This window comes from Agrobacterium sp. LMR679 (assembly GCF_027157905.1).
Taxonomy (GTDB): domain Bacteria; phylum Pseudomonadota; class Alphaproteobacteria; order Rhizobiales; family Rhizobiaceae; genus Agrobacterium; species Agrobacterium leguminum.
The window spans coordinates 1-461373 of sequence record NZ_JAPVOJ010000001.1; the positions used below are offsets into that span (position 1 = coordinate 1).

403 protein-coding genes and 17 pseudogenes (1 of these 420 only partly in view) are annotated in these 461373 nt (G+C 60.6%); 175 read left to right on the top strand and 245 right to left on the bottom strand.

What is annotated here, in order from left to right; translation table 11 throughout:
* Positions 1-1329: 1329 nt before the first annotated feature.
* The 4 genes from O3W47_RS00005 to O3W47_RS00020 all read right to left on the bottom strand — a co-directional run bounded on the left by O3W47_RS00005 (position 1330) and on the right by O3W47_RS00020 (position 4301).
* Positions 1330-1905, bottom strand: coding sequence for a hypothetical protein (locus O3W47_RS00005; RefSeq protein ID WP_269312621.1), 576 nt, complete (start codon positions 1903-1905; stop codon positions 1330-1332).
* 2 nt (positions 1906-1907) lie between these two features.
* Positions 1908-3566: a putative dsRNA-binding protein gene (locus O3W47_RS00010; RefSeq protein ID WP_269312622.1), complete on the bottom strand. Its 1659-nt coding sequence runs from the start codon at positions 3564-3566 to the stop codon at positions 1908-1910.
* A 124-nt stretch (positions 3567-3690) separates the two neighbouring features.
* Positions 3691-4047, bottom strand: coding sequence for a type II toxin-antitoxin system RelE/ParE family toxin (locus O3W47_RS00015; protein ID WP_269312623.1), 357 nt, complete (start codon positions 4045-4047; stop codon positions 3691-3693).
* 2 nt (positions 4048-4049) lie between these two features.
* Positions 4050-4301 carry a ribbon-helix-helix domain-containing protein gene (locus O3W47_RS00020; protein ID WP_059756511.1) on the bottom strand — a complete coding sequence of 84 codons (252 nt, stop codon included), beginning with the start codon at positions 4299-4301 and terminating at the stop codon, positions 4050-4052.
* A gap of 192 nt (positions 4302-4493) precedes the next feature.
* Between O3W47_RS00020 and O3W47_RS00025 the strand changes: the two genes are divergently transcribed.
* Positions 4494-4856, top strand: a complete 363-nt coding sequence (locus O3W47_RS00025) for a hypothetical protein (RefSeq protein WP_269312624.1) — start codon at positions 4494-4496, stop codon at positions 4854-4856.
* 62 nt (positions 4857-4918) lie between these two features.
* On the opposite strand, the gene O3W47_RS00030 is transcribed toward O3W47_RS00025, so the two are convergent.
* Together O3W47_RS00030 and O3W47_RS00035 are read right to left on the bottom strand one after the other, a co-directional pair.
* A complete protein-coding gene (locus O3W47_RS00030; protein WP_269312625.1) occupies positions 4919-5842 on the bottom strand; it encodes an SRPBCC family protein in 924 nt (307 codons plus the stop codon).
* Entirely contained in the window at positions 5839-6180 is a 342-nt protein-coding gene (locus O3W47_RS00035; protein ID WP_003521598.1) for an ArsR/SmtB family transcription factor, read from the bottom strand. The genes O3W47_RS00030 and O3W47_RS00035 overlap by 4 nt, the downstream gene beginning before the upstream one ends.
* A gap of 284 nt (positions 6181-6464) precedes the next feature.
* Between O3W47_RS00035 and O3W47_RS00040 the strand changes: the two genes are divergently transcribed.
* From O3W47_RS00040 to O3W47_RS00060, 5 genes and pseudogenes are all read left to right on the top strand, one after another.
* The gene (locus tag O3W47_RS00040) at positions 6465-6683 is read left to right on the top strand and encodes a hypothetical protein (RefSeq protein ID WP_137005970.1); all 219 of its coding nucleotides are present in this window, start codon (positions 6465-6467) and stop codon (positions 6681-6683) included.
* Positions 6684-6729: 46 nt separating this feature from the next.
* Entirely contained in the window at positions 6730-7134 is a 405-nt protein-coding gene (locus O3W47_RS00045) for a hypothetical protein (protein WP_137005800.1), read from the top strand.
* Between the two features lie 256 nt (positions 7135-7390).
* Positions 7391-8284: a DMT family transporter gene (locus O3W47_RS00050; protein WP_269312626.1), complete on the top strand. Its 894-nt coding sequence runs from the start codon at positions 7391-7393 to the stop codon at positions 8282-8284.
* Positions 8285-8432: 148 nt separating this feature from the next.
* Entirely contained in the window at positions 8433-10448 is a 2016-nt protein-coding gene (locus tag O3W47_RS00055) for a hypothetical protein (protein ID WP_269312627.1), read from the top strand.
* A gap of 138 nt (positions 10449-10586) precedes the next feature.
* A pseudogene (locus O3W47_RS00060) lies at positions 10587-11074 on the top strand (cupin).
* Between the two features lie 34 nt (positions 11075-11108).
* Here the strand turns inward: O3W47_RS00060 and O3W47_RS00065 are convergent.
* The 5 genes from O3W47_RS00065 to O3W47_RS00085 all read right to left on the bottom strand — a co-directional run bounded on the left by O3W47_RS00065 (position 11109) and on the right by O3W47_RS00085 (position 15249).
* A complete protein-coding gene (locus tag O3W47_RS00065; RefSeq protein WP_174023418.1) occupies positions 11109-11921 on the bottom strand; it encodes a nickel-binding protein in 813 nt (270 codons plus the stop codon).
* Positions 11922-12114: 193 nt separating this feature from the next.
* Complete coding sequence (locus O3W47_RS00070; RefSeq protein WP_269312628.1) at positions 12115-14058, bottom strand: ABC transporter ATP-binding protein/permease; 1944 nt, start codon at positions 14056-14058, stop codon at positions 12115-12117.
* A 72-nt stretch (positions 14059-14130) separates the two neighbouring features.
* Positions 14131-14367, bottom strand: coding sequence for a hypothetical protein (locus O3W47_RS00075; RefSeq protein ID WP_269312629.1), 237 nt, complete (start codon positions 14365-14367; stop codon positions 14131-14133).
* Positions 14368-14425: 58 nt separating this feature from the next.
* The gene (locus O3W47_RS00080) at positions 14426-14752 is read right to left on the bottom strand and encodes a hypothetical protein (RefSeq protein ID WP_269312630.1); all 327 of its coding nucleotides are present in this window, start codon (positions 14750-14752) and stop codon (positions 14426-14428) included.
* Complete coding sequence (locus tag O3W47_RS00085; protein ID WP_269312631.1) at positions 14749-15249, bottom strand: hypothetical protein; 501 nt, start codon at positions 15247-15249, stop codon at positions 14749-14751. The genes O3W47_RS00080 and O3W47_RS00085 overlap by 4 nt, the downstream gene beginning before the upstream one ends.
* Positions 15250-15419: 170 nt before the next feature.
* Here O3W47_RS00085 and O3W47_RS00090 point away from each other — a divergent pair, with 170 nt between their 5' ends.
* The 5 genes from O3W47_RS00090 (at position 15420) to O3W47_RS25300 (ending at position 20231) form a co-directional block, all read left to right on the top strand.
* The gene (locus O3W47_RS00090) at positions 15420-16286 is read left to right on the top strand and encodes an alpha/beta fold hydrolase (RefSeq protein ID WP_269312632.1); all 867 of its coding nucleotides are present in this window, start codon (positions 15420-15422) and stop codon (positions 16284-16286) included.
* A 195-nt stretch (positions 16287-16481) separates the two neighbouring features.
* Positions 16482-17690 carry an MFS transporter gene (locus O3W47_RS00095; RefSeq protein ID WP_174023408.1) on the top strand — a complete coding sequence of 403 codons (1209 nt, stop codon included), beginning with the start codon at positions 16482-16484 and terminating at the stop codon, positions 17688-17690.
* A gap of 176 nt (positions 17691-17866) precedes the next feature.
* Positions 17867-18676 (top strand): cyclase family protein, encoded by an 810-nt coding sequence (locus tag O3W47_RS00100; protein WP_269312633.1) that lies wholly within the window; start codon positions 17867-17869, stop codon positions 18674-18676.
* Positions 18677-18738: 62 nt separating this feature from the next.
* Positions 18739-19962, top strand: a complete 1224-nt coding sequence (locus O3W47_RS00105; protein WP_269312634.1) for an alpha/beta hydrolase — start codon at positions 18739-18741, stop codon at positions 19960-19962.
* Positions 19963-19982: 20 nt separating this feature from the next.
* The gene (locus O3W47_RS25300) at positions 19983-20231 is read left to right on the top strand and encodes a hypothetical protein (RefSeq protein WP_442864593.1); all 249 of its coding nucleotides are present in this window, start codon (positions 19983-19985) and stop codon (positions 20229-20231) included.
* 129 nt (positions 20232-20360) lie between these two features.
* Here O3W47_RS25300 and O3W47_RS00110 read toward each other — a convergent pair whose 3' ends face one another.
* The 9 genes from O3W47_RS00110 to O3W47_RS00150 all read right to left on the bottom strand — a co-directional run bounded on the left by O3W47_RS00110 (position 20361) and on the right by O3W47_RS00150 (position 32520).
* Complete coding sequence (locus tag O3W47_RS00110) at positions 20361-20606, bottom strand: DUF378 domain-containing protein (protein WP_269312635.1); 246 nt, start codon at positions 20604-20606, stop codon at positions 20361-20363.
* 10 nt (positions 20607-20616) lie between these two features.
* Entirely contained in the window at positions 20617-21654 is a 1038-nt protein-coding gene (locus O3W47_RS00115; protein ID WP_269312636.1) for an AI-2E family transporter, read from the bottom strand.
* 105 nt (positions 21655-21759) lie between these two features.
* Positions 21760-23196: a metal-dependent hydrolase family protein gene (locus tag O3W47_RS00120; protein WP_269312637.1), complete on the bottom strand. Its 1437-nt coding sequence runs from the start codon at positions 23194-23196 to the stop codon at positions 21760-21762.
* A 105-nt stretch (positions 23197-23301) separates the two neighbouring features.
* Entirely contained in the window at positions 23302-24546 is a 1245-nt protein-coding gene (locus tag O3W47_RS00125; protein WP_269312638.1) for an arginine deiminase, read from the bottom strand.
* 17 nt (positions 24547-24563) lie between these two features.
* Positions 24564-25994 carry a basic amino acid/polyamine antiporter gene (locus O3W47_RS00130; protein WP_174023437.1) on the bottom strand — a complete coding sequence of 477 codons (1431 nt, stop codon included), beginning with the start codon at positions 25992-25994 and terminating at the stop codon, positions 24564-24566.
* 81 nt (positions 25995-26075) lie between these two features.
* Entirely contained in the window at positions 26076-27506 is a 1431-nt protein-coding gene (locus tag O3W47_RS00135) for a basic amino acid/polyamine antiporter (RefSeq protein ID WP_269312639.1), read from the bottom strand.
* Between the two features lie 3 nt (positions 27507-27509).
* Complete coding sequence (locus O3W47_RS00140; protein ID WP_442864594.1) at positions 27510-30620, bottom strand: efflux RND transporter permease subunit; 3111 nt, start codon at positions 30618-30620, stop codon at positions 27510-27512.
* A gap of 38 nt (positions 30621-30658) precedes the next feature.
* Positions 30659-31801: an efflux RND transporter periplasmic adaptor subunit gene (locus O3W47_RS00145; RefSeq protein ID WP_269312641.1), complete on the bottom strand. Its 1143-nt coding sequence runs from the start codon at positions 31799-31801 to the stop codon at positions 30659-30661.
* 197 nt (positions 31802-31998) lie between these two features.
* A complete protein-coding gene (locus O3W47_RS00150; protein ID WP_174023446.1) occupies positions 31999-32520 on the bottom strand; it encodes a YqhA family protein in 522 nt (173 codons plus the stop codon).
* 223 nt (positions 32521-32743) lie between these two features.
* On the opposite strand from O3W47_RS00150, the gene O3W47_RS00155 reads away from it, so the two are divergent.
* Positions 32744-33445, top strand: a complete 702-nt coding sequence (locus O3W47_RS00155) for an MgtC/SapB family protein (protein WP_269312642.1) — start codon at positions 32744-32746, stop codon at positions 33443-33445.
* Positions 33446-33581: 136 nt separating this feature from the next.
* Here O3W47_RS00155 and ampC read toward each other — a convergent pair whose 3' ends face one another.
* A complete protein-coding gene (gene ampC, locus O3W47_RS00160) occupies positions 33582-34739 on the bottom strand; it encodes a class C beta-lactamase (protein WP_269312643.1) in 1158 nt (385 codons plus the stop codon).
* 133 nt (positions 34740-34872) lie between these two features.
* Between ampC and gcvA the strand changes: the two genes are divergently transcribed.
* Entirely contained in the window at positions 34873-35754 is an 882-nt protein-coding gene (gcvA, locus tag O3W47_RS00165) for a transcriptional regulator GcvA (RefSeq protein WP_269312644.1), read from the top strand.
* 3 nt (positions 35755-35757) lie between these two features.
* Here gcvA and chrA read toward each other — a convergent pair whose 3' ends face one another.
* The 5 genes from chrA to O3W47_RS00190 form a co-directional block, all read right to left on the bottom strand.
* Entirely contained in the window at positions 35758-36966 is a 1209-nt protein-coding gene (chrA, locus tag O3W47_RS00170) for a chromate efflux transporter (protein WP_269313691.1), read from the bottom strand.
* 186 nt (positions 36967-37152) lie between these two features.
* Entirely contained in the window at positions 37153-37635 is a 483-nt protein-coding gene (locus tag O3W47_RS00175; protein ID WP_080820861.1) for a hypothetical protein, read from the bottom strand.
* Between the two features lie 132 nt (positions 37636-37767).
* The gene (locus tag O3W47_RS00180) at positions 37768-38310 is read right to left on the bottom strand and encodes a hypothetical protein (protein ID WP_080820860.1); all 543 of its coding nucleotides are present in this window, start codon (positions 38308-38310) and stop codon (positions 37768-37770) included.
* Between the two features lie 220 nt (positions 38311-38530).
* The gene (locus O3W47_RS00185) at positions 38531-40399 is read right to left on the bottom strand and encodes a tyrosyl-tRNA deacylase (RefSeq protein WP_269312645.1); all 1869 of its coding nucleotides are present in this window, start codon (positions 40397-40399) and stop codon (positions 38531-38533) included.
* Between the two features lie 51 nt (positions 40400-40450).
* Positions 40451-41353 carry a hypothetical protein gene (locus O3W47_RS00190; RefSeq protein WP_269312646.1) on the bottom strand — a complete coding sequence of 301 codons (903 nt, stop codon included), beginning with the start codon at positions 41351-41353 and terminating at the stop codon, positions 40451-40453.
* Positions 41354-41926: 573 nt separating this feature from the next.
* Between O3W47_RS00190 and O3W47_RS00195 the strand changes: the two genes are divergently transcribed.
* Positions 41927-42820 (top strand): hypothetical protein, encoded by an 894-nt coding sequence (locus O3W47_RS00195; protein WP_269312647.1) that lies wholly within the window; start codon positions 41927-41929, stop codon positions 42818-42820.
* Here the strand turns inward: O3W47_RS00195 and O3W47_RS00200 are convergent.
* The 6 genes from O3W47_RS00200 to O3W47_RS00225 form a co-directional block, all read right to left on the bottom strand.
* The gene (locus O3W47_RS00200; protein WP_269312648.1) at positions 42712-43515 is read right to left on the bottom strand and encodes an aspartate/glutamate racemase family protein; all 804 of its coding nucleotides are present in this window, start codon (positions 43513-43515) and stop codon (positions 42712-42714) included. The genes O3W47_RS00195 and O3W47_RS00200 overlap by 109 nt on opposite strands.
* Before the next feature lie 11 nt (positions 43516-43526).
* Positions 43527-44345, bottom strand: coding sequence for an ABC transporter permease (locus O3W47_RS00205; RefSeq protein WP_004432890.1), 819 nt, complete (start codon positions 44343-44345; stop codon positions 43527-43529).
* A gap of 4 nt (positions 44346-44349) precedes the next feature.
* On the bottom strand, positions 44350-45261 hold the full coding sequence (locus O3W47_RS00210) for an ABC transporter permease (protein WP_137454954.1): 912 nt from the start codon (positions 45259-45261) through the stop codon (positions 44350-44352).
* A gap of 69 nt (positions 45262-45330) precedes the next feature.
* On the bottom strand, positions 45331-46620 hold the full coding sequence (locus tag O3W47_RS00215) for an ABC transporter substrate-binding protein (RefSeq protein WP_269312649.1): 1290 nt from the start codon (positions 46618-46620) through the stop codon (positions 45331-45333).
* 30 nt (positions 46621-46650) lie between these two features.
* Positions 46651-47736 (bottom strand): ABC transporter ATP-binding protein, encoded by a 1086-nt coding sequence (locus tag O3W47_RS00220; RefSeq protein ID WP_269312650.1) that lies wholly within the window; start codon positions 47734-47736, stop codon positions 46651-46653.
* A 182-nt stretch (positions 47737-47918) separates the two neighbouring features.
* The gene (locus O3W47_RS00225) at positions 47919-48899 is read right to left on the bottom strand and encodes a 3'-5' exonuclease (RefSeq protein WP_269312651.1); all 981 of its coding nucleotides are present in this window, start codon (positions 48897-48899) and stop codon (positions 47919-47921) included.
* A 191-nt stretch (positions 48900-49090) separates the two neighbouring features.
* Here O3W47_RS00225 and O3W47_RS00230 point away from each other — a divergent pair, with 191 nt between their 5' ends.
* On the top strand, positions 49091-49993 hold the full coding sequence (locus O3W47_RS00230; RefSeq protein ID WP_080820853.1) for a hypothetical protein: 903 nt from the start codon (positions 49091-49093) through the stop codon (positions 49991-49993).
* Between the two features lie 36 nt (positions 49994-50029).
* Here O3W47_RS00230 and O3W47_RS00235 read toward each other — a convergent pair whose 3' ends face one another.
* The 3 genes from O3W47_RS00235 to O3W47_RS00245 all read right to left on the bottom strand — a co-directional run bounded on the left by O3W47_RS00235 (position 50030) and on the right by O3W47_RS00245 (position 53620).
* Positions 50030-50443: a hypothetical protein gene (locus O3W47_RS00235; RefSeq protein ID WP_269312652.1), complete on the bottom strand. Its 414-nt coding sequence runs from the start codon at positions 50441-50443 to the stop codon at positions 50030-50032.
* A gap of 173 nt (positions 50444-50616) precedes the next feature.
* Positions 50617-51510, bottom strand: a complete 894-nt coding sequence (locus tag O3W47_RS00240; RefSeq protein ID WP_269312653.1) for a lytic transglycosylase domain-containing protein — start codon at positions 51508-51510, stop codon at positions 50617-50619.
* A gap of 325 nt (positions 51511-51835) precedes the next feature.
* Positions 51836-53620, bottom strand: a complete 1785-nt coding sequence (locus O3W47_RS00245; protein ID WP_269312654.1) for a methyl-accepting chemotaxis protein — start codon at positions 53618-53620, stop codon at positions 51836-51838.
* Between the two features lie 273 nt (positions 53621-53893).
* On the opposite strand from O3W47_RS00245, the gene O3W47_RS00250 reads away from it, so the two are divergent.
* From O3W47_RS00250 to O3W47_RS00290, 9 genes are all read left to right on the top strand, one after another.
* The gene (locus O3W47_RS00250; protein WP_080820850.1) at positions 53894-54367 is read left to right on the top strand and encodes a VOC family protein; all 474 of its coding nucleotides are present in this window, start codon (positions 53894-53896) and stop codon (positions 54365-54367) included.
* 260 nt (positions 54368-54627) lie between these two features.
* Positions 54628-55971 carry an extracellular solute-binding protein gene (locus tag O3W47_RS00255; protein WP_080820849.1) on the top strand — a complete coding sequence of 448 codons (1344 nt, stop codon included), beginning with the start codon at positions 54628-54630 and terminating at the stop codon, positions 55969-55971.
* An 82-nt stretch (positions 55972-56053) separates the two neighbouring features.
* Positions 56054-56944 carry a carbohydrate ABC transporter permease gene (locus tag O3W47_RS00260; RefSeq protein ID WP_004432873.1) on the top strand — a complete coding sequence of 297 codons (891 nt, stop codon included), beginning with the start codon at positions 56054-56056 and terminating at the stop codon, positions 56942-56944.
* Positions 56945-56951: 7 nt separating this feature from the next.
* Positions 56952-57836 (top strand): ABC transporter permease subunit, encoded by an 885-nt coding sequence (locus O3W47_RS00265; protein WP_080820847.1) that lies wholly within the window; start codon positions 56952-56954, stop codon positions 57834-57836.
* A 32-nt stretch (positions 57837-57868) separates the two neighbouring features.
* Complete coding sequence (locus O3W47_RS00270) at positions 57869-58990, top strand: sn-glycerol-3-phosphate import ATP-binding protein UgpC (RefSeq protein ID WP_269312655.1); 1122 nt, start codon at positions 57869-57871, stop codon at positions 58988-58990.
* A 417-nt stretch (positions 58991-59407) separates the two neighbouring features.
* Positions 59408-60733 carry an LLM class flavin-dependent oxidoreductase gene (locus O3W47_RS00275; protein WP_269312656.1) on the top strand — a complete coding sequence of 442 codons (1326 nt, stop codon included), beginning with the start codon at positions 59408-59410 and terminating at the stop codon, positions 60731-60733.
* Positions 60734-60886: 153 nt separating this feature from the next.
* Complete coding sequence (locus tag O3W47_RS00280; RefSeq protein ID WP_174023471.1) at positions 60887-61882, top strand: aliphatic sulfonate ABC transporter substrate-binding protein; 996 nt, start codon at positions 60887-60889, stop codon at positions 61880-61882.
* A complete protein-coding gene (locus O3W47_RS00285) occupies positions 61879-62748 on the top strand; it encodes an ABC transporter permease (RefSeq protein WP_127757520.1) in 870 nt (289 codons plus the stop codon). Before O3W47_RS00280 ends, O3W47_RS00285 begins: the two co-directional genes overlap by 4 nt.
* Entirely contained in the window at positions 62745-63476 is a 732-nt protein-coding gene (locus O3W47_RS00290; RefSeq protein ID WP_127757519.1) for an ABC transporter ATP-binding protein, read from the top strand. Before O3W47_RS00285 ends, O3W47_RS00290 begins: the two co-directional genes overlap by 4 nt.
* Before the next feature lies 1 nt (position 63477).
* On the opposite strand, the gene O3W47_RS00295 is transcribed toward O3W47_RS00290, so the two are convergent.
* From O3W47_RS00295 to O3W47_RS00325, 7 genes and pseudogenes are all read right to left on the bottom strand, one after another.
* Positions 63478-64305 (bottom strand): carbohydrate ABC transporter permease, encoded by an 828-nt coding sequence (locus O3W47_RS00295; RefSeq protein ID WP_174057625.1) that lies wholly within the window; start codon positions 64303-64305, stop codon positions 63478-63480.
* Positions 64302-65186 carry a carbohydrate ABC transporter permease gene (locus O3W47_RS00300; RefSeq protein ID WP_162936938.1) on the bottom strand — a complete coding sequence of 295 codons (885 nt, stop codon included), beginning with the start codon at positions 65184-65186 and terminating at the stop codon, positions 64302-64304. The genes O3W47_RS00295 and O3W47_RS00300 overlap by 4 nt, the downstream gene beginning before the upstream one ends.
* A gap of 68 nt (positions 65187-65254) precedes the next feature.
* Complete coding sequence (locus tag O3W47_RS00305) at positions 65255-66529, bottom strand: extracellular solute-binding protein (protein WP_127757517.1); 1275 nt, start codon at positions 66527-66529, stop codon at positions 65255-65257.
* Positions 66530-66602: 73 nt separating this feature from the next.
* The gene (locus tag O3W47_RS00310; protein ID WP_269312657.1) at positions 66603-67676 is read right to left on the bottom strand and encodes an ABC transporter ATP-binding protein; all 1074 of its coding nucleotides are present in this window, start codon (positions 67674-67676) and stop codon (positions 66603-66605) included.
* Positions 67677-67683: 7 nt separating this feature from the next.
* Positions 67684-69195: an arabinosylfuranosidase ArfA gene (arfA, locus tag O3W47_RS00315; RefSeq protein WP_269312658.1), complete on the bottom strand. Its 1512-nt coding sequence runs from the start codon at positions 69193-69195 to the stop codon at positions 67684-67686.
* Between the two features lie 123 nt (positions 69196-69318).
* A complete protein-coding gene (locus O3W47_RS00320) occupies positions 69319-70248 on the bottom strand; it encodes an ArsR/SmtB family transcription factor (protein ID WP_065656073.1) in 930 nt (309 codons plus the stop codon).
* Between the two features lie 183 nt (positions 70249-70431).
* Positions 70432-71738: pseudogene (locus tag O3W47_RS00325) on the bottom strand (ABC transporter substrate-binding protein).
* A gap of 112 nt (positions 71739-71850) precedes the next feature.
* Here O3W47_RS00325 and O3W47_RS00330 point away from each other — a divergent pair.
* From O3W47_RS00330 to O3W47_RS00345, 4 genes are read left to right on the top strand one after another with little or no spacing between them, the layout of a single operon-like run.
* Positions 71851-72915, top strand: a complete 1065-nt coding sequence (locus O3W47_RS00330) for a LacI family DNA-binding transcriptional regulator (protein ID WP_065656075.1) — start codon at positions 71851-71853, stop codon at positions 72913-72915.
* Complete coding sequence (locus O3W47_RS00335) at positions 72908-74785, top strand: DUF2264 domain-containing protein (protein ID WP_269312660.1); 1878 nt, start codon at positions 72908-72910, stop codon at positions 74783-74785. Before O3W47_RS00330 ends, O3W47_RS00335 begins: the two co-directional genes overlap by 8 nt.
* A complete protein-coding gene (locus O3W47_RS00340; protein WP_269312661.1) occupies positions 74782-75798 on the top strand; it encodes a hydroxyacid dehydrogenase in 1017 nt (338 codons plus the stop codon). Before O3W47_RS00335 ends, O3W47_RS00340 begins: the two co-directional genes overlap by 4 nt.
* Complete coding sequence (locus tag O3W47_RS00345) at positions 75795-76583, top strand: sugar phosphate isomerase/epimerase family protein (protein WP_269312662.1); 789 nt, start codon at positions 75795-75797, stop codon at positions 76581-76583. The genes O3W47_RS00340 and O3W47_RS00345 overlap by 4 nt, the downstream gene beginning before the upstream one ends.
* Before the next feature lie 172 nt (positions 76584-76755).
* Here O3W47_RS00345 and O3W47_RS00350 read toward each other — a convergent pair whose 3' ends face one another.
* The 4 genes from O3W47_RS00350 to O3W47_RS00365 form a co-directional block, all read right to left on the bottom strand.
* Positions 76756-77832 carry an ABC transporter ATP-binding protein gene (locus tag O3W47_RS00350; RefSeq protein WP_269312663.1) on the bottom strand — a complete coding sequence of 359 codons (1077 nt, stop codon included), beginning with the start codon at positions 77830-77832 and terminating at the stop codon, positions 76756-76758.
* An 86-nt stretch (positions 77833-77918) separates the two neighbouring features.
* Positions 77919-78794 carry a carbohydrate ABC transporter permease gene (locus O3W47_RS00355; RefSeq protein ID WP_020809242.1) on the bottom strand — a complete coding sequence of 292 codons (876 nt, stop codon included), beginning with the start codon at positions 78792-78794 and terminating at the stop codon, positions 77919-77921.
* Positions 78787-79740 (bottom strand): carbohydrate ABC transporter permease, encoded by a 954-nt coding sequence (locus O3W47_RS00360; RefSeq protein WP_003520181.1) that lies wholly within the window; start codon positions 79738-79740, stop codon positions 78787-78789. Before O3W47_RS00360 ends, O3W47_RS00355 begins: the two co-directional genes overlap by 8 nt.
* Positions 79741-79746: 6 nt before the next feature.
* Entirely contained in the window at positions 79747-81036 is a 1290-nt protein-coding gene (locus O3W47_RS00365; RefSeq protein WP_059757133.1) for an ABC transporter substrate-binding protein, read from the bottom strand.
* Positions 81037-81153: 117 nt separating this feature from the next.
* Here O3W47_RS00365 and O3W47_RS00370 point away from each other — a divergent pair, with 117 nt between their 5' ends.
* The 10 genes and pseudogenes from O3W47_RS00370 (at position 81154) to O3W47_RS00420 (ending at position 89053) form a co-directional block, all read left to right on the top strand.
* Positions 81154-81864: a TetR/AcrR family transcriptional regulator gene (locus O3W47_RS00370; RefSeq protein ID WP_269312664.1), complete on the top strand. Its 711-nt coding sequence runs from the start codon at positions 81154-81156 to the stop codon at positions 81862-81864.
* A 245-nt stretch (positions 81865-82109) separates the two neighbouring features.
* The gene (locus O3W47_RS00375) at positions 82110-83252 is read left to right on the top strand and encodes a Gfo/Idh/MocA family protein (protein WP_269312665.1); all 1143 of its coding nucleotides are present in this window, start codon (positions 82110-82112) and stop codon (positions 83250-83252) included.
* A 10-nt stretch (positions 83253-83262) separates the two neighbouring features.
* A pseudogene (locus O3W47_RS00380) lies at positions 83263-84425 on the top strand (dihydrodipicolinate synthase family protein).
* Positions 84426-84452: 27 nt separating this feature from the next.
* Positions 84453-85274 carry a sugar phosphate isomerase/epimerase family protein gene (locus O3W47_RS00385; RefSeq protein ID WP_269312666.1) on the top strand — a complete coding sequence of 274 codons (822 nt, stop codon included), beginning with the start codon at positions 84453-84455 and terminating at the stop codon, positions 85272-85274.
* An 18-nt stretch (positions 85275-85292) separates the two neighbouring features.
* Entirely contained in the window at positions 85293-86528 is a 1236-nt protein-coding gene (locus O3W47_RS00390; RefSeq protein ID WP_174023497.1) for a Gfo/Idh/MocA family protein, read from the top strand.
* Between the two features lie 335 nt (positions 86529-86863).
* On the top strand, positions 86864-87034 hold the full coding sequence (locus O3W47_RS00395) for a hypothetical protein (protein ID WP_175422106.1): 171 nt from the start codon (positions 86864-86866) through the stop codon (positions 87032-87034).
* 281 nt (positions 87035-87315) lie between these two features.
* On the top strand, positions 87316-87525 hold the full coding sequence (locus O3W47_RS00400; RefSeq protein WP_003520191.1) for a cold-shock protein: 210 nt from the start codon (positions 87316-87318) through the stop codon (positions 87523-87525).
* Positions 87526-87775: 250 nt separating this feature from the next.
* Positions 87776-87991 (top strand): hypothetical protein, encoded by a 216-nt coding sequence (locus O3W47_RS00410; protein WP_080821088.1) that lies wholly within the window; start codon positions 87776-87778, stop codon positions 87989-87991.
* Positions 87992-88087: 96 nt separating this feature from the next.
* A complete protein-coding gene (locus O3W47_RS00415; protein WP_167857128.1) occupies positions 88088-88225 on the top strand; it encodes a hypothetical protein in 138 nt (45 codons plus the stop codon).
* A gap of 540 nt (positions 88226-88765) precedes the next feature.
* Positions 88766-89053 (top strand): hypothetical protein, encoded by a 288-nt coding sequence (locus O3W47_RS00420; RefSeq protein WP_269312667.1) that lies wholly within the window; start codon positions 88766-88768, stop codon positions 89051-89053.
* A gap of 369 nt (positions 89054-89422) precedes the next feature.
* Here the strand turns inward: O3W47_RS00420 and O3W47_RS00425 are convergent, their stop codons facing one another.
* Positions 89423-90520: an acyltransferase family protein gene (locus O3W47_RS00425; RefSeq protein ID WP_269312668.1), complete on the bottom strand. Its 1098-nt coding sequence runs from the start codon at positions 90518-90520 to the stop codon at positions 89423-89425.
* Between the two features lie 311 nt (positions 90521-90831).
* Between O3W47_RS00425 and O3W47_RS00430 the strand changes: the two genes are divergently transcribed.
* A complete protein-coding gene (locus O3W47_RS00430) occupies positions 90832-91068 on the top strand; it encodes an acyl carrier protein (RefSeq protein WP_003520197.1) in 237 nt (78 codons plus the stop codon).
* 13 nt (positions 91069-91081) lie between these two features.
* Here O3W47_RS00430 and O3W47_RS00435 read toward each other — a convergent pair whose 3' ends face one another.
* The 4 genes from O3W47_RS00435 to O3W47_RS00450 form a co-directional block, all read right to left on the bottom strand.
* The gene (locus O3W47_RS00435; protein ID WP_269312669.1) at positions 91082-93040 is read right to left on the bottom strand and encodes a MacB family efflux pump subunit; all 1959 of its coding nucleotides are present in this window, start codon (positions 93038-93040) and stop codon (positions 91082-91084) included.
* A 3-nt stretch (positions 93041-93043) separates the two neighbouring features.
* The gene (locus O3W47_RS00440; RefSeq protein WP_127757502.1) at positions 93044-94267 is read right to left on the bottom strand and encodes an efflux RND transporter periplasmic adaptor subunit; all 1224 of its coding nucleotides are present in this window, start codon (positions 94265-94267) and stop codon (positions 93044-93046) included.
* 22 nt (positions 94268-94289) lie between these two features.
* Entirely contained in the window at positions 94290-94586 is a 297-nt protein-coding gene (locus O3W47_RS00445; protein WP_269312670.1) for a hypothetical protein, read from the bottom strand.
* A gap of 127 nt (positions 94587-94713) precedes the next feature.
* On the bottom strand, positions 94714-95352 hold the full coding sequence (locus O3W47_RS00450) for a hypothetical protein (RefSeq protein WP_269312671.1): 639 nt from the start codon (positions 95350-95352) through the stop codon (positions 94714-94716).
* Positions 95353-95524: 172 nt separating this feature from the next.
* On the opposite strand from O3W47_RS00450, the pseudogene O3W47_RS00455 reads away from it, so the two are divergent.
* Positions 95525-96285 (top strand): annotated as a pseudogene (locus O3W47_RS00455) (response regulator).
* On the top strand, positions 96282-97544 hold the full coding sequence (locus O3W47_RS00460) for an ATP-binding protein (protein ID WP_269312672.1): 1263 nt from the start codon (positions 96282-96284) through the stop codon (positions 97542-97544). The pseudogene O3W47_RS00455 and the gene O3W47_RS00460 overlap by 4 nt, the downstream one beginning before the upstream one ends.
* Positions 97545-97546: 2 nt before the next feature.
* On the opposite strand, the gene O3W47_RS00465 is transcribed toward O3W47_RS00460, so the two are convergent.
* From O3W47_RS00465 to O3W47_RS00490, 6 genes are all read right to left on the bottom strand, one after another.
* Positions 97547-98671, bottom strand: coding sequence for a glycoside hydrolase family 88/105 protein (locus O3W47_RS00465; RefSeq protein WP_269312673.1), 1125 nt, complete (start codon positions 98669-98671; stop codon positions 97547-97549).
* 8 nt (positions 98672-98679) lie between these two features.
* Entirely contained in the window at positions 98680-100233 is a 1554-nt protein-coding gene (gene pglA / locus O3W47_RS00470; protein ID WP_269312674.1) for a polygalacturonase PglA, read from the bottom strand.
* 115 nt (positions 100234-100348) lie between these two features.
* Positions 100349-101617, bottom strand: a complete 1269-nt coding sequence (locus O3W47_RS00475; protein WP_065656160.1) for an ABC transporter substrate-binding protein — start codon at positions 101615-101617, stop codon at positions 100349-100351.
* Positions 101618-101660: 43 nt separating this feature from the next.
* Positions 101661-102761, bottom strand: coding sequence for an ABC transporter ATP-binding protein (locus O3W47_RS00480; RefSeq protein WP_269312675.1), 1101 nt, complete (start codon positions 102759-102761; stop codon positions 101661-101663).
* 2 nt (positions 102762-102763) lie between these two features.
* Entirely contained in the window at positions 102764-103648 is an 885-nt protein-coding gene (locus O3W47_RS00485; RefSeq protein ID WP_059757080.1) for a carbohydrate ABC transporter permease, read from the bottom strand.
* Between the two features lie 4 nt (positions 103649-103652).
* Entirely contained in the window at positions 103653-104534 is an 882-nt protein-coding gene (locus O3W47_RS00490) for a carbohydrate ABC transporter permease (protein WP_020812253.1), read from the bottom strand.
* A 212-nt stretch (positions 104535-104746) separates the two neighbouring features.
* On the opposite strand from O3W47_RS00490, the gene O3W47_RS00495 reads away from it, so the two are divergent.
* Entirely contained in the window at positions 104747-105673 is a 927-nt protein-coding gene (locus tag O3W47_RS00495; protein WP_269312676.1) for an AraC family transcriptional regulator, read from the top strand.
* Positions 105674-105702: 29 nt separating this feature from the next.
* Here the strand turns inward: O3W47_RS00495 and O3W47_RS00500 are convergent, their stop codons facing one another.
* The 8 genes from O3W47_RS00500 to kduI all read right to left on the bottom strand — a co-directional run bounded on the left by O3W47_RS00500 (position 105703) and on the right by kduI (position 113334).
* The gene (locus O3W47_RS00500) at positions 105703-106983 is read right to left on the bottom strand and encodes a TRAP transporter large permease (RefSeq protein ID WP_269312677.1); all 1281 of its coding nucleotides are present in this window, start codon (positions 106981-106983) and stop codon (positions 105703-105705) included.
* Complete coding sequence (locus O3W47_RS00505; RefSeq protein ID WP_003522682.1) at positions 106984-107505, bottom strand: TRAP transporter small permease; 522 nt, start codon at positions 107503-107505, stop codon at positions 106984-106986.
* 69 nt (positions 107506-107574) lie between these two features.
* Positions 107575-108552 carry a TRAP transporter substrate-binding protein gene (locus tag O3W47_RS00510; protein WP_127757493.1) on the bottom strand — a complete coding sequence of 326 codons (978 nt, stop codon included), beginning with the start codon at positions 108550-108552 and terminating at the stop codon, positions 107575-107577.
* 143 nt (positions 108553-108695) lie between these two features.
* Entirely contained in the window at positions 108696-109574 is an 879-nt protein-coding gene (locus tag O3W47_RS00515) for an amidohydrolase family protein (protein WP_269312678.1), read from the bottom strand.
* Positions 109571-110707: a D-galactarolactone cycloisomerase gene (locus O3W47_RS00520; RefSeq protein ID WP_269312679.1), complete on the bottom strand. Its 1137-nt coding sequence runs from the start codon at positions 110705-110707 to the stop codon at positions 109571-109573. The genes O3W47_RS00515 and O3W47_RS00520 overlap by 4 nt, the downstream gene beginning before the upstream one ends.
* A gap of 36 nt (positions 110708-110743) precedes the next feature.
* Positions 110744-111655, bottom strand: a complete 912-nt coding sequence (gene kdgD / locus O3W47_RS00525; protein ID WP_080820781.1) for a 5-dehydro-4-deoxyglucarate dehydratase — start codon at positions 111653-111655, stop codon at positions 110744-110746.
* 114 nt (positions 111656-111769) lie between these two features.
* A complete protein-coding gene (gene kduD / locus O3W47_RS00530) occupies positions 111770-112513 on the bottom strand; it encodes a 2-dehydro-3-deoxy-D-gluconate 5-dehydrogenase KduD (RefSeq protein ID WP_269312680.1) in 744 nt (247 codons plus the stop codon).
* On the bottom strand, positions 112510-113334 hold the full coding sequence (kduI, locus tag O3W47_RS00535) for a 5-dehydro-4-deoxy-D-glucuronate isomerase (protein WP_269312681.1): 825 nt from the start codon (positions 113332-113334) through the stop codon (positions 112510-112512). Before kduI ends, kduD begins: the two co-directional genes overlap by 4 nt.
* A gap of 138 nt (positions 113335-113472) precedes the next feature.
* Here kduI and O3W47_RS00540 point away from each other — a divergent pair, with 138 nt between their 5' ends.
* The 3 genes from O3W47_RS00540 (at position 113473) to O3W47_RS00550 (ending at position 115477) form a co-directional block, all read left to right on the top strand.
* Complete coding sequence (locus O3W47_RS00540) at positions 113473-114270, top strand: NAD-dependent epimerase/dehydratase family protein (protein WP_269312682.1); 798 nt, start codon at positions 113473-113475, stop codon at positions 114268-114270.
* A 109-nt stretch (positions 114271-114379) separates the two neighbouring features.
* Positions 114380-115117 carry a FadR/GntR family transcriptional regulator gene (locus tag O3W47_RS00545; RefSeq protein ID WP_127757487.1) on the top strand — a complete coding sequence of 246 codons (738 nt, stop codon included), beginning with the start codon at positions 114380-114382 and terminating at the stop codon, positions 115115-115117.
* A gap of 42 nt (positions 115118-115159) precedes the next feature.
* Positions 115160-115477, top strand: a complete 318-nt coding sequence (locus O3W47_RS00550) for a cupin domain-containing protein (RefSeq protein ID WP_003499912.1) — start codon at positions 115160-115162, stop codon at positions 115475-115477.
* A 25-nt stretch (positions 115478-115502) separates the two neighbouring features.
* Here O3W47_RS00550 and O3W47_RS00555 read toward each other — a convergent pair whose 3' ends face one another.
* From O3W47_RS00555 to O3W47_RS00580, 6 genes are all read right to left on the bottom strand, one after another.
* Positions 115503-116732, bottom strand: coding sequence for a M24 family metallopeptidase (locus tag O3W47_RS00555; RefSeq protein WP_269312683.1), 1230 nt, complete (start codon positions 116730-116732; stop codon positions 115503-115505).
* A gap of 217 nt (positions 116733-116949) precedes the next feature.
* The gene (locus tag O3W47_RS00560; protein ID WP_269312684.1) at positions 116950-118953 is read right to left on the bottom strand and encodes an aldo/keto reductase; all 2004 of its coding nucleotides are present in this window, start codon (positions 118951-118953) and stop codon (positions 116950-116952) included.
* 45 nt (positions 118954-118998) lie between these two features.
* Entirely contained in the window at positions 118999-120084 is a 1086-nt protein-coding gene (locus O3W47_RS00565) for an ABC transporter ATP-binding protein (RefSeq protein WP_269312685.1), read from the bottom strand.
* A gap of 9 nt (positions 120085-120093) precedes the next feature.
* Positions 120094-120930 (bottom strand): carbohydrate ABC transporter permease, encoded by an 837-nt coding sequence (locus O3W47_RS00570; protein WP_046800394.1) that lies wholly within the window; start codon positions 120928-120930, stop codon positions 120094-120096.
* Positions 120927-121787 (bottom strand): carbohydrate ABC transporter permease, encoded by an 861-nt coding sequence (locus O3W47_RS00575; RefSeq protein ID WP_269312686.1) that lies wholly within the window; start codon positions 121785-121787, stop codon positions 120927-120929. Before O3W47_RS00575 ends, O3W47_RS00570 begins: the two co-directional genes overlap by 4 nt.
* Before the next feature lie 256 nt (positions 121788-122043).
* Complete coding sequence (locus tag O3W47_RS00580; protein ID WP_269312687.1) at positions 122044-123315, bottom strand: ABC transporter substrate-binding protein; 1272 nt, start codon at positions 123313-123315, stop codon at positions 122044-122046.
* Between the two features lie 86 nt (positions 123316-123401).
* Here O3W47_RS00580 and O3W47_RS00585 point away from each other — a divergent pair, with 86 nt between their 5' ends.
* The gene (locus O3W47_RS00585; protein WP_183232606.1) at positions 123402-124298 is read left to right on the top strand and encodes a helix-turn-helix domain-containing protein; all 897 of its coding nucleotides are present in this window, start codon (positions 123402-123404) and stop codon (positions 124296-124298) included.
* Positions 124299-124488: 190 nt separating this feature from the next.
* Here O3W47_RS00585 and O3W47_RS00590 read toward each other — a convergent pair.
* Positions 124489-125344, bottom strand: a pseudogene (locus tag O3W47_RS00590) (AraC family transcriptional regulator).
* 9 nt (positions 125345-125353) lie between these two features.
* Positions 125354-125572: a hypothetical protein gene (locus tag O3W47_RS25305; RefSeq protein WP_269312688.1), complete on the bottom strand. Its 219-nt coding sequence runs from the start codon at positions 125570-125572 to the stop codon at positions 125354-125356.
* Between O3W47_RS25305 and O3W47_RS00600 the strand changes: the two genes are divergently transcribed.
* Both O3W47_RS00600 and O3W47_RS00605 read left to right on the top strand, forming a co-directional pair.
* Positions 125556-126674: an MFS transporter gene (locus tag O3W47_RS00600; RefSeq protein ID WP_269312689.1), complete on the top strand. Its 1119-nt coding sequence runs from the start codon at positions 125556-125558 to the stop codon at positions 126672-126674. The two genes, O3W47_RS25305 and O3W47_RS00600, sit on opposite strands and share 17 nt — an antisense overlap.
* Positions 126675-126759: 85 nt before the next feature.
* A complete protein-coding gene (locus O3W47_RS00605; RefSeq protein WP_065116543.1) occupies positions 126760-127656 on the top strand; it encodes a LysR substrate-binding domain-containing protein in 897 nt (298 codons plus the stop codon).
* 24 nt (positions 127657-127680) lie between these two features.
* On the opposite strand, the gene O3W47_RS00610 is transcribed toward O3W47_RS00605, so the two are convergent.
* The 10 genes and pseudogenes from O3W47_RS00610 to O3W47_RS00655 form a co-directional block, all read right to left on the bottom strand.
* Entirely contained in the window at positions 127681-128961 is a 1281-nt protein-coding gene (locus O3W47_RS00610) for a TRAP transporter large permease (protein ID WP_269312690.1), read from the bottom strand.
* 3 nt (positions 128962-128964) lie between these two features.
* Positions 128965-129516 (bottom strand): TRAP transporter small permease, encoded by a 552-nt coding sequence (locus tag O3W47_RS00615; protein ID WP_174023537.1) that lies wholly within the window; start codon positions 129514-129516, stop codon positions 128965-128967.
* Positions 129517-129657: 141 nt separating this feature from the next.
* Positions 129658-130653, bottom strand: coding sequence for a DctP family TRAP transporter solute-binding subunit (locus O3W47_RS00620; protein ID WP_080820762.1), 996 nt, complete (start codon positions 130651-130653; stop codon positions 129658-129660).
* A gap of 21 nt (positions 130654-130674) precedes the next feature.
* Positions 130675-131576, bottom strand: a pseudogene (locus tag O3W47_RS00625) (NAD(P)-dependent oxidoreductase).
* 12 nt (positions 131577-131588) lie between these two features.
* Positions 131589-131891, bottom strand: coding sequence for a putative quinol monooxygenase (locus O3W47_RS00630; protein ID WP_269312691.1), 303 nt, complete (start codon positions 131889-131891; stop codon positions 131589-131591).
* A 17-nt stretch (positions 131892-131908) separates the two neighbouring features.
* Positions 131909-133267: an NAD(P)H-dependent oxidoreductase gene (locus O3W47_RS00635; protein WP_065116564.1), complete on the bottom strand. Its 1359-nt coding sequence runs from the start codon at positions 133265-133267 to the stop codon at positions 131909-131911.
* A gap of 262 nt (positions 133268-133529) precedes the next feature.
* Positions 133530-134543: a LacI family DNA-binding transcriptional regulator gene (locus O3W47_RS00640; RefSeq protein ID WP_269313692.1), complete on the bottom strand. Its 1014-nt coding sequence runs from the start codon at positions 134541-134543 to the stop codon at positions 133530-133532.
* Positions 134544-134657: 114 nt separating this feature from the next.
* Positions 134658-135668 carry a D-altritol 5-dehydrogenase gene (locus O3W47_RS00645; RefSeq protein WP_269312692.1) on the bottom strand — a complete coding sequence of 337 codons (1011 nt, stop codon included), beginning with the start codon at positions 135666-135668 and terminating at the stop codon, positions 134658-134660.
* A 16-nt stretch (positions 135669-135684) separates the two neighbouring features.
* Positions 135685-136453 (bottom strand): annotated as a pseudogene (locus O3W47_RS00650) (galactitol 2-dehydrogenase).
* A gap of 263 nt (positions 136454-136716) precedes the next feature.
* Entirely contained in the window at positions 136717-138030 is a 1314-nt protein-coding gene (locus O3W47_RS00655; protein WP_170986022.1) for an ABC transporter substrate-binding protein, read from the bottom strand.
* Between the two features lie 311 nt (positions 138031-138341).
* Between O3W47_RS00655 and O3W47_RS00660 the strand changes: the two genes are divergently transcribed.
* From O3W47_RS00660 to O3W47_RS00680, 5 genes are all read left to right on the top strand, one after another.
* On the top strand, positions 138342-139349 hold the full coding sequence (locus O3W47_RS00660) for a tagatose kinase (RefSeq protein ID WP_269312693.1): 1008 nt from the start codon (positions 138342-138344) through the stop codon (positions 139347-139349).
* Positions 139346-140623, top strand: coding sequence for a D-tagatose-bisphosphate aldolase, class II, non-catalytic subunit (locus O3W47_RS00665; protein WP_269312694.1), 1278 nt, complete (start codon positions 139346-139348; stop codon positions 140621-140623). Before O3W47_RS00660 ends, O3W47_RS00665 begins: the two co-directional genes overlap by 4 nt.
* A gap of 123 nt (positions 140624-140746) precedes the next feature.
* The gene (locus tag O3W47_RS00670; protein ID WP_269312695.1) at positions 140747-141619 is read left to right on the top strand and encodes a carbohydrate ABC transporter permease; all 873 of its coding nucleotides are present in this window, start codon (positions 140747-140749) and stop codon (positions 141617-141619) included.
* 12 nt (positions 141620-141631) lie between these two features.
* Complete coding sequence (locus O3W47_RS00675; RefSeq protein WP_065116739.1) at positions 141632-142456, top strand: carbohydrate ABC transporter permease; 825 nt, start codon at positions 141632-141634, stop codon at positions 142454-142456.
* A 12-nt stretch (positions 142457-142468) separates the two neighbouring features.
* Entirely contained in the window at positions 142469-143467 is a 999-nt protein-coding gene (locus O3W47_RS00680; protein WP_269312696.1) for an ABC transporter ATP-binding protein, read from the top strand.
* 274 nt (positions 143468-143741) lie between these two features.
* Here O3W47_RS00680 and O3W47_RS00685 read toward each other — a convergent pair whose 3' ends face one another.
* The 10 genes and pseudogenes from O3W47_RS00685 to aztA form a co-directional block, all read right to left on the bottom strand.
* A complete protein-coding gene (locus O3W47_RS00685; RefSeq protein WP_269312697.1) occupies positions 143742-144818 on the bottom strand; it encodes an ABC transporter ATP-binding protein in 1077 nt (358 codons plus the stop codon).
* Positions 144819-144822: 4 nt separating this feature from the next.
* A complete protein-coding gene (locus tag O3W47_RS00690) occupies positions 144823-145653 on the bottom strand; it encodes a carbohydrate ABC transporter permease (RefSeq protein WP_035228147.1) in 831 nt (276 codons plus the stop codon).
* A 3-nt stretch (positions 145654-145656) separates the two neighbouring features.
* Positions 145657-146601 (bottom strand): carbohydrate ABC transporter permease, encoded by a 945-nt coding sequence (locus O3W47_RS00695; protein WP_003525091.1) that lies wholly within the window; start codon positions 146599-146601, stop codon positions 145657-145659.
* A 151-nt stretch (positions 146602-146752) separates the two neighbouring features.
* Entirely contained in the window at positions 146753-148012 is a 1260-nt protein-coding gene (locus tag O3W47_RS00700) for an ABC transporter substrate-binding protein (protein ID WP_127758036.1), read from the bottom strand.
* A gap of 38 nt (positions 148013-148050) precedes the next feature.
* Positions 148051-149223 carry a PLP-dependent transferase gene (locus O3W47_RS00705; RefSeq protein ID WP_065117691.1) on the bottom strand — a complete coding sequence of 391 codons (1173 nt, stop codon included), beginning with the start codon at positions 149221-149223 and terminating at the stop codon, positions 148051-148053.
* Positions 149220-149912, bottom strand: a complete 693-nt coding sequence (locus tag O3W47_RS00710; protein ID WP_048902873.1) for a FadR/GntR family transcriptional regulator — start codon at positions 149910-149912, stop codon at positions 149220-149222. The genes O3W47_RS00705 and O3W47_RS00710 overlap by 4 nt, the downstream gene beginning before the upstream one ends.
* Before the next feature lie 223 nt (positions 149913-150135).
* The gene (locus tag O3W47_RS00715; RefSeq protein ID WP_269312698.1) at positions 150136-150609 is read right to left on the bottom strand and encodes a ribonuclease H family protein; all 474 of its coding nucleotides are present in this window, start codon (positions 150607-150609) and stop codon (positions 150136-150138) included.
* 125 nt (positions 150610-150734) lie between these two features.
* Positions 150735-151760: a zinc ABC transporter substrate-binding protein AztC gene (aztC, locus tag O3W47_RS00720; RefSeq protein ID WP_269312699.1), complete on the bottom strand. Its 1026-nt coding sequence runs from the start codon at positions 151758-151760 to the stop codon at positions 150735-150737.
* Positions 151761-151788: 28 nt separating this feature from the next.
* Positions 151789-152655 carry a zinc ABC transporter permease AztB gene (gene aztB / locus O3W47_RS00725; protein WP_135399193.1) on the bottom strand — a complete coding sequence of 289 codons (867 nt, stop codon included), beginning with the start codon at positions 152653-152655 and terminating at the stop codon, positions 151789-151791.
* Positions 152648-153479: pseudogene (gene aztA, locus O3W47_RS00730) on the bottom strand (zinc ABC transporter ATP-binding protein AztA). The gene aztB and the pseudogene aztA overlap by 8 nt, the downstream one beginning before the upstream one ends.
* A gap of 298 nt (positions 153480-153777) precedes the next feature.
* On the opposite strand from aztA, the gene zigA reads away from it, so the two are divergent.
* Positions 153778-154983, top strand: coding sequence for a zinc metallochaperone GTPase ZigA (zigA, locus tag O3W47_RS00735; RefSeq protein ID WP_080820728.1), 1206 nt, complete (start codon positions 153778-153780; stop codon positions 154981-154983).
* A gap of 156 nt (positions 154984-155139) precedes the next feature.
* Here the strand turns inward: zigA and O3W47_RS00740 are convergent, their stop codons facing one another.
* The 3 genes from O3W47_RS00740 to O3W47_RS00750 form a co-directional block, all read right to left on the bottom strand.
* Positions 155140-155577, bottom strand: coding sequence for a YqaA family protein (locus O3W47_RS00740; protein ID WP_080820726.1), 438 nt, complete (start codon positions 155575-155577; stop codon positions 155140-155142).
* 90 nt (positions 155578-155667) lie between these two features.
* Entirely contained in the window at positions 155668-155946 is a 279-nt protein-coding gene (locus O3W47_RS00745) for a hypothetical protein (RefSeq protein ID WP_269312700.1), read from the bottom strand.
* Positions 155943-157049 (bottom strand): CobW family GTP-binding protein, encoded by a 1107-nt coding sequence (locus O3W47_RS00750; protein WP_269312701.1) that lies wholly within the window; start codon positions 157047-157049, stop codon positions 155943-155945. Before O3W47_RS00750 ends, O3W47_RS00745 begins: the two co-directional genes overlap by 4 nt.
* 337 nt (positions 157050-157386) lie before the next feature.
* On the opposite strand from O3W47_RS00750, the gene ugpB reads away from it, so the two are divergent.
* The 4 genes from ugpB (at position 157387) to O3W47_RS00770 (ending at position 161568) form a co-directional block, all read left to right on the top strand.
* Complete coding sequence (ugpB, locus tag O3W47_RS00755; protein ID WP_269312702.1) at positions 157387-158697, top strand: sn-glycerol-3-phosphate ABC transporter substrate-binding protein UgpB; 1311 nt, start codon at positions 157387-157389, stop codon at positions 158695-158697.
* Positions 158698-158766: 69 nt separating this feature from the next.
* Positions 158767-159648 (top strand): sn-glycerol-3-phosphate ABC transporter permease UgpA, encoded by an 882-nt coding sequence (gene ugpA, locus O3W47_RS00760; protein WP_003523346.1) that lies wholly within the window; start codon positions 158767-158769, stop codon positions 159646-159648.
* A gap of 10 nt (positions 159649-159658) precedes the next feature.
* Entirely contained in the window at positions 159659-160507 is an 849-nt protein-coding gene (gene ugpE / locus O3W47_RS00765; protein WP_127758044.1) for a sn-glycerol-3-phosphate ABC transporter permease UgpE, read from the top strand.
* Positions 160507-161568, top strand: coding sequence for a sn-glycerol-3-phosphate import ATP-binding protein UgpC (locus tag O3W47_RS00770; protein WP_269312703.1), 1062 nt, complete (start codon positions 160507-160509; stop codon positions 161566-161568). Before ugpE ends, O3W47_RS00770 begins: the two co-directional genes overlap by 1 nt.
* Positions 161569-161640: 72 nt before the next feature.
* On the opposite strand, the gene O3W47_RS00775 is transcribed toward O3W47_RS00770, so the two are convergent.
* The 6 genes from O3W47_RS00775 to odc2 form a co-directional block, all read right to left on the bottom strand.
* Positions 161641-162084 (bottom strand): glyoxalase superfamily protein, encoded by a 444-nt coding sequence (locus tag O3W47_RS00775; protein WP_077984241.1) that lies wholly within the window; start codon positions 162082-162084, stop codon positions 161641-161643.
* A 208-nt stretch (positions 162085-162292) separates the two neighbouring features.
* Positions 162293-162991, bottom strand: a complete 699-nt coding sequence (locus tag O3W47_RS00780; protein ID WP_080820718.1) for an OmpW/AlkL family protein — start codon at positions 162989-162991, stop codon at positions 162293-162295.
* A gap of 309 nt (positions 162992-163300) precedes the next feature.
* Positions 163301-164596 (bottom strand): MFS transporter, encoded by a 1296-nt coding sequence (locus O3W47_RS00785; RefSeq protein WP_269312704.1) that lies wholly within the window; start codon positions 164594-164596, stop codon positions 163301-163303.
* 89 nt (positions 164597-164685) lie between these two features.
* A complete protein-coding gene (locus O3W47_RS00790) occupies positions 164686-165087 on the bottom strand; it encodes a MarR family winged helix-turn-helix transcriptional regulator (RefSeq protein ID WP_080820716.1) in 402 nt (133 codons plus the stop codon).
* A 147-nt stretch (positions 165088-165234) separates the two neighbouring features.
* Positions 165235-165804, bottom strand: coding sequence for a GNAT family N-acetyltransferase (locus O3W47_RS00795; protein ID WP_080854677.1), 570 nt, complete (start codon positions 165802-165804; stop codon positions 165235-165237).
* Positions 165805-165997: 193 nt separating this feature from the next.
* Positions 165998-167131: an ornithine/lysine decarboxylase gene (gene odc2 / locus O3W47_RS00800; RefSeq protein WP_003523360.1), complete on the bottom strand. Its 1134-nt coding sequence runs from the start codon at positions 167129-167131 to the stop codon at positions 165998-166000.
* A gap of 537 nt (positions 167132-167668) precedes the next feature.
* On the opposite strand from odc2, the gene O3W47_RS00805 reads away from it, so the two are divergent.
* Positions 167669-168562 carry a LysR family transcriptional regulator gene (locus O3W47_RS00805; RefSeq protein ID WP_065117027.1) on the top strand — a complete coding sequence of 298 codons (894 nt, stop codon included), beginning with the start codon at positions 167669-167671 and terminating at the stop codon, positions 168560-168562.
* A 244-nt stretch (positions 168563-168806) separates the two neighbouring features.
* Here the strand turns inward: O3W47_RS00805 and O3W47_RS00810 are convergent, their stop codons facing one another.
* The 9 genes from O3W47_RS00810 to O3W47_RS00850 all read right to left on the bottom strand — a co-directional run bounded on the left by O3W47_RS00810 (position 168807) and on the right by O3W47_RS00850 (position 181763).
* The gene (locus tag O3W47_RS00810; protein ID WP_020810860.1) at positions 168807-169760 is read right to left on the bottom strand and encodes a substrate-binding domain-containing protein; all 954 of its coding nucleotides are present in this window, start codon (positions 169758-169760) and stop codon (positions 168807-168809) included.
* 72 nt (positions 169761-169832) lie between these two features.
* Positions 169833-170834, bottom strand: coding sequence for an ABC transporter permease (locus tag O3W47_RS00815; RefSeq protein ID WP_135399213.1), 1002 nt, complete (start codon positions 170832-170834; stop codon positions 169833-169835).
* 50 nt (positions 170835-170884) lie between these two features.
* Positions 170885-172408, bottom strand: coding sequence for a sugar ABC transporter ATP-binding protein (locus tag O3W47_RS00820; RefSeq protein WP_174022856.1), 1524 nt, complete (start codon positions 172406-172408; stop codon positions 170885-170887).
* A 197-nt stretch (positions 172409-172605) separates the two neighbouring features.
* Entirely contained in the window at positions 172606-173229 is a 624-nt protein-coding gene (locus O3W47_RS00825) for a TetR family transcriptional regulator (RefSeq protein WP_269312705.1), read from the bottom strand.
* A 118-nt stretch (positions 173230-173347) separates the two neighbouring features.
* On the bottom strand, positions 173348-176482 hold the full coding sequence (locus O3W47_RS00830; RefSeq protein WP_269312706.1) for an efflux RND transporter permease subunit: 3135 nt from the start codon (positions 176480-176482) through the stop codon (positions 173348-173350).
* 11 nt (positions 176483-176493) lie between these two features.
* Entirely contained in the window at positions 176494-177708 is a 1215-nt protein-coding gene (locus O3W47_RS00835) for an efflux RND transporter periplasmic adaptor subunit (RefSeq protein ID WP_269312707.1), read from the bottom strand.
* A gap of 419 nt (positions 177709-178127) precedes the next feature.
* Positions 178128-179633, bottom strand: coding sequence for a sensor domain-containing diguanylate cyclase (locus O3W47_RS00840; protein WP_269312708.1), 1506 nt, complete (start codon positions 179631-179633; stop codon positions 178128-178130).
* Between the two features lie 166 nt (positions 179634-179799).
* Positions 179800-180624 (bottom strand): bifunctional allantoicase/(S)-ureidoglycine aminohydrolase, encoded by an 825-nt coding sequence (locus tag O3W47_RS00845; protein WP_269312709.1) that lies wholly within the window; start codon positions 180622-180624, stop codon positions 179800-179802.
* Positions 180625-180716: 92 nt separating this feature from the next.
* Positions 180717-181763 carry a class I SAM-dependent methyltransferase gene (locus O3W47_RS00850; protein WP_269312710.1) on the bottom strand — a complete coding sequence of 349 codons (1047 nt, stop codon included), beginning with the start codon at positions 181761-181763 and terminating at the stop codon, positions 180717-180719.
* Between the two features lie 316 nt (positions 181764-182079).
* On the opposite strand from O3W47_RS00850, the gene O3W47_RS00855 reads away from it, so the two are divergent.
* Entirely contained in the window at positions 182080-184074 is a 1995-nt protein-coding gene (locus O3W47_RS00855) for a putative bifunctional diguanylate cyclase/phosphodiesterase (RefSeq protein WP_174022862.1), read from the top strand.
* A gap of 43 nt (positions 184075-184117) precedes the next feature.
* Here O3W47_RS00855 and O3W47_RS00860 read toward each other — a convergent pair whose 3' ends face one another.
* Together O3W47_RS00860 and O3W47_RS00865 are read right to left on the bottom strand one after the other, a co-directional pair.
* Positions 184118-185194, bottom strand: a complete 1077-nt coding sequence (locus O3W47_RS00860) for an Ldh family oxidoreductase (RefSeq protein ID WP_170985970.1) — start codon at positions 185192-185194, stop codon at positions 184118-184120.
* A gap of 92 nt (positions 185195-185286) precedes the next feature.
* Positions 185287-187980 carry a DNA translocase FtsK gene (locus O3W47_RS00865; protein WP_269312711.1) on the bottom strand — a complete coding sequence of 898 codons (2694 nt, stop codon included), beginning with the start codon at positions 187978-187980 and terminating at the stop codon, positions 185287-185289.
* Between the two features lie 374 nt (positions 187981-188354).
* Here O3W47_RS00865 and O3W47_RS00870 point away from each other — a divergent pair, with 374 nt between their 5' ends.
* The 10 genes from O3W47_RS00870 to O3W47_RS00915 all read left to right on the top strand — a co-directional run bounded on the left by O3W47_RS00870 (position 188355) and on the right by O3W47_RS00915 (position 196086).
* Positions 188355-189965 carry an ABC transporter substrate-binding protein gene (locus O3W47_RS00870; RefSeq protein ID WP_269312712.1) on the top strand — a complete coding sequence of 537 codons (1611 nt, stop codon included), beginning with the start codon at positions 188355-188357 and terminating at the stop codon, positions 189963-189965.
* Between the two features lie 9 nt (positions 189966-189974).
* Positions 189975-190964 (top strand): ABC transporter permease, encoded by a 990-nt coding sequence (locus O3W47_RS00875; protein ID WP_269312713.1) that lies wholly within the window; start codon positions 189975-189977, stop codon positions 190962-190964.
* Entirely contained in the window at positions 190961-191791 is an 831-nt protein-coding gene (locus tag O3W47_RS00880) for an ABC transporter permease (protein WP_269312714.1), read from the top strand. The genes O3W47_RS00875 and O3W47_RS00880 overlap by 4 nt, the downstream gene beginning before the upstream one ends.
* On the top strand, positions 191788-192591 hold the full coding sequence (locus O3W47_RS00885) for an ABC transporter ATP-binding protein (protein ID WP_269312715.1): 804 nt from the start codon (positions 191788-191790) through the stop codon (positions 192589-192591). Before O3W47_RS00880 ends, O3W47_RS00885 begins: the two co-directional genes overlap by 4 nt.
* Entirely contained in the window at positions 192588-193367 is a 780-nt protein-coding gene (locus tag O3W47_RS00890; RefSeq protein WP_269312716.1) for an ABC transporter ATP-binding protein, read from the top strand. The genes O3W47_RS00885 and O3W47_RS00890 overlap by 4 nt, the downstream gene beginning before the upstream one ends.
* A gap of 9 nt (positions 193368-193376) precedes the next feature.
* Positions 193377-194495 (top strand): pyridoxal-phosphate-dependent aminotransferase family protein, encoded by a 1119-nt coding sequence (locus O3W47_RS00895; RefSeq protein WP_269312717.1) that lies wholly within the window; start codon positions 193377-193379, stop codon positions 194493-194495.
* Between the two features lie 158 nt (positions 194496-194653).
* A complete protein-coding gene (locus tag O3W47_RS00900) occupies positions 194654-194848 on the top strand; it encodes a hypothetical protein (RefSeq protein WP_269312718.1) in 195 nt (64 codons plus the stop codon).
* 106 nt (positions 194849-194954) lie between these two features.
* Positions 194955-195401: a helix-turn-helix domain-containing protein gene (locus O3W47_RS00905; RefSeq protein WP_269312719.1), complete on the top strand. Its 447-nt coding sequence runs from the start codon at positions 194955-194957 to the stop codon at positions 195399-195401.
* Between the two features lie 14 nt (positions 195402-195415).
* Positions 195416-195820, top strand: a complete 405-nt coding sequence (locus O3W47_RS00910) for a VOC family protein (protein WP_269312720.1) — start codon at positions 195416-195418, stop codon at positions 195818-195820.
* A 56-nt stretch (positions 195821-195876) separates the two neighbouring features.
* On the top strand, positions 195877-196086 hold the full coding sequence (locus O3W47_RS00915; protein ID WP_442864609.1) for a hypothetical protein: 210 nt from the start codon (positions 195877-195879) through the stop codon (positions 196084-196086).
* Between the two features lie 164 nt (positions 196087-196250).
* On the opposite strand, the gene O3W47_RS00920 is transcribed toward O3W47_RS00915, so the two are convergent.
* A complete protein-coding gene (locus O3W47_RS00920; RefSeq protein WP_137004630.1) occupies positions 196251-198071 on the bottom strand; it encodes an IlvD/Edd family dehydratase in 1821 nt (606 codons plus the stop codon).
* 522 nt (positions 198072-198593) lie between these two features.
* Here O3W47_RS00920 and ytfQ point away from each other — a divergent pair.
* The 5 genes from ytfQ to O3W47_RS00945 all read left to right on the top strand — a co-directional run bounded on the left by ytfQ (position 198594) and on the right by O3W47_RS00945 (position 203925).
* Complete coding sequence (gene ytfQ, locus O3W47_RS00925; protein WP_020809449.1) at positions 198594-199553, top strand: galactofuranose ABC transporter, galactofuranose-binding protein YtfQ; 960 nt, start codon at positions 198594-198596, stop codon at positions 199551-199553.
* 75 nt (positions 199554-199628) lie between these two features.
* Entirely contained in the window at positions 199629-201152 is a 1524-nt protein-coding gene (locus tag O3W47_RS00930; RefSeq protein WP_269312722.1) for a sugar ABC transporter ATP-binding protein, read from the top strand.
* On the top strand, positions 201152-202195 hold the full coding sequence (locus O3W47_RS00935; RefSeq protein WP_161991441.1) for an ABC transporter permease: 1044 nt from the start codon (positions 201152-201154) through the stop codon (positions 202193-202195). Before O3W47_RS00930 ends, O3W47_RS00935 begins: the two co-directional genes overlap by 1 nt.
* On the top strand, positions 202192-203172 hold the full coding sequence (gene yjfF, locus O3W47_RS00940; protein WP_127758064.1) for a galactofuranose ABC transporter, permease protein YjfF: 981 nt from the start codon (positions 202192-202194) through the stop codon (positions 203170-203172). The genes O3W47_RS00935 and yjfF overlap by 4 nt, the downstream gene beginning before the upstream one ends.
* A gap of 18 nt (positions 203173-203190) precedes the next feature.
* Entirely contained in the window at positions 203191-203925 is a 735-nt protein-coding gene (locus tag O3W47_RS00945) for a FadR/GntR family transcriptional regulator (RefSeq protein ID WP_003523755.1), read from the top strand.
* 46 nt (positions 203926-203971) lie between these two features.
* Here O3W47_RS00945 and O3W47_RS00950 read toward each other — a convergent pair whose 3' ends face one another.
* Positions 203972-205189 (bottom strand): MFS transporter, encoded by a 1218-nt coding sequence (locus tag O3W47_RS00950; protein WP_269312723.1) that lies wholly within the window; start codon positions 205187-205189, stop codon positions 203972-203974.
* Between the two features lie 182 nt (positions 205190-205371).
* Between O3W47_RS00950 and O3W47_RS00955 the strand changes: the two genes are divergently transcribed.
* Positions 205372-206310, top strand: a complete 939-nt coding sequence (locus tag O3W47_RS00955; RefSeq protein ID WP_080820666.1) for an AraC family transcriptional regulator — start codon at positions 205372-205374, stop codon at positions 206308-206310.
* 9 nt (positions 206311-206319) lie between these two features.
* On the opposite strand, the gene O3W47_RS25310 is transcribed toward O3W47_RS00955, so the two are convergent.
* The 5 genes and pseudogenes from O3W47_RS25310 to O3W47_RS00970 all read right to left on the bottom strand — a co-directional run bounded on the left by O3W47_RS25310 (position 206320) and on the right by O3W47_RS00970 (position 211789).
* Positions 206320-206919, bottom strand: a complete 600-nt coding sequence (locus O3W47_RS25310; protein ID WP_442864595.1) for an OB-fold nucleic acid binding domain-containing protein — start codon at positions 206917-206919, stop codon at positions 206320-206322.
* A complete protein-coding gene (locus O3W47_RS25315; protein WP_442864610.1) occupies positions 206877-207578 on the bottom strand; it encodes a helix-hairpin-helix domain-containing protein in 702 nt (233 codons plus the stop codon). The genes O3W47_RS25310 and O3W47_RS25315 overlap by 43 nt, the downstream gene beginning before the upstream one ends.
* Positions 207564-209596 (bottom strand): annotated as a pseudogene (locus O3W47_RS25320) (PHP domain-containing protein); the annotation flags it as partial. The pseudogene O3W47_RS25320 and the gene O3W47_RS25315, both read right to left, overlap by 15 nt.
* Positions 209593-211110, bottom strand: coding sequence for a Y-family DNA polymerase (locus tag O3W47_RS00965; RefSeq protein WP_269312724.1), 1518 nt, complete (start codon positions 211108-211110; stop codon positions 209593-209595). The pseudogene O3W47_RS25320 and the gene O3W47_RS00965, both read right to left, overlap by 4 nt.
* On the bottom strand, positions 211025-211789 hold the full coding sequence (locus tag O3W47_RS00970; RefSeq protein ID WP_142842802.1) for an ImuA family protein: 765 nt from the start codon (positions 211787-211789) through the stop codon (positions 211025-211027). Before O3W47_RS00970 ends, O3W47_RS00965 begins: the two co-directional genes overlap by 86 nt.
* 230 nt (positions 211790-212019) lie before the next feature.
* On the opposite strand from O3W47_RS00970, the gene O3W47_RS00975 reads away from it, so the two are divergent.
* From O3W47_RS00975 to O3W47_RS00985, 3 genes and pseudogenes are all read left to right on the top strand, one after another.
* On the top strand, positions 212020-212376 hold the full coding sequence (locus O3W47_RS00975) for a DUF1304 domain-containing protein (protein WP_080820661.1): 357 nt from the start codon (positions 212020-212022) through the stop codon (positions 212374-212376).
* A gap of 4 nt (positions 212377-212380) precedes the next feature.
* A pseudogene (locus tag O3W47_RS00980) lies at positions 212381-213665 on the top strand (glycerate kinase type-2 family protein).
* A gap of 118 nt (positions 213666-213783) precedes the next feature.
* Positions 213784-214032 carry a hypothetical protein gene (locus O3W47_RS00985; protein ID WP_137454211.1) on the top strand — a complete coding sequence of 83 codons (249 nt, stop codon included), beginning with the start codon at positions 213784-213786 and terminating at the stop codon, positions 214030-214032.
* A gap of 273 nt (positions 214033-214305) precedes the next feature.
* Here the strand turns inward: O3W47_RS00985 and O3W47_RS00990 are convergent, their stop codons facing one another.
* From O3W47_RS00990 to O3W47_RS01015, 6 genes are all read right to left on the bottom strand, one after another.
* Positions 214306-215493 carry a Gfo/Idh/MocA family protein gene (locus O3W47_RS00990; protein WP_127758071.1) on the bottom strand — a complete coding sequence of 396 codons (1188 nt, stop codon included), beginning with the start codon at positions 215491-215493 and terminating at the stop codon, positions 214306-214308.
* Between the two features lie 21 nt (positions 215494-215514).
* A complete protein-coding gene (locus tag O3W47_RS00995) occupies positions 215515-216567 on the bottom strand; it encodes a sugar phosphate isomerase/epimerase family protein (protein ID WP_059757362.1) in 1053 nt (350 codons plus the stop codon).
* Between the two features lie 144 nt (positions 216568-216711).
* Positions 216712-217785 (bottom strand): ABC transporter ATP-binding protein, encoded by a 1074-nt coding sequence (locus O3W47_RS01000; protein WP_269312725.1) that lies wholly within the window; start codon positions 217783-217785, stop codon positions 216712-216714.
* Positions 217786-217802: 17 nt separating this feature from the next.
* Positions 217803-218651 carry a carbohydrate ABC transporter permease gene (locus tag O3W47_RS01005; RefSeq protein WP_078052712.1) on the bottom strand — a complete coding sequence of 283 codons (849 nt, stop codon included), beginning with the start codon at positions 218649-218651 and terminating at the stop codon, positions 217803-217805.
* Positions 218644-219582, bottom strand: coding sequence for a carbohydrate ABC transporter permease (locus O3W47_RS01010; protein WP_020809466.1), 939 nt, complete (start codon positions 219580-219582; stop codon positions 218644-218646). Before O3W47_RS01010 ends, O3W47_RS01005 begins: the two co-directional genes overlap by 8 nt.
* Before the next feature lie 68 nt (positions 219583-219650).
* On the bottom strand, positions 219651-220952 hold the full coding sequence (locus O3W47_RS01015) for an ABC transporter substrate-binding protein (RefSeq protein ID WP_080820650.1): 1302 nt from the start codon (positions 220950-220952) through the stop codon (positions 219651-219653).
* A 195-nt stretch (positions 220953-221147) separates the two neighbouring features.
* Between O3W47_RS01015 and O3W47_RS01020 the strand changes: the two genes are divergently transcribed.
* The 3 genes from O3W47_RS01020 to O3W47_RS01030 are packed head-to-tail and all read left to right on the top strand — an operon-like array spanning position 221148 to position 224159.
* Positions 221148-222347, top strand: coding sequence for an ROK family transcriptional regulator (locus tag O3W47_RS01020; RefSeq protein WP_020809468.1), 1200 nt, complete (start codon positions 221148-221150; stop codon positions 222345-222347).
* A 52-nt stretch (positions 222348-222399) separates the two neighbouring features.
* On the top strand, positions 222400-223500 hold the full coding sequence (locus O3W47_RS01025) for a Gfo/Idh/MocA family protein (RefSeq protein ID WP_269312726.1): 1101 nt from the start codon (positions 222400-222402) through the stop codon (positions 223498-223500).
* A 17-nt stretch (positions 223501-223517) separates the two neighbouring features.
* Positions 223518-224159: a ThuA domain-containing protein gene (locus O3W47_RS01030; protein ID WP_003523774.1), complete on the top strand. Its 642-nt coding sequence runs from the start codon at positions 223518-223520 to the stop codon at positions 224157-224159.
* Between the two features lie 91 nt (positions 224160-224250).
* Here O3W47_RS01030 and O3W47_RS01035 read toward each other — a convergent pair whose 3' ends face one another.
* The 6 genes from O3W47_RS01035 to O3W47_RS01060 form a co-directional block, all read right to left on the bottom strand.
* Positions 224251-225630 carry a GH1 family beta-glucosidase gene (locus tag O3W47_RS01035; protein ID WP_127758076.1) on the bottom strand — a complete coding sequence of 460 codons (1380 nt, stop codon included), beginning with the start codon at positions 225628-225630 and terminating at the stop codon, positions 224251-224253.
* 722 nt (positions 225631-226352) lie between these two features.
* Positions 226353-227663: a xylose isomerase gene (xylA, locus tag O3W47_RS01040; RefSeq protein ID WP_080820641.1), complete on the bottom strand. Its 1311-nt coding sequence runs from the start codon at positions 227661-227663 to the stop codon at positions 226353-226355.
* Positions 227664-227896: 233 nt separating this feature from the next.
* Positions 227897-229351, bottom strand: a complete 1455-nt coding sequence (xylB, locus tag O3W47_RS01045) for a xylulokinase (protein ID WP_269312727.1) — start codon at positions 229349-229351, stop codon at positions 227897-227899.
* A gap of 105 nt (positions 229352-229456) precedes the next feature.
* On the bottom strand, positions 229457-230479 hold the full coding sequence (locus tag O3W47_RS01050; protein ID WP_003520998.1) for a LacI family DNA-binding transcriptional regulator: 1023 nt from the start codon (positions 230477-230479) through the stop codon (positions 229457-229459).
* 340 nt (positions 230480-230819) lie between these two features.
* On the bottom strand, positions 230820-232403 hold the full coding sequence (locus O3W47_RS01055; protein WP_003520997.1) for a DHA2 family efflux MFS transporter permease subunit: 1584 nt from the start codon (positions 232401-232403) through the stop codon (positions 230820-230822).
* A 34-nt stretch (positions 232404-232437) separates the two neighbouring features.
* A complete protein-coding gene (locus tag O3W47_RS01060; protein WP_080820635.1) occupies positions 232438-233652 on the bottom strand; it encodes an HlyD family secretion protein in 1215 nt (404 codons plus the stop codon).
* A 160-nt stretch (positions 233653-233812) separates the two neighbouring features.
* Between O3W47_RS01060 and O3W47_RS01065 the strand changes: the two genes are divergently transcribed.
* The 7 genes from O3W47_RS01065 (at position 233813) to O3W47_RS01095 (ending at position 243466) form a co-directional block, all read left to right on the top strand.
* Positions 233813-234499, top strand: a complete 687-nt coding sequence (locus O3W47_RS01065) for a TetR/AcrR family transcriptional regulator (RefSeq protein ID WP_080820634.1) — start codon at positions 233813-233815, stop codon at positions 234497-234499.
* 265 nt (positions 234500-234764) lie between these two features.
* The gene (locus O3W47_RS01070) at positions 234765-235523 is read left to right on the top strand and encodes a TerC family protein (RefSeq protein WP_127758079.1); all 759 of its coding nucleotides are present in this window, start codon (positions 234765-234767) and stop codon (positions 235521-235523) included.
* A gap of 154 nt (positions 235524-235677) precedes the next feature.
* Positions 235678-235989 carry a GIY-YIG nuclease family protein gene (locus O3W47_RS01075; RefSeq protein ID WP_080857900.1) on the top strand — a complete coding sequence of 104 codons (312 nt, stop codon included), beginning with the start codon at positions 235678-235680 and terminating at the stop codon, positions 235987-235989.
* A gap of 239 nt (positions 235990-236228) precedes the next feature.
* On the top strand, positions 236229-238001 hold the full coding sequence (locus tag O3W47_RS01080; RefSeq protein ID WP_269312728.1) for an SLC13 family permease: 1773 nt from the start codon (positions 236229-236231) through the stop codon (positions 237999-238001).
* A 212-nt stretch (positions 238002-238213) separates the two neighbouring features.
* A complete protein-coding gene (gene gltX, locus O3W47_RS01085) occupies positions 238214-239671 on the top strand; it encodes a glutamate--tRNA ligase (protein WP_269312729.1) in 1458 nt (485 codons plus the stop codon).
* A gap of 247 nt (positions 239672-239918) precedes the next feature.
* A complete protein-coding gene (gene lysS, locus O3W47_RS01090; protein WP_269312730.1) occupies positions 239919-241418 on the top strand; it encodes a lysine--tRNA ligase in 1500 nt (499 codons plus the stop codon).
* Between the two features lie 308 nt (positions 241419-241726).
* Entirely contained in the window at positions 241727-243466 is a 1740-nt protein-coding gene (locus O3W47_RS01095) for a patatin-like phospholipase family protein (protein WP_269312731.1), read from the top strand.
* Between the two features lie 53 nt (positions 243467-243519).
* Here O3W47_RS01095 and O3W47_RS01100 read toward each other — a convergent pair whose 3' ends face one another.
* Complete coding sequence (locus O3W47_RS01100; RefSeq protein WP_269313693.1) at positions 243520-244422, bottom strand: hypothetical protein; 903 nt, start codon at positions 244420-244422, stop codon at positions 243520-243522.
* Between the two features lie 314 nt (positions 244423-244736).
* On the opposite strand from O3W47_RS01100, the gene O3W47_RS01105 reads away from it, so the two are divergent.
* The 5 genes from O3W47_RS01105 to O3W47_RS01125 all read left to right on the top strand — a co-directional run bounded on the left by O3W47_RS01105 (position 244737) and on the right by O3W47_RS01125 (position 248606).
* On the top strand, positions 244737-245627 hold the full coding sequence (locus O3W47_RS01105; RefSeq protein WP_442864596.1) for a metal ABC transporter substrate-binding protein: 891 nt from the start codon (positions 244737-244739) through the stop codon (positions 245625-245627).
* Positions 245624-246532 (top strand): manganese/iron ABC transporter ATP-binding protein, encoded by a 909-nt coding sequence (locus tag O3W47_RS01110; protein ID WP_162934228.1) that lies wholly within the window; start codon positions 245624-245626, stop codon positions 246530-246532. The genes O3W47_RS01105 and O3W47_RS01110 overlap by 4 nt, the downstream gene beginning before the upstream one ends.
* Positions 246513-247373, top strand: coding sequence for a metal ABC transporter permease (locus O3W47_RS01115; RefSeq protein ID WP_065656348.1), 861 nt, complete (start codon positions 246513-246515; stop codon positions 247371-247373). Before O3W47_RS01110 ends, O3W47_RS01115 begins: the two co-directional genes overlap by 20 nt.
* Positions 247370-248224, top strand: a complete 855-nt coding sequence (locus tag O3W47_RS01120; RefSeq protein WP_269312732.1) for a metal ABC transporter permease — start codon at positions 247370-247372, stop codon at positions 248222-248224. Before O3W47_RS01115 ends, O3W47_RS01120 begins: the two co-directional genes overlap by 4 nt.
* Positions 248225-248432: 208 nt before the next feature.
* Positions 248433-248606 carry a DUF1328 domain-containing protein gene (locus tag O3W47_RS01125; protein ID WP_003499086.1) on the top strand — a complete coding sequence of 58 codons (174 nt, stop codon included), beginning with the start codon at positions 248433-248435 and terminating at the stop codon, positions 248604-248606.
* A gap of 58 nt (positions 248607-248664) precedes the next feature.
* On the opposite strand, the gene O3W47_RS01130 is transcribed toward O3W47_RS01125, so the two are convergent.
* Complete coding sequence (locus tag O3W47_RS01130) at positions 248665-249396, bottom strand: SDR family oxidoreductase (protein ID WP_065656346.1); 732 nt, start codon at positions 249394-249396, stop codon at positions 248665-248667.
* Between the two features lie 199 nt (positions 249397-249595).
* Here O3W47_RS01130 and O3W47_RS01135 point away from each other — a divergent pair, with 199 nt between their 5' ends.
* A complete protein-coding gene (locus O3W47_RS01135; protein WP_135399288.1) occupies positions 249596-250369 on the top strand; it encodes an IclR family transcriptional regulator in 774 nt (257 codons plus the stop codon).
* Positions 250370-250630: 261 nt separating this feature from the next.
* On the opposite strand, the gene tal is transcribed toward O3W47_RS01135, so the two are convergent.
* Positions 250631-251596 (bottom strand): transaldolase, encoded by a 966-nt coding sequence (tal, locus tag O3W47_RS01140; protein ID WP_262532489.1) that lies wholly within the window; start codon positions 251594-251596, stop codon positions 250631-250633.
* A gap of 202 nt (positions 251597-251798) precedes the next feature.
* Here tal and O3W47_RS01145 point away from each other — a divergent pair, with 202 nt between their 5' ends.
* Complete coding sequence (locus O3W47_RS01145; protein ID WP_035228277.1) at positions 251799-252785, top strand: sugar-binding transcriptional regulator; 987 nt, start codon at positions 251799-251801, stop codon at positions 252783-252785.
* 149 nt (positions 252786-252934) lie between these two features.
* Here O3W47_RS01145 and O3W47_RS01150 read toward each other — a convergent pair whose 3' ends face one another.
* The 3 genes from O3W47_RS01150 to O3W47_RS01160 form a co-directional block, all read right to left on the bottom strand.
* Entirely contained in the window at positions 252935-253120 is a 186-nt protein-coding gene (locus O3W47_RS01150; protein WP_442864597.1) for a CopG family ribbon-helix-helix protein, read from the bottom strand.
* A gap of 2 nt (positions 253121-253122) precedes the next feature.
* Positions 253123-253995, bottom strand: coding sequence for a bifunctional helix-turn-helix domain-containing protein/methylated-DNA--[protein]-cysteine S-methyltransferase (locus tag O3W47_RS01155; RefSeq protein WP_269312734.1), 873 nt, complete (start codon positions 253993-253995; stop codon positions 253123-253125).
* Positions 253996-254212: 217 nt separating this feature from the next.
* Positions 254213-254695 carry a DUF2244 domain-containing protein gene (locus O3W47_RS01160; RefSeq protein WP_003523126.1) on the bottom strand — a complete coding sequence of 161 codons (483 nt, stop codon included), beginning with the start codon at positions 254693-254695 and terminating at the stop codon, positions 254213-254215.
* A gap of 37 nt (positions 254696-254732) precedes the next feature.
* Here O3W47_RS01160 and nth point away from each other — a divergent pair, with 37 nt between their 5' ends.
* Positions 254733-255515 (top strand): endonuclease III, encoded by a 783-nt coding sequence (nth, locus tag O3W47_RS01165; RefSeq protein ID WP_269312735.1) that lies wholly within the window; start codon positions 254733-254735, stop codon positions 255513-255515.
* Here nth and O3W47_RS01170 read toward each other — a convergent pair.
* The gene (locus tag O3W47_RS01170; RefSeq protein WP_269312736.1) at positions 255477-256214 is read right to left on the bottom strand and encodes a sulfate transporter family protein; all 738 of its coding nucleotides are present in this window, start codon (positions 256212-256214) and stop codon (positions 255477-255479) included. The genes nth and O3W47_RS01170 overlap by 39 nt on opposite strands.
* Before the next feature lie 298 nt (positions 256215-256512).
* Between O3W47_RS01170 and O3W47_RS01175 the strand changes: the two genes are divergently transcribed.
* Entirely contained in the window at positions 256513-257346 is an 834-nt protein-coding gene (locus tag O3W47_RS01175; RefSeq protein ID WP_269312737.1) for a MurR/RpiR family transcriptional regulator, read from the top strand.
* Between the two features lie 205 nt (positions 257347-257551).
* Here O3W47_RS01175 and O3W47_RS01180 read toward each other — a convergent pair whose 3' ends face one another.
* The 11 genes from O3W47_RS01180 to O3W47_RS01230 form a co-directional block, all read right to left on the bottom strand.
* Positions 257552-259126, bottom strand: coding sequence for an FGGY-family carbohydrate kinase (locus O3W47_RS01180; protein ID WP_269313695.1), 1575 nt, complete (start codon positions 259124-259126; stop codon positions 257552-257554).
* A gap of 60 nt (positions 259127-259186) precedes the next feature.
* Positions 259187-259906: an HAD family hydrolase gene (locus O3W47_RS01185; protein ID WP_269312738.1), complete on the bottom strand. Its 720-nt coding sequence runs from the start codon at positions 259904-259906 to the stop codon at positions 259187-259189.
* A 7-nt stretch (positions 259907-259913) separates the two neighbouring features.
* Positions 259914-261398 (bottom strand): mannitol dehydrogenase family protein, encoded by a 1485-nt coding sequence (locus O3W47_RS01190; protein ID WP_269312739.1) that lies wholly within the window; start codon positions 261396-261398, stop codon positions 259914-259916.
* A gap of 61 nt (positions 261399-261459) precedes the next feature.
* On the bottom strand, positions 261460-262236 hold the full coding sequence (locus O3W47_RS01195; RefSeq protein WP_020811195.1) for an L-iditol 2-dehydrogenase: 777 nt from the start codon (positions 262234-262236) through the stop codon (positions 261460-261462).
* Positions 262233-263231, bottom strand: coding sequence for an ABC transporter ATP-binding protein (locus O3W47_RS01200; protein ID WP_269312740.1), 999 nt, complete (start codon positions 263229-263231; stop codon positions 262233-262235). The genes O3W47_RS01195 and O3W47_RS01200 overlap by 4 nt, the downstream gene beginning before the upstream one ends.
* A 12-nt stretch (positions 263232-263243) precedes the next feature.
* Entirely contained in the window at positions 263244-264068 is an 825-nt protein-coding gene (locus O3W47_RS01205; protein ID WP_003525171.1) for a carbohydrate ABC transporter permease, read from the bottom strand.
* Positions 264069-264331: 263 nt separating this feature from the next.
* Positions 264332-265204: a carbohydrate ABC transporter permease gene (locus O3W47_RS01210; RefSeq protein ID WP_104679882.1), complete on the bottom strand. Its 873-nt coding sequence runs from the start codon at positions 265202-265204 to the stop codon at positions 264332-264334.
* 174 nt (positions 265205-265378) lie between these two features.
* Entirely contained in the window at positions 265379-266692 is a 1314-nt protein-coding gene (locus O3W47_RS01215; RefSeq protein WP_137454235.1) for an ABC transporter substrate-binding protein, read from the bottom strand.
* A gap of 144 nt (positions 266693-266836) precedes the next feature.
* Positions 266837-267790 carry a sugar-binding transcriptional regulator gene (locus O3W47_RS01220; protein ID WP_080821073.1) on the bottom strand — a complete coding sequence of 318 codons (954 nt, stop codon included), beginning with the start codon at positions 267788-267790 and terminating at the stop codon, positions 266837-266839.
* 292 nt (positions 267791-268082) lie between these two features.
* On the bottom strand, positions 268083-269933 hold the full coding sequence (locus O3W47_RS01225; protein ID WP_269312741.1) for an ABC transporter ATP-binding protein: 1851 nt from the start codon (positions 269931-269933) through the stop codon (positions 268083-268085).
* Positions 269934-269981: 48 nt separating this feature from the next.
* Positions 269982-271145 carry a M20 aminoacylase family protein gene (locus O3W47_RS01230; protein WP_104679881.1) on the bottom strand — a complete coding sequence of 388 codons (1164 nt, stop codon included), beginning with the start codon at positions 271143-271145 and terminating at the stop codon, positions 269982-269984.
* 305 nt (positions 271146-271450) lie between these two features.
* Here O3W47_RS01230 and O3W47_RS01235 point away from each other — a divergent pair, with 305 nt between their 5' ends.
* The 3 genes from O3W47_RS01235 (at position 271451) to O3W47_RS01245 (ending at position 275227) form a co-directional block, all read left to right on the top strand.
* Positions 271451-273160 carry a peptide ABC transporter substrate-binding protein gene (locus O3W47_RS01235; protein ID WP_269312742.1) on the top strand — a complete coding sequence of 570 codons (1710 nt, stop codon included), beginning with the start codon at positions 271451-271453 and terminating at the stop codon, positions 273158-273160.
* Between the two features lie 143 nt (positions 273161-273303).
* Complete coding sequence (locus O3W47_RS01240; protein ID WP_127758461.1) at positions 273304-274314, top strand: ABC transporter permease; 1011 nt, start codon at positions 273304-273306, stop codon at positions 274312-274314.
* Positions 274307-275227, top strand: coding sequence for an ABC transporter permease (locus O3W47_RS01245; protein ID WP_003523158.1), 921 nt, complete (start codon positions 274307-274309; stop codon positions 275225-275227). The genes O3W47_RS01240 and O3W47_RS01245 overlap by 8 nt, the downstream gene beginning before the upstream one ends.
* A 164-nt stretch (positions 275228-275391) precedes the next feature.
* On the opposite strand, the gene O3W47_RS01250 is transcribed toward O3W47_RS01245, so the two are convergent.
* The 14 genes from O3W47_RS01250 to O3W47_RS01315 all read right to left on the bottom strand — a co-directional run bounded on the left by O3W47_RS01250 (position 275392) and on the right by O3W47_RS01315 (position 289961).
* Entirely contained in the window at positions 275392-275742 is a 351-nt protein-coding gene (locus O3W47_RS01250) for a ribbon-helix-helix domain-containing protein (protein ID WP_135399606.1), read from the bottom strand.
* Between the two features lie 70 nt (positions 275743-275812).
* Positions 275813-276379: a DJ-1/PfpI family protein gene (locus O3W47_RS01255; RefSeq protein WP_167857164.1), complete on the bottom strand. Its 567-nt coding sequence runs from the start codon at positions 276377-276379 to the stop codon at positions 275813-275815.
* A 97-nt stretch (positions 276380-276476) separates the two neighbouring features.
* Complete coding sequence (locus tag O3W47_RS01260; protein ID WP_269312743.1) at positions 276477-277874, bottom strand: amidase; 1398 nt, start codon at positions 277872-277874, stop codon at positions 276477-276479.
* 53 nt (positions 277875-277927) lie between these two features.
* Positions 277928-278749 carry an ABC transporter permease gene (locus O3W47_RS01265; protein WP_269312744.1) on the bottom strand — a complete coding sequence of 274 codons (822 nt, stop codon included), beginning with the start codon at positions 278747-278749 and terminating at the stop codon, positions 277928-277930.
* The gene (locus tag O3W47_RS01270; protein ID WP_269312745.1) at positions 278746-279696 is read right to left on the bottom strand and encodes an ABC transporter permease; all 951 of its coding nucleotides are present in this window, start codon (positions 279694-279696) and stop codon (positions 278746-278748) included. Before O3W47_RS01270 ends, O3W47_RS01265 begins: the two co-directional genes overlap by 4 nt.
* A gap of 212 nt (positions 279697-279908) precedes the next feature.
* Positions 279909-281444: an ABC transporter substrate-binding protein gene (locus O3W47_RS01275; RefSeq protein WP_269312746.1), complete on the bottom strand. Its 1536-nt coding sequence runs from the start codon at positions 281442-281444 to the stop codon at positions 279909-279911.
* A 182-nt stretch (positions 281445-281626) separates the two neighbouring features.
* A complete protein-coding gene (locus O3W47_RS01280; RefSeq protein ID WP_269312747.1) occupies positions 281627-282529 on the bottom strand; it encodes a LysR substrate-binding domain-containing protein in 903 nt (300 codons plus the stop codon).
* 177 nt (positions 282530-282706) lie between these two features.
* Positions 282707-283456: an ABC transporter ATP-binding protein gene (locus O3W47_RS01285; protein WP_269312748.1), complete on the bottom strand. Its 750-nt coding sequence runs from the start codon at positions 283454-283456 to the stop codon at positions 282707-282709.
* The gene (locus O3W47_RS01290; RefSeq protein WP_262532411.1) at positions 283453-284289 is read right to left on the bottom strand and encodes an ABC transporter ATP-binding protein; all 837 of its coding nucleotides are present in this window, start codon (positions 284287-284289) and stop codon (positions 283453-283455) included. Before O3W47_RS01290 ends, O3W47_RS01285 begins: the two co-directional genes overlap by 4 nt.
* Entirely contained in the window at positions 284286-285218 is a 933-nt protein-coding gene (locus tag O3W47_RS01295) for an ABC transporter permease (protein WP_065655287.1), read from the bottom strand. Before O3W47_RS01295 ends, O3W47_RS01290 begins: the two co-directional genes overlap by 4 nt.
* On the bottom strand, positions 285215-286282 hold the full coding sequence (locus O3W47_RS01300) for an ABC transporter permease (RefSeq protein WP_080820577.1): 1068 nt from the start codon (positions 286280-286282) through the stop codon (positions 285215-285217). The genes O3W47_RS01295 and O3W47_RS01300 overlap by 4 nt, the downstream gene beginning before the upstream one ends.
* 18 nt (positions 286283-286300) lie before the next feature.
* Positions 286301-287941 (bottom strand): ABC transporter substrate-binding protein, encoded by a 1641-nt coding sequence (locus O3W47_RS01305; RefSeq protein WP_135399613.1) that lies wholly within the window; start codon positions 287939-287941, stop codon positions 286301-286303.
* Positions 287942-287990: 49 nt separating this feature from the next.
* Positions 287991-289046, bottom strand: a complete 1056-nt coding sequence (locus O3W47_RS01310) for a dipeptidase (RefSeq protein WP_080820571.1) — start codon at positions 289044-289046, stop codon at positions 287991-287993.
* Positions 289047-289253: 207 nt separating this feature from the next.
* A complete protein-coding gene (locus O3W47_RS01315) occupies positions 289254-289961 on the bottom strand; it encodes a phosphoribosyltransferase (RefSeq protein WP_137005549.1) in 708 nt (235 codons plus the stop codon).
* Positions 289962-290172: 211 nt separating this feature from the next.
* Between O3W47_RS01315 and O3W47_RS01320 the strand changes: the two genes are divergently transcribed.
* A complete protein-coding gene (locus O3W47_RS01320; protein ID WP_269312749.1) occupies positions 290173-291345 on the top strand; it encodes a M20 aminoacylase family protein in 1173 nt (390 codons plus the stop codon).
* A gap of 24 nt (positions 291346-291369) precedes the next feature.
* Here O3W47_RS01320 and O3W47_RS01325 read toward each other — a convergent pair whose 3' ends face one another.
* Positions 291370-292617, bottom strand: coding sequence for an MFS transporter (locus O3W47_RS01325; RefSeq protein ID WP_269312750.1), 1248 nt, complete (start codon positions 292615-292617; stop codon positions 291370-291372).
* Positions 292618-292709: 92 nt separating this feature from the next.
* Here O3W47_RS01325 and O3W47_RS25325 point away from each other — a divergent pair, with 92 nt between their 5' ends.
* Both O3W47_RS25325 and O3W47_RS01335 read left to right on the top strand, forming a co-directional pair.
* Positions 292710-292877 (top strand): LysR family transcriptional regulator, encoded by a 168-nt coding sequence (locus O3W47_RS25325; protein WP_269312751.1) that lies wholly within the window; start codon positions 292710-292712, stop codon positions 292875-292877.
* A gap of 33 nt (positions 292878-292910) precedes the next feature.
* Positions 292911-293633, top strand: a complete 723-nt coding sequence (locus O3W47_RS01335) for a LysR substrate-binding domain-containing protein (RefSeq protein ID WP_269312752.1) — start codon at positions 292911-292913, stop codon at positions 293631-293633.
* 27 nt (positions 293634-293660) lie between these two features.
* Here O3W47_RS01335 and O3W47_RS01340 read toward each other — a convergent pair whose 3' ends face one another.
* From O3W47_RS01340 to O3W47_RS01375, 8 genes are all read right to left on the bottom strand, one after another.
* The gene (locus O3W47_RS01340) at positions 293661-295454 is read right to left on the bottom strand and encodes an adenine deaminase (protein WP_269312753.1); all 1794 of its coding nucleotides are present in this window, start codon (positions 295452-295454) and stop codon (positions 293661-293663) included.
* Positions 295451-296371: a nucleoside hydrolase gene (locus O3W47_RS01345; RefSeq protein WP_269312754.1), complete on the bottom strand. Its 921-nt coding sequence runs from the start codon at positions 296369-296371 to the stop codon at positions 295451-295453. The genes O3W47_RS01340 and O3W47_RS01345 overlap by 4 nt, the downstream gene beginning before the upstream one ends.
* Positions 296372-296373: 2 nt before the next feature.
* Positions 296374-297399, bottom strand: a complete 1026-nt coding sequence (locus O3W47_RS01350) for an ABC transporter ATP-binding protein (protein WP_262532395.1) — start codon at positions 297397-297399, stop codon at positions 296374-296376.
* Positions 297392-298171: an ABC transporter permease gene (locus tag O3W47_RS01355; protein ID WP_125146475.1), complete on the bottom strand. Its 780-nt coding sequence runs from the start codon at positions 298169-298171 to the stop codon at positions 297392-297394. The genes O3W47_RS01350 and O3W47_RS01355 overlap by 8 nt, the downstream gene beginning before the upstream one ends.
* Positions 298168-298995, bottom strand: a complete 828-nt coding sequence (locus tag O3W47_RS01360) for an ABC transporter permease (RefSeq protein ID WP_078053248.1) — start codon at positions 298993-298995, stop codon at positions 298168-298170. Before O3W47_RS01360 ends, O3W47_RS01355 begins: the two co-directional genes overlap by 4 nt.
* Before the next feature lie 164 nt (positions 298996-299159).
* Positions 299160-300182: an ABC transporter substrate-binding protein gene (locus O3W47_RS01365; protein WP_135399621.1), complete on the bottom strand. Its 1023-nt coding sequence runs from the start codon at positions 300180-300182 to the stop codon at positions 299160-299162.
* Entirely contained in the window at positions 300179-301240 is a 1062-nt protein-coding gene (locus O3W47_RS01370) for a LacI family DNA-binding transcriptional regulator (RefSeq protein WP_269312755.1), read from the bottom strand. The genes O3W47_RS01365 and O3W47_RS01370 overlap by 4 nt, the downstream gene beginning before the upstream one ends.
* A gap of 133 nt (positions 301241-301373) precedes the next feature.
* The gene (locus O3W47_RS01375) at positions 301374-302294 is read right to left on the bottom strand and encodes a LysR family transcriptional regulator (protein WP_269312756.1); all 921 of its coding nucleotides are present in this window, start codon (positions 302292-302294) and stop codon (positions 301374-301376) included.
* Between the two features lie 96 nt (positions 302295-302390).
* Here O3W47_RS01375 and O3W47_RS01380 point away from each other — a divergent pair, with 96 nt between their 5' ends.
* The gene (locus O3W47_RS01380) at positions 302391-303578 is read left to right on the top strand and encodes an acyl-CoA dehydrogenase (RefSeq protein WP_135399624.1); all 1188 of its coding nucleotides are present in this window, start codon (positions 302391-302393) and stop codon (positions 303576-303578) included.
* Between the two features lie 80 nt (positions 303579-303658).
* Here O3W47_RS01380 and O3W47_RS01385 read toward each other — a convergent pair whose 3' ends face one another.
* Positions 303659-305725, bottom strand: coding sequence for a TonB-dependent receptor (locus O3W47_RS01385; RefSeq protein WP_269312757.1), 2067 nt, complete (start codon positions 305723-305725; stop codon positions 303659-303661).
* Between the two features lie 298 nt (positions 305726-306023).
* Here O3W47_RS01385 and O3W47_RS01390 point away from each other — a divergent pair, with 298 nt between their 5' ends.
* Positions 306024-306800, top strand: coding sequence for an IclR family transcriptional regulator (locus O3W47_RS01390; protein WP_269313696.1), 777 nt, complete (start codon positions 306024-306026; stop codon positions 306798-306800).
* Positions 306801-306802: 2 nt separating this feature from the next.
* On the opposite strand, the gene O3W47_RS01395 is transcribed toward O3W47_RS01390, so the two are convergent.
* The gene (locus tag O3W47_RS01395) at positions 306803-308104 is read right to left on the bottom strand and encodes an NtaA/DmoA family FMN-dependent monooxygenase (RefSeq protein ID WP_269312758.1); all 1302 of its coding nucleotides are present in this window, start codon (positions 308102-308104) and stop codon (positions 306803-306805) included.
* Between the two features lie 214 nt (positions 308105-308318).
* Here O3W47_RS01395 and O3W47_RS01400 point away from each other — a divergent pair, with 214 nt between their 5' ends.
* From O3W47_RS01400 to O3W47_RS01430, 7 genes are all read left to right on the top strand, one after another.
* Positions 308319-309119 (top strand): ABC transporter ATP-binding protein, encoded by an 801-nt coding sequence (locus tag O3W47_RS01400; protein WP_135399628.1) that lies wholly within the window; start codon positions 308319-308321, stop codon positions 309117-309119.
* Positions 309116-310129, top strand: a complete 1014-nt coding sequence (locus O3W47_RS01405) for a FecCD family ABC transporter permease (protein ID WP_269312759.1) — start codon at positions 309116-309118, stop codon at positions 310127-310129. Before O3W47_RS01400 ends, O3W47_RS01405 begins: the two co-directional genes overlap by 4 nt.
* A gap of 11 nt (positions 310130-310140) precedes the next feature.
* Positions 310141-311205, top strand: coding sequence for a FecCD family ABC transporter permease (locus O3W47_RS01410; RefSeq protein WP_269312760.1), 1065 nt, complete (start codon positions 310141-310143; stop codon positions 311203-311205).
* Positions 311206-311228: 23 nt separating this feature from the next.
* Positions 311229-312182 (top strand): ABC transporter substrate-binding protein, encoded by a 954-nt coding sequence (locus O3W47_RS01415; RefSeq protein WP_269312761.1) that lies wholly within the window; start codon positions 311229-311231, stop codon positions 312180-312182.
* Between the two features lie 234 nt (positions 312183-312416).
* Positions 312417-313256, top strand: a complete 840-nt coding sequence (locus O3W47_RS01420; RefSeq protein ID WP_269312762.1) for a siderophore-interacting protein — start codon at positions 312417-312419, stop codon at positions 313254-313256.
* A complete protein-coding gene (locus O3W47_RS01425) occupies positions 313249-313527 on the top strand; it encodes a phosphopantetheine-binding protein (protein WP_174022290.1) in 279 nt (92 codons plus the stop codon). Before O3W47_RS01420 ends, O3W47_RS01425 begins: the two co-directional genes overlap by 8 nt.
* A 62-nt stretch (positions 313528-313589) precedes the next feature.
* On the top strand, positions 313590-316415 hold the full coding sequence (locus O3W47_RS01430; protein WP_269312763.1) for a condensation domain-containing protein: 2826 nt from the start codon (positions 313590-313592) through the stop codon (positions 316413-316415).
* Positions 316416-316617: 202 nt separating this feature from the next.
* Here the strand turns inward: O3W47_RS01430 and O3W47_RS01435 are convergent, their stop codons facing one another.
* Together O3W47_RS01435 and O3W47_RS01440 are read right to left on the bottom strand one after the other, a co-directional pair.
* The gene (locus tag O3W47_RS01435; RefSeq protein WP_269312764.1) at positions 316618-317964 is read right to left on the bottom strand and encodes a condensation domain-containing protein; all 1347 of its coding nucleotides are present in this window, start codon (positions 317962-317964) and stop codon (positions 316618-316620) included.
* 60 nt (positions 317965-318024) lie between these two features.
* Entirely contained in the window at positions 318025-322473 is a 4449-nt protein-coding gene (locus O3W47_RS01440; RefSeq protein WP_269312765.1) for an amino acid adenylation domain-containing protein, read from the bottom strand.
* An 81-nt stretch (positions 322474-322554) separates the two neighbouring features.
* Here O3W47_RS01440 and O3W47_RS01445 point away from each other — a divergent pair, with 81 nt between their 5' ends.
* The 6 genes from O3W47_RS01445 to O3W47_RS01470 all read left to right on the top strand — a co-directional run bounded on the left by O3W47_RS01445 (position 322555) and on the right by O3W47_RS01470 (position 329927).
* A complete protein-coding gene (locus O3W47_RS01445) occupies positions 322555-323730 on the top strand; it encodes an isochorismate synthase (RefSeq protein ID WP_135398476.1) in 1176 nt (391 codons plus the stop codon).
* 18 nt (positions 323731-323748) lie between these two features.
* Positions 323749-325374: a (2,3-dihydroxybenzoyl)adenylate synthase gene (locus O3W47_RS01450; RefSeq protein ID WP_269312766.1), complete on the top strand. Its 1626-nt coding sequence runs from the start codon at positions 323749-323751 to the stop codon at positions 325372-325374.
* Positions 325375-325470: 96 nt separating this feature from the next.
* Positions 325471-326340 carry an isochorismatase gene (locus O3W47_RS01455; protein WP_269312767.1) on the top strand — a complete coding sequence of 290 codons (870 nt, stop codon included), beginning with the start codon at positions 325471-325473 and terminating at the stop codon, positions 326338-326340.
* 13 nt (positions 326341-326353) lie between these two features.
* Positions 326354-327109 (top strand): 2,3-dihydro-2,3-dihydroxybenzoate dehydrogenase, encoded by a 756-nt coding sequence (gene dhbA / locus O3W47_RS01460; protein ID WP_269312768.1) that lies wholly within the window; start codon positions 326354-326356, stop codon positions 327107-327109.
* A gap of 63 nt (positions 327110-327172) precedes the next feature.
* Positions 327173-327886 (top strand): 4'-phosphopantetheinyl transferase family protein, encoded by a 714-nt coding sequence (locus tag O3W47_RS01465; RefSeq protein ID WP_269312769.1) that lies wholly within the window; start codon positions 327173-327175, stop codon positions 327884-327886.
* Positions 327887-328013: 127 nt separating this feature from the next.
* The gene (locus tag O3W47_RS01470) at positions 328014-329927 is read left to right on the top strand and encodes a PhoX family protein (protein ID WP_080820533.1); all 1914 of its coding nucleotides are present in this window, start codon (positions 328014-328016) and stop codon (positions 329925-329927) included.
* A gap of 391 nt (positions 329928-330318) precedes the next feature.
* Here O3W47_RS01470 and O3W47_RS01475 read toward each other — a convergent pair whose 3' ends face one another.
* The 5 genes from O3W47_RS01475 to O3W47_RS01495 all read right to left on the bottom strand — a co-directional run bounded on the left by O3W47_RS01475 (position 330319) and on the right by O3W47_RS01495 (position 337900).
* Positions 330319-331623 carry an HlyD family type I secretion periplasmic adaptor subunit gene (locus O3W47_RS01475; protein ID WP_269313697.1) on the bottom strand — a complete coding sequence of 435 codons (1305 nt, stop codon included), beginning with the start codon at positions 331621-331623 and terminating at the stop codon, positions 330319-330321.
* A 2-nt stretch (positions 331624-331625) separates the two neighbouring features.
* Entirely contained in the window at positions 331626-333377 is a 1752-nt protein-coding gene (locus O3W47_RS01480; RefSeq protein ID WP_269312770.1) for a type I secretion system permease/ATPase, read from the bottom strand.
* Positions 333378-333756: 379 nt separating this feature from the next.
* Complete coding sequence (locus O3W47_RS01485; RefSeq protein ID WP_269313698.1) at positions 333757-335187, bottom strand: NAD-dependent succinate-semialdehyde dehydrogenase; 1431 nt, start codon at positions 335185-335187, stop codon at positions 333757-333759.
* 310 nt (positions 335188-335497) lie between these two features.
* A complete protein-coding gene (locus O3W47_RS01490) occupies positions 335498-336961 on the bottom strand; it encodes an ROK family protein (protein ID WP_269312771.1) in 1464 nt (487 codons plus the stop codon).
* 21 nt (positions 336962-336982) lie between these two features.
* Positions 336983-337900 carry a tagatose-bisphosphate aldolase gene (locus tag O3W47_RS01495; protein ID WP_262532344.1) on the bottom strand — a complete coding sequence of 306 codons (918 nt, stop codon included), beginning with the start codon at positions 337898-337900 and terminating at the stop codon, positions 336983-336985.
* Positions 337901-338162: 262 nt separating this feature from the next.
* Here O3W47_RS01495 and O3W47_RS01500 point away from each other — a divergent pair, with 262 nt between their 5' ends.
* The 5 genes from O3W47_RS01500 to O3W47_RS01520 all read left to right on the top strand — a co-directional run bounded on the left by O3W47_RS01500 (position 338163) and on the right by O3W47_RS01520 (position 343078).
* Positions 338163-339080 (top strand): sugar-binding transcriptional regulator, encoded by a 918-nt coding sequence (locus O3W47_RS01500; protein WP_269313699.1) that lies wholly within the window; start codon positions 338163-338165, stop codon positions 339078-339080.
* A 159-nt stretch (positions 339081-339239) separates the two neighbouring features.
* Entirely contained in the window at positions 339240-340229 is a 990-nt protein-coding gene (locus tag O3W47_RS01505) for an ABC transporter substrate-binding protein (RefSeq protein WP_135398461.1), read from the top strand.
* Positions 340230-340354: 125 nt separating this feature from the next.
* Complete coding sequence (locus O3W47_RS01510) at positions 340355-341401, top strand: ABC transporter permease subunit (protein ID WP_233284797.1); 1047 nt, start codon at positions 340355-340357, stop codon at positions 341399-341401.
* Positions 341394-342137 (top strand): ATP-binding cassette domain-containing protein, encoded by a 744-nt coding sequence (locus tag O3W47_RS01515; RefSeq protein WP_080820521.1) that lies wholly within the window; start codon positions 341394-341396, stop codon positions 342135-342137. Before O3W47_RS01510 ends, O3W47_RS01515 begins: the two co-directional genes overlap by 8 nt.
* Positions 342138-342262: 125 nt before the next feature.
* Positions 342263-343078 carry a DeoR/GlpR family DNA-binding transcription regulator gene (locus O3W47_RS01520; protein WP_269312772.1) on the top strand — a complete coding sequence of 272 codons (816 nt, stop codon included), beginning with the start codon at positions 342263-342265 and terminating at the stop codon, positions 343076-343078.
* An 84-nt stretch (positions 343079-343162) separates the two neighbouring features.
* On the opposite strand, the gene O3W47_RS01525 is transcribed toward O3W47_RS01520, so the two are convergent.
* The 8 genes and pseudogenes from O3W47_RS01525 to O3W47_RS01555 all read right to left on the bottom strand — a co-directional run bounded on the left by O3W47_RS01525 (position 343163) and on the right by O3W47_RS01555 (position 354510).
* Positions 343163-343864 (bottom strand): ribulose-phosphate 3-epimerase, encoded by a 702-nt coding sequence (locus O3W47_RS01525; protein WP_269312773.1) that lies wholly within the window; start codon positions 343862-343864, stop codon positions 343163-343165.
* Positions 343861-344688 (bottom strand): alpha/beta fold hydrolase, encoded by an 828-nt coding sequence (locus O3W47_RS01530; protein WP_174022305.1) that lies wholly within the window; start codon positions 344686-344688, stop codon positions 343861-343863. The genes O3W47_RS01525 and O3W47_RS01530 overlap by 4 nt, the downstream gene beginning before the upstream one ends.
* Positions 344685-345506: a sugar phosphate isomerase/epimerase family protein gene (locus O3W47_RS01535; protein ID WP_174022306.1), complete on the bottom strand. Its 822-nt coding sequence runs from the start codon at positions 345504-345506 to the stop codon at positions 344685-344687. Before O3W47_RS01535 ends, O3W47_RS01530 begins: the two co-directional genes overlap by 4 nt.
* Positions 345506-346579, bottom strand: a complete 1074-nt coding sequence (locus O3W47_RS01540; RefSeq protein ID WP_262532325.1) for a Gfo/Idh/MocA family protein — start codon at positions 346577-346579, stop codon at positions 345506-345508. The genes O3W47_RS01535 and O3W47_RS01540 overlap by 1 nt, the downstream gene beginning before the upstream one ends.
* A gap of 124 nt (positions 346580-346703) precedes the next feature.
* Positions 346704-347476: pseudogene (locus O3W47_RS01545) on the bottom strand (SDR family NAD(P)-dependent oxidoreductase).
* Complete coding sequence (locus tag O3W47_RS01550; RefSeq protein ID WP_269312774.1) at positions 347463-347852, bottom strand: FCD domain-containing protein; 390 nt, start codon at positions 347850-347852, stop codon at positions 347463-347465. The pseudogene O3W47_RS01545 and the gene O3W47_RS01550 overlap by 14 nt, the downstream one beginning before the upstream one ends.
* A complete protein-coding gene (locus O3W47_RS25330) occupies positions 347761-348228 on the bottom strand; it encodes a FadR/GntR family transcriptional regulator (protein WP_442864598.1) in 468 nt (155 codons plus the stop codon). Before O3W47_RS25330 ends, O3W47_RS01550 begins: the two co-directional genes overlap by 92 nt.
* Before the next feature lie 426 nt (positions 348229-348654).
* Positions 348655-354510 (bottom strand): Ig-like domain-containing protein, encoded by a 5856-nt coding sequence (locus tag O3W47_RS01555; protein ID WP_269312775.1) that lies wholly within the window; start codon positions 354508-354510, stop codon positions 348655-348657.
* Between the two features lie 253 nt (positions 354511-354763).
* Between O3W47_RS01555 and O3W47_RS01560 the strand changes: the two genes are divergently transcribed.
* Positions 354764-354928, top strand: a complete 165-nt coding sequence (locus tag O3W47_RS01560) for a helix-turn-helix domain-containing protein (RefSeq protein ID WP_269312776.1) — start codon at positions 354764-354766, stop codon at positions 354926-354928.
* Entirely contained in the window at positions 354925-355623 is a 699-nt protein-coding gene (locus O3W47_RS01565) for a LysR substrate-binding domain-containing protein (RefSeq protein ID WP_269312777.1), read from the top strand. The genes O3W47_RS01560 and O3W47_RS01565 overlap by 4 nt, the downstream gene beginning before the upstream one ends.
* A gap of 35 nt (positions 355624-355658) precedes the next feature.
* Here the strand turns inward: O3W47_RS01565 and O3W47_RS01570 are convergent, their stop codons facing one another.
* The 14 genes from O3W47_RS01570 to ubiT form a co-directional block, all read right to left on the bottom strand.
* Entirely contained in the window at positions 355659-356354 is a 696-nt protein-coding gene (locus tag O3W47_RS01570; protein WP_269313700.1) for a cytochrome c3 family protein, read from the bottom strand.
* A 2-nt stretch (positions 356355-356356) separates the two neighbouring features.
* Positions 356357-356848, bottom strand: coding sequence for a nitrate reductase cytochrome c-type subunit (locus O3W47_RS01575; RefSeq protein WP_080820507.1), 492 nt, complete (start codon positions 356846-356848; stop codon positions 356357-356359).
* Entirely contained in the window at positions 356818-359322 is a 2505-nt protein-coding gene (gene napA / locus O3W47_RS01580; protein ID WP_269312778.1) for a periplasmic nitrate reductase subunit alpha, read from the bottom strand. The genes O3W47_RS01575 and napA overlap by 31 nt, the downstream gene beginning before the upstream one ends.
* Positions 359297-359584, bottom strand: a complete 288-nt coding sequence (locus O3W47_RS01585) for a chaperone NapD (RefSeq protein WP_003504694.1) — start codon at positions 359582-359584, stop codon at positions 359297-359299. The genes napA and O3W47_RS01585 overlap by 26 nt, the downstream gene beginning before the upstream one ends.
* Complete coding sequence (locus O3W47_RS01590) at positions 359577-360077, bottom strand: ferredoxin-type protein NapF (protein WP_137005516.1); 501 nt, start codon at positions 360075-360077, stop codon at positions 359577-359579. Before O3W47_RS01590 ends, O3W47_RS01585 begins: the two co-directional genes overlap by 8 nt.
* Positions 360078-360084: 7 nt before the next feature.
* Entirely contained in the window at positions 360085-360270 is a 186-nt protein-coding gene (gene napE / locus O3W47_RS01595; RefSeq protein ID WP_022557563.1) for a periplasmic nitrate reductase, NapE protein, read from the bottom strand.
* A gap of 201 nt (positions 360271-360471) precedes the next feature.
* Positions 360472-361659 (bottom strand): NnrS family protein, encoded by a 1188-nt coding sequence (locus O3W47_RS01600; RefSeq protein WP_269312779.1) that lies wholly within the window; start codon positions 361657-361659, stop codon positions 360472-360474.
* Positions 361656-362408 (bottom strand): ATP-binding cassette domain-containing protein, encoded by a 753-nt coding sequence (locus tag O3W47_RS01605; protein WP_269312780.1) that lies wholly within the window; start codon positions 362406-362408, stop codon positions 361656-361658. Before O3W47_RS01605 ends, O3W47_RS01600 begins: the two co-directional genes overlap by 4 nt.
* Positions 362405-363214, bottom strand: coding sequence for an ABC transporter permease (locus tag O3W47_RS01610; protein WP_269312781.1), 810 nt, complete (start codon positions 363212-363214; stop codon positions 362405-362407). Before O3W47_RS01610 ends, O3W47_RS01605 begins: the two co-directional genes overlap by 4 nt.
* A 5-nt stretch (positions 363215-363219) precedes the next feature.
* Entirely contained in the window at positions 363220-364203 is a 984-nt protein-coding gene (locus tag O3W47_RS01615; protein ID WP_269312782.1) for an ABC transporter substrate-binding protein, read from the bottom strand.
* 148 nt (positions 364204-364351) lie between these two features.
* Complete coding sequence (locus O3W47_RS01620) at positions 364352-364735, bottom strand: hypothetical protein (protein ID WP_137005512.1); 384 nt, start codon at positions 364733-364735, stop codon at positions 364352-364354.
* Positions 364732-365670: a ubiquinone anaerobic biosynthesis protein UbiV gene (ubiV, locus tag O3W47_RS01625; protein ID WP_269312783.1), complete on the bottom strand. Its 939-nt coding sequence runs from the start codon at positions 365668-365670 to the stop codon at positions 364732-364734. The genes O3W47_RS01620 and ubiV overlap by 4 nt, the downstream gene beginning before the upstream one ends.
* Before the next feature lie 5 nt (positions 365671-365675).
* The gene (ubiU, locus tag O3W47_RS01630; RefSeq protein WP_269312784.1) at positions 365676-366653 is read right to left on the bottom strand and encodes a ubiquinone anaerobic biosynthesis protein UbiU; all 978 of its coding nucleotides are present in this window, start codon (positions 366651-366653) and stop codon (positions 365676-365678) included.
* Complete coding sequence (gene ubiT, locus O3W47_RS01635; protein ID WP_269312785.1) at positions 366644-367159, bottom strand: ubiquinone anaerobic biosynthesis accessory factor UbiT; 516 nt, start codon at positions 367157-367159, stop codon at positions 366644-366646. Before ubiT ends, ubiU begins: the two co-directional genes overlap by 10 nt.
* 149 nt (positions 367160-367308) lie before the next feature.
* Between ubiT and O3W47_RS01640 the strand changes: the two genes are divergently transcribed.
* Genes O3W47_RS01640 through O3W47_RS01650 form a run of 3 tightly spaced genes read left to right on the top strand, consistent with a single transcriptional unit; the run spans position 367309 to position 369817 of the window.
* Positions 367309-367659 (top strand): DUF488 domain-containing protein, encoded by a 351-nt coding sequence (locus O3W47_RS01640; protein ID WP_137454290.1) that lies wholly within the window; start codon positions 367309-367311, stop codon positions 367657-367659.
* 56 nt (positions 367660-367715) lie between these two features.
* Complete coding sequence (locus O3W47_RS01645) at positions 367716-369230, top strand: UbiD family decarboxylase (RefSeq protein WP_269312786.1); 1515 nt, start codon at positions 367716-367718, stop codon at positions 369228-369230.
* Entirely contained in the window at positions 369227-369817 is a 591-nt protein-coding gene (locus O3W47_RS01650; protein WP_269312787.1) for a UbiX family flavin prenyltransferase, read from the top strand. The genes O3W47_RS01645 and O3W47_RS01650 overlap by 4 nt, the downstream gene beginning before the upstream one ends.
* A gap of 4 nt (positions 369818-369821) precedes the next feature.
* Here the strand turns inward: O3W47_RS01650 and O3W47_RS01655 are convergent, their stop codons facing one another.
* Entirely contained in the window at positions 369822-370499 is a 678-nt protein-coding gene (locus tag O3W47_RS01655; protein WP_269312788.1) for an NnrU family protein, read from the bottom strand.
* 12 nt (positions 370500-370511) lie between these two features.
* Positions 370512-370667 (bottom strand): hypothetical protein, encoded by a 156-nt coding sequence (locus O3W47_RS01660; RefSeq protein ID WP_269312789.1) that lies wholly within the window; start codon positions 370665-370667, stop codon positions 370512-370514.
* Positions 370668-370805: 138 nt separating this feature from the next.
* Between O3W47_RS01660 and O3W47_RS01665 the strand changes: the two genes are divergently transcribed.
* From O3W47_RS01665 to O3W47_RS01700, 8 genes are all read left to right on the top strand, one after another.
* Complete coding sequence (locus O3W47_RS01665; RefSeq protein ID WP_269312790.1) at positions 370806-371339, top strand: cytochrome c oxidase subunit 3; 534 nt, start codon at positions 370806-370808, stop codon at positions 371337-371339.
* Positions 371340-371344: 5 nt separating this feature from the next.
* Positions 371345-371635, top strand: a complete 291-nt coding sequence (locus tag O3W47_RS01670) for a hypothetical protein (RefSeq protein ID WP_065117942.1) — start codon at positions 371345-371347, stop codon at positions 371633-371635.
* A 178-nt stretch (positions 371636-371813) separates the two neighbouring features.
* Entirely contained in the window at positions 371814-372266 is a 453-nt protein-coding gene (locus O3W47_RS01675) for a c-type cytochrome (RefSeq protein WP_046800955.1), read from the top strand.
* A 24-nt stretch (positions 372267-372290) separates the two neighbouring features.
* Positions 372291-373637: a nitric-oxide reductase large subunit gene (locus tag O3W47_RS01680; protein ID WP_110758675.1), complete on the top strand. Its 1347-nt coding sequence runs from the start codon at positions 372291-372293 to the stop codon at positions 373635-373637.
* A gap of 64 nt (positions 373638-373701) precedes the next feature.
* Positions 373702-374514, top strand: a complete 813-nt coding sequence (locus O3W47_RS01685; protein ID WP_080821062.1) for a CbbQ/NirQ/NorQ/GpvN family protein — start codon at positions 373702-373704, stop codon at positions 374512-374514.
* Positions 374515-374581: 67 nt separating this feature from the next.
* Positions 374582-376480, top strand: coding sequence for a nitric oxide reductase activation protein NorD (locus tag O3W47_RS01690; RefSeq protein WP_269312791.1), 1899 nt, complete (start codon positions 374582-374584; stop codon positions 376478-376480).
* A gap of 143 nt (positions 376481-376623) precedes the next feature.
* Positions 376624-376929, top strand: a complete 306-nt coding sequence (locus O3W47_RS01695; RefSeq protein WP_269312792.1) for a DUF2249 domain-containing protein — start codon at positions 376624-376626, stop codon at positions 376927-376929.
* A gap of 78 nt (positions 376930-377007) precedes the next feature.
* Positions 377008-377541, top strand: a complete 534-nt coding sequence (locus O3W47_RS01700; RefSeq protein ID WP_080820475.1) for a DUF2249 domain-containing protein — start codon at positions 377008-377010, stop codon at positions 377539-377541.
* Positions 377542-377622: 81 nt separating this feature from the next.
* On the opposite strand, the pseudogene O3W47_RS01705 reads toward O3W47_RS01700, so the two are convergent.
* Positions 377623-378853: pseudogene (locus O3W47_RS01705) on the bottom strand (NnrS family protein).
* Between the two features lie 236 nt (positions 378854-379089).
* On the opposite strand from O3W47_RS01705, the gene nirK reads away from it, so the two are divergent.
* The 3 genes from nirK to O3W47_RS01720 all read left to right on the top strand — a co-directional run bounded on the left by nirK (position 379090) and on the right by O3W47_RS01720 (position 382108).
* Positions 379090-380232 carry a copper-containing nitrite reductase gene (gene nirK / locus O3W47_RS01710; RefSeq protein WP_135398404.1) on the top strand — a complete coding sequence of 381 codons (1143 nt, stop codon included), beginning with the start codon at positions 379090-379092 and terminating at the stop codon, positions 380230-380232.
* A gap of 110 nt (positions 380233-380342) precedes the next feature.
* Complete coding sequence (locus tag O3W47_RS01715) at positions 380343-381257, top strand: formylglycine-generating enzyme family protein (RefSeq protein WP_269312793.1); 915 nt, start codon at positions 380343-380345, stop codon at positions 381255-381257.
* Between the two features lie 149 nt (positions 381258-381406).
* Positions 381407-382108 (top strand): Crp/Fnr family transcriptional regulator, encoded by a 702-nt coding sequence (locus O3W47_RS01720; protein ID WP_080820468.1) that lies wholly within the window; start codon positions 381407-381409, stop codon positions 382106-382108.
* A gap of 33 nt (positions 382109-382141) precedes the next feature.
* On the opposite strand, the pseudogene O3W47_RS01725 reads toward O3W47_RS01720, so the two are convergent.
* From O3W47_RS01725 to O3W47_RS01775, 11 genes and pseudogenes are all read right to left on the bottom strand, one after another.
* Positions 382142-382536: pseudogene (locus O3W47_RS01725) on the bottom strand (c-type cytochrome).
* 69 nt (positions 382537-382605) lie between these two features.
* Entirely contained in the window at positions 382606-383166 is a 561-nt protein-coding gene (locus O3W47_RS01730) for a gluconate 2-dehydrogenase subunit 3 family protein (protein WP_269312794.1), read from the bottom strand.
* Complete coding sequence (locus tag O3W47_RS01735) at positions 383166-384851, bottom strand: GMC oxidoreductase (RefSeq protein ID WP_135398396.1); 1686 nt, start codon at positions 384849-384851, stop codon at positions 383166-383168. The genes O3W47_RS01730 and O3W47_RS01735 overlap by 1 nt, the downstream gene beginning before the upstream one ends.
* 150 nt (positions 384852-385001) lie before the next feature.
* A complete protein-coding gene (locus O3W47_RS01740; RefSeq protein ID WP_316965193.1) occupies positions 385002-385856 on the bottom strand; it encodes a sugar phosphate isomerase/epimerase family protein in 855 nt (284 codons plus the stop codon).
* A 129-nt stretch (positions 385857-385985) separates the two neighbouring features.
* Positions 385986-387155 carry a Gfo/Idh/MocA family protein gene (locus O3W47_RS01745; RefSeq protein WP_269312795.1) on the bottom strand — a complete coding sequence of 390 codons (1170 nt, stop codon included), beginning with the start codon at positions 387153-387155 and terminating at the stop codon, positions 385986-385988.
* An 11-nt stretch (positions 387156-387166) separates the two neighbouring features.
* A complete protein-coding gene (locus O3W47_RS01750; RefSeq protein WP_269312796.1) occupies positions 387167-388216 on the bottom strand; it encodes a sugar phosphate isomerase/epimerase family protein in 1050 nt (349 codons plus the stop codon).
* Positions 388217-388249: 33 nt separating this feature from the next.
* On the bottom strand, positions 388250-389272 hold the full coding sequence (locus O3W47_RS01755) for a LacI family DNA-binding transcriptional regulator (protein WP_269312797.1): 1023 nt from the start codon (positions 389270-389272) through the stop codon (positions 388250-388252).
* Positions 389273-389275: 3 nt separating this feature from the next.
* Positions 389276-390244, bottom strand: coding sequence for an ABC transporter permease (locus O3W47_RS01760; protein WP_269312798.1), 969 nt, complete (start codon positions 390242-390244; stop codon positions 389276-389278).
* 1 nt (position 390245) lies between these two features.
* Complete coding sequence (locus O3W47_RS01765; protein WP_269312799.1) at positions 390246-391190, bottom strand: ABC transporter permease; 945 nt, start codon at positions 391188-391190, stop codon at positions 390246-390248.
* On the bottom strand, positions 391187-392680 hold the full coding sequence (locus O3W47_RS01770; RefSeq protein WP_269312800.1) for a sugar ABC transporter ATP-binding protein: 1494 nt from the start codon (positions 392678-392680) through the stop codon (positions 391187-391189). The genes O3W47_RS01765 and O3W47_RS01770 overlap by 4 nt, the downstream gene beginning before the upstream one ends.
* Positions 392681-392783: 103 nt before the next feature.
* A complete protein-coding gene (locus tag O3W47_RS01775; protein WP_135398383.1) occupies positions 392784-393806 on the bottom strand; it encodes a substrate-binding domain-containing protein in 1023 nt (340 codons plus the stop codon).
* A gap of 304 nt (positions 393807-394110) precedes the next feature.
* Here O3W47_RS01775 and O3W47_RS01780 point away from each other — a divergent pair, with 304 nt between their 5' ends.
* A complete protein-coding gene (locus O3W47_RS01780; RefSeq protein WP_080820451.1) occupies positions 394111-394506 on the top strand; it encodes a (R)-mandelonitrile lyase in 396 nt (131 codons plus the stop codon).
* Positions 394507-394610: 104 nt separating this feature from the next.
* Here the strand turns inward: O3W47_RS01780 and O3W47_RS01785 are convergent, their stop codons facing one another.
* Positions 394611-395510, bottom strand: coding sequence for a LysR family transcriptional regulator (locus O3W47_RS01785; protein WP_269312801.1), 900 nt, complete (start codon positions 395508-395510; stop codon positions 394611-394613).
* Between the two features lie 136 nt (positions 395511-395646).
* On the opposite strand from O3W47_RS01785, the gene O3W47_RS01790 reads away from it, so the two are divergent.
* Positions 395647-396420, top strand: a complete 774-nt coding sequence (locus tag O3W47_RS01790) for an SDR family oxidoreductase (RefSeq protein WP_269312802.1) — start codon at positions 395647-395649, stop codon at positions 396418-396420.
* Positions 396421-396571: 151 nt separating this feature from the next.
* Positions 396572-397449: pseudogene (locus O3W47_RS01795) on the top strand (hypothetical protein).
* A gap of 15 nt (positions 397450-397464) precedes the next feature.
* Here the strand turns inward: O3W47_RS01795 and O3W47_RS01800 are convergent.
* Positions 397465-398493 (bottom strand): LacI family DNA-binding transcriptional regulator, encoded by a 1029-nt coding sequence (locus O3W47_RS01800; RefSeq protein WP_031234048.1) that lies wholly within the window; start codon positions 398491-398493, stop codon positions 397465-397467.
* A 139-nt stretch (positions 398494-398632) separates the two neighbouring features.
* On the opposite strand from O3W47_RS01800, the gene O3W47_RS01805 reads away from it, so the two are divergent.
* From O3W47_RS01805 to O3W47_RS01840, 8 genes are all read left to right on the top strand, one after another.
* Positions 398633-399667, top strand: a complete 1035-nt coding sequence (locus O3W47_RS01805) for a Gfo/Idh/MocA family protein (protein WP_135398373.1) — start codon at positions 398633-398635, stop codon at positions 399665-399667.
* A 12-nt stretch (positions 399668-399679) separates the two neighbouring features.
* Positions 399680-400582 carry a sugar phosphate isomerase/epimerase family protein gene (locus O3W47_RS01810; RefSeq protein ID WP_127756854.1) on the top strand — a complete coding sequence of 301 codons (903 nt, stop codon included), beginning with the start codon at positions 399680-399682 and terminating at the stop codon, positions 400580-400582.
* A 62-nt stretch (positions 400583-400644) separates the two neighbouring features.
* Complete coding sequence (locus tag O3W47_RS01815; protein WP_078053305.1) at positions 400645-401877, top strand: ABC transporter substrate-binding protein; 1233 nt, start codon at positions 400645-400647, stop codon at positions 401875-401877.
* Between the two features lie 111 nt (positions 401878-401988).
* Positions 401989-402891 (top strand): carbohydrate ABC transporter permease, encoded by a 903-nt coding sequence (locus O3W47_RS01820; RefSeq protein WP_003504594.1) that lies wholly within the window; start codon positions 401989-401991, stop codon positions 402889-402891.
* Positions 402888-403715 carry a carbohydrate ABC transporter permease gene (locus tag O3W47_RS01825; RefSeq protein ID WP_065655228.1) on the top strand — a complete coding sequence of 276 codons (828 nt, stop codon included), beginning with the start codon at positions 402888-402890 and terminating at the stop codon, positions 403713-403715. Before O3W47_RS01820 ends, O3W47_RS01825 begins: the two co-directional genes overlap by 4 nt.
* On the top strand, positions 403712-404797 hold the full coding sequence (locus O3W47_RS01830; RefSeq protein WP_269312803.1) for an ABC transporter ATP-binding protein: 1086 nt from the start codon (positions 403712-403714) through the stop codon (positions 404795-404797). The genes O3W47_RS01825 and O3W47_RS01830 overlap by 4 nt, the downstream gene beginning before the upstream one ends.
* Before the next feature lie 54 nt (positions 404798-404851).
* The gene (locus tag O3W47_RS01835) at positions 404852-405073 is read left to right on the top strand and encodes a hypothetical protein (protein ID WP_269312804.1); all 222 of its coding nucleotides are present in this window, start codon (positions 404852-404854) and stop codon (positions 405071-405073) included.
* 92 nt (positions 405074-405165) lie between these two features.
* The gene (locus O3W47_RS01840; protein ID WP_269312805.1) at positions 405166-406152 is read left to right on the top strand and encodes a LacI family DNA-binding transcriptional regulator; all 987 of its coding nucleotides are present in this window, start codon (positions 405166-405168) and stop codon (positions 406150-406152) included.
* Positions 406153-406184: 32 nt separating this feature from the next.
* Here O3W47_RS01840 and O3W47_RS01845 read toward each other — a convergent pair whose 3' ends face one another.
* The 3 genes from O3W47_RS01845 to O3W47_RS01855 are packed head-to-tail and all read right to left on the bottom strand — an operon-like array spanning position 406185 to position 409372.
* Positions 406185-407870 carry a metallophosphoesterase family protein gene (locus O3W47_RS01845; protein WP_269312806.1) on the bottom strand — a complete coding sequence of 562 codons (1686 nt, stop codon included), beginning with the start codon at positions 407868-407870 and terminating at the stop codon, positions 406185-406187.
* Complete coding sequence (locus tag O3W47_RS01850) at positions 407864-408472, bottom strand: dual specificity protein phosphatase family protein (protein ID WP_269312807.1); 609 nt, start codon at positions 408470-408472, stop codon at positions 407864-407866. Before O3W47_RS01850 ends, O3W47_RS01845 begins: the two co-directional genes overlap by 7 nt.
* A 60-nt stretch (positions 408473-408532) precedes the next feature.
* On the bottom strand, positions 408533-409372 hold the full coding sequence (locus O3W47_RS01855) for an inositol monophosphatase family protein (protein WP_269312808.1): 840 nt from the start codon (positions 409370-409372) through the stop codon (positions 408533-408535).
* A gap of 341 nt (positions 409373-409713) precedes the next feature.
* Here O3W47_RS01855 and O3W47_RS01860 point away from each other — a divergent pair, with 341 nt between their 5' ends.
* Positions 409714-411687 carry a putative bifunctional diguanylate cyclase/phosphodiesterase gene (locus tag O3W47_RS01860; protein WP_269312809.1) on the top strand — a complete coding sequence of 658 codons (1974 nt, stop codon included), beginning with the start codon at positions 409714-409716 and terminating at the stop codon, positions 411685-411687.
* 48 nt (positions 411688-411735) lie between these two features.
* On the opposite strand, the gene O3W47_RS01865 is transcribed toward O3W47_RS01860, so the two are convergent.
* The 11 genes and pseudogenes from O3W47_RS01865 to tssH all read right to left on the bottom strand — a co-directional run bounded on the left by O3W47_RS01865 (position 411736) and on the right by tssH (position 421978).
* The gene (locus tag O3W47_RS01865; RefSeq protein WP_442864599.1) at positions 411736-412071 is read right to left on the bottom strand and encodes a PAAR domain-containing protein; all 336 of its coding nucleotides are present in this window, start codon (positions 412069-412071) and stop codon (positions 411736-411738) included.
* Positions 412061-412849, bottom strand: coding sequence for a hypothetical protein (locus tag O3W47_RS01870; RefSeq protein ID WP_137454322.1), 789 nt, complete (start codon positions 412847-412849; stop codon positions 412061-412063). Before O3W47_RS01870 ends, O3W47_RS01865 begins: the two co-directional genes overlap by 11 nt.
* 12 nt (positions 412850-412861) lie before the next feature.
* Positions 412862-413380 (bottom strand): SMI1/KNR4 family protein, encoded by a 519-nt coding sequence (locus O3W47_RS01875; protein WP_269312810.1) that lies wholly within the window; start codon positions 413378-413380, stop codon positions 412862-412864.
* Between the two features lie 15 nt (positions 413381-413395).
* Positions 413396-414325 carry an HNH endonuclease gene (locus O3W47_RS01880; RefSeq protein WP_137454324.1) on the bottom strand — a complete coding sequence of 310 codons (930 nt, stop codon included), beginning with the start codon at positions 414323-414325 and terminating at the stop codon, positions 413396-413398.
* Entirely contained in the window at positions 414322-414801 is a 480-nt protein-coding gene (locus O3W47_RS01885; protein WP_174022351.1) for a hypothetical protein, read from the bottom strand. The genes O3W47_RS01880 and O3W47_RS01885 overlap by 4 nt, the downstream gene beginning before the upstream one ends.
* Positions 414798-415394 carry a DUF4123 domain-containing protein gene (locus O3W47_RS01890; protein ID WP_269312811.1) on the bottom strand — a complete coding sequence of 199 codons (597 nt, stop codon included), beginning with the start codon at positions 415392-415394 and terminating at the stop codon, positions 414798-414800. Before O3W47_RS01890 ends, O3W47_RS01885 begins: the two co-directional genes overlap by 4 nt.
* Before the next feature lie 8 nt (positions 415395-415402).
* A pseudogene (gene tssI / locus O3W47_RS01895) lies at positions 415403-417765 on the bottom strand (type VI secretion system tip protein TssI/VgrG).
* Positions 417766-417778: 13 nt separating this feature from the next.
* Positions 417779-418279, bottom strand: coding sequence for a type VI secretion system amidase effector protein Tae4 (locus tag O3W47_RS01900; RefSeq protein ID WP_262532213.1), 501 nt, complete (start codon positions 418277-418279; stop codon positions 417779-417781).
* 11 nt (positions 418280-418290) lie between these two features.
* On the bottom strand, positions 418291-418680 hold the full coding sequence (locus tag O3W47_RS01905) for a Rap1a/Tai family immunity protein (protein ID WP_059761069.1): 390 nt from the start codon (positions 418678-418680) through the stop codon (positions 418291-418293).
* A gap of 109 nt (positions 418681-418789) precedes the next feature.
* Positions 418790-419266 (bottom strand): Hcp family type VI secretion system effector, encoded by a 477-nt coding sequence (locus O3W47_RS01910; RefSeq protein ID WP_003504561.1) that lies wholly within the window; start codon positions 419264-419266, stop codon positions 418790-418792.
* A 57-nt stretch (positions 419267-419323) separates the two neighbouring features.
* The gene (gene tssH, locus O3W47_RS01915; protein ID WP_269312812.1) at positions 419324-421978 is read right to left on the bottom strand and encodes a type VI secretion system ATPase TssH; all 2655 of its coding nucleotides are present in this window, start codon (positions 421976-421978) and stop codon (positions 419324-419326) included.
* Positions 421979-422198: 220 nt separating this feature from the next.
* On the opposite strand from tssH, the gene tssA reads away from it, so the two are divergent.
* The 14 genes and pseudogenes from tssA to O3W47_RS01990 all read left to right on the top strand — a co-directional run bounded on the left by tssA (position 422199) and on the right by O3W47_RS01990 (position 440867).
* Positions 422199-423254, top strand: coding sequence for a type VI secretion system protein TssA (tssA, locus tag O3W47_RS01920; RefSeq protein WP_269312813.1), 1056 nt, complete (start codon positions 422199-422201; stop codon positions 423252-423254).
* A gap of 67 nt (positions 423255-423321) precedes the next feature.
* Positions 423322-423831, top strand: coding sequence for a type VI secretion system contractile sheath small subunit (gene tssB / locus O3W47_RS01925; protein WP_035263819.1), 510 nt, complete (start codon positions 423322-423324; stop codon positions 423829-423831).
* A gap of 98 nt (positions 423832-423929) precedes the next feature.
* Positions 423930-425410 (top strand): annotated as a pseudogene (gene tssC, locus O3W47_RS25265) (type VI secretion system contractile sheath large subunit).
* A 55-nt stretch (positions 425411-425465) separates the two neighbouring features.
* Positions 425466-426860, top strand: a complete 1395-nt coding sequence (gene tssC / locus O3W47_RS01940) for a type VI secretion system contractile sheath large subunit (RefSeq protein WP_137454331.1) — start codon at positions 425466-425468, stop codon at positions 426858-426860.
* Positions 426857-427681 (top strand): type VI secretion system accessory protein TagJ, encoded by an 825-nt coding sequence (locus O3W47_RS01945; protein WP_137454332.1) that lies wholly within the window; start codon positions 426857-426859, stop codon positions 427679-427681. The genes tssC (O3W47_RS01940) and O3W47_RS01945 overlap by 4 nt, the downstream gene beginning before the upstream one ends.
* Positions 427674-428183 (top strand): type VI secretion system baseplate subunit TssE, encoded by a 510-nt coding sequence (gene tssE, locus O3W47_RS01950; protein ID WP_080821059.1) that lies wholly within the window; start codon positions 427674-427676, stop codon positions 428181-428183. Before O3W47_RS01945 ends, tssE begins: the two co-directional genes overlap by 8 nt.
* On the top strand, positions 428176-429957 hold the full coding sequence (gene tssF, locus O3W47_RS01955) for a type VI secretion system baseplate subunit TssF (protein WP_135398341.1): 1782 nt from the start codon (positions 428176-428178) through the stop codon (positions 429955-429957). The genes tssE and tssF overlap by 8 nt, the downstream gene beginning before the upstream one ends.
* Positions 429958-429966: 9 nt before the next feature.
* Positions 429967-430971: a type VI secretion system baseplate subunit TssG gene (gene tssG, locus O3W47_RS01960; protein ID WP_269312816.1), complete on the top strand. Its 1005-nt coding sequence runs from the start codon at positions 429967-429969 to the stop codon at positions 430969-430971.
* A 4-nt stretch (positions 430972-430975) separates the two neighbouring features.
* Positions 430976-432181, top strand: coding sequence for a type VI secretion system-associated FHA domain protein (locus O3W47_RS01965; RefSeq protein WP_331283541.1), 1206 nt, complete (start codon positions 430976-430978; stop codon positions 432179-432181).
* Complete coding sequence (gene tssK / locus O3W47_RS01970; protein ID WP_269312818.1) at positions 432171-433511, top strand: type VI secretion system baseplate subunit TssK; 1341 nt, start codon at positions 432171-432173, stop codon at positions 433509-433511. Before O3W47_RS01965 ends, tssK begins: the two co-directional genes overlap by 11 nt.
* Positions 433508-435010 carry a type VI secretion system protein TssL, long form gene (gene tssL, locus O3W47_RS01975; protein ID WP_269312819.1) on the top strand — a complete coding sequence of 501 codons (1503 nt, stop codon included), beginning with the start codon at positions 433508-433510 and terminating at the stop codon, positions 435008-435010. The genes tssK and tssL overlap by 4 nt, the downstream gene beginning before the upstream one ends.
* Positions 435007-438486 carry a type VI secretion system membrane subunit TssM gene (tssM, locus tag O3W47_RS01980; RefSeq protein WP_269312820.1) on the top strand — a complete coding sequence of 1160 codons (3480 nt, stop codon included), beginning with the start codon at positions 435007-435009 and terminating at the stop codon, positions 438484-438486. Before tssL ends, tssM begins: the two co-directional genes overlap by 4 nt.
* Before the next feature lie 82 nt (positions 438487-438568).
* The gene (gene tagF / locus O3W47_RS01985; RefSeq protein ID WP_269312821.1) at positions 438569-439975 is read left to right on the top strand and encodes a type VI secretion system-associated protein TagF; all 1407 of its coding nucleotides are present in this window, start codon (positions 438569-438571) and stop codon (positions 439973-439975) included.
* Complete coding sequence (locus O3W47_RS01990) at positions 439962-440867, top strand: protein kinase domain-containing protein (protein WP_269312822.1); 906 nt, start codon at positions 439962-439964, stop codon at positions 440865-440867. The genes tagF and O3W47_RS01990 overlap by 14 nt, the downstream gene beginning before the upstream one ends.
* Before the next feature lie 11 nt (positions 440868-440878).
* On the opposite strand, the gene O3W47_RS01995 is transcribed toward O3W47_RS01990, so the two are convergent.
* A complete protein-coding gene (locus tag O3W47_RS01995) occupies positions 440879-442015 on the bottom strand; it encodes a polysaccharide biosynthesis/export family protein (protein WP_080820383.1) in 1137 nt (378 codons plus the stop codon).
* 274 nt (positions 442016-442289) lie between these two features.
* Here O3W47_RS01995 and O3W47_RS02000 point away from each other — a divergent pair, with 274 nt between their 5' ends.
* A complete protein-coding gene (locus O3W47_RS02000; RefSeq protein ID WP_269312823.1) occupies positions 442290-442586 on the top strand; it encodes a PRC-barrel domain-containing protein in 297 nt (98 codons plus the stop codon).
* Between the two features lie 96 nt (positions 442587-442682).
* On the opposite strand, the gene O3W47_RS02005 is transcribed toward O3W47_RS02000, so the two are convergent.
* The 10 genes from O3W47_RS02005 to O3W47_RS02050 form a co-directional block, all read right to left on the bottom strand.
* Entirely contained in the window at positions 442683-443408 is a 726-nt protein-coding gene (locus tag O3W47_RS02005) for an SDR family oxidoreductase (protein WP_269312824.1), read from the bottom strand.
* 57 nt (positions 443409-443465) lie between these two features.
* Positions 443466-445076: an FGGY-family carbohydrate kinase gene (locus tag O3W47_RS02010; RefSeq protein ID WP_269312825.1), complete on the bottom strand. Its 1611-nt coding sequence runs from the start codon at positions 445074-445076 to the stop codon at positions 443466-443468.
* Positions 445077-445166: 90 nt separating this feature from the next.
* A complete protein-coding gene (locus O3W47_RS02015; protein WP_080820370.1) occupies positions 445167-445898 on the bottom strand; it encodes an SDR family oxidoreductase in 732 nt (243 codons plus the stop codon).
* Positions 445899-445937: 39 nt separating this feature from the next.
* Positions 445938-446915, bottom strand: a complete 978-nt coding sequence (locus O3W47_RS02020; protein WP_137454343.1) for an ABC transporter permease — start codon at positions 446913-446915, stop codon at positions 445938-445940.
* Positions 446905-448407 (bottom strand): sugar ABC transporter ATP-binding protein, encoded by a 1503-nt coding sequence (locus O3W47_RS02025; RefSeq protein ID WP_269312826.1) that lies wholly within the window; start codon positions 448405-448407, stop codon positions 446905-446907. The genes O3W47_RS02020 and O3W47_RS02025 overlap by 11 nt, the downstream gene beginning before the upstream one ends.
* Positions 448408-448478: 71 nt before the next feature.
* Entirely contained in the window at positions 448479-449390 is a 912-nt protein-coding gene (locus O3W47_RS02030) for an ABC transporter substrate-binding protein (RefSeq protein ID WP_331283542.1), read from the bottom strand.
* Positions 449391-449487: 97 nt separating this feature from the next.
* Positions 449488-450372: an AraC family transcriptional regulator gene (locus O3W47_RS02035; protein WP_080821057.1), complete on the bottom strand. Its 885-nt coding sequence runs from the start codon at positions 450370-450372 to the stop codon at positions 449488-449490.
* Positions 450373-450758: 386 nt separating this feature from the next.
* Positions 450759-451811 (bottom strand): NAD(P)-dependent alcohol dehydrogenase, encoded by a 1053-nt coding sequence (locus O3W47_RS02040; protein WP_269312828.1) that lies wholly within the window; start codon positions 451809-451811, stop codon positions 450759-450761.
* Between the two features lie 260 nt (positions 451812-452071).
* Positions 452072-452521 carry a DUF1801 domain-containing protein gene (locus tag O3W47_RS02045; protein WP_269312829.1) on the bottom strand — a complete coding sequence of 150 codons (450 nt, stop codon included), beginning with the start codon at positions 452519-452521 and terminating at the stop codon, positions 452072-452074.
* Between the two features lie 129 nt (positions 452522-452650).
* Entirely contained in the window at positions 452651-453244 is a 594-nt protein-coding gene (locus O3W47_RS02050; protein ID WP_269312830.1) for a TetR/AcrR family transcriptional regulator, read from the bottom strand.
* 121 nt (positions 453245-453365) lie between these two features.
* Here O3W47_RS02050 and O3W47_RS02055 point away from each other — a divergent pair, with 121 nt between their 5' ends.
* From O3W47_RS02055 to O3W47_RS02090, 8 genes and pseudogenes are all read left to right on the top strand, one after another.
* On the top strand, positions 453366-454592 hold the full coding sequence (locus tag O3W47_RS02055; protein ID WP_269312831.1) for an MFS transporter: 1227 nt from the start codon (positions 453366-453368) through the stop codon (positions 454590-454592).
* 303 nt (positions 454593-454895) lie between these two features.
* Entirely contained in the window at positions 454896-455399 is a 504-nt protein-coding gene (locus tag O3W47_RS02060) for an RNA polymerase sigma factor (RefSeq protein ID WP_135398312.1), read from the top strand.
* A gap of 151 nt (positions 455400-455550) precedes the next feature.
* Positions 455551-456507, top strand: coding sequence for a FecR family protein (locus O3W47_RS02065; RefSeq protein ID WP_269312832.1), 957 nt, complete (start codon positions 455551-455553; stop codon positions 456505-456507).
* Positions 456508-456623: 116 nt separating this feature from the next.
* Positions 456624-457853 (top strand): TonB-dependent siderophore receptor, encoded by a 1230-nt coding sequence (locus tag O3W47_RS02070; protein WP_269312833.1) that lies wholly within the window; start codon positions 456624-456626, stop codon positions 457851-457853.
* The gene (locus tag O3W47_RS02075) at positions 457796-458935 is read left to right on the top strand and encodes a TonB-dependent receptor (RefSeq protein ID WP_331283543.1); all 1140 of its coding nucleotides are present in this window, start codon (positions 457796-457798) and stop codon (positions 458933-458935) included. Before O3W47_RS02070 ends, O3W47_RS02075 begins: the two co-directional genes overlap by 58 nt.
* Positions 458936-459148: 213 nt before the next feature.
* Positions 459149-459931, top strand: a complete 783-nt coding sequence (locus tag O3W47_RS02080) for an ABC transporter substrate-binding protein (RefSeq protein ID WP_269312834.1) — start codon at positions 459149-459151, stop codon at positions 459929-459931.
* A 134-nt stretch (positions 459932-460065) separates the two neighbouring features.
* Positions 460066-460794 (top strand): annotated as a pseudogene (locus O3W47_RS02085) (iron chelate uptake ABC transporter family permease subunit).
* Positions 460740-461373, top strand: the 5' portion of a protein-coding gene (locus O3W47_RS02090; RefSeq protein ID WP_269312835.1) for an iron ABC transporter permease. The gene runs 524 nt beyond the window's last position; only the first 634 of its 1158 coding nucleotides appear in the window; the start codon lies at positions 460740-460742; the stop codon falls past the right edge of the window. The pseudogene O3W47_RS02085 and the gene O3W47_RS02090 overlap by 55 nt, the downstream one beginning before the upstream one ends.

The following is a 461373-nucleotide window of genomic DNA, read 5'->3' on the forward strand; positions in this document are numbered from 1 at the left end:
GAAACATATAAAATATATGCCGCATTGAATTGTATAGGATATTTGAAGGCGGATGAAAATCCGTGGCCAGAATCTTGCTTTTACGGCCTGCAATTTGCGGATTGCGGACGATAACGTGTAAATATATGATTTTTATGTTGAAATTGCCGATCTTGCTGGGGAATGATTATGCGTGGAAACTATATGAGTGATATGGAATTGACTGGAGCGGAGATTAGATTTGAGCGGCGATCGATCATAATAACAATATCATGATATTGTTATTATGATCGATCGCCGCTCAAATCTAATCTCCGCTCCAGTCAATTCCATATCACTCATATAGTTTCCACGCATAATCATTCCCCAGCAAGATCGGCAATTTCAACATAAAAATCATATATTTACACGTTATCGTCCCGCAATCCGCAAATTGCAGGCCGTAAAAGCAAGATTCTGGCCACGGATTTTCATCCGCCTTCAAATATCCCTATACAATTCAATGCAGCATATATTTTATATGTTTCCGTATATATATCTATATAAATATATGTTTATGGAATCCTCCCAGGTCGAAGGTGTGCTCCCTCTTCATCTCGGTCTCTAAATCCGAATTCCTCTTCTGGTTGTGTAAATATTGCTTCTTGCGCCGACGATTCATAATCTTCGCCACCCTTCGCCTCATCAGGGCTGTATCTGCACGAGCTGCAAGAACGTACATTTCATAGAGACCCATTTGAACACACCTTTCCTATCACGCGACGCAGTTGCAACCGTGTTATGAACTTCATCTCTTTTCCCATCCGCCTTTCAGCTCGATGGGCATTGCAACGGGGCACTGAAAATTGCCACCTGGGAAAATAAAGACACTTATCAGTGCCCCGCTTCAGCGATTTATGCCTGCAAAGCCAGCCCTTCAGCCAATGATCTTCAGAGAAATAGAAGGCCCACCACAAACCCAGTCCATCTCTCCTTCGTTCACTGCTAAAGATTTTCTCAGTCAGATTCCGAAATATGAGAGCGACGTCTTCTCCCACAACCGGCGCTGGTTCAGCGCAAAACCGGAGCCCTTACCGGTTCATCGCAGAACAGGAGTAGTATAAAGTCAGGTAAACAGAGGGGGATAAACATATAAGGGAAAAAAGCCCCTCCCAACAGGCTAGAGACAAGGGCAAAAGGGATAAAAGCTCGAACCCACTGGGAAATGGGGTCTTTACGCCGAAATGCGTAGATCGAAACCACAAGAGCAAAACAAAACAAATTTTTACTTCGGCATCATTCATGCCCACTTCTGGCTCGATGCGGAAGTAAAATAGCTGCGAACGAGCAGGGGCCGCGTTTATAAGTGTCCTAGCTTTCGGCCTCAATCACGTCGAAATGACATCTAACAGCCTCGATGACCAGTTTGCCACAGGCGTTTACCGATTGTACTATGACGTCACGAACGTGTGTTTCAATATTCTCGTCGGCGGCAATATCTAGTTTCAAAACGCCAAGCCAGTTCGGATGAACGGCTTCACAAAGCACGTCGTATGTTGCTTGAAGACTTTCGTCCTTCTTGTAGATGATCCGAAGGCAGTCGTTTATATGAACGCTCTGGCCAGCACCAAACATTTTCGTCGAGAAGAGATATTTTTCAGCTCTCTTAAGCGTATTTACATCCGGTTTGCTCGGATTCACATCTTCCGAGAAGGCGACGAACAGTGCGCAGGCCTCTATATTCGCGCGAGCGAAAAGGCTCGACTGTAGCCAGTGACGATCAGTGGCTGCGGAGATTGCGCCAGTTCCGCAAATCAAGATACGATTCCTCAGAGAATTAATGAATGACGTCAATACCTTACCGCCTCCAGTGAAAGTCCGCAGCTCAAGCGGCGGCTCCAAGCGGACGTTAGAAAGATAATGGTAGGCAGAGCTATAGTCTGACATCGCTAACAGGCCCCGGCTAGCGTCTTCAGCATCTCATAGGATGCTTTGTTGCGCGCCTTGATTTTCGTGCCTGCAACTCCCTTGGTAATGTGACCAGCATACTCAATCGAACACTCGAAAATCGGGGCATGACTTTGACGCTTGTCAGTCAGTAGGCGGTATGAAACGTGAGATTCGAGGTCGGGTCGCTTATGCATGCTCTCCAGCAGCATGGTCGTGAACGACAGGCCTGGATCGAACTCAAGAAAAGTCGCGTCAATCTGAACGTGTGTCGAGCGCCGCTCGAAAAATTTTTCAAATAGCAAAGCCGCTTTTTCAAGGCCGCATTCGCGATACTCAGAATAGATAACGCTCTGCACGATATCCCGCCTCTGTGCATCGCTCAACGGATTCCGTGAATTCCCGACCTGTGCGTGAAACCGCTCGATGACCGGAACCACAGCTTCTTTAACGATTGTTCGCTGTGTGAACCGATCAGTATGAGGACGCACTGTGATAAACGCTTCAAGCTGAGACCCGAAGAACGAATCTCGTTCGTTGTCTCTGAAACTTTCGCCTGGCACGAGATCGCTCCTCAACGTGAAGGATGCCACTAGGCCCTCGACACTTTGACCGAAGCGAAGCGACTCCCTGAGCTTCTCCGCACTAGCGACTATCGATGGAGACAATCTCACGAGATTCTGCCCGTACTTCCTTCTCCTAAAGTACTTATCTCGGATCAACTGCTGGAGACGTGGCCTATGGCTTCTCGACGTGGCTACCTTCTCAAGGAGATCTGCTGCTGCGCGCGCGGATACCTCGAGTTTCGACCCACCTTCCACGGCAGAAGATTCTAGACCATCGGTGGACGCAATACAGCTCATTATGGCAGCGTGGTCTGGTCCCCCAACCCGTTCGATCCGATAGTGAGGCACTCTCAATCCAGCAGAATGGCAGAACTCTTGGAGCATCATCTTTGAGTCACCACAGACGATGTCGATGACGTCCTTGCTGGCGATATCAACAGTCGGAATATATTTTTTCAAAATAAACGCTATTGCATCATTCTCTGACTTGTTCGTGCCAAGATAGGTAACGAGCTTGTGGAAGGCGTCTACGATCACTTGTTTCGATACAACGGTGGACTTCTGGTCTATCGGCGGACCGAAACCAAGAGTGATCCAAACTCGCTCGACAGTCTCACCCTTGGTGTAGTGATGAAGCACCGGGCTTAACAGCCGCGGCGCGAAATTTGCATAAGCCACTGATTTCGCGAGATGGTTCGATATCACGAACTTGAAGAGGAGATTCCCGTATATCGGAAGAAGTTCCTCATGACCAAAGGTCCGTCTTACGAGGCCAGTTTTGTCAGGAATTGCTCGTATCGCTTCTATGTCGGGTTGCCGCATCAGCACAGAAGCGAACTCAGGTCCTAAGTTTCCCAATACAGCACGAAACTTCTTCCAGTAGCGCTCGTAGTATTCGATGCAGGCTTTCTGCAACGACTCTGCGTTTTCGATACGTCGGACGAACTGTTGGGCCTCAGTCGAAAACGATAGAAGCTCACTCTCGTATATCGCAGATAGCTCGTCTTTAGGGACCTGCTTTGAAAACTGTGGGTCGTTCTCTTCCAGTATGGAAGCAACCAGTTCCCGGATGTCAGATGAGGTATCTTCAGTCATTTTTAGACTTTAATGTTTCCGCACGCCGCTTGCTGGCGACAATATCACCTTGCAGTTGCCAAATCTGCAAGAGCTTTCACTTCATGAGCGTTAATTTCAGCTCCAGCTTCCGTTGGATAAGCCGTTAAAGCCGATAACCCCTAGCGTCGAGCGCCGTGAGATCTTCTCGCAAGCGCACGGCTATATCCATCCGCTCATGCAGGATACTCATCACGCCAAGGTCGCCGTTATCAAGCTTTCGGAAAAACAGGTAATGGTGCTCATAACGGGTAAAATAAGCCTCACGCTCGATGTCACCGGGAACGGCAAGTCTTTGGGGCAGACGCCGCCAAAGCAGATGGTTGTCGCAAAGGCGCTGCAAATGCGCGTGCAGGCCACGTATATAGGTCTCAGCCTGCGCTTCACCCCAAGTACCCACGGTGTCACGCCAGATTTTATCCTGTGCGGCGTCGGCAGGCGCATAAAAGCGATAAGCTGCCATAACTAGCGACGCTTGTTTCGGCCGATTACATCATCAGCAGAGACAGCTACAAACTCGCTGTCATCCGCGCGCATTGCAGGAGACAGTTCCTTTTGCAAGGCATCCCATGCCTCGTCGCGGGTTTGCAGGTCACGCCGAATAAGCGCTCGAATATATTCGCTCGCATTCTCATAAAGACCGTCATCACCAATCTGCTGCTGGATATGGTCTTGCAATGCTCCGCTGACTTTGACGTGAATGCTTCCTGACGCCATGGCGTTTTCCTTTCGGTCTCCTCGATTATGAAAAGCGTAGCATATATTGTCAATATTCATCACAGCGTTACGACTGCTCCTGCTCCCTAGCCAATCATGAGCGCCACGTGAATTAAATCGCCATATCGTTTACTTTGCCAACGGGGCGAAATATTTCTAGTTTAACGAGAAAACACGAATGAGGATCAAGACTTGAAATTCATCACAGGAAGCGGATTTGCCGCTGCTGCCCTGCTTTTTTCAGGCTCTATTGCTTTTGCCGCACCAACATATCTCAGCTGTGAATTCGCAGGTTCCAAAGGAACTCCTCAGGTGTTCAATTTCGCTCTCGACGAAGCCGCCGGGGCATTTGGAGTTTATGTCCCGGCTTCTGGAAGTCAGAGAATGGAGAAAGGCACCTTTGCCGGCGGTAAAGCGAGCCTGAATGAAGGCTCGGTGGCATGGGAGATCGATATCGCCAAGGGTTCAGTCATTCGTGATAAGCGCATGGTTGGCGAGAAAGACAGCGGAACCTGCAAGACGATCTCGCACGCGCAGAGCGGCTTTGAAGATTAATGCCGGTCTGGACAGGAGCCAGTATCGAGACCTCCGCACATGGAGCTGACGGCACAGCGCATCTATAGCGCCTTGGCGAAGCGTTCCAGTTTCCCCAGCGTTTGCTGACCCAGCTCCACGGCGCCGAAACCCTTCGCTTGCTGGAACTCGGCTTCCGTGCTGAACACCATGCCCAGCACAACTTTCGTCGCGCCATCCTGATCCTCGAAGGAGGCCCAGGCATCGGCATGTTTCGGCCCGTTTTCGCCCCATAGCAGCGTATAGGCGATCCGCTCTTCGGGCCGGACCTCGACATAACGATGATGGTTCGGGAAGACTGTGCCGTCAGGGCCGATCATGTCAAAAACCCATTCCCCGCCGGTCCGCAGATCAATCCTCTTCGTGCGGCAGGAAAAGCCTTCAGGGCCCCACCATTGCGGCAGCGTCTTTTCGTTCATCCAGGCTTTCCAGACAATGTTTCGCGGCACCTTTATCGTTCGCTCCAGCACCATGGTTCGCCCGGCCACGCTGGCCAGATTGTTGAGACCGGCGCTGAAACCTTGTTGATAGCCATCGCGCATATCCTCGGCCAGTGAGGAAAGCTGCACCGTTACGGTCAAGCGGCTACGCTCTTCCGCGGCCTGAAAATCGGCAGTGACCAGCGCTGCCGACTGGGTTACGCCGCCGGATGAGACCACCTCGTAATTCACGCTGCGGCGGGTTGGCTGCAGCTCCAGCCAGCCGCATTCACAGCGAATATCCGGCTGGCCGGCGACCTTGCAGAGCGACACTTCGCGACCGCCCAGCCTGCTGTCCGCCTCCAGGAATTCCACGGTGACCGAGGGCGAGGGAGAGGCCCACACCGCCCGAGCGGCGGGTGACAGCCAGACCTGCCAGAGAGCCGATAACGGAACGGCAATTTCCCGTTCGAAGCTGAGCGTTGCAAAACGGTCTTGCGGTTGATGCGGTTCAGCGTGTGCGCTTTTTTGATCCGGTTTCGTTGTCATTCTGAATCCTCCTTCATGGCCTGCATTGCAAATGCCTCCAGCCGGTCAAGCCGGCTCTCCCACACGGCCCGCTGCTCATCGAGCCATGTGCTTACCGGCTCCAGCGCTTCCGGCACGATGGCGCAGGTGCGCACCCGCCCATCCTTGGACGTGACGATCAGCCCCGCCTCCTCCAGCACGGAAAGATGCCGCATGACCGTGGGCAGACGCAGCCCCGTGGGCGCGGACAATTCCATGACCGGCGCCGGCCCGCCGCCGAGGCGCGCCAGAATCGCCCGTCGCGTCGGATCGGCCAGAGCCTGGAAGATCAATGAAAGGTCCTGATGATGCTTAGTCATGTTGCTAACTATCATGTTTCATCGCGATAGGGCAAGGAGAAACTTAGCAGATAGACTAAGTTTTCTCGGCGGGCATGATCCCCTTGATAAAATGCGGATGCATCGACCAGCCATTTCGTTTGGACAGCCGAGCCTTCCCCTTCCCGCAGATGGCGTTCGGCAACGGGCGGCGGATGCAACTGTCGGGCCAGAAACAAGCTATCCAAAGTTGCAAAAAAGATTGACTCTCGCAGCCACCTGAGTGAGCTTCGCCAAGAAAATGACGGGGAAAACATCAAATCATCATGTCACCAGAACGCTTTAATCAATGCCTGCGGGTGATCCGCTGGACGCCGATCAATATTGCGTCCGCCCTGCAATGCGAACTTTCATGGATTGAGGCGCTGGAAGCGGGCAACGAGGAGGTTCCCGCTGGCCTGGCGACATGGCTTGAGACGCTGGCGCAAGCCCATGAAGCGCTTCCACCTCCAGCCACCTACAGAGGAAAACGGTCGACATTCTAATGCAACCGGCAGCTTTCAGCCTTCACCAACGATTGGATTATTCGAAATGAAATATGTCATAGCAGCTCTTGGCATGATCGCCTTTTCAAGCCCCGTCCTCGCGGCATCCTGCGAGAAGAACTTCACGGTCTCAGGCGTACCGATGGTGACGGCCGTCTCTTATAAATCCTGGCAGGAACTGCCCAAGGCGAAAGCGCCTGCCGTGCTTCAAAAGCTGGCTCAGGCCGTGGCGGCGGAAGGTTTTTCCGGCATCCAGATCAACAAGGCGCTGTCTTCCATCGATGCGCACCAGGAGACCAGCGGCAGCGGCAGAATTCAGACGCTGCGGGTCGTGGCCCGGCAGAAAGGCGCCGCTGTGCGGATCGATGCTGTCTTCAACATTCAGGCAGGACAGATCGCGGACAAGAACGTCATCCGCGAGGGTATCTGCAATATCATCAATGGCGCGTGACGCGCGGTGAATGAACTGCCCGTTCGCAGACTTGATGCCGGTGTATGCTGACATCGGGGATGGGCAACTGAACGGGTGCGGCGCATTTGTTGCGAGCGGATGCGGCGGCTTGCCCGGCACGGGCGGTGGGCCATATGCCGGTTCGTGCCGTTGATGGCGATGCTTATGGTATGGCGGGCAAACCCGGAATCTGCGATGGGTGCAGGCAGGGATAGTGTCCGCGGCCGGAAGCAGGCGGCGAATCGACGGGGAAAACATGCCGATCTATGAACTGGCTGCCGTGGGCGCCGCGACCTGCTGGGCGATGACCGGGCTTCTTTCGGCCGGCCCGGCGGGGCGGCTTGGAGCGCTGGCCTTCAACAGGACGCGGCAGCTTTTTGTCGCCGCTCTGCTGGGGGTCTATGTGTTCGCCTCGGGCAGCTGGCGGGAGCTTCAGCCGGAGGCGCTGTCTTCGCTTCTCCTTTCCGGTTTCATCGGTATTTTCGTTGGCGACACGCTTCTCTTCACCTGCCTCAACCGGCTGGGGCCGCGTCGCTCTGGAATCCTGTTTGCGCTGAATGCTCCGATCGCCGCGCTGCTGGGATGGGCGGTGCTTGGCGAGCAGCTTCCCGCCAGCGCCATTGCCGGCATAGGCCTGACGCTGGGCGGCGTGCTGCTGGCGATCCTCTTCGGCAAACGCAAGGCGCAGCTGCACGAATGGGAAAGCGTGAAGGGGCCGCTCTGGCTCGGCGTGCTTTTCGGCCTTCTTGCCGCGCTCAGCCAGGCGGTCGGCTCGCTGATTGCAAGGCCCGTGATGGCGACCGGGGTCGATCCTCTTGCCGCCTCCATGCTGCGCGTCGGGGTGGCCGCTCTTTGTCTGACGGCGCTGACGATGCTGCCCACCGAGGCTGTCAAGCCAAGAGGCAGGCTGACCGGAAGCCTGTTCCTGCAGACGGCTCTCACGGGCATCATCGCCCTGGCTTTCGGCATGACGCTGCTTCTCTTTGCCCTTTCCGGCGGCAAGGTCGGCATTGTCTCGACACTCTCGGCAACGACGCCTGTCATCATCCTGCCGCTGCTGTGGCTGAGGACACGGGAGCTGCCGGCGCCCGGCGCATGGGCGGGTGCTGCACTTGTCGTGGCCGGCATGGCGCTGATGTTCTGGCGGTAGCTTCAGCCGGACGGCGAACGACTGCTGCAACACCGCCTCCGCCCCGCGATTTTTCACGCCTTGATTAAGCCGGCAACGACCACTTGCTAAGCAACTTTTGCGTGCTTAAAAGGCGGTCAATATCAGTTCGTTAGAGAGGACCAACTTCGTGGAACAGGAAAACATCCAGACCGGCAAGGGTCGGCGCAGGGCGCTTTGGGCGGCGGTTGCGATTATTGCCGTCGCCGCTGCGGGCGTCGTTGGCGGCAAGACCTTCTACGAAGCGAAGGTGAAGGAGCTGGTTGCCCGTAGCGGTGCGACGGCCACGTCCATCGAGGTCGATTTTCTCGGGAAAATTCATGTTCGCGATCTGACGCTGGCGCTTGAAGACGGCAGGAATATCAAGATCGCGGCTATCGACGGACGTCCGAAACTTCCGTTTCTGGACGGCGCGATTGACATGAACACCATCGACATCGATGTGCCGACCGGAAAGATTTCGATGGCGCAGGCGCGCATCGAGAACGCCGCCTTTGAAAAACCCGGACAGGCGGAAGGAAACGGCGGCTCCCTCGCCCGCCGCATCGAGCGCTTCGCGGCCGCGCGCATCTCCACGCCGGAGGTGACGTTTACCCAGTCGGTCGCGACCACCGAGCAGAAGACCGTTTACAGGAATCTGGCCCTCTCCGAGATCGCCGGCGGCCGCGTTGCCAGCTATTCGATCGACAATGGCAGCTACGACATCAAGATGCAGCTTCCCGACAGCGACGGCGCGATGAAGGACAAGCATATGGTCGTATCGACCGGCGCGATCGCCGGCCAGGACATCGACGTCGCTTATCTCGCCCGGCTCTATACGGAGAAGGCCGGCCCGCAAGACAAGGAAGCGAAACCGCTCTACGGCCCGCTCTCCGTCAAGGCGGTTTCCTTCTCTGACGGAGACGGTCATTTCAGCTACGATGAAATCCGCAGCGACGGCTTTACCGCCCGCATGCCGTCCGAGCCGCTGCTGGAAACCCTCAAAACGCTGACGACCACCCAAGATCCCGACGAGCTTTCACCGGAGGCGCGCCAGGCGCTTTTCGCAAAGGTCGTGTCCATTCTCGACATGATCGGCAAGAGCAACATGCAGCTCATCGGCTTCAAGGTCGATGCGCCGGATGAAAAGGAAGGGGCGGCCGGCAAAAGGGTCAAGGCCACCATCGACCGCATCGACATGCAGATGGACAGCCGCAAGCTGGACTTCGGCATGAATGGCATGTCTATCGGCGATGGCGACGGCACGATCGAAGTCGCGGAAGCAAGCCTCAAGGGCTTTGACTGGAGTTCGACGCTCAAGGGAATCTCCGAGATCATCGCGCTCGACGAGACGCAGATGGAGACCTTTCAGTTCAATCGCCTGATACCGGAACTTGGCCGGGTGCGCGTCGGCGGCATCAACGTCGATATGGCCGCGCCGGAAAAGCCGGAGGAGGAGACGGAAGAAGAAGCGGCCGGAACGCCGGAACGTATCAAATTCTCACTCAAGAATTTCGAGATGGGGTTGACCAAGCCCTTCAACGGCATTCCGACCGATATCGAGATCAGGCAGGACGAGCTGACGCTTCCGATCCCGGCGGACTCGACGGAGGAGGTTTTCGTTGAAGCCCGCAAACTGGGTCTCGAAACGCTGGCCTTCTCTTATGGCCTTGCCGCCGGCTGGGACGAACCGAACAGCAACCTCGTGATCCGTGATATCTCGCTTAGCAGCAAGGATTTCGGCAGCGTCAATTTTGCCGGTCTGGTAAGCGGCTTTACCGAAGAGTTCTTCTCTTTTGACGTCAATCGCGCGCAGGCGGCGCTCTTCGGGCTTGCCGGCCGCGAAGTGAAGCTCACGATCAAGGACGAAGGTTTGATGGCCAAGGCGATCAAGCTTTATGCCCTGCAGAACGACATGACGGAAGATCAGGTACGCGCCACCCTCACACTGGTGGCGAGCATGATGCTGCCGCAGCTGGCGGCTGAACAGCCGAAGCTGCAGAACGCCGTGGAAGCGCTCGTCCAGTTCATCAGCAAACCCGGGACCCTGACGGTAACGGTCAAATCCACGGGCGCAAACGGCCTCGGCATTTTTGATCTGGTTGCCGCCTCCGACAATCCGATGGGGCTTCTCGACAAGGTCGATATTCAGGCGACGGCCGAATAAACCGGCCACTCCTCCGGCAAAGGTCTCAAGCCCGGTTTTTCGAGCTTGAGACCGCCGGAACTGGTATTCTCATGAGATTATGACCTGAATGTCCGAGAAGTCCGCCTCCCCTGCGGGCAGAACATGAGGAGCATCAACATGAAAACCGAGCAACTCACTTTCGGCCCCGGCGGGCAGGTTCCCAACAATCAGACCTTTGCCGTCATCATTTATCGAAACGTTGGCCCGGACTCGGACTCCCCGGATTTCGAGGCAATGTTTTCCCGCAACAAATGGAGCGGCATCTGGCGCAATGGCGTGTTCGACTACCACCATTACCACAGCGGCGCGCATGAGGTTCTGGGCGTGGGACGTGGCGAGGCGACTTTGCAGATCGGCGGGCCCGAGGGAAAAATTCTGGAGGTCACACAGGGCGATTGCCTGATCCTGCCCGCCGGAACCGGCCATATGAAGCTGAGTGCTTCTGCGGATTTTCAAGTGGTGGGTGCTTATCCGCCGGGGCAAAAGGCCGATATTCAGACTTCCGCGCCCAGCGATGAAATGCTCGAGCGGATTAGATCCCTGCCAAAACCTGCGACAGACCCTGTGCACGGAGCCTCCGGGGCCTGACCGAGATATGGCGCTAAGGGGCGATCCATTCGGTCGCGACACAGGCCGTAGCTAATGCAGCCACTCGCAACTATAGGCGAGGACCGGTTCGGCAAAGCCTTTCAGCCTGTAACGATCGCCATGCACGAGGACATCGGCGCCGCCATATTCCTGGAAGGTCTTGTCCGAAATCAGGATCTGATCGCTCCCGGCGGCTGCACAAAGTCTTGCGGCCAATTGCACGGTCGTGCCGAAGAAATCATTGCTGTCTTCGATTGGTTCCCCGCAATCCAGACCGATGCGGATGTGGATGGGCTCGCCCCTGTCGCTGTTGTAACGATGGAACTCGCGCTGGATATCGATGGCGCAATCCACGGCAAACGGCGTGGAGGAGAACACCGCCATTATGCCATCGCCGGTGTGCTTGACTTCCCGTCCCGAGCGCCGCCCCAGACAACCGCGCACGAGAGCATCATGCGCCCGGATGAGTTCCGCCGCCATACGATCGCCGAGGCGGGCCGTCATTTCGGTTGAACCGACAATGTCCGTGAAAAGGATCGCACGGTGGCCGGCGTCCATATTTTTCGAGGCCGCCACAGGCGCCACCGGATCCTGTATTCGCCCGAGAAACGCTTCCACCGCCGACAGGGCGACTTCCACCACTTCGCTGGCGACGAATCCGTGCGCTTCGCGATGCACGCACTGCGCGGTTTCCGCGTCCGGGGCATCCATAAGGCAAAACGCCGTGCCGCGCCTTTCATCGAACCAGTAGGTCAAAAACCTGACGCCGTACCGATCCTGAATGTTGAGATCTTTAAGATGGGCTGCGGCGATATCCGCCGCTGAAACGCCGGCAAGCTCGTGCCGGTCCATGAAGATAGGCATTGTTTCCTCCCCAAGAGTATATCGTTGCCTCCTCTGCCCGCCATTTTATGACTTCACCGAATTGTCGTCCATCGTTCTTACGGGTGACGCCGGACAAAACCCAAACACCGGAAAGGGCGATATTCGTTAGCGTTAGAATTTCGGGGCTGTGTAGACCGAGCACTCACGACGGCTGGAGCGACTGACGGACCTCTCACCTGCGTTTGACCATGCGCCGTAGCAGGAAGCCGGGTCGGGCCTTACGGGGAATGAGGTGGATATCGCTGACCAGCTTTGCTCCGCCTTCCCGGCGTTCCAAGGTGATCTTTCGGCTGTGGAAGGCCTCCAGCTCGGCACGATGCGCCACGCTGACGATGGTGGCGTCGGGCAATTCGTCGATCACCGTCTGCATCATCATGTCCTGGCTTTTTTCGTCGAGAGCCGCGGTCGCCTCGTCCATGACGATGATATCCGGGTGGTTCAGCAACAGGCGGGCAAAGGTCAGCCGCTGTTTTTCACCGCCAGACAGCGTCTGGTCCCACGGCGCTTCCTCTTCCACCTTGTCTTTGAGATGGCCGAGACCAACCTTGTCGAGGGCCTCCCCTATCTCTTCGAAGGTCCAGCTCTCGGCCGCCTGCGGATAGCAGACCGCCCGGCGAAGGGTGCCGGAGGGAACATATGGCCGCTGCGGCAACATGAAAAGCCGGCTGCCGGCGCGAAAACTGACGCTGCCCCCGCCCCATGGCCACAGGCCCGCAATTGCCCGAACGAGCGTGCTTTTGCCGGATCCGGATTCGCCTGCGACGAGCACTCTTTCTCCCCGCCCGATCTCGACATCGGTCTCCTTGACGACGGCGGTGCCGTCGCCGAGCGACACCGAGACATCCTTGAGGCTGAGCATCGTTTCGCCTTCGGTTTCACCGCGCACGATCCGGCCGAGCTTGTCGCTCTGTTCGGCCCGCTCCAGCCCGTCAAGCGACATCATCAGGGAGGCAACGCGGCGTGCACAGGCATTCCAGTCCGCCAGCCGGGGATAGTTGTCGACCAGCCAGCCGAAAGCGGATTGAACGATGGTGAAAGCGGATGCCGCCTGCATGACCTGGCCGAGGGACATGCTTCCATCGAGAAATTTGGGCGCGCAGAGAAGAAGCGGAACAACGGGCGCAATCAACATCGATCCATGCGACACGACGGTGGTGCGCATATATTGCTGCGCCATCTGCTTCCACTGCTGCCGGACATTGCGGAACCTCCTGTCGAGGTCGCTTCGCTCCTCCTCTTCGCCGCCAAGCAGGGCGATGCTCTCCCCGTTTTCCCTAACGCGAGTCAGCGTATAACGGAATTCCGCCTCCAGCTGGTTCTTGACCTCGGAGACCCTGACGAAGTTCCGGCCGATCAACGCGATGGAACTCGATGTGATGAGCGCATAGATCACCGCCGCAATCACCAGAAAACCGGGTATCGTGACCGATACCCCGCCGATGGGCAGCGTCAGCGCACCGCCAATCGTCCATAGAACGACGATAAAGGTGGACGCTGACACGAAGGCGGCAATGACGCCCGCTACGAAATCCACCGGCGCTTCGGTGGCGATCCGCATATCTTCCGACAGCCTCGCCTCGGGGTTTTGATGGTCGCCGTCGATCAGGTTGAGCTGGTAATAGCGGCCATTTGCAATCCATCGCGAGACAAGCACCTTGGTGAGCCACGACCGCCAGCGCCGCTGAATGCGCATTCTGACGTAAACCTGCGAGGTCACAATGAAAACGCTTCCGAGAACCAGCGGCGGAAATATGGAAGCAAGGAAGTAGACCGTCGATGCATCCCGTTTTTCAATCGCATCGAAAATTCCGCGATTCCAGACGTTGATGCCATATTGGAAACCGACATTTACGCCGATCATAGCGAGAAGCCCGATGGAGAACGGCCAGGCCAGCCCATCCCCACGTCGGCTCCAGAAACCCCGGGCGCTGATCCAGAAGCGCTTCAGGAGATATCTCTTGCGCGCCTCTTCGGCCTGCTGCGGGGTCAACCCCGAAGCAGGTTCCATTTCTTCCGGCGGGAGGGGATCATCAGGGGCGTGGTTGGCATGAACATTCTCTGCACCGTTGTGGCCGGTGCCATCGACTGGTTTGGGTTTTGCGTCAGCATCGGTCATGGATGCATAAACGGATGACGGTTTGAAAGGTTGCCGTTCCGGAACGGTTTGCGGTCGGCCGAAGACGCCGGGCTATCGACCTCGGTTTTTTCTCCACTTCAGCAGATAGCCAAATCCCGGTCCGAGCAGAGCGCCGGCGATGATCCATTCCATCAGGCCCAGCGGGGTTTCATCGGGATCATGCCCGGTGAGATAGAGAAAGAGAAAAAAGCCACAAGGCCACCGACAATGAGTGCGGCGGCGATAATCAGGTCCCGGGAAGAATTCGACATGGCAATCCTCTCCAAAATGGCTGCGTCTGCGGTTCATGTAGCACATTCAGGCCGCGTTGCTTCACGCCTTTGGTTTTGCGATGAATGTTTTCGCCTCACTCGGCAGCACCGTCACCTTCAATATCGGGCTCATAGCGCTCGAGAATCGTCATGACAGCCTTGTTCCCGCTATACTGCCGTTTGAGGCGGGCCAAATCGGCATCGCTTCCGCGGCACAGCCGGCTCAGTGCTTCTTCTATTTGGGCACGGCGATCACGATCAGTGGCTTCCTCGCCACGGAAATGATCACAGCCGTCGCGGCGGCTGACGAAAGCGCTGACGTCGTCTGGAAGTGACGGTTGCTGCGCAAATGACGGCGCAGCAAACCCTATCAGCGCCAATGCGATGCCGGCACGCTTCGCCCTATGACGGCCCATCATCATTCGACCTGATCCTCCAGTTGCTTTGCAACGGCTTCGTAATGCCGCGCCGAGGCCGCATTGCCATCCCGGGCATAACGCCCGGCCACTTCCCGCGCAGCTTCGGCCGCGAGGCGAAAGGCGTCCAGCCCGACCTGCGGTTGCTGTTGCGCGTCGCTGCCGATGTCGCCCTTGCTGAACGCGCCAACGCGATAACCTTCATCATCGATAACGCCGATCACCGGCACGCCCGCCTGCATTCGGCCATAAAAAGCGGGACCGGTCTTGTCACCATCGCGACGGCGAAGCATGCCGAGGCCGGACGCCTTGTTCCCCGGGCATGCGCCGGTCCAATATGTAGGACCCACCGTTAGCGACACTGGTGAAACGAATTCGCAACGGCTGGCGGGATCCCTGGTCCAGGTCAATCCACTCGCCGGTTCCTGCGCATGGGCGCCGGATGCGCAGACCATCCACGCCACAATTGCGGCCTTCAGCAGTTTCGAGTGCTGCAACGCCATTTCTTGTCTCCAGCCCGATACACGTCCGTTTCTTTAAAGGTTTTAGCCGAGCCGTGTGACGAACAACAGTCGCATTTTTCTGAGATTGAGGACCGAAGACGTTCGGCCCATGCACGGATAAGGGAACCATTCGTCCCGCTCTGCACTCTTATCCCTGAGGGAGCAGTTCAATGGACACGCGCGTCACACATCGCAAAATCTCCGTTGCCGGAATAGAGACTTTCTACAGGGAGGCTGGCTCGCAGGATGCGCCGGTCATTCTGCTGCCGCACGGCTACCCCTGCTCATCCTTCGAGTTCCGAAACCTCATGCCCAGATTGGCCGACAGATGGCGACTGATCGCACCGGATTTTCCGGGATTCGGCTATAGCGGCAATCCCGAAACCTTTTCCTATAGCTTTGACGGTTATGCCGCCTGGCTAAATGCCTTTGTTGAAGCCCTGGGTCTCGACCGTTTTGTTCTCTACCTGCACGACTTTGGCTCTCCCATCGGCGCAAGGCTTGCCATCATGAAGCCGGACCGCATCGTGGGACAGATCATCCAGAATGGCGATATTCCCTATGAAGACGCGCTGGGGCCGAAATATGCCGATATCGAAAAGTTCTGGTCGCTGCCTGCAGACCGGATGCGCGCCGCATTTCGCGATGCCGTCACCGAAGAGAATTTTCGTGACGAGTTTCTGAATAATGTCCGGCCAGAGCTTACCGCACTCATTCCTCCCGACCTCTGGCAATTGCACTGGAGCCTTGTGACCGAAAGGAGGAAGGACATCGCCACAGAACTGCTGTCCGACCTGAAGGCAAATCGCGACTGGTTTCCGATCCACCGCCGCTACCTGCAAACCTGTCGGCCGCCGACCGTCATCATCTGGGGACCGCAGGATCACTACATGCCCGAGCGCTCCGCCCGCGCCTATCTCCGCGATCTGCCGGATGCCGAGCTTCATCTGCTGGACGGAGGACACTGGCTCCTCGAGACAAATCTGGCGGAAGTCATTCCCCTGATCAGGAGCTTCCTAGATCGCATCCACCACTGACGGGACCATGTTTTCATCGTGCCAGCATTCAGGCACGTCTCCGCCGTGCGCAATGGCATCCGCTTCATGCCAATGGCGTGACCGAATGTTGTGCGATGCACAAATTTCGGAGGAATAGGCATGAAATTCGGATTTTTAGATACATATCATCCGGGAAAAACCGTCTAAAACTCTCTCAACTCAAGGAGAGACGTCATGACGGACACAACATCGCAGTTTGATGGGGTAGCTATCCCCCTGGAAACCACCGAACAACCCGCATGGACGGCCGCGACCTGGTTCGCTGTTCTTTCCATGGCGGCGACCAGCTTTGCGCTGGTATCGGCCGAGTTCCTGCCGGCGGGCCTGTTGACGCCCATGGCGCGCGATCTTGGCATCACCGAAGGCACAGCCGGGCAGGTCGTCACCGCCACCGCCTCCGTGGGCGCAGTGACAGCCCTGTTGAGCAATGTTCTGATCGGCAAGCTGAACCGCAAGACCGTGCTTGTCGGTCTTAGCGCGCTGGCTATCGCCTCCAATGTTCTGGCATCGGTTGCCGCCGATTTCTGGCTGTTGCTGTTGGGCCGGGCGGGGCTGGGTATTGCGCTCAGCGGTTTCTGGGCGCTGTCGGTTGCCGTTGTGGCGCGACTTGTCGGCGCAAATTCAACCGGGCGCGGCATGGCTATCGTCACCCTCGGCGTTTCGCTCGCCACCATCGCCGCTCCTTCGATGGGCGCCCTGATCAGCGACTGGCTGGGATGGCGCATCGCCATGTCGATGACGGCGGGACTTGCCGTCATTGCCATGTTGTTGCAGGTGCTCAGCCTGCCGTCGCTGCCGGCAAGTACAAGCAACAGTCTTTCCGATGTTCTGCGGCTGACGCGGCGGCGTAGCATTCAACTGGGGATGCTTGCAATCCTGCTGCTCATGACGGGCCATTTCGCCGGCTCGGTCTATGTCCGGCCGTTCCTCGAACAGGTGACGCAGCTTGGGACGAAGCCGATTGCACTCGCCCTGCTCGGGTTTGGCGTCGCCTCCGTGATCGGCAATGTCGCGGGCGGCCGAATGGCCGACACCAGTATCCGCCTCGCACTCGTCGTCACCGCCGCGCTGATGGCATTTGCGACAATCGCCCTCGTTGTCTGGGGTGTTCATACCGGCGCCGCATTTGCTCTCGTCGCCCTCTGGGGCCTTGCCTTCGGCATGGCCCCCGTGGTGCTGCCGACCAATCTTTCCCGCGGTGCTCCCGATGCTCTGGAGGCGGCAGGCAGCCTGATGGTCGTTTCCTTTCAGGTGGCCATCAGCATCGGTGCGGTTTTCGGCGGCTACATCGTCGACTCCTACGGCGCCACCGCTCCCTTGGCCCTGACCGCAATCCTGGCTGCATCCACGGTCGCTCTCGCCTTGCTGCAGCGTCCCGATTGATCCCTGCCTATTCCGAGGCCGCAGGTGAGACAATTGCCTGCGGCAATCGGGTGGGCGGCGGCTTGCCGAAACCTGCAACCGAACACGGGTCAAAAATCAGGGATTGTCCTGCCTTGCGTCACTCCACCTTTGCGCTACGCTTGAGAACAGGGATTTCTCAATGGAGGGACTGAGGCATGTGCAACAACTGCGTGATCGAGAACGTAAAACGGAACATGCTGTCACGACGCCTGCTGTTCAAGGGCGCCGCGGCCGGTTTAACGGCCATGACGGCGGGCAGCCTGGCGGCCCCTGTGCTGGCGCAATCGCCCCGGCAGGTCATTGATCTCACCCACACCTATGATTCCTCATTTCCCACATTCGATGGCAAACCGGGCATAGAATATGAGTGGGCGGCGGAGATCGCCAGGGACGGCTATCAGCTCCACAAACTCACCATCTACGAACATACCGGCACCCATATCGATGCGCCTTTCCACTTCAGCGCGGATGGCGCGAGCGTCGACCAGCTGGAGCCGCAGAAACTTGTCGCGCCGCTTGTCATCGTCGACATCACCGACCGCGCCAAAGAGGATGCCAACTCCACCGTTGAAGCCGAGGATATCGAACGCTGGATATCTGCGAATGGCGACATCCCGGCAGGTGCAATCGTGGCTCTGCGCTCCGGCTGGGCAACCAAAGTGAAGAGCCCCTCTTTCCGCAATGACGACGCCGGAAAATTCGCCTTCCCCGGGTTCGGCAAATCGGCGACCGATCTTCTGCTCAAGCTCGACACCGTCGCCATTGGCGTCGACACGCTTTCGCTGGATCCGGGCGACTCCGCAGATTTTGCGGTTCACAATTCCTGGCTGCCGGCAGGACGCTACGGCATCGAAGGGCTGAACAACCTCGAGGCGCTGCCGGTCAAGGGAGCAACCATAATCGTCGGCGCACCGGCACACCGCGGCGGAACGGGCGGCCCGGCCCGAATTCTGGCCCTGGCCTGAAGCGGACACCGCGGCAATGGCGCCGGGAGTCTCCTGCAGCAAGCGCTCCAAGGATTCGGCCGATGATGATCGCCTGCAGCGTGATATTATCCCTATTTACCAATATCCTCGGGGTATGTTTTAATCTCGCCATGTTGGAGAAACCAAGGGTACCCACCCTTAAGGCGTTGTGCCTTTTGCTGAGTGTTTCTGCCTGTCTTCTCCAGGCCTCTTGTGCGCGGCCAGGCCAGGCGAGTTTGCAGGTGGTGCAGCCGGCAGGAGGCGCGACGCAGCAGACAATTCTGGTCGTAACGACGCGTGAACCGGATAAATTGGGCAATAACGGCTTCTCCAGCGAGAGAGCGCAATATCCGACCTATCTCCGCATGGTCGTTTCGGTTCCACCGGGACACAGACCGGGAACGATCGAATGGCCACGCGGGACGCCTGATGCCGCGTCCTCCTTTGCGGTGATCGAAAGCAACGTTATCTCTCATGAGAAATTCGTCGATATGGCTGCTGCCGGGCGTTCTGCCTTGGTCTTCGTTCACGGCTACAACAACAATTTCCAGGAAAGCCTGTTCCGGCTCGTCCAGATATCGGCCGACGCCGACGCCAAAAGCACACCAATATTGTTTGCGTGGCCATCCCGGGGAAGTTTCTCGAGCTATCTCGCTGACAGGGATTCAAGCAATTTCTCGCGTGACGAGCTCGTGCAAACCCTGGACGATCTCGGCACCAGAAAAGTCGAGACGAAAATTCTGGCACACAGCATGGGCAGTTGGTTGACCGTCGAGACATTGCGGCAACTGCGGCTTCAGTCAAAAAGGCTTTCCCTTGGCCAGATCGACCAGGTGATACTTGCCGCGCCTGATATCGACATCGATATCTTCCGCAAGCAGCTGAAAGTCGTCGGCAACCTGAAAAAACCAATCATCGTATTGTCCACAAGGGACGACCTCGCTCTCGCGACATCACGATGGCTTTCAGGTGCATCAGCCAAAGCCGGGGCGCTCGATATCGATGATCCCCGCACCGTCGCCCTGGCTGAAGAACGCAATCTCCAGATCATCGATATTAGCGATGTGAGGGCGCCGACGAGGATCAGACACGACAGATTCGTTACACTGGCGACCATGCTGCCCCGGATCCCCTTGAAGGCCCTGACGGCGGGAACGGTGGGAACGGGCACGCTTTCCGTCGCGCCCGCCAACTCCGAGGATGAACGTATTCTCAGGGAGGCCGCCGAACTTCTGGGAGAAGACAACCATCCGGCATTGCCAGGTCGATCCGCCGGTCCAATGTAATAACGCGAGAGGTGAGTGAAATGGAAAGACATCGGAGATTGTTTCTTCAGCTCATTGGAGCCTTGATACTGGCGCCGGGGGCAGCATCCTCGGAAACGGTGGGGCCTCGTACTCCCGTGGGCAGGCGCCCGCCGCCACCGCCGAAACGGGAAGAACCCACTCCTCCTCCACGAAAGGGCTATCGATGGATTGAGGGAAGATGGGTATGGAATGTCCGGCGGAGCAGATATGTCTGGGTGGCCGGACGGTTTCAACGCCGTCGGTCATAGGACGAAATCAGGCTATAGCCGCTGATGATCCTGGTCGTCCTGCGCCCAGACTTTCACAACGACATTCTGTGCCGCCGGAAAATCCATTTCATGGTGTGGAAGATGCTGCCCCTAGGCAGGTTGCATCATCTATGGCCGGTGGACATTGCTGCGCTTTATCCTGGCTTCGGCGTCGCGGCGAGTCACCGCACCGAAGAGCGGAAGGAGTTGCCAGAGCGCGGAAACTCCGATCAACGCGTAGACGATACGCGCAAGGATGGCGCCGGGGCCTCCCAACAGAAGCCCTATGGGATCGAACTGGAACAGGCCGATGAGAAGCCAGTCAAGCCCGCCAATAACGATAAGAAGCAATGTAATCGTGTTCAGTGTACGCATCTTGCCGCTCCTACCCATCTGAGCTTGCAGTTTCGCTGTCTGAAAGGATGGTGGCGATCCACGTGGTGGAGGCGACCATCGAACAGAAAACGATGAATGTGATCAATATCGGAACCCCGATGAAGGCTCCGGCCAGCCCCCACATGAAACTCCAGAAGAATACCGAAAAGATGACCGCAAAAGGCGATATGGCCAGTGATGCCCCCGCCAGCCTCGGTTCGAGGTAACTGCCGATGACGAACTGTATGAGGTTGAGGCTCGCAAATATAAGCAATGCAGGCTGCCAGCTATCGAACTGGGCAATGGCGAAGAGGGTCGGCAGGGTCGTCGCCACCAACGGCCCCAGAAACGGAATGTAGTTAAAGGCAAACGCGATGACGCCCCAGGCCGCAGCCAGTTCCAATCCCGCGCCGATGGACAGCAGCCATACCAGCAATCCCGTGAGAATGCTGGCGAAGGTGCGCACAAGCATGAAACGGCGAAATTTCATTGCAATGATGCGGCTCGCCGCAAGGATGATCTGGCCGTGAGGCTGCGCAGCCGGCAACCCCAAGCGACCGGCGAAATCCTCGACCTCCAGAAGCCCCAGCATGACGAAGATCAGCACCAGCAGCGTAAACCCGCCGAAGCTGTTCAGGCGCCCCGCCGTGCTCTGCAGAACCGACAGCAGTCTGGTGACATCGAACCAATCGCCAATCGGCCCGGCTATGGCTATGCCATGCTGTTCCAGCCAATCCACGACCGCCGAATAAGCGGCTTGCAGGCGGTCGGCGTTCATGAACAGCCACTGGCCGAGCCTGCCTAACCCCCAGGCTAGCGACGAGCCGAGTGCGACGATGAAGCCGATCGTGATGACCAACGTAATCAGCAGCGCCAGAAGACGCGGAAGCCTTGTCTGCAAGGCAACCTGACAGGGCCACACGATGGCGATGATGAAGAGAGCGAAGAATAAGGGCGCAAAAACCGCTTGCGCTGAGAACAGGAGAGCCAAAACGAGAATCCCGGAAACGAGCATACCTGTCATCGGTCTGCGAGGTGCTTCCGGCATTTTCCGCTCCTGACAGCTGCCAAATCGGGCGTGCTCGCTTGTCTCGTGGCCCAAAGCGCTAAAGCTGGCCTTCGGCGGCCGCCGTAGAGCCCGGATGGATTGACTTCAAAGAATGTTTTTATGGATACGGCCATCCTTCATGATGACGGAAAGATTTTTCTGAGGATTTTCCATGAGGCTGATGTCATCGATCGGATTCCCGTCAACGACAATAATATCCGCCAGTGCATCGGCTTCGATCACACCGAGCTTGCCGGGATAGGGATTGCGGAAACTGGAAAGTGCCAGCAATTCCGCATTACCTGATGTCGCCATCTGCAGGGTTTCTGCATTCGTGTACCAGTGACGCAGATGCGTCAGCATGAAATTCTGGCGCGGACCGAGCTGTGGCGAAAACAGGACATCCGACCCCCAGGCCGTCTTGATCCCGTACTTCTTAGCAAACTCATAGATTCTGGGCGTGCCGGCGAAGAGTTGCTGGATACGCTCCAGACCCGGCCCGCTCTGCGATGCCGCGTCCTCCATCGTCAGGAAGGGCTGCATGCTGAGCCACGCCCCCTTGTCGGCGATCATTCCCGCCGTTTCCTCATCGATCAGATGGGCGTGTTCGATACACGTGACACCCGCTGCCAGCGCCCGTTGCACCGCGCGAGGTGTATAGGCATGGGTTGCGACATAGGTGTTCCAGTCCCGCGCCACCTCGACGGCTGCCCGCAGCTCTTCCTCACTGAATGTCGTCATGTCGAGCGGACTTCGCGGAGACGACACGCCCCCGCTTCCGACGATCTTGATCTGCGATGCTCCCTGAAGCAATTGCTCCCGAACACGCAATCTCATCTCGCCTATGCTATCGACAATTGCTGCTGCCCCCATCAGCTCGCTTGAGCTCAACCGCCCTCCATCTCTCGGAATTTCCGTCGGCAAACGTAAATCGCCGTGACCACCTGACGTCGTTATCATCGCCCCGCAAGGGAATATGCGTGGCCCGGGTATCATCCCTCCGTCCACGGCCTGCTTGAATGAAAATACAGGTCCTCCAAGATCGCGCACCGTTGTGAAGCCGCGCATGAGCGTCCGCTCGGCTTCGGCAGTCGAGGCAGCAAAAATGATACCGGGGTCTCCCGCCAAGAGAATATTAAGGGGAACGGCCGCAAAAATCGTATGCCAGTGAGCATCGATCAAACCCGGCAGCAGAACACCATTGCGGCAGTTTATGACGGTCGCGTCTGCGGGTACCGGATTATTGGCCGGGTCAACAGCGGTGATTTTCCCGTGTTCTACAAGAACCTGCACACCCGTTTGCACCGTGCCTGATTTACCGTCGAAAAGACGCACCTCGCGGAATACGGTTTTCGACTGGGCTTCCTGGGCAGCGGAGAGCTTCGGCATTCCGGTCGAAAGCGCGGCGGCTCCAAGACCCGCCAGGAATCCCCGTCTCGACAGGGATTCCAGCCGACGCGAAACGGCCTGCAGCGAAGGATTGAAGCAGCCGCAGCTCGAATTATGGACCAGATGGCTATATTTCCGTCCGAAACTTTGCATGAGGCGTGATCTCCTCAACAGGGGGCTGCCTGTAGCGGCATCCCGTTACGGCAAGACAGGGAGCGCGCGTGTCAGGTGCGCGCTCCCTTCGGTTTCGTGAATACTTCAATAGTCAACGGCATCGCGGACAATCGGGCACGTCATGCAATGGCCGCCGCCGCGGCCGCGCCCAAGCTCCGCGCCCGTGATCGTAATGACCTCGATGCCCTCCTTGCGAAGCAGGGTATTGGTATAGGTGTTTCGGTCATAGGCATAAACAACGCCGGGTGAGGCACAGACGAGGTTCGCGCCGCTGTCCCATTGGGTTCGCTCGCGCATATAGTCGTTGCCGCCGGTCTCCACGACGCGCATCTTTTTCAGGCCGAGGGAATCCCTGACGGTCTCAACAAAACTACCCTTGTCCTTGTGCAGCTCGACCCCTCCATTGCCGTTCGGGCGGAAAGAAAATGCCTCGATGCCGTTGACGATATCCGGATAGAGCAGGACGCAGTCACGGTCGGCGAAGGTGAAGACCGTATCGAGATGCATGGCTGCGCGCAGCTTGGGCATGGCCGCGACAATCACCCGTTCCGCCGCTCCCTTCTCGAACAAGGCGGCCGCGACCTGGCTGATGGCCTGGCGGGACGTTCGTTCGCTCATGCCGATCAGGACATTGCCTTTGCCGATCGGCATCACGTCACCGCCTTCCAGCGTCGCAAGGCCCCAGTCCCTGGTCGGGTCGCCCCACCAGACGTTGACCTTGCCCGCAAAGTCCGGATGAAACTTGTAGATGGCCGTGGTGAGGATCGTCTCCTCATGACGCGCCGGCCAATACAGCGAGTTGAGGGTCACGCCGCCATAAATCCAGCATGTCGTGTCCCGCGTGTAGAGCGTATTCGGCAAAGGTGGCAGGAGATATTCATTGACCCCCGCTGCGTCGCGGATCAGAGCGAGTTGCTCTCCCCCGATACTGTCCGGAAACTCAAAGGTCGACAAGCCGCCGATCAGCGTTTCGGCGAGTTCCCGATCTCCCAATCCTTCGAGATAGGACCTGACCTCATTGAGAAGACCCAGCCCGATCTGGTTGGGCACGACCTGTTGATCGAGAATCCAGGTCCTGGCTTCCGGTATGGCTACTGTTTGCGCCAGAAGATTGTGCATCTCCAGGACCTCGATTCCGCGATCCCGCATTTTCGTCATGAAGTCGAAATGATCGCGCTTGGCGTTATCCACCCACAGGACATCGTCAAAGAGAAGCGCGTCACAATTGCTTGGTGTCAGTCGCTGGTGCGCTCGCCCGGGCGCGCAGACCATGACCTTGCGCAGTTGCCCAACTTCGGAATGAACGCCAAAAGGTGTTGTTTGTGTCATGACCTTCGCCTCTCAGTTTAGGGTGTGATGAGACCTGTAAGCAATCCGTAGGCCCCAACCAGACCTCCGATAATCGTCACTGCGAACACGATGAGTTCGGCCGGTGTGAACAATGTGAGTTTCTGTTCGCGCCGTGCCCAGAAGTAGAGAATGGTGCCCGGCACGAACAGCACTGCGACAAGCAGGACATATTTCAAACCGGCTGCGGCAAACATGAAGAGCGTGTAGACGACCGCAACCCAGGCGAAGAACTGATCGCGCCCCCTTTGTTCCGGTGTGGTCTCATAACCCTCACCCCGGCGCGCCACCAGCACGCCGTAACCGGCAACGAGAAGATAGGGCAAGAGCGCCGTCACACTTGTCATGTCCAGCATGAAGTTGAATGCGTCTCGCGACCAGTAGGTTGAAATGACGAAAAGCGAGACAACGATATTGGTCAACCAGAGCGCATTTGCGGGCACCCTGTTGCCATTCTGCGCTGCAAACAATTTCGGCATGTCCTGCGACTTGGCTGCGGCAAAAAGCACTTCAGCACAAATGAGAGACCACGCCAGATACGCGCCGAGAACCGAAATCAGGACACCGATGGATATGAACACGGCACCCCAATGCCCAACGACCGCTTCGAGAACACTGGCTATGGATGGCTGTTGAACCGCCGCAATGGCGGATTGGGGCAAAACCGCATAGGGCAGCAATGTTACGGCGACCATGAGGCCCGTAACGCCAACGAAACCGAGTATCGTGGCAGAGCCGACGTCAGATCGTTTCTGGGCGAAGCGGGAATAGACGCTTGCCCCTTCGATGCCGAGGAACACGAAAACGGTGATGAGCATCGTATCCCGCACCTGTGAGACAAGCGACTTTGCGGGCATGTCGGCGCCACCGAAAAAGTTTTCGGAAAACTGCGTGTAGTTGAAGAATATGATCAACGCCACAATGAAGACCAGGATCGGAACGATCTTGGCAATGGTGACGATCGTATTGACGAAAGCCGCCTGCTCCACGCCGCGCAAAATCATGAAATGAAACGCCCATATGCCGACGAGCGATACGATGATTGCCGTCGCGCTGCTTCCGTCCCCGAAGACTGACGGAAAAAAGCGACCGAGAGTCGAGCCGATCAGAACCCAGTAAAAAACGTTGCCAAGGCAACTGCCGAGCCAATAACCGAAGGCGGAAAGGAAACCCATGTAGTTTCCAAAACCTTCCTTGGCATAGGCGAAAACACCTGAATCTATATCCGGCTTCTTCTCCGCGAGAGCCTGGAAGACGCGCGCGAGCATATACATGCCTGTCCCCGCGATAACCCAGGCGATTATCGCGCCAAAGGGTCCCGTGGCAGATCCGAAGCGGCCCGGAAGGTTGAAAATACCCGCCCCTACCATGGAGCCGACAACCATTGCCGTCAGCGAAAATAACGTGAGTTTCTGTTGCGACGTTGCCATAAACATACCTCTCCCATTAAAGTATAAATTCCGCTCCAAGCTCACAAAAGCGAGCAACAACCTCGATGCCAATCGCAAAAACTAAATAACCAGATAACCGCTCATAATACTGAAAACGACCACACAAAACCCGACGCCCAGAATTGTAAAGATAATCCACTCCAGACGGTTAAATATATTAATACTTTGCTCAGTCCTCGCCATGAAGAAAAGCAAAGTACCGGGAGCATAGATCAAGGTTGTCAGGAGGAGATATTTCACTCCGGCCGCATAGATAAGTCCGGCGGTGTAGATCAGTGCGACGAGTGACTGTATCGTTTCAGTCCGATTGAGCTTGCCTTCGATCAGCGCGCCATTGCGCTGCAAGTTCGTTTTCACGCCGAATGCCGCGACAAGCAGGTACGGCACAAGGATCATGGAGCTCGTCATCGCGACGGCGAGCATGAACGCATAGTTCGAAAACATCGAGACGATCAGAAACACCTGGACAATGATGTTCGTCAGCCAGAGCGCATTGGCCGGAACGCCAGACCTGTTTTCCCTGGCGAGAAACTTCGGCATGGTCTTGTTTGTCGCTGCGGAATAGAGGATTTCCGCCGCCAGAAGCACCCAGGCGATATAAGCGCCAGCGACGGATATGACGAGACCGATACTGACGAAGACCGCTCCCCACGGTCCCGTGGCCGCTGCCAGCACCCCAGCCATTGACGGATTGCGCAACCGCGCAAGCTCTTCCTTGGGCATGATCCCATATGAGAGCAGCGTGACGGCCAGCATCAGAGCAAGAACAAACAGAAAGCCGGTGACCGTGGCCGTTCCAACATCGGCGCGCTTTCGAGCGTATCTCGAATAAACGCTGGCACCCTCTATCCCGACAAATACGAAAACCGTGACCAGCATCGTATTTCTGACCTGACTCGCAAGTGGCCCCAGTCCGGCCTCGCTGGCGCCCCAGAAATTCTCCCGAAAGGTCTCCCAATCAAACGCCATCAGGACCAGCAGGAGAAACGCGAAGATTGGCAGGAGCTTGGCAATTGTCACCACGGTATTGAGCGCCGCCGCCTGCCGGATACCTCTCAGGATCAGGCTGTGAAACACCCACAGCAATACGGACGATGTCGCAACCGCAATCAACGTGTTGCCATCCCCAAAGGCTGGAAAAAACAGACCGAGCGTCGATTTCACCAGAATGAAATAGGTCACGTTTCCGAGAAGAGCCGCTGCCCAGTAGCCAAGCGCCGAGAGAAAGCCGAGATAATCTCCAAAGCCTTCCTTCGCATACATGAAGATGCCCGCATCCAGGTCGGGGCGCCGCTGTGCCAGGGCTTGGAAAACGAACGCCACCATGAGCATGCCAATTCCGGCGATGGTCCAGGCGATAATCGCGCCAAACGGTCCGGTCGCCTTGCCGAATGCCTGCGGCAGCGAAAATATCCCGGCGCCGACCATGGAGCCGACGACCATGCCCGTCAACGTTACCACCGACAGCTTTGCGTCATCTTTTCCGGACATGGTTCATTCCCCCTCGCCTGCCATCGGTTGCCGGGGTTGCGCGTGCCTGCCAGACCAGGACGACTTGATCCTTTCCCGCGTGGTCTGAACGAGGACGTATAGAAGTGGAATGATCAGAATTCCGACCAAAGTGCCGACCAGCAGACCACCAAAGATGGAGACCCCGATCGCCTGCCGGCTTGCCGCACCTGCCCCCGTTGCAAAAACCAGTGGAAGCACGCCGAGCACGGACGCCATCGCCGTCATGAAAACGGGGCGGAAACGCTGGAATGTCGCCAGCCGGGCAGCCTCGGTAATCTCAAGGCCCGCCTCCCGCCGGTCCTTGGCAAATTCGACAATCAGAATTGCATTTTTGGCGGCAAGCCCTATCAGGAGAACCAGTCCGATCTGGGCATAGACATTCAGATCCACACCCGTAATCAGGAGACTGCACAGCGCGCCGGCGGCAGCAGCAACTACGGAAAATATGACGGCTAACGGCACCGACCAGCTCTCATATTGGGCAACGAGGAACAGGTAGGTGAAAACAACGCCCATGATGAGGAGGACAGCGGTTTGCGCGCCGGCCTGCCGTTCCTGCAACGCCAGCCCGGTCCATTCGAAACCAAATCCCACAGGAAGCGCCTCAGCGGCGACATTCTCCATCGCGACCAGCGCTTCTCCCGTGCTTACGCCCGGACCCGGCTGGCCGTTGATCGCGGCCGCGGGAAAAAGATTGTACCGGTTGATCGAGCTGGGGCCGTATATCGTGGAAACAGACGCTACGGCCTGTATCGGAACGAGCGCACCGTTTGAAGACCGCACTCTGAGACGCTGGATGTCCTCGACACGGGAGCGGAATTGAGTGTCGTTTTGCAACCGCACCTGAAAGACACGGGAGGAAAGATTGAAATCATCGATATAGGCGGAGCCGAGTTGCGCCTGCGCGGCACTGAAAATGGCCGCCGGCGATACGCCATAGAGTTCCGCCCGGTTTCGGTCGATATCCATGAACAATTGCGGCGAATCCGCCGAGAATGTGCTGAACACACCAGCAAGATCGGGGCTCTGATTTGCCTTGCCGATAAGGCCGCGCATGACCTGGCCAAGTTCGGCTGGCTGCTGCCCGTTGCGCGCCTGGAGCCGGAAATCGAACCCGCCGGTGGTGCCCAGCCCGGGTATGGCGGGCGGATTGAAAGCGACGACGGAGGCGTTGGAAAATACCGTGAAGTCGCCTCTGAGTTTCCGCAGGATGGCGTCGGCGCTTTCGTCCGGGCCACGCTCGCTCCACGGCTTCAGCGCAGCGATCACCATCCCGGCGTTCGATCCACCTCCTCCAATGAGGCTCATGCCTGAAATGCCGATGACGTTTTCAACGCCGGGCGTGTTGCGCAGAATTGTCTGAACCTGCGCCACGGTCTGTTCCGTGCGCCCGATCGCCGCGGCATTCGGGAGCTGGACATTTGTGAAAAGATAGCCCTGATCCTCCGAAGGGATGAAGCCCGTCGGCAGCACACGCGCCAGTGCATAGGTCCCGGCGAAAATTCCAAGGATGACCAGGATCGACACGACAAAACGCGTCGACAGCGCAAGGAGCATCCGAATGTAGAAATCCCTGATCCAGCCCAATGAAGAATTGAATTTTTCAAAGACTTTCGCCCGCTTCGCCGGCGGCGGCTTCAGCAGCATGGCACACAGCGCGGGGCTGAGAGTGAGGGCGTTGATCGTCGAAAAGCTGATCGTCACCAGTATCGTGACGGCAAACTGCCGATAGAGCTGTCCGGTTATTCCCGGCAGAAAGGACACGGGAACAAACAATGCAGCAAGCACAAGCGTCGTTGCGATGATCGGACCCGTAACCTGTTCCATTGTCCTGAGTGTCGCGTCGGTAATCGACAGTCCTTCTTCCTGCATGACGCGCTGCGCATTTTCCGCAACGATGATCGCGTCATCCACGACAAGGCTGATCGCCAGAACCATTGCGAACAACGTGATCGTGTTTGCAGAGTAGCCAATGAAATAGAGAACGGTAAAAGCGCCGATCAACGAAACCGGGATCGTGAGCGTCGGGAGGATTGTGGCCCGCCAATCCTGCAGGAAAACATAGACAACCGCGACCACCAGAACGAATGTTATGGCAAGGGTTATGATGATTTCCTGGATCGTCGCGTTGAGAAAGCTCGTTGTGTCGAAGACAACGGTATAAGCGATGTCTTCAGGGAACTGCTGCTGCAAGCGCTCCAGTTCGGCTCTCGCGGCCTGAGAGACCGACAGGGCATTGGCATCGGCCGATTGATAAAGAACAATCGTCGCGCTCGGCCTTCCATTGAAAGTCGATACGGTGTCATAGGACTGAGCACCAAGCTCGACCCTCGCCACGTCACGCAATCTCACGATCGCACCGTCGCTGTTGGTGCGGACAACGATGTTGCCGAATTCCGAGGGGTCGCTCAGCCTGCCCTTTGCAAGTATGGTGAGCTGCAACTGTTGTCCGTCCGAGATTGGCGGCGAGCCAATCTGGCCAGCGGATGCCTGGGCGTTCTGGGCTTGAATTACAGCGCCGAGATCAGCCGCGGTAACACCCAGCGCCTCCATGCGGTCGGGGTTCATCCAGATACGCATGCTGTAGGCGGGGCCAAAGACGCCGGCATCGCCAACACCCGAAATGCGGGCCAACGCATCCCTGATGTTGATAGAGGCATAATTGCTGACAAAGAGCGCATCCTTGGTGCCTTTCGGCGAATAAACCGCGACCCCCATCAACATGCTTGAGGATCGGCTTCTGACCGTGACGCCGGTTTGCGAAACGACCGCCGGCAAACGCGGCGTCGCCGTCGCCACCCTGTTTTGCACGTTGATCTGCGCAATTTCGGGATCCGTCCCGACGGCGAATGTAACGGTGAGCGAATAGGTGCCGTTGTTGGTGCTGGATGAAGACATGTAGAGCATGCCTTCAACGCCGTTCACCTGCTCCTCGATCAGCGCGCCCACGCTCTCCGCCATGACATTGGCGTTGGCGCCAGGATAGCTTGCAGAAACCTGTATCTCAGGAGGTGTGATCGGCGGAAATTGCGTAACCGGAATCTGCGTCATCGCCAGGGCGCCGGCAATCACCATGACGATCGCGATCACCATCGCAAAGCGGGGAAGCCGGATGAAGCTTCCGGGGCCGATCATGGTTTTGTTCCCGTGCCGCCGGTGTCGCCGGGCATCACTTTAAGCTGCATGCCCTCGGCAACACTCTGGATGTTGCCCGTAATAAGCCGCTCGCCGCCGACGAGACCTTCCTCCACGATCCAGTTGCCGGATATTTCGCTGTCAGCCTTGATGCGGTGCAATTCCGCGCGATCCCCTGCACCGGCAACGAGCACATATTTTCCCTCTTGATCCTGCTGTACGACTTCCTGCGGAACCACCGGTTTCATCACGGGCGCTCCCTCGGTCACAACAACAGTCACGAACTGGTTGGGTACGAGCAAAGCATCCGGATTGGCAAACAACGCCCGTACGGCAAGCGTGCCGGTCTGCATATCAACCTGATTGTCGAGGAACTCGATCTCGCCCGTCTGAATGTAAATCTGGCCATTGGACAAACGCAGGCTGGTCTTGAAGTGCCTGGCAAGTTCTTCCTTGGAAACTCCGCCGGCGGCGGCGCGCAGGTCGAGGATGGAGCGATCACTTATCGAAAAAACCACCCGAATTGGGTCCATCTGGACCACGCGGGCAAGCACGGTCGTGGCGTTGGCCACGAAGCTGCCAACGGAAACGTGCGAAACACCTATTCTCCCCTGGATCGGAGAGGAGATTTTTGTGTAGCTGAGGTTCAGCCTGGCTTGGCTGACCTTCACATCGGCAGAACGACGGCTGGCGGCTGCGGAATCGCGTGCGGCCTGACTTTGCTCGAGAACCGCCTGGGAAACGCTGCCTCTGGCGAGTGAAAGGTTCCGGCTAAGGCTTTGTTCGGCGTTCACGAGGCTGGATTGCGCGGCGTCCCGCGTAGCCTGCGCATCGTCCAGCGCCAGTTGATAGCCGTCCTGCTCGATCACATACAAGGGCTGGCCAACAGTGACCATCTGCCCTTCCTGAAACGTTCGTTGCTGGATAAATCCCGGCACCCGCGCGAGGATGTCCACCGAATTCGCCGCTTCTACCCGGCCAACGAATTCATACTTTGGAGAGACATTCATCAATAGTACTGGAACAACCTTTACGCTCTGAAGTGGCTGCGCGTTGAGATCGAAAGAAATCGCCGAGAATAACAGGGCTGCACACAGCCATCTCAATCTTGGTATATTGATGAAGTTACGCTGGCGCATTCAACTCACACTCCATCTTTAGCTGACAGGAAACTGCCGACTATCGATCTTGGCTATAGAGTTATTGCGGTAAGCCGCAGATGCACGTTTAAAACTAAAGAATGCAGGTACTTAGAACTGCATCCACTCACAATTTCATCTACCGGATACTAGCTGTAACGCAAAAAAAATATGACACAACTACAAGAAGTAGTGAGTTAGTCGTCTCCCGCAGGAGAACGGTTGAGGTCGCTGGTCTCCGCTACATGGCGCGAAGAGCCGTGTGTGGTCGCGATGATCTTCATGGCAGCCGCGAGGAGAAGGATGGAAACCGGCAACACCAGTGCATTCCAATCGGGCATCTCCTCCAGTTCCGCGACCAGCGTCACGAAATGCACCACGAGATAGAGAATGATCATCTGAAAAAAGAGATTCTTGAGTTCGGCGACACCTTCTATCATCATCCAGCGAGGGAGTTGCGCTCTCCAGTTCGCGGTTGCACTGACAACGAAACCGACCGTAATTGCACAGCCGAAAATGACGAGAACAACCGCGAAGAGCAATTTGTCGACGCCCTGCAATACCGCTGCGACAATGACCTGATCAGGGTTCGTCCGAACCTGGATGAAGGCCTTGCCGATGGCCGACAAACCTTCCCAAAACATAAGCAAAGAGGCTGCAATCACGCCGACAGACGCAAGGGCCATGACGTATCGAAGGCTTAGCAGAAGTGTCAACATGCCCCATCCCTCCGCAAGTGCGCCGGACTTCCAACTTCCTGCATGCTTTTCAGACACTGTGCCTCAACACTGATCGGTACTGCAAGAATGCTGCAGCACCCAATGTAATTCATGAAATCTTGGGGTCGACTTCTTCAATTTCATAAGTGTTTCTATGCTGGACGCATTCGGAAGATCTGGAGTTTAGACTTGTAACGTGTAAAAAAATCAGCGGGTGGCGCAGTTGATCAATGACCTCATCCCTTGGCTCCATGACACGTTGTCCATTTCGGTTCGCCTGATTGCAGCCGTTGTGTTCGGAACGATAATCGGTCTCGAGCGACAATGGCGACAAGGCATGACCGGGCTGACGACACATGCACTTGTCGCCTTTGGCGCCGCAGCCTATTGCGCGTTGCCTGCAATACTCAACGTCAACGAAGACATCAGAATGGGTGGCCAGGTCGTCACGGGAATAGGTTTTCTCGGTGCCGGCTTGATCATGCGCGACGGGCATAACATCCGCGGACTCAGCACCTCGGCAACCGTCTGGGCAACCGGAGCGATCGGTGTTTTAGCCGGCTACGGAGAGTTGTTCGAGGCGGCCGAAGCTACGCTCCTGATCTTGCTGATCAATATTACGTCTCCCAAATTGGTGCGGCTGGTTGCAAGGGTCGTCCCGCATGGTCCGGTCGCAGCACAACAGCATACGATCGAGGTTCGCACGGCTACCGAAAACGAGGCCGAGGTCCGGGCGCGCCTGATGGCGCAAATCGGAGATCACCAGCTATCGGTTAAATCGCTTGCACGGCGCATCAACTCGCTTGATCAGACGATTACCATTGAGATCGTTATTTCAGGCGACGTGATAGATACCGAAGTCGTCAGCGCGCTCGTTCAATCACTCAGCCTTTCCCCAACAGTACTTTACTGCGCCCACAGATAACGCATTCAATCCACGTATAGAGAACGTACAGCAGTTTCGGCGTCTGCGGTATCGACGCAGACGCCGGTGGCCGATGCAAACGGCGCGGGGACAGTGACTTCCCGCGCCGGAAGGAGGAGCACCGAAATGCTGCTTCCTATTCCACCTTTTCGAGCGCCGTCAGAATCTCATATGCCGCGGAAACCCGCTCCTCATTGGGATAGTTTTTATTGGCCAGAATGACGATGCCCAATTTCTGCTTTGGTATAAACGCCACGTAAGCGCCAAAACCATTGGTGGAGCCGGTCTTGTTGATGAAGACATCCTGACGCGGTTTCATGGGCGGTGAAATTTCAGAGACCGGGACGGTCTTGAGCAGGGCGCCGGAATTCAGCTCTCGCAATGTCTTCAGCGGTGCAGGATGGGCATATTGCTCCCAGACCATGTCCTGCGTCATGGCGCCGACGCTGAAATATCCCGTATGGGTATTGGTGAGCGCCTGCTGGATTTTTCCGTCCAGCTTTTCCAGTCCCATATTCGCATTGACGAAGCGTATCATGTCCTCCGCTGTCGATCTGACGCCGTAGGCTTCCGAGGAGAGAACGGCCGGTGTCACGCGGGCGGGCTCGCCGGTTCGTTTATAGCCCTGCGCGTAATCGGCCATCTTTGCCTCGGGCACCACGGTGAAGGTGTTCTTCAAGCCCAGCGCGGGGAACAGTGTATCTTTCATGGCGTCATCGAAGCTTTGCCCCATGGCCTTTGCGGTGATGTATCCGAGCATTCCGATACTGGGATTGGCGTAGGTTCTGTGTGTTCCGGGCTTGTATGAGGGTTTCCAGGCCTTGAGATAGGTCAGCAACTGCTGTTCCGTCTTGACGTTATCCGGCACCTGCAACGGAAAACCGCCGGCGGTGTGGGTGCCGAGTTGCATCAGCGTGACATCGCCGAAGGGCTTGCCCTTCATGGAGGGAAGATAATCTTCCGCCTTGCCGGAGAGCGAAAGCTGGCCATTCATCTCGGCATAGGTGCTGAGGGTGACCGTGAAAGTCTTGGAGATGGAGCCGAGTTCGAAAAGCGTCTGCGCCGTCACCGGCTGGCCCGAGCTTTTGGACATGACGCCATAGGTGAAGATGTGGGTTTCACCATCGACACTGATACCAACGGCAAGGCCCGGAATGCCGTTTTTCTCCATGACCGGTTTGATCGCGGCATCCGTTATCGCCTTCAGCTTCGCATCATCTGCGGCGAAGGTCTGCGTGAACAGGCTCGTCGAGAGCAATGCGGCCAGTGCGACGTGTCTGCGATTAAGTTTCATCTTTCGCGTTCTCCAAAACCTTGGGTGGATTTTCAGCCCGTGGGCCGTCCCCAGCGAAAGACGTTTAACCGGGCTACATTGCACGAACAAATCATGATATCTCGGAGGAGACACAAGAAAATCTAGGTCTTGAATGGTTCGGCAATTTCTTCCCCTGAACGGCTTGCGGGCTTTTGAGGCATCGGCGCGGCACCTGAGTTTCACCCGCGCGGCAATCGAATTGTGTGTGACGCAGGCGGCTGTGAGCCAGCAGGTGAAAGGGCTGGAAAAGCGGCTTGGCGTTTCGCTTTTTCAGCGGCTTCCGCGGGGGCTGAAGATTACCGCCGAAGGCGAGGCCCTGCTGCCGACGGTGACCAGTTCCTTCGACCAGATGGCGACGACGCTCGACCGGATCGAGGCCGGGCAGGTGCGCGAATTGCTGTTTCTGGGTGTCGTGGGAACCTTTGCGGTGGGCTGGCTGCTGCCCCGCCTGAATGCCTTTCAGAAGCAGCACCCCTTCATCGATGTCAGGGTTTCCACCAATAATAACCGGGTGGATATGGCCGCTGAAGGGCTGGATTTCGCCATTCGTTTCGGCCAGGGGTCCTGGCATGGCACGGATGCCTTTCGTTTATTCGAGGCGCCTCTCTCCCCACTCTGCACGCCGAAACTGGCGGAGACGCTGAAAACGCCCACTGATCTGATGGAAGCGACGCTGCTGCGCAGCTACCGGGCCGATGAATGGAGCAACTGGTTTGCAGCGGCCGGCGTGACGCCCGCGGCGCAGGTGAATGCCGGCATTGTTTTCGATACGTCTCTGGGCATGATGGAGGCCGCCGTGCAGGGGTTGGGGGTGGCGCTGGCGCCGCCATCGATGTTTTCGCGACATCTGGCCTCCGGCGCAATCATCCAGCCCTTTCCAGTCACCATTTCGCTCGGGAGCTATTGGCTGACCCGGCTGCAATCGAAACCGCCGACACCCGCCATGCAGGCCTTTTCCGACTGGATGTTCGACAGCATCGGCGCTGCGGGATAAGGCTTATGCCAGGGCGAGCAGAACGCCGCCGGCCGCGCAGAGGACCACCACGGCCCATGGCGGGGTTTTCCAGATCGTCAACAGGATGAAGCCAGTGAGCGCCAGGGTGAAATCCTTCGGGGTGAAGATGGCACTTGTCCAGACCGGATCATAAAGTGCCGCGCCCAGAATGCCGACGACGGCGGCATTTGCACCGCGCATGGCGGCCTGCGCCACAAGGTGTTTGCGGAACCCTTCCCAGAAGGGCAGCGCGCCGACGAGCAGCAACATGCCGGGCAGGAAGATCGCGACAAGGGCGATCGCCGCACCTGCAACGCCGTTGGGCTGCGGCCCCACCACCGCACCGAGATAGGCGGCGAAAGTGAAGAGCGGACCGGGCACGGCCTGCGTTGCGCCATAACCGGCGATGAAGGCATCCTCCGTGACCCACCCGGTGGCGACGACTTCCGATTGCAGCAGCGGCAGCACCACATGGCCGCCGCCAAAAACGAGCGCGCCGGCGCGATAAAAGGCATCGAACAAGGAGAGGCCCTGTGACGCCGCGACCGCTGCAAGCAGCGGCAGGAGGCCAAGAAGCAGGGCAAAGGTGGCGAGCGCAATGTATCCGGCGCTTTTCGGCACCCGGAAGGCGAGATGGGTGGCCTGCCGCGCGGCATCGGCGCGGCAGAAGACAAGCCCGGCGAGCGCGCCAACGGCAAGCGCCAGGATCTGCCCGAAGGCGCCGGCGACAAACACGACGCAGACGATGCCGGCAAGCGCGATGCTGGCCCGCTCACGATCCGGCGCAAGGCTTTTCGCCATGCCCCAGACCGCCTGCGCCACGACGGCGACGGCGACGATTTTCAGCCCATGCAGGAGGCCGGTGCCGACTGGCCCTTCGATGGAGGCGGCGACCATGGCGAAGAAAAAGAGGAGAATGGCGGATGGCAGGGTAAACGCCGTCCAGGCCGCCAGCGCGCCGAGCGGCCCTGCCCGCAGCAGCCCGAGCGCAAACCCCACCTGACTGGAGGCCGGGCCGGGAAGAAACTGGCAGAGCGCCACGAGATCGGCATAACCGGCCTCGTCGATCCATTTGCGCCGCACGACCAGTTCATCTCGAAAATAACCGAGATGGGCGATGGGGCCGCCGAAGGAGGTGACGCCAAGCTTCAGGAAGGCCGCGAAAACCTCACCGGGCGTGCCGTGTCTCTGGCCGTGCACTTCGGTCTCCATGCTTCGCGTTGACGATTTCACCAAAGAACTCCCTGCGTGCAACGGCTAGTCGTCAACACATATCAGCCTCAAGACGGTTTCGGTATCAGATACCATTATGACAGGCATATGAAGGGACTGACGGCGTTGACGCCGGAACGTTGCGATAACGTTCCGGCGTCGTTTGGCGATTATCCGGCGAAGGGCCTATCGCTCGGTCGGCAACAGGTCGGCGAAGTGCGAAATCCAGCCATTTTCATCCGTGCCGCCGGAAAAGCCCGTTGCCTCCCAGATGATGTGATGCCTGTTACTGCCGTTGTGAATAGTCACCGCGGCGGCAATGGGGGTCGGGGATCGCCACGAAAAGTTGCGGTTCGCCCCGGGCTCGAGATGGCTGAGGGATTCGAGCTGAACATCGTCGAGGAAAAGCACCGTGCTCATCTGGGTCTCATACAGGTACTCCCATCGGGCCTGCGCCAGCGCATTCGCTGCCGCAACGAGAAGATTGCTCTCACCGACGGGATCGGCCAGGGCCGCCAGGCGCCATGCGGCGAAGATATTGGCGATATCCCCCGTGCTGAGCCCGAGGCTCGAGAGGAATTCGATGGTCTGCGCATTGCCGAAAGCATCATAGCCCGCTTCACCAAAGGGCCGGATATGCTTGACCACGAAATTGCTGAGAATTGGCATGTGTGTCTCCTTTTTTGGACATGAGCCACCTGGTCCCGGACGTAGACGTGCGGGATCGCATGGTGGGATCTGTGGGTTGATTGGGTGCCGGATATCTCCGGCAATCGAGGGGAATATGGTCGGCTTGCCGGCTTAACCGAAGGCGATGGCGACGCGGGCCGGCATGCCCAGAAATTCCTGCAGGCCGATGCGGGTTCTGGCTCCACCCCGCCCGGCCGGCCATGGATCGAGGATATGAAGTTCGAGATCCTTGCCGTTCACGGTGTAGCCGTAGACGAGGTAATAGTGGTACTCCGTTCCGATCACGAAGACGCGGTTGTTATCGATCTCGTGTCTGACGATATCGGCCGTCAGGCCATTGACGAAGTGGCCGCCCGTCGTGGTGTGATCGAAGGCGTTCCACTGGCTGGAAACCAGCTTGACGACGTTGCTGTTCGCATTAGCGCCGCCCTGTTCATTGATGCCGGCGGATTGATCCAGAACCTGCGCCAGCTCCCAGCGTTCCTGAACCTGCGGATCGACGGTCGCAAGCGCTTCGGTGTTGCGCCTTGCAATCTCGTATTGGGTGGCCGCGGGAAGCCCGTAATAGGCCCGCACCATCTGCTCGACGGCGGCAAAGCACCAGGCGGGGGTGTCCTGAGGCACCAAAATGGGAGGGTTGTTGACTGTCGGCATGGTCTTCTCCTTTCTGAAAACGACGTGGCATGGGGCGCTTCGATGGCGGCCGGATGCCTGTCGTTGATTTGGTGAATGTCGAAGTTTCGGCGGCCGTCCTGCCGGCATCTGCGCCCGGCAGGACATTGCCCATGATCCCATGCCCGAGGGGACGTGTTCGGCCGGGACCATGGAAACGCTTCCTGCCGGGCCGGGACAGGAGCGGCAGGCTCCCACGGGATCAGGCGGTCTTGCCCAGATCCTGACGATAGGCCTGCAACGACGCGATTTTTGCGTCCGCAGCGGCCTCGCGTTCGGCGACGATGGCGGTGAGCTTTTCCGCGACACCCGCCAGATAGGCCGGCAGATTGGCACTGTCGATATATCCGCCCTGCAACTTGTTCAGCTTCGACCATCCTTCGGCAAAGCTGCGGTTGAAACGGTCGGAGACGATCAGCACCGCGTGCCACTGGGCCGTTTGCCTGACGAAGAACTCGTCGGCGGAGCGGATGAGCTGCGCGAAGCGGTTCTTTCGCAGCGTCTCCTGCCCGGCGACATTTTCGATGCCGGTGATCTGATGCTGGGCATCATCTGCAACCGCCTGCATGAAATCGGCGAAGCCCTTGAAGAAGAAGGCGATTTCTTCAACGATTTCCTTCATGCGTTTCAGCGCCGAAATGCTGACATTGAGCGATTGCACCGCAAGCTTGATCTTGTCATCCTCGGCCTGCTTTCCCTTCAGGAGGGCGTTGATCCTGATGAGTTCGGCCGCCTGGGTACGGCGTTCCTTCTCATAGGCCTCCGCCTTGTCGATCATCTGCATCTGGATTTCGCGCAGGCTCGACGCCTGCTGCTGCTGCTCTTCGGTGAGCTTGCCCAGCCCCTGGGTTAAGGCATCGAGCGAGGCCTGCAGGCTGGAAATCAGGGTTTGCTGCGTGGCGACCTTTTCCTCCTGCGCTTTCAGCTCCGCTGCGCGGGCGGTCAGACGTTTGTCGAGTTCGGCAAGCTCGACGGCCTTGCTCGATTTGGGATCCGCGCTCTCCGCGTCCTCCGCAAGCTTCGCCTTGGCGTCCTCAAGCGACTTGACGTCCCCCTTCAAAGCGTCGCGTTTTTCCTCGCTCTTGCGAAGCTCGGCTTTCTTTTCGGAAAGCTCGCTCTGCTTGGCGGCCGCATCGGCCTTGCTTCCGCCGCCGGACGGGGTGCGGGAGCCGCCGCCCTGCCCCTGCCCGTCGGCATCCTGCCCGGCCTTGGACTGTCCCGAAAGCGCGCCGCCAACCGACGAGGCCAGCATGGAGGCGGGACCGCCCGCCACCATGGCGATGGCGGGAATTGCGCTTGAAATCATCTGCGCGCCGACACGGACGATCGACATGACAAAAGCACGCTGCTCGGCCGTATTGGCCCGCTGCTCATATTCCCGGGCCTTCTTTTCGAATGCCGCAACCTGTTCCTTGAGATCGTTGACGAGCGATTCAAGCTGTTCCCGCCGCGCGTCCGCCTCCCGGATTTCCCGTTCCATCACCGCTTTATCGGCGAGGCGTTTGCTCAAGGCCGTTTCGCTCATATCCGTGGTTTGCGCCGTGTCCCTGATGATCGCGTCATAGGTCGCAGCAAGGGCAAGAAGCTCGTCTCGAACGCCGAGCGCCCTATCCCGGATACTCGTTGCGAGCTTTATCAGATCGTTGGAGACGAATGCCTTGATTTCGGTCTGATCGTTTTCTTCCCTGACGTCGAGCCAGTCCGGGAAAAGATCGGCGATGGACAGGCCGATGCGGGTGGCCGCCGCCATCGCGTTCTTCATGACTATTTCGCTTTTCTGCTGCGACGTGATCAGCCTGTTCATGATCGCGCTGATGCGGACGCGAATATCGCCGTTTTCCTGCGGCGTCGTGTTATAGGCGATGTAAAGCAGGTCGATCGCATTGTCGGTGTCGCGCTTGGCGCGCTCGACATCATAGGTTCCCTGGATCTTATCGACATAGGACCGGACAAGCGCCGTATCAGACTTGGGAAGACTGAAATTCGGCTGCGAAACGATCGCATCGACGCCGGCGTCGATTGCGCTGTTGATCTGGGCGGTCCGGCTTTCGAAAGTCACGACATTGTTCATTTTCATGCTCCTGTTGATGGGTGGTTACGGAGAGTCATTGGGGGTGATCGTTCACGATCCGCATTGTTTCTTCGCGTCATCCGGCAGTCCGGCCTCGGTGGAGGAAATGAACTGCGGCACGTCTTTGGTCAGGCCGTCGATCTCGGTGGACAGCCGCGTAACCTGACGTATTTTCGCGTCGTCAGGATTGACCTCGCTCGCTTCCTTCAGAGCGCTGGTGAAGTTGCCGACCTGAATGTTGAAGTCCTGAACCTTGACGTTGATGGTGGAGATCGCCGCTTTGAGCCTGGTGATCTGCTCCTCCAGAGTTTTCACCGCCTTCTGGTTTTCCGCGTGGCTCTGCTGTGCCGCCGCAAGCTGGCGGCGATTGTTTTCGAGCTGGTTGCGAACGCCTTCGAGAGCCGCCCGGGCATTTTCCAGACGTGGCTGCGCGGTGCGGTATTCCCGCTCCGCATCGTTCATCCAGCCGAACGCCTTGACCGCAGCGTCACCGGCCTGGCAAATTCCCGGCAGGAAGAAGAGGACGCCGCTGCATATTTTTACTCTCTTGGCCTGCTCATCCATTTCCCTCCGGGCTTTTTCGAAGGTGGCCTGACGCGCCCTGACGTTCTCGCTCTCGGACTGAACCAGTTCCTCGTAGCCCTTCACGCTGGTTTCGGACTGCACCACCTGCCGCTCCAGCTCGATCTGCAGGTACATGGCCTGCCCCAGCGCCTTCTCGCGGTCGGCGCTGAGCTGCTGTTGCGCCGTCAGATGCTCCATCAGGCACACGGATCGCCGGCCGAGCAGCTCGCGGCTCGCTTCCGCCTGTTCCAGTTTCGACTGGAAGGCCGCCGTCTGCTCGGCGGTGAGGGTTGCCGCGTTCGCAAGGGCGGGCTGGCCCATGGACGGGATATCGAATTGCATTGCGAAGGCCGCAAGGCCGGCAAAAACAACGTGTTTAAGTTGTATCATTTCAACCTCCTCTGGAGAATTGGGGATGAATAAAAGGCATGACGGGCTCCATGCGCCGCCCGGCATCGCTGCCGACCGTGCCAGAGACATGGCAGTAACATTCGGATATCGGGTGGTTTCGGACGCATCGTCTGCGACGTCGTCAAGACCTAAAAAACAACCATCAAAGATTGCATTCAGGGCAAATGAACGGAAGATTTCGCATCCGACACTTTATTAAATTATGCAATAAAAACAGGACATAACGCCATTGTCAGCGTTACTCTCGCAAACCGTCTCAAAAGGGAACACATTTTTACGCGCCCCTTAACATTCAATTTATGAGAGTATTTTTTAATACCGCTCAACAGAGCTTCGGGGGAGTGCAACAAAATGCACGCATCTTCCGGAGCGGAACTTTTTGGCCGTCACGACTGCCCTGCACGGCCGTCGTCAGCCAACAGAACTCACGTTTTCGAATTCGCCATAAAGTAGCGATGAGCAAAAAACCAAGGGAGAAAGGTATCCGGAAAAGCAGGCGCCCCAGCTTCAAAGACGCACCCGAACAGGGACTTCGTCCGGCCTCGGCCGGACATGCTTCGAGAGAGGCTGGGCTTACTTGCGAACCGAATCCTGAACGACGATGCCTTTGATGATGCTCTCGCCTATCTTTGCACCCACATATCGACCGCCTTCAAACAGGAGCAGCGCCTCGTTCGCGCGCTCGGAGACTTCGGCGCATTCGCCACCGTCATGTGCGCCGCAGGCATCGCATCGGTCAATGGCGGGCAATTTACGCTGGCGGCGGTTCAGGCAGTCGTCGTTCCACCCGGCTGGGCATCCAGCCGCAGGACACGCGCATTGATCGACTGGCTGGAACTGGAAAATACCGCGCAGCGTCACCCGCCCGGCGGCGATAACCGCGAGCGGCCGTGGTCGCTAAACGGCTGGATTATTTCGGCAATCGAGACGCTTGCCAGCACCTATCGCGTCGCGGCCTCGCCGTGGAAAGCCCTCCCGGCAATGGAGGCGCCTGCGGAGGGAGCAATCGGAACGGACGCCCTTATCGACGGTGTGAGCTGGTTTCTGCGGCACGCGCAGGATTTGCCTTTTCTCTCAGAGGAAATGCGGATGTTCCTTGGGCATGCGCCGGGTTTCCCCATCCTGCTGGACCTGCTATCAGCCGCGAAGACAGATGCGTGCGATGCGACGGGTTGCGTCTTCTCCCGCAAGGCGACGGCGCGCGCCTATGGGATCAGCCGCGCTCATGTCACGGCCATACTCGCCAGGGCCGAGCGGTTGAACATCTTGCAAAGAAACGGATCCAGAATAGTTCTGAGCGATCCGGCATTGCAGAACGTCCGGCGCGATCTGGCCTATCAGCTCGCCTTCGTCGTTTTATGGGCGGAAGCGGTGAGAACGTCTCCGCCGTCTGCCGATGCCCCGGAGAGCCTGTCCGGCCGGAATGGCTCCAGCAATCCGCGATAGGGCTTGGCGAGCGGCGTGGCATAAGCGCCGCGCTTGGCGGTGGACAACCCCATGGACACCAGCGATTCCGCCTGCTTGACGGCCGCCGCGACGCCATCGACGACCGGGACGCCGAACTCATCGCGCAGTTCGGCGGCAAGGTCCGCCATGCCGGCGCAACCGAGCACGATCGCCTCCGCCCTGTCCTCTTTCAGGGCCAGCGAGATTTCCGCGCGCAGCCTTTCGCGGGCGTTCGAGCTGGGGTCTTCCAGCGACAGGACCGGAATATCGGCGGCGCGCACATTGCAGCGGGCGGACATGCCATAACGATGGACGAGATGTTCCAGCGGCAGCCGCGAGCGTTCCATCGTCGTAACGATGGTGAATTTCTGGGCGATGAAGGCGGTGGCGGAGACCGCTGCCTCGCAGATACCGATAACCGGAATATCGGCGAGAGCCCGGGCCGCATCGAGCCCGGTATCGTCGAAACAGGCGATGACCGCCGCGTCGGCTCCAAGCGCCGGCGCCTTTGCCAGCTCCAGCAGCAGGCCGGGCACGGCGAAAACCTCGTCGTAATAACCTTCGATGGAGACAGGCCCCATGGAAGAGGTTACGGCCAGTATGTCCGTATCGCGGCCGGCTATCCGCGTCGCGGCGTCGGCAATGGTCGCGGTCATGGATTGCGTGGTGTTGGGATTGATGACGAGAATGCGCATTTTACGTTTCTTTATCCGCGCGAATGGCGGCGATTGAGCGTGACGATCAGGCCGAGCGTGGCCGCGATCACCAGGAAGGAAAACAGGGTTGTAACAGCACCGAGCGCATAAAGCACCGGCGTCGTAACATTGGTGGTCATGCCGTAGATTTCCAGCGGCAGCGTGTTGTAGGTGCCTGACGTCATCAATGTACGGGCGAACTCGTCATAAGAAAGCGTGAAGCCGAAGAGGCCGACGCCGATCAGGCTCGGCGCGATCATCGGCAGCACCACATGGGCGAAGGTCTGCCAGGAGGATGCACCGAGATCGCGGGCCGCTTCCTCATAGGACGGCGAAAAGCGGTTGAAGACGGCCAGCATGATGAGCACGCCGAAGGGCAGCGTCCAGGTGAGATGCGCGCCGAAGGCGGAGGTATACCATGACGGCTCCAGCCCGAGCTGCTGGAACAGAACGCCGATGCCGAGCGAAATGATGATTGACGGCACCACGAGGCTTGCGACCGACAGATAGAACAACGGCGTCGCACCGATGAATTTGCGCCGGAAGGCAAGGCCCGCCAGCAGCGAGACCAGCACGGTAACGGCCATGACCATCAGGCCAAGCGCGAAGGAGCGGCGGAAGGAGCCGCCGAAATCGCCGACGGCCTGCTGTTCGAAGAGATTGCCGAACCAGTGCAGCGAAACGCCGTTCAGCGGAAAAGTCAGGCCGCCATTCGGCCCCTGAAAGGCGAGGATGAGGATGGCCGACAGCGGACCGTAAAGAAACAGCACGAAGAGGGCGAAAAAGAAGGCGAGGATATAGAATTCGCGGCCGCGTTTTTCCTGATGCATGGGATCAAAGCTCCTTGCGGATATCGACGATGCGCAGGATGCCCGCGACCATCAGAAGAACGAGGATGAGCAGGATGACGGCGTTCGCAGCGGCGGCCGGATATTGCAGCAGCGACATCTGGTTCTTCATCATCAGCGCCACCGAGGCGCTCTGACCGCCGGACATGACCTGAACGGTGGAGAAATCGGCCATGACCAGCGTGACGACGAAGATGCTGCCGATGGCCATGCCGGGCTTGGCAAGCGGAATGATGACGTTGCCGAGCGTCTGCCAGCCCGTCGCGCCGGCGTCACGCGCCGCCTCGATCAGCGATTTATCGATGCGCATCAGCGTGTTGAAGATCGGCGTGACCATGAACAGCGTATAAAGATGCACCATGGCGAGCACCACGGCGAAATCCGAATAAAGCAGCCATTCGATCGGCTCGGGAATGATGCCGGTGCCGACCAGGGCGCTGTTGACGAGGCCGTTTCGCCCAAGCACCGGAATCCAGGAAATCATGCGGATGATGTTCGACGTCAGGAAGGGCACGGTGCAGACGAGGAAGAGCACCATCTGCATGGTGGTGGTGCGGATGTGGAAGGCGAGGAAATAGGCGACCCAGAAACCGCAGAACAGCGTGATGGCCCAAACCATGGCGGCATACTTCAGGGTATTGAGATAGGTCTGCCAGGTGACCCAGGAGCCGAGCGTTTCCAGATAGTTGAACGTCACGAAATCCGGATACATCTGGGCGAAATCGTAATCCCAGAAGCTGACGACGGCGATCATGAGGATTGGCAGAGCCAGGAAAAAGCCGAGGATCAGCAAAAGCGGTGCGGCCTGAACATAGGACACGAGCTTTTTCGGCAGCGCGAAGCTGCGGGGCGGCCTGTCCTTTTTGTCGCTGACGCCGATGAGTCTGACCGTCACCATCATGAAGCCTTTCGCTGTTTATGGGCAGGCACCGGCGGCATTGACCGCCGGCGCCGTCTTTTCAGGACATCAGGCCGCGATGAATTCGTTCCAGCGGCGGACCATGTAGCGGTCTTCGTCCATGACGGAGTTCCAGCACGCGACCTTGCCCATGCGTTCCTCGAAGGAGCCGCCGTCGCGCACCGCGCCGGCCTTTTCCATGACCTTGCCGTCGGGCGCGATGATGTCGCCCTGCGCCGGCTTGCCTTCGACCCAGTAACCCCACTCGTCGGCGCTCATGTGCTCCTTCGCCGTTTCCATGGCGGCGGAATAATAGCCCTGACGGTTGAGGTAAGCGCCGACCCAGCCCGAGGTGTACCAGTTGATATATTCATAGGCAGCATCGAGCTTCGCGCCCGAGAGGTGCTTGGCAAGCCCGAGACCGCCGCCCCAGGAGCGATAACCTTCCTTCAGCGGCTGGTATTTGCAGGCGATGCCCTTGGAACGGACAGCCGCAACGGCGGGCGACCACATGGACTGGATGATGACTTCGCCCGAGGCCATGAGGTTGACGCTTTCGTCGAAGCTCTTCCAGAAGGCGCGGAACTGGCCGTCCTTCTTGGCCTTGATGAGGAAGTCGATGGTCTTGTCGATCTCCTCCTTGGTCATGTTGCCCTTGTCGGCATATTTGATGTTGCCCATGGCTTCCATGATCATCGCCGCATCCATGATGCCGATGGAGGGGATGTTCAGAATGGAGGTCTTGCCCTTGAACTTCGGGTCCATGATATCGGCCCAGCTGGTGATATCGCGGCCGACGAGATCGGGGCGGATGCCGAGCGTATCGGCATTGTAGATGGTCGGGACCATGGTGAAATAATCGGTCTCGCCCTTGGCGAACTTCTTGTCGCCGGGCTTTTCGACGAAACCGACCGTGTGCGGGGCCGTGCCCTGCGCCACGACGCTGTCCGGCTTCAGCTTGCCGGTTTTGAACAGCGGCACGATCTTGTCGTAATATTTGAGCTTCTTGATTTCCATCGGCTGGATGACGCCGGCCGGATAGACCTTCTTCAGGATCCAGTATTCGATATCGGCGATATCGTAGGAATTCGGTTGGGTGACGGCGCGCTGGGCGGCGGCATCCGAATCCGTCGCCGTCATTTCGAGCGTGATGCCGAGATCGGCCTTGCACTTTTCGGCAATGGCGTTGAGGTTCGACACACCCGTGCCGAACTGGCGGATGGTGATCGGGTTCTGCGCCCAGATGGTCGGGAAGCCGGTGATGAGGCCGGAGCCGATCGCCGCACCCGTGGCGGCAGCGCCCGCCTTCAGGAGGCCGCGGCGGGACAGGCCCTTTTTGCTGTTGGTGGTATCGGTCATTTCAAAGTTCTCCTCTGGTTATTTTTGGGGTCACTTCTCTACCCGGCCGAGCACGATGGCATCGGCCGCATTCCATGAAAGCGGTATGGCGTCTCCGGTCCTGACCGGGTTTTCGAAGAAGGCGGCATCGCTGAGGATGACGTTGAAATCCTCGATGCCCGCGCCGGTCACGGCGATCTTCACGCTTGCGCCGCGATATTCGACATTCGAGACGATGCCGGTGAAACCGAGGCCCGGCTGGTCTGCTTCACCGACGCGCACCCGGTCGGTGCGCACGGCGATATCGACCGCGCCGTCATCCGAGGCGACGCCGCTTGCCGTAAAAATGCCGCCGCCCGCCACTTCGAGCGTGACGAGATCGTCCGTTTTTTCCCGTAAACGCCCGGAAATGACATTGTGGTCGCCCATGAAGCGGGCAACGAAGGCGGTGGCGGGACGCTCGAACACCTCACGCGGGGTGGCTGCCTGTTCGATGCGGCCGTCATTCATGACGACGATGATATCGGCCAGCGCCATGGCCTCTTCCTGGCTGTGGGTGACGTGAACGAAGGTGATGCCAAGTGAGGTCTGCAGCTTCTTCAATTCTGCGCGCATGCGGATCTTGAGAAACGGATCGAGCGCCGAAAGCGGCTCGTCCAGCAGCAGCGCCTCGGGATCGGTAATCAGCGCACGCGCCAGCGCCACGCGCTGCTGCTGGCCGCCGGATAGCTGGGCCGGCCGGCGGCTGGCATAGGGTTCGAGCTGCATCAGCCGCAGCATTTCGAGCGCCTTCGCCCGGCGGCTTTCCCTGTCCACGCCCTTCATCTTGAGGCTGAAGGCGACATTGTCGACGAGATCGAGGTGCGGAAACAGCGCATAGGACTGGAACATCATCGCCGTGCCGCGCCGGGCGGGCGGCAGATCGGTGACAACCGTATTGCCCAGCCGGACATCGCCGCTGGAGATGCTTTCGTGGCCGGCAATCATCCGCAATGTCGAGGTCTTGCCGCAGCCCGACGGGCCAAGCAGGCAGCAATAGCTCCCGGCCGGAATCTTGAGGCTTATCGCATGCACGGCGGTGGTGTTGCCGTAAATCTTGGATACGGACGCGATGTCGATTGCTGCGGCTTTGCTCATAAACACTCTCCTGCGACGTCTTTGTCATGCAGGAGGCGTGCCAATCGGCTTAGCCATTGATGTAAAATGATATTTTTTTGCGCTTTGGAGACCCGTGCGCGGACCTGCCCAATTTTACAGCGATTGTTTTCGATTCATTGCAGAAATTGTATGCAATCTGAAAGCCCAAAATGCCCCGCGCTTCACCCGGCCCTGAACCGGTCGAAAGCGGTGAGATATTTGACCGTCGGATCGGCGTCCCAGCGGTAGATTTCGGTCCGCAGGAAATGCAGTTCCTCTTCGAGCTTTTCCTCCGGCAGTTCCACCCACCAGGATTTCGGCCGGCCATCGGAACCGTCCGACCAGCGATAGCCCCGCTTTTTCAGGTGATCCTTCATGTCGAACGGGCTGTTTTCCGCATAGAGGCGCACCCGTGAGCGCCGGCTCGCCTCATGGAGTTCGGCAAAGGGCGTGCTGCTCTGGCCGGGGCGCGTCTGCTCCAGCACTTCCAGCAGGGCGAAACAATCGTCCACCGCGCGATGGCCATCGTGGAAATAGCCGGATTGCCCGATCAGATAACCGAGCTTGTTGCCCTCGAAACCACGCGCGCGCCAGTCTATTTCCGAAACGGAGCAGGCCCACGCCTTGTCCCTGAAGATCGGCGAGAAGGCCTCACAAAAGGGACGGTCGAAACCGGCATTGTGGGCGATAATCAGATCGGCATGGACGATAAGGGAGGTCAGCCGATCCATGTCTATCGACTGTCCCGCGACCATCTCGTCGGTGATCCCGGTCAGGCGGGTGATTTCTTCGGGAATGGCGATACCCGGCTGCCGCAACCCGCCATAGATGCCGGTGACATCGCCGATTGTGCCGTTATCGTCGAATGTGAAGGTGATGACGCCGATTTCGATGATCTCGTTCGTGCGATGGTCGAGACCCGTCGTTTCCGTATCGAGGATCACACCCTGGCGGGAAAATTCCGGCCTTGGCCGATCAACGACCGCGCGTGGCTGCAGGCGGCGCAGGACACGATAATTGCCGGTGGATTGAAGATAGGCGGCAAGGGCCTCATCGTCCGTACCGGTCTTTTGGGCCGTTTCGCGACCACCCGCTTTTCGCCCTCTTTCAGCCTGCGGAAGCCGCGCTGCCGCGGGTGCGAAAAAATCCAACTGGGAGGTCATTATGCGCCTGTCCGCCGTGCCCGGAAATCAAGATTGAGTATTCCAACATATGCGCACAGGCTCACAGTAACAACAGCGGTCGCTCTCATCCACAGAAACGGCATAACTCACGGGGTACAGTTAAGGGTTGCGGCTTCAATTTACGATGGTAAAAAAAGCGCACCGTTCCCGTGTTTCAGGAGAGAAGAAGAATGCCGCTTCCATCGCCTTCCAACCCGAAAACGCTCGCTGACCAGAGCCGGCTGAAGCTGTTTCCGCTGCAAAGCGGGCCGCATTTCGCCAATGCAGGCCTTACCAACGGGGCGAGCGGCATTGTCTTTACCGGCTATACGCGCGATGCGAGCCTCGACAACGAAGCCTTTTCCTGCTGCGGCAGTTACACCCTGCGCAATTCCGTCCACGCCGCGATTGCCGGCACGACAAGCGACAATTGCACGGTCTTTGCCCTGAAGAGCATCATCAACCAGCGCCCGTGCCTGGCGGTCGGGAAGTTCGACCCGGATGGCAAGCCGCTGCCATTGTCGAAGTCGGAATTCGAAGAGGTCACCAAACCCCTGTTCCAGTTCGCGGACAAGGTTTCGCCGATCCTCGGCAGCGAGCCGGCGCCGGGCATCCAGATCCGCAGCGGCGACGCCTCCTATAATTATCAGGTGGATGCACGCAGCGGCCGCTTCCGCTTCACCTATAAGGACGCCATGAATGGCGGTCGTTTCGGACCTTCGGCCGACGGCAATTTTTCCCTGGAACATGACGGCCATCGCCTCGCCAGAATAAGCGCCGGCGGCAGCTATAGCAGCTCGGACAATTCGATTGCCGCCTCGGCCTATCGCGATATCGAATCCCGCGGCTTCGAAACGACGGTGCGCAGCGGCCAGGCTTCCGCCATGTTCGGAAGAACCTACACTGAAAACGCCATTACCCGCAAAATCGGCGTCGGTTACGGCGACACCTCGTTCCGGCGCGAGGATACGCCGGGAGGAACGATCAAGGAAACCCTTGGGCACAAGCTGGACAAGGTCACGCTTGAAGTCTCCCGCACGCGTGACCGGGCGAAGGGCACCGAATATATGCTGACCATCAAGATGGAGCTTTGAGGCTTCGGCAAGAGGAGCGGCCGCGACAGCAGTTCCTCAGGAAGCCTGCCGGTCGAGAAGGTTTTCGCAATTGGCCGGATTGCCGATGATCTCGCTCGTCCTGATGATGGAGGCGGCATCCGCCGTTATCTTGACGATGCAGTCGCGGCGATGTTCCTTGATCTTCATGCCCTCGGTTTCCGAGACCTGCGCCTGCCCGTCGACGGTCTTGACTTCGCGCCTGTTGCTGAGGCCGGCATAAATCTCCCTGTCTACTTTCAGCCAGTAGGATTCGGTTTCGCCGTTTTCGATGATGACCTTGTTCGGGCGGCCGAGTCGGGCGATTGCGGCCTCACGCGGTTGCCCCACGAAACCTGCGACAGTGCGGGAAATCTCCGTCTCGCCGGCACTGGTGCACGCCGCAACGACGACCAGCACGGCCGCCAGACATCCTCTTTCAAGCCATCTCATTTCCAGATCATTCCCTACAAAACCTCGCCGGCCCCGGTTCTCGGCCGGCATCCGGGGGCAAATCTAGGCACGATCATTTTGCACGGAAAGATGGAACGGCCGCAAAGCCGATCAACTTGTTATGATCAGCCCTGTCGCGGGAAGACGATTTACCGGTCCGGCGCTTGCTGTTTTTACCTGTTGCGGAACACGGTACATGGAACGCCCGCCCGCCGGATATCGCCACAAAGCGCATTGGCTTCGGCTCTGGTTTCCCGGCCGATGCGGGCTGCATAACGCGGCCGCGAACCGAAATTCCCGCCCCGCTGCCGCACGATCAAAGCCCGCTCGGCATTCAGCGGCTCCGAAAGCTGCAGGATCGCCCGGGTGAAAAGCCGGTTCGCCACGGCCGGATTATAATGCGCCGCAAGCTGCACGCCCCAGGGCGCCCAGTCGGCCGATGCAATGAGAACGGGATCGTTCATGGTGCGGGTGTCGGCGAGACGCACGCAGGCATCGAGGAAGGAACGGTTGTCATCCAGCGCCGGCGCGGCCTTTTCCGGCGGATTGTCCTTCCATGTCTCCACCGGATAACCGGTGATCGCGAACACATAATCGCGGGTTTCGGTCGGCAGGCGACCGTTGGCGATGAAGTTCCGCAGGCCCGCCTCCCCCGCATTGTAAGCTGCGGCGGCAAGGCCGAAATTGCCGAACTGCACGTTCAATTCGGAGAGATAACGGGAAGACGCCTCAAGCGCGGCGATGATGTTGAAACTGTCTTCGAGACCGCGCAACCGCGCCGTTCCCGGCATGAACTGGGCAATGCCCTCCGCCCCCTTCGGACTGACCGCATTGGGCCGGAACAGGCTTTCCCGCCAGATCAGCCGGGCGAAATAATCCGGCGGAACGGCATGGCGGGCGGCAAGCACCTCGATGGCATGGCAAAGATCGTTATTGTAACTGCCGGCATTGATGCACAGGTCCGGCGCGACATCGTGGGTATAAGCGCAGGCGGTTTTCTCACCGGCGGGTTCTTCGGCTTGCGCCGCGCCGAAGGCTGCGGTCAGCAGACACAGGGCAAGAGCCATGCGGCTTGTCGATATCCCTGCCAAGCGAAAATCCCCGAAAATTCCAGACGCGACGTGCCGATTATCGGCCAATCCGGAAGATATGCCTAGCTTTCCGGCTTGTCATCACGTATCGAAAACCGAAGGGACTGGCGTGATCGGATGGGGCGCGGACGGCGGGCAGCCCCTTTCAAGTCAGTAATGGAGGATCAACATTCTGTCGACGTCATCCTCGGCCCTGTGCCTGGGATCTAATCACGTCGAATAAAATCAATACGTTGCAGATCCTCGGGACAAGCCCGAGGATGACGTTGGCGTGATTGGCTCGGCTTGCTGAGGCCTCCCTCTAAAAGTCCTGCCATTCCTCATGCTTGACGGCAACCGCAGCGGAACCGCGCGCCGCAAGCGGGCGGGATGCGCTGCGATGCGAGCTCACCGGCGCGGATTGTTGCTCGAAGCCGCTGCGCGCAGAGGCGGAGGAGCGCGGAGCGTCCTCGAACCGGAATTGCCCCAGAAGTTCGAACAGGGCCGCCGCTTCCCGCGCAAGGCTGTGGCTTGCGGCGGTCTGCTCCTCGACCATGGCGGCGTTCTGCTGGGTGCCCTGATCGACGGTGTTGACCGCCTGATTGATTTCCGCGAGCGCCGTGGACTGTTCGCGCGCCGCATCGACAATCGCAACGACATTGGTGTTGATATCCCGCACCTGCTCGGCGATTTCCTGCAGGGCCGAACCCGCCCTGGTGACGAGGCCGACGCCGTTTTCCACCTGCGCGCCGGAGGCATTGATCAGGCTCTTGATTTCCTTGGCGGCCGTTGCGGAACGCTGCGCGAGTTCGCGAACCTCCTGCGCAACCACGGCAAAACCCTTGCCCGCTTCACCCGCGCGGGCGGCTTCCACGCCTGCATTCAATGCCAGAAGATTGGTCTGGAAGGCGATTTCGTCGATCACGCCGATAATGTTGGAAATCTCGCGTGATGATTTTTCGATCTGGTCCATGGCGCCGATCGCATCGCGCACCACCTGGCCCGAATGTTCCGCATGGTCGCGGGCACGGGCGACGATCTTGCCGGCCTCTTCGGCGCGGCGGCTCGAATCGTTGACGGCGGTGGTGATTTCTTCGAGCGCGGCTGCCGTTTCCTCGATGGAGGCGGCCTGCTGCTCCGTGCGTCTGGCGAGATCGTCGGCAGCGGACCTGATCTCGTTGGAACCGGATGAAATGGCGCCGGCATTTTCAGACACCAGCGTCATGGCCCTTTTCAGCTTTTCCGAAGCCGCGTTGAAATCCGTGCGCAATCTTTCAAGCGAGGGGATGAAGGGTTTGTCGATGCTCTGGGCAAGATCGCCCTCGGCCAGATCGGTGAGGCATTGCGCCAGCTTTTCGACGTTTTCGACGCGGCCGGTCACGTCGGTCGCGAATTTGACGACCTTGAACACCTTGCCGTTGAGATCGAAGATCGGGTTATAGGACGCCTGAATGAAGACCTTGCGGCCGCCCTTGCCAAGCCGCATGAACTCGTCCGCCACGAGATCGCCGCCGGCCAGCCTTTCCCAGAACTGCTTATATTGCGGCGACTGCGTATAGCCCGGTTCGCAGAACATGGAATGATGCCTGCCCTGCACTTCCGCCAGCGAATAGCCGAGCGCCGCCAGAAAATTCTCGTTTGCCGTCAAAACCTCGCCGCTCGGGGAGAATTCGATGATGGCCTGCGCCCGCGAGAGCGCATCGATCTTGCCCGCATCTTCCGCTGCCTTAAGCTTGCGGTCGGTAATATCGGTGGCGATCTTGACCACCTTCACCGGCTTGCCGCGACGAAACACCGGATTGTAGGACGCCTCGATCCAGACTTCCCGGCCGCCCTTGCCGATACGCTTATATTGCCGCTGATCGAACTGGCCGACCGAAAGCTTGGACCAGAAGGCCTTGTAATCCTGCGAGGACACGACCGCAGGTTCCACGAACATGCTGTGGTGCCTGCCGACGATTTCCGAAAGCTCATAACCGAGCGCCCGACAGAAATTCTCATTGGCGGTGAGAATCTTGCCCGAAAGGTCGAATTCAATGATAGCCTGGGATTTGGAAAGCGCGGCGAGAACCGCGAAAGCATTGGCACCACGATCAAGAATACTCACGCGCGTTTCTCCGATGAAAAGGGATGATTTCTATTCAAAATCATTCGTGAATATTATGATTACATTATTAAATAATATTTAAGGATAAAGTTGATGTTCGTCATCTGAAGTTGCAGATAGCGTGGCAATGTGTTGCCTGCCGGTGTTCCCTCGCTGCCCTTTTTTGGGAACGTTCGGCGCATGGTCGCATTCTATACCGAATGGGGAACCGGCAATGGCCGGCGATTTTCCGCGTCGGCACGACGACGATTTCAATTTGGGAGGAACACACAGATGAAAAAGAACACGATCTGTATCTGGTACGACAAGGATGCCGAGGCTGCGGCCAGATTTTATGCCGAAACCTTTCCAGATAGCGCGGTAACCGGCGTTCACCATGCGCCGAGCGACTATCCTTCCGGCAAGAAGGGAGATGTGCTGACGGTGCAGTTCACCGTGGCAGGCGTTTCCTGCATCGGCCTCAATGGCGGGCCGGTCTTCAAGCAGAGCGAGGCATTCTCGTTCCAGATATCGACCGAAGACCAGGAAGAAACCGACCGTTACTGGAACGCCATCGTCGGCAATGGCGGCGAGGAAAGCGCCTGCGGCTGGTGCAAGGACAAATGGGGCGTCTCCTGGCAGATCACGCCGCGCGTGCTGATGGAAGCCATGGCCGCCGGCGGCGCGGAGGCCAAACGCGCCTTCGACGCGATGATGGACATGAAGAAAATCGACGTCGCCGCCATCGAGGCTGCACGTCGCGGTTGACTGGCGAAAGCTGTTCAGCAGCAAGTAGCGACGCAAGCCGGAAACAGGAAGCACTTGATAAACAATGTTAAATTCCGATTTTCCGCATTTGTCGCTCTTTTTTCGCCGCGCAGAATGGGCTGCGCGGCCAGTCATCATAAAACGTTCAACAAACTGTAAGCCATCCGTCAAAGACGGCTGTTAGCAGAGCCCGTGGCTACGTGCCGGGGACATGAGGTCCTTGCCGAGCAGGCCATCATTCCATCAACGGGGCTCAACTCATGAAATCTTCCGCTCTGACTTCCTTCGTGGCCGGCGTCGCCATCGCCGCCGCCTTCGGCGCCACGGCTGCCCAGGCAGAAAAGACCAAGTTCGAATTCTGGTACGGTCTTTCCGGCGATCTCGGCGACCGCGTGCAGGAAACCTGCAAGAAGTTCAACGACTCCCAGGCCGAATTCGAGATCGTCTGCACCTCGCAGAACGATTACGAATCCACCCTGCAGAACACCATTGCCGCCTATCGCGCCAAGAAGCAGCCCGCCATCACCCAGATTTATGACGCCGGCACGCTGGACATGATGCTGTCCAAGGCTTTCGTTCCCGCCAAGAAGCTGATGGCCGACAATGGTTACAAGATCGACTGGAACAATTATTTCCCCGGCATCGCCAATTATTACGCCACGGCTTCGGGCGAGCTGAACTCCTTCCCCTATAATTCTTCGACCGCGATGTTCTATTACAATGTCGACGCTTTCGAAAAAGCCGGCATTACCTTCAAGCCCGACACCTGGGAACAGGTCGAAGAAGCTTCGAAGAAGCTGAAAGCCGCCGGCTTCGAATGCCCGCTCGCCTTCAACTTCGACACATGGATGCTGATGGAGCAGTTCTCCGCCATCCACAACCAGCCGATCGCCACCAAGGCCAACGGTTATCAGGGTCTCGACGCGGAACTTGCGATCAACAAGACCAAGTTCGTCGACCAGGTGAAATTCTTCAAGAAGATGCAGGACGAGAAGCTGTTCGTCGTCAAGACCAAGCAGCTCGGCATGGATATCCTGCCGGCCTTCACCTCGCAGACCTGCCAGATGTTCATGACCTCCATCGCCAACCACGGCACCGTCGGCAAGTCCATGCCGGAAGGTGTGAAGTGGGACGTCGCCATGCTGCCGATCTGGAAGGGCACCGAGCGTCACAACTCGCTGGTGGGCGGCGCTTCGCTGTGGGTTCTCGCCGGTCGTCCGGAAGCTGAATACAAGGGCGCTGCCGCATTCCTGAACTTCATCGCCCAGCCTGACATGGTTGAGTGGTGGTCGACCGTCACCGGCTACATCCCGGTCACCAAGACCGGCTTCGACGCCATGAAGGCCAATGGTTTTTACGACAAGGCCCCCTATAAGGGCCGCGAAAAGGCCATCGAGAGCCTGACGTTTACGCCGCCTTCCGAATATACCCGCGGCATTCGCCTCGGCGGTTTCACGCAGATCCGCAAGGAAGTCGCCACCTCGCTCGAAGCCATCTTCATGCAGAACGCCGATATTCAGGCCGAACTCGACAAGGCCGTCGAGCGCGCCAACACCGGCCTGCGCCGCTTCGAAAAGACCTATGAAGGCGCCAAGCTGAACTAAGCGCGCTTCCATCGCCGTCAAAGGCCTGTCCGGACAGCCGTTCGGACAGGCCCGCCGAAATCTCGAACCCTGCCGGACTCCAATGGAAAAGCGTACCGTTTTCAAAAGCACATGGCTGCCTGTGCTCTTCGCCCTGCCGCAGTTCCTGCTTATCCTTCTGTTCTTCTATTGGCCGGTTGCGGCGGTGCTGAACTGGGCATTCACGCTGGAGCCGCCCTTCGGCGGCCAGGCGGAATTCGTCGGTTTAGCCAATTTCATCGAAACCTTCGGCGATCCGCTTTATTGGCAGTCGATCCTCACCAGCCTGATCTTTGCGATCGCCGGGCCGTTTTTCGCGATCCTCATCGGCCTTGTGCTCGCCCTTGCGGTCGATCGCCAGCTTCCGGGCTCGGGCTTTTTCCGGGTGCTTTATATCCTGCCCTATGCGATTGCCGGTCCTGCCGCCGGCATGGCCTTCCGCTTCATCCTGTCGCCGGAACGCGGCATCGCCGCATCGCTGAATTCCTGGTGGCCCGATATATGGAACCCGGCCAAATACGGCGAGCACGCGCTCATCCTCGTCATCGTCATCTTCATCTGGAAATGGGCGGGCTACACCTTCATCTTCCTGTTCGCCGGCCTGCAATCCGTGCCGCGTTCGCTGACGGAGGCGGCCGCCATGGACGGTTCCGGGCCCATTCGCCGCGCCATCGACATTCAGGTGCCGCTGCTGGCGCCGACCCTGTTCTTCCTGACCGTCATCATGATGACCGAGGGTTTCGTAGGCGCCGACACGTTCGGCATCGTCGCTTCCACCACGGAGGGCGGCCCCAACCACGCCACCGAAGTGATGGTCTACCGCATCGTCAGCGAGGCCTTCGAGGGGCTGAACTATTCCGGCGCCTCGGCGCAGAGCCTCGTCCTCATCGGCCTCATCATGGTCTTCACCTTCATCCAGTTCCGCTTCGTTGAGCGGCAAGTCCATTACAAGTGAGGCGGCGATGATCCAGCGCACACCCTATGCCGACGCCCTGACCTATGCGATCATGGTGGCCGGCTTCTTCCTGCTCATCGGTCCCTTCATCGTCGTCATTTCCGGCGCCAGCCAGTCGGTCCAGCAGGTCAACAGCGTCCCCTTCAACTTCATGCCGCAGGGCGAATTCTTCACCAATGCGCAGGCCGCCTGGCAACGCGCCAATCTCGGCAACGCCCTCCTCAACAGCGTGATCATGGCGACGCTGGTGACCATCGGCAAGGTGGCGCTTTCGGCTTTCACCGCCTTCGCCATCGTGTTCTTCCGCTCGCCGCTCAGACACCTGTTCTTCTGGACGGTGTTCATCACCCTGATGCTGCCGCTCGAAGTGCGCGTGGTGCCGACCTATTCGGTCGCAGCCGATCTTTTCCAGCCGTTCCGCTCCATCCTCGGCCTGTTCGGCATTGAGGTCACGCTGGAATGGAACCTGCTGAACTCCTACGCCGGCCTCACCTTGCCGCTGATCGCCACCGCCACCGGCACCTTTCTCTACCGGCAGTTCTTCATGACGATCCCGGACGAACTGGCGGAAGCCGCGCGCATGGACGGTTCGGGCGCGGCGCGTTTCTTCGTGGACATGCTGCTGCCGCTGTCGCGCACCAACATGCTGGCGCTCACCACCATCATGTTCGTTTATGCCTGGAACCAGTATCTGTGGCCGCTGCTGATGGTCACCGACCCGTCCTACAAGACGGTGATGATGTCGCTGCGCGCGCTTTTGCCCGCCGATGACGGCACGCCGGACTGGAACGTCACGCTGGCCGGTTCCCTCATCATCATCCTGCCGCCGCTTCTCGTCGTGGCCTTCCTGCAACGCTGGTTCGTCCGCGGCCTCGTCTCGTCCGACAAGTAACAGCGCGGCTTTCAACAACAAGGTTTCCCATCATGGCTCAGATCGATATCCGTCAGGTCCGCAAATCCTATGGCAAGACGCCCACCCTGCACGGCGTGGACCTCACTTTCGACTCAGGCGAATTCGTCGTCATCCTCGGCCCGTCGGGCTGCGGCAAATCCACGCTTCTGCGCATGATCGCCGGTCTGGAAGACATCACCTCCGGCGAGATCGCCATTGGCGGGCGGGTGGTCAACACGCTGGAACCGCGCGAGCGCGGCTGCGCGATGGTGTTCCAGAACTACGCGCTTTATCCGCATATGTCGGTCGCCGGCAATATCGGCTATGCGCTGAAGGTCGCCGGCGTTCCGAAGGTTGAACGCCAGCGCCGCATCGAGGAGACCGCAAAGATCGTCGGCCTTTCCGATTATCTGGAGCGCAAGCCCGCGGCCCTTTCCGGCGGCCAGCGCCAGCGCGTCGCCATGGCCCGCGCCATCATCCGCGAACCTGCGGTGTTTCTTTTCGACGAACCGCTCTCCAACCTCGACGCCAAGCTGCGCGTGACCATGCGCGCGGAAATCCGCAAGCTGCACCAGCGCCTCTCCGCCACCTCCATCTTCGTCACCCACGATCAGGTGGAGGCCATGACGCTGGCCGACCGGCTGGTGGTTATGAACAGGGGCAATGTCGAGCAGGTCGGCCACCCGCTGGATATTTATCATCGTCCGGCCAGCACCTTCGTGGCCTCCTTCATCGGCTCGCCCGCCATGAACCTGTTCACGACAAGGGTGGAGGTAGAGTCACCTGCCGTTATGCTTGCCGGAACCCCGGTGAAACTCTTCCCCGAAACCGCGTTGGAACTGCGCGGCCGCGATGTGACGGTCGGCATCCGCCCGGAACAGTGCGTGGTCAGCACGGATGGCGCCGGCGTGCCCGCAGTCGTGGATTTCGTCGAGGAACTCGGATCGGGCCGCATCGTCCATGCCGATATCGCCGGCGAGACCTTCTCCGCCGCCATCGGTGAAGACCTTTCGGTAAAACCCGGCCAGCGCATCCACCTCGATCTCCCCGCCGCCCACCTTCATTTCTTCGATCCGGCCACCGGCAAGCGGATCGAAACCGAGGGTGCCGTCGAAACCACCCGTATCGGCAACGAGAAACTGCTGGCGGTTTAGGCCCGCGTAGGATGCCTCCGGTGCGGTTTCGGATATAGTCCACCCGCACCGGCTCCGGAAGCGATGGTGCCGGATAATTGATTAAGTCTGACAAATCACATCAGAAAACATAGATAATATATTGAATTTTTTATATTTTATCACCGATATTTGACAGCGAAGCATCCGCCGTCAGCTGCCTCGCCGCGACCACTCCGCCGTTGCACTTCAAAGATGACCGAGCGGCTACCGCCACGGGATCATCGCCGGATGCAGAATTTCAGCAAAAATCTTTCGGTTCGGAAATCATAATCGGAATAGTCTTTGCCGCGCCAATCCCCCGGCGGAGATATCGTCGCGACGAACAAAGGCCTGCCTGTGGCTGGAGCCCTCCGCAACGCGCCGCGCAAGCCAAAACATCGACGAAAGTGAAGCCCAATGGCAAATGATCGCAAACTGCATCTCGGCGCCTTCATGCGGCCCGTCAGTCTCCATACGGGTGCATGGCGTTATCCGGGCGCCTTCCCGGATGCGAATTTCAATTTCGCCCATCTGGCGCGCTTCGCACAGCAGCTCGAGGCCGCGAAGTTCGACGCATTCTTCATGGCCGATCATCTGGCGGTGCTGAACATGCCCACGGAGGCGCTGCGCCGCAGCCACACCGTCACTTCATTCGAGCCCTTCACTTTGCTTTCGGCGCTCGCCGCCGTCACCTCCCGCATCGGGCTGGTCGCCACCGCCTCCACCACCTTCGATGAGCCCTATCACGTCGCCCGGCGTTTCGCCTCGCTCGATCACCTCAGCAGCGGTCGCGCCGGCTGGAACATCGTCACCACGTCAAATCCAGACGCAGCCCGGAACTTTGGCCGCGAGGAACAGCCGGATCATGCCGAGCGCTATGGTCGCGCACGGGAATTTTACGATGTCGTCACCGGCCTCTGGGATTCCTTTTCAGACGACGCCTTTATCCGGGATGTCGATAGCGGGCTGTTCTTCGATCCCGAAAAGATGCATGTGCTGGACCACAAGGGACCTGAATTTTCCGTGCGCGGACCGCTCAATATCGCGCGCCCGGTGCAGGGTTGGCCCGTCATCGTGCAGGCCGGAGCTTCCGAGCCGGGACGCCAGCTTGCCGCCGAGACGGCAGAGGTGGTTTTTGCCGCAACACCCACGCTTGCGGCGGGCAAGGCTTTTTATAAGGACGTCAAGGACAGGACTGTCGCCGCTGGCCGTTCGCGCGACGGAATTGTCATCCTGCCGGGCGCTTTCGTTCTCGTCGGCGACAGCGTGGAAGAGGCGAAGGCCAAACGCGCCAAACTCGACAGCCTTGTCCATTATGACAGCGCAATCGCCTCGCTTTCGATTGCGCTCGGCCACGATGTTTCCGGCTTCGATCCCGATGGTCCCCTGCCTGATATTCCGGAAACGAACGCCAGCAAATCCAGCCGTGAAAGGGTGATCGAGCTTGCCCGAAGCGAGGGCCTGACGGTGCGCCAGCTTGCCCAGCGGCTGGGCGGTTATGCGGGTCTTGCCTTTGTCGGCACGCCAAAGACCATCGCCGACGAGATGGAGCAATGGCTCCATGAGGAGGGTTCGGATGGTTTCAACGTCACCTTCCCTTTCCTGCCGGCCGGCCTCGACGACTTCACGACGCAGGTGGTGCCGGAACTGCAAAGGCGCGGGCTGTTCCGCAAGGACTATGAGGGGCCGACATTGCGCGACCATCTCGGCCTGCAACGACCGGCCAATCGTTTTTTCACCTGAATAAAGCGCCGTCGCGCCGATTGCGCTCCCGGTAGGGAGATTTTCCACGCGGCTCGCAAAGTTTGGCATGAGGTTCCAGAAGGGCGGATTGACCTCAAAAACACCCGCCCATACCCTTTAAATACACAAAATACATAAATTAGGTGAATTAATATGAAGGCTGAACATTCCCGCCGCCAGATCATCAAATTCGGCATTGCCGGCGCTCTTGCCGCACCGCTTGCCACGGGCAAGGCGCTGGCCCAGAGTTCCCCGGAGTTTCCTGCCGAGCTGAAGCTGGACTGGGGATTTTACTCCTCCCATACGCTGCTGATAAAGAACAAGGGCTGGCTTGAGGAGGCTTTCAAGGATGTCGGCACGAAGATCACCTGGGTGCAATCCCGCGGCAGCAACAATTCGCTCGAATTCCTGAAGGTCGGCTCGACGGATTTTGCCGGCTCGGCCGCGCTCTCTGCCTTTCTCGCCCGCGCCAATGGCGTGCCGCTGAAGGTGATCTATGTGGCGAGCTGGGGCGGTTCGTCCATCATTCAGGTGCGCCCGGATTCGCCCATCAAAACCGTCGCCGATCTCAAGGGCAAGACCATTGCGGTCACCAAGGGCACCGCGCCCTATTTCACCCTCGTCCGCGCGCTTGACCAGAACAAGCTGTCCATCGACGACCTCAAGGTCGTGAACCTGCAGCATCCGGAAGGGTTCAACGCGCTTCAGCAGGGTCAGGTGGATGCCTGGGTCGGCATCGATCCGCACACGTCCCAGGCCGAGCTTGCAGGCGACCGGGCGATTTTCGACGAGCGCAGCTGGCGCGACGGCAGCGTCTTCAGCGTCTCCGAGGAGTTTCTGGCGAAGTACCCGAAAGCGGTCGACAGACTTCTCGGCGTCTGGGTGCAGACGCAGAAGTGGATTCGTGAAAACAAGGGCGAATTCATCGATTTCGTCACGCAGGTCACCGGCAACGATCCCAAGATCACCCGGCTGACAATCGAGAAGCGCGACTGGAATAATCCCGTTCCGGGTGAGGAACTGCTGAACTCGATCCGCATCGTCACGCCGCTTCTGGGTGACGACGTCCTGCGCCCCGGCGTCAATGTCGACAATGTCCTGTCCTCGCTGAGCGACCCGGCACCGGCGAAAAAGGCGCTTGGCGCATGAATTCCCATCCGCGCGAATTCCAGCGCGTGAAACAGACTGCGGGACAATTCCCTTCCCGATTGCCGCTTGTGCAGAGGGTGGGGAATTTCCTTGGCCGTTTCGACCTGCGCGGCGCAATCGTGCCCGTCGGGTCGCTGCTGCTACTTGAGCTTTTCGTCCGCCTCGGCTGGGTCAGCCCCTATGTGCTGCCGCCGCCCTCCGAACTTTACGATACGTTCCTGCGGCTTGCGGAAGGTCCCCTGTGGACGAATGTTGCGGCCAGTACCGCGCGCGTCTTCGTCGGCTTCGTCATCGGCTCCCTGCTCGCCATCGTCGTCGGTTCGCTCGTCGGTCTGGTGATTGCCGCCGAACGTTATCTCGAGCCGACGTTTCAGGCGCTGCGGGCGGTCCCGAGCCTTGCATGGGTGCCGCTGCTGATGATCTGGTTCGGCATCGGCGAAACCTCGAAAATCGTGCTGATCGCCAAAAGCGCGTTTTTCCCGGTCTATCTCAACCTCTTTTCCGGCATCCGAAATGTCGACCGCAAGCTGGTGGAGGTGGGCGAGATGTATCGCCAGCCGCTGCCCGTGCTGGTGTGGCGGATTTTCATTCCCGCCTCGTTGCCGCATCTCTTCACGGGCCTGCGTTACGGGCTGTCGCTCGCCTGGTTGAGCGTCGTTGCCGCCGAGCTTCTCGCCGCCTCGGAAGGTATCGGCTACATGCTCTCCGACGGGCGGGAGCTTTCCCGGCCCGATCTCGTCATGATCGCCATCATCTGTCTTGCGGTACTGGGCAAGATTTCCGACAGCCTCTTCAAGATCGTCGAAGACCGCTGCCTGCGCTGGCGCGACACCTATCCGCTTCAGCAGGAAGGACGCCTGCGATGAGTTTGCTCAATGTCGATGTGCGCGAAAAGGCTTTCGGCGACACGGTGATCCTTCAGGATATCCAGCTCACGCTGGGCGATGGCGAAGCGGCGGTTCTTCTCGGCCCCAGCGGCTGCGGCAAGAGCACGTTGCTGCGCATCGCCGCCGGCCTCGACCGACGTTTTTCAGGCGCGGTCAGGGTTCAGCAGGACGAGGAGCAGACATCCAACTCACCGCCCATCGCCTTCGTCTTTCAGGAACCCCGCCTTATGCCCTGGCTGACGGTTGCCGAAAACATCGGTTATGCGGCCGGGAGGAAATATGATGTCGGGCGCGTGGAGAAGCTGATCGACGATGTCGGTTTGAGCGGCCATGGCGGGGCGCTGCCGAAAGCCCTTTCGGGCGGCATGGCGCAACGTGTGGCAATCGCAAGGGCGCTCTACACCGAGCCGCGCATTCTGCTTCTCGATGAACCCTTCAGCGCGGTCGATGCTTTTACGCGGATGAAGTTGCAGGACCTGGTGCTGAAGCTCGTCGAACAGCGCGGCATCTCCTTCCTGCTCGTCACCCACGATATCGACGAAGCGCTCTATCTCGGCGACCGGATTTACATGATGGGCGCCCATGACGGCCGTATCCAGCAGCGGATAGAGGTGGACGTGCCGCGCCCGCGCGACCGGAGGGCGCCACAGCTCGCAAACCTCAAGAACGAGGTACTGACCGCCCTGCACAATGCCCACGTCATCTGACTCAGCCCTTCACACCCGACGAAATCATGATCGCCTCCGTCACGCGTCGCTGGAAGATGACATAGGCGACGATGACCGGCAGGGCCGCCAGCATGGCCACGGCCATCAGCCGCGCATAGGCGACGCCGAAAGCGTCGTTGACCTGGGTGATGCCGACCGGGATCGTCATCATGTTTTCGGAGGTGACCACGAGGAAGGGCCAGAAGAAGGCATTCCATACCGTAATGAAGGTCACGATCGCCATGGCCGTCGTGATGCCCCAGTTGAGCGGCAGATAGACCCGGAACAGGATCGTGTATTCGCCGCCGCCGTCCAGCACCACCGCTTCGCGCATCTCCTTCGGCACGCTGTCGAAAAACTGCTTGTAGACGATGATGACGATGGGCGTGATCAACTGCGGCAGGATGATGCCCGCCCAGGTGTTGATGAGGTTAAGGTTCTTCATCAGGATGAACTGGGTGACGACCAGCGTCTGCGCCGGCACCATGAAGCTTGCCAGCACGATGCCATAAAGCAGCCGCCTGCCGGGAAAGCGTATCTGCGACAGCGCATAGGCGCAGAGCATGGAAATGAACAGCACCGAGATGGTGACGATGACGGCTGTGCCGATGGAGTTCACATACCAGGTCATCAGCCGGGTATTGAATATCGCATTGAAATAAGCGCCGAGGCGAAACTCGTCCGGCAAAAGCGACATGTTGCCGGCAACGTTCTCATCGGCGCGAAGCGAGGTGACGAAGCTCCAGTAGAGCGGAAAAATCCAGACGAGGGCCGCCGAAAAAGTCAGCAGCGTCAGAACCAGGTTCTCGAGTTTTCTCATCGGGCTCATGAATTCCTCCGGATGCGCAGCAGCTGGAACTGGAAAACGGAAACGATGACGATCAGCAGGAAAAGCACCGTCGCCACGGCAGATGCATAACCGCCATTGTTCATCTGAAAGGCCTCGCGATAGACCTTGAGGAGCAGCACGAAGCTGGAATTGAACGGCCCGCCGCCGCTTAAGAGATAGATCTGGTCGAATATCTTCAGTTGCAGGATCAGTTGCAGCGTCAGCACCAGCGCAGTGACCGGCCACAGAAGCGGCCAGGTGACACGGCGGAAGCGCTGCCAGGTCGTCGCGCCATCCAGAGCCGCCGCCTCATAAAGCTCGGCTGGTATGTTCCGCAATCCGGCAATGAAGAGCAGCACGTTGAAGCCGTTCGTCCACCAGATGGTGACGACGGCAACCATCGGCATGACCCAATAGGGGTTCTTGAAAACGGCGACGGGTTTGCCCGCCAGCAGCGATATGACCGGCTGGAGAATGCCGAACTGCAGATCGAGCATCCACGCCCAGATTTCGGTAACGACCGAAACCGGCAGCACATAGGGCAGGAAAAACAGGCTCATGGCAATCGTCTGCTTCACACCCGAGAGGCGGCTGACGGCCAGCGCGATCATCAGGGCGATGACGGTTGTCGGTATGACGGTCAAAAGCACGAAATAGCCGTTGTTCTTGAGCGAGGTGACGAACAGGCGGTCGCCCAGCAGTTTCGCGTAATTCTCCAGGCCGACCCAGTTTCCCTCACCGATCAGCGGCGCATCGGTGAAGCTGATGCGCACCATCTCTATCAGCGGATAAAGAAAGAAGGTGGTGAAGACCAGAACGAACGGCGTCACCATCGACAGCGCGATCAGCGATTTCTTGCGCCGGTTTTCAATCATAGCCATGGAATGTCTCCGGGAGCTTGCGCATTGCACTCTGCCCTCCGGCCTCAAACCGGAGGGCAGGCTGCCGATTACCTGAGCTTGCCCTGCAGCTCATCCTTGATCTGTTCCACGGCGTCGGTGCTGCTCATGAAGCCCTGAATGGCAGGGGCGATGACGTTGAGAGCGGCATCATAGGCGGGCGAAGCGACCCCGGTTATGGTGGTCTTCGGATCGAACACCGCCGCTTCCGCCAGCGAGGCATAGGTGGCATTCGGCTGCATCGCCTTGTATTCGCTGCTTTCGGTGATGGACTTGTAAGCCGGAATATGCCCGGCATCGGCCCAGCTGATGGCGTGTTTTTCCATCCAGCCGATCACCTTCATCACCGCAGCGCGTTTTTCGCCGGAGACCGTTTTGTCGCCTTCATTCGGAATGGCGAAGGCATGGGAATCCGCCCAGGTGGCGCGCTTGCCCATCAGGGGCGGCACTTCCACCGCACTCCATTTGAAGCCGAGCTTGCCGTTCTTTTCCAGATCCTTGTAGGTCGGAACTTCCCAGACGCCGTTCAGCTGGAACGCGGATTTGCCGGCGGAAAACAGCGCCACCGAGGCCTCATATTCCGCCTGTTCGGGTGCCCAGCCGTTTTCCCGCCATCTGGACATGGTCTCGATGGCCTTTGCCGCCTTTTCGGCATTGTCGCCGGCGAGAACCTCCTTTTCGGTGACGAGTTCGCCGCCCTGTTGCGACAGCAGCGTATAAAAGACGCGCCACACCCCGCCTTCGCCACCCGATTGATAGGTGATCGGCGTCTCAACGCCATTGTCCTTCGCCCAGGCCAGCGCCTTCTCGAAATCCTCGATCGTCTTGATGCCGGTCAGCTTGCCCTCGGCATCGAGATAGGGCGAGCCTTTGAGAAGATCGGCATTGTAATAAAGGACAAGCGCATGGATATCGAACGGCACGGCGTAGAGTTTGCCGTTCTGGGTGGCCGCTTCCACGGGTGCGCTGAAGAAGTCTCCGGTCTTCAGCCCCGCATCCTCGAGATCCTTTTCGGTGATTTCGCTCAGCACTTTTTCTTCAAGGCCGAGCGGCGCGCGTGACAGGTGATAGGTCATGACATCCGGCCCCTCACCCACCGCGGAAGCCGTACGCACCTTGGTATAAAAGGGCACGCCCCATTCGAGCGTCGTTCCCTTGATCTGGATGTCCGGGTGTTCCTTGTTGAAGGCATCGATCAACGCCTTCATGCGCACGCCGTCACCGCCGGACAGAAAGTCCCACCAGATGATATCCTGCTTCGCGAGAGCCGGCAGGGCGCTGAGACCCAGAGCCGCACCAACAAGCAATGTCTTGATCAGTCGCATCGTTCACTCCTCCCGTTTGATCGAACATCCCGTCGAGGGATGGTTTGCTGTTTCGAAAGACGCCTCCTCGCGCCTATCGCAACCGTCTGCCGTCATCGTCGAAGACAAGGACATGGTCGGGCGAGGCGGTGAGCGATACCGACCGGCCATCCAGCCTTTCCCGCGTGCCCTGCCGCTGCACGATGATTTCTTTCCCGGCTCCGGTGCGGGTATAGAGGTAGGAAAGATCGCCAAGCTCTTCCGCGACCTCGACGACGACCGGCAGCGCGCCCTCTTCCGCAATCGTCAGATGCTCCGGCCGAATTCCGATTTCGACCCGCTGGCCGGGGGAAACGGACTGGGCAAGCCCGGCCCTGAGATGCCCCGCCCCGCCCTCGGGCGCGAGCGTCACGATGCCATCCGCCTGGGAGACGATATCGGCCCGCAGGAAATTCATCGCGGGCGATCCGATAAAACCGGCCACGAAGCGGTTGTCCGGATCGTCGTAAAGGGTAAGCGGCGCCCCCGCCTGCTGCACGATGCCGCCCTTCAGCACGAAAATCCTGTCCGCAAGCGTCATGGCCTCTACCTGGTCATGCGTGACATAGATCATCGTCGCGCCCAGCTTGCGGTGAAGCCGGGTCAGTTCCAGCCGCATCTGCACGCGCAGTTCGGCATCCAGATTGGACAGCGGCTCATCGAACAGGAATACCTTCGGCTGCCGCACAATGGCGCGGCCGATGGCCACGCGCTGCCTCTGGCCGCCGGAAAGCTGCGAGGGCCGTTTGTGAAGATGCTCCTCAAGCTGGAGGATGCGCGCGGCCTCGCCCACCCTCTCCGTCACCTCCGCCTTCGGCCGGCGGGCAAGACGCAGGCTGAACGCCATGTTCTCGAACACCGTCAGATGCGGATAGAGCGCATAGTTCTGGAACACCATCGCAACGCCGCGATCTGCCGGTTCGACCGCGGTGACATCACGCTCATCGATGGCGATACGCCCGCCGCTGGTTTCCTCAAGGCCGGCGATCATGCGCAACAGGGTGGATTTTCCGCAGCCGGAAGGCCCCACGAAGACCGCGAAGCTGCCGGCTGGGATTTCCATCGAAACATCCCGGATCGCCGCGAAGGATCCGAAGGACTTGGCGACATTGTTGAGACGGACACCCATGGCCGCCTCACTGAACCTTCAGCCGCAGCACATGGTATGACAGCGGCGACACCGAACCCTTCAGCGCCCCGTCCTCCACGGCGACGCCGCTGCCCGGCACCGGCACAACGCGATCCGGCTGATCCGGGCCGTTGCCGAGACGCAGATCATATCCCGCCATGGCAAGATGAAGGCTGAGAGTGGCGGATGAATAGCCGGTGAGGCTGACATCGATCTCCGCCGCCTCTGTCAGATGGCGGTTGAGCACGAACAGCGTCACGACGCCTTCCGCTTCGTCATAAACACCGGCAACATCGAGATATTTGACGTCGTCGGCCGCGTTGCAATCGTAAGTCGGGCAATCGACGGCGACGTTCAGCGCGACGCCACGGCCATAAAGCGAGGCGAACTGATAGGGATAATAGATCGTCTGCCGCCAGGCCGGTCCGTTCTTTTCCGCCCGGATGGGGGCGATGACATTGACGAGCTGGGCGATGCAGGCAATGCGCACGCGGTCCGAACGGCGGATGAACTCGTTGAGAAGGCCGGCGACGAAAAGCGCGTCCTCGAAATTATAGGTCTCTTCCAGAAGTGCCGGCGCTTCCGGCCAGTCCCAGCTCTTGATGCGTTTGCCGTCTTCTTCGCGGATGTGATACCAGACGTTCCATTCGTCGAAGCAGATGGAGACCTCGTTTTTGGCGCGCTTCTTGGCCTTCACGTAATCGATGACCCCGGCGATGGTCTGGATATAGCGCCCGGTTTCCTCGATCTTGCCGAAATAATTCAGCGTGTCGCGGCTGTTATTGCCGAAATATTTGTGCAGCGAGATGTGGTCGACATTCTCATAGCATTCCTCCAGCACCTCGCGCTCCCATTCGGGATAGGTCGGCATGCCGTCATTGGAACTGCCGCAGACAATCGCTTCAATCGTCGGATCGAAACCCTTGAAGGCCTTGGCGGTTTCATTGGCCAGACGGCCATATTCCACCGCCGTCTTGTGACCGATCTGCCAGGGACCGTCCATCTCGTTGCCGAGGCACCACATTTTCACACCATGGGGCTTTTCCGCGCCGTGGCTGCGGCGCAGATCGCTGAGCGTGGTGCCGCCCGGAAAATTCACATATTCGAGGAAATTACGGGCATCATCCAGACCACGGGAACCGAGATTGACGGCGAGCATCATCTCGATGCCGGCCATCTGCGCCCAGTCGGCGAATTCGTTGATGCCGATCTGGTTGGTTTCCCTAGAGCGCCATGCGAGATCGAGACGAATGGGGCGCTGGTCGCGCGGCCCGATGCCGTCTTCCCAGCGATAGGCGGAAACGAAGTTGCCGCCGGGATAACGGATGGCCGGAATTTTCAGGTCCTGCACGAATTTCAGAACGTCCCTGCGGAAGCCGTTTTCGTCCGCCTGCGGATGGCCGGGCTCATAGATGCCGCCATAGATGGCACGCCCCATATGTTCGATGAAGGCGGAATAAAGACGATCGTCGATACGCCCAATCCGGAAGTCCCGGTGGACTGAAACCCGCGCTTTCATAAGGCTCTCCTCCCCTGCGCATTTATATCTCAAAATATGATATAAACCATATTTGATAATATAGTTGCCGAGGGAATCCGCGCCTGTCAACCGCGAAAATCATACTTTTGAAAATTGGCTGGATCAGCCTGCGGTACGCAGGCGCAGAACGATGTCCTGATCGTAATTTCCGAAGCCGCGGCCAAAGATATTCAGCCCGCCCGGATGTTTTGCATCGGCCTTGACCTCGATGCGCAAGCGGATGGAACGGTGGCTGGTCAGATCGATATCCGCCAGCGTCACATCCGAAATCCGGGTTCCGTCGACATAGGTTCCCTGCGCGGTGATGCGCCAGGTCTTGAGCATGCCATATTGGGAACCGGAGAGCTTCCACCAGTCCGGCGTAAACGCGCCGCGCTTGTCGCCGAAGTCGCCGGGCGAGGTCCAGACCCCGATTTCCCGGCCGTTGACGGATAGCGTAATATCGGACGGCCAGTTGCTGTGCGTTCCCGGCACTTCGGAGCTGACCTCCATCGAAAACTCGATTTCCTCGACTTCCCGCCCTTGGATCTTGGCATTATTGGGAAATTGATATTCCACGAAGCCGGAGGTCAACCACAACAGCGCCGCCTTCATGCGGTCCGGATCCATGAATGTATCGGGCACATCGAGCAGGCCGATGATGCCCTCCGGCGAGCAGATTCCGCAGGGCGCGGTTACCGAACTTTGGGTGTAAAGACCGAGCGGCATGGCGACCGCGATGTAATTCGATGCGGCCGGCGCCTCGGGTTTCCGGAAAGAAACAATGAGTTCGTCGCAGGTGGCAAAACAGATTTTCTGGTTGCCCTTGCGCGCCTTGCGCGTTTCGGTTCGCAGCAACCCCGCTTCCTCGAGAACGGCCACACCGGCGGAAACGGTGGACTGGGGGAGTTCCAGTCTCTGCGCAATTTCGTTGACGTTGAGGCCGCTCGCCTCATGCAGCAGCTTCAATATCTGCACGCGGATCAGCGACGCCGCCGCTTTCAGGACATCGAATTCTTTTTCAGCATCAACGAGGAGGAAATTGGGCGCCATATTCTAATCTTCAGATTTATCGATCCAGATCAGAATTTCTGGCTTAAATGCCATGCACTTGTCCAGTGCTGTTTGTCACGCAGGCGCTTTTGAAAGGCGTGAAGCGCCATCCACCCCAGTCACTTCACAAAAAAGAGCACCGCCACACGGTCTCGATACCGTGCGGCGGTGCCCGTTTCGTCGTCAGCCGCGCTTGCGCAGGGTCCGCGTGCCGGTGTCGACGAGGTTTTGCGCCGCTTCATCCACGCTGGCGCGGCCGAAGGCGAGCGAATCGGCAATGGGGCGCATCACGCCACGGTCGAACTCATTGGCCCCGATCGGTGCGGGTTCCGGATAGGAATCGAGCTTGCCCGACAGGCTTTCGATATAATCCACCGTCTTGCGCTCGGTCTCGTTGAGGCTCGGCAGCAATGCTTCCCGCACGACCTTGGCCGGCGGCACGCCACGCTCGACGCCAAGCACCTTGCCGGCTTCCAGATCGTTGACGAAGAAGTTGATGAATTTCGCCGCCGCTTCCGCATTGGTCGAGGTGGACGAAATGGACCAGATGAGGCCCGGCCGGTAATAATGCCCGGTCGGCTTGCCCGGCCCCTCACCCGGCAGCATGCCGATGGACAGCGTTTGTTTATTGAGCTTCTGATAACCGACAAGCTGGTTGGAATAGGCGAAACCGATGGCAGAATTGCCGAGCGTCAGGGCGTTGGATTCGATGGTATTGTCGTCACGCGTCTGGATATCGGCGGAAACGCAGAGCTTGTTCTCGCGCAGGTCTTCCCAATAGGCGAACCATTCCTTCGCATCTTCCTTGTTGAAGCCGATGGTGCCGTCCTGAAACAGCAGCTTGCCGCGCTGGCGCAGCCAGACATCGAAAACATAATGATAACGCGCGCCATAGGGCACCGCCCAATAGTTCCGTTTTGCCGGACCGTTCTTCTTGAAATCGCGCGCCAGTTCCGAGAGCGCCTTCCAGGTGATCTGCTCCTGCGGCACGGAAACGCCGGCTTCCTTCAGCGTATCGGCATCGTACATCATGCAGAAGGAATTCAGCCCGAGGCCGACGCCGTAAAGCTTGCCATCGATGCGGCAGAGATCGACCTCGCTTTTGCCGAAGGTGGAAAGATCGAGCGACTTGCCGACGAACTGGTCCAGCTCCATGCAGGCGCCACGGCCGGAATAATCGGCAATGGTGGAAGGTTCGAGCTGGAAGATGTCGGCGACGTTGCGCCCCGCCATCGATGTCGCAAGCTTGGTCCAGTAATCGGAACCGGCGATCATTTCGCCGCTGATCTCCGTCTGCGGGTTAGCCTTCTGGTAAAGGGCGATCACGTCGTTGGTGCGCTTGCTGCGGTCGGCCGATCCCCACCATACGCAGCGAAGCCGGGTCTCAGCCGCGGCCGCGCGAAAACCGCCCCCACTGCACCAAGACCAACCACGCCGAGACCGGCCAGCGCCGCCGTCACCAAAAATCCACGTCTGTCGATAGTTTGCATCTGCTCCTCCCGCGTTTTGCAAATTTTTCACTGACTACTTAAATTCTTGCAAATTTTCTTTGTTTGCAGTATTTGCATCATATTAGATTTTTTTGCAAGCGCAGGAGACGATATGAACGATACGCCCGACATCAGCCGCCCGCGCCAGTCGGATATCGCCCAGCGCGCCGGCGTTTCCATCAGCACCGTCTCGCGCGTTCTTGCGGGAGAGAAAGGTATCAGCGCGTCGATCCAGACCAAGGTTCTGGGGGTGGCGGCGGAGCTTGGCTATCCGTTGCGACCGGTCGCGAACCAGACCGGCGGCGTGCCGCTGGAGGGCAAGAAAATCCTCGCACTCATGTCGGCCGAAAGGGCAACCGGCGATATCGGCGCTTTTTATCACGATATTTTCGACATGCTGCGCAGCCTTGCCCAGACCGATGGTTTCGAACTCGACATCCGGCTTTTGCACCAGAAACAGGTGGATGACGCGCTGACCCAGCGGGTCTGCGAGGTGGACGGCCTTCTCGCAATAGGCCTCGACCCCGAGGATGAAATCATCCACCGCATCACGCAGGGGGTGCTGCAACCGGTTCTGGTCAACAGCGCCGATCCTTCGATGATGCTGGATTGCGTCTCGCCTTCCAATTTTTACGGCGGCGCGCTGGCGGCGCGGCGGCTGCTGGAACTGGGTCACCGCAAGGTCGCCTATATCGGCCCGCATCATCGCCACACCATAAGGGAGCGTATGCGCGGCTTCCGCCACACGATCCTTGAGGAAGAGGGAACGACCTATGAGGAGTTTCTGCTTTCGACGGCGGATAGCGGCTTCGGACAGGCGGGCGACGCGGTTCGCCAGCTATTGGCCAAAAACCCTGAACTCACCGGCATTTTCTGCATGAATGACGCGATTGCGCTCGGGGCGCTGGGGGCGGCGCAGGAGCTTGGCCTCGCCGTGCCGGACGATCTTTCCATTATCGGCTTCGATGACCTGCCCTTTGCCGAGCTCTCCACGCCCCGTCTCAGCACCATCCGCGTCGACCGTCGAGAAATCGCCCGCGAGGCGGTGGAGCTGATGCGCCGACGGCTGACGGAACCTTCCGCCAATGCCCGCCAGGTGCAGCTCGGCGTGCAGCTGGTGGAAGGACAGACGGCCGGTAAGGCGAAAAAGACGGGAAAGGCGGCACGCGATGCATGACACCATGAATAAGCTCACCATGGCCAGATTCAATCCGCTGCACGGCAATCCGCTCAAAAGCCGCGCCGATGTCCGGCGGGCGCTGGATGACAGTTTTGCGCCGCTTCTTGCCCATTTTTCACCGGGCGGCGCAAGAGTGACGCTGAGCGGCACCGCCGCGCATTTCGACCGGGCGGCGGCCGATCTGGAAGGTTTTGCCCGGCCGCTCTGGGGCATCGCGCCGCTTGCGCTGAGCGGCGATCATTTCGACCATTGGCCGCTTCTGGCACGGGGAATAGCCAACGGCACCGACCCTTCCCATCCCGAATATTGGGGCGACGTACGCCAGAAGGATCAGCGGCTGGTGGAACTGGCCGCCCTCGGTTTTGCGCTGCGGCTTGCGCCGCAGCACCTGTGGGAACCGCTATCCGACGCGCAGAAAGACAATGTGCGCCGCTATCTGCTGACGGCGCGCGAGCGCAATTACGCCGATAATAACTGGAAGTTCTTCCGGGTGATGGTCGATATGGCGCTGGATCATCTCGGCATCGATTTCGACCGCAGCCTGACCCAGACATTCCAGAAGGAACTGGACGAATTCTATATCGCCGACGGCTGGTATCGCGATGGCAATTACCGCCGCATCGACCATTACATCGCCTTCGCCATGCATTTTTACGGCCTGATCTACGCGAAACTCAGCAAGCCTGACGATGCCTACGCCGCACGCTACCGGGAGCGTGCGCGCCTCTTCGCCAGCGATTTCGCCAGCTGGTTCGATGAGGATGGCGGCACGCTCGCCTTCGGCCGCTCCATGACCTACCGCTTCGCCTGCGGCGGCTTCTGGGCGGGTCTTGCCTTTGCCGATGAGGAGGCGTTGCCCTGGGGCGAGATCAAGGGGCTTTATCTGCAACATCTGCGCTGGTGGGCGAAAAAGCCGATTGCCGACCGCGACGGCGTGCTTTCCATCGGCTACGCCTATCCGCAGCTCACCATGTCGGAAAGCTATAATTCGGCGGGCTCGCCCTATTGGGCCTTCAAGGCCTTCCTGCCGCTCGCCCTGCCGGAAAGCCACCCCTTCTGGCAGGCGGAGGAAAGGCTGCCCGAAACATCGGTAAAACCAAAGGCGCTCATTCATCCCGGCATGGTGATGATGCGGACCAGTGGCAATGTCACGGCGCTTTCCAGCGGCCAGGAAAACCTGTCCATGCGCGGCGGGCCGGAGAAATATGCCAAATTCGCTTATTCCTCCCGTTACGGTTTCGGCGTCGAAGTGGATGAGCGCGGTTTCAGGACCAACGGTTTCGACAACATGCTGGCCTTCTCCGAAGACGGCTTGCATTACCGCGTGCGCGAGACCAACGAAAAGGTTCTGCTGGCCGGGGAAAGCCTGCGGGCGACGTGGAAGCCGTTCCCGGATGTGGCGGTTGAAACGACGCTGGTTGCGGCTGGCGGCTGGCATATCAGGCTGCACCGGATCACCTCCGCCCGCCCCCTTTCGGTGACCGAAGGCGGCTTCGCGATCAATCGCAACGACGGCGACCGCGATGCCGTGCGCGAAGAGACCGGCCGGGCGACCGCCGATTGCGGCACAGACATATCCGCCATCATCGATCTCGGTTCGAGCGTTACCCGCCACGGCGCGGCACTGAAGGCTCTGCCCAACACCAATCTCGTCAACGCCAAGACCACGGTGCCGCAACTGCGGGGCGAGATTCCGGCGGGCGAAACCCTGCTTGCCTGCGCGGTCTTTGCCGGGGTGACCGGGCCAGAAAGCGAAACAGCGTTGGCGACAGCTCCGGCACTTCCGGATATGGAGGCGCTCGACCGCCTGTTTACGGAACGGGGCGTTCCGGTCAGCAGCATGGCGGCAACGGGAGAGCCGCAATGACGAGCCCGCTTCCGCGTCTCAGCCTTGCCATGGATCCGGAGCGAACCCAGCATGTGCTGACACCGCAGGCGCTCGAAAGGCTGTCGCAGAGCGCCGATATTCTCGACACGAGGCGGATCTGCGATTTCCACGATCCCGCCGTGAAGGAGCAGCTGGCGCGGACGGACATTCTTCTGACCGGCTGGGGCTGTCCGGATATCGGCGCGCGGGAACTGGCGCTGATGCCGCGCCTCAGGCTGATTTCCCATGCCGCCGGCACGGTCAAATATTTCCTGTCGCAAGCGGTGTTCGATCATGGCGTTACCGTGTGCAGCGCTGCGGAGGCGAATGCGCAGCCGGTCGCCGAATTCTCGCTGGCGATGATCCTGCTGGCCGGCAAGCGCACCTTCGGCTTCCGACGCCTTTATCTGGAGCATCGCGACCGCGCCCCTGTCGAGCGATTGCAGGCGCAGGCCATCGGCAATCTCGGCCTGACGGTCGGCATCGTCGGCGCATCGCGTATCGGACGTCGCGTCATCAATCTGTTGCAGCCCTTCGATCTCAACCTCATCCTTTTCGATCCGCTTCTAAGCGCTGCGGAGGCGGAAAAGCTCGGCGTGCAGCTTGTGTCGCTCGAGGAGCTGATGGCGGTGAGCGATGTCATTTCGCTACATGCACCCTCCCTGCCGCAGACGCAGCATATGATCGGCGCGGCAGCGCTTGCCCGCATGAAGGACGGCGCGACGCTGATCAATACGGCGCGCGGCGCGCTGGTGGATGAAAACGCGCTTCTGGCCGAACTGAAAACCGGACGCATCGAAGCCGTCATCGACGTGACCGACCCGGAAGTGCCACCGCCGGATTCACCCTTTTACAGCCTGCCGAACGTGTTCCTGACGCCGCATATCGCCGGCGCCACCGGGCTTGAACGCGCAAGGCTCGGCGACATGGCGATTGCCGAAATCGAACGCTTCTGCCGCGCGGCACCCCTGCAACAGCAGGTGCGGCCGGAACATCTGGAACTGATCGCATGAGATTTTTCGAGCCGGGCCTCTGCTCCGTCACCTTCCGCTCCCTGTCGCCACAGGCAGTCATCGAGCTTGCCGCCGCAAACGGCATTAGGTCCATCGAATGGGGTGCGGATATCCATGTACCGCCCGGCAACCTTGCCAATGCAAGGGATGTGGCGGCGCGGACGGCGGAAGCCGGCCTCTCCGTCTCGTCCTACGGCTCCTATATCTTTGCACCGGATTTTGCGCCGGAAGATGTGACCGCCGTACTCGAAACCGCAAAGGCGCTCGACACCGGCCATATCCGCATCTGGCCCGGCAGCCGCAAACGCCCATCTGCCGATTACTCCCCCGGCGAACGCCGCGCGGCAACGGAAGCGCTGGCGACAATCGCCCGCCGGGCGCACGACTATGGCATGACAATCGGCCTCGAATATCACCCCAACTCACTGACGGACACCCTGCCCTCTGCCCTGCAACTCATGCAGGATTTGCCGATGCCCAATCTCTTTTTCTACTGGCAACCCACCCCCGGCCTGCCGCTGGAGGACGCACTCGCGGAAATATCCGCGCTCGGTTCGCGCATCTGCCATCTCCACGTCTTCGCCTGGCTCGCCGACGCCAGCCGCCTGCCGCTTCACGAACGCGCGGATTATTGGCGGGCGTGCGTGGATGCCTTGCCGGAAGGCGACTGGACGAAGACGGCTTGTGCGATGCTGGAATTCGTCAGGGGTGATGACATCGGCCAGTTTGGGGAAGATGCGGTGACGCTAAGCAAGATACTCGCTGGCCACAGAGCGGCCGATTAGTGCACGATCGAAACCTCCCACGCGACGTCATCCTCGGGCCTGTGCCGAGGATCTAATCACGTTGAACAAAATCAACACGTTGCAGATCCTCGGGACAAGCCCGAGGATGACGAACGCAAGCTTTGTGGACTTCGTTAGCAGCCCTATGGTGAGACACCTCACCCACTCGTTCTCATATCCGCCGCCCATCCGCCCCGAACAGATGCGTCTTCGAAAGATCGAACGCAAAGGGAATGGTCTCGCCGATGCGGATTTGGCGCTGGCCGTCCAGCAGCACGGTGGCGGGCTGGCCGTCGGGGGTCGCAGTGTAGACCACCGTTGAGCCGCCGAGATGTTCGACGAGCTGGATGGAGGCCTCACCCAGCGAGGCCGATTGCGCCTGCGGGTTCACATGTTCCGGGCGCACGCCGAAGGTGAGCGGTTCGCCCTGTTGCGCGGCGACCGGTTTTTCCAGCACGATGCGCTGACCGGCGACCTCGATGGTGCGGTTGGAACTGTCGCCTGAAGCCACCTTGGCGGAGAGGAAATTCATCTTCGGCGAGCCGATGAAACCGGCGACGAACTGGTTGGCCGGGTTGTTGTAGAGATCGAGCGGGCGGCCGACCTGCATGATGCGGCCGTCGCGCAGCACGACGATCTTGTCGGCCATGGTCATGGCTTCCACCTGGTCGTGCGTCACATAGATCATGGTGCTGCCGAGCGTCTGGTGCAGCTTGGCGATTTCGACGCGCATCTGCACGCGCAGTTCCGCATCGAGGTTGGACAAAGGCTCGTCGAACAGGAAGATTTTTGGCTCGCGCACGATGGCGCGGCCAATGGCGACGCGCTGGCGCTGGCCGCCCGAAAGCGCCTTCGGCTTGCGCTGCAAAAGCGGGCCGATCTGCAGGATATCGGCGGCCTTCTGCACCCGCGCCTGGACTTCCGGTTTCTTGTAGCCTGCCGTCTCCAGACCGAAAGCGAGGTTCTTGTAGACGCTCATATGCGGATAAAGCGCATAGGACTGGAAGACCATGGCGATGCCGCGCTTGGAGGCGGCGGTTTCATTGACCCTTTCGCCATCGATACGCAGATCGCCTTCGGAGATTTCCTCAAGCCCTGCAATCATGCGCAGAAGCGTGGATTTTCCGCAGCCCGAGGGGCCGACGAAAACGGTGAACTCGCCCGGCTCGATCTTGAGATCGATGCCGTGAACGACCGGAAAGGCGCCGAACCGCTTGACGATTTTTTCGAGCGTAATGCTGCTTGCCATGCTGTTTCTCCCGACTGTCGCGCCGCATGCAGGGCGGCAGCGACAGTATTGATTGTCTTAAAATGCGTTCCCGATCCGGGTTCCGTTCAACGTTTCATTCCGGTGGTGGCGATGCCTTCGATCAGCAGCCGCTGGAAGAACAGGAAGAACAGGAAGACCGGCACCAGCGACAGGTTGGACATGGCGAAAAGCGAGGTCCAGTCCGAGCTGCCGGTGGAATCCACGAAGGATCTGAGACCAAGCTGCACGGTGTAGGTGTTGATGTCGTTCAGATAGATCAGCGGCCCGAAGAAATCGTCCCAGGTCCAGATGAAGGAAAAGATCGCGGCCGTCGCCAGAACCGGCAGCGACAAAGGCAGCATGATCTTCCAGTAGATGCGGAAGGGCGAGCAGCCATCCATCACAGCCGCCTCATCCAGCTCGCGCGGAATGCCGCGGAAGAACTGCACCATCAGGAAGATGAAGAAGGCATCCGTCGCCAGATATTTCGGCACGATCAGCGGCAGCGAGGTGTTCACCCAGCCCATTTCCAGAAACAGGATATATTGTGGGATCAGCACGACGTGATAGGGCAGCATGAGCGTGCCGAGCATCAGCGCGAACCAGAAATTGCGTCCTCCGAAGCGAAGCCGGGCAAAAGCGAAGGCGGCGAGCGAGCAACCGACCACGTTGCCTATGGTGGCCAGCACCGAGATGAAGAAGGAGTTCCAGAAGAACTGTCCGAAGCTCACCTGCAGCCCGGTCCAGCCGCGAATATATCCGCCGACATCCACCGCCGAGGGAATGAGCGAGGAAGAGCCGAACAGCTCGTCCTGCGGCCGGAAGGAGCCCGATATCATCCACAGGATCGGATAGAGCATCGCGAAGGACGCGATGATCAGCGCCGTGTGGAGCATCACCGATTTCAGCGGCGAACGTTGCGGGCCCTGGCCCGGCCGGGGGGCGGTAACAGCGTCAGTCATCGTAGTGCACCCAGTATTTCGCGCTGAGGAACGAGAAGGCCGTGAACAGCGAGATGATGATCACCAAAATCCAGGCAAGCGCCGAGGCATAACCCATGCGGAAGAAACCGAAGGCCTCCTGGTAGAGATAAAGCGTGTAGAACAGCGTCGAGTTGATCGGCCCGCCGGTGCCTTCGGAAATGATGAAGGCCGGTGTGAAGGCCTTGAAAGCATCGATCGTCTGGATCACGGCGTTGAAGAAGATCACCGGCGTCAGGAGCGGCAGGGTAATGCGGAAGAACTGCCGCACCTTGCTTGCGCCGTCGATTTCGGCGGCTTCATACATATCCTGCGGGATTTGTCTGAGACCCGCGAGGAAGATGATCATCGGCGAGCCGAACTGCCAGACGGACAGGATGACCAGCGTGTAGATCGAATAATCCGGATTGGAAATCCAGCTCGGCCCTTCGTAACCGAAGGCCTGCCACAGGATCATGTTGACGAGACCATCGGAGGCGAAAAGCTGGCGCCAGAGCACGGCAATCGCGACGCTCGAACCCAACAGCGACGGCAGATAGAAGATCGCCCGATAGAGCGTCAGGCCCTTGATGCCGCGGTTGAAGGCGAGCGCGACCAGCAGCGCAAAGATCAGCTTCAGCGGCACCGACAGCAGCACATAGGTGAAGGTGACCTGCATGGCCGCGGCGAATTTCGGATCGGCCGTGGCGATGCGCACATAGTTTGCCGCCCCCACCCAGTCCGGCGACTGCAACAGGTCGTAATTGGTGAAAGACAGGTAAAGCGACGCAAGCGCGGGACCGAGGGTGAGGCCGAAAAAGCCAATCAGCCAGGGCAGCAGAAACAGGTAGGCGTGAATGTTGCGGTCGAAAATCCGCTTCACGCCGCCCCGCTTCGGGAGAGCCGCGCCACGGCTCTCCCCCACAAGAGTTTCAGATCGAAAGGCCATAAACCATCACTTCCGTTTGATAACGGTTTCGGATTCCTTGACGAGGCGGTCACCGCCCTCTTCCGGCGTGATCTTGCCGAAGCCGATTTCCTCCGCCGTGCGTTTGAGGACGAAGGCGAATTCGCCCGCGCCCGGAGGCGGCGCCGGCGGCAGATCGCCGACGCCGGGGGTAATCTCGGCAATATAGTCCACCATCGTCTTGCTGACCTCGTCGAGCTTGCTGCTCAACTGGCTACGCATGGATTCCGAGGCCGGAACGCCGCGCTCGACGCCGAGAATATCGATGCCCTGCGGTTCAGCCACAAGGAAGTTGATGAAACCGACGGCCTGCTCGATGCCGGCGCTGCCATTGGCGACGCTGATGAGCATGGAGGGTTTCAGATAATGGCCGGAAGGGCCATCCTTCGTGCTCTTCGGATAGGAGCTTATGGCAAGCTTGGACTTGTTGAGCTTCTGATAACCGACGAACTGGTTGGAATGGGCGAATGCCGTTGCCGCCTTGCCCGTCGTCAAAGGGTTGGTTTCGATGTTGAGCTGGTCGAGCGCCTGCACATCGGCCGGCACACAGGCGCCGCTCTTGCGCAGATCCGCCCACAAAGTGAACCACTTGGTCGCATCGGCAGGATCGAAGCCGATGCCGCCATCCTGCGTGTAAAGCGACTTGCCGTTCTGGCGCAGCCAGTTTTCGAAGCTCGGCTCCACGCCGCTGGCATCGGCCGTGGCGTAATAGCCGGGCTTCGGCTTGTTCTTGCTGAGCTTGGCGGCGTTTTCGGCAAACTCCTCCCAGGTCTGGCCGATCGCCGGCGGCGTCGCACCGGATTTTTCCCAGGCCGCCTTGTCGAAGAAGACGGCGCTTGAATTGACGCCGAGATTGATGCCGTAAAGCTTGCCATCGACCCGGCCGGAATCGATGTTCATCTTGCCGAAGTCCTCGATCTTCAGGCTCTTGCCGATATAATCGTCCAGCGGCGCGAGCGCGCCGCGGCGGCCATATTCGAAGATATAGCGATAATCCATCTGGATCAGGTCGGGCGCATTGCGGCCCGCAACCTGCGTGGCAAGGCGCGGCCAATAATCGCTCCATCCTGCGAATTCGCCGGCAATATCGAGATCCGGCTTGACCTGCTTATAGGCTGCTATCGCCTTGTTGGTGCGGTCGGCACGCTCCTGCGAACCCCACCACAACATGCGAAGGCGCGCGGCCTGGGCCTGCGCTGAACCACCTCCCAGTGTTGCAAGCGACAGGGCCGCAAGCCCCGCTGAAAGCACACCTCTCCTCTGAAGCATCACGGGCATTGGCAACTCCTCCCTATTGACTGCCAATTGATGATGAACGTAAACGACACTTGCCGTTTTATAACTAATTGGTTACATGGGAACACTGATCGCAAACATTGTCAAGCGGGTGCTGAAATGGAAGAAACGACAAAAAACCAGCCGTCCGATCCGACCCCCGATGCGGCCATGGAGAAAACGCCGTCACCCAAGCGCAAGCGCGCCACCGCACAGGTGCGAAACCCGGAAAGAACGCGCGCCGCCATTCTCGAAGCCGCCCGCCGCGAGGTGGCCGCCAAGGGGCTGGCGGGGGCTCGAATCGATGTCGTCGCCCGCCGCGCCGGCACCAACAAGCGGATGATCTACCATTATTTCGGCGACAAGGATGCGCTTTATCTCGCCGTTCTGGAAGACGCCTATCGCCATATCCGCCACACCGAAAGGCGGCTCGACCTGGCCCGCAAGGCCCCTTCGGAGGGCTTGCGGGAGCTTGCGCTTTTCACCTGGCACTACTTCCTCGACCATCCCGAATTCCTGAGCATTCTCGCCACGGAAAACCTCAATAAAGCCCGCTATCTCAGGCAATCCCCGACGATTACGGCGATGCATTCGAACTTCATTTCGGAGCTTGAGGACGTTCTGCGGCGCGGCAGCGACGCCGGCGAATTCCGTGACGGCCTCGATCCGATCGACGTCTATCTGACCATCGCTTCGCTCGGCGCCTTTTATCTTTCGAACCGGTTCACGCTGTCGACGATCTTCCAGCGCGACCTGACCGACCCCGCCGAGCTGGAGCGCTGGGGTCAGCATATCGTCGACACCCTGCTTGCTGCAGTGCGGCCGGTCTGAGCCGGCCAAAGCGAATTCCTCTTTAACAACAGCGACGACGCGCCATTCGCATCCGCGAAGCGCGTCGTTTTCTTTTGCGGCGCGGTGGAAACACAAAAACACAACGGTCGTCAGACCATGAATTTTTCCTGTCAAAAACACCTTGACAGATCGCATCCTTCACGACCACAAATAACCAAATGGTTACAAATTGCCATGTTTGACGGAAGCGGCTTTCGGGAAGAGGCCGCCTTGGGAGGAAATTCATGAAACGTATCGGCGTCATCATGCACGGCATCACCGGCCGCATGGGTTACAACCAGCATCTCGTGCGCTCCGTTCTCGCCATTCGCGATCAGGGCGGCGTGGTTTTGAAGAACGGGGAAAGGGTCATGCTCGACCCCATTCTGGTCGGCCGCAACGGCGCGAAGATCGAGGAAATCGCGAAAAAGCATAATGTCGCCCGCTGGACGACTGATATCGATGCGGCGCTTGCAAACCCTGACGATACGCTGTTCTTCGATGCCGGCACGACGCAGATGCGCGGCAGCCTGCTGGAGAAAGCCATCAAGGCCGGCAAGAACGTTTATTGCGAAAAGCCGATTTCCGACACCATGGAAGAGGCGCTGGCGATTGCCCGGCTCGCCGAAAGCGCCGGCATCAAGCACGGCGTGGTGCAGGACAAGCTGTTCCTGCCCGGCCTGCGCAAGCTCGCCATGCTGCGCGACAGCGGATTTTTCGGCAAAATCCTCTCGGTGCGGGGCGAGTTCGGGTACTGGGTATTCGAGGGCGACTGGCAGCCGGCGCAGCGCCCGTCATGGAACTACCGCCTGAAGGATGGCGGCGGCATCATTCTCGATATGCTGTGCCACTGGCGTTATGTGCTCGACAATCTGTTCGGCCCGGTGAAATCGGTGAGCTGCCTCGGCGCCACCCATATTCCGGAACGTTTTGATGAGCAGGGCAAAGCCTATAAGGCGGATGCGGACGACGCGGCCTATGCCACTTTCGAGCTGGAAGGCGGCGCAATTGCCCACATCAATTCCTCATGGGCGGTGCGGGTGCGCCGCGACGATCTCGTCACCTTCCAGGTGGATGGCACACATGGTTCGGCGGTGGCGGGCCTGACCAAATGCTTTACCCAGCACCGCACCAATACGCCGAAGCCGGTTTGGAACCCCGACCAGCCGCAGACCATCGATTTCTACAAAACCTGGCAGGAAGTGCCTGACAATGTCACCTATGACAACGGCTTCAAGGCGCAGTGGGAAATGTTCGTGCGCCATCTGGTGGACAATGACCCATGGCCCTACGGGCTGATGGAAGGCGTGAAGGGCGTGCAGCTTGCTGAACTGGGGCTGAGATCGTGGAAGGAACGCCGCTGGCTCGACGTTCCCGCAATCTCTTGAGGAGGCTGACGTGAGCGAACTCAAGCTACCGAAGGACGACCGTAGTATCGAGGTCTACAAATTGTCCGGCACGCCCGTCGCGGTTGAAAAACGAAGTGCTGCGGATTTCAACCGCGTCGCTTTCGCCGCCGCCCATGTGGTGGCCGATCCGTTTGCCGATAACGACCCGTGGCTGACGCCCGCCATTGACTGGGACGCGACACTGCGCTTCCGTCACCGCCTGTGGGACCTTGGCCTAGGTGTCGCCGAGGCCATGGATACGGCGCAGCGCGGCATGGGGCTCGCTTGGCCGCAGGCCCAGGAACTCATCTCCCGTTCGCTGAAGGAAGCAGCCAGCCGCAAGGATGCGCTGATTGCCTGCGGTGTGGGCACAGACCATCTTGATAGTGGCGGTTATGATCTAAACCAGATTGTCGACTCTTATCTGGAACAGCTTGATTTTGTTCAGGGAGAAGGCGGGCGCGTTATCCTGATGGCGAGCCGTGCATTGGCTGCGGCCGCTCGTTCCCCGGATGATTATCTCAAGGCTTATGCCAGAGTGCTTTCCCGCGCCGAGCAGAAAGTGGTGATCCACTGGCTGGGTGAGATGTTTGACCCGGCGCTTGAGGGTTACTGGGGCTCCGGTGACCACATGCAGGCCATGGAAACCTGCCTTGCCATGATCGAGGACAATGCCGGCAAGATCGACGGCATCAAGATTTCGCTTCTTTCCAAGGAAAGGAAATCGTCATGCGCCGCCGCCTGCCGGCAGGCGTGCGCATGTATACCGGCGACGACTTCAACTATGCCGAATTGATCGCCGGTGACGAACAGGGGCACTCGGACGCCCTGCTCGGCATTTTTGACGCCATTGCGCCGGCTGCCTCCAAAGCTCTCGCCAGCCTGAAGCGCGGCGCGGACAATGAATTCTTCGATATTCTGGAGCCGACGGTGGCGCTGTCGCGCCATATCTTCAAGGCCCCGACCCGCTTCTACAAGACCGGCGTGGTGTTCCTCGCCTATCTCAACGGGTTGCAGGACCATTTCACCATGGTCGGCGGGCAGGAAAGCACCCGCTCCACGCAGCATTTCGCCGAGCTTTTCCGGCTGGCGGACAAGGCCAATGTGCTTGCCGAACCGGATCTCGCAACGCACCGCATGAAGGCGTTTCTTTCTGTCCGGGGCATTGGCTGAGGCAGCAGAACTAGGGGAGATATCGATATGAGCCTTGAAGGCCTTTCCATCAATTTCGCCACCGTGCGGCAGGGCGGCGATTTCGGCGCAATCGTCGATGCCTGCCTTGCCCACGGCATCACCGCCATCTCGCCCTGGCGCGAGCAGGTGCATGGCGTTGGCCTTGCTGAAGCCACCCGCATAGTGGAACGGAACGGGCTGCGCCTCAGCGGCCATTGCCGGGGCGGCTTCTTCCCCGCGCCCAATGCGGAAAGTCGCCGCCTCGCCATCGAGGACAATAAACGCGCCGTCGATGAGGCCGCCGCCATGAAGGCCGATTGCCTCGTGCTTGTCGTGGGCGGCCTGCCCGCCGGCTCACGCGACCTGAAAGGCGCGCGGCAGATGGTGGAGGATGGCATGGCCGAGCTTCTTCCCTATGCCCGCGCCGCCGGCGTGCCGCTCGCCATCGAGCCGCTGCATCCCTTCTATGCCGCCGACCGCGCGTGCTTCAACACGCTGAAACAGTCGCTTGATCTCTGCGACCGGCTGGGTGCCGGCACCGGCGTCGCCATCGACGTCTACCATGTCTGGTGGGACCCGGAACTGGAGGAACAGGTGGCGCGCGCCGGCAGAAACGGGCAAATCCTTGCCCACCACATCTGCGACTGGCTGGTGCCGACCACCGATCCGCTCAATGATCGCGGCATGATGGGCGACGGCGTGATTGACCTCAAGGCATTTCGCGCCATGATCGAGGCCGCCGGCTTCCACGGCCCGCAGGAAGTGGAAATCTTTTCGCATCGCTGGCAGGCACGGCCAATGGACGAGGTTCTGTCCACCGTGGTCGAGCGTTTCAAGACTGTTTGTTGAATATCCGGGAGAGAGACAATGCCTGAAAGGGTGAAACGCAAACGCTATGCGCTGGTCGGCACCGGCAATCGCGGCACCACCATGTGGGGCCGCGAACTTCTGGCCGGTTGGAGCGATTATGTCGAGCTGGTCGGCATTTGCGACCTGAACCTGATGCGCGCCGAACGCGCCCGCGCCATGATGGGTTCGAACGCACCGCTTTATGACGATTTCGACCGGATGATGGAGGAGCAGCGACCCGAACTGGTGATCGTCTGCACACCTGACGACACCCATGACGACATCATCATCCGCGCGCTGGAAGGCGGGGCCGATGTCATCAGCGAAAAGCCCATGACCACCACCCCGGAAAAGATCGACCGCATCCGTGCGGCGGAGGCCAAAAGCGGCCGCCGGGTCGATGTGTCCTTCAATTACCGTTTCTCTCCCACCGCCGCCCGCATCAAGGAACTGATCGACGACGGCGCAATCGGCACCGTCACGTCAGTCGATTTCCACTGGTATCTCGACAACCAGCACGGCGCGGACTACTTCCGCCGCTGGCACGCCTTTACCGAACATTCCGGCAGCCTGTTCGTGCACAAGGCCACGCACCATTTCGATCTCTTGAACTGGTATCTCGATTCCGATCCCGTGGAAGTGAAGGGCTTCGGGCAATTGCTGCATTATGGCAAGAACGGCCCGTTCCGCGGAACGCGCTGTCGCACCTGTCCGCACAAGAACGAGTGCGATTATTTCATGGATCTCGGCGCCGATCCTTTCCTCGATGCGCTTTATGAGGACCCTTCGACGGTGGATGGTTATGTGCGCGATGCCTGCGTCTTCCGCGAGGAGATCGACATTCCCGACACGATGAGCGCCTCGATCCGTTATGCCAGCGGCGTGCAGGTCTCCTATTCGCTCAACACCTATATGCCGATCGAGGGCCACCACATCGCCTTCAACGGCCATAAGGGTCGCATCGAGATGCGCCAGTATGAAAAGCAACCCTGGACGGAGCCGCCGGCCGATGAAATCCTGCTGGTGAAAAGCTTCGGCGGCGGTGTCGAACGCATATGGGTTCCGCATGAGCCCGGCGGCCATTATGGCGGCGACAACCGCATGCGCGACATGATCTTCAAGCCCGGCTCCAACGACCGGCTACGGCAGCGGGCGGGTTCGCGCGCCGGCGCCATGTCCGTTCTGACAGGCGTGGCTGCGCTGAAAAGCGCCCGTGAAGGCGGCACGGCGGCGGTGAAATCGCTGCCGGTTTAACCGCCTTCGTCTGCGGCCCATCGGCAGCTGGGCCGCAGACGGCAATGGCCAAAAAAGAACGGACGATATTCCGCAGATTACGCGCTTCTTCCATGCCGGTAAAATGACCGCCGGGGGAAGAAAGAGTGAGTCATGTCCAGTTTTGAATCCTTCGTTCCGCTCATCATCATCGGCGTCAGCCTCGTCGTATTTTTCAAATGGGTCGGGCGAGATATGAACAGGGAAGAGAAAAAGCCGCGTTCCCGTCGCTGACGGCGGAAAAGCGCGCCCGTGCGGCGTGGAAACGGAACCCGCGCCTTTTCCCAAGCGTTTTCCCACCAAAAGGAGGACGCGACATGACGAAGAAAACGAAGCCGAAAACGCTCGACAAAGGGTCTTCCAGCCCGAACGAGATTCCTCCCGCCGGCCCGCACGCCAAACCGTCCCTCACCGACTATGACAAGACGCCGGGCGCAGGCAGCCTGCCGGATGACGGTGCGAAAGACGTGTCTCCCGGCGGAGGCTAATGCGCGCAAGACCAAAGGCCGCGCCGAACCGGGTGTATGTTTGGGCCATCGGGAAATAGTGCAGTGAACCAGATACTTAGCCGATGAGCCGTCGCTCGCCGGTGCTTTTTCCTCCAAGGCCCATTGCAAAATCAAAAATTGCGCCTATATTTTCTTCATCGACCATTGCTTGTGACGTCGTTCTGGAACGCTGTGTTCCCCGTCGGATTTCCTCTCAAATAATCGATCTAATCCCGCAAGGTATCGCGGGAACCACAACGATTCTACGAAAGGAAATCGTTATGAACACTGGTACTGTAAAGTGGTTCAACGCCACCAAGGGCTTCGGCTTCATTCAGCCTGACAATGGCGGCGCGGACGTTTTCGTTCACATTTCCGCTGTTGAGCGCGCTGGCATGCGTTCGCTGAACGACGGCCAGAAGATCAGCTACGAGATCGTCCAGGACCGTCGGTCCGGCAAAAGCTCGGCTGATAACCTTCAGGCAGCTTGATATTCGTCATTTGACCCCGCAGACCACGGATGTACTGGCTGCAGGTTAGAATGATCGTGAGAGGTCGGGTCAAAGCCCGGCCTTTTGTTTTGGGCCAGAAAAAGCGCGTCCGCGAAGAAGCGGAAGCCATGCGCCACCGCCGCAAGAGGGCAAAGAAGAAAATTCAGCGCGAAGGGCTGCTGCCCGCCCCCAAAGAGGTTACGCGCCCCCGATAGCCGTCCGATACCGCTCTTCCATAAAGGAGAATGCCATGGCCGCGTCAAAGGAAGCTTTTTTCAAACCCGGCAAACTATCCGCACAGGACAGGGCGTCATTGACGGATAACGCCGCAAAGCAGATCATAAACGCGGAGGCTGACCAGCGCGCCCGCAAAACGGAACGCCTTCGCCAGCTTCGCGAAGCGCAGGAAGCGACGATTATCCCCGACGCGCCGGTTTCCGCAAAAAAACGATCCGGCAAGAACTGACTGGCCGGATTTCCAGCATCGCCCGGTCGAACGGGCCTTGAACGGATTGTCTCATTGCCGCTCGAGGCCGCATCAATCCAACAGGAGGAGGACACCATGGCCAAGGGTCAATTGCGCAGCAACAAGGAAATCCGCAAACCGAAGAAGGACAAGACGAAAGCACCTGCTTCGCCGCCCGCCGGTTCACAGGTCAAATTCGCAAACGCCACGACAGCGGATAGCAAAAAGAAATAGGCGCCAAGCGGGCCGGCAAGTCACGGCGAATAAAAGCATCGCCATCTATGCCGGACTTGTTTTGGCCACATTGCCCATTTATACAGCTCTCATGGCAACTGCTGGTGAGCGCGAATTAAATCGACGTTCGCAGTTGTTTTAGTCGCTTCAGACTTTTGACCACGGATGTACTGGCACTGGTGTTGAGAGCGATATGAGGAAGGTCGGTGCAATATTGCCCCGGCCTTTTTGTTGCCTGCGGCAGCGCCTGCTGCGTTGTCCCCGTTAGCGGAATTAGCTTGCCTATTCCCCTAAACGGCGCAAGCTTCTCCATCGGTAATTAAAGGGCGTTGCCGCCGTCAGGCCTGTTGCACTCCTAGCCCTGTCCCGCCTGTTGCCCGGCGGGCACGATCCTTATTCACGCGACATGCAGGACGGACGGGCCGGGAACGGTTTCCCCGACGTCGCCCGCGTTTCAAGGCGTTGAAGCGTCCCCGCACCATCTCCGGATTGAGGCGCGACGCTCCGGCTTTTGTGAACCCCACAAGAAAGGAGGACGTCATGTCTTCCGCACATGAAAATTGCATCATCACATCGCAGGACCTGAAAATGCTCCAGTCGGTGCTGGAAGGTCTCGGTTACGATCGTCACACCATGGATGACGAAGTCATTCTCTACAACAATGCCGCCCGCAAGGTGATCGAGCTCTTTCAGGATGGCTTGACCGACCCTGCCGATATCTCCGAGGAAATGCTGTTCCTGTTCGGCGTTCACAAACATGAACGCGTCAAACCGTGGAAACCGCTGCCGCGTTACGCCATTCAGGGCCTGCCGCCTCTTTACCGGTAATGGACTTGCCGCCCTTTCCGTGGCGGCCTTCAAAATCACCGATGAAAATAACGGCTTGGCAAAAGCCGTATATCAGGCAACACTGAAATTGAGCGTCCCGCGCGCGATCAGGCGTGTCCCGGGAAGCTTGGGTATGGAATGTGCACCCTGTGCGTAGCGGGACCGTAACCGGTCTTCGCGAGGCTGGCGTTGTTTCCCATGCCGGTAAGTTTTGCGTCTGCGTGGAGGTGAGTATGACGTATGACTGGAGCGGCCGCAAAATGCGCCGCATGCGAGCGGCGAAACTGACGATCATCAGCCTCGTCGCAGCTTTCGTGCTGACTGCCCCGATTTTCGCCCATTATTGAGGTTTGCAGCCGCAAGGCAGGGTCATACCGGCTGGCGGATTTCACTCCGCTTTCTCAACCGGTTCTTCAGCCATTTCTGAACGGGCTGATCGTAATGGACCGTCAGCCACCATGACAGGCACGTCGTGGCGATGAGGAAAACAATTCCGGCCGGCAAAGCCAGGTTTTCCCGGTGCACCGCCGGGATCAGAAGCTCCGTCCAGGCCAGAAGCGGGATATGCAGCACATAGACCGCATAGGACGCCGTGCCGAGAAACACCGACACCATTCCCACCCTACGCCCCGGAACCGTCTTGCTGGCGACGAACAGCAGCAGCGGCCAGACGACGAGGACAACCGCAAGATCGAAGAACGGCCGAAGCTCGCGCGACATCGGCACGGCCAGAATGAAACAGACCAGCAGAAGGCAAAGCGCCGCCTGAAAGGGTTTCAACTGCGGTACGCGATTGCGGAAACGGTAAATCAGCACGCCGGCAAAAAACGAGAAGAACACCCGCCCCATGCCGGCATACATTTCATGCCAGCGAAAACCGGCATGTAGACGGCCGAACTCGGCGGCGGCCACCATCAGCACAAGGGCGCTGACCGTGAGCACCGCGGCGGTCTGTTTCGTCGTGGCCCGGACACCGAAGCGGGCGTAAAACGCATTCACCACCAGCTCATTGAAAAGCGACCATGCCGGGCTGACGAGAAACAGCGCACCGTTCAGGGTGAGCGTGAAGGGTGCCGGCAAAAAGAGCAGCCCCGTTACCAGGGCGAAAGCAAGCTCGCCGGGATCGATGCGGCGATGCAGATCGTCGATCGGCGTCGGCAGGCCCAGCACGTAGAGACAGATGAAATAGGCCGCCATCAGAGCCAGCGCCAGCCCATAAAGAGGGTAAAGACGTGCGAAGCGCGCCTTCATGAAAAAGCCTGGCGTAATCGCCCCTTCGGCCAGTTTCCGACTATAGGCATGCGCGAGCACGAAACCGCTGAGCGCAAAGAACAGATCCACGGCGAGATAGCTCGAAGCCGTGCTTTTCCCGAACAGATCCTCGGCATGGCGGTGGACGATGAAAAGGGCGGCCACGCCCCTTATGCCGTCGAGCAATATGAAGCGTTCCGGGGACGACTGGACCATGGCATGAGGCTCGGTTTGGCTGACGGATTTAAGGTTCACAGGCAACGAGCTTTACCGCGTCGCGGTTCACCGCTGCCAGTCACAAACTGTTTAACGTGGCGAACGTCCCATATTATTATGGAATACTAACGGGTGATCGACACCCTTTCGCGGCTGCGAAAGGCGTGCTACGTCCGGATGTCATCGATCTTCCGAGCCTTTGACTCTGCGCCCTGTCCTTTCGAAACTCAGCTTGATTTCGCTTGGATATCTTCGGCGCAAATTCAGATGGAGCGGAATTAGACGGCAGGCAACTTTCGCGGAGTCTCACCATGTCCACCATTGCAGAACGTATCAGAAAAATCATCGTGGACCAGCTTGGCGCAGACCCTGCCACCATCGTGGACGAGGCCAGTTTTGCTGACGATCTCGGTGCGGATTCGCTCGAGACCGTTCAGATCGTCATGGAAATCGAAGAGGAATTCGGGGTGGAAATTCCAGATTCCGCCGCAAGCACGATCCTGACCGTTGGCGACGCCATCCGCTTCGTCGAAAAAAACAAGGCGTGACCGGCGAGGGGATTTACCCCGCAGATAGCGCCGCGACGGGATCGAGTTTCGACGCGTTGCGCGCCGGCAGATAACCGAAAACAACGCCGATCAGTGTCGAGCAGACGAAGGCGGCGACGATCGACGTCGTGGAATAGACCATGGCGAAATTGCTGCTGAAGGCGGAGAAAAGCGCGCCGAAGCCGAGGCTGCCCAGCACGCCCAGCGTACCGCCGATGATGCAGACGAGCACCGCCTCGATGAGGAACTGCCGCAGAATATCGGTGCGCCGTGCGCCGACCGCCATGCGCACGCCGATTTCCGATACGCGTTCAGACACGGAAACGAGCATGATGTTCATCACCCCGATGCCGCCGACCAGCAGCGAAATCACCGCAATGGCGGCGATCAGAAGGGTCAGCGTCTGCGTGGTGCTGGTGATGGTCTGGCGAATGTCGTCGGTATTGAGAATGTAGAAGTCCCGTGTGCCATGCCGCTGGGTCAGAAGCGTCGTCACCGCCTGCTCGGCGATTGAGGCATCGACATCGTCACTCACCTGCACCGTGATGCTGCGCAGCGACAGGCTGCCGAGAAAGCGCGACTGGACGGCGGTATAGGGCAGGTAAAGCGACAGATTCTGGCTTGAGCCGAAACCGCCCTGCTGCGCCTGCGTGACGCCGACGATGCGGGCCGGCACCTTGCCGATGAGAATGACCTGGCCGACAGGGCTGCCATCGAAATCCGCAAACAGCGATTTGCGGGTATTTTCGTCGATCACCACTTCCTGCGCCTTCTGCGCGACGCTTCCGCCATCGAAAAAGCGGCCCTGCGACAGCTTGGTGCCCTTGGCGACGAAATAGCGCTCGCTGACGCCGTTCACCAGCGCATTCGCCTCCTTCGCGCCGAAACGCACCGTGCTGGAGGTCGAGACCGTCGGCGTCACCGCCGCGACATAGGATTGCTTGGCAAGCGCTTCGGCATCGGAAACGACGAGCGTGGTGATCTTGCCCGACCTTATGTCGCCGAAATCCTTGCCCGCGAAGATTTCCAGCGTGTTGGTGCCAAGGCTCGATATGTTCTGCAGCACCCGCTGCTGCGACCCCTGCCCCAGCGCCACGACGCTGATGACCGAGGCGATGCCGATGATGATGCCGAGCATGGTGAGAAAGGTGCGCAGCTTGTGCGCCCGCATCGACAGAAGCGCCATGCGCAAGGCTTCGCGCAGAGACGAAACGAGACCCGCGAGACCGGAAGACCCGCCGGAAACGGCGGCGGGTTTGGCATCGTCCTGCGGTACGGGCGTTGCATCCGTCCTGCGGTCGGAAATGATCGTGCCGTCGCTGATTTCGATGATCCGCCCGGCGCGTCTGGCAATCGACATGTCATGGGTAACGATGATGACGGTGCGGCCTTCGGCATGCAGCTCGCCGAGGATGCGCAGCACCTCGTCGCCGCTGGTGCTGTCGAGCGCGCCGGTCGGCTCGTCGGCAAGAATGATCTCGGCGTCGTTCATCAGGGCGCGGGCGATGGAAACGCGCTGCTGCTGGCCGCCGGAAAGCTGGCCGGGACGGTGATCGAGGCGTTCCGCCATGCCGAGGCGGCCGAGCAGCCTTGCGGCATTGTGCCTGCGGTCGCCCTGCGTCTTGCCGGCATAGATCGCCGGAATTTCGACATTGCCGAGCGCCGTCAACTCGGCGAGCAGATGGTAGCGCTGGAAGATGAAGCCGAGATTTTCACGCCTGAGCGCCGAAAGCGCGTCGGCATCGAGATTGCCCGTTTCCCGGCCCCTGATGCTGTAGCTACCCGATGTCGGGCGGTCGAGGCAGCCGAGAATATTCATCAGCGTCGACTTGCCCGACCCGGACGCGCCGACGATCGCCACCATCTCACCGGCCTCGATGGTGAGGTCGATGTGCTTCAGCACGCTGATCGTGCCTTCGCCGGAGGGATAATCCCGCCGCACGGATTTAAGCGAAATCAGAGGTTCAGCCATGGTTCAAAGCCCCATTGGCGGGCCGCCCGGCCCCGGCATGGCGTTTGCGGTGGTGTCAGTGGAACGTTCGCCGGTCACCACCCGCTCGTTTTCGACAAGGCCCGAACGCACTTCCGCCGTCACCTTGTTGTTGAGCCCGATTTCGACCTTGCGCTCGGAAACCCTGCCATCGGCGCCTGCCACGCGCACGGCATAGCTGCCGTCGCTGTCCATGCTGCCAAGGGCTGCCGAAGGGACGGTCAGCACATCCTTCGCTTCACCGAGAACAATATGGACCTCCGCCGTCATATAGGTACGCAGCTTGCCTTCCGGGTTCGGCACTTCGAACACGCCATTGTAATAGATCGCCTCGGATGACGACGTGCTGGAAGAGGATGAGCTGGAGGATGAAGAGGTCGAGGAACTGAAGCTGGAATCGCTGCGCACCGATTCCGGCGCCGGCTCTATCGAGGCGAGCGTCGCGTCATACCGCTGCTGCGGCTCGCCGAGCACCGTGAAATAGACCGGCAGGTCCGGTTTGACCCGCGTTACATCCGCCTCGGAAATTTCCGTGCGCACCGTCATCCGGTCGAGCTGGCCGAGGATGACGATGGTTGGCGCGGATTGCGTGGCGTTGACGGTCTGCCCTTCCTGGCTGACGATCGACAGAACCGTGCCTTCGATGGGGGCTGTGATCTTGGTATAGCCAAGATTGGCCTCGGCCGTTTCCACCGCCACCTGCGCTTCCTCGATCTGGGCGTCGATGGCTTCGATCTGCGCCTCGGTGACGGCAAGGGCTGCGGTGGCGCTTTCGAAATCGGCGCGGGAGGCGGCGTTTTTTGACACCATCTCCTGCTGACGGGCAAGGCTCTGGCGGTTGAGAATAAGCGTCGCCTGCTTCTCCACCCGCTGCGCCTTCACGTTGGCCAGGGCCGCCTGCGCCGTGCGCAGACTGTTCGTCTGGGTAACGGAATCGATTTCGGCGATCAGATCGCCCGCCTTGACCGTATCGCCGAGCGCCACCCTGACGGCGGTGATGCGGCCGGAGGCCTGCGCGCCGACGGCGACAAGGCGAACGGGTTTCAACGTTCCCGTCGCCAGCACCGTCTGCTCGATATCGCCGCGCGTCACCGGTGCGGTGATATAGCCGGGTGTGGCCGCCCGCGTATATTGCGAGGACAGCCAGTAGCCGCCCACAGCGAGAGCGACAACCGCCAGCAATGCGCCTGCCTTGCGTGCCGTTTTCATCTTGATGTCCTGTCCAGCCGGTTCACTCGAAGGCAGAAACCGGCGTCATGTCGTGTTTCACGAGGATGAAACCCCTGTCCGCTTCGATCCATTCATAGGCAGAAGCGGATTTCCGCGCCGCCGCCTTGCGGCAGGTGCTGCGAAAACGTCTGGAATCCGTCTTTTCGCGCTTGTCCTTCGCACAGGCGGGCTGACGCCGCTGTTCTTCCTGGCGGGATTTAGCCCCCGGCTGTTGCACGGGCTTGTCCTTCGCCACGGCCACCGACCAGGCAAAGCTCAAACCAAAAGCCGTTGCCAGCACCAGATAAAAATATCTCATCATCGTCTTCCTGCTTGAAAATCACGCGGGGGATCGCAGGCGTGCGATCCCCCGGCTCCAGCCGTTGCCGGCTGATTTCCTCCTTTACTGGGGGGCAGATTAAAGGAGGAAACTTCGAAAACTTGCCTCAGCCCCGTTCCGCCTCGGGAACCGGCGGCCTCATGTCGCCACGCGGGGGAGCAAAGCCGCCGCGCTCCGCGGGGCCATGACGCGGGCCGGGAGGCGGAGGCGGCATCAAGGCACGCTCAAGCTCGGCAAGCTTCGTCACCTGCTGCGGCGAAAGCTTCGGTTTCAGCGCCGCAATGGCGTCCTGCAGGGCTTTGGCCTTTTCCGCCTTCTGCGCGATGATGCCTGCCAGCTCCTCTCCCGCAAGACGCGGCTCGGGCTTGGCCTTGCCTTCACCCGGCACTGGCGGCGGCGGATTGCGCTCCGGACCGGGAGAAACGAGATCGATCAGCGCCGTGGTATAGGCGCGCCAGGGACCGAGCTGCTCCGGCGTGACGCCGAGATAGATTTCGGCCGCAGAAAGCTTCGTCGCCAGCCCGAGAACATCCGGGCCGGGCATTCCGCGCATATGCGGCGGCAGCGGCCTTTCATCCGGACCGCGATCCGGGCCAATGTCCGGGCCGAGATCGGGATTGGCGGGCGGCGGCGCAGCCTGTTCGGTCGTCCGGGGTGCGGGCGTATTCTCTTCCGCTGCCTGCGCGGCGGCGGAAACGCCCATGGTTGCTGTCGCGATGGCGGCGGCCAGTAGCGAGTTTCTCATCTTACCTTCCTTCCGTTTTCCAACATGAAAGGACGATAGGAGCATCGCGTTTCCGGCTTTGGTCCGAATGTTTCCGGGCTGCTTCCGCAAACCGCCTATTTGTAACCGAATGTTGCCAGAACGGCCCCGGAAAGCTTTCGTTGCAAAAATCCGCCGTTTCTTTTCAGCGCTTATGTATAGTGGCATCAAAAGGTTGGACGATATGACGACAGTTTCGGTAACACATATATTGATCGTCGATGACGATCCGGAAATACGCACATTGCTCGCGAAATATCTCAGCTCGCAGGGGTTCCGCGTGTCGATGGCCGCCGACAGGCGTGAGTTCGAGGAAAAGATCGCCAGTTCCGATCCCGACCTCATCGTGCTCGACGTGATGCTGCCCGATGGCTCCGGCCTCGATATCTGCCGCGATCTGCAGGGCCGCCGGCCGCGCACGCCGGTCATTCTCCTGACTGCGCTGAAGGAAGATGTCGACCGGATCGTCGGGCTGGAAATCGGCGCCGACGACTATCTCGGCAAACCCTTCAATCCGCGCGAACTGACAGCGCGCATCAAGGCCGTGCTGCGCCGCGCCACACCGCAGGAAGCCCCCGCCCCTCCGCCGCCGCCTATGGTTTTGCGGATTTCACCGCCGATCCCGAGCAGCGTTCCGTCGTCCGCGCCAGCGGTGAAAAGATAGATTTGACGGGAGCTGAATTCGATCTTCTGAAAGTCTTTCTCGACAGGCCCGGCCGGCTGCTTTCCCGCGATCAGCTTCTCGATCTCACGCAGGGCAAGGATCGCGGACCGTTCGACCGCTCCATCGACGTGCTGATGAGCCGCTTGCGCAAGAAGCTGGACGCCGACACCCAAACGCCGATCTTCAAGACCGTGCGCAATGGCGGTTACCAGATGACGGTTCAGGTCAAAACCCTGCCGGTGCAGCGATGAGTTCGCTTAGAAACCGCATCACGGCGCTGATGATCGTCTCCATCATCGCCGTCATTGCACTTGCGACTTTTGTGGCCGACCGTACATTGCAGCCGCCGCCACCCGACGCCACCATCGAGCCGCTGGCCCGCAGCCTCGCCTTTGCCGTGACCATGGCCGAGCGTGATCCCTCCCTGCAGCAGCCCGGTTATTTCCAGATCGAACAGAAACCGCCGGAAGGCGATCTCGACGGCATGCTTTCGGAATTTCTGGAAAAGGCGCTCGCCCGCGTCGGAGAGCCGCGCACCGCCATGGTCATCCGCTCGCCGGGAAACCCTGCCCCCGTGGCGGCTATCGCGCTGGAAAGAGGCGGCTGGCTGGTGGCGGAAATCCCGCATATGGGTCCGCCGCCGGGCGGCTGGAAAATTTTCGGCATGTGGATCGGGCTGATCATTCTCGGTAGCGCCGCCGTTTCGATCTTTGCCGCGAGCAAGATCACCCGCCCGCTCGACATGCTGGAAAATGCCGCCGCCAGCATCGGGCCCGATGGTTCGCTGCCGCACCTGCCGGAAACCGGACCGGGCGAAATCCGCGCCACCGCGCGGGCGCTGAACGAACTCGCCACCCGCCTGAAGGCGGCAATGGAAAGCCGCATGCGCCTCGTCGCCGCCGCCGGCCACGATCTCAGAACCCCGATGACCCGTATGCGGCTGAGGGCGGAATTCATCGAGAACGACGAGGAGCGGGCCAAATGGCTGGCGGACCTTGAGGAGCTGGACGCCATCGCCGACAGCGCCATTCTTCTGGTGCGGGAAGAAGTCAGCCAGGACAGCGTCAAGACGATCGACATCGGCACGCTTCTCAGCGAAATCGTCAGCGATGTTTCCGATCTCGGCCATGCGGGTGCGCTCGACTTCATCGAGCCGGAAGCCACGATGACCATCAGGGCGGCCCCGCTGGCGCTCAAGAGAGCCCTGCGCAACCTGATCCTGAACGCCGTTACCCATGGCAAGAAGGCGCATATCGATCTGACCGGAGACGACAGCGAAATCGTCGTGACGATCAGGGATGAAGGCCCCGGCATTCCGCAGGAATTGATCGGGCGGGTTTTCGAACCCTTCTTCCGGGTGGACCTCGCGCGGCGCAAATCAATCCCCGGCGTGGGGCTGGGTCTTGCCATCGCCAAGGAAATCATTGAGCGCTTCGGCGGCACGATCACCATTGCCAACCACAAAAAACAGGGCCTTATCCAGACCGTGATCTTCGCAAGGGCGGCGTGACGTCACGCCGCTGAAACAGCCTGCGTCTGCGGTTTGGCCAGAAGCAGGCTTTCGGCATAGGCCATCATCAGCGGCCCGACGCCCTTGGCATCGTCGGACACCACCGGCTCGGTCAGATAATATTTCGGCGTTCCATCGCGATAATTGCCCTCAAAGCCGCCAAGGCCCGCGACATGCACGATGCCGGTGAGGCGGATCACGCCCTCTTCATCGGCTTTCAGCCGGGTTTCCAGAAGCGCCTCAAGCGCGCGGCGACCCGCCGAAAGGGCGACATTCGCCTCTTCGCCCTGCACGAGCTTCAACCGCACTGCGTGCAGCAAGGCATAGGCAAACATGGCCGAGGCGGATGTTTCCTCGTAATTGCCCGCAAGGCCCGGATTGTCGAGAACCTGCATCCAGAGCCCCGTCTCGGTCTGCCGTGCGATGATGCCGGCCAGAAGCAACCGCGTCTTGTTGCGAAGCGCCGCCGTCGCGCCGTCCTCCGGCAGGATGGTGAGCGCATCCACCAGCGCCATGGCGAGCCAGCCCACCGCGCGCGCCCATATGGCGGGAGACTTGCCGTTTTGCGGATCGGCCCAGCGCTGGCTGCGGCTGTCGTCGTAACCATGGGCATAGAGCCCGCCGCTATCCTCCGTCGCCGCAAGCGCCGCTGAAAACTGCCGCAGCGCATCGTCGATCAGTTCCGCCCGGCCCGTCGCCTGCGCATATTCGATCTGGAAAGGAAGCCCCATGTAAAGCCCGTCCAGCCAGACCTGATGCGGATAACGCTTCTTGTGCCAGTAATTTCCCGATGCGATGCGCGGATGGCTGCGCAGTTGCCCCGCGAGATGCTCCGCCGCAGCGAGGTAACGCGGATCGCCCGTTTCCGCAGCAAGGGGAAAGAGGACACGGCCGGCGAGGATATGGTCGATATTATATTCCTGCGGATCGTAACCGGCGAGCGTGCCGTCTGGCGCTATCTGTGCATCGGCGAGACGATGCAGATGATCGTTCCACCGCGCCTCGCCGGTCGCCTCGAACAGCTGCTGCAGGCCGCGATAAACGCATCCATCCTCGTAACACCAGCTTCCGCCCTTGTAATGTTTATAGCGACTGGAGAATTGATCAAAATATTCAGTGGCTTTCATCGGTTTTCTCAATCGGAATCTGACACAATGGAAACGGAAGCATCGCTCAGCAGGGCGGGATTATCGCAGACTATATGCGCCTGCTCGAAAACAATCGCCTCATGGCGCATGGGACGCACCCGGTCGGCCATGATCGGCGGCGTCGCGATGGCCGACGGATCGCGCGAGACGATGGTGAGATTGCGGATGGCGACGTTGCGGATGGGCGCTTCGGGAAGGCCTAAAAAAGCGCCGGCCGCATGGGAGAGATTGCGGATTTCGACGTCATCCACCGTAATGCCGTCGATAAAGGGCGTGCCGCCATCGACCGGCGCCGGGTTTCGCGACTGCACCCAGTCGTCATGTCCATCGGCATCGCAATGGTAATGGGCATTGGCGGAAAGCGCGGTCTGCACGCCATCCAGCAGCACCCGGCGCATGGCGATGTTGCTGACTGTTCCGCCCCGCCCGCGCCTTGTCTTGAGGCGCAGGCCGCGATCCGTGCCGACCATGTCGCAATCCTCAACCGCCACGTCATGCACACCGCCGGACATTTCCGAACCGATCACCAGCCCGCCATGGCCGCGCTGCATCAGGCAATGGCGCACCCGAACGCCGCGCGTTTCCGCGAGATGATCGCCCTCGCCATCGTGGCCGCGCTTTCCCGCCTTCACCGCGATGCAATCGTCGCCGACGGAAAAGCGCACGCCTGATATCGTGACGTTACGGCAGCTTTCCGGGTTGAAACCATCGGTATTCGGGCTGTCATGCGGTGCGACGATGCTGAGGCCGGCGGCGATCAAGTCTTCGCAGCCCTGCGGGTGGATCGTCCAGGAGGCGGCGTTTCGGATGGTGAAACCGAGCAGGTTTGTCTTCCGGCAGGAAACGAGATGCAGGCCGCGTGGCCGGCGCGCGCCGTCGCGGGTTTCTTTCGGCCAGCTCCACCAATCGCCGCTGTCGCCCGAACCATCGAGAACGCCCCTGCCCTCGATGACGAGATTATCTGCCGCGATGGCGTGAACCGGTGCGGCAAAACAGGCATCCGGCAAGCCTTCCCAGCTTCCGAGCATGCGTCCAGCCTCATCGCGGGCAGGCAGGATCGGCCAGCCCCTGCGGGTGGAGGGCGCACGCAGCACGGCTCCTTCGGCAAGGTGGAAGGTCATGTTGCTTTTGAGGCGTACGGGAAAGGCCGTCCAGAGACCGGCTCCGAGACGCAACGTGCCGCCCTGCGGCACCGCAGCCACGGCCCTTTCCAGCGCCTGCGCATTGGCGCGCGCACCCTCTTCATCATCGAGCGTAACATCCGGCATCAGGGAAAATTCCGCGGCCTCGACAAGCCCGGCACAGGGGGCGGTTCTGAACGCCAGCTGTCCGAACCCTTCCGCTTCGAAGACATAGCGCGTATCCGGGAAGAGATCATGAAGCAGCGTCACGACGGTCGCGGTTTCGCCGCGCCGCTCGTCGCCATCCGCCGACGTCAGACGCCATGCCGTTTTGGACGGAAGGAAATAGCGAGCGCCGGGAGCGGCAAGGCAAAGCGCTGCCGTTCGCGCCGAAGACGCGATGATAAGGGGTTCGTTCATGCTCTTTTCTCGTCTTTGGTGCCCGTCCGGCCAAACCCTTGGCGGACACGCCTCACATCATTCGGCAGCCGGATAGGGAGCCTGCCGCCATGCAGGCGGCGGCAGGCCATTGTCGTCAATCGAATTTGGCGAGAACATCGTTGGTCGTATCGATGATCTGCTCGGCCGCCTCTTCCGCCGTCAGCTGGCCATAGGCATATTCCTCAAGCGTGTCGATGAAGCCCGAGCGGATTTCAGGATGTTCGTTGAAGGGCGATACCACCGGTCCCGATGCCGCCATGACGATGGCGTTGGCGGCCCGCACTTCCGGCTCGCCCTTGTCGCCCAGACGCGCCGCCGCAGCCTTCGAGGCGGGCAGACCGCGTGAGGTGCCGAGCGCATCGATGCCTTCCGGTTCGTTCAGCAGGCAGTTCAGAATTTGCGCTGCCGCTTCCGGGTTCTTCGAGTTTTTCGAGATCGAAAACACCATGGAAGGCTTGCGATAGACGCCTTCGGTCACAGCATCGGCAAGCTTCAGCATCGGGAACGGTTTCAGAACCTGCCCTTCCTTGAGCGGATCGGCATATTTCGAATAGGTCGAATCCCATTCATAGGAGCCGGCAATCCGGCCTTCCGACCAGGACGGCTTCTCATAGAGATTGACGTTACCGTCGGCCGCTTCCTCTTTCTGGGAGCGGATGGAGCCGGTTTCGACCAGCTTGCCGACGAAAGAGATACCCTCGGCCAGCTCCTCCGGCGTCCAGGCCACACGGTTGGTCTTGGGGTCGACCAGATCCTTGCCGGTCTTCTGCACGACAGCCAGTGTCACCAGAAGCTGAGCAGTCTCCTTCACGGCATTGAAGGTGTAATAGTCCTTGCCGAGCTTTTCCTTGATGGTCTTGGTTGCCGCGAAAAACTCGTCCCAGGTCTTCGGAATTTCAACGCCGGCTTTTTCGAAGGTGGTGGCGTTGAAGAAGAAGACGCGGCCGGTGGTGGAAACGGAAAGCCCCTGCAGCACGCCGTTCATCGAACCGGCGTCCAGATCGCTCTCGGCCCATTGCGAAAGATCGAGCGGCTTCAGCTGGCGCAGATCGGCAAAACCTTCGCCGTTCTTGGAAAACAGCGGCAGCCACGGCCAGTTGACCTGAACGATATCGGCCTCCGTCTTGCCGGCCATCTGCGTTGTGAGCTTTTCCAGATAGCCGTCGAAGCCGGTGAATTCGCCCTTCACCGTGTGGCCGTATTTCTCGCCGCAGGCGGCAATTGCCTTCTGGGTGGCGACATGACGGCTTTCGCCGCCCCACCACGACATGCGCAGTTCCGCAGCACCTGCCGCCGGAGCGGTTGCCATCGCCACATAAGCGGCACCGGCGAGCATCGCCATCATTCTTGTCATCGTCTTCATTGTTCTTCTCCTCCTCGAAAAATCAGGCACGCCCGTCCCCTCCTCATAGCGAGACGTTGCGACCATCGGCCTTGTCGAAAATATGTAACTTCTCCGGGTCCGGCTTCAGCCGCAGGATGCCGTCGCGCCCAAGCGCCTCGAATTCGGCCGCGCCAACGACGCTGACGACCTTCTGGCCGCCGAGATCGGCGTGCAGATAGACCTCGTGGCCCATGAATTCCGCATTGGTGAGTTTCGCCTGTAGAGCCGGGCCATCGGCTTCTCCCGCCAGCGAAAGATGCTGCGGGCGGATACCGATGACGGCGTCTGCCGGTCTCGCCGATAGCCGTTGCTCCAGATGCGCACCGATGGGCAGGCGCTGGCCGGCGATGACGAACTCAGCGCCGTCGATTGCCACATCCACCAGGTTCATTTCCGGCGTGCCGATAAAGCCGGCGACGAAGAGATTGGCGGGATGGTTGTAAAGCTCCTTCGGCGTCGCGACCTGCATGATGCGGCCCGCCTGCATGACGCAGATACGGTCACCCATGGTCATGGCCTCCGTCTGGTCATGGGTAACGTAAATGACCGTCGAGGACAGGCCTTCCGCCTTCAGCTGACGGTGCAGATCGGTGATGCGCACCCGCATGGAGGCGCGCAGCTTGGCGTCGAGATTGGACAGCGGCTCATCGAACAGGAACACGCCGGGCTTCTTGATGAGCGCGCGGCCAAGCGCCACGCGCTGCGCCTGCCCGCCGGAGAGCTGCTTCGGCAGACGGTCGAGCAGCGGCTCGATTTCGAGAATGCGCGCGACATTGTCGATTGCCTTTTCGATCTCTGGCCTGGCGACACCGGCGATCTTCAGGCCGAAGGCGAGATTGCCGCGCACCTTCATATGCGGATAAAGCGCATAATTCTGGAACACCATGGCGATGGAGCGCTTGCCGGGTGGGAGGTCGTTGACGCGCTGGTCGCCGATCAGGATTTCACCGCCGGTGATTTCCTCCAGCCCCGCCACCATGCGCAGCGTCGTGGATTTGGCGCAGCCGGAAGGGCCGACGAACACCATGAACTCACCATCCTCGACATCGAGATTGATGCCGTGCACGGCCTTGAAGCTGCCGCCATAGATTTTTTCGAGATTTTTAAGTTGAACGCTTGCCATTTTCAGCCCTTGACCCCGCCAGACGAGATCCCTTCAATGAAATACCGTTGCGCCGCAAAGAACACGATCAGCGCAGGTGCGATCGTCAGCACCGACATCGCCAGGATGCGGTTCCATTCGAAGGCTTCGGTGGTGTCGATGGAGAGTTTGAGCGCGAGGCTCACCGGATATTTGTCGACCGAGGACAGGTAGATCAGCGGCCCGAGGAAATCGTTCATCGTCCACATGAACTGGAACAGGCAAACCGAGATCAGTGCCGGCGCCAGCATCGGCACGACGATGTAAATCAGCGTCTGCAGGCTGTTGGCGCCATCCACACGGGCGGCCTCTTCCATGTCCGATGGCAGCGAGCGCAGGAACTGCACCAGCATGAAAACGAAGAAGGCATCGCCGGCGAGCGCGGACGGCACCCAGAGCGGCAGGAAACTGTCCAGCCAGCCGAGATCGCGAAACAGGATATATTGCGGAATGCGGGTAACGACATTGGGCAGCAGCAGGATGGCGATGACCGAGCCGAACAGGATTTTCTTCAGCGGAAAATCGAAGCGTGCGAAGGCATAGGCCGCCATGGTGCAGGAAATCGCCGTACCGATGACTTTCGGCAGGATGATCAGGAACGAATTCCAGAAGAACCGGCCGAACGTATAGGGCGTCGAGGTTTCCCAGCCGCGAATATAGCCGTCCAGCGTCGGGTTTTCAGGAATGAAGCCGGCGCCGGAGAAGATTTCCGAATTGGTCTTGAAGCTTGCGCCCACCAGCCAGATCAGCGGGTAGAGCATGATGAGGCCGACCGCGAAGAGAAGCACGTAGCGGACCGAAGTGGAGACGAGCCTGAGCCGCGCCCGGCGGGCCGCCTGCATGTCGTTCAGGGTTGCGATATCGGTCATGGCATCAGTTCCGCTTGTCGCCGGCGTAATAGACCCACTTCTTCGACGACCAGAAGGCCACGAGGGTCAGCACGGTGATGATGGTGAAGAGCACCCAGGCGATGGCGGAGGCATAGCCCATGTTGAACTTCTTGAAGGCCTCGTCATAGATATAAAGAGGCAAGAGATAAGTGGACTTCAACGGCCCGCCCTGGGTGATGATGTAAGGCCCGTTGAACTCCTGGAATGCCTGAACCATCTGCATGATGAGGTTGAAGAAGATCACCGGCGTCAGCAACGGCAGCGTGATGAAGAAGAATGTTCTCACCTTGCCCGCGCCATCGATGGCCGCCGCCTCGTAAAGCGACTTGTCGATGGATTGCAGGGCCGCGAGAAAGATCACCATGGCCGAACCGAACTGCCAGCAGCGCAGCAGCGTGATGGTGAAAAGCGCATTGCCGGGATCGCCGAACCAGTCCACCGGCGACAGGCCGATGGCGGCCAGCGCCATATTGGCAAGCCCCTCGCTTGCAAAGATATAACGCCACAGCACCGCAATCGCGATGGAGCCGCCGAGAATGGACGGCACGTAAAAGGCGGTGCGGAAGAAGTTGATGAATTGCAGCTTGTAATTGAGTATGGCCGCAATGAACAATGCGAAGGCAAGCTTCAGCGGCACCGTCAAGAACACGTAGAACAGGGTAACGTTCAGCGATTTCATGAAGGTGCGGTCGCGGGTGAACAGCCGCTCGTAATTGGCCAGCCCCGCCCAGCTGGGATCGCTCATCAGGTCGTAACGGGTGAAGCTGAGATAGAGCGAGCCGAGAAACGGGATGGCCGTGAAGACCAAAAGCCCGACGATATAAGGCGTCAGATATCCCAGCCCGAGGAAGCGCTGAGATTTCATAATGCTCCTCCCCGCGTCCCGGTGGAACGCGAATGACAGAATACAATTTCGTACAAGTGATTCTCCCGGAACGGCCGGCGGTGGGCGCGTGATGGCGCAATTTCTCGCCGCGACCGATCTCCTCCCTCATTGATACGGCGCGTAAAAGCAATTTATGCGGTGACAAAACCAAATTTCCGCGCCAAGGTGAATTAACAAAGACGAGGAAAAAGATGGACGAAATCGAAGGTGGCATTCTGTCGTCCGTTCCGCCTGCGGCGCTCAACCTCAACCTGACGCGCGCAACGATCAAGATGGAGCATTCGCGCACCTGGCAGATCGACAAATCCAACCAGGTGGACGATCTCATCATCTGCCTGGAAGGGCGCGGGCATTATCTCGTCGATGGCGAGGCGCGGGTGCTGGAACCGGGTGACGCCATGCTGATTTTCCGGGGGCAGCGCTTTGTCGGCTGGAACGAGCAGGCCGTCACCTATCGCGGGGTGGCGCAGCATTTCACGCTGGATATTTACGGCCGCCACAACCTGATCGCGCAGATGGACCTGAAGCCGAAAGTGAAGCTGAGCCGCTGGCCGCTCTTGGAACCGCTGGTGCGCCACTACCGGCAGAGCGCCCCGCCCTCCTCCGTCACACTTGGCCAGCATCATCTTTTCATGGTGCTTCTGATCGCCTTCATCGACGATGCCTTCATCGGATGGGTGGACCGACCGAGTTTCCAGCCGGAGGGCACGGAAGGCCTCGACCTCGCGGTAATGAAGGCGATCACCATGATTTCGGCCAATCCGCTCGACCCCGACATTGCCGGCCGGGCGACCGAAGCGGCTCCCTATAATCGCGATTATTTTCTGCGCGAATTCCAGAAACGCGTCGGACGGACGCCGCGTAAATATCAGGAGTTCAAACGCATGGAGCGCGCCATGCATTTTCTCGAGGCGGGGCTTTCGGTTACGGCAGCGGCCGCCGAAGTGGGCTATGGCGACCCCTATTATTTCTCACGCATGTTCAAACGGACATTGGGGTTGAGCCCGCGCGACCATATGAACCGCATACGCCGCAGCCGGCACGGCAATCTCATGGCCTTTGACGAACACGAACAGCAGAGGCTGCTTGCCACTGAAACGGAAAAGGCCCCGGCATAACGGGGCCTTCTCGTTTGAGAGCGCTGGAATTACCGGAACAGTGACGGCAACCACAGGGACAGCGACGGAATATAGGTGACGGCAAGCAGCACCGCGATGCTGGCTCCGAAGAACGGCCAGATCGTCCCCATCGCTTCCCGTATCGATATGCCGCCGACCGCGCAGCCGACGAAAAGCACCGTTCCGACCGGCGGCGTGTTGAGCCCGATACCGGCGTTCAGGATCATCACGACGCCGAAATGCACGGGGTCGATGCCGAAGGCCTTCACCACGGGCAGAAGCACCGGCGTGGAGATGATGACCATCGGCGCCATATCCATGAAGGTGCCGAGCAGCAGCAGGATGACATTGATGACGAGCAGCACGATGATCGGATTGTCCGAAATCGCGCTGATTGCGGCAATCATCAGCGTCTGCACCTGCAGGAAGGCCATCAGCCAGCCGAAGGACGCCGCCGTGCCGATGACCAGCAGAACCATGGCCGTCGTGCGCACCGCACCCATCACCGCCTCCACGAAACCACTCCAGTCCAGCTCGCGATAGACCAGCATCGCAACGAGGAAGGCATAGAGAACCGCGATGCAGGAACTTTCCGTCGCGGTGAAGATGCCCGAACGCACACCGCCGAAGATGATGCCGATCAACAGGATCCCGGGGAACGAGGCCAGGAGATAATACATCAGCTTCGAGAAGCCCGGGAACGGCTCGGAAGGATAACCCTTGCGCCGGGCGACGATATAGGCCGTCACCATCAGCGCCGCTGCAAGCAGGAAACCCGGAACGATGCCAGCGGTGAAGAGATCGGCCACCGAAACATTGCCGCCCGCCGCAATCGAATAAAGGATCATGTTATGCGACGGCGGTATCATCAGCGCGATGATGGCCGCATTGACCGTGACATTGACCGCATAGTCCCTGTCATAACCGCGCTTGGCCATTTGCGGTATCATCAGCCCGCCGACGGCCGAGGCATCGGCCACGGCCGAGCCGGAAATGCCGCCGAACAGCGTCGAGGCCACGATGTTGACCTGGCCGAGACCGCCGCGCAGGTGTCCCACGAGACCCGCCGCGAAGCGGATCAGGCGATGGGCGATGCCGCCGCGCACCATCAGGTCGCCGGCGAAGATGAAAAACGGTATCGCCATCATCGCAAACACGTTCATGCCGGAATTCATCTGCTGAAACACGACAATGGGCGGCAGGCCGAGATAAAGAACCGTGGCGAAAGAGGCGATGCCGAGGCAAAATGCTATCGGCGTGCCGATCAGCATCAGCAGGGTGAAGACCCCGAAGAGAATGGTATAAGCCATCTACGCTGCCTCCTGCACGATCACATCGGCCGCAATCTCCTCGCCAATGGCGAGATCGACGAAACGTTCAGCCGCAAACAGCGCGATGAGGAAACCGCCGCCGATCAGCGGGAAGAAATCCGTGCCGCCCGGCCAGCCGAGAACCGGGATCGTCGCCGTCCATGTGCCCATGGAAAGCGATGTGCCATACCAGGCCATGCCGGCGCCGAAGAAAAAGATCAGGGCAAGGCTGGTAAGGTCCATTCCCTTCTGCACGCGTGGTGGCATCATGTAGCGCAGGATATCCAGCCCCAGATGCACGCTTTCGCGCACGCCAACGGCCGCCCCCAGCATGATGAACCATGACATGAGATGCAGCGACAGCGGCTCCGACCAGCTGGGTGAATCGTTCAGAATATACCGCGCAAAGACCTGCCAGCCGACGATAAGCGTCATGGCGATCATGCCGATACCGGCAATATAAAGCGACGCGTGGCTGAGCGCGCCGAGAAAGGGGCGAATGGCCCGCATGAAATTTCGCATTGTCTGTTCCTCCGCGTCAACGGCGACAAAAGAAAACCGGCCCTGTTCCCAGGGCCGGTTTTCCGCGCATTACTTGACCGCTTTCACCCGCTCCAGAAGGTCTTTCATCTTCGGATCGGTGACGAACTTGTCGTAGACGGGACCCATCGCGGCAGCGAATTCCTCCTTGTCGACCTTGATGACGTTGACGCCGCCGGCGCGGACCTTTTCTTCCGATGCCTTTTCGCGGGCGCTCCAGAGTTCACGCATCTTGCCGACGGAATCCTTGGCCGCCTGACGCAACAGCTTCTGATCTTCCGGAGAGAGCTTGTCGTAAGAGACCTTGGAAATGACGAGGATTTCCGGGTTGAGCGAATGTTCCGTGAGCGAATAGTTCTTCGCAACCTCGTAGTGACGGGCGGATTCGTAAGAGGGCCAGTTGTTTTCCGCACCGTCGACGACACCGGTTTCAAGCGAGGAATAGACCTCGCCCATCGGCATCGGCGTCGGGTTGGCGCCAAAGGCCTGCATCATCGAAATCCACAGATCCGACTGCTGCACGCGGATTTTCAGGCCCTTCAGGTCCGCGAGTTTTTCGATGGGCTTTTTGGTGGTGTAAAAAGACCGCGCGCCGGAATCGTAAAAGGCGAGACCGATGAGGCCGTGCGGTTCGAAGGCCGCCAGAACCTCATCGCCGATCGGGCCGTCGACCGTGTTGTGCATGTGTTCCGTCGAGCGGAACAGGAAAGGCAGGCCGAGGACGGTGGTTTCCTTGACCAGATTGTTGAAGGGCGCGGCATTGACGCGGTTCATGTCGATGACGCCGAAGCGGGTCTGCTCGATGGTATCCTTCTCGCCGCCGAGAACGGAATTGTTCATGACCTGTATCTTGATGCGGCCCTTGCTGCGCTCGGCCAGAAGCTCGCCCATATATTTCACCGCTTCGACCGTCGGATAACCGTCGGGATGAATATCGGCCGAACGCAGGGTGATTTCCTGCGCCTTGGCGGAAACACCGGCGAGCGCGATCCCCATCGCGACGCACATCATGCTTGCAATCTTTTTCATGCTTTCCTCCTCCATTGTTGAAACGATCCAGCCCCTCCAAGGCTATCGGACCGATTTTTCACGCCCATCCGGGCCGGCATGCAAAGACCTTTCACTTTAAAAGGATGATGGGGACCTCCCTTCCCCAGCCATCCCGGATTGACCTATGCCGCCGTGACTGGCGGCAGCTTGAACAGCGCTTCCGGGTTTTCCACCAGCGCGCGGTGGCGCGCCGCTTCATCCGGCAGCCAGCCGAGTATGAGTTCCGCAAGGCGGGCATCGTCGGGATAGGCCGCAGTCTCGCGGATGGAATTATGCGGCCAGTTGGTGCCCCAGACGATGCGCTCCGGCGCATGGGCGGCAATCACCCGCGAAAAGGCGGCGACGTCCTCATAGGGCCAGATCTCGCGCGAACTTTCGTAGACGCCGGCGAATTTGAACCAGAGATTGCCGCAGTCGATGAGCTTCAGAAGCGCCGCCATTTCCGGGCCATCGGTTCTGATGCCCTTGAAGAACTTGCCGTGGTGATCGAACACCCAGCGCGAGCGGATGTTCTGAAGGCGCGGCAGGTGATCGAGCAGCGTATTGCCGTCGAATTGCACCGCCACCATCCAGTCGGCCGCATGCGCGCGCTCGTCCACGGCTTCCAGCTCGGACAGGTTTACCGCGCCGCCCGGCAAATCCATGATACGCGCACCGACGGCGCCTGCGGCGGCAAGCTTTTCCATGTCCTTTTCGGTCGTTGCGGCATCGATGATGACCACCGCCCGGGCCGCCTCGCCCATTTCCGCGACACAGGCGAGCGTGTTGCCGTTATCGCGCTGATGGGCGTTGCCCTGGGTGATGATGACCCGGTCGATGCCGAGCCATCGCATGAGGCTTCGATAATCCTCCGGTCCGGGCAGAGCGCCCGGCGGCAGGCCCGGTCCACCCGGCAGGGCGGGATAGTGGCGCAGATAGAGATGCATCTGCGTATCGACGGCGCCTTTCGGGAAAGCGGGCCGGGGCGCTGTGCCGCTCAGTTTTCTGACAAGTTCGCTCACGGGTCTGGCATCCTGAATTCAAGCAATGCGTCGCGGTTGATCTCTATTCCGAGGCCGGGGCCGTTCGGGATCGTGACGACGCCGTTTACCGCCTCTATCGGCTCGCTCAGCACGGCCTGCCGGAACGGATTATAGGTGCGGTCGAATTCCATGATCGGCTCGACGGGATTGACCCGCACCGGATCGGGCGTCATCGCCGCCATGAATTGCAGGGCTGCTGCAATCTGTACGCCGGTGCCCCAGACATGCGGCACGATGCGCACGCCGTGCAGCGTGGCGAGCGCCGCGATCTTCTGCGTTTCGGAAAAACCGCCGCAGCCGCAGAGATCGGGCTGGAGAATATCCACGGCGCCGGCGGAAAGCGCCTGCCACATGCCATAACGCCCGTGCCAGGTCTCGCCGCCCGCAACCGGTATCGGCTGGCCGGCCCGAACCCGGGCATAGGCATCGAGCTGTTCGGGAACCACCGGCTCCTCGAACCAGTCGATACCATAGTCGGCGGCGCGGTTGCCGAGCGCGATGGCTTCGGTGACGGTGTAGCCGTGATTGGCGTCGATCATCAGCCGCATATCCGGCCCAATCGCCTCGCGCACGGCGGCGATGACGCGGAGGTCTTCCTCAATGCCGAAGCCGATCTTGATCTTGCAGGCATGAAAGCCCTCCGCCCGGCGCTCCGCCATCTCGGACGCATTGTCCGACACGCGGTCGACGCCATCGCGCTTGAAGCTGCCAGTGGCATAGGCCCTCACGCTTTCGCGCCAGCGCCCGCCGAGCAGCATGGAGATGGAAGCGCCATAATGCTTGCCCTTGATGTCCCACAGCGCGATATCGATGCCGGACAAGGCGGTGAGGCTGAGGCCGCGCTGGCCCTGATCGCGCAGGGCGTTATAAAGCACGGCCCAGATCTTTTCGGTCTGGCGCGGGTCCTGGCCGATAAGCCAGCCTGAGTAAGCCTGAACCACGGCGGCGTTGGGCCGCGCCGGGCCGAGGCATTCGCCCCAGCCGACGGTTCCGTCGTCGCATTCGATTTCCACCAGAATATGGGCGCGGCGATCAAAACGCATGGATGCGCTTTCGAACGGCGTGTCCAGCCGGTGTTCGAGCAGATGCGTGCGCACCGCTGTGATCTTCATGGCTCCCCTCCCGCTTGTCTCGATCAGGCCTCCCAATCAGGCTTTGCGCTTGTGCGTACCGATCAGGGCGTCGAGCATGCCGATTTCCTCATTGGTCAGGTCCTTCAGCGGCGCGCGCACCGGACCGGCATTGAAGCCCTGCAGGCGAACGCCGGCCTTGACGGCGGAGACGGCATAACCCTTGGCGCGGTTACGGATCGCCATGAACGGATAGAAGAATTCCGTCAGGATACGTTCGCAGGTGGCGCGTTCGCCGGCGCGCAGGGCGGCGTAGAACTCATTGGCAAGGCCCGGCACGAAGTTGAAGACCGCCGAGGAATAGGTGGTGAAACCGGCGCCGAGATAGGCTTCGGCAAACAGTTCCGCCGTCGGCATGCCGCCGAGATACATCAGGCGGTCGCCCATCTTGGCGGTGATCTGGCGCACGAGGCCGATATCGCCGGTGCCGTCCTTGAAGCCGACGAGGTTCGGGCATTCGTCGCAGAGACGCGCCAGCGTATCGGCCTGCAGCACGGAATTGTCGCGGTTATAAACCATGACGCCGATGCCAACCGACTGACACACCTTCTTGATATGGGCGTAAAGGCCTTCCTGCGGCGCATCGATGAGATAATGCGGCAGAAGCAGGATGCCGTCCGCGCCGACCTTTTCGACCGAGCGGGCGATATCGACGGCGATCTCGGTGCCGTAACCGCAGCCGGAAACAATGGCGGTTTCGCCGGCCACTTCCTTGGCGGCGGAAACGATGGTGGGGATTTCATCCGGCTTCAGCGAGAAGAACTCGCCAGTACCGCCGGCGGCAAACAGCACCGGCGCTTTGTAACCGGCGAGCCATTCGACATGCGCCCTGTAGCTATCGGCCGCAAAACGACCCTCGGCATCGAAATGGGTGACCGGGAAAGACAAGAGGCCGGAGCCGAGCGCCGCCTTGATTTGTTCAGGGTTCATGTTTGGTATTCCTTTGCAAATTCATTGACTGGAAGCCACCTAACCCGGTTGCCGCATGCTTGTCAACAATTCATCATACATGTTGTATGATGAATTGTTGAAATCTGTAACAGATCAGCGCGCCAGCCAGCCGCCATCGACATTGAGAATGGCGCCATGCACATAATCCGCCGCCGGCGAGGCAAGGAAAACCGCCGCCCCGGCTATGTCGTCTGAATGGCCCCAGCGGCCGGCCGGAATACGCTCGAGAATGGCCTTGTTGCGGGCGGCATCCGCGCGTAGCGCCTCGGTATTGTTGGTTTCGATGTAACCGGGCGCAATCGCATTCACATTGATGCCCTTTGCCGCCCACTCATTCGCCAGAAGCTTGGTGAGGCCGGCGACGCCATGTTTCGCCGCCGTATAGGACGGCACGCGAATGCCGCCCTGAAAGGAGAGGAGCGAAGCGATATTGACCACCTTGCCGGACTTGCCTTTGGCCAGCAGCTCTTTCGCAAAAGCCTGGGTGGTGAAAAACAGCGCTTTGAGATTGACGTCCATCACCTCATCCCAGTCGAGTTCGGAAAACTCGACGGAATCGGCGCGGCGGATGATGCCCGCATTGTTGACGAGGATATCGAAACCGGCGTCGGCAAAACTGTCCTTCGCCGCCAGCGGATCGGCAAAATCGATAGACAATGCGCTGGCCTTGCCGCCGTCCCTGGCGATCATCTCCAGCGTTTCATCCGGTGCGCGGCGGGCGGCGCAGACCACCTCCGCGCCGGCAGCGGCGAGCCCCACCGCAATCGCCTGGCCAAGCCCCGTATTCGCGCCGGTGACGAGCGCCTTACGCCCCTGAAGCGAAAAGGGATTCTTCATTTCAGGTCTCCCGGCTGGATGAAGTCCATGTCGGTGTAATCGACATTGTCTCCCGCCATGGCCCAGATAAAGGTGTAAGAACCGATGCCGGCGCCGGAATGGATGGACCAGGGCGGGGAAATCGCACCCTCTTCATTCGAAATGAACAGATGGCGGGTCTCCTGCGGCTCACCCATCAGATGCAGCACGCGCGACTTCTCATCCATGCCGAAATAGAGATAGGCCTCCATGCGGCGGTCATGAATATGCGAGGGAATCGTGTTCCAGACCGAACCATCCTCCAGCGTCGTATAGCCCAGCACCAGCTGGCAGCTTTCCATGACCAGCGGGTGGATGAACTGGTTGATGGTGCGCTTGTTGGAGGTTTCGGTCGCGCCGAGCTTGACCTCCTTGCTGTTGGCCAGTGTCACGAGCTTTGCCGGCAGGCTGCGATGCGCCGGGCAGGAGGTGATGTAGAATCGCCCTGCCCCGTCAAAGGTCACCGCGCCGCTGCCTGCCCCGAGATAAAGCACATCGCCGCGATTGAGGGTATAGGTCTCGCCGCCGGCGCTGACCGTGCCGCTCTCGCCGATATTGACGATGCCCATTTCGCGACGATCGAGGAAGGACGGCGTCTTGGTTTCTTCCACCTTGTCCAGCGTCAGCGGCGCACCATCGGGCACCGCGCCACCCATGACGAACCGGTCGTAATGGGTATAAATCAGCCTGATTTCGCCAGAACGAAACATGTCGTTGGCGAGGAAATGCCGGCGGAGCCCTTCGGTATCCAGCGTTTTTGCATATTCCGGGTTCACGGCCTGCCTTGTTTCGACGGTCAACATCAAACTCATCCTTCATGATTGTTGCGTATGGCACATAATATATGTTATCCGCTTTTTGTACGATCTGTATGACAAGGTCAAGAGGCATAGGCATATCTCGACCACGCCAGGGACGTGCAACGCTGAGGGAGAATGGCAATGAAACGGCTTCTTGTTACCGGTGCTGCGGGCCAGCTTGGCCGCGTCATGCGCAAACGCCTTGCATCGATGGCCGAGACCATTCGCCTTGCCGATCTCGCCCCGCTCGATCCGGCCGGCCCGAACGAGGAATGCATGCAATGCGATCTGGCCGATGCGGCAGCCGTCGATGCGATGGTGGCCGGTTGCGACGGTATCGTGCATCTGGGCGGCATATCCGTGGAAAAGCCCTTCGAACAAATCCTTCAGGGCAACATCATCGGGCTTTACAATCTCTATGAGGCCGCCCGCGCCCACGGCCAGCCGCGCATCATCTTCGCCAGCTCGAACCACACGATCGGTTATTACGCGCAGACGGAGAGGCTCGGTCCGGATGTTCCCTTCCGCCCTGACGGGCTTTACGGCGTATCCAAATGTTTCGGCGAAAGCCTTGCCCGCATGTATTTCGAGAAATTCGGACAGGAGACGGCGCTTGTCCGCATCGGCTCCTGCACGCCGGAACCCAACAATTACCGCATGCTGTCCACCTGGTTTTCGCATGACGATTTCGTCTCGCTGATCAAGGCGGCATTCCGCGCACCCGTTCTCGGCTGCCCGGTCGTCTGGGGCGCGTCGGCCAATGATGCAGGCTGGTGGGACAATTCGCATCTCGGCTTTCTTGGGTGGAAACCGAAGGACAATGCCGAGACCTTCCGGGAGCACATTGCGCGGACCGCCCCCAAACCGGACCCGAACGACGCGGTAGTCCGCTTTCAGGGTGGCGTGTTTGTCGACAACCCGATCTTCAAGGAGACGTGAAATGTCGCACGGACCCTTCCCGCTAAAAAGGCGGGATTGCATGCCAGGCCGCGAATGACGTATCGAGGAACGGTGCACGCAACCGACATTTTTTAGAACGGCGACCAAGATGACAAAAGCGACAAGCTCCGAACCGGCAGCTCCACAAGGCAGAACGCTTGTGGTGAAGGTTTCGGAGGAACTCCGCAGCCAGATCGCCAAGGGTCGTTACAAGACGGGCGAACGCCTGCCTTCCGAAGCGCAGATGACGCAGGAATTCGGGGTCAGCCGTACCGTGGTGCGGGAGGCGATTGCTTCGCTGCGCTCCGACGGTCTGGTCGAGCCACGTCAGGGCGCGGGCGTTTTCGTACTGGAACCCGCACCCACTGAGCGGCGTCCCTTCCACAATGTCGATCTTGCGCGCGTATCCTCGCTGATCGAAATGCTGGAATTGCGCACCGCCGTGGAAGGTGACGCCGCCGGTCTTGCAGCCATTCGCCGCTCGCCGGCGCAGGAGGAAAAGATCATCGAGGCCTTCGATGCCTTCCGCGCCAGCGCCACCAGGGGCGTGCCGACAGCGGAGGCCGATTTCGCCTTCCATCTCGCCATTGCCGAAGCCACCAATAATCCCCGCTTCAGCGAGTTTCTGCAGGTGCTCGGCCCTACCCTCATTCCGCGCCGCGCCGTGGCCGAAAACGGCACGGAAACCGTGCTTTCGCCCGCCGATCTCGCCCGGCTCGTCGGTGAACACGAAGCGATCCTGATCGCGATACAGGACGGCGACGAGGAGGCGGCGCGCAGCGCCATGCGCAGCCACCTGAAAAGCAGCCAGACGCGTTATCGCTCCATGCTGCGCGCGCCGCGCTGAAATTGCCCGTTTAAACCGTATTGCATGACTGAGGAGAACGATATGCAGCAGCTTCCGACCTTCCCCACCGTTTCCCCCGACGATGGCGTGGAGCGCACCGTGCTTTCCGAAGCGCCGGAACTGATGGTGGTCTCCTTCCGCTTCAAGACCGGGGCCGAAGGCAAGCTGCACAGCCATCCGCATGTGCAGTCCACCTATGTCGCCAGCGGCAGCTTCCGCTTTTACCGCGATGGTGAAGCCTATGACCTGCAGAAAGGCGACAGCCTCGTCGTTCCCGGCCATATCGAGCATGGCTGCCTGTGTCTGGAAGAGGGTGAGCTGATCGACTGCTTCACCCCGCGTCGCGACGACTTTCTCTAAAGGCAGGAACGGCGGCAGGCCGTCACTACCGTGATAGATCCCTGAGAGTGCGTGGCAGGCTGTTCATGCACTCCGCACCTGACGATGTGACGAGGAACTGATCCTCGATCATCAGCGCGCCCAGCCCTTCGCCATAGAAGGGCGCTTCGAGTGCGACCACCATGCCGGGAAGGATGATTTCCGGATTGTCATGGGAAAAGAACGGCCATTCCTCGATACCCACGCCGCCGCCGACGGAATGGCCGAAATGACCGCGATAATATTCGCCGAAACCTTGCCTGCGCATCGAGGCCAGCATGGCCGCGTGCACCGCGCCAAAGCTGTTGCCGGGGCGGATCGCTTCCAGCCCGCAGGCGAAGGCAACCTCCAGCGCCCTGAAAATATCGCCAGCGAGAGCCGAGACCGGCCCCCACGAAAAAGTCCGCGCACCGTCAGAGGAATAACCGTCGACCAGCGTGCCGACATCGGCCTTGATCAGCGCGCCCGGTGTGACCGCCGCCGTCATATCCGACAGGGCCGGACCGACGGAAATATAGTCCCAATGCCCGCTCAGCGAAAAACCGGATGTCGCGGCATATGCCTGCGCACCGGATTTCCAGGCGGCGGAGAGCTGACCAAGGGCTGCTCCCGGTCGGACGGCGGCCGCCATCTCGACCAACCCTGCCTCGGCGGCTGCTGCCGCCTGCCTGAGAAGTTTGATCTCGCGTTCTGACTTCACCGCCCTCAGGCGTTTCAGCACCGTCGAACCATCAACCCAGTTCACCTCGGGCAGCGCCTGCCGCAGCGCTGAAAAATCGGCAGCGGGCATGAATTCAAGATCGGCACCAATGCGCGCCGCAGCCAGTCCGCGCTCCCGCAAAAGATCGGAGAGTAAGCCGAAACAGGCGGTGCGATCGAATGTCTCCGGCCGCGGCCCACCGGAATTGTTGCGGCGATAGGCGTCGTCCACCTGCGCGACGGTTTCCACACCCGAAAGATCGACCAAATCGATCCAGATGCGATGGCAGCGCAGATCGACATCCGGCGCGGCCTTCCTGACGAGCGGGGCGGCATGATCGCTGACGGCGGCGGCGAGCCCTGCCCCGGCATCTGCCGGCACCAGCGCAATCGCGGAACCCGCTTTGCCCCACATCGTCGCCACGCCTGCAGGGGCACCGAGCGCATAACGGAAGGCTTCGGGCTGGAACAGCACCAGCGCATCAATCTCCGCCTCCCGCATCAGCTGCTGCGCACGGCTTCGGTCGATATCGCTCATGGGAACCCCGGTGATTGTTTGGCGGCAGGTTTGTGAACCTACGCTTTAGCAGTCGCCGGGAGAGGAAAGAAGGTGGAAGATGATGTCTCCACCCTGAGAATCGTCAGTGGGAGCGAGCGGATGCCCCTTGTTTCTTCTCCCCGTCGGGGAGAAGAAATATGCCGCAACGCGTTGCCCTATCGAACGAGCGGCGGATAAATCCGCCGCTCGTTGTCTTTCACGCCTCCAGCCACTTCACCTGCTCGGGCGTCAGCGCAATGTCCAACGCCGAAAGACTGTCTTCCAGCTCCGCAATCGTGCGCGGCCCGATCAACGGAATGACCGGGAAAGGCTGGGCGATGACATAAGCGAGCGCGATATGGATTGGGTGGCGGCCGAGTTTTTGCGCAAGCTCGATCGCCCGGTCGCGGCGTACGAAGTTGCGGTCGGAATACCAGACGCGGACGATTTCCTCATCGTCATGCTTGTCGCGCCCTGCCCGGTCGGTGAAGAAACCGCGCCCCTGGCTGGACCAGGCGAAATTGGGGATCTGGCGCGATTGCAGCCATGCCTTCCACTCGTCGTCTGATGCCGCAACGCAGCCTGCCCAGATGGGATCGAGCATTTCGGCAAGCGAGAAATTGTTGGAAAGCGCGCCGGGCGCCTGCTTGCCGTTCTTCTGCGCATAAGCCGCGGCCTCATCCATGCGCTCGCGCGTCCAGTTCGAGCCGCCGAAAATGCCGCGAATGCGCCCACGCCGGACTTCGGCATCCATGGCATCGACAAATTCGCCGACCGGCACGTCGGGATTATCGCGATGCATGAAATAGGCATCGACATAATCCGTCTTCAGCCGCTCCAGCGACTGATCGAGCTGTTTGGTAATCATATCGGGATAGCAGAGCGGTGAATGTGCGCCCTTGCCGATCAGCACGATCTCCTCACGCGGCACATTGCGGCTGGTGTGCCAGTCGCCGAAAATCGCTTCGGTCCTGCCTGCGCCATAAACATAGGCCGTATCGAAGAGATTGCCGCCCGCCTCGTAAAAGGCATCGAGCGTCAGGGATGCGGAGGCGAAATTGGGGAAGAATTCGAAACCGAGCGCGACCACGGAAGCGGGCTTGGCAAGGCCCGGTATCTGCCGCTTCGGAACGGAATTTCCTGCAACGACCTTGCCACCGGCGATATTTCCGATGCGCGATGTCGCCTTTTCGATGCTGTATTCCAGCCCGACGGAAGCCCGCCATTGGTCCATGACACGCAGATTGCCGAGGCTGTCGGCCCAGGCCATGCCGGGTGCCGCAAATTCGTGTCTGCCCTGGCGAATTGCCTCGCCGGCCGCATCCACCTCGAAGGAATAAAGCCAGCGATCCTCCGGCAACTCGATGGTTTCCACCTTGTCGCCCCTGATGATATCGATCCGCCCGGTGCCGCCCTTGTGGCCGGCGGCGAACCAGAAATCCTTGACCTCGATACGGCCTTCCGAGCCGATGATGCGCAGCACATTGTCTTGCGCCGCCATGATCGAGCACGAGACTTCCGCGACAATGCCGTTTGCGAATTTCAGCACGGCCGAGGCCCATTCATCAACGCCCGACTGGCCGAGATGCGCCGCACCCGCCACCTTTTCCGGTTCGGCGAAGGGTTTTCCATCCACGGCGCCGGCGATCATCCGCACCATGGAAACCGGATAACCGCCGACATCGAGAATGCCGCCGCCGGCCGTTTCATTGGCGAACAGCCGGTGATCGGCCCGGAACGAGCCCATGTTGAAACCGAAGCTGGAGCGGATGATGCGGATATCGCCGACGGCGCGGGCTTTCACCAGCTCCAGCAGTTTCGCCGTCTGCGGATGCAGGCGATACATATAGGCCTCGCCCGCGAAGACGCCCGCCTTTTTCGCCTCGTGGAAAATGGCGTCGGCATCATAGGCGGAAAGCGCGATGGGTTTTTCCACCAGCACGTTTTTACCCGCCCGGATCGCCTTGATCGCCCATTCGGCATGGCCAGTATGGGGTGTGGCGATATAGACCGCATCGATAGCGGGATCGGCAAGCAGGGCATCGTAACCCTTGATAATGCGCGCGCCGGCAAAGGCTTCGGCAAGGCCGGGCTTGTCCGGATTGCGGGTGGCGATGGCCTCTAACCTGCCGGTGCGGGAATGGGCAATACCGTCAGCAAAGGTTCTGGCGATGGTGCCCGGGCCGATGATGCCCCAGCGGATCGGTTGTACGGTCGTCATGAAATCCTCGTCTTTCATATCAGTCTTGAGTGCTTGGGAAAGGGTTCAGCGCAGGCGTTCGCCCTTGCTGTCGAAAAGGAAAGCCCGGCGGGCGGAAAGGCCGACCGTCAGCCGGTCGCGATTGCCGACATCGCGCGATTCCGGCCGTTCGATGATCAGCTGCTCGCCGCCTTCGGTTCGGGCATAGACATAGCTGGTATTGCCGAGATGTTCGGCGACATCGACATGCACGGTGAGATCGGCATCGCCCCCGCCCGCATCGGCAAAATGCTCCGGCCGGATGCCAAGCGAGACCTTGGCCCCCTCGTTGACGCGTTCCTTTATCGGCAAAGTCAGCCGCACCGCAGGATCGTTGTCGAGAGCGAGCGTGACGCTGTCGGCGCCGCTGCCGATGATGGTGGCGTCGAGAAAATTCATCTTCGGCGAACCGACGAAACCGGCAACGAAGCGGTTGGCGGGATCGTCATAGAGATCGAGCGGCGCGCCGACCTGCTCGATATTGCCCGCCCGCAGCACAACGATCTTGTCGGCCAGCGTCATCGCCTCGGTCTGGTCATGCGTCACATAGATCATCGTGGTGCCGAGCTGCTTGTGCAGGCGCGAGATTTCCACGCGCATCTGCACCCGCAATTCCGCATCGAGGTTCGATAGCGGCTCGTCGAACAGGAAGACCTGCGGTTCGCGCACGATGGCGCGGCCGATGGCGACGCGCTGGCGCTGGCCGCCGGAAAGCTGTTTCGGCCGGCGCTGCATCAACTCGTTGATCTGCAGAATTTCGGCCGCGCGGTTGACCCGCTTTTGCGTATCGGCCTTGGGGTTACCGTTCATCCGGAGGCCAAAAGAGAGGTTTTCGGCCACCGTCATATGCGGATAAAGCGCATAGGACTGGAACACCATGGCAATGCCGCGATCTGCCGGGTCGGCATCACTGACCGTCCTGCCGCCGATCACGATATCGCCACCGGAAATATCCTCCAGCCCGGCGATCATTCTGAGAAGCGTGGACTTGCCGCAGCCGGACGGGCCGACAAAAACGACGAACTCCCCGTCCTTTACCTCCAGATTTGCGCCATGGATCACTTCCAGCGCGCCGTAACGCTTGACCACGTTGTTGAGCGAAAGTTCCGCCATGCGGCCCCCTTACTTGACTGCCCCGGCGGAAATGCCGGCGATGAAGTGACGCTGCAAAGCCACGAAAACCACGAGGATGGGTGCGGTGAGCAGCACCGCGCCGGCCATGATGCCGCCCCATGACACTTTGGTGAGCCCGATGAGGGTGCCAAGCGCCACGGGTGCGGTCATCATTCCTGGGCGGGAATTGATGAGAAGCGGCCAGAGGTAATTGTTCCACGAGGCCAGGAAGAGAATGATCGACAGCGCCGCCATGGTGGGTCGCGCCAATGGCAGGGCGATGCGCAGGAATATCTGCCATTCCTTGACGCCTTCCACCCGTGCCGCGTCGAAAAGCTCGGTCGGCATCATCGAGAAGGATTGCCGCATGAACAGCACGCCGAGCGAGTTGAACAGCGGCGGCACGATCAGCGCCACCCAGGTGTTGGCAAGCTTGAATTCCCGCGCCACCATGATGAATTGCGGAATGACGACAACGGCGAAAGGCAAAGTGATGGTGCCGAGAATGATGGCGATCACCACCCCGCGTCCGGCAAAACGATAACGCGCCAGCGCCCAGCCGGCCATCGACGTCAGGAACACCGAAAGCACGGTGTAAATGACGGCGACGGTGATCGAGATGAACATGGCCCTGAGGAAATTGGTGTCCGCCTGCAGATTGTTGAAATTCTCGACGAAGTTGGTGGACGGCACCAGAACAATGTCCGGGCTGAAAATGCCGTAATCCGGCATGGTCGAGAACACGAACATCATCCACAGCGGAAACAGCCAGATGATGGCAAGCGGTGTCAGCGCCGCGTGCAGCGCGATCTTCTGCCAGAAAAGCGATCTCGATTTCGATCTCATTTCGGCTCCCTCCCGACCCAGAGATTAAGCAGCGAAATGGCGATGGCGAGCGCCGCCATGGTATAGGCAATGGCCGAGGCATAACCGAAATTGAGCGAGGTAAAGCCCTGGCGATAAAGGAACAGCCCCAGCGTCTCCGTGCCGCCGCCCGGTCCGCCCCTGTTGGTGATGAGGAAGGGTTCGGCAAACAGCTGCATGGTGCCGATCACCGAGAGCACGACACAGAACAGGATGATGGGTTTAAGCAACGGCAGGGTGATATAAAAGAACTGCTGGCGCTTGCTGACCTTGTCCAGCGTCGCCGCTTCATAGACATCGCCGGGGATGGATTGTAGCCCGGCGAGGAGGATGATGGCGTTATAACCCGCCCAGCGCCAGGTGACGGCGATGATGACGAGCGCCATGGCCGCATTGGCATTGTCGAACCACGAGATGGGCGAAAGGCCGACGGACGTGATGAGCTTGTTGATGATGCCGAAATCGGCGCTGAACATCAGCCGGAAGACAGCCGCATAGGCCACCTCGCCAACGACGACAGGCGCAAAAAAGGCAAAACGATAAAGCGGCCGCGCCTTCAGGAGCGGCGAATTCAACAGCACCGCCATGACGGTGGCGAGCGCGATCATCACGGGCACCTGAATGACCAGAATGATCAGCGTATTATAAAGCGCATTATAAAAGGCCGGATCGGAAACCAGCCGCCCCCAGTTCATGGAAGGCGCAAACCGCCACGGATTAATCCGCGTGTTCTGGAACGACAGCATGAACGAACTGATGATCGGCCAGACCCAGAAGGTGGCGAAAATCAGGAGATAGGGCGCAAGGAACGCATAAGCGATCCTGTTCCTGGACGGCATGACGACCTCCATATGCCGGACGATGGGCCGGATAAATGGAAAAGCTTCAGAAAGAGCGCGCCCCTATGTGGGGAATGCCTTTGCAAAACGGTGCGGCCTATTTCTTCTCCCCGAGGGGGAGAAGGTGGCCCAAAGGGTCGGATGAGGGGGCTGGCTCTCGATTTATCACTACCGTCGCCCCCTCATCCCGCTGCCGCGGACTTCTCCCCCTCGGGGAGAAGAAACTTGTGGCACCCGCTCGGTCCTAACCGCCGGCTTACTGCGCGACGGGCAGCCCCGTCGCCGTTTCGATCTGCTTGGCTGCATCATCAAGCGCTGCTTTCGCATCGGGATAACCGCCGGCGAAATATTTCGTCTGCGTCGCCTTGTAGATCGCATCCGCATCCGACTGGAACGCCGTGCCGCGGCTCGGCACGATCTTCGGCAGGGTGGCCAGAATATCGGTCCACACCGCCTGCCCACCCCAATAGGCCTGCTTTTCCTTGACGAAAGGATCGTCGATGGCGGACAGCAGTGAGGGAACGAGGCCGAAGGATTTCAGCATCGTCACCTGGCCTTCATTGGTGGTCAGCGCGTAGTCGATATATTTCCACGCCGCCTCCTTGTGCTCGGATGTCGAGCTGATCGCCAGCGACGAGCCGCCGAGATTGGCCGCATGCGGACCATCCGCCGTCAGGCTCGGCATCAGATAGACGCCCCATTTGCCGGAAAGATCAGGAGAGCCGGAACGAACCGTACCTTCATACCAGGCGCCATACATCTGGCTGGCGGCCTTGCCGGCGGTATTGGCCTGGATTTTCTCATCCCAGATCGCCGCCGTGATGATGCCGGCGTCTTTCATTTCCTTGACCTTTTCAAGGGTCGCGACACAGGCGGGCTGGTTGATGGTAATGTTCTGGCCATCAGTCGAAAAGTAACCGCATCCCTGCTCATTGGCGATCATGCGAAACCATTCGCTGTCGCCGTTGAAATCGGCCTGCGCCATCACGGTGCCGGGATTGGCGGCCATGACCTTCTTGCCGGCGGCGATGAAATCATCCCAGCTTTTGATGGTGGCCGGATCGACGCCTGCCTTCTCATAGAAATCGTGGCGATAAAATACCGCCACCGGACCGGAATCCCACGGAACCGCATAGGCGACGCCGTCAACCTCCAGTTCCGTGCGCTTGAAATCAGGGAAAAGCGCCTGTTTCTCAGGCGTGTAGCCAAGCTCGGTCAGATTGGCGAAACAATCGGGAAAACGACTCCAGAACAGTTCCGCCTCGAAATTTTCAATGGTGACGATATCAGGAAGACCATCGCCCCCGGCTGCGCAGGCAGCCAGCGTCTTGTCAAAAACCTGATTGTTTCCAAGGTCTTCAACGACGATCTTGATATCCGGATTCTGCTTGTTGAAGCCCTCTACCGTGGATTTCAGTGCGGAAGCCGCGACGTTCCAGCTCCAGATGGTGACGGTTTCTGTTTGCGCCAAAGCCGGGGCTGCGAGAAGCAGCATGGCCGTAGACGCGCCAAGAAATTTCAAGCACATTGAAAACCTCCCTTTTTCAATTGCCGTTCTTCAGCGAACATGGGCACATTAGCGGCGGCAGGAAATCTGTCTCGTAAAAAGGGAACATCGATTTGGCGGAAAGTAAGATTGCTGAAAGAGCCTTCTACCAGCCGGGTGCAAGCAGCATCGAAGGCATGCCGACAACGCTGCAGCTTTTTCACAATCATCCGCCCATCATGCTCAGGCCCCACTGGCACGCGCAGGTGGAAGTGAATTACGTGATGTCGGGATCGGTGCATTATCGCATGGGCGATCACGAGCTCTCGCTCGATGCCGGCCAGATGTGCATCTTCTGGGGTGGCCAGCCGCACCAGATGGACCACTCCTCCGACGATTCCTTTTACGCCGGCGCGCATCTGCCGCTGGTGCACTTCTTCCGCATGCGGCTGCCCGCCACCGTCTCCAGCCTGCTGATGGGTGGTGCTACGATGGTGAGCGCTGAGACCGACCGGGCAGATGCGGAGAATTTCGGTCGCTGGTTCCGTTACGTCACTTCGGGCGAACAGGCGAAAGCCCAGCACGCGGTGGAGGAATTGCTGCTCAGGGTCGAGCGGATGTTCCTTGAACCCTACTCCGTCATATCATCCGCCGCCAATGGCAAACGCAGGGAGGATGACGAGGGCATGGCACCCTCCATCGGCGTGGTGCGCATGTGCGACTTCATCGCCGCCAATTTTCTCGACGATATCGACGCGACGGAGATTGCCCGTGCCGCATCGCTGCATCCGAAATATGCGATGAACCTGTTCCGCAAATCCACCGGCATGACGCTGATCAAATATCTGACCCTGCTGCGGCTTTCGCGCGCGCAGGCGATGCTGATGACCGGCAAGGACAATATCCTGCAGATCGCCATGGAAAGCGGCTTCGGCTCCGTCAGCGCCTTCAACAAGGCGTTCCGCCAAATCGCCGGCATGTCGCCTTCCGATTTCCGCCGCGACATGCGGGCGACGGCGGCTTAGGGTATTTCCAATGGAGTCGTACCGTAAGCAACCTACATGGTGCCGACGCGTCCCATCTCCACCCCTCATTCCTGTGCTTGTCACAGGAATCCAGCCGACGCGCGTCTGCGCGGCGAAAAGAGTCCTTCCAGCCCAAGTCCTTGGGCTGGCTGGATCCCTGTGACAAGCACAGGGATGAGGAGCGTTAAGCCTAGTCCCCTATATCTTCCGTGTCGGAAAAAGCAGCGCTGCGCTGCCGCGCCGCCTGCCGATAGGCCCTTGGTGAACTGCCCAGCATTCGCCGGAACATGGTGGTGAAAGCCGGGATGTTTTCATAACCGGCATCCAGCGCCACATTCGTCACCGCTTCGCCGGGCCGCCAGTCTCGGCAGGGAGGCGAAGATACAGGCCTGCTGGCGCCAGGTGACGAAACTTAACCCCAGTTCCTTGCGGAACAGCCGCGTAAACGAGCGGCGGCTGATGCCCATGGCCGCCGCCCAGTCATCGATCTCCACCCGCGCCACGGGCTTTTTCAGGAAATCGCGGCACAGCGCCGCCAGACGCTGATTATCTGGAAAAGGCAGTCCGAGCGGCCTTTCCGGCAGGCGGTTGACCTCGTCCAGCAACAGCGCCCGCACAAGGCCCTGCCGGTGAAAAGCCGTCGGCTGGTGTTCCTCACCCAGCAATTCCGAAATCAGGCTGGAGGCGAGATCGGTTATTTCCACCACGCGCGGTGCGCCCGCATGAAACAGGTCCGGATGGACGTAGATCGAATGCATCTCCACCGTCGAGATGGTTTCCGCCTCATGTTGCAGCCCGGCGGGAATGAGCAATCCATGACCGGGCGGTATCATCCAGCGACCATCCGCAGTGCTGACAAGCACGACGCCCTGACGGGCGCACCAGATCTGCACGCGGCTATGGCTGTGGGGCGGCGTCCGGTGCCCGGTGGGGTAAACGCGGCAAAGCGCCAGCACCGGCTCATTGGTGCCGTCGATCAATTTCAGACTGCGTTCATGCTCGTCATGCGTCAGTCCTGAAGGCTGCCGCGATTTGATTTTTGCCATTTGGCCCACTCACAAAGAAAATCGTCCAGAACACAAATGCAGGCCAGAAACAATATGAATAAAAGCGGGAAGAAATAAAGACATGTTTCCCGTCTTCCGCCGGGAACCCGAGAGGACTTCATCATGGCCACTGTTACCAGCGCCGGCAACAGCACCGTTCAATCCGCAACGCACGGCGTTTTCGATCATCGCAGCCGCCAGCTTCTGCCACATGCTGAACGACATCATGCAATCGCTGCTGACGTCGCTTTATCCGCTGCTGAAGGCGAATTACGCGCTCGATTTCATGCAGATCGGCCTGCTTACCTTCGCTTTTCAGGTCACCGCCTCGCTGCTGCAGCCGGTTGTCGGCATGGTGACGGACCGCTGGCCCATGCCGTTCTCCCTGCCCGTCGCCATGCTGTCCACCTGCGCCGGCCTCATCACGCTTGCTTTTGCCCATAGTTTCGAGGTTCTGGTGATCGGCGCCTGCCTCATCGGCATCGGTTCGGCGATCTTCCATCCGGAAGCCTCGCGTGTGGCGCGTCTGGCATCCGGCGGCCGTCATGGTCTGGCGCAATCCTTCTTCCAGGTGGGCGGCAATACCGGCACGGCCATCGGCCCGCTGCTCGCCGCCTTCATCGTCATCCCGCTCGGTCAGACGAGCCTCAGCTGGTTCTCGCTGATCGCACTCGTCGGTTTTGGCGTGCTTTCCTGGGTTGGTGTCTGGTACACCCGCCACCGCCGCGCAACGGTCGGCAAGGCGCCGGCCAGCCGCACGCTTCCCCTTGCGCGTGGCACTGTCATGATGACGCTTCTGGTACTGGTGGTTCTGACCGCCACCAAGAATGCCTATCTCGCCAGCCTGTCCAGCTACTTCACCTTCTACACCATCGACAAGTTCGGTCTTGGTGTTCAGGACGCGCAGGTTCTGCTGTTCCTCTTCCTCGGCGCTTCGGCACTGGGCGTGTTCTTCGGCGGCCCGATCGGCGACCGTTTCGGCTCACGCGTCGTCATCTGGTTCTCGATCCTCGGCGTCATTCCCTTCGCGCTGCTGCTGCCCTATGCGAACCTGTTCTGGACAGCCATTCTCGTCGTCGTCATCGGCTTCGTGTTCTCCTCCGCCTTCTCGGCCATCGTCGTGTTCGCGCAGGAACTGGTGCCGGGCCGCGTCGGCCTCATCGCCGGCATGTTCTTCGGTTTCGCCTTCGGTTTCGGCGGCATCGGCGCTGCGGTTCTGGGTGTTTATGCGGATAAGGAAGGCATCGAATTCGTCTACCGCATCTGCTCCTACATGCCGCTGCTCGGCCTGCTCACGGTGTTCCTGCCAAAACTGCCGAGCCACCGCTAAAAGCCTCGCGTTCAACGCTTTTCAACACGGCGGTCACCTGTGATACTCAGGTGACCGCCGTATTCCGTTGAGCAAAGCCCTACCCATGCAAATCCCGATAAAATCGATCCTCGTTTTCCACGCCGCGGCAAGGGCGGGCAGCATTTCCCGGGCGGCGGAGGAACTGAGCGTCACACCATCGGCCGTTTCCCAGCAGATCCAATTGCTGGAAGGCCAGCTCGGCACGACCCTGATGGCACGAACCGGCCGCAAGGTGACGTTGACCGAAGCGGGCGAGCGCTATTTCTCGATGATCACCGCCCAGATCGAACAGATATCAGACGCCACCGACAGTATTCGCGGCTTCCGCTCGGTCACCACGCTGACGATCCGGGCGACGCCGACCATCTCCAACAAATGGCTGCTGCCGCGTCTCGGCTCGTTTCTGGAGGAACACCCCGAACTGGAAGTGCGCCTCGACGGCACCAACGAGCCGACCGATTTTTCGCAGGAGCTTGTCGATATAGAGCTACGCCATGGCGATGGCCGCTGGCCGGGCCTCTTCGTGGAAGGGCTGGTGGAGGAGGAATTCCTGCCGGTCTGTTCGCCGAATTATCAGGGTGCGGGTAAATTCCTGCCCGAGGAATTGCAGAACCAGCGGCTGATCCATTCGGTGAAGGCGCAGGCGCAATGGAACCACTGGTTCCCTCTGGCCGGCGTGACAGCCGAAAAGCGCTGGCGGCGGGTCCTGTTCGACCGCAGCCACATGGCCATCGATGCCGCCGTTCTCGGCATTGGCGTGGCGCTGGAAAGCACCTTGATGATGGAGCGGGAACTGCAGGACAAGATGCTGGTGCCGGCCGTGACGGACGCGCCGCGCATCAAGCTCGTCACCCAATGGATCGTCTGCCCGCATTCCCATCTGCGGCAGAGAAAAGTCATGCTGTTTCTGGAGTGGATGCGAAAACAACGCGACGAGTGGCAAGCCCGCCGCGTTGTCTGATGGTTCAGGCAATCCGTTTGCGCGTCAATAAAGCCCCATCAGCCGGATTGGCCCGAGCGTCAGCACCGGGAACAATACCAGCGCGAAGATGGCAAGCGTCAGCACCGTCATCGGCGCCAGCGAACCGCGAATGACATCCTCGATCTTCATGTTCGCCACCTGTGCTGCCGCAAACAGGCAGACCCCCACCGGCGGCGTCACCAGCCCGAGCGTCAGCGTCATGACAGTCACGATCAGGAAATGGATCGGATCGATGCCCAGTGCCTCCACCGGCGGCATCAGCACGGGGATGAGGATGAACATCGCCGGGATCGCTTCCATGAAGATGCCGATGATCAGCAGGAAGACGAAGATGACGAGCATGCCGGTCATGGGGCCGAGGTTCATGGCCTTCAAAAGCTCGGCCACCTGTTCGGGCAGCCCATCGAAGGTGAAGACCCAGGCGGCAAGCTGCGAGGTGGCGGCGATGAACAGGATGGTGCCGGAAATGCGCGCCGTCGAGATCAATATTTCCGGCAGTTCCCGCACCGGCAGCGTGCGATAGACGATGACGCCAAGCACCGCGACATAAACCACCGCGATGGCAGCTGCTTCCGTTGGCGTGAACAGGCCGCTGGCAATGCCGATGATCAGGATCAGCGGTGTCAGCATTGGCAGGACGGCGCGCAGACCCGTGACGACCACCAGACGGAAATTGAACGGTGTCGGCGGATTGTAACCGTAATGCACCGAATAGAAGTGGTTGAAGACCAGAAAGGCGAAGGCGATGAAGAGGCCGGGCACCAGACCGGCGATCAGCAGCGTGCCGATCGACACGTTGGCGATGGAACCGGCAATCACGATCAGGATCGACGGCGGAATGATCGAGGAGAGTGTGGAGGTGCAGAGCGTCATGCCGACGGCATAACCCTTTGGAAAACCGTGCCGCTCCATGGCCTTGATCTCGATGGCGCCGACCGAGGCGATATCGGCGACGGAGGAGCCGGAGACGCCGGAAAAAATCACCGAGGAGATGACGTTGACGTGGCCAAGCCCGCCGGGAAGCCAGCCGACCATGGCCTCGGCGAAATCAAAGATGCGCTCCGCCACCCGCCCCCGCTCCATGACCGTGCCGACCAGAATGAAAAGCGGCACGGCGACAAGAAGGAAGGAGTTCATCGACGAGAACATCGTCTGCGACAGCAGGTCCATGGGCATGGAGGTGAAGAGCCACAGCGTGCCGACACTGGCGAGCGCCAGCGCGATGGCAAGCGGCACGCCGAGCATGCTGAGACCGAAAAAGGCGATGAGAAGAAAGACCGACATGGCTCAATGTCCTGCTGAAATGGAGATATCGGCATGGGCGATCTCGTCCGCCGGCAGGCCAAGCTCGGGAAGCGCGATGAGCTCCCGGCGGCTGCGCAGCGATTCGATGATGGCGAGCACGGCGATGATGGCGGAAACGGGCAAAACCATGCCGATGGCCCACATCGGGATCGGCAGGGTGGCGGCGGTCTCGTTCATCATGATCTGCTGGCGCACCAGGGTGAAACCCGTCCAGCCCATCATGCCGAAGAAGAACACCGATGAACCGACATAGATCGGCACCGCCAGCCGCCGGAAGAAGCGGTGGAACAGCACCAGAAACACCACGACACGGGCGCTTTCCACGGTGCGGAAACCGGCGGCAAGGCCAAGGAAGACCATCCAGATGAAGAGAAAGCGGGTCGCCTCCTCGGTCCAGGGAAACGGACTGCCGATGAGGCGGCCGATGACCTGAAGAAGCACGACGATGAGAATGCCGGCACAGGCTGCCCCCGCGGCTATATCGGCGATGAGTTTTACGATGGTGCCGAGCACCGAAGGTTTCGTATCGCGCATGACAATACCCTTCCACTGCTGAAACCGGATATCCGGTAAACGAATGCCACCCTGCCGTTCTGGCAAAGCAACGCCTGCTGACGTTTGCGGAGGCCGGGCCTGCCAATCCATTCAGGCCCGGCCGTCCAAGTGCGGGAAACGTCAGTTCGTCTTCAAGAAAGCCTGCGTCTTGTCGAAGAACGCCTGATCTTTCACCAGCGCCGAGAACTTCGCCGAGAGACCGGCCGCAACCTCTACGAAGGCCTTGCGCTCATCGTCGGTCAGCGTGTTGACCTCCATGCCGTTCTTCTTCAGCGTCTCAAGCGACTTGTCGATATCGGCAGCGTCGTTCTGCGCTTTCCAAAGCTCGGTTTCAGTCGCCGCTTCCTTCAGCGCCGTCTTGAAGCCCTCGTCGAGACCTTCGAAGCGGGCCGGGTTCATGCCCAGCACCCAGGCGTCAGCAATGTGGTTGCTGATCGTCAGATATTTCTGCACTTCGTAAAGCTTGGCGCTAACAGGCACGTTGACCGGATTTTCCTGCCCGTCGACGACTTTGAGCTGGAGCGCATTGTAAACTTCAGCAAAAGCCATCGGTGTCGGGGCAGCCCCCATGGCGCCGAAGAACTCGACCCAGAGCGGATTGTTCGGCACCCGCAGCTTCATGCCCTTGAGATCAGCCGGCGATTTGATCGGCGCCTTGGAATTGGTGATCTGGCGCAGCGGCCGCGACCAGAGATCGAGCCCGAGAATACCGATCTTGCTGAGATCAGTGGAAAGCTCCTTGCCGAGATCGCTGTCGAGATAGACCCGGAGCTGGTCGATATCGCGGAACTGGTAGGGAATGGCGATGGCGGTGAACTTGGGATTGAAGGTCGCGTAAAGCGAGGTCGAATTCAAAAGCATGTCCAGCGAACCGCCGGCCAGCTGCTTGACGCCCGCCGAAGGGTCGCCGCCATAAAGTGTGCCGTTCGGGAATACCTTGATCTTGAGTTTGCCGTCGGTCTTTTTCGAAACGATCTCGGCAAACTTGTTGGCGGCGAGCGTGATTTCGGAATTGTCGGCATCCGGCGTCGAAAGCGTCAGTGTTTCGGCCTGCGCGATGGATGCGACCAGCATGGTGGCGGCGAGAGCCAGCCCGTAAAGTTTTGAAATTTTCATATGTTCCTCCCTTTGTTATCTCTAGACAGTTTCGAGCGTTCCTCCGAACGCATTCATGCGTTTAATCTCAAGGATCACACCGCTGTGATCAAGCTCGCCCGCGCCATGCTCGACCATGGAACGGAACAGCCGGTCAACCTCCTCGCCGACCGGTAATTTCAGGCCACGGCTTTCGGCGAAAGCCAGCGCCGTGGACGTATCCTTCACCTGGTATTTCGCCGGGCCGCCGGGGCGGAAATCGCCCTCCACCATGCGTTTTCCGTGCTGGCGGAAGACGGTGGATTCGGCAAAACCGCCCAGCAAAGCCTGGCGTACCTGCGCCGGGTCGGCTCCCCCGCTTCAACCAGCGTCAAAGCCTCGGCAACAGCGCAGATTGTCGAGGCGACGATCAGCTGGTTGGCAAGCTTGGCCAGTGAGCCGCAGCCCACCGGCCCGACATGGGTGACGCGGCCAAGGCAATTGAGGAGTGGCCGCAATGCATCCACATCCCGCTGTTCACCGCCGGCCATGATGGCGAGCGTTCCCTCTATCGCCCCTTTTTCACCGCCGGAAACCGGTGCGTCGACATAAGCGACGCCATAAACCTTTGCCGCCTCCGCCTGTTCCCGTGCGCTGTCGACGGGGATGGAACTCATCACCAGCAGAATAGCACCGGGCTTCATGGTGGAAACGACACCCGAGGCACCGAGCAGAACCTCGTCGCAGACCGGCCCGGAACTCAGCATGCAGATGACGACATCGGCTTCGGCCGCAGCTTCGGCAGTCGTGGCCGCCGGCTGCACGCCCTTTGCCGCCAGAGCCGCAGCTTTTTCAGCGCTGCGGTTCCAGGCCTTGACGGAAAACCCGGCCTCCGCCAGACGCTCCGCCATGGGGGCGCCCATGATACCCGTTCCGATAACGGCGATCTGTCGAATGTCAGCCATCGTTTCCATCTTTCAGTGCCACTGCCGGTTCAGGAAACGCACCGGCAGTTCTTCTTCGATGAGGGCGGGAAATGCTTCCCGAAACCGGTCGAGATGTGGTGTTTTCAGATGGTCGTCGAAAGCCTGCCTGTCGTCATAGACCTCGTAGAACACCACATTGTTTCCGGTTTCCGGCCGCACCACATCGAATTGCCGGCAGCCCGGTTCATCCTGAACCGAGTGCCTGGCGTCATCGCGCGCCGCATCGAGAAAGGCGTCCATCGCGTCGGGCTTCACCCGGAATTCCGCGATCACCACGAAAGCTCCCTTCGACATGTCCTCTCTCCCGTCCATTACGCCGCGGCGTCCTTTTGCGGACGGAACTGGTTTTCCATGTCCTGGCGCAGCTTCACCACATCGAGATCATTGACCAGTTCCACATCGTCGAAGCTGACGATCTGGTCTTTCTTGATGGCGCGCTTCAGCTTGACATTATGGGCAAGGCCGATCGGCAGCGCCTTGATGTCAAGGCTGCGGGTGGCCGGAATGGCGTTCGCCCAGACCGCGTAACCGCCCTCGCCGTCGAGCATCTCGCCGGGCTGCATGTCCTTCTTCGCCGTAGCGACGGCATCGCCGCGGAACTCCCTGGAGCAACCGGTCGCTTCGTTGCGCAGCACGGCGGAAAGCACGCTGATCGAGGTTTCCAGCCCGATGATGTGAAACGGACGCCACATGGAAGCGTACCAGCCGGAGGGATCGGTCAGCAGGCCATATTGCTTGAAGCAGGCCCGGGCATATTCATTATGCGCCTTGAAGGTGACGAAAACGCCGTAGCGAATGTTGTTGAACACCTCGCGTCCGTCCGGCTCCTGGCTCGCAGCAATATCGACCAGACCGGAGCGCGACATACGGCCGCCATCGGCAGCGGGACGGAAAACGCGGGCGAGATCGTGCAGGCCGGCGGGCGGGAAGGCCAGACCGTCATCCGGGCAATCCAGCCCCGTGCCGTTGGCGACCGCCGCCATTTCGATGGCCGCCTTGGTGCCGTCGGTGAAGGAATTGTACATTTTCGGATTGAAGTCGCCCTTGGCCACTTCCTCGTCGGTCCAGCCGAAATAACCCCAGACCGTGTCCGGCGTCGAATAACGGTAACGGGGCTCGAAATTCATGCCCTTGCCGGCGGAAACGACCTCGAAGCCGGTGGCGCGCGCCCAGTCGACCAGCTCGCAGATCAGCGCCGGCTGGTCGCCGTAAGCCATGGAATAGATCAGGCCCTTGGCCCGGGCCTTTTCAGCAAGGATCGGCCCGACCATGACATCGGCTTCGACATTGACCATGACGACGTGCTTGTTGTGCTCGATGGCGCCCAGTGCATGGCGCGCGCCGGCCAGCGGATGACCGGTCGCTTCGATCACGCATTCGATCTCGCCGCAGGCGAAAAGCTCGTTCACATCGTCGGTCACATAGGTCTTGCCGCTCTTCAGCGCATCGGCGCAGCTCGTCGCGTCGTAACGCTCCTTCGGCCAGCCGACGCGGTCAAACGATTCCCTTGCCTTGCCGACATTGAGGTCTGCGACGGCGACCATGTGGAAACCGGCGATGCGCTGCGCCTGCGCCAGCACCATGGAGCCGAACTTGCCGGCACCGATGAGACCAACCCGGACAGGTTTGCCGCCGGCTGCACGCGCTGACAGAAGAGAATAGAGATTCATGTTTTGACATCCTTCGCTGGGGAAATTGCTGGCGAGAATGTCCAGACTGCCCGGCGAAGGCCATGCGATACCGAGGCAGCGAAGGTTCACCCCTCGCGGCGCTGGCCACATGACGTTTCTGCGTTCCTCCCGGATCCCGGCACGCCTTTGCGCCGGCTCTCGCGGTCGCCTCCCAAAGCAACCTTGAGACCAGAGTAGGAGCGTTCAGATATTAGTTCTATTTAGAAAATCAGATTTTTTGTTTAGTTTATCTAACGAACCATCAGGCCGATTTGCGCAGCATCAGATCGGCGCTGAGCAGGATGCGTTCACGCATCCGCGTCGTGTCATCCGTCTCATCATCCAGCTTCTGCAGCAGAAGCTCGATCGACAGCCTGCCGATCTCGTTATAATTCTGCGCCACCGTGGTAATCGGCGGGCAGGCATAACGCGACAGAGGATGATCGTCATGGCCGGCGACCCTGAGATCGTAATCAGCGCCATGGCCAACCTTGATGCCTTTCTGGTAGGCGGCGGCGATGACGCCGAAGGCGATACGGTCATTGGCGCATAAAATGGTGCGCGATGGCAAATGCCCTGCCCCATCCAGCAGCCGGCTCGCCTCATCAAAGGCGAAACGCTCGAAATCCCAGGTGACGATGCCGGGAACATCGATGACATGCGGCTCGAAGCCCAGACGCTGCATCGCCTCCTCATAGGCCGTGCGGCGTGTCGCAGCGTTGGTATTGACCTGCGGCATATCGAAGAAACAGGGCGGTTCGCCCGAACGGCAGAGATAATCCACCATCAGCCCGACACTCTGGCGATTGTCCGTGCCGACAAAGGCCGAAGTCTCATCCAGCGGCGAATCGACATAAACGATCGGAATGCTGGCCGCGAGCTGCTCCAGCGTGGCGCGATGGGATTTGACGCCGAGCGGCGCGATGATGGCGCCCGCCACATTCATCGACTTGAAGGTGCGGATCGCCCGGTCCTCGATTTCCGCCTTGCCATCCGAAGACAGCACGAAGGCAAGGAACCCCGCCTCGTTGGCGATGAGTTCGATGCGGCTCGTCAGCGCCATGTAGAACGGATCGGTGGAGTTCGGAATGATGATGCCGATGATATTGGAACGGCGGCGGTTGAGGTTGACGGCGAATATATTCGGCCGAAAACCCGATTTCTTCAGCGCATCCTCGATGGTGTCCCGCGTTTTCTTGCGGACCGAGGCGGGATCATTGAAGTATTTCGAAACGGTCGGGCGGGAAAGGCCGACGAATTCCGAAAATTCTTCCATCGTCCTGATAGATTTGGCCAAAGTGCTTGCCCCCATGAAATATTACATGTGGTACTCTATATCGACCGGCCTTCGCACGAAAAGCCGGTCGAATGGTTATCAACGGCCAAACGATCATTCGGCCGCAAACTGCACTTTCATCGTCGCCGGATCAGACGGTTTTTTCGTAAAGAATGGCAGCATTTCCGAAAGCGGCAGCCGGTGCGACACCAGCCGCGCCATAAGATCACCATCCGTCTCCAGAATGGCAAGCGCCTGCGGTATGTTGCGGTTCAGAGAATGTGAGCCGACAAGCTTCAACTGACGCCGGAAGATCTCGAAAGGCGCCACCGAAATGCGGGCATCCGGCGCGCAGACGCCGAAAAACAGCGCGGTGCCGCCATCCGCAACCAGCGGGATCATCGCTTCGGCAACAGCGGCAATACCCGTCGCGTCGGCCACAAAATCGAAAGACTTCTGTTGCCGCACGAGCGCTTCCGAGCCCGACACCGCCACCTTGAGCCCAAGACTTTCGGCAAAGGCCAGCCGGCTTTCATTGATATCGGCCATCGTCACCGTCTGAATGCCACGCGCTTTCAGCGACAGGGCAAGCAGCAGACCGATGGGACCGGCGCCAAACACCAGCGCGCTTTCCGGCACCACGCCACTCTCACCGATGCCAGCGCTCTGCATGCCGTTGACGACGCAGGCGAGCGGTTCGGCCAGTGCCGCGACATGATAGGGCATCGAACCGATGCCGTGCAGGTGATCCGCACGCACCACACTGAATTCGGCAAAGCCGCCATTGTGGGAAACGCCATAGGCCTTCAGCGTGCTGCAAAGGTTGGTCAGCCCCTTCCGGCAACTGGCGCAGGTGCCGCAGGGCAGATTGGGATCGACCACCACCCGGTCTCCGATCGCAAACCCCGCCACGTCGGCGGCCACGGCCGCAACCTCGCCGGCATATTCATGCCCCGGAATGACGGGAAACGCACCGTCGCCGTAACGCGCATGCAGCACGTCTATATCGGTGTGGCAAAGCCCCGAAGCCTTGACCCGCACAAGCGCGTGACCCGGCGGCAGATCGGCGACGGGGAGTTCCGCCAGCACGGCGCGTCCCTTCTCGACGAATTGAATGGCATGCATGGTCATCTCCGGCTTTTCAGCTCATCCAGTTGCCGCCGTCGACATTGTATGTCTGGGCGAGAATATAATCGCTGTCGGCGGAGGCGAGGAAAACCGCCAGCCCCTTGATGTCATCAGGCGTGGCGAAACGGCCGATCGGCACGGATTTGGCCACCGCCGCCTTCTTCTCGCCGGGCTTTAAGCCTTCCCATTTGGCGAAATGCGCATCGACCACTTCCCAATGCTCGCCATCCACGACGCCGGGCGCAATGGCGTTGACATTGATGCCGTGCTTGACGAGCGCCAGCGCCGCCGACTGCGTGGCGGAAATGATCGCCGCCTTGGAGGCGCAATAAAGCGTCACCAGCGCCTCGCCGCGCCGGCCGGCCTGGCTTGCCATATTGATGATCTTGCCGCCGCGCGCGCTCGATCATGACATTGGAGACAGCCTTCATCATGAACAGCGGGCCCTTGAGATTGATGTCGAACACCCGCTCATAGCTCTCTTCGGTAATGCCGTTGATCGGCGCCATATCGAAGATCGCGGCATTGTTGACGAGAATATCGATGCCGCCGAACTCCTCATCCACCGCCTTCACCACCGCATCGATCTGAGCGAGGTCGGTAACATCCAGCCGCACCGCCTTCGCCGAAGGGCCGATGGCGGCGGCAGACGCCGTGGCGCGGGCAATATCGATATCGGCGATGATGACCTTTGCGCCCTCATCGGCGAAAGCCTGCGCAAAACCAAGGCCGATACCGCGGGCAGCGCCGGTGATCAGCGCAACCTTGTTGTTCAATCTCATGTCGATCTCCGTAATGCATGGCGGGTCAATTGGCCATGCTCGTTTGTTGTTCGATGCTTTTCCTCACTCCCCTCATTCCTGTGCTTGTCACAGGAATCCAGCCGACGCGGCTCTCACGCGGCGAGAGAGTCCTTCCAGCCCAAAGACTTGGGCTGACTGGATTCCTGTGACAGGCACAGGAATGAGGGAAGAACTGGCCCTCAATCCCCACCCATGCCGCCCGCCACCAGAAGGCGAACGGGCGGCACGCCGGGAGGACGCGGCTACTTGATGTAGCCCGCGCGGGTCATGTCACGTTCGACCTGCTTCTGCGCGCCTTCGAGCGCCGCATCGACGGTCTGCTGGCCGGAAAGGGCTGCCGCGATCTGCTGGCCGACAACCGTACCGATGGACTGGAATTCCGGTATGGCGACGAACTGCACGCCGGTATAGGGCACCGGATCCTTGGTCGGCTTGGACGGATCGGCAGACATGATCGCCTTCAGTACCGTATCCGCGAAAGGCGCGGCCTTCTTGTATTCCGGCAGCTCATAGGTGGATTTGCGCGTGCCCGGCGGCACGGCCACCCAGCCCTCGCTTTCACCAACCGTCTTCACATAGGACTTCGAAGTCGCCCATTTGACGAAGGACTTGGCGGTTTCAAGCTTCTTCGTGCTGTTTGGAATTGCAAGGTTCCAGGACCACGACCAGCTCGAACCGTTCGGCGTTACCTCGACCGGAGCACGCGTAAACGCGGTCTTGTCGGCAACCTGGCTCTGCTTGGGGTCATAAACGCGGCCTGCCGCCGAGGTGGCGTCGATCCACATGGCGCAACGGCCAGATGAAAACAGCGTCTGGTTTTCATTGAAGCCGTTGGCGGCCGCACCGGGCGGGCCGTAGGAGGTCATCAGCGCCACATAATCCGCAATCGCCTTTTTCCACGGCTCGCTCGTCAGCTGCGGTTTCCAGTCCATGTCGAACCAGCGGCCGCCATAGGTATTGATCATGGTGCCGAGGAAGGCCATGTTTTCGCCCCAGCCCGGCTTGCCGCGCAGGCATATGCCATATTGCTGTTTCGACTTGTCGGTCAGCTTGGCGGCAAAATCCTTGATCTGGTCGTACGTCGGATTGTCAGGCATCTTCAGGCCGGCGGCGTCGAACAGATCCTTGCGGTAAAGCGTGAACGAGCTTTCGGTATAGAACGGCACGGCGTAAAGCTTGCCGTCCACCGTCAGGCCCTTTTTGATCGGGTCGAGCAGATCGGCATAATCATAATCGTCGCCGAGATCGTCGACGGGCGCCAGCCAGCCCTGCTTGCCCCAGATCGGCGCTTCGTAACCGCCAATGGTCATGATGTCGAACTGGCCGCCATTGGTGGCGATATCGGTGGTGACGCGTTCGCGCAGAACATTCTCTTCCAGCACGATCCAGTTGATCTTATTGCCTGTTTCCTTCTCCCAGGCGCTGGAAAGCTTCTGCATGATGATCATGTCGCCATTGTTGACGGTGGCGATGTTGATCTCTTCCGCCTGCGCCAGCCCGGCCAGAAGCCCGGCTCCAACCACAGACGACGACAGAATTGCAATGAATTTGCTCATGATACCCGCTCCTCCTTTACGGATGTCTACGCATAACAATACATGCGTAAAATTTTTATCTCGCAAAACTCGCTCTATTGTCAACATCCGAAAATAAATCGGGGCATGGAGATATAGTGGCGCACGCCAATAAACCGCTGTTTTAAAACATATAATATCGCAAAAAATTATTTGCAGAGGCGCCTTCACTGCTGCGACGCAACAAAATTTTTATCGTTCAATATATTGACGCGCGTAAATTTTTGAATGATATCCGAAAAGCATAGGCCCTTGGAACGGTGGAATTTGCATCCGCAAAGAACGGGAGCCGAATGCATATGGAGGAGACGATGAGGCAGACATCCGCACTGGCGCCGCACACGAAAGGCCCGACCATCACGGCGGGGGAAATCCTAGTGGAAATCATGGCGACGACGGTGGGCAGCGGCTTTCTGGAGCCGCAGGCGCTGATCGGCCCGTTTCCGAGCGGCGCACCGGCCATCTTCATCGACCAGGTGGCGCGCTGCGGCGGAGCCGCCGGCATTATTGCGGCGGTGGGTGACGACGATTTCGGCCGGCTCAATGTCGAAAGGCTGCGCGGCGATGGCGTCGATGTCTCGGCCATCGCCACCATAGCCGACCGGCCGACGGGCAGCGCCTTCGTGCGTTACCGGGAAAACGGCGCAAGGGACTTCGTTTTCAACATTGCCCATTCGGCGGCCAGCGAAACGCATATGACCGATGAAGCACAGGCTCTTATCGAAAAAGCGGGCCATGTGCACGTCATGGGATCGGCCTTTGCAATTGCCGGCATTGGCGAAATCATTCTCGAAGCCATCAGGAGCGTCAAGGCGCGCGGCGGCTCGGTCTCCTTCGATCCCAACATCCGCAAGGAACTGGCGCAGGACGATGCCGGCCGCAGGCTGATCGACGATCTGCTTGAGATTACCGATCTTCTCCTGCCCTCCGGCGAGGAACTTCAGGCGGCCTCCGGACTGGATGACGAGGACGCGGCAATTGAAAAGCTGCTTGCGTCCGGTATCGGCGAAATCGTTCTGAAACGCGGCGCGGATGGCGCAAGCCATTTCAGCCGCGCCCATGGACGCATCGACGTCCCCGGCTTGCGGGTCCGCGAAATCGACCCGACCGGTGCCGGCGACTGTTTCGGCGCAACCTATCTCACCTGCCGTCGCCTCGGCATGCATCCGCAAAAGGCACTCACCTATGCCAATGCCGCCGGCGCGCACAATGTCACCCGCCGCGGCCCGATGGAGGGCGCCGCCAGCCTTTCCGAACTCGACACCTTTCTGACCGCGCAACTGTCGGAGGAAATCCTGTGACCGGTATACTCGAAAATCTCGCCGCCGCGCGCCGCTCCGGCAAGCCCGCCGGCATCACCTCCGTCTGCTCCGCCCATCCCGTGGTTCTGCGCGCCGCAATCCGCCGCGCCGCCACCGGCAAGACACCGGTGCTGATTGAGGCAACCTGCAATCAGGTCAATCACCTCGGCGGTTATACCGGCATGACGCCACGGGACTTCGTCAGCTTCGTCAACAGCATTGCCGAGGAGGAAGGACTGCCCCGCGAACTGGTGATTTTTGGCGGAGACCATCTCGGTCCCAATCCCTGGCGCAGGGAACCGGCGGAGGAGGCTCTGACAAAAGCCGCCGCCATGGTCGAGGCCTATGTGACGGCGGGTTTTCGCAAGATCCATCTCGATGCCTCCATGGGCTGCGCCGGTGAGCCGGCGGCGCTGGACGACGACACGATAGCCAACCGCGCCGCCAAACTTGCCGCCGTTGCCGAAAAGGCGGCCACCGATGCCGGCCTGCCCAAACCGCTTTATATTCTCGGCACCGAAGTGCCGGTGCCTGGCGGTGCCGACCATGTGCTCGACACGGTTGCGCCAACGCAGCCGCAGGCGGCGCGCAACACCATCGACCTTCACCGCGAGATATTCGCGCAGCACGGTCTTTCACAAGCCTTCGAACGGGTCATCGCTTTCGTCGTGCAGCCGGGCGTGGAATTCGGCAGCGACAATGTCGTCGCTTATGATCCGCAGGCCGCAGAGGCGCTGAGCGCCGTTCTGGACGGCGAACCGCAGCTGGTGTTCGAGGCCCATTCCACCGATTACCAGACCGAGCCTGCCCTTGCCGCACTGGTGCGCGACGGATATCCGATCCTCAAGGTGGGTCCGGGCCTCACCTTCGCTTACCGGGAAGCGCTTTATGCGCTTGATATGATCGCATCCGAAATGGTCGGCACCTATGGCGACCGACCGCTGGCACGGACCATGGAAAAACTGATGTTGAGCGCGCCGGGCGACTGGCAGGGCCATTACCATGGCGACGACATCACGCTGCGATTGCAGCGCCACTATAGTTACAGCGACCGCATCCGTTATTACTGGACGCGGCCGGAAGCGTTGCAGGCCGTTTCCGCCTTGCATAAGGCGCTGGATGGGAAGACAATTCCCGAAACCCTGCTGCGCCAGTATCTCGGCGAATTACCGCTCGCCACAGTTGCGGGCGAAGACGCGGAAGAGATTTTGATCGCGGCTGTGGATCAGGTTCTGGCGACCTATCACGCGGCGACGGGCGAAGGCCGCCACTGACGGCAATCATAAATCCGGATGCCCCTGCGGCAGAGGCCGCCGGAGCGAAATGGGGGAAGTGCGAGCGGTTTCATCTGAAGTCCCGCTCAAACTTATAACTGTATCCGTGAGGGAGGACGACTAATGGCAACTCGAAACACGAGCGGTCTGGCGCGGGTTATGCTTGCGCCATCGGTGCTGTTATTGCTGGTGTGGATGATCGTGCCCCTGGCGATGACGCTGTGGTTCTCGTTCCAGAACTACAATCTCCTCAACCCGGCCAATGTCAGCTTTGCGGGCCTGTTCAATTACCAGTATTTCTACATCGACCCGGCCTTCTTCCAGTCGATCTGGAACACGCTTTTGATCGTCGGCGGCGTGCTTGCGATCACCGTCATCGGCGGCATCGCCATTGCGCTCCTGCTCGACAATGACATTTTCGGCCAGGGCATCGTGCGCATCATGATCATCTCGCCCTTCTTCGTCATGCCGCCGGTGGCCGCATTGGTGTGGAAGAACATGATCATGCATCCCGGTTACGGCGTGCTTGCCGATCTCTCGCGCTTCTTCGGCCTGCAGCCGGTCGACTGGTTTGCGCAGTTTCCGCTGCTCTCCATCATCATCATCGTCGCCTGGCAATGGCTGCCGTTTGCGACGCTGATCCTGCTCACCGCCCTGCAGTCGCTCGATGGCGAACAGAAGGAAGCCGCCGAGATGGATGGCGCCAACTTCGTCAACCGCTTCATCCATCTGACGCTGCCGCATCTGTCGCGCGCCATCACCGTCGTCATTCTGATCCAGACGATCTTCCTGCTCGGCGTCTACGCGGAAATCCTCGTCACCACCAATGGCGGACCGGGTTATGCCTCCACCAACCTCGCCTTCCTCATCTATCGCACCGCGCTTCTGGGTTACGACGTCGGCGGCGCTTCGGCCGGCGGCATCATCGCCGTCATCCTCGCCAATATCGTCGCCATCTTCCTGATGCGCGCCGTCGGCAAGAACCTCGACCGGTAAAGGGGAAACATCATGGCCCGCAAGACAACCACACGTGCGAAGATCGGCTTTTCCATCGCGGCCTGGGCCGTGGCGCTGTTGCTGTTCTTCCCGATCCTCTATGCCTTCCTCACCTCGCTCAAGACCGAACCGGAGGCAATCGCCGGCTTCAGCCTCATTCCCTCGGGCACCTTCGAGAATTACGTGACGGTCCAGACCCAGCGCGATTACTTCAAGCCGTTCATGAACTCGGTGGTGCTGTCGCTCGGCTCGACGATCATCGCGCTGATCATCGCCATTCCTGCCGCCTGGGCCATGGCGTTCTCGCCGACCAAGCGCACCAAGGACATCCTGATGTGGATGCTCTCCACCAAGATGATGCCGGCCGTCGCCGTGCTGGTGCCGATCTACCTGATCTTCCGTAATGCCGGCCTGCTCGATACCCGCATCGGGCTCACCATCATGCTCACCTTCATCAACCTGCCGATCGTCATCTGGATGCTCTACACCTACTTCCGGGAAATCCCCGGCGAGATCCTCGAGGCAGCCCGCATGGATGGCGCGTCGCTGTGGAACGAGATCGTCCATGTGCTCACACCAATGGCGGTGCCGGGCATTGCCTCGACGCTGCTCTTAAACGTCATCCTTGCCTGGAACGAAGCCTTCTGGACGATCCGGCTGACGACCACCAATGCAGCGCCGCTGACGGCCTTCATCGCCTCCTTCTCAAGTCCGCAGGGGCTGTTCTGGGCAAAACTCTCGGCCGCCTCGATGATGGCGATCGCCCCCATTCTCGTCATCGGCTGGTTCTCGCAGAAACAACTCGTGCGTGGCCTGACCTTTGGCGCCGTGAAATAAGGAACGACAAACATGGGCAGCATTTCCCTTCAGAACGTGTCCAAGCTCTTCGGTGAGGCGAAAGTCATCCCGTCGATCGATCTCGATATCAACGACGGCGAGTTCGTCGTCTTCGTCGGCCCGTCCGGCTGCGGCAAGTCCACGCTTCTGCGCCTCATCGCCGGGCTGGAAGACGTCTCCGGCGGCAAGATCGTCATCGACGGCAATGACGCCACCGAAAAGGCCCCGGCCGAGCGCGGCCTTGCCATGGTGTTCCAGTCCTATGCGCTTTATCCGCATATGAGTGTCAGGAACAACATCGCCTTCCCGCTGAAGATGGCCAAGCTCGACAAGGCGGTGATCGACAAAAAGGTGGAAGATGCCGCCCGGGTGCTGAACCTTACCGATTATCTCGAGCGCCGGCCCTCGCAGCTGTCGGGCGGCCAGCGCCAGCGTGTCGCCATCGGCCGCGCCATCGTACGCGAACCTTCCGCCTTCCTGTTCGACGAGCCGCTTTCCAACCTCGATGCGGCGCTGCGCGGCACCATGCGGCTGGAAATCTCAGAACTGCACAACACGCTGAAGACGACGATGATCTACGTCACACACGACCAGGTGGAAGCCATGACCATGGCCGACAAGATCGTCGTGCTCAACCGCGGCAATATCGAGCAGGTCGGCTCGCCGATGGAGCTTTACCGCTCCCCCGCCAACCTCTTCGTCGCCGGCTTCATCGGCTCGCCGCGCATGAACCTCATCACCGGCGACTTCGCCCGCAGCAAGAACGCCACCACCGCCGGCGTGCGGCCGGAGCATCTGGTGCTGTCGAAGGAAAGCGGACTGTGGCAGGGCAAGGTGACGGTGGCCGAACATCTCGGATCGGATACCTTCCTGCATCTCGAGGTGAACGGCATCGGGCCGATTACCGCCCGCACTGACGGCGAGTTCGAATGCAGGCATGGCGATACCGTGTTCATCACGCCCGACGAGACCAAGATACACAGGTTCGATGAGAAGGGTGTGGCGATCTAGGTGCTGGCTTTCACAAGGTTTTTCATTCACAGCGGACCCGCAGGCGCGTGGAGCTTACCCCCTCTGCCCTGCCGGGCATCTCCCCCTCAAGGGGGAGATCGGCAAGAGGCTCTTTCATCGCTTCATTCGCAAGCTTAGAGATGTGCGAGACTTTGCCGCAGATCGATCTCCCCCTTGAGGGGGAGATGCCCGGCAGGGCAGAGGGGGTAAGGCCGGAATGACGAAGGTGGGTGTGCAACCGCCCAGGAAATATTCCTGGGTACTATGCCGAACCTCACGCCTCCCCGATCCTCACGCCATTCCTGTCGAAGACATGCAGCCTTTCCTGCGGGAAACCGACCCGCAGGGATTTACCCGGCTGCAACAATGCCCGGTCTGATGAAAACAGCTTGAAGGGCAATCCATGCACCGTGAGGTGCAGGATGACGCCGAGGCCGGTCGGCTCGACCAGATCGACAGTCGCTTCCACACCGCCTTGAGCCGGTGCTACGGTCACATGTTCCGGGCGGATGCCGAGCGTGACCGGCTCGCCATCGGCGAGGTCCACTTCCCGGCCAAGCGCCAGACGCGTGCCGTCACCCAGCACGACGAAACTGCCGCCATTCTCCTGTCCGAGCCGTCCTTCGAGGAAATTCATGCCGGGCGAACCGATGAAACCGGCGACGAAAAGATTGGCCGGGCGATCATAAAGATCGAGCGGCGCGCCGATCTGCTGCACATGGCCGGCATTCATGGCGACGATACGTGAGGCAAGCGTCATCGCCTCGATCTGGTCATGGGTGACGTAAACCGAGGTTGCGCCAAGATCGGCATGCATGCGTTTGATCTCGGCCCGCATCTGCTCGCGCAGCCGGGCATCGAGGTTGGATAGCGGCTCATCGAACAGGAAGGCCTTTGGCTGGCGCACGATGGCGCGGCCCATGGCGACACGCTGACGCTGGCCGCCGGAGAGCGCCTTCGGGCGGCGGGCGAGATAGGGATCGAGGCCGAGTTTTGCGGAAGCACCGGCCACCGCCGCAGCGATGGTTTCTTTCGGGCTGCGGCGCAGGCGCAGGCTATAGCTCATATTGTCGGCGACGCTCATATGCGGATAGAGCGCATAGGACTGGAAGACCATGGCGATATCGCGATCCTTCGGCCGGCGATCATTGACGCGTTCGCCGTCGATGGACAGGTCGCCGGACGTTATCTCTTCAAGGCCGGCGATCATGCGCAGCAGCGTCGATTTTCCGCAGCCGGAGGGGCCGACAAGGACGATGAACTCGCCATCCCTGATATCAAGATCGACGCCATGCAGCACGGCGAGGTCGCCATAGGTCTTGCCGACATTCTTCAGCTCGATGGAAGCCATGGGATTATCCTTTCACCGCGCCGGCCGTCAGGCCCTGCACGAGATAACGTTGAATGAGCAGGAAGAAGAGGCAGGCCGGAATGAGCGCCAGAACGCCCGCCGCCATCATCTGCCCGAAATCGACGGAGAATTTCGAAACGAAGGTCAGAAGGCCAACCGGGAAAGTGGCGCTCTGGTTGCCGGAAATCAGCATCAGCGCAAACAGAAGCTCGCTCCACGCGGCGGTGAAGACGAAACCGAGCGTCGCGGCGATGCCCGGCAGCGTCAGCGGCAGGATGATCTGGCGGAAGGCCGTAAACCGGCTCGCCCCGTCGATCATCGCCGCCTCTTCCAGATCCTTCGGAATGCCATCGAAGAACGACTGCATGAGGAAGGTGGCGAAAGGCACGTTAAAGGCGGTGTAGACGATGACGAGGCCCGTCAGGCTGTTGGTGAGGCCGAGCGGCGACAGCATCTTGAAGATCGGCGCGACCAGCATGACCAGCGGAAACATCTGGGTGATCAGCATTAGCGCGACGATCCAGTATTTGCCCTTGAAACGGAAGCGTGACAGCGCGTAACCCGAGAGCGAAGAAAGTATCGTTACGGCAATTGCCGTGGAGCCCGCGACGATGACGCTGTTCTTAAAAAACGTCGGGAAGGCACTGTTTTCTATGACGAAACGATAATGATCCCATGTCGCCCGCGATGGCCACATCCTCACACCTTCGCTATAGAGCAGATCATTCGGCGTCACGGACACCTTGAGCAGCCAGAACAGTGGGAACAGTGCAAAGGCGATATAGGCAAGAATCGCCAGACGATGGGCAAGGGTGAGAAATATCCTTGATGTCATCGGTCAGTCCTTCTCGATCAGGCGCTGGCGCAGCAGCACGATCAGCATGGAATAGGCAAGCAGCAGTACTAGCAGGACCAGCGCGATGGCCGAGGCATAACCGAAATCCAGCCGCCGGAAGGCCTGCGTGAAGATGTAGCTGGCGACGATCTGCGTGCGGTCGGCCGGCCCGCCATTGGTCATGACGATGATGAGATCGGCGAAATTGGCGATCCAGACGGTGCGCAGCAGGATGGTGATGGCGATGGTGGGCGCCAGAAACGGCAGAGTGATGGAGGTGAAACGCTGCAGCGGGTTGGCCCCGTCAATTTCCGCCGCCTCATAAAGATCGCGCGGGATGGCCTGAAGTGCGGCCAGCAAGGTGATGGCGAAGAAGGGAATGCCCCACCAGACATTGGCGATGATCGGCCCCCACATGGCAAGCTGCGGATCGGCGAGTATATTGTTGGGCGCGGATAACAGCCCGAGCGAGACCATCCAGTGCGGCAGCGGCCCGATGACCGGGTTGAACAGCCATGCCCAGTTGAGACCGGCAAGGAAGGTCGGCACGGCCCATGGCAGAAACACCAGCGCCTGCGCCAACCCCCTGCCCGCAAAGGGTTTATCGAGCAACAGCGCCAGAATGAGGCCGAAGAAGAATTGCAGGAAAACCGAAGCACCCGTCCACCACAGTGTATTTTTCAGCGCCCGGTAAAAGGCCGCATCCTGCGACAGCGCCTCCAGATGTTTGAGACCAACAAAACCGCCGGAGAACGGATTGAGCAGCTGCACATCGCGAAAGGCATAGGAGAGGCCGAGTACCAGCGGCACCAGCATGACGGCGACGATGAGCACCAGCACCGGCGCGCTGTAAAGCCACGGTTCGGCCCAATCGGCAAACCGCCGCATCGCAGGCTTGCCGGCCGGTTTGCGCGCAGCCACCGGCCCGGCGCCATGGGCATAGGACATTGTATCGCTCCCTGATCGGACGACGGAACGGACGGGTTTTCCAGCCTCACGGCTTACCGATCCGAAAAATTTCTATGAAAAGGCCTGTCGTAGCGAAGGCCGGCAAGACCCGCCGCACGGGCATGTGCGCCCGCACGGCCGGTCAATGTCGTTACTTCGAGGCCAGGAACTTCTGCTGTGCCTTGGTCATGTAATCAGCCCATTGCTTGGCAAGGTCTTCCGGCGTGATGTCGCCGAGCAGCGCTTCCTGCGATGTCTTGATCACAAGCGAGTCCTTGAAGAAGGCGAATTCCTCAAGATAGGTCGGCATCGTCGTCGGCACGGCGTTCTTGTCGGCCAGTTCGTCGAACCAGCCCTTGAACTGCTCGCTGGCATAGAAGGGGTCCTTCTCCGCCGACTTGTGCACCGGCAGCGCGCCGGTCTTCTTGTTCCACTCGATATTGCCTTCCGGCCCTTCAAGCGTCTCGATCAGCTTCCAGGAAAGGTCCTTGTTTTCGGATTTCGACATCATCGACCAGCCGGCGAAGCCGATCGTCGGGAAGGTCTTGCCGTCAGGTCCCTTGGGCATGGTCATGACGCCGAAATCTTCCGGCTTCATGCGCTGGGCAATGGCGATAAGTGCATCCGGGTCCTGATCGAGGAAAGCGCAGGTGCCGGAATAAAAGCCGGCGACGATCTCGTTGAAGCCCCAGTTGACGCTGTCCTTCGGCGCATAACCGTTCTTGTAGAGATCGATCACATAGGTCAGGCCCTTCACCCAGCCGGGGCTGTCGAAGGTGGAGGTGCCGTCCTTGGTGAAGAACTCGTTCGAACCGGCCATGGATGCGCCGAACATGACCCAGCCGTTGAGGCCGCCCGGGCCGCCGCGCAGGCAGTAGCCGGATTTGCCGGGAAGGGCTGCGACCTTCTTGGACGCATCGGCAAATTCCTCAAGGGTCTTCGGCGGCTCCTTCACGCCGGCTTCGGCCAGCAGTTTCTTGTTGTAGAACATGGCGCGCAGGTAGAAACCATAGGGCAGCATATAGGCCGTGTCTTTGACATCGCGGCCGAGTTCCAGCGTGCGCTCGCTCAGGCCCGCGGTGTGCTCCCACTTGGCAAGATAGGGCTCAAGGCTCTCCAGCATGCCGTTATTGGCATAAAGCGACAGCCATGTGTCGGGCATTTCCATCACGTCAGGCACATCGCCAGCCGAGACCATGGTGGCGAATTTCTGAAAGGCTTCGCTCCACGGCAGGGAGATGATTTCCACCTTGGTGCCGGGATTGGCGGCCTCGAATTTCGAGACGATGCCTTTCAGCGTTTCCGTCCGCTCGGGACTTGTGATGACCTCGACCAGTTTCAAGGTCGTGTCCGCCAGCGCCGTTCCGGTCATCAGGGCGGTGAAGATTGCTGCTGTTACCAGTTTTTTCATGTCGTTCTCCCCTTTTTTGTCGTCAGTTTAAAAACGCGTCAGGCGGCAGAGGCCGCCTTGATCGCGGGTTCGAGATCGTTCCAGAGGGCTTCCGTGCCCTCCAGCCCGACATGCAGGCGCACCGAACGCGCGCTGATGCCGAAGGTGTGGGCAGAGTTTGGCTGCGCCTTCTGTTCGAGCACCACTTCGCCGGGGACGATGAGGCTTTCATGCCCGCCCCAGGAAACACCCAGTTTGAAAAGCTTGAGGCGGTCGGCAAAAGCGCGCACATCCACCCCTTCCCTGAAGATGAAGGAAAACAGGCCCGAGGTGCCGTGAAGGCCGGGCGGCAGACGGTTCGCCAGCCCCGGATGGCAGACCTTCTCCACCACATCCAGCGCCTGCAGGCGGGTAGCGATCTCAAGCGCCGAGGCCTGATGCGCCTTCATGCGCAGCGGCAGGGTGCGAAGCCCGCGAATGAGCAGCCAGGCATCGAAGGGCGACATCTTGCCACCGAGATAGGGATAGGTTTCCGCCCGGATGCGGTCGATCATCGCCTTCGAGCCGGCCACCACGCCGGAGACCACATCGCTATGGCCGCCGAGATATTTCGAGGCCGAATGTACGACGAGATCGACGCCGAGCGAGATCGGCTGCTGGAAGACCGGGCTTGCCCAGGAATTGTCGATGACGGTGACGGCACCATGCCGCTTGCCGATGGCGGCAAGCGCACCGACATCATGGGCTTCCATCACCCAGCTCGTCGGGCTTTCCATGTAAAACAGCTTTGCGCCCGGCATCGCCTTTTCAACCGCCGCCTCATCGCGGCCGTCGACATAGGTCACCTCGATATTCATGCGCTGCATGAAGGTGCCGAACAGGCGGAATGCATCGGGATAGACATGGCGCACGGCGACGATCCGGTCGCCCGGCGAAACGAAGGAGAGCACGGTGGAGGAAATGGCCGACATGCCGCTTGCAAAACCGAGCGCATCTTCGGCCCCTTCCAGCTTCGCCAGCATCTCCTCAAACAGCCGCACGGTGGGGTTCAGCCCGCGCGTATAGACCGGCCGCACCTTTTCACCGCGATAGGTGGAAACCATTTCGTCATAGCTGGAAAAGGTGAAAAGCGAGGTCTGCACGATGGGCGGCACCACGGCTTCAAAAGCGTGGGCCTCGTCATGCGCAACGATAAATGAGGCGGGATCGAAGAGATCGTTGCCATGGTTCATTTCGACATGTCCTTGATATCCTCCTCGACGACGGCGAGGATTTTCAGTGTTTCTTCACGGGCGGTCTCGGCATCACCGGCGGCGATGGCGTTGAACAGCGTGCGGTGAAAGGGAAAGGAGCGGCCGGCAAAATCCGGGCGGTCGAACGGCTTCGACCAGAAGCGTTCGAAGCCTTCGCGCATCTGCTCCAGAAGCTGCTTGAACAGCGTATTATGGGTCGCGTCGTAGATCGACAGATGGAAGGCAAGGTCGGCCTTGCCGGAGGTTCCCTCGGCCAGATGCACCCGCTCCATCTCGTCAAGCCGCGCTTCCATCGTGGCGATATCGTCTGCCGTGCGGCGGCGCGCAGCCGCCATGGAGGCTTCCACCTCGATGCCGCGCCGCACTTCCAGCGTCATCAGCAGCGCATCGCGCAGGCTTTCGGCATCGATGGAAATCGGCATATGCACGGTGGCAGCGGAAATCGGCTTCAGCAGATAATTGCCGCTGCCCTTGCGGCTGTCGATGACACCGAGCGCCTGAAACTTGCGAATGACTTCACGGATGGTGGAGCGGCCGACGCCCAGCGCCGCCATCAGTTCCCGCTCCGCCGGCAGCCGGTCTCCAGCCTTCAGCCCTGCACGCTCCACATAGTCGGAAAGCGCGGCCTCCACCTGGCGCACGCGGTCGCTCGGCGGAATCGGCTGCATGAGTTCCCGGCTGGACCTGTCCAAGACGCACCCTCTAAATTGGTCTGACATCTTACCATTTCAAACGGGATGTCGATTGTCAACCAGCAAGGCCCTGCACACCATTCGGTTGGAGTCGCGAAAGAGTACCGGCGCAACCGCTCGATACGAAAAAAGGTAGAGACGGGGGATGGCTGAAGTGAAGAGATTGACGCGCCGAGTCACGGCGACTGACGGCCGCCGGCTAAAGTACCGTCGCGCGGGCCACTCCACGCGCCAATGCATCGGCATGCTCGTTGCCGACAGTGCCGGAATGCCCTTTGCACCATTCTACAACCACATGGGGATGCCGCTCCAGCAGGCTGTCGAGCTGCTGCCAGATCTCCCTGTCGGGAATCGGTCTTCGGCGGGTACGCTGGTTGGGCGTGATCCGCTTCCAGCCGTTGTTGCGCCAGATCGCCCTATATCGGCGGCAGCCTTCGATGACATGAACGGCATCCGTCCAGAGCGTGACTGACCGCGTTGGCGCTTCGGCGACGACCCACGACATTGCGTTGAGGACGGCGAGGACTTCGAAAGTATTGTTGGATGTGCCGACAGTCCTGCCTGAAGCGGAATGGACTTGGTGGCCCGCTTCATGAACCACGAACGCCCATCCTCCGGATCCGGAGGCATCGTCGAAGGAACCGTCAGTGAAGATGTGAAGCGCATCGGACATGAGGAGGGGTTTTAGCACCAATATGGAAATCGCTAAAGGAAGAGTTCCAGGGCCATTGCATAAACACAAATGCAGAGAGGGCGGCACAAGCCGCCCTCCCCGAACTCACAGCGATATGGTCAAACTTACTGGCCGAGCACAGCCGCCGTGATCGTCTCGATATTGTGGTTGATCATGTCGATATAGGTCGCAGCCGGGCCGTCAGCGGTCGAAAGCGCGTCGGAATAGAGCGTGCCGCCAACCTTCAGGCCGGTTTCGCTGGCGATCTGGTCGATTAGCCGCTTGTCGGTGATGTTTTCGACGAAGATCGCCGAGGCCTTGTCGTGCTTCACCTGATCCACCAGCTTGGCGACATCGGCGGCCGAGGCTTCGGATTCCGTCGATACGCCTTCGGGTGCGAGGAAATTCAGGCCATAGGCATGCTCGAAATAACCGAAGGCGTCATGCGAGGTGATGATGACGCGCTTTTCCGGCGGGATGGCGGCGATCTCGGTCTTCACCTTCTCGTTCAGAGCGGCAAGCTTGGCGATATAGGCGTCCGAATTGGCGGTGTATGTGGCGCAACCGGCCTTGTCGACCTCGCAAAAGGCGCCGGCAATGTTCTTCACGTAGATTTCGGCGTTCCTGATCGACTGCCAGGCATGCGGGTCGAACTCGCCGTGATGGTGGTGACCTTCATGACCGTGGTCGTGATCATGGGCCTCGGCGGTCTCGTGTTTGTGGCCGGCTTCCTCTGCCTTGTGGTCGTGACCTTCCTCTTCCTCGGCTTCCGGATGGGCGTGACCTGCCGGCTCTTCGGAAAGCTTGAGCGGCTCCACACCCTTGGTCAGTTCCACCACCGGCGCCTTGGTGCCGCTGGTGTCGATCAGCCGCTTGAGGAAGCCTTCGAATTCCAGACCGTTGACCAGCACCACATCCGCCTTGCTGACGGCGACGGCATCGGCCGGGCGGGGTTCATAGACATGGGCGTCGCCATCCGGCCCGACCAGCGTGGTGATTTCGACGCGGTCGCCGCCGACGTTTTTCGCGAAATCGGCGATGATCGAGAAACTGGCAACGACCTTGAGTTCGGCGGCGGACGCCTGCGCCATCAGAGCCGGGGAGAGGGAAAGAAGGCTGACGCCGGTGGCGAGACGGAGGGTTTTGAACATGAGGGTTCTCCTTTTTCGAACGCTGTTTTCAGGCCGTCCTGTGACGGCCGGAACCGAGAAGATCGCTGAGCACGCCGCGCGTGCCGATGAGGATGGAGAGCGCATAAATGACGCCCGCGGAAAGGATGATCGCCGGGCCGGATGGCAGCGACGCGTGATAGGACAGAAGCAGGCCGGCGAAGCAGGACACCATGCCGATGCCGATGGAAATGAAGCACATGGGCGCGACACGGTTGGACCAGAAGCGGCTGGCGGCGGCGGGCAGCATCATCAGCCCGACGGAGAGCAACGTTCCCAGCGCCTGAAAGCCGCCGACCAGATTGAGCACGACGATGGCAAGGAAGAGGAAATGCACCGGGCTGCCCCAGTTGCTGACCGAGCGCAGAAACAGGGGATCGAGGCATTCCGCCAGCAGCGCCCGCCAGAAGGTTATCATCACCAGAAGCGTTACGATGCAGATGCCGCCGATCAGGCCGAGCGCTTCATTGTTCAGCGCCAGTACGGTGCCGAACAGCACATGCATCAGATCGACGCTGGAACCGCGCCATGAGACGAGCAGCACGCCGAGCGCCAGCGAGATCAGATAAAAGGCGGCAAGCGAGGCGTCTTCTTTCTGGATGGTGAAGCGTGACACAGCGCCTGCACCCAGCGCGACCAGAAGGCCGACGGCCAGCCCGCCAATGGTCATGGGCAGGATTTCCAGCCCGTAGAACAGAAACCCGACCGCCGCTCCCGGCAGGATGGCGTGAGACATGGCGTCGCCCGTCAGGCTCATGCGGCGCAGCATCAGAAACACACCGACCGGGCCGCAGCTGACGGCAAGGATCAGCGCACCGGCAAGCGCACGCTGCATGAAGACATACTGCACGAAGGGTTGGATGAAGATATCAGCCATGGACATTTGAATTCGCGTGGGAGTGGGGATGGGAATGGGAATGCGGGTGCCGCCTGCGGACTTGCCCCGACAATCTGCAGCGAAGGCGCCTCGGCCGGTTCGCACCAGGGAGCATTTTCCTCCCACGCTTCGTGGAAATGCCGCGCCTGCCGGATGTTCTCCGCCTTCAGAACTTCGGCTGTAGGACCAAGGCCGACAAGCTTTCGGGCAAGGAACAGGGTCTCCGGAAAATGCTGCCGCACGAGCTGAAAGTCATGAAGGACGGCCAGAACCGTGCGTCCCTCCGCCACCCATGATTTGATCAGGACCATAAGGTCGGAAACTGTGCGCTCGTCGACGGCATTGAAGGGTTCATCGAGCAGGATCAGCTGCGCATCCTGCAACATGGCGCGGGCAAACAGGGCGCGCTGCATCTGCCCGCCGGAAAGCGAGTCGATATTGCGCCTCTCAAAACCGGAAAGCCCGACCGCCTCCATCACGCGGTCCATCGCCGCCCGGTCTTCGGGACGGTGGCGGCCAAGCAGGCCGCGTTTCGGCCAGAGACCAAGCGCCACCAGATCCCGCACCTGCGCCGGAAAAGAGCGGTCGAGTTCCGATTGCTGCGGCAGATAAGCGACGGACAGATCTGGGCTTATCCGGCATTCGCCGCCGAGCGGCTTCAAAATGCCGGCAATGCCTTTCATCAGCGTCGATTTTCCAGAGCCATTGGCGCCGACCACCGCAGTGAGCGAGCCTCTGGCGATATCGCCATTCAGATGATGCACAGCCGCGCGGCCGGCATATCCAAGCGTCAGGTTTTTGAAGGCGAGGCACGGATCGCTCATCGATCCCTCCGGGGCAGGATGTCATTCGATGGTCCTTGATATGTAATGTTATTACATTCGTCAAACGAATATGTAATGAAATAACATTAACTATCGGAAAGATACGTTGCGCTTCGCATAAGCAGCAGCCCCCGCATTGCGGGACGCTTTTTTTCCGTCGCCCGTTGACAGGCGGTCAATATGTAATGTTATTACGTTACAAAACAAAGACGGGGCAGCACCGAACCCGTCATTTCCAGATCGTGTGCGTGTGGCCGCCATGAGGTCCACGCGAGCTTTGCCAGAGAACGAGGTCCATATGTCGCAAAAACTTCCCGTCACCGTGCTTTCCGGCTTTCTCGGCGCCGGCAAGACGACGCTTCTCAATCATATTCTCGCCAATCGCGATGGTCTGCGCGTGGCGTTGATCGTCAACGACATGAGCGAGATCAATATCGACGCCGCACTGGTGCGCGATGGCGGCGCCAATCTCTCCCGCACGGAAGAGCAATTGGTGGAAATGACCAATGGCTGCATCTGTTGCACGCTGCGCGACGATCTCCTGACGGAGGTGCGGGCGCTGGCCGAACAGGGCCGTTTCGATTACCTGCTGATCGAATCCACCGGCATCGCCGAGCCGCTTCCGGTGGCCGCGACCTTCGATTTTCGCGATGAAAACGGCCGCAGCCTTTCCGATGTTGCACGTCTCGACACCATGGTGACGGTGGTGGATGCCGCCAATCTTCTCAACGATTACGGCTCGTCCGATTTTCTGGCCGACCGGGGCGAAACGGCGGGCGATGGCGACAACCGCACCATCGTCGACCTTCTGGTGGAGCAGATCGAATTTGCCGATGTCGTCGTCCTCAACAAGATCGGCACCGCGACACCGGAGGAGCGGGACGCCGCCCGCAAGATCATCGTCGGGCTGAACCCGGATGCGAAACTTATCGAGGCCGATTTCGGCAAGGTGGCGCTGAATGAGGTTCTCGGCACCGGCCGTTTCGATTTCGCCAGGGCCGAAGAACACCCCCTGTGGTTCAAGGAATTGCACGGCTTCAAGGACCATATTCCCGAAACCGAGGAATATGGCATCCGCTCCTTCGTTTACCGCGCCCAAAAACCCTTCGACCCCGTGCTGTTCCAGCGCTTCATCGACCGCGCCTGGCCAGGCGTGGTGCGCGCCAAGGGCTTTTTCTGGCTGGCGACGCGTCCGCGTTATGTCGGCGAGATCAGCCAGGCCGGCGCGTTGGTGCGCACCGGCAAGATGGGCCTGTGGTGGTCCGCCGTGCCGAAGGAGCAATGGCCGCGCGAAAAGCAGTTCCTCGATATGATGAAGCCCTATCTCGATCCGGTCTTCGGCGACCGCCGGCAGGAAATCGTCTTCATCGGCTCCGATCCGATGAACGAGGCGCGCATCCGCGCCCAGCTCGATGCCTGCCTGATCGATACCGAGGCATTCACACCGGATGCATGGCGGCACCTGCCCGATCCTTTCGCAAGCTGGGACAGGCAGGCGGCTTGATCGATAGCTACCGATGCGAAGCATCTGTAAGCCGTCACCCCGGACTAGGTCCGGGGTCCAGCGCGATCAAGTCCTTGATCGCGAGAGACTCTTTTCACGGCGCAGACGCGCCGTGGCTGGATGCCAGATCTAGTCCGGCATGACAGAGGAGAGGCTTTATAGAAAATTCAGCGTCACCAGCGCCAGAACGAGATAACGCCCGACCTTGGCGATGGTGACCAGCAGCAGGAAGACCGGCAGCGGTTCCTTCATGATGCCGGCGGCGACCGTCAGAGGATCGCCGATCAGCGGCGCCCAGCTGAGCAGCAGGGACCATTTGCCATAGTGCCGATACCAGTTCTGGGCGCGCTCCAGCGCCGCCTCCCCGACCGGAAACCAGCGTTCATGCCGAAAGCGCTCGATGCCGCGGCCGAGCAGCCAGTTGACGAAGGAGCCGGCGACATTGCCGGCGCTGGCCACGGCGACCAGCAGCCAGATGGGCTGTGATTTCAGAAGGATGAGGCCGGCCAGTGCGGCCTCCGACTGCATGGGCAGAATGGTCGCCGCGATAAACGCCGTCAGGAACAAACCCGCATATACCGCCAGATCGGCCATTGCCCGCCCTTTATCATCCGCGAATCTCACGGTCTTGCCGAAGTGCCGGAAGACGCTCTTGCCGTCAAGCGGGCGATATTTCACACGGCCTTACGGCACATCGGCGGCAATGGCCCCGAGGATATCATGGCGGGCTACATCCAGCAGCGCCTTGTGAACCGACAATTGCCGGGTACTGCCGGATGCGGACATAATGAGGATCACGGTTTCCTTCGGCGGGCAATTCGGCAACGCGCAGGCGATCTCGTGGACGGAAACAATGTCGTCTTCTGAAAGAAACAGCAGTTCCCGCGTCCAGTCCTTCATGATGCGGGCCTGCGAGACGATCGCAGAGCCGCTGCGCGCAAGCGGATTCGTTTTTAGCGTCATCGGAATACCTTTCGCCCCGCCTGCGCGGCCAATGTGTCGAAGAGAGCGCGGATCGGCCGCTGCGGCATATCCATGCCGATCAGCACGATGCGCGTGGAACGATTACCATCCGGCCAGCGCTCCAGCCGGGTCAATGGATAAAGCCGGTGCTGCACCGCATGGGCGACAACCGGCCGCTCCGGGGCATCCGTTGCGCCGAAAACTCCCTTGAGTCGCAGCAGGCCGGAATGCACATTGCTGGTGACGAGCTCCAGAAAAGTGACAATCGCCTGCGGATCGAAAGCGCCGTCAAAGGTAAGATCGAAAGCCTCGACCCCGACGCCATGGCGATTGATATCGTGCCGATGGGCGGCATGAAGGCTCAGCCTGTCGGCCGCAAGCCACCCCGGCGCATCCTCCGGCTTGCCGCGCAGCGAATAATCCGACGCTGCAAACAACGACATCAGATCGAAATCGGCCGCATTGCGGTCATGGAACGAGGCCGCAGGATTGAGATCGGCGAGGCTTTCGCGGTCCACGGCTGCGGCATCGGCAAGATCGGTTTTCGTCAGAACGATATGGTCGGCAAAGGCAAGCTGTTTCCAGCCTTCGATAAAGCTGTCGAGCATCGCCGGGCCGGAGACAACGTCGAAAGCCGTGACCACGCCTGAAAGGTGGAAATGCCGGCCCACGATGTGATCGCGCAGGCCAAGCGCCGGCGTGCCGCCGGCGATCAGGCTGTTGATGATCGGCGCGGGATCGGCAAGGCCGGTGGTTTCGATGACGACCCGCGATACTTCCGGCATCATCCCTTCCAGAAAGGCCTGATGCAGCTCGTAAAGCGAGGTGCGGATATCGCTGGTGGCCGTGCAGCAGATGCAGCCCGTCGTCGTTCTGAAATATCGTTCAGAACCCGTTCGCACCAGACCGTGATCGATGGGCACCGAGCCGAATTCATTGACGATGACCGCGGCATCGCGCATGGCCGGCTCAGTCAGAAGCGCGTTCAGCAACGTCGTCTTGCCCGCGCCCAGAAAGCCGGTCAGCAGGGTAACCGGCACCGTGCGGACAGGTGGCGCGACGGCCGAATCTTGCCCGGAACCGACCGCCTTTTTCCGCTTCATTCCGAACACATCCGCACCTTCGACATCCATAAATTCACCGCACCATAATACGTAATGTAATAACATATCAATGGCGATTGTTGGATTTCGGCGGGAGTCAATCCCGCATCCGCACGCCGCCAACGGCAGGGCGCATGAAAAAACCATGGAACGAAGGAAATGGAATAATAAATCCGTTTCCTTCACTTTCGTTTTAATCGTTCCACGTTCTCTTGCATTTTCGTTAGAGTTCGCTTTTAATCAGATCGCTAATACAGAAAAGATCGCCCGCAGCCGGATCGAGGAGGATAGGCTGCAATAAGGGGCTGTATCTTTTACTGTTTTCATAACGGGAGGAATGACCTTGAAAAAACTCAGCTACCGCTTCGCCGCGGCATCCGCGCTTTCGTTTTTTGTCACATCGAATGCATATGCAGTAACGGACATTCAGTGGTGGCACGCCATGACCGGCGCCAATAACGAGGTCGTGGATACGCTTGCCAAAGAGTTCAACGACAGCCAGAAAGAATACAAGATCACGCCCGTCTTCAAGGGCACCTATCCGGAAACGCTGAATGCCGGCATTGCGGCGTTCCGCGCCAAGCAGCCGCCGGCGATCATTCAGGTCTTCGATGCCGGTTCGGGCGTGATGATGGGGGCTGCCGGCGCCATCAAGCCGGTGGCGGACGTGCTGAAGGAAGGCGGCTACACCTTTAACAAGGACGAATATCTGGCCGGCATCGTCGCCTATTATTCCAAGCCCGACGGCACCATGCTGTCCTTCCCTTACAATTCGTCCTCGCCGATCCTCTATTACAACAAGGATGTCTTCCAGAAGGCCGGCCTCGATGCCGCCAACCCGCCGAAGACCTGGCCGGAAGTTTTCGAAGCCGCCAAGAAGATCAAGACCAGCGGTGCGGCCCAGTGCGGTTTCACCTCCACCTGGCTCACCTGGATCCAGACCGAAAACTTCGCCGCCTGGAACAACGTATCCTACGGCAGCAATGAAAACGGCCTTGGCGGCACGGATGTGAAGCTTGCGGTCAATGCGCCGCTCTTCGTCGAGCATTTCCAGGCGATTGCCGATCTCGCGAAAGACGGCACCTTCCGTTATGGCGGCCGCACCTCGGAAGCCAAGCAGCTGTTCATGTCCGGCGAATGCGGCATCCTGACCAGATCCTCCGGCGGCCTTGGCGATATCGTCAAGACCGGCATGAATTACGGCATCGGCCAGCTGCCCTATTATGAGGGCCATGGTCCGCAGAACACCATTCCCGGCGGCGCCAGCCTCTGGGTCTTCGGCGGCAAGAGCGACGCCGAATATAAGGGCGTGGCCGAATTCTTCCACTTCCTCTCCCAGACCAAGATCCAGGCGCGCCTGCATCAGGTCTCCGGCTATATGCCCGTGACCATCGCGGCCTATGAGGAAACCAAGAAATCCGGCTTCTATGACAAGAACCCCGCCCGGGAAACGCCGCTCTTGCAGATGATGGGCAAGCCGCCGACAGAAAACTCCAAGGGCGTGCGTCTCGTGAACCTGCCGCAGGTGCGCGACATCATGAATGAAGAGTTCGAGGCGATGCTGGCCGGCAAGCAGGACGCGAAAGCGGCACTCGATAAGATCGTCGAGCGCGGCGATGCGGCCATCAAACAGGCTGCCGGCAACTAGGAGATCCCCTGCCCCGCCCGCATCCTCGACAGGGTGCGGGCGGCATTCCCATCTCATCAGGAGATCGCCGTGCAAAGCGTCGTATTCCCCAACAAGATCCTGCCCTATCTGCTGGTTGCGCCGCAGATCATCCTCACGGTGATCTTTTTCTTCTGGCCGGCAAGCCAGGCGCTTTATCAGTCGACCATGCGCGAGGACGCCTTCGGGCTGAACAGCAATTTCGTCGGGCTGGCGAATTTTTCGGCCGTGCTCTCGGATGAAAGCTATCTGAACTCGCTGCAGGTCACGGTCATCTTCAGCATCCTGACCGCGCTCGTCTCCATGGGGCTGGCGCTGCTTCTGGCGACGGCGGCAGACCGCGTGGTGCGCGGCAAGGGTTTTTACCGCACCATGATGATCATGCCCTATGCCGTCGCCCCTGCGGTGGCCGGCATGTTGTGGCTCTTCATGTTCAACCCGGCCATGGGCACCTTCTCCTACATCCTGCGCCGCAACGGCATCATGTGGGACCCGCTGCTCAACGGCGATCAGGCCATGCTGCTCGTCGTCGCGGCTGCTGCGTGGAAGCAGATCAGTTACAATTTCCTGTTTTTTGTCGCAGGTTTGCAGGCAATTCCTAAATCATTGCTGGAGGCGGCCTCCATCGATGGCGCGCGCGGTTCGCGGCGCTTCTGGACCATCGTTTTCCCGCTGCTTGCGCCGACAACCTTCTTCCTTCTGGTCGTCAACACGGTCTACGCCTTCTTCGATACCTTCGGCATCATCCATGCGGTGACCGGCGGCGGCCCCGCCAAGGCGACGGAAACGCTGGTCTACAAGGTCTATAATGATGGCTTCGTGAACCTCAATCTCGGCTCTTCCGCCGCGCAATCCGTGATCCTGATGGTGATCGTCATCGCGCTCACCGCCTTCCAGTTCCGCTTCGTCGAGAAGCGCGTGCATTACGGCTGAGGATTTCACAATGATTGAAAATCGCCCGGTCGCCCGCGTGATCGCCCATCTGATGCTCGTTCTCGGCATCATCATCGTGGCCTTCCCGATCTATTACACCTTCGTCGCCTCCTCCATGACATCGACAGATATCATCCGCCCGCCCATGTCGCTTTTGCCCGGCGATCATCTTGGCGCCAATTACACCGAGGCCATGGCCGGCGGTGTCGAAAGAGTGGTCGGCGTCAGCCTCGAGCGGCTGCTGTTCAACAGCTTCGTCGTGGCGCTCGCCATCGCCATCGGCAAGATCGTCATTTCGTTCCTGTCGGCCTTCGCCATCGTCTTCTTCCGCTTTCCCTTCCGCATGGGCTTCTTCTGGATGATCTTCATCACGCTCATGCTGCCGGTGGAAGTGCGCATCCTGCCCACCTACAAGGTCATCGTCGATTTGGGCCTGATCGACACCTATGCGGGGCTGACACTGCCGCTGATGGCGTCGGCGACCGCGACCTTCCTGTTCCGGCAGTTCTTCCTGACCATTCCCGGTGAGCTGGTCGAGGCGGCGCGCATCGACAATGCTGGTCCGTTCCGTTTCATGCGGGATATTCTGCTGCCGCTGTCGAGAACCAATATCGCCGCCCTTTTCGTGATCCTGTTCATCTATGGCTGGACCCAGTATCTCTGGCCGCTGCTCGTGACCAACGACGCCAAGATGAACACGATCATCATCGGCCTGAAGCGCATGGTGGATTTCACCGACGCTTCGACGCCCTGGAATTACGTGATGGTGACGGCGATCCTCGCCATCATCCCCCCGATTATCGTTGTGGTGCTGATGCAGCGCTGGTTCGTCAAAGGTTTGGTGGAGACCGAAAAGTAATGGCAAAAATTGCGCTGAAAGACGTCCGCAAGGTTTATGGCGGCAATGTCGAGGCCATCAAGGGCGTGTCGATGGACATCGCCGACGGCGAAATGATCGTGCTCGTCGGCCCCTCCGGCTGCGGAAAATCCACCCTGCTGCGCATGATCGCCGGGCTGGAAGGCATTTCGGGCGGCCAGATCGTCATCGGCGACCGTGTCGTCAACGATCTGGAGCCCTCCGACCGCGATATCGCCATGGTGTTCCAGAACTATGCGCTTTATCCGCATATGACGGTGCGCCAGAACCTTGCCTATGGCCTGAAGAACCGCAACACGCCGAAGGAGGAGATCGAACGGCGCATCACCGAGGCGGCCAAGGCGCTGGAGATCGAACAGTTCCTGGAGCGCAAGCCGCGCCAGCTTTCCGGCGGCCAGCGCCAGCGCGTGGCCATGGGCCGCGCCATCGTGCGCAAACCGGCAGCCTTTCTGTTCGACGAACCGCTCTCCAACCTCGATGCCAAGCTGCGCGTGCAGATGAGGGTCGAAATCCGCCGCCTGCAACGCTCGCTCGCCACGACAAGCGTTTATGTCACCCATGACCAGATGGAGGCCATGACGCTGGCCGACCGGCTGGTGGTGCTGAATGCGGGCCGCATCGAGCAGATGGGCACGCCGATCGAGCTTTACGAAAAACCGGCCACCACCTTCGTCGCCACCTTCATCGGCTCGCCCTCCATGAACCTGCTGAACCACGGGACGGCGACGGCCAACGGCTCTTCCGGCTGGTCGGTGCAGGCAACCGCGGCACTGCCGCAGGGCGTCGCCACGCTCGGCATCCGCCCCGAAGACATCACCCTTGCCAATGAAGCCCCAGCAGACGCCGCCTTCACCGGCACCGTGCAGGTGGACGCCGTGGAACTGGTGGGTGCGGAAAGCTATGTGCACGGCTCCTTCGCAGACGGCACAACAATCGTCTTCCGTGTCCACGGCCGCTCTCAGCTTCGCATCGGCGAAACGCTGAAGATCGCCGCACAGGCGAAGGATTTTCACCTGTTCGATGCGGCGGGCAAGCGGATTTAAGCTCGGTCGCAGAAACGGGGCACCCGCCACTCGGCGGGTGCTCACACTATAGCTAGAATCTCCGAAGGCTCCCTACCACACCAGCTCCACCTGCGGCCGACCATTTGAAGTTTTCTCCACGGTGCGGCCAGATGTATCGACATTGCAGTGGACGCGCTGGCGGAAGGCGGAAAAGCTTTCGAAAGTCACCACATCCACCGGATCGTCGAGATGCAGGGTCAACCGGTAGCGTTCGGGATCGCCGCCGAGCGCCTGCACGCCCAGAACGGAGGCCACGAAAGGCTGGCCGAGGTAAAAACCTTCCACCCTTGAACCCAGAAGATAGGGGTTGAAGGCGGGGCGGTTGCCGGCCGATGCGTGGAGGGTGTTCCAGTCGCGGAAGCCATATTGCGCGGCGATGAGTTCCAGCGCTTTCGAATGGGTGATTGCCTGCCCCTGATCCTCAAGGGCGGCGCGCAGGCGTTTTGCCTGTTCTTTCAGCCCCTCAAGTGCGGGAAGCGGTTTGGACACGTTCATAACGGTTCTCCAACATGCGCATGCCGAATGTTCCGAAGGGGGTCCGCGTTGCCATCGACGACATGCAAAACATGGGGATGACCGTTATCAAGGAAAGAGCTTCACCAGGGGCATAAATGCCTGCGGACGGCCGGGGCTCTTTTCCCGTGGCCGTCCGTATAACTCAGAAAGCGCCGCCCGTCAAAGGCCGCGCTCAGCGATCCCGAGATCAGAAGCGATAGGTGATACCCGCGCCGATCAGCCATGGATCGAGCTTGGCCTTGCCGCTGATCGGCGTGCCGCCGAGTTCCGCCGTCCAGTCGGTCTTGAGGAAAATCTTCTTCACGTCGAAGTTCACGCCCCAATGTTCGTCCAGCATATAGTCGAAACCGACCTGCACGGCTGCGCCGACCTTGTTCTTGACGTCGAGATTGGTGAAGCCGGGCTTTTCCGTCTGGTCATAGAACAGCGAATAGTTCACGCCCGCGCCGATATAAGGCTTGAAAGCGCCGAAATCGGTGAAGTGATATTGCAGCGTCAGCGTCGGCGGCAGCAGCCACGTCTTGCCGACCGGCGTGCCGGCCAGCACACCTTCGCCATTGATCTTGGCATAGGTGGTGCCGAGGATAAGCTCCGCGGCGAAGTTTTCGGTGAAGAAATAGCTGATGTCGAGTTCCGGGATCACGGTGTCCGAATAGGACAGGCCCGCCCCCGGCAAACCGTCGACGCTGCCGCTATCATGGGTGATGACGCCGAGGCCGCGCACGCGCAGCATCCACGGGCTTGCCGCCGCAATCGCCTCTTCGGCGGTAGGGGCCGGCGCTGCCGGGGCCAGATCGGCGGCCATGGCATTGGCGGATACCAGCATGGTCGCAACACCAACCGCGACACTGGCAAGCAAGGCGGTTTTTTTGTTTCTGTTCGTCATTCCATCTCTCCTATAGCGCACCGCAGCCGGGCAAGTCCCCGGAACCGGCTGATGGCGGCGGGCTTTCGCGAATCTTCGCCTGCCGCAACCGCTTGGGGCCACTATGACGAAGGCAGAGGCGGGCCGATTGAGATGGATCAAACCGGGACGCCGATCATGGATCGGAGCGATTAACCGGCAAGCATTGTGACAATTACGCAACGAATACCGTCCAGCGATCGGGGAGCGGATGCACAACGCGCCCGGCAGATGCCGGAAAAATACGAAAAAGCCTGCATTTGCAGGCCTCCTTCCAGTGCGTCACCTCTATCACGCGGCCTGCGGCGTCAGGGTTGCGGAACCCGGCTTGCGCAGGAGCAGAACCGAGACGGCCGCGATCATGCACATCAGACCGGCAATCTGCAGCGCGGGCATGTAGGTGTCGAAGTCGCTCTTGAAGAAACCGGCGCCAAAGGCGGCGGTGGCGGCTCCCAGCTGATGGCCGGCAAACACCCAGCCGAAAACGAGACCGGCCTTTTCGCGGCCGAAATTCTCGGCAGCGAGCTTCACCGTCGGCGGCACGGTCGCCACCCAGTCCAGACCGTAAAAGACGGCGAAGACCGAAAGCTCCACGAAACTGAACCCCGAGAATGAGAGATAAAGCAGGGACAGGCCGCGCAGACCGTAAAACCAGAACAGCAGGAAACGATTGTCGAAGCGGTCGGAAAGCCAGCCGGCGAAGATGGTGCCGAAGAAATCGAAAATGCCGATCACCGCTAGCGTGCCCGCCGCCGTCACCGCAGCCATGCCGAAATCGCCGCAGATCGAAATCCAGTGTGTCTGGATGAGACCGTTGGTCGAAAGCCCGCAGACAAAGAAGGTGCCGAAAAGCACCCAGAAGACCGGGTTGCCCGATACGCTCTTCAGGGTCACCAGCGGCGATACCAGTGTGGCGAGAAGATTGTGATCCTGCCTGACCGGCTTTGCCACCGCTGTCTCGCCATAGGCCGGCAGGCCGACATCGGCAGGATGGTCACGCATCAAAAGCAGGACGAGAACCATGGCGGTGGCGATCACCGCAACGGACAGGGTCAGGGCGGTTCGCCAGCCATAGGCTTCCGTCAGCGCCGCCAGCAGCGGCAGGAAAACAAGCTGGCCGGTGGCGTTGCTCGCCGTCATAAGGCCGATTACCAGTCCGCGACGCTTGGAAAACCAGCGTGTCGCCACGGTGGCGCCCAATACCAGCGCGGTCATGCCGGTGCCGACGCCGATCACCACGCCCCAGAGCAGCAGCAATTGCCATACCTCGGTCATGAAGAAGGAGGCGACGATGCCGCCCATGATCAGGGCAAGCGCGGTGGACACCACCTGCCGGATGCCGAAATGATTCATGAAGGCGGCGGCAAAAGGCCCGAGCAGGCCAAAAAGCACCAGCCTGACGGCCATTGCGGAGGAAATATCGGCGATATCCCAGCCGAATTCCTGATGCAGCGGCTGGATCATCACCCCCGCGGACCCCATCGCACCGGCGGTGGCCAGCATGGTCAAAAAGGTGGTTGCGGCAACGAGCCAGCCATAATGCAGATTTCTGCCGGCCATCCAGCTGGCGAGGCGTGTGGAGAGCATGTTCAAATTCCCTTTCCAGCGGCCGCGGCCGATATTTTGCGGGTATATACCCCATATTGCGGGCAGATACCCGCTTATATCCCCAAAAATCACAGGGCTGCGAGCAGTTCCTGCAATTGTGCTGTCTTCTCAGGCCCAAGCCGGGCCTCTATTTCATCCTGCACCCCATCCCAGAGCGGCGCGCCCGCTTTCAGGATCGCGTGGCCTTCCTTCGTCACCGTCAGCATCGCTTCCCGCTGATCCTCCCCGTGACCGATGGCGACCAGACCCATGCGAGCCAGCACCCTGGCGTTGCGGCCGACGGTGGAGCGATCCAGCTCCACCCTCGCGGCGAGATCGGTCAGCGAGACCGGCGCGGTGCGATTGATGTTCCGCAACAGGCTGAACTGACCGATATTCACGCCAAGCGGCGCCAGGGCCTCGTCATAATAGGACGAAACCTTGCGGGATGCTTTGCGCAACAGGATGCAATGGCAACTATCGTTTGGCATTTGTCTCGGGTATATACCCGTAAATTTCTGCGCGCAAGAGACGCTCCGAGAAATTATCGGTGGGCAACGGCCGACCCCATGACCATGGAGCAGAAACAATAAACCCCGGCTTTGGGCCGGGGTTTGATATCAGCAGCGAGACCCGTCTCAGGCAGAGAGCCTGCGGCCACTTGCCACCAGCAGGCCGGCAGCGCCTTCAAGCCAGCCGGCTTTCAGTTCCAGCGCCAGGAAACGGCTGCGCTCGAACGGGCCGGGCATGATGAGGTGCTGGGCCTTGTCCGCGAAAAAGCCGAAGCGCTCGTAATAGGGTGCGTCGCCAACCAGAAGAACGGCGCCGTGGCCACGCTTGGTGGCTTCGGCAATGGCAGCGCGCATCAGCGCCGAGCCGATGCCCTTGCCCTCATGGGCGGCATCGACGGCCAGCGGGCCGAGCAGCAGCGCTTCGACGGCGCGGCCTTCGCGCGAGATACCGGCCTCGACGTTCCACAGGCGCACCGTGCCGATGACATGGCCATCCTCATCGCGGGCAACCAGCGCCAGGCCTTCGGCCGGAATGCGACCCGCGCGCAGCTTTTCGGAAGACTTGCGGCGGCGGCCGGCGCCCATGGCGCGGTCCAGCAGGTTCTCACGGGCGACGACATCGCCCGGATTTTCCTGATCGACATGAAATGTCTGCGGCGTGAAAAATGCCCGTACCGAATTCAAAAGAGCGGCCATCCTTGGCCTCCCGTCACACTACCGCCCACACGCGGCCCTTGATGAAAAATTGGTGGAGCCGTTCCGGCCCGCCGACACGCTTTCCTCGGCTGGAAGAGGTGCAGCAAGCAGGGATTTGCGCAACAGCACAATCGGCAAAGCCGGAACGGAAGCTTGGTCGAGACGCCGCCCTTTTCAGCGGACGGCGCTCGGATCAGATGACATAGGCCTTCAGCGGCTCGAAACCGTTGAACGCGACCGCCGAATAGGTGGTCGTGTAAGCGCCCGTGCCTTCGATCAGAACTTCGTCTCCGATGGTCAGCGAGACCGGCAGCGGGTACATGTTCTTTTCATACAGCACATCGGCGCTGTCGCAGGTCGGGCCGGCCAGAACGCAGGGCTCCATCTCGTCCTGATCGCGCTCGGTGCGGATCGGGTAACGGATAGCCTCGTCCATCGTCTCGGCGAGACCGCCGAACTTGCCGATGTCGAGGAACACCCAGCGGTGGTTGTCATTGTCGGACTTGCGCGACACGAGAACGACTTCCGCCTTGATGACGCCGGCATTGCCGACCATGCCGCGGCCCGGCTCGATGATCGTCTTCGGGATCTGGTTGCCGAAGTGCTTGCGCAGCGCCGTGTCGATCGCCTGGCCGTATTCTTCGGCAGCCGGAACGTCGCGCAGGTACTTGGTCGGGAAACCACCGCCCATATTGACCATCTGCAGGTGGATGCCCTGCTTGGCAAGCGAAGCGAAGACGCGCTTGGCATCGGCCAGCGCCGCATCCCATGCGTCGAGATTCATCATCTGCGAACCGACATGGAAGGATACGCCGTAGGATTCGAGGCCGAGCTGATGTGCATAGACGAGAACGTCGACAGCCATCTGCGGAACGCAGCCGAACTTGCGCGACAGCGGCCATTCCGCACCTTCGCCATCCGTCAGCACGCGGCAGAAGACGCGCGCGCCGGGAGCGGCACGGGCAACCTTCTCGACTTCCTCGTGGCTGTCCACCGCGAAGAGATCGATGCCGAGCGCATGGGCGCGCGCAACATCGCGTTCCTTCTTGATGGTGTTGCCGAAGGAAATACGGTCGGCCGTCGCGCCGGCATCGAGCGCCATCTGGATTTCAGCCACGGAGGCGCAATCGAAGTTGGAGCCGAGCGAAGCGAGCAGCTTCAGGATTTCGGGAGCCGGGTTTGCCTTGACGGCATAGTAGATCGCGCTGTTCGGCAGGGAGTGCCGGAAAGCGTTGAAATTGTCGCGCACGACGTCGAGATCAACCACGAGGCAAGGGCCTTCGGGACGTCGGGTCTTGATGAAGTCGAGAATGCGTGCAGTCGTCATCGATGTATTCCCTGTTAAACCGGCTTCGGAAAAATCCGAAGGACAAAGGACGCTCGAGATATGCATTCGAATCAGCCGGTGGAGGCGCAGAATCGATAGCATACGCTCAAGGCGCGAATGTGAACGACGCCCTGCCAGAGCATCATTCGGCTTTGTCTGCCATGGATTGGAGGGAATGACCCGACCGCACTTCAGGCAATGATGGTGTGCCTCTTTAGTACCCCGGCTGATGGAAAGCCGGCAGAGAACCAGAAAGGCCCGCACCGTCGTTGCTTCGTATGTCCTCGCATTTTCCGGTTGGCCGGAATAGCGACTGGAGGGGTTAGTTCCAGGTACCTTACCTAAATCCTCACCACATCGAGGAATCGGCGGACACACATGGGCACGTGCGACTTTGGGCAGCACGGGAAATAAGAATATTCGCCGTCATAATCAAGAGGAATTTTTCATCATATCGCGGATTTTTTCGGCAGCAATTTTAAGGTTGAACAGTAGCCTTCCAGCGTTCAATTATGTGGAACGAACCGGAGGATTTTCATGGACACGCTGACCCGCATCCGCGCCTTTATCGATGTCGTCGAAGCGGAGGGTTTTTCCGCCGCGGCGCGCAAGACGGGGCGTTCCAAGGCGCTTCTGTCCAAATATGTGCGGGAACTGGAGGACGATCTCGGCGCGCTGCTCCTCAATCGCACCACCCGGCAGTTCTCGCTGACGGAGGCCGGGCACACCTATTACCGCACCGCCTCCGACATTTTGAAGGAGATCGATAACCTTGCCGATCTGGTGCGCGAAAAGAATGCCGATCTGAAGGGCAAGCTCAGGATTTCGGTTCCCCGCACCTTCATCGACGCCGATGTCGGCCAGAGCCTGATCGACTTCGCCAAGGAAAATCCGGAACTGTCGCTCGAAATCGTCGCCGAGGACCGGTTCGTCGACCTGATCGAGGAGGGTTTCGATCTCGCGGTTCGGATAACCCGGCTGGAAGATTCCGGTCTCATCGCCCGCAAGCTTTCCGATTTCCGGGTCTATGCGGTGGCGACGGCGGATTTCGTGGCGCAGCACGGGCCGCTCGACGGACCGCAGGATTTCTCCCGCGTCCCCTTCATCATCGACACCAATACGCGTTTTCATAATACGGTGCGGTATCTGGAGCCGGATGGCGGCTCCAATTCGGTCACCATCAGCGGGCCTATCGAGGTCAACAGCCCACAGGCGACGCTGCGCGCCGCCCGCGCCGGCCTCGGCATCGCCATGGTGCCGGATTTCATCGCCCGGCCCTATATCCAGTCCGGCGAGCTGGTGACGCTGTTCGACGATTATATCTCCAAGGACAGGGGTATCTATGCGGTCTATCCGCATCGCCGCTACCTGCCGGCCAAGGTGCGCAGCTTCGTGGATTATCTCTCGGCGTGGTTCAGGAAGAATGGATGAAGGGCCGGGCGGCATTCGCCGAGCGTCCTTCCGTCATGCCGGACTTGATCCGGCATCCAGCCACGGCGCGTCTGCGCCGTGAAAGGACTCTCCCGCGATCAAGTACTTGATCGCCCTGGACCCCGGATCAAGTCCGGGGTGACGGAGTGGGATGCAGCCGTCTCGTCAAATCCAAACCTCGGCAAACTTTTAGCAGCATCGACGCCCGCGTTTTAGCGGGCGTCGCTTGGCAGAAGCCAGCTCGTCAGAACGGCGAATCCGGGAAGTAGAACTGCTCGGCATTGTCCTTGGTGATGAGCGTCGCATCGAGGATATATTCACCCGCGACCGGCACCTGATCGTAGAAATGCCCGGCCGTCAGCTGCATGGCTGTCGCCACCATCGCCGGCGGGTAGAGCACGTCGACCGGCACCAGCTTGTCCCCGTCCATGACCTTCTTGATCATGTCCTTGGAACCGGCGCCCGCGACGATATACTGGATATCGGTGCGTTTCGCCTGCTGGATGGCTTCCAGCACGCCAATCGCCATGTCGTCATCCTGACACCAGACCACGTCGATCTTCTTGTACTTGGTCAGATAGTCCTGCATCACGCGGAAGGCGTCGTCTCGGTTCCAGTTGCCGTACTGGCGGTCGAGAACCTTGACGCTGGAACCAGCGATACCCTTGTCGAAACCATCCTGACGCTGCTGATCGATCGGGATCGGCAGGCCGCGAATGACCACGACTTCGGCGTCAGGCGTCGTCTTCTTGATGTATTCGCCGGCCACCTGGCCAAGTGCGGGGTTGTTGCCGGCAACATAGAGATCGCGGATCGAATTGTCGTTGACGCTCGGCGCGCGGTCGACCAGCGCGACGAAGGTGCCCTTGTCCTTGATCTCCTTGATGGCGTTGACCAGCGGATCTGGATCGGACGGCAGCACGACCAGTGCGTCCAGCCCCTGCACGGCAAGATCCTGCAGGGCATTCGCCTGATTGGCGGCGTCCGGCGATGTCTTGACGATCACATTAAGTCCCGGATGCTCCTGCATGAGCAGCTTCGCCACGCGCTCGGCATGGTAGACGACGCCCGCCGTCCAGCCATGGTCGGCCGCTGGAATGGATACGCCGATTGTGACCTTCTTGTCCTGCGCATGCGCTGAAGCGGCAAGCACCGTGGCCAGCGCGGCAAAGGCCACGCCGATGAATTTACTACGCATAGTCTCTTTCCTCCCAAGACCGGGGCGTTCCTCCTTCGACCGCGCCTGCCCCACATGACGCGGCGTGATACGTCACCTGCGGCTGAGCGAACGCTGCACCAGCATGGCGATGATGATGATCGCACCCTGAATGGCGCCGATCAGATATTCGCTGACGAAGTTCGACAGGATCATGATGTTGCCGACGATCTCCAGAATGAAGGCGCCGCAGATCGTGCCCCAGATGCGCCCTACCCCGCCTCTCAGCGCCGTGCCGCCGACAACGACGGCGGTGATGGCCTGCAGCTCCCACAACATGCCTGTGGTGGCCGAAGTGGAAGCGAGGCGCGGCACGTAAAGCAGCACCGCAACGGCGACACACAGCCCCTGTACCACATAGGCGACGGTGCGGACGCGGGCGACCGAAATGCCGGAATAACGCGCCACATCCTCGCTCGACCCTACTGCGGTCAGATGCCGCCCGTAACGGGTGCGGTAAAGCACGAAGGCGGCTATTGCCGCAGTGACGAAGATGACGATGACCGGCACCGGCACGCCAAGGACATTGCCGAAATAGACCGGGCGATAAAGCGTCTGGATTTCCGGGTTACGCAGCGTAATCGCCCCGCCCTGCGACAGCCATGTGGTCAAGCCGCGATAAATGCCCATGGTGCCGAGCGTGGCGATGAAGGGTTCGATGCGGCCGATGGTGGTGATGAGGCCGTTCGTCAGCCCGCAGGCAGCCCCGATGGCGAGCGCCAGCGCCATGGCGGTGAGCAGCATTAAAAGCGGACTGGCGATGACGCCGCTATTCATGAACAGGATCATCAGGCTGGCGACGAAGGCCACCATCGCGCCAACTGAAAGATCGAGCCCGCCCGAGGTGATGACGTAAGTTGCGCCAAGAGCGATGATGGCGATGAAGGCGCTGCGGGTGACGACATTCAGGAGATTGTCGATGCCGATGAAATTGGGATTGGCGATGGTGCCGAGAACCAGCAGCAGGGCCAGCGCCACGAAAGGCGCGACGGCGCGCAGGTCCCAGTCCTTCGAGGTCTTCGGCGTTTTGCCGTTGTCAAATGCGGCCTCAGTCATGTTTCCCCTCAGTCTCTTTTGTCAGGCCATGTTTCGCGGCACACGGGCGCTCAGGCGGGTTCCTGCGTATGAACGCCCGTCGCCAGCGCCACGATGTCGTTTTCGGTCATGCGCTCGCCGGTCACCTCACCGACGATCCGGCCCGACCGCATCACCAGAATGCGGTCGCATATGCCGATCAGCTCCGGCATTTCCGAAGAAACCACGATGATCGAGCGCCCCTCATCCGCAAGCCTGGCGATGAAGCGGTAAATCTGTTCCTTGGTGCCGATATCGATGCCGCGCGTCGGTTCGTCGATGATGACGATGGAGGGATCGAGCAGCATCATCTTGGCCAGCAGCAGCTTCTGCTGGTTGCCGCCGGAAAGCTGGCCCGCCAGCAAATCCTTGCGGCCGGTGCGGATGTCGAAATCCCGGACCGCATCATCGAGCGCCGCCGTTTCCCGGCGGGTATCGATCTGGAACAGCCGGCTGAATTTCTTCAGCGAAGCAAGCGTGAGATTGACACGCAAATCCTTGGTAAGCAGCAGGCCCTTGCCCTTGCGGTCCTCGCTCAGATAAACGATGCCGGCCTTCAGGCTGTCTTCCGCCTTTGCGAAATGCACCGGCCTGCCATGATGCCGCACGGTTCCCCGCCCGGCGCGCAGGCCGAGCATTCCTTCCATGAGTTCCGTTCTGCCCGCGCCGACCAGACCGGCAAAACCGAGGATTTCGCCCTTTCGCAGGCTGAAACCGGCATCCTCCGCGTAACCCGGAACGGTAAAATGCTCCACCTGCAGAACCGGCTCGTGCTCGCCGCCGGCGGCGCGGTCCGGATAAAGCTTGGCGACATCGCGCCCCACCATCAGCCGCGCCATATCGGCAGGCTCCAGCGCCGATGCCGGATGGGAGGCGACCAGCCTGCCGTCTCGCAGAACCGTCACCCGGTCGGCGATCTCCTTCACCTCCGGCAGACGGTGCGAAATATAAAGCACGGCCACGCCCTTCGCCCGGATGTCGCGAATGACATTCAGCAGCGCATCCGTTTCGATGGGCGTCAGGCTCGCCGTCGGCTCATCGAAAATCACCACACGATGCGGCACCAGCAGCACACGGGCGATCTGCACCAGTTGCCGCTGGGCAATCGACAGGCTGCCGACAATGGCGTCCGGATCGATCGTACCGCCGAGATCGGCGATTGCCTTGCGGGCGCCGGCGCGCATGGCGCGGTCGTCCACCATGGCGCCCCGGCGCACTTCGCGGCCGAGATAGATGTTCTGCGCCACCGTCAAATCCGGGGCCAGCAATATTTCCTGATGCACGAGAACGATGCCGCGATGTTCGGCATCCACCGGACCGCTCAGCGTAACGGCTTCGCCATCGATGCGGATTTCCCCGCCCGACGGCTTTTCATTGCCGGCCAGCAGCTTCATCAGCGTCGACTTGCCGGCGCCATTCTCGCCAATGATCGCGTGGACCTCACCGGCGCGCACCGCGATCTCTATATCCTTGAGAACCTGTACCGGCCCGAAGGACTTGGACAGCCCAACCGTCCGGATAAGGGCGTGGTCTGGAGATTCGTCAGCAAAAGCCATGTGCCGTCACCGGTATCCGGCGTGAACGGGCGGCGCTTGCCCCTTGATTTTATCTGAAACGACCATCTGCGAACTCCTCCCAAAGCTCGAGGAAGAAGCTAACCTCCGTTTTGAGGTACGTAAAGCAAATTTCGCTGGTCTTCTGGAATACTCTTAAATTCGACCCGTATTGCACGGACGATGCAGGCCGCCTTCGGTCATGACGCCGGGGGACGCTGGAACCCCTTCATGAGACGATGCATGGCCTCGGCGCCTTCCTTGACCAGATCGAAACGTTTCCCGAACAGCAGCCAATCGTAGACGATACCTTTGATCAGCCAGTAGAGCGCACCGAGCGCCGATTCCGCCGTCCAGTTGTCGTTGAAGATGCCCTCGGCCTGCGCTCGCTCGAAAGCCGCCTCCAGCCGCTCCTTGTGGTAACGGTCCAGCTCTTCCTGCGCATGCAGGACGGGGGCGAATTCGTCGGAATAATTGGTGCGCAGGCTAATCGTCATGATGCGCTGGCGCTGTTCGTCTTGCGCCAGAAGCGCAAGCCACTTGCACGTCGCCTCCTCGATCTTTTCCAGCAGCGCCGCACCCTTAAGGTCCGGATCGGCAAAGTCCAGCAAATCCGACTCAGGCAACGCGACCGATTCGTAAAGGCCGATGAAAAGGTCGCTCTTGCTGGAAAAATGCCAGTAGATCGCTCCGCGCGTAACGCCAGCCGCAGCCGCCACCTCATCCAGAGAGCTGTTGGCCACGCCCTTCTTGAAGAACACCCGCTCGGCAGCGGCAAGGATCGCCTGACGCGTCTCTTCTGCCTCGGCCTTGGTACGGCGCATGCTGATGTCTCCTTCCAGTCGCGGCACGGCGCTTTCGCACCGTGCCTTGTTTGCGGTGCCGGGCTGTCAGTCAGATGAACGCATTCACGTGACTTTTCGCCCAGCCGTCACACCCGTTTTATTCCGCCGGCGATACCGCGTCAGCAGCAATCTCATTCTCCTTCTTCCGATCCCCGAAAAACTTCGCGACAAACACGAAGAAGACGGGAACGAAGAAGATCGCAAGGATCGTCGCCGAGATCATGCCGCCGAGCACGCCGGTGCCGATGGCGTTCTGGCTGGCCGCACTGGCACCCGACGCAATTGCCATCGGCAACACGCCAAGCGAGAAGGCAAGCGAGGTCATCAGGATCGGCCGGAAGCGCAGATGGGCCGCCTCCACCGTCGCATCATAGGTGGATTTGCCCTCCGCCCGCAGATCCTTGGCAAATTCGATGATCAGGATCGCATTCTTGGCCGAAAGCCCGATGATGGCGACAAGGCCAACCAGGAAGTAGACGTCGTTCGGCATGCCGCGCAGCATCACCGCCGCCACCGAACCGATGACGCCAAGCGGTACCACCAGCATGACGGAGAGCGGAATGGACCAGCTTTCATAAAGCGCCGCCAGAAGCAGGAAGACGAACAGCACGCTGAGGCCGATAAGCGCCGGCGCCTGCGAACCCGACTGGATTTCCTGCAGCGACTGGCCGGTCCATTCGAAACCGAAGCCGCTTGGCAATTCGCCCGCCAGACGCTCCATTTCGGCAATCGCATCACCAGAGGAGTAGCCGGGTGCCGACTGGCCACCGATACGGATCGCCGGATAGCCGTTGTAACCCACCACCTGCGACGGGCCGCGCACCCATTCCACCGTGGCGAAGGAGCTTACCGGCACCATGCCGCCATTTGCATTGCGGACATTGAGGTTCAAAAGATCCTCGGTCTTCATGCGCTGACCCTGCTCCGCCTGCACCGTCACGCGCTGCATGCGGCCGGCATTGGGGAAGTCGTTGACGTAGGACGACCCCATATTGGCCGAGATGGTGGCGTTGATGTCGCTGAAGGTCACGCCGAAGGTGTTGGCCTTTTCACGGTCGATGATGAGGTTGACCTGCGGAGAGTCCGGCATGCCTTCCACGCGCAGGCCGGCCAAAATCGGGCTTTTCTGCGCTGCCGCCATCAGCTGTGCACCGGCGGCGCTCAGCGCCGTCTGTCCGGCACCCCCGCGATCCTGCAGGCGGAAGGTGAAGCCGCTGGAATTGCCGAGTCCCTGAATAGGCGGCGGCGATAGCGTGAAGGACATCGAACCCGGCAGGCCCCAAAGCTTGCCGTTGATGCGTTGAGCGATGGCGGATGCGGAATCCTCCGGCCTACGCTCGCTCCAGTCCTTCAGCGTCGCGAAGGCGAGACCGGCATTCTGGCCGGAACCGGAGAAGGAGAAGCCCGAAACCGCAATCACGCGATCGACCGCCGGCTCCGCCAGGAAGATCTTTTCGATTTCCTGGATGGATTGCAGGGTGCGTTCGCTGCTGGCTTCCGCCGGCGCCTGAATGTCGACGATCAGGTAACCCTGGTCCTCATTGGGCAGGAAGGAGCTGGGCAACTGCATATAGGCCCAGCCGAGACCGACGAGCAGCGCCGCATAGATGACCATGAAGCGGCCGGAACGCTTGATGATGCTGCCGACCGACGAGGAGTATTTATGCGAGGCCTTGTCGAAGCCACGGTTGAACCAGCCGAAGAAGCCCTTCTTCTCATGGTGCCCGGCCTTGATCGGCTTCAGGAACGATGCGCAGAGCGCCGGCGTGAGTGACAGCGCAAGGAAGCCCGAAAACAGGATGGAAACCACCATGGTCAGGCTGAACTGCTGGTAGATGATGCCGACGGCGCCGGGGAAGAAGGCCATGGGCACGAACACCGCCGTCAGCACCAGCGTGATGCCGATGATGGCGCCGGAAATCTGGCCCATCGCCTTGCGGGTCGCCTCCTTCGGCGACAGATGCTCTTCCGCCATGATGCGTTCGACATTTTCCACCACGACGATCGCGTCATCGACGAGAATGCCGATGGCGAGAACCATGGCGAACATGGTGAGCACGTTGATGGAGAAACCCGAGACATACATGATGGCGCAGGTGCCGAGCAGCGCCACGGGCACCACCAGTGTCGGGATGATCGTGTAGCGGATGTTCTGGAGGAAGACGAACATCACCACGAAGACGAGGATGATCGCCTCCACCAGCGTGTTGATCACCTTCTGGATCGAGATCTTCACGAAGGGGCTGGTGTCGTAGGGAATTTCATATTCCAGACCCGGCGGGAAATATCGCGACAGTTCCTCCATGGTGGCGCGCACGCCATCGGAAGTCTGCAGCGCATTGCCGGTGGGCGACAGCTGCACGCCGATGGCCGCACTGGGTTTGCCGTTCAGGCGGCTGGAAAAGGCGTAGCTTTCGCCGCCCACTTCCACCCGCGCCACATCCCGCAGCCGAACGGACGAACCGTCCGGATTGGCGCGCAGCACGATGGAGCCGAACTCCTCCGGCGTCGTCAGCTGGCCCTGAACGTTGACGGTGGCCGAAATCTGCTGGCCGATGGGGTTGGGCGATGCGCCGATGCGGCCAGCCGCAACCTGCGAGTTCTGCGCCTGAATGGCGCCGATAACGTCGGACGAGGTGAGGCTGAGGCCCAGCATCTTGTCCGGGTCCATCCAGATGCGCATGGAGCGCTGGGTGGCGAACAGCTGCGCGCTGCCGACGCCCGGCACGCGGCGCAATTCGCCGACCACGTTGCGGCTGAGATAATCGCCGAGGCCGATGGCATCGGTATTGCCATCAACGGAGGTGAGCGCAACCATCATCAGGAACGAGGTGCCCGCCTGCTCGACGCGCAGGCCCTGCTGCGTGACCGCCTGCGGCAGACGCGGCTGAACGCGGGCGATGCGGTTCTGCACCTCGACCTGCGCCTCGCCGATATTGGTGCCCGGCGCGAAGGTGACGTTGATGGAAATGCTGCCGGAGGATTCGGAAGTCGATTCGAAATAGAGAAGACCCGGAACCCCGTTCAGCTCTTCCTCGATGGGACGCGTGACGCTCTGGTAAATGTCCTCGGGCGCGGCACCGGGATAGGTGGTCGCAATCGAAATCTGCGGCGGTGCCACATTCGGATATTGCGCAATCGGCAGCATGGGAATGGCGAGCAGGCCCGCCAGCATGATGAAGATGGCCACGACCCAGGCAAAAATGGGCCGATCGATGAAAAAACGTGCCATGAAATCGGTCCTTATTGCTTGGCGGCCGGGGTCTCAGACGAGGTCTCGGCCGAAGCCGCGTTCTCGCTACCGGCAGAGGCAGTGGCGTCGGGCTCCGCAGACCATGGTTCAGGCTTTACCTTGGCGCCCGGGGCGGTCTTCTGGAAACCTTCGGCTACAACGCGGTCGCCATCCTTCAGGCCTTCCGAAATCACCCAGCGGTCGCCGATGGAGCGGCCGACGCTGACGCGCCGCTGCTCGACCGTGTCTTCGGCATTGACGACAAGCACGCTCGCCTGCCCGCCCGCATCGCGCTGCACCGCCTGCTGCGGCACGGCGAAGGCCGCTTTCTGGATACCCTGCTGGATCTGCACGCGGACATACATGCCCGGCAGCAGATCGCCGCTCGGGTTCGGGAACTCACCGCGCAGCGTCACCTGGCCGGTGGTTTCATCCACCGCCGCTTCGGAAAACAGCAGGCGGCCGGGCAGCGGGTAACGGCTGCCATCATCGAACAGCAGATTGACTTCGGCCTCGTTCGGGCCGGTCATCAGCTGGCCATCCTGCAGGGCCTTGCGCAGGCGGATAAGATCGGCCGCCGGCTGGGTGAAGTCGGCATAGATCGGATCGAGCTGCTGGATCGTCGCCAGATTTTCCGAGCCGGTTGCGCTGACGAGTGCGCCTTCCGTAATACGCGCGCGACCGATGCGGCCGCTGATCGGGGCTTTGACATCGGCATATTGCAGATTGAGCTTCGCTTCCGCGACGCCTGCTTCGGCCACGGCCACCTCGGCATCGGCCTGCGCCAGCTGGGCGATGGCATTGTCGAATTCCTGCTGCGAACCGACATTGGAACGGCGCAGCTGCTGCTGCCTGTCAGCCGTCTGCCGCGCCTGAAGCTGCGCGGCCTGCGCCCGGCGCAACGTGCCTTCGGCGCTGTCGACGCGCACCTGGAACGGCGCGGGATCGATCCGGTAGAGAACGTCGCCCTCCTTCACCAGCGAGCCCTGCTCGAACACCCGCTCCACGATGATGCCGGAAACACGCGGGCGCACTTCGGCAAGCCGCGTCGGCGCAATGCGCCCCGGCAATTCGTTGGTGATGGGCAGCTCTTCCTGGCTCACCGTCACGATCTTCACCGCACCGGGCGGCGGCGCGCCGGGCGCAGACGCCTGCTCATCGCTACATCCGACCAAAACGATGCCCGTCAACAACACCGCCGCGATCTGCCCCAGTCTCTTCGCCATACTGCGCTCCGAATCCATAAAAAAGGTCACATTTACATACATACTAAGACGTATGTAAAATTTCGGCAACGGAATTGTTGCAGTGCAAAAGCCGTCTCACGCGCTTGTGAAGGTGCGTGAGACAGCTTGCGGAGAGCGCTGTAATTGGGAGCGGAGGACTAACTGGAGTCCAAGGCAGGACATATCGCGACGAGCCGAAGGCGACAGCTGGCTGAATGAAGCTTTCCGCTGCTTCGGTCACGTCCAAACCACCGCTGTGCGGTTTAGATTCCGGGGATAAACATTCTCTCGACGTCATCCTCGGGCCTGTCCCGAGGATCTGCAACCGATTGATTTTATTCGACGTGATTAGATCCTCGGCACGGGGCCGAGGATGACGTGGGGGCTAAGGGAATGCTCCACGACGCCCTCACTCCCCGTTAGGACAGACGCTTCAGCGAGGAAGCTTCCGGCTGCGGGCCGGGTTTCGTCGTATCGTTATTGTCTGCGGATCTGTTACGCAGGGCCGCATAATAGGCGTTCTTCTGCTCGTACATATTCATATCGGCGCGACGCACCAGCGATTCCATCGTCTCGCCGGCCTCGCTGGTGGCCACGCCCAGGGACAGGCTGAGCGGCGCGCTGGAATAGAACTGGTTGTTGATCTTCAGCAATTCATAAACGGTTTCGACCATGGCGGCGGCAATCTGTTTGTCGGCGCCGGGAAGAAGGATGGCGAATTCGTCGCCGCCGATGCGCGCGGCATGGTTCGGCGCGGTCACCACGCCGTTCAGCACCTCGCCTACACGCCGCAACAAAGCGTCGCCGGCATCGTGTCCCAGCCTGTCGTTGGCGTCCTTCAGGCCGTTGAGATCGATGACGATGGCGGAAACCGGCCTGAGCGCACTGCGCTCCAGCCGGTTCAGCTCATCCGAATAGAAGGCGCGGTTGTGGAGCTTGGTCAGCACATCGTGCTTGCCGAGATATTCGAGATAGGCTTCCGCCTTTTTGCGCGCGGTAATGTCCGTCAGCGCCACCTGCACCAGCGACCAGTCGCGCTCATGGCCGGGGAAAACCGAAAAATGCAGGAGCACATGCCGCTCGGAACCGTCAAGCGCGTAATTCACCACCTCGCGATGGTGGGTGAGATTGCCGTTCCAGAGCTCCATCAGCTGTTCCCGGAACGGCTTCTCCATCTCGCCGCGAAAAATATCGCCCAGCCGCTGCAACAGAACCTGCCGGTCCGGCGCGCAGAACAGGTCGAGCGTCGCGCGGTTGACGTCGATGACGCGGATTTCGCTCATGCATTGCCGCACGAATTCGGGATGCACATCCATGAACACGCGGAAATCGACGATGCCGCGGTCCCTGACCTCCTCGATCAGCCGCCGCACCCGGCTGAAATCCTCCACCCACAGGGATACGGGCGAATGTTTGAACATGCCTTCGGCGTAACGGCGGTTGAGAAGCTCCTTGCGGCGAGCCTCCTCCCGCTCCGTCACATCCTCGGTGGTCAAAAGCAGCCGTCCGAGGGTTTCTTCGTGGCCGGGTATGACCGCGCCGCGCAACTGGATATCCAGCCGCTTGCCGCCGATCGAATAATTGACCGCGTTGCTGGTGAATTCCGTCTTGCCCGCCCAGAGTTCGGAAAGCTCGTTCACATGGCTCTCCAGCATGTCGTCGCGAAAAATCCGATGCAGATTGTCGACGAGATGGGCCTGATCGCGGGCCTCGAACAGTTCCAGCGTCCTGGCGTTGACCTTGATCACGCGGATTTTCTGCGAGCAGGCCGCCACCCTCGATAAATCTTCCAGAAGAAACGCCCGGATATCCTCGACGCCCTGCGATCGCCAGATATCGAACTGGCTTTTCACCTCGCTGAAATCCTCGATCCACATCGCCACGGGGGCAAGATTGAAGACATTGGTATCGATTATCTCATTCATACGGGAGGTCTTCTCAAGGATAGCAGGCGAATGCCGAAACGGTGCGGCACAGCGATAGCCGTCCGCATAACCGGATTTATTAGTGATATTCGATTTAACGCAAGCATTTATCGCGCAAACCGCCGGATTGCGCGATAATTCATGGGTTTTGCGGATATGACGCCCGTTACCAGAGCTTCACGTGCCGGTTCACATCCTTGTAAAGCAGGTAACGGAAGCGGCCCGGCCCACCCGCATAGCAGGCCTGCGGGCAATAGGCGCGCAACCACATGAAGTCACCCGCCTGCACTTCCACCCAGTCCTCGTTCAGCCGGTAGACGGCCTTGCCTTCCAGCACATAAAGACCGTGTTCCATCACATGGGTTTCCATGAAGGGAATGGTCGCGCCCGGCTCGAAGGTGACGATATTGAGATGCATGTCGTAACGCACGTCTTCCGGATCGATGAAGCGGGTCGTCGCCCATTTGCCGTCCGTATCCGGCATGGCCGACAAAGAGTGCTCATCCTCATGCGAAAAGATCGCCGGCGGCGGCTCCAGCCCGTCGACCGCCTGGAACGCTTTGCGGACCCAGTGGAACTTGGCAGGCGCCTTGCCCGAATTGCGAATCTGCCAGCGGGAACCGGGCGGCAGGAAGGCGAAGGAGCCCTCCCGCAACGCATGCTGCACGCCCTCGAATTCCACGGTCATTTCGCCGTCAACGACGAAGATCGCCGCTTCGGCCCGTGCGTCCGGTTCCGGCCGGTCGCTGCCGCCGCCGGGCTGAACCTCGACAATATATTGCGCGAAGGTTTCGGAAAAACCCGTCATCGGCCGGGCGATGATCCAGGCCCGGGTGCCGGTCCAGTGCGGCAGCACGCTTGTCACGATATCGGACATGACGGTTTTGGGGATGACCGCATAGGCGGTCTTGAACACCGCCTTGCTCGACAGAAGTTCCGTCTGTCCCGGCAGACCACCCATATCCGAATAGTATCTCTTCATTTCAGCCATTCCATTCTGCAACGCATTCGGCGCGGATTCTTAGGCCCACGCCGAGGTTTAATCAAATGGTTATTGGCAAGCAGAGACTGGCCCGAAGAACGTCACACCTTCTTACGCATCGTGGCGTAGACGATATTGTGGTTCTCGCCGAAGAACACATCCGCCTCGATGCCTGCAGGATCGGCGCTGGCATTGACGATCCGCCACATATCCGCTTTCGAACGCAACAGCAGCGCCCAGTTCATGAAGGTTTCCATGTAACCGTCGACGACGATGTCCTCCGAGAAATTGGCGAAGAGGAACATGCCGCCGGGCTTCAGCATTTCCATGCAGCGCCGCGTGAGTTTGATCGCCACGCGGTCGTTCAGATAATCGTAGAGACCGGCCGCGTAGATCAGGTCGAAAGTGCCGAGTTCCTGCGTGCGCAGGACGATATCGCGCACGGAACCGTCGATCGCCTCGATGCAGCTGCCGTTGAAATCGCGGGCGACGGAACCGACGCTCAAGGGGTCCTGATCGAGCGCCACCCAGCGCTTGATTTTGCCCTCTTTCAGCGCCACGGAGGCATCCGCCTCGCGCAGATGGCCGGAAGCGATGGTGAGGATTTCCGCCTCATTGCCATGCCGGGCCGCAGCCTCATCGACGAACCGCGTCAGCAAGTCGCGCCGCTCACGCACGGCAACCGAGGAGCTGGCATCCTTGGTGTAATCGTAAAGGGCCGCACCGAGCGGCGTGGCCTTGTTCACCAGTTCGGCAACACTGTCGTGGCCATAAATGAAATCGAGCAGCTGCGCATCGCCCGAATAACCCCGCGGCTTTTCGAAAGACCAGCGCGTGAAGGGGTCCTCCAGAAAATGGGCGGAAACGGGGTGATTCTGTACAAGCGGAATCAGTTCAGCCCACACGCTTGAGTGGAGCTTTTCTCGCAGACCGTGAAGTGCACCCGCCGTCCGATGTATTATCTCACGTGCTGAAACACGATTGTCGAATTGCTGTTGTGCCAATTCGAGAATGAGCGCCACCTCTGCTTTCGCAACTGCGAACTGCTCATCGAATGTTTCCGTTCTGCGTGCAAAAATCTCTTTTGCGACAGTATCCGGGGTAATCAGACTTGCCCCGTCAAGATTTTTCTTCTTTACCCGCACCACTTCAGCCTCCAGTATTAACACATTGTTAACTATACGTTTCTGGGAGGCGGAAGGCCACTCGCTTTCGATTTTTGAGCGGTGTAGGGATACATTAGTAGATTAGCGTATTTTTTTGGTCACACTCGTGAGGACGGGAGAAAGCAGATACGCGGTTTAGTGAAACTTAATGTTGCGAACGTATGATGCGTTCTTCCTTTCCATGTTCTCCGCACACATCGGCAGAGATCGACGGGAACCCGCACTGGGTGCGACAGCACACGGAAAAGTGGAATAAGCAGTTACTTAATAAAGTATACGCAACACTATGGGAAAGTGCATGAAGCACACATTGGGAGAGGTGAGTGGACAGCAAGACTATCGGCGGCCGGACTCCCGGTTTTCTGATGAACTTCTTGCCCTTTACCAGCAGGAAGGTGAGCGCAGCCGCCGCGGTTCGATCCGTCGGGGCCTGTGGACCGCTGTCTTCATCTATATGCTGTTTGCCGCAACCGACATCATTCTGATACCCGACGTCGCTTTTTACACCATTATCGCACGCTTCGCGGTCGTCCTGTCATCCCTGCTGACGCTGGAAATCCAGCTGCACAGGGGCGCCAGCACCGCAGCGCTCGACCTTACCTGTGCGACCGCTCTCGTCATGGGATATATCGGCTGGCTGTTGCCTTCGCTGCTGACCGACAATACCGAAAACATGTCCTATTACATGGTTTTCGGGGCGATCTTCATGATGGGCGCCAATCTGTTTTTTACCTTCCGCTTCCATCTGTCGCTGGTGTCTTCGGGCATCATTCTCGTTACCTATTTTCTGGCGGCAACGCAGTTTCCCGAGGACAGCTTCTACAAGTTCGCCTTCGGCACCTTCTACATATCCTGCTTCGTTTTCACCTCTTACGTGAACTGGAACCTGAACCGGGAGCGCTACCACGTCTTCGTCAACGGGCTGGAAGCGAAGGCGCAGCAGAAGGCGGCGGACGAACGTGGCCAGGCGCTGCTGCGGCTTTCCAATACCGACTCCCTGACGGGCCTGCAGAACCGCCGCGCCATCGACCACCATCTGCGCCTGCTGTGGGACAACTGGATCAGGAAGGAGGAAGGCTTTGCCGTTTTCCTGATCGACGTCGACTTCTTCAAGAAATACAACGACCGTTACGGCCACCAGGAAGGCGACAAATGCCTGGTGACGGTGGGCACCGCCCTGCGGGATGCGATCACCGAACACGGCGCTTCCATCGGCCGCTATGGCGGCGAGGAGTTCATCGTGCTGGCGCCGTTCAAGTCCAAGCAGCAGGTGGGTGAGCTTGCCGAGACGATCCGCCACACCGTTGAAAACCTGTCGCTGGCGCATGACCAGCGCCGGGATGGCACCTTCATCGTCACCGTCAGCATCGGTGCGTCCTTCACCCGTCCCAATGCGGATGGCAAGCTGGAAAAGATCATCAACGAGGCCGACCGCGCGCTCTATATAGCAAAGGGCAATGGCCGCAACTGCATGAAGCTGTTCGATCCGGACGATCCGCAGACCAGCGACGAGACGGAGAATATTGCCGCCCTGCTGAAAATCGCCGTCGCGGAAGATCTCGTTTCCCTCGTCTATCAACCTATTCTCAACGTTTCGACCAACGAGACCGCGGGGGTTGAAGCGCTGATGCGGCTTCGCCTGCTGGATGGCAATCCAGTCGCACCCGGTATTTTCATTCCGATTGCCGAACGCACCGGCACGATCATGGAACTGGGCCTGTGGACCATCAAGACCGTCTGCAAGCAGATACTGGCCGATGACAAGGTGGCGGTCGTCAGTGTCAACGTATCGCCGATGCAGTTGAAAAATCCGGGGTTCGCCACTTCGGTGGCCGCCATTCTCGTGGAAGCGGGAATTGCCGGCAACAGGCTCGCCTTCGAAATCACCGAAGGCGTCGACATGGAAATGCATTCGGACGTGCTGCGTTGTCTGAACGACCTGAAAACGCTCGGCATCAATATCTGGCTGGATGATTTCGGAACGGGTTTTGCCGGCCTTTCGTGGCTGCGCATGACGGATTTCGATACCGTCAAGATCGACCGCTCTTTCCTGCACGACAGCAAGACCCCGCGTGGCCGGGCGATGCTGCAGGACATGATCCGCCTCATCCGCAATCGCGGCCACAAGATCCTGATCGAAGGCGTCGAAACCGAGGAACAGCTGAGGCTCGTGCGTCAGATGGAGATCGACTACGCGCAGGGTTATTATATCGGCCGCCCCATCGGGGCCGAAAGGCTGGGCGCGGCGGCAGCGCCCTATCCGCGCCCGAACATGCTGCTGCGACCCGCCTGATCGCGGGATGACGGCGGAATGCCGCCGTCAGCCGCGGGCCGCTTTAATGATAGGCGGGCGGGTTGACCGAGAATTTTGCAGCAAGTTCCGAGAAGGCCGCCCGCGTGACGGGATCGACAGGAGCCCCTTCCCTCTCCCGCCTTGCAGCCACCGCCCACTCCCGGTCACCCGGCGCCATGACCTTGCAGTCTTCCCGCACGGGGGATCCACGCAGGACCTCGAGATAACGTTTCATGCCCTCGTCGAACACCTCGCGCTCCAGGAAGGCTTCCGGCTTCAGCGCCAGAACGAAGGCCCCAAGCCCGCGCGGCGTGGAAAAATCCGGCCCGCCCATGGGAGCGATATCGAAGCTGAGTTTCATGCCCGTGAGAACAGCGCTGAAAATCTCGACCATTCCCGCAAGCGCCGCACCCTTGAAACCGAACTCGCCGCCGACCGGGGCAAGCATTTCAACGGCATGGGGATCGCGCGTATCGACACCATCACCATCCGAGGCCACACCTTGCGGCAATTGCTGGCCCAGGCTCCGGTAAAGCAGGACACGGTTATAGGGCACCGCGCTGGTGGCCATATCCAGCAGCCAGGGCATGTCATCCGCCGCCGGCACACCGATGGCGATGGGATTGGTGCCATGGAAACGCATGGCGCCATCATGCAGGCGCACGAAACTGTCGGAGTTACAGAAGGTGAGGCCGATATAGCCCTGCCGCGCCGCTTCCAGCGCATAAGCGCCGGCCGGGCCGAAATGCGATGAGTTGCGGATCGCCACCGCGCCAATGCCGAATTTTTCCGCGAGCGCCATGGCGCTGTCCATCGCCGCATAGGTGGCGCGGGCGCCATGGGCGTGGTCGGCGTCGATCGTCTCCACCGCGCCGAAGCCAGAAACGCGGCGGATCTGCGGCCGCCGATTGAGACGCCCGCCTTCGAGCGCGGTAATATAATGTGCGAGCAGGCGCACACCGTGGCTGTCCACACCAAGCCTTGTGCCATGCATCATGGCGCGCGTCGCCGCATCGGCCGTTTCGTCATCGGTGCCGGCGGCCAGGAAAACGGCGCGGCAAAACCGCTCCAGCTCATCCAGACTCGCCAGAACGGTGGCTTTTTCATTGCTGTGCGCCATGAGGGAATCCTCCCAATTCCAGAATCCATGCCGCACAAGCTATTCACGGGGCGCGTTTTTGCAATCGAATATCGCACGCGCCGAAGGCTCAATCAGTCTTCCGCGCCCATGGCATCGTAAGAAGAGCGTTCGCCGGCGATGATCGCGCGTTTGCCGACATGGTTGGCAGGCCCGACAATGCCTTCCTGTTCCATGCGCTCGACCAGCGAAGCGGCACGGTTATAACCGACGGACAGGCGGCGCTGGATATAGGATGTGGAGCACTTCTTGTCGCGCATCACCACCTTGACGGCCTTTTCATAGAGATCGTCGCTATCGTCCTCACCCATGGCGGTCTTGTCGAAAACGGCCGCTTCCTCTTCCACCTCTTCGTCGGTTTCATCGGCGTCTTCGGTAACGGTGCCGAGATATTCCGGACGGCCCTGCGTCTTCAGATGCGCGACCACCTTTTCCACTTCCTCATCCGAAACGAAGGGACCGTGGACACGGGCGATGCGGCCGCCGCCCATCATGTGCAGCATATCGCCCTGACCGAGCAGATGCTCCGCGCCCTGTTCACCAAGGATGGTGCGGCTGTCGATCTTCGAGGTCACCTGGAAGGAGATACGGGTCGGGAAATTCGCCTTGATCGTACCGGTGATGACATCGACCGACGGGCGCTGGGTTGCCATGATGAGATGGATGCCGGCAGCACGCGCCATCTGCGCCAGGCGCTGGATCGCGCCTTCGATTTCCTTGCCGGCGACCATCATCAGGTCGGCCATTTCGTCGACGATGACGACGATATAAGGCATGGCCGTGAGGTCCATTTCCTCCTGCTCGTAGACCGCCTCGCCGGTGGCGCGGTCGAAGCCGCTCTGCACGTTGCAGAACACCGTCTCGCCCTTGGCGCGGGCGGCAGCGGCCCTTGCATTGTAGCCGTCGATATTGCGCACGCCGAGACGCGACATCTTGCGATAACGGTCTTCCATTTCGCGCACGGCCCATTTCAACGCCATGACCGCTTTTTTCGGATCAGTGACGACAGGCGTCAACAGATGCGGAATACCGTCATAAACGGAAAGCTCGAGCATCTTGGGATCGACCATGATGAGACGGCATTCTTCCGGCTTCAGACGATAGAGCAGCGACAGGATCATGGTGTTGATGGCGACCGACTTGCCGGAGCCGGTGGTGCCGGCCACCAGCAGATGCGGCATCTTCGCCAGTTCGGCGATGACAGGCTCGCCGCCAATCGTCTTGCCGAGGCAAAGTGCGAGCTTCTGGCGGGTCTCGGCGTAATCGGTCGCTTCGATCAGTTCGCGCAGATAAACCGTCTCGCGCACCGGGTTCGGCAGTTCGATGCCGATGACATTACGGCCGGGCACGACGGCGACACGGGCCGAGAGCGCCGACATGGAGCGGGCGATATCGTCCGAGAGACCAATGACGCGCGAGGACTTGACGCCAGGAGCCGGTTCGAACTCATACAGCGTGACGACCGGGCCGGGGCGGACATCGATGATCTCGCCCTTGATGCCGAAATCCTCCAGCACGCTTTCGAGAAGCCCGGCGCTCTGCTCCAGCGCTTCCGGCGTCATGGTCGTCGTCTGCTGGACGCGGGCCTCCTGCAGAAGATCGATTGAGGGGTATTCATATTCCCCCTCGGCAAAAACCGGAGCTTCGCGGAACATTGGTTGCGAAGCCTGGATGGGCGCACGTGGCGTGAAGCGCGGCTCGGCCGCAATTCTCTCAACCGGCTGAACCTGCTCCACAGGTCGCGGCGTCTCGACAACCATCGGCGCTTCCGTGACGGGCGGCGGCGCGACTTCCTGTTCCACGACTGGAAGGGCGGCAGGAACGACGGACTGACGCACGCCGATCTCGCGGTAAAGCCGGATTGCGGAACCGCCCGGCACGGTGACGACCGGAGGTTCGGACGAAAGCACGATTGCAGCGGCTGCCGGCGATACGACAGCGACCGGCGCGACTATCGCTGGCGCCGTAACGACCGAATTTGCAAGAACGGCGCGCGTGGACGCGGAAACGCCCTCGCCGACACTGCCCGGCAGATCAAGCGTCATCACCTCCCAGAAAAGCTCATCCGGCAGATGGGCGGCGAAAGCAGGAATGACGGCTTGAGCGACCTCGACAGCAGACGCGACGGATTGCGACTGAACCGACGGGAATATCTGCGGCACGGGTGCTTCCACGGCTACGGAGATACCTTCCTGAGCCGGCATCTGGGCAGCGGCAGCCGCCTCTTCCGCCTGCTTGCGGGCAAGCTCCAGCCGCAATTTGTAAGTCAGCGCTCTGGCTCCCCGGGCCTCCGGCGGCTGCGGCAGAAATGGCATGCGCGACGGCGGCACGCGCTGCTCCGCCGGTTTCACGACCGGTTGGGAGACAGGAGCAACCTCCTGCTGCACAGCGTGTTGCTGCGCCACCGCTTCCTGCTCCACCGTTTCAGGCGGGGCGGCATCCAGGATTTCCTCTTCCGGAATATTGGGTGTCTCGACCGGCATGCGCCGGGCAAAGGCGCTTTCCGGCGTGCGGGTGAAACGCACATTCGGGCCAAGCACGAAAGCATTCTGCCAGCCGGGCATCTCGGCGCGGCCTTCGATGGCGTCGGCTGCGCTGACGTCGGCGTTCGGCCGGGATGCCGCGCCGGCCTTCATTCCCGCCGTCTGCTGACCGGCAACCGACTGGCCGCCGGCATGACGAGCCTTCTCGCTCCCCTCCCCTACGCTATTGGACGAATTCTGGAATCTGGATCGGGAGAAACTCATGGCAGCGTGCACACTCATCATAAACGTACATATTTCGGTCTCCCTGAAATAGAAAATAAAGGTTAATTACCCCTTTCCAAACGGGGTCATCGCGGCAGATTTTCGCTCCGTCCACAGGCGCAACGGGGCACACACGGCCGAAGCATCGGCGTCCCAACCACCTAATTTCATTGCGCTAAATCAAATTTCCGGAGCATCGCCGCCGGCAGGACCGCAACAGGAGAAAAGCGTATTGCCGCCGGAAAGCATATTGTTTCCGCAAAGGCCCGCGCAACGTAAAATCATTGCTGTAAAGCCCGCGAATTAACGTGGACACTGCCGAGGTTGCAGTCTTAAGATCGGCCGCCGCGGACCAAGTGGAAAGGCCCGCCCAGCCCTCGTTTCCGGAGTGAATCATGTCGCCTGTCCACCTGTCCCGTCGCTCGCTTCTCAAGACGTCACTCCTTCTTGCCGCAACCACGGGTTTGGCGGACATCGCCGCCGCGCAGCAGGCGGCACCCGGCGGAAGGCTGATCGTCGCGGCCGATTCGGAGCCGAAGAACCTCAACCCGGCGATCGTCGCCTCAAACGGCGTGTTTTATATTGCCAGCAAGATCGTCGAGCCGCTGGCCGAGGCCTCCTTCGATGGCAAGGACGGGCTCACGCCGCGGCTTGCGACCGAATGGCAGGGATCGGATGACGGTCTCAGCGCCACTTTCAAGCTGCGCGAAGGCGTGACCTGGCATGACGGCAAGCCGTTCACCTCGGCGGATGTGGCCTTTTCGGCGCTCTCCATCTGGAAACCGTTGCAGAATCTCGGGCGGCTGGTCTTCGCCAATCTCGAGAAGGTGGACACGCCGGATGAACACACGGCGATCTTCCGCTTCTCCAAGCCGACACCCTTCCAGCTCATCCGCAACGCGCTGCCGGTCGTTACCAGCGTCGTGCCGAAACATCTTTATGAAGGCACCGATATCGCCACCAACCCGGCCAATACCAAGCCGGTCGGCACCGGGCCTTTCGTCTTTGCCGAATACAAGCCCGGCGAATATTATCGCCTGACCCGCAATCCCAATTACTGGGGCAAGGACGAACCGCAGCTCGAAGAGATCATCTACCGCGTCCTGCCGGACCGGGCGGGTGCAGCTTCCGCGCTCGAAGCAGAGGAAATCCAGCTCGCCGCCTTCTCCGCCGTGCCTCTGGCCGATCTCGACCGCATCTCCAAGGTGGCGGGCATCAAGGTCATTGCCGATGGCTACGAGGCGCTGACCTATCAGCTGGTAGTCGAAATCAACCATCGCCGCAAGGAACTGGCCGATCTCAAGGTCAGAAAGGCCATCGCCCACGCCATCGACAAAAAATTCGTCATCGACAAGGTCTTCCTCGGTTACGCCACTGCGTCCACGGGCCCGGTACCGAAGAACGCCCCTGAATTCTACACCGACGATGTCGAAACCTATGATTTCGATGTGGCCAAGGCCAATGCCCTGCTGGACGAGGCGGGTTATGCGCGCGGCCCGAACGGAACACGTTTCTCGCTGAAACTTCTGCCGGCGCCCTATTTCAACGAAACCAGACAGTTCGGCTCCTATCTTCGTCAGGCATTGCAGGAAATCGGCATCGATGCCGAGTTGGTCAATAATGATTCAGCCGCTCACCAGAAGGCCGTCTACACCGATCACGCCTTCGACCTTGCCATCGCGCCTCCGGTCTTCCGCGGCGACCCGGCAATTTCCACCACCATTCTCGTGCGTTCCGGCATTCCGGCGGGCGTCGGTTTCTCCAACCAGGGCGGTTACGAGAACAAGACGCTGGACGAATTGATCGACAAGGCGGCGATAACGGTCGATACCGCCGCGCGCACGGCGCTTTACAAGGATTTCCAGAAGCAGGTCGCCGCCGATCTGCCGCTGATCAACGTTGCCGAATGGGGCTTCATCACCGTGGCGCGCGATACGGTCAAACATGTCGCCAGCAATCCCCGCTGGGCCGTTTCCAACTGGGCGGATACGGCGGTCGATACGTAAGGACGCATCGTGAAGCGTGCGGTAACATTGCTGAAGCGAAGGGCAGTCAGCGCCATTCCGGTGCTGCTGATCGTTCTCGTCTTCACTTTCGTACTGCTTGAAAATGCATCTGGAGACGCGGTAGACGCCTATCTCGTCTCCATCGGCGGCGGCGATGCCGGGCTCAGGGATGTGTTGCGCGAGCAATATGGCCTGAACGGTTCGGTATTCGCCCGTTTCTGGCTCTATGCCAGCTCGGTGCTGCGGCTCGATCTCGGCTGGTCGCTTGCCTTCGACCGGCCGGTACTGGGGCTGATCCTCGAGCGGCTGCCGAACACGCTTCTCCTGATGGGCAGCGCCACCGCACTCGCCTTCATCCTCGGCACCGGGCTTGGCATCGTGGCCGGTGCGCGTCCCGGCGGGCTGACGGACCGCGTGCTTTCAACGCTTTCGCTGGCGCTTTACGCCACGCCCGGCTTCTGGCTCGGCCTCGTGCTGGCCATCGTCTTTGCCGTTCAACTCAAATGGCTGCCCACCTCAGGCATCGAAACCATCGCCTCGGGCAAGCAGGGATTTGCAAGGGCGCTCGATATTGCCCGCCATCTCGTGCTGCCGGTCGCCAGCCTCGGCCTTATTTATCTCGCGCTTTTCCTGCGCGTCATGCGCACCGCCATGGCTGCGGTCTGGCCGCTGGATTTCGTGCTTTTTGCTCAATCCAAGGGACTTTCCAAACGGAGGATCGTGCTGCGCCATGTCGCGCGCAACGCCGCTCTTCCGCTTGTCACCGTGCTTGGCCTGCAGGCCGCGACCATGCTGGGCGGCAGCGTTGTGATCGAAAGCGTCTTTGCGATTCCCGGTTTCGGCCGGCTGGCGCAGGAGGCCGTCAGCGGCCGCGACACGCCGCTTTTGATGGGCATTATTCTGACCAGCGCCGTCTTCGTCATCCTCGTCAATCTCGCTGTCGATATTGTCTATGCCGTTCTCGATCCGCGCATCGGCAGCGGGGAGCGACAGGCATGAGTTTCGCTCTCCGGCTGCTGCGCAGTTTCGAAGGCGCCACGGGCACCATCATTCTGGTGGCGCTTGCCATGACGGCGCTTGCCGCCCCCCTCTTCTTTCCGGGCGACCCGCTGGCCATCGTCGGCGAGCCGCTGATTGCGCCCTTTACGGATGCCGCCCTGCCGCTGGGCACCGACCGGCTGGGCCGCAACGTGCTGGCCGAACTTGCCCATGGCGCGCAGGCCTCCCTGCTCGTCGGCATGGGCGCCGCCGCCGCCGCGCTGGTGATCGGCACCGTCATCGGCACCATCGCCGGTTTTGCCGGCGGCCTCGTGGATGAAGCATTGATGCGCGTCACCGACGCTTTCCAGATCGTGCCGAATTTCCTGCTCGCGCTTGCCTTCGTCAGCACCATCGGCCCTTCCATGCCCATCGTCATTCTCGCCATTGCGCTCGGCGCATGGGCGGATCCGGCGCGGCTGATGCGGGCGCAGGTGTTGAGCATCCGCGAGCGCGATTATGTTCAATCCGCCCGCGCCATCGGCATGCATCCGCTGGAAATCGCCTTCCGGCAAATCCTGCCCAACGCTCTGCCGCCGGTTCTGGCGCTGGCCGCCATCATCGTCGCGGCAGCCATCCTCACCGAAGCGGCACTGTCCTTCCTCGGACTTGGCGATCCGAACATCGTCACCTGGGGCTCAATGATCGCCGAAGGACGCAACGTCCTGCGCTCGGCCGCGTTTTTGTCCGTCATCCCCGGCATCGGCCTTCTGGTCACGGTTCTCGGCGTTTATCTTCTCGCAGAAGGCATCAACAGGGCGATGGCGACGAGGAGAGAAGCGCCATGAGCGGAAATGCGCTGTGCCGGATCGACGATCTCAGCGTTCTTTATGCGGCGGGCAATACGCCGGCATTGCAGAATGTTTCGCTGACGATTCGGCAGGGGCAGAGGCTGGCGATCATCGGCGAAAGCGGTTCAGGAAAATCCACGCTCGGCAGAGCCATTGCCGGGCTTCTTCCCGGCAATGCGCGGGTTTCCGGCGATATTTCCTGGAGCCGCGATAGCGGCCTGTTTCATGGCAGGCCGCTGCCAGGGCGCGATATCGGCACGATCTTTCAGGATACCGGCGCGACACTCAACCCGGTTCTCACCATCGGCGAACAGGTGGCGGAAGGCGCCGTGCGGCATCTCGGCCTGTCATGGAGGCAAGCGCACGATCTTGCCCGCGATCTTCTGGAGCGGGTGCGGCTGCCGCATCCTTCCCATCTGCTTGCCGCCTATCCGCACCAGCTTTCCGGCGGCCAGAGGCAGCGCGTGGCGATTGCCGCCGCCATTGCCGCCAGTCCTTCGATCCTGATTGCCGACGAGGCCACGAGCGCGCTCGATACGGTCAGTCAGGCCGCCATCGCCACGCTGCTGGACGATCTGGTACGGCAGGAAAACAAGACGCTGGTGTTCATCACCCATGATATCGGCCTTGCCTCCAGCCTTGCCGACGAGATCGCGGTTCTGCGCGCGGGGCTGCTGGTGGAACACGGCCCGACGCGGCGGGTGCTTTCCGCACCCAGCCATGACTATACGCGTGCGCTGCTTGCAGATTATCTCGATCTCTCCACCCCGCCGCTCATCGGCGAGGCCGCGTCATGAACGAAGCCCTTCTGAGTGTCGACGGACTGTCGAAAACCTATCGCACCGGCGCAAGAACGGTGGCGGCGCTTTCCGACATCTCCTTTTCGCTTCAGCCGGGCGAGACCATGGGGCTTGCCGGTCCCTCCGGCTGCGGGAAATCGACACTGGCGCGCATTCTGATGCGGCTGATCCCGGCCGATGAAGGCACGATCCATTTCAAAGGCCGTGACTGGCTGGCGCTTGACGACGGCAAGCTTCGTGCCGCCCGCCGGCACATGCAGATGGTGTTTCAGGACACGCATGGTGCCTTCAATCCGCGCGCCAGCGTCGAGGATGCCATCGGCGAACCGTTGCGCATCCATCGCATGGTCAAAAGACGCGAGCGTGCGGCGGAAATACGCCGCCTTCTCGAGCGCGTGGGCCTGCCCGCCAGCTATGCCGGCCGCTCGGTCTTCGAGCTTTCCGGCGGCCAAAGGCAGCGTGTCGCGATTGCACGGGCCATTGCGCTCAAACCGTCGCTTCTCATTCTGGACGAAGCTGTCTCCGCGCTCGATGTTTCGGTTCGCCGGCAAATCCTCGAACTGCTGGTGGAAATACAGCGTGAGACGGCCGTTTCCTGTATTTTTGTTTCCCACGACCTCGCGGTCATCCGCGCCGTCTGCCACCGCGTCGCCATCATGGAAGCGGGGCGGATCGTTGAAATCGGCAGGACGGGAAATATCGTCTCGGCGCCGCAATCCTCGACCGCCAGAACCCTGATCGACGCCGCACCGCGCCTGACCATTGCCACGTAAGGAAAAGACATGCCCGTTCCGGATTATGCATTGCTGCTCGACCCGCCCGCTTTTCCCGCGGAGCGTTACGCCATTCTTTCTGACCGGCTGGCAGCCTTGATGGGCACGGGGAACGACGTCCTTCTCATACAGGCGGAAGCCGTGCTGGCGCTTGAGGCGGCGGCGACGAGCCTTGCCCGACCGGGCCTTAGAGCGCTCAATATCGTCACCAGCCCCTATGGCGCATGGTTCGGCGGCTGGCTCGCGAGAGGCGGCGCGACGGTGCGCAACCTGACCGCCAGTCCGGCAAAGCCGGTCACGCTGGAGGAGGTGGAACGGGCGCTGGACGAGGGCCAGGGCTTCGATCTTCTCGCCATCGTCCATGCGGAATCCGCGAGCGGTATTCTCAACCCCCTGCCCGCCATTGCCGCGCTCGCTCGGGAAAAAGGTATCGTCACGCTCGTCGATGCCGTCGCCTCCATCGGCGGCCATGCCTTCGAGGTCGACCGGCTGGGCATCGATATCGCCGTCATCGGCCCGCAAAAGGCGTTGGCCGGCCCGGCCGGGGTTTCCGCCATTTCCGTCAGCGAAAAAGCGTGGGAGCTTCTTTCCCATGGTAGGGCGCCGGAAAACTCCATGCTCTCGCTTCTGGACCAGAAGAAACTCTGGCTCGATACCGGCCGCGGCGCACTGCCCGGAACGCCCGCTCCGCTGGAATTCTACGCGCTGGAGGCCGCCCTCGACCGGATAGAGGCGGAAGGTCTGGCATCTGCCAATGAACGCCATGAAAGAGCGGCCGCGGCCACCCGGAACGGCATCAGGGCGCTCGGTATTCCGACCTGGGTGGAAGAGGCACACGCCTCCGCCCTCGTTTCCACGGCGATCCTGCCGGATACCGTGGAAGCCGGAGCGTTTCTCGCGGCCGCATCCAAAAAGCAGGGCGCGGATCTTTCCGCCGGTGTCGGCCCCGGCGCGGAACGGCTGATAAGGCTCAATCACACCGGTCGGAGGGCGCATCCGGAGGCGGTGAAAGCCAATATCGCGGCCTTCTCCAGCGCCCTGAAAAGCCTCGGCCATGCCGCAGATACCGATTCCGCACTGGAAGCGACTGAAAAAGCCTATTCTGACGCCCCTTCGAACGGCGTTTAACGCCGCTAATAAACGTTCATTGCGCCAAATCCGGCAGCGGCGGAATGTCAGTCACGACATTGTTGTTAAAAATGGTAGACAAATTCCTCGGCCAATCTTGACGAAATCATGGCAACGCGCGAAACTTAACGCTACGTTAACTCGCGTGAAGAAGGGAAATGGCCATGGTAGCAGGGTTCAACATGCTCTCCTTTGACCTCTTTGGCATCGGCCGAAGGATGCCCGTCGTCAATGAGCGGGTGGAGACCGAGTTTCAGGACAAGACACCACGCAGACCGGACGACGAACAGCATGATGACGACCGTGACCAGGAATATGAACTGTTCTTCTGGTCGCTTTATCCGGTGATCTAGATCATCCGCAACGGCTCGCCGGCATGAACCTTGCCAAAGGACGGCAGGTTCATTCAATGATTGCCACATGCCGTCTGGAAATGAAAAGAACTCTGCAAACAGAGACGTGTTGCTCCTGCGCCGCCTGTTGCGCGCCAGGGATCATATGGACGCGGCACCGCATGAGGCATGGCCCGTTTCACGCCTTGCAAAAGTCAGCGGCGCCTCGCAGGCGCATTTTGCAAGATCGTTTCGCGATGCCTTCGGCATACCCCCTCACCGCTATCTGCTGACCCGCCGGGTGGAGCGCGCCGTGGCGCTTTTGCGCGACACCGACCTTCCAGTCATCGACATCGCCTTGCAGACCGGCTGGAACAGCATCGGCACATTTGGCCGCGTCTTCCGCGATGTAACCGGGGAGAACCCGAGCGAAGTGCGGCGACAGATGCGGCTTTCGCCTGCCGATCTCGAACAGGTTCCCCATTGCTTCGTCAGCGCCGCCCATCGCCCCCATCTCACAATCGCAGTTTCGGAGAAGCGCCGACAGGCGAAAGGCGGTAGGCACGATGAGTGAAAGGGAGATAGCTCATGAAAAATGGTGTTCAAGTCGTCGGGCTTTACGTTCATGACCAGGACGAGGCGCTGCAATTTTATGTCGAAAAACTTGGATTTCGTGTGCATACGGACGCACGCAACGGCGATTATCGCTGGTTGACCGTGCAGCATCCGGACCAGCCGGATTTCCAGCTCGGCCTGTTTCGGCCACAGGCCCCGACCGTTGACGAGGCAACGGCGCAGGATCTGAACGAAGCCGTGGCCAAGGGCGCCATGCCGCCTTTGGTTCTGGTGGTCGAGGATTGTCAGAAGGCCTTTGACGCCATGCACAAACGCGGCGTCGAATTTACCCAGGAACCGATTTCCCGCTACGGCTCTGTGGATGCGAGTTTCCGCGACCCTTCCGGCAATGGCTGGAAGCTCGTCCAGGCCCGTTGAGGCAACCGTGTGTCACATTCCATCATGGATGCTTTTTCTCGGGGGCGACTTTGATCTTGCAAAAATGGATAAGGCAGAGCCATCGGTGGCTGGGCATTCTGCTGACCATCACCATTCTGGCGAACTTCGCTTCGATGGCTTTCGGCCCGACACCGCCGGTGATCGTTTATGCCCCGCTTATTCCGCTGACTTTGCTTATCGGCAGCGGGCTCTACATGTTCTTCCTGCCTTATCTGGGAAAGGCGCTCTCCTATTCGAAGGACTAGGCAGGCGGGCGACGAGGCGCTGTACACGCCACATGCCCGGAAGATAGCGGCGGTTTTGAAGAGCGACGCTTATCGAATGTCCGAAAATATTCAGCCCCGGGACGACGCCCCGGGGCTGATTTTTAGCCGATTTTTAGAAGCGGCCGGCCGAAACGGCCTTGCCTTTAGTGGTTGTCGCGCGGCAGGCCCTTGGTCTGGGCGATGCGCTGATACTTGACCGCCGGTTCCAGAACCGCGCCGGTTTCCATCTGGCTGACGATACCGCGCTGGATTTCCTGCCATGGCGTCTGGTGGTCCGGGAACTTGTAGCCGCCCTCAGCCGACAGTGCCTCGTAACGCTTGGCCAATTCCTCGCCGGAAATCAGGATATCCGCCTTGCCGCGACCCACATCGATGCGGACGCGGTCACCCGTCTGCAGGATGGCGAGGCCGCCGCCGGCCGCCGCTTCCGGGGAAGCGTTGAGGATGGACGGGCTGCCCGACGTGCCGGACTGACGACCATCGCCAATGCAGGGCAGCGAATTGACGCCTTCCTTCAGAAGATAATCCGGCGCGCGCATGTTCACCACTTCCGCGGCACCCGGATAACCGATGGGGCCTGCGCCGCGCATGAAGAGGATGGTGTTGGCGTCGATCTTCAGCGACGGATCGTCGATGCGGTGATGGTAGTCCTCCGGACCGTCGAACACCACGGCGCGGCCTTCGAAGGCTTCCGGGTCGTTCGGGTTGGACAGGTAACGGTTGCGGAACTCTTCCGAGATCACGCTCGTCTTCATGATGGCGGAGGAGAACAGGTTGCCGCGCAGCACGCGGAAGCCGGCGCGCTCCTTGAGCGGCTGCTCATAGGGGCGGATGACCTTCTCGTCCTCGATGATCGCGCCGCGGCAATTGTCGCCGATGGTCTTGCCGTTGACGGTCATGGCGTCTTCCATGATCAGTCCCTGGTTCATCAACTGGTTGACGACTGCGGGCACGCCGCCGGCATGATAATAATCCTCGCCGAGATATTCACCGGCCGGCTGCAGGTTGACGAGCAGCGGCACGTCTTCACCATAGGTCTGCCAGTCATCCACGGTCAGCTCGACGCCGACATGGCGGGCAAGGCCGTTGAGGTGGATCGGCGCGTTGGTGGAACCGCCGATGGCCGAATTGACGCGGATGGCGTTGATGAAGGCGTCCTTGGTCATGATGTCTGATGGCTTCAGGTCTTCCTTGACCATTTCAACGATGCGCAGGCCGGTGAGGTAGGAAACTTCCTGACGGTCACGGTAAGGGGCCGGGATGGCGGCGGAGCCGGGAAGCTGCATGCCGAGCGCTTCGGCCAGCGAGTTCATGGTTGTTGCCGTACCCATGGTGTTGCAATAGCCGGTGGACGGCGCCGACGAGGCGACGAGCTTGACGAAGCCCTGATAGTCGATCTCGCCCTTCGCCAGAAGTTCGCGCGCCTTCCAGACGATGGTGCCGGAGCCGGTGCGTTCACCACGGAACCAGCCGTTCAGCATGGGGCCGACGGAAAGGGCGATGGCCGGAATGTTGACGGTAGCCGCCGCCATAAGACAGGCAGGCGTGGTCTTGTCACAGCCGATGGTCAGCACGACGCCATCGAGCGGATAGCCATAAAGCACTTCCACGAGGCCGAGGTAAGCCAGGTTGCGGTCGAGGCCGGCCGTCGGGCGCTTGCCGGTTTCCTGGATCGGATGGACCGGGAATTCGATCGCGATGCCGCCGGCTTCGCGGATGCCTTCACGCAGGCGGTTTGCCAGTTCCAGATGGTGACGGTTGCAGGGCGAAAGGTCCGAACCGGTCTGGGCAATGCCGATGATCGGGCGATCGGACTGAAGCTCGGCCTGGCTCAGACCGAAGTTCATGTAACGCTCGAGATAAAGCGCGGTCATATCCGCGTTGGCGGGATTGTCGAACCACGCGCGCGAGCGAAGCTTGCCTCCCTTGCCCTGGGTTGCGGGAAGATTGTCGGATGTAGTCATGATGCGGGTCTCCAGCCGGAAGTGGCCAACGGTAAAATATTACGAAATGCGACAAGCTTATGTTGTGCGCAAGGAAAATGGAATCAGCTTTCGGAGATCACGCATAACCGACAGAGCAGCCCCAGACGAGTGATTTGGAGCTGTTCTGCGGCTTTAGCCGAATATTTTTCGGCATTTACGATGATACCGGTGTCGCGCAACGGCCTCTTCCTCCCTGCCTTGCCGGAATGCGGCTGGCCCGATGGCCCGGCACTCCGCCTCAGTCCGATCTCTTTATTTGTATTACTATTAGATGCCGTCATTGCCTGTCAAGCCACGTCATGGGCCATTTTCGGCATGTTCAGACAGGAAAAGAGCGCAATTGATTTCCGCACAAACCATTGATTCATTATATTTTATGACAAAATTTCGCCGTAACTGGCGAAAGCCAAATTGCGAAAAGGCCAAAAAACCACTTTTCAAGAGTATTACTATATGCTCATAGTGTCGCCGTCACGCTGACATCATCTCTGGGAGGATAAGATGAGAAAAGCTCTTGCGGCATTCACTGTCGCCGTTTCCGCATGCCTTGCATCCAGTGTTTCCGCACAATCGCTTACCGTCGGCTTCTCGCAGATCGGTTCGGAATCCGGCTGGCGTGCGGCTGAAACCACCGTCACCAAGCAGCAGGCGGAGAAGCGCGGCGTCACGCTGAAATTCGCCGACGCGCAGCAGAAGCAGGAAAACCAGATCAAGGCCGTTCGCGGCTTCATCGCGCAGGGCGTCGACGCGATCCTGATCGCTCCGGTTGTCGCAACCGGTTGGGACGCCGTGCTGAAGGAAGCCAAGGAAGAAAAAATCCCTGTCATCCTGCTCGACCGCCAGATCGAGGCTTCGGACGATCTTTACCTCACCGCCGTAACCTCCGATCAGGTTCATGAAGGCAAGGTTGCCGGCGACTGGCTGGTCAAGGATGTCGGCTCCAAGGACTGCAAGGTCGTTGAATTGCAGGGCACAACCGGCTCTTCGCCCGCCATCAACCGCAAGAAGGGCTTCGAAGAGGCTATTGCCTCGCACAAGAACATCAAGATCGCGCGCTCGCAGACGGGTGACTTCACCCGCACCAAGGGCAAGGAAGTGATGGAAAGCTTCATCAAGGCCGAAGGCGGCGGCAAGGATATCTGTGCGGTCTACGCTCACAATGACGACATGGCCGTCGGCGCGATCCAGGCGATCAAGGAAGCCGGCCTGAAACCCGGAACCGACATCAAGGTCGTTTCCATCGATGCCGTGCCTGATATCTTCAAGGCCATGGCAGCCGGCGAAGCCAACGCCACCGTCGAACTGACGCCCGACATGGCCGGCCCCGCCTTCGACGCGCTCGAAGCCTATCTGAAGGACAAGAAGGCCCCGCCGAAGTGGATTCAGACCGAATCCAAGCTCTACACGGCATCCGACGACCCGATGAAGGTCTACGAGGCGAAGAAGGGTCTGGGTTACTGACAACCCATTCTTCGGAAGGAGCGGCGCGTCGTTCGTGCCGCTCCATCATGGCATTTTTCATGCGGAACCTGCTCAATGTCCGAAACGGCACCACTTCTGGAAGCACGCGCCATCGGCAAATCCTTTCTCGGGATTACGGCGCTTGATGGCGTCGATTTTTCGCTCGGGCGCGGTGAAATCCACGCGTTGCTCGGCGAAAACGGCGCAGGCAAATCAACGCTGATCAAAATTCTCACCGGCGTTTATCACCGCGACAGCGGTTCGATCTTTCTGGAAGGTAGCGAGATTTCGCCCACCAATGTCGGCGAGGCTCAGGCGCTGGGCATCGGCACTGTCTATCAGGAAGTGAACCTTCTCGAAAACCTGACGGTAGCCGAAAACCTGTTTCTCGGCCGCCAGCCGCGCCGCTTCGGGCTGATCGACCGCAGCACGATGCAGAAGAATTCGCAGGCGCTGCTTGCCCAGTACGGGCTGTCCATCGACGTCAACGCGCTGCTTTCCAGCTATTCCGTCGCCATCCGCCAGATCATCGCCATTGCCCGCGCCGTCGATCTTTCCGGCAAGGTGCTGGTGCTGGACGAACCAACCGCCAGCCTTGATGCCCACGAGGTCGAGATGCTGTTCGGCGTCTTGAGAAACCTGCGCACACGCGGCATCGGCATCGTCATCATCACCCACTTCCTCAATCAGGTCTACGACATAGCCGACCGGGTGACGGTGCTGCGCAACGGCCGCCTTGTCGGCACCCGCGATATCGGTAGCCTGCCCCGTTCCGAACTGATCTCGATGATGCTCGGCCGCGAGCTTCAGCACATCACCCATGAACATCAGGCGACCGAAGATACGGTTGCCGAGGGCGAGCCGCCGATCCGTTTCGAAGGTTATGGCAAACGCGGCAGCATCGCCCCCTTCGATCTCGGCATCCGCCCCGGCGAAATCGTCGGCGTCGCCGGGCTGCTGGGTTCGGGCAGGACGGAAACAGCCTTCCTGCTGTTCGGCATCGACCGGCCGGATACCGGAAAGGCTGTCATCGACGGCCAGACGGTGGCGATTTCTTCGCCGGAAGCCGCCATTACCGCCGGTTTCGGTTTCTGTCCGGAAGAGCGCAAGACCGATGGCATCATCGGCGACTTTTCCGTCACCGACAATATCGCGCTGGCGCTTCAGGCCCGGCAGGGCTGGGCCCGGCCGCTGTCGCGCCGGCAGAAAGCGGAACTGGCCGAAAGCTTCATCAAGTCGCTGGATATCCGCCCGGCCGACCCCGACCGGCCGATCAAATTCCTGTCCGGCGGCAACCAGCAGAAGGCCATTCTGGCGCGTTGGCTCGCCACCCACCCCCGGCTGCTGATCCTCGACGAGCCGACACGCGGCATCGATATCGGCGCGCATGCGGAAATCCTCAAAATGATCGAAAAACTCTGCAGCGAAGGCATGTCGCTCGTCGTCATCTCCTCCGAACTGGAAGAACTCACCGCCGTGGCCCACCGTGTCGTCGTGCTTTCCGACCGCCGTCATGTCAGTGAGTTGAAGGGCGGCGACGTGACCGCCGACAACATCATGCGGGCGATTGCCGATGCGGCAAAAACGGAGGCGGCATGATGGCAGCAGTGACACGACGGCTGAAAAGGCTTGCGCCGCAGCTTGCCGCGCTCTTCATCATTCTGGCAGCGATAACAATCCTTTCGCCGGGTTTCCTGCATGTCTCGTTCCAGAACGGCAGGCTCTATGGCAGTCTGGTGGATATTCTCGTGCGTGCCGCACCGGTCGCGCTTTTGACCATCGGCATGACGCTGGTCATCGCCACCAAGGGCATCGATCTGTCCATCGGCGCCGTCATCGCCATCTGCGGCGCGGTCGCGGCCACGCTCATCAGCAATGGCCATTCCATTCCCTCGGTCATCGTCATCTCGCTTGCGGTGGGCATTGCCTGCGGGTTGTGGAACGGCGTGCTGGTCGCCCTTCTCGACATACAGCCGATCATCGCCACGCTGATCCTGATGGTGGCGGGTCGCGGCATCGCCCAGCTCATCACTGAAGGCGTCATTCTCACCTTCAACAATGACAGCTTTTCCGCCATCGGTTCCGGCTCGTTCGCAGGCATTCCGCTGCCGGTCATCATCTGGGTTGCGGCGGCGCTCACGATCGGCCTTCTGGTGCGCAAGAGCGCGCTCGGTTTCCTGATCGAGGCGACCGGCATCAATCGCCGCGCCGCAGCGCTGGCCGGGGTGCGGGCCCGCTTCCTGCTGTTCTTCGTTTATGCGGTTTCCGGCCTTTGCGCGGCCATCGCCGGCATGATCGTCACCGCCGATATTCGCGGCGCGGATGCTAACAACGCCGGGCTGTGGCTGGAGCTCGACGCGATCCTTGCGGTGGTCATCGGCGGCACCTCGCTGAATGGCGGGCGCTTCTCCATCACCGCCTCGCTGATCGGCGCGCTGATCATCCAGACCATCAATACCGGCATTCTCGTCTCGGGCTTCCCGCCGGAATTCAACCTCATCATCAAGGCCGGCATCATCATGGTGGTGCTGACGCTGCAATCACCGGCGATCATGGCCGTCCTCGGTTTCGTGAAAGCGCCGAAGCCGCACGTCAAACCGGCGGCCACCAATGGCATGACCAAGGAAGGAACCGCGCGATGATCCACAGCCGCAACCTGCCCTTCCTCACCACGCTGACGATCTTCGTGATCGCCTATCTTCTCTGCGTGCTGCAATATCCGGCGATCCTGTCGACACGGGTGATCGGCAATCTCTTGACCGACAATGCCTTCCTCGGCATCGCGGCCGTCGGCATGACCTTCGTCATCCTGTCGGGCGGCATCGATCTTTCCATCGGTTCGGTCATCGCCTTTACCAGCGTCTTCGTCGCAGTCATGGTCGGCACCTATAATATCCATCCGCTGCTGGCCTTCGCCATCGTGCTGGTGGTCTCGACGCTGTTCGGCTGCCTGATGGGGGCGATGATCCGTTTCCTGTCCATCCCGCCCTTCGTGGTGACGCTGGCCGGCATGTTTTTGGCGCGCGGGGCTGCCTATTTGATCTCGACGCAATCAGTGCCGATCTCGCATCCGTTCATCGATGCGATACAGGGCTTTTATTACCGCTTCCCCGGCGGCGGCAGGCTGACGGCGCTCGCCATGCTGATGCTTCTCGTCTTTGCCGCCGGCATGCTGATCGCCAGCCGCACCCGCTTCGGCGCCAATGTCTATGCGCTCGGCGGCAACCCGCAATCCGCCGAGCTGATGGGCGTGCCGATCGGCGCGACGACCATCGGCATCTATGCGCTGTCCGGCTTTCTCTCCGGCCTCGCCGGCATCGTCTATACGCTCTACACCTCGTCGGGTTATTCGCTGGCGACGGTGGGCGTTGAACTCGACGCCATCGCCGCGGTCGTGATCGGCGGGACGTTGCTAACTGGCGGCACGGGGCTGGTGGCGGGAACCTTTATCGGCCTTCTGATCCAGGGCTTGATCCAGACCTACATCGTTTTTGACGGGACGCTGTCCTCCTGGTGGACGAAAATCGTCATCGGTGTGCTGCTTTTCGTCTTCATCGTGTTGCAGCGCGCAATCATCTGGTATTCAAACAGGAGACTGGCCGGGCCACACCCGGCATAACCACCAAGGGAGGCTTGCTTGGGGCTGCTCGAAACGACGATAAGCGGGCGAAAACGCCGGAACAGCCACGCCCATGTGGTCTCCGAACTCGGCAGCGCCATCGTCTCGGGCAGAATTGCGGAAGGCTCCCTGTTGCCCAATGACGCGGAACTCTCCATGCGCTTCGGCGTCTCGCGCACCGTGCTGCGCGAAACCATGAAGACGCTGGCGGCCAAGCGGCTGGTGGAGCCCAAGGCGAAAGTGGGCACCCGCGTTCTCGACCGCTCGAGCTGGAACTTCTTCGATCCGGATGTGCTGGGCTGGCGCTGCGAAGCCGGCATAGACCAGGAATTCGTCACGCATCTGGCGGAGATCCGCCTGGCGCTGGAGCCGGCAGCGGCAGCAGCAGCGGCCCTGCAGGCCTCCAATGACGATATCGTTTCGCTTTACGTCATCGCTGCAAAGTTCGACAATCCGAAACATACGCCGGAAAGCATCGCCAAAGTCGATCTCGAATTCCACCTCGCCGTGGCGCATATGTCCGGCAACCCCTTCATGCGCTCGGCAAGCGGGCTGATCGAAGCAGCACTTGCCATTTCCTTCCAGCTCTCGTCGCCGGCCGCTTCGCCTGGTACCATCGCCGAAATCGCGTCCAATCATCTGCGCATAGTCCACGCCATTGCAGCGCGTGACGCGGATGCGGCGGTGAAAGCCATGCGCCACGTGATCGAGGTCGGTAAAGACCGGACGCAGAAGGCGATCAAGACGGTTTGAGGAGGAGGAGGACCCGCAGGGATGCGGGTCCGTTTTCTCCAACCAATTACCCCTGCGATGCCTCGACCTGCGGCACCACGCCACGGCGCGACGCCATCAGCGATGCGCCGAGAAGGGCGGCAATCGCCACGAAGACGAAAACCATCGTCGCCCCCTGAAGATCGATCAGCAGGCCGCCCAGAACCGCACCGCTGGAAATGGCGATCTGGAACGTGGTGAGCAGCAGCGCACCGGCGCTTTCCGCTTCATCGGAAGCGGCGCGCGTGATGAAGCTCTGCACACTGACCGGAAGCGCACCGAAGGCGAAGCCCCAGGAGGCGATGGCAAGGCCGGCAATCAGGGGCGACGCACCCGCCACGACCAGAACGGAGGCCGATGCCGCGATGAGAGTCGCCGCAAATGTCACGGCCCATGCCGTGTTTTTCTCGGAGAGGAAACCGCCGAAAAGATTGCCGAAAAAGCCGCCGACACCATAAACCAGAAGGACGAGGGAAATCGCCTCGACGCCAAGAAGCGTCACATCTTCCAGGAACGGACGGACATAGGTGAAGCCGGCAAAATGACCCGCAACGATGAACAGCGTCGTCAGAAGGCCGATCCGCACCTGCGGCCGCTGCAACAGGCGGAACATGGTGGAAAGACCGGGTGCGCCAGCCGGCGGCAGCGACGGAACGGTGAGCAATTGCACGAAAAGTGCGATGACACCGAGCGCGCCCGCAACCACAAAGGCCGAGCGCCAGCCAAGCGTCGCGCCGATCCACGCGCCCACCGGCGCTGCACAGACGGTGGCGACCGAAACCCCTGTCAGGATGATGGCCATGGCGCGCGGCATCTTCTCAAGCGGCACGAGCCTCAGCGCCAGCGCCGCCGACATGGCCCAAAAGCCGCCAAGGCCGATGCCGAGCAGGACGCGCGAGGCGAACAGCATGAAAAGACCGTTGGCGAAGGCGGCCAGCGTGCTGGAAATGATCAGCAGCGTGGTCAGCCCAAGCAATGTCCAGCGGCGGTCGATGCTGCGTGTGCCGATGACGACGCCGGGGCCGGCGACCGCCGCGACCAGCGCCGTAACGGTGATGGATTGACCGGCGATGCCGGAGCTGACGGCGAGATCGGCCGAAAGCGGCGTGAGAAGGCTGACCGGCAGGAATTCCGCCGTCACCAGCCCGAAAACGCCGAGCGAAAGCGAAACCACGGCCGCCCATTTCGCATCCGGCTCTGTCTTGCGCGGCACATATTCAAGCTCGTTTATGGTCCGGTTGTTCATGAAAATCTCCTGACGCGCATTCCCGGAATGCGTCCTGAAACGGAAAGGCGAAATGGTGAAACCGGTGGGAGCCTGGTTCAACAACCGCAAATCGATGCACATAAGCTATGCGTGACATCCCGGCGTTTCCATGCTAAAAAATCCATATTCCTTAACCAAACATCCGAATTTGCGAGAGCGCCATGAATGATGCCCTGACCGAAATGTTGCGTGGCCTGAGGCTCGATGGTGTCGAATACGGCCGGTGCCGCATGGCCACACCCTGGGCGACAGCCTTTCCCGAACAGGAAGCCGCGCGGTTTCATTTCATCGGCGTCGGTCAGGCGAAATTGCAGAAACCTTCCGGGGAATGGCTGACGCTGACCTGCGGCGACGCCGTGCTCCTGCCCCGTGGCCACGCCCATGTGCTGGGCAGCGGCGAAAATGTGACGCCTTCCCCCTTCGACCGTTTCGGCAAGAAGGAAGTGTGCCAGGGCGTTTTCGACTTGCAATGCGCGAGCGCCGGCGGCGATACCGTGGCCTTTACCGCTTCCATGCGGTTCAACATGGACAATCTGCACCCGCTGTTGCAGCTGATGCCGGATGTGATGCTGACCAGCGATCTGGCCAAAAGCGACCCGGCCATCCCCCATCTGCTTGAAGCCATGACGCGCGAGGTGGAACTGAACCGCGTCGGTGCGGGCGGCATTCTGGCAAGGCTTGCCGATGTGCTGACCGCGACATTGATCCGTACATGGGTGGAATATGGCTGCGGCGATTCCAGCGGCTGGCTGGCCGCCGTGCGCAATCCCGAACTCGGGCGGGTGCTGGCCGCCATCCACCTCAACCCCGAAAAGGACTGGAGCGTGGAGGAGCTTGCCTCGCTGATGGGCGCATCCCGCTCCAGTTTCGCGGAACGTTTCACCCGCGTGGTGGGCGAAAGCCCGGCCCGTTATGTGGTGCGCGTGCGCATGCATCAGGCGCGGCTGTGGCTGCGCGAAGGCATGCGCGTGACAGTGGCGGCGGAAAAGCTCGGTTACGATTCCGAAGCCTCCTTCAGCCGCGCCTTCAAACGTGTGCTCGGCGCGCCGCCCAGCCAGTTCCGCAGGAAGGACACGGCCGGGCTGGAGGATGCGGCATAGGAATGTGTCTCAGTGGAAATTGCGGGAAATGACCTTTATCCGCTCCACCTCATCGTCATCATCGACCGTAGCCGGCGCGTGTTTCCTGATAGTGCGATGATCTTCCGGCGGCATGCCGTGGTGGAACTCATCGCCCCGCCCATGCGGCAGGGGAAAAGCGCGATTGCGCTCGCCCACACTTGCCAGCGCCTCTGACAGATCGGTCAGCCGGTGGGCGACCAGATGCACCACCTCACCTTCCCGCTGGATTTTGCCGTAAATGCCGACCATGCCGGCGGACAACACCACGCGGCGGTATTTTTCGAAGGTTTTGACCCACAGCACCGCATTGGCAATGCCGGTCTCGTCCTCCAGTGTCATGAAGATCACGCCCTTTGCCGAACCGGGGCGCTGGCGCACCAGCACCAGACCGGCCGTTTCCAGCCATGTGCCATCCCGAACGCGCACCGCCTCCGCACAGGTGACGATGCGCCGGCGGGAAAGATCGCGCCGCAGGAAGGTCATGGGATGTTCGCGCAGGGTCAGCCCCACATGACCGTAATCCTGCACAACCTCGCCGCCATCCGTCATGGGCCGGAGCGCGACGGCAGGTTCCTGAAGTTCGTCCACGACAGCATTTTCCCGGCTGGCGGCGGCGGCAAAAAGCGGCAGCGGCTCATCCCGCAAAGCCTTGATGGCCCAGAGCGCTTCTCGTCTGGCAAGCGAAAGCGACGGCAGAAAGGCATCCGCCTCCGCCAGACAGACAAGGGCGGCGGCAGGAACGCCCGCCCTTCGCCACAGATCGTCGACGGAGGCAAAGGCCGATCCTGCCGGGAGGCGACGATTTTTGCAGCATGGTCATTGGAAAGCCCCTTCACCATGCGCAGGCCAAGCCGCACGGCAAAGCGGTCCTCACCCTTGCCATTCTTCTTGCCCGTAGGCTCCAGCGTACAATCAAAGCGGCTGTTATTAACGCAGACCGGACGCACCTCGACACCATGATCACGCGCATCGCGCACGATCTGCGCCGGGGCGTAAAAACCCATGGGCTGCGAGTTGAGAAGCGCCGTACAGAAAATATCGGGATGATGGCATTTCAGCCATGAGGAGGCGTAAGCAATCAGCGCGAAGGAAGCCGCATGGCTTTCGGGGAAACCATAACTGCCGAAACCTTCCAGTTGCTTGAAGATGCGTTCGGCGAATTCCTGCTCATAACCGCGCTCTACCATGCCCGTGACCAGTTTCTCCCTGAATTTGGAAATGGTGCCTACATTCTTGAAAGTCGCCATGGCCCGGCGCAGCTGGTCAGCCTCATCTGCAGTGAAACCGGCGCAATCCATGGCGATCCGCATCGCCTGCTCCTGAAACAGCGGAACACCCATCGTCTTTCCCAAGACGCTTTCAAGTTCTTTTTTCGGAAAAAGGACCGGCTCCTTTCCTGCCGGCGGCGTAGATAGGGATGCACCATATCCCCCTGAATGGGGCCGGGGCGAACGATGGCAACCTGAATGACGAGGTCGTAAAACTCCTTCGGCCTCAGGCGCGGCAGCATCGACATCTGCGCCCGGCTTTCAATCTGGAACGTGCCGAGCGTATCGGCCTTCTGGATCATGGTATAGGTAGGCCCGTCATCCGGCGGCATGGCGGCGAGATCGTATTTTTCTCCCGTGCGTGCCTCCAGCATGTCGAAGCCGCGCTTCATGCAGGAGAGCATGCCAAGCGCCAGGCAATCCATCTTCATGAACTTCACGACATCGATATCGTCCTTGTCCCATTCGATGATCTGGCGATCATCCATGGCGGCGGGTTCGATCGGCACCAGCTCGTCCAGCCGGTCATGGGTCAGAACAAAGCCGCCCGGATGCTGGCTGTGATGGCGCGGTGTGCCCACAAGCTGGTTGGCCAGTTCGAAGGCAAGCTTCAGGCGGCGATCCTCCATATTGAGGTTCAGTTCCTTTACCTGCTTTTCACCCACCCCTTCGCTCCAGCGCCAGACCTGCGAAGACAGAAGCTTGGTCAGGTCTTCCGGCAGGCCCAGAACCTTGCCAACATCGCGCAGCGCCCCGCGCCCGCGATAACGGGTAACGACAGAGCAAAGTGCGGCCTTGTCACGGCCGTAGGTGTCATAGACCCACTGAATGACCTCTTCGCGCCGCTGGTGTTCAAAATCCACGTCGATATCCGGCGGTTCTCCCCGGTTCTCGGAAACGAACCGTTCAAAGACGAGATTGCTGAAAAGAGCGGGATCGATGGCGGTGATGCCAAGCACAAAACAGATAACCGAATTGGCCGCCGAACCACGCCCCTGACATAGAATATCTTTTGAGCGCGCATAACGGACAATGGCATTCACGGTCAGGAAATAGGAGGCATATTGCAGCCTGCCGACAACCGCCAGCTCATGATGCAACGCCTTTTCCACCTTCTCTGGCAAACCCTTTGGATACCGCCCCGGCACCGCTTCCCAGACCATCTTCTCCAGCGCCTGCTGCGCCGTCAGCCCCGGCAGGCTCCGCTCCTCGGGATATTGATAGACCAGTTCCTTCAGCGAAAATTTGCAGCGTTTTGCAATTTCAAGGCTGCGGGAAAGCGCTTCAGGGTAACGGGCAAACAGCCGGTGCATCTCTTCCGGCGGTTTCATGTAACGATCGGCGTGGCGCTCGCGGCGGAAACCCGCCTCGTCGATGGTGCAATTGTGCCTTATGCAGGTGACGACATCCTGTAGCATTCGCCGCTCCGGCACATGAAAGAGCACGTCATTGGTGACAACAGTCGGTACACCTGCGACCTGCGCCATCTCCGATAGCTCGAAAAGCCGCATCTGGTCGTTGGGGCGTCTTCTGAGGCTGAGTGCCATATAGGCCCTGTCGGCAAAGGCGGCTTTGAGACGTCGCAGCCGCAGTGCGCAAAGATCATCCGCGAGGTCAGCGAGCAGCACGACGATCAGGCCTTCGCCATAGGCAACGAGATCGTCCCAAGCCAGCCGGCATTTGCCCTTGCCGCCTCTTTTCTTGCCGATGGAAAGCAGCCGGCAAAGCCGCCCGTAAGCCGGGCGATCCATGGGATAGGCGAGCACGGAAAGATCGTCATCCAGATCGAGCCGGCAGCCGATGATGAGGCGGATGCCATGATTATGGGCGGCTTCATAAGCGCGGGGAATGCCCGCAAGACTGTTGCGGTCCACGATACCCAGCGCCTCGATGCCGAGGCTTTTGGCCTGTTCGAAAAGCTCCTCGCAGGAGCTTGCCCCACGCAGGAAGGAAAAATGCGTGGTCACCTGCAGCTCGGCATAACGGGGCGTATTCATGCGAAGACCCCGTGAATGAACCAGCCCTGCGAACCCGTTTCGGCATGTTCGCCATCACCGGAGCGGAAAATCCAGAAGCGCTCGCCGCCTTCGTTTTCCACCATGAAATAATCGCGTACGGCGGCCTTTTCCCGGTCGCGTTTCCACCATTCGCCGAACACCCGTTCCGGCCCGTCGGCGCGCCGCACGTTATGGCGCACGCCTTTCCAGAGGAAATAACGCGGCGGATGGTCGGGCAGCAGCGCCAGCGTCTCGATGGGTTCCGGCCTTGCAAACAGCCTGACCGGACGCGGCCAATGGCTGGGCCAGCCGAGCGTATCCTCCACCGCCAGCGCCGCAACTGAAGTAAGGGAGCGTTCCGGCACATCGCTTGCCACCGCCGCATAACGATAGACCCGGTGGCCGCGATTGAGGATGACATCGACCGTATCGGCGATTTCCGCACGGCCTTCCTCCAGAAGCGAAGAACGGGCCTGCGCGGCGACAAGCGGCTCGGCATGGGTGGCGGTCAGCACCATCATCTCGATGCCGAAACCGGGATCGATGGTGTCGATACGGTCGGTCAAAAGCCGGACAAGCTGTTTGACATCGCGCACCGGTCTGGACGTGCCGGCCCGGATGGCCTGCAGGCCACTATCCACCCGGTGCAGCACCAGATCGACCCGGCGCGCGCCGAGGCCGCGCTTTTCCAGCGCGACGCAAAGTTCGGCAACCAGCTTTTGGCTATAACGGGCAATCGTTTCCGCCGCCGCGATGGGTTCGGGAAAGGCGCGCCGCACCTCCACCAGATCAGCCACGCGTACCGGTTCGATGGGTTCGCCGATCTCGCCGAGCGCCTGGGAAAGGCGGCGAACGAGCTCGGGGCCGAAACGCAGGGTCAGCGGCGCGCGCGGGGCTTCGGCAAGCTCGCCGATGCTGCGGAAACCGAGCACCTTCAGCCCGGAAACGATACGCTCCTCCAGCCTGAGCGCAGCAAGCGGCAAGCAGCTGATCGCCGCACGCTGCCCGCCCGGCGGCACGATGCTGATCGCGTCACGGCTAAACCGCGCCAGCGCATGGGCCGCACCCCAGCTATCGGCAATGGCGGCGCGGGCGGCAAAGCCGGCGGCATGCAGGCGGTTGACCATGCCGCTCAGCATCAGCGTCTCATTGCCGTGCAGATGGTCCGCACCCGCCGTGTCCAGCACCAGCCCGTCGGGTGGGTCGGCGGCGACGATCGGGGCATAGATACGCAGGAAATGAAAGGCCAGCTGCTGCAGGGCGCGGGCATCACCAGCCGCATCCAGATCTTCAACGAGAAGACCCGGCACCAGCGCCTGCGCCTTGCTGACCGGTGTGCCGGGGCGGATGCCCGCCGCCTTTGCCGCCTTGTCGAGCGCCAGCACCAGCCGGCGGCTGCCCTGACGGCCAATCATGACCAGCGGCTTTTCAGCCGGCGGCGCGTTCTTGCCCGAAAGACGCCGGAAACGATCCGTCGGCCATGTCGGCAGGTAGAGCGAGACGACCCTTTGCATCACAGGCTTCCACTTCAAATTCGGCACTTTCGCCGCCGCGACATCGCAAAAGTTCGAGAAACCAGCGCGGCCTGCCCACCCCCGGCACCGGCAGGGGGGATGAAGGCCGCACGGAAATGCGCCAGCGGGTCACCGCCGACGTCGGCTCCCCGAACAGCGCCGCATCGGCTTGACGCCGGAAGCGGCGGATGGCGATGCCGGTAACCCCAGAGGTTTCCGCCGCCAGCTGCAACCGCCGCGAGGCGGTCATCGGCAGTTTCGCCACTTCACCCATCACCGCGCCGAAACCATTGCAACGCAAGCCCTCCTCGAAACAGTCGAGCACGCCTTTCTCATCGCGGCATTCAACGATGATGAGCCGGTTTTGCGACAGGCCGGCCTGCGTCAGGCCCGGCATGAACAGATCCCGCCGGGTGACACACCATAAAACCTTGCCGGAAAGCCGTGCCGCCACACCGGCAGCAAACAGTGCTGCCGCTGCACCATCGGCAGCGCCATTGCCGCCGCCGCTCAGCTCATGCAGGCAACCGAGCTTCAGCCCGCCTCCCGGCAGGTGATGGTCGATGGCATCCACGCCGAAAGGCAAGGTCTCGTGCAGCCGCTCAGGGCCGTTACCGATCCTTTCCAGCCTTTCACGCAGCTCTTCGACAACGAGCAACTGGTCCGCGCGCTTTTGCATGGCATGACGGTTTTCAATTCCGGATTCTCAATCTTGTTGTTCTTGTTTTGTTCCTATTTCAGCAAAGAGTCAAGCAACAGGCTGTCGCTCATCAACAGTTTGCACGGGAAGAGAGGATTAAGCCCTTGCAGCGCTTCGTCCCGCCGTTAAAACGGAATTGTCCGTTCGCTGCCGTTCTTCTCACGAGAACCGATGCGCCACGGACATCAGGGTTTTGGAGGAAACCGCCGATGATCGCCAGCATTCTGATTGCCGTGGTTGCGGCCATCCACATTTACATCGTCATTCTGGAAATGCTGCTGTGGGAAAAACCGGCTGGCCGCAAGGCCTTCGGTCTCTCGGCGGATTTCGCCCGGCAGACGAAAGTGCTGGCCGCCAATCAGGGGCTTTATAACGGGTTTCTGGCAGCCGGGCTGATCTATGGGCTCATGCAGGGCGATACCGGGCTGAGCTTCAAGGTCTTTTTCCTCACCTGCGTTCTGGTGGCCGGTATTTTCGGTGCCGTTACCGCCAATACCATGAAGATCCTGTTCATTCAGGCGCTGCCCGCCCTTTTGGCGCTTGGCGCACTCTGGATTGGAGTATGAACCGATGACCGCATGGAATGACAGCCGCGCCACAGACGCCCTCAACCAGATTTTCATGGCGGCAGTCGCAAGCGCCGATCCGGCAAAGGTGCTGCAACACCACCTTCCCTCCCCGCCCAAAGGCCGCTGCGTGGTGGTGGGGGCGGGCAAGGCCTCGGCCGCCATGGCCGCAGCACTCGACAAGGCCTGGGCGGATGTCGATCTCTCCGGTGTGGTGGTGACCCGTTATGGCCATGCCGTTCCGGCCGGCCGCATCGAGATCATCGAGGCTTCGCATCCCGTGCCTGATGACAAAAGTGCGGAAGCGGCAAAACGCATTCTCGCCGCCGTCGAGGAACTGACCTCCGACGATATGGTGATCGCGCTGATTTCCGGCGGCGGTTCGGCGCTGATGGTGGCACCTGCCGAAGGCATGACGCTTGCCGACAAGATGGCCGTCAATCGCGCCCTTTTGGCCAGCGGCGCGACGATTTCGGAAATGAACGCCGTGCGCAAGCACCTCTCCCGCATCAAGGGCGGGCGGTTGGCGCTGGCCGCCAAGCCGGCCAGGGTTGTTTCACTGCTGATTTCCGACGTGCCCGGAGACGACCCTCCGAGATCGCCTCCGGCCCGACGGTTGCCGATCCAAGCGACATCGAAACCGTGCGGGAAATCGTCTCCCGTTATGCGCTCGATCTTCCCGAAAACGTGCGCAAGGTGCTGGAAAAAGGCGAGGAAACCCCGAAGGCGGGCGATATCGAGGAAGATATCCGGCTCATCGCCGCCCCCTCGCTCGCCCTGCAGGCGGCAGCGGATGAGGCGGTGAAACTCGGGCTTACGCCGCTTATCCTCGGAGATTCGCTGGAAGGCGAGTCAAAGATGTCGGCGCCGTCATGGCCGGCATCGCCCTTTCCGCCAGCCGCAAGGGCCTGCCGGTGAAAGGCCCGGCCGTGCTGCTTTCCGGCGGCGAAACCACGGTCACGCTGAACAGGGGCGTTGGCGGCAAGGGGCCGGCCGGCAAGGGCGGCCGCAACACGGAATTCCTGCTGAGCCTCGCGCTGACGCTCAAAGGTGCGGACGGCATATGGGCCATTGCCGGCGATAGCGACGGCATAGACGGCGTGGAGGATGCGGCGGGTGCGGTGGTGACACCGGACACGCTTGCCCGCATGCGCGAAGCCGGTATCGATCCGCGCCAGTCGCTTGTGGGCCACGACAGCTACACCGCTTTCAGGGCAGCAGGAGACCTTGTCGTGACGGGGCCGACACTGACGAATGTGAATGATATCCGCGCGATTTTGATCGGGTGATAGCGGGGGAGTTCGCAGGGATTACCGGCCTTCAGGCGTGGGCGTCGTGGAGGGAAGACGTTTTGACTATGCCCTCGGACAGGAGTAATCTGGCGGGATATCCTTTGGAGCCTCAGCCATGCGTTCTGGAGTGCTCATACTTGGCCTGATCATGGCCCTTATTCCAACTTTGGCGGATGCCCACAATTGCAAATGCCGAAATCGCGGCGTCATGTTCCAGCTCGGCCAGACATCCTGCCTGAAGGTCGATGGCGGCTCTTATCTCGCGCGCTGCGAGATGAAGCTCAACGTTTCGTCCTGGACAAAGATTGAGGACGGTTGCCCCATAACGGAACGGGCGCAGACGCAGTCAAGCCGCGTCAATTGATGGCGTTGGGTGGAGGCAGGCCAAGCTCTGCATCGCAGCCGCGTATCGCCACAGCCTTCATCCTTCCGGTTCCGACAAATAATCCTGAACCCAGAGCCAAGCGATGACGCGAGCGCATGCCACTTGTTTCTTCTCCCCGGCGGGGAGAAGTCCGCGGCAGCGGGATGAGGGGGCAAGGATCGAGATATTCGGCAACGTTGCCCCTCATCCGACCCTTCGGGCCACCTTCTCCCCGCCGGGGAGAAGAAGCTTGCCGCGCCCCCGTGCGCAATCTTATAGCTTCACCCAGCCGCCATTCTTCTTGCCGGACTCGATGCAGGCCGTGACGAAAGCGACACCTTTAACCCCGTCATCCACGGTCGGGTAAATCACCGCCGCGTCAAGCGCCGAGCCGGTGCGGCGGGCTTCGATGGCATGCGCCGCCTCGGTATAGATGGTGGCGAAGGCTTCGAGATAACCTTCAGGGTGGCCGGACGGAATGCGGGTGACGCGTGCTGCCGCAGCCCCTGCCCCGGCACCGCCGCGGGTGATCAATTGCTTGGGCTCGCCAAGCTTCGTGAACCAGAGATAGTTCGGGTCGGCCTGCGTCCACTCGATGCCGGCCTTGTCGCCATAAACACGAACCTTCAGCCCGTTTTCGTGACCGACCGCAACCTGGCTGCACCAGAGCAGCCCCTTGGCCGCCTGCTTGCCGCCCTTTTGCTTGAAGCGCAGCATCACATGCGCGTTGTCGTCCAGCCGGCGGCCTTCGACAAAGGTGTGCACATCCGCCGCCAGCTCATCCGCTTCCAGACCGGAAATGAAGCAACCGAGATTATAGGCATGGGTGCCGATATCGCCGGTCGAGCCGCCGACGCCCGATTGCGCCGGATCGGTACGCCAGACAGCCTGTTTCGCACCGGTCTGTTCCACCGCTTCCGTCAGCCAGTCCTGCGGATATTCCATCTGTACCAGACGGATGGTGCCGAGTTCACCGGCCTCCACCAGTTCCCGCGCCTGCCGCACCATGGGATAGCCGGTATAATTATGCGTGAGGATGAACAGGGCATCGGCCTTGTCGGCCACCTGCTTCAGCTTTTTGGCGTCTTCCAGGTTGGAGGTCAGCGGCTTGTCGCAGATGACATGGATGCCGCGCTCCAGAAACGCCTTGGCGGCCGGATAATGCACATGGTTGGGGGTGACGATCGCCACCGCCTCAATGCCATCCTCACGCAGCGCTTCCTTTTCGGCCATTTCCTCGAACGAACCGTAGCAACGCTCGGGATCTAGCCCCAGCTCACGGCCGGAGGCGAGGGATTTTTCCGGCGTCGAGGACAGGGCCCCCGCCACGAGATCGAAGCGATTGTCGAGCCGCGCGGCCATGCGGTGAACGCCGCCGATAAATGCACCCGAACCGCCACCCACCATGCCAAGGCGAATCCGCTTGTTCGCCTTGTCGGTTGTCTTTCCTTCAATAGCCATAATATCTCCCCTGAAATGCTCTCAAAGCCCAAGCATACGGCGGTTGGCCGCATCGTCCGTGCCGCTCGATGCGAAATCGTCAAAGGCTTTTTCCGTGACGCGGATGATATGCGCCTTGACGAATTCGGCCCCTTCCCGGGCGCCATCTTCAGGGTGCTTCAGCGCGCATTCCCACTCGACCACGGCCCAGCCATCGAAATCATTGGCCGCCATCTTGGAGAAGACCGCACCGAAATCCACCTGCCCGTCGCCCAGCGAACGGAACCGACCCGCGCGGTTGACCCAGCCCTGATAACCGCCATAAACGCCCTGCCGTCCGGTCGGATTGAACTCCGCGTCCTTGACGTGGAACATCTTGATGCGGTCCTTGTAGATGTCGATATTGTCGAGATAATCGAGGCATTGCAGAATGTAATGCGAGGGGTCGTAGAGCATGTTGGCGCGCTTGTGGTTCTTCACCCGCTCCAGGAACATCTCGAAGGTCACGCCGTCATGCAGGTCTTCGCCCGGATGGATTTCGTAGCAGACATCCACACCCTGCTCATCGGCGTAATCGAGGATCGGCGTCCAGCGTTTCGCCAGCTCATCGAAGGCCGTTTCCACCAGACCGGCCGGGCGCTGCGGCCACGGGTAGACGAAGGGCCAGGCAAGCGCACCGGAAAATGTGGCATGCGCCTTGATGCCGAGATTTTTCGACGCCTTCAGCGCCAGCTTCACCTGCTCCACCGCCCATTGCTGACGCGCCTTGGGGTTGCCGCGCACTTCCGGTGCGGCAAAACCGTCAAAGGCCTCGTCATAGGCGGGATGAACGGCGACGAGCTGACCCTGCAGATGGGTGGAAAGCTCGGTCACTTCCACGCCGTTCTGGCGCGCGACACCGGCGAACTCATCGCAATAATCCTTCGATTCCGCTGCTTTTTTGAGATCGATCAGCTGCCCGGCCCAGGTCGGCACCTGCACGCCGAGGTAGCCTTTTTCCGCCGCCCATTTGGTAATGCCGTCCCAGCTGTTGAAGGGTGCGGCATCGCCGGCAAACTGGCCGAGAAAAAGACCCGGCCCCTTGATCGTTCTCATAAAAATCTCCTCCTGTATCGATACAGTTTCGCGGTAATCCGCTTTTTTCCCAAGCGCCAAGCTAACCGCTCATGATTTTCAAACAAGCCCCAAAAACGGAGGGACGAGAGAATTTCCGCATTTCGTTGAAAATGCGGAAGGCGCTTAAAGCGCCAGTCCGCTCGCCCTGTCGAAGACGTGCACCCGCTCATGGTGCACGGTGGCGGCAAAGGGAGTGTTGACCTTGACCGGCTGCTCGCCATCCACCACCGCCGTCACATGATCGCCCGCCAGTTCGAAGATCACATGGGTCTGTGCGCCTGTCGGCTCCACCAGCAGCGTCCGGCCGGAGAGCGAAACATCACCGCCGATGGCCGAGCCGATATGTTCCGGTCTCAAGCCAATCGTTACCGGCTGGCCGCGTTTGACCTTTCGGGAGGCGGCGATGCGGATCGCGGTTCCGTCCTTCAGCCGGGCCGCCGGCTGATCGCCCTCACCATCGACCACGCATTCGATGAGGTTCATGGCCGGCGAGCCGATGAAGGCGGCGACGAAGAGATTGGCGGGCGTCTTGTAAAGTTCGAGCGGCGTGCCCTGCTGTTCGATGCGGCCGTGATTGAGCACCACAACCCGGTCCGCCAGGGTCATCGCCTCGATCTGGTCATGGGTGACATAGATGGATGTCGTTCCAACTTTCTGGTGCAGCGCCTTGATTTCACTGCGCATCTGCACGCGCAGCTTGGCGTCCAGGTTTGACAGCGGCTCATCGAACAGGAAGACGGCCGGGTTGCGCACCACGGCACGGCCCATGGCGACACGCTGGCGCTGCCCGCCGGAAAGCTGCGAGGGCTTGCGGTCGAGAAGCTTGCCGAGGTCGAGCATGCGGGCGGCTTCCGCCACGCGCTCCTCGATGACGTTTTTCGGCTGGCCGGCGAGCTTCAGGTTGAAGCCCATATTTTCGGCCACCGTCATGTGCGGATAAAGCGCATAGGACTGGAACACCATGGCGATGTTGCGCTCACGCGGGGTCATACCATTGACCACCTTGTCGCCGATGAGAATATCCCCATCGGTGATTTCCTCCAGCCCGGCTATCATACGCAGCAGGGTGGACTTGCCGCAGCCGGAAGGCCCGACCAGCGCGATGAATTCACCATCCGCTATACCAAGCGAGATGCCGTGAATGACATCGAGCGCGGCGTAGGACTTGGCGATATCCCTGAGTTCGACGGAAGCCATGTTTTGCTCCTTTCAAGTCACGATTTGACGGCACCGGCCGTCAGGCCCGCGATGATGTGTTTCTGTGCGAGGAAGAAAACGATGACGGTCGGCAGGATCGTCAGCGTGATGAAGGCGAGAACGAGCTGCCACTCCGTGCCGAATTCGCCGCGATACACCATGATGCCGAGCGGCCAGGGATATTTCGATTCCGAGTTCAGCATGATCAGCGGCAGGATATAGCTGTTCCAGCTGCCGACGAAGGAGACGATGCCGACGGTCGCCACAATCGGCCGCGAAAGCGGCACGGAAATGTGCCAGAAGAACCGCAGATACCCGCAGCCATCCACGAAGGCGGCCTGAAACAGCTCCTCCGGCAGATTGCGGAAATAATTGCGGAACAGAAGAATGCTCATGCCCAGCCCGAAGGCCACCTGCGGCAGCACCACACCCCAATAGGTATCGAGCAGGCCCAGATCGCGGATGCGGATGAACAACGGCAGGATGGCGGTGGCCGCCGGGAACATCAGCCCCAGCAGGAAATAATTCAGCAGGAAGGACGAGCCGAAGAATTTCACATGCGCGAAGGTGAAGGCGGCCATGGCCGAAACGGTCAGCGTCAGGAACACCGTCAACAGCGCGATGACAAGCGAGTTGAAGATTTGCAGCCAGTAACGTTTGCCGAAAAGGATATCGCCGTAATTGGCCCATTGCCATTCGGCAGGAATGCCGAACGGGTTGACGCGCAGGTCGCCCAGCGTCTTGAAGCCGCCAAGCGCGGTGGTGAGCAACGGGATGAGCACGATGGCCGCGATCAGGCTCAGCGAAATGTAAAGGTAGAGCTTGGTTTGCAGCGGCATGCGGACGGAGGTGGATGTGTCAGTCATGGCGCATGAAAATCCTTTTGTAACCGAAGGCGAGCGTCACGCAGATGATGAAAAGAACGACGCCGACCGCGCTACCGAGTCCCACCTGCATGCGCATGACGCCATAGGTGTAGAGGAACGTGACCATGGTCTGCGTGGAGTTGGATGGCCCGCCGCCGGTGAGCGGCATGATCATGTCGAACAGCTGCAATGAGCCGATAACCGCGAAGAAGACGGAAAGGCGAACGGTTGAGCCGAGCATCGGCAGGGTGACATAACGGAACTTCTGCCAGCCGGAAGCGCCATCGATTTCGGCGGCTTCCAGCACATTCTTGTCGACGGATTGAAGTCCGGCGATGAACAGCATCATGTGAAAGCCGAAATATTTCCAGACGATGACTCCAAGCACGGCATAGATCGCCACATCCTTGTCGGCCAGCACGTAAGGATTGGCGAAGCCGAAGAAATTGGAGATGGCGGCAAACAGGCCGTAATCGCCGTCATAAACGAAGCGCCAGATCAGACCGGCCGCGACATCCGCCAGCACATAGGGCAGGAAGAAAACGAGCCGGAAGGCGACGACGCCGGGAATACGGTGCGCCAGCATCATCGCAAGCCAGATCGCCAGCGGGATCTGGATCAGAACCGAGATCAGGATGATGAGGCCGTTATTGAGCAGGGCCTGCGAGAAGGCGGCATTGCCGAACAGGACCTGAAAATTCCTTAAGCCCACGAAATCGGTCGGCGTGCCATAGCCGTTCCAGCGATAAAGGCTGTACCACGCCGCCTCGCCCATGGGCAGGATGACGAACAGGGTAAACAGCAGCAGGGCGGGCGGCAGGAAGACCAGAAGGGTCAGCGCCCGGTCATGCGCAACCGAACTTTGCTTGCGCTTTGTCTTCGCCGCGCCGCGCGCCGGTATCGACGCAGAAGTCATGGAAATATCCGTCATCTCTATCCGCTTTCATGGAGGCAGATATTGCGGCGCCGCATCCCGCGCGGCGCCGTCATGGAACACAATCAGCGAAGCTCGAAAGCGTCCTGAATTTGTTTGGCGCCCTCTTCCGCGCTCATCTGGCCGGAAACGATCTCGACGGAGACGTCGTTGACGACACGGCCGACGGCGGCCCCCAGCGTCTGGTCGAAGAAGTTCTGGTGCCAGGTGGAGCCGGCAAGCTGTTTGGCCGAATCCGCCAGCAGCGGGTTCTTGACCGCGCCGTCCGCTCCGCTCGCAACCGGCAGGATCATGCCGGCAGCCGCCATCTTCTCTTCGCTTTCCTTGCTGGTCAGGAATGTCGCAAAATCAATGGCTTCCTTGGATGCATTTTTCGTGACAGCCCAGCCGTTCAGGCCGCCCAGCGTATCTGTGGCCTTGCCCGCACCGCCCTCGACGACCGGGAAGGCGAAGCGGCCGATATTGTCTGCGGCCAGCCCCTTGCCGTCACCGGCATTCTTGCGCTGGTTGGCTTCCGTATTGTCGAAACCGAGAATAATCGCCGCCTTGCCGTCGCCGAAGACACCGAGCGCCTGTGGCCAGGTGGAGCCGAGATAACCGGGCTGGAAGGGTTCGAGCTTGCCGAATTCGGCCAGCTGCTCGCCAGCCTTGATGATGGCCGGATCCATGAAACCTTCACCTTCGCCCTTGCGGGCGGCATCGAACACGGCCTGCCCGCCATTGCGCATGACGAGATAGCTCCAGTAGAAATGGATCGGCCATTTTTCACCGCCGCCACCGGCAATCGGGACGATGCCCGCTTCCTTGATCTTCTTGACCGTGGTGCCGAGATCGTCCCAGGTCTTGATGTCTTCCGCCTTCACGCCGGCCTTGGCAAACAGCTCCTTGTTATAGAAGAAGCTGACGAGGCTGACCTTGTAGGGCACGGCCCAGACCTTGCCATCGAAAGACAGGCCGTCGATTGCGGATGCATTGTAGGCCTGACGCAGCTTGCCGCCATCGGCGTCGAAAACCTCGGTCAGGTCCTTCAGTGCGCCGGTTTTGGACTGTTCCTCAAGAACGCCACCGCCCCAGCTATAAAAGAAATCCGGCACGTCGTTGGATTGCAGCAGCGTCGGCAATTTTGCCTTGAAAGCCTCATTTTCGAGGAACTGCAGCTGAATATCGACATCGGGATGCTTGGCCTCGTATTCCTTGGCAATCTCCTCCCAGACAGCCACGGATTTCGGGTCCAGTTCCACATGCATCCATTTAACGACGGTCGCCGCCGAGGCGCTGGCCGCGCCGAGCATCAGGGCTATGCTTGTCGTTGCGGCAAAGGCGATCCGCCTGCCGCTCAGGCTTGCGCCTGCGTGCCAATAGGTCATGTTCGTGATCCTCCCTGGGGTTCCTCACCATTTATTCCCCAATGCGGATTAATTCACCCCACACCCTGCCCAATGTCAAGGCGGGTTGCTGATTTTTTACCCTGATGGCTTGACACACCCCTCCCGGCAGACGTTATTTAATCCGCAATCCGATATAAATTCGTTTTAGATCGAACCCGATCGCAGCAGGACCCCATGAAGACCGCAGACCCCGAATTAATGCGCGCGATCAACAGGCTGAGCGTGCTGGACAGTATCCGCCGCCATGGGCCGATCTCGCGGGTGGAAATCAGCGAAAGAACGCAGCTCTCCACCACCACCGTTTCGGCGATCACCGCCTCCCTGCTCGATGACGGGCTGATTCTCACCCGCCATATCGGCGATATCCGCACCGAAGGCGCACGCGGCAGGCCGCGCGTGATGCTGGAACTGAACCCGGATGCCGCCCGCGTGGTGGGCGCGAAGATCGCCGCAAGCCGCATGGTCTTCGTCGTCACCGATTTCTGCGGCAACGTGCTTTCGACGCTTGCTTTGCCGATCCGCGTCGACCGCCAGCCCATTGGCGTCATCGCCGATCTGGTGGAGGACGGGGTGCGGCGCTGCGTCGTCGATGCCGGTCTTTCGCTGGAAGATGTGGATATGGTCTGCCTCGGCCTGCCCGGCGTCATCGAACATCGCACCGGGAAAATCCGCAGCAGCCCGATTTTGCGGGAAGTAAACGTCAATTTCGCCGAGGAAATGACCGCACGGCTGAATTCGCCGACCATCATCGAAAGCGACGCCCACGCCATCACGCTCGCCCACCACTGGTTCGGCCATGCGCGCGATCTGGAAGACATGGTGCTGATTTCGCTCGAACAGACGCTCGGGCTTGGCGTGCTGCATCAGAACCAGCTGTTTCGTGGTGCCGGCGGTCTCAGCCACAATCTCGGCGATCTTGTCATCGGCCTTGCCAATGAGGGCACTGTGCGGCTGGCGAGTCAGGCGGGTGAAAACGCCATTCTGGGCTCACGCCCTGCGGATGGGCGCTTTGCCGAGGCGATCCGGCTCGGCCGTGGCATGCAGCATGCCCATGCATTGATCGCGGCGGAAGACCACGATCTCATCGCGGCCGCTTTGCGCGCCGGCGCGGCGCTGGGCCTGACACTTGCCAATATCGTCACGCTGTTTGCGCCGCCGCGAGTCATCATCACCGGCTCCAGCCTCGAGCTCGGAGAACCCTTCATCGCCAGCATCCGCGACAGCTACAACGCCGCCGTGCCGCCTTCGCTGGCCGGCGTCGCCGAGCTGGTTTTCGATATTGCGAGCGACGAATTATGGGCGCAGGGGGCAGCGGCCGTCGCGCTTTACGAGCTTTACGAATCGCCATGGAACACCACGGGGCCGGCGCTTTAACCCACGGGTTGAGCACGGGTTTCGGCATTTCTGATTTACGGGAGGAAATCACATGAACAGGGTCGGTATCGGCATCATCGGCTGCGGCAACATTTCCAGCGCCTATCTCAAGGCCATGGCGTCGTTTCCCATTCTCGACATTCGCGGTCTCGCGGATATGAATGAGGAGGCTGCGAAGGCCCGCGCCGATGAATTCGGCCTTCAGGCAACCAGCATCGACGCGCTTCTCGCCGATCCTTCCGTGGAGATCATCGTCAATCTGACCATTCCCAAGGCGCATGTGGAGGTGGGGCTGCGCGCGCTGGACGCCGGCAAGCACGCCTATTCCGAAAAGCCGCTCGGCATCAATTTCGCCGAGGGCAAACGCCTTGCCGATGCGGCAAAGGCAAAGGGCCTGCGCATCGGCTCGGCCCCGGATACCTTCCTCGGCGGCGGGCACCAGACCGCACGCCGGCTGATCGATGAGGGCGTGCTGGGCCAACCGGTTGGCGGCACGGCCACCTTCATGTGCCCCGGCCACGAGCGCTGGCACCCCAACCCCGCCTTCTATTACGAAGTTGGCGGCGGGCCGATGCTGGATATGGGACCCTATTACATCACCGATCTCGTCAACCTGTTCGGCCCGGTCGCCAGGGTGGCGGGCTTCGCCATCGCGCCGCGCAATGAACGCCTCATCACCAGCGAACCGAAGAACGGTGAAAAAATCCCTGTCCATGTCGCCACACATGTGTCCGGCGTGCTGGCTTTTGAGAACGGCGCTGTGGTACAGGTGGGCATGAGCTTCGATGTGGCGGGCCACAAACATGTGCCGCTGGAACTCTATGGCACTGAAGGCACGCTGATCGTTCCCGATCCAAACCATTTCGGCGGCGAAGTGCAATTGCTGAAGAAGGGCGGCCAGTTCGAGCCGCAGGCGCTGTCATCCCCCTATGCGGACGGCAATTACCGCTCGATAGGCGTCGCGGATATGGCCCATGCGATCCGCGAAAACCGCCCGCATCGCGCCAATGGCGATCTTGCCCTGCATGTGCTGGAGGTGATGGAAGCCTTCCAGACGGCATCGGACAGCGGCGCCGCCGTTTCCATCACCACCAAGGCGGAGCGCCCTGCCCCGCTTGAAACATCGCTGGTCGACGGCCAGCTCGGCAAATAATCCTGAGGAGGAAATAAATGCGCGAAGCACTCATCGTCTGGGGCGGCTGGAGCGGCCACGAACCGCAGGAATGCGCCACCATCGTAAAGGACATGCTGGAAGAGGACGGTTTCAAGGTCTATGTCGAGCACAGCACGGAGGCCTTCGCCGATCCTTCAGTGCATGATCTCAGCCTCGTCGTGCCCATCGTCACTATGTCGAAGATCGAAAAGGAAGAGATCAAGAACCTGACGGCCGCCGTGGAAAACGGCGTCGGAATTGCCGGCTTTCACGGTGGCGCGGGCGACAGTTTCCGCGAATGCGTCGAATATCAGTTCATGATCGGCGGCCAGTGGGTTGCCCATCCCGGCAATATCATCGACTACCATGTCAACATCACCCGCCCCGACGATCCGCTGATGGAGGGGATTTCCGATTTCCCCTATACGTCGGAGCAATATTACATGCATGTCGACCCCTCCAACGAGGTGCTGGCGACGACGAAGTTTACAGGCGACCACGCATGGTGGATCGACGGCGTGGTGATGCCGGTGGTCTGGAAACGCAAATACGGCAAGGGCCGGGTCTTCTATTCGGCGCTCGGCCATCAGGCCAAGGAGTTTTCCGTGCCGCAGATGAAGACCATGTTCCGCCGCGGCGCCAACTGGGCGGCGCGTTGAGGTTATCGGAAGCCTCTCCCAACGCGACGTCATCAACTCTGTTGAAACTTGTCGTCTTTGAGCCTTGCATTGATGGTGACGAGGAGAGGTATCACCCCTTCGTCACATCATGGTTCCCCTTGGGAAAGCCCGAAGCCAGCGCGCTGTACCACTTCCCGCTGTTCTTCAGCGTGCGCACCTGCGTGTCGTAATCCACATGCACGAGACCGAAGCGCATGCGATAGCCCTCGGCCCATTCGAAATTATCCATCAGGCTCCAGGCGAAATAACCGCGCATCGGATAACCCTCGCGGATGAGATCGGCGACGATGCCGAGATGTTCGGCGTAATAGTCGAGCCGCGGCTGGTCATCCACCTCACCGTTTTCGATGCCCATATTATAGCAGGCGCCGTTTTCGGTGATGTAGCATTCCGGCAGGTCGTAACGCTTGTAGAGCGTCTCGACCAGCGACTGCAGCGCCGGGGCATAGACCTCCCAGCCGATATCTGTCTTCACATCGCTGACGGCCGGGGCCGGTATGGTCGCGGGGAATTCCGCGCCCGGTGTCGCATCGTCGGCAACGCGCATCGGCGTGTAATAATTCAGGCCCCACCAGTCGAGCTTCTGGCTGATGATGGCGAGGTCTTCCGCCTCCACCACCGGCATGCGGCTTCCCAGCGCTTCCATCATCTCGGCCGGATATTCGCCCTTGAAGACCGGATCGAAAAACGCGCCGTTGTGGAACTGGAAGGCCCGTTCGGCGGCCTTGAGATCGGCCTCGCTATCGGAAGCCGGGATGACGGAGTGGGCGTTCAGCACCAGCCCCACCGGCACTTTCGGCGCGACATGGCGGGAGGCTTCCACGCCGAAACCATGGGCGAGATTGATGTGATGCATGGCGGCAAGGGCCGCCTCCATGTTGCGCTCGCCCGGCGCATGAATGCCATAAAGATGGCTGAGCCACACCGCGCACCAGGGTTCGTTGAAGGTCGCCACCGCATCCAGCCGGTCGCCCAGGCGGGCCATCACGGTCTTGGCGTATCGCTGGAAGGCGTGCGCGGTGGAGCGCGAGGCCCAGCCGCCGTCGCCCATCAGCGTCAGCGGCAAATCCCAATGGTAAAGCGTCGCATAGGTCTTGATACCGCGCGCCTTGCAGCCATCGACGAGGCGGTCGTAAAAATCGAGCCCCTTTTCGTTGATCGGACCGAAACCATCCGGAATGATACGGGGCCAGGCGATGGAGAACCGATAGGCCTCGACACCCATGTCCTTGATGAGATCGAGATCCTGCTCCCAGCGATTATAATGATCGCAGGCAATATCGCCATTGTGACGCTCGAAGACGTGGCCCGGCATGTTGCAGAAGGCGTCCCAGATGGAGGGCTTGCGGCCATCCGCCTTCGTGGAGCCTTCGATCTGGAAAGAGGCGGTCGCGACACCGAACAGGAAATCGCCGGGGAAACGGGCGGCTAGCGTTTTGGGATCGGTCATCTACGAGGCCCTTCTCTGTCCATCGAGCGTGAAAAGATCAGCAGCGGTTTAGACCATGTCGGCCGACAGGTACAGTCGTGGGCGGCAGGAATCTACAACGTTTCAGGATGCGCAGTTAACAAGTCCAAAGCGCTTTGCATGCGGGCGTACCGCCGCAGCGGTTTGCCGGCGGCGCAAGGCATCGACCCGGCGAATGCGGGTGGGAGATGGGAGGTGGTGGAAGTCGTAGCATTCACCGGGCCGTATCATCAGGGCAGCCTGGGCAGCCCATCGGTCACAGCCTTTTCACGGCACCTATCGGATCGGTCCTTCCCGCCTCTGGCCCGGCGGAATGCCTTTCCGAAACACGGTCTGCCAGAACCATGCTTGTCGATGCCGGCCTCCGGTTCGCGAAAGGCGCCGCGCGTATCGCCCCTCCGTTCCGGTTGCGGGAGGAATGATGCGGCCAAAGGGGGAGATGGGGATGAGTGGGGAAGGATTTTTTCGGAAGTGGCTGAAAAGGATGGAATGCTGGCGCAGAGTTTTCCGCATCTTTTGGAGCAGAACGGAGAGCAAGCCCCCTCATCCGGCCCTTCGGGCCACCTTCTCCCCGGCGGGGAGAAGAAATATGCCGTGCCCTCAGCGTGGCAAGGAGTGTGGAGCTTGTTCTTCTCCCCGCCGGGGAGAAGTGCCGGAGCGTAGCGAGGCGATGAGGGGGCGACGTTGCCATCCCCTCCATCGCGTCAAACGTAACGATTGACCACGTTTTCGAGATATTCCTGACGACCGGACTTCGGCTCGGGATTGATATCCTCGCGCTCGACCAGGGCGGCAATCTCTTCCAGCTTCAGTTCGCCGCGCAGCATCTTCTGGGCTTCCGGCTCCTCCCACTTGGCATAACGGTCCTTGAGCGGCTTCGAAAGCGCGCCGTCCTCGATCATCTTCGCCGCCGCCTTCAGGCCGCGGGCGCAGCAATCCATGCCGCCGATATGGCCGATCAGCAGGTCCTGCGGATCGAGCGACTGACGACGCAGCTTGGAATCGAAGTTGGTGCCGCCGTTCTTGAAACCGCCACCGGCCAGAACATGGTAATAAGCCAGCGCCATTTCCGGCACGTTATTGGGGAACTGATCGGTATCCCAGCCGGACTGGTAATCGTTGCGGTTCATGTCGATGGAGCCGAAAATGCCGAAGGCATTGGCCATCGCCAGTTCGTGCTCGAAGGAATGGCCGGCGAGAATGGCGTGGCCCTGCTCGATATTGACCTTCACTTCCTTTTCCAGACCGTTCTTCTGCAGGAAGGCGTAAACGGTGGCGACGTCGTAGTCATACTGGTGCTTGGTCGGCTCCTGCGGCTTCGGCTCGATCAGGATCGTGCCTTCGAAGCCGATCTTGTATTTATACTCCACCACCAGATTGAGGAAGCGGCCGAGCTGGTCGAGTTCACGCGACAGATCGGTGTTGAGCAGGGTCTCGTAACCTTCGCGGCCGCCCCACAGAACATAGTTCGCGCCGCCGAGCTTCTTGGTGGCGTCCATGCAGGTCTTCACGGTCGCGGCGGAGAAAGCGAAAACATCCGGGTCCGGATTGGTCGCCGCACCCGACATGAAGCGACGGTTGGAGAAGAGGTTCGCCGTACCCCACAGAAGCTTCACGCCGGTATCGGCCTGCTTTTGGGCAAAATAATCAACGATCTCGTTGAGGTTCTTGGTATTCTCCGCAAAGTTCCGGCCCTCCGGGCGCACATCGGCGTCGTGGAAGCAGTAGAACGGCGAACCGAGCAGCGAGAAGAATTCGAAAGCCACATCCGCCTTCAGTTTCGCCGCCTGCATCGTATCTTCGAACCATGGGCGCAGGAATGTCTGGCCGCCGAAGGGGTCGCCGCCCGGCCAGGTGAAGGTATGCCAATAGGCCACCGCGAAGCGCAGGTGATCTTCCATGCGCTTGCCGGCGACGATTTCGTCGGGGTTGTAATGACGGAAGGCCAGCGGGTTGGTGCTGTCGGGGCCTTCATATTTGATCTTGGCAATATCGCCGAAGAAACCTGTGCTCATGGTGATCCTCCTCTTGGGGTGGGTTTAGATGGTGTGCGGTATAGGTTGGAGGGTGTGGCTCACCCCCTCTGCCCTGCCGGGCATCTCCCCCTCAAGGGGGAGATCGACAAGCGGCTACATCTCGTCCTCATGCGAGGCTGAGTATGGAGCGATAGATAGCGTCCTGCTGATCTCCCCCTTGAGGGGGAGATGCCCGGCAGGGCAGAGGGGGGTGAAGCCGCACACGCCGTGTCTCAATGCGAAAGCGCCCGAATAGCCGGATAAAGCGCATGATAGCGGCGGTAAGCCTCCTCATAGGCGCCGGCCAGCGCCGCCACCGGCTCGATGGTCCGCGCCGTTTCCGGCTGCGAGCAGACCGCCACCGGATCGGCCCCGGTCGCGGCGATGAGGCCGAGGCGGGCCGCACCGAAGGCGGCGCCGAAATCGCCCTCGGCTGGAATATCGACGGGCACGCCGAGCGAGGTGGCGATGGAGGCCAGCCAATAGGCCGAGCGCGAGCCGCCGCCGATGGCGGTGACGCGGGAGATGGATGTGCCGGCCGACTTCAGCGCTTCGAGATTGTCACGGATCGCGAAAGTCACGCCTTCCAGCACCGCCTGGGTCAGCGCCTTGCGGTCGCTTTCATGCGAAAGGCCGATGAAGGAACCGCGAATGGCGGCGTCGTTGTGCGGTGTGCGCTCGCCAGAGAGATAGGGCGCGAAGGTGACACCGGTCGGTGCAAGCAGCGTCTCGCCCAACTCGCCGGTCAGATCGGCGGCGGATTGGCCGGTGAGGCGCGAATACCAGTTCAGCGCATCGGTGGCGGAGAGGATGACGCCCATCTGGTGCCAGGTATTGGGCAGCGCATGGCAGAAGGCGTGCACGGCGCTTTCCGGCTTCGGCAGGTAAGATGCATTGGCGGCGAAAAGCACGCCGGATGTGCCGAGCGACACGAAGGCATGGCCTTGCCTCACCGTGCCCATGCCGCAGGCGGAAGCGGCATTGTCGCCCGCGCCGCCGGCAACGACGGCGCGGCCGGAAATGCCCCATTCGGAGCCAAGTTCGGCGCGCAGCACGCCCGCCTCATCCGTGCCTTCCACCAGCGAGGGCATGTGTTTTTCATCCAGACCGGTGGCGGCGAGAAGTTCGGAAGACCATTTGCGCGCGCCGGTATCGAGCCAGGAGGTGCCGGCGGAATCGGACATTTCGGAGATGTATTCGCCCGTCAGCCACAGACGCAGATAATCCTTCGGCAGCAGCACCTTGGCCACTTTCGCGAAGATTTCAGGTTCGTTCTTCGCCACCCAGGCAAGTTTCGGCGCGGTGAAGCCAGGGAAAACGATGTTGCCGGTGATCTTGCGGAAACGCGGATCGGCATCCAGCGCTGCGGCCTCGGCATAAGAGCGCGTGTCGTTCCACAGGATGCAGGGGCGCAGCACCTTGCCAGCCGCATCGATCAGCGTCGCGCCATGCATCTGGCCGGAAAGGCCGATGCCCTTGACGGCGGCAAGCTCCTTCGGAAACTTCTGCTTCAGGCCGGCAACGGCGGTTTTCGTCGCGGCAATCCAGTCGGCCGGGTCCTGTTCCGACCAGCCGTGATGCGGGCGCGAAACGTCCAGCGAGCCGTTGGCCGAGCCGATGATTTTCTGATCGCCGTCCATCAGCAGGGCTTTGACGCCGGATGTGCCAAGATCGAGACCGAGATACATGTATTTCTCCATTCCGGCGCGCCATGCGCCGCTTTCAGCGTTTTTTAAAAGTAGCCGCATTTCCGGACGGAAAACCGGCGGCCACTTTTCCTGGAAATGCTCTCATCAGGGAAGATTGTCCCTGAGGAATATGTCGATACGGATACGTTCCTGCGCGGCGATGACGGGCAGACCGTCGGCCCGCGCCTTCAAGACGCGGATGGCGCTGCGTACCTCGTGGCCGGCATCCTGGTTGAGCACGGCATCCAGCAGCCCTTCCCGCAGCGCATTGGCGGTGTTTTCCGTCAACTCATGGGCGATGACCGAAAGCGCTCTTTCGCCCTCGGCCGCGCCAAGCGCGCGGATGAGGCCGCGATTGCCCGCGCCGAGGCTGTAGATGCCGGAGAGCGCGGCATTGCCGAGCGCCTTGCGCACCAGCGTCTCGACGGTCAGCGGATCGTCCCTGCCCTCCAGCACCGGCAGCAACCGCAATTGCGGGAACTCGGATTCGATGACGGCGCGAAATCCTTCCAGACGTTCGCGATGGTCGCGCACCAGCATGGAGCCGGCGACAACCGCGACATCGCCGCCGCGCCCGGAGAGAAAACGTCCCATCAGGCTCGCCGCCGTACGCCCGGCCGCAACGTTGTCCACGCCGGCATAATGATCCCGCCGCGAACCGGAAAGATCGGACACCAGCGTCACCGTGGCGATGCCGTCTTCGGCCAACCGGTCGGCGGCTTCCGCCACATCTTCGGAATCTGTGGCGACGAAGGCGACGCCCGAGGGCTTTTCCCGCCGCGCGACTTCCAGAGCCTCCGTCAGCGCGGAGGCATTGAAGGGCGGCACCTCGATGACGCGGATCGCCGTGCGCTCCAGATGCGCCCGCGCCGCTGCGGCCCGCACTTCGGCGCGCAGCGTCGCCATGAAGGAATTGTCATTGCCCGGCAGGATGAAGACCAGCGAATAATTGCGGCCCTTGGCCAGATTGGCAGCGGCAATATCGCGCACATAACCAAGCTCGGCAATCGCCGCCTCCACCCGCGCCCGGGTGGCGGCATGCACGCCGGGGCGCATGTTCAGCACCCGGTCGATGGTGGCGAGGCTGACGCCCGCCCGCTCTGCGATATCGTGAACTGTCGGCTTCATGGCTCCTCCCTCCCCTTGCATATCCAGCTTTGCAGTCGAGGTAAACTGAAAAATGATGTACGTACCTCATATTTCGCGGAAAGGCGGTATCGGGTTGGCGGCTCTTCGCGAAACGGCGCCGCGCGTTTCTTCTCCCCGAGGGGGAGAAGGTGGCCCGAAGGGTCGGATGAGGGGGCAACCCAGCGATAGACCGAGCGCGCGCCCCCTCATCCCGCTGCCGCGACCTTCTCCCCGGCGGGGAGAAGAAATATGCCGCCCTCGCTCGCTCCGTATTCAAAACAAAAAAGGGGCCGTCATTTCCGACGACCCCAGCTCTGCGGTGGATGGGAGGGGATTCTTGTTAGTGCGCCGCGTCTGGCGGCGGCGCTGCCTTGGGTTTCTGGATCAGTACGGTCATGAAGATCAGGCTCGAGAACAACAGCGTCAGCGCGAAGAACACATCCGCGAAGGCCAATATCCATGCCTGCTGCGAGACCATGCCGACCAGTTTCTTGACGGCGACGGACGCGCCGTCCAGCCCGTAGGAATCGTAGTTGGCACCGACACTGTTCAGCCATTCCAGCGCCTGCGGGTTGGAATAGCTCACATGTTCGGCCAGCCGCACATAATGGTCGTCCGTGCGCTGCGACAGCATGGTGTTGATGATGGCAAGACCGACCGCGCCGCCGAGGTTACGGGTGAGGTTGAACAGGCCGGACGCATTGCGGATGCGGGCCGGCGGCAGGGTGCCGAGCGCGATGTTGTTGATCGGCACCATGCACATCATCAGGCCGAAACCGCGCAGGATCTGCGGGATCAGCAGCTCGTAGAAATCCCAGTCGGTCGTCACATGCGTCATGATCCATGTGCCGCAGCCGAAGCTGATGAAGCCAATGGCCATCATCGCCCGCGGATCGAGCTTGGTGGAGACCTTGCCGGCAATCGGCGCGGTGAAGAACATGGCTAGACCGGAGACGAACATGGTCTCGCCGATCATCAGCGCATCGTAACCGCGCACCCGGCCGAGATAGAGCGGGTAAAGATAGGTCAGCCCGTAAAGCCCGATGCCCATGACGAAGGAAAACAGCGAGCCGATGGAGAAGTTGCGGTCGGCGAAGGCGCGGATATCCACGACCGGGAATTCCACCTTGAAGGCGCGCCAGAAGAACACGACCGCGCCGATGACCATGGCGACCGTTCCCATGACGATATGCTCGTCGTTGAACCAGTCCTTGTTGTTGCCCTCTTCCAGCACATATTCCAGCGAGCCGAGGAAGACGGCCATGGAGATCAGCCCCCACCAGTCGAACTTCTTCCAGAGCGACTTTTCCGGCTTGTCGAAATCGATCAGGCTCCAGGTGAGGATGGTGACGATGATGCCGGGGATGATGTTGACGAGGAACAGCCAGTGCCAGGAAAAGGCATTGGAGAGATAACCGCCGACAGTCGGGCCGATGGTCGGCGCAAGCGTGGCGACGAGACCGATGATCGGCGAGACGACCGAACGCTTCGAGGGCGGGAAGATCGTGAAGGCGGCGGCGAAGACGGAGGGGATCATGCCGCCGCCGATAAAGCCCTGGATCGCGCGGTAGACGATCATCTGGTCGATATTGGTGGCTGTGGCGCAGAGCGCGCTCGATATGGTGAAGCCGGCCGCGCAGGTGGCGAAGAGCACGCGCGTGGAGAGAATACGCGCCAGCGTGCCCGACAGCGGGATCATGATGACTTCGGCGATCAGATAGGACGTCTGCACCCAGGCGATCTCATCGGAACCCGCGCCGAGGCCCGCCTGGATTTCCGCGAGCGACGCGGAGACGATCTGAATGTCGAGGATGGACATGAACATGCCGAAGACCATCGCGAAGAACGCGATGAGCCTGCGCCTGTCCATCGGGGGATCGGCGGGGATGGACGCCCCGCCCGTACCGACAACCGTAGCCGCCATGATCTTGACCTCAACGGCGCATCAGCGATGCGCCTTACTTGGCTTCCGGGTTAACTTGCGCGGTTTTCGTGGTTTCCGGCGCCGTGCGGGTATCGACATCGACAACGACGCTGAGGCCGGCGCGCAGATTGTGCCTGGCGAGGTCTTCCTTCGAGAAGACAATGCGCACCGGCACGCGCTGGATGACCTTGGTGAAGTTGCCGGTCGCATTTTCCGGCGGCAGCATGGAGAAGACCGAGCCCGAGCCGGGCGAAATCGACTGCACCGTGCCCTCGATCGTCGCATCGTCAAAGGCGTCGACATGCACGCGCACCTTCGAACCGGGCACGACGCGGGCAAGCTGCGTTTCCTTGAAATTGGCGTCGATATAAAGCTCGTTCATCGGCACCAGCGAAGCCAGACGCTTGCCGACCGAAACCAGATCGCCGTTCTGAACCGCCAGATTGCCGATGACGCCGTCATAGGGCGCCTTCAGAACAGTGAAGGAAAGATCGCGGGCGGCCTTGTCGCGGGAAAGCTGCAGCGAACGGATCGTGCTTTCGGCTTCCTCGCGCTGGGCGCGCAGGAGTTCCACATTGGCCTTGGCCGAGGAGATGGCGGCATCGCCCGCCACGACATTCGCCCTGGCCTGATCGAGCGCGACCTGCGCATTGTCGGAAGCGGCAACCGTGCCGACATCCTTCGCCTGCAGCTCGCTGGCGCGCTTCTGGGTGATTTCGGCACCGCGAAGGGCGGCATCCAGCGCGCCCTTCTGGGCGACGGCCTGTTCCAGCGAAGCTTCGCCGCCGACGATCTGCGCATCGATGCGCTTCAGCGACAGTTCTTCGGTGCGGATCTGGGCTTCGGCCTGATCGAGCGCAATGCGATAATCGCCATCGTCCAGCGTCACCAGCGGATCGCCCGCCTTGACTTCCTGGTTCTCGACCACGTTCACCTTGGCGACATAGCCCGAAACCTTCGGTGCGATGACGGCGATATCGCCTTCTATATAGGCGTCGTCCGTCGAGACCATGAAGCGGCCGTCGACCCACCAGTTGTAACCGTACCAGCCGGCGCCGGCGAGAAGGGCAACGGCGATGACCGGCAGAAGCTTCGAACGCTTCTTCTGCTTCGGCGCCGCGATGGTCTGGGGCGGCTGCGGCGGCGCGGCCTCAGCCGGCTTTGCCGGAGAGGTCTCGGCCTTGGCGGAGATATCCGCCTCTTCCGCATCGTTGACGGCGCGAACCGCGCTATTCTTCTGGGCCGACATGGGAGCTTACCGTGATAAATTGAAGAAAGTTTTTCGAACTGAACCGTTCGGTTCGATTGACATAATCTCTTTCCTGACACATATCAAGTGTTATCGAACCGATTGGTTCGACGTTCGGTTAATTTTTTTTACGCCATTGCGATGCTAAGAGACGGTAGCGATGGCAGGTGAAGACAGGGATATGGAGACGGAAACGGAAACGGGCTGTCCGGGCAATGCCGCCGGGCGTTTTGCGGCGGGTGAAGACCCGGCCAAACGCGAGCAGATTCTGGCGGGCGCCTGGCGTGTGTTCAAGCGCAAAGGTTTCGATGCGGCCAGCATGAACGACATCACGCGTGAAGCGGGCGTTTCCAAGGGCACGATCTATGTCTATTTCTCCAACAAGGAGGATCTGTTCGCGGCGCTGGTCGACCAGCACCGGCAGGAATTCGCCACCTCCATGCGCAATATTCTGGCCGGCACCGAAGAGGTGCGCGACGGGCTGAAACAATTCGGCAAGGCCTTCGCCAACAAGATGATCTGCTCGGACATGGTCCCGGCCATGCGCTCGGTCATCGGCGTCATCGACCGCATGCCGAAGCTGGCGCAGCGCTTCTTCATCGCCGCACCCAACAATGTCCGTACCGTGCTTCAGGATTTCATCGAGCACCATGTCGCGCTCGGCCATCTGAAGGTCGATGACGTGGAACTGGCCGCCCGGCAATATATCGAACTTTCCACCGGCACCTTCTTCAAGCTGCGCCTGTTCGGAGAGATCGAAGGCCCGGTTCCGGAAGAAGAACTGGACCGGGTGATCGCCAGCGCCATCAAGGTATTCATGGCCGCCTACGGAACCGACAAGGCCTGAGATCATTTAGAGTTTTTTCGCTTTTCTCCGAATCGCGAAAACACTCCAGCTCTTTGTTTCGGAGCATTCCCGGACGGAAAACCGCGGGCCACTTTTCCTGGAAATGCACTTGCAACGGCGTGAACGCCAATACGCGGTCTGCGCGAAATTTCGATGAAATCTTGCGCCCCGGAGCCATCAACTCCTTGTTTCTCGCGTATTGCGCTATAAATTCCACCCACCGAATGTTTCGGCTGGCCTTGTTGCTGAAAGGAAAACCTACCTGATGGAGTCCATTCTCCCTCTTCTATCTGACCCCGCCGCCTGGGTGGCGCTCGTCACGCTGATCGTCATGGAGGTCGTGCTCGGCATCGACAACCTGATCTTCATCTCCATCCTCACCAACAAGCTGCCGCCCGAACAGCGCGAAAAAGCCCGCAAGATCGGTATAGGCCTTGCGCTCATCATGCGTCTCGGCCTGCTCGGCACCGTCGCATGGATCGTGCAGCTCACCACACCGGTCTTCGAACTCTTCGGCCACGCCTTCTCCTGGAAGGACATGATTCTTATCGCCGGCGGTCTCTTCCTGATGTGGAAGGCCACCAAGGAAATCCATCACAATGTCGACCCGGAAGACCACAAGGAAGACATGGTGGGCGGCCCCGTCGGCATGAATTTCGGTGCCGCCATCGGCCAGATCCTGCTGCTCGACCTCGTCTTCTCGGTGGACAGCATCATCACCGCCGTCGGCATGACGCCGCATCTGCCGATCATGATCGTCGCGGTCATCGTGGCCGTCACCGTCATGCTGCTGGCCGCAACGCCGCTCGCCAACTTCATCGAGCGCAACCCCACCATCGTCATGCTGGCGCTCGCCTTCCTGATGATGATCGGCACGACGCTGATCGCCGAAGGCATGGGCTTCCATGTTCCGAAGGGCTACGTCTATGCCGCCATGGCGTTCTCGGCGCTGGTGGAGCTGCTCAACATGCTGGCCCGCAATGCGAGGCGTCGGAAGAAGGCGAGTGCGGAAGAGGCGCATTGACCGCACTTCCTTCCGTCGTGCCGGACTTGATCCGGCATCCAGTCAGCCCAAGTCCTTGGGCTGAAAAAACTCTTCTCGCCGCGCAGACGCGCGGCGGCTGGATACCGGATCAAGTCCGGTATGACGGAAATAATTTCGCCTCTTGCCAAAAACAATGACCTTTGCGCATGCTTTTCTCATGCGCCAAGGTTACGTTTATATTCTTGCATCCAAAAGAAACGGTACGCTCTATACTGGCGTAACAAGCGACCTTTCTCACCGTTTATATGAACATCAGAACAACCTGACGCCCGGATTCACAACCCGTTATGGCGTTAAGACGCTTGTGTGGTTTGAAACATACGATCTCGTTACGGACGCAATTGCGAGAGAAAAGACGATAAAAAACTGGCCGCGGGCATGGAAGATCAAGTTGATTGAAGATCTCAATCCAGCCTGGGACGACATTGCCCATTTTCTTCTCTGACGATGCCTGCGCTCCGTCATGCCGGACTTGATCCGGCATCCAGCCAGCCCAAGTCCTTGGGCTGAAAAACTCTTCTCGTCACGTGAGGGCTGCGGCGGCTGGATACCGGCTCACGGCCGGCATGACGAAGAGACAGGAATGACATCCAGCCCGGAACCGCTTCACCCCGGCTTGCGTTCTTCGATATCCTCATCGATAGAGTCATTCCCGCCGTCTCTCCTTCGAAAGCATAAGCCAGCATGACGACAGACCAGATCCTCGCCTTCACCGTCATCGCCGGCATGATGGTCGCGTTCATCTGGGACAGGCTGCGTTACGATGTCGTCGCCTGCAGTGCGCTGCTCGTGGCTGTCGCACTCGGCGTCGTGCCTTTCGAAAAAGCTTTTTCCGGTTTTTCGGACGATATCGTCATCATCGTCGGCAGTGCGCTGGTGGTCAGCTCGGCGGTGGCGCGGTCGGGCATCGTCGATATGACGATCAAGAAATATTTCCCCGAAATGCACTCCAAGAGCCTGCAGCTGGCCTTCCTGATGATCGTCGTCGCCGTCATGTCGGCCTTCATCAAGAATATCGGCGCGCTCGCCATCATGATGCCGGTCGCCTTCCAGTTCGCCCGCAAATCCGGCAGCCCGGTCTCCTATTATCTGATGCCCATGGCCTTCGCCGCCCTGCTGGGCGGGTTGATGACGCAGATCGGCACCTCGCCCAACATCGTCGTCTCGCGGCTGCGCGAGGAGATGACGGGACAGAGTTTTTCGATGTTCGACTTCACCCCCGTCGGCGCGGGGCTGACCGTCATCGGCATCATCTTCCTGACCTTCGGTTACCGGCTGCTGCCGGTGCGCAACCGCCAGCAGGCATCGGTGGAGGATATTCTCGACCAGTCCGCCTATACCGCTGAAGCCACCCTGCCCGCCGACAGCACCCATGCGGAGAAGCCGCTGCGCGAATTGCTGAAACAGGCCGACGGCGATGTGATCGCCAGCACCATCCTGCGCGGACCGCGGCGCATCTCCCCCTTCCCCGACGTGACGCTGAAGGCGGGTGACACGATTCTTCTCGAAGGAAGCCCGGAGGGGCTGGACCGCATCGTCTCGCAGGCGAAGCTTCTGCTTTCCGGCAAGCCGCTGATGGAAAACGGCCAAAAAACCGCCGATCTCATTTCCATGGAAGCGGTGATCAGCAATGAATCGGTGCTGAGCGGCATTTCCGCGCGCGAGCTTTCGCTCTCCTATACGCGCGGCGTCAATCTGATCGCGGTGAGCCGGCGCGGCCAGCGCGTCAGCCAGCGGCTCTCCGAGCTGACATTGCAGGCGGGCGACGTCATTCTTTTGCAGGGCAGCCGCAAGAACCTGCCGCAGGTATTGCAGGAATTTTCGCTCTTGCCGCTGGCGCAGCGGGAAATCCTGCTGGGCGTGCAGCGCCGCGCGCTTCTGCCCGTCATCGTGCTCGCCGCCGCCATGATCGCCGCCGGCAGCGGGCTGGTGCCGGTCTCCGTCGCCTTTTTCGCCGCCGCGTTCATGATGATCGTCGTCGGCGCCATCCCGCTCACCGAAGTCTATAAATCCATCGACGGGCCGATCCTCGTCATGCTCGCCGCCCTTATTCCCGTCAGCGACAGCCTGCGTACCAGCGGGGCAAGCGAACTGATCGCCGCATGGCTCGGCCATGCCGCGCAGGGATTGCCGCCCTTTGCGGCGCTCGGCATGATCCTGCTCACCGCCATGGCAGTGACGCCCTTTCTCAACAATGCCGCCACCGTGCTGGTCATGGCCCCCATCGCCGCCGGTTTCGCCACCACACTCGGTTTCCGGCCGGAGGCCTTCCTGATGGCGGTGGCTATCGGCGCGGGCTGCGATTTCCTCACCCCCATCGGCCACCAGTGCAACACGCTGGTCATGGGCCCCGGCGGTTATCGCTTCAGCGACTATCCGCGCCTTGGCCTGCCGCTGTCGATCATGATCGTCATCGCCAGCATTCCCATGCTGCTTTACGTCTGGCCAGTGAGCTAGGACTCTCAGCTAGGGCCCTGAACCAGCGCGGGCTTCGTATTTCCTTGACGCCTGCGGCAGAATATGGCCTAAGCCGAAGCCGAACGGGAATGTGCAAAAGGCGCTTTCATTGCGTCTTCCAACATGATTTCCTGCCGCATCCAAACGAAAACATCGTGACAGAAGGGTGAAACCGCCCCGATGTCACTGCCACGTCACGACGAGTGAATTTCATGACCACTTCCGGCGTTCGCGTCCGCATCGCACCTTCCCCCACCGGCGAGCCGCATGTCGGCACCGCCTATATCGCGCTGTTCAACTATCTCTTCGCCAAGAAACACGGCGGCGAGTTCATCCTGCGCATCGAGGATACCGACGCCACCCGCTCGACCCTTGAATATGAGCAGAAGGTGCTGGAAGCGCTGCGCTGGACCGGCCTCACCTGGTCGGAAGGCCCCGATGTCGGCGGACCCTACGGTCCCTATCGCCAGTCCGAGCGCAAGGCCATGTACTGGCCCTATGCCGAAGAGCTTCTCGAAAAAGGCCATGCCTTCCGCTGTTTCTGCACGCCCGAGCGGCTGGAGCAGATGCGCGAAGCTCAGCGCGCCGCCGGCAAGCCGCCGAAATATGATGGCCACTGCCTCAACCTGAAGGCCGAAGAAGTCACCGCCCGCGTCGCCGCCGGCGAGCCCAACGTCGTGCGCATGAAAATCCCGACCGAAGGTTCGTGCGATTTCCATGACGGCGTTTATGGCGATGTCTCGATCCCGTGGGATTCGGTCGACATGCAGGTGCTGATCAAGGCCGACGGCATGCCGACCTATCACATGGCCAACGTCATCGACGACCATCTGATGAAGATCACCCATGTGGCGCGCGGCGAAGAGTGGCTGGCATCCGTGCCGAAGCACATCCTGCTTTACCGTTATTTCGGCTGGGACCAGCCGGTGTTCATGCATCTCTCGCTGATGCGCAACGCCGACAAGTCGAAGCTTTCCAAGCGCAAGAACCCGACCTCGATCTCCTATTATTCCGCGCTCGGTTACCTGCCGGAAGCGCTGATGAACTTCCTTGGCCTGTTCTTCATCCAGATCGCCGAAGGCGAAGAACTTCTGACCATGGACGAGCTGGCGGCGAAGTTCGATCCGGAAGCGCTGTCCAAGGCCGGCGCCATCTTCGACATTCAGAAGCTGGACTGGCTGAACGGCCGCTGGCTGCGCGAGAAGCTTTCGCCGGAGGAGTTCATTGCCCGCACGCTGGAATGGGCGATGGAAAATGCCCGCCTGACCGAAGGTCTGAAGCTTGCCCAGAGCCGCATTTCAAGACTCGGCGAATTGCCGAACCTTGCAGGCTTCCTGCTGGCGAGCGATGTCGGCCTGACGCCGGCTTCCTTTGCCGGGCTGAAGAGCAAACCGGAGGAAATCCACGAGATCCTCACGACGGTTGCCGCCGACCTCGAGAAGATGCCGGACTGGAACGTGGAAGCGATCGAGGCCGAACTGCGCGATGTTGCCGAACGCACGGGCAAGAAGCTGCGCGTCGTGACGCCGCCGCTTTTCGTGGCCATGTCCGGTTCCTCGCGCTCGCTGCCGCTGTTTGACTCGATGGCGCTGCTTGGCCGCTCCGTTGTGCGCCAGCGGTTGAAGATGGCGATTGCCGTTGTGGCCACGATGGTTGGCAGCGGAAGCTGATGATGACGTGCTGGCGGTGACGCCGGCATCCTAGAATACCCCCTCTGCTTGGGGCTTACCCCCTCTGCCCTGCCGGGCATCTCCCCCTCAAGGGGGAGATCGACAAGCGGCTGACACCTTGCCCATGGAACGGGTGGGCGCGGCATCTGATCTCCCCCTTGAGGGGGAGATGTCCGGCAGGACAGAGGGGGTAAGCCCGGAGCGCACAGGGTAACCGCAACGAACAAGCCCGCTGAAGGCGAATACGATGAACGACAAGACGACCGAAACCACCGCCCTCTCCTCCGACGCCACCGAAGTGCGCCGCCAGAAACTCGCGCTGCTGCGCGAGCAGATCGGCGATGTCTATCCGGCGCATTTCCACCGCACGCTGACCAATGCGGAGCTCGCGGAAAAATATGCCGATATCGAAGCCGACGTCGAAACCGGCGATACGGTGACGGTGGCCGGCCGCGTTTATTCCTCGCGCAATTCCGGCATGTTCATGGACATCCACGATGCATCCGGCAAGGTGCAGATCTTCTCCCACAAGGATACGACTCCGGAAGCGGCGCGCAACCTTTTGCCGATGATCGATATCGGCGACATCATCGGCGTGACCGGCAAGGTACGCCGCACCAAGCGCGGCGAGCTGACGATCAATGCCGAAGAAATCACCATGCTGACGAAGTCGCTGCTGCCGATGCCCGAAAAGTGGCACGGCGTCTCCGACATCGAGCTGCGTTACCGCAAGCGTCATCTGGACATTCTCTCCAACGAGGAATCCAAGCTGCGCTTCCTGCAGCGCTCGAAGATTCTTTCCGGCATTCGCCGTTTCATGGAGGCCGAAGGCTTCCTCGAGGTGGAAACGCCGATGCTGCAGACCATCTATGGCGGCGCGACGGCCGATCCGTTCAAGACCTTCCACAACACGCTGAAGATGGACATGTATCTGCGCATCGCGCCGGAACTGTTCCTGAAGCGCACGCTGGTTTCGGGCCTGACCGACAAGGTCTTCGAAATCAACCGCAACTTCCGCAACGAAGGCGTCTCCACCAGGCACAATCCTGAATTCACCATGATGGAGTGCTACTGGGCCTATGCCGACTACGAAGACATCATGGGTCTCGTGGAGCGGCTGTTCGAGACGCTGGCGATTGCCCTGCACGGCACGACCGAAGTTGAATTCCAGGGCCAGACGATTTCCTTCAAGGGCCCGTTCAAGCGCGTGCCGATGCCCGACGCGGTGAAGGAAGCGACCGGTATCGACTTCCTTGCCCTCAAGACCGACGAAGAAGCCCGCGCTGCCGCCAAGGCTGCTGGGTTCGCTGTCGAAAAGGACTGGACCTGGGGTGAATGCCTTGCCTTCATCTTTGAAGAAAAGGTGGAAGGCACGCTGATCCAGCCGAGCCATGTGACGCATTTCCCGAAGGACATTTCGCCCTTTGCAAAGGAAGTGCCGGGCGAACCGCGCCTCGTCGAGCGTTTCGAAAGCTATTGCAACGCCTGGGAAGTGGGCAACGCCTTCTCCGAACTCAACGATCCGGAAGAACAGCGCCGCCGCATGGTGGAGCAGCTGGAGCAGGCGCACGCACGCGGTGAAAAGGACAAGCAGCTGGATGACGAGTTCCTCGACGCCATCGACCAGGGCATGCCGCCCGCCGGCGGCCTCGGCATCGGCGTCGACCGCCTGATCATGCTTCTGACCAATGCCCCGTCGATCCGCGACGTCATCCTCTTCCCGGCCCGCCGTAACAAGGCGGACTGATCGGACGAAACCCGGGGCGGCCTCGCGGCCGCCTTCCGCGCCCCGATTCTCTCGCCAGTGGCGAAGGGGCGTATTTTCTTGACGTCGGAGAGTGTGGCGAGGTTTCGCCCCGTTTGTCTGTCGGTTTTCCTCTCCATACATAGACGCTCGCAAGTAATTATCCGGCTTTCAGCGAACGGATCGCGTCAGTTTATTTAACTTTCAGTAGAATATACTGGCGATATCGCCTCAACTTGTGATACCCATTCTCCATCATTCGCACTGTGTTTGACGGCTTTCGATCAGGAGCCGCCGGGGGGGAGATACGCATGCCCGAGAATGAGCTTCCCAGATACCAGCCCGATATGTTCGCCGCACCTGAAAAGGAATGCGACGTGGTGATGAAAGGCGGCATCACCTCCGGTGTCGTTTATCCCTATGCCGTTCTGGAACTGGCGCGCCGATATCGCTTCCGCTCGATAGGCGGCACATCGGCCGGGGCGATTGCCGCCGCCTTTGCGGCGGCAGCGGAATATTCCCGCACGGTCAGAAACGATCCGGATGGCTTCACCCGCCTGCAGGCTCATTGCGACACGATACCCACCATTCTGGACAGGCTTTTCCAGCCGCAGCGCCGTTTTCGCCCGCTGATGCGTTACCTGCTGTGGGCGCAGGCCGGCGGCTGGCCGGGCAAGGTTTTGGGCCTGCTCCTGGCTTTTCCGCTGGCAGCCATAGTTGGCATTGTCATCGGCACCGGCGCCCTGTGGGTTCTGGGCGGCGGTTGGGCCGGGTCGGTTCTCGGCGGATTGGTGGGGATGCTGGCCGGCATCCTCGGCCAGATCCTGTGGCTGGTTTTCTACCGGTTGCCAAGAGACGGCTTCGGTTTCTGCTCGGGACTGACGGTTTCCGATGCCGAGGTTCCGGGCCTGACGGAATGGCTTCATGCATCGATCCAGGACATCGCTTTCGGCAGCGACGCCGCAACCGCGCCACCGCTGACCTTCGGCGACCTCATCGGCGCGGAGCCGGAGAAGCCGGTCATCAATCTGAAAATGGTCACGACGAACCTGTCGATGCGACGGCCGCACACGCTTCCGACCACCAGTCTCATGGTGGCTTACGACCCGACGGAATGGAGCCAGCTCTTTCCCGCGGCCGTGATGAACTGGCTGAAGCAGATCGCAACACCGGGCGGCCCCTTTCCCGAACTCAAGGCTTTTCCGGAGCCCGCCCAGTTGCCGGTCATCATCGCAACGCGCATGAGCCTGAGCTTTCCGGTGCTGTTCAAGGCCATTCCGGCCTATACCAACGATCGCGGCACGCTGGATATCCTGCAGCGTCTCGGCGGCAAAGCGCGGCCCGTCATGAAGGCGAAAATCTGGTTCTCCGATGGCGGCATCAGCAGCAACTTTCCCATTCATCTTTTCGATGCCCTGCTTCCGTCGCGCCCCACTTTCGCGCTTAGCCTCGATGAATTGCCGAAATCCATCGCCGGCAGCGGCAAGCGCGTTACGATCCCGCAGGCGGCGGGCGAAGGGATCGGCGTGCCCGTTCACAAGATGGAAAAAATGAGCGGCTTTCTCGGCAGCATCCTCAGTTCGGCGAAGGACTGGCAGGATCAATCGCTCGCCACCATGCCGGGCCAGAGAGAACGTATCGCCCGCGTTTTCCTCAACGAAGAGGAAGGCGGGCTGAACCTCACCATGCCGCCGGAACGCTCTGCGAAGCTGATGAGTTACGGCCTCGAGGTCGGATCGCTCTTCGCCAACGGCGCGCTGGATTTCGACGAGCATCGCTGGCGACGGACGCTCGTTGCCTATGATCGGCTGGAAGACACGGTGTTTGCGACTGAGCGCCTTTGGAACGAAGGCAAATATCAAGACTGGTTGACGGGTTATATCGACGAGATCGAGAGCTACGAAGCCGTGACAAAGGGCGATCGGGAAAAGCTGATCGCCCGCATTGCCGCCTTTGCCGCCCTGTCGCAGAGTTTCTCTCCGGCAATCGTCAACAAACGGAAGAAATTTCCAAATCCGGCTGGCCGACTTCGGATCGGGCCGGATATATGACAGGTCAGATGCGAGCCACGGCAGGGTTCGGGGGAGAAACCGCCCTCGCCCGCTTAGTGGCTCGCGGCCTTTTTCTCCGCACCGGGTTCTTCCGCCGGCGCATTTTCGGCAGCCGGCTTTTCTTCCGCCGCCTGTGCGGTTGTCGAGCCTTTGCCGAAGATCAGCGATTTCAGATAGGACAGGCTGAAGATGCTGCCGCCATCGGCTTCCGGCGTCGAGGTCAGAAGTTCGTCGGCAGCCGGTTCGCCATGCGCTTCGGGAGACGGGGTTTCGCCATGGGCGGCCCCGCCGTCTTTGGCTTCCGCCGGCGCGCCGCCGTGGCCGCCCGCGCCGTCATCTTTGGTTTCGCCGTGTCCCGTCGCAGTTTTCGCGGGTTTTGCTTCATGGCCTTCAGAACCGCCATCCAGAGCCGGGGTCGCACAATCGGCCGAATCGCTGAGGCCTGCCGCCAGCGCCTCGGCATCTTCCAGCGGCAGATCGATGCGCAGGCCGTAAAACTGGCCGCTGGCATTGGCGGCGCCATCGTAATAAAAGGCCGAATAACGATGGGCATCCGCGCCTTCGGGAATTTTTGCCGGATCGGGAATGAAAACCACCTGTGCGGCAATGGAACGGCCACGCATTTCCGAGCGCAGCTGCGGACCGTTCTTATCGAGCACGGAGACCTGAACCAGATCGGGTTTCTGCTTGTCGTAAACCGCCCTTGCGACACGAAGCGCAGTCTTCAGCCGCTCTGTGCCGTCACCGCCCTGGGTACGAATGAATTTGCGGACCCAAAGGGAACCGTTCTTGCGGATATTGACCGTCTGGACCGCGTCGCAGGAAAGCCCGTTGGTGGAGGCATAGGATGGGCCGAGCAGCCGCTCGCTGCCGATAAATACGGCAGCAGAGCCGGTCGCACCCGCCAAAAGCAGGATCCCGCCTCCAATCATAACTAGCTTGCGCGAAAACCGCATTCGTCCGAATACAGCTTTCACCCGCAACATCCTGACATCAAGTACCCCGCCTCTCGCCCTCACCCCAAAACGTGGCTCGAAGGATGAGGAACACACGCGGGACAAGCTTCGGACCACGCTGTCCGAGCCTTGCGATAGTGCCGCTTTCTCATTGAAAAAAGTTTAATCCCGCCGGTGCAACACCGGCAAAAACGCACCATTTTCGGACATTTGCGAAATGCACTAATTTGCGAATGATTTGCAATAGCGTTGACAAGCGTGATTTTATAACAGATGGTATTGCGAATTAATCGCAACAAAATCTGGTGAGCCCCGTGAACTTCCATAAAATCCGCCACGCGATTTTCGCTTGTTCGCTTTTTCTTCCCGGCGCTGCCCTTGCTCAGGAAAAGCCGACTGTCGTGACGACCTTCACCATCATCGCCGACATGGCGCGCAATGTGGCGGGCGATGCGGCGGAGGTGGAAAGCATTACCAAGCCGGGCGCTGAAATTCACAACTACCAGCCAACGCCGCGCGATATTCTCAAAGCCCGCAAGGCCGATCTGGTGCTTCGCAATGGCCTCAATCTGGAATTGTGGTTTGAAAAGTTCCTGGCCAACCTTTCCGGCGTGCCGAGCGTGACGGTGAGCGACGGCGTGGAACCCATGGCCATCAGCGGCGGCGCCTATCAGGGAAAACCCAATCCGCACGCCTGGATGTCGCCCGATAACGCCTTGATCTACGTGGAAAATATCCGCAAGGGCCTGACCGAAATCGACCCTGCCCATGCCGATGTCTATGCCGCCAATGCCAAGGCCTATTCGGACAAGATCAGAGCCACCGTGCAGCCGATCCGCGACGCGCTTTCCGTTCTGCCGGAAAACAAGCGCTGGTTGGTAACGAGTGAAGGCGCGTTTTCTTATCTCGCCCGCGATTTCGGCCTGAAGGAACTGTTCCTGTGGCCGGTCAATGCCGACAGCCAGGGCACACCGCAGCAGGTGCGCGGCGTGATCGACGCCATGCGCGAGCACAATATCCACGTCATCTTCAGCGAAAGCACGGTTTCCGCCGATCCCGCAGAGCAGGTGGCCAAGGAAACCGGCGCGGCCTATGGCGGCATCCTCTATGTGGACTCGCTGAGCGAGGCGGACGGCCCGGTTCCGACCTATCTGGACCTTTTGCGCGTGACCAGCGAAACCATTGCCAAGGGGCTGTCTTCATGAGAATGGGCAGTAAAAAATCAGGCGGCGGCCTGACGGTTCAAAATGCGACAGTGACCTATCGAAACGGCCACACCGCATTAAGAAATGCCAGCTTTTCCATCCCCCGCGGAACGATCACTGCACTTGTCGGCGTCAATGGCGCCGGCAAGTCCACGATTTTCAAGGCCATCATGGGTTTCGTGCCGCTGGCCGCCGGTTCAGTCTCTATTTTCGACCTGCCGGTGAAGGAAGCGCTCAGGAAAAACCTCGTCGCTTATGTGCCGCAGGCCGAGGAGGTGGACTGGAGCTTTCCGGTGCTGGTGGAGGATGTGGTGATGATGGGCCGTTACGGCCACATGAATTTCCTGCGCATCCCCTCGAAACGTGACCATCACATGGTCGAAGAGGCGCTGAAACGCGTCAATATGCTGGACTATCGCAAGCGCCAGATCGGCGAACTCTCCGGCGGGCAGAAGAAGAGGGTGTTTCTGGCCCGCGCGCTGGCGCAGGAGGGTCAGGTGATCCTGCTGGACGAGCCTTTCACCGGTGTCGACGTGACGACGGAAGAGCAGATCGTCGCACTTTTGAAGGCGCTGCGCGACGAGGGCCGCGTCATGCTGGTCTCCACCCATAATCTCGGCAGCGTGCCGGAATTCTGTGACCGCGCCGTCTTCGTCAAGGGCACGGTGCTGGCATCTGGCAAGACGGTGGATACCTTCAACGAGGAGAACCTGCAAAAAGCCTTCGGCGGCAGCCTGCGCCACTTCGTGCTGGGCGGGGCAGACCTGCATAACGACGCCGATCCGCGTCGGGTGAAGGTCATTACCGATGACGAGCGGCCTTTCGTGATCTACGGCAAGAATGGCCAGAACGGGCGCGATCCTGAGGCTCCGAAAGAAAAAGTCGATGATAAACAGCCTTCTTGAGCCTTTCACCTATGGTTACATGCTGAACGCCATCTGGGTCAGTGCACTGGTGGGCGGCGTCTGCGGTTTTCTCTCGGCCTATCTGATGCTGAAGGGCTGGTCGCTGATCGGCGATGCGCTGTCCCATGCCATCGTTCCGGGCGTGGCGGGCGCCTATATGCTGGGCCTGCCCTTTTCGCTCGGCGCGTTCCTTTCCGGCGGGCTTGCGGCCGGCTCCATGCTGTTCCTGAATCAGAAGACACGGCTCAAGGAAGACGCGATCATCGGGTTGATCTTCACCTCGTTTTTCGGGCTTGGCCTGTTCATGGTGTCGCTCTCGCCCACCTCGGTCAATATTCAGACCATCGTGCTCGGCAATATTCTGGCGATCACCGCCGAAGACACCATTCAGCTGGCGCTGATCGGCGGCATCAGCCTCATCGTGCTGGCGCTGAAATGGCGAGACTTCATGGTGGTGTTCTTCGATGAGAACCACGCCCGCACCGTGGGGCTGAAGCCGGAAGTGCTGAAGGTGATCTTCTTCACCCTGCTTGCCGCCTCCACGGTTGCCGCCCTCCAGACCGTTGGGGCCTTCCTCGTCGTCGCCATGGTGGTGACGCCGGGCGCTACCGCCTATCTCCTGACCGACCGTTTCGAACGGCTGATCCTGATGAGCCTCATCATCGGCGCGGCCACCAGCTTCGTTGGCGCTTATCTCAGCTATTTCCTCGATGGCGCGACCGGCGGCGTCATCGTCGTGCTGCAGACGGCGATATTCCTTGCTGCCTTCGTCTTTGCGCCCAAGCACGGGCTTCTCGCTTCCCGCGCCAAGGCCCGCAGGGCGCTGGAGGAGACGCCATGAGCGACTATCTCGAACTCGCCATCCTGCCGTTTCAGCTGCCCTTCATGCAATATGCCTTCATCATCACCCTGATGATCGCGGTGCCTATGGCGATGCTCTCCTGTTTTCTGGTGCTGAAGGGCTGGTCGCTGATGGGGGATGCGGTTTCCCACGCCGTGCTGCCCGGTGTGGTGCTGGCCTATATCGTCAACATCCCGCTTTCCATCGGCGCTTTCATCGCCGGCATGATCTGCGCGCTCGGCACCGGTTTCATCAAGGAAAACAGCCGCATCAAGGAAGACACGGTGCTCGGCATCGTCTTTTCCGGCATGTTCGGGCTGGGACTGGTGCTTTACGTGAAGGTGCAGAGCGACGTACATCTCGACCACATCCTCTTCGGCGACATGCTGGGCATTGCGCCCTCGGACATGCTGGAGACGGGCCTGATCGCGCTTTTCGCCACCCTATTTCTCGGCATCCTGCGAAAGGACCTGCTGGTCAACGCCTTCGATGCGCAGCATGCGAAAGCCATCGGCCTGCCGGTGCGGCTGCTGCATTACGGTCTGCTGATGGTTCTGTCGCTCACCGTCGTCGGGGCGCTGAAGGCGGTGGGTATCATCCTCTCGGTCGCCATGCTGGTCGCGCCGGGCGCAATCGCCTTCCTGCTGACCCGGCGTTTTTCCGCCATGCTGCTGGTGGCCATTGCTGTGGCGATAACCTCATCGCTGGCAGGCATATGGCTGAGCTTCCTCATCGACAGCGCGCCGGCCCCCACCATCGTCATGTTCATGAGCCTTGCTTTCGTTGCCACCTTCATCCGCACCACCTTGAAGGCGAGGAGGATCGATGCGGCAGGGGAAACAGGCTTCTAGAGCATTTCCAGGAAAAGTGGACCCCGGTTTTCCGTCCGGAAATGCGCCAAAACAAAGTTAGAGTGTTTTCGCTATTCGAAGAAAAGCGAAAACACTCTAAAATAACGATTTTTGCGGGCGTATGGAACATTTTCGCCTTTTGCGCGTCATTTTACCGAGCCTGTCGCGGGGCGGCGGGCTCGGGAAATTATGCAAAAGGGGAAGCGCCATGCTGAAGTGGGCTCTTATTTTCTTTGTTATCTCTTTGATCGCGGGCGTATTCGGCTTTACCGGCATTTCGGCAGCCGCGGCGGGCGTGGCCCGAATCCTGTTCTTCATCGCCGTGGTGATCTTCCTGGTCTTCCTCGTGCTTGCACTGATGGCCGGAAGCGCCGTCGTCTGAATGAAAAAAGGCGACCGGCTTTTACGCCGGTCGCCTCTCTCCTCTCCCTAAAAAAGATTCAGCCAGTCCAGCCGCCGTCAATGACGTGAATCTGGCCGGTGGTGAAACCTGCCTCGTCCGACGCGAGATAGGTAACCAGCGCCGCGATTTCTTCCGGCGTGGCGATACGGCCCATCGGCTGGCGGGCGATGAAATCGGCCAGCGCCTGTTCGTAATTGCCGGTGGCGCGCAGGCGGTCATGCAGGGACGGGCTATCGACCGTGCCGGGGCAGATGGCGTTGCAGCGAATGCCTTTGGTAACGAAATCGGCGGCGATGGCTTTGGTCAGACCCACCACGGCCGCCTTGGAGGCGGTATAGGCGAAACGGTTCGGCACGCCCTTCACACTGGAAGCGACGGAGGACATGTTGACGATTGCGCCTTTGCCCTTTTCCAGCATGCCGGGCAGGAAGGCGCGGCAGGTGCGATACATGGCCTTGGCGTTGAGATCGAAGGAGAAATCCCAGTCCTTCTCTTCGCAATCGAGAATGGTGCCGGAATGAACGAAACCGGCGCAGTTGAAAAGCACATCCGCATGGCCGATATCGGCGGCGAAATCCTTGACGCCATCGCCATCCAGCACGTTCAGAACCCGGGTTTCCGCACCCTTCAGCGTTGAAAGCGCCTGTTCGTTGATATCGGTGGCGATGACGCGTGCACCGAGCGACACGAACCGCTCCGCCGCCGCCCGGCCGATACCCTGACCGGCGGCGGTGATCACCACTGTCCGGCCGTTAAAATCCTGCACCATGAATAGCCTCCCGCTAAGGCCCGCCCGCCCTTCAGGCACCGGACCGCTGAATTTCGATGATCTCAAATATGGATCGACAATTCATATGTAAACGCGGTATTCATATGGCGTCAAGCAAACTTGCGTGGATGGCGGGTATCGGGCAACCATATTTTCAGGCTGCCCACTCGGCGACCGCACGAAACACCTTCGAGGCCAGATGACCGACGACGACAGCGAAAGATATCGCGCTCCCGCCCTCGACAAGGGTCTGGATATTCTCGAACTTCTGGCCCGCACCGATGGCGGGCTGACCCAGATCGAGATCGCCAAGTCTATCGGCAAAAGCCCGAACGAGCTTTATCGCATGCTGGACCGGCTGGTGCGCCGCGGCTATGTGCAGCGACTTGACGGAGACCGCTTCTCACTGACGCTGAAAATGTTCGGGCTGGCGCATTTCCACGCGCCGATCCGCCGGCTGGTTTCTTTCGCCGCACCGGTCATGCGCGATTTTTCGGCAAGCGCCGAGCAGGCCTGTCATCTGGCGGTTTATGATCGCGGCAGCGTCGTCGTTATCGCCCAACAGGAATCGTCCACTTACTGGGCCATGTCCATGCGGGTCGGCGCGCAGATGAGCCTGTTCCACACCGGCTCCGGCCATGTGCTTCTGGCCTTCCAGACCGAGGCGCAGCGCCAGATCATGATAACCGAACAGGTGCGCGGCAGCGGCGAAACCGTGCCGCCGGACCTTGCCGGGCGGCTGACGGAGGTGCGCAAAAACGGTTTCGAATCCATGGACAGCCTTCAGACCGCCGGTGTCCGCAATATTTCCGCCCCGGTGCTGACGCTCGACGGCACGGCGCTTGCCGTCATCACCTGCCCCTATATCACGCCGCTTGGCGGCAAGGCCCCGACACGCGAGGCCTGTGAAGCGCTGATCCGCGAGGCAGCAAAGCGGATTTCCGAAGTGGCGACGGGAAACGGAAATTCCTGAGACGCACAAAAAAACGCGACCGGCAGGGACCCGATCGCGTTTTGAGTGACTGGAGATTTATATCTCTTAAACGCGGTGAGAGCATAAAATGTTCCGCCGAGGTTAAAGACGAGGAGACGACCTCCCTTTTTTCATCATCCTCGGGCTTGTCCCGAGGATCTGCAACCGATTGATTTCACGCAACGTGGATAGATCCTCGGGACAAGCCCGAGGATGACGTCATGTGTGTGGCAAGGCCACCGGAAGCCTTAGCTCCACCCCTTAAGCGGCAGCCAGCGTCAGTTCCTTGCGGACCATCTCGCGCAGCGTCACCAGATCCTTGGCGAAGAGGCGGATGCCTTCCGAAAGCTTCTCGGTGGCCATCGCGTCCTCGTTGAGCGCCCAGCGGAAGGCCTTCTCGTCGAGCGACTGCAGCGGCTCTGCCTTGACATTGTCAGGCGAAAGCTTGCGCTCCAGCTTGCCGCTGTCCTTGTCCAGCTCTTCCAGCAGCGCCGGGCTGATCGTCAGGCGGTCGCAACCCGCGAGCGCTTCGATTTCGCCGACATTGCGGAAGGAGGCGCCCATGACGACGGTGCCGATGCCATTGGCCTTGTAATAATTGTAGATGCTGCGCACCGAAACGACGCCCGGATCGGTCTCGGCGGTGTAGTTCTCACCGGTCGACTTCTTGTACCAGTCGAGAATACGGCCGACGAAGGGCGAGATGAGGAAGACCTTGGCTTCGGCGCAGGCAATCGCCTGGGCCTGGGAGAAAAGCAGCGTCAGGTTGCAGTCGATGCCTTCGGACTGGAGAACCTCGGCAGCCTTGATGCCTTCCCAGGTGGAGGCCAGCTTGATGAGGATGCGTTCACGCTCGATGCCGCGCTCCTTGTAGGCGGCGATGATGTGGCGCGCCTTGGTGATCGAGGCCTGCGTATCGAAGGAAAGGTCGGCATCGACTTCGGTCGACACGCGGCCGGGAACGAGGCCGGCAAGGGCCGCGCCCACGGAAATGGCCAGACGGTCGGCAACGGCGGCAACCACGGCGTCGGACTGGCCGCCCTGCTTCTTGCCCCATGCGACGGCTTCCTTCACCGCATCCGCAAAGGCCGGCGTGCCGAGCGCTTTGAGAACGATGGTCGGGTTGGTGGTGCAATCCACCGGCTTCAGGCGCGCAACCGCCTCGATATCGCCGGTATCGGCAACGACCGTGGTGATGGCGCGAAGTTGTTCGAGTTTGGATGTCATATCTGATGATCCTTCATGATCTCTTGAAAACTTGCTCAGCCGTCATTTCGTTCCCGCACCGAGGGTGCGCCCAAGGCCGAAATCGCGGTTTCGTCGGTTCCAACTATCGCAAGCGGCACGAAAGTCAAGACATTTGCGCATCGCAATTGACATAAGTTTCACGCCTGCGATACTCGGTCGCTAATAAAGAATGGCGGAAACCGTGGCGAAACTGAGAAGAGAAACCCATACGGCCTATTCGGAAGCGGCGTCTCTGCGGCTGCGCGCCGCATGGCTCTATTATAATCAGGGCATGACGCAGAAAGACGTCGCGGAAAAACTCGGCATCAGCCGCTCCACCGTCATCCGCCTGCTGGACGAGGCGATGAAGCGCTCCGAAGTGCAGATCTGGATCAACGAAGGCATCGAGGATTTCGTCGAGCTGGCCGGCCGGCTGGAGGCGGCTTATGGGCTGGATGAGGCGGTGATCATCCCTTCCCCCGGCCCATCTCCGGACAAGGCGAACGCCGAAGGCACGGCCAAGGCGGTCGGGCTGGCGCTCGGGCAATTCCTCTCCGAAGCGGTGCCGAACGAGGCCACCATCGGCGTCGGCTGGGGCCGCACAATGACCGCCTCGCTCTCCAGCTTCCGCCCGCCGCGCCGGGAAAATTGCAAGGTCGTGTCGCTGCTCGGCGGTATCGTCGCCGTGCACCAGACCAACCCGCTGGATTACACCTGGCGGCTGGCGAGCGCGCTCGGGGCGGAATGTTACATGTTCCTTGCGCCGCTCCTGGTGGATTCCGTCGAGACTAAACGGGCGCTGATTGAAAAATGCGGGCTCGCGACGCTCTACGATCTCGCCGAAACGCTCGATCTCGCCATCGTCTCCTGCGGCGATATCGGCCCGCATTCGACATCGCTGTCGGAAGGTTTCATTTCCAAGGCGACGCTGCAGGAACTCATCGATGCCGGCTGCGTCTGCGACACCATGTTCAATTTTATCGATGCCGAAGGCCGCTCCGTCGATCATCCGATCAACCAGCGCGCCATGGCGATCGATCTCGATACGCTGCGCAAGGCCAAACACATCGTGCTGGCCTCCGGCGGCGCCCACCGCGCCATCGCCATCCGCGCCACGATCAAGCGGATCGGGTGCAATACGCTGATAACAGACGAGGCGGCGGCAAGAGCGTTGATGGAGCTGGTTTAGGCCTCGTCGGGCCATTGGCGGGCAGTCATCCAACCTCCGCCGTCATCCTCGGGCTTGTCCCGAGGATCTGCAACCGATTGATTTTATTCGACGTGAGTAGATCCTCGGCACAGGACCGAGGATGACGATACGCGAGAACTCCGGGCATTTCATGCCTTGGCATATTTGCTCAACACAACGCCGATCTCTTCTGCAGTAACGAACTCTCCGGCAGCGGCCTCTGCCAACCCTGCCCTCACGCCGCTCCTCCATTTCTCATGCCATGCCGGAGAAAGCCCATGCGGCAGCGCATCTTCGTTGGTGCGTTTTGTTGCGGGGCTCGAACGGTCGACCAAACTCACACCTTCCCCGTTTCCCAGCCGAGCATAGCCCGCTTGCGGGTCAGGCCCCAGTGATACCCCGTCAGAGCCCCGCTTTTCCCCACGGCGCGATGGCAGGGAACGACGAAGGACACCGGGTTGGCGCCGACCGCCGCACCAACCGCACGCGACGCGGTGGGCTGGCCGATATCGCAGGCGATGTGCGAATAGGTGACGGCGCGGCCCATCGGGATTTTCAGGAGGCTTTCCCAGACCCGCACCTGAAAATCCGTGCCGAGCAGAACCACGCGCAGCGGCCTGTCCGCCGACCACATGGACGGATCGAAGATGCGGGCGGCGTAGGGTGCCGTCGCTTCGCGATCCTCGACATAATCGGCATTCGGCCAGCGGCCGGCCATGTCCTCGAAACAAGCCCTTTCCTCACCCGGATCGGCAAAGGCGCAGCCGGCAAGGCCACGATCTGTCACCATGACCAGCGCAAGGCCGAAGGGCGAGGTGTGGAAACCGTAACGGATCGTCAGCCCGCCGCCCTTGGCCTTCCATTCGCCGGGCGACATGGCCTCATGGGTGACGAACAGATCGTGCAGGCGTCCCGGCCCCGACATGCCGACCTCGATAGAGGTTTCCAGCAGCGGCAAATCCTCCTCGCGCAACAGCCGCTTGGCATGATCGAGCGTTACGGCCTGCAGGAATGCCTTGGGCGAAAGGCCGGCCCAGCGGGTGAAGGTCTTCTGCAATTGCGTCGGCGACTGGCCGAGCTCAGCGGCGATGGCTTCGAGGGAGGGCTGCTCGCGATAATCCAGCGTCAAAAGCTCGATAACCCCGCGCACCGTGTCGTAATCCGTTCCGATGGGGGTGATGTCTTCGTTCAGCATAATATTGGCGTTCATCGCAAATCTCCTAACGGGTAAGAGAAAACCATTAAAGCGACTTCGTCTCCACCCGTTTCTTGCGCCGTACTCAGTTTCTACCGTCATACCGGCCTCGAGCCGGTATCCAGCCAGCCCAAGTCCTTGGGCTGAAAGGAGTCTTTTCCGCCGCGCGGACACGCGTCGGCTGGATTCCGGCTCAGGGCCGGAATGACGGAGGGAGAGCTGGATTATCCTTTTACATCCGCCGCCTGACAGTCGCCAGCGCGCCGCCGAAAGCTTTCGCGAAGCTCTCCCTGTCATCCGGGTTGAGAAACGAACCGATATCGGTCGCCCGCCCCTCGCCCGTCACATGCATGGAGACGATGCCGATCTCATCGTGCCGCCTCACCCTGAAACGCGCCCAGAAGGGATTGAAGCGATGTTCCACCATCCGCCCGGCCGGAGAGAATTTGCGGATAGACAGGCTGGTGCGCGAGACGCTGACCTCTTCCCGCGCCTTCGCCGCCCGGTAGTTGGCGCGGAAGGCGGCATAAAGCAGCAGGAAATCCAGCCCGAAGAACAGGCCGACTGGCCATGCCCCGGTGGCAAGGAAGAAGCCGCCATAGACAAGGCAGGCCAGGCCGGAGAAAAGCAGGAGCAGCCGGAAACCCCTTCTGCCAAGCGAACGGTGCGGAACGAGTTCCGCCGCGAAAATCGGCTGGTCGTTGAGCGTATCCACGTTGCTTTCCTCAGGGCGGGCTGGCTATAGATAGTCCATGACAGTCGCCAAAAAACGATCCAGCACCCAAACATTGAAAAAGTCAAATCCGGCATCCGCGCGCAAGCCGGCGCGGGTGAAAACGGCCTATTCGAAGGACGAACTCACCGAGATCTTCCGCCGCTTTTCCATTCAGCGGCCGGAGCCGAAAGGCGAGCTGGAACATACCAATCCCTTCACCCTGCTGGTGGCCGTGGCGCTTTCCGCACAGGCGACCGATGTGGGCGTGAACCGGGCGACCCGCGCGCTGTTCAAGGTGGCCGATACGCCGGAAAAGATGCTGGCGCTCGGCGAGGAAGACCTGATCGGTTATATCAAGACCATCGGGCTTTACCGCAACAAGGCGAAAAACGTCATTGCCCTGTCGCAGATGCTGATCGACAATTTCGGCGGCGAGGTGCCGAAAACCCGCGAGGAGCTGGTGACGCTGCCGGGTGTGGGCCGCAAGACGGCCAATGTGGTGATGTCCATGGCCTTCGGCGTGCCCACGCTTGCGGTGGATACCCACGTCTTCCGCATTGCCAACCGGCTCTGTCTTGCGCCGGGCAAAACCCCTGACGAGGTTGAAGACCGGCTGATCCGCATCATTCCAGAACAATATCTGTTCCATGCCCATCACTGGCTGATCCTGCACGGGCGTTACTGCTGCAAGGCGCGCAAGCCGGAATGCGAACGCTGCGTGATTGCCGATATCTGCAAATCGCCGGAAAAGACCTTCGATATCCCAGCGCCGCTGGTGGAATTACCCCCGCAGCTGTTCAGTGCGGCCAGCGGCGAATGAGGGATCGCGCCGGCTGACGGCCTTGTGCAGATGCACCATCATCGAGGCTGCAAAAAGCGGCGTCAACAGGTTGAGAAACGGCACCGCCAGGAAGGCCGCTATCACCAGCCCGGCCATGAAGACGGTGGTGCGGTGTTTTGAGCGGAACAACCTCGCTTCGGCGGGCGAGCGGAAACGCATCGCCGCGAATTCGAAGAATTCCCGGCCGAGCAGATAACCGTTCACCAGAAAAAACGCGATGAGATTGATACCCGGCACCAGAAGCAGCAACAGCGCGACAAGGTTGCCGGCAATGACGACGCCAAAGAACTTGATGGAGGACAGAACGGCCTCGCCGACCGGCATCGCCTTGCCCGGCGGATCGTTCGGATAGCTCTCTTTCTCGACCACTTCGGCGACATCGTCGAGAAACAGGCCGGCAATGACGGCGGTGACCGGCGAAATGAGCAGCGCGAGCGCCAGCGCCAGCCCGATGCCGGCGAAAATGGCGAAAACGAAGGTCAGCCAGCCCGCCCAGTCCGGCACGCCGGGGATAAGCGTATCCACCCACGGCAGGGCGAAATAAATGAAGATCGAGCGGATGGCGAACCACAGCGCCGCAAGCACGAGAAGCGTGAGCCCCAGAACCTTCCAGAATACCGACCGGGTTTCGGCGGCAAAGAGATTGTGGAAAGCAAGCCTCGCCGCATCAAAAATCATCCGGAACTCCTCGACGCCTTTCGCGTTGAAACACACTTACCAGACGAGAGATAAGCGCTGCCCGCCCGCTTCGCAAGACGGACGGAAAGATGCCAAATGGCTGGATTTAAACCGCAGATGGAATTTCTCTTGAATAAAAGGTATCTCTAAAATATAATAATATACCTATTATATTTCGCATTCCGGTCCGGTGGAGGACAAGGCCGGAAAAGCTATCCCCCACCGTCAAATTGCGGTTCGCACGCTCGTTTGCGCGCGCGCATGCATCATCGTTCAATAAAGATAAAAGAATGAGGCGTTGGTGGAAAAGCTGCTGTTGAACCTTACGCGCGCCATGAAGGCAGGCACCCCTTCAGAGCGCAAGATCGCCAAATATCTGATCGAACATCTGGACGAATTGCCGTTCGAGACGGCGCAGACGCTGGCCGCCAAGCTCAGCCTCAGTCCAATGACGGTCGGCCGTTTCCTGCGCTCGCTGGGATACCGGCAATTCAGCGATATACGCGCCGATCTGCGCCATGCCGAAGAAACGGCCGGCGCGGACCAGCCCGCCATGACCGAAGGCGGCGAACGCCATTCCAACCCGTTTTCGCAGCTTCTGTCGCAGCAGATTCAGGCCATCCAGACCGCTTTCGACATGACCACCCAATCGATCTGGCGGGTTGCCATGAACGAGATCGCCACGGCGGGCAATGTTTTTCTGGCAACCTCTCCGGAAGGTCTCGATGCCGGGCGGCATTTTTACGGGCGGCTTCTGGAGAGCCGGGGCCATATCCATTATCTCGGCAGCGACAGCGCGGCCTATGTCGCCCTGTGGGATTTCGACCCCGCGCAGGCGCTGCTCGTCATCATGGATTGCGGCGGCGCCCTGTCGCCGCTGCAACGCCTGTCGGCAATGGCGCGCAAGAGCGGCTACAGGACATTGCTGATCACCACACGCTTTTATGAATGGGGACCGGAAAGCGCAGATCTCTGCCTTGCCATGCCGCAGGCGCAGAATGGCGGCCAGGGCCTGCTGCAACTGGTCTCCCTGCTGGAATTCACCCTCTGTGCGCTTGGCGCCAGCGCCGATGACAGCGGCAGGGCAAGGGCAAAGAACCTGACCGCCCTGAAACGCTCGCTGCGTGGCTGATTGCGTTTAGCGGCAGCGGCGGCATATGAAATCGAGCGGTTGCCGCTTGTTTCTTCTCCCCGCCGGGGAGAAGTCCGCGGCAGCGGGATGAGGGGGCTGGAGTGCGTTCATCGCTGGCGTTCTCCCTCATCCGGCCCTTCGGGCCACCTTCTCCCCGGCGGGGAGAAGAAACGCGCGGCACCTACTCGGCCTTGCCTTCAGAAAATCAAAGGCTCTCGAGTTCCTGACGATGGCGGTACATGGCGAGAAAGCGGCGATAATCCCGCTCATATCGGGGGCCACGCGCCGGATTGCCCGATATTTCCGCATTGCCCGGATACATGGCGGCCCCTGCAGCCGCAAGGTTCGCATGCACCCCGCCGGCCGTCGCCGCCGTCATCGCCGTGCCGAGCAGCACCGCATCGGCGGTGGCGGGAACGACGATGCGCTTGCCCGTCACATCGGCATAAAGCTCCATCAGCAGCGGGTTCTTCACATGCCCGCCGGTAACGTGCAGGCTTTCCACCGCATAACCGAAACGCTCCATCGCATCGAGCACATGGCGCGCGCCGAGCGCAATGGCGACGGCCGTGCGCCAGTAAAGACGGCAGAGACTGTCGAAAGACGTATCCAAAGTCAGCCCGCTGATGACACCGACCGCATGGGGATCGGCAAGCGGCGAGCGGTTGCCGTGGAAGTCCGGCAGCACATGCAGCCGCTCGGCGAAGGCCTCGCCCTCAAGCGCGCGCAATTCCGTTACCCGCGCAACGATGCGGGCATGCAATGCCGTATCCGGCTCACCGCCAGCCGCGTGCATGCGCACAATATGGTCGAGCAGCGCGCCGGTGGCCGATTGCCCGCCCTCCACCAGCCAGTGACCCGGCAGGATCGCCTGCCAATAGGGACCCCAGAGGCTGTGGCCGGGCATCTGCCGCTCCGACATGGCGACAAGGCAGCTCGACGTACCGGCGATCAGCGCCACATGCCGGCCCACATCCGCAGACAGACAGCCGCCCAATGCGCCGAGCGCGCCGGCATAGGCGTCGATCATGCCCGCCGCCACCTGGCAACCGGTATCGAGACCCAGTTCGGCGGCAGCTTCGGGCGAAAGCGGGCCGATGCTATCACCCGGCATTACCGTGGTCTCCGGCAGCCCTGCCCGCTCTCTCAAATCGGCAAGGCCAGCCAGTTCCAGATAATCCGCCTGCCAGCCGGGATTTTCCTGCGCCAGAAAATTCCACTTCGCCGTCTGCGTGCAATTTGAACGCTGCGCTGAACCGGTCGCCTTCCACGTCAAAAAATCCGCCAGATCGAAAGCGAAGGACATGCGCGACCAGCTTGCCGGCATATGCGTCTTCAGCCACATCAGCTTCGGCATCTGCATTTCCGGCGAGACGCTGTTGCCGGCGAAATCCAGCACCCGGTGGCCGGACGCCGTCAGGCTATCGGCCTCCGATATCGCCCGGTGATCGAGCCAGACGATGGTGTCGAACCGATCTTCACCGGTAACGGAAACCGAAACCGGCTCACCCCGCCCATCGCGGATGACCAGCGAGCAGGTGGCGTCGAAACCGATGGCGGCGATGCTTTGCGGCGAAACACCGGCCTCGGCAAGCGCTGCCCTCACCACGCTGCAGACCGCCTTCCATATGTCGGTGGAATCGTGTTCGGCGTGGTTTTCCTGCGGCCTCTGCATCAAGATGGGATGGGTGGAGCGGGCAAGCAGCCGGCCGGCCGGATCGAAAATGCCGGCCCGGGCGCTGGCGGTGCCGACATCGACAGCGACGAGATTTTGACGCATCAAGACTGCAATTCCATCCCTTGCGCAACGACCCGGCGACGGCGGCAGGCAAAATCTGCTTCAGCCCGCATCACGTTCCATTTGGCCGTCAAAACCGCCCTTCCCCACATAGCTACGGACAAGTTGGACCAAATCCGGCATCGCGTCAAACACCGCATCCGCGCCAAGCCCGGCGATCTTTTCACGGAATGCGGGAAAGCGCGCATGCGAACCGCCGGTAAAGGCAAAAACGCCCATGCCGGCCGCCTTTGCGGCGGCAATGCCGGCCGGGCTGTCCTCGATCACGATGCAGTGACGCGGCTCGACGCCCATTTCGCGCGCCGCATGAAGGAAAAGATCGGGCGCCGGCTTGCCGTTCTTCACCATGGTGGCGCTGAAGACATGCGGTTCGAATTTGTCGATCAGGCCCGTCAACCCCAGCGAATAACGGATGCGTTCCGGCTGGCTTGAGGAAGCGACGCAGCGCCGCAGCGGCAGGAGCCTGTCCAGCGTTTCGCTAATGCCGTCAATCGGCCGAAGCTCGGTGCGGAAACGCTCAAACAGCGTTGCCCGCATATGGTCGAGAAAATCGATGTCGGTTTCGACACCGTAATCCTCAAACAAAGTCGCCGTCATGCTGGCGACGCTGCGACCGAGGAAGCGCTCATAGGCCTCTTCCTCTCCCATCGTAACGCCGAGATGGGAGAGCATATCGAGAAGGACGGAGATGGAGACCGGCTCGCTATCGACGAGAACGCCGTCGCAATCGAAAATCAAAAGGGGCCCGGTCTCGTCTTCCATCTCATGGTCACTTTTCAGCCAGCTTGTCATCCAGATAAAGCTGCAACGTCTTCGCCGTGCCTTCTTGCCACAGCGTCTTCAATGCATGGGCAAAGCGTTTACGGAAAAGCTCCGATTCGGCAACCGTTCCGAAGATGTCTTCGAGCGCGAGGAAGGCCATCGGATCGTCCTTGGCCTTGATCGCCGCTGCCTGAAGCCGGTCGGCGCTGGCGTCGTTGAAGGCAATTTCCTTGCCGCTATCGGAGGTGCCCTGGAAATAACGGCACCAGAGCGCCGAAACCAGCGAAAGGCCGACAATATCCTCGCCGCGCGCCAGACGGTCGGCGGTGGAGGGCAGGATGAATTTCGGCTGGCGGTTGGAACCGTCTTGCGCCAGACGCGGAATGGTGTCGCCGATCTTCGGATTGAGGAAACGCCGCTCGATCAGCGCGAAATAATCGGCAAGATTCGTATCGGGAACCGGCGGAATGACCGGTATGATCTCGTCATTTTCAAGCTTTGCCAGAAATGCCCGGATCAGCGGATGTTCCATCGCCTCATGCACGAAATGAATGTCGAGCAGCGCCGCCGGATAGGCGATTGCCGCATGGCCGCCATTGAGGATGCGGATTTTCATATGCTCATAGGGCGCGACATCTTTCACGAACTGTACGCCAGCCTTTTCCAGCGCCGGGCGGCCGGCGGGGAAGTTATCCTCCATCACCCATTGCTTGAACTCCTCGCAGAAGACCGGCCAATTGTCCTCGATGCCGAAATCGTCACGGGCGATATTGCGTTCGCGCTCGCCTGTCGCGGGCGTGATGCGGTCGACCATGGAATTGGGGAAAGCGACGTTTTCGCCGATCCAGTTGGCAAAGGCCGGATCGGACAAGGCCGCCAGCCCGTCCACGGCATTTTTCGTGACCTTGCCATTATGCGGAATGTTGTCGCAGGACATGACGGTGAAGGGTTGCAGCCCCTTGTCGCGGCGCGCCTTTAGCCCGGCGACGATGAGGCCGAACACGGTTTTCGGTGAAGCCGGGTTTCTGCCATCCTCGGCAATGGCCGGGTGCTGCGGGTTGAAGGAACCGGAAGCATCGATGAAATAACCGCCCTCGGTAATCGTCATGGAAACGATGCGGATTTTCGGATCGGCGAGCGTGTCGATGATCGCCTTCGTGTCGCCGACCTTCAGAATGTCGATCATCGGCCCGGTGACGCGCGCGCCGGTGCGGTTATTGTCCTGCTCCACCACCGTCGTCAGGAAATCCTGCGCGGCAAGCTTTTCGCGCATCACCGCATCGGACGGCAGAACGCCAGCGCCGATGATAGCGAAGTCATGGTCCGCACCTGTGTTGAACAAGTCATCCAGATAAACCGCCTGATGGGCGCGGTGGAAATTGCCGACGCCGAAATGCACGATGCCGGCGGAAAGATCGGCCCGGGAATAGGCCGGAACCGCCGCCGTTTTTCTGGCGTCGTCAAGCGTTGCGAGGGAGAGTTTGCATGTCATGTCACGATCCTCGAAGGGGAAACGTTGTTCGTGCCAAGGCCGGGCGACAGGCGCCCGATACTCAGCTCATCCAGTTGCCGCCATCGACATTATAGGTCTGGGCGACGATGTATTCGGCCTCATCGGAGGCAAGGAAGATCGCCATGCCGGTCAGGTCTTCGGCACGGCCCATACGGCCGAAAGGTACGGCCTCGCCGACCAGCCGCTTCTTTTCGCCGGCCGGGCGGTTTTCATATTTCGCAAACAGCGCATCCACGCCGTCCCAGTGCTCGCCATCCACCACGCCCGGCGCAATCGCATTGACGTTGATGCCGTGCCTGATGAGATCGAGCCCGGCCGACTGGGTGAGGCTGATGACGGCGGCCTTGGTGGCGCAATAAACCGCCACCAAGGCCTCGCCGCGCCGGCCCGCCTGGCTTGCCATGTTGATGATCTTGCCGCCTTTTCCCCGAGCGATCATTGTTTTTGCGGCGGCCTGCATCATGAACAGCGTGCCGGACACGTTGATCGAAAACAGTCTTTCGTAGCTCTCGCGTTTGATCTCGACAATCGGTGCGAGGTCGAACAGCGCGGCATTGTTGATGAGGATATCGAGCCCACCGGTCTGGCCCTCCACCGTGCGGATAGCGGTGTCGATGGAATGCTGCTTGGTCACGTCGAGTTCGACGGCATAGGCATTCTCGCCGATCTCGCGGGCGGTCTTGCTGGCGCGCTCGAAATCGATATCGGCAATGGCGACGGTTGCCCCCTCGCGTATATAGGCTTCGGCAAAGGCACGGCCAATGCCGCGCGCCGAACCCGTTATCAGCGCGGATTTGCCTTCCAGTCTTCCCGTCATATCGCCACACCCTTTTCATCGAACCTGTGGATCTTGGTGTCATCGGGCGTGATGAAGACGGTATCGCCGTGTTTGCACTCGAACTCGCCATCGGTCCTTGCGGTAATCGGCCCGATGCCGTTCACCTCGAGATGCAGGAAGGTATCCGATCCGAGATGTTCGGCCACCGTCACCTTGCCCTGCCACAGTCCGCTTTCCTTCGACAGCACCAGATGCTCCGGCCGCACGCCGGCGGTGGTGGCGTTCTTGCTGCGGGCGAAGTCGCCGGTGATGAGGTTCATGCGCGGCGAGCCGATGAAGCCGGCGACGAAGAGGTTGGCGGGGGAGCGGTAAAGCTCCATCGGCGAGCCGACCTGCTCGATATTGCCGCGGTTGAGCACGACGATCTTGTCGGCCATGGTCATGGCTTCCACCTGGTCGTGTGTGACGTAGATCATCGTCGTCTTCAGCGTGTTGTGCAGTTCTGAGATTTCCAGCCGCATGGTGCCGCGCAGCGCCGCATCGAGGTTGGAAAGCGGCTCGTCGAACAGGAAGGCGGAAGGTTCGCGTACGATGGCGCGGCCGATGGCGACACGCTGGCGCTGGCCGCCCGACAGCTGCGAGGGCCGGCGCTCGAGATAATCGGTAAGGTTCAGCACCCGGGCCGCGTCTTCCACCTTCTTATCGATGATCGCCTTGTCGAGCTTAGCCATCTTCAGCGGGAAGGCGATGTTGTTCCTAACACTCATATGCGGATAAAGCGCATAGGACTGGAACACCATGGCAAGGCCGCGCTCGGCCGGGGCCTTTTCGGTGACATCCTTGCCGTCGATGACGATCTTTCCGCCGGAGACATCTTCCAGCCCGGCAATCAGCCGCAGCAGCGTGGACTTGCCGCAGCCGGAGGGACCGACGAAGACGACGAACTCGCCGTCGTGGATATCGAGATCGATCGACGGGATGACCTTTGCCTCACCGAAGACCTTGGACACGTTCTGAAGGGAAATGCTGCCCATGTTTGTCGTTCCTTATTTCACGGCGCCAAAGGTCAGGCCACGCACGAGTTGTTTCTGCGAGAACCAGCCGATGACGAGAATGGGGGCGATCGCCATCATCGAGGCGGCCGAGAGTTTTGCCCAGAACAGCCCCTGTGGGCTTGAGAAGGAGGCGATGAAGGCCGTCAGCGGGGCGGCATTGGTGGTCGTCAGCCGGATGGTCCAGAAGGATTCGTTCCAGGCGAGGATGACGTTCAAGAGCAGCGTCGAGGCAATGCCCGGAACCGCCATCGGGGTCAGTACATGGACGATCTCGTTCCACAGCGATGCGCCATCCATGCGGGCGGCTTCCAGAATCTCGCCGGGAATTTCCCGGAAGTAAGTGTAGAGCATCCAGATGACGATCGGCAGGTTGATGAAGGTCAGCATGATGGTGAGCCCGATGCGGGTATCGAGCAGGCCGGCATTGCGGAAGATCAGATAGATCGGCACCAGCACGGCGACGGCCGGCATCATCTTGGTGGAGAGCATCCACATCAAAATGTCCTTGGTGCGCTTGGTCGGCGAAAACGCCATGGCCCAGGCGGCGGGAATGGCGATGATCAGCGCGATGATCGTCGAGCCGAGCGACAGCACCACCGAGTTCATGAACGGCTTGAAGTAATCGCGCTGGGTCTGGACCGTCACGTAATTCTCGAGCGTGCCCGACGGAATGAGGCTGAAGCCGGCGATTGCCTCGGGCTCGGTCTTGATCGAGGTGAGGAAGGCGTAAAGGATCGGGAAGAACAGCAGCAGCGCCACGGCCCAGGCCGCGATGGAAAAGCCGATCTTTGCGCGAGTGGTTGTCTTGCGGGCCATGATTAGACCTCCCCTGAAGCGATAGCGGCAAAAGCACGGCGCTGTTTTTGTGTGGAGACGGAGACATCCGCTCCACCCTCATCCCTGTGCTTGTCACAGGGATCCAGCCAGCCCAAGTCTTTGGGCTGAGAAAGAGTCTTCCCGCCGCGCCGACGCACGTCGGCTGGATTCCTGTGACGTCCTCGGGCTTGTTCCGGGGAACAGGAATGAGGGAGGTTGGAAGGCAGTCCAGAGAACAAAACCATGGTCATATCGCGCTCCCCCTACCGATCCAGATTCTTGCCGACGGCGCGCATCAGGAAGATGGCGACGATATTGGCGAGGATGACGGCGATGATGCCGCCGGCCGAAGCGCCGCCGACGTCGTAGCCCAGAAGTGCTGTGCGATAGATGAGGAAGGCGAGGTTGGTGGAGGCGTAACCGGGGCCGCCATTGGTGGTGACGAGGATTTCCGCATAGACGCCAAGCAGGAAGATCGTCTGGATGAGGATGACGACGGTGATGGCGCGCGACAGATGCGGCAGGGTCAGATAGACGAAGCGGTTGACGAAGTTGGCGCCATCCATCTCGGCCGCTTCCTTCTGTTCGCCATCGAGCGACTGCAGGGCGGTCAAGAGGATCAGCGTTGCAAAGGGCAGCCATTGCCAGGCGACGATGATGATGATGGACAAGAGCGGAAACTGCGCAAACCAGTCGACCGGCTGGAAACCGAAGAAACGCGACAGATCGGCAAGCACGCCGTAGCCGGGATGCATGATCATGTTCTTCCAGACCAGTGCGGCCACCGGCGGCATGACGAAGAAGGGCGAGATGATCATGATGCGCACGATGCCCTGGCCGAAAATGTCATTGTCGAGCAGAAGCGCAATGGCGATGCCGCCAACCACCGTGATGAGCAGCACGCCGCCGACGATCAACAGCGTGTTCCAGATCGACTGGAAGAAGGCCGGATCGGTATAGAAATACTGGTAATTGAAGAGACCAGCGAAGCTGACATTGGCCGGGTTGAGGAGATTGTAGTTCTGGAACGAGAACCAGAGCGTCATCGCCAGAGGCACGATCATCCACACCAGCAACAACAGCACCGATGGCGCAAGCATGACCCGCGCTAATCCGCTTGTGTTTCGGGTTGCCATTGCACTCACCTCCCCTTGGGCCTGGGCGTCACGACATGCGCCCGGCATATCCGGAAGAACCGGCTCATTCTTGTTTTGATTTGAAAGGCTTAAACGCCACCATACAGACCGGCGGCTTGCCGTCCCCAAGGATCGCTGCCCGGCATTGGCGCCGGGCAGCGATCTTCGGGAGGATTACTTGATGTAGCCGGCGCGGGTCATTTCACGCGTCGCGGTCGACTGGGCGCCCGCAAGCGCATCGTCAACGCTGGACTGACCGGCAACGACCGCCGAGAACAGCTGACCGACCGTGGTGCCGAGCGCCTGGAATTCAGGGATCGCCACGAACTGACCGCCGGTGTAAGGCACGGGCTTTACGGTCGGCTTGGTGATGTCAGCGGCATCCATGGCGGCAAGCGTCGGCTTGGCGAAGGCTGCGGCCTTTTCGTAATCGGCGTTCTTGTAAAGCGAGGTGCGGGTGCCCGGAGGCACGTTTGCCCAGCCTTCCTTGGAAGCGACGAGCTCGGTATATTCCTTGCTGGTTGCCCAGGAGATGAACTTCTCGGCCGCTTCCGCCTTCTGCGAGCTCTTCGGGATCGCGAGGTTCCACGACCACAGCCAGTTGCCGTGGTTCTTCAGCTCGCCATGGGTCGGGAAGATGGCGTAACCGACCTTGTCGGCAACGGTGGAATCCTTCGGGTTTGAAACGAAGGAGGCAGCGACCGTAGCGTCGATCCACATGCCGCATTTGCCCTGCTGGAACAGCGTCAGGTTTTCGTTGAAGCCGTTCGAGGATGCACCGGAAGGGCCGGCATCTTTCATCAGATCGACGTAGAACTGCAGGGAGCTTTTCCACTCCGGCTGATCGAACTGCGGCTTCCAGTTTTCATCGAACCAGCGGCCACCGAAGGAGTTGGTGAGCGCGCTGATGAAGGCCATGTTTTCGCCCCAGCCGGCCTTGCCGCGCAGGCAGATGCCGTTAATATCGGCCTTGCGGTCGGTGATCTTGCGGGCGGCGTCGCCGATGAATTCCCAGGTCGGGTTATCCGGCATCTTCAGGCCGGCTTTTTCAAACAGGTCCTTGCGATACATGATCATGGCGGATTCGCCATAGAAGGGCGCGGCGTAAAGCTTGCCTTCGCTGGAGAGGCCGCCGCGGATCGCCGGCAGCAGATCGTCGACGTCATATTTGTCGCCGAGCTTCTCGAGCGGCAGCAGCCAGCCCTGCTTGGCCCAGATCGGCACTTCGTAATTGCCGATGGTCATGATGTCGTATTGGCCGCCATTGGTGGCGATATCGGTCGTCACGCGCTCACGCAGGACGTTTTCTTCAAGCGTCACCCACTCGACCTTGATGTCGGGGTTCTTGGTGGTGAAGTCCGAGGTCAGACCCTGCATGCGGATCATGTCGCCGTTGTTGACGGTGGCGATGGTCAGCGTCTCGGCGGAAGCAAGGGTCGAAAAGGCGAGTGCCGAGCATGCGCCCAGCAAAATGGTCTTCAATGTCATATCTTCCTCCCAGAAGAAAAATGATGAGCATTCGCTTTGCTCTAGGGCATTTACTCACCTCATCAGCAAAAAAGTCAAGCGACATCCTGTGCTGCGACGCACATGGAAAAACCAAGCCATTGATTTTATGTGTTTAATTTTTGCTCAGTGCGTGAGCAAATATTCGCTTGTGACTTCATCGGTGATTAGGCCGTTCAGCAGACCACCCCTCAGCGCCGCCAGAATCGAGGCGTTCTTGCGTGCGCCCTGCGCCATGCCGATGACGGTGCAGGTCTCTCTTGAAGGGATGGGAACGGAGGCGACGCGCTCGTTGACGGAATGCTCGAGAATGCGGCCATTGGCATCATACATCCAGCCGCAAATCTCACCGACGGCCCCGCTGGCCATCAGCGCCTTCATCTCATCCACGCCGAGGAAACCATCGACGCAGAGCGGTGCGTTTTCGCCAAGTTCGCCGACACCGACGAAGGTGACATTGGCGGCAGAACCCAGCGCCAGCGTGGAACGCACCATGGACTGGTCGTGCAGCAATTCGCGCTCTTCCGCAGAAGAGCATAGAACCGGCAGCGGCATTGGGAAATGCCGGGCCTTGATGGCATCGGCCATGCTGAAGATGACGTTATAATAGGCGGCCGAGCCATCCGGCCCGATATTGCCCGTCAGCGACACGATGCGGTGCTGCGGGCACTCCATCGGCGGCAACTGGTCCACGGCGGCCTTCAAGGTACGGCCAGTGCCGATGGCGAGCACGATGGGATCGGCATTTTTCAGCCAGCGCTCGATTTCCGCCGCCCCGGCCTCGGCAATGCCGACAGTGGAGGAGACCCCGGCCGGATCGCTCGGCACCACTTCGATATATTTCAGGTCGAATTTCTCTTTCAACCGCTCGGCTTTTTCGAGACAAGCGGCGATGGGGTGATCGAGCCGGACCTTGATCAGCCGCTCGGCGACGGCCAGTGACACCAGCCGCTGCGCCGACTGCCGGGAGATGCTCATGGCGGCGGCGATCTCATCCTGCGTGCGGCCGGCGACATAATAAAGCCAGCCGGCGCGGGCCGCATCGTCCAGCCGTCCATGTGCGTCGTTTCGTCTGGCCATGCCGCTGCCCTTTTCCGAATTCTGCTTGCGCATTTGCTGGCATTTTTTTGCGTCGGCTGTCAAACGGCGGATGTGCGCAAAGACTATACGGCGCGAAAATCGGCGGATGAGGAACGGTGAACGACGGGCTTATACGTCCGTGTCGTTATTTTTCGTCATTCCGGCCTTGAGCCGGAATCCAGCCACGGCGCGTCTGCACCGTGAGAAGAGTCTCTTGCGATCAAGGACTTGATCGCGCTGGACCCCGGATCAAGTCCGGGGTGACGATGCTGGATTATGCCCGCACCCTCATTCACGCCGCTTCCTGCACCAGATGCCCTGCGGAAACCTCGCGGTAGTGGCGCTGCGGCGGCACATAGTCCACCGGCCGGATCGGGCTTTTGATCTCGTCGGTCGCCATGTTGCGCCGGATTTGCCGCCGCGCCGGGTCCGGCACCGGAACGGCGGACATGAGCTTCCTCGTATAGGGATGTTGCGGATTGTCGAAAACCGCCGCACGCGGGCCAATCTCGACGATCTCGCCAAGATACATCACCGCCACACGATGGCTGACGCGTTCCACCACCGCCATGTCATGGCTGATGAACAGGAAAGCGAGATTGAGGCTCTGTTGCAGGTCGAGCAGCAGGTTGCAGACCTGCGCCTTGATCGAAACATCGAGCGCCGACACCGCCTCATCGGCGACGATGACCTTGGGGTCGAGCATCAGCGAGCGGGCGATGGCGATGCGCTGGCGCTGTCCGCCGGAGAACTCATGCGGGAAACGCCGCATCATATCCGGGCTGAGGCCCACCTTTTCCAGAAGATCGGCCGCCTTTTCGCGGGCCTGCTGTTTGGTTCCGAGGCGATGCTCGATAAAGGGCTCCATGATCGCCGTGCCGATGCTCATACGCGGATCGAGCGAGGCGAAAGGGTCCTGGAAGATCATCTGCACGCTGCGGCGCATGGTGCGCAGCGTCGTCTTGTCGAGCTTCAGCACCTCGTAGCCATCGAGCATGACATTGCCGGATGTCGGCTCGATCAACCGGGTGATCGAGCGGCCCGTGGTCGACTTGCCGCAACCCGATTCGCCCACCAGAGACAGGGTTTCGCCCTCGGCGAGATCGAAGGAGACCTTTTCCACCGCATGCACGGCCCCAGATTTGCGGCCGAAAAGGCCGGTGCGGATATCGAAACGGGTTGTCAGGTCCTTGACCGAGAGAATTGGCGTGCGGCCGCCGGAAACAGTATCCTTGACCTCGACCACAGGCTGGCTCTCGCCGGTCTTGATATCGATGATCGGGAAACGCGCCGGCAACGCCCTTTCCTTCATCGAACCGAGCTTCGGCACCGCCGAAAGCAGAGCGCGTGTGTAAGGGTGGCGGCCGCGATGGAAGATATCGTCGGTGGCGCCGGTTTCCACCACATCGCCGCGGAACATGACGATGGTGCGGTCCGAGACTTCTGCCACCACGCCCATATCATGGGTGATGAACAGGACCGACATGCCCTCCTCTTCCTGCAGCGTCTTGATGAGGTCGAGAATCTGGCCCTGAATGGTCACATCCAGCGCCGTCGTCGGCTCGTCGGCGATCAGCAGCTTCGGTTTGGAGGCGAGCGCCATGGCGATCATCACGCGCTGGCGCATGCCGCCGGAAAACTGGTGCGGATAATCGTCGAAACGGTTCTTCGCGTTGGGAATACGGACTTTCTCAAGCAGGCGGATGACCTCGGCGCGCGCGGCGGAAGAGGAAATATCCTGATGCACGGTCAACGCCTCGGCGATCTGCTTGCCGATCGGGAAGATCGGGTTGAGGCTGGTCATCGGCTCCTGGAAGATCATCGAAATGTCCTTGCCGCGAACCTTGCGCATCTCCTCTTCCGGCAGCGCCAGCAGGTCGCGCCCGCCGAGCATGACCTTGCCTTCCATCCGGCTCGTCTTTTTATCGAGGAGCCGCATGATGGAGAGCGAGGTGACGCTTTTGCCCGAGCCGCTCTCACCAACGATCGCCACCGTTTCGCGCGGCGCTATCTCGAAACTCATATTGCGGACCACGGATTTCCAGCCGCCATCGACGCGGAAGGATGTGGTGAGATTTTGAACCGATAAAACCGGGCTTACCGAACCGCCGGTCTGTTCCATGGACGTCGCCGCCAAAAGCATGCCAATCTCCTGAAAAGCAAAAGGCGGCCATGAAGGCCGCCGGATGTCTTACGCAGCAAGTGCGGTTTCGGCCATCGAAACCCAGTAGCTGATGCCGTAAGGCAGCGCATCGTCGTTGAAATCATAGGCCGCATTGTGCAGCCCGGCGGTATCGCCATTGCCGATGAAGATGAAGGCGCCGGGGCGCGCTTCGAGCATATAGGAGAAATCTTCCGCCCCCATATGCGGGTTCGGATTGGTGTTGACGGCGTTCGCACCGGCCACGCCCATCGCCACGCCGGTGGCGAATTCGGTTTCGTCACTGTGGTTGAAGGTGACGGGATAACCGCGATGATATTTCACCTCCACGGTGGCGCCATGCGCCATGGCGGTGGCGGTCGCCACTTCCTTCAGGCGCTTTTCGGCGAAATCGCGGGTTTCCGGCAGCAAAGTGCGCACCGTTCCCGTCAGCGTCACCGCACCGGGAATGACATTGACGGCCGTGCCGCCATGGGTGGTGGCGACGGTGACGACGAGCGATTTCAGCGGATCCGTCTCCCGCGAGACAATGGATTGCAGGGCGATGATGATATGCGCCGAGGTCAGCACCGGATCGATGGAAAGATGCGGGGCGGCCGCATGACTGCCCTTGCCGGTGATGACGATTTCGAAACTATCCGCCGCCGCCATGGTCGACCCCTTGCGGATGGCGAAATTGCCGACCGGAATGCCCGGCTCATTATGCATGCCATAGACCTGCGAAATGCCGAATTTCTCCATCATGCCGTCGTTCAGCATGGCGAGCGCCCCCGCGCCGCCCTCTTCCGCCGGCTGGAAGATGACCGCCACGGATCCCTTGAAATTGCGGGTCTCGGCCAGATATTGCGCCGCCCCAAGAAGCATGGCGGTGTGCCCGTCATGACCGCAGGAATGGGCCTTGCCCGGCGTCTTCGAAGCCCAGGGCTTGCCGCTCGTCTCAAGGATCGGCAGCGCATCCATGTCGGAGCGGAAACCGATGGTCGGGCCATCCCCGTGCCGACCCTTGATGATGCCGACCACGCCGGTTTTGCCGATGCCGGTCTCGACCACGTCGCAGCCGAAGGATTTCAGTTTTTCCGCCACGAATTTCGATGTTTCGAAGACATCGTAGAGCAGTTCCGGGTGTTCATGCAGATGGCGCCTCCAGCCGGCAACTTCTTCCTGCATTTCAGCCACACGGTTCAATATCGGCATTCTCTTTTTCCCTTTTTTTGTTCCCCGCCGGGTTGTCGGACGCCATATTGCGTTTGGAATTTCTCGTTTTGCAAGCATGAAATTTGCTGCATGAGCGAAAAATAGGCCCAAAACTGAATGGCTCAATTTTTGTTCATCAAAGAAACATTGGGACTTGCTTTTCAAAAAAACTGACAATAGCATCATCGGGAATGGAGGAGTATTCCTTAGCAAAGTCAAATACTTAGAATAACAGACCTTGCACATGACGACGGGAAAAGCGTCAAACATTCAAATAGATAAAATCCAAAAAGGGGAAAACTACAATGAAGAAGCGCAGCGTTCTCTTTGCCAGCACGGTGGCGGCCATGGCCTTGGCAGGCTCTGCCGCCCATGCCGAGCGTGGCAGTGACGGCGAACTGAAAATCCTGTTCTGGCAGGCCGTATCGACACTCAATCCTTATCTTTCCGGTGGCACGAAGGAAGTCTACAGCTCGTCCATGGTGATTGAGCCGCTGGCGCGCTACGACGAAAAGGGCGAGCTGGTGCCGATGCTGGTCACCGAAATTCCGACGATCGACAATGGCGGCGTCGCGAAGGATTTGCTCAGCATGACCTGGAAGCTGAAAAGCGACGTGAAGTGGTCGGATGGCACGCCGTTTACCGCCGAGGACGTCATTTTCACCTGGAAATATTGCACCGCACCGGATGGCGGCTGCGCGCAGGCCGCGCAATATGAGGGCGTGAAGAATGTCGAGGCCGTCGACGCCCACACCGTCAAGGTCAGCTTCACCGAACCGAAACCCTACCCCTATTCCGCATTCGTCGGCGCACAATCGCCGGTCATCCAGAAGAAGCAGTTTGAAAAATGCGTCGGCGCTGCCGCACCCGGCTGCACATCCGCCAATTTCGGTCCCATCGGCACCGGCCCCTTCGTGGTCAAGGATTTCAAGCCGAATGACGTGATCAGCTTCGTCGCCAACACCAATTATCGCGACCCGGCCAAGCCCGCCTTCGCCACGGCGACCCTGAAGGGCGGCGGCGATGCCGCTTCCGCCGCACGCGCCGTGCTGGAAACCGGCGAGTTCGACTATGCCTGGAACATGCAGGTGGAGCCGGAAATCCTCGCCACCATGGTGGCTGCCGGCAAAGGCAAGCTGGAAACCGCCTTCGGCACCCAGGTCGAGCGTATCAATCTCAACTGGTACAATGCCGATCCGTCGCTGGGCGACAAGCGCTCCACCAAGGAGGGCGGCCCGCACCCGGCCCTTTCCGATCCGGCCGTGCGCCGTGCATTGTCGCTTGCCATCGACCGCGATGTCATCGACGAAGCGGGTTATGGCGAAGCGGGTAAGCCGACCTGCAACATCGTGCCGGCTCCGGAAGCCGTCGCTTCCACCAAGAATGACAGCTGGTGCCTGAAACAGGATGTGGAAGGCGCAAACAAGCTGCTCGACGATGCCGGCTGGGTGAAGGGCGCCGATGGCATTCGCGCCAAGAATGGCGTGAAACTTTCCTTCCTCTATCAGACCTCCACCAACTCGGTTCGCCAGGCCACGCAGGAACTGGTGAAGGACATGTGGTCGCAGATCGGCGTTGCCTCCGAACTGCGCAATGTCAGCGCCTCGGTCTTCTTCGGCGGCGATCCGGCAAGCCCGGATACCTTCCAGAAATTTTATGCCGACGTTGAAATGTACACCAACAATTTCGACGGCACGGACCCGGAGAAATATCTGGCGGAATGGCTGTGCGACAAGATCCCGGCGCCGCAAAACGGCTGGCAGGGCCAGAATATTCCGCGTTATTGCAACCCGGAATTCGACAAGCTGGTCGGCGAACTCTCCAAGACCGCGGACCTTGCCAAGCGTGGAGAGATTTCCAAACAGCTCAATGACATGCTGACGGAGGAAGGCGCGCATATTCCGCTCATCCACCGCGGCAGCGTTTCCTCGCATTCGCTGACGCTGGAAGGCGTTCGCATGAATGCCTGGGATTCGGAACTCTGGAACGTCGCGGACTGGTCCCGCAAGAAGTAACACGCAGATGGGCCGGCTTCTCTCCTTGCAGGGGGCGGCCTTCTGCATGCCCCTGGACCATGATCTGAAGACACATTTGCCGCGTTAAGGCGAAAACGCTCCCAATTTTCGTTCTGCCGCGCTCTGGGTCTGGAGAGTTTCAGATGTTTACCTTTACGCTCCGGCGGCTCGCCTTTGCCGTACCGACGCTGCTTGTCATCAGCTTCGTCATCTTCGCGCTGCTCGATCTTGCGCCCAACGACCCGACCGGCGACCTGCCGCTCACCATCCCGCCGGAAGTGCGCGAGCAAATCCGCGCCTCGCTCGGCCTCGACCAGCCGTTCTTCATCCGTTACCTGATGTGGCTGCAGCAATTCTTCATCAACGAACCGCTGAACCTCATTGAAAGGCTGACCGGCTGGCAGATCGGCGACGGCAGCCGCATGCGGGTGCTCTCCTGGGCGACACGCAGCCCGGTGGTCGATCTCGTCATTCAGCGCATGCCGCAGACGCTGTGGGTGGTGGGCCTCGCCTATCTCTTCGGTGCGCTGCTGGCGATCCCGATCGGCGTCATCTCCGCCTATAAGCAATATTCGATCTTCGACCAGATCGGCACCTTCGTTTCCATGGTCGGTTATTCGGTGCCGACCTTCTTTACCGGCGTGCTGCTGGTGGTCGTCTTCAGCTCTTACCTGCAATGGTTCCCTTCCGTTTATGACACCAACCTTCAGGTGACCGACTGGGGCAGTTTCGTGGCGCAGGTAAAGCAGATGTTCCTGCCGGTGCTGGTGCTGACGCTCTATAATGTCTCGCAGATCAGCCGCTTCGTGCGCGCCTCCATGCTCGACAACCTGCACCAGGATTATGTGCGCACCGCGCGCGCCAAGGGCGTGAAGGAAAAATCCGTGCTGCTCGTGCACGTGCTGCGCAACAGCCTGATCCCGGTGGTGACCGTGATTGCGCTCGGCGTGCCGACCATCTTTTCCGGCGCCATCATCACCGAACAAATCTTCCGCGTGAACGGGCTTGGCCAATTGCTGATCACCGCCGTTCAGGGCGCGGATATTCCGCTGGTGCAGACGCTCACCTTCATTTTCGCGGTGCTTATCGTGCTCTTCAACCTGATTGCCGACGTGCTGTACGGCATTCTCGACCCGAGGATCCGCTATGACTGACGCCACCATCGCAGCGCCGACGGTTGCGGCCACCCCCACGCAATCCGCCCTTGCCGATATCTGGAAACAGTTCCGCGTTCACAAGGGCGGCGTGGCGGGGCTCTTCGTCTTTGTCTTCATCCTGCTGGCGGTCTATGTCGGCCCCTATATTCACACCGTTGCGCCCAACGCCATCAACGTGAAGGCGCGCAACCAGTGGCCGTCGCTCGCGCATCCCTTCGGCACCGATAATCTCGGCAAGGACATGCTGGCGCAGGTGCTGGCCGGCGGGCGCATTTCGCTTGCCGTCGGCATCACCGCCATGCTGCTGGCGCTGTTCCTGGGCACGCTGGTGGGCGTGCTGTCGGGTTATTTCCGCAGGCTCGACGGGCCGCTGATGCGGCTGACCGACCTGTTCCTCGCCCTGCCGCTTTTGCCGCTGCTGCTTGTCATCCTGATGCTGTTCCGCGATACGTTACGTGCCGCCTTCGGACCGGAAACCGGCATCTTCATCCTCATCGTCTTCGTGATCGGGATAACCAGCTGGATGCATACGGCCCGTATCGTGCGCGGCGATGTGCTGACGATCAAAAGCCAGGAATTCATCATGGCGGCGAAATCGAGCGGCATGCGCGAATACCGCATCATCCTCAGGCATATATTGCCGAATGTACTGAGTTCGATCATGGTCTCGGCCACGCTCGGCATTGCCGCCGCCATCATCACGGAATCCGCGCTCTCCTTCCTCGGCCTCGGCTTTCCATCCGATTTCCCGACCTGGGGACGGCTGCTGTTCGATGGTGCCAACTTCCTGCAACTGACGCCCTCGCGCGTGCTGTGGCCGGGGCTGGCGATCTCGCTGACGGTTCTGAGTGTGAATTACATCGGCGATGCCGTGCGCGATGCGCTCGATCCACGGGCGCTGAAGAGCTGAGCGCTCCCCTTCCCTCATCCCTGTGCTTGTCACAGGGATCCAGCCAGCCCAAGTCCTTGGGCTGAAAGGACTCTCCCCGTCGCGCGGACGCGCGTCGGCTGGATTCCTGTGACAAGCACAGGAATGAGGTTGAGGGGAGCCCCGGCACAAAAGCGGGACGCACCCTAGTGATAATTCACCTTTTCCGCATCGAGAATGCTGTCCGCATCCAGCGCGGCAATCGGAATATCGCTGCGCGCCGGAATATCGCCGGAAAGCTGAAGCGCCAGATAACGCCCGCAGCAGACCCGAAGGAATGAGGTGAAATTGCCGAGATCGTGCCCGGCATCGATCGATTCATTATAAAGCTTGGCGATGAGCTGCACGCCGTTCATGCCGTCGCGCCGCGCGATCTCGTCCAGCGTCGCCCAGAAAAAGTTTTCAAGCCGCACGCTGGTGACCATGCCATCGATCCTGAGCGACCTTGTATGGCTTTCCCAAAGCGTCGGGTCTGCCTTGATGAAAAGCTTGCACATGGTTTCCTCCCTTACCACGCCTGAAAGATAGGCGGAAAACGGGACTGGAAAAAGCCCCGTTTCGCCGACCTTATTTGCCGAGCACGGCCATGAATTGTGAAAGCCAGGCCGGATGCGCCGGCCATGCGGGCGCCGTTACCAGCTTACCGTCGGTAACAGCCGCATCAATGGCGATATCGGCATAGGTGCCGCCGGCCAGTTCCACTTCGGGGCGGCAGGCGGGATAGGCAGAGCAGGTACGGCCCTTCAAGACGCCCGCAGCGGCGAGCAATTGCGCGCCATGGCAGACGGCGGCCACCGGCTTGTCGGCCTCAAAGAAATGTTTCACCGCCGAAAGCACATCCGCATTGAGGCGCAGATATTCCGGCGCACGACCGCCCGGAATGACCAGCGCATCGTAATCCGCAACCGTGATATCGGCGAAGGTGGCGTTGAGCGCGAAATTATGGCCGCGTTTTTCCGAATAGGTCTGGTCGCCCTCGAAATCATGGATGGCCGTGGCAATGGTCTGGCCCGCCTTCTTGCCCGGGCAGACGGCATGCACCGTGTGGCCGACCGCAGCCAAGGTCTGGAACGGCACCATGGTCTCATAATCCTCGGCGAAATCGCCGGCGATCATCAAAATCTTCTTCGGCATGTCTGCTCCTCCCGTTTTCGAATGCCTCTGGGCACCCTAACAGGCGGGATCGAGATGCGGGTATTATGGCAATACTACAGGGCCGATAAAGGTGGGATCAGCGGGCCTGCGGCGGCGGTGGCCAGCGTCTTACACCGCCGCCCCAATTCTCGAAGGCCTTTGAAAGCTTCAACACGAACAAATCCTCGTAACGCGGCCCGACGATCTGCAAGCCGATGGGCATTCCCGATCTGGAGAAGCCGCAATTGATCGAGGAGGCCGGTTGTTCCGACATGTTCCACGGCACGGTGAAGGCGATATGTTCGAAGGGCCGTTCCGGATCATTGGTGGGCGAGGCCCAGTCGGCCGGATAGGACACGATGGGATTGACGGGTGAAATCACCGCATCAACGGACTGCATCAACCGCCCGCAGGTCTTACGCATTTCCATGGTCTGGTTGAAACCGAAAACGGCGCGCGCGCCGGAAATATCCGCCCCCTTCTGCGCCCATTCATGAATATAAGGAAGGATCGCGGCGCGACGGTCCGCGCTCAGCGCCGCCATGTCGCCCCAGAACTTCGCCCGCCAGAAATCGTCCAGCCCATCCAGCATTTCCCGTGTCAGCACTGGCTCGACCGGTATGACGATGGCGCCAGCCGCCTCGAACAGTTTCGCGGCGGAGAGCACGGCGTCGCGCACCTCTTCGTCCAGCGGCAGGCCGCAGCCGGCATCCAGCATCAGGCCGATTTTCAGGCCCTTTACATTAATATCGAGGTTCATCCAGTTGATATCATTGGGCGGCAGCGATGTGCCGTCGCGCCAGTCGGGGCGCGAAAGCGTCGCCATGGCATAGGCGGCGTCGGCAACGGTGCGGGTCATCGGCCCGGCGCAGCGGCCGGTATAATAGGGATCGACCGGGATGCGGCCCTGGCTTGGCTTGAAACCGAACAGGCCGGTCCACCCCGCCGGCAGCCGCACCGAGCCGCCAATATCCGTGCCGATATGCAGCGTGCCGTAACCTGCAGCCCCTGCCGAGGCAGCACCGGCGCTGGAGCCGCCGGGGTTCTGGGTGGGATCCCACGGATTGCGGCTGAGCTTGTGGAAACTGGAAAGGCCGGAGGAAAGCATGCCGTAATCCGGGCAGGTCGTCTTGGCGTAAATAATCGCGCCATCCTCGCGGCAGCGGGCGGCCACCGGCGCGTCCTCAACCGCGGGCACCAGTTCCACAGCTTTGGTGCCGAGCGGCACCGGATGGCCTTTCGTGGCGATCAATTCCTTCAGCGAAACCGGAATGCCATCGAGAGCCCCGAGCGTTTCGCCTTTTTGCCAACGTTGCGTCGAGGCCAGCGCCTGCCTGCGTGCATCTTCCGGATCGTAAGCATAAAGCGCGTTCACCACCGGTTCGAAAGCATCGATGCGCGCCTCCACCGCCTGCCAATATTCCGATGGCGAAAGCTTCCTGTCCCGGTAAAGCGCCAGGATTTCGAGCGTGTTGAGGTCTATGAGATCGGTCATGGCATCGTCTCGTCAGAAAAACAGGAAATAGGGGCGATATCGGCTTGAAACGGTCAGCTCGTATCGCGCGGGTCCAGCAGGTCGCGCAGGCCGTCGCCGAGAAGATTGAGGCCGAAGACGGCGAGCGCAATCGCAAGGCCGGGCATGATGGCGAGCCAGGGTGCGGTGCCAAGATAGGTCTGGGCATCGGCCAGCATCCGCCCCCAGGTGGCGGCGGGCGGCGGCATGCCGAGACCGAGGAAGGAAAGGCCTGCTTCCGTCAATATCGCAAGACCGAGCTGGGTCGTCACCTGCACGATGATCTGGTTGGAAATATTCGGCACGATATGGAAAAGCGTGATCTTGGCGCGGTTCTGGCCGATGCTTGTGGCGGCGGTGACATATTCCCGCGACCATATCTGCAACGCCGCCCCCAGTGTCAGCCGGGCAAAGACCGGCACCATGAAGGTGGCGATGGCGATGATGGCGGTAAAACGGCCCGTGCCGATGAAAGCGCCGAGCATCATCGCCGACAGGATGGGCGGCACGGCGAAGATGATGTCGCAGATGCGCATGACCACGGTTTCGGTGAAACCGCGCAGCGCCGCAACCGCCACGCCGATGGTCGTGCCGATAAATGCGCCGATGACGACGGCGGCGATGGAAGTGGACAGCGAGTTCCACGCACCGGCCATCAGCATGGACAACACATCGCGGCCGAAATGATCCGTGCCGAGGCCGCCATAAACGAAGGGCGATTTCAGCTTCTGGACGATCTGCATCTTTGTGGGGGACACCGGCGTCCAGACCAGCGACAGAAGGGCGACTGAGACCAGAAAGACCGTGACGGCGATGCCGACGGCAAAAGCGGGGCGACGGCGGATCAATCGCATCATCGCGCACCTGCCCGCAGTCTCGGATCGATGAAGAGATAGGCGATATCGACCACGAAATTCATGACGATCACCAGCGCCGAGAAAAACAGCACGACGGACTGCATGACGACGATATCGCGCTGGGTCAGCGCCTGATAGGCAAGCCGCCCGAGACCCGGCAGGTTGAAGACATTCTCCACCAGCACCGCGCCGGCAATAAGGAAGGTGAATTGCAGGCCGATCATGGTGACGACAGGGATCATCGCATTCGGCACCGCATGCCGCCACAACGCCACCCGCTCGCTCAGGCCCTTGGCGCGGGCGGTGCGCACGAAATCCTCATTCATCACTTCCAACACGGCGGAGCGGCACACACGGGTGAGAACGCCGGCCTGCGACAGCGCCAGCGCCACCGCCGGAAGGATGAGCGCCGTGAGACCCGCTGAAAAGCTCGGCGTCCAGCCGGGAAAACCGCCAGCCGGCATCCAGCCGAGCGTGGTGGAAAAAATGATGATGAGCAGCAGCCCGACCCAGAAGCCGGGCACGGCAATGCCCACATGCGAAAACAGCCCGGCCGCAAAATCCAGCGCCCCGTTACGGCTCCTCGCCGCCGCCACGCCGAGCGGAATGGCGATGGCCACCGAAAGGCAAACGGCCAGCAGCGCAAGCGGCAGGGTAACGGCCAGCCGCTCCAGGATCAGGCCCGCAACCGGCACGCCATAGGTATAGGATTGCCCGAGGTCGCCCCGGAACACGCCGGCCAGCCAGTGGAGATAACGCAGCGGTAGCGGCTGATCGAGGCCCATCTGCTTCTGCAGCGCGGCGAGCGTATCGGGGCTCGCCGAGGTTCCGAGCATGATGGCCGCCGGATCGCCCGGCAGCAGGCCCATGACGACATAGATGATGAGGGAAACGGCAAACAGCGTGATGACGAGGCTTAAAAGACGCCGGATGAGGACGGCTAACATCTGGCATCTTCTCCTTGCTTTGTTTCGCCTGCGGTCGAAGGTCCAGTTACCTCTCTCCCGTCATTCCGGCCTTGAGCCGGAATCCAGCCGACGCGCATCTGCGCCGGGGAGAGAACCCTTTCAGCCCAAGGACTTGGGCTGGCTGGATGCCGGATCATCCTCGGGCTCGACCCGGGGACCGGCATGACGGAATAAATGGATGTCGACAAACGTCACTCTTCCCAATGCACATCCGTCAGCACATTCGAGGGAATGGGCTCGTTTTCCCACAGCCCCTTCACCTTCTTGTCCCAGACGCCGAGTTTCGGCATGACGAAAAGATAAAGGGCGGGCACGTCTTCCGCGAGGATTTTCTGGGCTTCGCCATAGAGCTTTTCCTGCTCGCCGGCATCCGCCGTTTTTTCCACATTCGCCACGACCTCGTTGAAGGCGGGGTTCCTGTAATTGAAATAATAGGGGTCGCGCGCGTAGATATCGATATCCATCGGCTCGGCATGGGCAACGATGGTCATGTCGTAATCCGCGCCTTTAAGAACATCCGCCACCCATTTGGCCGGAAACTCGGTGGTCTCGATGGTCATGGTCACGTCGATTTCGGCAAACATCGCCTGCAGGATTTGCGAGGTGCGCTGGGCATAGGCCATTTGCGGGGCCTTGATGGTGAAGCTGAAACCATCCGGATAACCGGCTTCGGCAAGCAGCGCCCTCGCCTTGTCTATATCGTAAGGGTGAACCCCGGTCGTATCGATATAGCCGCGGTCATTCGGCGTGTAATGGCTGCCGATGGCGGTGCCGAAGCCGGACCAGGCGCCTTCGATCACCGTGCCGCGATCCACCGCCATCATCAGCGCCTGACGCACACGCTTGTCATCGAAAGGCTTGCGGGCATTGTTCATGCCGGCCACGACCTTCAGCTCGGTGTTGCCGACGAAGGTGCCGAGGCGCGCGTCGCCATCGAAGGAGGTCATCAGTTCCGGTGCGCCGAATTCCGGGAAGGCATCGATATCGCCGGATTTCAGTGCGGCGGCCTGCGCCTGCGGATCGGAGACGAAACGGAAGGTCGCCTTGTCCAGCTTTACCGAAACGGCCTTGTCCCAATAGGCGTCGTTCTTCTGCAGCTCGACCTTGTCGCCCTTGGCCCAGTTAACGAATTTGAACGGACCGGTGCCGACAGGAGTGGTACGGTTATTCTCGGCGCTTTTCGGCGCCACCATCACGGAGGCGGGCCAGCCGAGCCAGTAAAGAAGGCTGCCGGCCGGCTGCTTCAGCTTCAGCACCAGCGTTGCCGCATCCGGCGTCTCGATAGTGTCTATGGCGGCGAAGAAGCGTTTCTGCGGATTGACCGAGCTTTCACCACGCGCCCGATCCAGCGAAAATTTGGCGACAGAGGAATCGAAAGCCTCGCCATCATGGAAGGTCACGCCCTTGCGCAGCTTGAACGTATAGGTCTTGCCATCAGGGGAAATTTCCCAGCTTTCGGCAAGCTGCGGCTTCACCTTGCCGTCGCGGTCGATCTTCACCAGACCTTCGAAGACATTCTGCCAGGTGACCTGGCCGATGGCGACGGGGGCGGCGATGGTCGGATCGAGACCGGCCGGCTCGACGGCCATGCCAAGCGTCAGCGCGGTTTTCGGCGCGGCCTCGGCGACCGTTGCCGAAAGCGGCAGCCAGAGCGCCGCGCCCAAGGCAAGGGTCAGCGCGGTACGGCGCGAAAGCGTTGCCGCCTGCGAAAGATAAGTGCGTGGCATCATTGTCCCCTGTCTGGCGGCCGGGGCATTTTTGCCCTCGGAAGACCGCCCGTTGCAAAAAGAGTGTCATGTTGCAGGCGCACACACAATCTCGATTTTTGTGTGCTCCGTGTAGCTGAAATGGCTACACGGAAATGCAGATGGAAATCAACCTTCCGGGCGGAAAGACCAAACCGTCCCGCTTATCCCGCCGTCGCCTCGCGCATGAAGCGCTCAATGAAATCGGCGAGCTTGGAGGCGGCGAAGGAGAGTTGGCGGTCGGGGGCGACGCAGAGGTCGATCTGGGTGTGAATGCCTTTTTTGCCTGCCAAGGGAACGGCGACCATCTGCCCGCTGCGGATTTCCCGCGCCACCGAAAGCGCCGGCAGAAGCGTGGCGGCGGCATGGCCCAGCACCAGTTCCTTCAGCATTTCCAAAGAGCTGGTAATGAAGACGGGATCAAGCTCGATGTCCGCATCGGCAAACAGTGTATCGAAGGCCTGACGCGCCGCGAAACTTTTATCCGGCAAAGCAAGCGGCAGCCCGGCCAGCTCTTTCAGCGAGACCTCCGGCTGTGCCGCGAGCGCATGGCCGGCCGGGAAGATGGCATCGTAGCTGATGCGGGTGCGCGAGCGCACTTTTACGCCGGAAAGCTTCGGCGCGAACAGGCTGACAACGAGATCGGCTTCCGCCGCACCCAGCGCCTCCATCGCCTGCCGGGCGCTGGTAATATGCACCTCGAAACGCAGCTTCGGATATTTGAGGCTGAATTGCGCCAGCACCGGCGCCAGAAGATTGGCCACCGTCGCGCCATTGGCATAGACCGTGACCCGGCCGCGCTGCAGGCCTTTCAGATCGTCGATGAGCTGGTGCACATGGTCGAGTTCCCGCAGCGTCTTGCCGGCGCGGGCGGCGAGCAGCTCTCCCGCAGCCGTGAGCTTCACGCCGCGGCTGGAACGCTCCACCAGTGGCGAGCCGAAATAATATTCGAGGTTCTCGATCTGCCGGCTCACCGCTGTGGGTGCCACATTCAGGTTTTCCGCCGCGGCGCGCATGGAATTGGTGCGGACCAGTTCGTCGAAATACATCAGGGCGCGCAGTTGCATGGTCTGGATACCTTGTTTTGGCCGACACCGTCCGTCATGCCGGGCTCGACCCGGCATCCAGCGCGATCAAGTCCCTGATCGCAATAGAGTCTCTGACCGCGCAGACGCGCGGTCGCTGGATTCCGGCTCAAGGCCGGAATGACGGAAGATGTCATTTGACCCGACTATAGCGGCACCTCAAACGCGCTTGAAGCCCTCGCTCGCCACCAGCAGCTGCCTTGTATAATCCGCGCTGAATTCCCGGCTTTCCAGCGCCTCGGCTTCCAGCATTTCCACCACCCTGCCGCTTTTCATCACCGCAAGGCGATCGCACATGTGGCTGATGACGCCGAGATCGTGGCTGACCATGACGAAGGTGAGATTGCGGTCCTTGCGCGCCTGTTCGAGCAGGTTGAGGATTTCCGCCTGAATGGAGGCGTCGAGCGCCGAAGTCGGCTCATCCAGCAGCAGGATTTTCGGCTCAACGATCAGCGCACGTGCAATGGCGATGCGCTGGCGCTGGCCGCCGGAAAGCTGGTGCGAATAACGGAAGCGGAAGCCGGAACCGAGGCCCACCTCGTCCAATGCCCGGGCAATGCGCTGCTCGCGATTGTCGAGACCGTGGATGACCAGCGGCTCAAGCAGCAGCGCATCCACCGTTTGCCGCGGGTGAAGCGAGCCATAGGGGTCCTGGAACACCATCTGCACGTCGCTATAGAAGCTCTTGTCGCGGCGCTTGCCGGCATAGGAGCGTCCGGCCACCATCAGGGAGCCCTCATCGAAATGGTTGAGGCCGGCAATGGCGCGCAGCAGCGTCGACTTGCCGGAACCGGACTCGCCGACGATGCCGAAAGATTCACCCTTTGCCACATCGATGCTGACGCGGTCGAGCGCGATGTAACCGTCGAAATCGACCACCATGTCGCGAACGGAAAGAACTGAACTCATGCGCGCCACTCCGGCTTGCGTTCCAGAACCGGCAGCGGATGCCGGTGGCCGCCGATTTCCGGCAGGCAGTTCAGCAGGCCCTGCGTATAGGGATGTTTCGCTTCTTTCAGATTGGCCGAGGACAGTTCCTCCACCACCTTGCCGGCATACATGACGAGGACGCGGTCGCAGAAAGAGGAGACGAGTCTCAGATCGTGGCTGACGAAGATCAGCCCCATACCGCGGTCGCGCACCAGCTTGTCGAGAATGTCGAGCACTTCCAGCTGAACCGTCACATCGAGCGCCGAAGTCGGCTCATCGGCAATCAGCAATTCCGGGCCGCAGACCAGCATCATGGCAATCATGACGCGCTGGCCCATGCCGCCCGAAACCTCGTGCGGGTAAAGATCGAACACGCGTTCTGGGTCGCGTATCTGCACGGCTTCGAGCATGGCGAGCGTGCGCTGGCGCGCCTCGCCGCCGCCGATCTTTTCGTGGGTGCGCAGGGTTTCCATGATCTGGCGGCCGATGGTCATGACCGGGTTCAGCGAATATTTCGGGTCCTGCAGGATCATGGCCATGCGCTTGCCGCGCATGATCCGCCGCTCTTTTGCAGACGCCTTGAGCAGGTCGATATCGCCGAAGCGCAGCGCATCCGCCTCGATACGCGCGTTTTTCGGCGTCAGCCCCATGATGGCGCGGCCGGTCTGCGATTTGCCGGAACCGGATTCGCCGACGATGCCGAGACGCTCGCGCCCGAGCGTGAAGGACACGCCGCGCACCGCCTCCACCAGCCCGGTGCGGGTGGGAAAGGACACGCGCAGGTTCTCTACGGTCAGAAGCGGCGCACTCATTGGCCCGCCTCCTTGGGGTCGAGCGCATCGCGCAGACCGTCGCCCAGGAGATTGAAACCGAGGCTGACGATGAGGATCGCCACGCCGGGCATGGCCGCGACCCACCATTGATCGAGAATGAAGCGGCGGCCGGAAGCGATCATCGCGCCCCATTCCGGCAGCGGCGGCTGTGCGCCGAGACCGAGGAAGCCGAGGCCTGCGGCAGTGAGGATGATGCCCGCCATATCCAGCGTCACGCGCACGATGAGCGACGACAGGCAGAGCGGCATAACGTGCTTCAGCACGATACGGAAAGGCGACGCGCCCATGAGTTTGACCGCGGCGATGAAATCGGAATTGCGGAAAGTCATGGTTTCGGCGCGCGCGATGCGCGCATAGGGCGGCCATGAGGTGAGCGCGATGGCGAGCACCGCGTTTTCGATGCCCGGCCCAAGCGCCGCGACCAGCGCCAGCGCCAGAACGAGCTTCGGAAAGGCAAGGAAAATATCGGTGATGCGCATCAGGACCGCATCCACCCAGCCGCCGGCATAACCGGAAACCGTGCCGACGATGAGGCCGACGGGGGCTGCGATGATGGCGACCAGCAGAACTACGAACAGCGTCAGCCGCGAACCGTGAATGAGGCGCGAGAGAATATCGCGGCCCTGATCGTCGGTGCCAAGCAGATAACCTTCCGTGCCGGGCGGCAAAAGCCGGGCATTGCGCAGATCGCCCTGCACCGGGTTATGCGGGGCCAGAACATCGGCAAACAGCGCCACGAACAGCAGCGCGATGATGATGGCCAGCCCAAGCAGCGCCAGACGGTTTTCCGAAAAGCGCCGCCAGATGACATAGGCGCGGCCAAGCCGCGCCTGCCTGCGCGAGGCCGGCCGGTCGGAGAGCAGCCATTCGCGGCTATAGGGTTTGATCGTATCGGTCGAAAGGGTCATCGGCTGCGCGTCCTTGGATCGAGCGTCCGGTAAAGCAGATCGGAGAAGAGATTGATGCCGACGAAGATGGCGCCGATCACGATCGTGCCGCCGAGAACGGCATTCATATCCGCATTCTGCAGGGAATTGGTGATGTAGAGGCCAAGCCCCGGCCAGGCGAAGATGGTTTCGGTGAGCACCGAACCTTCCAGCAGACCGGCATAGGAGAGCGCAATCACGGTCACCAGCGGCACGGCGGCGTTGCGCAGCGCGTGGAACCAGATGATGCGTGTTTCCGAAAGCCCCTTGGCGCGGGCCGCGACGATATATTCCTGGCTAAGCTCGTTCAGCATGAAGGAGCGCGTCATGCGGCTGATATAGGCCAGCGAAAAATAGCCGAGCAGACAGGCGGGCAGGATGATGTGGCGGAAGAGATCCCACAACACGTCCCATTGCCGCTGCCAGATCGCGTCGATCAGGAAGAAGCCCGTGACCGGCGTGAAGGTGAATTCATAAACGATATCCATGCGGCCGGGATAAGCCACCCATTGCAGCCGGGCGTAAAACACCAGCAGCGCCAGAAGGCCGAGCCAGAAGATCGGCACCGAATAACCGATGAGGCCGATGACGCGCACCACCTGGTCGGCAAAGCTGCCGCGCTTGACGGCGGCAAGCACGCCAAGCGGAATGCCGAAGACGGCGCCGATGATGGTGCCGAGCGTGGCGAGTTCTATCGTCGCCGGAAATACCCGCTTGATATCCTCCATCACCGGATTGGTGGTGAGGACGGAGGTGCCGAAATCGCCCGATAGCGCCTGTTTCAGATAAAGGAAGAACTGCTGCCAGAGCGGCAGGTTGAGGCCGAGCTGCTCACGCACCCGCTCGACCACATGCGCAGGCGCACGGTCGCCGACGATCGCCAGCGCAGGATCGATCGGCACGACGCGGCCAATGAAGAATGTGACCGCCATCAGCCCCAGAAAGGTGGTGATGACGGTGACGGCGAAGCCGAGAACGGCTTTCACGCGGGCATTGGCACGGCGTTTGCCGTGCCTCGCCCTGCTGTTGCTTTCAACCATGCTCAAGAGACCGATCCTTCCGGATCATTCCTTGGAAATGGTGTAGACGAAGTTAGTGTCGAAGCTCGGTCCGAGCTTCAGGCCCTTCAGCTTGGCGGAATATCCCGCCACTTCCGTCTGCTGGAAGATGATGACGAAGGGACCCTTCGCCAGAACTTCCTTCTGCAGGTTTTCATAGATGGCGGCGCGCTTGGCGCTGTCCTTCTCCAGAAGCGCCGACTGGGTTTCCTTGGTCAGGTCAGGAACGTCCCAGGCATTGCGCCAGGCGAGCGTCTTGTTCTTGCCCTCGTCGGAATTGTCGTAGTTGATGGTGAAGGTTTCCGCATTCGAGTTCGGGTCGAAATAGTCCGAACCCCACTGGCCAATGTAGATATCATGCGTGCGGGCGCGATATTTGGTCAGCGTCTGCTTGCCGTCGCCGGGGATGATTTCCAGCTTGATGCCGGCCTGCGCCAGCGTCTGCTGCACGCTTTCGGCAATACCGGTCACCGGCTGGGTGTTGCGCACATCCATGGACACGGTAAAGCCGTCCTTCAGGCCGGCCTTGGCCAGAAGCTCCTTCGCCTTGGCGACGTCGAGCTTGTAGGGGTTCTCGTCAAGCGCGCCGAGCTGGCCCTTCGGCAGGAAGGTCTGGTGAACTTCGCCGATGCCCTTGATGATCGTCGCGCCGATGGCGTCGTAATCGACCAGATATTTGAAGGCTTCGATGACCTCGGGCTTCTTCAGGTTCTCGTTCTTCTGGTTGAGGCTGAAATAATAGACGGTGCCCTTCGGCGCGGAGGTGACGGCAAGGCCTTCCTTCTTGGAAACGGCTTCCATGTCGCCCGGCTCGAGGTTGCGGGCCACATCGATATCGCCGTTCTCAAGCGCCAGGCGCTGGCCGGAGCTTTCCTTCATGTGGCGATAGACGACGCGCTTCAGCTTCGGCTTCTCGCCGTAATAATTCGGGTTGGCTTCCAGAATAACGGCTTCGTTGGCCTTCCAGCCAAGGATCTTGTAGGGGCCGGAACCGGCATAACCCGTCTTCAGGAACTCGTTGCCGAAATCGGTGTCGTATTTGTAATCGGCGCTCGGCGTCACGGACTTAGCCTTTTCGGCGATGAGCTTCTTGTCGACCACCGAAGCGACGGTTGCGGTGAGCACGTTCAGCACGAAGCTCGGCGCATAGGGCTTGTCGACCGTCAGAACGAAGGTGTTCGCATCCGCAGCCTTCGCCTTTTCGGTGACGTTGTCACCGCTGAGACCGAACTGCGTCAGCAGGAATGCCGGGGACTTGTCGAGCTTCACGGCGCGTTCGAAGGAGAAGGCGACGTCATCAGCCGTGACCGGATTGCCGGAGGCGAATTTCAGGCCGGATTTCAGCTTGAACGTATAGGTCAGGCCATCGTCGGAGGTCGTCCAGCTTTCGGCCAGATCGCCGATAACCTTGGACGTGTCGTTAAGATCGATGGAAACCAGCTTGCTGTAGGTATTGCCGGTCACTTCGGCAGCGGAGAGTTCGAAAGCCTCGCCCGGATCGAGCGTGATGATGTCGTCGATGGCGAAACCTTCGACCAGCGTATCGGCCGGCGTTGCGGCAAAAGCCTGCGGCGCCGCCAGCATCATCAGCGACAAAGCGGCGCTGGTGCTGAGAATACGCATGGATTTGTTGAGCGATTTGATCATAAGATCTCCCCTTTTGTTATAAGCTTGATTTGGTTCGCTTCAGCTCTTCTCAGGCCGCCTCGTGCCAGGCCTGAGACAAAACACGCAGCCAGTTTTCCCGGCATATTTTAGCAAGTTCTCCATCACCGTAGCCCGCCGATTTCAGCGCCGCAACCAGATTGTGATTGCCGCTCGCATCGGCAACGCCGACGGGTATCGTCGCGCCGTCGAAGTCCGATCCCAGCGCCACGCAATCGACGCCCATGCGCTCCACCATGTAATCGATATGGCGCACCATGTCGGAAAGCGGCGTATCGGCAATGTCGCGCGCATCGGCCCTGAGCATGGTCACCGCGTAATTGAGACCCACCAGCCCGCCGCTTTCCTTGATGGCGTCCATCTGCCTGTCTGTGAGATTGCGGGCCACGGGGGTGAGCGCGTGCGCGTTGGAATGGCTGGCGATCAGCGGCTGGTTGGTGGTCTTCGCCACATCCCAGAAGCCTTTTTCCGTGATATGCGCGAGATCGATGAGAATGCCGAGCCTGTTGCATTCCTTCACCAGCGCAAAACCGGCGTCGGTGAGGCCGGGCGCCGTATCGGGAGACATGGGATAAGAGAACGGAACGCCATGGCCGAAGATATTGTGCCGGCTCCAGACCGGGCCGAGCGAGCGCAGGCCGGCGGCGTAAAACACCTCCAGCGCATCGAGATCGGCCCCGATCGCCTCGCAGCCTTCCATGTGCAGCACGGCGGCGAAGATGTCCTCGGCAAAGGCCTTGCGGATATCGGCCGTGGAGCGGCAAAGCCGCCACGCGCCGGCGCGATCCAGCCTCAGCGCAATCGCCGCCTTTTCCATGGCGATATCGAGCGAAGGCTGGCGCTCCAGTGGGGAGGCGAGCGGCGTGTTGTAATGGCCGCTTTCATCCGGTTCCTGCAGGATGAGATCGCCGGAGGGAATATAGATCGCACAGATGCCGCCGCCGAGGCCGCCTGCCCTTGCGCGGGGCCCATCTATATGGCCTTCGCGTGTGCCGTTCCTGAATTCGGCCACCGGATCGGCACCGGCCTTGCTGTTGCGCCACAACCGAAGCAGCACATCATTATGACCGTCGAACACTGCGTGCATGGGAAGAAATTCCAGTCATCGGAAAGAACAAAACGGGGGCGGGCAGACGCCGGGATGACACCGCGCGAAAGCAAACCGGCGCATTGTTCGCCGACCGCTATTGTCTGTCGGAGGCGATCTTAGGACGATCTCTTCGAGCTTCGCAAGACACAAATTAGGCAGCGGTGAAATTATCACCACTTGCCTTTTGCCGGAATTTGCGCTTCGTCAGGCGCGCCAGCCGCCTTCCGCTTTCGTGAGCAGCGGCGTTGAAAAAACACCCCTAACCCGCTCCGGCCATTCCGGCCCGAAAGCCGCGATTTTTTCCCGCCAGCGATCCGATTGCAGCATGGCCGCGCCGATGACGGCGGGCCGGATGCCGGAGGCGGCGAGAAGCGAAAGACCCGATATGATGGAGCTGCCGCTGGAGATCACATCATCCACCAGCGCCACCCGCCGGTTCTCGATGAGCGGCAGCATGCGCGGATCGATATAGAGCCGTTTTTCCTGCCTTGTGGTGATGGAGGACATCGGCACCGACAATTCCTCCAGATACCAGAATTTGCGCGAGGTGCCGAGCGGCACGTAACGGGAATGGCCGAGATGCCGGGCAACGGCGGCGGCGAGCGTCAGCCCCAGCGTCGGCAGGCCGATGACGACATCCGGCTTGAAGGGAAGAAGCTGTGCGGCGAGATCGGCCGCCAGCGCCTCGAGCACCTCAAAAGAGGCCTGATTGACGATGAGCGAGGCCAGCGCATGTTCGCCATCCGCCAGCGGCCTTATCGGCAGGCATATCTGCCTTCCGTCATCCAGCGCCGCCGGAAAGAAGGCGGAATGCGGGCCTGCCGTTTCGAAGCTGCGGCGCGGATGGATCTCCTGCCAGAACTCATGCGGCGCGGCGGGGGAATGGGCGGCAGGCGATGCGGATGACGGCATCGGTTTTTTCCTTTCAGAACCGGGATGGCGCAAGGCGGAGGCGGTTTTCAGCCACGCCAATTCCGTTCGGCAGATTAGTCATTTTAGCAACCACAGAGACGCTGCGGGTTCATTTCATTGGCTTTTTCCGTTAGAAGAGAAAAAAGCAACAGGCATTCGGATGAACCCACCTATGACGCGGGTTTTTCCCATATTCAAGGACAAGCTGCCCATGAGACTGCTGGACCGCATAGGCGAGGACCTGCCATTCCTGACGGAGCTTCGCCACGACCTGCACGCGCATCCCGAACTGGGTTTCGAAGAGGAAAGAACCAGCGCCATCGTCGCCGATCTTCTCGAGCGTGCCGGGCTGAAGGTGCATCGCGGTCTCGGCGGCACCGGCGTGGTCGCCACGCTGCAGGTGGGCAACGGCACCCGCAGCATCGGCCTGCGCGCCGACATGGATGCGCTTGCCATGCCGGAAGTGCCCGACCGACCCTATAAATCGAAATTTCCCGGCAAGATGCATGCCTGCGGCCATGACGGCCACACCGCCATGCTGCTGGGTGCTGCGCGTTACCTCGCAAAGACCCGCGATTTTTCCGGCACCGTTCATTTCATCTTCCAGCCGGCCGAAGAAGGCCGCGGCGGCGCGAAAAAAATGGTTGAGGACGGGCTTTTCTCGCTGTTCCCCTGCGATGCAGTCTATGGCCTACACAATATGCCGGGGCTCGGCATCGATGAAATGGCAGTTGTGGAAGGCCCGCAGCTTGCCTCTTCCGACAGCTGGCGCGTGACCTTCAAGGGCATCGGCACCCATGGCGCCAAGCCGCATCTCGGCCGCGATCCGGTGACGGCGGCGGGCGCCTTCCTCGCCTCGCTGCAAACCATCGTCGGCCGCGTCGTCGATCCGCTGCAACCCGCCGTGGTCAGCGCCTGTTCGGTGCAGGCGGGCGACCCGAAGGCGCTCAACGTCATTCCCGATCTCGTCGAAATCGGCGGCACGGCGCGCGCTTATGCGGCTGACGTGCGCGACCAGCTCGAAGCGGAAATCGGCAGGCTGGCGAAGGGCACGGCGGCGATGTTCGCCATCGAGGCGCATTACGAATTCATCCGCCGGATTCCACCCGTCATCAACGAGGCGGATGCAACGAAACGGGCGCTGCGCGCCGCAAGAACCGTCTTCGGCAACAAAACCCGCAACGCCTTCCCACCCTCGACCGCCGGCGACGATTTCGCCTTCTTCGCAGGCGAAGCGCCCGGCTGCTATGTCTGGCTGGGCAACGGCCCGGCGGTGGATGGCGCGCTGCACCACAACACCTCCTACGACTTCAACGATGCGGCCATCGTGCCGGGTGTGGCGTTCTGGGCGACGCTGGTGGAGCAGGAACTCGCGGCGGAGTGACGCCCCGGCCGGCGCGATGGCCGCTCAGGCGCGCCGCGCGCCCGGGCGAGCGAGGCTGGCTAAAATTCCGGCAAACGCGCAGCCGGCGGTAATGGCCATGATGCCGGGCCAGCCGGCATGGATCCAGAACCAGCCGCCGACCCAGCCGGTAATGCTCGCTCCGCAATAATAAAACAGCAGATAAAGCGCGGAAGCATGGCTTTTGGCGGCGCCCGCATTCGCGCCCACTCCGCTGCTGGCAGCCGAATGCCCGATGAAAAATCCGATGGTTATCGCCGCAATCCCCGCCACGATGAGGATGATGCTTGAGGCGAATGTGAGCAGGATACCGGCAAGAATGGTGGAAAAGGCAACCACCAGCATGATCCGCCGGCTGAATCGGTCGACCAGCGCGCCGCCATAAGAGGACGCGACGATACCCAGGGCAAAGGTCAGGAAAATCATGCTGACGGCCGTGCGGCCCAATTCGTAAGGCGGCGCGACGAGGCGAAAGGCGCAATAGTTGAAAACGGTGGTGAACACGCTCGTCAGCATCGCGCCGAGGAAATAGAACCGCCGAAGTTCCGGGTTTCCAAGATGTTGCGCCCATATTCTCAGATGATTTTTAAGCGGCATGTGCTGCGGCCGGAAATTCCGCGAAGGCGGAAGCAGCAGCAGGAAGCCGATGGCCGCGAGGATGCAGACCGCCCCCAGCGCATACATTGCCACCTGCCAGGAGGTATAGGCGGACACAAGCCCCATGCCTACACGCCCCGCCATGGAGCCGAAGGCCGTGCCGCCGACATAAAGCCCCATCGCCTTGCCGAGACTGGAAGGTTCGATCTCCTCGGCAAGATAAGCCATGGCGACGGCCGGAACGCCGCCGAGCACGAACCCTTCCAGCGCGCGGGCGGCAAGCAGCCATGCCCAGCCTTGCGTGCTTGCCGCAATGATATTGGCGATGGCTGCCAGCATCATCGAAACGAACATCAGATTTCGGCGGGTGAAGAGTTGGGCAAAGGCCCCGCTGAGAAGAATGGCGAAGGCAAGCGTTCCCGTCGTCAGCGACAGGGCCAGCGATGCAGTTGCAGGATTGATGCCGAATTCCGCCGGAAATTCCGGCAAGAGCGGCTGTACGCAATAGATCAGCGAAAAGCTGGCGAAGCCCGCAAGGAAAAGCGCCCAGCTCGCCCGGCGAAACTGACGGCTTCCCTGCCGTATCCAGAGCACATCCAGCGGCTCCTCCGTCATGACAATCGGCGGGGTGAAATCCTGTTTTTTGAGCTGGCGCATCGGGTTTGTCCCTTTCGCTCCCAGCTATAGCGCAGCTCCATCTTTCATTCTAATATATGGAAAGCGTTCCCATCATATCTGGATCTAATATCATGGAACTCAGGCACATCCGTTATTTTCTGGCTATCGCCAATGAGGGCAGTTTTACGCGGGCGGCAGAACATCTGGGAATCGCGCAGCCGCCGCTCAGCCAGCAGATAAAGGTTCTGGAACAGGAAATCGGCGTGCGGCTATTCCGGCGTCTTGCGCATGGTGCGTAACTCACACCGGCGGGCCATGCCTTTCGTGCTGCGGTGACCCATATTCCGCATCAGGTGGGTGAAGGTGTCCGGCTCGCCCGCAGGGCGGCGGCCGGTGAAACCGGCATTCTGAGAATAGGCGTCACCGGCACGGCGGCGCTCAACCCTCTGGTTCCGGCCTGCATCCGCACCTACAGACGCCAATATCCCGACGTGGAGCTTCAGGTGATGGAGGCAGCCGCCCTGGCACTGACACCGGCCCTGCTCGAGGATCGGCTGGACGTGGCGCTTTTGCGCCCTTCTCAATCCGATCCCGATACATTGCTCGAAGAAGTGCTCACTGACGAACCGCTTCTGGTCGCCCTGCCTGCATCCCATCCGCTCGCGCGGCGCGGCACCGCCATAGACCTGATGGAATTGCGCGACGACCCTTTCATTCTGACGCCACGCAGCGTCGGCACCAGCCTTCACGATGCATCGATAAAAGCCTGCCAGGAGGCCGGTTTCACGCCGCGCCTCGGGCCGGCGGCACCGCAAATCGCCTCGATATTGTCGCTGGTCGCGGCCGAACTCGGGGTTTCCCTCCTGCCGGAATCGGTCGCGCAGGTCAAAATGCAGAACATCGTCCTATTACCCTCCAGCGGCCCGCCGCCGCGGCTTTCCATATCGCTCGCCTATCGGCGCGGAACGACATCGCCGGTGGTGAAGAATTTCGTGTTGGCGGCGCGCATTGCCGCGCGCGAAACACAGACGCCTGACGTGCCCGCGGTCGAATAAACCGCAGCCCGCAGATGCGGGCCGCCGCTATTCGAGAACGGCAATCACCGGGCTTTCCATCACCCTGCCCGTCAACACATCGGCAATGCCCATATCCGTCTGGTGCGGGCCGATATTGCAGGCGAGCGTGGCGCCGAAGCAGGCCTTGAAGACGAGATAGGGCGGCTGCCATTTCACCACCCTGCCGACGGCTTCGCGCAATTCTTCGAAAGCCTTTGCCACGTCTTCAAGCGGGGCATCGGAAACGAGGCCGGAAAGCGGCAGCGGGAGAAGCGCGGTGACCTTGCCCTCCGAGGCAACGGCCATGCCGCCGCCCGCCTTTATCACCGCATTGGCGGCCAGCGCCATGTCCTCGGCATTGCCACCAAAAACCGTGAGGTTGTGGCTGTCATGCGAGACGGTGGTGGCGAAGGCGCCGGTCCAGTTTCCCCAGCCCGTAAGGAATCCGGTTCTGGTGATCGGCTCGGCGATGCCGTGGCGGTGGGTGACGGAAATCATCGTCGCACCTTCGGGCGGAACGACAAAACCGTCCTTCACCTCGGCTTCCACCTCGCCCCATTGCGTGAAGCGCGGGCGGTCGATGGTGGCGAGGCGCACCCTCGCGCCCTCACAAGCAACCCGGAAATCATCGGCTGCGCGCAGCGGCAGTTTCATCGAGCCTTCGAGCGCCGCCGCATCGCAGGCCGGAACGTCGACGAGCATATGTCCGCCTTCCGCAACCGCCCTGCCCCCGGCCAGAACGTGGCGGGCGGCAAAACCGCTCAAATCCTCGAAGACGACGATATCGGCGCGACGGCCGGCGGCGATGAGGCCGAGATCGGCACGGCCGAGCCTTTGCGCGGCATTGAGTGTTGCAGCGCGCAGCGCCCATTCGGGCTTCAGGCCATAACGGACAAGGCGGCGCACCACATCGTCAAGCCCACCGCCCCGCAGCAGATCGTCAGGGAAGACGTCGTCGGTGCAGAGCGTCACCGTCTGCGGCAGGTGGCCGAGCGCATTCAGCGCTTCCACGAATTCCGGCAGCAGGTGATCGTGCGAGCCGCGCAGCTCGATGGTGAGCCCAGCTCGCAGTTTCGCCATCAGGTCTTCGCCCGAGACCAGCTCGTGATCGGAAGAAACGCCCGCCGCCATGAAGGCGTTGAGATCGGCATCTTTCAGGCCGCGTGCATGGCCGCAGACCAGCTTTTCCGAGGCAAGCCCGGCCTGCACGATGCCGCTCATGCGCGGATCGCGCTCGATGACGCCGCGCATGTTCATGATTTCCGCGACACCGCCGACCTGCGGCCATGACAGGATATCGGCGAGAATGGCAGCGTCGAAATCCGCCCCGCCGCGCTCCAGCCCCGGTGCGGAAGGCACGCAGGAGGGCGCGAGCAGAATGGCGCGCAGGGGCAGGTTTTCGATGGATTTCGCCGCCCAGCGCACCCCTTCCACACCATGCACGTTGCCGAATTCATGCGGATCCCAGACGATGGTGGTGACGCCACGTGCGACCACCGCCGCCGCATAGGCGGCCGGTGTGACCATCGAACTTTCGATATGCATATGTGTATCGATGAGGCCCGGCGAGACAAAGGCGCTTGCCGCATCGATGATCCGTGCAGCGTCGCTGCGGCTTGCCCGCTCGTGCACGCTGGCGATCAGAGCGCCGACGATGCCGATATCGGCAGCGCGAAGCTCTCCCGTCACCACATCCACCAATGTTCCGCCGGTGATGAGAACATCGAAAGGCGCATCGCCGCGTGCGGCGGCGACCGCGCGGCTGCGCAGCGCATCATCGGTGAGATCGGTTGGCTCGCGTGTTGGAGAGTTCGCGTTCATCGGGCGGCCTCCCGGCGCAGCGCCTCGAGAATCGCCGTCTTCGCACCTTCGGCATCCACCGTTTCGGCGAAATGCGCGTTGAAGGCTTTCGCTTTCTGAGCGCGCGTCTCGACCACGGTTCGCCCGCGCGTCAGCGTCGCCTGAAGCTCGACATCGATCCGCGCATGACGCCAGCCGATGAGACCGGAGGTAAAGGCGACGGCGGCCACGGGATCGTAAAGCGCCATGGCGGCTCTGCCACGGCTGGTGGCGATGCCTATGAAACCTTCCAGCAGATCGGCGATCAGCCCGGCATTCTTGCCGCCGGCATTGCGGATCGGCAGCACATCGGCCGGCGAGGCGGTAACCTTGCGGCAGGCGTCCAGATCGACCATGCGCAGCGGCAGACCGTGCGACAGCACGATGGCCAGGGCTTCGGGATCGGCAAAGGCGTTGAATTCCGCCGAGGCCGTGTGGTTGCCGCTGGTCACGCCGCCACCCATCCAGGTGAGATCGGAAATTCTGGCGGCAAGATCGGGCCGGGCAAGGCACAGGGCGGCAATATTGGTGAGCGGTCCGAGTGCAAGAATGCGCTTCTCGCCGGGGCCCTCCAGCCAGCCGCAGAGTGCGGCAAAGGCATCGCTGTTCGGCAAGGCCGGCGCATCCGGCAGGCTTTGGCCGACGGTCGGAATACCGTTATCGCCCAGAATGCATTGCGCGGTTTCGAGCGCGGCAAGCACCGGCATGGCGCGACCCTGATGGATCGGCATCGACCAGCCGAAGGCTGAGACCGCTCCGGCGGCATTGCGGAAAACCGCCTGAAGCGTTGCATTGCCGAAGACCAGCGAAATGCCCTCAATGGCAAGGCCTGCCGATTGCACCACCATGATGGCGGCGATATCGTCAAAGCCCATATCGGTATCGATCCATACACCCATGGTCAGTTGAACACCTTGAGGCTCGCCGCCTTTTCGACCGGCAGGTCGAAGGCGAGCGTATCGCCGATTGCGTGGGAGGTCAGGGCGGCGTCCGTTTCCGCCTTGATGGGGCCGAGCGGCGTATCGAGCAGATATTCGCGGCTGTTGCCGGCAAAGGAGGTGCCGCGCACGGTTCCCTGGAAAGGACCTGAACCGAGGGTGACCATGCGCGGCCGCCAGGCCAGTCCGGATGCTGAAAGGACTGGTCCGGGAAGCGGTGTTGTGCCGTTTGCGGTTTTGAGCGCGCCACCTTCCAGCGCGAAGATGTTTTCAAAGCCGACGAAATCCGCCACGAAGGACGAAACCGGCGCGTTGTAGATGTCTTCCGGCGTACCGATCTGCTCGATCTTGCCGCCCTTCATGACGACAATGCGGTCGGCGAGCGCCAGAGCCTCGATCTGGTCATGGGTGACGAAGATCATCGTCACGCCGGTCTCCTTCTGTACGCGCTGCAATTCGGTGCGCATTTCAAGCCGCAGGCGGGCGTCAAGGTTGGAGAGCGGCTCATCGAGCAGGAGCACCTTCGGCTCCATGACCATGGAGCGCGCCAGCGCCACGCGCTGCTGCTGGCCGCCGGAAAGCTCCGCCGGCTTTCGCGAGGCGAAACTGGACAAGCCCACCGATTTCAGGCCGGAGGCAACCTTGTCCTCCAGCGCCTTGCCGCTCATGCCCTTGAGTTTCAGGCCGAAGGCGACGTTTTCATAGACCGTCAGATGCGGGAAAAGTGCGTAAGACTGGAACACCAGACCGACGGCGCGCTTGTTGGCCGCGACCCGCGTAATATCGGCCCCGTCGAGATCGATGCGCCCGCCCGCCACCGGCATCAGCCCGGCAATGGCGCGCATGGTGGTGGTCTTGCCGCAGCCTGATGGTCCCAGAAGCGCGAGCAGCTCGCCCTTGCGGATATCGAGATCGAGGTCCTTGACGGCGACATTGCCGCCATAGGCGAGCGAGACTTTTTGGAGCGAAAGGTAATTTGCGTCAGACATAACGGGAGAACCCCAGAAAACGTTCGGCCATGAAGACGATGCCGATGGAAAGGAAGGCGAGCAGCGAGGAGAGTGCGGCCACGGAAGGATCGAAGACGATTTCCATGTAACCCAGCATGTCGATGGGCAGCGTGCGCACGCCGGGGCCGGACAGGAACAGCGACACCGGCACCTGGTTGAAGCTCGTCACGAAACCGAGAATGAAGGCGGAGAGAATGCCGCCGCGAATATTCGGCAGCACCACCCGGAAAAACGCGCCGACCCGCGACGAGCCGAGCAGCACCGCCGCCTCCTCGATATCGGAACGCAGATTGTTGAGGCTGGCCGACACCACCCGCACCGCATAGGGCAGGATGAGCGCGGTGTGGGCGAGAAACAAAGCAAGCGTGATGCCGATGCCGAAAGGCACGACGAAGTAACGCAGCAGCGCCAGACCGACGATGATGCCGGGCACGATAATCGGCGCGGAGACGATGGTGCGGACTGTCTCGGCAAAAGGCAGCTTGTATCGCGACATGGCGTAGGAGGCGGGAATGCCGAGGATGAGCGCCGTGAACGTGCCGCCGATGGCAAGGAACATCGACATCGCGAAACTTTCGCGGAAGCTTTCGACGGTGAAGACCTTGGCGATCCACTTCAGCGAAAAGCCCTGCGGCGGAAAGGCGAGCGTATCGCCGGCCGAAAATGAGGCGGCGACGATGATGAGGAACGGCCCGATCAGGAAACCGACGACAAGCAGAAGTGTGAGCGGAATGAAGAGCTGCCGGGTCATTTCTTGTTCCTTGCGGTGGCGATGCGCTTCAGCAGGATATTGGCGGCAAAGCTCATGACGATCAGGATGAAGGCGATGACGCTTGCGGAGACGAAATTGTTGGAGACCGTCACCTGCTGGTAAAGCAGGGTTTCCAGCATCAGCACCTTCGAGCCGCCGAGAATGGCGGGCGTGATATAGGCCGTGAGCGAACCGGTGAAGACCAGCGTGCCGCCGACGACCAGCCCTTCTTTGGTGAGCGGCAGGATGACCTTCCAGAACACCTGCAGCCAGCTTGCGCCGAGAACGCGGGCAGCCGCAATCGTATCCTTAGGCATATTCTCAAGCGCGCTGATGAGCGAGATGATCATCAGCGGCAGGAACAATTGCAGAAGACCGATGAAGACGGCCGTTTCGGAAAACAGGATACGGATCGGCCCGTCGCTGAGGCCGACGGCCTGCAGCGCCTGATTGACGATGCCGGTTCGACCCAGAATGACGATCCACGCATAAGTGCGGGCGACCGGCGAAATCATCAGCGGCAGCACGACCAGATTGACGACGTGCCCCTTCGCGCCCTGCGACAGGTTGACGATGGCGAAGGCCGCCGCATAACCCACCACCGCCGAGACGATGGTGACAAGCGCGCCGAGCTTCAGGGTGCGCAGGAAAACCGTCTGGTTCAGCGGATCGGTGAAGAAATCGGCGTAAGCCGACAATGTCCAGCCATCGGCGGTGCGAAAGCCCTCCGACAGCAGGATGAAGACCGGCACAAGAAAGACCGCCGCCGCGAAAATTGCGGCGGGCAAGGCAAGCGCCAGCGCTTCGGCCCGGTTCTGAAACATGGGTTTATTCCCTGAACGGCCTGAGGGCCGGTTGTTTTTTCAGCCAGACGCGCCGGCCTACGATCAAAAGGGTGGAAAAGCGGTCAGGGGACGACCGAACCGCTTTTCCGGGAATGTAGCCGCCCTGACGGACGTTCAGTGCCCCATTCCAAACAGTGAAGGACTTACTGGCCGACCTTGGAATTCCACTCCGACAGCCACTTGTCGCGGTTATCCAGCGTCACGTCGGAAGGAATGAGCTGCAGGCTTTTTGCGGTTTCGTCGCCATAGGTGATGTTGTTCGCCACCTCGTCGGAAACCTTGACTTCCCTGTTGGTCGGGCTGTCCACCAGCTTTTCGGCCAGCGCCTTCTGAACGTCGGTCGAGAGCCAGAAATCCATGAACTGCAACGCCAGATCTTCGTTCTTCGTGCCCTTCGGCACCACGAGCACATTCATGCCGCCTGTCTGGCCTTCCTTGGGCGTTGCCCAGGCAAGCGGCAGATCGAGCTTGGTGAAAGGCGCCCAGGAGAAGCGGCCGATGGGCGCTGCCCAGATTTCTTCCTGCTGCATGAGCTGTACGAGCTGCGAGGACTTGACGTAGAAAGTGACGATATCGTCCTTCTTCTCGCCCACGGCCTCGATGGCGCCGGAAAGATCAGGCGTATCCTTGCCGATGGCCTTGCCGAGCATATAAAGCGCCGGCGGGCCCTGATTGGTGGTGACATTCGGGAAGGCGACGTGGTCGACAATGCCGTCCTTCAAAAGATCGGCCCAGCTGTCGATCTTCATCTTGTCGGTGCGGTAAACGATGGAGGTGGCATAGAAATTGACGCCGACGCTCATGCCGTCGCCATTCGGATCCTTGGCGATATCATAGAGCTTTTCGATATTCGGAACCTTGGACGCGTCGATCTTCTGGATCAGGTCCTTGCGGGTGGCCGACAGCGCATCCGCCATGGAAACGATGGCGAGATCGACCACTGGACTGGCCTTGTTGGCCTCCATCTTGGCCAGACGCTCGACGCTGTTGCCGGTCTCGACGACCAGCTTGCAGCCGCATTGCTTTTCGAACGGCGTATAGACCAGTTCCTTGAATTCGTCCTGCGCGAAGGCGTAGACAGAAATCGTCAGCGTCTTGTCCTGCGCCTCAGCGGCGCCCATCGTCAACATCAGGGCGGCGCCCGATGCAAGAATGATCTTTTTCATGGTGTGAGTTCTCCTGCTGTCGTTTTTTTGGCTTCAATCGCATCATGCTTTGCCTTGCCGGTGGAGCCGCGCATGATCAGCGCCATCGGTACTTTCGAGATGTCCGCCGTCACATCGACGGCGACGCCGTTTTCGCCCGCGCCGTCTATCGCGCGCAGCAGCGCGCCGACCGCGAGATCGGCGATGCGGCCCATATCCATGCGCATGGTCGTCAAGGGCGGGGTGACCACGGCGGAAAAGATGAGATCGTCGAAGCCGGTGACACTGGCCTCTTCCGGCACCTCGATGCCCTCGCGCTGCAATTCGGTGAGCACGCGCAGCGCATGCAGATCGGACACGGCGGCAAAGGCGGTGAAACCTTCTGCAACCTTCTCTGCAAGACCAAGCCGACAACCCGCGCCGCCCGCCTGTTCAATGGCGTCCACCCAGAGCGTCTGCGTCACGCACGCCTTGCCAAGACCGTCGCGAATACCGCCGAGACGGTCGTTCTGCACGTTGGAATCGCGGTTCTTGCCCACCAGCACCACCTTGCGATGGCCAAGCCCGGCCAGATATTCGCCCACCCGCCGGCCGCCATCCCAATGGTCGGCGGCGACCGTGTTGCCGGGCGTCGAGGGGCTGTCGATCACCGCGACGGGACAATCGACATCGGCAATGCGCGTGCCGCGACGGGGAACGATGACCATGCCATCCACACCGCGCTCGATCAGCCGGTTGATCGCATCCGTCTGCATGGCGATTTCACCGCGCGAGTCGGCGATCAGCACGCCGTAACCGGCAGTGACGGCCGCCTTTTCGATGGCCTGCGCGATCTGCGGAAAGAGAGGATTGGCAATATCGGGCAGCACCAGCCCCAGAACACCGCTTCTGCCGGTGCGCAGCGCCCTGCCCGCCGAGCTCGGCACATAGCCCAGCTCGCTTGCCGTCTTGCGAATGCGCTCCACCAGCTCCGGCGAAACGCGGCCCTTGCCCGACAGCGCATTGGACACGGTTGCAACCGACACGCCGAGTGCCGCTGCTATCGCGCTCAGATTGGTGGCAGGCCGTGACGACGCCATGATGGTCCGGAAGGGCTGATTAAACGTTTAATCACGATAATCGAGCAAGGCTGCCCTGTCGAGTCCGGAGGAGGGCAAAATCGGCGAAAACCCGGGCATAAAGTCTAACTGCCCGAAAAAAGTGCGATTATTTTTATGGGGCTTCGCTGTTCGCTGCGCGGTATGCCTCCACCTGCCGTACCAGCCAGTCACGAAACAGCACGACGGGAACGTGGTTGGCGCGCGAAAGCGGCGCTACTGCATAATAGGAGCTGGGGCTCCTGGCCTGATGATCGAAGGCCTTTACCAGTTGCTTCGATTTCAGCTCGTTATCGATCAGGAAAAGCGGCATGAGCGCCACGCCAAGCCCGGCGATGCAGGCCTGGGCCACGCTGGAAAATTGTTCGAAGCGCATACCCTGCGGCAGGGCGAGCGACAGGCCGAGGCTTTCGAACCAGTGACCCCATGCGCCCGGCCGCGAGGCCATGTGCAGCAGCGGCAGGGCGGCGATGTCTTCCCCCTTTTCCACGGGATGGGCGCTGAGGAATTGCGGGCTGCACACCGGCGCAACCATTTCATGCATCAGGAACGTGCTTTCCGCACCCGGCCAGTCGGCCTGACCGATATGGATCGCCATATCGAGCTGCTCGCGCTCAAAATCGAATTGCCCGATGCGGGTGGCGAAATTGATGGTGATTTCAGGGTGGTTCGCCACGAAATCCGGGATACGCGGCAGAAGCCAGCGGGTGCCGAAGGTGGGCAGCATGGCGAGGTTCAGCGTATTGCCATGCGTTTTGGTCATGATCTGCAGCGACGCGGAGCGTATCTCGCCAAGGGCGGAGGCAATCGATTTTGCATAGGCGCGGCCCTCGGTCGTCAGCGCCACGCCGCGTGCGCCGCGTTCGAACAGGCGCACGCCAAGCTGTTCTTCCAGTGACATAACCTGCCGGCTGATCGCCCCCTGCGTCAGGGCAAGCTCATCGGCGGCGGCGGAAAAGCTGCCGAGCCGGGCCACGGAATCGAAGGCGGCGAGCGCGCTGGTGGAGGGCAGAAGTTTGCGGCTGAGAGACGTCATGAGCCATTACTATATGTAATGCAAAAATGAGTAAACATGGCTTGTGCCGACTGGCTCGAATACCAATAATCCGGCCAGCAAATCCGGAGGCATCACGTGAGCGAACACGCAGCATTCAATTGGCAGGACCCTTTTCTGCTCGAAGACCAACTGACCGACGACGAGCGGATGATCCGCGACGCCGCCGCCGCCTTCGGCAAATCGGAACTCTTGCCGCGTGTCTCCGAGGCCTATCTTTCCGAGACCACCGAACCGGAACTGTTCCGCCTGATGGGCCGCACCGGCCTGCTCGGCGTCACCCTGCCGGAAGAATACGGCGCGGCCAATGCCAGCTATGTGGCTTACGGCCTCGTCGCCCGCGAAGTGGAGCGGATCGACAGCGGATACCGCTCGATGATGAGCGTGCAGTCCTCGCTCGTCATCCATCCGATCTTCGCCTATGGCTCGGACGAGCAGAAGAAGAAATACCTGCCCGGCCTCGTCTCGGGTGAACTGATCGGCTGTTTCGGCCTGACCGAGCCGGATGCCGGCTCCGATCCCGGCGGCATGAAGACCCGCGCTGAAAAGATCGCCGGCGGCTATCGTCTGCGCGGTTCGAAAATGTGGATTTCCAATGCGCCAATCGCCGATGTCTTCGTCGTCTGGGCGAAATCGGAAGCCCATGACAACCAGATCCGCGGCTTCGTGCTGGAAAAGGGCATGAAGGGCCTCTCCGCTCCCAAGATCGGCGGCAAGCTCTCGCTGCGCGCCTCCATCACCGGCGAGATCGTTCTGGACGGCGTGGAAGTGGGCGAAGACGCGCTGCTGCCCAATGTTTCCGGCCTGAAAGGCCCGTTCGGTTGCCTCAATCGCGCCCGTTATGGCATTTCCTGGGGTGTCATGGGTGCTGCGGAAGATTGCTGGTTCCGCGCCCGGCAATATGGTCTCGACCGCAAGCAGTTCGGCAAGCCGCTTGCCGGCATGCAGCTTTACCAGAAGAAGCTCGCCGACATGCAGACCGAAATCGCCCTCGGCCTTCAGGCATCGCTCCGCGTCGGCCAACTGATGGACGAGCATAAGATGGCGCCGGAAATGATCTCCATCATCAAGCGCAACAATTGCGGCAAGGCGCTGGATATCGCCCGCCAGGCCCGCGACATGCATGGCGGTAACGGTATCCAGATCGAATATCACGTTATGCGCCACGCCCAGAACCTCGAAACGGTCAATACCTATGAGGGCACGCACGACGTCCACGCGCTGATCCTCGGCCGGGCGCAGACGGGCATTCAGGCGTTTTTCTGAGGCTTTCTCGGCGTCGTTTCATCAAAAAGGCCTTCGAAGATCGCTTCGAAGGCCTTTTGCTTTTCAAATCCGGCAATCGCTCAGAACGTGCCGCGAATACCGACGCCAAACATGCGCGGTTCGGTCATGCTCGCCTCGATGCCGCCAATGCCGCGGTTTTCCTTCATCAGCGTCGGTGCGCGCTCATCGAAGACGTTCTTGACGTAGGCGTAAAATTCAAGCTCCTCCTGGAACTTGTAGCTCGCCCGCACATCCGCAATCGTATAGGGATCGATTGCATAAACGGCCTTGTTATCCGTGTCGGAATAATAGCCGTCGAGATGGCGCACCTGGCCAGAAACAGTGAACTTGTCCGTCACGTCCCAGCTTGCGCCGATGGTGAAGCTGTAACCCGGCGACTTGGCGAATTCCTTGCCGACATAGGCGGCATTGCTGGAGATCTCATCGATTTTCGTCTTCAGCAGACCGGCGCTGGCCTTCAGCGTCAAATTGTCGAGAACCTGATAATCCACGCCGATTTCCAGACCGTAAGCATGAGCTTCTTCGGCATTGACCGTGTAGGATTCGCTGATGCCCGTGGAGACGACGACCGGTACGTTAAACTGAGCGTTCTTCATGTCCATGTAGAACAGGTTACCGTTCACCGTCAGCGTATCGTCCAGCAGGCTGGCGCGGGTGAACAGCTCGTAGTTCCAGATGGTTTCCTTGTCGAAGGTGCGCCATTTGCTGGTCGTCAGATCGAATGCGACGCCGCCGGGATTGTAACCGCGGCTGATCAGGCCGCCCACCGTCCAGTCGTCATTGATGGCATAGGCCAGCGACGCCTTGGGCAGGATTTCCGAGAAGGTTTCGTCATAATTGACCGAGCTTCTGCTGGTGGCGCTCAGCGTCCGGTAACCGGCGCGCTGAATCTGGTCCTGCTGGTAGCGCAGACCACCCGTCAGGGTCCATTGATCGGTCAGGCGATAGCTCAACTCGCTGAAGAGGCCGAGATTGTCCTTGGTATCGTTGAAGCGCGAGGTTCCGCGCAGATAAAGCACCTCGTCGGCTTTCGTATGTGCGTAATAAATACCCGCGACACCGCTCAGCACGTCTTCCTGATCACCGAAGGTCACGCGTGTTTCATGGGACGTGTTTTTCAGGTCGATATCGGCATCACCCGTATTCGCAATGCCGACCCGGCGTTTGGCGATGGACGAGGAGAACTGTGTCTGGTTGAACAGTTTTACGCCGTTTTCGAAATCGTAATTGATGTCGAGAATGCCAGTATTGGTGTACTGGCTGAAATTCGGCATCGTCGTGGTGACGTGGTTGAGATCCTCGAAGGGGCGCGACGCCGCTTCCTGGCTCGGCCGGTTGGAGGCGTTATAGGAATAGGTGAGCTTCGTCGAAAGACCGGGAATTTCCGACGGTTCCCACAAAAGCTTGAAGCGACCGTTGAACTCCTTGAAGTTCTGGTCCGTGCCCTCATGGGCGAATGCGGAATTGATGTAGTCGATGAAGGTATCGCGGCCGGAATAATCGATCGCCATGCGTGCCGCCAGCTCATCCTCGATCAGCGGACCGGAAAAGGCGAAGGAACCGCGCTTCTGGTGATAATTGCCGATTTCCGCCTGATAGCTGGCTTCGGGCGTAAAGGTCGGGTCCTTGGTGTTGACGAGGATCGCGCCGGCAATGGCGTTGGCGCCCTGCGAGGTGGTCTGCGGGCCGCGGAACACCTCGATGCTTTCGACATCCCAGATGGAGCTCGCGCCATAGATGAACTCGTTATAACCGAGATAATGGCCGTCGACATTGATCGTCGCGCGCGGCACCGTGCCGGTGAAGAAGGCGATGGAGCCGGTATTCGGTCCCTGCGTATCCTGTCCGCGAATGATCGGGGCGCTGACATTGTCGGTATAAACGACGTTCGGAATATCCTTGATCGCTTCCGATACGGTCGGGTCGCCGGTCTTTTCCTTCTTGATTTTATCACCGGATATGACTGAGACGGACGACGCCGTGTTCTTCATGTCGCGCGCCACTTTTTCACCGGTCACGACGATCGGCTTCAGGACGGTGGTGCCCGCCGTCGCTGCCTGCTGATCCTGACCGAGAACCGGCGTCACAAACAATGTCACCAGCGTCAGAGCGCTGACCCCGCTCATCAAACGACCGTTAGAGCTAAACCCCATCACACACCCCTAATAAACATGAGTATTAAAGTCATATTCAAGTAACGGAAGCGTTATCCGTTTCGCAATAGAGAATGCGTTCTGTATTGCGGACAAAAAGGCTTCCGTAACGGGATGTGCCATATTTACAACAAAGTTTACCGACCGCCGCTTGCGCACCCGCAGCGTTTCGAAAGGGAACAGCATAGTTCCGTCCGCAGAAATCGATTCCGATTTCCGGCCCGATGCGTTAGGCATGCTCAACAAAACGGGGAGAACGCGCTTGAACGCCATGGGTGACGATTCGGACAATCTGCCGGAAAACGAGGGCGAAAAGCGCTCTGCCCTCATTCAGTCGGTGTCGATCGCGGCGCGTTTCCTCAATCTTCTCGCCAGATCGGACAGCGCGCTGGCACTTGGCGAACTGGCCAAACGCGCCGGCACCGGCCGCTCCACCGCGCATCGCTACATGCAAAGCCTCGTGCGGGAGGGGCTGGTGGTACAGGACCCCGCAAGCGGCAGTTACGATCTCGGACCCGCAGCGCTCGGAATAGGCATCAGCGCGCTCAGGCGAATCAATCCGGTCGAAACCGCCGGCCGCCAGATGAATGCGCTTGCCTCCAGGATCGGTGCCAGCTGCGGCGTGGCGATCTGGACCGAGCGCGGCCCGACCGTGGTGCGGTGGGCGAGAAGCGCCAGCTTTTCCATCAGCACCGTGGCGCTCGGCGATGTTCTGCCGCTGGACAACAGCGCCTGCGGGCTGGTTTTTCAGGCCTACCTGCCGCCGGACAGGATAGCCGCCGTGCGCAGGCTGCAACCGGCCGCCTTTCGCGGCTCCCGTCCCGATGCCGGCATTCTGGAAACCATCCGCGAAGCCGGTGGCGCGGAACTCAATGAACATCTGTTCTCCGCCCTGACCGGCAAGGCCGCACCGGTTTTCGACGCCCAGGGCGAACTCTGTTGTGTCGTCACCACCGTATCCTTCGTGGCCACCGCCGAGACCGAACGGCATTTTTCCCGGCTGATCGAAGCCGCCAGACAGGCGACGGCCGAATCCGGCGGCGCGTAAGCCTATTCGGCCAGATGCTCCGCAAAGGTGCGGCCGGAATAGGCCGTGCGGAAAAGCCCGGCATCGGCGAGCTTCGGCAACAGCCGCTCCAGCACCAACCGCATGGACGCCACCGAACCGCCGGGCACCGCGACGAAACCGTCGATAGCACCGGCAGCCGCCCATTCGCGGATGGCCTCAAGGGCATCTTCAACGGTGCCGATGATCTGCCAATGGCCCGACCCCATCACTTCCGGACGCCGCAATAATTCCGCGACACTCAGCGTCTCCCGCTCAATCAGCCGGCGCAGCAGGCCGGCATGGGTGCGGCTTCTCGGTGTCTCCGGCGGCGGCGGCAGGTCGGAGGCGGTAACGATCCGCGTGAGCGGCCAGTCCGTGAGGTCAAGACCCGTCATATCGCGAATGGAGGCAAAGGCGCGGGTGCGGTTGGCGCGGGCGTGGGTCTCCGCAAAGAGTTCCAGCGCCTCCCTGCCAGTCTCCGCAAGGTAGAGGCTGAGGCCCGGCATCAGCTTCACGCCGTCGGGGTTGCGGCCGTGGCCCTCGGCACGCCGCCGCAAATCCGCCCTGAGTTCGATGGCCGCCTGCATGTCCGGCGTCGAGGCAAAAACAGCGTCGGCCACCGACGAGGCGAAATCACGGCCCTCGGGAGAGGCGCCCGCCTGCACCAGCGGAATGCGGCTGGCATGGGACGGCAGGTTGAGCGGGCCTTTGACGCTGAAGTGCCTGCCCTCATGCGCCACCGGATGCACCAGTGAGGAATCGGCGAACCGCCCGCTTTCCCGGTCGAGTTTGAGAGCTTCATTCGGAAAACTCGACCATAGCGCCTTCACCACCTGCGTGAATTCGGCGGCGCGCTCGTAACGCTCCTGCGGCGAAGGCATCTCTTTCAGGCCGAAATTTTCGTGCCCCTCAAGCGCCGTGACGATATTCCACCCCGCCCTGCCATTGCTCAGCCAGTTCAGCGACTGGATCTGGCGGGCCACCACATAGGGCGGCAGAAATGTGGTCGAAACGGTGGACAACAGCCCGACATGGCTGGTTTCCCGCGCAATGGCCGCAAGAAGCATGGTCGGGTCCATGCTCGCAAATCCGCCGCCGGTCTCCAGCCCCTCGGTGCGCAGAAAAAGCGTATCCGGCCGAAACACGAAATCCACATGCGCGGCCTCCGCACGCTGCGCCAGATCGACGAAATAATCGCTGGAAAACACCCCGTTTATATCGCTGTCCGCGCGCCGCCATGCCTCGCCGCTGAGCCAGGTTGGGGCCAGCGACATGCCGACATGAAGCTTGGCTGCGACTGACATGATGCACCTCGACTGAAATAACCGGCAAGAAATCCGCACGTTGAATCGGCAAATTTCGATTTGTGGAGAGTTTTACTATAGTTTAGTGTCGCTTCAAGACCACACCGTCGCGCCTGCAGGAAAGAAATGCTTTTCCCACGGGTTCGATATTTAAATTCAAATACTTATAACGACCGTGCGGCGTCTCGACGCATGGGTGCATGAATAACAGGAGTTGTATCCGGTGCTTGACGCCACGGACCTTCACGCCAGCTATGGACATGTTCCCGTCCTGCGGGGGCTTTCCGCCCGTTTCAGATCAGGCCGCGTCACCGCGCTGGTCGGCCCCAATGGCTGCGGCAAGTCGACGCTGTTGAAGACCATCATGGGTTTCGTGCCTTTGTCATCGGGGGCAATAAGGCTCGGCGAGCGCTCGATCGGCGAGATCGGACGCCGCGAACTGGCGCGGCGCATCGCCTATCTGCCGCAGGAGTGCCATTGCCCTGACTATATGACGCTCGGTGAGCTGATCGAGCTTGCCGGTTACGCCCGTTACGGCCTTGCGGGCGGCCCGACCGAACGCGACCGCGCGCTTTTTGCCGAGGCGCTGAAGACCGTCGGGCTGGAAGACAAGGCGAAAGCGCAGGTCAACACGCTTTCCGGCGGCCAGCGCCAGCGCGCCTTCATCGCCATGGTGCTGGCGCAGGATACGGACGTGATCCTGATGGACGAGCCGGTCAATCATCTCGACATGAAATATCAATATGCCGTTCTCGGCCTCGTGCGCGAACTGACGGACAGGCATGGCAAGACCGTCATCGTCGTGCTGCACGATCTCAACCTTGCCTCCACCTTCGCCGATGATGTCATCATGCTGAAGGCCGGGCGGGTTCTGGCGTCCGGGCCGGTTGCCAAAGCGGTCACGCCTGAAAATGTCGCCGAGGTCTTCGATCTCGAAGCGGATATCTTCTCCCGGCAGGGGCGGCTCATCTGCGTGCCCCGGCTGGAGCGGCAGGAACAGGCCATTCCGGCATGACCCCGAAAATAACGCTGATTTTCGCCGGCGCGCTGCTGCTGGCCGCCATCCTCGCCATCAATCTGCTTGTCATGTCCGGCGACATGCCGCCGGCCGAAATCATGGCGACGCTCTGGCGCGGCGAGGCCGACAGCTATGAGCAGTCGGTGCTTCTCTATCAGCAGATCCCACGCGCGCTGATTGCCATCTATGTGGGGGCGACGACGGCCGTCAGCGGTTGTGTGCTGCAGGGGCTTGCGCGCAATCCCCTCGCCTCGCCCTCCACCCTGGGGCTGAATGCCGGCGCGACGCTTTTTGTGATTGCCGGCGCGCTGGTGTTCGATTTCTCTCCGGAAATACAGGGCCTTGCCGCGCTCGCGGGCGCCGGCTTCGGTTTTGCCGCCTGCTTCGTCGTCGCGCGTCTCGCGGGGCGGGCGAACGATCCGCGCGGCCTGTCGCTCATCCTTTCCGGCGCGCTGGTTTCCATGCTGCTGATCGGCGTGACCAACGCCCTGCTTCTCTCCAACCCCACACGCCGCGCCGAGTTCCTCAGCTGGGTGGGCGGCAATATCAACCACGTCTATGCCGAGCGCCTGTTCGATTTCTGGTGGATCGGCGCAATTGCGCTCGTCATGTTGTGGGCGGTCGCCCGGCCGCTGACGCTGGTTCTGCTGGGCGCGGAGAAGGCCGCCTCCGCCGGTGTGAATGTCACGCGAATTTCCCGGGTCGCGCTCTTTGCCACCATGCTGGCGTCGGGTTCGGCGGTGGCGATCTGCGGCCCCATCGGTTTTGTCGGCCTCATCGTGCCGCACATGATCCGGCCGCTGGTCGGGGTGAACTTCACGCTTGGCCTGCCGGCCTCCGCGCTTGTCGGCGCGGGCCTCTGCGTGCTGGCCGATCTTGGCGCGCAAACCCTGTTTGCGCCCTATGTGGTCAATACCGGGCTGTTCATGGATCTGCTTGGCGGCCTCGTTTTCATCGTCATCGTCAAGCGCTTCTATCTGTCGCCTTCGGCAAGGGGGCTGTCATGAAGGGGGCTTTCATGAAACGGCATTTCGCCACCGACGGCAAAGCGGTGCTGCGGCTGCCGAGCGGCCTGCAGATCGGCATCGGCAATCTGAAAGCCGGCCTTGCGCTGATAATGCTGGCATTGGCGCTCGCCGCCCTGTCCGTCAGCCTCGGCAATACCGAAACGGGCCTCGCCGATCTCCTGCGCGGGCTTGCCGGCGGGCACCTCGGCGACGATCAGGCCTATGCGCTGTGGACGGTGCGGCTGCCGCGCATCCTGCTCGGTTTCATGGCCGGCTGGAGCGTGGCGCTGGCAGGCGCCATGCTGCAATCCGTCGCCCGCAATCCGCTCGCCGATCCCGGCCTGTTCGGTCTCAGCCAAGGGTCAATGACCACCATCATGCTGCTTCTGGTGCTGGTGCCGGCCGCACCCAAGACGCTGGTGGCGCTCGCGGGCGTCGGTGGCGGCCTGGCCGTCGCCTTTCTTCTCATCGCCCTCGTCGGGCGGGAACGCTCGAGCGGCCTTGCCATATTGCTGATGGGCATCGCAATTGAATCGGCGCTTTCCTCCGTTTCCTCCGTGCTTCTGCTTTACACGCCGGCCGAAGCCTCGCTGTCGCTGGCCGACTGGATGGCGGGTTCGCTGTTTCAGGCCAGCTGGGCGACCATCTTCGTTTTCGCGCCCCTCTTCGCCGCAAGCCTTGTGGGCATTTTTCTCATCGGCCGGGCGCTCGCGGTCTTCGATCTCGGCAATGAAATGGCCATGGCGCTCGGTGAAACCGTCAGGCATTCGCGCCCGCTCGTCATTGTTTTTGCGGTCATCCTCAGCGCCTCCTCGGTTACCGCCGTCGGCCCGCTGACCTTTCTCGGCGTTATCGCCCCGCATCTCGCCACCTTCGTTTCGCCCGCCGTCGGCCGCGCCAGGCTTTTCCTGTCGGGGCTTACCGGCGGCATTCTGGTCGTCACCGCCGATACGCTGTCGCGCGGGCTGGTGGCCGATACGCCGATGCCGATCGGCCTTGCGCTGACGCTGATCGGCGTGCCGCTTTTCATCCTCACGCTGCGCCTTCAGGCGCTGCGCAGAACCAATAGCCACTGAAGATATCGAATAAAGGGAATGCCATGCGAATTGCCATCCTCATCGCCGCACTTCTGGCCGCCGGAACGAGTCTCGCCGCCGAGCGCAGCGTGACCGATGCCGCCAGCCGCACCGTCTCCGTTCCGGAAAAGCCGCAGCGCATCGTCGTCATGCACGAGCCGCTGCTCGGCGTGCCGCTGATGGATCTCGACGCCAATGTGGTCGGCGCCTATGGCCGCAACAGCGACGGTAAATTCGCCACCGCCGTCGACTTCGTCGACACCGTTCTCGGTGAAGGCCGCACGAAACCGAAGGGTTTCGGCGCGGTCGGCCAGATCGACCTCGAAAAACTGCGGGCGCTGCAACCGGACCTGATCGTCGCCACGGAAATGGATGGCGGCAAGGCCGAACAGCTCTCCACCGTCGCCCCCGTCTATCTGCAAAAGGTCAGCACCGGCCATGCCTATGGTTTCAGCGTCGAAGAAAACCTTGCCGCCCTGGTCGGGCGAAGCGATATCTTTGCCGAGCGCCGGAAGACCTATGACACGAAGCTCGCCGCCGTCAAAAAGACGCTGGGCGACGATATCAAGGGCAAGACCTATCTCGCAATCCTGCTGACCGACCAGATCAATGCGGTGGGCGACATGTCCGGCGCGGTGCAGGCATTGGAGGATCTGGGTTATACCCGCCTGAAGATCGACAACGCCGCCTCTTCGGGCGGAATGGGCTCGACCCTGATGATGCCGCTGAGTGCCGACGCCTTCGGCAAGCTCAATCCCGACCTGCTGGTAGTAATGAACAGCTATACCAGCCCCGCCCGCGGTGAGGCGGGAACACGCGCCGCCCTTGAAAAGATCATTCCCGGCTGGGAGCGTTTCGTAAAACCGGCGCGCGAGAAAAGGATCGTTTTCCTCGATTCCACCAGGGTCACGACGCCTTCCATTCCGAGCGCCCTGCACACACTGGATGAAGTGGAAAGCTGGGCAGACCGCCGCTGAACGACGTTATCCAAAGCCAATCCCGGCACGATTTATGTGCCGGGTATAAACTTGAGTTTTTGGAGAAAGTTATATTGCCGGAGCCGAAACCGCCTGTTATGGTTCGCGCATCTTGACGCAACGACGCCGGAATATCGCGCCGGATGAGATTCCCAACGCGCGATCGTCCGGCACGCCGACCCGGGACAGCGAGACCGCCGAACCCGTCGGCGATATCCCAGGAAAGACAACAGCATGAGCATGCCAGAAACCATGGATTCCCCCGTTCCGGACCGCACTCCCAAACGCCATCGCCACGCCGTCGCGCTGCGCGCGCTCAATGTCGCGCGCGTCGAAAAGCTCAGCCGGTCCACGGTCCGCATCGTCCTGACCGGACCGGAACTGGAGGGCTTTGCGAGCCTCGGTTTCGACGACCACGTCAAGATGTTCTTTGCCCAGCCCGGCGAAACGGAGCCGAGCCTGCCGGTGATCGGCCCGAACGGCATTGAATTCCCGGAAGGCGCGCCGCGCCCGCTGGCGCGCGACTACACGCCGCGCAGCTTCGACGCCGAAAAGGGCGAACTCGCCATCGATTTCGCCACCCATCACGACGGCCCCGCCAGCAACTGGGCGAAAGCCGCCAAAGCGGGTGACAAAGCGTGGATCGCCGGTCCGCGCGGCTCTTTCACCGTTCCCTTCACCTACGATTGGCATCTGCTGATAGCCGACGATACCGGCCTTCCCGCGCTGGCGCGGCGGCTGGAGGAAATGCCTGATGGCACGCGCGTCGTGGCGCTGATCGAGGTCGAGACGGATGCCGACCGGCTGGAACTCACGACCAAGGCGGATGCGTCTATCGTCTGGGTGACGCAGAAGACGGAGAACGGAACCGACCACGACGCGCTGGTGGGCGCGCTGCGCAAGCTCGACCTGCCGAAGGGCGATTTCTTCAGCTGGGTCGCCTGCGAATCGAAGGCTGCAAAGGAGGTTCGCGCCCTTCTGGTCGAAGAATTCGGCGCCAACCCCAAATGGACTCGCGCTTCCGGTTACTGGCGGCGCGGCGCCAGCGGCGTTCACGATCATTTCGATGAATGAACCGGCAATCGCGGCGGACGCCATGCCGGAGGCGGAAACGATGATGACGGAACTCAAGGCCCTTATCGCCAGGGTTCTCGACGATGAAGTGCGCGACATCGAACCGGGGGACAACCTGTTCGGTCGCGGGCTTCATTCGCTTGCCCTCATGCGGCTGATGCCGCCGCTCTCACAGCTTGCCGGAACGCGGCTCGATTATGACGATCTGGCCCGGCGGCCCACGCTTGCCGCCTGGCAGGCGCTCATCGAACGGTCGCGCGCGGGACGTTGATCCCACGACACAGCATTTTTCGCGCCGGAGCGCGATTCCCGAATATTTCCAAGGAGAGGACCATGGCAGCAGACAATACGCGTATGCTCGCACGTCGCATCGAAGAAACTTTCGACAGGGGGGATGCAGCCCCGCCGAGCCAATACGAAGAACGGGTCTGGTTCGAGCAGTTTCAGGATCCCGATCAGGTCTTCCGCGCCCTTCTCGCCTATCGCATCGGTGAAGAGTGCGATCTGCTGCGTCTGACTTCGGCGCTGAAGACGGTTTGCGAGGTCTGGCCCGAGCTTCGTGCACGCTTTGCCTTCGGCGAGGACGGCACGCTTGCCAAGAGCATCGAGGCCCCGTCCGCATCCATCGTGCAACTGCTGCATGTTCCATCGGCGGGCGAGGCCCTGACCTTGCTGCACGACCTGCAGGCAAGGCCCTTCGATGCCGAGACCGACCCGCCGTTTCAGGCCGTCGTGCTCTTAAGCGAAGGAGAAATCCTGCTCGCATTTCTGGTCCACGGCCTGCTCGGCGAAGTCCTTTCGCCGCAAATCCTGCTGGAAGGCATTACGGCGGCCTATGCCGGTGAGACACCGAAACCGCTTTCGCCGCGCGCGGTCGAAAGCGACAGTGTCGACCCGCTTCCGCTCGACTGGCTGCAACGTCCGGCCTCCGGCTCGACCGTCGTGGCGCTGCGGCAAAACGGGATCGACAGGCCGGCGAGCGATAGCCACGGCGTCGATCTTCCCGCCACCCTGCTCGGCCTCAACAGCTCCACGGCGACGAATGCGCTTCTGGCCCGCGCCGGATCGCGTTTTGCCCTTTTCCTGGCAAAAACCGGCGGTCCCGAGACCGTAACCTTGCGCCTGCAGCCCGGTACCGGTGCTGCGATGCCGATGTCAGCCGAGGCTGCGGCACGGGTAGCAATCTCCCGCGACCAATCGCCCGAACAGGCTGAAAAAGCCGTGCTGTCCGGTCTGGAGCAGCGAAACGACAATGAAGGCGGAACCGCCACCTTCACGCTTCAGGCGCTTGCGACACCCGTTCAGGCCATATCGGAGCATGGGCTCCAGTTTGAGCACCTGCCCCTGCCCTCCCTGCAATCCGGTCTCGGCCTGACGCTTGCCGCCGGTCCGACAACCGTCGGCGATATCCGTCTCGAATTGACGGGCGGCAGGGAGACATCGCCGCATGCGACGGCCTTCCTGCTGGAGCGCTTCGTCAGCCATCTCGAAGGCGGCGCGGATTTTTCCGGCATCGTCCCTCAAAACGCCGCGGCAACAGCCCTTTCGCCCGCAGCTTCCGTTCAGAACGACGACGACACCGTCGCAACGATCCTTGCGGAATTCCGTGAAGCGCTCGTCTCGCCCGACATGGGGCCGGATGACGATTTCTTCGATTTCGGCGGCCATTCGCTGATTGCGACGCGCATCATCGGACGTCTTCTCAGCAATCACGGCATCGAGCTGCGCTTCAACGATCTGTTCAGCTACCCGACCGCCGCTTCGCTCGCAAAACAGGCGACCCGGCTCGAAACCGCAGCACCCGCGCAGGCCGAGGCGACCGCGAGCGGCTCGCTCACCGCACCGCTTTCGCTGGCGCAGATGTCGCTCTGGAAGGCCTATGCCGCTTTCGGCTTCGGCGAAATCTTCAACATTCCCTTCGCGCTCGATTTCCTCGATCCCGTGGATGAGAATGCCTTCGAATGCGCCTTCCTCGATATTATCGAGCGCCATCCCGGCCTGCGGACCCATTTCTACGTCGAAAACGATACGGTTCTGCAAAAGATCGTGCCGATGCACGACCTGCCCGGTTACAAATGGTTCTGGACCAGCGACGAAAGCCAAGGTGTGGACCGGCACGCGGAAGCCGGCTGGCGGTTCGATCTTGCGCGTGAACTGCCGATGCGGCTGCGCTTCCTTAAGGATGCGCAGACCGGCCGCCAGGTGCTTTCCTTCCTCTTCCATCACATCGTGCTCGACGAATGGTCGGTGAACCTGATGATGGACGAGCTGACCGAGGCCTATCGGGCAAGGGCGGCGGGCAAGACCCCGGTCTTTGCCACCAAGCCGGCGCCTTTCCATGAATTTGCACGAAAACAGGTCGCGTCAGGCGTCAATACCGGCCACCTTGCCTATTGGACCGATATGCTGCGGGATGCGCCGAAAGGCCTTACCCTCAACGGACAGGGCGGCACGCCGCACGAGGCGCCGCAGGACGAAGCACCGGCGGGCGGCTGGATCGAATTCAAGCTGGAAAAACATGTCAGCGACGGGCTTTACGCCATTGCCAAGCAGAACAGCGCATCGCTGTTCAACGTGGTTTACGCCGCCATTGCCGCATCGCTGCGCCATCTCGGCGGGTTGAGCGATCTCGTGGTCGGCACCTCGGCTTCAGGCCGCACCGATAGCGGTTATTTCGATACGATCGGCTATTTCACCACGGTTGTCGCCCATCGCGTGCGTTTCGGCGAGACCATGACCGTCGGCGACCTGATTTCCTCGGTGAAGAACACCATCAACGGCTCGCTGGAACACAGCGAAATCCCGATCGATCTCGTCGAGGAAGCGCTGGGCATGACGCCCGGCCGCGACCATCTGTTCGAGGTCTTCATCCAGATCCACGCCAAGAACAAGCTGAACGGCACCCTTGCCGGGCCGGATGGCAAGCCGGTGGAGTTCCGCCAGATCGACCCCGACAAGCATGAATCCATGCTGGGGCTGCAATTCGAGGTGATGGAAGAGACGATCGGCGGCGAGCGCTCCATTCGCGTGCTGATGAGCTACCGTTCGGATCGCTACGGCCCGCAGGACGTCGAGCGGCTGCGCGAGACCACCAGCGGCGTCTTCAGCCGCTTTGCCGAAGCCGGCGCTTCGAGCCGCGTGCTGACGACACTCGCCTGAGCTGGAATTGGGCAAGGAAAACCCGGCTTCGCCTTAGCGGAGCCGGGTTCAATTTGTTGGCAAAATCCTGAAAGCCCTTCTCCGTCATGCTCGGGCCTGTCCCGAGCATCTGCAACGCCTCGACTTATTGGACGTGATTAGATCCTCGGCACAAGGCCGAGGATGACGTGGAGTATAGGGGAAGCGTTATCGGCCTTCCCCCTCAAACCGCCAGACGGAATGCCGTGGACGCCTCCGCCGCCGCAAGCGTCAGCGCCTCCTCGCGCAGCATGGCGTCGAGGAACAATGGCAGCTCCTCGCGGTAACGGGCGAAATCCTCCGCTTGCGTCAGCGCTGAATCCGCATCGATATGCAGGTTCAGCTCGCTGCCGTCATCTTCGCCACGGAAGGTCAGGTTGAACCCGTCGCCGGGACCATTGGCAAGGATGTGCCTGACAACGGTAAGCCCGGCAAAGACCGGCGCGCTGAAGGGCAGGACATTGATGAGCGGCGAGAAGAAGAAGCGCCGGCCCTTCGGGATTTCACGGTCGGCGGCGATCTGCTCGATGCGGTAGCGGCCATGCAGGCGCTGCTTTCGCAAATTGGCGGCGTTGCGCGTCAGAAATGCGCCGAGGCTCTCGCCCGGCTCGATGGTGAGATGGAAGGGCAAAATATTGACGAGCATGGCCGGCATATGCGCGCCGACGCTGCCCCAGCGGCTCATGAAAGGCAGCCACAATGTCAGCACATCGCGGTCCGGCCGTGGCAGGACACGGTGGAGATAAAGGCCGGATAGCAGCACCAGAAGGTCCGGCCAGCCGATCTCCATTGCGCCCGCCACCTGTTGCAACCGCGTGCTGAAACCCTGCGGCAAGGCCGCGTCCGTATGCAGGCCGCCGCCGCCATAGTCCTCGCAATCCTTGTCCAGCACCGGCAGATCGGCGGGTGCGGCGAGATAGGCCGCCCAAAAATCGCGGTCCTTTTCAAAACGCCGGCTTTGCTTATAGGCATCCTCTTCGGCAAGGAAATCGCCGAATGGGTGGAAATCCGGACCCGCTTCGCCCTTGCCGCAATAGTGCCCGTAAAGCTGGCCGCAGCGCTGCTCGACCAGCGTCAGGCCATAACCATCAACGACGATATGATGGGCGCGGATATACCAGAGGTAACGATCGTCGGCGATACGGTAGAGCAGCTGCGCCGAGAGCCTGTCGGTTCTGAGATCGAGCCTTGCTTCCACATCCGCGTTCATGCGCCGCAGCGCTTCTTCCAGAGGGGCGGAATCGCCGCGAAGATCGACAAGCTCCACCACCGGAGCATGGCTTGGGTCGCAGCATTGCTGCGGCGTCTCGCCGTCGTCGCCGATGCGGAAACGGATCGACAGGACTTCGGATTCGCGCACGGTGCGTTTGATCGCCTCGATGAGCGCGCCTTCATTCACCGCACCGGAAAGGTCGATGTAGTGGGCGACGGTGGAAACCGGCTCGTCGGGATGGAAGGAAAACTCCTCCCAGAAATCGAGTTGCGGCTGCGTCAGTGGAAGCCAGCCGCCGGCAGGATCGATATGCGCCATCTGTTTTTCCTTGCACAATTTCCGTTATCGGACGCGAAGTACCGCCCGAAATGATTGGGTTCACGCCGCCCGGGCGGCCAGGAGCGAAGTCACCTGTCTGGCGTTGCGGCACCGCAGAAGCTGCTGCGGTGTGAGCTCCACGCCGAAGGCGGTGCGGATTTCAGCCGAGACGGTTTTCAGATGCGAAGGCAGAAGACCGAGCGCCAACAGGTCGCTGTTTGCATCCACATTCGCAGGTTTTTTACCCAGCACGCCGAGATAGATATCCAGCACCCGGCGGTCGCCCTGATCGGCGGCGGGGGCTGCGGGTGCGGAGATTTTTGCCGGTTCCGCGGCACCGGTCAGCAATTCGCGGGCGCGACGGCGATCCGGCTTGCCATTGGCCGAGAGCGGCAGATCGTCGACCTTGAGAAACCGGCCGGGCACATGCGATTCCGGAAGATGCTGGCGGGCAAAATTGCGCAGATCGGCGGTCGGGAGTTCAAGGCCCGGCGCAACGACGTAAAGCACGCCGATGGCCGCCTCGCCCTTTTGTTCGATGCCGTAATCCACCACCAGAACGCGTTGGATGGAAGGATGGCGGATAAGCTCGTTTTCCACATCCGGCAGCGAAACGCGCACGCCGCGCACCTTGACGTAACCATTGACGCGGCTGGCAAACATGATCTTGCCATCCGGCCGGTAACGGCCCCGGTCTCCGGTGCGGAAGGCGCGCACGGGGTTTCCTTCCGGATCGGCAACCGTCACGAAATCCGTCTGGGTAATCGTGCCATCTTCGAGATAGCCGATTGCCACATTCACGCCGGCCGTATGGATGCGGCCAACGACACCGGTCGGGCAATGGCCGCCCCGATCGTTGAGGACGAAATATCGATTGGCGGGCAGCGGGTGGCCATAGGGCACGGCCGCCACATCTTCCGCAACGATCTCGTGCCAGATGCTCCAGATCGTGGTTTCCGTCGGCCCACCGAGCGATATCAGCCGCAGGCCGGGCTTCAATCTGCGAAGCTCTTCGATGATCATCGGCTTGATGTAATCGCCGCCCTGCGCGACGAGCCGCAGCGATGAGAGCTGGTCGCCACGGCGGCAGGAGAGAAGCATTTCGAGGATGGCCGGCACCGAGCACCAGAGCGTGACGCCATGCTCGGCCACCAGCTCGTTCCAGCGCACCGCATCCTTTTCCTCTCCCGGTTCCGGCAGCACCAGCGTCGCCCCCGCGACGAGTGCGCCGAAAACATCGAAGACGGACATGTCGTGATGCAGCGGCGTGACGGAGATGAACACATCGCCATCCGTCACCGCCCATTCCGCAAGCGTGCTGCCGATGACATTGGCCGTGGCGCGGTTGGAAAGCACGACGCATTTCGGCTTGCCCGTCGTGCCGGAGGTATAGAGATAATAGGCAGGCTCCTCGCTTTGGGAAAGCGCCGCCACCTCCGCCATGGTAACGGGTGCGCCAGCCGGTGCGGGCGCGGACAGAAGCTGCGCCGGATCGACAGCGTCGAAACCCTGCGGAACGCTGCGGGCGACGATGATCGCCGGGCGGCAGTTGGTCAGCAGATAGCGCAGGCGGTCTTCCGGCGAGCCGGCATCGACCGGCACCCAGACCGCACCCATCAGCGCTGCGGCAAGCGTGATGGCCGTATGGTCCAGGCTGCGCGGCAGGCACACGGCCACGACATCGCCGCGGCCGATGCCGCGCGCCCTGAGGCCCGCCATCGCCCCTGCCACCATCTGACCGAGTTCGCCATAGGCGATACGCCGTTTGCCGCTGACGAGCGCCGTGCGCGACGGGTCGCCCTCGAAAATATGGCCGGCGATCCGTTCCAGAAATGGCGGGCAGGCAAAGTTTCCTTCGTCGCCGTTCAGCCGGTAGTGGGACAGGTCGACAATATCGCGTGTGTTGAAGGAGAAAGTGCCGCTATCCGCGATCCCGGCAATCGCGCGTTCGATTGCCGCGAGAATATCCGCCACCGTCGCCGCATCGATCGCCTGCTCGGCATAGTCGATATCGAGGACGAGATCGCCCTGCGGATTCTGCGAAAAGCGGAAATCCAGCGCCACCTGCGGCGTCTGCGTAAGCCCGCCCGTCCATTGCATCGTCGATTCGGATGAAAGCGTCGGCCAGGTCAGACCGTTGGTGATCACCACCGGCAAGGCGAGCCCGCCCGGATTGGCATTGAGAAGCACACGATTGAGATCGATACCCGAAAAGGCGAGATGGTTCAGCCCTTCCAGCACATCCGTCTGGAGGCCTGCCGCCCGCTCCGCAAAGCTATTCCTGGCCGCATCCCATTGGACGGCGATGAAGCTGGAGCGGTTGGCGAAGGCGCCTTCCACCTGCGGCGCGACGGGAATGCCGACGACGAGCGCGCCTTCGTTGAGCCAGAGCGAGAGCACATCGAGGATAACGGCCGTCAGCGCCGAATTCTTGAACAGCCGCTCTTTCGCACCGATGCGCGAAAAGGCGGTGAAACGCGGCTTTTCGACAGTCAGGCTCCGGCGGCTGTAACGCGAGGCGGGAATGGTTTCGAGCGGCGCTTTCCACGGCAGTTGCGAGGGCACCTCGGCATCTTTCAACTTTTCAGCCCAATAGGCGGCATCCCCGGCACGGGCCGCCGAGATATCCTCCTTCGGCGTTCCGGTCGTAGCGGCGGCTTCTGGCGGCACGACACCATCGAAGAGTTCCGCCGCGAGGCTGGCAATGGCCCGCCCATCAAGGATAAGCGCGTCGAAACGCAGGAAGACCACGACCTTATGCCCCGTCGGCCCGGCATCGGGCATAAGAAACACCGTGACCTGCCATGGCGAGGCTGCGAGATCGAAATGTGCATGGGAAAAATCCCGTCGCACCGTGTCGATCCTTGCCTCGGCTTGCGAAAGAGACAGGGCCGAAAGATCGACGAGATCGAGATTGATCTTCGGCTCATCGGCGACCATCTGCACCAGCCGTCGCTCGTCGATGCGGGTGCGCAGGCTTTCATGTCTCGCGACCATCGCGGCAAGCCGCGACCGCAGCAGTTCCGGGGCGATATCGCCGCGATATTCGCGGAACTCCTGCATCGCCACGCCGCTCAGCGGCAGATGGGTGCCGCGCCCGAGCAGATAGGCCTGTTGCAGGGGTGAGAGAGGACGTTCCATGAGTTTTCCTTTTGCCTCGGCTGTCGTTTCCGACCGCTGCGCGACCAATCGCTCCACGCTTTCGCAAACAAGATCGGGGCTCTCGGCGATCCGGCGAAGAAGAGCGACATAGGTTTCGAACAGGGCGCGCAGCCAGCGTTCCGGCAGTGCATCGAGCCGCACATCCCAGTTGATCAGCAGACCGCCATCCACCGCCGCCACCTGCGCATCCAGCGCGACCCCCGACCCCTGCGAGACGGTGTGGACCATCGGACCGAACACCCGCCCGACCCGTTCCGAAAACAGCTCCCCGCCCGGAAGATCTACCCCGGCGGTGAAAACCACCGGCGAGGTCTGCAAACCACCGCGCTGGCGGGAGAGATCGCGCATGACGCTGACGCCCGGATAGGACTGGTGTGCGAGAAGCCCGTTCATCTCATCGAACAGCCTGCCGAGCAGCGCTACAAGCGTTTCTTCAGGCCTGATATCGACGCCGAGCAGGAGCACGTTGGAAAATTCGCCGACGATCTCATCGACCCCTTGCACCAACGGCGCGCGCCAGAAACCCGGCACGGAGAGCCGGAATTTTTCCGCCCCCGACGCCTGCGACAGCGCCAGTGCGAAAACACCGAGCAGAAGGGTCGATGTCGTTACGGAAAAACGCCGCGCTGTCCGCTCCAGGCTGCTACGCTCCGCCGCTGAAAGCAGCGTGGCGAGCCGGTCCGTGTGAACGGCGCGCAAGGGGTCATCCGACAGAAACGGCAGCGGCGGAGCGTCCGGAACATCGGCAAGCCGTTGCCGCCACCACAGGCGGTCCCTTTCGCGCAAGCCCCTCAAGTCCGGGTCGGACATGAGACGTTCCGCCCAGTCGAAAAACGACGGCGTTACCGGTTCGACAGTTCGGGTTTCGTCTGCGCCTGACGCCGTCTCGTAAAAACGGGCAAGGTCTTCCATCACGATCCGCACGCTGGCCGGATCGACGGCCAGCATGTCTGTGTCCACATGCAGACGGCAACGCCCTTCCGGCAACAGGCTGAGCGAGATCGCCGCCGGTGCGGCAATGCGTAGATCGGCCCGGCGATGGCTCCATTCCTCGCGCTTCGCCTCAAGACGGCGTGCAAGCGCCTCCGAATCGAGCGCGGTCATGTCCTCCACATCGAGGCGGAGCAGCCGGCCGGCAGGATCGACGGACTGATGGCCTTCAGCATCGATCCTGAGGCTCAGCATGGGGTGACGCCGGCAGAGCCTTTCCACGGCAACGGCCAGTTTTTCCGCATCCACCGCCTGCCCGTCGAATTCGAGGTAAAGATGGGGCGTAACTTTCCCGAGTATTCCATCCGCCTCGCGGCCGACCCAATAGGCCACCTGCATGGGGGTTAAATTTAGCATGTGAATTTGAACCGGTTGACAAAACATGATTAGCATACTCAAGTATAAGCCATCGTCAACCACTCGCACAGGAGGCATCCCATGAAAACGGGAGCACTCAGGACGAATGACGTCGAATCCGACGAAATTACTGAATTTAATAGAGAATTTCTGTTTACTTCCGGCAGCGGGCAATTGCGCGCCAAGGGCATTCGCGAAAAAATAGCGATTCCCGCCCGGGGCGGCGAAGACATTGCCAGCCCGCTGCAGCAGGCACTGGCCGGCGCCTTCGAGCGTGCGCAGCGGGAGGGCGAGCAGAACCCCATCGCCATCGGCGCGATCCCCTTCGATGTCAGCGAACCTTCATGCCTGTATATTCCATACAACTATGAATGGAATTCCAAGGATGCAGAGCCGATCGTCGCCGATTCGGCCATGCCCGCCCTTGTCGGCCAGAACAGCCTGCCGGACGAGAGCGGTTTCAAGCATGCCGTCGAACATGCCATCGTCAATTTCCGCCATTCCGAAGTCCGCAAGGCGGTGCTTTCCGTCATGCGTGAACTGACCTTCGCCTCCGAGGTCAATGTCGAAAGATTGCTGGCTAGCCTCGCCAAACAGAACCGCGAAGGTTACCAGTTCCGCATCCCGCTGCCCGATGGCGGCGACCTGATCGGCGTCAGCCCGGAACTCCTGATTCGCAAGCAGGGCGAGAAAATCATCTCGAACCCGCTGGCGGGATCGGCAAAACGCATGGTCGATCCGGCGGCGGACAAGGCCAATGCGGATCGGCTTTCGGCCTCGGAAAAGGACCATTACGAGCATAGCCTCGTCATCGAGGATATCCGCTCGCTGCTTTCGCCGGTCTGCGCGGAACTCGATGTTCCCGAAAAACCCTCCCTCATCAACACGGCGGCACTCTGGCATCTTTCGACCCGCATCGAAGGCCGTCTCGCCGATCCGGAAACCAATGCGCTACAGCTTGCCTGCCTGCTGCACCCGACGCCAGCCGTCTGCGGCTTCCCCACCGAGCGCGCCCATCGCCTCATCCGCTTCGTCGAGCCTTTCGAGCGCGGCCTCTTCACCGGCATGGTCGGCTGGACGGATTCGCAAGGAAATGGCGAATGGGTGGTGACCATCCGTTGCGGCACTGTGCAGCGGGAAACCGTGCGGCTCTTCGCCGGTGCGGGCATCGTGGAGGCCTCGGAGCCCGAATCCGAATGGGCCGAGGTGCAGACCAAGCTCAAGACCATGCTGAACGCCTGCGGTCTTTCTGCCTAATTTTTCCAGGGACAAACCATGACAATCGAATTCCAACGCTGGCCCGAGGATTTCGTTCGCCGATACCGCGAACGCGGCTACTGGATCGACCGGCCGCTGAGCGGCATTCTCGCCGAACAGGTGGAGCGCCGGCCGGACGCCACAGCGCTGATCTGCGGTAACCGTCGTTTCAGCTATGCCGATCTCGACCGGCAATCCTCCAATCTGGCTGGACATCTCTCCGCCGCAGGCATCGGCAGGGGTGATACGGCGCTGGTGCAATTGCCGAACATAGCCGAGTTCTATCTCGTCTTTTTCGCGCTCATCAAAATCGGCGCCGCCCCCGTCAATGCGCTTTTCAGCCATCGCTGGCTGGAAATGACCTCCTATGCGGAGCAGATCGCGCCGAAGCTGGTGATCGCCTCTCGCATCCACGAGCTCTTCGCCGATGACACATTTGTGGAGGCGCTGAAGGCGGCCTCTCCAAAGCTTGCCGTGACCCTGCTGCTTGGCGAAACCGATCCGCAGCGCAGCCTGGAGCAGCGGCTGGCGTCGCCTGCCGAAAATCCACCGGCTTACGCCCCTTCCGCCGCCGATGAGGTGGCGCTGTTCCAGCTTTCCGGCGGCAGCACCGGAACGCCGAAACTGATCCCCCGGACGCATAACGACTACGACTACAGCGCCCGGGCCAGCGCGGAGATTTGCGAACTTTCGCCGCAGACCCGCTTCCTCTGCGCCATTCCGGTGGCGCATAATTATCCGATGAGTTCGCCCGGCGCGCTCGGTGTGTTCCACGCCGGCGGTGCGGTGGTCATGGCCGCCAATCCGGAGCCGCTTGCCTGCTTCGATCTGATCGAAAAACACGGCGTCGATATCGTGCCGCTGGTGCCGCCGGCGGTGGCGCTGTGGCTGCAGGCGGCTCCCGCCCATCGCGAACGGTTGAAGTCGCTCAAGCTCCTGCAGGTCGGCGGCGCAAGCTTCGCCGAAGCGCTCGCCCGCCAGGTGCCGGAGGTCTTGGGGTGCGACCTGCAGCAGGTGTTCGGCATGGCGGAAGGCCTGGTGAACTACACCCGCTTCGGTGACCCCGACCATATCGTCTTCACCACGCAAGGCCGGCCGATCAGCCCGGACGACGAGATCCGCATCGTTGACGAGGACGGCAATGACGTGCCCGAGGGCGAAGCCGGCATGCTGGCGACCCGCGGCCCCTATACATTCCGGGGCTATTACCGCGCCCCCGAACACAGCGCCCGGGTCTTCGACAAGGACGGCTTCTATTATTCCGGCGACGTCGTGCAGCGCACGCCCGAAGGTTATCTGCGGGTCGTTGGCCGGGTGAAGGACCAGATCAATCGCGGCGGCGAAAAGGTCGCTTCGGAAGAGGTGGAAAACCTGATCCTGCGGCATCCGGACGTCACCCATGCGGCTCTGGTGGCGATGCAGGACGAACTTCTCGGCGAAAAAAGCTGCGTCTTCGTCGTGTCGCGCAATCCCGCGCTCAAGGCGCCGGCCATCCGCCAGCATCTCGCCGGTCTCGGCGTCGCGGATTACAAGCTGCCGGACCGCGTGCGCTTCATCGAGGCCATGCCGCTCACCGCCGTCGGCAAGATCGACAAGAAGCGCCTGCGCGACCTGCTGACGGCCCCCGTCGCCATCAGCGCCTGACAAGCAGCGCCAATCGAAAGGGACGCTCAAAAGGGCGTCCCCAATTCCAAAGATTACGTGCCGCCCAAGCCGGCGCAGAAAAAAACCGAGGTCATCATGACGATCCCCACCATTTCCGACTATCCGATGCCGGTCGCCGCGAGCTTTCCGGCCAACAAGACAAAATGGCAGCCCGATGCGAAACGCGCCGTGCTTCTGATCCACGACATGCAGCGTTATTTCCTGCGGTTCTACGAGGCCGACGGCAAGTTGATGACCACCCTCATCGACAATCTCGCCAAGGTGAAGGCATGGGCCGTAGAGAACGGCGTGCCGGTCATCTATACCGCCCAGCCACATAACCAGCCGCCCGGCGACCGTGCGCTCCTGAACGACATGTGGGGACCGGGTCTCACCGTCGTCGATCCCGAATTGCAGAAGGTGGTCGACAAGCTCGCGCCGACGCCCGACGACGTGGTGCTGACCAAATGGCGCTACAGTGCCTTCCAGCGTTCCGATCTTGCTGAGCGCATGAAAGGCTGGGGCCGAGACCAGATCATCGTTGGCGGCGTTTACGCCCATATCGGCTGCATGATGACGGCGGTGGAAGCCTTCATGAAGGATATTCAGCCCTTCATGATCGGTGACGGCGTCGCCGATTTTTCCGAGGCCGAACACCGCATGGCGCTGCAATATGTGGCGACGCGTTGCGGCGTGGTGATCGACACCGCAAGCCTTGTCCGCGCGGGCGAGGCCACCGGCACCCGCGAATGGCTGAAAGCCCGAGTCCTGCAAATGGTGGAGGATGAAAGCGATATCGATCCCGATGAGAACCTGATCTTTTACGGGCTGGATTCGCTGCAGGTGATGAAGCTTGCCGGCGAACTGAAGGAACGCGGCGTCACCGTCGGCTTCGATGAGCTTGCCCGTGTGCCGACACTCTCCGCCTGGTGGGCGCTGATCGAAGAAAAGCGGCTCGCAGCCTGAGCGGACGGACAAGATGACGCAACAGAGATTTACCGGGCGGCGCGTGCTGGTGACGGGCACGGCCCAGGGCATCGGCCGCCGCATCGCCGAACGTTTCATCGAGGAAGGGGCCGAGGTCATCGGCCTCGACCTTCTGGCCGACACAGTGGAGGCCCCCTTCCGCCAGATCGCGCTCGACATCACCGATGCGGCGGCAGTGGAGACGACCTGCAAAACGATCGAGAGCGAATGGGGCGGACTTGATATTCTGGTCAATGCCGCCGGCATATTGCGGCTCGGCGACAGCGAAAGCCTGACGCCGGCGGACTGGAAAGCCTGCATGGATGTCAACGCTGGCGGGCCGTTCTATATGCTGCGGCAATGGAGCGGCGCCTTCAAGCGACAGCGGCGCGGCGCGATCGTCAATGTCGGCTCCAATGCCGCCGTCGTGCCGCGCATCGGCATGATGGCCTATTGCGCTTCCAAGGCGGCGCTGGTCAGCCTCAGCCATTGCGCCGCCCTTGAGCTTGCGCCCTATGGCGTGCGCTGCAATGTCGTCTCTCCCGGCTCCACCGATACGCCGATGCTTGCCGGCATGTTGAGCGATCCTTCCGGCAAGGAACGGCTGGTCGCCGGCCTGCCCGAGCAGTTCAAGCTCGGCATCCCGCTCGGCAAGATCGCGAGGCCGGACGATATCGCCGATACGGTCCTGTTCCTCGCCTCCGATCAGGCCGGCCATGTGACGATGCAGCAGATCGTCGTCGATGGCGGCGCAACGCTTGCGGCCTGAACGGGAGCGGGAGGGCGAAAAGCGTGAGCGCATGATCTAGGCCGCTGGATGAAGGTGACGGACATGGCCATTGCAACGGCGTTTCATCGCAAAGCCGTCTCCGGCGATCCACCGGAGGCCATCTGGCCTTGGCCGGACGACAGCTGCGATTGCCATTGCCTCACCCTTCGTTACAGCGCCGATGAGGGTTGCGGCGGCGAGGTCCCTCCCTTGCCGCCGCAGCTTTTACACGCCCTGCCCAGACGCAAGGCAGAATTCGTCGCCGGGCGCAGATGCGCGGCCGAGGCCATCCGCCGCCTCACCGGCCGCTCCACCTTTCCCGGCATGGGTGAGGACCGCGCGCCGCTCTGGCCCGAAGGCGTGATCGGCGCGATTTCCCACAGCCATGAGCGGGCGATTGCCATTGCCGGCTCTTCGGGGCGGTTCCGCGGTATTGGCATCGATATTGAAAGGCTCCTGACCGAGGAGGAGGCCCGCGATATCGCCACGCAGGCCCTGACGGAGCGTGAACGCCACAACCTCGGCAACGCCATCGACCCCTTCATGACCGGTCTGATTTTTTCGGCGAAGGAAAGCCTGTTCAAGGCGCTTTATCCGACAGTGAAACGGTTTTTCTTTTTCGAGGCGGCGGAATTATCCGGCTTTGACGACAACGGCTCGGCCTCGCTGCGGCTGACCGCCGACATAGGCGGCGAATGGCGCAGGGGAACGGAGATTGCCTTCCGTTTCTGCCGCTTCGACGGCTTTCTCGTCACCCGCATCCTGATCGGGCGCTGACGAAAAAAGCCGCCCCGCGGCAGGGAAAATGACCGCCGATACTGCCGTTTCCGTCATCCGCATGAAATATTGGGACGGTAGGCACCTTGCTGGAATGATTCCAAACAAGCAACGGTGGAGACAGACTATGACCGACATCGATACGAGCAAATTGTCCTGGGACGAGTGGGACGAACTGCAGAACCCGCCGCCGGCCGAAACCGATTTCGACCGCGTGGTCGAAACCGCGATTTCCCGCCGCGGCTTTCTCGGCGGCGTGCTTGCCTTCGGTTCGGCCGCGGCCGCCATGGGCACGCTCGGCAACCTGATGAGCAGCACCTCGGCCGAAGCGCAGGAAGCCGCCGTCGGCCGTTTCCCCTTCAAGCCGGTTGCGGCGGCCACCGACAACACCATCCACGTCCCGGAAGGTTATAACTGGAAGCCGCTGGCGAAATGGGGCCAGCCGCTGTTCTCCAACGTTCCAGATCTCGACCCCGCCAAGGGCGTCAGTGTTGAAAACTCCGACAAGGTCTTCGGCGAAAACACCGATGGTATGGAACTCTTCGTGGTCGGCAGCCACCAGCTGATCGCCGTCAACCATGAATATGTGAACCCGGAAACCAACCTGCCGCACGCCGAAAAGGGCAACCCGAAGACGGCCGACGATGTGAAGATCCTGCAGAACATGCAGGGCGTCACCGTCATGGAAGTCGCGGAAGACAAGGACGGCTGGAAGATCGTTCTCGACAGCCCCTTCAACCGCCGTATCCACCACAATACGCCGATGAAGCTTTCCGGCCCGGCCGCAGGCTCCGATCTCGTCAAGACCGCCGCCGACCCGAAGGGCGTCGACTGTCTCGGGACCTTCAACAATTGCGGCGCCGGCCGCACACCGTGGGGCACCTATCTCACCTGCGAAGAAAACTTCAACGGCTATTTCGGCACCACCGACGCCGCCTTCAAGCTGCCTGACGATTATAAGCGTTACGGCATCGTCGCCGAAACCCGCTACGCCTATGAGAAGTTCGACGAGCGTTTCGACGTCGCCAAGAACCCCAACGAACCGCGCCGCGCCGGTTACGTGGTCGAGATCGATCCTTCGGACGCCTCCTCCACCCCGATCAAGCGCACTGCGCTTGGCCGTATCAAGCACGAAAACGCCGCCGTCGTGATCGCCCGCGATGGCCGTGTCGTCGTTTACATGGGTGACGACGAGCGTGGCGAATTCCTCTATAAATTCGTCTCCAACGGCATCTACGTGCCGGGCGGCGACACCTCTAAGCTGCTCGATGAAGGCACGCTTTACGTCGCGAAATTCTCCGACGACGGCGCCGGCGAATGGCTCGCCCTGACGCCTGAAACCACCGGCATGAAGATCGACGAAATCTGCGTCTTCACCCGTCAGGCCGCTTCCAAGGTGGGCGCGACGACGATGGATCGCCCGGAATGGGTCGCCATCAACCCGGTCGCCATCGAAGCCTATTGCGCGCTGACCAACAACAGCCGCCGCGGCGAAATGAAGGACGGCAAGCTGCGCGCCAATGCCGGCGGCGACGCCATGGCGATCAACGCCGCCAACCCGCGCGAAAAGAACGAATACGGCCAGATCGTGCGCTGGTATCCGGAAAATGACGACCATGCGGACGGCAAGTTCAAGTGGGACCTGTTCTGCATGGCCGGCAACCCCACCGTCCACAAGGACGCCTATGCCGGCTCCTCGAACATCAACGAAGGCAACATGTTCAATTCGCCTGACGGCATGATGTTCGATAGCACCGGCCTGCTCTGGATCCAGACCGACGGCGAGGACACCAATGAAGGCAACTTCGCCGGACAGGGCAACAACCAGATGCTGGCGGGCGACCCGGCCACCGGCCGTATCGAGCGCTTCCTCACCGCCCCGAAGGGTTCCGAAGTCACCGGCCAGACATGGTCCGGCGACAAGCGCACCCACTTCGTCGGCATCCAGCACCCCGACGCCCCCTTCCCGGATGGCGAAGGCAAGCTGCCGCGCTCGACCGTCATCGCCATCAAACGCGATGACAATGTGAAGATCGGCTAAGCCATAGACGTATTGGCAGCCGGACCGCGACGGAAATCGCGATCCCGTTTCACCATAAGACGCCGCGCGGCCAAGGGACGCGCGGCGTTTTGCCGGGTTGCGAAGGCATGTTTGCGAAGCGGCACATTTCCACGTCCTCATCTCGGACAGCCCCTCCCTCATTGATCACACGGTTGCTCCAGGCCGGTACGGCCCGTCATGGATCGCAGGAGACTGTTTACGACGCAGGCGCCCGCCGACATATTTCCACATCGCGGCTTGGCGGCTTGGCGGCTTGGCGGAAGAAAGCTCTGCGCGCTTTATAAGCAAAGCAACGCCGTGCATCCTTGGAGATGCACGGCGTTGCTAATTGATCGCACTATTTCGTCCAATGGCGCACCGGATCTTGCCTTCAGGCTTCGCGGAAGGTGCGGTTCGCCTGATCGAGCAGGGGTTTGAGGAAATAGGACAATACGCTTCTTTCGCCTGTCGTGATGAAGGCTTCCACCGGCATTCCGGGCATGAGGCTGAATTCGCCCAACCGCTTTATCTGCTCCTGCGAGGTGGCGACGCGCACGAGGTAATAGCTCGTGCCCGTTCGCTGATCCACCGTCACGTCAGCCGAGATACGCTCCACAGTGCCTGTAATTTCCGGCGTCGTTTTCTGGTTGAAGGCGGAAAAGCGCAGGTTCGTCGCCTGGCCGTAAAATATCTGGTCGATGTCCTGCGGCGCGACCTTGGCTTCCACCACCAGCTTGTCGACTTCCGGCACGATCATCATGATCTGTTCGCCCGGCGCAACGACCCCGCCGACAGTGTGTACTGAAAGTTGATGCACCACCCCATCCTGCGGCGCGAGAATATCGACACGTTTCAGCTGGTCTTCGGCCGCCACCCGGCGTTCGACATATTCGCCGATGCGGGCATCCATTTCGCGCAGATCGGCCCCCACCTCTTCCGACCATTGCTCGTCGATCTGAAGAATTTGCAGCCTGGTTTCGCTGATCTTCGCCTCGACCCCGGCAATGCCAGCCATCAGCCGGCCGATGTCGCCATCGATATCCGTGGCCTGACGCTCCAGCGTACTGAGCCGGCTTTTTTCCATCAGGCCTCGCTCATGCAGGGAGCGAAAGCGGTTCAACTCCTCGCCGACCATGCCCTGTTCGCGGAAATTCGCAGCGCGCTCGGCATCCATGCCGGCAATCTCATCGCGAAGCTGCTGCACACGCTGTTCAAGCTGGCGTTTTTTGCTTTCGCGAACGGCCTTGCGGTTTTCATAAAGACGCTGTTCGGCATTCATCATCGCGGCGATCTCGACATCGGCGGCTCGCCCAAGCAGCACTTGCGGGAACACGACCTTGCCGGCGCGGTCACGCTCGCTCTCCAGCCGCGCCTTGCGGGCGTTGAATTGATCGAGGCTCTTGACGATGATGGCCAGATTTGCCCGCGTCATCGTCGCATCGATGCGCATGACGACGTCGCCGGCCTTCACCCGGTCGCCATCGCGCACCATCAATTCGCTGACGACGCCGCCCACGGGATGCTGGACCTTCTTCAGGCTGGTTTCCACCACCAGCGAGCCCTGGGCAATGACCGCGCCGACGATTTCGGTGCCAATTGCCCAACCGCCGAAGATGCCGGTCAGGGTGAGAAAACCAAGTCCACCGACAAGAAGGTGGCTGCGGATCGAGCGTCTGAGTGCCTGCCATTCATCCATCTTCATGCCTTTCCTGTTTCCACGCCCTGAACGACCTTGAGGGCGCCGGCCGCACCGCTGACCGGGCGCAGCACCTTGGCGAGCACCTCATCCTTCGGGCCGAAAGCCTGTTGCCGCCCTTCGGCGAGCATCAATACCTTGTCCACGGCTAAAAGCGCGCTGGGGCGATGAGCGATGACGACGGCCACGCCACCACGCTCACGAATGCCGAGAATGGCTGCTGTCAGCGCCTCCTCGCCTTCGGAATCAAGGTTGGAATTCGGCTCATCGAGCACAACGAGGAACGGGTCGCCATAAACTGCCCGCGCGAGCGCGATCCTCTGTTTCTGCCCCGCTGACAATTGCCGCCCGGCTTCCCCCACCTGTGTGGAATAGCCCTCCGGCAGGCTCACGACGAGATCGTGAATTCGCGCTGCGCGCGCGGCCGCAATGATCTTTTCCGAGCTTGCCTGTCGGTCGAATGAGGCGATGTTTTCGGCAATGGTGCCGTCCAGCAGTTCGATCGCCTGCGGCATGTAGCCGATGTGGCGGGCCAGCGCTTCAGCCGGCCATTGGTCCAGTGTCGCGCCATCCAGTCGGACCGAGCCTTTGAGCGGACGCCAGAGCCCGACCAGCAACCGCGCAAGCGAACTTTTCCCCGAACCGCTGGCCCCGATCACGCCAAGGGCGCTGCCCGACGCGAGCGTGAAGGCGACATCCTGCAGAACCGGCTCTGCCGCCTCCGGCGGGATGACGCCGACACACTCTACGGAGAGAAGGGAGCGGGGCGCTGGAAGGTCCATGCGCATGGCGGCATCCGGTAGCAGCGCAAGCGTCTTTTCAAGACGGCGGCGGCTTTGCCGCGCGGCGATGAAGCCCTTCCAGTTGGCGATGGCGAGATCGACGGGAGCGAGCGCCCGCGCCGACAGGATGGAACCGGCGATGATGATGCCGGGTGTCGCCTGCTCATTAATGACCAGCCACGCCCCGACAGCGAGAATACCCGATTGCAGCAGCATGCGCAGCACCTTGCTCGCCACACCGAAACCGGAGGCGATATCGCTTGCGGTGCGCTGCCCACGGCCATAAGCGCGATTGTCCACCTGCCAGCGCTCCCGCAATGGCGGCGTCATTCCCATGACGGCGATGATGTCGGCGTTGCGGCGAGTGCTCTCAATCAGCCGGTTGCGCGCGGAAGCGTGTCGTGCGGTCTCTTCCACGGGACGCTTGGAGACAAGCTCCGTCATCAGCGTGAACATCGTGAGAATTGCGGCGCCTGCGAGCGCAGTGACCCCGAGCCAGAAATGGAAGGCGAAACAGATGGCAATATAAAAAGGCAGCCAGGGCAGGTCGAACAAAGCGGTCGGTCCGCTTCCCGACAGGAAGGAGCGAATTGTATCGAGATCACGAAGCGGTTGCGCCTGAGCGCCGCTGACAGGCATTCGCACTTGCAGACCGATCACCGCATCGTAAACCCTGGAGGACAGGACCTGGTCGAGACGATCGGAGATGCGCACCAGCAGGCGGCCGCGCACGGCATCGAACAGACCCTGAAACACATAAAGCGCCACCACGATGGCGAACAGGGCCAAGAGCGTCGGCAGGCTGCGGCTCGGCAACACGCGGTCATAGACCTCCATCATGAAGAGCGAGCCGGTGAGATAAAGAATATTGACCAGAGCGCTCATGAGGCCGACGCCGACGAAAGCGACAGCGCAGCCCGCAAACACACCCTTGATCTGACGCACATTATTATTGGCGGATTGAAAACGCATTTTTACTATCCATTGAAATCGCGGCGACAGGATCAGCCGAGGCGGCTGGCGATCATGTTTGAAGAGGTCGTCATCTCCTGGCCTTCCTTGCACGACACGGATCGGCCCGAGGGCCATGTCGGCACGCCTAGTGGCGAAGGCTAACGGGCGGATGACGGATTCGCGATAAATCGTAGACGCGCCATAGTGATTTCCCATGCCCGCCATCGGTTTCCCAACGGGGTCGCGGAATCACCAGTCCACCCTACACTGTCTTTGATGAATCCCAGGCCGGATCGCCGCCCGGATTTCCGACATGCAGGAGCAAAATTGCGTCAGGCGTGATGCTCCGGTGATCGGCAACGGGCTTTATTCCAACGAAGCCCGGTAATGCCCGAAGCTATATGCCGCCCATGCAGAGATATTTCATTTCAAGATAATCCTCCATGCCATGGCGCGAACCCTCGCGGCCGATGCCGGATTGTTTGACGCCGCCGAAGGGCGCTGCCTCCGACGACATGCGGCCCGTATTGATGCCGACCATGCCATATTCCAGGGCTTCGGCGACACGCCACACGCGCTTGAGATTGGAGGCGTAGAAATAGGCAGCCAGACCGTAGATCGTGTCATTGGCTTCGCGCACAACCTGCTCCGCATCCTCGAAACGGATGATGGGGGCGAGCGGGCCGAAAGTCTCTTCCTGGGCAACCCGCATCGTGCCTGTAACCCCGGTGACGACCGTGGGTTCGAAAAAGGTTCCGCCGTTCGAGGCGCGCTTGCCGCCACAACGGATTGTGCCGCCTCTTGCGCTGGCGTCGGCCAAATGCCCCTCGATCTTGTCGATGGCGTGGCTGTCGATCATCGGGCCGATGGTAACATCGGGATCGAAGCCATCGCCGACCTTCAACTCGGCCACGCGCGCGACGAATTTCTCCGCAAACTCATCATGAACCGCTGACTGCACATAGATGCGGTTGGCAGAGACGCAGGTTTGGCCGCCATTACGGAATTTCGCCTGAATGGCTCCTTCCACGGCTTCATCAATATCGGCATCGTCAAAAACGATGAAAGGGGCATTACCGCCCAGTTCGAGGTTGAGCTTCTTGATCTGCGGCGCGCACTGGCTCATCAGCAGCCGGCCAACTTCGGTCGAGCCGGTGAAGCTGATCTTGCGTATTTTGGCATTGGCGCACAATTCCGCACCGACGTCGGCGCCGTGGCTCGCATAAATGAGGTTGAGCGTCCCCTCCGGAAAACCGGCGAGCCGGGCCAGCACGAACATGGCCCCCGCCACCAGCGGCGTCTGTTCGGCGGGCTTCAGTACGATGGCGCAACCGGCCGCAAGTGCGGGCGAAATCTTGCGAGCTACCATGGATGCGGGAAAATTCCACGGCGTGATCGTGCCCACCACACCCACTGCCTGCTTGATAACGAGCATCCGCCGATCGTTGGAAGGGGCGGAAATAGTTTCGCCGTAGATGCGGTTCGCCTCCTCGGCATACCATTGCACGTAAGCGGCGGCGTGGGAGACTTCGGATTTTGCTTCCGCCAGCGGCTTGCCCATCTCCGCGGTCAGCATCGTTGCCAGGTCATCCGAATGGAGGACGATCAGCTGGTGCCAGCGTCGCATCACTGCGCTCTTGTCCTTGGCCGGCAGGCTCGCCCATACGCCCTGCGCTTCGGCCGCGAGGTCAATCGCCTCCCGCGTTTCCAGAGCCCCCATATCCGGCAGCCGCGCAAGCTGCGCACCGGTCGAAGGATTGAAAACATCAAACTCCGCGCCCGACCACGCCCGGTCGCCGAAAGTAACGCCAGCGAGATCGGCAAACAGATCCGGCCGAGCAAGCCTGTCGAGGAGAGCAGGAAAAAGCGACAAGGACGGTTCCCCCTTTGACACAACGACCCGAACAGGCCGACACACCGCTATTTTAGCGACTGACCGCCGGTTGAAAGGCGCCGGCATCGGTGGTAGCGCCGCGCCCGAAAAACGTCAATATTGCGCGTGCATTCGCAGCAATCGATCAATAAAATTCATGATTCATCGCACAATATCGAACCGGAGATCTGACTGCCCCCGTCATTTCAGGCATGTCCGCCAGCGCACCGGCCGGCCCTTCAGTGACCCTGGGCTGAACCGCAATTCACGCCACGCGCCGTTGCCAGCCCGGAGGTCCCTTCGCGAAGGCGGCCTTCACCCAGCTTAGAACCGCGACATCGTCAGGTGGCAGGGTGGTGTCGACATCGAAAACAGGCGCGAGCCCTGTCGGTTCAGCTCTGGCCGCAAGCGCAATGAGTTCAGGGATGTAGCCTTCGCCCGGATGGCCCGGCAGCCTGTCCGCGAGACGCGCGCGATACCGTTCCGCTACGACCTCGGCAGGCGCATGGCACCAGATTTCTGCGAGTTCCGCCGCACCTGCTTTCTCAAGGTGCTCCTTCAACAACTCGATGGGCTGAAAGCCGAACCAAGCATCGACGATGAAACCCGACCCTTCCGGTGCGTCTTTTATGATTTGAAAGATCGCCTGATAACTGGCTTTGCCAAGCGTCCGATTGAACAGCCGGTCGACACCCTCGATATGCTCAAGGAAAGGGTTCTTGATCGTGTCCAGCGCCAGCACCGGCCAGCCCGTCTGCTGCGACAGCATACGCGCCAGAGTGCTCTTTCCGGACGCCGGGATGCCGTTCACGAAGACGATATGTTTGCCCCTCGTCTTTGCCGGCACGGCGGGCGAGGTTTCCACAAGCCGGCGCGCCATCAGGCCCGCGCCGATCATGCCGGCGTCATCGCCAAGCGCTGCCGCACGTATGTCCGTCGAATACCAGCCCTGCGCCCTGGGTAAGAAACCGAGCGCGGCAACCGCCGCCTGTCCCATGCCGCCACCCAGCAGGAATACGGCGGGATCGAAGGATGCAGACAATGAACCGATGGCCGCACGCAGAGGCCCGGCCCAGTTGCGCAGCACCTCAAGCGCCCTTTCGTCGCCTGCCCGGGCCAATTGCAGAATATCGTCGAAACGGATTTCCGCGGGATAACCTGCTTCCTCGATATGACGGCCAAGCGCCGTACCGGAGGATTCCGTTTCGACGCAGCCGCGCTGGCCGCACACACATTTGCGACCGTTGTGATTGACGATGATATGGCCGAGCTGACCGGCGCTCTGCCTGCCCTGCACGATCCGACCGTTTTCCATGGACGCACCGCCGATGCCGGTGCCAATGGTCAGCATGACCGCGCTGGCAGCCCCCGCCGCCGCTCCAACGGCGGTCTCGCCCACCAGCGCCATGCTGCAATCGTTGGAGATCGCCACCGGGCGATTGAAGGTCTTTTCGGTCAAAGCCTTGATATCGCAGCCAGACAGATCGAGATAGCCGCCGGAGAGCACCGCGCCGGTTTCCCCATCGACACGGCCGGGGACGCCGATACCAATGGCAAGGACGTCAGGAGCATCCATCTCCGATATCAGACCGAAGATCAGCTTGATCGCCGTCGAAGGGTCGCGGCTGCCCGGCACGATCTTCTTGCGCAGAATTTCACCCTGCGGTGAAATCCGGGCGGCGCGAATATTCGTGCCGCCAATATCCACACCAATGGTGCAATCTTGCATGTCCATCTCCACCCACTGGTTTCATGCAGCCTTGCTGTTCTGACCCCGATAATAACGCGAAATCACCGCCTGGATATCGCGCAACCGCGACACGGCCACGCTCGAGAGTTTTTTCTGTGAAACCGCCCGGTCAAGAGAAATGCAGTCCTTCCACAGCGATCGACCGGCTATGACGCCGGAAGCGCCATTCTTCATCGCCGCTTCAACCTGGCCCAGAAATGTCTCGTGATCCACCCCCGCCGATAACACAGCCCAGGGAACATCGCCGGCAATTCGTGTGATTTCAGCGCAGGCTTCCTCAGAGCCCGGATACGGGATTTTCAGCACCTTGGCGCCAAGAGCGAGGCAGGCTTCAGACCCCTGTCTGATGAGCAGGGGAATTTTCGCCGCGTAATCTTCCGCACTTTCCCCCTCCAGCCGGTAGGTGAGGAATTCGACGACCAGAAGCAGGTCTTCACGGGCGAAATCCTCGATGTAAGCCTTCAGCGTTTCGAGATTTTTCGTATTGGCGGCCGGCGTGTCCATTCTGAGATAGACCATGATCTTGCCGCCGGTGCCGCCAAGTTCCCGCACCCGCCGGGCATTGACGCCGTCGACCATCTTCGAAATCCGGTAACCTTCCGGCGAGGTGTCCCAGCCCGAAGCATCGATGCCGATCAAAAGCGCCGTGTCACGGGGAAGGAGATCGTTGTCGACCAGTTTGGGTACGGCGCAGATGGGATCAACCAGCACGCAACCGGCATGGGCGGCCAGAAACCGTGTGATATCAGCCTTGGTATCGCCCAGGACATCGTTGCCTATGGACGCCTGTTCCTCGGGCGTTGCGGCCAGCAGAGAGCGCATGCCGCCGCGCTGATCGCAGGCGATCACCATCATCGCGCCATTGGCGCCGCAAATCTGGTGGTATCCGCGTCGTTCCGCTGTTGTCATGGCTGTCATGGTGTAATCTCCGACTCCGCTGTCTGGTCAGCATTTGTTGATGGAATGCCCGGCGAGGATCGGAAAAAACGCAATATTCAACCGCGACGCGCCCGGCGAAGGACGCGTCCTGAAACAGCCAAAAAATGTCGGGCTTTCAGTGCATTGCGGTTTTGCGGGTTTTCAGCGATAACTCCTCCAAGGCGTGTTCTTGTAACACGTTTCAGAAAGGAATTGCAAGATGCCTCCCCAACCAGCCCAGGAAACACCCGCAACACGCGCCATGATCCATATGGTGGCCAAGCTGCATTATGAGGCCGACATGGCCCAGGTGGATATCGCCCGGAAGCTCGGCGTATCGACGGCAACCGTGTCACGCCTGCTGCAAAAGGCCCGCGCCATCGGCATCGTGCGCATCGAAGTGCTCGATCTCGTCTCCCCCGAAGATATAACCGAGAACCTCATTCAGGCGCTGGGCCTGAAACGGGCGGCGGTGATCGACACACCGGCAACTGGTGTGCTTGGTGCGCTGGCCGCGCCGCTTGGCGCCCTGTTGAAAGAGGAAGGCCTCGGCGCGGGGTCGGTTATCGGAATAGGCTGGGGACGTGCGGTACGCGAAGTGCTCACGGCGGGTCTCATACGCATTCCCGGCATTGTGGCCGTGCCGATGAATGGCGGGATGCAGCAGGCAGCGGCGCATTTCCAGATCAACGAATTTACAAGACAGGCGGCCGAACAATTGGGCGGGACACCGCATTTCCTGCACGCCCCTTACCTTTCGTCGACGACATTGCGAGACGCGTTTTTGAACGATCCGGGCGTGCAGGAAACCACCGGCCTCTGGGACCGGCTCGACTGCTGCATCGTCGGCATCGGCCTGCCGCATGCCATCAACCCACCCGAAGCGAGCGCCGCCACCAACAACGAAAAAAGTCTGGGCGCTGTCGGCGATGTCATCCGCCATTATTTCGATATTGAGGGGCATCCGCTGGCCTGGGATGGAGAGGAAAGGATGATCGCCGCCTCACCGGATCAATTGCGCAATACCAGGCTGTCGATCGGCGTTCTGGCCACGGTGGAAAAGGCAGCGGGCGTCATCGGCGCAGTGCGTTCGGGCATGATCAACGCCGTGGTGACCGATACCGCGACCGCACAGGCCATTCTCGACCTTCTGCAAAGCGGCGGGGGCGCGGCGGCCTGACCGTCACCGGCCCTCTGAAAAACGCATAAAAACGCAAGAAATTATTTTCAGGAAGAAATTTCACTTGACGGACGCACTTTGCGGGCGTGAATATGATTTTCAGCCGGTTTATGGAGGATTTGCCGGCGTGAAGAATTCAGCTCACATAAGGAGGAGACTATGGAGCGCCGTTCATTCTTCAAGGCCGCAGCAGTCACATCGATTGCCGCGGCTGCCGCGCTGACATCAGGACAGGCAAGCGCGCAGGACAAGAAATATACCATCGCCCTCGTTCCGGGCCTGACCACGGACGCCTTTTACATCACCATGCGCAAGGGCGCGGAAGCCGCCGCCAAGGCGGTCGGCGTTACATTGGTGTTTCAGGGCGCACCGGATTTTAACCCCGTCACCCAGGTTCCGGTTCTCGACGCCGTGATCGCCAAAAATCCGGACGCCATCCTGATTGCCCCGACGGACAAGACCCAGCTCGTTCAACCCCTGAAAAAGGCCGCGGATGCCGGCATTCCGGTGATCACCGTCGATACATTCATCGGAACCGGTGTTTATCAGACCGGCGGCGGCGACGCTGATTTCCCGATCTCCTACATTGCGTCTGACAATGTGCTCGGCGGGGAGATCGCCGCGCGCTCGCTGGCCAAGGCGATCGGTGAAAAAGGCAAGGTATACGTCTCCAACGTTAAACCGGGAATTTCGACAACCGATCAGCGTGAGCAGGGCTTCAAGCAGGAGATGGCCAAATATCCCGGCATCACGGTTCTGGAAACGCAGTTTAACGATAACGACGCCAACAAGGCGGCTTCGCAGCTTCAGGCCGTCTACGCGCGCAACAGCGACCTTGCCGGCGTCTTCGGCGCGAACCTGTTTTCCGCACTTGGCGCCGCGAATGGCGTAAAGCAGGCGGGTCAATCCGGCACCATCAAGGTCGTGGCTTTTGATGCGCCCGGCAGCATTGTCGACAATATCAATGCCGGCCTTGTCGACATGGCCATTGCCCAGCATCCAGCGGAAATCGGTTATTTCGGCGTCATGGCGGCCTACGCGCACCTGACCGGTAATTCCATTCCGACCGCCATCGGTACCGGCTTCACGGTGATCGACAAGTCGAACCTGTCCGATCCGAAGGTCGCGAAGTTCATCTACTCGGAATAACAGGTAGCCTCCCGACAACTGGGCGTCCGTCCCGCCAGCGGGGCGGGCGTCATTTTACCTGGATGTTTTGCGGTGGGCGATGGGCGCCCGGCCGCCGGGAAGATACAATGATGGATATCCCCACCATGACGACTTCAGATGAAAAGTCCGTCGCCCCGCAGGCGGACCACGCCGAAGTGAGCAAGACGTTCGTGCAGCGGGTGGCTCAGCTTCGCGCCTGGCTTTTTCTCGCGGCGCTCATCGTAACGTTTGAAATCTGGGCGCGGCTGTCTTTCGGCGGCACCTTCGTTCTGTCCGCCTTCAACTGGCAATCCGTGGCGGTATTCGCCGTCGCCCCGCTGTTGATCGCCATCGGCCAGACATATGTCATCATTTCGGGCGGCATCGACCTTTCGACTGGTTTCATCATGGGGCTGGCAGCGGTCGTGGCGGCCCATGTGACCAATATTGCCGGGCTTTATTTCCCCGCTCCCGTCGCGATGCTGATCGGGATCGCCTTTGCGGTTCTGGCGGCGGGCGTACCGGGCGTTATCAATGGGCTGCTGATCTCGCGGCTGAAGGTGCCGCCCTTTATCGGTACGCTTGGCATGTTCGGCGTTGCGCGCGGCACCGCCTTTCTGCTTGCTTCCGGCACGACTGTCCCGGTATCCAACTCGTGGCTAGCCGCCCTTGGCAACGGCCGTTTTTTTGGCGTTCCCTATCTGGTGCTGGTCGCCGCCGCCTTTGTGCTCATCATGCATTATGTGCTGAGCCAGACGCGCTTCGGTCAGCACAATTACGCCATCGGCGCCAATGTTCAGGCGGCCCGGCGCGCCGGCATCGACATCAAGAAACATATTCTCAAGCTCTACGTCCTCTCGGCCATGTGCGCAGGTCTCGGCGGCGCGCTCTATGCGGCCCGCTTCACCGCCGGCGCCGCACAGGCGGGCGAGCCCCTGCTGCTCGACTCGGTCGCCGCAGTGGTGATCGGCGGCGCATCGCTTTTCGGCGGTTCCGGCTCGATCATCGGCACGGTGGCCGGCGCGCTGGTGATCGCCGTCATCCAATATGGCCTTGTCTTTCTCAACGTCGAGCCATTCTGGCAATTCATTGCCGTCGGCATCGTCATCATCATTTCAGTGCTGATCGATCAGGCCCAGCGCCGGTTCAGCGGAGGCAAGCAGGATGAATAGTCAACCGCTTCTCGAGGTTCGCAATCTTTCCCGCCATTTCGGCGCGGTTAAGGCGCTGGAAAATTGTTCCCTGCTGGTTCGTCCAGGTGAGGTGGTGGCGCTGGCCGGCGACAATGGCGCCGGCAAAACCACCATGATCAAGACACTGTCGGGCGTCTATCCGCCAAGCTCGGGAGAAATCCTGATTGAAGGCAGGCCCGTCAAATTCTCCTCGCCCCAGGAGGCGCGGGAACTGGGTGTCGAGACCATCTATCAGGATCTTGCGCTGGCGGATAATCTGACAATCGGCGCAAATATCTTCCTCGGTCGCGAGCCCATGAAAAAGCTCTTCGGCTTCCTGCCGGTTCTTGATCGCAAGCGCATGGCGGATGCCGCCGCAGAAACCATGGCCAGGCTCGATTTCCACGTCAAACGCCTGGATGCGCCGGTGAGCAATTTCTCCGGCGGCCAGCGGCAGGCGGTGGCTATCGGACGTGCGGTCTACTGGAACGCCAGAATCCTGATCATGGACGAACCGACGGCGGCCCTTGGCGTACCGGAGCAGCGCAAGGTCATTTCACTGATCAAATCGCTGAAGGCGCAGGGTCGCGGCGTGATTTTCATCTCGCACAATCTGCAGGATATTTTCGCCGTCTCCGACCGGATCGTCGTCCTGCGCCGCGGGATTGTCGCGGGCGAGAGAGCAATCTCCGAGACCACGCATGACGAGGTCGTGAAGCTGATGATCGGAGGCTGAGCCATGCGGAGCGACAGCATCTGTATCTTTGCGTGGAATAAGGTTGCTCCCACTGCCGGGTGCATGTTTTAAGGAAAGCGGCCGGCGGCAAGCTGGCCTTTTTTCATGACCGTGAGTAAACGCCGATGACAGACGAAACCGACAATGCGGCCTCTCCTGCCCAAAGCCCGGGCAGCGCGGCGCTTCCGGCCGTTCGTCACAATCGCCTGATCGATCTCCTGCGCCGGAACGGTCAAATGACCGTCGCGGAGATGGTCGAGCAGCTTTCGGTGTCGCGCGACACGATCCGCCGCGACCTCGACCAACTGGAAAGTCGCGGCCTGATCCTGCGTACCCATGGCGGGGCGATCTACAATGACGCGCTGGTCAGGGTCGACACCACGCTCGGCACGCGGATGGACGCCTTTACTGCCGCCAAACAGCGTATGGGCAAGGCGGCAGCGGACCTCATCCGCGACGGCGAAACACTGATCGTCAACGGCGGATCGTCCACCTGTTATTTCGCTGCGGCGCTTGGCGAAAGGCAGAACCTGACGGTCATAACCAACAATCTGCGCCTGCCGCCAGTGGCGCCGGAAAATGCGCTGCGCACGCTGCATATTCTCGGGGGAATCTACTGGCCGGTCTCACAGGTCACCATCGGCACCGTTGGCTTTGCCGAAGTACCGGGCATCAGCGCCGATACCGCCGTCATCGGCGCGACAGGCATTTCAGCGAGCGGTATTTCGATGGGCAGGCTCGAGGAAGCTTCCGAAACGGCGGCCATGATCAAAATGGCGACGCGCACCATCGCTCTCATCGATCAGAGTAAATTCAACGTCACCGCCTTCGCGCGCGTGGCGACCTTCAGCCAGATCACTTTTGTCGTCACGGATGCCTGGCCGCCGGATGCCATCATGACGGCGATCAGGAAGGCGGGCACCCAGCTGATCGTCGCCTGAGCTTCGTCGATGGACGTGCTCCAGTTCTTTGTTTTCACGCATTTTCCGGCCGTAAAACCACTCCGCACTTTTACTGGAAATGCTCTAGAGCGCGCGCAGCCAGGCGATGCGACCCACCAGATCCGGGTCGTTGAAGGCGAGCGATCCGAGCACCACGGTCTGTGCGCCGGCCTCGCGCAACAGCGGCACCGTATTATCCCGAATACCGCCATCGGCCGCCAGCACGACATCGCCGCGCCCCTGCGCCTTGAGGATGGCCGCCGCCTCGATCAGGCGCGGGCAAGCCGCCTCGGAAAGCCCCTGCCCCTTGACGCCGATGGCCGTTCCCAGCAGCGTGACGAAGTCGATATCCGCCACAAGCGGCCGGATTGTCTCGACAGGCGTTTCCAGACGCAGCACCACACCCGCCTTGGGACCCAATTCACGGATCAGCGCAATGGCCTGCGGCGTCACCGCGCCATTTTCCGGATGTATGGAAATCAGGTCGGCGCCCGCTTCGGCGAACTGACGGATCTGGCTGAGCACGATATCGCCCTCCACCATCAGATGGACATGTATGGGACGGAACGTCAATTTACGGATACGCGAAAGCTGATCCGGGAAAAACAGGAACGAGGGCGCGAAACGGCCATCGGCAACATCGGCATGGTAAATATCCACATGCGGATCGACGCGGGCGATTTCCCGTTCCAGGTTGGCGAGATCGGCCGACCACAACGAAAACTCGCCCAGGAGACGGTCCCGCGGCAGAGCCTCGAACCAATTGGCTGCGGCTTTCATGGTCATGCGCATTTCTCCTGGAATGTGTCGAGATACCGGATGAAGTCGGTGAGGGCAGCTTGCAAATCGGCGCTGTAGCGTGCCCTGTCGACGGCCTTGGGTGTGATTGCAATGACGCGGGCATCGGGGATCATTTCACCCAGCCTGTGGGCGTAGTCCAGCGGATGAACGAGATCGAGCCCATGTCCGACCACCAGGGCCGGCACCTTGAGCGCGCGGATCTGGCTTTCATCCACACCCGGACCGTCCCTTGCGATGGCGTCCAGAAGCACTGCAATGGCTGCGGGTTCAGGATGATCGAAGAAGCCGGCAAGCGAGGCAAGATTGTCCGGCGCCTCATGCGCAAGCCTGCGGCCCGTGGGCGATGCAAGAAACGCCGCCCGTCCGTTCCGCCCGGATTGCCGGAGATGATCGGCGACCAAGGAAAAGGCCCTCATATTCTCCGGCGCAGCTTCCGCCAGCCAGGCGGGACGGATGAGCATCAGGCCCGTCACCCGACCGGGGTGCAGGACCGCGATACGCAGCGCAATCGCCGCGCCCATGGAGATGCCGCCGATCGCGAACCGCGCAAGGCCAAGCGCATCGGCAACGGCGATCAGATCATCGGTAAAACCGGCGATGGAATAAGACTCGCCGCTCGCCAGCCCTGAAAGGCCATGGCCACGGCATTCGAGCGTGATGCGGCGACATGAAAGCCCCTCGGGAAAACTATCCGCAACCTGCCTGCGATCGCCGCCAAGCCCATGCTGAAAGATAACCGGAAAGCCCGCGCCGCAATCTTCGACATGAACCTTTCGCCCATCCGGCAGCCTGTGAAGATATCTGCTCATGCGATGAGACTGGCAAGAAAACGCCGCACGTCCGGTGCTTCCTGTTCCGAAAGTCCGTGGGTGACGACCGGGCCATCGAAACCGGCGATATCGAGGCGCCTGATGAAATCCGGAAAGTCGATGACGCCGCGCCCGGCGGTTACAAATCCGCCCTCGGCATCGCGATCCTTGGCATGCGCCATCACGATATGGCCGGCAAGCCGGTCGATGGCGTCGGCCACGATCGCTCGCGCGCCGTCGGCATCCGCCTTTTCAAACAGATTGGCCGGATCGAGCACGATGCCGAGGGATGGCGAGCCGATCTCCCGCATCAATCGAACAGCATCGTCCGCGTTGCGCACGACATTGGCCTGCTCCGGCTCGATACCGAGCCTGATCCCCAGGGTATCAGCCTGTTCCGCCGCAGGGGCCATCTGTTCGACAAGGTCTCTCCAGGCTTCCGCCGTGTCATTGTCGGGGTGATGGCGCCACTGGTCCTCGCGGTCGCGCGTGCCCGTGCACAACGTCACCACGGGAATGGCAAGACACGCGGCGACCTTAAGGCAGACCCCAAGACGCCTCATGCCCTCGATGCGTCGCGCATGGTCGGGATGGATCATGTTATAGGTCGCGGAAAGGGCGGCAATACGGACACCCGTCGCACGGGTGGCGGCGGCGATGGCTTCCACGGCCTCCTCGGATACGGCGTCGGGCATCGAGGCGAGACCGGAACAGGCGAGATTATATTGCACACAGGCGTAACCATCGGCCGCAGCACGCGTAAGAACCGCGAGAGGATCCGTGCCCGGATAGGTCTTGGCGAATATGCCCACCTGCATCAGACCGCCCCTGTCATCGTTGCAACATCGATCCGCTGGCCGGTCTCGACGGATCTCGCGATGGCAGCCATGGCGCGAACCGAAGCAAGCCCATCCTCGATGCCGGCGCCGCGCATCGGTGCGCTGTCAAGAACGACCTCTGCAAAACCCTCGAGTTGCCGTCGATAGAAATGGCCGTCCGCGCCCAGCGGCCGCTCATAGGATGCGGTGCGCTCGCGGAAAATCTCCACCTCGCTTGCCTTGTAATACCAGGGGTTATGGGTTTTTGCGAGGACGCTGCCGTTCTCGCCATAGATATGGAAGCCCTCGTGCCAGTCCATCCGCACAGCCACGGTCAGGTCCAGATGGCCGAGCGTGCCATCGGCAAAGCCGGTTTCGACAAACCAGCAATAGGCTCCGAAACGCTGAAGTAGTCTCGCCCTCACCCATTCGATATCGCCACAAAGATGACGGGCGATGTCGACCAGATGGCTGCCATGCGCCAGCATGTAATAGCGCTTGAGGTCAGCCTTCGGATTTTCCCGCGGCTTCAGGGCCGCCTTCGACAGAACCGGCAAGGGTTGCACCGCATCGGTCATCGTGTAGCGGTGGGTGCTGTCGCAATACCAGGCCTTCAGCGCCAATCGCTCGCCCATCTCATTGTCGATGAAGTGTTTGGCCGCCTCTATGCCGGGATCGAAACGCTTCATATGGCCGATCTGCAGCACCTTGCCAGTCCGTCGCACGGTTTCGGCCAGTGTCTCGACTTCCTCGACACTGACGCCAACCGGTTTTTCGCACAGCACGTGTTTGCCGGCTTCCAGCGCGCGGATCGCCGCCGGGACGTGGAAAGCGTCGGACGTGGCGATGACGACCGCCTCAAGCTCCGGATCGGCAAGCATGGCATCGTAATCATGATACACCTTGTCCGGCTCATAGGTCGCGCCCATGCGCGCGGCAAGATCCTGCACGACGTCGCAGATCGCATAGAGCCTGGTATTCCGGCCCTTCACCGTGGATTCGAAATGCGCGAACTGGGCGATCGGCCCGCAACCGAGCACACCGACGCGCAATTGCCGATCCAGTTTTTTCACGCTGTCCTCCCGATGCGAAGCCGCTTCAATCTCGGCCCTTTCGCAGGGCGATGTCAAGAGGAATGCAGCATCAAACAGCACAAAAGCGCAAATATACGCATACAAAGGCCGGCGCTCATCGCCTCTATTTTACCCCCAATCCCGCCAGCAGGCCGCCATCGATCAGGTAATCGGCACCGGTGATGAAACCGGCGCGGTCCGAGGCCAGAAACAGCACCAGCGCCGCGATCTCTTCCGGCTCCCCAATCCGGCCAATGGGATGAGCGGCGCCAAATCTGCGGAAGGCCTCCTCCACGTCGGCGTCAGCACCATCGAAGGTTCGCGCGGCGAGCTCCAGAATGGGCGTGCGCACGGAACCGGGGCTGACCGAGTTGACCCGGATGCGATCGCCTGCGTGATCCAGCGCCATGGCCCGCGTCAGGGCATGAATGGCGCCTTTGTGGCGACATAGGCTGCGACATTCTTCTGGCAGGCATGCCCCTGCACGGAGGAAATATTGACGATCGCGCCGCCGCCACGCTTTTGCATCAAAGGGATGCCATGGCGGGCCGTGAGTTGTATGGAGCCGACATTGACCGCGTAAGCCTTGAGAAAGACTTCAGGATCGGTGTCCACAACGGTTCCGTAGGGGTGAATGGCTGCGGAATTAACGATCACGTCGAGCCCTTCGAAAGCGGAAAAGGCCGCTTCCACCTCGCTGCTGCTGGCAACGTCGCAGGTCCGGATGACAAGATCGAGCTTTTCCGACCGCGCCACATCCCGCAACCCATCATTTGCAGCTTCATCAATGCCCAGACAGGTGACCTGCGCGCCGGCGCGCGCCAATTCCAGCGCCGACGCGCGGCCAATGCCGGAGGTTCCCGTTACCAGGGCAATCTTGCCCTCAAACTCCCCCATCAACGCCTCCTGCCCCGGCAGCATCTTCTGAAAGGCCGTCTTTTGCCTCGATGAATCTGAGACCGAAATCCAGGTGCCGGCTCAGAAGATAACTGAAAGCGAGGCGGTCCCGCGCCCGCAGCGCATCGATGATCTCCTGATGCGCGGTATAGGTGGCATCGTGAATGGGCCGATTGCCTTTTCCAATCCGCATGATTTCAAGCATGGCATTACGCTGCGAAAGATAGCTGGCGTGCAGCACGCTGTTACCCGCCAACTGCACAAGGAGATCGTGAAAGACGAAATCATTCTCTGCGGCCTCCTCCGCGCCGACGCTTTCCCGCACCCTGCGATTGGCGGCATCCAGCGCGTCGAGGTCGCTTTGCGCCGCGCGCATGAGCACGATCTCCCCGCCGCTGTTTCCACCACTTTGCGGAAGCCCTGCACCTCGCGGAAGGAGGCGGGGAAATGGCATGATGCAATGTCATCAGCCGGTCGACGGCGTGACTTTGACGATTGGTCAACACCGCGCCTGTTTTCGGCCTGATGTCGATGACGCCGTAGGCGCGTAGATATTGCAAAGCCTCGCGCACCGTATTGCGGCTCGCCCCCAGCATAAGGCCAAGCTCGCGCTCCGTGGGCAATGCATCGCCGAAAGCGAGATTCCTGTCCGAAATCATCCGCTGGATATTGGCTATCAGCCGCTCAACGGCCGAACCGCGCGGCGCATCCGAGGAAGGCGCTTTATCAATGATGTGCATGGCCCCTCCCATCAGATGTTCAATTGTTGGATGTTACGAAGAAAATGTCAATTGAAGAGGCCATCTTTGCTCGGTCCTGGCAAAAATGCTTAATATTGGTCCAACAAATAAGTAAGAACGCCGTCAAAACACGGTTGGGTCTGTGCCTGCCGACGTTCACCGCGCGGACGGCCGGCAAATTGCAAGGCCATTCCTGCGCTCAGAGGGCCGCGAGGGAGAGCGAAGGCGTTGGGGATCGCTTCGCAGGCGCTGTAACCTCTTCCTGCCAATATCTATAAAGCACAAACCCGCCGAAAATCGGCGGGTTTGGCCACGATCTGAAGGCGCATCCTGACGGATGCGCCCTTTGTAGTTTAAGCGAAGCGGAAGTCGTCGATGACGAACTGCTCGGTCTTGACGCCATCGAAGGTGATGGTCGACCCGTCCTTGAAGGCGATCTCAGCGCCGTTGGCACCGTCGGTGAACGCGCCGGAGGCGATGAGCGTCTGGTAATCGGCAAAGACATCCTTCGAGAGCTGGACAATATCCAGGCCAGCCTGGAAGTCCGTCACCACGTCCTGGCCGTCGCCGGGCCGCAAAGACGAAGATATCCACGCCGCTGCCGCCGGTCAGGACATCATTGCCCGAGCCGCCGGCCAGCACATCGTGGCCGGATCCGCCGCTTATCTCGTCGTTGCCGGCGCCACCGAAAACGACGTCGTTACCTGCGCCGCCCATCAATACGTCGTTGCCGGCACCGCCATAAACATCGTCGCTGCCTTCGCCAGCGATAACCCGATCATGACCCTCGCCGGCATCCACTATGTCATGGCCCTCGCCCGCAGACAGCCTGTCATCGCCGCTGCCGCCTTCGAGCATATCCTTGCGGCTGGTCCCGATCAGCACATCGTCGCCATTGCTGCCTTCGACGATGTTGTATTCAGTATAACCATCCACAGTGACGGTGGTGACACCTGTCGATTCACCGCCATTGGCGTCACGCACCGTATAGGTGAGCGTGACCGTTGCCTGCTGGTCGTCTTCCAGCGTGGCAAAGGCGGTGGAGGGATCGACCACGAGCTTGCCGTCAACGACGGAGAAGGCGGCTGCCGCCTGCTCGTTCGTCAGGGCAAGGCCCGCTACGGCCGTAACCGAGACCCCGACCAGCGCCAGACGGTCACCCTCGACATCCGTGTCGTTGGCCACGAGGTCGAAGGCGCCCTTATCCTTTTCTCTCACGGCGACCATGTCGGCAACCGCAACCGGCGCATCGTTGACGGGCTTGATGGTGACGTTGACGGTGCTTTCGCTTATCCCGCCTTTGCCGTCGGAGACGAGGACGATGAAGCTGCCGGTTCCGTTGACATTTTCAGCAGGCGTGTAGGTCCAGTCGCCGGTTTCGGCATCGATCCGGGCGACGCCGTTCGTGGCGCCGGCCTTCAGGGCAAAGGAAAGCTTGTCGCCGTCGATATCGGAGGCGACGACCTTGCCGCTGACGGCCTTGTCCTCATCCGTCTCGACGGTGACCGGCGACACCTCGGGAGCATCGTTGACCGGCTTCACGGCAAAGGTGGCGCTCGCCTCGCTGGAACCGCCCCGGCCATCGGCGATCTGGTAACGGAAGGCCGCCTCGCCGTTGAAGTCAGCCGAGAGCGTGAAGCGGATGCCGGTGTTTTCCAACACCGCCGTGCCGCCGACCGACGCCGACACGCCGGTTACCGTCAGGCCGTCGAGATCGGCGTCGCGGTCATTGCCGAGCAGCGTGGCGAAGGAGATGACGAAGGACGGCGCATCCTCGTTCACCGCCGCAAGCCGGTCATCCACTGCAGCCGGACCGCGATTGACGAGGGCCTTGACGATATCGTTGCGGTCCAGGACCACACCATCGGCAAAGGACAGCCTTTCGATGCCACCATCGGCAAGCTGGTTGCGCAGAGACAGTTTTGCGCCATCCGCCAGTTCGATTTCCACGGACTGGCCGTATTTGCGCAGCACCGCTTCGCTTCTGGCGATGTCGTACAGGGTGAGGCGGTCGGTAGTGCTGGATGCCGAGGCCACCTCGACGATGTCGTCGGAACCGTCGCCGCGTCCATAACGATACCGGTCGGAGCCATCGCCGCCGATCAGCAGGTCGTTACCCCGGCCACCCTCGATGAAATCGTCACCGAAGCCGCCGGAAATGATGTCGTTGCCATCCTCGCCCCACAGGCTGTCGTCACCGACGTCACCGGAAAGGGCGTCATTGCCCTCACCGCCCGCCAGCGCATCATCGCCCCTGCCGCCATCCAGCCGGTCATTGCCGCCAGCACCCTGCAGCTCGTCGTTGCCGTCGAGACCGAAAATGATCTCGTCGCTCGCTGTGCCGGTCAGCATGTCGTGCCCGCTCGTGCCGGTCAGGGTCTTGCCTGTGTCGAGACCGGATTTAAGATCGACAACGGTCAGATTGTCGAAGGTCAGGCCGGCATTGCCCCAGGAATAGAGACCGAAAGTACCGGCGTCGAGCTCGCGATCACCGATCGGGTAGGCGAACAGCGCCTCATCATTGAGGAGGGCGGAGATCTTGTCGCCAGCGACCTCGACACGCAGTTTCATCGCCTGACCAGGCTCGTATTTACCCGGAACCTGGGCCAGAATTTCCTCGATACCGTTCTTCATGCGCACGAGGTTGAAGATGCTGCCAGCGCCATTGCTGGGTCTACGGTCGAGAATGCCGTCCGCGTCGAGTTCCAGCTTGTAGTAGTTCTTGCTGTCCCTGTAACGGAACAGGAAGCCGAGACCGTCCTTGTCCGGCGTCTGGAACGTCGTCTCAATGGCATAGTCGGTCCAGGCGAGCGCCGCCGGATCGTTGAACAGGGCGTATGTGCCGAGACGCAGCACGTTGACGCCGTCGCCCATCGGGCTCCATCCGCGCTTGTAGTAGTCGGGATTGGTTGCGCCGGACCAGGTCAGTTCGCGGCTGGCAAGTTCCGTCGTCTGAAGCAGCTTGCCGTTGGAGATCAGCCATTCGGAGGCCTTGCCGTCCGGTCCGATACCACCGAACTCACCTTCATCGACGATCTTGAAGCGGGCCATCGCCTCGGCAGAGGAGAAATCCTCGGCAACAAGGATTTTCGTCCGGTCGACGACGGTGACGTCGATGCGGTCCGTCGAAACCGAACCGTTGGCGGCGGTAACCTTGAGAAGCAGCTTGTTGACGCCGGCATTGAGGGCGACATCGACCTTCCTGCCAGTTGCGACGACATTGCCCTTGAGGTCGGTCCAGACGAAGCCCGTCAATTGTTCCGGCCCGAAGGAACCCGAGGCGTCGAGCGTCACGAAGGCCTTGCCGTCGCCGTCGATATCGTATGCACGCTGGTCGATGCCCGCCTTCGCGGTCGTGACGGCCCTGGTCACGACGATATCGTCGAACACGGAAATACGCTGGCCGCTGGAATAGACGCCGACGGTGCCGCCGGACAGCGGAGCGGTCGCATCCACGACCGGGCCGCCAAAGACGTTCTTGTCGCCAAGGAAGACGTTGATGGTGCCGCCGACCACCGCAACGGTCAGCGGGATTTCCATATTGTAAGGCGTGCCTTCATTGACCTCGGCAAGCAGCGTCTCCTTACCGCTGGCGACCTTTACGAGCTGGCGACGGTTGGTTTCGCCATCCATGGAGAAGCGGTAATAATTATTCGCGTCCTTATAGTAGAAATAGACACCCATCGCATCGTTATCGAGCTGGGTCAGCGTCGCCTCGAAGACGTAGTTGCTCCAGGTGGCCGACTGAGCGGCGGTATAAACCAGCTTGTTGTTCGCCGCATCGCTCTGGTCGAAAAGCGCTGCTTCCGGGGCGGCGAGATTTGCGCTGGCGGTCGGCCGGGAAAATACCGTGCCCTTGAGCAGGAAAGCACCGGTATTACCGTCGGCGGCGCCGAAATCAGTGGCCCAACCATCGGCTTTGCCGTCGTTGAAGTTTTCAACGAGCAGGGTGCGGTCGCCGCGCACCAGAACATCGACCGTGTCGCGGGTTTTGATGCCGCTCGCATCCGTCGCGGTCAGCGTCAGCTTGTGCTTGCCGAGCGCGAGATCGGCCACAGCTTCCTTGCCTTCGGCGACGATGTCGCCGTTTTTGTCGGTCCAGACGAAGCTGCGGATCTCGCCTGCGAGCGGCGATTTCGCCGCGGACAGGGCGACGCTGGCGGAAGACGCACCGGCGGCGGCGCTGGCGACGATATCGTCGCCGGCCTTGGCCATGGCGCGCGCCGTGCCCTTGCCGACATAGACATTCTCGAACACCTCCTGGTGGCCGCGATAAAAGCCCGTCAGCCCGTCGCGATCGAGTTCCGGCTTGGTGCGGTAGCCGTCGAGATAATCGTCGAAGGCGGTGAAGTAGGTTTCGGTGGTGATACGGTTATTGTCGGGATCGATGGTGATCAGGCGTATCGCGCCGTTGCCGCCATTGTCGCCCTTGTCCTGATCGCCATTGCCGGTAATTTCACGCGACACGCCGTTCTGGTAATTGACCAGAAACTGGAAGACCGGTTCGCCATACTGGTTGTAGGTGATGTCGGTTTCCGCGCCGTCGCCAAAAATATGGCCGGAGAAGGTCATGACGATATTCGGATAACGCGAAAGCAATGCGCGGGCGACATATTCGCCGTCGTTTGCGCCGCGCTGGTCGGTGCGCATGCCATAGTCGTAACCCGCACCTTCGTCATAAAGCGGCAGGGCCAGATTGTCCTGGCGCCCCGCATAGCTCGTCAGCGAATGGGTGGCGAGCATGACGCGATGGTCGGGATATTTCTCGATCACGTCGCCCGCCCAGCGGATCACATCATCGCGCGGGCCGAATTCGAGCGAGATCGTCAGCCACTCGGTGCCGTCCGGCGCGGTGAAGGTGCTGTAGGTATTGCGACCGGCCGCCTGCTCCTGATCGTAAGCGCCGCCGAAGACGCCGGGATGGGTGGCGGCCTGCTTTTCCGCCGAGAAACGGCGATCCAGTTCGTTGGAAGAATGGTCGGCGGCACTTCCGCCATTCGCCTGATCGTGGTTTCCGGGCAGGATCGCGTAAGGCACCTTGCCGTCGAGCTTGCGCAGCGCCGCCTCGGCGATATCCCATTCGCCGCTCTGGTTGTTCTGGGTAACGTCGCCCACATGGCTCATGAAGACGATCTTGTGGTTCTGGCGATTATCGATCAACCATTGCGTCATCTCGCCGAACACATGCTTGATGCCGTCATTGGACGTATAGTCCTGCGTATCGGGGAAAACGGCGATGGTGTAGGCGTTCGGGCCTGCCACGCGCACGCGGAAGTCGTCCGTGGCGCTTCTGCCGGCGGGGTCGGTGGCCGTCACGCGGATATCGGAGTGGCCGAGTGCCGTAAAGTCGAGCACTAGCTTGTTTCCATCCGTCACCGCCGCCTTGAGGATCTCGTTCTTGCTGTTCTGCACGGCAAAGGTGAGGTTTTCACCGGAGAAGTGCTTGGAAAGGTCAATCGTGACATTCTGCGCATCGGGCGTCACCATCATGTCCTTGATGGCGGAGGTCCTGGCGGCGGCGGCCGGATCGACCGGCGGCGGCAGTTCGCCGACAGCCCGAATTCCGGCATCCTTCGCTGTCGTGGTCGAGAGCTCCACATTCTTGCCGCCGATGGCGCCCTTTCCGATAACCGGTGCGGTGGAACCTTCTGCGAACCGGAATTCAAGCGGGTCGGAGGCCTGAACCGTCTCCTTCATCGTTTCCGTCAGGATGCCGCCTGCCTTGGCGCCACCAAGGATCGCCATCTCGCCCTGTGTCAGGGCGCCTTTCAGGAAAAGGAGATTGCTGAGATAGCCGGCCGAGGTCTGTCCGTTATCGTCGGAAAAGATCAGGAAGCCCTTGGCGAGGTCGATTGCGAAACGGCCCGCATTGGAGGCAGCAATCTTCTGTTCCGAGATGAAATCGCCATTGATGTATTTCTTCATCGATACGCCGCCGCTGGCGTCTTTTTCAATCGTCAGGCCGATACGGTTCCAAGCGTCCAGCCTGGCCGTACCGCGAAAATCGCCGCTCATGCCAAGGCCGTAGCGTTCCATGCCGACGGTCTTGCCGAAAATATCGGTATCGCTGGTATTAGTGGTGTCGGTCTGCAGGAAGGGTATCCACTTGGCGCCGTTCGCCGCGAAATCGCCGGTCGGGAAATAGGCGTCGTAGACGAGGCTGTAGGATGTCGCGAGGCCGGTGCCGTTCGGCGCGACCAGAATGCCCTGCTGTTGCGACATGCGCGGGATCGTCAGCAGCCAATCGGAAGAAGATTCAATAGGATTGGCGATCGAATTTTGAGGAGTTGTCATCTCTTTGGCCTTTTTACGTGAAACGGACTGGCCAAGGGGCCATGGCGGCACGATTAGAGGCCGGGACTAACGTGCCGATGACGAATTCTTAACAAAACGTAAACGCGCCATAGCGATTTCCAATGTCTCCCATCGATTTTGCAACGGGGGTTAACGAAGTCATCTCGCCGACGTCATGGTGCTGTCAGCATTTTCGCCGATAGTCCAATCGCACCGGCGCCTTTCGTGTCGGCCGGCGGCAGAACAGGATCCCATGTCGACCACGCAGCTGAAGGCCTTTCACATCGTCGCGCAATCGGGCGGCTTTTCGCAGGCCGCGCGGGACATGGCGATCAGCCAGTCCACCCTTTCGGCCCATGTGCGGGAACTGGAGGCGATCAGCGGTGTGAACCTTCTGGAAAGAAAACCGCGGGGGTGAGCCTCAGCCCGCAGGGCGAGCGCCTGTTCGAGATAACCGCGCGCCTGTTTCAGGCCGAAAATGAAGCCAAAGCTTTCCTGCGCGGCGATACGGGTTCTGCGGGCGGCCATCTAAGGGTTGCGGCGGATGGTCCCGTGCTGCCGCTGCCGATCCTTTCGCGGCTGAAGGGCGAGCGGCCGCAGCTTACCTTTTCCCTTTCGGTCGACAATTCGGCGCGGGTGATGGAACAGATCATCGATTATCGCGCCGATGTCGCCATTACCGCCCGTGCACCGGACGATCCACGCCTCTACGGCGTCAAATTCCTCAGCATGCGTCTTGGGCTGTGCGTGCCCGTCTCTCACCCGCTGGCTGAGCGGGAGAGCGTTTTCATGGCCGAGCTCGAAGGCCTGTCCTTCGTCATGCGCGAGCGGGGGTCGCGCACCCGTGAAATCTTCGAAAAGAACCTTGCCGATCACGATATTTCCATCCAGCCCGTAATCGAGATTTCCTCCCGTGAAGGCGTGCGGGAAGCCATCGCCAACGGGGTGGGATGCGGCGTGGTGGCCGATCTGGAATTCGGCCACGATGCACGCCTTTCCTTCGTGCCGCTCAGCGACGCCAACGAACTCATCGACGAATATGCGATCTGCCTTGCCGAAAGGCGGCATCTGCCGCTGGTGCGCCGGTTCATCGAAGAAGCCGGCCGCGTCTGAAGCCGATCACGGCTCCTCAACCGGTCGCCTCGAATTCAAAAAACGTTCCGGTGCACATCCGTCATCGCGCGCCGCAGGTCGTCGACGGCAGAGGCCGTCGGCCCCGGCTGGTCGTTGAGCGCCGGCGGCATTTTCCAGCCGGGGTCTATGCCTTCCATATTGGGCAATTCATGGGCGATGCCTTTATGGCAATCGATGCAGGTGGCCTTACCCGTCAGCAGATATTTGGAATGGATATCGGCGGCGCGCTGCGTCTGTTTGGTAAAATCCATGGCGGCGGAGGAATGGCAGTTACGGCATTCCAGGCTGTCATTGGCCTTCAGGCGCGACCATTCGTGCTGGGCAAGCTCCAGCCGCTTGTCGAGGAACTTCTTGCGCGTATCGATGGTGCCGAAAATCTTGCCCCAGACCTCCTTGGAAGCCTGCATCTTGCGAGCGATCTTGTCCGTCCACTCATGCGGCACATGGCAATCCGGACAGGAGGCGCGCACGCCGGAGCGATTGGAGAAATGCACCGTCCGCGTCAGTTCCTCATAAACATTGGCGCGCATCTCGTGGCAGGAAATGCAGAAGGCTTCCTTGTTGGTCATTTCGAGCGCGGTATTGAAGGCGCCCCAGAACATGACTCCGCCGACGAAACCGCCAAGGGTGAGGAAGGCGAGGCTGAGCGTGCCGGCCGGCGTCGTCAGAACCGCCCATAACCAGGCGAGAAGTTTTTTCACACGGGCGATCATCATTCGCTACCCGCCGGTTTGACGCCCATCTCGCTCATGTCCTGAAAGGTGTTGGGCACGAGCGGCCGTGTGTCGGCCTGCGGCACATGGCAGGCGGTGCAGAAATAACGGCGCGGCGAAACATCCGCCAGCATCTGGCCTTCGCGCGTCATGTAGTGGGTGACGCTGATCATCGGCGCGCCGGAATCCTGCGTGAATTCGCGCTTGTGACAGGAGAGACAGCGGTTGGCATTAACCGAAAGCTGGTAACCGTCGATCGAATGCGGGATGACCGGCGGCTGCTCCGGGTAAGCGCGCATGCGCCTGAAATCGTCAATCACCCATTTCGGCAGGGGTTTGGCCGGCTCGGTCTGCATGGCGTCGCCGCGCGGGCCGGACAATTCCGGCACCATCTGCGCAACGGCCCCCGTCGCCAGCGCCACGACCAGAAGCGTGGCGGCGATCCATCCGTGTTTCCTGATCATGCGACTGGCTCTATCTTGACTGCGCATTTCTTGAAATCCGTCTGCTTGGAGATGGGATCGGTTGCGTCGAGCGTGACCTTGTTGATGAGCTGGCTGGCATCGAACCAGGGAACGAAGATGACGCCGGGCGGCATGCGGTTGCGGCCGCGTGTTTCCACGCGGGAGCGGATTTCGCCACGGCGCGAAACAATGCGGATTTCCGCGCCCTGGTTGAGCCCGCGCTTGCGCGCATCGTCGGCATTCATGAAACAGCGGGCGCCGGGGAAAGCCTTGTAGAGTTCCGGCACACGCATGGTCATGGAGCCGGAATGCCAGTGCTCCAGCACGCGGCCCGTCACCAGCCAGGTATCGAATTCCGCATCCGGGGATTCCGCCGGCGGCTCGTAAGGCACGGCGATGATGACCGCCTTGCCGTCCTTGTTGCCGTAGAACTTCACGCCCTCGCCCGGCTTGACATAGGGGTCGTAACCCTCGCGGTAACGCCACAGCGTTTCCTTGCCGTCCACCACCGGCCAGCGCATGCCGCGCACCTCGTGATAGGCATCGTAGGGCGCCAGATCATGGCCGTGGCCGCGCCCGAAGGCCGCATATTCCTCGAAGAGACCTTTTTGCAGATAGAAGCCGAAGTGTTTTGCTTCCTGGTTCTCGTATTCGCCATTGATCTCGCTTAACGGGAACTTGCCGACATCGCTGTCCTTGTAGAGCACCTCGTACAGCGTCTTGCCGCGATAGGCGGGATTGGCGTCCAGTATCTCCGCCGGCCACACCTCATCCGTGGTGAAGCGTTTGGAGAATTCCACCAGCTGCCAGAGATCGGAACGCGCCTCGCCCGAGGCTTCGACAAGCTGGTGCCAGACATGGGTGCGCCGCTCGGCATTGCCATAGGCCCCCTCCTTCTCCACCCACATGGCGGCGGGCAGGATGAGGTCGGCGCTCATGGCCGTGATGGTCGGATAGGCATCCGAAACAACGATGAAGTTTTCCGGGTTTCGATAGCCCTGATAGGTCTCGTTCTTGGTGTTGGGACCGGCTTGGACGTTATTATTGACCTGCACCCAGTAGAAATTCAGCTTGCCGTCATGCAGCATGCGGTCCTGTTGCACGGCGTGGTAACCCGGCTTTTCCGGGATGATGCCGTGCGGGATGCGCCAGATTTCCTCGGCATGTTTGCGGTGTTCCGGATTGGTCACCGTCATGTCGGCCGGCAGGCGATGGGCGAAGGTGCCCACCTCGCGCGCCGTGCCGCAGGCCGATGGCTGGCCGGTGAGCGAGAACGGGCTGTTGCCCGGCTCGGAAATCTTTCCGGTCAAAAGATGGATGTTGTAGACCATCTGGTTGGCCCAGACGCCGCGCACATGCTGGTTGAAACCCATGGTCCACAGCGACATGACCTTGCGTTTCGGGTCCGCATAAAGCTCGGCCAGTTCCTCCAGGAAACCGGCTTCCACCCCGGTCATGGCGGCGGTCTTTTCCAGCGTGTATTCGGAGACGAATTCCTTGAAGGTCTCGAAATCGATCGCTTCGGTCTTGGTCGGATCGGCGGAATTGGCGGCATTCACCTCCACCGGATTATCGGGCCGCAGGCCATAACCGATATCGGTGACACCGCGCACGAATTTCGTGTGGTTCTTCACGAAGTCTTCGTTGACGCGCCCGGTCTTGATGATGTGGTTGGCGATGTAATTGAGGATGACGAGGTCCGTACCCGGCTTGAAGATGATCGGAACATCGGCCAGATCCATGCTGCGATGGGTGAAGGTGGAAAGCACCGCCACCTTCACATGGTCGAAGCCCAGACGCCGGTCGGCAATGCGGGTCCATAGAATGGGATGCATCTCCGCCATGTTCGAACCCCAGAGCACGAAGGCATCGGCATGTTCGAAATCATCGTAACAGCCCATCGGCTCGTCCATGCCGAAGGTGCGCATGAAGGCATAGGCCGCAGAGGCCATGCAGTGGCGGGCATTCGGATCAAGATTGTTGGAACGGAAACCGGCGCGCATCAGCTTGGTCGCCGCATAGCCTTCGAAGATCGTCCACTGGCCGGAGCCGAACATGCCCACGGCCGTCGGCCCATTCTCCTTCAACACCCGCTTGCACTGCTGCGCCATCACATCGAAGGCCTCGTCCCAGCTCACCGGCTCGAACTCGCCGTCCTTGGCGTAGACACCGTTTTTCTTACGCAGCAGCGGGGTCTGCAGGCGGTCCTTGCCATACATGATCTTGGACAGGAAATAGCCCTTGATACAGTTGAGGCCGCGATTGACCTCCGCCTGCATGTCGCCATGTGTGGCAACGACCTTGCCTTCCTTGACGCCGACCATGACGCCGCAGCCCGTGCCGCAGAAACGACAGGGCGCCTTGGACCACTTGATCTGCAATGCGGAAACACCGCCCGGCACCGGCTGGGCGGCGGCCGGCAGTGCAATGCCCGCCGTTGCCGCCGCAATGCCGGCGGCATGGGCCTTCAATAGATCACGCCGCGTCAGTTCGCTGCTCATCGCCGCCTGTCTCCTCTGTGTCGACGTGTTCGAAAACCATGTTGGCGGCAATCACACCGTCGAGTGTCGAAATATAAGTGAGCGTATCGCCCAGCATGCCGGTGCTCGTGCCGTCTATGACGATGACAATCTTGCCGTTGCCCTCGCCATGAACCTCGACATTGTCGAGCGTTAAAAGCGTTGCCAGCACGGCGTCCCGCATCTGCGGCATCACCGCCACCACGGCGCTTGAAACATGATACCGGCCTGTATTTTCAGGCATATTGCATCTCCGTGGCTCTCTCTTTGATCTCGATCACACTGGCGGGACAGACGGACACGCAGGCCCCGCAACCGGTGCAGGCATCTTCCAGCAATTCCGGAACGAAGGGGCCGCCACGGCGTGGCCGAAACCGGATGGCCGCGGTCGGGCAGGCATCGCGGCAGGCCTGGCAATCGATATCGCCGAAGGCGAGACACCCCTCACCGATCGCCATGACATGACCGAAGCGCTGTGCCGTGGGGGCAGCAAAGACCGGCTCGGGACAGGCCTCAGCACATTTGCCGCAAAAGGTGCATTCCCCGGCGGAGAAATCCACGCAAGGCAGACCGTCCGCCATGGCGATGATGCCGGTAGGACAGGCCTCGACGCATTTTGCGCAACCGCTGCACGCGGCGAGGTCGCTCAACGCGACCCCGGGGGGACAGATGCGTGGTCTATTTTTTTGCCCGCCGCGCAGGAAATCGCGCCGGCTGAGAGAGACTTCCATCATCATCTCGCCCTCAATGGCCAGGCGGCCCCGGCGGGCCGTAAATGATCTGGAACATCCAGACGATAAAGCCATAGGCTCCGACAAATCCGACCGCCAGAATGGGCCAGATTCCGAATGCCAGAACGGCGAAGGTGACAAGTTCCCTCGTCCGACCTGGCTTTTCATCTGCGTGTTGAGGCGCGACTATTTTAGGCATATTCGCGTTTCCCTATTCGGTTGGAGTTATAATCGACCAAAAAGAAGATATGTTCAACTACTTGATTTTATTGATTATTTATCAAAACTAACATTCATCAATATCCCTCCCCTAAGTCACTGATTTCACTTTGTGCTTTTGCCAAAAAAATAAACAAACCGGTCGGGACAGTGATGTCGCCGCCGCGGGGCAAGATGTCTCTCATCCGCATGCCCCCGCCTCATCGATGCCAGGCGCGCGCATGAAGGGCAGAAAGCCCTGCAACCAGACCCCGAAGCTCGCCGCCCACAAAACGGCGCTGAGGCCATGGTGATAGGGTGACAATGTTGCGGCAAAATCGAATTCCGGCAGGATGCGGACCAGCCCGGCCATCACCATCAGAAGGGCGGCCACATGCGCCTGCCATGGCAGATGCGTCAGGTTGCGGCCCGTATGCCGCAGCCCGGCAATGATGAAGACGGCCATGATGGCGCATCCCAGCGCCCCGACCGACAGCAGATGCAGCCCGGCGGCAGGCGTGACGGAAAAACCGAGCCTTGTTGCGCCGAGCGCCAGAAAACCCGCGCCCGCAAAGACGTTGCCGAGACCGAGCAACAGCACCTCGGTCTTGAAGACGGCACGCCCGATGAACCATTCGGCCAGCCGGTCGAAAAAGGCGGCCCCGGCCGCAAGCGAAAGCCAGGCGCAGACATCGCTTTGCGGAAAGAAAAGTTTCGCCGCCATGTAAAGCGTCACCATGGCGCCCGCCATATGCTGGCGGCCGGGATGTGGCCGGTAAGGCGTGGTCTCGCCACCCGGGTCGAGCGCCAGATTGATGACGACCACATTAATACGCGCGGCGGAGAGTGAAAACAGCACGGTGAAGATGCACAGCGCCGCTTCCAGAAAGCGGGATGCAAGTTCAGGATCGCCGCTCCACCAAGCATAACGCACACCCGCTTCAGCCGCCGTAAACAAAAGAAGCCAGATAAGGAATGCCAGGTGTTTCATCGTGCGCCGCGCCAGCATCGCCCTGCCGATGAGAACAGAGAGCGCGAGCAGAAAGGCGAGATCGAAAAAACCTGCAAACAGGCTCCATGCCTCCATCCCGAGAAAGCCGATAAGGCGGCCCGGCAGCCAGAGACCGGCGAGATGAAGCAGCGTTCGTCCCTGCGCCGGCGTCGTATCCGTCCATTCCGGCACCGCCGAGCCGAGGAAACCGGCAAGCGCCATGCCATAGGTGCCGAAGATCATTTCATGGGCGTGCCATTGCGATGCAGGCACCGCATCGGCAAAAGGCAGGGCATAACCACCGATGACGACCCACAGGAAGGGCCAGCCCGCGCCATGCAGGGCGGCCAGCGGGAAAAACAGCCGCAGGGCTTCCGAAAGGATGGGGGGCTGCCTCATCGCACCCGCTCCTTTGCCGAAAACAGTTCGGCGAAGGCCGGGCTCTCAGACAGGCGTTCCGCTTCGTCGAAAACCGCCCGCGCCACGCGCCGGCCCGGCGAACCGGCGGGCTTATGCGCGGCAATGACGCGGCCATCGACGCCGGAGAGCACGATCAGCCTGTCGGCAACCAGCAACGCCTCATGAAGATCATGGGTGACGAGAAGGGTGGAAAAACCGCGCCGGCAGGCGGCGCCCACCAGAAGCTCCTGCAAATGACGGCGCAGGCCGACATCGACGGCGCTGAAGGGCTCGTCCAGAAACAGCATGTCCGGCTCCACGGCGAGCGCCCGCGCAACGCCGGCGCGCTGGCGCATGCCGCCGGAGAGTTCCACCGGATATTTGCCGAAATCCGCCGCCTCCAAACCGACTTCCAGCGCGAAAATGCCCGCCCTTTCGCGCCGCTCCCGTTTCGGCATGCCGGCCGCCGCAAGGCCGTAGGCGATATTGTCGATAAGCGTCATCCACGGCAGCAGCCTCGGCTCCTGAAACACCAGCCCCTGCCGGCGATAATGGCGGTGCACGCGGCCGCGAACAGGATCGATGATACCGGCCGCGATCTGCAAAATCGTCGTCTTGCCGCTGCCGGAGGGGCCGAGCAGCGCCACGGTTTCCCCGGGCGCTATGCCGAGATCGAAATTCTCGAACAGGCTGCGACCGAGAAAGGCGTGGCCGACATGTTCGAAACGCAGGATGGAACGGTCGCTCATCGTTTGACACCCCATGGCAGCCCGGCGGCGCGCCAGCGTTCCAGCGCCTCGCGCAGCAGATGGAGCAGACCGTAATCGGTCAGCAGCGCCAGCGCGACGGTGATGGTGAGCCAGGCGCTGACCTGTGCGATGTCGAACAGCGCGCGTGCGGTGGCCAGTTCGCCGCCAATGCCGCCGGAATTCGAAAGGAGCTCGGCCATGACGGTTACTTTCCACGCGCTTCCCGCCGTCGTCGTCCAGGCCGGGAAGAGGTAGGAGAGCACGTGCGGCATGGTGACGGTGCGCAGCCGGTAAAACCACGGAGCACCGAAGGCCTGCGCCATCACCTCCAACTGACGGTCCCGCTTGGCGACACCTTCCAGCGCACCGGCAAAGGACACGGGAGCCGAGGCGATGATGACGGTCATGACAGCCGTGCCGCCGGACGAACCGAACCAGATGAGCGCCAGCACGATCCAGCCGATGGGCGGCACACCGAGCAGAACGGTGACGACAGGCTTCATCAACCGCATGGCCGCGAAAGAATAGCCCGCCAGCACGCCCGCCACCGTGCCGATGCCGGCGGCGATGGCAAAGCCGGTCAGGGCCCTGACGGCGCTCTGCGACAGGATGGCGAAGAAATCCGGCCGCGCCGCCAGAAGCCCCATTGCAGTGAAGGTCTCCCCCGGCGAAGGCAGGATGAAGGAGCCATAAATCTCATGGCCGGCCTGCCAGGCGGCGAGAAAACAGAAAATGCCTGAAAGCCCGGCCCAGCCCGCCCAGAGATAGCGGCCCATCCAGCCAAGACTTTCGAGAATGCGGTTCATGCCTGCTACACCAGATAAAACCCGTCATCCGGCCGCCGGCCGCCGATGATTGCCGGGTCGGCCTTGGCAAGCTCATCGTAGAACGCCTCGAGATCGGCGCGCGCAGCGCTTGCCTTCAGGGCGCATAGATGACTTGTCGGAAAGGAGGCGGCAATGATTTCCGGCGGGAAACCCAAGGCATCGGCGGCCGCATCGGCCGCCGTCTTCGGATCGGCTACGGCGCTGGCGAGCGCCGTCTCCATGGCGCCCTGCAAAGCCTCGATGCCGGCCCTGCCGAGTTTTTGCTGGACCGGCGATGTCAAGGCGAGGCCGGCCTGCGGAATTTCAGCCTTGCCGGCCACCTTCGCCCATTCCCGCTGAATATCGATGGTGCGATGGACGGTCATGAAAAACGACTTCGCCTTGATGAGCACGGCGGTCGCGGCCGGCTCGCTCAGCAGGGCGGCATCCACCCGACCCGTCAGCAGCAATTGCACGGCTTCCGGCGGCGAAGCGGCATATTCCAGCTTGATGTCACCGGGCCTCAGGCCGTTTTCGGCAACTAGGCGGCGCAACACGAAATCGGGCATGTCGTTCTTGAACGGCAAAGCGAGGGTCTTGCCGGAAAGGCTTTGCAGGGAGTTCAACGTCCCGTCTTTCGAAACGATATGGAGCAGGCCCGTGGTCAGCACGTTCAACAGCCCGAGGCCGAGACCGCGATTGTGGAGATTGGCGACGCCGTAGCTCGGCATCACCATCGCTCCCATGGAACCGGAGGCGACGGCGGCGCGCATTTCATCCGGCGTTTTCCAGGCTTTGAAGACGGCTCCGGGTGCGACGTCCTTCAGGAACCCGCCCTTTACCGCATGGGCCAGCACGGCCGACGGCGCGGCCGGAGGGCCATAAAAGGTGAGCGGCGCTTCCGCTTTCGCAACATGCGGTGCGGCAAGTGTCGCGACCGCGAGCCCGGAAAAGGCTGAAAGAGCCTGACGACGGGTGAGATGGGCCATGGTCCTGATCCTTTCGCGCCGGAAGCGCCATAATGCGCGTGACACCCGCTCAGACCGTCTTCCGGTCCCGGCGCGTCACCACCCCGGAAATGACATTTTGCAAGCGCCCGCTCTTTGCGCAGGATCAAACAGGGCCGAAAACAGGGATTTATTCACCCTTCTTGAGTGAGAGCGCGTCCCGCAGGATTCGTGAACCCTCCTGGGCGGCGGCGGCGATATCGAGAAACATCAGGCTTGCGGTTTCGACCACACCTTCATCCACCGTGTCGTCTTCGGCGAAATCGCAGAGCATCTCGGTCAGGAGCGCTATCTTGCGCCGCTCCTCACGGGCGGCGGCCAGAAGCTTGACGATGTTGCGCTGGCGCTCGAAATCCTCCAGCTCGCGCAGCGCCTCGTGCACCCTGTCGCGGCAGCCGCAATCAAGCGCGCTCTGCAAGACAATGTCGCGCACCAGATGGATTGCCGCCGCGATATCCGCTCCGCCCGGCGTCGCTGCGGACAGCGTTTGCTCACTTTGCCCGTTCGTCGTCATGCGTTCACCCCATGCGCCGTGTTGCGGGCGCGGGCGATCCAGGCCGCCCCTTCCTGCCCGTGGTGAAAACCATTGGAAAAGGGCACGTCCGGATAGATTTGCCCGAGATGGGCAAGACCGTCCTCCGCCTCCCGTCTGCCGGCCAGAACGTCGTCATGGATATGCGCCACCGCAACCATGTCGCAGTCCTGCGGCGACAGCCGGAAGCGGGAAATGCCGGTGGCCGCCAGATCCTGCAATTCGCCAAGCAGCGACTGGCAGGTGTGCGACACCGTCTGCACGCCGTTCAGCGCCAGAAACGACTGCCGGTCGAGCGTGCGTACCGGCAATCCATCCGGGTCGTCACCGCAGACGAACTGGCAATTATCCTTGATATTGCCCTTGGCGCGGGCATGGGCGCAGCGTGCCGAAATGGCGAGCGGCAGGCGGCCGAAGGCGAAGACTTCGAAGTCCACATCCGGCGTCTCCCCCACGATGCGCTCCACCGAGGTCACCGGCAGTTCCGGTGGCAAGCAGATGGCGCTTGCCCCACGCGAGGCGAGCAACCGCGCGGTGGCGGCATTATAGACATTCACCATCGGCCCAACGACATGCGGCGTGCCATGCAACATGCCGAGCGCGGAAAGATCGTTCGCCTCGACCGGATAGGGGCTATCGGCGATCAGGCCGCGCAGGTGGCGGCTTTCCCGCTCCAGCGTCACCAGCGAAAGCGTCGAGAGGATCACCTGCTTTCCCGCATTCTCCAGCCGCTCGATCACCTCGGCCAGATGCGGTTCGGTAAAATGGAACCGTTTGGAACAGACGGTTTCGCCGAGATAGACATGACTGACGGGCGCCTCATCGGCGATGCGGAAATAGAAATCGCGCCATTTCTCGCCCTGCCAGAGATAAAGCACCGGGCCGAGCGCCAATGTAGCCTTTGCAGTTTTTGCCATCGCCATCATCTCCAGCGTTTCTCATAAGCACCGACAGTTGTGCGCTGGCCTTCACTTAACAGCCGCAGGCGCGAGAGCAGCCGTCCCCGTTCTTCGGCACTGGCGGCCAGCGCCCGGTGCAGGGTGGACACCACTTCCGCCACATAGGCCTTGCCGCGCTGGCGGCCCTCGATCTTCAGCGCGCTGACCCCCGCTTCGCGCAGCGCATCGATCTGGTCCATCACATCAAGCGACACCGGGTCCTCAAAGGCATAGGACTTGTCATCGGCAATCTCGAAACGGCCCTTGCAGAGCGTCGGATAACCCGCTGCTTCGCCTTCCGGAAAGCGGTTGATGGTATAGTCGCCGAGTTCCGACACCAGCTCCTGGCCGTCCTGCCGATAACGCACATGGCTTGCTGGCGAGCAGACGCCGTTCATGTTGGGTGATTTTCCAGTGGCGTAAGACGAGAGCGAGCAGCGCCCCTCCGCCATGACGCAGAGGCCGCCGAACACGAAGATTTCGATCTCGCAGCGGATTTGCCGCGCCAGCCGGGCGATGTCGGAAATCGTCAGCGTGCGCGGCAGCACCACGCGTTTCGCGCCGAAGGCATCGACGAGGAAATTCACCGCATCGGCATTGGAGGCGGAGGCCTGCACGGAGACATGGATGCGCTGCTGCGGATGGTGTGCCGCCACATGCGCCATCAGACCGAAATCGGCAAGGATCAGCGCATCCGCCCCCGCCTTCACGGCATCGGCCGCACCGCGATACCAGATATCCTCATTGCCCGCGCGCATGAAGGTGTTGAGCGCGACGAAAGTCTGGACGCCGCGCTTCTTCGCGTAGGCAATGGCTTCGGCAAGCTCTTCGCGGGAAAAATTTAGACCGGGAAAATTGCGGGCATTGGTTTCATCGCGAAAGCCGCAATAGACGGCATCCGCGCCGGCATCCACGGCCTCGCGGAAGGCGGCAGGCGTTCCCGCAGGACAGATCAGCTCCATGCCGCACCTCCACGCGTTTCGGATAGAACATGGCCGCGCAGGCGGTTCGCAAGCCCCGTTACCACCGGTGCAAAAGGCCCGGCAAAGGCACCGAGATCGCGCGGCAGATCAATGCCGCTGTCATCGAGCGCATTGCGCAGTGCCAGCATCGCCTCCATGTCGCCGGTGACGCTTAGATCACGCGAGAAGAACAGCGCATCGGCGTCCTGCCGCCCCTCCATCAGCGCCAGCAGCATGAAAAGCGGCCCTTCCACGGCAGCATCCACCTTCGGCAGGCGGCCCTTTCGGCTGACGGTGATGGCCGGACGCGCCGGCTCGACCATGAAGGCGAAGGGCAGATCGACCGGCAGGAAGGCATAGCGTTTGCCGCTATGCTCACCGAGCCGGCCGAACAGATCAGGATGCCGTTTCATGATCTGCGCCAGCATCGCCGCCGTCGCTCGCTGCACCATGGCAAGGGGCAGAAAATTCATGGGGGTAGCGATGGCGGCGGGAAACGGTCTCATAAATGGTCCTGTCAGATCAGTTGCGGGCAGGAACCTAACCGCAGCGCGCCAGCGCCGGTTTGAGCGAACGCAAAGACAGAGAGATTTTCGGGTGCGACTTCACAAAAGCCGCTATAAATCATTCACTTGCGAAGCGAAGGAGGCCGCCCATGTCCGATATAAGGATCAAACGGATTTACGATGCCGCCAGCGATGAGGACGGCGCACGCATTCTGGTGGACCGGCTGTGGCCGCGCGGCATGCGCAAGGAAACCGCACAGCTTTCGCTGTGGATGAAGGAAATCGCGCCCAGCAACAAATTGCGCAAGAATTTCTCGCATATGCCGTCGCGTTTTGCCGAATTCACCGGGCACTATCATGAGGAGCTGGCCGCCAATCCCGATGCCGTGGCGCGCATGAAGGAGCTGATGGCGAAGGGCCGCGTCACGCTGCTTTATGCCGCCCATGATACCGAACACAACCACGCCCTCGTTCTTGCCGACTATCTTCGTTCGCACTGAAGCCGCATTTGCGGTAGCGCAAGGACATGCCGCACCGCCACCGGCAAACAGGCGGCATGAGAGACGAGAAAACAGAAACTAAACCCGCCCACGCAGCCGATCTGCGCGGTTTCGTCCGGTTGCTGGAAGAACGCGGGCAGCTGCGGCGAATCCGCCAGCCAGTCTCACTGGTGCACGAAATCACCGAAATCCACCGCCGCGTGCTTGCCGATGGCGGGCCGGCGCTGCTGTTCGAGCAACCCGTCGGCCATGAGGGCAAGGTGCGGGACATGCCGCTGCTTGCCAATCTCTTCGGCACGCGGCAGCGCATCGAATGGGGGCTGGGGCTGGAAACGGGCGGCCTGCCAGCACTTGGACAAAAGCTTGCCGAATTGCGCGAGCCACGGCCGCCGAAATCCATGGCCGAGGCATGGGGTAAGCTGCCTTTGCTGAAGGCAGCACTGTCCATGCGGCCACGCAACGTCTCGCGCGCGCCGGTGCAGGAAAAGGTACTGACGGGCGATGCGGTTGATCTTGCCCGCCTGCCGGTGCAATGGTGCTGGCCGGGCGAGCCGGCCCCGCTCATCACCTGGCCGCTGGTCATCACCCGTTCGCCTGATGATCCCGACGATATCAATGTTGGCATCTATCGCATGCAGGTGCTGGGGCCGGACAGGGTGATCATGCGCTGGCTGGCGCATCGCGGCGGCGCGCAGCACCACCGGCTGTGGCAGGCACGTGGGCTGGATATGCCCGTAACAGTCGCCATCGGCACAGATCCCGCCACCATTCTTTCCGCCGTCATGCCGCTTCCCGAACATATCAGCGAGCTTGGTTTTTCCGGCCTGCTGCGCGGCTCGAAAAGCCGCATCGCGAAGGCATTGACGGTGCCGATGCCGGTGCCCGCCAATGCCGAGATCGTGCTGGAAGGCACCGTCTCAGCAACGGAAACGGCACTCGAAGGCCCCTATGGCGACCACACCGGCTACTATAATTCGGTCGAAGCCTTTCCGATCATGACGCTGTCGGCCATCACCATGCGCCGCGATCCGATCTATCTTTCTACCTATACCGGCCGGCCGCCCGATGAGCCCTCGGTTCTCGGCGAAGCCATGCTCGAGATTTTCCTGCCGCTCGTCAAAAGGCAGTTTGCGGAAATCGTCGATCTGTGGATGCCGCCGGAGGCCTGTTCCTACCGCGTCATGGTCGTCTCCATCGACAAGCGTTATCCCGGCCAGGCAAAGCGGGTGATGATGGGCCTGTGGTCGATGCTGCCGCAGTTCAGCTATGTGAAGCTCATCATTCTGGTCGATCCCGACATCAATGTGCGCAGCTGGGTGGATGTGATCTGGGCGCTCTCCACCCGTTTCGATGCCTCGCGCGATACAACGATCATCAACGATACGCCGATCGATTATCTCGACTTCGCCTCGCCGAAAACCGGCCTCGGCGGCAAGATGGGGCTGGACGCCACCCACAAGCTTTCGCCGGAGACGGAGCGCGAATGGGGCCGCGTGCTCTCCATGACACCTGACGTCATCGCAAAGGTGGATATCATATGGCGTGATCTTGGCCTTGGAGAACGACCATGAACCCGTGCCGCGTCGTGGTCGGCGTCACCGGTGCCTCGGGCGCCGGCATTGCGCTGCGCATCATCGAGCGCCTCGCCGCGATGGAAAGCGTCGAAATCCATCTCGTCCTGTCGCAATCCGCCAGACGCACCGTGCTGCATGAGGAAGATGCGCAAGCCATGGGGCGGATGTTGTCGCTCGCCAGTGTCAATCATGCTGTCGACGATATCGGCGCGGCAATTGCCAGCGGCTCCTTCCCGACAACAGGCATGATTATCGCCCCCTGCTCCATGCGAACGCTCGCGGCCATTGCAAACGGGTTTTCGGACAATCTCCTTACCCGCGCCGCCGATGTGCATCTGAAGGAACGCCGGAAGCTGGTGTTGATGACCCGCGAGACGCCGCTACATCTCATCCATCTGCGCAATATGTGCATTGTCACGGAGGCCGGTGCGATCGTCATGCCGCCGGTGCCGGCTTTTTACAACCGGCCGCAAAGCGTCTTCGATATTGTCGATCAGCTCGCCGCCCGCGCTATCGATCAGCTCGGCATCAGCTCCGCGCCGCAGGCGCCGATATGGCAGCCGCATGTGGTGAAGACGTCGTGAGCGATCAGAAATAGGCCATGGGGTCTGCGCCAAAGAGCGCGGCATGGCCGCCGGCCAGCAGCCACCAGACCGTCAACCCTGTCAGCACCGCGGCTAGCAACATCGGCCCGTCCACGGCGAGGCGCGTTTTGCCGGAAAGGATTGCTGCGAAAGGGATCGTTGCGTTTTCAGCAGCCGCCGCGCTCCATGCATTACCCAGTCTTTTCCGCGCGCGTTTTTCGGTCATCACCATCCCGCCAAGCGAAAACAGCGCAAAACCGCCGAACAGGATGACGGAACGCAGATCGCCATTCGGCACGACATGCCCCAGAGACCAGAACAGGAAACCGACAAGCACCGGATGCCGCGTGATGCGCACGATTGCCCCCGGTTTATCTCCCTGCCGCACGGAAATGGAGAGCGGATTGACGCTGAGAAGGCCGGCCAGCACGAAAAACAGACCAATCGGCGCTGCCAGAAACGTGACATGCGCCTGCCAGGGCGCGACATCCCAGAGCGGAATATAATCCACCGACAGCGCGGCATAAAACACCCAGCCCAGCGCCAGAAGCGAGACCACGGAATAAGCCCCGAAATAGGCGGGCCGGCCAATGGCCGCAATCAACCGGCCACGCACGGCAGGTACGGCGGGAATGGAATGCAGCGCCACAAAAAGCGAAAGAGCGGCGACAAGTTCAAGCATGCGTCTGCTTTCTCACTGGTTCAGGAACAGCACCGAAGCAATGGCCACGGAGGCAAGTACGGCGGAAACCGCGCCCATGCGCTGCAACACACCCATACGGTACAACAGCACGGCAAAGCCAATGATAATAGGGGTTGCGACAATCAGCCCGATCTGCGCGTCGTTCATGGGAAGCTCCATTTTTCCAGAGTTGCGCTTTGTCATGACAATAGGACTTTGCGCGCTCCCTTCTTTGACCGACCGCAAAGAAGCTGGGTTTGAGGACGCCTAAGCGTGGCTTGCTGTTTTACAATTACGGGCGAGGCCATGGCGATCAATACGGAAGAGGAAAGCGGAAACCTGCTTTTGTGGATTCTGGTCTGGAGCGAACTTGCCGCTTTCGGCGCGCTGACCGGCGCCTTCATCATCGCCTTCGCCTTCAACCCTGATGCATTCGCCGCCGCGCGCCAACATCTGCAGCCGCAGCTTGCCGGCCTCAACACACTGATTTTGCTGGCAAGCGGCTGGCAGGCGGCCGTCGCGGCCAGCCGCCACACCGCGCTGCCGGGCAAAAGGCGGGCGCTTGTCCTTGCCGGCCTGCTGGGTTTCGCTTTCGTCGGTGTGAAACTCCATGAATATTCCACCGAAATCGCCTTCGCATCCGATCCCGCCTATGACGCTTTCTTCGAGCTTTATTTCCTGCTCACCGGTTTCCACCTGCTGCATGTCGTCTTCGTGGCCGTGCTGCTGTTTCTCGTCGCAGTCTTCCCGAAAAACGAGAACGTCACGCTGGTGACGACGCTGTGGCATGTCATCGATCTGGTCTGGATCGTCATTTTTCCCATCATCTATCTGGTTTGACAGTCATGATCCACCGCACCTCCCGCCAGCTTGCAAGAAGTTTTGCAGTGCTCGCCATTCTTGTTCTCGCCGGTACGGCCGTCGTCACCTCGTGGAAGGCAGCGCTTCTGCCGCCGGTTGCCGCCGCCTGCCTGATGCTGCTTTTCGCGCTCATGAAATCCAGACGCGTCATCGACGACTTTCTGGGTTTTGGCGAAGAGCGGGGCCTGCTGCGCACGGCACTTCTGGCATGGCCCGCAATCTTCGCCGCCGCAGCCCTTTTGCGGGCGTTCCTGCAGGGCATTTTGTCGCTCTGAAAAGGCGGACCACACCACCTCTCCACTTGTTTGCCAAATGGCAAAGAACGCCGGCGGCCAGCGGCTAGAAAGGCTTCAGACCCCACCGCATTCCGCCAGCCTGCTGGCAAATCCCGGCAAGAGGGTTCGATCAAGCCAGTCCGCATAAGCGGTCTTCCGGATGGAAAGGACCATTGGCATGGCAGAACGCCTGACCAAAACAGGAGCGCGAAACGTCTTTTACGGCGGCTCCATCTTCTTCTTCGCCATATTCGTCGGGCTGACCGCCCATAGCCATTATTACATGCGCACCACATCGACGGATGAAAGCACACTGACGGAAAGCGTCGCGCGCGGCAAACACGTGTGGGAGAAAAATTCCTGCATCAACTGTCACACGCTGCTCGGCGAAGGCGCCTACTTCGCGCCCGAACTCGGCAATGTCTGGAAGCGCTATGGCGGCGTGGAAGACAAGGAGACGGCGCGCGATTCCATCAAGGCCTGGATGGCCGCCCAGCCCACCGGCATCGAGGGCCGGCGCCAGATGCCGCAGTTCAATCTCACCGAACAGGAACTCGATGATCTCGTCGACTTCCTCGAATGGACGAGCCGGATCAAGACGCAGAACTGGCCGCCGAACGATGCGGGTTGAGGTTGACGGCAAGGAGATGACGAGATGAAATACCAGACGCAAAAAGTCGCCATGCTGTATTTTTACGGCGCAATCGGGCTGTTCGTGGCGCAGATCCTGTTCGGCGTCATCGCCGCGACGATCTACGTGCTGCCCAACACGCTTTCCGAGCTTCTGCCCTTCAACATCGTGCGCATGATCCACACCAATGCGCTGGTCGTGTGGCTGTTGATGGGCTTCATGGGCTCGACCTTCTATCTTCTGCCAGAAGAGACGGAAACGGAGCTTTACAGCCCCAAGCTCGCCATCGCCCAGTTCTGGATCTTCCTGGTGGCCGCCGCGGTTGCCGTGGTCGGTTATATGTTTCGCATCCATGAAGGCCGCGAATTCCTCGAACAGCCCTTCGCCATCAAGGTCGGCATCGTGCTTGTCGTTTTGATGTTCCTGTTCAACATCACCATGACGGCGCTGAAGGGCCGCAAGACCACCGTCATCAACATCCTGCTCTTCGGTCTCTGGGGTCTGGCGATCTTCTTCCTCTTCGCCTTTTACAACCCCATCAACCTGGCGCTCGACAAGATGTACTGGTGGTACGTCATCCATCTGTGGGTGGAAGGCGTGTGGGAACTGATCATGGCGTCGATCCTCGCCTTCCTGATGATCAAGCTCAACGGCATCGACCGCGAAGTGGTGGAAAAATGGCTCTATGTCATCGTCGGTCTTGCCCTGTTCTCGGGCATTCTCGGCACGGGCCACCATTATTACTGGATCGGCGCGCCGGGTTACTGGCAGTGGATCGGCTCGCTGTTCTCGACGCTGGAAGTGGCCCCCTTCTTCACCATGGTCATCTTCACCTTCGTCATGACCTGGAAGGCTGGCCGCAAACATGAGAACCGCGCCGCGCTTCTGTGGTCGATCGGCTGCTCGGTCATGGCCTTCTTCGGTGCCGGCGTCTGGGGCTTCCTGCACACGCTGTCTTCGGTGAACTACTACACCCACGGCACGCAGCTTACCGCCGCTCACGGGCACCTCGCCTTCTTCGGCGCCTATGTGATGCTGAACCTTGCGATGATGGCCTATGCCATCCCCGAAATGAAGAAACGCGCGCCCTACAACCAGTGGCTTTCGATGACGAGCTTCTGGGTCATGTGCACGGCCATGTCGGTGATGACCTTCGCGCTGACATTCGCCGGCGTGGTGCAGATCCAGCTTCAGCGGGTCATGGGCGAAAGCTTCATGGATGTGCAGGACCAGCTGGCGATCTTCTACTGGATCCGTCTCGGTTCTGGTTTCGCGGTTCTCATTTCGGCGGTCATGTTCATCTGGGCAATCCTGGTACCGGGCAAGCAGAAACAGGGCGACGTTGCCCGCCTCGTGCAGCCCGCCGAATGAGAAACGGACCGGCTCTCCTTTTCCCCGGAGAGCCGGTTCCTTATCAACAAACATGGAGATGACCATGAATACGATATTCCGTCCGATCCCTCAGCCCCAGCCGGACACGCCGTTCTACACACCGCTCGGCAATGAATGCACGCTGTTCGAAAGCGCCTGGGTGCGGCAATTGCCGCTGCTGCTGAAAGGCCCGACCGGTTGCGGCAAGACCCGTTTCGTCAGCCACATGGCAGCGAAACTCGGCCTGCCGCTTTCCACCGTTTCGTGCCACGACGATCTTGCTGCCGCTGATCTGACCGGCCGTTACCTGCTGAAAGGCGGCGAAACCGTGTGGATGGACGGCCCGCTGACGAGGTCCGTGCGCCAGGGCGGCATATGTTACCTCGACGAGATCGTTGAGGCGCGCAAGGATGTGGCTGTCGTGCTGCATCCCCTCACCGATGATCGCCGCATCCTGCCATTGGAACGCACCGGCGAAGTGCTGGAAGCGCCCTCCGGCTTCATGCTCGTCGTGTCCTATAATCCCGGATACCAGAACCTTTTAAAGAGCCTGAAGCCCAGCACCCGCCAGCGTTTCGTCGCCATTGAATTCGATTTTCTGCCCAAGGAGCAGGAAATCGCCGTCGTTTCGCATGAAAGCGGGCTGGATGCGCGCGATGTCGAGCCGCTCGTCGATCTTGCCCACCGGCTGCGCGGCCTGAAGGGCCATGACCTTGAGGAAGGCGTCTCCACCCGTCTGCTCGTTTATTGCGCCAGCCTCATCGATACCGGCCTTCCCGCCCGTCAGGCCGTGCGCGCGACCATGATCGAACCGCTGACTGACGAGCCGGATGTGAAGGCCGCGCTGCATGAAGTCGCGGATGCGATCATTCGATAGGCGCTTTGATATCCACACCGGATTGCGCGGCCCCGCGTGTTCCGGTCCGATGCCATGAGGATAAACCATGCTGGACTTTCTGGAACTGGAAGAAACCGTCGGCCGCGCCTGGCACAGGCTGATCGGCGAAACCGGCACATGGCTGCGCTTCCCGGATCATGCCGTGAAGCTGGAAGATATGCAGGCCGTGCTGGCCATATGTTTCCGCGGTTTTGGCGGTGAACATGCGGTGCAGATCGCGCCGGCCCGCGCCCGCACTTCCAGCCACCGGCTGAGGCTGCGCCAGCGCATGGGTCTTGGCGAAGAGAAGCTCGCCCAGCCCGGACGTGATCATGCCACGCTGATGCTGCCGCCGGTGCTCGATCTGTTTCCCGACCGCCACCTCAATCGCGATCTTTATCTCTGGCTCGCTGCCGCCATGGCGATGATGCCGCTTGAACCGGTTGCGGCGGCAGATCCGTTGGGCAACGATCTTGCCCGGCTCGACCGCGCCGCAGAACTGGCAAATGCCGTCATCCATGCCTTCCCCGGAATGAAGACCCGGTATCGCCGGCTTTGCGCCGCCATGCTCGCGGTGCGGCAGAAACGGCCGCTGCCCCAGACGGAGCAGCAGGTGGAACAACGGGTGCTTTCCATGCTCGCCAATGCGGCAGGGATCGAGGGCCATGCGCCACCCGCCGGTCTTCCGGAAAAAGCGCCGCCGCGCTACCTGCCGATGCTGCCGGTGCCGCTATGGCCGGACACACTGCTGCGCGAAACATCCGAGGTCCGGCAAAGCGAGGACCAGCCGGCAGCGGGCGCCGCGCCGCAGGGGGTGGAGGCCGCCCGCCATATCGCCGTGCGCGAAAAGGCCGAGAACCGCCAGACCGAACGCAGCCCCTTCATCCTCAACCGTTTCGAAAAAATCCTCGCCATGGCGGAAATGGTCAATGTCGACCGGCCGGGTGACGACAGCGACGATGCCGACGGCAGCGCGGCGGACGAGCTTGACGATATGACGCTGGGTGAAAGAAAGGGGCGGCCTTCCGCCCGCTTCCACTTCGATCTCGACCTGCCGCCTGAAGCACTGAACCATACCCCGCTGACAGCGGAGCTGACCTATCCCGAATGGGATTATCGCAGCGGTACCTATCTCGCCGATCATTGCCGGGTCATCGCCGGTCCGGCGAAAGACGCCGAGACGGCACCGGAACCCGGCCCGGACACCAAAAGCCTCATCCGCCGCGTCAGGCGGCAATTCGAGGTGCTGCGGCCACGTCACGAGATGCTACGCGCCCAGCTTGACGGCAATGATCTCGATCTTGACGCCGTGGTTCGCGCCAGAAGCGATATCGCCGCCGGAGGACAGGGCAGCGACCGCATTCATATGGCAAGCCGCCCACAGGCACATGATCTTGCCGTAACGATCCTCGTCGATGTGTCGCTATCGACCGATGCCTGGTTCGACAATCGCCGGGTGCTCGATGTGGAGAAGGAAGCCCTGCTGGTGCTTGCCCACGGGCTTTCCGCCTGTGGCGACAGTCACTCCATCTTGACCTTCACCTCCCGCCGCCGTTCCTGGGTGCGGGTGGAGACGGTGAAGGATTTCGATGAGCCGATGGGCCACGCTGTCGAGCGGCGCATCGCGGCGCTGAAACCCGGTTTCTACACCCGCATCGGCCCCGCCATCCGCCACGCCAGCGCCAAGCTGCATGAAAGGCCGGAGCGCCGAAAGCTGCTTCTGCTGCTGACGGATGGCAAGCCGAACGATGTCGATCACTACGAAGGCCGCTTCGCCATCGAGGACAGCCGCCGCGCGGTTTCCGAAGCCAGGCGTTCGGGCGTCAGCGTTTTCGGCGTAACGGTCGACAGCAAGGCGCAATCCTATATTCCGGCCATGTTCGGCCAGAACGGTTATGCCATCGTCAGCAGGATCGCCAAGCTGCCATCGGCGCTGCCGGCAATCTATCGCAGCCTTGCCGGCTGATTGTCGCGCAGACGGACCTGACGAATCTCAGGTTTGTTTGCGCGGCGACAATGTCTCCCGAAAGCACGGCGGATAGGTTTTTCCGGTCCGCCGGCCGGCCGCACCGCCGGACATAGTTTCATCCGCGGCCATGGAGCCAGCCTATGTCCGAAGCCCAATCCGCAACCAATATCGATGTACGCATCATTCCGCATCGCGAACGCCATCCGCGCATTTTCGGTGCGCTCGGCGCATTGGCTCAAGGGCAATCGCTGCAGATCACCAGCGATCACGATCCCCGTCCGCTGCTTTACCAGCTCGCCACCAATTTCCCCGGCGAATTCGGCTGGGAATATCTCGAACAGGGTCCGGAAGTCTGGCGTCTTGATATCGGCCGGCTGGAAGAACAGGCCGAAGGTTCCGAGGAGGATATGTCCGGCTGCGAATGCTGCTGCGGTTCCGAGCATTGACCCCAGCGCCAGCGGCATGGTGAAAAGACCTCTGGCGGATGGCCCTTGCCGCCGCCAGCCGACAGATGAGGTGATGCAATGACGGAAATGATCAGGGAACTCGATGTCCGGCCGCTTTTGCTGAGCGGCGGCGAGCCCTTTCCGGCCATCATGGAAGCCGTGGCCGGGCTTGCTCCCGGCGAGGCGCTGCGATTATACGCCACCTTCCGGCCCGTTCCGCTGTTCAAGGTGATGGCAGAGCGCGGTTTCGACCATCAGGTCAGGGAAATCGGCGGCGGCGACTGGGAAGTGCTGTTTACGCCGCAATCCACTGAGACCGAACAGATTTCCGTTTCGCCGGCGCTTGCAGGCAATGCCGAGGAGCCGCAGATATGGCCCGATCCGGTCATCTATCTCGATCTCAGCGACGAGACGACCGAAGGCCAGGCGAGCCGCACGCTTGCCGCACTCGACCGTCTTCCGCCGGGTGCCGTGATCTTCGTGCTGATGCCGCAGGAGCCGACTTTCCTTTACCCGGAACTTCTGGCCCGGGGCCATCAATGGGCCGGCAATTTCGACGAGGCGCGCACCGCGTTCCGCATCTTCATCCGCGCCGGTGCCGGCGCGCATTAAGCCATAAATCAAATTCCCCGAAACCGAACCGCCCCGGAAGTTGCCTCCGGGGCGGTTCGTTTTAGCGGCGTCGCAAGCAATCTAGGCTTTCAGCGGTTTGCGCTCGCGCATCAGGATCGGCCCATATTCAATGCAGAAGAGACCGAAACCCACGATCCAGAAGAGCGCCGAGCAAGCGTAAAGATGCATCATCGCACCGGGGAAGAACTCGGCTGCCGGTCTCAGCAGTGCGCAGGCGATCAGCGCCACGTAAGCGGCGATGGTGACCCTGCTGGCCGCAAGCTTGCGCCCGGTATGACCAAGGCTCGCTCTCGTCATGACAGCAAGCATCATGCAGCCGATGACGCCGACGGTGAAGACATGCAGGACGGAGCGTGTGTCCATGACGTCAAGAGCCGCCAGCGCTATGGTAATGAAACCGACGGGAATGAAGGCATAGGCCACATGCAGCACCACCAGCACCTGCTCCGGCCAAGTCGTCCAGCCGCGCCAGCGGATCAGACGCACGGCGTGCATGAGAGCTGCCAGAAGCGCCGTTGGCACTGCCACGATGCTTTCGGGCTCTATCGTCCAGACAGCCAGCGCCGCGATGCCGGTGAGGATGGCGGCGGTATCGAAGCGGTTATAGGGCACGGGGAAATCCGTGCGGCCGAAACGGTTCAGCCAGTTGCGGGTAAAACTCGGCACGATGCGGCCGCCGACGATGATGACAAGAACCGTGTAGGCCGAGACCGCAAGGCGGGTCGCGATCAGGCTATGATCTCCCCCAATCGCCGCAACGTGGAATACAATGTTGGCGACGGAAAGCGCCAGTAGTCCGCCCAGCACCTTCAGGTCTTTCCATTTGCGCCCGGCAATGACCTCGCGCGCGCAGATCGCCAGAAGCGCCGGCAGGAAAAGCCCGTCCACGGCTGCGGCAGTGACCACCCACATGGTCCGGCACAAGCAGGAAAAGCCGGCCGGCGCACCAGAGCGCAAACAGCCACACCAAGGGTTTGCCCGACACCGGCAGCCGCCCCGTCCAGTTCGGCACGGCCGTCAAAAGAAAGCCCGCCAACACCGCCGAGGCAAAACCGAACAGCATCTCATGGGCATGCCAGTTCGGTGCGCCGTAATCCCCGCCGAGGTCGATGAAGCCGGAAAGGGCTGCGATCCACAACACCATCGCCACGATGGCCCAGAGGGCGCCGCCGAGGAAAAACGGCCGGAAGCCGTAAGAAAAGATAACCGGGCCGGTGCGCGCCAGCCCTCGTGGAATGCCGCCCTTTGGCCGGCTGCGCCCTTGGGTGAGAACAGTTTCGCTGCCACTCATTATAATGCTCCTTGCTTGGTCTTGACATATGTCTAGACCCAAGCCCGTCCGGCTTCTTTGCGAACAGGCAAAGAGGCGGTGCGACGCTTCCACACCGGCCTTCAGCCGCCTGCCAAAATGTCGCAGGGTGCCGAAAGCGAAGTTTGCTCCATCTCAAATTGTATTTCCGCCTCTCCGCTACAAATGCTGTGACAGAGCGAAACATGCTCTGCCCCAAGAGGGATAGGAGAAGAATGATGACGGAAACCTTCCACATCACACGGCGTAATATTCTCGCAGGCGCAGCATTTGCAGGGGCTATAGCTCCCGTCATCATGCCATCGGCAGCGAGCGCGGCAGAGGAAAAGAAGGCCGCAGCCAAGCCATTGACGAGCGCTGAGATTGCAGCACTGCCTCGCGTAAAAGTTGATCTCGTCAGACCGCCCTTCGTGCATGCCCACACGCAGAAAGCCGAAGGCGGACCGAAGATCGTTGAGTTCACGCTCACGATCAAAGAACAGAAGATGATCCTCGACGACAAGGGCACCGAGGTCCACGCCATGACCTTCAACGGTTCGGTTCCCGGGCCTCTGATGGTGGTGCACCAGGACGACTATGTCGAACTGACCCTCATCAACCCCGACACCAATGAGCTGCAGCACAATATCGATTTCCACTCGGCCACCGGCGCGCTCGGCGGCGGCGGGCTCACCATCGTCAACCCCGGTGAAAAGGCGATCCTGCGCTTCAAGGCCACCAAGGCCGGCGTCTTCGTCTATCACTGCGCACCTCCCGGCATGGTGCCGTGGCACGTCACCTCGGGCATGAATGGCGCGATCATGGTACTGCCGCGTGAGGGCCTGACGGACGGCCACGGCAAGGAGCTTGTTTATGACAAGATCTATTATGTCGGCGAGCAGGACTTCTACATCCCGCGCGACGAGAACGGCAATTTCAAGAAATATGAAAGCGCCGGCGATGCAATGGCCGACACGCTGGAGGTGATGCGCAAGCTGACGCCGACCCACATCGTCTTCAATGGCGCAGTCGGTGCCCTGACCGGGGAACATGCCCTTCAGGCCGCCGTTGGCGAGAAGGTGCTGATCGTCCATTCGCAGGCAAACCGTGATACCCGTCCGCACCTCATCGGCGGCCATGGCGATTATGTCTGGGCGACGGGCAAGTTCCGCAACCCACCGGATCTCGACCAGGAAACCTGGTTCATTCCCGGCGGCACGGCGGGTGCGGCCTTCTACACCTTCGAGCAGCCCGGCATCTACGCTTATGTCAACCACAACCTCATTGAAGCCTTCGAGCTGGGTGCAGCCGCCCACTTCAAGGTGACGGGTGAGTGGAACAACAGCCTGATGCAGGCGGTGCTCGCCCCCTCGAGCATCTGACACAAACGGGAGCGCCCCCCGCCGCCAGCGATCGCGGCGCGCTCCCCTTCTGCTATGCGGCCTGAAAGCAGGCCCGAACTTTGGCGTCTTCTCGACGCAGGCAGGTTCCCATGGGCATTCCCGGCAACAGTCACTTCCCAAATGCCGTCTCGCTTCTTCTCCCGCTCTCGATTGCAACACTGCTGGCAACGGCCATCGGTTTCCAGTCCGGGATCATCCGCAGCGGCGCTGATGACCGCGCGGCCATGATGGCTCCACAGGTCGTTACAGTGCCCGCCGGACATTTCACCTACCGGGCGGAGGGCGAATATTTCCGCAATGGTTATGCCGTCGATGGGCCGATGGTCGACGTGGCGATGCGGCAAAATCTGACGATCATGAAATATCAGGTGTCGAGCGCGGATTATGCGCGCTGCGTGGCGGAAGGCGGCTGCCAGCAGCCGGAACCCGGCTTTGCCGCTCCGGTCGGCGGCGAGATACCGGCAACCGGTATCAGCCAGGACGACGCCCACGCCTATGCAAAGTGGTTGAGCGAGCGGACAGGCGAGGTCTGGCGCCTGCCGAGCGACGCTGAATTGGCTTTCGCCGCCGGCTCGCTTTTCCCGGATGAGACGCTAGGTGTCGCCGCGGACAGTGAAAATCCGGCTTTGCGCTGGCTGGCGGATTACGAGCGGCAGACCAGCCGCAAGGCCTCCAACCCCGTTCCGCAATCCTATGGCAGCTTCGGCGAAAACGAATATGGCCTTGCCGATTTCGGCGGCAACGTCTGGGAATGGACATCGAGCTGCAGCCACCGTGTGACGCTCGGCAAGGATGGTGAGGCGATCGATAGCGTCGCCTCCTGCGGTATCCCGGTCGCTTCGGGAAAACACCGGGCGGCGATGAGCGCCTTCGTCAAAAACCCGAAAAGCGGCGGCTGCGCCGTTGGCGTACCGCCTGATAATCTCGGGTTCAGGCTCGTAAGAGACACACGCTGGTACGCGCCACTTCTCGAAAAGCTTCGTGCCACCACCCTGTTTTCTTGATAATCGTCAATTAAAACAAGCGCTTGATTTATATCATTTGAACTTCTCCCGCCGGTGATAGTGCTGTATGCTGACAATACAGAAAAGGCCGATCCCCGATTGCCAATGCAATCACCTTGAGGATCGTCCGATCACCGGAGAGGGTGCAAGTGAAGATTGACCGAAGCGTCATCCGGTCGCTGGCCTTGTTTGCCAAGATGGCCGACGATGAGCTGGACGGACTGCTGACCCACGCCACATCCCGGCTGGTGCCGCCGGGTGAAGCCATTTTCGAGCAGGGCCAGTCGGCAACGCATTTCTTCCTGCTTATCCACGGCCGCCTGAAGGTGACGCAGGTGACGCATGACGGCCAGCAGATCATCGTGCGCGTGGTGCATCCCGGTGATCTCTTCGGTTTCGCAAGAGCGCTGCAACGGTCCGATTATCCCGGCACCGCCACGACGGCTGCCGAAAGCGTCATCCTGTCATGGCAGACGGACCTCTGGCCGCAATTCGTCGAACAGAACCCACATCTTGCCGTCTCCGCCATGCAGACGATCGGCCAGCGTCTCGAGGAAGCCCATACGCGCATCCGCGAGATGTCGACGCAGGAAGTGGAGCGCCGGGTGGCCCATGCCGTGCTGCGCCTTTCGCAGCAGGCAGGCCGCAAGGAGGAAGACGGCATCCGTATCGATTTCCCGATCTCGCGGCAGGATATCGCCGAGATGACCGGCACCACACTGCACACCGTCTCCCGCATCCTATCCAGCTGGGAGAGCAAGGGGCTGGTGCAGGGCGGGCGGCAGAAGCTTCTGGTCTGCAATCTGCCGGGGCTTGCTCAGTTGGCAGAGGGCGAAACCAGCCAGGTGTAGCGCGCAGACGCCCGCCGGACAGTCCCGCCGCTGTCAATCGGCCGGCTTCGAAGCCGCGCTTTCGATATAGGCGATGAGATTGTCCAGATCTTCCGGCTTGCTGATGCCGGCCAGCGCCATCTTGTTTCCGGGTATTTTCTTTTTCGGCGCGCTCAGGAAATCCCGCAATTCTTCGGGCGTCCAGACAAGACCGTCCTCGCCCGCTTTTTTCATCGCTGCCGAATAATTATAGTCAGGCGCGCCGCCCGCTGCGCGGCCGATGATGCCGTTAAGCTGCGGGCCGACCCGGTTTTTCGCGCCCTCGCCGATGGCGTGGCAGGCGGAACAGCGCTTGAAGACCGCCTCCCCTTGGCAACATCGCCTTCCGAAAGAGCGGGAATGGCGCTTGCAGTCAGCATTGCCGCCGCGATGATTATTGTCTTGCGCATCGTGTCATCCTTGTCTTGCCGCATAAATACGGCCCGCCCGCAAAGCGGACGGGCCGGAGGTCGCTCTGTTCAGGTCGTACCCCAGGCGGGCGTACCCTTCTTATAGGGAACGCGGTCTTCGAAACCGCCGGGAATTTCGTCATAAACGAGCACTTCCGTGGCGCCGATCTTCGAGGTGAAGAAACCAAGCAGCGTCAACTGCTTGACGAGCGTGAAGGCGTGCGGCTTTGCCGGCGTCTGTTCCGCCTTGGCCTGCTTGTCCAGCGCGGCAAGCAGCGCCTGCCGTTGTTTTGGCGTCAGCTCCAGAAAGCCCTTCTTGTGGTCGGTCTGGCTGCGCTTCTCGATATCGGAAATTGCCGAAAGGAAGAGTGTCCGCTGTTCGTCGGTGTAGCAATCAGCCGCATAGACGGCCATGAATGCTCCCACTTCAGCATCCTTCGCACCCGGCGTGGAGGTGCGGGGAATAATGGTTTCCGCCACCTCGTCCAGAAACCGGATTTCTTCCACGGTGAAGACATGAGCACTACCGGTTGGTTTGGTAGCGTTTTCGGCGGCCGTCAGAACATCCGCGCCGATCAGCGGAAGGCCGGTGGCAATGGCTATCAGTTTCAGCAGTTCGCGTCTGTTCATCACAGGTTCCCCTTCTTGCGTTCGGAAACGGCAAAATCGGCCGCACGCGCCGTCAGCGCCATGTAGGTCAGGGACGGGTTGACGCAGGAAGCCGAAGTCATACAGGCGCCATCGGTGACAAAGACGTTGGGCGCATCCCAGACCTGGTTGTTGCCGTTGAGGACGGAGGTTTTCGGGTCGCGGCCCATGCGGGCTGTTCCCATTTCATGGATACCCATGCCGGGGGCGTAACTGCCCCTGGAGGGTTTGACGTTCTTGATACCAACCGCCTCGAACATCTCGACGGCGTCATTGACCATGTCTTCGCGCATATCGAGTTCGTTCTGCTTCATCTCGACATTCATTGACAGGACCGGCAGGCCCCACTTGTCCTTTTTGTCTTGATCCAGTTTCACGCGGTTCTCATGATAGGGCAGCATTTCGCCGAAGGCGGTCATGCCGATGGTCCAGCCACCGGGCTCTGTCAGCGCCTCCTTGTAATCGGCACCGATATTGAGTTCGGCGATTTCCCGCTCCCAGCGCGAACGGCTGGCCGAACCCTGATACCCGAAACCGCGCAGATATTTGCGCTTGTCGTCGCCGGTATTGCGGAAACGCGGAATGTAGAAGCCCGCCGGGCGGCGACCCTTGAAGTAGAAGTCCTCGAAGCCTTCCACCTGGCCGGTGGCGCCCATGCGGAAATGGTGGTCCATCACGTTATGGCCGAGTTCGCCCGAGCTGCTTCCAAGTCCGCCTTCCCAGACATCGGTGGCCGAGTTCATCAGCACCCATGTCGAGTTCAGCGTCGAGGCGTTGAGGAAGATGATATCGGCGGTATATTCATAGGTCAGGTTCGTCTCGGCATCGATGATCTCGACGCCACGCGCCTTCTTCTTGTCCTTGTCATACAAGATTTCCTTGACGATGGAGAAAGGCCTGAGCGTAAGATTGCCGGTGGCGACCGCCGCAGGCAGGGTCGATGCCTGCGTGCTGAAATAGCCGCCGAAGGGACAGCCCAGCCGACACTTGTTGCGGAACTGACAGCGCGTGCGTTCCTGGTCGGGAAGCTCCTGGGTGATGTTGGCGCAACGCGAATTGATGAGGTGGCGCGTACCATTGAACGCCTTCTTCAGTCGGCTTGCGACATCCTGCTCCACAAAATTGAGCGGAATGGGCGGCAGGAATTCGCCATCGGGAAGAATATCCAGCCCCTCACGGCTGCCGGAGATGCCGGCAAAACGCTCGACATAATCATACCAGGGAGAAACATCCTCATAGCGGATGGGCCAGTCAACGGCGATACCGTCTTTCGCATTGGCCTCGAAATCGGTCTGCGACCAGCGGTAGGTCTGGCGTCCCCAGAGCAGCGAGCGGCCGCCGACGTGATAGCCGCGGAACCAGTCGAAGCGCTTTTCTTCGACATAGGGCGTTTCCTGCTCATCGGCCCACATGCCGAGCGTCGCCTCTTCCAGCAGGTAATCGCGGCTGAGGACGGGATATTTCGCCTTCATCTCCTGCGTGGCGCGGTTGCGATGGGGGTAATCCCAGGCCTCCTTGTCCGCATTCTGATAGTCGGTGACGTGCTCGATATTGCGGCCGCGCTCCAGCATCAGGACCTTCAGGCCCTTTTGCGTGAGTTCCTTTGCGGCCCAGCCTCCACTGATGCCCGAGCCGACAACAATCGCATCATAATGATTGTTTGCCATGATAACTCCTCCGATGTGAGCTTGGAAAAAACGACAGGGCAAAGCGCTTCCCGTCGCGGCGCGGCGGAAACTGGTCATGCGTCTGTCGAACCTCATGCGCCCCGACGAAACCGGCCGCCGGGGAGCGGTTCTGGTTTTTACTTGCAGTGTTTACTGAATGGTCGGCAGGTGTTCGTTGAGGAACGCGTTGCCCTTGGTCACCACCGCTTCGGCATCGAGCGGAAGGTCGTGTTCAAGGATGAACCATTTTGCGCCGGCATGTTTGGCCGCCGGCAGGATCGTCTTCCAGTCGAGAACGCCGGTGCCCAGTGTGGCGAAGCCGCGCTCGTTTTCCGCCGTACCGGCCGGTGCATTGTCCTTGGCGTGGATGGCAAAAACCTTGCCTTTCAAGGTGCCGAGGAATTCGGCCGGATCGTTGCCGCTGCGCGCCACCCAGGCGACATCGACTTCGGCCTGCAGCTTCGGGCCTGCCGCGTCGAGCAAAAGCTCAAGCGCCGTCTTGCCGTCGAATTTGACCATCTCGAAGTCATGGTTGTGATAGGCCATGGAGAGGCCTGCTGCGGAAAGCTTGTCCGCGTAACCGCCAAGCTCCTTGCCGAAGGCGGTCCAGCCGGCGGCGTCCTTCGGGCGGTCTTCCGGCTTCAGGAACGGCACGGTGACGACGGGATTACCGACAGCCTTCTGTTCGGTGATGACCTCATCGAGATTGCCGCGCAGCTTGTCGATCGGCACATGCGAGGAAATGACCTTGATCTTGTGCTTTTCCAGCAATGTGTTCAGCTCGCCGGCGCTGACCTTCTGCATATCCACCGTTTCCACGGCGGAGACGCCGGCGCGGTTGAGAATGGCAAGCTGCTCCTCCAGCGTTCCGGAATTGCGCAGCGTGTACATCTGCGCGGCAATCGGCAGTACCTTACTGTCATCGGCAAAAACCGGATTTGCGAAACCGGCCGCCAGTCCAACGACGAATGCCATGCCAGCGAATTTTGACTTGAACGTTTTCAAACGCGTAACTCCCTTTCCGTTTGATCAATGTGACGACACGCGTGCCCTCGCCTTTCCCGGCTGTCTGGCCGGGTCATGCCGGGCACCGCCTCCTGTGCCCTGCGTCCTCCGTCCCCGATATTGGGCGAGCTAGATGTCGATCCCGACCCAGGACGAGGTCCGACTGGACCGGACGGCCGCATCGATGAATGCGAGACCCGCAAGGCCGTCCTCTATGCCGGGGTAAATCACTTCCCCGGCGGCCGTTTTTCCCTCCCTCTTTACGATGATTGCGTCTGCGGCTTCGCGGTAGATCGTCGCAAAACCCTCGAGATATCCCTCCGGGTGCCCTGACGGCACGCGGCTGACACGGTTGGCGGCATCGCCTGCGCCTGCGCCGTTGCGGGTGATAAGCCGCTTAGGCTCGCCATAAGGCGTGAACCACAGCTCGTCCGGCACCCGGTGGTGCCATTCAAGGCCGCCTTTATCGCCATAGACCCGCAGCGACAGCGCGTTTTCATTGCCGACCGCGATCTGGCTCGCCCAGAGCATTCCCTTGGCGCCGCTTTCATAACGCAGCAGAATATTGGCGCTGTCATCCAGCTGCCGGCCCGGAACGAACGACGTCAGATCGGCATAAAGGCTGCTTGGGATTTCACCCGTCACAAAGGCGGCGGCGTTGAAAGCGTGCGTGCCGATATCGCCGATTGCCCCGCCAGCGCCGGAACGGCTGGGGTCGGTGCGCCATTCCGCACCCTTTGCGCCGGTCTTTTCAACGGCTTCGGTCAGCCAGTCCTGCGCATATTCGGCCTGAACATGGCGCAGCTTGCCGATTTCGCCACTCGCCACCATTTCCCGCATCTGCCGCAGCATCGGGTAGCCGGTGTAATTATGCGTCAGAACGAACAGGCTGTCGGACGCCCTGACGATCTCGGCCAGCGCTTTTGCTTCCTCCAGCGTCGCGGTAACCGGCTTGTCGCAGATGACGTGGATGCCGGCTTCGAGAAAGGCCTTGGACGGGGCAAAATGCAGATGGTTCGGCGTGACGATGGCGACCGCCTCGATACCGTCCTCGCGTCCAGCCTCGGCCGCCGCCATGTCCTCGAACGAGGCATAGGAGCGCTCCGGCGCAATGCCGAGCAGGGTTGCCGAAGCGGCTGCACGCGCGGGGTCGGAGGAAAGCGCGCCGGCCACCAGCTCGTAACGGTCATCCAGCCGGGCCGCGATGCGATGCACCGCACCGATAAAGGCGCCCTGACCACCGCCGACCATGCCGAGACGAATACGGCGGCTATCGAATTTTGCTATCGTGGAGGACATGAAATTTCCTTTCAGAGACCGAGAAGGCGACGATTGGCGGCATCATCGATTCCGCTCTTGGCGAAATCGTCGAAAGCCCGTTCGGTCACGCGGATGATGTGGTTTTCAATGAAGCCGGCGCCTTCACGCGCGCCGTCTTCCGGGTGTTTCAGCGCGCATTCCCACTCCAGCACCGCCCAACCGTCGAAATCATATTGGGTCAGCTTGGAGAACACCGCGCCGAAATCGACATGCCCGTCGCCGAGAGAGCGGAAACGTCCAGGCCGGTCGACCCAGCTCTGATAACCGCCATAAACGCCGGAACGGCCAGTCGGATTGAACTCGGCATCCTTGACGTGAAAGGCACGGATACGCTCGTGGTAAACGTCGATGAAACCGAGATAATCCATCGCCTGCAGCACGAAATGCGAGGGATCATAGAGCAGGTTGGCACGCGGGTGATTTCCGGTGGCGTCAAGGAAACGCTCGAAGGTAACGCCATCATGCAGGTCCTCGCCCGGATGCAGCTCGTAGCAGAGATCGATGCCATTCTCTTCGAAGGCATCGAGAATGGGTGTCCAGCGCTTGCCGAGTTCAGCAAAGGCCATTTCGACAAGCCCGGCCGGACGCTGCGGCCACGGATAAACGAACGGCCAGGCAAGCGCGCCGGAGAAAGTCGCATGGCTCTTGAGGCCAAGGTGCTGCGAGGCTTTCGCCGCATACTTCAGCTGATTGACGGCCCATTCCTGCCGCGCCTGCGGTTTTCCGCGCAATTCAACTGGGGCGAAACCATCGAACATTTCATCATAAACGGGATGAACGGCGACAAGCTGGCCCTGAATATGGGTTGAAAGCTCGGTGATCTCGATGCCGATCTCGGCCAGACGGCCCTTGATATCGTCGCAATAGGTCTTGGAGGCGGCGGCCTTTTCCAGATCGAAGAGTTTGGGATCGGTCGGCACCTGAATGCCCTTGTAACCGAGCGAAGCCGCCCATTGGCCGAGATTGTCGAGCGTGTCGAAGGGGGCTTTGTCCCCGACAAATTGCGCGAGGAAAATCGCCGGGCCTTTGATCGTCTTCATGTCCTTACACTCCTTGCATTCACAGTCTGGCCGCTACCGATGCGGCGGGCGGCAGGGCGCGACCGAGCCGCGCACCACCAGTTCCGTATCCAGCACGATGGTTTCAGCCGTGTGTTTTCCGTTCAATCTTTCCACCATCAGCGCCATGGCCCTGCGGCCCATTTCCTGGCGGGGCTGGCGCACCGTCGTCAGCGGCGGCTCAAACGCATTGGCGAAGATGATGTCGTCGAAGCCGATGACGGAGACGTCGGCCGGAACCGAAACGCCACGCGCCCGCAACTCGCTGATCGCGCCAATGGCCATCTGGTCGCTCGATGCGAAGATCGCGGTGAAGGCGGTGCCGCCTTCAAGAAGGCTACCAATTGCCTGACGTCCGGCCTCGATGCTGTAATCACCCGTCACCACCAGTTCGTCGGCATAAGCGATGCCGGCTTCGGCAAGTGCATCGCGGTAACCGTCGAAACGCTCCTGCGCCAGACTTTCCGGGAACGGACCGGCCAGATGCACGATCCTTTGATGTCCCGCCTCGATGAGGTGGCGCATGGCGTTTTTGGAGGCGGCGCGGTTGTCCACCTTGACGGTCGGCAGCGCGAGGCCGGGCACCGTTTCCGACGCGATGACAATCGGCGGCAGGGCATCGCCCTGATCGAGAAGCTCGGCGGGAAACTGGCCGGTCATCAGGATCAGGCCGTCGGCATGTTTCTGGCGCACCATGTCGATATGGGTCGCCACGCGGTTCTCGTCGTTGCGGGCATCGCCCATCAGCACCTTGAAGCCCGCCTCGCCCGCCGCTTCTTCCACGCCCTTGTAGATTTCGAGATAAAACGGGTTGCCAATATCGCGAACGAGAAGGATGACGGTGTTGTTGGACTGACGGCGGAAGCTGGCCGCCTGCGCATTGGGAACGAAGTTCGCCTGCCGCACGGCGTCGAAAACCTTCTTCCTGGTTTCCGGGCGAACCTTGTCGGGTTGCTGCAGCGCCCGCGATACGGTCGCGATGGAAACGCCCGCGAGAGCTGCAACTTCCCTGATATTCGAACCTTGGTCTTTGCTCATCTGTCACACACGCAACTGCTTTTGGCGGCCATAAAGCAGCATCAGCGCTAGCAACGTGACACCGAATATGATCTGCCGTGCCCATACATCGAGGTTGAGCGTTATCAGTACGCTTTGCAGAATGGTGAGTGCAACTGCCCCGGCCATGGTTCCGACATATCCGCCTGCACCGCCGGCAAGCGAGGTGCCGCCGATGACGACCGCGATGATCGACGGAAGCACATATTGGTCGCCAACGGAGATGAAGGACGTGCCGGTGTAACCTATGACGCACACCCCGGTCAGCCCGGCAAACAGGCCGGAAAGGCCATAAAGCAGCGTGCGGATCAAAGAGACGGGCAATCCGGTGAGCGTCGCCGCCCGCTCGTTCGAGCCGATGGCATAAATGGCGAAACCGAAGGCCGTCCGGCGCAGCACGAACAGCATGATCGCGGCGATGCCCAGCCAGACGAAAAGCACGCCGGGAATGCCGAAGATGAGCGGCTGGTTGATGAAGCCCGCCAGCAGGGGTGCGGCCGCACCTGACGGAACACCCTGCGAATAGACGACCAACCCGCCCTGAATGACGGCCGTCATGCCAAGCGTCATGACCAGCGGCGGAATGCGTACGAAGGTGATGCCGAGGCCGTTGATGAGGCCGATCAGGAAGGGAATGCCGCTGGCAACGAGAATGGCAAGCGGAATGCCGGCATTCTGGCCGTTCATCATATTGCCGGCAAGGACGGCGCCCAGCGAGATCATCGCGCCGACGGAAAGGTCGATGCCTTCACGGCCGCCGAGGATGACGAGGTTCTGGCCCGCCGCGACGATGCCGAGAATGGCGGCAATCGTCAGCAGCCGCACGATCTGCGAGCCCTGCGCGAAGCCGGGCGACAGCAATTCGCCGACCAGCAGCAGGAAGGCCGATGCGCCAATGGCGATGGTCAGGGGATCGGTGAGGAGGGTTTTGATTTGCAAGCCGGGATTGGTCATATCAACGCCTCGTCACCAGAACACCGCCGGCCAGCGCCGTCAGCACGATCAAACCCTGCACCAGTGTCTGGTACTCGAAAGGCAGGCCCGCAAAGAAAATCACATTGCCAATCATGCCCAGCACCAGCGCGCCAGCAATCGACCCTGTCGAGCTGCCGAAACCGCCGGAAAGTGCGGTGCCGCCCAGAACCACCGCCGAGATGGAAGACAGCGCCAGACTTGCACCAAGCAGAGGGTCGCCGGAAGCAGTCTCACCGGTGAGGCAGAGCGCCGCCAGCGCCGAGAACAGGCCGGAAATCATATATGCGCCGATGCGGATACCCGAAAGGCGCAGACCCGTCTGGAAGGCCCCCGTGCGATTGCCGCCGACGGCAAGCAGATGCGTGTGGAAAGGAATGCGCGACACGATGAGGGTGAAGGCGATGCCCCCAATCAGCACCCACAGCACAAAGGGCAAACCGATGAAGCTGCCGGAATAGGTCTGCCAATAGGCTTCCGGCACCGGAAGACCTGCCTGCGGCAAGACCCAGATCGCCAGACCGGCAAAGATGATGCCGGTCGCGAAGGTGGTGACGATCGGCTGGAAGCGCAGGCCGGAAATGAAGAAACCATTGACCAGTCCACACAGCAGCCCGACAGCCGCACCCGCCGCCATGCCGGCGAAGACGGCGCCTGTCGTGCCGCCGAGTGCGGCGATGACGCTGACGGTGACGACATTGGCGAGCGCCACGATGCTGCCGACTGAAAGATCGATATCTCCGGCCAGAATGACGTAGGTCTGGCCGATGGCGACCAGGATCAGCGGCAAAAACGTCGTCAGGTTCGATTGCAGCACGGAGGGCTGAACGAAGGATGGCTGCAGAAACGTGTTCACGGCGATGAGAAGCGCCAGTACGACGAGGGTGATGACCCATGGCTGCCTGCGCAGAAAACCGGAGGCGCTCATGCGGCATCTCCATAGGCGGCGCGGGTCATGTTTACGGATGTCATGTCGGCTCCGGTCAGTTCCGCAGAAATGCGTCCACCGTTGAACACAAGAATGCGGTCGGCATATTCGAGGATTTCCGCATCCTCCGAGGAATAAAGAAGGATGGTCGCGCCAGCATCGGCCTGCTGCCGCATCAGGGCGAAGAGATCCGCTTTCGCGCCAAGATCGATGCCCTTGGTCGGGTCGTCGAGCAGCAGCAGTTTCGGTGCTGTGGCGAGCCAGCGGGAGATGAAAATCTTCTGCTGGTTGCCGCCCGAAAGCGTGCCGATCGGCATATCGAGGCCGGCGAACTTCGTCTTCATGTCGTTCGCGACCTTCTGCACGCGCGGCTTCAGCGTCGTGGGACGGACCAACCGCATCTTTTCGCGCACCATCAGCGCCGCGACGAGATTTTCGAAGATCGACCGGCCCTGAAGGGAAGCGTCACGGCCACGGTCGCCAGAGACATAGGCAAAACCACTATGAACCGCCTGCGAAGGCTTGCCGATGGTGATTTCACGACCCTCAAACCGGATTTGGCCGGTAGCAAATGGGCTGGCGCCGAAAAGACCCTTCAGCAAGGCCGACTGGCCCTGACCCTGCAAGCTGGCCAGACCGACGATTTCGCCCGGATAGGCTTCCAGAGAGACACCGCGAACGCCCTCACCCGCCACATCCGTCAGCTTCAGGCTCGGCGCAGCAGCCGAACGCCCGTTCTGACGGGCAGGAGCGGCCCGAACATCGCCGACCATGTCATGCACGACGGCTTCGCGGGTGGTTGCCGCCGTATCGAGTTCGGAAATCGTCGCACCGTTGCGCATGACGGTGATGCGGTCGCAGACGGCGAAAACCTCGTCGAGACGATGGGAAATCATGATGGTGGAGACACCGTCGGCCTTCTTGGCCCGGAGAATCTCGAAAAAGCGCTGGGACTGGCGGCCATCGAGCGCCGCCGTCGCCTCGTCCATGATCATCAGGCTGGCATTCTGGGCGAAGACCTTGAGGATTTCGACCAGCTGGCGCTGATCCGGCGGCAGATTGCCAACGATTGCGTCCGGCTCCAGCCCCTCGCCCGCCACGCCGTCAAACAGCGCGATTAGTTTCGCCGCTTCGGCTTTCAGGACTTTGCCGTCAACAAAAATGCCACGTTTCGGCTCGCGGCCGAGAAAGATGTTATCGGCGACGGAAAGCTGCGGAATGAGGCTCAGCTCCTGATAAAACAGGGCGATGCCGGCATTTTCCGCGTCACGCGGGCTTTTGAAGCGCACTTCCGCGCCGTTGAACCGGATCGTGCCGCTGGTTGGCGCGACCGCGCCCGCAACGATCTTGCAAAGCGTGCTCTTGCCGCAACCATTGGCGCCCAGCAGCGCGTGAATTTCACCGCGACCGACGGTCAGCCTGCCGGCGGAAAGCGCGCGCACGGCGCCAAAATTCTTCGTTATGCCGGCCGCTTCCAAAGCGTTCGCCATCGCAAGTCCCCGAATAATGCTTGTCACAGGCGGATGGCCAAGGCCCGGTCCGCACTCGAAATTCTGGTTCGGGCCGGCGCTGGCCGCCGACCCGAAACGGCTCTTACTTGAAGAACTCGCCGGCCTGTTCCGGCGTCACGGTTGCCGTGACTGACCAGTAACCAGGCTTGCCATCGGCGGCCTTGATGTTGTCGGCAAGGTTGTCGTTGCTGACGAAGGGGATCGGAATATAGATGGCGTTACCATAGGTGCCGCCGAAAATGCCGTCCTTGAATTCCTTGCCCTGCAGCTTCAGGACAGCGACGTTGAGCGCGCTGGCCATAACGCCCGGAGGATTGACCGAAGCGCCGGAATTGAACTTTTCCTTTTCCCAGCGGGTCATGAAGTCCTTGCGGATTTCACCGGTCGCGGCAATGTCCTTGGTCTTGCCGGCGGCTTCGATGGCGCGCCATGCGCCGTCCGCCATGCCGTCCTGCACCCAGACGCCGCTGATGTCGGGATAGGTGGCAAGCAGGTTCTGCATGGCCTGCTGGCCCTGCGCCTGATCCCAGCTCGCATTGGCTTCGTTCAGCACCTTGATATCGGGGTATTTCTTGAACACTTCGCGGTAACCGGCGACGCGGGCTTCGTTGGCGGGATTGCCGGCGATGCCATTGATGGCGACGACGCTTCCCTTGCCCTTAAGTGCATCCGCAAGCCACTGCGCGGACTGTGCCGCCCATGCCTTCTGGTCGATGCCGACATAGATCGCATCCTTGGAGGACACTTCGGCGTCAGTCGCGATAACGAGAATGTTGCGTGCCTTTGCCTGCGCGAAGATCGGATCGAAGGCCGTCGGGCTGCCGGGGTTGATGAGGATCGCATCAACGCCCTGGTTCATGAAATTGCGGATATGACCGATCTGCCCCTGCACATCGACATTGCCGCTCTGAACGACGACTTCGACCTTGACGCCCTTTTCGCCCCACGCTTTCGCGGCGGCCTGAGCCTCTTCGATCATCTGCGTGCGCCATTCGCTGCCGACGAAAGAATTGGAAAGACCGATCTTGAAGCTCTGCTCCTGGGCATGCGCCGACGTGCCCGCCGCCAGCATCATCGCGGCAGCAGCCATCAAATGTCTAAACATGAAATTTGCTCCTCCAAGCACGGTTTTTAACAAATGAAACCGTTTACATCGACGAATGTAACCGTTTTCATAAATGAGTCAATCCCGAGAATGATTTTTATCGGAGGGTGTGGAACGGTGGCGGATGAGCGGTTCCGACCTGCGGAAAAGACATGAAAAATCGGGACATGGGCCGGAACCATCGCGGCACGGAGCTTCGGAAAACGTCCTTGGCCGGCAGATCATATCGGTTTTCATTTCACTGTGGACAATGGGAGGATTCCCGCTTCAAATCGCCTCGAGTCAGCCATCAGGAGAATGACCAATGGAAATATTGCGCGCAGGAACACGGGCATCGGCGAAAGGCCCCGAGGCATGGTTCACGGGACAGGTCCGCATCGATCCCCTCTTCAACCCCTTTGATGCCGAGCGGGTTCAGGGCGCTCAGGTCACCTTCGAACCCGGCGCCCGCACCGCCTGGCATACCCATCCCCTCGGCCAGACCCTGATTGTGGTTTCCGGCCTCGGGCGGGCGCAGCGCGAAGGCGGCCCGGTGGAGGAAATCCGTCCCGGTGATGTCATATGGTTCGCACCGGGCGAAAGGCACTGGCACGGTGCCGCACCCGATGTCGCCATGACCCATATTGCACTTCAGGAGGTCAAGGACGGCAAGGTGGTGGACTGGATGGAACAGGTGACGGATGACCAATATGGCGGCTGACGCGGATGTGCCGGCGTGGCGGATGAATAGCCCGTAACAGTGCGGCAGCGTCGACCGGCGACGAAACATCCGCAACCAATGGCGGAGGCCTGCAAACCGCGACGCTACAGAAGCCGTCGTCGCAGCAGAGCCTCCAGCCACTCCGCAAAGACCTGCAGCCGCCGCGACAGATGCTGTCGATGGGGATAAAGCAACGTCATCGGCATCGACTCAGCCCGATGGGCCGGCATGACCTCGATGAGTTCGCCGCTTTCCAGATGCGGCCTGACGTCGTAAGCCGGTATCTGGATCAAGCCGAGACCGGCAAGACAGCAGGCGATATAGGCCTCGGCATTGTTGACGGTGACGCGGCCGCGCATGGAAAGCGAATGCAGCGTCTCGCCTTCGACCCATTCCCAGTTTTCCACCCGCCCGCTGGAGGGCGACGCGTAATTGACCGCCCAATGGCGGGAAAGATCGTGGGGCGTTTTCGGCGTTCCATGATGCGCGAGATAGGAGGGGCTTGCGACATTGATCAACGGCAACTTGCCGATCGGGCGCGCGATCAGGCCGGAATCGCTAAGCGGCCCGACGCGCAGCACGCAATCGATATTGTCTTCCACCAGATCGACGGCGCGGTCGGTAACGCCGAGGCCTATGTCGATCTGCGGATAAAGGTCGAGAAATTCCGGCAGTGCCGGTGCGATGACCAGCCGCCCGATCCGGCCCGGCACGTCGATCCGCAACCGGCCCGAAGGCTGCGCCGCCGTCTGCCGGAAGAGATTTTCCGCATCTTCGACATCGGCGATCAGCCGCTGGCAGCGCTCGTAAAAGGCCGAACCATCCTCGGTTGGCGATACCTTGCGCGTCGTGCGGTTCAGCAGCCGCGCACCGACACGCCCTTCCAGTTCCTGCACCGCGGCCGAAACCGAAGAACGCGGTATGCCAAGCGTATCGGCGGCCCGCGTGAAACTCGCGCAGTCAACGACGCGTGTGAAGATGCGGAACAGGTCGATACGGTCCAACCGAAAACACCCTATTGTGCGGATTTTCTGACAAGTTATGTCAGAATAAGCGCCTTTATCACGCAAAGCTAGACGATATCCTGCTGCAACGAAAGCGGCCACCAGGTGGCCGAACACGGCAAAAGGAGGCCGACCCATGACAGACCATTCCCTCAAGGGCAAAACCGTCATCATCGCCGGCGGCGCGAAAAATCTCGGTGGATTGATTGCCCGCGATTTTGCCGGCCAGGGCGCCCGCGCCATCGCCATCCATTATAACAGCCCCGCAACCAGGGCGGATGCCGAGGCAACGGTGGCCGACGTGAAGGCGGCCGGCGCTGAGGCTGTCGCACTTCAGGCCGATCTCACCACGGCAGGTGCGGTCGAAAAGCTGTTTGCCGATACCGTCGCCGCCATCGGCCGCCCGGATATTGCCATCAATACCGTCGGCAAGGTGCTGAAAAAGCCGATCCTCGACACGTCGGAAGCCGAATATGACGAAATGACTGCCGTCAACGCCAAGTCGGCCTTCTTTTTCCTCCAGCAGGCCGGACGCCACGTGAGCGATAACGGCAAGATCTGCACCCTCGTGACATCGCTCCTTGGCGCCTTCACGCCGTTTTACGCCAGCTATGCCGGCACCAAGGCCCCGGTGGAACACTTCACCCGTGCAGCCGCCAAGGAATTTGGCGAACGCGGCATATCCGTGACGGCAATCGGTCCCGGACCGATGGACACACCATTCTTCTACGGTCAGGAAACGCCAGAGGCGCAGGCCTATCACAAGAGCGCCGCCGCTCTTTCCGGCTTCTCCAAAACCGGTCTCACCGATATCGAGGACATCGTTCCCTATATCCGCTTCCTCGTCACGGATGGCTGGTGGATGACCGGCCAGACCATTCTGGTCAATGGCGGTTACACCACGAAATAGTCGCTGCCGGATCGCACCCGGCTCAGGCCAGCCGCTCGTTTCGGGTAGCAGAACCGCGATGCAAAAAAAGTATCGAACGCCATATGGCCTGAATTATATATGCCGGTGTAAAACCCCCTCATCCTGTTGATGGAAACCTTGGGGGTATCGGATGAATTCCGGGCGTCGTGGCGTTCTCGCATTTCTGGGCGGCCTTGTACTGGCAAGGCCGTCTCTCGGCGCAGCATCGGGCAAGTCTGCGGCCTTTGCCGAATCCCGTTCCGAATACAAACCCCGGCATATCCTCTGCTTTCTTGGCGCGGAAAATGGGCTGGAGGCGCTGCAGAAGAGCGCCCGCGCCGCCATCGATGATTTTGCGCCCGATTTCAGCCTGGATGACGATTATTCACAGGATGAGGCGGACGACCGAATGGAACGATCGTTCAATGTCTGCTGGGATCGCGTCGACCCCGATGCCTACCAGCCGGAGGATGAGCAAGCCGTCGCCGCGCACGGCTCGGTTCTTTACGTGCTCGGCCCATCCATGGATGCCGAAACAGCCGTGAAGACATCCGCAAAGGCCCTCGGATTTGTACAGCACATGCTCGATCACGGCGCTATCGCGGCGAAGGGTGAAAGTGCAGGCGTCGCCCATGGCGCAAGGCGCTGGAAGCAGCTTTACGAGCAGTCGCGCGGCGAGGCGGCCGCCGATGACGGGATGGCGCTTGCCAGAACCTGCCGTCTGGCTTTCTCACGCCGCCCCATAGGAGACGATGCCGAAGGCATGACGAGCGTCGGGTTTCACCTGATCGGCTTGCCCGATGTGCAGGTACGCTTCACCAAAAAGACCAAGACCAGCCATCGACGAACGCCGAACAGCTGAAGATAGCCGCCTTGATAGACGATATCGCCGAGCAAATGGCGCGTGAAGGCGTTGAAGCCACCCTGAAGGGCCGTCGCGCCTCCCTCTCCGACGACGAACGGTATGAGGAAGACGAATATAAATTCAATCCTTTCGGCGTCGTGAGCGTTAACGGCCTCAAGCTTTGATACCCCTCTGTTGCTCTATGGGGCGGGGTCGCTCTCGCCGGCAACCAGAAGCATGGGCCATACGCAATGGCGGGCCTGATCGGGGTAAAACGGCGCGTAGGCCGGCATGGTCGATAGCAGCGTCTGGGCCACAGTCACGCCGAGATCATGCAGGGACATGCGGAAACTGGTCAGCCGTGGTTCCAGAAACTGGCCGCGCGGGCCATCGCGAAAGCCGATGACGGCGAGATCGCGCCCCGGTTTCAGGCCCACTTCCGCAAGCCGGCGATAAAGGCCGACCGCCATCAGTTCGTAGATCAGCACGATCGCCGTTGGCCGGGGCCGCATCTGCAGCCACTCGCTGGCGGCGTGATAACCACCCTGCTCGCTCGATTTCGCACGGATGACCAGCGAGGAATCGTAAGCGATGCCATTGTCTTCCAGCGCGCGCCTGTACCCTTCCAGAAAAACATAACCGAGATTGATATCGCTGTCGGGCACCGCCACCGCAATCGAACGATGCCCGGCAGCGGCAAGGCGGTCGACCGCGTTTTTCGCGACGCCCTCGAAATCGAGGTCGATCCAGGCGTGAGTGTCGCTGGAAGCGGTCCGTCCGAGCGCCACGAAAGGCAGCCGGGTCTGCTTCAGGAAATCCACACGTTTGTCTATCCGTCGCGTCGCGGAAATGATCATCGCGTCCACCATGCGGCGCGCCACCATGCGCTTCAGATATTCATCCGGATCCTCTTCCCCCGGGCAGGGCAGAACGATGAGATCGAGATTATGCCCGGAAAACACGCTTTGCAGACCGTCCGTCACACCCAGGAAGAAGTTGTCGGAGTTTTCAACGGTCTGCGCGTCGCTGCCGGTCATCAGGCCGATGACATTGGTGGTTCCCTGCCTGAGGCTACGGCCGGACTGGTTGGCGACATAACCAAGCTTTTCCGCCGCTTCCAGAACACGCCGCCGCGTTTCTTCATTCACATCCGGCTTGCCGTTCAGGGCACGGGAAACAGTGCCTATCGATATCTCCAGATAATCGGCAAGCTGACGAATTCCTTTCATGCACTCCCCTCCCAGGCCCGGCGCGCAATCGACGCGCCCCTTAACGGTCTTGACATATCTAACATCATCGGCATAGTCTCGTAAACGTTTACGACGCTCTGCGCAAAGAGGAGTTTGCGAAAGAGTCCGGGGAGATGAGATGACATTCAATGCCGTTTTATGCGGGTGCGGAGCCATGGCCAAAGGCTGGTTGCGTGCCATTCAATCCACGCCGGAAATCGCCGGCGCGATCAGGATCGCCGGTCTGGTCGATCTGAACGAGAACACGGCCCGCGCGCTTGCCGAAGAATTCGCCCTCACCGACGCGGTCATCGGCACCGATCTCCGTGAGGTTCTCGCTAAAACGAAAGCCGACATCCTTTTTGATATAGTCATCCCGCAGGCGCGCTTCGCCGTGGTTGAGGCCGGTCTTGAGGCCGGGTGTCATGTGCTGAGCGAAAAGCCGCTTGCCGCCTCGATGGAGGAAGCCGGCACGCTGGTAGAACTGGCGAAAAAAGCGGGCAAAATTCATGCCGTGGTGCAAAATCGGCGGTTTGTGGCGGGTATCCGGCGGCTGCGCCGCGCGCTGGAAGACGGCGTCATCGGCGATTTGACGGCCATCCACTGCGATTTCTTCCTGGGGCCGCATTTCGGCGGCTTCCGCGAGGAGATGAAGAACGTCCTGCTTCTCGACATGGCGATCCACACTTTCGACGCAGCCCGTTTCGTCGCCAATGAAAAACCCCTCTCCGTCTTCTGCGTGGAAAAGAACCCGGCCGGCTCATGGTATGCCCATGGAGCAAGCGCCAACGCCATTTTCGAGTTTTCGAATGATGTCGTCTTCACCTATCGCGGCTCCTGGTGCGCCGAAGGCGAGCGGACCAGCTGGGAAGCACGCTGGCGGCTGATCGGCTCCAAGGGCATGATCCTCTGGGACGGGGAAGACAATTTCTCCGCATCCGTGGCCGGCGACCAACAGGGGCTTCTGCGGGGCTTTAGGACCGTAAACGTTTCCGAAGCCATTTCCGAGAAGGACACGCGCGGCCATGCCAGCGTCATTCTCTCGTTCCTTCAATCCATCCGCACGGGTGAGATGCCGGAAACGGCCTCCTTCGACAACATCAACAGCCTTGCCATGGTGATCGGCGCGATTGAAAGCGCCCGCCTCGGCCAGCGTGTTTCCATTGCAGCATAAGGACTGAAAGACGTGAGCAATCCGGCAACATCCATCCGCATCGGCACCATGGTCAGCGCCACCAAGGGACAGGCGGCTGAGCGCATCGGCCAGATCGCCGATCTCGGCTTTGAAAGCTTCGAGCCGTTCTTCTGGCAGACCACCAACGGTCAGGACCTTGCCGAACTCGGCAAGCGCTGCCGCGAGGCGATCGGCGAGCGCGACATCACCATCAGCACGCTCGGTATGTTCGGCAATCCGCTGGAGGAAACCGACATCGACCTTGAGACATTGCAGGGCTGGAAGGACTGCATCGACAATGCCCACCATTTCGGCGCGACCTGCGTTGCGGGGTTCACCGGCCGGCTGCGCGGCAAACCGCTGCCGGAAAGCCTGCCCCGATACAGGCAAATCTGGAGCGAGCTTGCAAAACGCGCCGCCGACAAGGGCGTGAAGATCGCTTTTGAAAACTGCGCCATGGACGGCAACTGGCAGACCGGCGACTGGAATATCGCACACAATCCCGACGCATGGGAACTGATCTTCAACGAAACGCCGGACGAGCATATCGGCATCGAATGGGAACCCTGCCATCAGATGGTCTATCTGATCGACCCGCTGCCGCAGATCCGCAAATGGGCGGACAAGATTTTCCACGTACATGGCAAGGACGCGACCATCCGCTGGGATGTCATTCGCGAGCACGGCATTTTCGGCAAGGAAAAATTCGTCTTCATGCGCACGCCGGGTTTCGGCGACAGCAACTGGACGGACATTATTTCCGAACTGCGCCTCGCCGGCTGGACCGGCTCCATCGACATCGAAGGCTGGCATGACCCCGTCTATCGCGATGCGCTGGAAATGACGGGCCAGGTGCATGGCCTGAATTATCTGAAGAAATGCCGCGGCGGCGATTTCGTCGTCGATCCGACATAACGGAAACCTTTTGGGAGAAGGTTTTCGAAAATTGCAGAGACGATAACCAAGAGGAGGAGATTATGGGTATCGCGAAATGCATGATGGCCGGCGCGTTTCTGCTGGCGGGCGTATCCGCCGGCGCTATTGCGGCGCAGGCGGAAGATGTGACGTTGACCCTCTGGTCGCTGGATCGCGATATCCAGCCGGCGCCGAACCTCATCAAGGAGTTCAACGCGCTCAATAACGGCATCAAGATCGAATACAGGCAATTGCAGTTCGACGATGTGGTAAGCGAATCCATGCGCGCCTATTCCACTGGCAATGCGCCCGACATCATCGCCATCGACAACCCCAACCACGCCATGTTCGCCGCACGCGGGGCCTTTCTCGATGTGACCGACATGATCGCCAAGTCGGACGTCATCAAGACGGAGAATTATTTTCCGGGACCGCTGAAATCGGTGATGTGGGACGGCAAATATTTCGGCGTGCCGAAGGCCACGAACACGATTGCGCTTTATTACAACAAGGACCTGTTCAAGGCCGCGGGGCTCGACGCAGCAAAACCGCCGCAGACCTGGGACGAGCTGGTGGAAGCAGCCCGCAAGCTGACCGACCCCTCGAAGAACATCTATGGCATCAGCTTCAGCGCCAAGGCGAATGAGGAGGGCACCTTCCAGTTCCTGCCCTGGGCGCAGATGGCGGGCGCGACCTACAAGAACATCAATACCGAGGGCGCTGTCAAAGCGCTCGAAACGTGGAAGCTGATGCTGGATGAAAAGCTGGCATCGCCGGATACGCTCACGCGCAGCCAGTGGGACTCCACCGCCACCTTCAACGCCGGCAACGCCGCCATGGTCATTTCCGGCCCTTGGGAAATCGACCGCATGCTGAAGGACGCCAAGTTCGACTGGGGTGTTGCCCTGCTGCCGGTGCCCACGCCGGACGCCCCCAGGTCTTCGGCCATGGGCGATTATAACTGGGCGATCTTCTCCAAGACCAAACATCCGGAAGAGGCCTTCAAGGCAATCGAGTTCTTCGCCTCTAAGGACAAGGACATGTTCAAGAACTTCGGCCAGTTGCCGGCGCGCTCGGATATTCCGGTTCCGCCGACCGGCAATGCGTTGAAGGATGAGGCGCTGAAGACCTTCGTGGAACAGCTGAAATATGCCCAGCCGCGCGGCCCCTCGCCCGAATGGCCTAAGATTTCCAAGGCGATTCAGGATGCCATTCAGGGTGCGCTTTCGGGGCAGATGACGCCGAAAGCCGCGCTCGACCAGGCCGCTGAAAAGATAAAGCTGGTCGAAGGCTGATCTGGGCGGGCGGCCGGGTTTCTCCGGCCTCCACCCAAGGGGTTCCTCCCGGTGGGGCTGCCTGCCGCGACAAGCGGCGGCGGCCCCGACTGGAGCTTGCGAGGATGTTTCATGAAAAAACTGTTTTCCAGCGTCAGTGACGGTCGCGGTTTCGACATCGTCCTTGTCGCCTTTCCTTTGGGCTTCCTGTTCGTCATGGCGGGGCTGCCGCTCATCTACAACATCGTCATGAGCTTTCAGGAAGTCGACATGTTCAGCCTGGGCACCTTCGTGCGCCCCTTCGTCGGCTTCAAGAATTACATCGACCTGTTCCGGCAGCCGGAAACATTGCCGATCCTTTTCAACACCGTCACCTTTGTCGTGGCCTCGATTGCCGGGCAATTCGCCATCGGCTTCGGCCTGGCGCTGTTCTTCTGGGTCAATTTTCCCGGCGCCACCTGGCTGCGCGGCCTGTTTCTGGTGTCCTGGGTCATGCCCGGCCTCGTCGTCGGCGCGATCTGGAACTGGATCCTCTCGGGCGATTTCGGCGTCCTGAATTTCTTCCTGCGGGAAAGCGGCCTGATATCGGGCAATATCTTCTGGCGGTCGGATGCGAATTTTTCGCTCTGGGCCGTCGTCATCGCCAATATCTGGCTCGGCACCTCCTTCAACATGATCCTGCTTTCCGTGGGCCTCGCCTCCATCCCCGGCGACCTCTACGAAGCCGCGGAGCTGGATGGCGCCAATGCCTGGCAGCGCTTCTACACCATCACCCTGCCGATGATGCGCTCCACCATCGGCGCGATCGTTTCGCTCGGCCTGATCTTCACGCTGCAGCAATTCGATCTTTTCGCCGCCATCACCGATGGCGGACCGAATAACAGCTCCAACGTGGCGCAATATTGGGCCTGGGACCTGTCCTTCCGGCAATATGATTTCGGCAAGGGCGCCACGATCTCCGTCATCATGATCGTTTTCGTCATGCTGGCCTCCATCGTTTATGTGCGCTCCACACGGCATGAGGTGCGCGGATGAGCATCACGACCCGCAACCGTCTGATGCTGGCCATCGCCATCGTGCTCGCCATCATCTACCTCTTCCCGCTCTACTGGATGTATCTGACCTCGCTGAAAAGCGGCTCGGAAATGTTCGCCAATCCGCCCGCCTTCTGGCCCACGGATCCGCAATGGCAGACCTATGCCTATGTCTGGAACAGCCGCAACATGGGCCGATACCTGTGGAATTCGGTGCTGATCGCTTCGAGCGCGGTGCTGCTGATTACCATTCTCGGCGTCGGCTGCGCCTATGTGCTGGCGCGCTATCGCAATGTCTGGGTGGATATCGGCCTGTTCCTCATCCTCATGCTGCAGGTTCTGCCGGCATCGCTGATGATCACGCCGATCTTCGTCGGCTTCTCGCAATTCGGGCTTCTGGATTATCCGCGCCTGTCGGTCATCCTCGCCATTGCGGCGAAAAGCATGCCCTTCTTCGTGGTGCTTGTGCGCGCCACCTTCATGGCCGTGCCGCAGGAACTGGAAGAGGCGGCGCTGGTGGACGGCAATTCCCGGGTCGGCGCATTTTTCAACATCGTGCTGCCGCTGGCCAGAAACGGCATTCTCGTCAGCGCCATCCTCATCTTCATGCAGGCCTTCGGCGAGTTCGTCTATTCGAAATCGATGATCCAGGCGGCCGAATTGCAGCCGGCGAGTGTCGGCCTCAATTCCTTCATGGGCCCCAATACCAGCGAATGGAACAACATCATGGCCTATGCGACCATGTATGTGACGCCCATTCTCGCCCTCTTCATTCTCTTGCAGCGCCGCATCGTATCCGGCCTGACCTCAGGAGCGCTCAAATGACCCTTCAGATCGAACTTTCCGGCGTCAACAAATATTACGGCGCCTTTCATGCGCTGAAGAACATCAACCTTTCCATCAAGAAGGGCACCTTCGTCGCGCTTGTCGGCCCGTCGGGATGCGGCAAATCCACCCTTCTGCGCTCGCTCGCCGGGCTGGAAACCATATCGGCCGGCGACATGCGCATTGCCGGCACGCTCATGAACGGCGTGCCGCCGCGCAAGCGCGATGTGGCCATGGTGTTCCAGTCCTATGCGCTCTACCCGCATATGACCGTGGAGGAAAACCTCACCTATTCGCTGCGTATGCGCGGCGTCGCCAAGGCCGAGGCCCGCAAGGCGGCGGAAGAAGTCGCCGCGACGACCGGACTTTCAAAACTGATGAAGCGTTATCCGCGCGAACTCTCCGGCGGCCAGCGCCAGCGTGTGGCCATGAGCCGGGCGATCATCCGCAACCCGCAGGCCTTCCTGTTCGATGAGCCGCTTTCCAATCTCGATGCGGCGCTGCGCGTCCACATGCGCAAGGAAATCCGCGCGCTGCACGATCGCCTGCACGCAACCTCGGTCTATGTCACCCATGACCAGATCGAAGCGATGACCATGGCCGATCATGTCGTCGTCATGCGCGACGGCGTGATCGAGCAGCAGGGCACGCCGCTGGAACTATACGACCGCCCCGTCAATCGTTTCGTTGCGGGCTTCATCGGCTCGCCGGCCATGAATTTCATTCCGGCGACCGTCAGCCCGGATGGCGCATCCCTTCAGCTCAGCTTCGGCGAAGGCGAACCGCAGCAATCGATCGGGAATCCGGCCTCCCTGCCGCCCGGCAAAGATGTGATCGTCGGTATCAGGCCGGAACATATCCGGCCGGCCGCAGCAGCCGGAGCGACATTGGCGCTGCCGGTTTCCGCCGTGGAAACGACCGGCTCGGCCACCTTTCTCACAACGGGAACCTCCACCGAACTGGTCATCGCAGTGCAGGGACGCAGCGCAGTCAAGGCCGGTGAAACGATCGGCCTCGACATCGACCCGTCCGATATGCATTTGTTCGATGCGGAAACAGGCGTCGGCCTCCTGACCCGCTAAGCGGCGGTTTTGCCGGCTGTTTCCTCCGCCGGCAAAAACGAAGCGTGGAGTCGAATGACCATAAACGGGAAAACAGTATTCCTTATCGGCGCGGCCATCCTCGCCGGTCTTGTCATCGTCCAGCTCAAGGATGTCCACATCGCCATCGGGGAACGCGCAATGGGAGGTTATGACGGTTCGAGCAACCCGGAAGCGGCCTCCCGCGCCGAGCGGGAAGCAAAGGAGGCCGCCGCGCGTGCCGAGGCTGCGGCAAGCGCGCTGGAACCGCAAAACTGACCACGACCACAGCACCTGAAATATTTCAATTGGAATAGTCGCTGCAATCTGACCTGTGCTATCAGAAATGTGGATTCGCAACGGGGGATTGAATGGCGAAAGGGTTCGTAACGGCCGAAGAAGTAGCAAAAAAGGCGGGTGTCTCACGCTCCGCCGTTTCCCGCACCTTCACTCCCGGCGGCAGCGTATCCAAGGCCGTTCGACGCAGGGTGTTGAAAGCTGCGCAGGAACTTGGCTATCGCATCAACCGTCTGGCGCAGGGCCTCAATAACGACCGCTCCAACCTCATTGGTGTTGTCGGAGCAAATCTCAGTTCTCCCTTCATTTCGAAACAGCTCGATTTCCTCAGCATCGGTCTCCTGCGCCGTGGCCTGCAATGCCTGCTGCTGAATGCGGCAGATGCGCGCAAGGACATCGCGCCGCTCATCGAGCGTCTCTTCGAATTCCGCGCGCAGGCCATCATCGTTCTTTCCGGTGAACCTCCGGCCTCCATTATCGACGAATGCATCGCCAACGGCGTGCGTCTCATCCTCATCAACCAGCATCTGGACCGCACCGATACGAATATGGTGCTGAGCGACGATTCTCACGGCGCCAACCTGGCCGCCATGCGGCTTGTGGCGGCCAGGTGCAGAAAGGTTGCGGTTGTCTCCAGCGGCAGCCGGACGCCCGCGCAGTTGCGCCGCGTCAACGCTTTCACCGAGCGCATGTCCACAGAGGGTATCCAGGTGGTTCCATGGTGCGGCGGCCCCACCAGCTATGACAGTGGCTATCAGGCCGGCCGAGAATTGCTCGCGGACAGGAGCATCGACGGCGCCTTCTGTGTGACTGATCTGCTGGCACTTGGTTTCATGGACGCCGCACGGCTGGAAATGGGCCGCCGGGTGCCGGAAGATATCTCGATTGTCGGTTTCGACGATATTCCGCAGGCCGGCTGGAAAAGCTATCAGCTGACGACCGTTGCCCAGTCTTTCGACGCGCTGACCGAGAAGGTTTTGACCGCGCTCGATAGCGATGAGCCGGAAACCCGGCTCCAGGTCGTGCCCGTTTCCATGGTCGAACGCATCACCGCCCGCTAGACCAAATGTCCTTCCGGGCAAAAATCTTCAGTTCAAACCGCAACCCGTTCATGCTGCGGTGAGAGCCCAAGCTCCAGATCGCGCGGACTGCCTTCGGCACGCTCGAGAAACAGGCCGAGGGCTCCGAAGAAGATTTCAAGAAAGCTTTCGACCGAACCATCGTGGCGATCCGGCTCGCGACCGAAGCGCTGTGCCAGCATTCGATAAAGGGAAAGCCGTTGCGGCGCGATATGCGGCAGCGCCAGACCGGCACCCTGGCGCAGGCAATACCAGTCGGCAATCAGCTCGAACATCGGCAGGGCCAGGGACAGGACAGCAACATCAGAGGAGGATCGGCCTTCCTCTCCAAGCAGGTCGAGAACCTCCCGAACGCTTTTATCGGCAATTGCCGTAACAACCTCGACCGGCCATTCCCTGGGGAAATAACGGTGCCTGATCAGCGCCCGCTTGTGGCCCAGCAGAAATTCACCGTAATTGCCGGCGGCAAAAGCCAGGTCGCTCGCCTCGCCCGCCAGTGCTGTCTCCTGCGCGTAACCAGCGCAAATGCGGCCATTGACCGGCAGAGCGGCCATCTCCACCGTCTCGACAAGGATTTCCTGCCGCGACGGGTGGACGACCTTGAAGGCGGGCGGAAAGGCAACGAGCGACGGCACGGCGATATTGGTGAGCGAATTTTCGCCCTCCCCGCGCCGGGTCAGGCCTTCCACGTGCAGGTGCCCGCTGAAATGGACGGAAAGCCCGGCCTGTAACAGCGCATCCTCCACCGCCTTGCGCGGCGTGCGGCGCACGACATTGGTTTCACCGAACAGAGCGCCTTCCGCACCGCTTGCGCCATCGAAAGGATCGAGCGCCGGATAGTGGGAAAAGCCGAGCAATGTCTTGCCGTGCAGCTCCGCCCTGCGGCGCACATCAGCGATCCAGTCGATGAGGAAGGGCTTGCAGCGCAAAAGCGCATTCCAGCCACCGGAGGTGCTGTCGATGAAAGCCGCCTCCTCGCCCGCTTCGAACTCACCATCGAGCGGCTCGAAAATATTGGCGTCGATCATCAGCAGCCACAGGCCCGGCTCCGGCTCGACCAGATAAGAAGCATCCATCAGGCGGTAAACATTGCGCCCATCGGGTGAGCGCACCGCGTACAGCCGGTCCTCCGGCGCATCGGAAGCACCGAAAGGGGTTTCCCAATGCAGATAATCCGGCTGGCGGAAATAACCGAAAGCCGCCATCGGGCCAAGGCCGGCAGGATAGCCTTCGCAATACATCCCGTCGCTCACGACGACGCGCTCACCGGCCCGCCGGGCATCGCTGGAAACGGAAAGGCATTTGCCGTTCTCCGTCAGGAACTCCTTGGTATGGTGCCGGCCGCGCGGGCCGAAAATATCGTGGTTTCCGGGCAATGCGTAGAAGGCCGTGCCGTGGGCGTCGCTGTGGCGTTGCAGGATGTTCTTCAGCGTTTCGGTCGTCACCCGCTGGCCATCATCGGTATAGTCGCCAAGCAGCACCACATGGCGAATGCCGCGCTGCCGCACCTCTTCCAGCGCCGCATGCAATGCATCGGCGCTTTCGTTGAAAACCCGGGTGGATTCACGCGTATCCGACCAGCTGCGCATGGTGATGCGCTGGCCATCGATTTCGATGCCGGGAAATCCGAAATCGGCTGCCGTGTCATGGAAATGCGCGTCTGCGATGACGGCAACGGAGGGAAGCGTGCGTGTCAGCATGGTTCAGCGGTCTTTCTGCCCTCGACCATGTCGATCCAGTCGGAAGCACGGCGGGCGGCGGCGTAAAGCATCGGTTTCGGCGTCTCGAACCATTCGTCAGGCCGCAATTCCCGTTTCGTGCGGATCACGGCCAGCGCATCGTCGAGGGTCGGATAGAGATCCGGCTGCTGCTTGTGCAGGAAAAGCGCCACCAGTGAGACGGAACGGCTGCGGCCGCAGCGACAATTGACGAGCACATTGCCGCCATCGGCAAAGGGATAGGTTTCCCGCTTCGGCATAGTCTGGCGAAGCGCACCGTCGAGAATGTAATAGGCGCCCAGCATCATGGTGTCGGGACTGCCCTCACCATCAATAAGGCCCAGCTTGTAATAACGGATATCGCCATAACCCACGGCGCGCCTGTCGCCCTCTTCCGCCACCGCCTGCACGAGATTGATATCCAGATTGACGGCGCAATTGACGACGGTGGTGATGCCATGCCGGCGCAGGAGCCCGAGATCGCTCGCACCATCGCTGCCGCCAATGTAAAGCGCGGCATTGTGCGGGCCGAGCCCTTCCGCAATCAGACTGATTGCAGGCCGGGCATAAACGGGTCCATCCATTTCATTCCTCCACATGCATGAAGCACGAGGCCCCCTCTGCAAAAGGGCCACCGCCATAAATCACGCCGATACCGCCCGCGGACGATCCGACAGCTGCCGCGCGGCGAGCGCTATATTCGATGCCTCGCTGACGCCTTTGGCAACACCGGCTGCTGCGGCCAGCACCGGCCCGCCATCCCTGAGACTGCCGATCTCCAGAAAAGGGCACACATCGCCGCCAGCTTCGCTGACGAGTAGCAGCCCCGCAAGACAATCCCATGAATTCATGTGCAATTCGAGATAGCCATCGGAACGGCCATCAGCCACATAGGCAAGCGCCAGCGCGCCGGAGCCGGCGCGGCGGACATTGGCGCCCATATCGAGCAGGTTCCTGACGACATCGAGATAGGTCGCATTCGCGATACGGGTGGACCACCCCATCTCGATCGAAGCCGCATCGAAGCGCTCCGTTTCCGCAGTCCGGATCGGTTGCCCGTTGCGCGTCGCTCCCTCGCCGCGACGGGCGAAATAAAGCTCGCCAAGGGCGGGACTATAGATCGCCCCGATTTCGGTCTGGCCGTTTTCGACATAGGCGATGGAGATGCAGAAATGCGGAATGCCACGGGCAAAATTGGCGGTGCCGTCGATGGGATCCACGACCCAGACGCGCTCACCGATCTCGCCGCCGCCCTCTTCTCCGAAAAAACTGTCTTCCGGGAAAGCGGCCATGATCGCGCCGCGAATATGCGCTTCGGAAGCCGCATCCGTCACCGTCAGAAAATCCTGCGGCCCTTTCATCGAAAAGCTGCGCGTCGCCTCACCCTGAAAACCTTTCAGCACCAGCTCCCCGGCAGAAAGAATAACGCTTCGACACAATTCGGCACGCGCCGCCAATGTATCGGGATAGTGGATCGAATCCATGCGCAGGAACCATTTCTCAAAGTTTGAACACGCGTTCATATTGCACGCGTGTTCAAACTTTTCAAGGGGCGTTGAAACGGAGTTGATGAACATTGGAAGAGGGCGGGCCGATCAGGCCAATGGAATGGATTCGCCGCAACACGTGGCATGAAGCAAAGGGTTCCTTCACCACTACCAATATCCCCGCAGGAAACATTTAATACTGAAAACATTGGAATGTTGCGAAACGCAGCGCCTGCATCTTGCGGTTGATGTAGTTGTCTGTCGGTTAACCCTATGTATTTCCAATGATGTAACGGGAATTATGTTACAAATGCCGCTCTGTACTTGAAGAGCCATGAATGAAAATACTGTCCGCCACACAGAAACTGCAGGACTTCATGTCCGTCCGGTCCGACAATCCTGATCTGCTGAAAGCACAGTACCGCGCTTTCACCCGACAGATGCCGATGATGTATTTCATCCTGCTTTCAAGCACATGGGCGCTTGCCGTGACGCATATGCGATTGGCGCCGCTTTGGCTCACCGTTGGAGTTCCCGCCCTCTTCACACTCGGCTGCACGCTCAGGGTCGCCTTCTGGTGGAGGACGCGCGGCATGGATCCCGAACCGCGGGTGGCGCATGCAGCCCTTCGGCGCACCAATCGCCTCGCTGCCGGCATCGCCATGGCATTCACGCTCTGGTCTTTCCTGCTGGTGCCCTATGGGGATGCCTATACGCAATCCCACGTCGCCTTCTACATGGCGATTACAGTCATTTCCTGCATTTTCTGTCTGATGTATGTGCGCTCGGCCGCCTTCACGGTGACGCTCATCGTCAATGGCGCCTTCATCGCCTTTTTTCTGGCATCGCGGCAACCGACCTTTGTTGCCATCGCCATCAACGTGCTGCTGGTCTGCACCGGCATGATGTCCATTCTGCTGACCAACTACCGCAATTTCGAGCGCATGGTCATTTCACAACAGCGCACGGAAGCGCTCAGCAACGAAAACCTGCTGCTTGCCAATATCGACAGCCTGACGGAACTGCCCAACCGCCGCGCCTTTTTTGCCCACCTCGAAGCCGAGCTCGAAAAAGCCAGGGCCAACGGAACCCGGCTGGCGCTGGGTGTCATCGATCTGGACGGGTTCAAGCCCGTCAACGATCTTTACGGACACTCCGTGGGAGACAGGCTGCTTGTCAATGTCAGCAAACGCCTCACCGCCAATCTGAAAGCCAGCAGGGCCTTTCGGCTGGGCGGTGACGAATTCGCCATCGTCGCCCCGATCATACCGGATGACGCGCAACTCGTCGCAAATGCCAATGCGATCTCCGAGCAGTTGAGGGCGCCTTACCATATGCCGGAAGGCACCGTGCATGTTTCCGCTTCCATGGGAATTGCCGTGTTTCCGAACCTCGCCTCCACGCTTGAACAGCTTTTCGACAGGGCGGATTATGCCCTTTACCACGCCAAGAAAACCCGGCGTGGCGACGCCGTTCTGTTCGATGCGGAGCACGAAAAGCAGATCAATATCGAAGCCCGCATCGAGCACCTGCTCAAACAGCGGGATATGGAAAACGAGCTTTCGGTCGTTTTCCAGCCGATCGTCGATATACGCGACGGAAGGACGGCAGGGTTTGAAGCGCTGGCGCGCTGGCACAGCCCGGTTCTCGGGCATGTGCCGCCTTGCCAGTTCTTCCCCATCGCCGAGCGAGCCGGCATCGTCGGTTCGCTGACGCGGCCGCTTCTCAAGATGGCGCTCGCCTCCGCCGCCAAGTGGGAGCCTTCCCTGCGCCTGTCCTTCAACCTTTCGGCGCAGGACCTCAATTCCCATGAGGGCGTGCTTTCCCTGCTCGGCATCATCGAAAACAGCAGCTTCGATGCGCGGCGGCTGGACCTTGAAATTACCGAGACGGCTTTTGCCCATGATTTCGAACAGGTCAGGCAATCGGTCGAAATGCTGCGGCGTCTCGGCTGCGGCATATCGCTGGACGATTTCGGCACCGGCTATTCCAGCCTGACGCGACTGCATGCATTGCCGCTGACCAAGATCAAGATCGACCGCAGCTTCGTCACGGACCTGCACGAAAAACCGGCCAGCTACAAAATCGTGAAATCCCTTCTCACCCTCAGCCGCGACATGGGACTGGAATGCGTGGTGGAAGGGGTGGAAACACAAGCCGAGCTTACCGCACTCGAAGGCCTCGGCGCCACGCTGGTGCAGGGCTATATCTATGCGCCGCCGCTTCGGGAAGAGGATGTCAGTGCGTTTCTTTCGGGACAGGCGGCTAGAAGCGTAACTTCCATGGATAAACGCAGAAACAGGCTCCGCTAGTTAAACCATTGCATGAGGCAGATTGTCGTCACGGCACCGTATTTCAGATTACTCGAACGTAATCCAGGAGGTTCCCTGCACCAGTCTTCCACCATGCGCGCATGCATCTCCCAGCCGCACTATCTTCTTTCCATCAATAGCCGCAAAGGACGAGCCGGCAGTAATTGTATCGGTCGTCGGAACTCCCGTGCACAAACAGGTATCACCGACAGTCGCGACCGGCGCTCCTTCAACCGTAACAAAACTCTGTTGGGTGGAGATGACGGGGCCGCCAACATGCGGTCTTGGGCCGGGATCGACCTTGGGGCAGACATGCATGTGGCCTTTAAGGGAGACTGGGCTGGCGGTCACTGGTTCCTCCTTCTCAACTACATCAAGCCGCATGAGCAAAAGGCAACGGTGCTATGGCGAGCACTCGATTATTCCCGCCCCGGAAGCGTAGCCCCCTGTCAAAATCCCCACCGTTCCTCCATTGAAACAGGCACGGATCGGACCGTACGATCAGCGGGTTAATATCCAGAAGCACAGCTTCAAATCCGGCGACATCGTCGGGTTTCAGGTAAATATCGACGATAGCATCATCAATATGAGCGACCTCCCTGAAACGGTCCGCAAAATCGACCAGAGCTCCAGCGATGGATTTGGCATTGGCTTCTATCTCAGGAAAAAAAGCCGTATGAAAATACTGCGAGGCGCCAATGAATTCCCGGTTTTTCATGAAGAGCCTGAACTCAGACCATTTCGGAATGTCTTTCCAGGGCCTTATGAACATGCAGACGTCAAATTTATCTTGAAGTGAACTGGCAAGAAGTCCCGCCACACGGGGGTTATCCCGCAATATATGAGACATAAGTTGGGCGCTGTTGAAGATCGGCCCCTTTTGGTATTGTCCAGGCTGCTTGAAACTGCATCCACCGAAGCGAAAATGGGCGCCCTCTTTGAAAACCGCGGTTTTTGCATCAATGGCTACGCGGAATTCATCTGACAGTTGAGGGAGTTCATCTACACTGAACAGATCCCGGAAAGCCGCGGTCCTGCTCCCTATGGCGACACGATCCTGCTCCGAAATAAGCAACTGCTCAAAGGGTAACCCCAGCTCGCACACTTCGTCCGGCCAGGATTCAATAAAGGTTGCTCGCCATTTTTCGTGTAGACCAAGCATATTCGTTACACATCAAAGGTTTTCTGGTGCGGAGAGATTGATCAGGAATTCCGGCAGACTGTCCACCAGCTTGACGATCCCTTTTGCGTTGTTTCCTGTACCAAAGGGGTCTGTCGCCCTCTCCCAGAAGTAAACAGCCCCATTTTCAGGATTTTTACCATCCATCAACAAATAAGCATGTCCGGAATCCGCCGATCCAAAGAATATCATTGGGAGCGTGAACTGTTTTTCCCAACTGGAATTGGCAATAAAGGTCTCGTGCCACGAAACGATGGTATCGAAATTCGAAACAAGCACCTGCACATCATGTACCGACCGACTTCCGTCATCGTATTCGACCAGAAATGAATCGTTGTATTCGGTGCCGCAGTGACCGTATTGCCTCAAAACCTCTTCCAGCTGTTTCGGAACGATCAGCCCGGTAAGTTCCGTAAAGCGACTGAAATCACGGTCAGTCCACGTCGTATCCGGAACGCGTTGAAAATCGCTGTTCTCCTCCAGGAATTGAACCGCATCTTTTAAGACAACCATTGGAACAACTCCGTTCTAATAGGAAGGATCGTTGACTGCAGAAGCGCCGCCGCTGTGGGCACCGCCGCCCTGGCCGGTATTATGTATGCGCGAGTCGACCAGCTGCATCGTTGATGTGTCTTCATTGTGATGCCACGTAAAGCCATTTTCGTCGGCAGCCTTGCTCCAGCTGCCATACCTTTCTTTGAGCGGACCAACGGCTTGACCCACGTCGCCATCCGGCCCTCGAGCCAAGTCACCCTTCATATCAGATATGCGGGTCTGAATCGGCTGCCCATCCGGACCTTTTTTCACGAATGGTGAAAAATCGGGTTTCCCGTTTTTGTAAGAAATCCCATCCTGACCGTATTCTTTCAGGGCTTTATCGGCATTCGATCCCGGTTCAGGAGACCACTTGCTGTTTCCCGGTTCTCCGGCCCACGTCCCCTTTTCCCGGGGAATGTTCTTGTATTTGCCACCATCCTTATACTCGTCGATTTTTTTCTGACGGCATGCCTTCGTATTGCATTTCCTCAAATCTTCCTGAAGCTTGCGGTAGGCTTCGCCGCGCTTGGAAGCCCAATATTTCGATGCCGCCGCCGACTTTCGTACATGCTCCTCGAGCGCCTTGACCTTGCGCTGCGCGGCGGCAACCTGGCTCATCAGTTTTTCGGCATACCGCGCAATCTTGGTGCCTTTGGCAGCGGCCTTGGCCCCATCACCCCAGACGGGAACGAGACCGACGAGATCCAGACCGGCATCTGCCCAGTTGCCAGTCCAGGCGTTTCCAATGGCGCTCGCGACATCCACGACACCGCCCACCACGGGGATGGACGAAGCAGCCAGCCAACCCGCTTCTTTCGCGATTTCGGTATAGCGCTGGTTCAGCATATCCAGATCACGACGGGCCAGTTCAAGCTCGCGTGTATCCGGGACATTGACGAGATCATCAAGATGCTGGCTCATTGAACGTCTCTCGCCCTGGCAGCACGCTCACGCTCGAACTCCTCCTCGATGTCGTCATAAGGGACGCCGAGAATGTTGTTCTTCATATATTGCGGGAACCAGAAGGCATTGTCGCTCCGCGCAATCGCATTTCCCTCCTGGCTCATGGTCGGCTCAAGGTTACAGCGCTCGATACGTTGTTCCTCGGTTTGGCTTCGGTCTCCCAGGATGGATTTATACGGTTCGAAGAGAAAGAAATCCGGGCCGATCCGCCACATCAAAACGACAAAGTGAATTTGATAAACTGGATCGGAAAAGCCGAAATGCTCCGCATAGCGCCTGCCCCACCGTGTCATTTCGGCAGCCTGGGGCGACCCCGCCATATCGGCGAAACTGGGTAGATGCTTTGGCATCACCTCTCTGGTGAAATAATTCGTAAAATCGTCGTCATCGTGCAGCATCGCATTCATCTGACGCGGATCGAATTCAATGATCATGATAATGTCCTCTCAACTGCCTTTGTCTGGCCCGTGTCTTCAGAAGGCAAGACGATCTCACGATGTACAGTGCCATTTCCAAAGCGGAACTTGAGGAATTCTCCCGCCTTCAGGTCGTTTTCACAATAAAAACACTCAATTCCGTTGAAGAAAACGGCGGCCTGCTCTGATGTCAGGACTGGCAGATATTGGCGCAGCGTTCGTGGGTCGTAATAACGAAAGAAGTGAATAGTCCCCTCACTATCTTTGACCATCGTAAATTTCCTCAAATGCCGGACGACATCTTCCAATGCATGCGACGTTCGCAGAAAAATTGACCAGCGTTTGCCAAAGCCCTTATCGATAAGCCATTGCAATACGCTTTCGTCAGATGTCATCTCTGCGACCCAGGCCGTATCGTCTCCAAACTCTTCAAGCGCATTGCCTCTGTAAAGACATGCAACCTTGTCCGTCATGGCTTGAAGCGCTGGTGGAATAATCATCGGCGCCCGGGACGCATCGACCACGGCATAAAGACGCGCGGCTCCGCCAGCCCCCTGCTCCTCGCGCAGTTTGGAAAGAACTTCGTGCCTCTTCTCGCTATTGAGTTCCACGCCAACCCCTACTTCTTCGAGCAGTCTTCAGCAAAAGGCTTGTTCGTGCTTTTGCCGGCACTGCCACGCTTGAAGTTCACAGCGTTTGCTTTGACCTCGAACTTGGTTGCCTTGATAAACACCCCGTTTTTGTTGATCTCGATAACGCCGCCCGGCGCGGCAAGCACTATCTTATCGCTGACGATCACCGTGTGATTTTCAGTTTGCGTGAAAATGGCTTTGCCAACGTTTATTTCGTAACGCTCTCCAACGGTTGTCTTCTTTGTCTTTCCGACGCTTTCCAGCGACGTCTGGCCGACATTCGTAACCTTGCTCACCCCGATCTGTTCTGCCCGCGCCACCCCGACGCTGTCGGATTTGAACGTGCTGACGATCGTGTTCATGATACCCGGCAGCGGGAATAACCCCGAAGCATCGGAACCGACGCCCGAGCCGGAGCCGGCAAGCGCCGTACCCGCATCCGCACGCGGGCTCGGGCCGGAAACCACGCCCTCACGCGAGGAAAGACCGCCTGCGCCGAGGAAGCCGAGGGCGGATGAGGCGAGCGTAGTGGCGAAGGCCGCAACGCCCGGGCCACCGCCGCCGGCGATCTGGGCGGCCTGCGAAAGCAGCCCCGCCGTCTGCCCGGAGAGCGCCTGCACGCCGGCCATGGCCATCATCGCCATCGGCCCCGTGCCGCCGACGACGGTGTTTACCGAGCCGCCGATCTCGTGTTTCTGGTTGCCGGAAACTTCCACCGCGCGGTTGCCGCCAACCGAGGCGACCTCATGCCGGTCGATGCGCTTGGTCCGGTCATTCAATACCCGCGTCGTCTGGTCCTTCTGGGCGTGGAAGAACTGGTTCTCCTTGCCGGCCTCATCCTCGAAAGTGATTTCGTTGAAACCGTCACCCTTGTGGCTGTTGGAACGCAGCACCATGCGGGTCTTGTTGGCCGGCAGGTCATAGGGCACGGAATTGGCCGGATTGTTGACCACGCCAATGACCAGCGGCTTGTCCGGGTCGCCATCGACAAAAGCGACCATCACTTCCATGCCGATGCGCGGAATGACCTGCGCACCCCATGTGCCGCCGCCCCATGCCTGGCTGACCCGCACCCAGCACGTATCCGTGCCATCCTTCTTCGCCTTGCGGTCCCACGGGAACCACAGCTTGATGCGGCCATATTGGTCAGGATGGATTTCCTCGCCCTCGGGGCCGGCGACGATCGCCACCTGCGTGCCTTCGATGCGCGGGCGTTTTGTCGACCGGTGCGGCGTCAGCGGCACACGGGCGGGGATCGCCTCGAAGTGATTGCGATATTCGGGCTCGTTGCCATTGGTCTCATAGGAGAGGTCGACGATGCTGTGGCTTGCCCTGATGATCACATGTTCTTCATAGGCGTGTTCGGGATGGGCAACCTCGTAAGGCGTGAAGCGGCGGCCGGCCTCCAGAATGCGCGCGGTCGACGAACCGAAAACCCGGTCGTGATCGGCTTCGATGGACTGGGTGCGCAGTTTCTGCGCCCGCTCGGCCTCTTCCACCGTCTTGATGCGGGCCGGATATTCGTAAAGCTCGCGCTTCGTCGCATCCGGCATCTGCACCAGCGACGGGGTCATCGTGCCCGGCACCATGCCCGGCGTCTCGAAATTCCAGTCGGCACCCGCACGCTGGCCCGAGACATAGGAAAAACGCCGCGCCCAGTCGGTGATGTGGTTGCGATCCGACGACCCCTGCGCCAGGCGCACCGTCCCCTCCCCTGGGCGGCCGGCGACGGCCTGAGCCAACCGCTGGCGCTGTCGGCCACATGCAGCTTGTGGGAACCGTCCTCATGGCTGAACCAGTAGAACAGGCCGTCCTCTTCAAAGCGGCGCAAAAGATAGTCGAGGTCCGTCTCGTTAAACTGGACGCTGTAGTGCTGTGCAGGCGGCGGCGAGATGATGCCTGACGTATCGGGAGCGGGAATGCCGTGTTCGGAAAACAGCGTCTCAACGATCTCGACCGCCGTCTTGTCCATCCAGATGCGGCAATCCGACCGGCGCGACAGAAGCCACATTTGCGGGCGGATCGTCAGCGCATAAGAGCGCATGCCGCGTGTGATCGGCGGGCCCTCATGCAGCTCCGTCACCAGGCCGTTGAAGGGGCGGCGAACACCGCCGCCATCGCCCTCGCCCTGGCTGATTTCGATGGAGATATCGACCAGCCGTCCGATCAGTTCCTCGGGCTTGACCGCTTCCTTCTTGGCCCGCACCGTCAGGCGAATGTCGAAGAGCTGCGATACGCCCTCCTCGACGGACAGGCGCTCCGGCAGAAGCTGATCTTCGCCGAGTGGCGAAGACACCTTCAGAACGCGGCTCGCCTGAACGAAATCAGAAAACGAAGGCTGGTCGTTCATGGGATACTCCTAATCAGGACCCGCGGCTGGACTGCAGGGGCCAGAACCAGATCGTTTCCGAATTGTAGTAGCAGGCCGAAGCACATTGGGTGGCTTCCGAGCCGCCCCGCACAAGATCGATGTGACCGCCGCCGGTGTAGCCGGGGATATTGTTGAACGCCACGACACCGTTGCGGGCGCCGATGCCGTTGCGCGCCGTCGCGGGGGTGAAAGGTTCGGGTTCGCCAAGATAGCTCGTCCGCTTCATCAGGCTGGCAAGGCGGCGCATGTTCACCTCTATGCCCTTACCGGCATAGGCGCCCTTCTGGATGCGGTGCGAGGCGGGCACGATGTTGATGCCCGACTTCACGAAAGCGATGCTGACGCGGATGGCGCAGGTATTGTGATAGTTCGGATTGCCGATGAAATCGTCCCAGCCGATTTCCGTGAACAGATCACGCTGGCTGAGATAGTTCGGATGCGACGGGTCGCTGCTCGGATAATTCTTATAGAGAGTGTCAAAGTTAACGCGCATGGTTCGTCCCACTAGTTACTTTTCTGCTCACAGGGAAAGGAGACCTTGAGCGCCTCCCGCACGAGAGTGGCTGCCTGTTCATCCAGTTTTTCCGCAGGAAGATCGCCGAGATAGGTGTAGATCCGGTCGGTGAGTTCATGGGGCGCCACGGCACCCGCACCGCACCAGTCCGATCCGCTTGTCAGATCGGCCACACCGGCGATATAGGCGCTCGATTTTGCGACGGAAACCAGCCGCCGCATTTCCGGATCAGACACTTCCGGGGCAAGTTTGCCCTCGATGGCCTGCTTGAGTTCGGCACCGGAGAATATCCATGTCCGTTCCTCGGCACCCGCCGGCGAAAGACCGGACAGAGCCAGAACAACCGGCACGGAAACAAAAAACGCATATAGGGAGCGCATGAAAAACCCGCCTCGTCCAACGTGGATGAGAAACATCACGACGTGAGCTGCAAAACTGCAATGAAAACGTTCCGGTGCCGGCAAATACCGGCACCGGGTCGCGTCGCTATCAAGCGGCCTTCGTCGTCGCCAGATCGTAAGAGGCGATCATCGGAGACTGCGGCGAGTTGTTGTCGTCGAACGGCGTGTACTTCACTTCCATCTTGGTGAAGTTGAGCTTGATGGTTTCCACCGGACGGTCACCGCTGGAATCCACCGAGTAGCTGGCGATGAGTGTGTTCGTCAGCAGATACTCGATATAGGTGTTGCCCGGATTGCCCGTGGTCACCAGATGGATGGTTGCAAGCTTGCCAGTGCGGCCGGCGCAGGCTTCCTGGAAAAGCTTGGTGGAAGAAGAATCGCTAACCTTGGTCAGAATGACTTCCGAAATGGTCGGTTCGGATGCTTCGCGGTTTGCAGCAGAACCGGCAGACGTGTTCATGTTGCGCGCTACGTTCCAGTGAATGGCTTCGATGTCCATCCACTTGCGGTGTTCCTCATGCGTGGCGTCGCCCTGGATACCGTCAATCTGCAGATAAATTGGCATGCTGTAAGCTCCTGTAGCTGAAATGACCTCTTGCTTCGAGGCCGCGTTACCCTTCGTTTAATGCCGCATGCGTCGGGTAGCCCCATCCGACGCGGCAACTTCATCCACCCCACCCTCTTCGGGCGCGGCGAATTCATCTGTTTCCCCAGCCGCTTCGGCACGAATGCCGAACCTGTTTTCACCAAAATCGACAACGATCTTGCCCACGCGTTCTCCCGCGATGACTTTTTCGAGGAAAAAGCTGGAAAGAGGCGGCAGGAGATCCTTGCCGATCATGATTTCGATGGCGCGTGCGCCAATTTCACTTGCACCGGCGCGCGCCACCAACGCGTCGCGCGCGGCATCGGAAAGGGTCAGGTCGGCGCCGTATGTTGCGAGAACACGTTCCCTGATCTTGCCGATCTGCATATCCACGATCCTTGCAAGTTCTTCCGCACCGAGCGGCATGAAAGGCAGAATGATCGTGCGCCCGAGGAATGCGGGCTTGAACTGTCTGGTCAGTTCCGGCATCAGCAGCGCTTCCAGCGCCTCGCCTTCCGGCATCGTATCCGGATCGGCGGAAAGCGCGGCCAGCAGCTCTGATCCGGTATTGGCCGTCATGAAGATCGTGGTGTTCTTGAAATCGACATCGCGGCCTTCGCCATCGCGGAGCACGCCCTTGTCGAACACCTGATAGAAAATATCCTGGACGCCGGGATGGGCCTTGTCGATCTCATCGAGAAGGAGAACGCCGAACGGCCGGCGGCGCACCGCTTCCGTCAACACGCCGCCTTCGCCGAAACCGACATAACCGGGCGGCGAACCGAGAAGCAGCGAAACCTTATGCTCCTCCTTGAACTCCGACATGTTGATCGTCGTCAGATGGCTGTTGCCGCCATAGAGCAGGTCGGCCAGCGACAGCGCCGTCTCGGTCTTTCCCGTTCCGGACATGCCGACGAGGAAGAACACGGCAGGCGGGCGGCGTGGATCGGACAATCCGGCACGGGCGGTGCGCATCGCATCGGCAATGCGGCCGATTGCAGCATCCTGCCCCACGACCCGCTGCCGCATGCGCGCATCCAATGTGCGCGCGCTTTCGATCTGGTCGGCCAGAAGCTTACCGAGCGGAATTCCGGTCCAGCGCGATACGACGGATGCGATCGCTTCACGATCGACCACCGTCGGCACGAGTCTTTCGGCATTTGCCGGTTTGGTCTCAGCCGCAGGCCGCAGGCGCGACACATTCGACGCGCCGGTTTCAACGGGCTGCTCTTCGCCGAGTTCAGCCATTTCCGCATCGTAACGGTCGCGCAGATCGTCGATCCCGCTCTCCAGCTTCTCGACTTCGTCGCGTATCGACTGGATACGGCCCTGCATCTCGTCATCCTGCGGTTCACGCAGAAGCCAGTTCAATTCATCGGTCAGAAGACGCCGCTCGCTTTCCATGGCGCGCAGCCGTTCCGGCAGGGTCTGCCGCGCCAGCGAAACGGCGGCCGCGGCCGTATCGAGAAGGCTGACGGCCTTGTCCGGCAATTGCCGCGCCGGCATGTAACGCGCCGATAATTGCACCGCCGCCACAATCGCCTCGTCACGAACGATAACGTTATGATGGCTGACAAAGCTATCGGCGACACCGCGCAACATGCGGATCGCAGTCGTCTCATCCGGCTCGCGCACATGCACGGGCTGGAAACGACGCGTCAGCGCCGCATCCTTTTCGAAATATTTCTTGTATTCGCTCCAGGTCGTGGCCGCGACGGTGCGCACTTCGCCCCGCGCGAGAGCGGGCTTGAGAATATTGGCCGCATCGCCCTGTCCGGCCGCACCGCCTGCGCCGACAAGCCCGTGCGCCTCGTCGATGAACAGGATGACCGGCTCGGCCGAGCGTTTTACGGCATCGATCACGCCATGAAGACGGCGCTCGAACTCGCCCTTCACGCCGGCGCCAGCCTGCAGCAGCGAAATATCGAGGTTCAGCAGGCGGACGTTGCGCAATTTTTCCGGCACATTCCCGGAAGCGATTTCCAGCGCCAGCGCTTCGGCGACCGCCGTTTTACCGACACCGGCCTCACCCACCAGAATGGGATTGTTCTGACGACGGCGCGTAAGAATATCAACGAGTTGGCGCAGTTCATCATCGCGCCCGATCACCGGATCGACCTTGCCGTTCCGGGCGTCGGCGGTCATGTCCTGGGTGTAAAGGCGCAGAAAATCGTTCTGGCCGGCGGCCGCCGCGGCACCCGTCGTCGCGGAAGGAACCGCTCTTCCACTGCTGTCTTCAACCGAACTGCGAAGGCGTTCGAGAGCCGCGCGATCCATCGCCTTCAGCGACGGAAATGCCGAGCGGACGAAAGAGCGCAGCGAGGTTTCCTCGTCCATCGCCAGAAGCAGGTCGCAAAGCGTCACGCGGTCGCGCCCGGCCTCCAGCGACGCGAGAACCCATGCCTCGCGGCCTGCCGTCAGAATGTTCTGGGAGAGCGACAAGGCCTCTCCATCGCCGATAACGGCTTCTTCCAGGCTGCGGCCGATTTCCGCCTGCAATACCGGAAGTGGAATTTTTAATTCGTCGAATGTTTTCGCATAGATGCCGGCATCTACAACCGCCAGCAGCCAATGCGGGATATCCACGTACCTGTGCCCCATACGCACCGCAACAGAAGCCGCAGCTTCAAGGGTGACGCGCAGGTCAGGCTCAAGCGCTTCAACGAGGCGATTGAGATCGATATGCGACATGCAATGAGCCTCCTGCCCGGGTTCATTCCACAACGTGACGTGGAATAACTATGATGATGAAACCGGGTTGTCCACCCCGAAGTTTATTTTTTATAGGGTTAGATTAGGCAGTAGACGCCACAATTTAGACACATTTTGAATAAGTCTGTCTGAGGAATAGCCTTACGTAAGGGAAGTAACTGCAAAAAATCCATTACTATTTTCTGGGGATAGACTGCTCTTGAACGCGCCGCATGTTAAAAGAGATATAGAATTTTTTGGAGATTGCGGAGAAAACATCCGCATCGATTCAAGAACGCGTGAAATATACTATAGAATTAAGGATGAAAGAAACCAGGCACGCACAGAAGAGCGTGCCGCGTCCCCACAGAATAACTTAAAGATCTCCAGTAGCTGGGACAATGTCAGCAATCTTGGATTGCAGATTATATATTCCGAAAGCAAGGACATAGAAATATTGGCGTGGCTTGCGGAAGCAAGCCTGCGGCTACGCGGCTTTCCTGGACTGCGAGAAATCTATGAGCTTTGTGGCGATCTTTTTTACAACCACTGGGACTCATTGCGCTCCATCAGCGATGATAATGATGAGGAAAAATTTGCACCTTTTGCGGGATTGAACGGCATCGGCACCGAGGGAACGCTTGTGCAGCCGCTTCGGCTTGCGCCGCTGATCCCCGGAGGGAAATTTGGAGAGCACAGCCTCTGGGATTTCCAGCTGGCGCAGCGACCCAACGAGAGCAAACGGCGCGAAGAACTGTATCGGCTGGCATCGGAAGCAGGCGTTGCCGCCATGTCTTCCCATCTGGCCGAAGTCAACGCCTGCCTCTCCAGCTTCGACGCCATCATGGCGGTTCTTTCCGAACGCTGCGGCCAGTCCGCACCGCCCAGCTCCAACATCCGCAACACGCTCATCGAAGCTGCTGCGGCCATCCGCACGCTGGGCGGGCGCGAGCAGGAGCCGGCACCGGTCGAGCAGACGGCAGCCGCAATTCCTGGAACGAACGGCAATGGGCAACCGGCGGTACGAACACCCACGACGTCACCGGAAGGCATATCATCACGCGATGAAGCGTTTGAAACTCTTCTCTCGGTTGCGCGTTACTTTCGCCGGACCGAACCGCATTCGCCGATCTCGCTCTCCATCGAAACGCTGGTTCGCAGGGGGCGCATGGATTTTTCCGAACTGCTGGCGGAGCTTCTGCCCGAAGCACAGGCCCGCAATGCAGTTCTGACGGCCGCCGGGATCAAACCCGGCGGAGACAACAACGGAAAATAACGAGGCAAGGGACGGAAACCCCGTCCCCTCACAGTCAGCCATGCCAAGGGGCATCAAGGAGGTTGAAATGGCAAGTGTACACGAAAAGCTGGAACGGGTTCGCAAGCCCCGCGTCCACATCAAATATGAAGTCGAAACCGAAGGCGCGATGGTGGTCAAGGAACTGCCCTTCGTCGTCGGCGTTCTCGGCGATTTCTCGGGCAATCCGACCCAGCCGCTGAAGCCGTTCGGCGAACGCAAATTCGTTCAGATCGACCGCGACAATTTCGATGAGGTGATGCGCCGCATGACGCCTGGCCTCAACATTGCCGTTGCCAACACGCTGCAGAAAGACGGCACGGACATGCAGGTCAACCTGAAGTTCGAAAGCATGGACGATTTCGAACCCGGCGCCGTCGTGCAGCAGGTTCCTGCCCTCAAGGCGCTTCTGGACGCCCGCAACGAGCTGCGCGACCTGCTTTCCAAGGCCGACCGTTCGGAAGATCTGGAACGGATGCTGGAAGATATTCTGCAGAACAAGACCGATCTCGCAACGCTGGTTTCCGAACTCAAGGAAAAGAACGGCGCGAGCAAATAATCGCCTGTGCGGAGGAAAACCTCCCCGAACGGCCCCGATTGCGGGGCTTCAACTGTTCAAGCGGCATTTTTCAAAGCCGCATGTGGAAGGACTGAAACATGAGCGCTGAAAGCCTGCTGAAAAACGAAGCACAGGCAACGACCGCCGAAGATCAGGGACTGCTGTCCAAGGTGGTTGCCGCAACCCGCCAGACCGAACCGGACCGCGCACAAAATCTTCTGCGCACGCTGACAGACCAGGCGCTGAAGGGAACGGTCAAATACGACCGCAACCTCACCGTCACCCTCAACCACGCCATTGCCGAACTGGACCGGACGATTTCCGAACAGCTCGCCGCCATCATGCAGGCGCCGGAATTCGCCAAGCTCGAAGGCACCTGGCGCGGGCTCAACTATCTCGTCAAGAATTCCGAAACGAGCGTCAACCTGAAGATCCGCGTCATGAATGCCGGCAAGCGGGAACTGGCGCGCGATCTGGAAAAGGCCGTGGAATTCGATCAGTCGCGCCTCTTCAAGGCGATCTACGAAGACGAATTCGGCACCCCCGGCGGCGAACCGCTCGGCGCGATCATCGGCGATTACGAATTCGACAATTCCTTCGATGACGTGCAACTGCTGCAGGGCGTTTCGTCGATTGCGGCGGCGGCTTTCGCACCGTTCATCTCGGCGGCAAGCCCGCACATGTTCGGTTTCGAGGACTATCGCGATCTCGCCCGTCCACGCGATCTCGAGAAGATTTTCGACACGGTGGAATATGCCAAGTGGCGCAGCTTCCGCGAAAGCGACGATTCCCGTTTCGTCACGCTCGCTTTGCCGCGTGTTCTGGCGCGCATGCCCTATGGCCCGAAAACCAACCCGATTGACGATTTCGCCTATGACGAAACCAGGGGGCGGTGAATGGCGACCTGCAGCATGACGAATATTGCTGGATGAACGCCGCCTATGTCATGGGAACGAAGCTGACCGACGCTTTTGCAAAAAGCGGCTGGTGCACCGCTATCCGCGGTGCGGAAAATGGCGGCCGCGTGGAAAATCTGCCCATGCATGTCTTCTCCAGCGATGACGGCGATCTCGATCTCAAATGCCCGACCGAAGTGGGCATTACCGACCGCCGCGACGCCGAACTCGGCAAGCTCGGCTTCCTGCCGCTTTGCCACTACAAGAACACGGATTATGCGGTGTTCTTCGGCGCCCAGACCGCGCACAAGCCGAAGCTTTACGACAAGCCGGAAGCCACGGCCAACGCCGCCGTTTCGGCCCGCCTGCCCTATATCATGGCCACGTCCCGCTTCGCGCATTACCTCAAGGTGATGGGCCGCGACAAGATCGGCTCCTTCATGGAGGCGTCCGATTGCGAAGTCTGGCTCAACCGCTGGATCGCCAACTACGTCAACGCCAATGACGAGGCGGGCGAGGAAAGCCGGGCGAAATATCCGCTGCGCGATGCCAAGGTGACCGTGCAGGAAGTGCCGGGCAAACCCGGCGCCTACAATGCGGTCGCATGGATGCGGCCCTGGTTGCAGATGGAAGAACTGACGACCTCGCTGCGCATGGTCGCCCGTATTCCGTCCAAGAACTGAACCCGGACCGGGGTGGTCCGCCACCCCGGCCCCGTTCGTCACCCGGAGCCCGCTCATGGCGCATCAGTCCTTTCCGGACGCCCGCATTTTCGCCGACCAGCTCATCGCCCTCATCGACGATGCGCTGACCGGCCAGGTGAACGCCATTCTCCACCACCCTGATTTTCAGGCGATGGAAGCGAGATGGCGCGGGCTTGCCATGGTCGTTCGCGAGGCTGGCCGCGGCGCAGACGTTAAGGTGAAGCTGCTGAACGCCAGCTGGCGCGATCTTGCCCGCAACACGGAACGCGCCACCGACTTCGACCAGAGCCATCTTTTCGAAGTCGTCTATAATCGTGAATTCGGCATGCCGGGCGGCGAGCCGGTCGGCCTGTTGATCGGCGACTACGCCTTTTCCCCCGATGATCTTGAGGGCGCCGATTCCATCACAACGCTGTCGCAGATCGGCATGGTGGCTGCGGCCGCCTTCTGCCCCTTCGTCGCGGCGGCAGCACCTTCCGCCGTCGGCCTGCAGGACTTCGCCGAACTCAGCCGGGTTCACGACTTTTCCTCGCTGAAGCAGGATAAATCGCGGCTGCGGTGGAATGCGCTGCGCGCACGCGACGATTCCCGCTTCGTCGGCCTTGTCGCGCCGCGCGTTTTGCTGCGCTCGCCCTACAGGCCCTATGCGCGGGGGCGCGATGACGGATTTCCATTCCGCGAGCATGTGGCGGAAAGCGGCGAGACCCTGCTGTGGGGCAATGCCGCCTTCGCCTTTGCCACGGTGGTGGTGCGCAATTTTGTCGATTCCGGCTGGTTTGCGGATCTGCGCGGTGTGACGCAGGATGCCGTGGATGGCGGCATGCTCTCTTCCCGGCAATTGCCGCCGCTCGATCTCGGCATCGAAAGCAACGGCCTTTCCGCGCAGCCGCCCGTCGAGGTGCAGCTGACGACCGGACAGGAACAGCAGTTTTCCGATCTCGGCATCGTGCCCCTCTCCACCACCTATCTCTCCGGCATGGCCATCTTCAACGCCAACCAGTCCCTGCATGCACCCGGCCATTATTCCAGCGAAGCGGCAAGACAGAACGCCCGCCTCGCGGCCATGCTGCAATATGTGCTGTGCGCCTCCCGGTTCTCGCATTACCTCAAGGTCATCATGCGCGACGATATCGGCCAGCTGAGCGATGCCTCGACGATAGAGCGCAAGCTGGAAGGCTGGCTTTCCTCCTACACGCTCGGCAATGACGATGCGGAAGCTGCGCTGCGCACGCGCTACCCGCTGCGCTCCGCCGGGATCAATGTCTTCGAAGTTCCCGGCAAGCCCGGAACATTCTCCTGCACCGTGCGCCTCCAGCCGCATTTCCAGCTCGATGACGTCTCCACGAGCTTCCACCTCATTGCCGAAACCATGATGCCGCCCGCCGCCGCATCCCGGTCTCCGGCCGAGCCGCAAAGGATACCCGCATGACGCTGCGCGACGATATTTCCCGCCTTCTCGACGATGACCGGCTGCAGGACGCGATCGATCTTGCGCGCGAACACGTCAAAACGAAGCCAACCGACAAGGATGGACGCCATTTCTACATCGACCTGCTGGTCCTTGCCGGCGACTATGAGAAGGCCGATGCGCAATGCAATCTGGCCGCAACATTCTCGCCGCAGGAAAGCGTCGGCTTTTCTCTCTTTCGCCATCAGCTGCGCGCCATGGCCGCACGCAATGCGTGGTTCGAAACCGGCGCGGTGCCGGATTTCCCCGGCGGTCCGTCCGAACTCGATCAGCTGGCCATCCGGGCGAATATCGCTGCACGCAGCGGCGATGCGGATGCCGCCAGAACCGCACTGGCTGAACTCGATGAAAAACGCGGCAATGTAGCAATCGGCCATAATGGCAAGAGCGCCGGCGATATTCGCGATCTGGACGACCGGATTCCGCATGCGCTGGAGGTGCTGACCAATGGCGGCCGCTACCTCTGGATCGATTACGGTCGCATAGAAAGCCTCGCCATCGACCCGATGAGCCGCCCGCGCGACCTCGCTTTTCGCGGGGCTGAGCTAACGTTGCGCGACGGCGCGGTCGCATCCGTGCTGCTTCCGGCCATTTATCACGGTGCGAAGGACGATGTCGGCCTCCTCCTCGGCCGGGAAACCCGATGGAGCGAGGAAGACCAGCCTCTGGCAACCGGGCAAGGCCAGCGCTGCCTGCTGATTGGCGACGATGTGGTGCCGTTCCACGAGATCGGCTCCCTTTCCGCCGCCTCCGACGATGAAAGGCAGATCGCCCGTGGTTGATCCGCTCGAGCAATATCGCGCGCGGCAGAGAACGCTGTCGCGCTCCGTTCTGGACCGGCTGCTCGATGACGCGCCGGATGCGGAAACGGATATGCTCGTCAGCCTGAAGGATCAGGCACGCGAGATGCGCGAGGTGATCCGCCGCGATCTCGAGGCATTGCTCAATACCCGCCGTAACCCCGCCGGCCCGCCGGCGGCGCTGAAGGAACTTTCCGATGCGCTGGTGAGCTATGGCGTGGACGGCATTCTTTCGGCCAATCTGGTGACGGATGCCTCCAAGGCGCGGCTCGCACGCAGCATCGAGCGGCGGATTTCCCTGTTCGAAACCCGCCTTGGCGATGTGCATGTGACGATCCTGAAAAACCGCACGGATGGTGACCGGGCGCTTCGCATGCGCATACAGGCAAGCTTCCGGCTTCAGGAAGGCATGCCGCCGATCAGCTTTGAATCCCGGATCGATCCGTCCACACAGCGTTTTCTGGTGGAGGCGACGAATGGCTGACGGCTTCCTCGAAAAATACAATGACGAACTCTTCGCGCTCCGAAAACGCGCTTCGCGTTTTGCGGCGGCGTTTCCGAAGATCGCCGGCAGGCTGCGCATGACGGGCGATGTCGCCGACGATCCGCATGTTGAGCGGCTGATCCAGAGCTTCGCCTATTCCGCCGCCCGTGTGCGCCAGAAGCTGGACGACGAGTTTCCGGAACTCTCGGACAGCCTCTTGGAAACGCTCTACCCGCATTATCTTGCGCCGATCCCGTCCATGAGCGTGGTTCAGTTCACCCCTAGCACGGCGCTCGCAACCGTGCAGACGCTTCCCCGGCACAGCGAAATCCTCGCCGAGCCGGTGGGCGGTGAAAGCTGCCGTTTTCGCACCACGCAGGCGGTGGAGATCGCGCCGCTGCAAATCGCAGCCGCAACGCTTTCCGGCCAGCCGATAGACGCGCCTTTTTCGGCCTCGTTTACCGGCGCCGCCAGTTGCCTGCGGCTTTCGCTGCGCAGCACGGCGCCGCGCGGCGGCACTTTCCCGGAAATGGGCCTGACGAAACTTCAGATTTTTCTGTCCGCCGCCTGGCAGCAGGCCACGGCGCTTTACGAGCTTTTGACCAATCATTGCGTTGGCATGGCGCTTGCGCGGCATGCCGAGGACAAGGAAGCCGTTTTCCTGCCCGCCGGCAATCTCACGCCATCCGGCTATACGCGCGATCAGGCCATGCTGCCCTATCCGGCCAACAGCTTTGACGGATACCGGCTTCTCACCGAATTCTTCGCGCTGCCGCAGAAATTTCTCTTTCTCGATATCGACGGGCTGCACAAATGGAGCGGCGGCGACTGCGAACTTTACATCTATCTGGATGCGGCGGACACGCAGCTTGAGCGCATGGTATCGGTCCGGGATTTCGTGCTGAACGCCTCGCCGGTCATCAACCTGTTCAAGCAAAGCTGCGAACCGCTCAGCCTCGATGGCACGCGCACGGAATACCGCCTGCTGCCGGATGCGCGGCGGCAGCGGACCCGCGAAATCTATGCCGTCGAAAACGTTCAACTGACCAGCCGTTCCGGGCAGACGGAAAAGACCTCCCCGTTCTTCGGCCGCACCCAGCGCAACAACGGTGCAAACGTTTTCTGGCAGATACAGCGCCGTTTCGATGACGACGGTTCTTCCGATACGGACATCGCCTTCGTGGATCAGAAGCGCGGACCGCTGGGACCGCTCGACATGGTGGCAAGCATCGATACGCTGTGCATCAATCGCGAGCTGCCAAGCCAGCTTCCCTTTGGCGGCGGCCACCCCTTCCTGCAGCTTTCGACCGGTAACGAGGCTATAAAATCCATCCATGCGCTGATGCCGCCGACGGCGGCGATCCGCGTCAACGAGCGCTCGGCGCGTGAATGGCGGCTGATCTCGCATCTCCTCCTCAACCATCTCTCGCTCACCGACAGCGGCGGCGCACCGCTGAAGGACATTCTGTCGCTCTATTCCTTCAGGGACAGCCCGGAAACCCGGCAGCTGGTGGAGGCGATCAGCAATGTCGAGGCGCAGAATTCCCATGCCCGGATCGGCTCGGCCATGGTGCCGGGAACGGATATCACCGTGGAGTTCGACCCCGCGCTGATAGCGCGACCGGCCGCATTTGTTTTCGCCAATGTCCTCAATCATTTCTTCGGGCTCTACACCTCGATCAACAGTTTCACACGGCTGACGGCGACGATGCGCGGCCACTCCAAACCGATTGCCCGCTGGCCTGCCCGCGCGGCCGACCGGCCGCTGCTCTAGGAGACCGGGATGGAACAGCAGACGCCAACCATGAAAGACCGGCAGGCCGCGCTTCTCAGCGACGATCCCGGCCGTTTTGAGCCCGCCACCGCGTTTCGCGTCGCCCAGCTCGTTTCGGCGGATGACGGGATTGTCGTTGGCGCTCATGGCGGAACACAGCCGACCCCGCTGGCGATCAGCGGTTTCAACCACAAACGCGGCCAGGCCGAACTGAAATCCGCCTTCGCGCCCATTGTCGGGCCGCTCGGTTCGCTGCCGCCGGCCTATGGCGAATTGCTGCAGCGGGAAGAGCGCAATCGCTCCGGCGCGCTGGCGAGCTTCTTCAATCTGTTCGCCGCAAGGTTCAGCGAACTGTTCGTATCCGCGACGGAAAAATACCGCCTTGCAAGGGGATTGCGCTGGTCGGCCGATCAGAGGGAGAACGGTTTTCGCAAAACCCTGCTTGCACTCACCGGGTTCCGCACGGCCGGTCTGGTGGAAAAGGCAGGCGTGAGCGAAGATGCGCTCCTTAGGTTCAGCGGCCTTCTGGCCGGCCGCAACCGCAATGTCTCGGCCCTGACCTCCATGCTTTGTGAATTCACGGGACTTCCGGTGAATGTCGAACAGTTTCGCCGGCGATGGGTGGCTTTGCCGCTTCACGAACAAAGCCAGCTCGGGCAGGCATCCGGGCTGAGGCTCGGACAGAACACGACGGCGGGAAGCGCTGTCGAAGATATGAGCGGTGGTTTCCGGATCGTGATCGGTCCCGTCGCCTACGCGGATTATCTGGCTCTGACGCCCGGATCGAAACGGCTTGCGGAGATATTTTCGCTGACACGCCTGTTCGTCGGAAGCGCCTTGCATTTCGATGTGCAGGTGATCCTGAAAAAGGAGGACATTCCCTTCTGCCGCCTCGGCCAGTCCGATGCCCCCGCCCGCCTCGGCTGGAACAGCTGGGCTCGCGTGGCGCCCGCAGAAAAAGACAGCGCCGATGCTGTGGTGACCGAGCGGGAAGGCTCGGCGATTTCCGCGTGAGGGCATGGATATGAAGCTTGCACTCAAGGACACACGAAATATCGGAGCCGCAAGAGCCAGTCAGTGGAGCTTCGAGCGCGGCCGCCGCGTCATCGGCCGGTCTCGCGATTGCGACTGGCAGATCGACGACAATGAGCGGCGCGTTTCCAAGCAGCACTGCACGCTCAGCCGCGATGGCGAAGGTTTTACGATCCTTGACCAGAGCGCGAACGGCACGCTGGTTGATGGCCGCCTGCTGCTGGAAGGTGAAAGCACGCGTCTGCGCGACGGTTCGCAAATCAACATTGGCGGGCGGGTTTTTCAGGTCGCCATCAGCGGCGATGCCGAGCTGGATTTTTCCGATCCCGACGCTTCCCTGCGCATGAGTGACGAGCCGCTGACCATTTCGGCGATCCTTGCCGACATCGCCCCGAACGGCCGCTCGGCCGGCGGCGTGATGGGCAACACCGCCTCCGCCGACGACTGGTCCGAAACATGGCGCGAAGGCGCGAAGCGGAAGGCGAAATCCATTTCGCGAAATGTCGAGATCGGCTGGAGCGAACCGCCCGCAGCGCGCGGAATAGGCGCCGTTCTGCCTGATAACTGGGACGAGGAGCCGGTTGCAAGCAGCGAGCACGAACATACCGACGCACTGAACACGCCGGTCATGATCTCTCGTCCGGTTTCGGCCTCAGGTAACGAGGATTTCGACAGCGTTTTCCCGGAAGCAGGCGAAGACCTGACCGTGGAGAACGCATCAACTGCTGATGCTTCGACCGCGCAGGGGATCGGCGATCTTCTGACCGCGCTGGAGCAGGAAAGCGCCGATTGTCTGGCCATTCTCGACATTGAAGGCGAGCGCGCCGGTCACGGTTCGTCAGCCTCCCTGAGCGAGCGGGTGGAAACGCTCATCCGCCAGCAGCGGAAGCTCGCCGCCTCTCTTGAAACCCTGATCCACGGCTGCACGCAAAAACTCGAGCCGAGGCTTCTCGAAGCCGCCGTCGATGCCGGTAACGATCTTCGTGCCAAAATCGAGCGCCGCGACTGGCAGGGGCTGATCATGAAGACCGATTACTGGTCCACTTACAAAAAGCAATTTGAGGAAAACGGCCGTCCATTGCCGGTCAGGCAGTTCCTGCAGCGGGCAGCACGCGGTGAGGCCGCGCCCACGCAGGAACCTGACGCGATAACGGCCGATGCAACGGGGGTAAACAACCACGATGAGACATGAGAACCGTGTTGCCTGGAGCGAGGGCATGTTTCTTCGCGTCCAGCATTTTCAGCAATCCGACCGCTGGACCGAACGGCTGGTGCGCAACACCACGCGCAACCTCTCGCCTTACCCGTGGGGCATCGCCGAAATCGGCGTGGACCGCAGCGCGCTGTCGATAGGGCAATTCGCCCTGTCGAACCTGCGCGGCGTACTTCCCGATGGAACGCCCTTCGAGGCGCCGGAGGACTCCGACCTGCCGCCGCCGCTCGATCTCGACGAAAGCGTCAAGAACGCCGTTATCTATCTCGCGCTGCCGGCCCGGCAGCCGGGCAAAGCCGATATGTCTGCCAGCGGCCGCAACGATGCGAACAATGTGCGCTTCACCGCCTCCAGCTATGAGGTCTCCGACACGAATATCGAGACGGATTTCGTGGCCCCCATCGATGTCGGCCGTCTCAGCCTGAAATTCCTGAAAACCGGCGACGATCTTTCCGGTTACGATCTCATCGGTCTTGCAAGGGTCATCGAGGTCCGCTCAGACCGCGCGGTCATTCTGGACCCGGATTTCATCCCTCCGAGCCTGAGCTGCGCGGCGGCGCCCCGCCTCAACGAATTGCTGACGGAGCTTCTGGGGATCGTGCGCCACCGCGCCCAGGCGATTGCCGAACGCATCGGCGATCCGACGATCAGGGGAACGGCGGAAGTGGGCGATTATTTCCTGCTGCAAATCCTCAACCGGGCCGATCCGCTGCTGGCGCATCGCGGCGCCAACGCCACGCGTTTTCATCCCATCCGTTTTTACGAAGACTGCATCCAGCTTGCCGGCGAGCTTGCAACCTTCACCACGGACAAAAAGCGCGCGACGGATTTCCCGCCCTATCGGCACGAGGACTTGAAAGCCACCTTCGGGGCGGTTTTCGACGATCTGCGCACATCGCTGTCAGCGGTTCTGGAACAGGCGGCCGTTGCGATCGAGCTGGTGGAGCGTCGCCACGGCGTCCGCGTCGGCACCATCCACGACCGCACGCTACTGCGCGATGCCGGCTTCGTGCTTGCCGTGCGCGCGGATATGGCCGCCGAGGACATTCGCCGCCGCCTGCCGGCACAGATCAAGGTCGGGCCCGTGGAGCGGATTTCCGAACTGGTCAATGTAGCGCTGCCCGGCATTCCCGTGCGCTCCCTGCCGGTCCTGCCGCGGCAGTTGCCCTACCGGTCCGGCACCGTCTATTTCGAGATCGACACGCAATCACCCCTCTGGAAGCAGCTTGAGACCTCCGGCGCGATTGCCCTGCATCTGGCGGGCGAGTTCCCCGGGCTTGAGATGGAAATGTGGGCGTTACGCGAATGAGCAAGGAAAACCCCTCTTCCTGGCAGGATTTGCCGACGGTGGTCGAAATCACCGAGGAAAGCCGCCGACGCAACCAGAACGCCCGCAACATGGCGGCGATCCTCGAAGACATTGTCGAGACCGACGCCCCGGCCGGGCGACCGAAGGCAGGCGCGGCCGCCATGCCGGTCGATCAGCTGCTCTCCGGTTTCCATTTCGGCGGCGGCGATGTGCCGACGCTCGTGCAATCGGCCGCTCCCCTTCTCAACCTCGCGCATCTCCTGCGCTTCAGCGATGCGGAGCCAGATCCCGATCAGCTTCGCCGCGCCTGCATTGAGGCGATCACCCGCTACGAGCGCGATCTCGCTTCCGCCCGCATCAGCCCCGAGCGGGCAAGGGCGGCGCATTATGTCGTCTGCGCCACGGTGGATGATGTGGTTCTCAGCAAACCCTGGGGCGTGCGGGCAGGCTGGGCGCGCTCCGGCCTTGTCTCCACCTTCCACAACGATGTCACCGGCGGCGACCGGGTTTTCGACATTCTCGACCATTTCCATCAATCGCCAGGCGCCAGCAAGGATCTGCTGCTGCTGATCTATCTGTGCCTGTCGCTGGCTTTCGAAGGGCGCACCCGCGTTTCGCCAAAGGGTGCGCTGGAGCTCTCACGCATCCGCGACAGCCTCTACAAGACGCTGATCGGCCAATACGGCACTTTTGAGCGGGAGCTTTCGCCGCACTGGAAAGGCGTGGAAGCCCGTCATACGCCATTGCGCACGATGGCTGCGCTGTGGACCCTGCTGTCCCTGATGGCGCTTGCCTTCGCGCTTGGTTATCTCTTCTTCACGCTGTCGCTCAACAACGCATCCGATGTCACTTTCGAGAGGCTCGCCCATCTGCCGCCGAACGAGACGCCGAGCGTGCTGATCGCAAGCCCGCCCCAGCCACCGGCGCAGGTCGAAACGCCCAAGGTCGTGGAACCGCCGAAGACGGTGGAGCCACGGCAACCCTCCCGGCTTGAAAAGCTGATGGCCTTCCTTCAGCCGGAAGTCGAAAAGAAGCTGGTCACGCTGGCCGATGTAAACGGCCGGCTGCGCATTCGCATCAACAATTCGGGCCTGTTCTCCACCGGCAGCGCCGATGTCAGCCAGCAGTTCCGCGATCTCATCCAGCGTATCGGCGGCGCGCTTGCGGCTGAGAAATTCCGCGCCGTCGTCATCGGCTATACCGATACCGTGCCGATCAAGACGGTAGAATTTCCGTCCAACTGGCACCTTTCCGAAGCCCGCGCCAAGGCGGTCGGGGACATTCTTTCACAATTCACCGGCCCAGAAGCGATCCTGACGGAAGGCCGTGCCGACAGCGACCCGATCGCCGACAACAAAACGGAGGAAGGCCGCCAGATCAACCGCAGAACGGAAATCATGGTCCTGACCAATCCCGATGAAAAACTGAGCGACGCCGGCATTCTCTCGCCGACCATCCAGAACAGTTCGGGACAGCAGCCGCAAGAGGCACAGCCATGAATCCATTGAGCTATTTTTATACGATCCGATCCTATGTCGAGAGCTATGCCGCTCTCATCGGCCGCCGTTTCCTGTCGCTGTTATGGGTGGCCGCGCTCTGCATCGTCATCTGGTTTTATGGCTATCTGGTCGCGCTGGGCGATTTCAAGCCATTGGGAACGACGCAGGCCCGGCTCATCGCCATCGGCATCGTTCTCGCCATATGGCTGATCTATATCGCCGTCACCATTTATCGCGGCCGCAAGCAGGACAAGGAACTTGTCGACAGTATCGAGCGCGAGGCTCTGGCCAACCGCCAGGCCGAAGTCGGCGAGATCCAGATGCGTCTCAAGGAAGCGCTGGCGCTGCTGCGGCGGGTCACGAAAAAGCGTTTCGGTTATATTTACGACCTTCCCTGGTACGTGATCTTCGGCGCACCCGGCTCCGGCAAGACGACGGCGCTCACCAATTCCGGCCTGCAATTTCCGCTTGGCGATGCGCTCGGCGAAAACGCGGTAAAGGGCATCGGCGGCACACGCAACTGCAACTGGTGGTTCGCCGATGAGGCGATATTGATCGATACCGCCGGCCGTTACACCACGCAGGACGACCTCGATGGCTCATCCAAAGCCGGCTGGGAAGGGTTCCTCGGCCTTCTGAGACGCTATCGCCGCTCGCAGCCGATCAACGGCGCGCTGGTGACATTGTCCATCCCCGATCTTCTCACCCGCGATCCCGAGGAACAGCGACAGGAACTGCGCTCCATCCGCCAGCGGCTTTCGGAACTAGACGAATATCTGCACGCCCGCGTTCCAGTCTATATCGTGCTGACCAAGGCCGATCTGCTGCATGGTTTCGTGGAATTCTTCGACGGTTTCAACAAGACCGACCGCCAGCAGGTGTGGGGCACCACCTTCAAGCTGGATGAGAGCTATACCGCCGAAAACCTGCCGCAACGCCTGACGGAAGAGTTCGAACTGCTGCAACAGCGGGTCGATGCGATGCTGATCGAGCGGCTGCAGCAGGAGCAGAATGCCGAGACGCGCGGGCGCATCTTCCGCTTCCCCGCCGAACTCGCGCGGTTGAAAGACCGGCTCCATGAGGCCCTGACCGAACTTTGCGCACGGTCCCCGCTGATCGAAGCACCGCTTTTGCGTGGCGTTTATCTCGCTTCGGGAACGCAGCCGGAAACGGAAAGGTCTCCCGCAGCGGCCAGAACCCGCCGAAGCTACTTCCTGTCGCGGCTGTTCAAGGATGTCATCTTCCCCGAAGCCGCGCTGGTGATGCGCGACAAGCGCCTTTCCGGCCGGCAATTGCTGGTGCGGCGCATCGCCTATGGTGTTTCGGCCGCAGCAGTCGCCATCGTCTTCACCGGCTGGATTTTCACCTATTTCGCCAATACGCAGGCGCTTGCCGAAGCGGATCGCAAACTTGGCGCTTATGAACAACTCGTTCAGGGCATTCCCGTGCGCGATGTTTCCGACGCCGATTTTCTCCGCATCCTTCCGGCGCTCGACAATCTGCGTGACGTCAATTCCGGCTTTGCCCGCGAGAGAGTGTGGAATGTCAGCTTCGGGCTCGATCAGGAAGACAAGATCGCCGGACGGCAGCGTGACGCCTACCAGCGCGCGCTCAATGCCCTGCTCCTGCCGCGCATGATCGTGCAGTTGCAGAAACAGCTCAAGGATGAAAAGGATGTCACGCGCACCTTCAATTCGCTGAAGCTCTACGGAATGCTCGGCGGCATGGGTGCGCTGGACCCCGATTTCCTGACCGTGCAGACGCACCAGATGTTCGCATCCCTCTATCCCGGCGATGGAAGGGCGGCGGCCAGAGAAGCGCTCGACCGGCATGCGAAAGCGCTCGCGGACGGCGTGCTCGCCCCGATTGAGCTCGACGCACGGCTCATCGCCACCGCCCGTGAAACCATTCGCAACCAGGCTGTCGGCACGCGCGCGTATGATATTCTCGCCGGTCTTCCGCAGGCGCGGGAACTGATGGAATGGACACCAGCCACGGCCTTCGGCCCGCTGGGAGAGCGCGCCTTCGAGCGGCGCAGCAAAGCGCCGATGGCGGAAGGCATCGAAGGTCTTTTCACGGCGGAGGGATATCGCAGCGTCGTCATTCCGCAGGTCGCCCATGCGGCGCGCATCGCGCTTTCCGAAGGGTGGGTACGCGGTTCCGATGATGCCATAAGGGGTGCCACGGTCGAGCAGGTGGCGCAGGCCGCGCTGCAAATCTATTTCGACCGTTTCGAGAAAAAATGGGCCGATACGCTGGCCGACCTTCGGGTCAAACCGTCCCAGACCCTTGGCGACGCGGTGGAAACGACCCGCGCGCTTGCCAATGAGCGCAATATCGTGGTGGAGGCTGCCAGATCGATCGCGGAGGCGACCGATCTGCGCCCCGGGGCAAACCCCGCCGCCCTCGCCTCCGCCGCAGAAGGCGACGCAACCGCGGCCGTTCTGGCCGCCACGGTAAACGCGGCCGATCCCTATGCGAGACTGCGCGACATGCTGGCGGCGAAAGGCGCGGCCACAACGGGCGAGCAGGCCAATGGCGCCAAGGCCGGAGGCTCGCCATCGGAACAGTTGCTCGCGCATTTCAAGATGCTGAACGAGCAGCTTGCCCGCTCGGCAACCACCTCCGACGAAGTCGCCAAGGTGTTCGACGTGGATAGTCAACTCACCAAGGCCAATCAGGATCTGTTGCAGCAGGCCCGTGAATTGCCGGCACCCCTGGATGTGTGGGTGGCGGGCGTGGCGGCGGATGTCGGCTCGCTTGCGGTCAAATCCGCCCGCAGCCGCATTGCCGAACTCTGGGCGGCCGATGCGGCATCGCTGTGCTCTTCCATCGTGACCGGGCGTTATCCTTTCGACAGGTCCTCTTCCCGCGATGTCGCCATCGCGGATTTCACCCGTCTCTTCGGGCCGACCGGGGTTTTCCAGTCCTTCTTCAAACAGCGAATGGAAGCCTTTGTCGACAAGACCACCAACCCCTGGGGCTGGAAAGGCACTTTCGGCGCGGCCGGCATTCCAAGCAGCGCCGTCGCCCAGTTCGAGAATGCCGACAAGATTTCGCGCGCCTTTTTCCCGAATGGCAGCGAGACGCCGGCGGTGTCGATCAATGTCAAACCCGTTTCGCTCACCAACGCTTCCAGCGCGGTGATGCTGGAAATCGAAGGCGAGCGGGTGGTTTATTATCACGGCCCCATTCAGGCGAAATCGATCACCTGGCCGTCGCGTGAAAACACGGCGAGCCTGTCGCGCATCGCCTTCCAGCCGGGCGGCTGGCAGCAGGCGAAAACCGAAAACGGCGACTGGTCGCCATTCCGGCTGTTCGACGGCGCCGATATCGAAAACCAGTCGGGTGATCTGCTGCGGGTGCGATTTGCGAATGGCGCTCAGGCTGCCGAATTCGATATTCAGTTCGGCTCGGTTCTCAACCCGTTCAGGCTGGACGCCATCGCCGGCTTTGCCTGCCCCGCGCAATTTTAGCGGCGGGGCGGCGCACCGTTTTTTTAAGGAGGGGATCTATGATGAAAGCAACGACGAAAAGCACCGCGGTCAATAACGACTGATGGCCAATCAGGCATCGAGGCCCGCGGAAACCGCAGCGGAAAGCGACCGCATCGGCTTCTTCGGCAAGGTCCCCAGCCATGGCGACTTCATTTCCGACGGGCTTGAACGGGAGCTGATCGGGACGTTTGACGACTGGATGCGATCCGGCCTGCACGCCTGTGCAGACCTGTTTTCAGGCCGATGGCCCGAAATATTTACGTCATCGCCGCCCATACGCTTCATCATCGAAAGCGGCATATGGGGAAACTGCGCCTATGCCGGCGTGCTGGTGCCCAGTGCAGACAGGGTGGGACGCAAATATCCGCTTGCCATCATTGCCCAGCTCAATAGCTTCCGGAAACATCCGAGAACACTCTATCTCGACGACACCTGGTTCATGGCCGCCGAGGCGCTGGCCGAAACATCCATGACGGGCGATTTCGACATGTCCCGGTTTAACACCTCCGTTAAAAAACTGCGCCTGCCGAAACCACGGGAAGAGGATGACGCCCCGGAAATGGTGCGCAGCCGCGCGCCGACGAGCCTCTGGTGGCGCATCGATCCCGTCAGCCGCCGCGCCCGCGGTCTCAAATTCGACGGCAAACCGAAAGCTTCCGATTTCCTGCGCATCTTCAGCGACATGGCTGGCAAGGGCGAAGAGAACGGCTCGACACCCGTACAGACGCAGGAAAGTGCGAGACAAAAAACTCCGCCCGTAATGACGCCCGCGCCCGCACCGCCAACGGAACAGCCGTCACCGGTCATCTACAGCTATGCCACGCACCCCGGAACACGGCTCTCCCTGAACGCGGATTCGCTCTTCGTTTCCCAGACCCCTGCCCTCTTCGCCATAGCAGATGGACAGGGCGACACGCACAGCGCCGTGGAAGCCGCACGTCTGGCCACAAATATTCTTGCCGAGACGCCCGATGCCGAAAGCCCCGAGGTGATGGCGCAGCAGATCAGGGGAAAGCTCGGCACCGTCAACAGCCTACTTCTTTCCCGTCAAACCATGGGCGCCGACGGCAGGCCGATGGCAAGCGTCATCATTGCCTCCATTATCGGCCGCAGGTTGAGCGTCCTGTGGTCCGGCGACGCGCGCGCCTATCTCCTGAAAAACGGAACCATGCATCAGCTTTCGCGCGATCACGTCGTTGTCGGCATGAAAAGGCAGCTCTCGCAATGTGTCGGCCTTTCCCAGCAGTTCCGCCCGGACATCGTCGGGGAAGACTGGGGTTCGCAGGACAGGCTGCTCCTGTGCAGCTATCCGCTGGTACAAATCCTGAAGGAGCGGGCCATTGCCGAGATTATCGGCGACACCCCGATCAAGGATTGCGCCAGCGCCCTGATCCAGGAAGCATTGATCGAGGACGCACGCGAGAATGTCAGCGCCATCGTGATTGGAAACCGGCTTGAGCAAGGGTAAACAATCCGGCGACGGGCCTGCCTACCCGCAGGTTGCCGAGCGCTTTTCCGATCTGTGGCAAAGCATTCGCCATGACGGCACGCGGGAAAGGCCTGCCGAAGAACAGAAAGACCTGATCGATCAGGTCAGAAATGCGCTGGATCGGCAAATCTCACATTTTTCCGATGCGAAACCCGGCTGGATCGCCGATAGTTTTGCCCTTGAACGGATTGCCTACGAAAGCGAAAACACACTGCTGCTGCAGGTGCGGCACCGCGATCTCGGCTCCCTTCATGCCCTGAAAACCACACCGCCAGCGTTGAGAAACGACGCGGCGCTGCTGCAAAGATTACGCGAGGAGGCGCAGGTCGGCCTGACGCTACGCCATCCGTGTCTGGTGGAAACATCGGCGCTGCTGAGACTGGCCGATGGCCGGCCGGGCCTGTTGCAGCCATGGTTTTCGCAATCATTGGCGTCGCTTGCATCGCAGCGGCCGGTTACCGCGCCGCAAGCGATTACGATCCTTCGCCGCCTGCTGGAAGGGCTGAGCGCCATGCATGCACGGGGATATGTCCACTGCGATGTCACGCCAGCCAATATTCTACTGGAGGACGGCGATTTCGAAACGGGCAGACTTGGCGATTTCGGCATTGCGCTGGAGATCGGCCAAAAACACGCGGGCCGAGGCATGAGCTTTGCCGCCTCGTGTGAATTTGCAGCACCGGAACGGATGCGGGACGCAACCGCAAGGCCGGATCAGGATATATTCTCCGTGGGGCGGCTTGCCCGGCGGCTTCTTGCTACGGATGAGATGCGAACAACGCAAAGGCTGACGGATTTTGCGGACGCCTGTTGCCGGGACGAACCCGCGTCGCGACCGCAATCGGCGATGGAAGCGCTACAGCTTCTGTAGCGCTTCACTGGTCAGTTGCCGCTGCCGGGAAGCGGTGCTGCCGCCGTCGGCACGCTCTTCTGGAACACGGTCAGGAGCTTGGCCGAATCCACCAGCGGCGCGTTGCTGGCATAGAGCACATCGCCCTTCTGCATCTGGAAGAGCTGCATGAGCGCAATGCTGGAAGCATCGCGCATATTGACGTGATAAATCACCGGCCGCATGGTCGTGGCCGTCGCGACCGGGCCTTTCGCGCCCGATGCAGCTGCCGACGGCACCTGAATGATCTCGTTGCGGAAGACATAGACGTTGCGCGCGTCCGCACGGTCATCCAGCAATCCGCCGGCGCGGCCAACAGCCTGCGCGAGGGTCAGTTTTCCGGCTTCGAACTGGAATTCGCCGGCGCTCTTGAAAGCGCCGAGCGCGGTGTAGCTCGCTGCATCGCCATCGATCATGATCTGATCGTCCGGCGACAGGCGGATATTCTGGCGGTCTTCCCGCATGACGCGGTCAAGCGGCGCGCTCGCCCTGTGCGAGCCGCGAACGACGGTAACCGTGGCAGCGCCCGGAGCAACAGTCGGGCCGCCGGCCTGATTGAGCGCATCGAGCACCCGCTCCTGACGGGCGGTAAGCGTTATTTTTCCGGGGTTTTTCACCGCGCCGCTAAGCATGACGGCGCTTGTCGGCTTGTCGACGACGGTGACGACCGCCTGCGGGTTCACGGCCGATCCCTTGAGCCCGGCAACGACCTGCGATTGCAGCCCCTCAGGCGTCGAATCCACCACCCTCTGTTTGCCGACGAAGGGGATATTCACCGATCCGCTCTGATCCACCGTAAAGCGTCCGAGATTGAGCGTCTTGCTTTGCGTCGGGGAGAAAAGCCCGTCTTCGCCCGTATCCAGCACGGTGATGTCGATCACGTCGCCGCGACGCAATCTCTGGGCGTTGTAACCGGTGTTACGAAGTGCTGTAAGGCCGGGGCCGGAGGCATTCTGCAGGCTTCCGGCGGAAACCGTGGCCGCCGGTGCATTCGCCAGCTCGATGACGGGGATTTTTTCGTTGGTTCGAGGGAAAGTCGCAGATCGGATATTGCCTGCGGTCGGTCCGTCAGATGGCTTTGCACATGCGCTCAAAAGAGCCACCAGCAAAACCGCCCCCAACTTTTTCATCCCTCATCCCCTTGATGATTCAACCTGACGCAGAGATAACATCCAGACACGTCATCGCAACAACTTTAGCGGTTGCAATTTAGCGAAAACTTGTCTTCCAGAGAAAAGGTGTGACCATTCCGCAACCTTTTCGGAACCGCCTGCCGCAAACCCCAACAATGCACCGATGAGAAATCACCAGTCCTCACGGACTGGCGCCGGCCAGCGCCATTCAATGGAACGGTTTTGCGGGGGAGGAGTTTGTTTTCTGCAAACCAAGACAGGAGGAAGAACAATGGATCACACCAATCACGTGCGCCTGACTGAAACCGAACTGACGCCGTCCGTTCTTGAAGGCGCCACCGTTTATGGTGCAGACGATCACAAGGTCGGCAAGGTCGATCATGTCCATGGCGTCGGGGCCGGCAGCACCGCCATCATCGATGTCGGCGGCTTTCTTGGTATCGGCGCAAAGCCGGTCGCAGTGCCGCTCAGCGATCTTGATTTCATGCGGGATGAGGACGGCGATGTCCACGCGGTCACTTCATGGACCAAGGACCAGCTGAAGGACATGCCCGAGCATCGTCATTAACAGCATTGTCATTCATTAAGAGGAACGCCCGGCTGTTTGCCGGGCGTTCTTTATTTTTCGGGCAGGCGTTTGCGCGTCAGACTTCCCCTGCGCACATCAAACGGCGAGGAAACCGCCATCGACCGGCAACACGGCTCCAGAAATCATGCGGCTGTCGTCCGACAGGAGCAGCGCGATGCTCTGAGCCACATCCTCCGCTTCGGCGAACCGGTTGAGCGGATGGCGAACCATCATCGGCTGGCTTTTCGCCGGGTCGTTCCATGCTTCCGCGGCCAGTTCGGTGAGGGTGATGGTCGGCGCAACCGCGTTGACACGGATGCCGTGCGGGCCAAGCTCCTTGGCAAGAACGCGGGTTGCCCCTTCCAGCCCGGCCTTGGAGGCCGCGTAGCAGAGATGATCCTGAAAACCGCGGTGACCGGCGATGGAGGTGATGTTGACGATGGCGCCGCCGCCGCCATTCGCCACGCGGGCGCGGGCAAATTCCTGACATGTGACCAAAGCCACGCGCAGGTTGATGCCGAGGACGGCCTCATAACCCGCATCGCTCATATCCAGCACGCTTTCGAGCACGTTGATGCCGGCGCTGTTGATCAGGAAATCGCAGGGGCCGGCTTCCTTCATGGCGGCGCGGGTGGCGGCGACATCGGCAAGATCGACGCGGATCGAACGGCCGCCGATTTCGCTTTTCAGGCTGTCGAGATCGGACGGGGTGCGGCTGATCGCCACCACTTCCGCACCGCGCGCGGCCATCAGGCGGGCGCAGGCGCGGCCGATGCCTTTGCCTGCGCCGGTGATGATGACGGATTTTCCGGAAAACTGCATGGAATCCTCTTTATTTTGCGGCCATGACGGCCGGATGATCTAAACTTTTGACAGCGCTCAGGAATGGCTGGCGGCACGAATGGCGCGCGCGGCATTTTGCAGCGCCAGAAATGCGTCGTAACGGGACTGGTGCACCCGCTGAAAAGCGGGATCGGGTGCGGAACTGCTGGCGATGCGGGACATGGCCGGCATGGCGGCGATAAGGTCCGGATAGGTCCCTGCGGCAACCGCACCGAGCATGGCCGAGCCGAGAAGCACCGGCTCTTCGCATTCGCTAAGCTCAACGGAAAGTCCGGTGGCGTCTGCCAGCAATTGTCTTGCAAGCGGATGGGCGCCTGCCCCACCGCTGACGCTGATGGTTTCCACCGGCGCACCGTTGCGGGCCTGCGTTTCGATGATCTGGCGAAGCCCGTAACCAAGGCCGAGAAGGGCGGCCACATAAAGCGCCGTAAGGGAATCCACGCCCGTCTCGGTACCGTAACCGGCGATGACAGCGCGGGCATGGGGATCGGCAAACGGCGCGCGGTTACCGAGAAACTCCGGCACCACGTGAAAATCCTCGGCGATCTTTGCGGCAGCGGAAGCGGATGCGGCAAGAGTGAGCGCCCGGTCAGCGAGCCATACCGGCAAGGCTTTGCCTTCCTTGTCGGCAAGCGCCTTCGCCTCGGCATAGGCCGGGTGCAGCTGCACGAGATAATCGATGGCCGCGCCGGCAGCGGACTGGCCACCTTCATTCAGCCATGCGCCAGGAACCATGGCGGAATAGTAGGGTCCCCATACACCCGGCACGAAGGCGGGTTCGGCGGTGGTCGTCATGGTGCAGGATGAGGTGCCGAAAACATAACCGAGGCATCGCGACGCATCGCCACCCGCAGCCACCGTGCCGACGCCGCCGGCATGGGCGTCGATCAGACCTGCCGCAACCGCGGTGCCCGCAACCAGACCCATGGCTTTTGCAGCGTCTTCCGTCAAACCGTTACCCAGCGCCGTGCCGGGATGGACGACGCTTTGACCGATGCGGCGAAAACCCTGTTCGGCAAGATCGCCAAGCCCGATGCGGGTGAAATACTCCGCATCCCAACGGTTCTCATGGGCGAGATAAGTCCATTTGCAGGTCACCGTGCAGGCGGAGCGATCAAGCGCGCCCGAAGCCTTCCATGTCAGAAAGTCCGTGAGGTCGAAAAAATGCTCGGCCCGGGCATAGATGTCCGGCCTGTTTTCGCTGAGCCACAGCAGTTTCGGCGTCTGCATTTCCGGGGAAATACGGCCGCCGACATATTTCAGCACGGTGTGTTCGCCGGCATTGATGCGCTCCGCCTGCTCGACGGCGCGGTGATCCATCCAGACGATGATGTCGCGCTCGGGATGATCGGGGGCCCCAACCGGCAGGGTCTCATCTTCCGGTCCACGCACCACCAGCGAGCAGGTGGCATCGAAACCGATGCCGGCAACCTCGGCGGGATCGATGCCGGCGCGGGAAACGCTTTCCCGGACGCTATCGCAAACGGCCTGCCATACTTCGCCGCTCGACTGTTCGGCAATGCCGCCATCCTCGCGATGCATGCTGATCGGGCGTTTGGCGGTGGCGAGCAGCTTTCCCGCGACATCGAAGACACCGGCGCGCGCCGAGCCGGTCCCGACATCGACGCCAATCAGATAGGAAGCCATTTGCGATACTCCTCGGAGCGGATCATCCGGTGCTTGAACAAGGGTTGAGCGGCGGGACCGTTTCCGGTTGTCCCGCCGCTCCAGAGATTTTTAAACGCGGTCGAAGTTGGTCGGGAGAACCAGCATGTCGCGGATGGTGACCGTGCGCTTGCGCGTCAGCATGTAGACAACGGCATCGGCCACTTCGCTCGCATCGATGAGGCTACCCGATTCCTTGGCCTTGCGAAGGTTTTCCTCCGGCCAATCCGCCAGAAGTGCGGAGACGACCGGGCCGGGAGAGACCTGCGCAACGCGCACGCCGTGCGGGATCATCTGGCGGCGCATGCCCTGCACGAAGCTGGTGATCGCCCATTTCGAGCCCGAATAGACCGGCTCCCAATAGGTCGGGAAATGGCCGGCGATCGAGCAGGTGACGACGATATCGCCAGTCTTGCGCTCCGACATATGCGGCACGACGGCATGGACGTTCTTCATGACGGCGTTGACGTTGAGGTTCAGCATCTTGTCGATGGCTTCAGGCGTCGTTTCGGTCAGCTCACCGCCGATATAGGTGCCGGCATTGCAATAGAGGATGTCGATATGATCGACCTTCCCGAGGATTTCCGGGATCATGGCATTGCAGCTGTCGGCATCGAGCAGGTTCGTCACCTGCGGAATGGCGCGGTCACCAAGCTTGGCGGCCAGATCATTCAAGGCTTTCTCGTTCCAGTCGACCATGACCACGGTAGCGCCCTGTTCCAAGAGCGCTTCTGTTGTGGCAAGCCCGATGCCGGATGCGGCACCGGTGATGACCGCGATCTTGCCTTGCAGCGATTCAGACATTTAATTCTCCTGCGTTTATGAAGATATTTCCGGGCCGGCTCAGCGCCATTCGCGCCCGATATAGATGGCCAGCAGAATGATGCCGCCCTTGATGACATCCTGCAGATAGGGGTTGATGCCCATCAGGTTGAGGCCGTTGTTCAGAATGCCCAGCAGCACCGCGCCGATGAGCGTGCCGAGGATGAGGCCCCTGCCCCCGGCAATCGCTGTACCGCCGAGAACGACCGCCGCGATGGCGTCCAGTTCGAAGCCGACGCCGGCATTGGGCTGACCGCTCATCAGGCGACCGGTGAGGATAAGGGCGGCAAGTGCTGCGGTGACACCCGAAATGCCATAGACGGCAAGTTTGACACGCTGGGTCTTCACACCCGAAAGGCGGGCGGCAAGTTCGTTGCCACCGAGTGCATAGACGTGGCGACCAAAAGCCGTGCGCTGCAACAGCACCCAGGCAATGGCATAAATCACTACCATGATGATGACCGGTACGGGAACGACACCGACGCGGCCAACGCCGAACCAGGAAATCCAGCTCGGAATGCCGCTGACCGGATAACCGCCGGAATAGATGAGGCCGAGGCCACGTGCCATGCCCATGGTGGCGAGCGTGACGATGATGGCCGGCATCTTGCCCCAGGCGACGAGCGCGCCATTGAAGATGCCGATGCCGAGACCGATGAACAGGCCAGCCGGCAAAGCAGCCGCGGGAGACAGGCCGGTATTCACCATCAGTCCGGCGGACAATGTGCCGACAAGCGCCATGACCGCGCCGACCGACAGGTCGATCCCACCGGTGAGGATGACGAAGGTCATGCCGACGGCGAGAATGCCGACGACGGAAACCTGCCGCAGCACGTTCATGATATTGTTGACGCTGAAGAAATTGTCGCTCGCAAGCCCCATCAGGATCGATACGACGATGAGACCCGCCAGAGGCAGGGCAAGCGGCGAACGCAGCATGGCGCTGAGACTGAAACCGCCCGTTTTCGCGGCAACGCCGGTGTTTGCATCAAGCGACATGTTCAACTCTCCCGGTGGTGGCGTTTGTCATTATTGTTTCTGAATTGATGTCTTCGCCCTCGACCGTGGCGACGATGCCGCCGGAACGGAAGACGCAGACCCTGTCGGACATGCCGATCACTTCCGGCAGCTCCGAGGAGATCATGATGATCGAGTATCCCTTGGCAGCGAATTCGCGCATCAGCGAGTAGATTTCCGCCTTCGCGCCAACGTCGATGCCGCGTGTCGGCTCGTCGAAGATCAGCACGCGCATGTCATGGTTCAGCCAGCGGGCGATGACGATCTTCTGCTGGTTGCCGCCCGACAGCGTGTCGACGCGGGCATAAGGTCCCTGCGCCTTCACCTGCACCTGCGCCATGGCCTTTGTCGTGTGCTCCAGTTCCTTCTTGAGATCGAGGAACCAGTGGGCCTTGCGGTATTTGCGGTAATTATTCAGCGAAATATTCTGCAAAATGGAGAAACTGGTGATCAGCCCCTCCTCCTTGCGGCTCTCCGGAAGCAAGCCGATGCCGCGCATCAGCGCTTCATCAGGGCCGGAAAAACGTGTGTCGACGCCATCGACCTTGATCTTGCGGCGCGAGGCGGAATGCGCGCCCAGCATGGCGAGAACCGTTTCCGTGCGGCCCGAGCCGACAAGCCCGGCAAAGCCGAGAATTTCGCCCTTGCGCAGCGCAAAGCGCGAGATGGGGCCGCCCTTCTTCAATTGCAGCTCTTCCACTTCGATCACCTTTGCGGCGGAAGGATCGAGCGGCGGCTTTGGCGGGAAGCTCGCTTCGATGCGCCGGCCGACCATCATCTCGACCAGACGGTCGTTATCGACCTCCGAGGTCAGGCAGGAACCGATCAGTTCGCCATCGCGCAGAACGGTGATGCGGTCGCAGATCTCGAATATTTCTTCGAGGTGATGCGAAATGAAGATGATCGCCACGCCCTGACGCCGCAGTTCACGCATGACCTTGAACAGATGTTCGGTCTCGGACGGGGTGAGCGTCGCGGTCGGCTCGTCGAGCACGAGAATGCGGGCATCCAGCGACAGTGCCTTTGCGATTTCGACAAATTGCTGCTGGGCAACCGAAAGGCGATGCACCGGCACGTCGAGCGGAACATCCACGGCCAGACGGCTCATGATCTCGGCCGCGCGCTTGCGCATGGCGCCCTTGTTCAAAAGGCGAAGCGGCCCGCGGATCTCGCGGGCAAGAAACATGTTTTCAACGGCATTGAGATAGGGGATCAGGCTGAATTCCTGAAACACGATGCCGACGCCGGCGGCAATCGCCTCGTCATAATTGGCGAAGCGGCGATCCTTGCCGTCAATGCGGATCGTCCCCTCCGATGGCTGCAAAATGCCGCACAGGATCTTCATCAAAGTCGACTTGCCGGCGCCGTTTTCGCCCAGAAGCGCATGCACCTCGCCGGCGCGCGCCTCAAGGTCGACGCCGCGCAGGACTTCGATCTTGCCAAAGCTTTTTCTTATTCCATTCAGTTCCAGCATTTCACCCTCCTCAATGGTCGGGATTTAACCCCGCCCCCATACTAGATGGGGACGGGACCTGGGAGGAGTTCTTACCAGCTGAACTCGCCGGCGTTTTTGCTGTCGACGACCATAACGTCGATCGGGACTTCCTTCGGCACCACGCGTGCGCCCCACTTCTGGGCAAGCGCCATGGCAAGGCCGACACGGACCTGGTCACGCGGGAACTGCGCGGTGGTTTCGATGAAAGGACCACCCTCGGCAATCGCCTTCACAGCTTCCGGAGCACCGTCTACCGAGGTCAGCTTGATGTCCTTGCCGGAACCCTGAATAGCAGCGAGTGCGCCCATCGCACCGCCGTCATTCACCGAGAAGATACCGGCGAGGTTCGGACGCGACTGGATCATGTTTTCAACAACGCCGAGAGCAACGGAGCGGTCCTGACGGCCGTTCTGCGTATCGACCAGCTTGATCTCGGAGAATTCTGCGAGAGCCGCCTTGCAGCCTTCAACGCGCTGGAGGATCGGCACGACCGGGATACCGTCGAGGATTGCGACTTCACCCTTGCCGCCGAGCGCGTCACCGAGATGCTTGCACGACTTGTAGCCCGCGTCACGGTTCTTCGAGCCGACGAAGGTGTCTACCGGGCCGTTTGCGTTGGCGTCGACAGCAACGACGATCACGCCGGCAGCCTTTGCAGCATGCACGGCGGCTTCGATGCCGGCGCTGTCCGTCGGGTTGAGGAGCAGAATGTCGATCTTCTGCTGAAGCATGTCTTCAACGTCGGAAATCTGCTTTGCCACATCGTGGCCGGCATCGGTCACGACAACGTCAGCGCCAATGCTTGCTGCGGCTTCCTTCAGCGCTTCCTGCATCGACACAAAATAGGGGTTGTTCAGCTCCTGGAAGGTCATGCCGATCTTCAGCTTTTCCTGCGCCAGCGCCGGAGCAGTCATCATTGCGATTGCAGCTGTTGCCATCAGAAACTTGGATTTCATTTTCATCTCACTATTCCTCCCGTTTGGAAAGTTGGGGCAACAAGTGCCCGTTTCCGGACAGCCCTCTGCCCGAATTCTAAAAAATCGGCGATGTGTCGCTGGTTTAATCCGCCATGACCGCTGCCTTCTGGGCTGCGAATATGGTTCGGAACCTCGACGGCGACATTCCCTTCAATTTCAGGAAATGCCGGTTGAAATTCGAAAGATTGGAGAAGCCCACATCGTAGCAGACCTCCGCCACCTTAACCTCCTGATCCGCCAGCAGCATCTGGCAGGCGAGATCGATGCGTAACTGATTGCGATACCGCACCAGCGTCGTTCCCGTGTGGCGCTTGAAGGCGCGGGAAAAGGCGCTTGGGCTCTGGCCCACCATCTCGGCAAGGTCGATTTCCTCGACCTGCTCGGTCAGGTGCTGGCGCAGATGCGACAGCGCGCGGTTGATGCCGCTGTCGCCGATGCCTGTCAGATCAAGCTCGTAGCTCAGGCTTGCCAGCACCTCGGAAGACGGCGCATTGACCAGGAGATCGAGAATTTCCCAGAAAAGTGCGAGCCGCGTCAGCCCCTGCGCCTCGATCAGCCGAAGGATCAGCGGGCGAACGCGATCGCTTGTCTCATCGTCGAACAGAATGCCGCGGCGGCTGCGGTCCAGCAGCGCACGGACTACCTCCATCTCGGACATGGAGGTGCAGGCATCCTCGATAAAAGCCTCCGGAAACTGGATCACGAGAGAGCGTGTCGGCACGATCTCGTCCGGCTCGATCTCGCTGATCCAGTTCTGGGGGAGATTGGGACCGGTCATGATGAGCTGACCGGGGCCGAAACGGCCGACGAAATCCCCGATATAAAACGTGCCTGACGTGGCGACAACGAGGTGGATTTCGTATTCGGGATGATAATGCCAGCGCACGGTGCGGAACGGATAGCCATGCCGCCAGGCAGCGAAGGATTCGCCCTTGCGGATGTGCACCAGTTCCAGATCGGGCTGCATCATAGTTCCTCCCATCGACACGTCCGCCGCATTTGCGGAGCAGAGCCATTCCTCTTTATGGCTCGTCCCAGGCGTTGATGAGGAGCATATGGCGTGCGCTATCTGTGCTTCCACATCACGCCGAAGAAATTACCGATACTTTTTTGACTCTTTTTTGTCGGGAATTGAATAGTCGCCGGATGAGGCTGGCCAAAAACTCAGCGGTCGCGCCGATTTTTTTGCACAATTCGGCGTGATCCGCTCAAACAATGCTCACCCGAAGGCGATATCTTGTAAATTTTTGGAGTGCGGACCACCGGACAACGGCAGACCGCACTCATACTTTTCCGCAGCATATCTGCCACTCAATCATCGGTGGCAGGCATCGGTGGTCAGCACGCGATCTTTTATTGCGGCATCACGATCTGAAGTTTCACATCCGTTTCCCGCGCCTCCACCGCACGGTCGAAGCCGGCGATGCTGTCTTCGAAGGGAATGGTCGCGGAAATCAGCGGCTTCAGGTCGACCTTGCCGGACGCGATGAGCGCAACTGCCCGGTCGTAAACATTGGCGTAGCGGAAAACCGTTTCGACCCGCAGCTCCTTGGCCTGCAGGCCGACAATATCGACCGGAACCGGATCGACGGGCATACCGACCAGCACGATCGCGCCGCCCGGCCGCGCCAGCTTCGCCATGCCGAGCACGGCGGGTGCTGCACCCGAGCATTCGAAGACGATATCGCAACCCCAGCCGTCGGTCGCCGCCGAGACGGCCTCGACGAGATTGCGGTCGCGGATGTTGACGGTTTCGATTCCATCATAGGAACCGATGATATCGAGCTTCGGCTGGGCGAGATCGGCAACGATGACCTTGGCGCAACCGCCGGCAAGCGCCGCCAGCGCCACCATCATGCCGATCGGACCTGCCCCCGTGACGACAGCAATATCGCCCGGCTGGATACGTGCCCTGAGCGCTGCCTGCATGCCGATGGCGAAGGGTTCGACCATGGCGCCTTCGGCAAAGGACACATTGTCGGGCAGCTTATAAGTGAAGGCCGCGGGATGAATGACCTCAGGCGTTAGGCAGCCATGGATCGGCGGCGTCGCCCAGAAGCGGACAGCCGGATCGACATTGTAGATGCCGAGCTTGGAGGCGCGCGATGTGGGATCGGGAATGCCGGGCTCCATGCAGACGCGGTCGCCCACCTTCAGATGCGTCACCTCGGCGCCGGTCTCAATCACTGTTCCAGACGCTTCATGGCCGAGCACCATCGGCGCGTTGACGACGAAATGACCGATCTTGCCATGGGTGTAATAATGGACATCCGAGCCGCAGATGCCGACCGTATGGGTGCGGATGCGCACATCCCTGGGCCCGAGTTCAGCGGATCCCGCTTCACCCGGAATATCAAAATCCCTGAGCGAGAGCTTGCCTTTTTCTTCCAGCACCAGTGCCTTCATCTCATCCTCCGTGGTTTGCGATACGCCTGGCAGCGAATTCAGTGAGGGTGATGGCGTGCAACCCCGGCAAAAGTAAACAGAAATCGGCCGGATCGGCCGGTTTTTCTTCACTCCGGAAAAACTGTATCGGACAGCCCGCGATTTCTTATCATCCCCAGCGCGACGCGATCCTCAAGACGCAGGAAAACCGGCCTGATTCGTTGGCCCATTTCGCGATCATCGCGTGCCTAAAAGCCTGTGGCACCGGCAAACCCGGTCGCTCACATTTTTTCGCCGGGCAACACGCTTGCCTGCCTCACCCACTCCACGAACTGCGCCTCATCAAACGCATCCTCGTGGATATCGAGGTAGCGGACCTTCGGATGTTTGGAAGTGCCGGGCGGCAAAGGCTGCAAGGATGCGCCGTTCAGGAAGGTCACCTTGATGTATTTCGTAAAGCAGTGAAGGCTGAGGAACCAGATATCGTCCTCCATGCCGTAGAAGGGCGAATTCCACTTCACAGCCTTGCGCACGTCGGGCACGACACCTTCGATCAGCCTGTCGATACGACCACCGACCGCGCTTTTCCACCCCGGCATGGCGGCGATATAGGCCTGCACCGGCGCGTCGCCATATCCTTTTGCAATCTGGGGATTACCGCCCGAAAGAAGCTTCGGCGATTGATCCGATGGCGCGCTTCCGGACGCTTTTTCCGACGGCTTGTCGACCATAACCTTGACCTCAGAGGTGTCAAACAGGTGCTACCAATAACATGATCCGTATCTATTCCAGATATCTCTACACATTTTCCGTGATGATGGCCTAGCCGACCCGGAATAACAGATAGGCAGCTATGCGGGTCAGTCTTTCCTGACCCGCAATCCCTCCAGAAAGGTCCGGAAACTGCCGACAGCCCGTTTCGAGGTCGTTTCCGGGTCGTCGGAATTGGCTATCCATTGGGCGGCGCTGCTGCTCGCCGCATTGATGAAACGGGCGCATGCCTCCGGATCGATGTCGCCGATGGTGCCTTCTTCCCGGAGCGCATCCAGGCTTCGGGCGACAGCCGAGATACAGCCATTGGCATTGGGCCAGCGCGACGGATCGCCGAGCACCGCCGGCCCGTCGCGAAACATGATCTGCTGGATTTCCGGTTCGAGAGCCATGCGCACATAACCGACATTCTCCTCGACGAAGCCCTCCCACCGGGTCGCGGCCCTCGAAGAGATGTCGCAGAGCCTATTCGTCATCTCCGCATCGATTTCGGCCACAACGGCCAGCAGCAGGCCTTTCTTGTCGCCGAAATGGTGATAAAGCGCGCCACGGGTGAGACCGGCTTCGGCGGTGAAGTCGTCCATCGACGCTTCCGCATAACCGATGCTGCCAAAGGCCTTGCGGCCGGCAGCCAGAAGCTTCGCCCGCGTCTCGGCAATCATTTCACTGCGAGGTTTGCGCATTTCTTCTCCATTTTCCACATACGACGCGTATATTAGTTGACATACGCGTCGTATGCAATTATCTCATTCACATACGCCACGTATGTATGTGGTGGACACCCTTAGAACAAGGTGCATCCCGATGTCTAATCCATACAGAGAAATTTTCCGGGCTCCAGGCGCAAAAGGCTTCTCCGCCGCCGGTTTCTTCGCCCGCCTTCCCATTGCCATGGCCCCGATCGGCATCGTCGCCATGCTTTCCCAGACTCACGGTGAATATTGGCTGGCCGGCGCCGTCTCGGCAACCTTCGCATTGACCAATGCCGCCCTCTCCCCGCAAATCTCCCGTCTGGTGGACCGCAAGGGGCAGAGCAAGGTCCTCATCCCCGCCACCATCGTCTCGGTCATCGCCTTTGCGGCGCTGATTATCGCGACAAATCAGAGATGGCCGGCGTGGACGCTGTTCCTTTCCGCTTTCCTCGCCGCCGCCATGCCGAGCATTCCCGCCATGATGCGCGCCCGCTGGACGGAAATCTTCCGCGACCGGCCGGAGCTGAACACCGCCTTCGCCTTCGAATCCGCCGCCGACGAACTTGTCTACATCTCCGGCGCCTCGCTTTCTGTTGGCCTTGCGGTTTCGCTCTTTCCGGAAGCGGGCATGATGATCAGCACCACCTTCCTGGCGCTCGGCACCTTTGCCTTCCTTCTGCAACGCTCGACCGAGCCCAAGGTGCGGCCGGTTGAAAGCGGCCGCCGGCAGCGTTCGGCCATCTTCCTGCGCCCGGTCCAGATCATCACGCTTGCGCTGATCTTCGTCGGCTCCACTTTTGCCACGGCCGAGGTAAGCGCCGTCGCAATCACCAAGGCGCTTGGTCAACCGGAAGCCGCCAGCCTCGTCATCGGCGTCTATGCCATCGGCTCCTTCGTGGTTGGCCTCATTCTCGGCGCGATCAACCCCAAAATGCCGCTGCAACGGCAATTGCTGATCGCCGTCAGCGTGCTCGCGCTCACCGCCCTGCCGCTGCTTATCGCCAACACCTCGGTAGCGCTTCTCGCTTTCGCCGTTTTCCTCAGCGGCGTTGCAATCTCGCCGATCTTCATCACCTCATTCGGCCTGATCGAGCGCCGCGTGCCGGAATCGATGCTGACGGAAGGCGTGACATGGGTGATGACCGGCATCGGTATCGGCATGGCGCTCGGCGCCTTCGTTTCCGGCTGGGTAATCGACAATTTCGGCCCGGACAACGGTTTCTGGGTGTCCGTCGCCGCAAGCCTTTCGACAGTCGCCATCATCGCGCTCGCCCAGCGCAGCCTCTCCGGAGATCGCGGACCGTCAGATATGGAAGCCGTGGCGCAGCCCGCCGAATAACAACCTTTACTCGCAGTCTGCATCGTTCATCGCGGCAATTGATATGAACGCAGGAAAAGTCACAGACTAATCCATAGTACAGCGACTGTTTTACTTTACCGTCGCCCCGCAAGCATGATACCGGCAACATCAACGGCCGATGATATCATGCCTGCGGGGCGATCCTGTTTATCGAAGCCGTCGCTTCGCATATTCTCGAATTCGGCACCGATTGCACATAATCGACCGACGGCTGCATCGTTCGACACACCGACCGTCCATTCACCGGGCAGGCACGGGGTCGGTTACCGGAAGGCAAGGCTCTTGAGTTGGGATCTGCAGGAATTGTTCCGGCTATATGCGAAGGGCATCGTCAGGTCCCTGCGCAGCAGGGGCATCGATCCTGAAACGGCATCCGATCTGGCGCAGGATGCCTTTTTGAAGGTGCTTGCCTCACCGCCGCCGGCAAGTGCCGCCTCCCACAATCCCAAATCCTATCTCTATACTGTGGCGCGCAATCTCAGCATCGATCATTATCGCCGCGAACGCAGTCTGCGCCGTGTCGACCTGCCGCAAAACGCCTTCGATGCCATCATCGATCCGTCGCCATCGGCTGAAACCATCGTCTATGACCGTCAGCGGCTGCAACTGGTGGAACAGGCGCTTTCGGAACTGCCGCGTCGGGTGCGTGAGGCCTTCCAGCTGCACCGGATGGGCGGCCTGACGATCAGCGAAGTGGCGCAGAAGCTCGGCATGTCCACAACCCGCACCTGGGTTTTGATCCGCGACGCCTACGAACACATAGAGGATCGCCTGAACGGTCTGTAGAGGACGGGAACCGTCGTCTTGCTCGAGATATCGCCGTTTAATCGCGGGCCTGCGCATTAAACTTCTTACATTCGGAAATATGCGGCCTCTCATTCGTATATATCAAAGGCCGTGACATTGTCCGGTCTCCGGCAATCCTGAAAGGCTCCCTATGAACGAAGTGTCGGAAGAACGACGCCTGTTTCGTGAAGCTGCGGATATTGCCATTCGCCTGCAGAACGATCCCGGCAATCCCGTCGCCATCGAAACGGCACGCGCCTGGATCGAGCGCGGACCGGCCCATGCCGCCGCCTGGGCGAAGGTCGCCGCGATCCACGGCATGACCGGCCAGATTCTGGCCGAGGAGGCCCGTTCCTCGCAAAAGGGCTTCGACCCCAACCGGCGTCTTCTGCTTGTCGGAGGCGTGCTCTGTCTCGGTGCGGCGGCTGGCGGTTCGGTGCTGGCACCCTATGTGAGGTTGCGCGCCCGCGCCGATTATCTGACATCGACGGCCGAGATCAGAGAAATTCCCCTCGAAGACGGCAGCATGGTCACGCTCGGACCGGACAGCGCAATCGCCATCGATTTCGGCGAGCGGGCAAGACGGGTGAACCTCCTTACCGGCATGGCCTATTTCGATGTCCGGCCCGATGCCTCGCGCCCCTTCTCCGTCGCCTACGGACCATTGACCGCTACGGCGCTCGGGACCGCTTTCGACGTTTCGGGCGACGATCTCTCCATCTCCGTCTCCGTCGATCATGGGCTGGTTCTGGCCACATCGCCCGATCTGCCCTCTCCAGGCGGAGAGAAACTGGCGGCAGGCGAGTGGCTGACCTACGACCAGGCATCGCGCCGTATGGATCGCGGCGTCAGGGAGGCTTTTGAAATCGCGGCATGGCGGACCGGCATGCTCATTGCCGAAAAGGAGACGGTCGCGGCGGTGGTCAATCGCATCGCCCGCTGGCGAAAGGGCAAGGTGGTCATCGCCACCCCTGCCCTGAAAAACAACGTCGTCAGCGGTGTCTTCGATCTTGCCGACCCCATCCGCGCGCTCGATGCGGTGGTGCGGCCATTCGGCGGCAAGGTGCGGGCCGTCACGCCATTTTTGACCGTTATTTCCTCCATTTAAGAAAACTTGAGAAAAAGAGGAAAATTTTCGAACGTCATTCGTATTGTCCTCAGAGAACCCGCCGCCAGCACAGGCCGGCCGGTCTCCGGGGACAGATTTAATGGAGTGGCTTTCACATGGGGAATGAGTTCTCATCGGCTCATAAGGGTACAAACAGGGGTCGTAAGGGTCGTGGCGCGCTGTTTTTCGCCTTTCTGGCGACGACCACGACGCTTGCCGCCGGCATCGCGGCACAGCCAGCCTTTGCGCAGACGGTTTATTCGGTTCCGGCCGGCCCGCTGAACAAATCGCTGGCAACCTTCGGAAAACTGTCGGGAACGCAGATTTCCTACGATGCCTCGATTGCACGCGGAAAACTTTCACAGGGCGTCAGCCGCGCGACAACCCGCGAGCAGGCGATCGTGGAGCTTCTGCGCGGCACCGGCCTCGTTTATTCCTTCACCGACGCCACCTCCGTCATCATCGCCGCACCGGTCAGCGCGGCAAGTGCTGCGGCAGCCGGAAACTCCACCCTTCTCGAACCCATTACGGTTCAGGGCACGCGCGGCGCATCCGTATTGCAGCAGGACGGGCTGGCGCAGGATGGCTACCGCACGGAAACCCTGTCCTCTCTCGGCCTGCTCGGGCAGACGGCCATTCGCGATACGCCGTTTTCCGTCACTGTTGCGCCAAGGGAACTGATCCAGAATATCCAGGCGCAATCCCCTGAGGATATTTATCGTGTCCTGCCGACCATCCGCAGCCAGACGCCGCAGATGTCCGGCTGGGCGCCGATGGCCAATATTCGCGGCTTCACCACCTATGACACGGCCGAAGACGGCTTCCGCCGCTCCTACAGCCATGCGACGGTGCTGGAAGACAAGGAACGCACCGAGGTTCTCTCCGGCCTTTCGGGCTTTCTCTATGGTGCGGCCTCGCCCGCCGGCATGATCAATTATGTGTACAAACGCCCGACGCAGGAACGTTTGAACAGCGTGACGGTCGGCAATTACGGCGGCGCGCAGGCCTTCGTCCATGGCGATTTCGGCGGCCGCATCGATCCGGAAGGCGACATGGGTTATCGCCTCAATATCGTCCGCTCGGCGGGTGACACCGCCATCGACGATCAGAATGTCGACCGCTTTCTGGCAAGCGGCGCTTTCGACTGGAACATTACCGACCGGCTGAAACTGGAACTCAACGCGTCTTACAGCAAATACAAGATGGATGCGCCGAACTCCTACTGGTTCGTCCGTGCCGGCGTAACGCGGCCCGATGCGCCGGACGCGAGCAAAAACTGGAGCCAGCCATGGATTCACGACGAGATCGAGAAAAAAGATACTCGGCAAAACTCACCTATGATGTGAACGATGCCATTACCCTGCGCGGTGGATATATGCGGGAATATGTCGATCGGCCCGTACAGGACCATACGATGAATTCCATTCGCGCACCTGGTCAATATTACCAGCTCGCAATGCGTTCAGGTGAAACAAAAAACACATTCGAAGCCGCCAACGCGTTCGCTGACGTTTCATTCGACACGGGAGCCGTGTCGCACAAGCTGACTGTCGGATATCATATGTTTCAGGACAGATCATGGTCGACGGTGGATAATCCAAGTACCGGATATATCGGCCCCTTCCCGATGTCGTCCCCTCTTCATCTGCCGGAACCGGCCTTTCCTGCGAACACCTCGCCGCTTTATAAAGCGGGCTATGCGCGCAACCACAACTTCGTTGTCGGCGACCAGATCGAGTTCAGCGAACAATGGTCGGCCCTTGTCGGCGCCAATTACAGCGTGATCCAGACCCAGTCTCTGAACAGCGCCGGCGTCCGCACCGCTCCCGATTACGACGAAGGGCGGCTTTCGCCTTCGGTCTCACTGCTATTCAAGCCAATCGAACAGGTAACCCTTTACGGCAGCTACATCGAAGGGCTGGAGCAGGGCGGCGTCGCGCCGACGACGACGGTAAATTCCGGGCAGATCATGGCCCCCATGGTCAGCAAGCAGAAGGAAATCGGCATCAAGGGCGAAGTCGGCGACCTGCTGCTGACAGCGGCCTTGTTCGACATCTCCAAGGCTTACGAACTCACGACGGATGCCAACCTCTATTCGCAGGACGGCCGCCAGCGCCATCGCGGCGTCGAGTTCACGGCGACCGGCAAGGTGACGGACGATCTTACCGTTCTCGGCGGCCTCACCTTCCTCGATGCACAGGTCGAGGGCGGAACCTATGACGGCAAGCGCCCCATGAACGTCGCCAATGTTCTGGCGAAGATCTATGCCGAATATGAGGTTCCCACCGTCGAGGGACTGTTCCTGACCGGCGGCCTTTATTACACCGGCAAGCAATGGGCGAATTCGGTCAACAACGACCGCCTCCCTCCTATGTCACCGCCGATCTCGGGCTGCGTTACACCACCGAAAACTTCGGCAATCCGCTGACCTTCCGGCTGAATGTCAGCAACATCACCGATGAGAACTACTGGCAGAACAGCTATTATCTCGGCGCGCCGAGAACCGTATCCTTCTCGGTTCAGGCGAAATTCTGATGATGCTGCGCAGTTCCCTGTCCCGCAGAGCGCTGCTCTGCGGGACAGGTGCTTTTTCCTCACAAACCGGTCGTCATCGGCCGCCCGTTCCGGCGGCATCGTCGCCATGGACTGGGTGAGCGGGCAGAACCTGCGGGCGCTTGGCGTGCAGCCCGCAGCCATGCCGGAACTGGAACGTTATGCCAGCCTCGTCGTCGAACCGGCCCTGTCGCCCTCCGTTGCCGAGCTTGGATTGCGGTCCGAGCCCAATCTGGAACTTGTCGACCATCTTCGGCCAAGCCTCATCCTGCACAGTAATGATTTCACCGTGGCCGCCGGCCGGCTTGCCGCCATTGCCCCCACCCACCTTTTCGATGCCGCCGTCACTGCTGGCGAGAACCATTTAATCAGTGGCAGAAACGCTCTCATCGCTCTCGCCGCACAGATCGGCGATCCCGACCGGTTTGATGCGTTTCAGGAAAGTTTCGACGCGGAAATGCAGCAGGCCCGCGCACGGCTCTCCGCCTATGACGGACGGCCTCTGCTGCTGGCGACGGTCATAGATGGCAGGCGATTGCTGGTTTTCGGCAGGAACAGCCTTTTCCAGAATGTTCTCGATCAATTCGGCATCGAGAACGCCTGGGATGGTTACACCTCGAGATTTGGTCATACGACAGTGACGGCCGACCAGCTTTCCCGCCATCCGCAGGCGCGGCTTCTGTGCATCGGCGATACCAGCAGCGAAAAGCTGGATACGCTTCTCAGCGCACCGGTCATCAAAAGCCTGCCCTTCATTCGCGAAAACCGGTTGGTGCGTATCGGGGACGTATTGTTTTACGGCGGATTGCCGCCGGCAAAACGTTTCGCCCGCCTCGTTTCAGAAGCCCTTGCCGGTGAGGCATCGCCATGAAGAGGACGGCGAACATATCCGCGATCGTCGTCACATCGCTCGCCATCGTCTGTGTCGGCCTTGCCGGCTTCAACCTGTTTCTGCGCATGCCCGATGGGACACCGCTTGCAGCCCTGTTTTTCCCCGATCCCGACATGACGGCGCAGGTGCTGCTTCACAATACCCTGCTGCCGAGGATCGTGGTGGCGCTGATGACCGGCGCCACACTCGGCCTTGTCGGAGCGATCCTGCAAAACATCCTGCGCAATCCGCTTGCCGAACCGGCGACACTCGGCATTTCGGCCGGTTCCTATCTGCTGCTCGCCATTGCCACGCTCTGGTTCCCGCAATGGATGGCCGCACAGGAATGGATCGCCTTTGCGGGCGCGGCGCTGTCGCTTCTGGCGATCCTCGCGCTTTCGTGGCGCAAAGGCCTGTCGCCTGTCACCGTCACGCTGGCGGGCATGATCGTCAGCCTTTATTGCGGCGCGGCGAGCGCCGTTCTGGTGCTCTTCAACCATGATTTTCTCGTCAGCATCTTTTAATGGGGTGCTGGATATCTCGATCAGCAGGACTGGAGCGCCGTCTCCTTTCTCGCCCCTCGCCTCGCCGTGCTCATCCTTGCGGTCGCGCTGCTTCTTCGCCCCCTGACGATCATGACGCTTGAAGACGCCAATGCAAAAAGCCTCGGCCTGTCGCTTGCCGCCTACCGCCTGATGACGCTGGTGGTCGCGGCGGCCTTGACGGCGGTGGTCACCGCCTCGGTCGGCATCATCAGCTTTATCGGCCTTGCCGCCCCGCGCTGGCGCGCGCCTGCGGCGCGAGACGAATGGCGGCGCAGCTTGGTCATTCGGCGGTACTTGGCGCGCTGCTGCTCACGTTGACCGACCAGATCGTCCTGTTTTTTCCCGTCACCTATCGATTGTTCCCGACCGCCGCCGTCACCGCTCTTCTCGGCGCGCCGCTGATGTTCGCGCTGATCCGGCGGCTGAAGATGCCCGCCCCGCCGCAGCCGGGCGCACAACCGGTGGTGGCGCGCCTTGCCCGGCCCATGCCGGCTTTGCTCGGCCTCGTCGCCCTTCTGTGCGTCGCGGCCGGCGTGGCGCTCTTCGTCGGGAAAAACACGGAGGGCTGGTTTTTAGCGGGGCTTTACGACACGCACGGTCTCGGCTGGCGCTGGCCGAGGGCGCTCGCGGCCTTCAGCGGTGGGGCCATGCTGGCGCTTGCCGGCGCCATTCTCCAGCGCGTCACCGGCAATCCCATGGCGTCGCCGGAGGTGCTGGGCGTCTCTTCCGGGGCGATGCTCGGCGTCATTGCGGTTCTCCTCACCCTTGCCGCACCTACCCGCTCCGCCCAAATCCTCGCCGGTGCGGCGGGGTCGCTGACGGTTTTGCTGCTGATGCTGGCCCTCTCGCGCAAGCCCGGTTTTTCGGGCGACCGGCTGCTGCTGATCGGCATCGCAC

Bases quoted from the DNA above. Each gene is read 5' to 3' on its own strand.
- O3W47_RS02030 (WP_331283542.1), bottom strand. From the start codon at position 449,390: ATGAAAATGAAATCCAAGTTTCTGATGGCAACAGCTGCAATCGCAATG.
- O3W47_RS00500 (WP_269312677.1), bottom strand. From the start codon at position 106,983: ATGGCTTATACCATTCTCTTCGGGGTCTTCACCCTGCTGATGCTGATC.
- O3W47_RS00390 (WP_174023497.1), top strand. From the start codon at position 85,293: ATGCCTGAAAGGGTGAAACGCAAACGCTATGCGCTGGTCGGCACCGGC.
- O3W47_RS00005 (WP_269312621.1), bottom strand. From the start codon at position 1,905: ATGTCAGACTATAGCTCTGCCTACCATTATCTTTCTAACGTCCGCTTG.
- O3W47_RS00935 (WP_161991441.1), top strand. From the start codon at position 201,152: ATGGCAGCAGTGACACGACGGCTGAAAAGGCTTGCGCCGCAGCTTGCC.
- O3W47_RS01605 (WP_269312780.1), bottom strand. From the start codon at position 362,408: ATGAGCGACCGTTCCATCCTGCGTTTCGAACATGTCGGCCACGCCTTT.
- O3W47_RS01680 (WP_110758675.1), top strand. From the start codon at position 372,291: ATGAAATACCAGACGCAAAAAGTCGCCATGCTGTATTTTTACGGCGCA.
- O3W47_RS01375 (WP_269312756.1), bottom strand. From the start codon at position 302,294: ATGACGTCTCTCAGCCGCAAACTTCTGCCCTCCACCAGCGCGCTCGCC.
- tssM (WP_269312820.1), top strand. From the start codon at position 435,007: ATGAATCCATTGAGCTATTTTTATACGATCCGATCCTATGTCGAGAGC.
- O3W47_RS00775 (WP_077984241.1), bottom strand. From the start codon at position 162,084: ATGAACGTGTCCAAACCGCTTCCCGCACTTGAGGGGCTGAAAGAACAG.
- O3W47_RS01445 (WP_135398476.1), top strand. From the start codon at position 322,555: ATGAAAACGGGAGCACTCAGGACGAATGACGTCGAATCCGACGAAATT.
- O3W47_RS00805 (WP_065117027.1), top strand. From the start codon at position 167,669: ATGGACACGCTGACCCGCATCCGCGCCTTTATCGATGTCGTCGAAGCG.
- O3W47_RS01035 (WP_127758076.1), bottom strand. From the start codon at position 225,630: ATGACCGATCCCAAAACGCTAGCCGCCCGTTTCCCCGGCGATTTCCTG.
- ubiT (WP_269312785.1), bottom strand. From the start codon at position 367,159: ATGAGACCGTTTCCCGCCGCCATCGCTACCCCCATGAATTTTCTGCCC.
- O3W47_RS00680 (WP_269312696.1), top strand. From the start codon at position 142,469: ATGGGCAGCATTTCCCTTCAGAACGTGTCCAAGCTCTTCGGTGAGGCG.
- O3W47_RS01365 (WP_135399621.1), bottom strand. From the start codon at position 300,182: ATGAAAAAGATCATTCTTGCATCGGGCGCCGCCCTGATGTTGACGATG.
- O3W47_RS01295 (WP_065655287.1), bottom strand. From the start codon at position 285,218: ATGACCCTTTCGACCGATACGATCAAACCCTATAGCCGCGAATGGCTG.
- O3W47_RS01995 (WP_080820383.1), bottom strand. From the start codon at position 442,015: ATGAAAAAGTTGGGGGCGGTTTTGCTGGTGGCTCTTTTGAGCGCATGT.
- nirK (WP_135398404.1), top strand. From the start codon at position 379,090: ATGACGGAAACCTTCCACATCACACGGCGTAATATTCTCGCAGGCGCA.
- O3W47_RS01405 (WP_269312759.1), top strand. From the start codon at position 309,116: ATGACCCCGAAAATAACGCTGATTTTCGCCGGCGCGCTGCTGCTGGCC.
- O3W47_RS00880 (WP_269312714.1), top strand. From the start codon at position 190,961: ATGAGTTTCGCTCTCCGGCTGCTGCGCAGTTTCGAAGGCGCCACGGGC.
- O3W47_RS00220 (WP_269312650.1), bottom strand. From the start codon at position 47,736: ATGAGCAAAGCCGCAGCAATCGACATCGCGTCCGTATCCAAGATTTAC.
- O3W47_RS01455 (WP_269312767.1), top strand. From the start codon at position 325,471: ATGACGATCCCCACCATTTCCGACTATCCGATGCCGGTCGCCGCGAGC.
- O3W47_RS00510 (WP_127757493.1), bottom strand. From the start codon at position 108,552: ATGAAAAAGATTGCAAGCATGATGTGCGTCGCGATGGGGATCGCGCTC.
- O3W47_RS01495 (WP_262532344.1), bottom strand. From the start codon at position 337,900: ATGACAGCCATGACAACAGCGGAACGACGCGGATACCACCAGATTTGC.
- O3W47_RS01675 (WP_046800955.1), top strand. From the start codon at position 371,814: ATGGCAGAACGCCTGACCAAAACAGGAGCGCGAAACGTCTTTTACGGC.
- O3W47_RS01480 (WP_269312770.1), bottom strand. From the start codon at position 333,377: ATGCGTTTTCAATCCGCCAATAATAATGTGCGTCAGATCAAGGGTGTG.
- O3W47_RS01670 (WP_065117942.1), top strand. From the start codon at position 371,345: ATGATCCACCGCACCTCCCGCCAGCTTGCAAGAAGTTTTGCAGTGCTC.
- O3W47_RS01840 (WP_269312805.1), top strand. From the start codon at position 405,166: ATGGCGAAAGGGTTCGTAACGGCCGAAGAAGTAGCAAAAAAGGCGGGT.
- O3W47_RS01765 (WP_269312799.1), bottom strand. From the start codon at position 391,190: ATGAGCGCCTCCGGTTTTCTGCGCAGGCAGCCATGGGTCATCACCCTC.
- lysS (WP_269312730.1), top strand. From the start codon at position 239,919: ATGAACGACAAGACGACCGAAACCACCGCCCTCTCCTCCGACGCCACC.
- O3W47_RS01850 (WP_269312807.1), bottom strand. From the start codon at position 408,472: ATGGATGGACCCGTTTATGCCCGGCCTGCAATCAGTCTGATTGCGGAA.
- O3W47_RS00540 (WP_269312682.1), top strand. From the start codon at position 113,473: ATGAAACGGCTTCTTGTTACCGGTGCTGCGGGCCAGCTTGGCCGCGTC.
- O3W47_RS00250 (WP_080820850.1), top strand. From the start codon at position 53,894: ATGAAAAAGAACACGATCTGTATCTGGTACGACAAGGATGCCGAGGCT.
- O3W47_RS01225 (WP_269312741.1), bottom strand. From the start codon at position 269,933: ATGCTTTTGGCGGCGACGTCCATGGAACAGACCGGCGGTTCGGTAAGC.
- O3W47_RS00745 (WP_269312700.1), bottom strand. From the start codon at position 155,946: ATGACGCTAAAAACGAATCCGCTTGCGCGCAGCGGCTCTGCGATCGTC.
- O3W47_RS00685 (WP_269312697.1), bottom strand. From the start codon at position 144,818: ATGGCTTCCATCGAGCTGAAGAATGTCGGCAAGACCTATGGCGACCTC.
- O3W47_RS00205 (WP_004432890.1), bottom strand. From the start codon at position 44,345: ATGCATCAGGAAAAACGCGGCCGCGAATTCTATATCCTCGCCTTCTTT.
- O3W47_RS02010 (WP_269312825.1), bottom strand. From the start codon at position 445,076: ATGGCTTCCTATCTGATTGGCGTCGATGTCGGGACCGGCTCGGCGCGC.
- O3W47_RS00185 (WP_269312645.1), bottom strand. From the start codon at position 40,399: ATGAACAATGTCGTGACTTTCGAAAGCCGGACCGCCCAGATCAACAGC.
- O3W47_RS00795 (WP_080854677.1), bottom strand. From the start codon at position 165,804: ATGGCCGCTCTTTTGAATTCGGTACGGGCATTTTTCACGCCGCAGACA.
- O3W47_RS00090 (WP_269312632.1), top strand. From the start codon at position 15,420: ATGGACACGCGCGTCACACATCGCAAAATCTCCGTTGCCGGAATAGAG.
- O3W47_RS00900 (WP_269312718.1), top strand. From the start codon at position 194,654: ATGGCCATGGTAGCAGGGTTCAACATGCTCTCCTTTGACCTCTTTGGC.
- O3W47_RS01170 (WP_269312736.1), bottom strand. From the start codon at position 256,214: ATGATTTTTGATGCGGCGAGGCTTGCTTTCCACAATCTCTTTGCCGCC.
- O3W47_RS01135 (WP_135399288.1), top strand. From the start codon at position 249,596: ATGACCGACGACGACAGCGAAAGATATCGCGCTCCCGCCCTCGACAAG.
- O3W47_RS01370 (WP_269312755.1), bottom strand. From the start codon at position 301,240: ATGGCGTCGTCACGGCCTGCCACCAATCTGAGCGCGATAGCAGCGGCA.
- O3W47_RS00355 (WP_020809242.1), bottom strand. From the start codon at position 78,794: ATGACTGACGCTGTTACCGCCCCCCGGCCGGGCCAGGGCCCGCAACGT.
- O3W47_RS01275 (WP_269312746.1), bottom strand. From the start codon at position 281,444: ATGCCACGCACTTATCTTTCGCAGGCGGCAACGCTTTCGCGCCGTACC.
- ugpE (WP_127758044.1), top strand. From the start codon at position 159,659: ATGATTGAAAATCGCCCGGTCGCCCGCGTGATCGCCCATCTGATGCTC.
- O3W47_RS00605 (WP_065116543.1), top strand. From the start codon at position 126,760: ATGCAAATCCCGATAAAATCGATCCTCGTTTTCCACGCCGCGGCAAGG.
- O3W47_RS01255 (WP_167857164.1), bottom strand. From the start codon at position 276,379: ATGCCGAAGAAGATTTTGATGATCGCCGGCGATTTCGCCGAGGATTAT.
- O3W47_RS00460 (WP_269312672.1), top strand. From the start codon at position 96,282: ATGAGTTCGCTTAGAAACCGCATCACGGCGCTGATGATCGTCTCCATC.
- O3W47_RS00130 (WP_174023437.1), bottom strand. From the start codon at position 25,994: ATGGCAACGTCGCAACAGAAACTCACGTTATTTTCGCTGACGGCAATG.
- O3W47_RS01210 (WP_104679882.1), bottom strand. From the start codon at position 265,204: ATGGCAACCCGAAACACAAGCGGATTAGCGCGGGTCATGCTTGCGCCA.
- O3W47_RS01355 (WP_125146475.1), bottom strand. From the start codon at position 298,171: ATGACCCGGCAGCTCTTCATTCCGCTCACACTTCTGCTTGTCGTCGGT.
- O3W47_RS25300 (WP_442864593.1), top strand. From the start codon at position 19,983: ATGGAAAGACATCGGAGATTGTTTCTTCAGCTCATTGGAGCCTTGATA.
- O3W47_RS00420 (WP_269312667.1), top strand. From the start codon at position 88,766: ATGTCTTCCGCACATGAAAATTGCATCATCACATCGCAGGACCTGAAA.
- O3W47_RS00860 (WP_170985970.1), bottom strand. From the start codon at position 185,194: ATGGCGCACAGCAATGAAAAAGCCACCGTTCTGGCGAGTCTGGATGAG.
- O3W47_RS00630 (WP_269312691.1), bottom strand. From the start codon at position 131,891: ATGTCGAAGGGAGCTTTCGTGGTGATCGCGGAATTCCGGGTGAAGCCC.
- O3W47_RS01615 (WP_269312782.1), bottom strand. From the start codon at position 364,203: ATGGCCCATCTCACCCGTCGTCAGGCTCTTTCAGCCTTTTCCGGGCTC.
- O3W47_RS00340 (WP_269312661.1), top strand. From the start codon at position 74,782: ATGACGAGCCCGCTTCCGCGTCTCAGCCTTGCCATGGATCCGGAGCGA.
- O3W47_RS00995 (WP_059757362.1), bottom strand. From the start codon at position 216,567: ATGAGAACGATCAAGGGGCCGGGTCTTTTTCTCGGCCAGTTTGCCGGC.
- O3W47_RS01905 (WP_059761069.1), bottom strand. From the start codon at position 418,680: ATGCGCTCCCTATATGCGTTTTTTGTTTCCGTGCCGGTTGTTCTGGCT.
- O3W47_RS00235 (WP_269312652.1), bottom strand. From the start codon at position 50,443: ATGAGATGGCTTGAAAGAGGATGTCTGGCGGCCGTGCTGGTCGTCGTT.
- O3W47_RS02080 (WP_269312834.1), top strand. From the start codon at position 459,149: ATGGACTGGGTGAGCGGGCAGAACCTGCGGGCGCTTGGCGTGCAGCCC.
- O3W47_RS00990 (WP_127758071.1), bottom strand. From the start codon at position 215,493: ATGGCTATTGAAGGAAAGACAACCGACAAGGCGAACAAGCGGATTCGC.
- ubiV (WP_269312783.1), bottom strand. From the start codon at position 365,670: ATGGCAAAAACTGCAAAGGCTACATTGGCGCTCGGCCCGGTGCTTTAT.
- O3W47_RS00555 (WP_269312683.1), bottom strand. From the start codon at position 116,732: ATGAGCGATATCGACCGAAGCCGTGCGCAGCAGCTGATGCGGGAGGCG.
- O3W47_RS01080 (WP_269312728.1), top strand. From the start codon at position 236,229: ATGACGACAGACCAGATCCTCGCCTTCACCGTCATCGCCGGCATGATG.
- O3W47_RS01420 (WP_269312762.1), top strand. From the start codon at position 312,417: ATGAGCATGCCAGAAACCATGGATTCCCCCGTTCCGGACCGCACTCCC.
- O3W47_RS00430 (WP_003520197.1), top strand. From the start codon at position 90,832: ATGTCCACCATTGCAGAACGTATCAGAAAAATCATCGTGGACCAGCTT.
- tssH (WP_269312812.1), bottom strand. From the start codon at position 421,978: ATGTCGCATATCGATCTCAATCGCCTCGTTGAAGCGCTTGAGCCTGAC.
- O3W47_RS00480 (WP_269312675.1), bottom strand. From the start codon at position 102,761: ATGGCAAGCGTTCAACTTAAAAATCTCGAAAAAATCTATGGCGGCAGC.
- O3W47_RS01475 (WP_269313697.1), bottom strand. From the start codon at position 331,623: ATGGATGAATGGCAGGCACTCAGACGCTCGATCCGCAGCCACCTTCTT.
- O3W47_RS01075 (WP_080857900.1), top strand. From the start codon at position 235,678: ATGACCTTTGCGCATGCTTTTCTCATGCGCCAAGGTTACGTTTATATT.
- O3W47_RS01000 (WP_269312725.1), bottom strand. From the start codon at position 217,785: ATGGCTTCCGTCGAACTCAGGGATATCGCCAAGTCCTACGCCGCGCTC.
- O3W47_RS00855 (WP_174022862.1), top strand. From the start codon at position 182,080: ATGAAGCACACATTGGGAGAGGTGAGTGGACAGCAAGACTATCGGCGG.
- O3W47_RS01750 (WP_269312796.1), bottom strand. From the start codon at position 388,216: ATGAAGACGATCAAAGGCCCGGCGATTTTCCTCGCGCAATTTGTCGGG.
- O3W47_RS01805 (WP_135398373.1), top strand. From the start codon at position 398,633: ATGACATTCAATGCCGTTTTATGCGGGTGCGGAGCCATGGCCAAAGGC.
- O3W47_RS01130 (WP_065656346.1), bottom strand. From the start codon at position 249,396: ATGGTGCAGGATTTTAACGGCCGGACAGTGGTGATCACCGCCGCCGGT.
- nth (WP_269312735.1), top strand. From the start codon at position 254,733: ATGACAGTCGCCAAAAAACGATCCAGCACCCAAACATTGAAAAAGTCA.
- O3W47_RS01845 (WP_269312806.1), bottom strand. From the start codon at position 407,870: ATGCTGACACGCACGCTTCCCTCCGTTGCCGTCATCGCAGACGCGCAT.
- O3W47_RS00040 (WP_137005970.1), top strand. From the start codon at position 6,465: ATGTCACCAGAACGCTTTAATCAATGCCTGCGGGTGATCCGCTGGACG.
- O3W47_RS00710 (WP_048902873.1), bottom strand. From the start codon at position 149,912: ATGCAGCCGATTCCGCCGAGCGACCGCGTGCGCCAGGTGGAGGCCGCG.
- O3W47_RS00895 (WP_269312717.1), top strand. From the start codon at position 193,377: ATGCCCGTTCCGGATTATGCATTGCTGCTCGACCCGCCCGCTTTTCCC.
- O3W47_RS00225 (WP_269312651.1), bottom strand. From the start codon at position 48,899: ATGACCTCCCAGTTGGATTTTTTCGCACCCGCGGCAGCGCGGCTTCCG.
- ugpB (WP_269312702.1), top strand. From the start codon at position 157,387: ATGACCTTGAAAAAACTCAGCTACCGCTTCGCCGCGGCATCCGCGCTT.
- O3W47_RS00600 (WP_269312689.1), top strand. From the start codon at position 125,556: ATGCTGAACGACATCATGCAATCGCTGCTGACGTCGCTTTATCCGCTG.
- O3W47_RS00885 (WP_269312715.1), top strand. From the start codon at position 191,788: ATGAGCGGAAATGCGCTGTGCCGGATCGACGATCTCAGCGTTCTTTAT.
- O3W47_RS00845 (WP_269312709.1), bottom strand. From the start codon at position 180,624: ATGGCTGAAATGAAGAGATACTATTCGGATATGGGTGGTCTGCCGGGA.
- O3W47_RS02035 (WP_080821057.1), bottom strand. From the start codon at position 450,372: ATGCAGCCCGATCTGGAACTGGTGCACATCCGCAAGGGCGAATCCTTC.
- O3W47_RS01860 (WP_269312809.1), top strand. From the start codon at position 409,714: ATGAAAATACTGTCCGCCACACAGAAACTGCAGGACTTCATGTCCGTC.
- O3W47_RS00635 (WP_065116564.1), bottom strand. From the start codon at position 133,267: ATGAATCTCTATTCTCTTCTGTCAGCGCGTGCAGCCGGCGGCAAACCT.
- O3W47_RS00570 (WP_046800394.1), bottom strand. From the start codon at position 120,930: ATGAGATCGAAATCGAGATCGCTTTTCTGGCAGAAGATCGCGCTGCAC.
- O3W47_RS00695 (WP_003525091.1), bottom strand. From the start codon at position 146,601: ATGTCCTATGCCCATGGCGCCGGGCCGGTGGCTGCGCGCAAACCGGCC.
- O3W47_RS00965 (WP_269312724.1), bottom strand. From the start codon at position 211,110: ATGCAAAGGGTCGTCTCGCTCTACCTGCCGACATGGCCGACGGATCGT.
- O3W47_RS01560 (WP_269312776.1), top strand. From the start codon at position 354,764: ATGTCGACCACGCAGCTGAAGGCCTTTCACATCGTCGCGCAATCGGGC.
- O3W47_RS00230 (WP_080820853.1), top strand. From the start codon at position 49,091: ATGCCGCTTCCATCGCCTTCCAACCCGAAAACGCTCGCTGACCAGAGC.
- tssG (WP_269312816.1), top strand. From the start codon at position 429,967: ATGGAACAGCAGACGCCAACCATGAAAGACCGGCAGGCCGCGCTTCTC.
- O3W47_RS01100 (WP_269313693.1), bottom strand. From the start codon at position 244,422: ATGCGGTTTTCGCGCAAGCTAGTTATGATTGGAGGCGGGATCCTGCTT.
- O3W47_RS01745 (WP_269312795.1), bottom strand. From the start codon at position 387,155: ATGTCCTCCACGATAGCAAAATTCGATAGCCGCCGTATTCGTCTCGGC.
- O3W47_RS01465 (WP_269312769.1), top strand. From the start codon at position 327,173: ATGGCCATTGCAACGGCGTTTCATCGCAAAGCCGTCTCCGGCGATCCA.
- O3W47_RS25315 (WP_442864610.1), bottom strand. From the start codon at position 207,578: ATGGCGACTTTCAAGAATGTAGGCACCATTTCCAAATTCAGGGAGAAA.
- O3W47_RS01645 (WP_269312786.1), top strand. From the start codon at position 367,716: ATGAGAGACGAGAAAACAGAAACTAAACCCGCCCACGCAGCCGATCTG.
- O3W47_RS01280 (WP_269312747.1), bottom strand. From the start codon at position 282,529: ATGCAACTGCGCGCCCTGATGTATTTCGACGAACTGGTCCGCACCAAT.
- dhbA (WP_269312768.1), top strand. From the start codon at position 326,354: ATGACGCAACAGAGATTTACCGGGCGGCGCGTGCTGGTGACGGGCACG.
- O3W47_RS00870 (WP_269312712.1), top strand. From the start codon at position 188,355: ATGTCGCCTGTCCACCTGTCCCGTCGCTCGCTTCTCAAGACGTCACTC.
- O3W47_RS01015 (WP_080820650.1), bottom strand. From the start codon at position 220,952: ATGACCTATTGGCACGCAGGCGCAAGCCTGAGCGGCAGGCGGATCGCC.
- O3W47_RS01700 (WP_080820475.1), top strand. From the start codon at position 377,008: ATGACGGAAATGATCAGGGAACTCGATGTCCGGCCGCTTTTGCTGAGC.
- O3W47_RS00645 (WP_269312692.1), bottom strand. From the start codon at position 135,668: ATGCATGCCATTCAATTCGTCGAGAAGGGACGCGCCGTGCTGGCGGAA.
- O3W47_RS00740 (WP_080820726.1), bottom strand. From the start codon at position 155,577: ATGGCCGATCTGGCGGTATATGCGGGTTTGTTCCTGACGGCGTTTATC.
- O3W47_RS00415 (WP_167857128.1), top strand. From the start codon at position 88,088: ATGGCCAAGGGTCAATTGCGCAGCAACAAGGAAATCCGCAAACCGAAG.
- O3W47_RS02075 (WP_331283543.1), top strand. From the start codon at position 457,796: ATGGATTCACGACGAGATCGAGAAAAAAGATACTCGGCAAAACTCACC.
- O3W47_RS01250 (WP_135399606.1), bottom strand. From the start codon at position 275,742: ATGTGCAAGCTTTTCATCAAGGCAGACCCGACGCTTTGGGAAAGCCAT.
- O3W47_RS01835 (WP_269312804.1), top strand. From the start codon at position 404,852: ATGACCATAAACGGGAAAACAGTATTCCTTATCGGCGCGGCCATCCTC.
- O3W47_RS00670 (WP_269312695.1), top strand. From the start codon at position 140,747: ATGGCAACTCGAAACACGAGCGGTCTGGCGCGGGTTATGCTTGCGCCA.
- O3W47_RS02040 (WP_269312828.1), bottom strand. From the start codon at position 451,811: ATGAAGGCACTGGTGCTGGAAGAAAAAGGCAAGCTCTCGCTCAGGGAT.
- kduI (WP_269312681.1), bottom strand. From the start codon at position 113,334: ATGTTGACCGTCGAAACAAGGCAGGCCGTGAACCCGGAATATGCAAAA.
- O3W47_RS01315 (WP_137005549.1), bottom strand. From the start codon at position 289,961: ATGCCGTCATCCGCATCGCCTGCCGCCCATTCCCCCGCCGCGCCGCAT.
- O3W47_RS01525 (WP_269312773.1), bottom strand. From the start codon at position 343,864: ATGACCATGAAAGCCGCAGCCAATTGGTTCGAGGCTCTGCCGCGGGAC.
- chrA (WP_269313691.1), bottom strand. From the start codon at position 36,966: ATGGAGACCGAAGTGCACGGCCAGAGACACGGCACGCCCGGTGAGGTT.
- O3W47_RS01775 (WP_135398383.1), bottom strand. From the start codon at position 393,806: ATGTTTAGACATTTGATGGCTGCTGCCGCGATGATGCTGGCGGCGGGC.
- kdgD (WP_080820781.1), bottom strand. From the start codon at position 111,655: ATGAACCCTGAACAAATCAAGGCGGCGCTCGGCTCCGGCCTCTTGTCT.
- O3W47_RS00910 (WP_269312720.1), top strand. From the start codon at position 195,416: ATGAAAAATGGTGTTCAAGTCGTCGGGCTTTACGTTCATGACCAGGAC.
- O3W47_RS01180 (WP_269313695.1), bottom strand. From the start codon at position 259,126: ATGCGTCAAAATCTCGTCGCTGTCGATGTCGGCACCGCCAGCGCCCGG.
- gltX (WP_269312729.1), top strand. From the start codon at position 238,214: ATGACCACTTCCGGCGTTCGCGTCCGCATCGCACCTTCCCCCACCGGC.
- O3W47_RS01450 (WP_269312766.1), top strand. From the start codon at position 323,749: ATGACAATCGAATTCCAACGCTGGCCCGAGGATTTCGTTCGCCGATAC.
- O3W47_RS00300 (WP_162936938.1), bottom strand. From the start codon at position 65,186: ATGGCTATGATTGAAAACCGGCGCAAGAAATCGCTGATCGCGCTGTCG.
- O3W47_RS01360 (WP_078053248.1), bottom strand. From the start codon at position 298,995: ATGTTTCAGAACCGGGCCGAAGCGCTGGCGCTTGCCTTGCCCGCCGCA.
- O3W47_RS00580 (WP_269312687.1), bottom strand. From the start codon at position 123,315: ATGTGCTTGAAATTTCTTGGCGCGTCTACGGCCATGCTGCTTCTCGCA.
- O3W47_RS01855 (WP_269312808.1), bottom strand. From the start codon at position 409,372: ATGGATTCGATCCACTATCCCGATACATTGGCGGCGCGTGCCGAATTG.
- O3W47_RS01520 (WP_269312772.1), top strand. From the start codon at position 342,263: ATGACAGACGAAACCGACAATGCGGCCTCTCCTGCCCAAAGCCCGGGC.
- O3W47_RS00085 (WP_269312631.1), bottom strand. From the start codon at position 15,249: ATGGCGTTGCAGCACTCGAAACTGCTGAAGGCCGCAATTGTGGCGTGG.
- O3W47_RS02000 (WP_269312823.1), top strand. From the start codon at position 442,290: ATGGATCACACCAATCACGTGCGCCTGACTGAAACCGAACTGACGCCG.
- O3W47_RS00810 (WP_020810860.1), bottom strand. From the start codon at position 169,760: ATGCGTAGTAAATTCATCGGCGTGGCCTTTGCCGCGCTGGCCACGGTG.
- O3W47_RS00865 (WP_269312711.1), bottom strand. From the start codon at position 187,980: ATGATGAGTGTGCACGCTGCCATGAGTTTCTCCCGATCCAGATTCCAG.
- O3W47_RS00790 (WP_080820716.1), bottom strand. From the start codon at position 165,087: ATGCCAAACGATAGTTGCCATTGCATCCTGTTGCGCAAAGCATCCCGC.
- O3W47_RS01730 (WP_269312794.1), bottom strand. From the start codon at position 383,166: ATGAACAGACGCGAACTGCTGAAACTGATAGCCATTGCCACCGGCCTT.
- O3W47_RS00715 (WP_269312698.1), bottom strand. From the start codon at position 150,609: ATGTCCGATGCGCTTCACATCTTCACTGACGGTTCCTTCGACGATGCC.
- O3W47_RS00350 (WP_269312663.1), bottom strand. From the start codon at position 77,832: ATGGCAAGCAGCATTACGCTCGAAAAAATCGTCAAGCGGTTCGGCGCC.
- O3W47_RS00975 (WP_080820661.1), top strand. From the start codon at position 212,020: ATGATCGCCAGCATTCTGATTGCCGTGGTTGCGGCCATCCACATTTAC.
- O3W47_RS00840 (WP_269312708.1), bottom strand. From the start codon at position 179,633: ATGAATGAGATAATCGATACCAATGTCTTCAATCTTGCCCCCGTGGCG.
- O3W47_RS01025 (WP_269312726.1), top strand. From the start codon at position 222,400: ATGAACAGGGTCGGTATCGGCATCATCGGCTGCGGCAACATTTCCAGC.
- O3W47_RS01505 (WP_135398461.1), top strand. From the start codon at position 339,240: ATGGAGCGCCGTTCATTCTTCAAGGCCGCAGCAGTCACATCGATTGCC.
- O3W47_RS00200 (WP_269312648.1), bottom strand. From the start codon at position 43,515: ATGCGCATTCTCGTCATCAATCCCAACACCACGCAATCCATGACCGCG.
- O3W47_RS02005 (WP_269312824.1), bottom strand. From the start codon at position 443,408: ATGCAGTTTTCCGGAAAATCCGTCATCATCACCGGCGCAGGCAAAGGC.
- O3W47_RS00700 (WP_127758036.1), bottom strand. From the start codon at position 148,012: ATGAAAAAACTGGTAACAGCAGCAATCTTCACCGCCCTGATGACCGGA.
- O3W47_RS00070 (WP_269312628.1), bottom strand. From the start codon at position 14,058: ATGACCGATGCTGACGCAAAACCCAAACCAGTCGATGGCACCGGCCAC.
- O3W47_RS00495 (WP_269312676.1), top strand. From the start codon at position 104,747: ATGGACGAAATCGAAGGTGGCATTCTGTCGTCCGTTCCGCCTGCGGCG.
- O3W47_RS00830 (WP_269312706.1), bottom strand. From the start codon at position 176,482: ATGGCACGTTTTTTCATCGATCGGCCCATTTTTGCCTGGGTCGTGGCC.
- O3W47_RS25330 (WP_442864598.1), bottom strand. From the start codon at position 348,228: ATGGGAGGGGCCATGCACATCATTGATAAAGCGCCTTCCTCGGATGCG.
- O3W47_RS00620 (WP_080820762.1), bottom strand. From the start codon at position 130,653: ATGAAAATTTCAAAACTTTACGGGCTGGCTCTCGCCGCCACCATGCTG.
- O3W47_RS00030 (WP_269312625.1), bottom strand. From the start codon at position 5,842: ATGACAACGAAACCGGATCAAAAAAGCGCACACGCTGAACCGCATCAA.
- tssB (WP_035263819.1), top strand. From the start codon at position 423,322: ATGGCAAGTGTACACGAAAAGCTGGAACGGGTTCGCAAGCCCCGCGTC.
- O3W47_RS01155 (WP_269312734.1), bottom strand. From the start codon at position 253,995: ATGAACGCCAATATTATGCTGAACGAAGACATCACCCCCATCGGAACG.
- O3W47_RS00490 (WP_020812253.1), bottom strand. From the start codon at position 104,534: ATGAAATCTCAGCGCTTCCTCGGGCTGGGATATCTGACGCCTTATATC.
- O3W47_RS01350 (WP_262532395.1), bottom strand. From the start codon at position 297,399: ATGTCTGACGCAAATTACCTTTCGCTCCAAAAAGTCTCGCTCGCCTAT.
- O3W47_RS00655 (WP_170986022.1), bottom strand. From the start codon at position 138,030: ATGAGCAAATTCATTGCAATTCTGTCGTCGTCTGTGGTTGGAGCCGGG.
- O3W47_RS01115 (WP_065656348.1), top strand. From the start codon at position 246,513: ATGATAAACAGCCTTCTTGAGCCTTTCACCTATGGTTACATGCTGAAC.
- O3W47_RS01820 (WP_003504594.1), top strand. From the start codon at position 401,989: ATGAAAAAACTGTTTTCCAGCGTCAGTGACGGTCGCGGTTTCGACATC.
- ubiU (WP_269312784.1), bottom strand. From the start codon at position 366,653: ATGGAGCTGATCTGTCCTGCGGGAACGCCTGCCGCCTTCCGCGAGGCC.
- O3W47_RS01320 (WP_269312749.1), top strand. From the start codon at position 290,173: ATGAGACTGCTGGACCGCATAGGCGAGGACCTGCCATTCCTGACGGAG.
- O3W47_RS00640 (WP_269313692.1), bottom strand. From the start codon at position 134,543: ATGGAAGAATTTTCGGAATTCGTCGGCCTTTCCCGCCCGACCGTTTCG.
- O3W47_RS01790 (WP_269312802.1), top strand. From the start codon at position 395,647: ATGACAGACCATTCCCTCAAGGGCAAAACCGTCATCATCGCCGGCGGC.
- O3W47_RS00285 (WP_127757520.1), top strand. From the start codon at position 61,879: ATGAATTCCCATCCGCGCGAATTCCAGCGCGTGAAACAGACTGCGGGA.
- O3W47_RS01205 (WP_003525171.1), bottom strand. From the start codon at position 264,068: ATGGCCCGCAAGACAACCACTCGCGCAAAGATCGGCTTTTCCATCGCG.
- odc2 (WP_003523360.1), bottom strand. From the start codon at position 167,131: ATGACGACTGCACGCATTCTCGACTTCATCAAGACCCGACGTCCCGAA.
- O3W47_RS00110 (WP_269312635.1), bottom strand. From the start codon at position 20,606: ATGCGTACACTGAACACGATTACATTGCTTCTTATCGTTATTGGCGGG.
- O3W47_RS01510 (WP_233284797.1), top strand. From the start codon at position 340,355: ATGACGACTTCAGATGAAAAGTCCGTCGCCCCGCAGGCGGACCACGCC.
- O3W47_RS00985 (WP_137454211.1), top strand. From the start codon at position 213,784: ATGCGTTCTGGAGTGCTCATACTTGGCCTGATCATGGCCCTTATTCCA.
- O3W47_RS01500 (WP_269313699.1), top strand. From the start codon at position 338,163: ATGATCCATATGGTGGCCAAGCTGCATTATGAGGCCGACATGGCCCAG.
- tagF (WP_269312821.1), top strand. From the start codon at position 438,569: ATGGCCAATCAGGCATCGAGGCCCGCGGAAACCGCAGCGGAAAGCGAC.
- O3W47_RS01285 (WP_269312748.1), bottom strand. From the start codon at position 283,456: ATGAGTTCAGTTCTTTCCGTTCGCGACATGGTGGTCGATTTCGACGGT.
- O3W47_RS00150 (WP_174023446.1), bottom strand. From the start codon at position 32,520: ATGTTGACACTTCTGCTAAGCCTTCGATACGTCATGGCCCTTGCGTCT.
- O3W47_RS01685 (WP_080821062.1), top strand. From the start codon at position 373,702: ATGAATACGATATTCCGTCCGATCCCTCAGCCCCAGCCGGACACGCCG.
- O3W47_RS01185 (WP_269312738.1), bottom strand. From the start codon at position 259,906: ATGGAAGACGAGACCGGGCCCCTTTTGATTTTCGATTGCGACGGCGTT.
- O3W47_RS01030 (WP_003523774.1), top strand. From the start codon at position 223,518: ATGCGCGAAGCACTCATCGTCTGGGGCGGCTGGAGCGGCCACGAACCG.
- O3W47_RS00190 (WP_269312646.1), bottom strand. From the start codon at position 41,353: ATGATACAACTTAAACACGTTGTTTTTGCCGGCCTTGCGGCCTTCGCA.
- O3W47_RS00370 (WP_269312664.1), top strand. From the start codon at position 81,154: ATGGAAGAAACGACAAAAAACCAGCCGTCCGATCCGACCCCCGATGCG.
- O3W47_RS00955 (WP_080820666.1), top strand. From the start codon at position 205,372: ATGAATGATGCCCTGACCGAAATGTTGCGTGGCCTGAGGCTCGATGGT.
- O3W47_RS00690 (WP_035228147.1), bottom strand. From the start codon at position 145,653: ATGACATCAAGGATATTTCTCACCCTTGCCCATCGTCTGGCGATTCTT.
- O3W47_RS01600 (WP_269312779.1), bottom strand. From the start codon at position 361,659: ATGAGGCAGCCCCCCATCCTTTCGGAAGCCCTGCGGCTGTTTTTCCCG.
- O3W47_RS01575 (WP_080820507.1), bottom strand. From the start codon at position 356,848: ATGCGCAGTCAAGATAGAGCCAGTCGCATGATCAGGAAACACGGATGG.
- tssK (WP_269312818.1), top strand. From the start codon at position 432,171: ATGAGACATGAGAACCGTGTTGCCTGGAGCGAGGGCATGTTTCTTCGC.
- O3W47_RS00475 (WP_065656160.1), bottom strand. From the start codon at position 101,617: ATGAAGACGATGACAAGAATGATGGCGATGCTCGCCGGTGCCGCTTAT.
- O3W47_RS01780 (WP_080820451.1), top strand. From the start codon at position 394,111: ATGGAAATATTGCGCGCAGGAACACGGGCATCGGCGAAAGGCCCCGAG.
- O3W47_RS00135 (WP_269312639.1), bottom strand. From the start codon at position 27,506: ATGTCCGGAAAAGATGACGCAAAGCTGTCGGTGGTAACGTTGACGGGC.
- O3W47_RS01535 (WP_174022306.1), bottom strand. From the start codon at position 345,506: ATGCAGGTGGGCATATTCGCCAAGACCTATCCGGGCACGGATCCTCTC.
- O3W47_RS00215 (WP_269312649.1), bottom strand. From the start codon at position 46,620: ATGACCGATACCACCAACAGCAAAAAGGGCCTGTCCCGCCGCGGCCTC.
- O3W47_RS00375 (WP_269312665.1), top strand. From the start codon at position 82,110: ATGAAACGTATCGGCGTCATCATGCACGGCATCACCGGCCGCATGGGT.
- O3W47_RS01305 (WP_135399613.1), bottom strand. From the start codon at position 287,941: ATGATCAAATCGCTCAACAAATCCATGCGTATTCTCAGCACCAGCGCC.
- O3W47_RS00425 (WP_269312668.1), bottom strand. From the start codon at position 90,520: ATGGTCCAGTCGTCCCCGGAACGCTTCATATTGCTCGACGGCATAAGG.
- O3W47_RS00365 (WP_059757133.1), bottom strand. From the start codon at position 81,036: ATGCCCGTGATGCTTCAGAGGAGAGGTGTGCTTTCAGCGGGGCTTGCG.
- O3W47_RS00815 (WP_135399213.1), bottom strand. From the start codon at position 170,834: ATGACTGAGGCCGCATTTGACAACGGCAAAACGCCGAAGACCTCGAAG.
- O3W47_RS01095 (WP_269312731.1), top strand. From the start codon at position 241,727: ATGCCCGAGAATGAGCTTCCCAGATACCAGCCCGATATGTTCGCCGCA.
- O3W47_RS01825 (WP_065655228.1), top strand. From the start codon at position 402,888: ATGAGCATCACGACCCGCAACCGTCTGATGCTGGCCATCGCCATCGTG.
- gcvA (WP_269312644.1), top strand. From the start codon at position 34,873: ATGGTTCGGCAATTTCTTCCCCTGAACGGCTTGCGGGCTTTTGAGGCA.
- O3W47_RS00920 (WP_137004630.1), bottom strand. From the start codon at position 198,071: ATGACTACATCCGACAATCTTCCCGCAACCCAGGGCAAGGGAGGCAAG.
- O3W47_RS00290 (WP_127757519.1), top strand. From the start codon at position 62,745: ATGAGTTTGCTCAATGTCGATGTGCGCGAAAAGGCTTTCGGCGACACG.
- O3W47_RS00210 (WP_137454954.1), bottom strand. From the start codon at position 45,261: ATGGTGACGGTCAGACTCATCGGCGTCAGCGACAAAAAGGACAGGCCG.
- O3W47_RS00180 (WP_080820860.1), bottom strand. From the start codon at position 38,310: ATGCCGACAGTCAACAACCCTCCCATTTTGGTGCCTCAGGACACCCCC.
- O3W47_RS25325 (WP_269312751.1), top strand. From the start codon at position 292,710: ATGGAACTCAGGCACATCCGTTATTTTCTGGCTATCGCCAATGAGGGC.
- O3W47_RS00095 (WP_174023408.1), top strand. From the start codon at position 16,482: ATGACGGACACAACATCGCAGTTTGATGGGGTAGCTATCCCCCTGGAA.
- O3W47_RS00705 (WP_065117691.1), bottom strand. From the start codon at position 149,223: ATGAACCATGGCAACGATCTCTTCGATCCCGCCTCATTTATCGTTGCG.
- O3W47_RS01240 (WP_127758461.1), top strand. From the start codon at position 273,304: ATGTTTACCTTTACGCTCCGGCGGCTCGCCTTTGCCGTACCGACGCTG.
- O3W47_RS00445 (WP_269312670.1), bottom strand. From the start codon at position 94,586: ATGAGATATTTTTATCTGGTGCTGGCAACGGCTTTTGGTTTGAGCTTT.
- O3W47_RS00435 (WP_269312669.1), bottom strand. From the start codon at position 93,040: ATGGCTGAACCTCTGATTTCGCTTAAATCCGTGCGGCGGGATTATCCC.
- O3W47_RS01270 (WP_269312745.1), bottom strand. From the start codon at position 279,696: ATGTTAGCCGTCCTCATCCGGCGTCTTTTAAGCCTCGTCATCACGCTG.
- O3W47_RS00280 (WP_174023471.1), top strand. From the start codon at position 60,887: ATGAAGGCTGAACATTCCCGCCGCCAGATCATCAAATTCGGCATTGCC.
- aztB (WP_135399193.1), bottom strand. From the start codon at position 152,655: ATGGCTGATATCTTCATCCAACCCTTCGTGCAGTATGTCTTCATGCAG.
- O3W47_RS00305 (WP_127757517.1), bottom strand. From the start codon at position 66,529: ATGCGACTGATCAAGACATTGCTTGTTGGTGCGGCTCTGGGTCTCAGC.
- O3W47_RS01120 (WP_269312732.1), top strand. From the start codon at position 247,370: ATGAGCGACTATCTCGAACTCGCCATCCTGCCGTTTCAGCTGCCCTTC.
- O3W47_RS01490 (WP_269312771.1), bottom strand. From the start codon at position 336,961: ATGCAAGATTGCACCATTGGTGTGGATATTGGCGGCACGAATATTCGC.
- yjfF (WP_127758064.1), top strand. From the start codon at position 202,192: ATGATCCACAGCCGCAACCTGCCCTTCCTCACCACGCTGACGATCTTC.
- O3W47_RS01640 (WP_137454290.1), top strand. From the start codon at position 367,309: ATGTCCGATATAAGGATCAAACGGATTTACGATGCCGCCAGCGATGAG.
- O3W47_RS00100 (WP_269312633.1), top strand. From the start codon at position 17,867: ATGTGCAACAACTGCGTGATCGAGAACGTAAAACGGAACATGCTGTCA.
- O3W47_RS00175 (WP_080820861.1), bottom strand. From the start codon at position 37,635: ATGCCAATTCTCAGCAATTTCGTGGTCAAGCATATCCGGCCCTTTGGT.
- O3W47_RS00260 (WP_004432873.1), top strand. From the start codon at position 56,054: ATGGAAAAGCGTACCGTTTTCAAAAGCACATGGCTGCCTGTGCTCTTC.
- O3W47_RS00615 (WP_174023537.1), bottom strand. From the start codon at position 129,516: ATGCGCGATACGAAACCTTCGGTGCTCGGCACCATCGTAAAACTCATC.
- O3W47_RS00255 (WP_080820849.1), top strand. From the start codon at position 54,628: ATGAAATCTTCCGCTCTGACTTCCTTCGTGGCCGGCGTCGCCATCGCC.
- O3W47_RS01020 (WP_020809468.1), top strand. From the start codon at position 221,148: ATGAAGACCGCAGACCCCGAATTAATGCGCGCGATCAACAGGCTGAGC.
- O3W47_RS01530 (WP_174022305.1), bottom strand. From the start codon at position 344,688: ATGAGCAGATATCTTCACAGGCTGCCGGATGGGCGAAAGGTTCATGTC.
- O3W47_RS00930 (WP_269312722.1), top strand. From the start codon at position 199,629: ATGTCCGAAACGGCACCACTTCTGGAAGCACGCGCCATCGGCAAATCC.
- O3W47_RS01555 (WP_269312775.1), bottom strand. From the start codon at position 354,510: ATGACAACTCCTCAAAATTCGATCGCCAATCCTATTGAATCTTCTTCC.
- O3W47_RS01965 (WP_331283541.1), top strand. From the start codon at position 430,976: ATGGATATGAAGCTTGCACTCAAGGACACACGAAATATCGGAGCCGCA.
- O3W47_RS01260 (WP_269312743.1), bottom strand. From the start codon at position 277,874: ATGACCGATCTCATAGACCTCAACACGCTCGAAATCCTGGCGCTTTAC.
- O3W47_RS00410 (WP_080821088.1), top strand. From the start codon at position 87,776: ATGGCCGCGTCAAAGGAAGCTTTTTTCAAACCCGGCAAACTATCCGCA.
- O3W47_RS01415 (WP_269312761.1), top strand. From the start codon at position 311,229: ATGCGAATTGCCATCCTCATCGCCGCACTTCTGGCCGCCGGAACGAGT.
- O3W47_RS01435 (WP_269312764.1), bottom strand. From the start codon at position 317,964: ATGGCGCATATCGATCCTGCCGGCGGCTGGCTTCCACTGACGCAGCCG.
- O3W47_RS00385 (WP_269312666.1), top strand. From the start codon at position 84,453: ATGAGCCTTGAAGGCCTTTCCATCAATTTCGCCACCGTGCGGCAGGGC.
- O3W47_RS01650 (WP_269312787.1), top strand. From the start codon at position 369,227: ATGAACCCGTGCCGCGTCGTGGTCGGCGTCACCGGTGCCTCGGGCGCC.
- O3W47_RS00195 (WP_269312647.1), top strand. From the start codon at position 41,927: ATGCTTCGAGAGAGGCTGGGCTTACTTGCGAACCGAATCCTGAACGAC.
- O3W47_RS00485 (WP_059757080.1), bottom strand. From the start codon at position 103,648: ATGACCGATATCGCAACCCTGAACGACATGCAGGCGGCCCGCCGGGCG.
- napE (WP_022557563.1), bottom strand. From the start codon at position 360,270: ATGCCTAAAATAGTCGCGCCTCAACACGCAGATGAAAAGCCAGGTCGG.
- O3W47_RS01865 (WP_442864599.1), bottom strand. From the start codon at position 412,071: ATGCGGCTTGATGTAGTTGAGAAGGAGGAACCAGTGACCGCCAGCCCA.
- O3W47_RS01470 (WP_080820533.1), top strand. From the start codon at position 328,014: ATGACCGACATCGATACGAGCAAATTGTCCTGGGACGAGTGGGACGAA.
- O3W47_RS00310 (WP_269312657.1), bottom strand. From the start codon at position 67,676: ATGGGTGTCCGTCTCAACAATGTCGCCAAGTCCTTCGGATCCTTCGCG.
- tssF (WP_135398341.1), top strand. From the start codon at position 428,176: ATGGCTGACGGCTTCCTCGAAAAATACAATGACGAACTCTTCGCGCTC.
- O3W47_RS00065 (WP_174023418.1), bottom strand. From the start codon at position 11,921: ATGCCTATCTTCATGGACCGGCACGAGCTTGCCGGCGTTTCAGCGGCG.
- O3W47_RS00950 (WP_269312723.1), bottom strand. From the start codon at position 205,189: ATGAACAACCGGACCATAAACGAGCTTGAATATGTGCCGCGCAAGACA.
- O3W47_RS01385 (WP_269312757.1), bottom strand. From the start codon at position 305,725: ATGAGCGGGGTCAGCGCTCTGACGCTGGTGACATTGTTTGTGACGCCG.
- O3W47_RS01425 (WP_174022290.1), top strand. From the start codon at position 313,249: ATGAATGAACCGGCAATCGCGGCGGACGCCATGCCGGAGGCGGAAACG.
- O3W47_RS00550 (WP_003499912.1), top strand. From the start codon at position 115,160: ATGCAGCAGCTTCCGACCTTCCCCACCGTTTCCCCCGACGATGGCGTG.
- O3W47_RS01885 (WP_174022351.1), bottom strand. From the start codon at position 414,801: ATGATCATTGAATTCGATCCGCGTCAGATGAATGCGATGCTGCACGAT.
- O3W47_RS00240 (WP_269312653.1), bottom strand. From the start codon at position 51,510: ATGGCTCTTGCCCTGTGTCTGCTGACCGCAGCCTTCGGCGCGGCGCAA.
- O3W47_RS01945 (WP_137454332.1), top strand. From the start codon at position 426,857: ATGACGCTGCGCGACGATATTTCCCGCCTTCTCGACGATGACCGGCTG.
- O3W47_RS00265 (WP_080820847.1), top strand. From the start codon at position 56,952: ATGATCCAGCGCACACCCTATGCCGACGCCCTGACCTATGCGATCATG.
- O3W47_RS01110 (WP_162934228.1), top strand. From the start codon at position 245,624: ATGAGAATGGGCAGTAAAAAATCAGGCGGCGGCCTGACGGTTCAAAAT.
- O3W47_RS02045 (WP_269312829.1), bottom strand. From the start codon at position 452,521: ATGGTCGACAAGCCGTCGGAAAAAGCGTCCGGAAGCGCGCCATCGGAT.
- O3W47_RS01910 (WP_003504561.1), bottom strand. From the start codon at position 419,266: ATGCCAATTTATCTGCAGATTGACGGTATCCAGGGCGACGCCACGCAT.
- O3W47_RS02055 (WP_269312831.1), top strand. From the start codon at position 453,366: ATGTCTAATCCATACAGAGAAATTTTCCGGGCTCCAGGCGCAAAAGGC.
- O3W47_RS00270 (WP_269312655.1), top strand. From the start codon at position 57,869: ATGGCTCAGATCGATATCCGTCAGGTCCGCAAATCCTATGGCAAGACG.
- O3W47_RS00395 (WP_175422106.1), top strand. From the start codon at position 86,864: ATGACGAAGAAAACGAAGCCGAAAACGCTCGACAAAGGGTCTTCCAGC.
- ampC (WP_269312643.1), bottom strand. From the start codon at position 34,739: ATGAAACTTAATCGCAGACACGTCGCACTGGCCGCATTGCTCTCGACG.
- O3W47_RS01220 (WP_080821073.1), bottom strand. From the start codon at position 267,790: ATGGCCAGACGAAACGACGCACATGGACGGCTGGACGATGCGGCCCGC.
- O3W47_RS01395 (WP_269312758.1), bottom strand. From the start codon at position 308,104: ATGTCAGTCGCAGCCAAGCTTCATGTCGGCATGTCGCTGGCCCCAACC.
- O3W47_RS02070 (WP_269312833.1), top strand. From the start codon at position 456,624: ATGGGGAATGAGTTCTCATCGGCTCATAAGGGTACAAACAGGGGTCGT.
- O3W47_RS00335 (WP_269312660.1), top strand. From the start codon at position 72,908: ATGCATGACACCATGAATAAGCTCACCATGGCCAGATTCAATCCGCTG.
- O3W47_RS01665 (WP_269312790.1), top strand. From the start codon at position 370,806: ATGGCGATCAATACGGAAGAGGAAAGCGGAAACCTGCTTTTGTGGATT.
- O3W47_RS01515 (WP_080820521.1), top strand. From the start codon at position 341,394: ATGAATAGTCAACCGCTTCTCGAGGTTCGCAATCTTTCCCGCCATTTC.
- O3W47_RS01060 (WP_080820635.1), bottom strand. From the start codon at position 233,652: ATGTCGGCCCAGAAGAATAGCGCGGTTCGCGCCGTCAACGATGCGGAA.
- O3W47_RS00105 (WP_269312634.1), top strand. From the start codon at position 18,739: ATGATGATCGCCTGCAGCGTGATATTATCCCTATTTACCAATATCCTC.
- O3W47_RS02050 (WP_269312830.1), bottom strand. From the start codon at position 453,244: ATGCGCAAACCTCGCAGTGAAATGATTGCCGAGACGCGGGCGAAGCTT.
- O3W47_RS01830 (WP_269312803.1), top strand. From the start codon at position 403,712: ATGACCCTTCAGATCGAACTTTCCGGCGTCAACAAATATTACGGCGCC.
- O3W47_RS01655 (WP_269312788.1), bottom strand. From the start codon at position 370,499: ATGCTTGAACTTGTCGCCGCTCTTTCGCTTTTTGTGGCGCTGCATTCC.
- O3W47_RS01200 (WP_269312740.1), bottom strand. From the start codon at position 263,231: ATGGGCAGCATTTCCCTTCAGAACGTGTCCAAGGTCTTCGGTGAGGCA.
- tssC (WP_137454331.1), top strand. From the start codon at position 425,466: ATGGCGCATCAGTCCTTTCCGGACGCCCGCATTTTCGCCGACCAGCTC.
- O3W47_RS00345 (WP_269312662.1), top strand. From the start codon at position 75,795: ATGAGATTTTTCGAGCCGGGCCTCTGCTCCGTCACCTTCCGCTCCCTG.
- O3W47_RS00970 (WP_142842802.1), bottom strand. From the start codon at position 211,789: ATGCAAAAGCGCGCGGACCAGTTGCTCGTTGTCGAAGAGCTGCGTGAA.
- O3W47_RS01235 (WP_269312742.1), top strand. From the start codon at position 271,451: ATGAAGAAGCGCAGCGTTCTCTTTGCCAGCACGGTGGCGGCCATGGCC.
- O3W47_RS00820 (WP_174022856.1), bottom strand. From the start codon at position 172,408: ATGGCTTTTGCTGACGAATCTCCAGACCACGCCCTTATCCGGACGGTT.
- O3W47_RS00120 (WP_269312637.1), bottom strand. From the start codon at position 23,196: ATGCAAAGTTTCGGACGGAAATATAGCCATCTGGTCCATAATTCGAGC.
- O3W47_RS02025 (WP_269312826.1), bottom strand. From the start codon at position 448,407: ATGCTGGAACTGAATGGAATAAGAAAAAGCTTTGGCAAGATCGAAGTC.
- O3W47_RS00565 (WP_269312685.1), bottom strand. From the start codon at position 120,084: ATGGCGGAACTTTCGCTCAACAACGTGGTCAAGCGTTACGGCGCGCTG.
- O3W47_RS01215 (WP_137454235.1), bottom strand. From the start codon at position 266,692: ATGACATTGAAGACCATTTTGCTGGGCGCATGCTCGGCACTCGCCTTT.
- O3W47_RS00010 (WP_269312622.1), bottom strand. From the start codon at position 3,566: ATGACTGAAGATACCTCATCTGACATCCGGGAACTGGTTGCTTCCATA.
- O3W47_RS01690 (WP_269312791.1), top strand. From the start codon at position 374,582: ATGCTGGACTTTCTGGAACTGGAAGAAACCGTCGGCCGCGCCTGGCAC.
- xylA (WP_080820641.1), bottom strand. From the start codon at position 227,663: ATGAGCACAGGTTTCTTCGGCGATATTGCCAAGATCAAATATGAAGGC.
- O3W47_RS00575 (WP_269312686.1), bottom strand. From the start codon at position 121,787: ATGCCGTCCAGGAACAGGATCGCTTATGCGTTCCTTGCGCCCTATCTC.
- zigA (WP_080820728.1), top strand. From the start codon at position 153,778: ATGTCGCAAAAACTTCCCGTCACCGTGCTTTCCGGCTTTCTCGGCGCC.
- O3W47_RS01760 (WP_269312798.1), bottom strand. From the start codon at position 390,244: ATGACCAATCCCGGCTTGCAAATCAAAACCCTCCTCACCGATCCCCTG.
- O3W47_RS00610 (WP_269312690.1), bottom strand. From the start codon at position 128,961: ATGTCGGTCTTTCTTCTCATCGCCTTTTTCGGTCTCAGCATGCTCGGC.
- O3W47_RS00520 (WP_269312679.1), bottom strand. From the start codon at position 110,707: ATGAAGATCACAGCGGTGCGCACGCATCTGCTCGAACACCGGCTGGAC.
- O3W47_RS02020 (WP_137454343.1), bottom strand. From the start codon at position 446,915: ATGTCGCTTGATGCAAACACCGGCGTTGCCGCGAAAACGGGCGGTTTC.
- O3W47_RS00505 (WP_003522682.1), bottom strand. From the start codon at position 107,505: ATGCGAAATTTCATGCGGGCCATTCGCCCCTTTCTCGGCGCGCTCAGC.
- O3W47_RS00080 (WP_269312630.1), bottom strand. From the start codon at position 14,752: ATGATGATGGGCCGTCATAGGGCGAAGCGTGCCGGCATCGCATTGGCG.
- O3W47_RS01550 (WP_269312774.1), bottom strand. From the start codon at position 347,852: ATGCGCGCGGCGCAAAGCGACCTCGACGCGCTGGATGCCGCCAATCGC.
- O3W47_RS00400 (WP_003520191.1), top strand. From the start codon at position 87,316: ATGAACACTGGTACTGTAAAGTGGTTCAACGCCACCAAGGGCTTCGGC.
- O3W47_RS01190 (WP_269312739.1), bottom strand. From the start codon at position 261,398: ATGACATGCAAACTCTCCCTCGCAACGCTTGACGACGCCAGAAAAACG.
- O3W47_RS01010 (WP_020809466.1), bottom strand. From the start codon at position 219,582: ATGACGGATATTTCCATGACTTCTGCGTCGATACCGGCGCGCGGCGCG.
- O3W47_RS01815 (WP_078053305.1), top strand. From the start codon at position 400,645: ATGGGTATCGCGAAATGCATGATGGCCGGCGCGTTTCTGCTGGCGGGC.
- O3W47_RS01590 (WP_137005516.1), bottom strand. From the start codon at position 360,077: ATGATGATGGAAGTCTCTCTCAGCCGGCGCGATTTCCTGCGCGGCGGG.
- O3W47_RS00835 (WP_269312707.1), bottom strand. From the start codon at position 177,708: ATGGCGAAGAGACTGGGGCAGATCGCGGCGGTGTTGTTGACGGGCATC.
- O3W47_RS01620 (WP_137005512.1), bottom strand. From the start codon at position 364,735: ATGACGACGAACGGGCAAAGTGAGCAAACGCTGTCCGCAGCGACGCCG.
- O3W47_RS00140 (WP_442864594.1), bottom strand. From the start codon at position 30,620: ATGGTGATCGCGATCGTCATGGTGATTGCCGGCGCCCTGGCGATGACG.
- O3W47_RS01755 (WP_269312797.1), bottom strand. From the start codon at position 389,272: ATGAGCAAAGACCAAGGTTCGAATATCAGGGAAGTTGCAGCTCTCGCG.
- O3W47_RS01880 (WP_137454324.1), bottom strand. From the start codon at position 414,325: ATGAGCCAGCATCTTGATGATCTCGTCAATGTCCCGGATACACGCGAG.
- O3W47_RS00545 (WP_127757487.1), top strand. From the start codon at position 114,380: ATGACAAAAGCGACAAGCTCCGAACCGGCAGCTCCACAAGGCAGAACG.
- arfA (WP_269312658.1), bottom strand. From the start codon at position 69,195: ATGAAAGCGCGGGTTTCAGTCCACCGGGACTTCCGGATTGGGCGTATC.
- ytfQ (WP_020809449.1), top strand. From the start codon at position 198,594: ATGAGAAAAGCTCTTGCGGCATTCACTGTCGCCGTTTCCGCATGCCTT.
- O3W47_RS00145 (WP_269312641.1), bottom strand. From the start codon at position 31,801: ATGCGCCAGCGTAACTTCATCAATATACCAAGATTGAGATGGCTGTGT.
- O3W47_RS01050 (WP_003520998.1), bottom strand. From the start codon at position 230,479: ATGAAGCCGACAGTTCACGATATCGCAGAGCGGGCGGGCGTCAGCCTC.
- O3W47_RS01410 (WP_269312760.1), top strand. From the start codon at position 310,141: ATGAAACGGCATTTCGCCACCGACGGCAAAGCGGTGCTGCGGCTGCCG.
- O3W47_RS01070 (WP_127758079.1), top strand. From the start codon at position 234,765: ATGGAGTCCATTCTCCCTCTTCTATCTGACCCCGCCGCCTGGGTGGCG.
- O3W47_RS01340 (WP_269312753.1), bottom strand. From the start codon at position 295,454: ATGAACGCGAACTCTCCAACACGCGAGCCAACCGATCTCACCGATGAT.
- O3W47_RS01290 (WP_262532411.1), bottom strand. From the start codon at position 284,289: ATGAGTGCGCCGCTTCTGACCGTAGAGAACCTGCGCGTGTCCTTTCCC.
- O3W47_RS01430 (WP_269312763.1), top strand. From the start codon at position 313,590: ATGGCAGCAGACAATACGCGTATGCTCGCACGTCGCATCGAAGAAACT.
- O3W47_RS01585 (WP_003504694.1), bottom strand. From the start codon at position 359,584: ATGCCTGAAAATACAGGCCGGTATCATGTTTCAAGCGCCGTGGTGGCG.
- O3W47_RS00890 (WP_269312716.1), top strand. From the start codon at position 192,588: ATGAACGAAGCCCTTCTGAGTGTCGACGGACTGTCGAAAACCTATCGC.
- O3W47_RS01265 (WP_269312744.1), bottom strand. From the start codon at position 278,749: ATGATGCGATTGATCCGCCGTCGCCCCGCTTTTGCCGTCGGCATCGCC.
- O3W47_RS01125 (WP_003499086.1), top strand. From the start codon at position 248,433: ATGCTGAAGTGGGCTCTTATTTTCTTTGTTATCTCTTTGATCGCGGGC.
- O3W47_RS00020 (WP_059756511.1), bottom strand. From the start codon at position 4,301: ATGGCGTCAGGAAGCATTCACGTCAAAGTCAGCGGAGCATTGCAAGAC.
- O3W47_RS00780 (WP_080820718.1), bottom strand. From the start codon at position 162,991: ATGACGAACAGAAACAAAAAAACCGCCTTGCTTGCCAGTGTCGCGGTT.
- O3W47_RS01310 (WP_080820571.1), bottom strand. From the start codon at position 289,046: ATGCACGCAGTGTTCGACGGTCATAATGATGTGCTGCTTCGGTTGTGG.
- O3W47_RS02065 (WP_269312832.1), top strand. From the start codon at position 455,551: ATGAACGAAGTGTCGGAAGAACGACGCCTGTTTCGTGAAGCTGCGGAT.
- O3W47_RS01695 (WP_269312792.1), top strand. From the start codon at position 376,624: ATGTCCGAAGCCCAATCCGCAACCAATATCGATGTACGCATCATTCCG.
- O3W47_RS00050 (WP_269312626.1), top strand. From the start codon at position 7,391: ATGCCGATCTATGAACTGGCTGCCGTGGGCGCCGCGACCTGCTGGGCG.
- O3W47_RS00770 (WP_269312703.1), top strand. From the start codon at position 160,507: ATGGCAAAAATTGCGCTGAAAGACGTCCGCAAGGTTTATGGCGGCAAT.
- tssL (WP_269312819.1), top strand. From the start codon at position 433,508: ATGAGCAAGGAAAACCCCTCTTCCTGGCAGGATTTGCCGACGGTGGTC.
- O3W47_RS00295 (WP_174057625.1), bottom strand. From the start codon at position 64,305: ATGAGCCCGATGAGAAAACTCGAGAACCTGGTTCTGACGCTGCTGACT.
- O3W47_RS00330 (WP_065656075.1), top strand. From the start codon at position 71,851: ATGAACGATACGCCCGACATCAGCCGCCCGCGCCAGTCGGATATCGCC.
- O3W47_RS00045 (WP_137005800.1), top strand. From the start codon at position 6,730: ATGAAATATGTCATAGCAGCTCTTGGCATGATCGCCTTTTCAAGCCCC.
- O3W47_RS00015 (WP_269312623.1), bottom strand. From the start codon at position 4,047: ATGGCAGCTTATCGCTTTTATGCGCCTGCCGACGCCGCACAGGATAAA.
- O3W47_RS01715 (WP_269312793.1), top strand. From the start codon at position 380,343: ATGGGCATTCCCGGCAACAGTCACTTCCCAAATGCCGTCTCGCTTCTT.
- O3W47_RS01660 (WP_269312789.1), bottom strand. From the start codon at position 370,667: ATGAACGACGCGCAGATCGGGCTGATTGTCGCAACCCCTATTATCATT.
- xylB (WP_269312727.1), bottom strand. From the start codon at position 229,351: ATGTATCTCGGTCTCGATCTTGGCACATCCGGCGTCAAAGCCCTGCTG.
- O3W47_RS02015 (WP_080820370.1), bottom strand. From the start codon at position 445,898: ATGTCTGAATCGCTGCAAGGCAAGATCGCGGTCATCACCGGTGCCGCA.
- O3W47_RS00465 (WP_269312673.1), bottom strand. From the start codon at position 98,671: ATGAAAGCCACTGAATATTTTGATCAATTCTCCAGTCGCTATAAACAT.
- O3W47_RS01055 (WP_003520997.1), bottom strand. From the start codon at position 232,403: ATGGCGGCTACGGTTGTCGGTACGGGCGGGGCGTCCATCCCCGCCGAT.
- O3W47_RS00750 (WP_269312701.1), bottom strand. From the start codon at position 157,049: ATGAAGCGGAAAAAGGCGGTCGGTTCCGGGCAAGATTCGGCCGTCGCG.
- O3W47_RS00660 (WP_269312693.1), top strand. From the start codon at position 138,342: ATGCATATGGAGGAGACGATGAGGCAGACATCCGCACTGGCGCCGCAC.
- O3W47_RS01325 (WP_269312750.1), bottom strand. From the start codon at position 292,617: ATGCGCCAGCTCAAAAAACAGGATTTCACCCCGCCGATTGTCATGACG.
- kduD (WP_269312680.1), bottom strand. From the start codon at position 112,513: ATGAAGAATCCCTTTTCGCTTCAGGGGCGTAAGGCGCTCGTCACCGGC.
- tal (WP_262532489.1), bottom strand. From the start codon at position 251,596: ATGACATCCAAACTCGAACAACTTCGCGCCATCACCACGGTCGTTGCC.
- O3W47_RS00035 (WP_003521598.1), bottom strand. From the start codon at position 6,180: ATGACTAAGCATCATCAGGACCTTTCATTGATCTTCCAGGCTCTGGCC.
- O3W47_RS01230 (WP_104679881.1), bottom strand. From the start codon at position 271,145: ATGCCGATATTGAACCGTGTGGCTGAAATGCAGGAAGAAGTTGCCGGC.
- pglA (WP_269312674.1), bottom strand. From the start codon at position 100,233: ATGAACGAACCCCTTATCATCGCGTCTTCGGCGCGAACGGCAGCGCTT.
- O3W47_RS00115 (WP_269312636.1), bottom strand. From the start codon at position 21,654: ATGCCGGAAGCACCTCGCAGACCGATGACAGGTATGCTCGTTTCCGGG.
- O3W47_RS01735 (WP_135398396.1), bottom strand. From the start codon at position 384,851: ATGGCAAACAATCATTATGATGCGATTGTTGTCGGCTCGGGCATCAGT.
- O3W47_RS01195 (WP_020811195.1), bottom strand. From the start codon at position 262,236: ATGACGGGAAGACTGGAAGGCAAATCCGCGCTGATAACGGGTTCGGCG.
- O3W47_RS01875 (WP_269312810.1), bottom strand. From the start codon at position 413,380: ATGGTTGTCTTAAAAGATGCGGTTCAATTCCTGGAGGAGAACAGCGAT.
- O3W47_RS01005 (WP_078052712.1), bottom strand. From the start codon at position 218,651: ATGACTGACACATCCACCTCCGTCCGCATGCCGCTGCAAACCAAGCTC.
- O3W47_RS01065 (WP_080820634.1), top strand. From the start codon at position 233,813: ATGGCAGGTGAAGACAGGGATATGGAGACGGAAACGGAAACGGGCTGT.
- aztC (WP_269312699.1), bottom strand. From the start codon at position 151,760: ATGTTCAAAACCCTCCGTCTCGCCACCGGCGTCAGCCTTCTTTCCCTC.
- O3W47_RS00125 (WP_269312638.1), bottom strand. From the start codon at position 24,546: ATGACACAAACAACACCTTTTGGCGTTCATTCCGAAGTTGGGCAACTG.
- O3W47_RS01770 (WP_269312800.1), bottom strand. From the start codon at position 392,680: ATGGCGAACGCTTTGGAAGCGGCCGGCATAACGAAGAATTTTGGCGCC.
- O3W47_RS01245 (WP_003523158.1), top strand. From the start codon at position 274,307: ATGACTGACGCCACCATCGCAGCGCCGACGGTTGCGGCCACCCCCACG.
- O3W47_RS00320 (WP_065656073.1), bottom strand. From the start codon at position 70,248: ATGGCGCCCAATTTCCTCCTCGTTGATGCTGAAAAAGAATTCGATGTC.
- O3W47_RS01800 (WP_031234048.1), bottom strand. From the start codon at position 398,493: ATGAAAGGAATTCGTCAGCTTGCCGATTATCTGGAGATATCGATAGGC.
- O3W47_RS01345 (WP_269312754.1), bottom strand. From the start codon at position 296,371: ATGGGTGTATGGATCGATACCGATATGGGCTTTGACGATATCGCCGCC.
- O3W47_RS00560 (WP_269312684.1), bottom strand. From the start codon at position 118,953: ATGACGACCGTACAACCGATCCGCTGGGGCATCATCGGCCCGGGCACC.
- napA (WP_269312778.1), bottom strand. From the start codon at position 359,322: ATGAGCAGCGAACTGACGCGGCGTGATCTATTGAAGGCCCATGCCGCC.
- O3W47_RS01440 (WP_269312765.1), bottom strand. From the start codon at position 322,473: ATGCTAAATTTAACCCCCATGCAGGTGGCCTATTGGGTCGGCCGCGAG.
- O3W47_RS01610 (WP_269312781.1), bottom strand. From the start codon at position 363,214: ATGAACCGCATTCTCGAAAGTCTTGGCTGGATGGGCCGCTATCTCTGG.
- O3W47_RS01390 (WP_269313696.1), top strand. From the start codon at position 306,024: ATGGGTGACGATTCGGACAATCTGCCGGAAAACGAGGGCGAAAAGCGC.
- O3W47_RS01900 (WP_262532213.1), bottom strand. From the start codon at position 418,279: ATGCGCGTTAACTTTGACACTCTCTATAAGAATTATCCGAGCAGCGAC.
- O3W47_RS00675 (WP_065116739.1), top strand. From the start codon at position 141,632: ATGGCCCGCAAGACAACCACACGTGCGAAGATCGGCTTTTCCATCGCG.
- O3W47_RS00450 (WP_269312671.1), bottom strand. From the start codon at position 95,352: ATGAGAAACTCGCTACTGGCCGCCGCCATCGCGACAGCAACCATGGGC.
- O3W47_RS00825 (WP_269312705.1), bottom strand. From the start codon at position 173,229: ATGCGCCGTACCAAGGCCGAGGCAGAAGAGACGCGTCAGGCGATCCTT.
- O3W47_RS00440 (WP_127757502.1), bottom strand. From the start codon at position 94,267: ATGAAAACGGCACGCAAGGCAGGCGCATTGCTGGCGGTTGTCGCTCTC.
- O3W47_RS25305 (WP_269312688.1), bottom strand. From the start codon at position 125,572: ATGATGTCGTTCAGCATGTGGCAGAAGCTGGCGGCTGCGATGATCGAA.
- O3W47_RS00275 (WP_269312656.1), top strand. From the start codon at position 59,408: ATGGCAAATGATCGCAAACTGCATCTCGGCGCCTTCATGCGGCCCGTC.
- O3W47_RS01870 (WP_137454322.1), bottom strand. From the start codon at position 412,849: ATGCTTGGTCTACACGAAAAATGGCGAGCAACCTTTATTGAATCCTGG.
- O3W47_RS00785 (WP_269312704.1), bottom strand. From the start codon at position 164,596: ATGCTCTCCACACGCCTCGCCAGCTGGATGGCCGGCAGAAATCTGCAT.
- O3W47_RS00075 (WP_269312629.1), bottom strand. From the start codon at position 14,367: ATGAACCGCAGACGCAGCCATTTTGGAGAGGATTGCCATGTCGAATTC.
- O3W47_RS00360 (WP_003520181.1), bottom strand. From the start codon at position 79,740: ATGGCCTTTCGATCTGAAACTCTTGTGGGGGAGAGCCGTGGCGCGGCT.